At 34.8% G+C, this 461,373-nt stretch carries 408 protein-coding genes, 3 tRNA genes, 26 pseudogenes and 1 riboswitch (1 of these 438 running past the window's edge); of the genes and pseudogenes, 269 read left to right on the top strand and 168 right to left on the bottom strand.

From position 1 onward, the window contains the following. The 7 genes from H5J24_RS16540 to H5J24_RS16510 all read left to right on the top strand — a co-directional run. Positions 1-2,067, top strand: partial view of an SMEK domain-containing protein gene (locus tag H5J24_RS16540; RefSeq protein ID WP_068941775.1) — the 3' portion only. 1,203 nt of this gene lie to the left of the window's left edge; only the last 2,067 of its 3,270 coding nucleotides appear in the window; its start codon lies off the left edge, out of view; its stop codon occupies positions 2,065-2,067. A gap of 35 nt (positions 2,068-2,102) precedes the next feature. Beyond that, positions 2,103-2,741, top strand: a complete 639-nt coding sequence (locus H5J24_RS16535; protein ID WP_068941777.1) for an AbiU2 domain-containing protein — start codon at positions 2,103-2,105, stop codon at positions 2,739-2,741. Positions 2,742-2,980: 239 nt separating this feature from the next. Continuing rightward, a complete protein-coding gene (locus H5J24_RS16530) occupies positions 2,981-4,096 on the top strand; it encodes a hypothetical protein (protein ID WP_068941779.1) in 1,116 nt (371 codons plus the stop codon). Positions 4,097-4,395: 299 nt separating this feature from the next. Further along, positions 4,396-5,691, top strand: coding sequence for a hypothetical protein (locus tag H5J24_RS16525; RefSeq protein WP_232815696.1), 1,296 nt, complete (start codon positions 4,396-4,398; stop codon positions 5,689-5,691). Continuing rightward, on the top strand, positions 5,670-6,026 hold the full coding sequence (locus tag H5J24_RS16520; RefSeq protein ID WP_232815695.1) for a hypothetical protein: 357 nt from the start codon (positions 5,670-5,672) through the stop codon (positions 6,024-6,026). Before H5J24_RS16525 ends, H5J24_RS16520 begins: the two co-directional genes overlap by 22 nt. Positions 6,027-6,039: 13 nt before the next feature. Next, positions 6,040-7,713 (top strand): ATP-binding protein, encoded by a 1,674-nt coding sequence (locus H5J24_RS16515; protein ID WP_232815694.1) that lies wholly within the window; start codon positions 6,040-6,042, stop codon positions 7,711-7,713. 40 nt (positions 7,714-7,753) lie between these two features. Continuing rightward, a complete protein-coding gene (locus H5J24_RS16510; RefSeq protein ID WP_232815693.1) occupies positions 7,754-11,878 on the top strand; it encodes a hypothetical protein in 4,125 nt (1,374 codons plus the stop codon). 557 nt (positions 11,879-12,435) lie between these two features. On the opposite strand, the gene H5J24_RS16505 is transcribed toward H5J24_RS16510, so the two are convergent. Further along, entirely contained in the window at positions 12,436-15,561 is a 3,126-nt protein-coding gene (locus H5J24_RS16505) for a DEAD/DEAH box helicase (protein ID WP_068941785.1), read from the bottom strand. A gap of 2 nt (positions 15,562-15,563) precedes the next feature. Next, positions 15,564-16,397, bottom strand: a complete 834-nt coding sequence (locus tag H5J24_RS16500; RefSeq protein WP_068941786.1) for a Hachiman antiphage defense system protein HamA — start codon at positions 16,395-16,397, stop codon at positions 15,564-15,566. A gap of 457 nt (positions 16,398-16,854) precedes the next feature. Here H5J24_RS16500 and H5J24_RS16495 point away from each other — a divergent pair, with 457 nt between their 5' ends. Then, positions 16,855-17,055 carry a hypothetical protein gene (locus tag H5J24_RS16495; RefSeq protein ID WP_068941788.1) on the top strand — a complete coding sequence of 67 codons (201 nt, stop codon included), beginning with the start codon at positions 16,855-16,857 and terminating at the stop codon, positions 17,053-17,055. Here the strand turns inward: H5J24_RS16495 and H5J24_RS16490 are convergent. The 3 genes from H5J24_RS16490 to H5J24_RS16480 form a co-directional block, all read right to left on the bottom strand. Continuing rightward, positions 17,029-17,595 (bottom strand): hypothetical protein, encoded by a 567-nt coding sequence (locus tag H5J24_RS16490; RefSeq protein WP_068941790.1) that lies wholly within the window; start codon positions 17,593-17,595, stop codon positions 17,029-17,031. The genes H5J24_RS16495 and H5J24_RS16490 overlap by 27 nt on opposite strands. A 133-nt stretch (positions 17,596-17,728) precedes the next feature. Next, positions 17,729-18,220: a DUF1398 domain-containing protein gene (locus tag H5J24_RS16485; RefSeq protein WP_228407594.1), complete on the bottom strand. Its 492-nt coding sequence runs from the start codon at positions 18,218-18,220 to the stop codon at positions 17,729-17,731. 71 nt (positions 18,221-18,291) lie between these two features. After that, positions 18,292-19,056 carry a helix-turn-helix domain-containing protein gene (locus tag H5J24_RS16480; RefSeq protein WP_232815692.1) on the bottom strand — a complete coding sequence of 255 codons (765 nt, stop codon included), beginning with the start codon at positions 19,054-19,056 and terminating at the stop codon, positions 18,292-18,294. 455 nt (positions 19,057-19,511) lie between these two features. On the opposite strand from H5J24_RS16480, the gene H5J24_RS16475 reads away from it, so the two are divergent. The 7 genes from H5J24_RS16475 (at position 19,512) to H5J24_RS16445 (ending at position 26,857) form a co-directional block, all read left to right on the top strand. Beyond that, positions 19,512-19,585, top strand: a tRNA-Asp gene (locus H5J24_RS16475). Between the two features lie 738 nt (positions 19,586-20,323). Then, on the top strand, positions 20,324-21,838 hold the full coding sequence (locus H5J24_RS16470) for a retron St85 family RNA-directed DNA polymerase (RefSeq protein WP_068941794.1): 1,515 nt from the start codon (positions 20,324-20,326) through the stop codon (positions 21,836-21,838). Positions 21,839-21,881: 43 nt separating this feature from the next. Next, positions 21,882-22,616, top strand: coding sequence for a WGR domain-containing protein (locus H5J24_RS16465; protein WP_232815691.1), 735 nt, complete (start codon positions 21,882-21,884; stop codon positions 22,614-22,616). 44 nt (positions 22,617-22,660) lie between these two features. Beyond that, positions 22,661-24,538: a hypothetical protein gene (locus tag H5J24_RS16460; RefSeq protein ID WP_232815690.1), complete on the top strand. Its 1,878-nt coding sequence runs from the start codon at positions 22,661-22,663 to the stop codon at positions 24,536-24,538. Positions 24,539-24,542: 4 nt separating this feature from the next. Then, on the top strand, positions 24,543-24,863 hold the full coding sequence (locus H5J24_RS16455; RefSeq protein ID WP_232815689.1) for a hypothetical protein: 321 nt from the start codon (positions 24,543-24,545) through the stop codon (positions 24,861-24,863). Between the two features lie 50 nt (positions 24,864-24,913). Next, a complete protein-coding gene (locus H5J24_RS16450; protein WP_232815688.1) occupies positions 24,914-25,213 on the top strand; it encodes a hypothetical protein in 300 nt (99 codons plus the stop codon). A gap of 3 nt (positions 25,214-25,216) precedes the next feature. After that, positions 25,217-26,857: a hypothetical protein gene (locus H5J24_RS16445; protein ID WP_068941797.1), complete on the top strand. Its 1,641-nt coding sequence runs from the start codon at positions 25,217-25,219 to the stop codon at positions 26,855-26,857. A gap of 139 nt (positions 26,858-26,996) precedes the next feature. Here H5J24_RS16445 and H5J24_RS16440 read toward each other — a convergent pair whose 3' ends face one another. The 4 genes from H5J24_RS16440 to H5J24_RS16425 form a co-directional block, all read right to left on the bottom strand. Then, the gene (locus tag H5J24_RS16440; RefSeq protein ID WP_068941799.1) at positions 26,997-28,178 is read right to left on the bottom strand and encodes a phosphatidylinositol-specific phospholipase C domain-containing protein; all 1,182 of its coding nucleotides are present in this window, start codon (positions 28,176-28,178) and stop codon (positions 26,997-26,999) included. 20 nt (positions 28,179-28,198) lie between these two features. Next, positions 28,199-29,854 (bottom strand): TonB-dependent receptor domain-containing protein, encoded by a 1,656-nt coding sequence (locus H5J24_RS16435; protein ID WP_232815687.1) that lies wholly within the window; start codon positions 29,852-29,854, stop codon positions 28,199-28,201. Then, positions 29,833-31,044, bottom strand: a complete 1,212-nt coding sequence (locus tag H5J24_RS16430) for a TonB-dependent receptor (protein ID WP_232815686.1) — start codon at positions 31,042-31,044, stop codon at positions 29,833-29,835. Before H5J24_RS16430 ends, H5J24_RS16435 begins: the two co-directional genes overlap by 22 nt. Before the next feature lie 136 nt (positions 31,045-31,180). Continuing rightward, positions 31,181-32,230 carry a helix-turn-helix transcriptional regulator gene (locus tag H5J24_RS16425; protein ID WP_082811095.1) on the bottom strand — a complete coding sequence of 350 codons (1,050 nt, stop codon included), beginning with the start codon at positions 32,228-32,230 and terminating at the stop codon, positions 31,181-31,183. 143 nt (positions 32,231-32,373) lie between these two features. Between H5J24_RS16425 and H5J24_RS16420 the strand changes: the two genes are divergently transcribed. Next, on the top strand, positions 32,374-32,808 hold the full coding sequence (locus H5J24_RS16420) for a hypothetical protein (protein ID WP_141395638.1): 435 nt from the start codon (positions 32,374-32,376) through the stop codon (positions 32,806-32,808). A gap of 512 nt (positions 32,809-33,320) precedes the next feature. Further along, a complete protein-coding gene (locus H5J24_RS16415) occupies positions 33,321-34,079 on the top strand; it encodes a response regulator transcription factor (RefSeq protein WP_068941806.1) in 759 nt (252 codons plus the stop codon). Positions 34,080-34,097: 18 nt separating this feature from the next. On the opposite strand, the gene H5J24_RS16410 is transcribed toward H5J24_RS16415, so the two are convergent. Beyond that, complete coding sequence (locus tag H5J24_RS16410; protein WP_068941808.1) at positions 34,098-35,207, bottom strand: LytTR family transcriptional regulator DNA-binding domain-containing protein; 1,110 nt, start codon at positions 35,205-35,207, stop codon at positions 34,098-34,100. Positions 35,208-35,374: 167 nt separating this feature from the next. Between H5J24_RS16410 and H5J24_RS16405 the strand changes: the two genes are divergently transcribed. The 3 genes from H5J24_RS16405 (at position 35,375) to H5J24_RS16395 (ending at position 37,969) form a co-directional block, all read left to right on the top strand. Further along, entirely contained in the window at positions 35,375-36,355 is a 981-nt protein-coding gene (locus tag H5J24_RS16405) for a heme-binding domain-containing protein (RefSeq protein ID WP_068941810.1), read from the top strand. After that, positions 36,342-36,818: a hypothetical protein gene (locus H5J24_RS16400; RefSeq protein WP_068941812.1), complete on the top strand. Its 477-nt coding sequence runs from the start codon at positions 36,342-36,344 to the stop codon at positions 36,816-36,818. The genes H5J24_RS16405 and H5J24_RS16400 overlap by 14 nt, the downstream gene beginning before the upstream one ends. Positions 36,819-36,940: 122 nt before the next feature. Next, entirely contained in the window at positions 36,941-37,969 is a 1,029-nt protein-coding gene (locus H5J24_RS16395) for a L,D-transpeptidase (protein ID WP_068945007.1), read from the top strand. On the opposite strand, the gene H5J24_RS16390 is transcribed toward H5J24_RS16395, so the two are convergent. From H5J24_RS16390 to H5J24_RS16380, 3 genes are all read right to left on the bottom strand, one after another. Then, the gene (locus H5J24_RS16390) at positions 37,962-38,489 is read right to left on the bottom strand and encodes a hypothetical protein (protein WP_068941814.1); all 528 of its coding nucleotides are present in this window, start codon (positions 38,487-38,489) and stop codon (positions 37,962-37,964) included. The two genes, H5J24_RS16395 and H5J24_RS16390, sit on opposite strands and share 8 nt — an antisense overlap. A gap of 5 nt (positions 38,490-38,494) precedes the next feature. Further along, positions 38,495-39,835, bottom strand: coding sequence for a PDZ domain-containing protein (locus H5J24_RS16385; RefSeq protein WP_068941816.1), 1,341 nt, complete (start codon positions 39,833-39,835; stop codon positions 38,495-38,497). Positions 39,836-39,956: 121 nt separating this feature from the next. Further along, the gene (locus H5J24_RS16380) at positions 39,957-40,595 is read right to left on the bottom strand and encodes an alpha/beta hydrolase (RefSeq protein ID WP_068941818.1); all 639 of its coding nucleotides are present in this window, start codon (positions 40,593-40,595) and stop codon (positions 39,957-39,959) included. A 350-nt stretch (positions 40,596-40,945) separates the two neighbouring features. Between H5J24_RS16380 and H5J24_RS16375 the strand changes: the two genes are divergently transcribed. Further along, positions 40,946-41,380, top strand: coding sequence for a hypothetical protein (locus tag H5J24_RS16375; RefSeq protein ID WP_068941820.1), 435 nt, complete (start codon positions 40,946-40,948; stop codon positions 41,378-41,380). 46 nt (positions 41,381-41,426) lie between these two features. On the opposite strand, the gene H5J24_RS16370 is transcribed toward H5J24_RS16375, so the two are convergent. Beyond that, positions 41,427-42,065 (bottom strand): response regulator, encoded by a 639-nt coding sequence (locus H5J24_RS16370; protein WP_068941822.1) that lies wholly within the window; start codon positions 42,063-42,065, stop codon positions 41,427-41,429. Then, positions 42,055-44,028: a tetratricopeptide repeat-containing sensor histidine kinase gene (locus H5J24_RS16365; RefSeq protein ID WP_068941824.1), complete on the bottom strand. Its 1,974-nt coding sequence runs from the start codon at positions 44,026-44,028 to the stop codon at positions 42,055-42,057. The genes H5J24_RS16370 and H5J24_RS16365 overlap by 11 nt, the downstream gene beginning before the upstream one ends. 202 nt (positions 44,029-44,230) lie before the next feature. On the opposite strand from H5J24_RS16365, the gene H5J24_RS16360 reads away from it, so the two are divergent. Together H5J24_RS16360 and H5J24_RS16355 are read left to right on the top strand one after the other, a co-directional pair. Continuing rightward, complete coding sequence (locus H5J24_RS16360) at positions 44,231-44,653, top strand: hypothetical protein (protein ID WP_068941826.1); 423 nt, start codon at positions 44,231-44,233, stop codon at positions 44,651-44,653. A 180-nt stretch (positions 44,654-44,833) separates the two neighbouring features. Next, the gene (locus H5J24_RS16355; protein WP_232815685.1) at positions 44,834-45,880 is read left to right on the top strand and encodes a fatty acid desaturase; all 1,047 of its coding nucleotides are present in this window, start codon (positions 44,834-44,836) and stop codon (positions 45,878-45,880) included. Between the two features lie 76 nt (positions 45,881-45,956). Here the strand turns inward: H5J24_RS16355 and tyrS are convergent. After that, positions 45,957-47,251: pseudogene (tyrS, locus tag H5J24_RS16350) on the bottom strand (tyrosine--tRNA ligase). A gap of 207 nt (positions 47,252-47,458) precedes the next feature. Here tyrS and H5J24_RS16345 point away from each other — a divergent pair. Then, positions 47,459-48,019 (top strand): RNA polymerase sigma factor, encoded by a 561-nt coding sequence (locus H5J24_RS16345; protein ID WP_068941830.1) that lies wholly within the window; start codon positions 47,459-47,461, stop codon positions 48,017-48,019. Positions 48,020-48,196: 177 nt separating this feature from the next. On the opposite strand, the gene H5J24_RS16340 is transcribed toward H5J24_RS16345, so the two are convergent. Beyond that, the gene (locus tag H5J24_RS16340) at positions 48,197-48,826 is read right to left on the bottom strand and encodes a hypothetical protein (protein ID WP_068941832.1); all 630 of its coding nucleotides are present in this window, start codon (positions 48,824-48,826) and stop codon (positions 48,197-48,199) included. 114 nt (positions 48,827-48,940) lie between these two features. On the opposite strand from H5J24_RS16340, the gene lipA reads away from it, so the two are divergent. Next, on the top strand, positions 48,941-49,807 hold the full coding sequence (gene lipA, locus H5J24_RS16335; protein ID WP_066698565.1) for a lipoyl synthase: 867 nt from the start codon (positions 48,941-48,943) through the stop codon (positions 49,805-49,807). 311 nt (positions 49,808-50,118) lie between these two features. Here lipA and H5J24_RS16330 read toward each other — a convergent pair whose 3' ends face one another. After that, entirely contained in the window at positions 50,119-51,024 is a 906-nt protein-coding gene (locus H5J24_RS16330; protein WP_068945008.1) for an AraC family transcriptional regulator, read from the bottom strand. A 178-nt stretch (positions 51,025-51,202) separates the two neighbouring features. Here H5J24_RS16330 and H5J24_RS16325 point away from each other — a divergent pair, with 178 nt between their 5' ends. Then, a complete protein-coding gene (locus H5J24_RS16325) occupies positions 51,203-52,405 on the top strand; it encodes an MFS transporter (RefSeq protein WP_068941834.1) in 1,203 nt (400 codons plus the stop codon). Between the two features lie 120 nt (positions 52,406-52,525). Here the strand turns inward: H5J24_RS16325 and H5J24_RS16320 are convergent, their stop codons facing one another. Both H5J24_RS16320 and H5J24_RS16315 read right to left on the bottom strand, forming a co-directional pair. Beyond that, entirely contained in the window at positions 52,526-52,870 is a 345-nt protein-coding gene (locus H5J24_RS16320; RefSeq protein WP_068941837.1) for a mannan-binding lectin, read from the bottom strand. A gap of 174 nt (positions 52,871-53,044) precedes the next feature. Next, entirely contained in the window at positions 53,045-53,425 is a 381-nt protein-coding gene (locus H5J24_RS16315; protein ID WP_068945009.1) for a SpoIIAA family protein, read from the bottom strand. A 114-nt stretch (positions 53,426-53,539) separates the two neighbouring features. Here H5J24_RS16315 and H5J24_RS16310 point away from each other — a divergent pair, with 114 nt between their 5' ends. Next, complete coding sequence (locus H5J24_RS16310) at positions 53,540-54,745, top strand: NAD(P)/FAD-dependent oxidoreductase (RefSeq protein WP_068941839.1); 1,206 nt, start codon at positions 53,540-53,542, stop codon at positions 54,743-54,745. Positions 54,746-54,858: 113 nt separating this feature from the next. Here the strand turns inward: H5J24_RS16310 and H5J24_RS16305 are convergent, their stop codons facing one another. The 6 genes from H5J24_RS16305 to H5J24_RS16280 all read right to left on the bottom strand — a co-directional run bounded on the left by H5J24_RS16305 (position 54,859) and on the right by H5J24_RS16280 (position 60,577). Continuing rightward, on the bottom strand, positions 54,859-55,563 hold the full coding sequence (locus H5J24_RS16305; RefSeq protein WP_232815683.1) for an OmpH family outer membrane protein: 705 nt from the start codon (positions 55,561-55,563) through the stop codon (positions 54,859-54,861). After that, positions 55,538-56,047, bottom strand: coding sequence for a vWA domain-containing protein (locus H5J24_RS16300; protein WP_232815682.1), 510 nt, complete (start codon positions 56,045-56,047; stop codon positions 55,538-55,540). Before H5J24_RS16300 ends, H5J24_RS16305 begins: the two co-directional genes overlap by 26 nt. Before the next feature lie 18 nt (positions 56,048-56,065). Then, a complete protein-coding gene (locus tag H5J24_RS16295) occupies positions 56,066-57,370 on the bottom strand; it encodes a DUF4139 domain-containing protein (protein ID WP_283250799.1) in 1,305 nt (434 codons plus the stop codon). 13 nt (positions 57,371-57,383) lie between these two features. Next, positions 57,384-57,665 carry a DUF4140 domain-containing protein gene (locus H5J24_RS16290; protein ID WP_232815681.1) on the bottom strand — a complete coding sequence of 94 codons (282 nt, stop codon included), beginning with the start codon at positions 57,663-57,665 and terminating at the stop codon, positions 57,384-57,386. A 297-nt stretch (positions 57,666-57,962) separates the two neighbouring features. After that, the gene (locus tag H5J24_RS16285) at positions 57,963-58,637 is read right to left on the bottom strand and encodes an SIMPL domain-containing protein (RefSeq protein ID WP_068941846.1); all 675 of its coding nucleotides are present in this window, start codon (positions 58,635-58,637) and stop codon (positions 57,963-57,965) included. A 185-nt stretch (positions 58,638-58,822) separates the two neighbouring features. Then, positions 58,823-60,577: an amidohydrolase family protein gene (locus H5J24_RS16280; RefSeq protein WP_068941848.1), complete on the bottom strand. Its 1,755-nt coding sequence runs from the start codon at positions 60,575-60,577 to the stop codon at positions 58,823-58,825. 197 nt (positions 60,578-60,774) lie between these two features. Between H5J24_RS16280 and H5J24_RS16275 the strand changes: the two genes are divergently transcribed. From H5J24_RS16275 to H5J24_RS16250, 6 genes and pseudogenes are all read left to right on the top strand, one after another. Further along, positions 60,775-62,556, top strand: a complete 1,782-nt coding sequence (locus tag H5J24_RS16275; RefSeq protein ID WP_228407595.1) for a tetratricopeptide repeat-containing sensor histidine kinase — start codon at positions 60,775-60,777, stop codon at positions 62,554-62,556. A 10-nt stretch (positions 62,557-62,566) separates the two neighbouring features. Then, the gene (locus tag H5J24_RS16270) at positions 62,567-63,292 is read left to right on the top strand and encodes a PA3715 family protein (protein WP_141395639.1); all 726 of its coding nucleotides are present in this window, start codon (positions 62,567-62,569) and stop codon (positions 63,290-63,292) included. Between the two features lie 99 nt (positions 63,293-63,391). Continuing rightward, positions 63,392-64,102, top strand: a complete 711-nt coding sequence (locus tag H5J24_RS16265; RefSeq protein WP_068941854.1) for a DUF4386 domain-containing protein — start codon at positions 63,392-63,394, stop codon at positions 64,100-64,102. Positions 64,103-64,108: 6 nt separating this feature from the next. Continuing rightward, positions 64,109-64,525, top strand: a complete 417-nt coding sequence (locus H5J24_RS16260; RefSeq protein ID WP_068941856.1) for a DUF6326 family protein — start codon at positions 64,109-64,111, stop codon at positions 64,523-64,525. Between the two features lie 84 nt (positions 64,526-64,609). Continuing rightward, positions 64,610-65,344 carry a LytR/AlgR family response regulator transcription factor gene (locus H5J24_RS16255; RefSeq protein ID WP_068941858.1) on the top strand — a complete coding sequence of 245 codons (735 nt, stop codon included), beginning with the start codon at positions 64,610-64,612 and terminating at the stop codon, positions 65,342-65,344. Positions 65,345-65,418: 74 nt separating this feature from the next. Beyond that, positions 65,419-65,960 (top strand): annotated as a pseudogene (locus H5J24_RS16250) (lipocalin family protein). Positions 65,961-66,156: 196 nt separating this feature from the next. On the opposite strand, the gene H5J24_RS16240 reads toward H5J24_RS16250, so the two are convergent. After that, on the bottom strand, positions 66,157-66,630 hold the full coding sequence (locus H5J24_RS16240; RefSeq protein ID WP_068941862.1) for a DUF7832 domain-containing protein: 474 nt from the start codon (positions 66,628-66,630) through the stop codon (positions 66,157-66,159). Between the two features lie 105 nt (positions 66,631-66,735). On the opposite strand from H5J24_RS16240, the gene H5J24_RS16235 reads away from it, so the two are divergent. The 5 genes from H5J24_RS16235 (at position 66,736) to H5J24_RS16215 (ending at position 78,503) form a co-directional block, all read left to right on the top strand. Continuing rightward, entirely contained in the window at positions 66,736-67,986 is a 1,251-nt protein-coding gene (locus tag H5J24_RS16235) for a CinA family nicotinamide mononucleotide deamidase-related protein (RefSeq protein ID WP_068941864.1), read from the top strand. A gap of 89 nt (positions 67,987-68,075) precedes the next feature. After that, positions 68,076-71,474, top strand: a complete 3,399-nt coding sequence (locus H5J24_RS16230) for a trifunctional glycoside hydrolase family 18/polysaccharide deacetylase/glycosyltransferase family 2 protein (RefSeq protein WP_068941865.1) — start codon at positions 68,076-68,078, stop codon at positions 71,472-71,474. A gap of 292 nt (positions 71,475-71,766) precedes the next feature. Beyond that, positions 71,767-73,824 carry a M13 family metallopeptidase gene (locus H5J24_RS16225; RefSeq protein WP_068941867.1) on the top strand — a complete coding sequence of 686 codons (2,058 nt, stop codon included), beginning with the start codon at positions 71,767-71,769 and terminating at the stop codon, positions 73,822-73,824. A 201-nt stretch (positions 73,825-74,025) separates the two neighbouring features. Further along, positions 74,026-76,077, top strand: a complete 2,052-nt coding sequence (locus tag H5J24_RS16220; protein WP_068941868.1) for a M13 family metallopeptidase — start codon at positions 74,026-74,028, stop codon at positions 76,075-76,077. Between the two features lie 329 nt (positions 76,078-76,406). Beyond that, positions 76,407-78,503, top strand: a complete 2,097-nt coding sequence (locus H5J24_RS16215; RefSeq protein WP_068941870.1) for a M13 family metallopeptidase — start codon at positions 76,407-76,409, stop codon at positions 78,501-78,503. A gap of 63 nt (positions 78,504-78,566) precedes the next feature. On the opposite strand, the gene H5J24_RS16210 is transcribed toward H5J24_RS16215, so the two are convergent. Further along, complete coding sequence (locus tag H5J24_RS16210) at positions 78,567-79,613, bottom strand: hypothetical protein (protein WP_068941872.1); 1,047 nt, start codon at positions 79,611-79,613, stop codon at positions 78,567-78,569. 482 nt (positions 79,614-80,095) lie between these two features. Between H5J24_RS16210 and H5J24_RS16205 the strand changes: the two genes are divergently transcribed. The 13 genes from H5J24_RS16205 to H5J24_RS16145 all read left to right on the top strand — a co-directional run bounded on the left by H5J24_RS16205 (position 80,096) and on the right by H5J24_RS16145 (position 90,568). After that, entirely contained in the window at positions 80,096-80,542 is a 447-nt protein-coding gene (locus H5J24_RS16205) for a type VI secretion system contractile sheath small subunit (RefSeq protein WP_068941874.1), read from the top strand. A gap of 20 nt (positions 80,543-80,562) precedes the next feature. Continuing rightward, on the top strand, positions 80,563-81,927 hold the full coding sequence (locus H5J24_RS16200; protein WP_068941876.1) for a DUF5458 family protein: 1,365 nt from the start codon (positions 80,563-80,565) through the stop codon (positions 81,925-81,927). 77 nt (positions 81,928-82,004) lie between these two features. Next, positions 82,005-82,460, top strand: coding sequence for a hypothetical protein (locus H5J24_RS16195; protein WP_228407596.1), 456 nt, complete (start codon positions 82,005-82,007; stop codon positions 82,458-82,460). A gap of 78 nt (positions 82,461-82,538) precedes the next feature. After that, positions 82,539-83,573 carry an A/G-specific adenine glycosylase gene (gene mutY, locus H5J24_RS16190; RefSeq protein ID WP_232815679.1) on the top strand — a complete coding sequence of 345 codons (1,035 nt, stop codon included), beginning with the start codon at positions 82,539-82,541 and terminating at the stop codon, positions 83,571-83,573. A 44-nt stretch (positions 83,574-83,617) separates the two neighbouring features. After that, complete coding sequence (gldD, locus tag H5J24_RS16185) at positions 83,618-84,175, top strand: gliding motility lipoprotein GldD (protein WP_068941883.1); 558 nt, start codon at positions 83,618-83,620, stop codon at positions 84,173-84,175. 27 nt (positions 84,176-84,202) lie between these two features. After that, positions 84,203-85,126 carry a PfkB family carbohydrate kinase gene (locus H5J24_RS16180; protein ID WP_068941885.1) on the top strand — a complete coding sequence of 308 codons (924 nt, stop codon included), beginning with the start codon at positions 84,203-84,205 and terminating at the stop codon, positions 85,124-85,126. Positions 85,127-85,212: 86 nt separating this feature from the next. Continuing rightward, positions 85,213-86,580, top strand: coding sequence for a peptidylprolyl isomerase (locus H5J24_RS16175; RefSeq protein WP_068941887.1), 1,368 nt, complete (start codon positions 85,213-85,215; stop codon positions 86,578-86,580). A 147-nt stretch (positions 86,581-86,727) separates the two neighbouring features. Beyond that, positions 86,728-87,225: a hypothetical protein gene (locus H5J24_RS16170; RefSeq protein ID WP_068941889.1), complete on the top strand. Its 498-nt coding sequence runs from the start codon at positions 86,728-86,730 to the stop codon at positions 87,223-87,225. A 79-nt stretch (positions 87,226-87,304) separates the two neighbouring features. Continuing rightward, positions 87,305-88,294, top strand: coding sequence for an NAD(P)H-dependent flavin oxidoreductase (locus H5J24_RS16165; protein WP_228407597.1), 990 nt, complete (start codon positions 87,305-87,307; stop codon positions 88,292-88,294). 36 nt (positions 88,295-88,330) lie between these two features. Next, positions 88,331-89,098: an alpha/beta fold hydrolase gene (locus tag H5J24_RS16160; RefSeq protein WP_068941891.1), complete on the top strand. Its 768-nt coding sequence runs from the start codon at positions 88,331-88,333 to the stop codon at positions 89,096-89,098. Between the two features lie 429 nt (positions 89,099-89,527). Further along, on the top strand, positions 89,528-89,704 hold the full coding sequence (locus H5J24_RS16155) for a bacteriocin-like protein (protein WP_167386979.1): 177 nt from the start codon (positions 89,528-89,530) through the stop codon (positions 89,702-89,704). A 58-nt stretch (positions 89,705-89,762) separates the two neighbouring features. Next, on the top strand, positions 89,763-90,077 hold the full coding sequence (locus H5J24_RS16150) for a hypothetical protein (RefSeq protein WP_232815678.1): 315 nt from the start codon (positions 89,763-89,765) through the stop codon (positions 90,075-90,077). After that, positions 90,077-90,568 (top strand): GLPGLI family protein, encoded by a 492-nt coding sequence (locus H5J24_RS16145; RefSeq protein ID WP_232815677.1) that lies wholly within the window; start codon positions 90,077-90,079, stop codon positions 90,566-90,568. The genes H5J24_RS16150 and H5J24_RS16145 overlap by 1 nt, the downstream gene beginning before the upstream one ends. Positions 90,569-90,695: 127 nt before the next feature. Here H5J24_RS16145 and H5J24_RS16140 read toward each other — a convergent pair whose 3' ends face one another. Further along, positions 90,696-91,313, bottom strand: coding sequence for an HD domain-containing protein (locus H5J24_RS16140; RefSeq protein WP_068941895.1), 618 nt, complete (start codon positions 91,311-91,313; stop codon positions 90,696-90,698). A gap of 27 nt (positions 91,314-91,340) precedes the next feature. Next, positions 91,341-91,640 carry a rhodanese-like domain-containing protein gene (locus H5J24_RS16135; protein WP_068941897.1) on the bottom strand — a complete coding sequence of 100 codons (300 nt, stop codon included), beginning with the start codon at positions 91,638-91,640 and terminating at the stop codon, positions 91,341-91,343. A gap of 171 nt (positions 91,641-91,811) precedes the next feature. On the opposite strand from H5J24_RS16135, the gene queG reads away from it, so the two are divergent. The 7 genes from queG (at position 91,812) to H5J24_RS16100 (ending at position 100,818) form a co-directional block, all read left to right on the top strand. Next, a complete protein-coding gene (gene queG, locus H5J24_RS16130) occupies positions 91,812-92,750 on the top strand; it encodes a tRNA epoxyqueuosine(34) reductase QueG (RefSeq protein WP_068941899.1) in 939 nt (312 codons plus the stop codon). Positions 92,751-93,110: 360 nt separating this feature from the next. After that, entirely contained in the window at positions 93,111-93,794 is a 684-nt protein-coding gene (locus H5J24_RS16125; protein ID WP_068941901.1) for a TIGR02117 family protein, read from the top strand. Positions 93,795-93,885: 91 nt separating this feature from the next. Further along, the gene (locus H5J24_RS16120; RefSeq protein WP_068941903.1) at positions 93,886-94,338 is read left to right on the top strand and encodes an SRPBCC family protein; all 453 of its coding nucleotides are present in this window, start codon (positions 93,886-93,888) and stop codon (positions 94,336-94,338) included. A 425-nt stretch (positions 94,339-94,763) separates the two neighbouring features. Beyond that, positions 94,764-95,096, top strand: coding sequence for a hypothetical protein (locus H5J24_RS16115; RefSeq protein WP_068941905.1), 333 nt, complete (start codon positions 94,764-94,766; stop codon positions 95,094-95,096). Positions 95,097-95,203: 107 nt separating this feature from the next. Then, entirely contained in the window at positions 95,204-96,244 is a 1,041-nt protein-coding gene (locus H5J24_RS16110) for an efflux RND transporter periplasmic adaptor subunit (protein WP_228407598.1), read from the top strand. Between the two features lie 28 nt (positions 96,245-96,272). Next, positions 96,273-99,395: an efflux RND transporter permease subunit gene (locus tag H5J24_RS16105; protein WP_068941909.1), complete on the top strand. Its 3,123-nt coding sequence runs from the start codon at positions 96,273-96,275 to the stop codon at positions 99,393-99,395. After that, positions 99,376-100,818, top strand: coding sequence for a TolC family protein (locus tag H5J24_RS16100; RefSeq protein ID WP_068941911.1), 1,443 nt, complete (start codon positions 99,376-99,378; stop codon positions 100,816-100,818). The genes H5J24_RS16105 and H5J24_RS16100 overlap by 20 nt, the downstream gene beginning before the upstream one ends. Positions 100,819-101,009: 191 nt before the next feature. Here H5J24_RS16100 and H5J24_RS16095 read toward each other — a convergent pair whose 3' ends face one another. Beyond that, entirely contained in the window at positions 101,010-101,432 is a 423-nt protein-coding gene (locus H5J24_RS16095) for a cold shock domain-containing protein (RefSeq protein WP_047420468.1), read from the bottom strand. 693 nt (positions 101,433-102,125) lie between these two features. On the opposite strand from H5J24_RS16095, the gene H5J24_RS16090 reads away from it, so the two are divergent. Beyond that, positions 102,126-102,881, top strand: coding sequence for an SDR family oxidoreductase (locus H5J24_RS16090; protein WP_068941913.1), 756 nt, complete (start codon positions 102,126-102,128; stop codon positions 102,879-102,881). A gap of 85 nt (positions 102,882-102,966) precedes the next feature. Here H5J24_RS16090 and lgt read toward each other — a convergent pair whose 3' ends face one another. Both lgt and H5J24_RS16080 read right to left on the bottom strand, forming a co-directional pair. Continuing rightward, positions 102,967-103,803 carry a prolipoprotein diacylglyceryl transferase gene (lgt, locus tag H5J24_RS16085; RefSeq protein ID WP_068945011.1) on the bottom strand — a complete coding sequence of 279 codons (837 nt, stop codon included), beginning with the start codon at positions 103,801-103,803 and terminating at the stop codon, positions 102,967-102,969. Between the two features lie 224 nt (positions 103,804-104,027). Next, positions 104,028-105,032 carry a LacI family DNA-binding transcriptional regulator gene (locus H5J24_RS16080; RefSeq protein ID WP_068941915.1) on the bottom strand — a complete coding sequence of 335 codons (1,005 nt, stop codon included), beginning with the start codon at positions 105,030-105,032 and terminating at the stop codon, positions 104,028-104,030. A 168-nt stretch (positions 105,033-105,200) separates the two neighbouring features. On the opposite strand from H5J24_RS16080, the gene H5J24_RS16075 reads away from it, so the two are divergent. From H5J24_RS16075 to H5J24_RS16010, 14 genes are all read left to right on the top strand, one after another. Then, positions 105,201-106,631 (top strand): mannitol dehydrogenase family protein, encoded by a 1,431-nt coding sequence (locus tag H5J24_RS16075; protein ID WP_068941917.1) that lies wholly within the window; start codon positions 105,201-105,203, stop codon positions 106,629-106,631. A gap of 6 nt (positions 106,632-106,637) precedes the next feature. Further along, positions 106,638-107,984, top strand: coding sequence for an MFS transporter (locus H5J24_RS16070; protein ID WP_068941920.1), 1,347 nt, complete (start codon positions 106,638-106,640; stop codon positions 107,982-107,984). An 86-nt stretch (positions 107,985-108,070) separates the two neighbouring features. Further along, positions 108,071-108,796 (top strand): hypothetical protein, encoded by a 726-nt coding sequence (locus H5J24_RS16065; RefSeq protein WP_068941921.1) that lies wholly within the window; start codon positions 108,071-108,073, stop codon positions 108,794-108,796. A 61-nt stretch (positions 108,797-108,857) separates the two neighbouring features. Continuing rightward, the gene (locus H5J24_RS16060) at positions 108,858-109,778 is read left to right on the top strand and encodes a carbohydrate kinase family protein (protein ID WP_232815676.1); all 921 of its coding nucleotides are present in this window, start codon (positions 108,858-108,860) and stop codon (positions 109,776-109,778) included. Between the two features lie 80 nt (positions 109,779-109,858). Further along, on the top strand, positions 109,859-110,554 hold the full coding sequence (locus tag H5J24_RS16055; RefSeq protein WP_068941925.1) for a VIT1/CCC1 transporter family protein: 696 nt from the start codon (positions 109,859-109,861) through the stop codon (positions 110,552-110,554). Between the two features lie 210 nt (positions 110,555-110,764). After that, on the top strand, positions 110,765-111,172 hold the full coding sequence (tssD, locus tag H5J24_RS16050) for a type VI secretion system tube protein TssD (RefSeq protein ID WP_068941927.1): 408 nt from the start codon (positions 110,765-110,767) through the stop codon (positions 111,170-111,172). Between the two features lie 254 nt (positions 111,173-111,426). After that, positions 111,427-113,286, top strand: coding sequence for a type VI secretion system Vgr family protein (locus H5J24_RS16045; RefSeq protein ID WP_141395640.1), 1,860 nt, complete (start codon positions 111,427-111,429; stop codon positions 113,284-113,286). A gap of 4 nt (positions 113,287-113,290) precedes the next feature. Beyond that, positions 113,291-113,590 carry a hypothetical protein gene (locus H5J24_RS16040; protein ID WP_068941929.1) on the top strand — a complete coding sequence of 100 codons (300 nt, stop codon included), beginning with the start codon at positions 113,291-113,293 and terminating at the stop codon, positions 113,588-113,590. Positions 113,591-113,663: 73 nt separating this feature from the next. Then, positions 113,664-114,746: a DUF2931 family protein gene (locus H5J24_RS16035; RefSeq protein ID WP_068941932.1), complete on the top strand. Its 1,083-nt coding sequence runs from the start codon at positions 113,664-113,666 to the stop codon at positions 114,744-114,746. Between the two features lie 10 nt (positions 114,747-114,756). Further along, positions 114,757-116,589 (top strand): phospholipase effector Tle1 domain-containing protein, encoded by a 1,833-nt coding sequence (locus H5J24_RS16030; protein ID WP_068941933.1) that lies wholly within the window; start codon positions 114,757-114,759, stop codon positions 116,587-116,589. Positions 116,590-116,591: 2 nt separating this feature from the next. Next, complete coding sequence (locus H5J24_RS16025; RefSeq protein WP_141395641.1) at positions 116,592-117,296, top strand: hypothetical protein; 705 nt, start codon at positions 116,592-116,594, stop codon at positions 117,294-117,296. Further along, positions 117,284-117,460 carry a hypothetical protein gene (locus H5J24_RS16020; RefSeq protein ID WP_232815674.1) on the top strand — a complete coding sequence of 59 codons (177 nt, stop codon included), beginning with the start codon at positions 117,284-117,286 and terminating at the stop codon, positions 117,458-117,460. The genes H5J24_RS16025 and H5J24_RS16020 overlap by 13 nt, the downstream gene beginning before the upstream one ends. Before the next feature lie 2 nt (positions 117,461-117,462). Beyond that, positions 117,463-118,674, top strand: coding sequence for a DUF4280 domain-containing protein (locus H5J24_RS16015; RefSeq protein WP_232816385.1), 1,212 nt, complete (start codon positions 117,463-117,465; stop codon positions 118,672-118,674). 3 nt (positions 118,675-118,677) lie between these two features. Further along, a complete protein-coding gene (locus H5J24_RS16010) occupies positions 118,678-119,622 on the top strand; it encodes a hypothetical protein (RefSeq protein ID WP_068941938.1) in 945 nt (314 codons plus the stop codon). A 390-nt stretch (positions 119,623-120,012) separates the two neighbouring features. Here H5J24_RS16010 and H5J24_RS16005 read toward each other — a convergent pair whose 3' ends face one another. Next, positions 120,013-120,468 (bottom strand): DUF6438 domain-containing protein, encoded by a 456-nt coding sequence (locus H5J24_RS16005; protein ID WP_141395642.1) that lies wholly within the window; start codon positions 120,466-120,468, stop codon positions 120,013-120,015. A gap of 153 nt (positions 120,469-120,621) precedes the next feature. Continuing rightward, entirely contained in the window at positions 120,622-121,419 is a 798-nt protein-coding gene (locus H5J24_RS16000; RefSeq protein WP_068941942.1) for a helix-turn-helix transcriptional regulator, read from the bottom strand. Between the two features lie 631 nt (positions 121,420-122,050). Between H5J24_RS16000 and H5J24_RS15995 the strand changes: the two genes are divergently transcribed. Continuing rightward, positions 122,051-122,356 (top strand): hypothetical protein, encoded by a 306-nt coding sequence (locus H5J24_RS15995; protein ID WP_096788285.1) that lies wholly within the window; start codon positions 122,051-122,053, stop codon positions 122,354-122,356. 328 nt (positions 122,357-122,684) lie between these two features. Here the strand turns inward: H5J24_RS15995 and H5J24_RS15990 are convergent, their stop codons facing one another. After that, positions 122,685-123,158 (bottom strand): DUF6438 domain-containing protein, encoded by a 474-nt coding sequence (locus tag H5J24_RS15990; RefSeq protein ID WP_082811101.1) that lies wholly within the window; start codon positions 123,156-123,158, stop codon positions 122,685-122,687. A gap of 669 nt (positions 123,159-123,827) precedes the next feature. On the opposite strand from H5J24_RS15990, the gene H5J24_RS15985 reads away from it, so the two are divergent. Beyond that, positions 123,828-124,319 (top strand): DoxX family protein, encoded by a 492-nt coding sequence (locus tag H5J24_RS15985; RefSeq protein WP_068941950.1) that lies wholly within the window; start codon positions 123,828-123,830, stop codon positions 124,317-124,319. A gap of 366 nt (positions 124,320-124,685) precedes the next feature. Here H5J24_RS15985 and H5J24_RS15980 read toward each other — a convergent pair whose 3' ends face one another. The 3 genes from H5J24_RS15980 to H5J24_RS15970 all read right to left on the bottom strand — a co-directional run bounded on the left by H5J24_RS15980 (position 124,686) and on the right by H5J24_RS15970 (position 128,333). Next, complete coding sequence (locus H5J24_RS15980) at positions 124,686-125,303, bottom strand: hypothetical protein (RefSeq protein ID WP_068941952.1); 618 nt, start codon at positions 125,301-125,303, stop codon at positions 124,686-124,688. Between the two features lie 532 nt (positions 125,304-125,835). Then, positions 125,836-126,654, bottom strand: coding sequence for an AraC family transcriptional regulator (locus H5J24_RS15975; RefSeq protein ID WP_232815673.1), 819 nt, complete (start codon positions 126,652-126,654; stop codon positions 125,836-125,838). 341 nt (positions 126,655-126,995) lie between these two features. Continuing rightward, the gene (locus tag H5J24_RS15970; RefSeq protein WP_167386980.1) at positions 126,996-128,333 is read right to left on the bottom strand and encodes a transcriptional regulator; all 1,338 of its coding nucleotides are present in this window, start codon (positions 128,331-128,333) and stop codon (positions 126,996-126,998) included. Between the two features lie 687 nt (positions 128,334-129,020). Here H5J24_RS15970 and H5J24_RS15965 point away from each other — a divergent pair. The 5 genes from H5J24_RS15965 (at position 129,021) to H5J24_RS15945 (ending at position 132,990) form a co-directional block, all read left to right on the top strand. Beyond that, complete coding sequence (locus H5J24_RS15965; RefSeq protein WP_232815672.1) at positions 129,021-130,256, top strand: hypothetical protein; 1,236 nt, start codon at positions 129,021-129,023, stop codon at positions 130,254-130,256. A gap of 578 nt (positions 130,257-130,834) precedes the next feature. Then, the gene (locus H5J24_RS15960; protein ID WP_315093468.1) at positions 130,835-131,149 is read left to right on the top strand and encodes a hypothetical protein; all 315 of its coding nucleotides are present in this window, start codon (positions 130,835-130,837) and stop codon (positions 131,147-131,149) included. 10 nt (positions 131,150-131,159) lie between these two features. Next, positions 131,160-131,468, top strand: a complete 309-nt coding sequence (locus H5J24_RS15955; protein WP_228407599.1) for a helix-turn-helix domain-containing protein — start codon at positions 131,160-131,162, stop codon at positions 131,466-131,468. Positions 131,469-131,565: 97 nt separating this feature from the next. Continuing rightward, entirely contained in the window at positions 131,566-132,303 is a 738-nt protein-coding gene (locus tag H5J24_RS15950) for a zinc-dependent metalloprotease (RefSeq protein WP_232815671.1), read from the top strand. 321 nt (positions 132,304-132,624) lie between these two features. Beyond that, the gene (locus tag H5J24_RS15945; protein ID WP_232815670.1) at positions 132,625-132,990 is read left to right on the top strand and encodes a hypothetical protein; all 366 of its coding nucleotides are present in this window, start codon (positions 132,625-132,627) and stop codon (positions 132,988-132,990) included. A 225-nt stretch (positions 132,991-133,215) separates the two neighbouring features. Here H5J24_RS15945 and H5J24_RS15940 read toward each other — a convergent pair whose 3' ends face one another. The 6 genes from H5J24_RS15940 to H5J24_RS15915 form a co-directional block, all read right to left on the bottom strand. Next, positions 133,216-133,461: a helix-turn-helix domain-containing protein gene (locus H5J24_RS15940; RefSeq protein WP_315093463.1), complete on the bottom strand. Its 246-nt coding sequence runs from the start codon at positions 133,459-133,461 to the stop codon at positions 133,216-133,218. Between the two features lie 61 nt (positions 133,462-133,522). After that, positions 133,523-133,969, bottom strand: coding sequence for a helix-turn-helix domain-containing protein (locus H5J24_RS15935; protein ID WP_068941968.1), 447 nt, complete (start codon positions 133,967-133,969; stop codon positions 133,523-133,525). 71 nt (positions 133,970-134,040) lie between these two features. Beyond that, on the bottom strand, positions 134,041-134,589 hold the full coding sequence (locus H5J24_RS15930; protein ID WP_068941970.1) for a hypothetical protein: 549 nt from the start codon (positions 134,587-134,589) through the stop codon (positions 134,041-134,043). A 22-nt stretch (positions 134,590-134,611) separates the two neighbouring features. Next, on the bottom strand, positions 134,612-137,518 hold the full coding sequence (locus H5J24_RS15925) for a hypothetical protein (RefSeq protein ID WP_068941971.1): 2,907 nt from the start codon (positions 137,516-137,518) through the stop codon (positions 134,612-134,614). 156 nt (positions 137,519-137,674) lie between these two features. Then, positions 137,675-138,043: a helix-turn-helix domain-containing protein gene (locus H5J24_RS15920; protein ID WP_068941972.1), complete on the bottom strand. Its 369-nt coding sequence runs from the start codon at positions 138,041-138,043 to the stop codon at positions 137,675-137,677. Positions 138,044-138,244: 201 nt separating this feature from the next. Continuing rightward, a complete protein-coding gene (locus H5J24_RS15915; protein WP_068941974.1) occupies positions 138,245-139,813 on the bottom strand; it encodes a helix-turn-helix domain-containing protein in 1,569 nt (522 codons plus the stop codon). A gap of 1,013 nt (positions 139,814-140,826) precedes the next feature. On the opposite strand from H5J24_RS15915, the gene H5J24_RS26380 reads away from it, so the two are divergent. From H5J24_RS26380 to H5J24_RS15875, 9 genes are all read left to right on the top strand, one after another. Next, positions 140,827-141,246 (top strand): hypothetical protein, encoded by a 420-nt coding sequence (locus tag H5J24_RS26380; RefSeq protein ID WP_488153964.1) that lies wholly within the window; start codon positions 140,827-140,829, stop codon positions 141,244-141,246. Continuing rightward, the gene (locus H5J24_RS15910; protein ID WP_232815669.1) at positions 141,203-141,436 is read left to right on the top strand and encodes a hypothetical protein; all 234 of its coding nucleotides are present in this window, start codon (positions 141,203-141,205) and stop codon (positions 141,434-141,436) included. Before H5J24_RS26380 ends, H5J24_RS15910 begins: the two co-directional genes overlap by 44 nt. A 124-nt stretch (positions 141,437-141,560) precedes the next feature. Next, complete coding sequence (locus H5J24_RS15905) at positions 141,561-145,487, top strand: hypothetical protein (RefSeq protein WP_232815668.1); 3,927 nt, start codon at positions 141,561-141,563, stop codon at positions 145,485-145,487. Positions 145,488-146,165: 678 nt separating this feature from the next. Then, positions 146,166-146,780, top strand: a complete 615-nt coding sequence (locus H5J24_RS15900) for a hypothetical protein (RefSeq protein WP_068941979.1) — start codon at positions 146,166-146,168, stop codon at positions 146,778-146,780. A 151-nt stretch (positions 146,781-146,931) separates the two neighbouring features. Further along, on the top strand, positions 146,932-147,366 hold the full coding sequence (locus H5J24_RS15895; protein WP_068941981.1) for a hypothetical protein: 435 nt from the start codon (positions 146,932-146,934) through the stop codon (positions 147,364-147,366). A 595-nt stretch (positions 147,367-147,961) separates the two neighbouring features. Then, the gene (locus H5J24_RS15890) at positions 147,962-148,411 is read left to right on the top strand and encodes a hypothetical protein (RefSeq protein ID WP_141395645.1); all 450 of its coding nucleotides are present in this window, start codon (positions 147,962-147,964) and stop codon (positions 148,409-148,411) included. A 223-nt stretch (positions 148,412-148,634) separates the two neighbouring features. Continuing rightward, positions 148,635-151,016 (top strand): SEL1-like repeat protein, encoded by a 2,382-nt coding sequence (locus tag H5J24_RS15885; protein ID WP_232815667.1) that lies wholly within the window; start codon positions 148,635-148,637, stop codon positions 151,014-151,016. Between the two features lie 571 nt (positions 151,017-151,587). Beyond that, the gene (locus tag H5J24_RS15880) at positions 151,588-152,103 is read left to right on the top strand and encodes a hypothetical protein (RefSeq protein ID WP_068941986.1); all 516 of its coding nucleotides are present in this window, start codon (positions 151,588-151,590) and stop codon (positions 152,101-152,103) included. Positions 152,104-152,175: 72 nt separating this feature from the next. Next, entirely contained in the window at positions 152,176-152,781 is a 606-nt protein-coding gene (locus tag H5J24_RS15875; protein WP_068941988.1) for a GNAT family N-acetyltransferase, read from the top strand. 594 nt (positions 152,782-153,375) lie between these two features. Here the strand turns inward: H5J24_RS15875 and H5J24_RS15870 are convergent. Both H5J24_RS15870 and H5J24_RS15865 read right to left on the bottom strand, forming a co-directional pair. Further along, positions 153,376-153,834, bottom strand: coding sequence for a DUF6438 domain-containing protein (locus H5J24_RS15870; RefSeq protein ID WP_228407600.1), 459 nt, complete (start codon positions 153,832-153,834; stop codon positions 153,376-153,378). Positions 153,835-153,970: 136 nt separating this feature from the next. After that, on the bottom strand, positions 153,971-154,771 hold the full coding sequence (locus H5J24_RS15865; protein WP_068941989.1) for a LuxR C-terminal-related transcriptional regulator: 801 nt from the start codon (positions 154,769-154,771) through the stop codon (positions 153,971-153,973). Positions 154,772-155,373: 602 nt separating this feature from the next. On the opposite strand from H5J24_RS15865, the gene H5J24_RS15860 reads away from it, so the two are divergent. The 11 genes and pseudogenes from H5J24_RS15860 to H5J24_RS15810 all read left to right on the top strand — a co-directional run bounded on the left by H5J24_RS15860 (position 155,374) and on the right by H5J24_RS15810 (position 162,546). Next, a complete protein-coding gene (locus tag H5J24_RS15860; RefSeq protein ID WP_167386981.1) occupies positions 155,374-155,541 on the top strand; it encodes a hypothetical protein in 168 nt (55 codons plus the stop codon). Between the two features lie 63 nt (positions 155,542-155,604). Continuing rightward, positions 155,605-155,949, top strand: coding sequence for a hypothetical protein (locus H5J24_RS15855; protein ID WP_068941991.1), 345 nt, complete (start codon positions 155,605-155,607; stop codon positions 155,947-155,949). 412 nt (positions 155,950-156,361) lie between these two features. Continuing rightward, positions 156,362-157,450 (top strand): T9SS type A sorting domain-containing protein, encoded by a 1,089-nt coding sequence (locus tag H5J24_RS15850; protein WP_068941993.1) that lies wholly within the window; start codon positions 156,362-156,364, stop codon positions 157,448-157,450. 508 nt (positions 157,451-157,958) lie between these two features. Beyond that, positions 157,959-158,087, top strand: a complete 129-nt coding sequence (locus H5J24_RS26375) for a hypothetical protein (RefSeq protein ID WP_317228589.1) — start codon at positions 157,959-157,961, stop codon at positions 158,085-158,087. Continuing rightward, positions 158,081-158,158, top strand: a complete 78-nt coding sequence (locus H5J24_RS15840) for a hypothetical protein (protein WP_232816384.1) — start codon at positions 158,081-158,083, stop codon at positions 158,156-158,158. Before H5J24_RS26375 ends, H5J24_RS15840 begins: the two co-directional genes overlap by 7 nt. Positions 158,159-158,180: 22 nt before the next feature. Beyond that, positions 158,181-158,411, top strand: coding sequence for an N-6 DNA methylase (locus H5J24_RS15835; protein WP_082811105.1), 231 nt, complete (start codon positions 158,181-158,183; stop codon positions 158,409-158,411). Between the two features lie 618 nt (positions 158,412-159,029). Next, a complete protein-coding gene (locus H5J24_RS15830; RefSeq protein ID WP_232815665.1) occupies positions 159,030-159,833 on the top strand; it encodes a hypothetical protein in 804 nt (267 codons plus the stop codon). Positions 159,834-159,923: 90 nt separating this feature from the next. Continuing rightward, positions 159,924-160,258, top strand: a pseudogene (locus H5J24_RS15825) (HU family DNA-binding protein); the annotation flags it as partial. 305 nt (positions 160,259-160,563) lie between these two features. Continuing rightward, positions 160,564-160,977: a transposase gene (locus H5J24_RS15820; protein ID WP_068945014.1), complete on the top strand. Its 414-nt coding sequence runs from the start codon at positions 160,564-160,566 to the stop codon at positions 160,975-160,977. A 135-nt stretch (positions 160,978-161,112) separates the two neighbouring features. Continuing rightward, positions 161,113-161,298 (top strand): hypothetical protein, encoded by a 186-nt coding sequence (locus H5J24_RS15815; RefSeq protein ID WP_068941998.1) that lies wholly within the window; start codon positions 161,113-161,115, stop codon positions 161,296-161,298. Between the two features lie 651 nt (positions 161,299-161,949). Further along, a complete protein-coding gene (locus tag H5J24_RS15810; RefSeq protein ID WP_068942002.1) occupies positions 161,950-162,546 on the top strand; it encodes a hypothetical protein in 597 nt (198 codons plus the stop codon). A gap of 54 nt (positions 162,547-162,600) precedes the next feature. Here H5J24_RS15810 and H5J24_RS15805 read toward each other — a convergent pair whose 3' ends face one another. Continuing rightward, complete coding sequence (locus tag H5J24_RS15805; protein ID WP_141395647.1) at positions 162,601-162,867, bottom strand: hypothetical protein; 267 nt, start codon at positions 162,865-162,867, stop codon at positions 162,601-162,603. Positions 162,868-163,387: 520 nt separating this feature from the next. On the opposite strand from H5J24_RS15805, the gene H5J24_RS15800 reads away from it, so the two are divergent. The 27 genes from H5J24_RS15800 to H5J24_RS15670 all read left to right on the top strand — a co-directional run bounded on the left by H5J24_RS15800 (position 163,388) and on the right by H5J24_RS15670 (position 186,569). Continuing rightward, complete coding sequence (locus tag H5J24_RS15800; protein ID WP_232815664.1) at positions 163,388-164,419, top strand: phage integrase SAM-like domain-containing protein; 1,032 nt, start codon at positions 163,388-163,390, stop codon at positions 164,417-164,419. Further along, positions 164,416-164,610 (top strand): site-specific integrase, encoded by a 195-nt coding sequence (locus H5J24_RS15795; RefSeq protein WP_232815663.1) that lies wholly within the window; start codon positions 164,416-164,418, stop codon positions 164,608-164,610. The genes H5J24_RS15800 and H5J24_RS15795 overlap by 4 nt, the downstream gene beginning before the upstream one ends. After that, positions 164,601-165,698 carry a hypothetical protein gene (locus H5J24_RS15790; protein WP_232815662.1) on the top strand — a complete coding sequence of 366 codons (1,098 nt, stop codon included), beginning with the start codon at positions 164,601-164,603 and terminating at the stop codon, positions 165,696-165,698. Before H5J24_RS15795 ends, H5J24_RS15790 begins: the two co-directional genes overlap by 10 nt. Positions 165,699-165,796: 98 nt before the next feature. After that, the gene (locus tag H5J24_RS15785) at positions 165,797-165,985 is read left to right on the top strand and encodes a hypothetical protein (protein ID WP_232815661.1); all 189 of its coding nucleotides are present in this window, start codon (positions 165,797-165,799) and stop codon (positions 165,983-165,985) included. 138 nt (positions 165,986-166,123) lie between these two features. Continuing rightward, on the top strand, positions 166,124-166,402 hold the full coding sequence (locus tag H5J24_RS15780; protein WP_068942010.1) for a helix-turn-helix domain-containing protein: 279 nt from the start codon (positions 166,124-166,126) through the stop codon (positions 166,400-166,402). Positions 166,403-166,682: 280 nt separating this feature from the next. Then, complete coding sequence (locus H5J24_RS15775; RefSeq protein WP_082811309.1) at positions 166,683-167,771, top strand: hypothetical protein; 1,089 nt, start codon at positions 166,683-166,685, stop codon at positions 167,769-167,771. Between the two features lie 414 nt (positions 167,772-168,185). Continuing rightward, positions 168,186-169,073, top strand: a complete 888-nt coding sequence (locus H5J24_RS15770) for a toprim domain-containing protein (RefSeq protein ID WP_068942015.1) — start codon at positions 168,186-168,188, stop codon at positions 169,071-169,073. A gap of 165 nt (positions 169,074-169,238) precedes the next feature. After that, on the top strand, positions 169,239-169,595 hold the full coding sequence (locus H5J24_RS25685; protein ID WP_283250798.1) for a BfmA/BtgA family mobilization protein: 357 nt from the start codon (positions 169,239-169,241) through the stop codon (positions 169,593-169,595). Continuing rightward, positions 169,585-170,250 carry a DUF5712 family protein gene (locus tag H5J24_RS15760; protein WP_232815659.1) on the top strand — a complete coding sequence of 222 codons (666 nt, stop codon included), beginning with the start codon at positions 169,585-169,587 and terminating at the stop codon, positions 170,248-170,250. Before H5J24_RS25685 ends, H5J24_RS15760 begins: the two co-directional genes overlap by 11 nt. Positions 170,251-170,356: 106 nt before the next feature. Next, positions 170,357-170,791 carry a hypothetical protein gene (locus H5J24_RS15755; protein ID WP_232815658.1) on the top strand — a complete coding sequence of 145 codons (435 nt, stop codon included), beginning with the start codon at positions 170,357-170,359 and terminating at the stop codon, positions 170,789-170,791. Continuing rightward, positions 170,683-172,260 carry a type IV secretory system conjugative DNA transfer family protein gene (locus H5J24_RS15750; RefSeq protein ID WP_346730003.1) on the top strand — a complete coding sequence of 526 codons (1,578 nt, stop codon included), beginning with the start codon at positions 170,683-170,685 and terminating at the stop codon, positions 172,258-172,260. Before H5J24_RS15755 ends, H5J24_RS15750 begins: the two co-directional genes overlap by 109 nt. 39 nt (positions 172,261-172,299) lie before the next feature. Further along, a complete protein-coding gene (locus H5J24_RS15745; RefSeq protein WP_167386982.1) occupies positions 172,300-172,476 on the top strand; it encodes a hypothetical protein in 177 nt (58 codons plus the stop codon). Between the two features lie 62 nt (positions 172,477-172,538). Then, positions 172,539-173,099, top strand: coding sequence for a hypothetical protein (locus tag H5J24_RS15740; protein WP_232815657.1), 561 nt, complete (start codon positions 172,539-172,541; stop codon positions 173,097-173,099). 127 nt (positions 173,100-173,226) lie between these two features. Continuing rightward, entirely contained in the window at positions 173,227-173,754 is a 528-nt protein-coding gene (locus H5J24_RS15735) for a PDDEXK family nuclease (RefSeq protein WP_232815656.1), read from the top strand. Positions 173,755-173,909: 155 nt separating this feature from the next. Continuing rightward, positions 173,910-174,668: a T9SS type A sorting domain-containing protein gene (locus tag H5J24_RS15730; protein ID WP_068942025.1), complete on the top strand. Its 759-nt coding sequence runs from the start codon at positions 173,910-173,912 to the stop codon at positions 174,666-174,668. Positions 174,669-174,864: 196 nt separating this feature from the next. Then, entirely contained in the window at positions 174,865-175,113 is a 249-nt protein-coding gene (locus H5J24_RS15725) for a hypothetical protein (protein WP_068942027.1), read from the top strand. Between the two features lie 1,056 nt (positions 175,114-176,169). Beyond that, positions 176,170-177,045, top strand: a complete 876-nt coding sequence (locus H5J24_RS15720; protein WP_068942029.1) for a DUF5677 domain-containing protein — start codon at positions 176,170-176,172, stop codon at positions 177,043-177,045. Positions 177,046-177,201: 156 nt separating this feature from the next. Beyond that, a complete protein-coding gene (locus H5J24_RS15715) occupies positions 177,202-177,522 on the top strand; it encodes a hypothetical protein (protein WP_068942031.1) in 321 nt (106 codons plus the stop codon). A gap of 206 nt (positions 177,523-177,728) precedes the next feature. Further along, positions 177,729-178,265, top strand: a complete 537-nt coding sequence (locus H5J24_RS15710) for a hypothetical protein (RefSeq protein ID WP_068942033.1) — start codon at positions 177,729-177,731, stop codon at positions 178,263-178,265. Between the two features lie 44 nt (positions 178,266-178,309). Then, positions 178,310-178,498, top strand: coding sequence for a hypothetical protein (locus H5J24_RS15705; protein ID WP_232815655.1), 189 nt, complete (start codon positions 178,310-178,312; stop codon positions 178,496-178,498). Positions 178,499-178,550: 52 nt separating this feature from the next. Beyond that, positions 178,551-178,925, top strand: coding sequence for a hypothetical protein (locus H5J24_RS15700; RefSeq protein WP_068942037.1), 375 nt, complete (start codon positions 178,551-178,553; stop codon positions 178,923-178,925). A gap of 97 nt (positions 178,926-179,022) precedes the next feature. After that, entirely contained in the window at positions 179,023-180,225 is a 1,203-nt protein-coding gene (locus H5J24_RS15695; RefSeq protein WP_068942038.1) for a DUF4062 domain-containing protein, read from the top strand. A 3-nt stretch (positions 180,226-180,228) separates the two neighbouring features. Next, on the top strand, positions 180,229-180,804 hold the full coding sequence (locus tag H5J24_RS15690; RefSeq protein WP_068942040.1) for a hypothetical protein: 576 nt from the start codon (positions 180,229-180,231) through the stop codon (positions 180,802-180,804). 249 nt (positions 180,805-181,053) lie between these two features. Then, on the top strand, positions 181,054-182,979 hold the full coding sequence (locus H5J24_RS15685; RefSeq protein WP_068942043.1) for a DUF4365 domain-containing protein: 1,926 nt from the start codon (positions 181,054-181,056) through the stop codon (positions 182,977-182,979). Between the two features lie 353 nt (positions 182,980-183,332). Then, positions 183,333-184,394 (top strand): hypothetical protein, encoded by a 1,062-nt coding sequence (locus H5J24_RS15680; RefSeq protein ID WP_232815654.1) that lies wholly within the window; start codon positions 183,333-183,335, stop codon positions 184,392-184,394. A 240-nt stretch (positions 184,395-184,634) separates the two neighbouring features. Then, entirely contained in the window at positions 184,635-185,255 is a 621-nt protein-coding gene (locus H5J24_RS15675) for a hypothetical protein (RefSeq protein ID WP_068942046.1), read from the top strand. Positions 185,256-185,390: 135 nt separating this feature from the next. Continuing rightward, entirely contained in the window at positions 185,391-186,569 is a 1,179-nt protein-coding gene (locus tag H5J24_RS15670; protein WP_068942048.1) for a hypothetical protein, read from the top strand. 150 nt (positions 186,570-186,719) lie between these two features. Here H5J24_RS15670 and H5J24_RS15665 read toward each other — a convergent pair. Beyond that, positions 186,720-186,799: transfer RNA gene (locus H5J24_RS15665), tRNA-Leu, on the bottom strand. Between the two features lie 93 nt (positions 186,800-186,892). Beyond that, complete coding sequence (locus H5J24_RS15660; protein WP_068942050.1) at positions 186,893-187,660, bottom strand: MBL fold metallo-hydrolase; 768 nt, start codon at positions 187,658-187,660, stop codon at positions 186,893-186,895. Between the two features lie 54 nt (positions 187,661-187,714). On the opposite strand from H5J24_RS15660, the gene H5J24_RS15655 reads away from it, so the two are divergent. Together H5J24_RS15655 and H5J24_RS15650 are read left to right on the top strand one after the other, a co-directional pair. Beyond that, complete coding sequence (locus H5J24_RS15655) at positions 187,715-189,142, top strand: nicotinate-nucleotide adenylyltransferase (RefSeq protein WP_068942052.1); 1,428 nt, start codon at positions 187,715-187,717, stop codon at positions 189,140-189,142. 11 nt (positions 189,143-189,153) lie between these two features. Next, entirely contained in the window at positions 189,154-189,603 is a 450-nt protein-coding gene (locus tag H5J24_RS15650) for a GAF domain-containing protein (protein ID WP_068942054.1), read from the top strand. A 52-nt stretch (positions 189,604-189,655) separates the two neighbouring features. Here H5J24_RS15650 and H5J24_RS15645 read toward each other — a convergent pair whose 3' ends face one another. The 8 genes from H5J24_RS15645 to H5J24_RS15615 all read right to left on the bottom strand — a co-directional run bounded on the left by H5J24_RS15645 (position 189,656) and on the right by H5J24_RS15615 (position 194,415). Continuing rightward, a complete protein-coding gene (locus H5J24_RS15645; RefSeq protein WP_068942056.1) occupies positions 189,656-190,123 on the bottom strand; it encodes a cupin domain-containing protein in 468 nt (155 codons plus the stop codon). A 21-nt stretch (positions 190,124-190,144) separates the two neighbouring features. Next, positions 190,145-190,900, bottom strand: coding sequence for an ABC transporter substrate-binding protein (locus H5J24_RS15640; RefSeq protein WP_068942058.1), 756 nt, complete (start codon positions 190,898-190,900; stop codon positions 190,145-190,147). 26 nt (positions 190,901-190,926) lie between these two features. After that, on the bottom strand, positions 190,927-192,249 hold the full coding sequence (mgtE, locus tag H5J24_RS15635; RefSeq protein ID WP_068942060.1) for a magnesium transporter: 1,323 nt from the start codon (positions 192,247-192,249) through the stop codon (positions 190,927-190,929). 361 nt (positions 192,250-192,610) lie between these two features. Beyond that, positions 192,611-192,754, bottom strand: coding sequence for a bacteriocin-like protein (locus H5J24_RS15630; protein ID WP_165601924.1), 144 nt, complete (start codon positions 192,752-192,754; stop codon positions 192,611-192,613). 150 nt (positions 192,755-192,904) lie between these two features. Next, the gene (locus H5J24_RS15625) at positions 192,905-193,051 is read right to left on the bottom strand and encodes a bacteriocin-like protein (RefSeq protein WP_167386983.1); all 147 of its coding nucleotides are present in this window, start codon (positions 193,049-193,051) and stop codon (positions 192,905-192,907) included. Between the two features lie 32 nt (positions 193,052-193,083). Continuing rightward, the gene (locus tag H5J24_RS15620) at positions 193,084-193,227 is read right to left on the bottom strand and encodes a bacteriocin-like protein (RefSeq protein ID WP_167386984.1); all 144 of its coding nucleotides are present in this window, start codon (positions 193,225-193,227) and stop codon (positions 193,084-193,086) included. Between the two features lie 157 nt (positions 193,228-193,384). Next, on the bottom strand, positions 193,385-193,531 hold the full coding sequence (locus H5J24_RS26225; RefSeq protein ID WP_407918886.1) for a bacteriocin-like protein: 147 nt from the start codon (positions 193,529-193,531) through the stop codon (positions 193,385-193,387). Positions 193,532-193,866: 335 nt separating this feature from the next. Further along, entirely contained in the window at positions 193,867-194,415 is a 549-nt protein-coding gene (locus H5J24_RS15615) for a pyruvate decarboxylase (RefSeq protein ID WP_068942062.1), read from the bottom strand. A 173-nt stretch (positions 194,416-194,588) separates the two neighbouring features. Between H5J24_RS15615 and rpsO the strand changes: the two genes are divergently transcribed. Beyond that, a complete protein-coding gene (rpsO, locus tag H5J24_RS15610; RefSeq protein ID WP_045494446.1) occupies positions 194,589-194,858 on the top strand; it encodes a 30S ribosomal protein S15 in 270 nt (89 codons plus the stop codon). A 200-nt stretch (positions 194,859-195,058) separates the two neighbouring features. Then, positions 195,059-195,829, top strand: a complete 771-nt coding sequence (locus tag H5J24_RS15605) for a hypothetical protein (protein WP_068942064.1) — start codon at positions 195,059-195,061, stop codon at positions 195,827-195,829. Between the two features lie 4 nt (positions 195,830-195,833). Here the strand turns inward: H5J24_RS15605 and H5J24_RS15600 are convergent, their stop codons facing one another. The 3 genes from H5J24_RS15600 to H5J24_RS15590 form a co-directional block, all read right to left on the bottom strand. Then, complete coding sequence (locus H5J24_RS15600) at positions 195,834-196,193, bottom strand: DUF4260 domain-containing protein (RefSeq protein ID WP_068942066.1); 360 nt, start codon at positions 196,191-196,193, stop codon at positions 195,834-195,836. A 418-nt stretch (positions 196,194-196,611) separates the two neighbouring features. Beyond that, positions 196,612-197,721: an MFS transporter gene (locus tag H5J24_RS15595; protein WP_232816382.1), complete on the bottom strand. Its 1,110-nt coding sequence runs from the start codon at positions 197,719-197,721 to the stop codon at positions 196,612-196,614. Between the two features lie 17 nt (positions 197,722-197,738). Beyond that, complete coding sequence (locus tag H5J24_RS15590) at positions 197,739-198,026, bottom strand: hypothetical protein (protein ID WP_232815653.1); 288 nt, start codon at positions 198,024-198,026, stop codon at positions 197,739-197,741. A gap of 442 nt (positions 198,027-198,468) precedes the next feature. Between H5J24_RS15590 and H5J24_RS15585 the strand changes: the two genes are divergently transcribed. After that, positions 198,469-200,736: a polyribonucleotide nucleotidyltransferase gene (locus H5J24_RS15585; protein WP_232815652.1), complete on the top strand. Its 2,268-nt coding sequence runs from the start codon at positions 198,469-198,471 to the stop codon at positions 200,734-200,736. A 371-nt stretch (positions 200,737-201,107) separates the two neighbouring features. Here H5J24_RS15585 and H5J24_RS15580 read toward each other — a convergent pair whose 3' ends face one another. Genes H5J24_RS15580 through H5J24_RS15575 form a run of 3 tightly spaced genes read right to left on the bottom strand, consistent with a single transcriptional unit; the run spans position 201,108 to position 203,968 of the window. Continuing rightward, positions 201,108-203,522 (bottom strand): TonB-dependent receptor, encoded by a 2,415-nt coding sequence (locus H5J24_RS15580; protein WP_082811109.1) that lies wholly within the window; start codon positions 203,520-203,522, stop codon positions 201,108-201,110. Positions 203,523-203,528: 6 nt separating this feature from the next. After that, positions 203,529-203,663, bottom strand: a complete 135-nt coding sequence (locus H5J24_RS25680) for a hypothetical protein (protein ID WP_283250725.1) — start codon at positions 203,661-203,663, stop codon at positions 203,529-203,531. Beyond that, positions 203,660-203,968, bottom strand: coding sequence for a MarR family winged helix-turn-helix transcriptional regulator (locus H5J24_RS15575; protein ID WP_232815651.1), 309 nt, complete (start codon positions 203,966-203,968; stop codon positions 203,660-203,662). The genes H5J24_RS25680 and H5J24_RS15575 overlap by 4 nt, the downstream gene beginning before the upstream one ends. Before the next feature lie 333 nt (positions 203,969-204,301). Between H5J24_RS15575 and H5J24_RS15570 the strand changes: the two genes are divergently transcribed. The 12 genes from H5J24_RS15570 (at position 204,302) to H5J24_RS15520 (ending at position 213,260) form a co-directional block, all read left to right on the top strand. Further along, positions 204,302-205,378, top strand: coding sequence for a hypothetical protein (locus H5J24_RS15570; protein WP_141395648.1), 1,077 nt, complete (start codon positions 204,302-204,304; stop codon positions 205,376-205,378). A gap of 28 nt (positions 205,379-205,406) precedes the next feature. After that, a complete protein-coding gene (locus H5J24_RS15565; RefSeq protein ID WP_068942075.1) occupies positions 205,407-205,910 on the top strand; it encodes a DUF4280 domain-containing protein in 504 nt (167 codons plus the stop codon). 12 nt (positions 205,911-205,922) lie between these two features. Continuing rightward, a complete protein-coding gene (locus H5J24_RS15560) occupies positions 205,923-206,819 on the top strand; it encodes a hypothetical protein (protein WP_232815650.1) in 897 nt (298 codons plus the stop codon). Between the two features lie 86 nt (positions 206,820-206,905). Beyond that, positions 206,906-208,498 carry a hypothetical protein gene (locus H5J24_RS15555; RefSeq protein ID WP_232815649.1) on the top strand — a complete coding sequence of 531 codons (1,593 nt, stop codon included), beginning with the start codon at positions 206,906-206,908 and terminating at the stop codon, positions 208,496-208,498. Positions 208,499-208,649: 151 nt separating this feature from the next. Continuing rightward, complete coding sequence (locus H5J24_RS15550; protein ID WP_232815648.1) at positions 208,650-209,012, top strand: hypothetical protein; 363 nt, start codon at positions 208,650-208,652, stop codon at positions 209,010-209,012. Positions 209,013-209,014: 2 nt separating this feature from the next. Continuing rightward, entirely contained in the window at positions 209,015-209,722 is a 708-nt protein-coding gene (locus H5J24_RS15545) for a hypothetical protein (RefSeq protein WP_232815647.1), read from the top strand. Positions 209,723-209,875: 153 nt separating this feature from the next. Further along, a complete protein-coding gene (locus H5J24_RS15540; RefSeq protein WP_068942081.1) occupies positions 209,876-211,054 on the top strand; it encodes an SH3 domain-containing protein in 1,179 nt (392 codons plus the stop codon). A 30-nt stretch (positions 211,055-211,084) separates the two neighbouring features. Next, complete coding sequence (locus tag H5J24_RS15535; protein ID WP_068942083.1) at positions 211,085-211,606, top strand: hypothetical protein; 522 nt, start codon at positions 211,085-211,087, stop codon at positions 211,604-211,606. A 275-nt stretch (positions 211,607-211,881) separates the two neighbouring features. After that, positions 211,882-212,082 (top strand): SH3 domain-containing protein, encoded by a 201-nt coding sequence (locus H5J24_RS26220; RefSeq protein WP_068942085.1) that lies wholly within the window; start codon positions 211,882-211,884, stop codon positions 212,080-212,082. Further along, the gene (locus H5J24_RS25675; RefSeq protein WP_082811113.1) at positions 212,046-212,303 is read left to right on the top strand and encodes a M23 family metallopeptidase; all 258 of its coding nucleotides are present in this window, start codon (positions 212,046-212,048) and stop codon (positions 212,301-212,303) included. The genes H5J24_RS26220 and H5J24_RS25675 overlap by 37 nt, the downstream gene beginning before the upstream one ends. A 196-nt stretch (positions 212,304-212,499) precedes the next feature. Continuing rightward, positions 212,500-212,784, top strand: a complete 285-nt coding sequence (locus H5J24_RS15525; protein ID WP_232815646.1) for a hypothetical protein — start codon at positions 212,500-212,502, stop codon at positions 212,782-212,784. 32 nt (positions 212,785-212,816) lie between these two features. Then, entirely contained in the window at positions 212,817-213,260 is a 444-nt protein-coding gene (locus tag H5J24_RS15520; RefSeq protein ID WP_232815645.1) for a DUF3768 domain-containing protein, read from the top strand. Between the two features lie 177 nt (positions 213,261-213,437). Here H5J24_RS15520 and H5J24_RS15515 read toward each other — a convergent pair whose 3' ends face one another. The 5 genes from H5J24_RS15515 to H5J24_RS15495 form a co-directional block, all read right to left on the bottom strand. Then, positions 213,438-216,056 (bottom strand): M1 family aminopeptidase, encoded by a 2,619-nt coding sequence (locus tag H5J24_RS15515; protein ID WP_232815644.1) that lies wholly within the window; start codon positions 216,054-216,056, stop codon positions 213,438-213,440. Between the two features lie 62 nt (positions 216,057-216,118). Then, the gene (locus H5J24_RS15510; protein WP_232815643.1) at positions 216,119-216,607 is read right to left on the bottom strand and encodes an ABC transporter permease; all 489 of its coding nucleotides are present in this window, start codon (positions 216,605-216,607) and stop codon (positions 216,119-216,121) included. Positions 216,608-216,609: 2 nt separating this feature from the next. Continuing rightward, positions 216,610-217,482: an ABC transporter ATP-binding protein gene (locus H5J24_RS15505; protein WP_068942091.1), complete on the bottom strand. Its 873-nt coding sequence runs from the start codon at positions 217,480-217,482 to the stop codon at positions 216,610-216,612. Between the two features lie 198 nt (positions 217,483-217,680). After that, positions 217,681-217,884, bottom strand: a complete 204-nt coding sequence (locus tag H5J24_RS15500; protein ID WP_045494476.1) for a helix-turn-helix domain-containing protein — start codon at positions 217,882-217,884, stop codon at positions 217,681-217,683. Position 217,885: 1 nt separating this feature from the next. Continuing rightward, positions 217,886-218,404 carry a DUF2975 domain-containing protein gene (locus H5J24_RS15495; protein WP_068942093.1) on the bottom strand — a complete coding sequence of 173 codons (519 nt, stop codon included), beginning with the start codon at positions 218,402-218,404 and terminating at the stop codon, positions 217,886-217,888. A gap of 146 nt (positions 218,405-218,550) precedes the next feature. On the opposite strand from H5J24_RS15495, the gene H5J24_RS15490 reads away from it, so the two are divergent. Further along, positions 218,551-218,895, top strand: a complete 345-nt coding sequence (locus H5J24_RS15490) for a TfoX/Sxy family protein (protein WP_068942096.1) — start codon at positions 218,551-218,553, stop codon at positions 218,893-218,895. An 88-nt stretch (positions 218,896-218,983) separates the two neighbouring features. On the opposite strand, the gene H5J24_RS15485 is transcribed toward H5J24_RS15490, so the two are convergent. The 4 genes from H5J24_RS15485 to H5J24_RS15470 all read right to left on the bottom strand — a co-directional run bounded on the left by H5J24_RS15485 (position 218,984) and on the right by H5J24_RS15470 (position 222,222). Beyond that, a complete protein-coding gene (locus H5J24_RS15485; RefSeq protein WP_068942097.1) occupies positions 218,984-220,045 on the bottom strand; it encodes a nucleotidyltransferase domain-containing protein in 1,062 nt (353 codons plus the stop codon). Between the two features lie 28 nt (positions 220,046-220,073). Then, the gene (locus H5J24_RS15480) at positions 220,074-220,805 is read right to left on the bottom strand and encodes an ATP-grasp domain-containing protein (protein ID WP_068942099.1); all 732 of its coding nucleotides are present in this window, start codon (positions 220,803-220,805) and stop codon (positions 220,074-220,076) included. A 35-nt stretch (positions 220,806-220,840) separates the two neighbouring features. Further along, positions 220,841-221,308 (bottom strand): hypothetical protein, encoded by a 468-nt coding sequence (locus tag H5J24_RS15475; RefSeq protein ID WP_232815642.1) that lies wholly within the window; start codon positions 221,306-221,308, stop codon positions 220,841-220,843. Positions 221,309-221,472: 164 nt separating this feature from the next. Continuing rightward, positions 221,473-222,222 (bottom strand): nucleotidyltransferase domain-containing protein, encoded by a 750-nt coding sequence (locus H5J24_RS15470; RefSeq protein ID WP_068942103.1) that lies wholly within the window; start codon positions 222,220-222,222, stop codon positions 221,473-221,475. A 285-nt stretch (positions 222,223-222,507) separates the two neighbouring features. Here H5J24_RS15470 and cobT point away from each other — a divergent pair, with 285 nt between their 5' ends. Genes cobT through cobC form a run of 3 tightly spaced genes read left to right on the top strand, consistent with a single transcriptional unit; the run spans position 222,508 to position 224,903 of the window. Next, the gene (gene cobT, locus H5J24_RS15465) at positions 222,508-223,581 is read left to right on the top strand and encodes a nicotinate-nucleotide--dimethylbenzimidazole phosphoribosyltransferase (protein WP_317228590.1); all 1,074 of its coding nucleotides are present in this window, start codon (positions 222,508-222,510) and stop codon (positions 223,579-223,581) included. Further along, positions 223,582-224,364, top strand: coding sequence for an adenosylcobinamide-GDP ribazoletransferase (locus H5J24_RS15460; protein ID WP_082811119.1), 783 nt, complete (start codon positions 223,582-223,584; stop codon positions 224,362-224,364). It abuts the gene before it with no gap. Next, positions 224,349-224,903, top strand: coding sequence for an alpha-ribazole phosphatase family protein (gene cobC / locus H5J24_RS15455; RefSeq protein ID WP_068942107.1), 555 nt, complete (start codon positions 224,349-224,351; stop codon positions 224,901-224,903). The genes H5J24_RS15460 and cobC overlap by 16 nt, the downstream gene beginning before the upstream one ends. Positions 224,904-225,011: 108 nt before the next feature. Here the strand turns inward: cobC and H5J24_RS15450 are convergent, their stop codons facing one another. The 3 genes from H5J24_RS15450 to H5J24_RS26215 form a co-directional block, all read right to left on the bottom strand. Beyond that, complete coding sequence (locus H5J24_RS15450; protein ID WP_068942110.1) at positions 225,012-226,766, bottom strand: hypothetical protein; 1,755 nt, start codon at positions 226,764-226,766, stop codon at positions 225,012-225,014. A 195-nt stretch (positions 226,767-226,961) separates the two neighbouring features. Beyond that, positions 226,962-227,069 (bottom strand) — tRNA-OTHER (locus tag H5J24_RS15445). A 124-nt stretch (positions 227,070-227,193) separates the two neighbouring features. After that, a complete protein-coding gene (locus H5J24_RS26215) occupies positions 227,194-227,994 on the bottom strand; it encodes an RtcB family protein (RefSeq protein ID WP_394336987.1) in 801 nt (266 codons plus the stop codon). A gap of 743 nt (positions 227,995-228,737) precedes the next feature. On the opposite strand from H5J24_RS26215, the gene H5J24_RS15435 reads away from it, so the two are divergent. From H5J24_RS15435 to H5J24_RS15425, 3 genes are all read left to right on the top strand, one after another. Further along, on the top strand, positions 228,738-229,073 hold the full coding sequence (locus H5J24_RS15435; RefSeq protein ID WP_068942114.1) for a HopJ type III effector protein: 336 nt from the start codon (positions 228,738-228,740) through the stop codon (positions 229,071-229,073). A 21-nt stretch (positions 229,074-229,094) separates the two neighbouring features. After that, entirely contained in the window at positions 229,095-230,114 is a 1,020-nt protein-coding gene (locus H5J24_RS15430) for a helix-turn-helix transcriptional regulator (protein ID WP_068942116.1), read from the top strand. A 129-nt stretch (positions 230,115-230,243) separates the two neighbouring features. Beyond that, positions 230,244-230,381: a hypothetical protein gene (locus tag H5J24_RS15425; RefSeq protein ID WP_002980888.1), complete on the top strand. Its 138-nt coding sequence runs from the start codon at positions 230,244-230,246 to the stop codon at positions 230,379-230,381. Between the two features lie 287 nt (positions 230,382-230,668). On the opposite strand, the gene H5J24_RS15420 is transcribed toward H5J24_RS15425, so the two are convergent. After that, positions 230,669-231,853, bottom strand: coding sequence for a DUF1501 domain-containing protein (locus H5J24_RS15420; RefSeq protein ID WP_068942118.1), 1,185 nt, complete (start codon positions 231,851-231,853; stop codon positions 230,669-230,671). Positions 231,854-231,892: 39 nt separating this feature from the next. Then, a complete protein-coding gene (locus H5J24_RS15415) occupies positions 231,893-233,272 on the bottom strand; it encodes a DUF1800 domain-containing protein (RefSeq protein WP_068942120.1) in 1,380 nt (459 codons plus the stop codon). A gap of 703 nt (positions 233,273-233,975) precedes the next feature. Here H5J24_RS15415 and H5J24_RS15410 point away from each other — a divergent pair. The 6 genes from H5J24_RS15410 (at position 233,976) to H5J24_RS15385 (ending at position 239,341) form a co-directional block, all read left to right on the top strand. Beyond that, complete coding sequence (locus H5J24_RS15410; protein WP_068942122.1) at positions 233,976-234,539, top strand: hypothetical protein; 564 nt, start codon at positions 233,976-233,978, stop codon at positions 234,537-234,539. Between the two features lie 116 nt (positions 234,540-234,655). Continuing rightward, a complete protein-coding gene (locus tag H5J24_RS15405) occupies positions 234,656-235,705 on the top strand; it encodes a glucokinase (protein WP_068945017.1) in 1,050 nt (349 codons plus the stop codon). Positions 235,706-235,847: 142 nt separating this feature from the next. After that, complete coding sequence (locus H5J24_RS15400) at positions 235,848-236,414, top strand: YceI family protein (protein ID WP_068942124.1); 567 nt, start codon at positions 235,848-235,850, stop codon at positions 236,412-236,414. A 76-nt stretch (positions 236,415-236,490) separates the two neighbouring features. Further along, positions 236,491-237,117: a YceI family protein gene (locus H5J24_RS15395; protein WP_068942126.1), complete on the top strand. Its 627-nt coding sequence runs from the start codon at positions 236,491-236,493 to the stop codon at positions 237,115-237,117. A gap of 131 nt (positions 237,118-237,248) precedes the next feature. Beyond that, positions 237,249-237,917, top strand: coding sequence for an alpha/beta hydrolase (locus H5J24_RS15390; protein WP_068942128.1), 669 nt, complete (start codon positions 237,249-237,251; stop codon positions 237,915-237,917). Between the two features lie 80 nt (positions 237,918-237,997). Beyond that, a complete protein-coding gene (locus H5J24_RS15385) occupies positions 237,998-239,341 on the top strand; it encodes an ammonium transporter (RefSeq protein ID WP_068942130.1) in 1,344 nt (447 codons plus the stop codon). Positions 239,342-239,358: 17 nt separating this feature from the next. On the opposite strand, the gene H5J24_RS15380 is transcribed toward H5J24_RS15385, so the two are convergent. Further along, entirely contained in the window at positions 239,359-239,982 is a 624-nt protein-coding gene (locus H5J24_RS15380) for an FMN-dependent NADH-azoreductase (RefSeq protein ID WP_068942132.1), read from the bottom strand. A 60-nt stretch (positions 239,983-240,042) separates the two neighbouring features. Beyond that, positions 240,043-240,621 carry a Crp/Fnr family transcriptional regulator gene (locus H5J24_RS15375; protein ID WP_068942134.1) on the bottom strand — a complete coding sequence of 193 codons (579 nt, stop codon included), beginning with the start codon at positions 240,619-240,621 and terminating at the stop codon, positions 240,043-240,045. A gap of 152 nt (positions 240,622-240,773) precedes the next feature. On the opposite strand from H5J24_RS15375, the gene H5J24_RS15370 reads away from it, so the two are divergent. Beyond that, complete coding sequence (locus H5J24_RS15370) at positions 240,774-242,192, top strand: L-serine ammonia-lyase (protein WP_068942136.1); 1,419 nt, start codon at positions 240,774-240,776, stop codon at positions 242,190-242,192. Between the two features lie 101 nt (positions 242,193-242,293). Here the strand turns inward: H5J24_RS15370 and H5J24_RS15365 are convergent, their stop codons facing one another. The 13 genes from H5J24_RS15365 to H5J24_RS15305 form a co-directional block, all read right to left on the bottom strand. Then, positions 242,294-243,136, bottom strand: a complete 843-nt coding sequence (locus H5J24_RS15365) for a prephenate dehydrogenase (RefSeq protein WP_068942138.1) — start codon at positions 243,134-243,136, stop codon at positions 242,294-242,296. A 167-nt stretch (positions 243,137-243,303) separates the two neighbouring features. Next, positions 243,304-243,747: a DUF5991 domain-containing protein gene (locus tag H5J24_RS15360; protein WP_141395649.1), complete on the bottom strand. Its 444-nt coding sequence runs from the start codon at positions 243,745-243,747 to the stop codon at positions 243,304-243,306. A 15-nt stretch (positions 243,748-243,762) separates the two neighbouring features. Continuing rightward, positions 243,763-244,257, bottom strand: a complete 495-nt coding sequence (locus H5J24_RS15355) for a hypothetical protein (RefSeq protein WP_068942141.1) — start codon at positions 244,255-244,257, stop codon at positions 243,763-243,765. Between the two features lie 16 nt (positions 244,258-244,273). Continuing rightward, a complete protein-coding gene (locus H5J24_RS15350; protein ID WP_232815641.1) occupies positions 244,274-244,867 on the bottom strand; it encodes a hypothetical protein in 594 nt (197 codons plus the stop codon). Positions 244,868-244,957: 90 nt separating this feature from the next. Next, positions 244,958-245,608 (bottom strand): hypothetical protein, encoded by a 651-nt coding sequence (locus H5J24_RS15345; protein WP_141395650.1) that lies wholly within the window; start codon positions 245,606-245,608, stop codon positions 244,958-244,960. A gap of 52 nt (positions 245,609-245,660) precedes the next feature. Continuing rightward, positions 245,661-246,491: a hypothetical protein gene (locus H5J24_RS15340; protein ID WP_068942147.1), complete on the bottom strand. Its 831-nt coding sequence runs from the start codon at positions 246,489-246,491 to the stop codon at positions 245,661-245,663. A gap of 11 nt (positions 246,492-246,502) precedes the next feature. Then, positions 246,503-247,372: a hypothetical protein gene (locus tag H5J24_RS15335; RefSeq protein ID WP_068942149.1), complete on the bottom strand. Its 870-nt coding sequence runs from the start codon at positions 247,370-247,372 to the stop codon at positions 246,503-246,505. Positions 247,373-247,478: 106 nt separating this feature from the next. Then, positions 247,479-248,063, bottom strand: coding sequence for a hypothetical protein (locus tag H5J24_RS15330; RefSeq protein ID WP_141395651.1), 585 nt, complete (start codon positions 248,061-248,063; stop codon positions 247,479-247,481). A 123-nt stretch (positions 248,064-248,186) separates the two neighbouring features. Then, positions 248,187-248,777, bottom strand: a complete 591-nt coding sequence (locus H5J24_RS15325) for a hypothetical protein (RefSeq protein WP_068942153.1) — start codon at positions 248,775-248,777, stop codon at positions 248,187-248,189. A gap of 11 nt (positions 248,778-248,788) precedes the next feature. Further along, positions 248,789-250,069: a hypothetical protein gene (locus tag H5J24_RS15320; RefSeq protein ID WP_232815640.1), complete on the bottom strand. Its 1,281-nt coding sequence runs from the start codon at positions 250,067-250,069 to the stop codon at positions 248,789-248,791. 17 nt (positions 250,070-250,086) lie between these two features. Then, the gene (locus H5J24_RS15315) at positions 250,087-251,571 is read right to left on the bottom strand and encodes a hypothetical protein (protein WP_232815639.1); all 1,485 of its coding nucleotides are present in this window, start codon (positions 251,569-251,571) and stop codon (positions 250,087-250,089) included. A 17-nt stretch (positions 251,572-251,588) separates the two neighbouring features. After that, the gene (locus H5J24_RS15310; protein WP_068942156.1) at positions 251,589-252,428 is read right to left on the bottom strand and encodes a DUF4280 and LysM peptidoglycan-binding domain-containing protein; all 840 of its coding nucleotides are present in this window, start codon (positions 252,426-252,428) and stop codon (positions 251,589-251,591) included. A 1-nt stretch (position 252,429) separates the two neighbouring features. Beyond that, the gene (locus H5J24_RS15305) at positions 252,430-253,455 is read right to left on the bottom strand and encodes a LysM peptidoglycan-binding domain-containing protein (RefSeq protein WP_068942158.1); all 1,026 of its coding nucleotides are present in this window, start codon (positions 253,453-253,455) and stop codon (positions 252,430-252,432) included. Positions 253,456-253,653: 198 nt separating this feature from the next. Here H5J24_RS15305 and H5J24_RS15300 point away from each other — a divergent pair, with 198 nt between their 5' ends. Then, positions 253,654-254,304: a hypothetical protein gene (locus tag H5J24_RS15300; RefSeq protein ID WP_068945018.1), complete on the top strand. Its 651-nt coding sequence runs from the start codon at positions 253,654-253,656 to the stop codon at positions 254,302-254,304. 283 nt (positions 254,305-254,587) lie between these two features. Here H5J24_RS15300 and H5J24_RS15295 read toward each other — a convergent pair whose 3' ends face one another. From H5J24_RS15295 to tsaE, 8 genes and pseudogenes are all read right to left on the bottom strand, one after another. Next, positions 254,588-255,124, bottom strand: coding sequence for a hypothetical protein (locus H5J24_RS15295; protein ID WP_068942160.1), 537 nt, complete (start codon positions 255,122-255,124; stop codon positions 254,588-254,590). A 26-nt stretch (positions 255,125-255,150) separates the two neighbouring features. Continuing rightward, a complete protein-coding gene (locus tag H5J24_RS15290) occupies positions 255,151-255,633 on the bottom strand; it encodes a hypothetical protein (protein WP_082811122.1) in 483 nt (160 codons plus the stop codon). Positions 255,634-255,727: 94 nt separating this feature from the next. Further along, positions 255,728-258,009, bottom strand: a pseudogene (locus H5J24_RS15285) (cation:proton antiporter). A gap of 364 nt (positions 258,010-258,373) precedes the next feature. Then, positions 258,374-259,084 (bottom strand): LytR/AlgR family response regulator transcription factor, encoded by a 711-nt coding sequence (locus H5J24_RS15280; RefSeq protein ID WP_068942166.1) that lies wholly within the window; start codon positions 259,082-259,084, stop codon positions 258,374-258,376. Then, a complete protein-coding gene (locus H5J24_RS15275; protein ID WP_082811124.1) occupies positions 259,059-259,832 on the bottom strand; it encodes a sensor histidine kinase in 774 nt (257 codons plus the stop codon). The genes H5J24_RS15280 and H5J24_RS15275 overlap by 26 nt, the downstream gene beginning before the upstream one ends. A gap of 19 nt (positions 259,833-259,851) precedes the next feature. Then, positions 259,852-260,222: pseudogene (locus H5J24_RS15270) on the bottom strand (hypothetical protein). Beyond that, positions 260,223-261,413: an alanine dehydrogenase gene (locus H5J24_RS15265; RefSeq protein WP_068942172.1), complete on the bottom strand. Its 1,191-nt coding sequence runs from the start codon at positions 261,411-261,413 to the stop codon at positions 260,223-260,225. Positions 261,414-261,480: 67 nt separating this feature from the next. After that, positions 261,481-261,882, bottom strand: coding sequence for a tRNA (adenosine(37)-N6)-threonylcarbamoyltransferase complex ATPase subunit type 1 TsaE (gene tsaE, locus H5J24_RS15260; protein WP_068942174.1), 402 nt, complete (start codon positions 261,880-261,882; stop codon positions 261,481-261,483). A 158-nt stretch (positions 261,883-262,040) separates the two neighbouring features. Here tsaE and H5J24_RS15255 point away from each other — a divergent pair, with 158 nt between their 5' ends. The 3 genes from H5J24_RS15255 (at position 262,041) to clpP (ending at position 265,760) form a co-directional block, all read left to right on the top strand. After that, positions 262,041-262,781, top strand: coding sequence for a T9SS type A sorting domain-containing protein (locus H5J24_RS15255; protein ID WP_068942176.1), 741 nt, complete (start codon positions 262,041-262,043; stop codon positions 262,779-262,781). Between the two features lie 197 nt (positions 262,782-262,978). Further along, complete coding sequence (gene dnaG / locus H5J24_RS15250) at positions 262,979-264,964, top strand: DNA primase (RefSeq protein WP_068942178.1); 1,986 nt, start codon at positions 262,979-262,981, stop codon at positions 264,962-264,964. A 112-nt stretch (positions 264,965-265,076) separates the two neighbouring features. After that, positions 265,077-265,760, top strand: a complete 684-nt coding sequence (gene clpP / locus H5J24_RS15245; protein ID WP_068942181.1) for an ATP-dependent Clp endopeptidase proteolytic subunit ClpP — start codon at positions 265,077-265,079, stop codon at positions 265,758-265,760. A 201-nt stretch (positions 265,761-265,961) separates the two neighbouring features. Here the strand turns inward: clpP and H5J24_RS15240 are convergent, their stop codons facing one another. After that, entirely contained in the window at positions 265,962-266,348 is a 387-nt protein-coding gene (locus H5J24_RS15240) for a T9SS type A sorting domain-containing protein (RefSeq protein WP_232815638.1), read from the bottom strand. Next, entirely contained in the window at positions 266,294-267,076 is a 783-nt protein-coding gene (locus H5J24_RS15235; protein WP_232815637.1) for a hypothetical protein, read from the bottom strand. The genes H5J24_RS15240 and H5J24_RS15235 overlap by 55 nt, the downstream gene beginning before the upstream one ends. A 65-nt stretch (positions 267,077-267,141) precedes the next feature. After that, a riboswitch (cobalamin riboswitch) is annotated at positions 267,142-267,333 on the bottom strand. A gap of 237 nt (positions 267,334-267,570) precedes the next feature. On the opposite strand from H5J24_RS15235, the gene H5J24_RS15230 reads away from it, so the two are divergent. Continuing rightward, positions 267,571-268,836, top strand: a complete 1,266-nt coding sequence (locus H5J24_RS15230) for an esterase-like activity of phytase family protein (protein ID WP_068942185.1) — start codon at positions 267,571-267,573, stop codon at positions 268,834-268,836. A 197-nt stretch (positions 268,837-269,033) separates the two neighbouring features. Here the strand turns inward: H5J24_RS15230 and tpiA are convergent, their stop codons facing one another. The 8 genes from tpiA to H5J24_RS15195 form a co-directional block, all read right to left on the bottom strand. Further along, positions 269,034-269,792 (bottom strand): triose-phosphate isomerase, encoded by a 759-nt coding sequence (gene tpiA, locus H5J24_RS15225; RefSeq protein ID WP_068942187.1) that lies wholly within the window; start codon positions 269,790-269,792, stop codon positions 269,034-269,036. 138 nt (positions 269,793-269,930) lie between these two features. Continuing rightward, a complete protein-coding gene (locus tag H5J24_RS15220; RefSeq protein WP_068942189.1) occupies positions 269,931-270,308 on the bottom strand; it encodes a GxxExxY protein in 378 nt (125 codons plus the stop codon). A gap of 40 nt (positions 270,309-270,348) precedes the next feature. Beyond that, complete coding sequence (locus H5J24_RS15215; RefSeq protein ID WP_068942191.1) at positions 270,349-272,475, bottom strand: S9 family peptidase; 2,127 nt, start codon at positions 272,473-272,475, stop codon at positions 270,349-270,351. A gap of 23 nt (positions 272,476-272,498) precedes the next feature. Beyond that, positions 272,499-272,846: a tellurite resistance TerB family protein gene (locus tag H5J24_RS15210; protein WP_068942193.1), complete on the bottom strand. Its 348-nt coding sequence runs from the start codon at positions 272,844-272,846 to the stop codon at positions 272,499-272,501. 5 nt (positions 272,847-272,851) lie between these two features. Next, positions 272,852-273,523, bottom strand: a complete 672-nt coding sequence (locus H5J24_RS15205) for a DUF6058 family natural product biosynthesis protein (protein ID WP_068942195.1) — start codon at positions 273,521-273,523, stop codon at positions 272,852-272,854. Between the two features lie 8 nt (positions 273,524-273,531). Beyond that, on the bottom strand, positions 273,532-274,137 hold the full coding sequence (locus H5J24_RS25985; protein WP_346729915.1) for a hypothetical protein: 606 nt from the start codon (positions 274,135-274,137) through the stop codon (positions 273,532-273,534). After that, positions 274,134-274,640 carry a MauE/DoxX family redox-associated membrane protein gene (locus tag H5J24_RS25980; protein ID WP_346729914.1) on the bottom strand — a complete coding sequence of 169 codons (507 nt, stop codon included), beginning with the start codon at positions 274,638-274,640 and terminating at the stop codon, positions 274,134-274,136. The genes H5J24_RS25985 and H5J24_RS25980 overlap by 4 nt, the downstream gene beginning before the upstream one ends. A gap of 1 nt (position 274,641) precedes the next feature. Further along, positions 274,642-275,208: a DUF1599 domain-containing protein gene (locus H5J24_RS15195; RefSeq protein ID WP_068942199.1), complete on the bottom strand. Its 567-nt coding sequence runs from the start codon at positions 275,206-275,208 to the stop codon at positions 274,642-274,644. 237 nt (positions 275,209-275,445) lie between these two features. On the opposite strand from H5J24_RS15195, the pseudogene folP reads away from it, so the two are divergent. The 7 genes and pseudogenes from folP to ilvA all read left to right on the top strand — a co-directional run bounded on the left by folP (position 275,446) and on the right by ilvA (position 283,987). Then, a pseudogene (gene folP / locus H5J24_RS15190) lies at positions 275,446-276,311 on the top strand (dihydropteroate synthase). A 363-nt stretch (positions 276,312-276,674) separates the two neighbouring features. Further along, a complete protein-coding gene (gene ilvE, locus H5J24_RS15185; RefSeq protein ID WP_068942203.1) occupies positions 276,675-277,547 on the top strand; it encodes a branched-chain-amino-acid transaminase in 873 nt (290 codons plus the stop codon). 179 nt (positions 277,548-277,726) lie between these two features. Further along, positions 277,727-279,403, top strand: coding sequence for a dihydroxy-acid dehydratase (gene ilvD, locus H5J24_RS15180; protein WP_185124656.1), 1,677 nt, complete (start codon positions 277,727-277,729; stop codon positions 279,401-279,403). Positions 279,404-279,414: 11 nt separating this feature from the next. Continuing rightward, positions 279,415-281,136, top strand: coding sequence for a biosynthetic-type acetolactate synthase large subunit (ilvB, locus tag H5J24_RS15175; protein ID WP_068942206.1), 1,722 nt, complete (start codon positions 279,415-279,417; stop codon positions 281,134-281,136). A 14-nt stretch (positions 281,137-281,150) separates the two neighbouring features. Then, positions 281,151-281,432: an ACT domain-containing protein gene (locus tag H5J24_RS15170; protein ID WP_068942208.1), complete on the top strand. Its 282-nt coding sequence runs from the start codon at positions 281,151-281,153 to the stop codon at positions 281,430-281,432. A 232-nt stretch (positions 281,433-281,664) separates the two neighbouring features. Next, positions 281,665-282,711, top strand: a complete 1,047-nt coding sequence (gene ilvC / locus H5J24_RS15165; RefSeq protein ID WP_068942210.1) for a ketol-acid reductoisomerase — start codon at positions 281,665-281,667, stop codon at positions 282,709-282,711. A gap of 12 nt (positions 282,712-282,723) precedes the next feature. Next, a pseudogene (ilvA, locus tag H5J24_RS15160) lies at positions 282,724-283,987 on the top strand (threonine ammonia-lyase IlvA). Positions 283,988-284,113: 126 nt separating this feature from the next. Here ilvA and H5J24_RS15155 read toward each other — a convergent pair. The 7 genes and pseudogenes from H5J24_RS15155 to alaS all read right to left on the bottom strand — a co-directional run bounded on the left by H5J24_RS15155 (position 284,114) and on the right by alaS (position 294,625). After that, entirely contained in the window at positions 284,114-285,583 is a 1,470-nt protein-coding gene (locus tag H5J24_RS15155) for a M20/M25/M40 family metallo-hydrolase (RefSeq protein WP_068942214.1), read from the bottom strand. A 6-nt stretch (positions 285,584-285,589) separates the two neighbouring features. Further along, positions 285,590-285,826, bottom strand: a complete 237-nt coding sequence (locus H5J24_RS15150) for a hypothetical protein (protein ID WP_068942216.1) — start codon at positions 285,824-285,826, stop codon at positions 285,590-285,592. Positions 285,827-285,853: 27 nt separating this feature from the next. Next, positions 285,854-288,250, bottom strand: a complete 2,397-nt coding sequence (locus H5J24_RS15145) for a hypothetical protein (protein WP_068942218.1) — start codon at positions 288,248-288,250, stop codon at positions 285,854-285,856. 222 nt (positions 288,251-288,472) lie between these two features. Then, the gene (locus H5J24_RS15140) at positions 288,473-289,450 is read right to left on the bottom strand and encodes a cytochrome-c peroxidase (protein WP_283250797.1); all 978 of its coding nucleotides are present in this window, start codon (positions 289,448-289,450) and stop codon (positions 288,473-288,475) included. A gap of 111 nt (positions 289,451-289,561) precedes the next feature. Continuing rightward, positions 289,562-290,287, bottom strand: coding sequence for a hypothetical protein (locus tag H5J24_RS15135; RefSeq protein WP_232815635.1), 726 nt, complete (start codon positions 290,285-290,287; stop codon positions 289,562-289,564). Between the two features lie 64 nt (positions 290,288-290,351). After that, positions 290,352-291,830: a PhoX family protein gene (locus H5J24_RS15130; protein ID WP_068942222.1), complete on the bottom strand. Its 1,479-nt coding sequence runs from the start codon at positions 291,828-291,830 to the stop codon at positions 290,352-290,354. A gap of 193 nt (positions 291,831-292,023) precedes the next feature. Then, positions 292,024-294,625 (bottom strand): annotated as a pseudogene (gene alaS, locus H5J24_RS15125) (alanine--tRNA ligase). A 465-nt stretch (positions 294,626-295,090) separates the two neighbouring features. Here alaS and H5J24_RS15120 point away from each other — a divergent pair. The 4 genes and pseudogenes from H5J24_RS15120 (at position 295,091) to msrB (ending at position 297,564) form a co-directional block, all read left to right on the top strand. Next, a pseudogene (locus H5J24_RS15120) lies at positions 295,091-295,643 on the top strand (sigma-70 family RNA polymerase sigma factor). Between the two features lie 5 nt (positions 295,644-295,648). After that, positions 295,649-295,918, top strand: a complete 270-nt coding sequence (locus tag H5J24_RS15115) for a hypothetical protein (RefSeq protein WP_068942228.1) — start codon at positions 295,649-295,651, stop codon at positions 295,916-295,918. A 79-nt stretch (positions 295,919-295,997) separates the two neighbouring features. Beyond that, positions 295,998-296,446, top strand: a pseudogene (locus H5J24_RS15110) (DUF417 family protein). Between the two features lie 17 nt (positions 296,447-296,463). Beyond that, on the top strand, positions 296,464-297,564 hold the full coding sequence (gene msrB / locus H5J24_RS15105) for a peptide-methionine (R)-S-oxide reductase MsrB (protein WP_068945019.1): 1,101 nt from the start codon (positions 296,464-296,466) through the stop codon (positions 297,562-297,564). A gap of 36 nt (positions 297,565-297,600) precedes the next feature. Here the strand turns inward: msrB and H5J24_RS15100 are convergent, their stop codons facing one another. The 3 genes from H5J24_RS15100 to H5J24_RS15090 form a co-directional block, all read right to left on the bottom strand. After that, positions 297,601-298,230 (bottom strand): hypothetical protein, encoded by a 630-nt coding sequence (locus tag H5J24_RS15100; RefSeq protein WP_068942232.1) that lies wholly within the window; start codon positions 298,228-298,230, stop codon positions 297,601-297,603. A 117-nt stretch (positions 298,231-298,347) separates the two neighbouring features. Beyond that, positions 298,348-299,193, bottom strand: a complete 846-nt coding sequence (locus H5J24_RS15095; protein ID WP_068942234.1) for an ABC transporter permease — start codon at positions 299,191-299,193, stop codon at positions 298,348-298,350. 2 nt (positions 299,194-299,195) lie between these two features. Next, positions 299,196-300,098 carry an ABC transporter ATP-binding protein gene (locus H5J24_RS15090; RefSeq protein ID WP_068942236.1) on the bottom strand — a complete coding sequence of 301 codons (903 nt, stop codon included), beginning with the start codon at positions 300,096-300,098 and terminating at the stop codon, positions 299,196-299,198. Positions 300,099-300,214: 116 nt separating this feature from the next. Between H5J24_RS15090 and H5J24_RS15085 the strand changes: the two genes are divergently transcribed. The 5 genes from H5J24_RS15085 to H5J24_RS15065 all read left to right on the top strand — a co-directional run bounded on the left by H5J24_RS15085 (position 300,215) and on the right by H5J24_RS15065 (position 305,425). Next, positions 300,215-301,564, top strand: a complete 1,350-nt coding sequence (locus H5J24_RS15085; protein WP_068942238.1) for an AAA family ATPase — start codon at positions 300,215-300,217, stop codon at positions 301,562-301,564. Between the two features lie 115 nt (positions 301,565-301,679). Further along, positions 301,680-302,846 carry an NAD(P)/FAD-dependent oxidoreductase gene (locus H5J24_RS15080; RefSeq protein WP_228407602.1) on the top strand — a complete coding sequence of 389 codons (1,167 nt, stop codon included), beginning with the start codon at positions 301,680-301,682 and terminating at the stop codon, positions 302,844-302,846. A 6-nt stretch (positions 302,847-302,852) separates the two neighbouring features. Beyond that, a complete protein-coding gene (locus H5J24_RS15075; protein WP_068942241.1) occupies positions 302,853-303,353 on the top strand; it encodes a hypothetical protein in 501 nt (166 codons plus the stop codon). Between the two features lie 178 nt (positions 303,354-303,531). Beyond that, on the top strand, positions 303,532-304,644 hold the full coding sequence (prfB, locus tag H5J24_RS15070) for a peptide chain release factor 2 (protein ID WP_068942243.1): 1,113 nt from the start codon (positions 303,532-303,534) through the stop codon (positions 304,642-304,644). Between the two features lie 85 nt (positions 304,645-304,729). After that, on the top strand, positions 304,730-305,425 hold the full coding sequence (locus H5J24_RS15065; RefSeq protein WP_068942245.1) for a DedA family protein: 696 nt from the start codon (positions 304,730-304,732) through the stop codon (positions 305,423-305,425). A 132-nt stretch (positions 305,426-305,557) separates the two neighbouring features. Here H5J24_RS15065 and H5J24_RS15060 read toward each other — a convergent pair whose 3' ends face one another. Continuing rightward, positions 305,558-306,427: an alpha/beta hydrolase gene (locus tag H5J24_RS15060; RefSeq protein ID WP_068942247.1), complete on the bottom strand. Its 870-nt coding sequence runs from the start codon at positions 306,425-306,427 to the stop codon at positions 305,558-305,560. A 112-nt stretch (positions 306,428-306,539) separates the two neighbouring features. Beyond that, positions 306,540-307,031, bottom strand: coding sequence for a tetratricopeptide repeat protein (locus H5J24_RS15055; protein WP_068942249.1), 492 nt, complete (start codon positions 307,029-307,031; stop codon positions 306,540-306,542). A gap of 146 nt (positions 307,032-307,177) precedes the next feature. Between H5J24_RS15055 and H5J24_RS15050 the strand changes: the two genes are divergently transcribed. Next, positions 307,178-308,059, top strand: a complete 882-nt coding sequence (locus tag H5J24_RS15050) for a DUF808 domain-containing protein (protein ID WP_068942250.1) — start codon at positions 307,178-307,180, stop codon at positions 308,057-308,059. Between the two features lie 239 nt (positions 308,060-308,298). On the opposite strand, the gene dnaJ is transcribed toward H5J24_RS15050, so the two are convergent. The 5 genes and pseudogenes from dnaJ to proS form a co-directional block, all read right to left on the bottom strand. After that, entirely contained in the window at positions 308,299-309,417 is a 1,119-nt protein-coding gene (dnaJ, locus tag H5J24_RS15045; RefSeq protein WP_065393720.1) for a molecular chaperone DnaJ, read from the bottom strand. A gap of 101 nt (positions 309,418-309,518) precedes the next feature. After that, positions 309,519-310,054: pseudogene (locus H5J24_RS15040) on the bottom strand (nucleotide exchange factor GrpE). A 247-nt stretch (positions 310,055-310,301) separates the two neighbouring features. Beyond that, positions 310,302-311,640, bottom strand: a pseudogene (locus H5J24_RS15035) (Nramp family divalent metal transporter). 113 nt (positions 311,641-311,753) lie between these two features. Continuing rightward, positions 311,754-313,085 (bottom strand): OmpA family protein, encoded by a 1,332-nt coding sequence (locus tag H5J24_RS15030; RefSeq protein WP_068942259.1) that lies wholly within the window; start codon positions 313,083-313,085, stop codon positions 311,754-311,756. Positions 313,086-313,200: 115 nt separating this feature from the next. After that, a pseudogene (gene proS / locus H5J24_RS15025) lies at positions 313,201-314,677 on the bottom strand (proline--tRNA ligase). Positions 314,678-314,820: 143 nt separating this feature from the next. Between proS and H5J24_RS25670 the strand changes: the two are divergent. Next, positions 314,821-315,897, top strand: a complete 1,077-nt coding sequence (locus H5J24_RS25670) for a prolyl-tRNA synthetase (protein ID WP_068942263.1) — start codon at positions 314,821-314,823, stop codon at positions 315,895-315,897. Between the two features lie 34 nt (positions 315,898-315,931). Further along, positions 315,932-317,335, top strand: a complete 1,404-nt coding sequence (locus H5J24_RS15015; RefSeq protein ID WP_068942264.1) for an OmpP1/FadL family transporter — start codon at positions 315,932-315,934, stop codon at positions 317,333-317,335. 82 nt (positions 317,336-317,417) lie between these two features. Here H5J24_RS15015 and H5J24_RS15010 read toward each other — a convergent pair. Further along, a pseudogene (locus H5J24_RS15010) lies at positions 317,418-318,124 on the bottom strand (ZIP family metal transporter). A gap of 2 nt (positions 318,125-318,126) precedes the next feature. Beyond that, a complete protein-coding gene (locus H5J24_RS15005; RefSeq protein ID WP_068942266.1) occupies positions 318,127-318,852 on the bottom strand; it encodes a class I SAM-dependent DNA methyltransferase in 726 nt (241 codons plus the stop codon). 137 nt (positions 318,853-318,989) lie between these two features. Here H5J24_RS15005 and H5J24_RS15000 point away from each other — a divergent pair. Both H5J24_RS15000 and H5J24_RS14995 read left to right on the top strand, forming a co-directional pair. Further along, a pseudogene (locus tag H5J24_RS15000) lies at positions 318,990-320,155 on the top strand (THUMP domain-containing class I SAM-dependent RNA methyltransferase). 207 nt (positions 320,156-320,362) lie between these two features. Next, positions 320,363-321,370: a glycosyltransferase family 2 protein gene (locus tag H5J24_RS14995; RefSeq protein ID WP_068942270.1), complete on the top strand. Its 1,008-nt coding sequence runs from the start codon at positions 320,363-320,365 to the stop codon at positions 321,368-321,370. A 401-nt stretch (positions 321,371-321,771) separates the two neighbouring features. On the opposite strand, the pseudogene H5J24_RS14990 reads toward H5J24_RS14995, so the two are convergent. Next, a pseudogene (locus tag H5J24_RS14990) lies at positions 321,772-322,999 on the bottom strand (aminotransferase class I/II-fold pyridoxal phosphate-dependent enzyme). A 156-nt stretch (positions 323,000-323,155) separates the two neighbouring features. Between H5J24_RS14990 and H5J24_RS14985 the strand changes: the two are divergent. Then, a complete protein-coding gene (locus H5J24_RS14985; RefSeq protein ID WP_068942272.1) occupies positions 323,156-323,614 on the top strand; it encodes an Lrp/AsnC family transcriptional regulator in 459 nt (152 codons plus the stop codon). 74 nt (positions 323,615-323,688) lie between these two features. Here H5J24_RS14985 and H5J24_RS14980 read toward each other — a convergent pair whose 3' ends face one another. From H5J24_RS14980 to H5J24_RS14965, 4 genes are all read right to left on the bottom strand, one after another. Then, positions 323,689-324,720 (bottom strand): bestrophin family protein, encoded by a 1,032-nt coding sequence (locus tag H5J24_RS14980; protein WP_068942275.1) that lies wholly within the window; start codon positions 324,718-324,720, stop codon positions 323,689-323,691. A gap of 204 nt (positions 324,721-324,924) precedes the next feature. Beyond that, positions 324,925-326,997: an alpha-ketoacid dehydrogenase subunit alpha/beta gene (locus H5J24_RS14975; RefSeq protein WP_068942277.1), complete on the bottom strand. Its 2,073-nt coding sequence runs from the start codon at positions 326,995-326,997 to the stop codon at positions 324,925-324,927. Positions 326,998-327,073: 76 nt separating this feature from the next. Next, positions 327,074-327,289 (bottom strand): T9SS type A sorting domain-containing protein, encoded by a 216-nt coding sequence (locus tag H5J24_RS14970; RefSeq protein ID WP_068942279.1) that lies wholly within the window; start codon positions 327,287-327,289, stop codon positions 327,074-327,076. 187 nt (positions 327,290-327,476) lie between these two features. Beyond that, positions 327,477-327,797: a hypothetical protein gene (locus H5J24_RS14965; protein WP_068942281.1), complete on the bottom strand. Its 321-nt coding sequence runs from the start codon at positions 327,795-327,797 to the stop codon at positions 327,477-327,479. Between the two features lie 379 nt (positions 327,798-328,176). On the opposite strand from H5J24_RS14965, the pseudogene dnaE reads away from it, so the two are divergent. The 3 genes and pseudogenes from dnaE to H5J24_RS14945 all read left to right on the top strand — a co-directional run bounded on the left by dnaE (position 328,177) and on the right by H5J24_RS14945 (position 338,626). Further along, positions 328,177-332,843, top strand: a pseudogene (gene dnaE, locus H5J24_RS14960) (DNA polymerase III subunit alpha). Between the two features lie 300 nt (positions 332,844-333,143). Then, positions 333,144-336,536, top strand: coding sequence for a T9SS type A sorting domain-containing protein (locus H5J24_RS14950; RefSeq protein WP_082811127.1), 3,393 nt, complete (start codon positions 333,144-333,146; stop codon positions 336,534-336,536). A gap of 128 nt (positions 336,537-336,664) precedes the next feature. Next, complete coding sequence (locus H5J24_RS14945; protein WP_082811129.1) at positions 336,665-338,626, top strand: T9SS type A sorting domain-containing protein; 1,962 nt, start codon at positions 336,665-336,667, stop codon at positions 338,624-338,626. A gap of 358 nt (positions 338,627-338,984) precedes the next feature. On the opposite strand, the gene H5J24_RS14940 is transcribed toward H5J24_RS14945, so the two are convergent. Next, positions 338,985-339,812 carry an ion transporter gene (locus H5J24_RS14940; protein ID WP_068942290.1) on the bottom strand — a complete coding sequence of 276 codons (828 nt, stop codon included), beginning with the start codon at positions 339,810-339,812 and terminating at the stop codon, positions 338,985-338,987. 61 nt (positions 339,813-339,873) lie between these two features. Between H5J24_RS14940 and H5J24_RS14935 the strand changes: the two genes are divergently transcribed. Then, on the top strand, positions 339,874-340,971 hold the full coding sequence (locus tag H5J24_RS14935) for a Nif3-like dinuclear metal center hexameric protein (protein ID WP_068942292.1): 1,098 nt from the start codon (positions 339,874-339,876) through the stop codon (positions 340,969-340,971). A gap of 2 nt (positions 340,972-340,973) precedes the next feature. Then, positions 340,974-341,750, top strand: a complete 777-nt coding sequence (locus H5J24_RS14930; protein ID WP_068942294.1) for a zinc ribbon domain-containing protein — start codon at positions 340,974-340,976, stop codon at positions 341,748-341,750. A gap of 107 nt (positions 341,751-341,857) precedes the next feature. Here H5J24_RS14930 and H5J24_RS14925 read toward each other — a convergent pair whose 3' ends face one another. Continuing rightward, positions 341,858-343,636 (bottom strand): AMP-dependent synthetase/ligase, encoded by a 1,779-nt coding sequence (locus tag H5J24_RS14925; RefSeq protein WP_068942296.1) that lies wholly within the window; start codon positions 343,634-343,636, stop codon positions 341,858-341,860. Positions 343,637-344,001: 365 nt separating this feature from the next. On the opposite strand from H5J24_RS14925, the gene H5J24_RS14920 reads away from it, so the two are divergent. The 3 genes from H5J24_RS14920 (at position 344,002) to H5J24_RS14910 (ending at position 346,700) form a co-directional block, all read left to right on the top strand. Further along, complete coding sequence (locus tag H5J24_RS14920) at positions 344,002-345,141, top strand: acyl-CoA dehydrogenase family protein (protein ID WP_068942298.1); 1,140 nt, start codon at positions 344,002-344,004, stop codon at positions 345,139-345,141. A 22-nt stretch (positions 345,142-345,163) separates the two neighbouring features. After that, the gene (locus tag H5J24_RS14915; RefSeq protein ID WP_068942300.1) at positions 345,164-345,529 is read left to right on the top strand and encodes a hypothetical protein; all 366 of its coding nucleotides are present in this window, start codon (positions 345,164-345,166) and stop codon (positions 345,527-345,529) included. Between the two features lie 226 nt (positions 345,530-345,755). Then, entirely contained in the window at positions 345,756-346,700 is a 945-nt protein-coding gene (locus tag H5J24_RS14910) for a hypothetical protein (protein WP_096788290.1), read from the top strand. Positions 346,701-346,903: 203 nt separating this feature from the next. Here the strand turns inward: H5J24_RS14910 and H5J24_RS14905 are convergent, their stop codons facing one another. From H5J24_RS14905 to H5J24_RS14885, 5 genes and pseudogenes are all read right to left on the bottom strand, one after another. Next, on the bottom strand, positions 346,904-347,425 hold the full coding sequence (locus tag H5J24_RS14905; protein ID WP_232815632.1) for a DUF4349 domain-containing protein: 522 nt from the start codon (positions 347,423-347,425) through the stop codon (positions 346,904-346,906). Positions 347,426-347,427: 2 nt separating this feature from the next. Then, complete coding sequence (locus H5J24_RS14900) at positions 347,428-347,850, bottom strand: hypothetical protein (protein WP_232815631.1); 423 nt, start codon at positions 347,848-347,850, stop codon at positions 347,428-347,430. Positions 347,851-348,148: 298 nt separating this feature from the next. Next, positions 348,149-349,743, bottom strand: a pseudogene (locus tag H5J24_RS14895) (peptide chain release factor 3). A gap of 239 nt (positions 349,744-349,982) precedes the next feature. Continuing rightward, the gene (locus H5J24_RS14890; protein WP_068942308.1) at positions 349,983-350,693 is read right to left on the bottom strand and encodes a hypothetical protein; all 711 of its coding nucleotides are present in this window, start codon (positions 350,691-350,693) and stop codon (positions 349,983-349,985) included. Position 350,694: 1 nt separating this feature from the next. Further along, the gene (locus H5J24_RS14885; protein WP_068942311.1) at positions 350,695-351,417 is read right to left on the bottom strand and encodes a hypothetical protein; all 723 of its coding nucleotides are present in this window, start codon (positions 351,415-351,417) and stop codon (positions 350,695-350,697) included. 94 nt (positions 351,418-351,511) lie between these two features. On the opposite strand from H5J24_RS14885, the gene H5J24_RS14880 reads away from it, so the two are divergent. The 9 genes from H5J24_RS14880 to H5J24_RS14840 all read left to right on the top strand — a co-directional run bounded on the left by H5J24_RS14880 (position 351,512) and on the right by H5J24_RS14840 (position 364,417). Then, the gene (locus tag H5J24_RS14880) at positions 351,512-352,342 is read left to right on the top strand and encodes a CPBP family intramembrane glutamic endopeptidase (RefSeq protein ID WP_082811131.1); all 831 of its coding nucleotides are present in this window, start codon (positions 351,512-351,514) and stop codon (positions 352,340-352,342) included. A 29-nt stretch (positions 352,343-352,371) separates the two neighbouring features. Next, on the top strand, positions 352,372-352,956 hold the full coding sequence (gene rdgB / locus H5J24_RS14875) for an RdgB/HAM1 family non-canonical purine NTP pyrophosphatase (protein ID WP_262920481.1): 585 nt from the start codon (positions 352,372-352,374) through the stop codon (positions 352,954-352,956). A 134-nt stretch (positions 352,957-353,090) separates the two neighbouring features. Next, complete coding sequence (locus H5J24_RS14870) at positions 353,091-354,005, top strand: ribonuclease Z (RefSeq protein WP_068945024.1); 915 nt, start codon at positions 353,091-353,093, stop codon at positions 354,003-354,005. 5 nt (positions 354,006-354,010) lie between these two features. After that, the gene (locus H5J24_RS14865) at positions 354,011-354,781 is read left to right on the top strand and encodes a TIGR02757 family protein (RefSeq protein ID WP_068942313.1); all 771 of its coding nucleotides are present in this window, start codon (positions 354,011-354,013) and stop codon (positions 354,779-354,781) included. Between the two features lie 12 nt (positions 354,782-354,793). Beyond that, positions 354,794-355,348 (top strand): DUF1003 domain-containing protein, encoded by a 555-nt coding sequence (locus H5J24_RS14860; protein ID WP_068942314.1) that lies wholly within the window; start codon positions 354,794-354,796, stop codon positions 355,346-355,348. A gap of 322 nt (positions 355,349-355,670) precedes the next feature. Continuing rightward, positions 355,671-356,291, top strand: a complete 621-nt coding sequence (locus H5J24_RS14855; protein WP_283250724.1) for a choice-of-anchor L domain-containing protein — start codon at positions 355,671-355,673, stop codon at positions 356,289-356,291. Positions 356,292-356,337: 46 nt separating this feature from the next. Continuing rightward, on the top strand, positions 356,338-358,035 hold the full coding sequence (locus H5J24_RS25665; RefSeq protein WP_283250723.1) for a T9SS type B sorting domain-containing protein: 1,698 nt from the start codon (positions 356,338-356,340) through the stop codon (positions 358,033-358,035). A gap of 362 nt (positions 358,036-358,397) precedes the next feature. Next, the gene (locus H5J24_RS14845; RefSeq protein WP_232815630.1) at positions 358,398-361,787 is read left to right on the top strand and encodes a choice-of-anchor L domain-containing protein; all 3,390 of its coding nucleotides are present in this window, start codon (positions 358,398-358,400) and stop codon (positions 361,785-361,787) included. 272 nt (positions 361,788-362,059) lie between these two features. Next, complete coding sequence (locus H5J24_RS14840) at positions 362,060-364,417, top strand: choice-of-anchor L domain-containing protein (protein WP_068942320.1); 2,358 nt, start codon at positions 362,060-362,062, stop codon at positions 364,415-364,417. Between the two features lie 88 nt (positions 364,418-364,505). Here H5J24_RS14840 and rsmA read toward each other — a convergent pair. Further along, positions 364,506-365,277, bottom strand: a pseudogene (gene rsmA / locus H5J24_RS14835) (16S rRNA (adenine(1518)-N(6)/adenine(1519)-N(6))-dimethyltransferase RsmA). Between the two features lie 92 nt (positions 365,278-365,369). Here rsmA and H5J24_RS14830 point away from each other — a divergent pair. From H5J24_RS14830 to H5J24_RS14805, 6 genes are all read left to right on the top strand, one after another. After that, the gene (locus H5J24_RS14830) at positions 365,370-366,269 is read left to right on the top strand and encodes a cell division protein FtsX (RefSeq protein WP_068942324.1); all 900 of its coding nucleotides are present in this window, start codon (positions 365,370-365,372) and stop codon (positions 366,267-366,269) included. Positions 366,270-366,271: 2 nt separating this feature from the next. Beyond that, on the top strand, positions 366,272-366,568 hold the full coding sequence (locus H5J24_RS14825) for a DUF3098 domain-containing protein (RefSeq protein WP_068942326.1): 297 nt from the start codon (positions 366,272-366,274) through the stop codon (positions 366,566-366,568). Between the two features lie 95 nt (positions 366,569-366,663). Further along, complete coding sequence (locus H5J24_RS14820) at positions 366,664-367,482, top strand: undecaprenyl-diphosphate phosphatase (RefSeq protein ID WP_068942328.1); 819 nt, start codon at positions 366,664-366,666, stop codon at positions 367,480-367,482. Between the two features lie 21 nt (positions 367,483-367,503). Continuing rightward, a complete protein-coding gene (truB, locus tag H5J24_RS14815; RefSeq protein ID WP_068942330.1) occupies positions 367,504-368,202 on the top strand; it encodes a tRNA pseudouridine(55) synthase TruB in 699 nt (232 codons plus the stop codon). Positions 368,203-368,228: 26 nt separating this feature from the next. After that, positions 368,229-368,951, top strand: coding sequence for a 23S rRNA pseudouridine(2604) synthase RluF (rluF, locus tag H5J24_RS14810; RefSeq protein ID WP_068942332.1), 723 nt, complete (start codon positions 368,229-368,231; stop codon positions 368,949-368,951). A 167-nt stretch (positions 368,952-369,118) separates the two neighbouring features. Then, entirely contained in the window at positions 369,119-370,342 is a 1,224-nt protein-coding gene (locus H5J24_RS14805) for a YncE family protein (protein WP_068942335.1), read from the top strand. Positions 370,343-370,434: 92 nt separating this feature from the next. Here the strand turns inward: H5J24_RS14805 and H5J24_RS14800 are convergent, their stop codons facing one another. The 3 genes from H5J24_RS14800 to H5J24_RS14790 form a co-directional block, all read right to left on the bottom strand. Then, a complete protein-coding gene (locus H5J24_RS14800) occupies positions 370,435-370,737 on the bottom strand; it encodes a hypothetical protein (RefSeq protein WP_232815629.1) in 303 nt (100 codons plus the stop codon). Between the two features lie 32 nt (positions 370,738-370,769). Continuing rightward, on the bottom strand, positions 370,770-371,678 hold the full coding sequence (locus H5J24_RS14795) for a ComEA family DNA-binding protein (protein ID WP_232815628.1): 909 nt from the start codon (positions 371,676-371,678) through the stop codon (positions 370,770-370,772). A gap of 179 nt (positions 371,679-371,857) precedes the next feature. Next, complete coding sequence (locus H5J24_RS14790) at positions 371,858-372,202, bottom strand: MerR family transcriptional regulator (protein WP_068942337.1); 345 nt, start codon at positions 372,200-372,202, stop codon at positions 371,858-371,860. Between the two features lie 178 nt (positions 372,203-372,380). On the opposite strand from H5J24_RS14790, the gene H5J24_RS14785 reads away from it, so the two are divergent. Both H5J24_RS14785 and H5J24_RS14780 read left to right on the top strand, forming a co-directional pair. Further along, positions 372,381-375,056, top strand: a complete 2,676-nt coding sequence (locus H5J24_RS14785; RefSeq protein WP_232815627.1) for a reprolysin-like metallopeptidase — start codon at positions 372,381-372,383, stop codon at positions 375,054-375,056. A gap of 180 nt (positions 375,057-375,236) precedes the next feature. Next, positions 375,237-376,043: an AraC family transcriptional regulator gene (locus tag H5J24_RS14780; RefSeq protein WP_232815626.1), complete on the top strand. Its 807-nt coding sequence runs from the start codon at positions 375,237-375,239 to the stop codon at positions 376,041-376,043. A 112-nt stretch (positions 376,044-376,155) separates the two neighbouring features. On the opposite strand, the gene ccoG is transcribed toward H5J24_RS14780, so the two are convergent. Next, positions 376,156-377,598 carry a cytochrome c oxidase accessory protein CcoG gene (gene ccoG, locus H5J24_RS14775; protein WP_068942345.1) on the bottom strand — a complete coding sequence of 481 codons (1,443 nt, stop codon included), beginning with the start codon at positions 377,596-377,598 and terminating at the stop codon, positions 376,156-376,158. Positions 377,599-377,856: 258 nt separating this feature from the next. Between ccoG and H5J24_RS14770 the strand changes: the two genes are divergently transcribed. The 3 genes from H5J24_RS14770 to H5J24_RS25655 are packed head-to-tail and all read left to right on the top strand — an operon-like array spanning position 377,857 to position 378,752. After that, positions 377,857-378,225 carry an SMP-30/gluconolactonase/LRE family protein gene (locus tag H5J24_RS14770; protein ID WP_232815625.1) on the top strand — a complete coding sequence of 123 codons (369 nt, stop codon included), beginning with the start codon at positions 377,857-377,859 and terminating at the stop codon, positions 378,223-378,225. A gap of 10 nt (positions 378,226-378,235) precedes the next feature. Then, entirely contained in the window at positions 378,236-378,529 is a 294-nt protein-coding gene (locus tag H5J24_RS25660; RefSeq protein ID WP_283250722.1) for an SMP-30/gluconolactonase/LRE family protein, read from the top strand. 1 nt (position 378,530) lies between these two features. Next, positions 378,531-378,752 carry an SMP-30/gluconolactonase/LRE family protein gene (locus tag H5J24_RS25655; RefSeq protein ID WP_283250721.1) on the top strand — a complete coding sequence of 74 codons (222 nt, stop codon included), beginning with the start codon at positions 378,531-378,533 and terminating at the stop codon, positions 378,750-378,752. A 257-nt stretch (positions 378,753-379,009) separates the two neighbouring features. On the opposite strand, the gene H5J24_RS14760 is transcribed toward H5J24_RS25655, so the two are convergent. Together H5J24_RS14760 and H5J24_RS14755 are read right to left on the bottom strand one after the other, a co-directional pair. Then, complete coding sequence (locus H5J24_RS14760) at positions 379,010-379,216, bottom strand: DbpA RNA binding domain-containing protein (RefSeq protein WP_232815624.1); 207 nt, start codon at positions 379,214-379,216, stop codon at positions 379,010-379,012. Between the two features lie 5 nt (positions 379,217-379,221). Next, a complete protein-coding gene (locus H5J24_RS14755) occupies positions 379,222-380,349 on the bottom strand; it encodes a DEAD/DEAH box helicase (protein WP_232815623.1) in 1,128 nt (375 codons plus the stop codon). A gap of 592 nt (positions 380,350-380,941) precedes the next feature. On the opposite strand from H5J24_RS14755, the gene rpsA reads away from it, so the two are divergent. The 19 genes from rpsA to H5J24_RS14660 all read left to right on the top strand — a co-directional run bounded on the left by rpsA (position 380,942) and on the right by H5J24_RS14660 (position 400,423). Then, the gene (gene rpsA / locus H5J24_RS14750) at positions 380,942-382,732 is read left to right on the top strand and encodes a 30S ribosomal protein S1 (RefSeq protein ID WP_068942351.1); all 1,791 of its coding nucleotides are present in this window, start codon (positions 380,942-380,944) and stop codon (positions 382,730-382,732) included. 330 nt (positions 382,733-383,062) lie between these two features. Beyond that, a complete protein-coding gene (locus tag H5J24_RS14745; protein ID WP_068942353.1) occupies positions 383,063-384,496 on the top strand; it encodes a T9SS type A sorting domain-containing protein in 1,434 nt (477 codons plus the stop codon). Positions 384,497-384,709: 213 nt separating this feature from the next. Continuing rightward, positions 384,710-387,328, top strand: a complete 2,619-nt coding sequence (locus H5J24_RS14740) for a T9SS-dependent M36 family metallopeptidase (RefSeq protein ID WP_228407603.1) — start codon at positions 384,710-384,712, stop codon at positions 387,326-387,328. A gap of 127 nt (positions 387,329-387,455) precedes the next feature. Then, complete coding sequence (locus tag H5J24_RS14735) at positions 387,456-388,442, top strand: EamA family transporter (protein ID WP_068942356.1); 987 nt, start codon at positions 387,456-387,458, stop codon at positions 388,440-388,442. An 87-nt stretch (positions 388,443-388,529) separates the two neighbouring features. Further along, on the top strand, positions 388,530-389,522 hold the full coding sequence (locus tag H5J24_RS14730) for an alpha/beta fold hydrolase (RefSeq protein WP_068942358.1): 993 nt from the start codon (positions 388,530-388,532) through the stop codon (positions 389,520-389,522). A gap of 149 nt (positions 389,523-389,671) precedes the next feature. Then, complete coding sequence (locus tag H5J24_RS14725; protein ID WP_068945026.1) at positions 389,672-390,661, top strand: hypothetical protein; 990 nt, start codon at positions 389,672-389,674, stop codon at positions 390,659-390,661. 48 nt (positions 390,662-390,709) lie between these two features. After that, positions 390,710-391,186: a DUF4280 domain-containing protein gene (locus H5J24_RS14720; RefSeq protein ID WP_068942360.1), complete on the top strand. Its 477-nt coding sequence runs from the start codon at positions 390,710-390,712 to the stop codon at positions 391,184-391,186. A 2-nt stretch (positions 391,187-391,188) separates the two neighbouring features. After that, on the top strand, positions 391,189-392,505 hold the full coding sequence (locus H5J24_RS14715) for a hypothetical protein (RefSeq protein ID WP_232815622.1): 1,317 nt from the start codon (positions 391,189-391,191) through the stop codon (positions 392,503-392,505). Between the two features lie 125 nt (positions 392,506-392,630). Beyond that, the gene (locus tag H5J24_RS14710; protein WP_232815621.1) at positions 392,631-394,007 is read left to right on the top strand and encodes a hypothetical protein; all 1,377 of its coding nucleotides are present in this window, start codon (positions 392,631-392,633) and stop codon (positions 394,005-394,007) included. Between the two features lie 79 nt (positions 394,008-394,086). Continuing rightward, positions 394,087-394,449 carry a hypothetical protein gene (locus H5J24_RS14705; protein ID WP_232815620.1) on the top strand — a complete coding sequence of 121 codons (363 nt, stop codon included), beginning with the start codon at positions 394,087-394,089 and terminating at the stop codon, positions 394,447-394,449. Then, complete coding sequence (locus H5J24_RS14700; RefSeq protein ID WP_232815619.1) at positions 394,427-394,882, top strand: hypothetical protein; 456 nt, start codon at positions 394,427-394,429, stop codon at positions 394,880-394,882. Before H5J24_RS14705 ends, H5J24_RS14700 begins: the two co-directional genes overlap by 23 nt. Positions 394,883-394,903: 21 nt before the next feature. Beyond that, on the top strand, positions 394,904-395,602 hold the full coding sequence (locus H5J24_RS14695; protein ID WP_068942366.1) for a hypothetical protein: 699 nt from the start codon (positions 394,904-394,906) through the stop codon (positions 395,600-395,602). A gap of 172 nt (positions 395,603-395,774) precedes the next feature. Beyond that, positions 395,775-396,374 carry a hypothetical protein gene (locus tag H5J24_RS14690; RefSeq protein WP_232815618.1) on the top strand — a complete coding sequence of 200 codons (600 nt, stop codon included), beginning with the start codon at positions 395,775-395,777 and terminating at the stop codon, positions 396,372-396,374. Between the two features lie 2 nt (positions 396,375-396,376). After that, positions 396,377-397,159 carry a hypothetical protein gene (locus H5J24_RS14685; RefSeq protein ID WP_068942369.1) on the top strand — a complete coding sequence of 261 codons (783 nt, stop codon included), beginning with the start codon at positions 396,377-396,379 and terminating at the stop codon, positions 397,157-397,159. 141 nt (positions 397,160-397,300) lie between these two features. After that, positions 397,301-397,933 (top strand): hypothetical protein, encoded by a 633-nt coding sequence (locus H5J24_RS14680; protein WP_141395654.1) that lies wholly within the window; start codon positions 397,301-397,303, stop codon positions 397,931-397,933. 458 nt (positions 397,934-398,391) lie between these two features. Then, the gene (locus tag H5J24_RS14675) at positions 398,392-398,856 is read left to right on the top strand and encodes a DUF3592 domain-containing protein (protein WP_068942373.1); all 465 of its coding nucleotides are present in this window, start codon (positions 398,392-398,394) and stop codon (positions 398,854-398,856) included. A 54-nt stretch (positions 398,857-398,910) separates the two neighbouring features. Further along, positions 398,911-399,363: a DUF3592 domain-containing protein gene (locus H5J24_RS25975; protein ID WP_346730002.1), complete on the top strand. Its 453-nt coding sequence runs from the start codon at positions 398,911-398,913 to the stop codon at positions 399,361-399,363. Positions 399,364-399,384: 21 nt separating this feature from the next. Beyond that, entirely contained in the window at positions 399,385-399,828 is a 444-nt protein-coding gene (locus H5J24_RS14665) for a hypothetical protein (protein ID WP_068942378.1), read from the top strand. Positions 399,829-399,904: 76 nt separating this feature from the next. Then, complete coding sequence (locus H5J24_RS14660) at positions 399,905-400,423, top strand: DUF3592 domain-containing protein (RefSeq protein ID WP_068942380.1); 519 nt, start codon at positions 399,905-399,907, stop codon at positions 400,421-400,423. Here the strand turns inward: H5J24_RS14660 and H5J24_RS14655 are convergent. Further along, complete coding sequence (locus H5J24_RS14655; RefSeq protein ID WP_068942382.1) at positions 400,420-401,568, bottom strand: MFS transporter; 1,149 nt, start codon at positions 401,566-401,568, stop codon at positions 400,420-400,422. The genes H5J24_RS14660 and H5J24_RS14655 overlap by 4 nt on opposite strands. Before the next feature lie 76 nt (positions 401,569-401,644). Here H5J24_RS14655 and H5J24_RS14650 point away from each other — a divergent pair, with 76 nt between their 5' ends. Further along, positions 401,645-402,427, top strand: a complete 783-nt coding sequence (locus H5J24_RS14650; protein ID WP_068942385.1) for an AraC family transcriptional regulator — start codon at positions 401,645-401,647, stop codon at positions 402,425-402,427. Positions 402,428-402,611: 184 nt separating this feature from the next. Then, complete coding sequence (locus H5J24_RS14645; protein ID WP_068942387.1) at positions 402,612-403,061, top strand: SRPBCC family protein; 450 nt, start codon at positions 402,612-402,614, stop codon at positions 403,059-403,061. 101 nt (positions 403,062-403,162) lie between these two features. Here H5J24_RS14645 and rplS read toward each other — a convergent pair whose 3' ends face one another. After that, a complete protein-coding gene (gene rplS, locus H5J24_RS14640; RefSeq protein ID WP_068942389.1) occupies positions 403,163-403,519 on the bottom strand; it encodes a 50S ribosomal protein L19 in 357 nt (118 codons plus the stop codon). Between the two features lie 295 nt (positions 403,520-403,814). On the opposite strand from rplS, the gene H5J24_RS14635 reads away from it, so the two are divergent. Further along, positions 403,815-406,562 (top strand): fibronectin type III domain-containing protein, encoded by a 2,748-nt coding sequence (locus tag H5J24_RS14635; RefSeq protein WP_068942391.1) that lies wholly within the window; start codon positions 403,815-403,817, stop codon positions 406,560-406,562. A 263-nt stretch (positions 406,563-406,825) separates the two neighbouring features. On the opposite strand, the gene H5J24_RS14630 is transcribed toward H5J24_RS14635, so the two are convergent. Beyond that, positions 406,826-408,361, bottom strand: a complete 1,536-nt coding sequence (locus H5J24_RS14630; protein ID WP_068942393.1) for a toxin-antitoxin system YwqK family antitoxin — start codon at positions 408,359-408,361, stop codon at positions 406,826-406,828. A 390-nt stretch (positions 408,362-408,751) separates the two neighbouring features. Between H5J24_RS14630 and H5J24_RS14625 the strand changes: the two genes are divergently transcribed. Next, positions 408,752-409,453, top strand: a complete 702-nt coding sequence (locus tag H5J24_RS14625; protein WP_068942396.1) for a CoA transferase subunit A — start codon at positions 408,752-408,754, stop codon at positions 409,451-409,453. 312 nt (positions 409,454-409,765) lie between these two features. Here the strand turns inward: H5J24_RS14625 and H5J24_RS14620 are convergent, their stop codons facing one another. Continuing rightward, positions 409,766-411,568 carry an ABC transporter ATP-binding protein gene (locus tag H5J24_RS14620; RefSeq protein WP_068942398.1) on the bottom strand — a complete coding sequence of 601 codons (1,803 nt, stop codon included), beginning with the start codon at positions 411,566-411,568 and terminating at the stop codon, positions 409,766-409,768. A gap of 304 nt (positions 411,569-411,872) precedes the next feature. Between H5J24_RS14620 and H5J24_RS14615 the strand changes: the two are divergent. Continuing rightward, positions 411,873-412,525: pseudogene (locus H5J24_RS14615) on the top strand (CoA transferase subunit B). Positions 412,526-412,887: 362 nt separating this feature from the next. On the opposite strand, the gene H5J24_RS14610 reads toward H5J24_RS14615, so the two are convergent. Beyond that, positions 412,888-413,727 carry a DUF4197 domain-containing protein gene (locus tag H5J24_RS14610; RefSeq protein ID WP_068942402.1) on the bottom strand — a complete coding sequence of 280 codons (840 nt, stop codon included), beginning with the start codon at positions 413,725-413,727 and terminating at the stop codon, positions 412,888-412,890. Between the two features lie 286 nt (positions 413,728-414,013). On the opposite strand from H5J24_RS14610, the gene H5J24_RS14605 reads away from it, so the two are divergent. The 6 genes and pseudogenes from H5J24_RS14605 to H5J24_RS14580 all read left to right on the top strand — a co-directional run bounded on the left by H5J24_RS14605 (position 414,014) and on the right by H5J24_RS14580 (position 420,704). Continuing rightward, positions 414,014-416,278, top strand: coding sequence for a family 20 glycosylhydrolase (locus H5J24_RS14605; protein WP_068942404.1), 2,265 nt, complete (start codon positions 414,014-414,016; stop codon positions 416,276-416,278). 19 nt (positions 416,279-416,297) lie between these two features. Beyond that, positions 416,298-416,933, top strand: a complete 636-nt coding sequence (locus tag H5J24_RS14600; protein WP_068942407.1) for a Crp/Fnr family transcriptional regulator — start codon at positions 416,298-416,300, stop codon at positions 416,931-416,933. Between the two features lie 202 nt (positions 416,934-417,135). After that, a pseudogene (locus H5J24_RS14595) lies at positions 417,136-417,929 on the top strand (sulfite exporter TauE/SafE family protein). Between the two features lie 274 nt (positions 417,930-418,203). Next, positions 418,204-419,616 carry an MBL fold metallo-hydrolase gene (locus tag H5J24_RS14590; protein WP_068942412.1) on the top strand — a complete coding sequence of 471 codons (1,413 nt, stop codon included), beginning with the start codon at positions 418,204-418,206 and terminating at the stop codon, positions 419,614-419,616. Positions 419,617-419,628: 12 nt separating this feature from the next. Continuing rightward, positions 419,629-420,192 carry a YeeE/YedE family protein gene (locus H5J24_RS14585; RefSeq protein WP_068942414.1) on the top strand — a complete coding sequence of 188 codons (564 nt, stop codon included), beginning with the start codon at positions 419,629-419,631 and terminating at the stop codon, positions 420,190-420,192. Positions 420,193-420,215: 23 nt separating this feature from the next. Further along, complete coding sequence (locus H5J24_RS14580) at positions 420,216-420,704, top strand: DUF6691 family protein (protein WP_068942416.1); 489 nt, start codon at positions 420,216-420,218, stop codon at positions 420,702-420,704. Positions 420,705-420,768: 64 nt separating this feature from the next. On the opposite strand, the gene H5J24_RS14575 is transcribed toward H5J24_RS14580, so the two are convergent. From H5J24_RS14575 to H5J24_RS14555, 5 genes are all read right to left on the bottom strand, one after another. Further along, entirely contained in the window at positions 420,769-422,169 is a 1,401-nt protein-coding gene (locus tag H5J24_RS14575; RefSeq protein WP_068942419.1) for a TolC family protein, read from the bottom strand. A gap of 1 nt (position 422,170) precedes the next feature. Continuing rightward, complete coding sequence (locus tag H5J24_RS14570) at positions 422,171-423,328, bottom strand: HlyD family secretion protein (protein WP_068942421.1); 1,158 nt, start codon at positions 423,326-423,328, stop codon at positions 422,171-422,173. A gap of 6 nt (positions 423,329-423,334) precedes the next feature. Then, positions 423,335-423,481, bottom strand: a complete 147-nt coding sequence (locus H5J24_RS14565; RefSeq protein ID WP_232815616.1) for a DUF3302 domain-containing protein — start codon at positions 423,479-423,481, stop codon at positions 423,335-423,337. Positions 423,482-423,486: 5 nt separating this feature from the next. Beyond that, positions 423,487-423,696: a hypothetical protein gene (locus H5J24_RS14560; protein ID WP_232815615.1), complete on the bottom strand. Its 210-nt coding sequence runs from the start codon at positions 423,694-423,696 to the stop codon at positions 423,487-423,489. A 77-nt stretch (positions 423,697-423,773) separates the two neighbouring features. Then, positions 423,774-424,514, bottom strand: coding sequence for a Crp/Fnr family transcriptional regulator (locus H5J24_RS14555; protein WP_232815614.1), 741 nt, complete (start codon positions 424,512-424,514; stop codon positions 423,774-423,776). Positions 424,515-424,622: 108 nt separating this feature from the next. On the opposite strand from H5J24_RS14555, the pseudogene H5J24_RS14550 reads away from it, so the two are divergent. The 7 genes and pseudogenes from H5J24_RS14550 (at position 424,623) to H5J24_RS14525 (ending at position 431,172) form a co-directional block, all read left to right on the top strand. Continuing rightward, a pseudogene (locus H5J24_RS14550) lies at positions 424,623-425,617 on the top strand (isoaspartyl peptidase/L-asparaginase family protein). Positions 425,618-425,635: 18 nt separating this feature from the next. Further along, complete coding sequence (locus H5J24_RS14545) at positions 425,636-426,202, top strand: hypothetical protein (protein ID WP_068942429.1); 567 nt, start codon at positions 425,636-425,638, stop codon at positions 426,200-426,202. 12 nt (positions 426,203-426,214) lie between these two features. Further along, on the top strand, positions 426,215-426,877 hold the full coding sequence (locus H5J24_RS14540) for a copper homeostasis protein CutC (RefSeq protein ID WP_068942431.1): 663 nt from the start codon (positions 426,215-426,217) through the stop codon (positions 426,875-426,877). A gap of 334 nt (positions 426,878-427,211) precedes the next feature. Continuing rightward, positions 427,212-427,598, top strand: a complete 387-nt coding sequence (locus H5J24_RS14535; protein WP_068942433.1) for a GxxExxY protein — start codon at positions 427,212-427,214, stop codon at positions 427,596-427,598. Beyond that, positions 427,591-428,111: pseudogene (locus H5J24_RS25970) on the top strand (glycosyl hydrolase 2 galactose-binding domain-containing protein); the annotation flags it as partial. The gene H5J24_RS14535 and the pseudogene H5J24_RS25970, both read left to right, overlap by 8 nt. 156 nt (positions 428,112-428,267) lie before the next feature. Then, the gene (locus H5J24_RS14530; RefSeq protein WP_429832696.1) at positions 428,268-430,064 is read left to right on the top strand and encodes a beta-mannosidase; all 1,797 of its coding nucleotides are present in this window, start codon (positions 428,268-428,270) and stop codon (positions 430,062-430,064) included. A gap of 199 nt (positions 430,065-430,263) precedes the next feature. After that, on the top strand, positions 430,264-431,172 hold the full coding sequence (locus H5J24_RS14525) for an AEC family transporter (protein WP_068942436.1): 909 nt from the start codon (positions 430,264-430,266) through the stop codon (positions 431,170-431,172). Positions 431,173-431,214: 42 nt separating this feature from the next. Here H5J24_RS14525 and H5J24_RS14520 read toward each other — a convergent pair whose 3' ends face one another. Beyond that, positions 431,215-431,778, bottom strand: coding sequence for a hypothetical protein (locus tag H5J24_RS14520; protein WP_141395655.1), 564 nt, complete (start codon positions 431,776-431,778; stop codon positions 431,215-431,217). A gap of 132 nt (positions 431,779-431,910) precedes the next feature. Between H5J24_RS14520 and priA the strand changes: the two are divergent. The 4 genes and pseudogenes from priA (at position 431,911) to H5J24_RS14500 (ending at position 438,005) form a co-directional block, all read left to right on the top strand. Continuing rightward, positions 431,911-434,360: pseudogene (priA, locus tag H5J24_RS14515) on the top strand (replication restart helicase PriA). A 160-nt stretch (positions 434,361-434,520) separates the two neighbouring features. Beyond that, positions 434,521-435,420 (top strand): D-alanyl-D-alanine carboxypeptidase, encoded by a 900-nt coding sequence (locus H5J24_RS14510; RefSeq protein ID WP_232815613.1) that lies wholly within the window; start codon positions 434,521-434,523, stop codon positions 435,418-435,420. Beyond that, on the top strand, positions 435,345-435,986 hold the full coding sequence (gene dacB, locus H5J24_RS14505) for a D-alanyl-D-alanine carboxypeptidase/D-alanyl-D-alanine endopeptidase (protein ID WP_346730001.1): 642 nt from the start codon (positions 435,345-435,347) through the stop codon (positions 435,984-435,986). Before H5J24_RS14510 ends, dacB begins: the two co-directional genes overlap by 76 nt. 87 nt (positions 435,987-436,073) lie before the next feature. Then, complete coding sequence (locus H5J24_RS14500) at positions 436,074-438,005, top strand: M1 family metallopeptidase (RefSeq protein WP_068942443.1); 1,932 nt, start codon at positions 436,074-436,076, stop codon at positions 438,003-438,005. On the opposite strand, the gene H5J24_RS14495 is transcribed toward H5J24_RS14500, so the two are convergent. Then, positions 437,995-438,912: a cupin-like domain-containing protein gene (locus tag H5J24_RS14495; RefSeq protein ID WP_232815612.1), complete on the bottom strand. Its 918-nt coding sequence runs from the start codon at positions 438,910-438,912 to the stop codon at positions 437,995-437,997. The two genes, H5J24_RS14500 and H5J24_RS14495, sit on opposite strands and share 11 nt — an antisense overlap. A gap of 158 nt (positions 438,913-439,070) precedes the next feature. Here H5J24_RS14495 and kbl point away from each other — a divergent pair, with 158 nt between their 5' ends. The 4 genes from kbl (at position 439,071) to gldG (ending at position 443,478) form a co-directional block, all read left to right on the top strand. Beyond that, a complete protein-coding gene (kbl, locus tag H5J24_RS14490; RefSeq protein WP_068942446.1) occupies positions 439,071-440,267 on the top strand; it encodes a glycine C-acetyltransferase in 1,197 nt (398 codons plus the stop codon). Positions 440,268-440,459: 192 nt separating this feature from the next. After that, a complete protein-coding gene (locus H5J24_RS14485) occupies positions 440,460-441,011 on the top strand; it encodes a CopD family protein (RefSeq protein ID WP_068942448.1) in 552 nt (183 codons plus the stop codon). Between the two features lie 64 nt (positions 441,012-441,075). After that, entirely contained in the window at positions 441,076-441,804 is a 729-nt protein-coding gene (locus H5J24_RS14480; protein ID WP_068942450.1) for an ABC transporter permease subunit, read from the top strand. A gap of 3 nt (positions 441,805-441,807) precedes the next feature. Further along, positions 441,808-443,478 (top strand): gliding motility-associated ABC transporter substrate-binding protein GldG, encoded by a 1,671-nt coding sequence (gldG, locus tag H5J24_RS14475; RefSeq protein WP_068942452.1) that lies wholly within the window; start codon positions 441,808-441,810, stop codon positions 443,476-443,478. 177 nt (positions 443,479-443,655) lie between these two features. Here the strand turns inward: gldG and H5J24_RS14470 are convergent. Both H5J24_RS14470 and H5J24_RS14465 read right to left on the bottom strand, forming a co-directional pair. Continuing rightward, a pseudogene (locus H5J24_RS14470) lies at positions 443,656-444,244 on the bottom strand (ATPase). A 36-nt stretch (positions 444,245-444,280) separates the two neighbouring features. Then, positions 444,281-445,495 carry a serine hydrolase domain-containing protein gene (locus H5J24_RS14465; protein ID WP_228407604.1) on the bottom strand — a complete coding sequence of 405 codons (1,215 nt, stop codon included), beginning with the start codon at positions 445,493-445,495 and terminating at the stop codon, positions 444,281-444,283. A gap of 289 nt (positions 445,496-445,784) precedes the next feature. On the opposite strand from H5J24_RS14465, the gene H5J24_RS14460 reads away from it, so the two are divergent. Then, entirely contained in the window at positions 445,785-447,182 is a 1,398-nt protein-coding gene (locus H5J24_RS14460; protein WP_082811136.1) for a phosphatidylinositol-specific phospholipase C, read from the top strand. A gap of 92 nt (positions 447,183-447,274) precedes the next feature. Here H5J24_RS14460 and H5J24_RS14455 read toward each other — a convergent pair whose 3' ends face one another. From H5J24_RS14455 to H5J24_RS14445, 3 genes are all read right to left on the bottom strand, one after another. After that, the gene (locus H5J24_RS14455; protein WP_068942455.1) at positions 447,275-448,096 is read right to left on the bottom strand and encodes a DUF2314 domain-containing protein; all 822 of its coding nucleotides are present in this window, start codon (positions 448,094-448,096) and stop codon (positions 447,275-447,277) included. A 41-nt stretch (positions 448,097-448,137) separates the two neighbouring features. Beyond that, entirely contained in the window at positions 448,138-448,776 is a 639-nt protein-coding gene (locus H5J24_RS14450) for a hypothetical protein (RefSeq protein ID WP_068942456.1), read from the bottom strand. A 108-nt stretch (positions 448,777-448,884) separates the two neighbouring features. Beyond that, positions 448,885-449,313, bottom strand: a complete 429-nt coding sequence (locus H5J24_RS14445; RefSeq protein ID WP_068942457.1) for a DUF4268 domain-containing protein — start codon at positions 449,311-449,313, stop codon at positions 448,885-448,887. Positions 449,314-449,453: 140 nt separating this feature from the next. On the opposite strand from H5J24_RS14445, the gene H5J24_RS14440 reads away from it, so the two are divergent. The 3 genes from H5J24_RS14440 to H5J24_RS14430 all read left to right on the top strand — a co-directional run bounded on the left by H5J24_RS14440 (position 449,454) and on the right by H5J24_RS14430 (position 451,294). Further along, positions 449,454-449,861 (top strand): RrF2 family transcriptional regulator, encoded by a 408-nt coding sequence (locus tag H5J24_RS14440; protein WP_068942458.1) that lies wholly within the window; start codon positions 449,454-449,456, stop codon positions 449,859-449,861. Positions 449,862-450,028: 167 nt separating this feature from the next. Further along, positions 450,029-450,916: a sulfite exporter TauE/SafE family protein gene (locus tag H5J24_RS14435; RefSeq protein ID WP_068942460.1), complete on the top strand. Its 888-nt coding sequence runs from the start codon at positions 450,029-450,031 to the stop codon at positions 450,914-450,916. A gap of 87 nt (positions 450,917-451,003) precedes the next feature. Further along, positions 451,004-451,294: a putative quinol monooxygenase gene (locus tag H5J24_RS14430; protein ID WP_068942462.1), complete on the top strand. Its 291-nt coding sequence runs from the start codon at positions 451,004-451,006 to the stop codon at positions 451,292-451,294. A gap of 78 nt (positions 451,295-451,372) precedes the next feature. Here the strand turns inward: H5J24_RS14430 and H5J24_RS14425 are convergent, their stop codons facing one another. Continuing rightward, entirely contained in the window at positions 451,373-452,665 is a 1,293-nt protein-coding gene (locus tag H5J24_RS14425; protein ID WP_068942464.1) for a T9SS type A sorting domain-containing protein, read from the bottom strand. A gap of 184 nt (positions 452,666-452,849) precedes the next feature. After that, the gene (locus H5J24_RS14420) at positions 452,850-453,638 is read right to left on the bottom strand and encodes a T9SS type A sorting domain-containing protein (protein WP_068942465.1); all 789 of its coding nucleotides are present in this window, start codon (positions 453,636-453,638) and stop codon (positions 452,850-452,852) included. A 95-nt stretch (positions 453,639-453,733) separates the two neighbouring features. Between H5J24_RS14420 and H5J24_RS14415 the strand changes: the two genes are divergently transcribed. From H5J24_RS14415 to H5J24_RS14385, 7 genes and pseudogenes are all read left to right on the top strand, one after another. Further along, positions 453,734-455,851 (top strand): TonB-dependent receptor plug domain-containing protein, encoded by a 2,118-nt coding sequence (locus H5J24_RS14415; RefSeq protein WP_068942467.1) that lies wholly within the window; start codon positions 453,734-453,736, stop codon positions 455,849-455,851. Positions 455,852-455,861: 10 nt separating this feature from the next. Next, a complete protein-coding gene (locus H5J24_RS14410; RefSeq protein WP_068942472.1) occupies positions 455,862-456,971 on the top strand; it encodes an HmuY family protein in 1,110 nt (369 codons plus the stop codon). A 21-nt stretch (positions 456,972-456,992) separates the two neighbouring features. Next, a pseudogene (locus tag H5J24_RS14405) lies at positions 456,993-457,872 on the top strand (heme/hemin ABC transporter substrate-binding protein). After that, complete coding sequence (locus H5J24_RS14400) at positions 457,856-458,896, top strand: FecCD family ABC transporter permease (RefSeq protein WP_082811138.1); 1,041 nt, start codon at positions 457,856-457,858, stop codon at positions 458,894-458,896. Before H5J24_RS14405 ends, H5J24_RS14400 begins: the two are co-directional and overlap by 17 nt. Then, positions 458,896-459,669, top strand: coding sequence for a heme ABC transporter ATP-binding protein (locus tag H5J24_RS14395; protein ID WP_068942478.1), 774 nt, complete (start codon positions 458,896-458,898; stop codon positions 459,667-459,669). Before H5J24_RS14400 ends, H5J24_RS14395 begins: the two co-directional genes overlap by 1 nt. A gap of 2 nt (positions 459,670-459,671) precedes the next feature. Next, positions 459,672-460,322 (top strand): class I SAM-dependent methyltransferase, encoded by a 651-nt coding sequence (locus tag H5J24_RS14390; protein WP_068942480.1) that lies wholly within the window; start codon positions 459,672-459,674, stop codon positions 460,320-460,322. Between the two features lie 4 nt (positions 460,323-460,326). Next, on the top strand, positions 460,327-461,355 hold the full coding sequence (locus tag H5J24_RS14385; protein WP_068942482.1) for a hemin-degrading factor: 1,029 nt from the start codon (positions 460,327-460,329) through the stop codon (positions 461,353-461,355). Positions 461,356-461,373 lie beyond the last annotated feature (18 nt).

Below are 461,373 nucleotides of genomic sequence, written 5' to 3'. Positions count from 1 at the left end.
TTACAAACAATAAGCCGTTTTAATTTGTTCGATCTTTTTGTAAGAAAAAAACTTTTGGACAATAATCATTGTGTAGTATTTTTATCTTCTGCTGCTGAGTTTCTTTCTGAGAATATTACATTTTCCATTTCACGGAGGCAAATAGAATCTATTCTTGCAGATAATAATTTGGATTCCAAAATTTTAAAACAGTGCATTAGTTCAGGAATACTAAAGCAAAAAATTGATAGATTCAGTTTTTCACATGAAATATTACTAAACTTTTTTATAGCTGACAGTATTAGCCGTTTTAGTGTAAGTTCAAAATCTCTTGCTAATCAAACGATGCTTCCTAAGAATAAAGACAAGCAACTTTTAATATTAGGAAGTATAGAAGATAGAACTACACTTTTGAAAGTACTCGAAATAATAGAAGAACCAAAGATGATCTATGATATTGTCATGGGTGAGTGCGGTCAGTTGGCGAAGCAGTGGGGTGAGAATAAACTCGACAAGGTTATTTCTAAATTGGAATCTGAAAGTAAAAATTTAGAATTTATATTATATGACGATAAAAATTGTCCAGTTATCGTGTCGGAAGAATCCCTTCTTAAATGGGAGTCTCAAGAACTTTCTTTTGTTCTTACAATACCGGAACTTTTAGCAAAGGGTCTATTCTTTGAAGAAATGCTTGGAATAGTTCGAATAATGAATCAGACTTGTAGTAATCCAAAAAAAATAATTTCAGAAAAAGAAGCAAGCTCTAATAAATTTTTCTCAACAAGATTTTCTCTTTGCTTTGCAGATTATTTTGGAAGTAGGGGTCCTAGACCAGTAGTATCACGTTTATTTAAGACACTTCATTCTGGTTTTATGGCATTTAATGATGGAGATGGAATTTCTGTAGAACAGATTGATCAAGTAGTAAAAAAGGGTAATGTTAGCGATGGAGAATTGCTCTTGCTACTTTTATTATCTAGATGGCGTGATGAAAAGTTAAAATTATTATTTCCGATTATCAGTGATATTCTTAAAAATAAATGGAAGAAAAAACCTTATCACTTAAAAATAGAAATTTTGCAAAAAGTTGCCTTTTGTTATGAGGGTAACATTCAAAAAAAAGCACTAATCGAAAGCCTTTCTGAAATTCATAGTGATGCTGATAATGTTTTTATGTCAAGCATGATATTTGATTCATTATCAGAAATAGGAGCTTTGGAAGATGATGAAATCGCTTATGAAGAAACTGTAAATACAGATTTACAAAAATTCCTAAAAGATTCAGATAATGAAGAATACTGTACAGAAGTATATGGGATCTACCATTGCCAATTTGATCATCCTTATTCAAATGCTTTCGGTCTCGCCATCTCAAAATTAAATGAGAAAGAAATTAGAATTTTTTATACAATGGCTTTGAAAGGGGTTAATTTTGATTTATTTGGAATGAGTCTGTTGATGCAAGCTGAGTATGTTTTAGGAAAAGACTGTTGTCATTATCTAAAAAAGTTCTTTGATCAACCTCTTTCCACATCTTCCATGCCGCGAGAAACAATGAGTTGTTGCATCACGAGTTATATTTTACTGGGAATTTACAAATTCTCCTTATACGATTTAAGGGAAAGTGAAAAAAATGAAGTAGATATTCTTATTCATGCATGTGGAAAAATATTCTACTGGCTTAATAGGGTTGACTTGAAAATAGAAAGCAGGATTGAGAATTGTGAGAATTTATTAAATTTATTATTTCAAGAAAAAAGCGAATTCTTGATTGATTTACTTAGGCAAGTTCACAGGGCTTTATATTCATATAAAATGAGCAATCTTTTTCAAAATAAGGAAATTAATACAATTTATGATTATTTCCAAAAAAGAATATTAACGCTAGCTCGATATTCCATTCAAAATCCAGCTTCACAAAAAACAATTTATTTACACAGCCAACAAAATGAAATATTAATGTACTCTATTTCTTTAGTAGAAAAATTTGGAAATGAGATGGATATTGAGTTATTATTTGAGTTAACGGATGACCAGATTTATGGTTCAGCAGCTGTTAGTGCAATAAAAACTCTTTCTCATAAGTAAAAATATAAATCATCTAAATAAATTTAGATAATGTAATGGAAAAAAAGTTATCAGTAGAACTAGAGGTAATGTGCCATATCATCTTAAACGCTAAAGCTAGTTTTGATGTAGTACGTTATTTTAATAATGAAAATCATAATAAATTTAATTTAATTAATCGCGAACGGATGTCGAATCACTTCTTTCGATTTGTTGAGGTTAATTTCTTTCGAACTACTATTATTGAACTTTTCAAACTATATAGCCCAAGTACAGATGATTACTATTCCTTCTATTCTTTAAAGAATAGGTTTAATCCCGGAAAGAAGTATGAATCAATAGAAATATCAGAAGAATTATTTAAAGATGTTAATTTGATTTTAAAACAATCAAAAGTTGTAATAGAAAAATTACGGGATCTTAGGAATAAAGTATATGCACATAATGATCAGGAATACAAAAAATATTTAGGTATTTTGACCATAGAGGAAATTTCTAAACTAATTAAAGTTGCTAAAGATATACTGGGAAAAATTTATTCTGAAATTCTAAAAGCCTATTATTTTTTCGATTCTCCAACTGCAACTCCTATTGACAGTCTGGAACATCTGTTTAATAAAATTGAATTTTTTAATACTAATTATGAAGAAGTTATGTTAAAAAATATTGGAATTGCAAAACCTGATGAACTTTAAATTTATATTGAAACAGGTGTATTTTTCAATACTAAAGCCGTCTGTTGATTTTATATCATAAATATTATAAAGTAATACCATTATGGATTTCCATATAAAAATAAAATAGTTTTTAATTATCTTTGGTAGAAACTCAACCATGTAAAGATTTTACATTTAGACTGTCTAATGACTGTATTTTTCAGTCCTTGCTTATCAACAGATCGTCTTTTGTAAAATTTATAATTAAACACTATTTTATGCATAAGTATTTTGGGCTTTATGGTAAAGCATTTGAAAAGGTACGGAAAGACCATTCTCAACTTTTTGACCATCGCAGGGGCACTTACTTCAGAAAATCTTCCGATTTTCTGTCCAATAGAAATAATTGGTACGTGATTTTTTTATTAGTCGGGATATGCTTTGCCATTCCTGCAGTATTTAATTGTGAATTTTTAAATGTCATTACAATCAGTGAAAAAACTTTAAATATATTGGTTGACCAGAGAACAACTAATATTGCAACAATCATTAGTATCTCACTTGTAGTTGTAGGATTTTTAATAAATAACCTTGCCGTTAAATCTCCTACAACTTATAAACTGTTATTTAAAAAATCGCTTCTATATTTAACTATATATCTGACCCTTTCAACTATATTCTGGTTTATAGTTTTATCTACACTCAGGGATACGATTCCACAGCATCCGTTTTCTAAATCGGTAGTTGCGGGTACTTATCTTTCTCTTTTTGTTTTAGTATTAATAGGTATACTCTTTAGAAATATCATCTACTACACAAATGAAAAGGAAATTAATTCTATGCTGTCAAAAGAATTAATTAAAGAGGCTAAAAATAATCTTAAAACTATTCTCTTAAAAAAATATAGTTCTAAAATTTATCAGGAATTCATGTCGGAAAGAGGTCTGAAAAGAAGAACTAATGATATGAATTTGGACATCTTATTTAGCGCCCAAAATGTTACTAATGATGATTTATTTACGGAGGAATCAAATACTAAAAATCGATATTTAAAAAATGTTAATCTCGCAATTCTAGAAGTCTTAGTGAAAACTGATTTTATAAAAGAATATGATGTATTAACACTTGGTGATTTGGTAAATGTCAAAAGTTTAAATCCTATCAGCTTTAAAGCAGAAAAATATGAAGGATTAAAAAAATGGTTGCTGAAAAGATGTTTTTATACTTCAAAGAAAGCTGTACTGAAAGAAGTTTCGGACGATTATAGAAAAGAATTTGATAGCAAAATATTACAACTTGCTGAAGAAAGCAAACATAAAAGCCTCTCTCAACCTTTAAGTGCCTTCATAGAACTATATAAACTTCAAATGCAACATCAAAATGAGAATATTTAACGATCCGTCAGATATAACTAATGGAATTGAGGAGACAATCTGGGCATCTATAGAAAAAACTGTTGAGAACAACAGTCTGGAAACTTTTAAGGTTCTAAATAGATTTGTTGTAGATGTGTTGGTGGTTAGTATTCAAAATAAATCTCTCATAAATTATAATAAGTATGTCAACTTTCCTGCTTCCTATTATTACATTTCTTTTGCGAAAAGTAAAGAAAGTATAGTGTTTCATAAATTTTTCAGATATGCTGTTGAAACCTCCGCAAAACAGTTAAAGGAAATTATAACTTTTTTTTTTAGTGTATAAGAAAACCGATATTGAGGAAATCAATGAATCTAATTTAAGTTTGAACAATGATTTTTTGTATTCCACATTCAACAGTTTTAACAGATTAATATATTCAATGATTAGTAATGGTGATAAAACATTTTTCAGCTATGTACTCAATGAATTTGATAATATTGATGCATTGAAAAAAAATAGCTATTATGAATTAAAATTTGAATTAAGGAATTTGACAACTAATGATGAAGGCATCGAAAAAAAGGAAAAATTGTATAAGCACGTTAAACTTTTTGATGAATACAAAAGGCACGTTATCTTAGGACTGCGATATTGGACGATTTTTCTTTATAGTGTCGGAAATAACCCAATTGAAACAACAGTGATCTTTTTAAAGGAATTGAGGATTCAAAAAGATTACTCAGATTTACTTAGAGATATTCTTGTTTTGAGAAATAACCCAAACTATAATTATTTTGAATGGAGTGTATGGGATTATAAGGAAAGACCTTTAGAAAAAACGTATAGCCCTCCTAATTCTAATGATTGGTTGACATTTGGATTTGTTTTCGATATACTTAGAGTCAAAGATATATATTTTGATACCCAGAATTTAGATGTCAGGCAGCTTAATGATATTCCTTTTTTGTATGAAAGAATAAAGGATTTTATTAAAATTATTGATAAAGATTTTGATAAGTGGCAGTCAATACTCGAATTAGATTCAAAGAAGGAGTTTGAAGCCAGATGTAAAAAAATAAATGTTTTTTTTAAGAACCTCCTGCATAAAAGCGTCACAGCAAAAGATCAAGCTATAGCTTCTGAGGAGTTAGACCCAGAAAAAATTAAAGACTTCAAAGCTAATGTCGCAAAATCATGGGAAGCTAATTCAAGCCTTAATGCTATCTTTTTGTCAAAAAAGAATATGAAAGAAAATAAAGCTGTTGAAAATTTTATCGGTTTTAGAACTTTTTTCCAAAATAGCAAGATAATGTTTGTAAAGGAGAACTATCAGACAATATACAATATTGATATTTTTGGTGGTCGGGCAGCCAGATGGATTGATGACGATTTTTTTAGTACGGTTATTTCTGAAGAAGCTTATTTTATTACAAAGGACAATATCACAGATTTGATTGAAGAATGTTTTATACAGCTCAAATTAAAGGAAATCAGCCCCTCAATTATCTTACTTCCTGCTGCGTACAGTTTTAAAGATCAAAAGTTTCTTAACAATCCTGACTTTAAGAGAAAATATGATTTTCCAGATAGGAGGGAAGATAAGTTTTTATGGGAACTTACAAAGGTGTAGAGGTCTATATCAGTCAAAGTGATGAAATCACCAATAAAGTTATAATTGCTGATTTTGAGAAAGCTTTTGAGATGGAATACCGGACTTTGGAAAATGGGTTCAATCAGGTATTAAAAATTGAAGTAGAATCAATTCGGAATGAAGAAGCCGAAGTAATCTATAAAGAGGAACCTGAGAATTGGACATTTACCCGTAAACAGACGCCAATGGATAAAGATGAAGCTCTTACTCTTATTAAAAATTCTTTGAATATCGAAGTAGGAACATTTTATGAGTTTAAAGTAAAAGATAAGGAATCTTTTGTAGTGGGAATCATTAATTCTAATATTAGTTAATCTGAATTTATTCATGAAAATTAATCCAAATAGTTCGATAAGAAGTGGTTATAAATACGAAGATCTTTTTACGTTAAAGCTAATTGTAGATTGGCTGCTTGATCCTGAAAAGTATGAAAATATTCGTGTGCAGTATAAACCTGATGATGTTCAAATCAGGCATTTTGCAATCGATGATATTGTAGCGACAAGGAAGGATGGAACGGTTGAATATTACCAGATTAAACATAAACAAAATCCAGATACAGATCTTTGGACTTTCGACGAACTCATTGATAAAGGATTGAACAAATGGATCAATTCGTTTCATGCAATTAATCAAGAAAGAAAGTATTGTTCCCTCATCACCAATGGGAATCCGGACAAAAATGTTCAAGACTGCATAGTTCATAGAAATATTGATCTTGGAAAAGTCAAAGAATATCAGCATGAATTCTTTGCTGTTGTACAATCATATTTTTCTAATCCTTCAGATGCATTATCTTTCTTTGAAAATTTTGAATTTCAGTTCGGCCATCCTAATAAAAGATGTTTAGAAGATACACTTAGAAATATTCTTTATAAGCAGTTAAAAGTTACGAAAGGTGGCGTAAACAACCTATTGCTCTTTATTGGAGATGAAGGTTCTGAAAAATTCCCTACCATTTTTACTCTGGACATTATACGTAATCTTTTGGAATGGGATAACCCCAGACCTCTTAATCAGAATTTCAATGTTCCCACTGATTTTGAGTTTTTTGACAGAGGTATTCACCAAATTCTTCTGCGGGATATCAGTACTGTTGAAGGGGGAATAAAAGTGATTGTAGGAAAACCGGGAAGTGGAAAAAGTACTTATCTGTCAAAATTGTATTCGTCGTTGGAAAAGAAAGGTGCTATAGTTTTCAGACATCATTATCATCTTAATCCTAAGGATGTTTCTTATGCTGATAGACTCAATAGTGAAAGGGTCATTGAAGGGTTGAAAGCAGAATTCAAAAAACAGGATAATGATATTATAAAGTCGTTAGGGGAACAAAATACTGCAGGGACTCAGCTTAAAGAATTTATTGATCAGGTAGCTTCCTATTGCCGTGAAGTCGGGAGGTCATTTATTTTAATTATTGATGGTTTGGATCACGTTATCCGAGAAGGAAATAGCCAAAATGAACTGATTGACTTTTTAAATGAAGTTTTGTTCCCTCAGCAAGGATACTGGTTGATTCTTGGAACGCAGGAAATTGCGACGCATTGTTTCCCAAATTCGATTCGCCAGCTTGCTCCGAAAGATGAGTGGATTGAAATCAAAGGCCTTAAGCGAGATAGTGTTAAAAAGATTGCGTGCAAAAGTTTCCCTCAAGATTATAAACTTTTAAGTTACGATTTTGATTCAATTGTTTCAAAGCTCATACAGGTAACTGGAGGAAATCCTCTTCATTTAAGATATGTTTTGACTTCCATAGAAAATAATGGAAGAGGAATTTCAAGATATGATCTTGATACTATTCCTCATTACAATAATGAAATAGAAGAGTATTATCAGGCGCTCTGGCAACAGCTTACTATTTTAGCAAAAACGATGGCTTTTGCACTAACTGTTTTAGACTTTAAATTGCAGGAGGAGCAAGTTTTTTTCTCTAGCAGCAGACCTGTGTCAATATCCTCAAGAAATTTCGGAGAATCTCAATCAAATACGTCATTTGTTTAGGTTCGAGCTATCAGGGATTTCTGTATATCACAATAGTTTTTTGGTATTTATCCAACAGCAAAAAGAGTTGAAGGAACAAAAGAAAAAGTTATATAAAATTGTAAAAGAATGGCTGAATGAGGCCGAACAAAGAGAAATTTGCTGGTCGGAATTACCTAAAGTTGAATACTATCTTGGAAATCCAGGACTCCTGCTGTCAATTGATAACGAATGGGTTATTAAACATTATTTAGATAGTAAAGATGAAGAAATAATTGAAAATATTCTTTATCTAGCTTCAAAGGCCGCTTTTGAAAATAACGTTGATCAAAAAATAATTTATTTCTCTCTTATATATGGCCTATTTAAAAATCGCAGTGATAACCTTTCGGAATCAATTCGGAATCTCTGGTTGACCTCGTTCAAGAATAATAAAATTCTTCGTCCTAAGTATCCTAATTTTTCTACTCTAACTGATTATCAGTTAAAGGAAATGCTTATAGCACTCAAAGCAACCGGCATTGTCAACACAATTCCTGATGATGCCGTTAACAGGGTTAATGAATTGTTTACAGAAAATCGCTACGATACAATTAAAGTGGCCAAGTGCTGGTTAGAGATTTTAGCACACTTTGAATCTACTTCCACATCTCGGGTTTTTAATTTTATAGAACAATTTCGTGATGAGGAAAAAGATGCATCGCATCTTTTTAAATTTTATCTTCAGAAATTGCTGGATTTCCCTAAACAACCTCTTCATTTAATTGATGCCATACTTAAAACGAAGTTAGAGAAAAGTGAGAAAATAGCGATGGCTGAACTACTGATACTTGATGATTTGAAAGGCAACCTGAGTGATTGCAAGTGGAAGAAACATATTCAAAAATTGTTGGCAAAAGAGGATAACCTATTTTTTTCATTGTATAAAATCATATATGGCGAAAATATAAAGAATTTCAAATCTGCATTTTCATATTATTCTCCACCCCCTAAAATAAACAATTATTCGTCTGAGAAATTAGTGAAACAATTCATCAAAACCAATGTACTTCTTTCTTTTATCAATTGTATCAATGATCTCAATTTTGAATACAAATGTAATCATTCTTCTAAGTGGCTGTCTGAGCTAGATGTTTGTATTTTTAATCTGGGGAAATTTTTCTCGCAAGCATTCCGTGAAAAATCTGAAATTGACCTTTTAGTCATTTTGAAGTTTATAGAAAACCTCAGGAAACTACATTTTAATAAAGATCATGATATTTATGATTATGAGAGAATTGGTATTCCTTATTTTATTGATTTGGCTATCTGGCTGAGCGCTGTAATAAATAAAAAGAACCAATTTACATCAGAACTTAATTATGAACAATTGTTACGTCTGGGTAATTCGAAGCGCTATAACAAAGCATCGTTGTTGGAGATTATCAACTCTAAGATTGTATCTGTTAACAGAGATGAAGTTGAAAGATATATTGAATTTGAAATCCAAAATAATAATGAGATGTTTCCCTTTCCTGAAATCGCTAGTTTTCTAACAGACATGGCTCAACTCTCATATGATTTCGGGAATCAAAATAATGTCAGGCCGTTGCTCGAAAATGCAGCTTCTAATATTTTAGCATACGGTCATCATAAGGATATGTTACTTTACAATATTTTAGAAAGTATTGAAATTTGCATCAAAGCAGGATCATCGGAATCCAACAATTTCTTATTGCAGATTTTTCCTTACGTCTTTAATATCGAAGCATTAACTGACGGTGATGAGACCCGCCATTTTATGAATTATTTCTGTGATCTCTTGGCAAAGGTTAATCCCCAGCTTTTGTACAATTTATTTTTTTACAATATCAACATGAGAGATTACACAATGGTTGAAAATATCTTTGATGATATTTTATCGACACTAGATTTCCAGGAGCCCATTGCCAAGGCTGTTGGGAAGACGGCTATAGGGCCACACTTTCAAACACTTTGTAAACTTCAAAAAGAACAATCTTCGGTTCAAGATGTTATTGAGAGCTTGCAACTAAAATTTGGACTTTTTCCGGAAAAGGAGGAAGAGAAAGAAGGAGAAGATAATGACAACAAACAAATCGATCAAAAACTTATAAAAATTACTCCTGAGAATTTGAAAAATTATATGTCCAAGACATTAAATTTTAACGGTAGGCGATTAAATTATGATGATTCTTATTTTCTACAATCTTGGATAACTTCTCGACTCCACAAGTATCCAAATGATAGGAAGAAAGTAGTAGTATCATTAAAAGAGATCATTGATGATAGTTTTTCTACGATATCGGCAAATCTTTTAGATCTGATCTATGAAATTTCTTATGAAATTGATAGGGAGTTTGCTTTTTTATGTATTTGTTGGGCGAGTTCAAATGGTGGTGTATGGGCACCGAGTTATCGCTGGAATATCGCTGAATCCAGAAAAAGATGGAGAAATATTATTGATTTTTTTCCTGAAAGAATAGAGGAGTATTATCAAAAAAGTGTTACAAACACTGGTTTGAGGTATGGACTGCAGAAGGATTATGTAATTCCTGTCCCCAAAAGTACTCAATTTCATATGGACTGTGGAAGGCTACAAAAAGCAGAAAATGTAACGCAGGATTATTTAGATTTTTTGCCTCATATATTCCCTAATGTAAAGCTCGATTTAGCTGAAACACTTATTGAGCCAATTGAAGTGTCAAATTTTGATATTTTAATGGCGCGATTAACATGGCTAAGCCCTATAGTTAGAGCACAAGCTGCAGAGGGAGTTACAAACTTATTGAAGAATGACAATGATGGATGTTGTCACGAAGTATTTTTTGAATATTTAAAATTTCAGGATTTAGAAAATGCAGCTTGTGAAGGACTAATAATACTTATTAATTCTCTACAGGACTCCGAATCTTTAACTTTCAAATTTTTAACACAAGAAACTCTTAATTCCTTGCTTTCAATAAGATGCATGGCAACGGATTTATTATTGAAAAATATTGCTGGAATTTTAAAATTTGAATTGAAATTAAATGTTCCCCTGTTATCATATTTAAGTTCAGGAAATACAAGTTTAGATGAAGAAGCTTTTAGAAAGATAATTAATAATAATCTAACAAATGCGTATATTGGATTTCTAGATTATTTACAGCGTAAAGTAGGTGATTCTTTTATTATATGGAAAATATGGTGTACAAAATATGAAGATTACTGCACTCAATTTGACCTAAAATACGACTATAGCCGAGATGATAGTTTTGCAACTTCTAGATATAGTTTAATGATTGGTCGAACAACAATATTTGGAGATATACTAAAATCAACTTTTATGCATGTTGTCGATGCCTTATATAATTTAAAAAGAATTGAGTTTTTTGATCTATGGCAGTTAACATTAAAAAATTTACCGGTTGATTACTCAATTTTGAAAATTAATCTTGAAGTCCGGCCAGAATGGTGGTTTTCATTAAATGTTGAAAATTTTAGATCTTTTGATTTACATCAGAATTATAGCCAGCTTTTAATTAATTGGTTCAAAAACTCAGATATATTATTTCCTTTATATTATAATGCAACTTACTCATCAGATAAATCATTTTATGGATCTACTGTTTTTTGTCAATTTAAATCTATAGCTATTGCTATACCTAAAAACTATGATATTGATCTTGATCCTGAGATGTTGTTTGACGACTTAGAAAATAGAGGAGTTTGGGATAGTTATAATGAATATCCAGAATATTACGGTTTTTATGAGGGCAAACTGATTTTTACTGGAACGAATGAAGTAGATCTCGTTTTACCCTTAGTGAAACATACACGTGTTTTTCCAGGCAATATATGGCAGTATTATAGAATGAATGATGGTATATTTTTACTTTCTCCAACTTTGATGGATCATCTAGAACTTGATTGTATATCCAACAAAATTCAATTTAAGGATAATAGAAATAATATGGTTGCTTTCTTTGGTGATTTCTTATATAACTTCAATGATACAAGCCAATTCGGGGAGCCCATACCCTATAATAGCTATTTAATGATGGATAAGGGCTATTTAAACAAATTTCTCGGAGAAAAAGATTTAAAATTGGCAGTTATTTTACGGCAAAATTTGAAAATTAAAGATAGCCATAGTATCGACGAAAAATATAGCACAAAAATCACTTATGACTTTGTTGATTTATAGATGATTATATATAATAATTCTATATTGATTTACCGACTTAATATTTATTACATTTCTTTGGGCTAGTATTAGAATAAACAATCTAGGAGTTTGTCTTATTTAAATTAGATCAAATTATTAGTTTGATTAGCCTGACGAAATAGTTAAATTTACTATCTTATAATTAATACACCTAGATTTTATCAACTAAAAACTAATTATCTAATAGTTGGAATTAGTTTTTGATTAAATTCAATTACATAAATTATAATTGGAGGAAGAGAAAATTTTGCAGTAGTTTCAATCATTATTAACGATATTCTAAAATGACCCCAATAATCCAATTGAAGTCATTTTAATAATAAGTATTTATTATATTTATATCCCTTTTAGATACAAACTCTGAAATTCTTCAGCAGAAAAATCTTTCGAAGCATATGCCGTATGAGCCCACCTTGTTTCTTGAAAGGTCAAGTGAAATATGGTACTGCTATATTTAAAGCTGTTATTAATGTATTAAGCACCGAAAAAGATAAGTAAGGTAATAAGTTAATGATGAAATTGCTTTAGTTGAATTTTTACTTGACTAAAATTTCAGACAGTCTTTTCCAATCTTCACCATTGAGACGAGAACCAACCGGCACAACCGACTGCCATTCATCCGTTGTTAAATTGCTTATTTTGGAGCGAATTTGTGTTAGGCTTAATGTCTCGTTTTTAGGAATAATTTTAGATATAGACTTTGCAAGTCTTCGTGGGATTCCTGCCATACGCATTAATAATGCCTGTTCAGTATCTACCCCGTAATAGACCATTGAGGGGATATATGAATTATCATTAAGATCATCACTGTTGCTTGTTACAATTCCTTCAAGTGCGCCTAACCCCCAAGAAGCTTTAAATCTTGTATTATTAATATATTTTACAAAGGTATTTATTCTATCAGCCTCATCTGTATTGTTTGCAAAAGTAGGGTGGTGAGACGAAACTTCAAATAACTGATCACCTTTTACCCAGCTAATAAGTACTTTGGCTACTGCCTCTTCATTAAATGTGTTGCTATGTGAGTCGGTGCCTAAGCCAGTTTCTTTTAATTTTGCAATAACTTTGATTTTTTCTTTAAGATAATCGGTTCTGAAATTAAAAAGATTGTCTGGATTCCAGCTTTCTGGAGCTGCAATTGCCGGGTTTTTACGATTTTCATCTTTCATTATTTCTAATACCGAAGGAACTGAAAACCCTGTTTTGTCAGCAAAGCTCAAAGTTCCAGGATTAAATTTTTCCTGTAACTCAAGATAAATCATTTTACAAATATCAATGAATTTTTGCTTGTCAGAACTTTCAAGTTGATAATATCCGAGACTATCTTTAAATAGGTCACTAATTTCCAAAACACTTTCATTTCCGGAGTGATTTAGAACATGGATTAAGTATTGAACCAATGGCTCCAGTGAGTTTGAGTATTTGTATGCAAGCTTGAAAATTTGACTCTCGACTGCTCCGAGTGCTTCAAGAATATTATCGGCATTTATCATTAATTCTAAAAGCATACTGGCAATACCCTTAGAACTTTCCTGAATTAAAGATTTTGCACTTTCAATATTGCCTTTTGAGTTAAACGGAAATATTAACTTACCATAATTATCAACTAATGTCCTACCAGCTCGACCAGCAATATTCCAGAAATCGCTTGTGGAAAGTTTTGTATCGCCTTTGCGATATGAATCAAAATAAACTGCAGAAACTGGAAAGTTAACACCTTCAGCAAGTGTGCTTGTTGCAAAAATGTGTTCAATTTCTTTTTTGCGTATTAAATGCTCGATTAATAGTTTAGTTTCATCAGATAAGCCTGCATGATGAAGGGCAATTTTTTTCTTTAAAACTTTTGTTAAAATGGTCTCCTTTCCAACCTCGTCGATAATAAATTTTCTTACTAATTCGATTGAATCCGAAACCTCGGTTTCTGGTAATGTATTATAAAGGAACTCTGCTCTTTTATCTACCATGCCAGAACCTTGGCACAGGTATAATATAGACTTGTTTGCTGCGCCGTATCTTTTTGCAGTAAATTCTATGTATTTTTCTTTAGGTTGACCCGTAAGTACAAAATCCAATTCTACATCTTCTAATTTATTCTCGTCTGACAGAAGAGAGTAGGCGGAAGGTAAAAGTGTTTGTTCGAATTTCTTGAAATTACCTTTTTGTTTAATTCCTATTAAAAGCTTTTCAGCTGGTTTCCAATTTATCCTAATTGGGGTTTTAATCTTATTTCCACCCATCCAGTCCGCAATTGTTGAAGCAGAGTCTTTTAGAAAAGGTGAAAGAAACATAAACTTTGAACTGGGTCTTTCACGTTTTAAAATAGCTAAAAGTAATTCAAGGCGTGTGCCTCTGCTACCATTCTGTATCATATGAGCTTCATCAATAACAAATAGTGCTACATCACTGACAGATTGATGATTTCTTCTGATTAAAAGGTCAAGTTTTTCTGGTGTAGATACCAGAATGTCGATTCGCTCCTGCAGTAATGCTTCTTCAGAAGGATCTACCTCTATAGCCCCAGATGTCTTTTCAATTGAGAAATTCAGACCTTCAAAATCAGATTTTAGATCATAATAAACCTGATTCACTAGCGCTCTTGTGGGAACAACATATACAATTTTAGAATCACTATTTAAAGCCTTTGTTACAATTATATTAAACTCTGCTAAAAGTGTTTTTCCTGCACTGGTTGGCATTTCAACAACAGTTACGCTGGCTGCAATATCTAACAGACTCATATTGATTGCATCCCTTTGTGATGGCAATAGATCTATTATTGCCTTTTCTGACTGGCTTTTAGCAATACAAAAATCTTTAAGTTTTTTGATTTGAATAGCATCCGTGGAGTACCAAATTGAGTTATTCTGGAGTAAAATTAAATTGTACTCCATTATATTGACTATACTTTGGAGCTTAGGATAATTACTAAATAACTTTTTGGCTACCTCGGAATGAATTCTAATCTCACTTTCCAATTTACCTTTATAACTATATCCCATAGTAAGGTAATCGGCAGTTTCAGTGATTGTTTTAGATATATGATACCACCCCAAAAGAAGTTCTGCGGATTCTATTTCTTCGGGATAGTCATGTATTTGCCTTAAATATTCTGATTCAAATTCTTTTTGTGATGTCTTTAAATCTGCTATAAGTTCCAATGAATGTCTAATATCAGCATAGCCATTATCTTTTCTTACCAGCAAGATAAAGGCTTCAAAAGTTTTATTTGAAACAATCTCCTGCCAATTTTCAAATTCATCATAATCTTTAGCAATATATTCCTTAAGATCAAGTCTAACCCTTATTGTATTATCACCCTTAAGACCTAGTGAGGCGATATAAAAATAATATAAGCTATATGGGTCTATACTAATCAAACCAAAAAACTCTTCAAATAGATCGATAAAATATTCACTTTTTATATCATATGATTTTAAAAGTGAATATGCTATATCATAAAGAGAATCTTCTATTGATTCGGTATAATCTGTTAAGACTTTATTCAGTAATAAATATTCTATTTTAAGTATCTTTCGATCAATATCTGGTGTGTTGTTAGGTATAGAATAGCCAAGCTCACCTTTTAAAAAGGCAAGTTTTCGATCTTGTACATATGATCGAATTTCATCATCATGTAAAACGTATTGTAAAATGTCTTTCATTTTTATGCTTTACAAAGTTCTTGTACTTTTTCATAAAAAAGATCAATTGTTTTGGTAATCTCTTTGTTGAAATTTAAGACGCAAAATGTAATGTTATGTGGGTCGAAATCGGTTTGTTGTGTGAAAAATTTACCATAATCCTCATTGATTTTAACACATGATGCATCGCGTATCAAGGCACACCCAAAAACAAGATCAAAATCAGCATCTTTGCCAAACTCTAATAAAAGTAGCACTAATCCAATTTTTTCTGCCGCCTCGGTAGTGAGATTTCGAGTATAATCTGATAATCTGTTAACCAGGAGATCACGATTATTCTTAAATTTTGTTTGGGTATTAAAAATAGAATCATCGTTGTAATCTACTACATAAGGGGGATTTTTCTTCTGGGCTGATACCTTACCTTCACCAACCATAAGACTAATTCTATCTTTATTAATACGGTATCCAACCGCATCAAGCCCTCTACCTGGTTGAGCGGCTAATTCTCTGTTAGTGATATTTTTATAAGGGATAGTAAAACGTTCCTCAGGTGGTAACTTATCTTCGAAATAGTAGGTCAAAAGTAGCTCACCTAGGTCGCTTCGATAAATATCAGTTATTACGGGCTTGTGTATTTTACCAGCTTCTCTAATTAAATCTTTAGCGACTGAATTCTTTTTAATGACTTCTTTAAGTTGAGTACTATCAAAACCATGTTTCTGAAATAATAAATTTTCATCAATTTTTCCATATTCAAATTTAGTTTCAGATCGTTGTTTAATATACATTTCCGAAAATTTCATTATAAACTTCTCAGTCACAGAAATGTCTTCCTTAACGAATTTATGAGCCATCAATTATGAGTATTAGTAAAACGTTCAGTTATGTAGATTTTGACAATCAATCAGAATCATAATAGTTTTTTATTATCCAAAGATATTAAAAATAGTGATGTGAATTCAATTAAAAGCCAACATTAACTCATTTGAAAAAGTATTATGCAATGCAATAAATACACTTAACATTAGCTAAATAATCTTAAATATGAAGACTTTTGTATCTACAGATGTTTAGCATAAATTTGGGTGGAAAGTTCTCCAATTCTTAATTGATTTTAAATATTTTTATGAAAGTAATAAATAGTGTGGTTATTTCAGAAACTATTATGTGATTCTAAAAAAAAAGACATATTTATAATGAATACAGTTCTTAGCTTTCAAATGACCGCTAAATTTTAACAGAAGGCTATTCTAGAAAATTTAGAATACTTTATTAATATAGAGTAAATTTATTACCCGAATAATAAATACAATGTACTACGAACAACGATATATAAAAACTCAAAAGAATAATTCAGAAATTCAGTTGATTGATGAGCAAAGTAAAAATACTTTATATGATATTTTAGGCCAAAATAATAGAATTGTTTTACTTGGAAATCCAGGAATAAGCAAGTCTACCGAACTTAATATTTTATTTAATCATTTAGAAAGAAAAAAACAGACGATTTAAATTTTCCCTTAAAAATCGATTTGAAAAACTTTCGTTCAGTTTCAAAATTAGAAATTCATTAAATTCATCTATGCAATAATTACTGATGGCATAGAGTCCCCATTTATAATTTTCATTTTGATGTAATTCGGAGTAAATAACATCGCCTAATATCTCAATATTCCTAAATGTCGTTTTTATTATTTTACTAAGGTATTTTTCAACATCATAGTTAAGATTTTCTTCTTCTAAAATGTTGGGCGACAGGTTGTCTTTGGAAAATAAGTCTTTGATATTCATGCTCATATAGAGTATTCTGGAATCTCTAGTCAGCATTATATCTTTTCCTTTGTGAATAATACTGTCCCGGATTTTTTTAATATTGTCTAAATCTGATTGAATATATTCCAAATACCTTATTATTTCAGACGGTAATTTGTTGGCATTATTTGGTTTTTTAGCATAGCTTACTAAGGTATTTATCGAATCTGTTCCCGGATATTGTTTAAGCTGCTTTTCGTCAAGGCAAATTTTAATAAAGTGATAAAAGAAATCATACACACTTCTGAGATTAGTAAAAATATTTTCGGCAACTATATACTTGAATATACAAGATTTATTTTTTGATTCGCTACATCCAAATATATAGTATAGTGGCCTAGCTCATTTTGGGACTAACGTTCTTTTTCAAATCTTATTGCGGAATTTCCTCTAACAAAATTTCGTTTCCTGCTTTGTCAAAATATGTACAAGTCATTTTATACATACAGATTTCCCACTTTTCAATTCCTGTTTCTGCACACATTTTTATAAATGTTAAAAAATCTGTTTTACCTTGCTGATGAGCCTTCAATTCAGCTTTAAACATTTCCATATCTGCATTTTCAGCGATGGTTATTGTTTCATATTTCGCGGGGACTTTTGCAACATAATTATCGGTGCCATAATAATTAATATGCCCATCACTAACATAAGTTTCATAATGAGTTACACCCATTGCTTTAATTTCTCTAATGTAGGCAGGAAAATCTGCACCCGATTTTACTTTGCTGTGAGCTGTTCTTAATTGTTCTACTGTAAACATTTTTTCTTTGTTTTTAATTGTTAAACGATTTGTTGAATTACACGCAACCATAATGCTGAAACCTATGAAAAAAACTGTTGATTTTAAAGCTGTTTTCTTCATTACTCTGCTTGATGATTACACTGCAAAGTTGCGATACCTACAATAGGTGCAATTGTAAAAAATCGTTTTTTTTACAAGAATCGTTTAAAGTTTTCGGGAGTATCGCCAGTAAATTGTTTAAAGTCTTTGATGAAATGCGCTTGGTCGAAGAAATTATTTTCGTAGCAAATCTCAGTCAGCGATTTTGTTTCGTTCAGATTGTCAAGCACGGAATTGAAACGAACAATAGAAGCAAATTTTTTGGCAGTTGTCCCCACCACTTTTCTAAAACGCTTTTCAAACGGACTTTGGCTGATGAATAACTTTTCGTTCAGCTCTTTTATACGGATAGTTCCATTGGTTTGATAGATAAGTTTTACCGCATCCACAATTAATTTATCGGTTTCAATATCTTTAAGTTGAGATAGCAAAAATTGCTCAACTATTTTGATTCTTTGTTTGTCGGAAATGGCCATAGTCAATTTCTCTTCCACTTCTGCAACACTGTTTTTATTAAAAATATCGTCCAGCGAAAGGCTTAAATTAAAAAGCTCATTGGCAGGATGTGATGCAAAATGTGTAAAACCGATTTCAGTGAAATACACCAAAATAGTTCCTATGTGAGCCGAGTTTTTGAATATTTTGTAACCATCAGAAATACCTGTAATTCCTGCCGTTATCAGTCTGTTTTCCCTATTATTTGTTACAACAGAAAGTTTTCCTTTATATTGAAAACCGATCACCAATCCCGAAGACGGAAACACTTTGTACTCATTTTCCAATTCATTCTCTGACACTACAAAATACTTGATGTACGGTTTAAGTTGAGCTGTTGGAAAATGTTTGTCGAATTTCATTGATGAGCACAATATTTTATAAAATATTTCTTATTATATATAGCAAAATTAAAGTAAAATATGGCACCTATATACTTGAATTTCTTGAAAATAAAATATTACTCGTTTTTTTTTAATCGGTACATTTAAATATATAACAGCCTAAATAATTATGAATGAATTTCAGAATCAATATATTTTAATTGAAGAGTAAAAATATTTAAGAATTTTATGTTTGAGACTCTGGTATTTACAATGATTTTTTATGAGATTTAGTAAAATAATTTGCGAAAAATAAAAAAAGACCTATATTTGCACCAGTAAAAACAAACAATCTTAATCTTGTTTAAAAAAGTGACCTATTCGGTGACCTAAAAATAAGAGAACGATATAAAGCTTATGGATAGGGAGTTTTTCAAATAAGAGCAAGTCCCGTCCGGATCGCAGAAGTTTTCTCAATTTACTTTAAAAAAATTGATCCGGTAGTTCAGCTGGTTAGAATGCCGCCCTGTCACGGCGGAGGTCGCGGGTTCGAGTCCCGTCCGGATCGCATAAAGTCTTCTAGAAATAGAGGACTTTTTTTATTTATAAATTTTAGCAGCGAACCACACCTAACAGGTTTTCAAAACTTGTTAAGTGTATAGAATGAATCAAAAGTTGGATCAATCGAATCAATCTCAGAAGTTATCACTGAATTCAAAATCTTGAATGAAACACATCGCTTTTTTGATGCTCTATATTAACTTGTAAATAAAAATACTAAAGAATTGAAACCATTAAGAATAATTTAGCTGGCAGAAATGGTAAGTTTCATCAAAAATGAGTAAAGAAGTTCTTAATAAATAGTTTTATCTATACTCCCTGCTCTTCTTAATCCCTTACAAACTCTTAACGGCTTAAATATTTTTAACCTGATTTGTATACCTTTAAAACATTCCCAAACCCTATTGTTTTAATGTTCATCTAAAAAAGCAAAGAATTTCAATGAGATTTGATGCCATTATCAATTTTTTTATATATTTGGAAAAGATAGATCCTTGCTTTTCTTTTTAAGAAATGATGATGTTTCGTCATCGCTGTAAAATTGCTTAGCATACTGCACTACATACTATCTTTAATGGTGAAATTGGTACTAGTGCGTGCCTTTTCAGTTCATTTTCCGGGAAAATAAAGGTACGCACTAGTACCATTTCTGGAGTTGATAGATATAGTTCTTAGAAAATACGAAGGTATATCAAAACAAAGCCCTATTCAATTGTAGGGCTTTTTATTTATAAAAAAAACACCCATGTCACAAAGTCTCACCAGACAACAGATTTATGATCGCATAAAAGCATCTTCCAAAGACAGTTATATTTTGGAAGAAATGAAAAGGCTCGGTTTCTGGCAGGAAACATCTACGCCTTCTCTGCCGGAACAGCTGATCCAAAAAGAAGCCGTCTTACAGCAGGAATTACAGGAATTACTGGCGAAAGACCAGAAGTATGGCAATCAGGAAGCAATGCTTCGTGAAATGCGTAAAAAACGGATGCAGGAAGCCAAAGCCAAAAGAGAAGTTACCAAACAAAAAAACGAACAAAAACGGCAGGATAAAGCTGACCATTGGAAGCAGCTGCAAGAGCAGCAAGTTATCTATCTTGGTGAAAATGTTTCAAAGGGACTTCATCAAGCTGATTCTGATTCAGAAAAGCTGTTTCAGTTTTCGCTTCCTGTCTTTGAAAATATATTAGATTTCAGTCAAAAGTCTGGCTTCAGCCTTTCAGTAATAAAATATTTGGCCTTTCACCGGAGGGTTTCAAAAAAATCTCATTACCACATTTTTGAGATTCCTAAAAAATCAGGCGGAAAAAGAAAAATTTCTGCTCCAAAGCCACAGCTGAAAAGTTTCCAGCAGTGGATTCTGGAAAATATTCTGAATAAGATCTCGGTAGGAGAGATGGTGCATGGTTTCACTGCTCAAAAATCAATTGTTACCAACGCAGAACCTCATCTGGGTCAAGATATCATCATCAATATAGATCTTCAGGATTTTTTCCCATCAATCAGTTATAAGAGAGTGAAAGGTTTATTTGCTAAGCTTGGATACTCGGAACAGCTTTCAACTATTTTTGCCTTAGTCTGTACGCAGGCTCATACAGAAGAAGCTTCGCTTGATGGTGTTAAATATTTTATTCATAAAGGAGACCGGTTTTTACCTCAAGGCTCTCCTGCCAGTCCTGCAATAAGCAATCTTATTGTTTATAAGCTGGATAAAAGATTACAAGGCTTAGCGTTGAAGTTGGGGTTTGTGTATACACGCTATGCAGATGATCTTACTTTTTCTACTGATCATGCCAACGAAGATCATATTAATAAGCTTTTATATTTTGTAAAACAGGTTATCAACGACGAAAATTTTACAGTTCATCCTGATAAGCTTCATATCATGAGAAATAAGCATCAGCAGAAAGTGACCGGAATTGTGGTGAATGAAAAACTGAATGTTGAGAGACAAAAGCTGAGGAAATTCAGAGCGCTTTTACACAATATTGAAGTCAATGGATGGCAGAACCAAACCTGGGGAAAAGCATTTCATCTGATCAATGCCATTGAAGGGTATATCAATTTTGTAAACATGGTAAATCCTTCCAAAGCATCAGCCTTCAAAGATAAATTACATGCAATTATTGCCAAGCACGGTAAACCGATTGTAGAGACTCGAAAAGCCATTCCTGAAGCTGTAGAAACAATCGTAATTTCTGAAGTGAAGGAGGAAATAATTACACCAAAAGAAGACAAGACCGATTGGTGGAATATTTTTTAGCCTGAACCAACACATAATAACAACATCTTAAGCCATAAGATAGATGAGAATCATCAAACAAACCAAACTCTTTTTCCACGAGGGAAAGTCAGATAAAGTTTACGAAATCGATCTTTGTGAAATCAATCCTGATGCTTTCATTGTCAATTTCCGTTATGGAAGACGGGGAGCCGCATTGAAAGAAGGATCGAAAACGCCTGAATTTGTTTCCAGAGAAAAAGCAGAGCATATTTTTGACCAACTCGAAAAAGAAAAGAGAAATAAAGGATATCAATCTGAAGTGGAAGTATTCGTAGAGCTTCCTTCATTGGAAACGCTGAATGTAGATTCTAAAGAAGGAGTGATACTGAAGCGTCTGGAGGATGCCACACAAGGAATCAATTCTTTCAAAACAGGATGGAAAACCTCCCGCGTCATCTGGAAAGCTGCCCAAATGGATATCAAAGAAGCTGCTTCTTATATTCTGAAATTGGCTACAAAAGGGGATGAAATGCAGCTCTATGCTTCTGTTTTTGCAATAAGAAGATTAAAAATAATTCAGGCTTCCGAACTTCTTCATAGCATTGCACATAGTACAAGACATAAGCAATACATCAGAAATGTTGCTTTTGATGCTCTTTTGACAATTAATGAAGGTTCAGAACTGGAAAAAATTGTTTCAGAATTGCTGGAAAGCTTACCTGCAGAAATAAGATATGCAATTGATAAAGGAGACTATGACAGCCTGAAAAAGTATTATGCTGAAAAATTCGACAAAAAGAAAAAACAGATGAGCTGACTTCCCTTTATCTTTTATCGAAAGCTTATCCTTCGCTGGTTAAAGTGATTGAAAATGTATTGTGGCAAATTCCATTTGAATCCCCTTATTTCAGAAGCATCCGGGCTATATACAAGCTTGCCCGTTTCAGGGATGATGCTCAGATTCTGGGAATGCTTGCATTTCTATTTGAAAAGAAAGCATCAGCATTCAATAGGACGGCAAGTTTGGATAAAGAATCCTGGAATCAGGACCAATACTTTTATCAGTTCGGAGGGTATGTGAACGTAAGAAAAGAGCTTTCTAATAATGAAAGCCGCTTGGCATTTTCAAATTTCACTAAACTTTATTTCCAAAAGAATAGTTTTTACTATTTAAAAGATCTTGGAAAACAAAATAAAGCAAAAGAATATATAAGGTTTGCAGTCAATGCTCTTATTCAGTATTCCGATGCAGATTACACTTCTGCAAACAGGAGACCTTTAAGTACTTATGGAACTTATGACTGGCAGAGCAGCAGGTATCATTACACTGTAGTTGATTTCCCTGAATGTTACCAGTCTTTACTGCTTACTAGCATTCTTTTCGGGAATGATACAACCCGTAAAATGGATTCGAAACTTCAGTTTTATCTTAAAAAAGAAGAATTCTGGAGCTCAGATTATTATTATCAGGAAAACAAGGTCACAAAAGTAGACTCGGGAACAAATAAAAGTTCAGTTTCTTCTGAGAAAAATCAACAGCAGGGAGCATTAGATAATATCATCAGTACATTTAAAAATATTTTTGGCTCTAATAAAGAAAAGCAAACTGTTACTCAGCCTATTCAGGAAAACTTTGTAATAGGGGCAGAATCAAATTTTTCAAGACCTGAATTGTATCCCGAATTTTGGGATGCAATGCCGGAAGCGTACATTCAGCTTTTGATGCAGGGAAAAATGGATCTGGTTATGAAATTTGCTTATGAAAATCTTTCTGTTCATGCGAATTACAAAGACTTACTGCAAAGAATAGAACCTGAAATGATGATTCTGCTGCTTAATAAATCTTCAAAATATCCTCAAAATTTAGGTTTTGATGCTTTGGAGAAAAGAGAAACAGAACTAAGGCAAAATGAAAGTTTTGTAGCATTGGTACTGGTTTCCGAAAATGAAAAAGCAAGAAACTGGGCGAAAATGAATATTGAGAATAATACACACTATTTTCTTTCTTCTACAGATTTTCTCACGATTTTGATGATGAACTCAAGAAGAGAGTCCAATGAATTCATCAATAATTTACTTCAAAAAGCGTCTTTATCAGAAGACAGGCAAAAAGCAGTGCTTGGAAAAGTAATCATACAATTGATTGCTCTGGAAAGTAATGAAGAAAATGATAAAATTGCTGATGCAGCTACCAAAAAACTCAAAATAACGGCTTCTTCTAATTTTTCTGAGATCAGCTGGGATATTATTGCTCAGTTGTTGACTTCTCCGTTGAATAATAACAGGTTTTTGGCCAGTGAAATTTTACTTTCCAAATCCAGGAAATATCCTGTTACAGACATTCCATTGTCAATTATTGAATTATTATTAAGCAATGAAAATGAGTCTATCAGAGAAAATGGAATTAGTCTTTTAAAGCAGTATCCGAAAGAAGAAATCGGGAATCATTGGTTGCAGCTTCTTCAATTGCTGTCTTCCAGTCATAAAGATGTGGTAGAAAATATTCTGTCATTGAATGATCAGTTTGAGTCACAATCTGAAATTCAGGAGCTTACCACCGGAAGATTGTTTGATGTGTTGATGATCGAGCAAAAATTTGAAAATTCACATCAGCTATTCAGAGATTATTTGGGAAAAATGGTTGAAAAATCCATTGATAAGATTCCTGTAAAATGGATCATAAGGTTAATTTTTGCCAACAGTGTGAAAAAATCAGCTTTTCGGTTTCGAACTGCTTAAAAAAGTGAATGATGACACAAGATTCACTTTAAAACAGATTATTTCCCTGGCCAATCATGAATTCCTGGCAGTGAGACAGTGGTCGTGGAGTTTTTATAAAAACAATGTGGGAAGAATTAAATCAGACCGCAGCCATGCCCTCGGGATTTTAGATGCAAAATGGGATGACAGCAGGGAATTTGCTTTTCATTTCTTCCAAACTGAATTCACCGATGAAGATTGGGATACCGATTGTTTAGTAGGGATTGCAGATTCTGTACGTTCTGATGTAGAGAGTTTTGGTAAAAACCTGATCATGAAATTTTTCAAAAAGAGCAGGGCTTAGAGTATCTCACAAAACTCAGCCAGCATCCAAGCCAGAACATCCAGCTTTTCGTGACCTCTTATCTTGAAGAATATGCTGCAGATAATTCTGAAAAGCTTAAGGAATTAAATTTTTATTTCCGATCTGTACTTTCAAGGGTAAACAGAGCACGAACTGCTAAAAACAGGATTTTCACTTTTCTGGAAAAGGAAGGAAGAAAAAATATAGAATCGGCTGAAACTGTCAGTAAAATTTTAGACGATTTATCTGCAACAACAGCCATTCAGGATAAAGCAAAATGCATCAATATCATTTCGGAACTGAAAATGATTTATCCTCAACTGAATGTTCATCTTCAATTAATCTCTTAAGCCATGCAATTCGATTATAAATTTCATAAAGATACTGCAGTTACGAACTCTGCAATGAGTACGCAGATGAGCTTTTCACCTGATCTGCAAAGAGATCCTACATTTTTTGTAGGGAAGCTTAATAAAAAGATTCCTTTCCGGGAAGCGATTTCAGCTTTGCATGATGTAGTGGTTTCTGATCTCCGTTTCAAACCGAAAGATAGAGCGGAATACAGAGAATGGGCTGCAGAACAGGAAAAACTTTGGCTTAGTGATTATATGGCAGAATTTCAGATCGAAGAAGTCCGGAAAAGAATGGCTGAAGTAAGAGGAGAGCTGGATCATGTTTATAAAGAAAAAAACAGGGTGTTAGGTCCTTTCAATACCGCAAAAAAGGCTTACTTTGATTACTTGTACGAGAAAGATAAAGACGCATGGTTTGTGCTAGACCCGGTGATTACAGTTCATCCCGATGAAGTTTTCTTTGAATGTTTCAGTCAGGACGAATCTACTTACGGAAAACTAAGCAGCAGCTATAATGTTTTCACAGAGATCAATGAGTTCAAATGTGGAACTACCAATATTGATTATTCAGCTTCACTTTACAATGAGTTTCAAAAGATAAGAGATTATAAGGATACTGAGTTTAAAATTGATCCTTCAGGTTTTGAAGCGCTTACCACAAACGAAGAACTTTACAAGGAAGAAAAAATAGATTTACCGGATTCCTGGATCCGTGGATTTTTACAGGTAAGTTCTGCAATGACTCTGCCGGCAACCACTTTCAATCTACATCCGATGGATATTTTTAGTATCTGTCAGTTTTTAAGAAGATTTAAGGAGAAAAAAGGGCCAAGAGCACTGCGTTTTATTCTTGAACCGGGTAAACCGATTCAAGCTGTTTTTGAACCATGGTACGAAGTTCTAACTTTTCACCGTTCTATTTATAAAGGACCTGAAAGTAAAACGATCAGAATATGGGGGAGAAGAAGGTTGTTGATTCTGGAAAGATTGATTCCTATTGCTAAAAATTTCAAAGTGGTCTTATTAGGAAACGGACTGCCTTCATTTTATATTGCAGACCTGGGTGATATGTCTTTTACCTTAGGACTTTCAGGATGGACTACTAATGACTGGAGCAGGGCCGGAAATTTCGATCTGATGGCTCCAAGAGGTCATGTGGATTTATTGACTCAGGAAAAAGTTTTTAATGCTTTAAAGGAAACATGGTTCGGAACAACTGCTGACCTTTCAAAAAAACTGAACCTGGATACAGCTGTCATTTCATCTTCGCTTACCTCTTATACACAGGCGGGAAGAGTCATTTATGATCTTAATTCAGGATTATACAGGGTGCGTGAACTGACTCAGGAGCCTTTGGATATGAAACAACTGCGATTCTCAAGTCCGTTAGAGGAAAAAGCTGATCGGTTGATTTCAGAAGGAAAGGTGAAAATTGATTATAGTGTAAAAAATGATGTTCTCAATATTCGGGGAACGATCAAAGAGAATAATTACACTCACAAAACGGAAGCTTTCATCGATAAAGATCAACGTTTGACTGATGGAGTCTGTCAATGTAGTTTTTATAAAGCAAATGGATTGAGACAGGGACCTTGCGAGCATATTCTGGCAACAAGAATGATGATTAACAGGAAGGGTTAAAATGTTTTTGAATAAATAAAATGATTTACCATTTCGACAGATTAGAACATAAATAATATCAATAAGAGAGGAATGAAATAGTCGAATTTTAATGATATACTGTAAACCCCCGGTTCTGGAAACAGAACCGGGGAATAATTTATTTACATGAAGTATTGATCGGGTTATTGAAATACTCATTTCCTTGAGGCGGCTGTACAAAGTAAGGCGTTCCATAAGTATTTCCCGGTCGGAAAAAATCAGTGGAAATAACCTGAGCACCACTGGTGAAAGCTGCTTTGGAACGGGTAGAATCATTGACTTTGGCTTCGTAGGTTTCAATGTCTGATCTTGTTCTTACCATATAACCCTGCTTTACCAGCTCCTGAATTTCTTTTTGTCTCACGATCGCATTATCTCTTAATATAAATCCTGCGAAAGAATCCTCAGGTTCGCTGTTTAGAAACATCACTCTTTCTTTTAGTGAACCGTTAATCAGATAAGGGTTGTTTTTTGAAGATAAGGTTCCTGCGCTTCCTGGCAGCAGCATAAAGATGAATTTCCCTTTGCTGTCATTTAGTTTGGGCCAGTTATTGTGGGTTACAGCTTCTTTTAAAGTATTATATTTTCCCTGAACTTCTTTTGGAGTAATGATCTTATCTTTTCCAAGATATTTTATGATTTCTGTGTCCAGATCATCATAAGTCTTTTTATCAAAGGGTAAAACCTTTGTACTGTTTTCCAGGATAGGAAACCCCGAATCTTTTGCCTCGATCATCATAAAGACAGGAGTGTGCCCGGGATGTTGATCAGACCACGTTTTAAGAGTGGTAAGTGCATCTTTCAAAGTAGGATAATGGGTTCTAAAATCAATATCAGCCATATGTAATACTTTAAATCCAGGCTGATCCAATCCTTGGATATTAAAAGGAGCTAAATCGGTTATTCCTTTTGCTTTTAAAGCTTCATAGGAGGTAGGATGGCTGAATCTGCTGCCCTCCGGATCATAATAAACATCTATTTCCAGACCACGGAGATTAGCATTCAGTTGTTCTGTAAAATCGGGATGGTTATAGTTTAATCCTTCTTTTAAATCCATCCCATTTGGATGATACTCCTTGAACTTTGCTTTTTGTTCTTCAGACATCATGCTGTCATATTTTTGCATCATTCCTTTGATAATTGGAGTAACCATATCCAATACTTTAGGATCTACAGGTTGAGCATATGAATTATGCGTTCCCACAATCTGAAGCTGGTTGATTCTTGGATTCTGACATTGGTTTTGTGCCTGTAATAAAGCTGTCATACAAAATGCAGCTCCGTATATATACTTTTTCATTGATGAATAAATTGTTTTGATTAAAAATTGTAGGTAAATCCCATTTGTCCGCGCATTCCTGAATAAGAGATATTTTCTACACGGTCTTTAGTTCCCATATAATAGCGGTTGGGTTCATTAAAAATATTGTTAAGCTCTAAAAATAGCCGAACTTTCTTTGAAATACTGTATGAAGTAGAAAGATCCACGGTGAAGTTTTTATCAAAATATTGATAATGATCTGCCCCCGCAGCAGCTCTGATTTCACTTACATAATTTCCTTTGTAATTACCGGCAACACGAAACATCAGTTTACTGGTTTCATAAAATAAGATGGTATTAAAGATATGTTTTGCCTGATTAGGAATGGTGGTAGACATGGTTCCTGTCTGCTGTCCGTTTTCATAAATAGGCATATTCATTTTGGAAGAGATATAGGTGTAATTCCCTTCGAAACCCAGGTTTTTCAAAAACCCAGGTAGGTTCTCAAAACGTTTAGATATCCCCAGTTCAAAACCGAATAGTTTTGCTCCCTCCAGGTTTTTAGGAGTGGTGAAAGTATAAGTTCTGCCTCCAATATCTGTGACCGACTGATCTTTATAAATCAAATTGGTGATGTCTTTATAGAATACTCCGGCTGTAATCAGATCCAGTTTTCCGAAATAGTTCTCAAACATCACGTCAAAATTGTTGGAAAATGTAGGGTCCAGTTTTGTATTTCCCTGAGTAATTGTGTTCGAAATATCATTGATGATGGTTCCCGGGTTCAGATCATTGAAATCAGGTCTTGCAAAAGAACGGGTATAGGCCAGTCTTAAAATACGGTCATTACTGATATTCCATTTCAGATTAGCCATAGGAAGTACAACATTGTAGGTTTTGCTGTCTTTAATATCTTCCGTTTTATGGTCCTTATCGGAAACTACTTTTTTACCCCAGAAAGTTATATTATTGTATTCGTTTCTGAAACCTCCCAATACCTGAAGCTGATCAGTCACCTTCCAGATTCCCATCATATAAGCCGCCCATACATTTTCAGTTCCACGGTAAGAGCTGGTAATATTGGAACTGCTGTCTTTACTGCTGACCTGCATCAGACCTAAGCTGTTCTGTGTACCCGGATTGTACATCTGATCAATCTGTCCGTTGGTGATCTGATTAATAATCACTGAATTATAAGGATTTCCAAGAGGATTCATAAAACCGCCTCTGTAAGGGAATGCTTCACGTTCGAGTTGATTCAGATACATAACCGGGCTTCCGGGAATTCCAAGCCCGGATTTAGGCATCCATACCAGTAGAGAGCTGTCAACATTTTTGTTCTTATTGTTGTATTTTGTCCCGAATTTAAGTTCGAAATTATCGGATACTTTATATTTTAAATCCACCTGGCCTCTCAGATCTGTTTCACTATTGTGATTCTGACTGAGGATGACCTGGTTTAATTTTAACTGATCCGCTGCTATTATCTGCTGGTTATAAGGCAGGGTGTAACCTCCTGTATCTCCAATACCATCCGGAGCATCCATTGCCATATATTTCCTGCCATCAGCAGAAAGGTTTCCATAGGTCATAGGTTGTACAAAATTGACCATAGGATATCCCCTTTCACTTTGATCAAGATTTTCAGGAGAATCAAACTTAAATTCTGAACGGGCTTTGGATACCGACCAGTTTACCTCCAAACGCTGTCCCACCTGATGATTTCCCCCAGCTGCATAGAATACAGATCTGTAAGATAATCGGCATGACGGGCCTGAAGGGTTACATTTTTATTATCAAAATTAAAATAAGTTTCCCTTACAGACTGCCCATCCTTGTACTGGCTGTATAACCCTTTAAAATAAAGTTTATTCCTGCTGTTGATCTCATAATCAAGTCCCAGATTAAACCCCAGTGTTCTCCGGTTGGCCAGATAATCACGAAGCTGAAGCTGATTGATAGAGTAGGAGGTTGTTTTGTCTTTTAAACCATAGTTGAAAATATTTCTCATCTGATCTATCGCTGTAGAACGCTCCCAGATCACAGCAGAAGAGATAAATTTCAGTTTATCGGTAATCTTGTTTCCGTAGACAATAGAAGAGTTGTACGTTGGGGATTTGGACATATTGACGTATCCGGAAGACATACTGATGGCTAAGGTTTCTTTATTGGGAGAGGTTTTGGTAATGAAATCTACATTTCCGCCAATAGCGTCTCCATCCAGATCCGGAGTTAAGGCTTTAGATAAACGGACATTCTGGATAAGTTCCGAAGGGAAGATATCCATCTGCACACCACGGTTGGCATTATCACCACTCGCACTAGGCATTCTGTTTCCATTTAAAGTAGAAGCAGTCCATTGTATAGGTGTTCCTCTTACCGCTACGAAGCGTCCTTCCCCCATATCACGTTCAATAGAGACTCCCTGCATTCTTTGTACAGCATCTGCTGCATTACGATCCGGAAGTTTTCCAATAGCATCGGCAGAAAGTACTTCTGTGATGGTATTGGAGTTCTTCTTCATGGTGATGGCTCTGGCTTGTGAAGCTTTGTAAACACTGGTCACTACAACTTCCTGAATACTGTTTTCTTTAAGCTTAGCTCCAAATTTAACCAATCCAAGGTCTACCTCCTTTTTATCAGTTATGTTGAAAGGAATGTAAACGGTATCGTATCCCTTATATTCTATAACAAGTTTATAACTACCATCCTGAACATTATTCAGGATGAAGGATCCATCGGTACTGGAAGTAACCTTTTGACTGCTGTTTTCAATATATACCAGGGCATTGGGAAGGTTTCCCTGACTGTCTACTACAGTTCCGTGAACTGAGGTCTGTGCAAAGGCCAATGGGCCCAAAAGAAAAAATGCTGCTTTTGTTAAAAAAAGACTTTCTCGTGACATCTTAGTGAAATTTTATACAAAGATGCCGGCTCATCAAAAAGTTTTAGTTCATTTAAATTTAAGACAACTATTTCTGTTGAGTTCGAAGCGAACTGTATTGTAAATCAAAGAGTTATTAATGTTAAATAATTGTAAATTAGTGAGTGAGCTGAGATGGCAGACAGTCAAACTCCTTTTTGAAATATTTATAAAAAGTAGATTTGGATTTAAAACCACATTGAAACGCAAGATCAATAACACTGGCAGAGGGATCCTCTGATAAGATCTGTTTGAAATGTTGAATACGGTTTCTGTTGGTGTACTCATGAAAGTTCGTGCTGAGGTGCTTATTAAAAGTAAGACTTAAATCCGCTTTACTTATTTTTAAATGACTGGAAAGCTGATCTAAAGTAAATTCTTCATCCAGATAAACATCACTTTCCTTATAAAAAGAGACAATGGCATTTTGTAGCATTTCAAAATCTATTTTTGAAAGATCTTTATACTGATAAGTTTCTTTGGAGGCTGGGAAGGGAATAGCATTGTTCTGTTCAAGCAGTCTGTGCTGGTACGTTAAAATATAAACATACAAAATCCATCCAAACTGGAAAAGAAATAACAGACTGTAGATTTTCTGATAGACCAGGGTATCCCATCCCAATTGATAAACTGTCCAAAAAATCAATACTCCCAATAATACATAACCAACCAGATAACGAAAATTACTGGCCACCGGATGAGTGATGTTTTTACGGTATTTGGTAAGAAAATAGATACATAAAGCAAGACATGTTACCCAATAATAGCTATAGTATGTAAAGTAAGACTGATAAGATCTGATGGCCATATCTGCCCATGATAGTTCAAAGATTTTTGCTGTGATAGCAATGGCATGATGAACAACAACCAGAGTAAGCGGAATTATAAGATATTTAAGTTTATCTCTCCATTTTGCATGGATTAAATAAGTGGTAATATATAGGAAAATAAGACCTTTAAAAACCCGGAGACTTCCCGGAATTTCATATAGAACAGATTCATAGCCGAATCTTTGAATGATGAAATATTCATACCCCATATCCAATGCAACCACACCGATATACAGGAGCAGCATATTCAGAACAGATTCCCTGTTTTTGATGAGGTAAAGCAATAATGTGAGGGTGATCAATGCCTGTAGTACAACTACCATAATGATGTATAACATGATAACTGATATTTTGTCAAAATTATAGATAATATAGGCATGGTTTGTTTAACAAATTATTAAATATCAGTGAGAAGACAGATGAGGGAAGATTTTGTACTGTTGAATTATAATGACTATTTTAGCATGTAAAGTAGAATTTGATGTCAAAAAAGAAGTTCATATTATTATCAGTATTGAAGACCTGGTTTTTCTCAACGGTTATTTCAACCATTCTTCTGATTATATTTATGAACCTGACTAAACCGGGAATAGAGGAACGTCCAAGAAACTGTGATATGAGTGGTTTGGCTTACGGTCTTGTGATTATTTGGATTTTCTTTCTCGGAATAGCTTCCTTAAGTAGCCTTTTTTCATTTTTAAAACCAGTTCAGAACAAAATGAAAACACTGCTGTGTTGGTTTTTGCTTCCGATCTTTCTCATCATTTATTATTTCTTTATGATTACGGAAGGGCAAAAAATCAGTGGAGAAGATATTCTGTTTTTTCTGATTGCCAATTTGCCTTGGCTGATACTTTGGACATTTTATTATTTTAGATTTAGAATGCTTTATTTCAATCACACAATTGGAGTGTAATTGTTAAGAATTTTTGAATCTTCATGAATAGAAAAGAGGAGAGGATGATATAAAAAAATTACTGCCTTGTGGGACAGTAATAGTAAAAATCAGTGATATGGTGGCTGATCAGTTTGTAATTTAAAGCAGAGATTTATGCTGTTTAAAAGGCTGATCGTTGATGTTGCTTTCTTATTCGGTCAATTATTTAATATTTAGTCTGAATTAGGTGTCATTGTCTGAGTTATTTACGATAAAAACCTGACGAATCAACTTTAGTTAGACCGAATTTTTGGCAACTTATATATCATGGTTATTGATGACATTGTTGGTGTTCTTTTTCTGATCGCTTGTTGGCTATGTCCTCCAGAGGTTCCTAATGGTGGTGTTTCTAGAAGAATGGTACAATCATGCAAATCATTTGCAAATGTATATCACGCCATTTTGAGAATTGCTACACTTTTGTGTAGATTTGTGGTATGAAAGCTAAAAACTATCCTTTAGTGTAGTCGTGAGAAAAGCTTAAAAAAAATATGGAACAGATTAAAAGGTTTTTTAACGAAAAAAATGAAGTCAGTAAAGATGCTGACATAGATTTCAGCCAGGCAGGAGACTATCTTGAGGCTGTAAAGGCACTTGCCAGAACTACCTACCAGAGCTTATATGTTATCAACTACCAGACTAAAGGATTTGAATATGTTTCAGAAAATCCACTTTTTTTATGTGGAAAAACTTCAGAGGAAGTGAAAAATCTTGGCTATGCATTTTATTTTCAGAATGTAAAACCGGAGGATGTTGAAATGCTGATTAAGATCAATGAAGCAGGATTTAAGTTTTTTGATACCATTCCGATAGAGGATAGGAAGCTGTATTCTATTTCCTATGACTTTAATTTGATCAATAGTAAAAAGAATATGATCCTGGTGAATCATAAGCTTGCCCCTATGTTTCTTACTGAAGATGGACAGGTATGGAAAGCCCTGTGTGCTGTTTCCCTTTCTAATAATACTTCTTCAGGAAATGTAGTCCTCAGCAAGGAAGGTTCTGATGAGATCTGGAAATATGATCTCATAGAAGATAAATGGGAGAAAAGTGAAAAGCTAAAATTATCTTCAAGAGAATATGAAATCTTAAGTCTGTACACCAGTGGTCATACGATCAGTGAAATTGCAGATAAACTTTTTATTACAGCAGATACGGTGAAATTTCATCGTAAAAAACTTTTTGAAAAAATTGGCGTAAGCAATATTGCAGAGGCATTATCTTACGCGAAAACCAATAAACTGCTTTAAATTTTGAAGGAAAAATGTCTACTGTTCCAGCCATTTTTTGAATTCTGAAACTCTGTTTTTACTGATGAGTATCATTTCATCACTTTCAGGTTTTACCATTAGCTTTAATTGGTTTTTACCATACACAAGAATATTGTTAATGGCTTTTACATTAATGATAAATTGCCGGTTTGCCCTGTAAAACATTTGCGGATCTAGCGTTTTGATCAGTTCATCCAGACTGGAATTGATAGAATACTGGTTTCCTGAAAATGTCTTTAGGTAAACAATGTTGTTTTCAAGAAAGAAATAAGCAATTTCCAAGGTTTCTAAAGACATTAATTCGTCTTTATGGTAGGTAATGATTCTTTTCTTTAAACTATCAGTTGATTCTTCCCTTAAAAAGTTATTGTTATTTTCTTTGTGTTTTTCATGAATTAAATGCAGCTGAGTATTGATAGCCGTTAAAGTATTAACTTCATCATTAAGGTTTTTAATCTCATCATTTTTCTGAGTTTCATATTTTTTATAGATCATTCGAATGAGAAAGAAGCTTATTCCAAGAATGGATAAAGTGGCAATTAAAAATACAATTAGAAAGGTTAAATATAAATCAGAAATCTGCTGTTCTATTACATCAATATTGGCGTGTGAAGCTACCATCCAGTCACTGCCTTCTACAGGATAAAAACTTACAATTTCGGAAGCGCGGTTTGATGTTTTATTAAAATGATGTATTCCTGTACTGGCTTTTCCCGAATGTAATATCTCCAGAAAATCAAATGGCTTATTATCTAAAATAAATTCTGAGCTGTTGATCTCAACTTTGCGGCCAACTAAAGCTGGATTGGGATGACAAAGTTCAATACCTTTCTTATTATACATACAAATAAACCCGCTTTGTGTATCAGTATTTACAATGCTGCTTTGAAGATTCTGAATAACGGTTTCTTCTGAAAGACCTTGCTTAAGCTGCAATTCTAGTAATTTACCAATTTCACGAGCTTCTCTTTTTCCCGCCTCAAAAGTACTGTTGAAAACATCTTTTTTAGAAGAAGAATATAAATATCGGAAAGAAAAAAAACTGACAAGCAGGATCACAATACTTATGGCGGAAAAAGTGATCGTGTAAAGATTGATCTTTTTCATTAATGAAGAGGGAATTTCTAATTCGCATCAAAATTACGGATTTATTCACAAGGAAATATTCGCTTTTAGGGGTTAAATTTTCCCTTTCACTGATTGTTTAGTGCGCTAAAGTATTGGTTTACCATAATTTTGGATTTAGAATTAAATAAACTAAAAAAGATTCTCTCATGAAAAATAAGAATAAACTGATCTTGGTTTTGCTTGCTGGATTTGTCGGTTTACAGTTTTTTCGACCTGAAAAAATTGATCATGGAACAAAAACACAAAACCTAACCAACGTTCCAAAAGAAGTAAATGCCATTTTGAGAAGCTCATGTTTTGATTGTCATTCCTCACAAGCCAACTTAAGATGGTATGATAAAATTACGCCTGCTAACTTTTTGGTTACATCGCACATTAAAGAGGCTAGAAAAGTATTAGATTTCTCTCAATGGAATTCTTGGCCAAAAGCACAGCAGAATTCAACGATTTATTATGCACTCAATAAAGTTTTGTCTGGAGAGATGCCACTTCCAAGCTATGCGGCTGTTCATTCCTCAGCAAAATTAAATCAAGAGCAAATCCAGACACTGAAGAATTATGCTTTATCACTCACACCGCGTAAAATTTCAGATGATTCACAAATAAAAGAGGCGGAGAAGCAATACAATTCCTGGGTAAAAGGAGAATTGAAAAGCACTCATGTAAAAGATGCGCCAAACGGACAGCATTATTTTCCGGATTACCGAAACTGGAAAGCGATCAGTACAACAGATCGGTTTGATAACGGAACGATGCGGATTATTTTTGGGAATACTATTGCTGTAAAAGCAATTCAGGATCATAAAGTAAACCCTTGGCCTGATGGAGCTGTCTTTGCAAAAACTGTTTGGAAACAGCAGGTGCAAAAAGACGGAAGTATTTCTTCAGGTGAGTTTTTGGCAGTAGAATTTATGGTTAAAGATGCTAAAAAGTATTCAAAAACAAAAGGCTGGAACTGGGCAAGATGGAAAGGCGCCGATCTAAAACCTTATGGAGGTGATACTCCAAATTTTGAGCAGGAATGTATTGAGTGTCATAAGCCTGTAGCCAATCGTGATTATGTTTTCACGTCACCGTTATACCTAATTTCTCAACTTAAAAAAATCAGACAAAATGAAAAACTATAGTTTATTTTTATTTTTTGCTTTTGTATTATTGGTTTCCTGTCAAAAGAATGCTGAAAATATTCTTAATCTGGAAGCATCTATTGAACAAAGTGATGAGCTGAAAGAAAACCCGCTTTTAATGAAACCTATTACGTTTTCCATTCAGCCCAAGATAAAAACAATGTCAACTTTGTACGGAAATGATATTGCATTCGAATATGCAAAATTAAAATCCAGTTCTGATTATCCTCAGAATGCAGTTCTGTATGAGGTAACCTGGGCCCAAAAATCTGATGAATTATGGTTTGGAGCAAATATCCCCAAAAATATGATCTCTGTTGAGAAAATTAGCTTTCTTGATAAAGGTCTTATAATATACGAAATGTTTCAGGGAAAGGCCTTAAAGAGGGTGAAAACAGATAATAAGAATGAGAATCTAAGGATAAATGCAATACTTTCTCAAAAAATGGCAGTGTCTCCATAATTTTCATATTCCCGTATTTTCCCGGTATTTTTATTAATGATAGTTGTTATTTCATCTTTAGGTCTGATATTTGTACTGAGTAGAAAAACTGAAATACCAATTTATTTATAATGAACATATTTGTGAAAAAATCATTTCTATATGCTTGCTTATGTGCAATGTTCCTCGTTTCTTGTAAAAAAGAAATAGATAAAATAAGTGATACTTTTAAAGATACTGTTTCTTCATCAGAAATTCAGGAAGCAGAAAAAGACTCTATAAAGAAAGATTCTGTTCCTGTGGTGAAAAAAGAATCTGTTCCGCCTATGATGCAGGAGAACGGTTTTTATAATGCCTTTGTCCTTCCAAAAGATAAAAAAATGCGGGATTCCGTATATGCAGAATTCAGTAAAAAATATGATGAGAAAGAACGTTATGCAATTTTAGCGTTAAACAGACTGGATTCCAAAAGCAAATGGAATGCTGATACATTAGTGGTTCCTGCTAAAATAGACACGACTTTGATGGCGTATTCACCGTTTCCTATGCAGCTTGATGTATTAAGTGGTGTCAAGAAATTCGTAATCTTTTCTTATCCAATCCAGGCTTATGCAGTATATTCTAACGGAGGTCTTGTGAAATGGGGCCCAACGAGTATGGGTAAAAAAACTGCACAGACTACAAGAGGTCTTACTTTTGCCAACTGGAAAAAGAAATTGTCCATTTCTACAGTGAGCAGCGAATGGAAACTTCCTTACAACTTTAATATTCACAATATAGGCGGTATCGGATGGCATGAATATACACTTCCCGGATATCCTGCCTCGCACTCGTGTTTGAGATTATTGAGAAAAGATGCCCAATGGCTGTATTCCTATGCTGATACCTGGATTCTGAATCCCGGAGGAGCTACAACAAAAGCAAGAGGTACTGCGGTAATGGTATTTGGGGATTATAATTGGGGTGGAAGAAGACCGTGGAAGAAACTTCTGGATGATCCGAATGCTAATAATATATCGGTAGAAGAGTTAACGAAATTATTGGAGCCGGATGTTCCTAAAATGCTGAAAGAACAGGCCAACAGAGAAAAAGTGGCCGATTCTATTAAATCAGCAAAAGCAATGGCTGCACCTATCCAGAATGAAAGACCTACAGATACTTTGTCTAAATAATCTTCTTTTCGAATTGTAAAGTAGATTCTTCGGCAAACTGTCTTAATTTAAGCATTTCATCTTTTCCTTTATGCTGCCCGAATCTTGCGGCAATATAAGTGAGAAGAATAAAAAATAACATGACAAAAGAAGCGCTCAGTGCCCAAGGGTATTCAGCGCTTTTTATTTGCTTTTCTACGTAATACATAGTAAAAAATGTCATCCAAAAAATAGAAAACGAAAAATACAGGAACATAAAAAAGGTCCATACAGCAGAACTAGGTCCAAAAATTCCACGTATTACTGTTTCGTCATCTTCTACTTCGACTCTTAAAGCAAGACGAGGCTTCCAGTAATTGTCATTGGATGTTTCCACCCAGATGGTAGCCACTTCTTTATTGATGTTACCGGAGAATTCATTTTTATGTTCGGAAAGGTATTTTTTTAGGTTTTCTGCATACTCTTCCTTAGTAAGATGGGTAAACATCTTAAATCTTGGGCGGGTTCTTATTCTGTCTAAAGTTGTTTCTTCGGTTGTCATATTATTTATTCTTGATAAGGAATTGGGTCTTCCAAATTAAAATGGAAAGTAAGTTTTTCTTCTTGCCTTTGAATAATCATGGTAATACTTCGCCCTTCGGAAGACTTCATGATTTCAAGGATTTTTTCCAGGGTCATGTCTGATGTTTTATCTCCATTAATGCTGATTACTTTATCGTCCTTTTTTAAACCAGCTGCATAAGCCGGTGAGTCTTTTCTCACTCCTGCAATAGAAAATATAGGTTTGAGAATAAAATTATATTGAAAAGATTCTCTGTATACTTCATTCTTATTACCTATCGTACCCGTTACTGAACCTCCCATTGTTTGGGTTTCCATTTTCACTCGATCCTGCTGCCATTCCAATCCATCCTGTTTAAAATCGAGGCCGCTCATATTAAAGTGAAAAGGATCATCAAAGTTTCTGTTTTTCTTCAAATATAGTTTATTGTTGGGATAATCGAAAATGAGGGAAAACCGTCTCATGATTTCACCACCTACCGAACCTTTTCTATCTTTTACGAGGTTCACATGCTGAATGGAGTACTCATCAGGCATGGCAGTAAGAGGTTTTTCAAATTTAAAATCACCAAGATAAAAATTATGAATCCTGCTTCTTTTACCGTAAATATCCCCATTGAATCCACGGCCCAGAAAATCATCAATATTGGGCCGGTTATAAACAAAATCTTTGATAAGGGTAGGGAAGAGCCATATAGCATCGCTGTTTCCAAGATCAATCAGAAGTTTTGAAGCTTTCTTTTCACGGGTCATTTCTACATCAGCATTAAGATAAGGCTTATTATTTTCAATACTGATTGGAATTTCGTCAGATTTTCTGATTTTCCTTTTTAAGAGGTCTGCATTCTCATAAATCGTTATTTTTTTAGAAATATAGTCAATGGCGATAGGATGATCTTTAAAAAAATGATAACCGATAACCCCGTTTACAGGAATTCCTACATGAGAAGAAATATTGAATTCCTCATCCAGGATCACATAAAGAGACATAGACATATTAACGACTTCATCCCCAATTCTGCCAATATTACGATCAGATTTTAGCCCATCTATACTTAAGCTTCCTCCAAGTCCGGAAAATTTTATCTTTTCCACATTACTCAGCTGGATTTCTTTATTGTCTAAACTGAATAAAATAGTTTCTGCTACTCCGGTATCCACCATAAAGGTAAGGCTGGCTCCATTGATATTGATCGGAATAAAAATCAGATTGTTGATAAGCTGGAAAGGGATCACTGCTTTTTGAGTATTGACCAGCCGGAAGGAGTTTTGGGCATGGGCAAAAATACCCAACAATAAACCCAGTAAAAGTAGCTTTAGTTTCATTTACTGAATTTACTGAATTTATCTTTATCATAATAAAAAAACATTCCAAATGCAGGAATGTTTGTATAAACAGCAATGATGTGTTTGTTTTTATTGAATTTATTTTAAATGTGAATTCTGCCTATTTTGAGAAAAAATCCATTAAATCCATATAATTTTTTTGGTTCACCCCATGTCCGTTCATATATTCTCTGAAGGTAAAATAACAGTTAAGATCATAAAGTAATTCAGCAGCCTTTCTTCCCCAATCAATAGGAATTACAGCGTCATCTGTACCATGAGATACAAAGAATCTTAACTTTTCCAGTTTCTTTTTATCCTTTACAATTCCATCCAGAATCTTTTCTTCCGTATAAGCACTTAAACAGGCGATATTGGTAAATAATTCAGGATATTTTAATGCAAGGGCATAGCATAATACTCCTCCCTGACTGAACCCGCATAAATGCACTTTGCTTTCAGTAAGGCCATAGTTGTTGACTATTTTTAATATGCTTTCCAATACTGCATTTAAAGACTCAGTAGCCTGAGGAACATCAATGAAATGCTCAGGGTCATTAAAATTAATATCATACCAAGAATATCCCTCAAACTGAGTATCTCTCGGTGCTCTGAAACTAACGATGATCCAATCTTTGGGAAGGGTCTCTCTAAAACTGAAAAGATCCTGTTCATTGCTGCCGTAGCCGTGAAGCATAAAAAGTATAGGGGTAGCAGAGGTGATATTTTCCGGCTCTCTTACTATGTAATCTAAATTCATACAGCAAATATAATTAATAAATTATATTGTAAATCCTAACTTTTAGGATTCCTGTAAAGGCGGTGAAAAATCATTTTTAGAAATAAAAAAGGAAAGCTAATCTTTATATAAAAGCACAATAATTCTATTTTTATGATTGGCTTTTATCAGTATGGAAATAATTAAGAATATAAAAGTATTTTATGTTTAATAATTAGGAAATTACGTTGTGTTATTAGGTTTTTTAACATTGATTTCGTTTTTATTGATTTGATATTTATTGTAAAAAAATGTTGTAAATTTTTTATTAAAGATATTTTTATATTAATAAAAAACCTATATTTGGAACATTAAAAAATCTATTTGGAGAAATGAAGCAATTTTACAATTTAAAAAGTTTACTTAGACTTTCTTCTTTATTCGTTTTGTTATTTTCAGTGATTACTGTTGTAAATTCGTGTAAAAAAGATGACGATGATGAATTTCAGGATCATGTGGTTCAATTTGTAGCCAAAGCGACTACAGGATCAGAGCTTATCTCTGTAGTAACTCAGGTAGGAACTGCCCAGAATACTATATATAGTACTCCTACTGCCCCTTTAAAAGAAAACTGGAAGAGCGATGAAATGTTTGTGAACTCCAGCCAGGCACAACTGAATTTTGCTGCTAATGCTGTATTACCACAAGCGAATTCGGAACTTACAATTACTCTTTTGATAGATGGAGAAGTTGCCAAAACTGCTAAAGTTACAGGGAAAGGTGATAATCAGGTTGTCAAGATTGCTTATAGTTTCCTTGAATACTAAATAAAATATTCTATATAACATAAAAACCGCTTTTAGAGCGGTTTTTCTATTTTTCAATCAGATTATATTCTATGGCCTGGTTCACAAGTTCTGTAGAATTTTTAGCCTGAAATTTCTGGAGTAGGTTTTTTCGGTGAGTATCTACCGTAAGCGGGCTGAGAAAGAGCTCTTCTGCAATCTTATTACTTGTTTTGCCCTGTGCTACAAGATGCAGGATTTGTTTTTCCCTTTTAGTCAGCCTGGGAATTGGCAGCTCATTTTGAGAAGGTCTGCTGATGATTTGCTTGGTTTCATTACAAAAAACAATATCGCCGGATAATGCTCCTTTGATACAGATCACCAATTCTTCAATGGATGTATTTTTAAGAAGATAACCGCTGGCTCCGTTTTGGATAGCCTGCATGATCATACTTCTTTCAGAACGGTTACTGAACATGATCACAGAGGTTTCAGGAGATATTTTTTTGATTTCCCTGCAAAGTTCTGTTCCATTGGCATCGGGCAATGTGATATCCAAAAGAATAATGTCAACTTTATTGCGGCCAATAAAGCCGATGATCTCTGAACCGGAAGTAAAGGTTTCCGGAATATTGAAAGATGGCTGGCTTTGCAGCATCATTTTCAGTCCTTCAATAACGATAGGGTGATCATCTACGATGACAATATTTATTTTTTCATTCTCCATCTATGTTGAGTTCTATATTAATCGTTGTACCTTGATTGTCAGAGCTGATCTCCATATTTCCTTTCAGATAATCGACTCTGTTCTTTAAATTACGGAATCCCATACTCTTTGTTTTTTGTTCTTTGCCGCTTTCAAATCCTTTTCCGTTGTCTTCAATAGTAATGAAAAAATCTTTTTCAGATTGGGAACATTGTAATAAGATACTGCTGGCTTCAGAATGCTTGATGGCATTGGCCAGTAATTCCTGGGCAATCCTGTAAATATTAAGCTGGATATTTAATGGCAGATTCTTTTCAATATTGATCGCCTGGAAATCAATTTCAATATCTTTTCTGTTATAAAACTCACAAAGGTCGTTCAAGGCGGTTTCTAACCCGAAATTAAGCAATGATTCAGGCATCAGGTTTCTTGCCACATGCCGCAGTTCCCCTACAGAATTATCCAGTTGTCCTAAAATCTTGTAAAACTCCTGATCTTTTTCTGGATCCAAATGACTGGCAGACCAAGTAGAGAAATTGATTTTTACGCCGGCTAGCATCCCGCCCAGACCATCATGAAGATCTCTTGCGATACGTTCTCTTTCTCTTTCTTCTCCCTCAAGAATAGCTTTTGTTAAAGAAAGTTCTTCCTTTTGCTTGATGTCATTAATCTTCTGCTCAGAGATTTTTTTATTTTTTCTAAAAATGATATAGAGAAAGATCAGCAAACTTATCATTAATAGTAATATAAGGCTTAATCCCCATAAATAGGAGTTCTTCTTATTAACTTCCAGTTCTTTTTGATTTTTCTCTGCATTTAAAGTGGCTATCTTTCTTTCCTTTTCCGCAGCATTGAACTTAGATTCAATTTTATTGATTTCAAGCTTTACATTCTCAGTATTCAGGCTATCGTTGAGTTTAGAATATCTTTGTTCCCAGACTAAGGCTTCCTTAGTATTTCCCATTTCTTCATGTAAAGAAGAAAGCTGCTTATAAATGGTTTTTCTGTTATTAAGATCAAGGGCAAGGGATTTTTCGGTTAAAATATCTTCCAGAGCACCTTTTGCTTCAGGATATCTTTTTAATTTTCTTAAAATATCATACTTATTGAAATAAAACATTTGTGCCAGTAGATTCTGATTAAACCTTTTAGCATAAGCAAGGCCTTTTTCAATAACGGGTAACGCTTCAGGATTCTTTTGTCTGGTAATACAGTAAAGTGTTTGAGCGTAATAATAAAAAGCATTGACGGAAGAATCGGGGTGAGGGCTAATGAGTGCATCAGCTTTATCTAAATACTTTTTAGCTTCATCTCCTTTGGCCTGATAACAGAAATTATTGGCTAAATTTAAGTAGGTAAAAAATAATTCAGGTGAATTAGGGTAGTGCTTTTCAAGAATTTTCAAGGCTTTAGCATTATAATCCTCAGATTTCTTAAACTCTGCATTGTAAGTAAGGATGACGGCGAGCTGGGTATAGAGAAAGCCAAGATTCCTGCTATTCTCATACTTTTTAGCTAATGGAATACTTTTTTCAAGAATAGTTTTTACTAGAAAAGGATAGCCTTCTTTGTCTTTCTGGGTGACTCCATAACTATACCATGCTGCTGCCTGAAGGAGATCAGATTCTTCATTCTTAATTTTTGACAAAGCTTTAATTGCCTTTTGATAAGAAATGGCAGCTTTTGCCTTATTTCTGTCCAGATTATATTGTGCTTCGTAGAAATCATATTTAGCGGAGAGAAAAGCATCGCTTTTGATGAGTGTTTTTCCACTTTCCAGATATTTTTTGCTCAGCAGAGAATCGATATTTCTGTAATAATTTGATAAAAGAAAAGTAGAATTTGCTTTTGCTGCAGCAGTTCTGCTATTTCTTACAATGTTTTGTAAGCTGTCTAAATAAGGTTTTTCATCAAGGGGGATCAATTGTTGTGATCGTACACCAAAAGACAGTAATATGCTTAACAGGATCAGTAATCTCTTCATCAGGTATCAGTTCTGTAGAATGTATTTTTTATAAACGCTGAATTTAACTAAAAATTTTAGCATAAAAAATACCAGAATTTAGGTAGAAAAAATACTCCTTTTTTTGGATTGATAAAGTTTCAGGACTCCAATAGCTTTGCAGAGACGAAATCACTACTCATAGAATATCAAATAAAGTAACTAAAATTTAAACAAAAAGATTATGAAAAAAACAAGAATAAACCAGCTGTTGAAAGGTACATTTGTAGTGCTTCTTGCCACTGTGTTAATGGGATTTGTAGCCTCTTGCAGTAAAGATGACGATGATACCCCTAACGTAAATGGAGCAGGGAAGAGCCATAAAGTAGTTTTTAAAGCAATCGCTTCTTCAGGAGCTGATATAGATGTAGCAGTCTATGGAATTGATGGTAATCCTACTACAGCTTCAAGCCTTAGCGGAACAACATGGTCAAGCCCTGAAGTTACTGCAGAAAAAGGTTCATATAATGCAAATGTAGCAGTAAATGCTGTAGGAGCTAATGCATCTTCTACTTTAAAGGTTCAGATATGGGTAGATGGGGAATTGAAAAAAGAAGGAACTTCCAGCGGCCAGTATTTATCTGCTTCTGCAAGTTATGTATTTTAAAAACTAATAATACTTTCAAAATAAATAAACCGGCACTGAGATTTATCTCAATGCCGGTTTTATTTTAGTTAAATGTAATGTTATTCATATTATTTTCTTAGTGTATTATTTTTATTAGTAATTATTTATGTGTTGAGTAATTGTATAATTTATTATTTTTGATTACAAAATCACCAAATTGTGAAACATCAGGAAAAATCGAGACAGATAAGGAAAGAAATTAATCAATCCTATCAGGAGCTTAAAGAACAATATCCTCTATTGAAGAGGCAGAACAGCATTGGGTTTTCTATATTTTTACTTTCAATTATTGCCATTATTGCTGCATCTGTAGGTTGGTATAAAGCTATTATACCAACTTGGTTGATGATCATTATGAATGCCTTTTTTATGGGAGTTCTTCACGAGATTGAGCATGATCTTATTCATTGGCTTTACTTTAAAAAACAAAAGCCGGTACATCATTTTATGCTTTTCAGTGTATGGATTTTGCGTCCACTGACTATCAACCCGTGGATCAGGCGAACATTACATTACCATCATCATAAATTTTCAGGAACATTACACGATGTGGAAGAACGTGGAGTAACAAATGGTGAACGTTGGTCGTTTAAACGATTATTAACGACTGCAGATATTGTTTTAGGCGGGCTTTTGCGTCTTCAGCAAATGTTTAAGGATATGGACGCGGAGGTAAAGAACGGAAACCTTAAAGATGAAACCTCTTCCACCTTGAAACGGATTGCATTTCTGGGTTTGATCCCCCTGACTATTGCTGCTCATGTAATTTTATACCTCTTTTTTGCAGATTTACTGCTGAATTGGATTAATGCAAAGTTTATGACAGATTTTGCTTTCCCTTCTTATATTGAAAATGTATTGAACAGCTTAAGCTTCGTTACTTATACAATTCTTCTACCGAACCTGCTGCGACAGTTCTGTTTACATTTTATAACTTCCAATATGCATTATTTCGGCGATGTTGAAGAGGGGAATGTTATTGAACAGACACAGGTACTGAATGTTTGGTGGACTTTTCCTATGCAGGTGTTTTGTTTCTTTTTCGGATGGACACACAGCATTCATCATTTTGTAGTCAACGAGACATTTTATGTCCGTCATATCGGAAGAAAACAGGCACAGGAAGTGTTGAAAAAATATGGAGTCCGTTTTAATGATCTGGGAACTTTCAGAAGAGCCAACCGCTTTCGGGAATATTCAAAATAGAGTCAGAATTGAGATTTCAAAATATAAAACCGGCGCTGAGATTCATCTCAGCGCCGGTTTTATATGGTATTAAAAATTAAATAACCTTTACAATGAAATAGCTTTTTTTCCCTTTTTGAAGCAATAAGAATTTGCCATCAATAAGATCTGTTTCATTAGCTGTATAAGTATCATTTACTTTTTGTTTGTTAACAGAAATTGAGTTTCCTTTGATTTCTCTCTGAGCCTCACTCTTAGATTTTAGAAATCCTGATTTTTCAGAAAGAAGGTCAATAATATTTATCCCTAAAACATCAGCTTTTGCTACTTCTTTTTGTGGAACTCCGTCAAAAACTTCAAGGAAAGTTTCTTCATCAAGGCTTACCAAATCTTCAGCTGTAGAGCGGCCGAAAAGAATTTCAGAAGCTTTAAGTGCTTTTTCGTATTCTTCTCTTCCGTGTACCCAAACAGTTACTTCTTCCGCTAATTTTTTCTGAAGCTTTCTCTCATGAGCAGCAGTTTTATGCTCCTCAATTAAAGCTTCAATTTCTTCTTTTCCTAGGAATGTATAGAATTTGATGAATCTTTCAGCATCTTCATCCGTAGCATTTAACCAGAACTGGTAGAATTTATATGGAGAGGTTTTCTTTTTATCCAACCAATAGTTTTCTCCACTTTCAGACTTTCCGAATTTAGAACCATCAGCTTTTGTAATCAAAGGAACAGTTAAGGCAAATGCTTCGCCCTGAGCTTTTCTACGGATTAATTCTGTTCCGGTAGTGATATTTCCCCACTGGTCAGAACCTCCCATCTGAAGCTTCACATTGTTGTTTTGATAGAGGTGAAGGAAATCATATCCCTGGATCAATTGATAAGTAAATTCTGTAAAACTCATCCCGTCTGCACCAGATTCTCCAGAAAATCTTTTCTTTACAGAATCCTTAGCCATCATGTAGTTTACCGTGATATTCTTTCCAACATTTTTAGCAAAATCAAGGAAAGAAATATTCTTCATCCAGTCGTAATTGTTAACAAGTTCCGCTTTATTCGGCTCATTCCCCGCAAAATCAAGGAATCTTGAAAGCTGGTTCTTTAAGCAGTCTACATAGTGTAAAAGCGTTTCCTCATCCAAAAGGTTTCTCTCTGCCGATTTTCCGGACGGGTCACCTATCATTCCTGTAGCTCCACCTACTAAAGCAATCGGCTTGTGGCCATGCTGCTGGAAGTGTGCTAAAATTTTTATCTGAATAAGACTTCCGATATGTAAAGAATCGGCCGTTGGATCAAAACCAATATATGCAGTAGTTACCTCTTTATTCAGTTGTTCATCGGTTCCAGGCATCATATCAGCAAACAGACCACGCCATTCAGTTCTTCTATAAAGGAATTCATTGATTTTTTTCTTTAAAATTTTAAGTTGCAAAGATAATAAATTCAGAAGTATAAAGTTGAAAGAGGAAGGAGGGAAATGGTAAAAAGCATTGAGATAACAAATAAAACGGGTATTTTCCTGACTGGCTATTCAATTACGAAGCAAAATTCACCATTGATAGGGTTCCGCTTTGCATTTTCAACCCAAATAATCTATATTTGTTATTAATGAACGACGAACAGCTATTCCTGCTCATTCAAAAGGCCAAAGATAAAGACCAGAAGGCCCAGACTAAACTCATCAATGTTTTTTGGGTGGATGTTTTCTCTTTTGTAATGAAAAAAGTGAAAGATGAAAATGATGCAGATGAGATCACTGTGAATGTCTTTTCTAAAGTATTATCGAAATTGGATATGTTCGATCCACATTTTCAGTTTAAAACCTGGATTCTGACGATTGCTCAAAATACCGTCATTGATTTTTGGAGGAAAAAGAACCGTGAAAACGAGGATGCCGTTGAAAATCTGGATGAGGTTAAAAATCAATATGCAAAATCTCCCGAAGAACTATTGATTTCGGAAGAAGAGCAAAAGAAGATCATTAAAACCATCGAATCTCTGGATGCCAATTATCAAGATATCATTAAGCTGCGATTTTTTGAAGAAAAGAGCATCAAGGAAATAGCCGAAGAACTGGGAATTTCTGTTGCCAATACAAAAGTTCGTGTGATGCGGGCTAAAAAAGTACTTGCTGAGCTCTTGAAAAATAATGAGTTTGAAGACAATTAAAATTGTTATAGAAAACGATAGTTTTGCCACGAGCTCCCGAATATTTTTATCCTATTGTATCTATGTGGTTTGAAAGTTTTTTGAACTACATAGATACAATAGATAAAATCCTTGGGCCTTCTCTATGGCCTGTAAAAGAAAACTCGCGTCTTTGCGCTTCTTAACATTTGTAACAAACTATATGAAAATTTCGGCCTTGGTTTTAGGAAGTTTAATTTTTATACTTTTATCATTTCTGTTCTGAAGGTTGATCTTGATTCCTTTTTTAATGTATGTTTCCTTTTGGGAAGGACCATATTCTTGAATGTTATCAACCTCGTTTGTGAAATTAATTTGTCCTGTAGAAAGGTTAAAGTCTACATTTTGAATATAATCTCCCGGCCTTCCTGAACTTGAAGTATGGCCTATCAATTCAAAATGCCCATTCTGGAATCTGTATTTATCAGTATACTGCCACTTCCAGCTGCTGCCACCAAAATGATTGATGATTAGAATTCCCTTTTCTATACTGGTTCCTGAATAGGGGTCCCCCATGATACCTCCGGATTCGCTATCGAGAATAGCATTGGTTGATTTTTCAAGAATTATCCATTGTCCATTAACCTTTTTCAAGATTTGAATTTCCCGGATTTCACCAAGGTCACCCGCATCTTTGGTGTTATAGACAATTACCTTTTCGGGAATTTTATCGCCATCCAAATCTCCATCTACGGTTTGAAGAACAGTGGAACCTTCCGGCTGGAACTGTTTTTGAGCAAAAAAATAGGTGCTGAAAGTAATTGATAAAAGGAGAAAATATTTTTTCATGGGATAGGTTTTAGGCCTAAATGTACAATGATATTTTGAATTATAAGTTTCATCAATTTCTCTGGTTGATGGTTTCCATTAAAAATTCCTTAACTTTGAACTTCAATTTTAGAAATGGAAAATTTAGTTCAAGATACTACCGTTCAAAAACCAAAGTGGATTCGTGTAAAACTTCCTACCGGAAAGAACTACAGGGAATTGAGAACCTTGGTTGATAAATATAAATTAAACACTATTTGCCAAAGCGGAAGCTGTCCCAATATGGGAGAGTGCTGGGGAGAAGGTACGGCAACGTTCATGATTTTAGGAAATATCTGTACAAGAAGCTGTGGATTCTGTGGAGTAAAAACAGGAAAACCGCTTGATGTAAACTGGGATGAACCTGAAAAAGTGGCCCGTTCTATCAAATTAATGAAGATTAAACACGCCGTTCTTACTTCTGTAGACCGTGATGATCTGAAGGATATGGGATCTATCCTTTGGGCAGAAACAGTAAATGCTGTAAGAAGGATCTCTCCGGGGACCACAATGGAAACATTAATTCCGGACTTCCAGGGAATCACCAAACATATTGACAGATTGGTAGATGTAGCTCCGGAAGTGATCTCTCACAACATGGAAACGGTAAAACGTTTGACCAGAGAAGTGAGAATTCAGGCAAAATATGAAAGAAGTCTTGAGGTTTTAAGATATTTAAAAGAAGCTGGGCAAAGAAGAACTAAAACAGGGGTAATGCTTGGTTTAGGAGAAACTAAAGATGAGGTCTTCCAGACCATTGAAGACATCAGAAATGCTAATGTGGATGTTATCACTCTTGGACAATACCTTCAGCCAACTAAAAAACATCTTCCTGTAAAGAGATTTATTACTCCTGAGGAATTTGATGAGTTGGGTGATTTTGCAAGAAGTTTAGGTTTCAGACATGTTGAAAGCTCTCCTCTTGTAAGAAGTTCTTACCATGCAGAAAAACATATTCACTAAAATAAAGACCGCTCAGTAATGGGCGGTTATTTTTTGATAGAATAGGTAATAGGTAATAGGTAATAGGTAATAGGTAATAGGTAATAGGTAATAGGGCGGCACATACGAACTATTTTAACCAAAATCAATAAGGGATGACCTCCATCATTCCCTTCCTCTGGAGGGTGTCAAAAATTCAAAGAATTTTTGACGGGGTGGTTTATAACATTCAGATATCAAAATTATTCCCAAACATCTGTGAAAATCCGTGTCATCTGTGGGAAAATAAAAGCAGCCAGGTAAGCTTATAAAATATAAATCTTGGGATCATATCAAAACCCTTTATTACAGGAAGACTCCCTATTAATCACACCAATCCGTCCATTGATCTCAATAGGCTTAAAATGTTTTTTCTTGAATTCTGATGGGGTCTCTCCCGTATGCTGTTTAAACAGTTTATTAAAATAGGAAAGACTTTCAAAACCTACCTGAAAACAAACTTCTGTTACAGAAGAATCCTTTAATAGAAATATTTTAGCCTGATTGATCCTGTAGTTATTGACAAAATCTGTGAAAGTCATATTGGTTTGCTTTTTAAAATACCGGCAGAAAGCGGGGGTACTTAAGCTGACCATTTGGGCAATTTCATTCACATTGGGCTTTTTATCATGATTTTCATGAATATAATCATAGATGGTTCCCATCCTGATCTTGTCATTCAGAAACCATTTGATCCTTGTATCTTCCTTATTCAGCTCATGTACCTCCGTGGATTGGGCCAACATCTGCAGAATTTCAATTAATGCCATTAAAGATTCAAAGGAGTTTTTATTCTTAAGGATCTGAAGTTTTTCAACAACAATCCTTTTGGTTTCTCCAGAGAAAGATAATCCCAGATAAGAACGTTCTAAAAGATTTTTAATATTCTCAAATTCAGGAACCGGAAGAATGATATCGTTAAGAAAGTTTTCCCGCATTTGCAGGACCAACTGTTTACATTCTGTCTGTATACCATAGTCGAAATTAAGATGCGGTACATTAGCTCCAATCAGCAGAAGTTCACTATCTGTAAAACCGGAAATATTTTTCCCAACATGCCGGATTCCATTGGAGGCTTCTACGTATACCAGTTCTATTTCAGGATGATAATGCCAGAAAAAACAATTTTTCAGACTGGGAGCGAATATCTTGAACGATTTTCCTTTTTCAAACGCTATGATTTCTTTCTGAATCTTCATTTTTGTTCTGATTTGATTGTTTGTATAGATAAAATTAAATAAAAAGGTTAATATGGAGCAAATTTTTATCATTCAAAGAGGTGTGAAATCCAATATTTCTTTCGAATTTTGCACTTTCAAAAATAAAGATGGCTCACCATTTTTAATTTTAACATATTAATTCAGAAAAGAATATACAATGAAGATTGATAAACGAATAATACCGCTTGCGATTGGCGGATTAGGAATAGGAACTACGGAGTTTACCGTTATGGGACTATTACCGGACATCGCAAAAACACTTGAAATTACAATTCCGCAAGCAGGACACCTGATTTCTGCCTATGCTATGGGAGTGGTAATTGGAGCACCTATTCTGATCGGATATTCAGTGAAATTTCCTCCTAAAAAGGTTCTGATTGCTTTTATGATCCTTTTCACTTTATTTAATGGCCTTTCTGCTATTGCTCCCAATTATGGAACAATGTTGATCATCAGATTTATGTCTGGACTTCCTCATGGAGCTTTCTTTGGGGTAGGAACAGTGGTCGCTGCTAAAATGGCTGGAAAAGGGAAGGAGGCCTTTTATATATCGATGATGTTTACTGGACTTACTGTAGCCAATCTGGTAATGGTTCCTCTGGTGACGTATATCGGACATACTTTCCATTGGAGGCTCTATTTTGCGATTGTAGCTTTGATTGGTGTTTTTGCTCTGTTATTTTTAAAGCTATGGCTCCCTGCAACGGAAGCCAATCAGAATACCCATTTCCTGGAAGAGCTGAAATTCCTGAAAAAGAAGCAGTCATGGCTTGTGTTGGCGATTACAGCAATTGGATTTGGGGGACTTTTCACATGGTTGAGTTATATTACCCCTTTAATGACAGTGATTTCCGGAGTGGAGAGCAGCCAGATGGCTTACGTCATGGTTCTTGCCGGCGCCGGAATGGTGGTTGGTAATCTTGCCGGAGGGATTATTTCAGATAAATTAGGCCCGGAAAAGACTTGTGCACTTCTGATTTTTTTAATGATGATTTCTCTGGTGGGCGTATTTTTACTTTCCGAGCATCAGAATATTGCTTTCATATTGACCTTTATGTGCGGTGCACTGTCAATGTCTATTGCAGCACCTATTAATATTATGATGATGAAAGCCGCTCCGAAAAGTGAAATGATGGCTGCCGCATTTATGCAGGCAGGTTTTAATATTGCGAATGCAATGGGAGCTTTTTTTGGTGGAATTCCTTTGGAATATGGATTGCCATACAATTATCCTTCGTTGGTAGGAGTAGGAATGACCTTTATTGGGTTTGCCATCAGTGTAAGATATATGTATCTCTATGGTTCACAAACAGCTAATGAAGAAGAAGCTGTGGCAGAATGTGTTTCCTGCGATAAATAAAAAGAGCACTCTCTTGAATCTGCGAGAGTACAACATTTAATGCATAAAAAAGGCTGTCCCAAAATCCTGAAACTGACTTTTGAGACAGCTTTTTTTAATTAATACATTATTCTTTTCAGTTTAGAATTTGAATACACAGCTGCAAACGCTCATTTTGCCTTCTACAACTGTTGTCCATTGTCCATTCCATGTGCCACCGTACGATGCACAGATAGCTGGACAGATCGCTTTAGCATCTTCATCACTCCAGATAGGTCCCGCCAATACGTTTAAAGTATATTCTGTACTTCCCGTTGGTTCAGTATTTAATTCTACTTCTATAACGCTCATTTGTCCTTCTACAATGGTAGTCCATTGTCCGGTAAATTTTCCTAAGTGTGCGGCCGCAATACGTGGCCCTAATTTTTGTGCTTCGTCATTGCTCCAAAGTGGTCCTGCAATAATGTTTGTTTTGAATGTTGACATGGTGTAAGTATTTGTTGGTTAACATTACAAATGTACTCACCGTTATGGGATATAATTACAGTAGAATGTACCAATTTTATCATTAGGTATTTTTACGTATCTGTTTGGTATTGATTGGGATATATAAAAAAGACTGCCTTTTTGAGACAGTCTTTTATCATTGTATTAGGCTGATTAAGCTTCCACTTCATCACCGTTTTTGCACCAATAAAGGGCATTGTATAAATTTTCTTTTGGGAAAGATTTAAACTCTCCCGGCATCAGAACACTGAAAATTTCAGTAAAATTCTGTACACCTTCTTTGTCTGTAACGATGGCTGCCCGGTTCCATTTTGTGAGGTTTTTTAATCCAAGCAAGAGGTCCTCAAGCCATGCTCCCATGGTAAACTTATCCAGATCGGTATCCAAATACAGTAAATAATTCAGCTCACCAAATTGGTCTACTTTCTCTTTCACATGCGGAATTACCAATTTTTCAAAATCTTCTTTCGTCAATTCTCCGGTTGCATTGAAAGCCGCAACATTCTCCGGGGCTTCTGGAATAATTGTTATCATAGTAAATATTTTATGGTGGTTGGAATTTAATAAGCCAACAATAATTAAACCATAAATCCTCCATGAATTGTTAAAAAGGTATAAATATTGTTATTTTTAATGTAAAATATCAATATGGATCTCAAATCAAATGAACCTTTTTGGCTTTTAAAAAATGGCTTGATCGCTACTTATCCATCTTTAAAATCAGATGAAAACTGTGATGTTTTAATTATTGGCGGTGGAATTACAGGAAGTCTTATTGCCCATCAAATGATAAAAGACGGCTATGAAACCATTCTCATTGATCAGCGCGAGCTTTGTAATGGAAGTACTTCTGCTACTACTTCAATGCTTCAGTATGAAATAGATATTCCCCTTTATGAATTAATAAAACAAATAGGAGAAAAAGGTGCCATTGCAAGTTATAAATCTTGTTCAGAGGCGATTGATATCATTGAAGCACTAGTTGATAAAGTACGCTCTGATGCAGGATTTAAACGTAAAAAATCCTTGTATTTTGCTTCGAAGAAAAAAGATGTTGAATGGTTAAAGAAAGAATATGAAGCCAGGAAAAAGGCAGGGTTTGATGTTCAATGGCTCAATTCAGATCAGGTTCTGAAAGAGTTTGGATTTGAAAATACTTATGGTGGAATCCTATCTAAGCAAGGCGGTAGTATTGACGCTTTTCAGTTTGCTCATGAATTATTTAAGCATAATGTAAAAAAAGGATTAAAGATATTTGATAAAACTGAAATGGTGGAAGTAGAATATCATAAGGGTTTTAATATTGCTAAAGTTGACAGCGGTTTTCAGATTAAAGCGAAGAAAATCATCTATTGTATCGGTTATGAAAGCAAAAATTTATTGAAAGAAAACTTCGTTAATCTGAAAAGTACATATGCTGTGGTTTCTGAGGTAGATAAAGACAAATTTAAAAATATCACCAGTACTTTAGTCTGGAATACTGATGATCCTTACCTGTATATGCGGACTACTGATGATGGCAGATTATTGATAGGCGGCGGTGATGAAGACTTTTATGATGCTAAAAAGCGCGATGCTATTCTCAATAAAAAAGAAAAAGAAATTTTAAAGAATTTGAAGAAAATAAAACCGGATTATCACTTCTATCCCGATTTTGTATGGGCAGGAACTTTTGGAGAAACAAAGGACGGGCTTCCTTATATCGGAGAACATCACAAATTCAAAAATTCTTACTTTGTATTGGGATTTGGAGGAAACGGAATTACTTTTTCAGTAACGGGAATGGAAATGACTTCTTTGTTTATGAAGGGTAAAAAACATCCATTATCCAGATATTTTAAGTTTGGGAGGTAGTACACCTTTAATTATGAACTAAATTATTGAAAAAAATAAGTACACTTAAGCAGAAAAATCAAAAGATTCAAAACCTAAGTGTACTTTATTTTCACAGCGTGTTAAACCATCTGCTACAAGCTATATCCATTCTTTTTAGCTAATTCTTGTATAGAGCTTTCAATGGCCTTTCCAAGATCATCAGAATCATCATTTCCTCTTTTTTTCATTTCATCGTCAATATAGATTTGACGTTTTTTAGAAAGTTCACCGATTTCTCTTTGGATCTTTTCACGTTCTGCCGATTTTATGGCCACCGACTTTTTAATTTCCTCTTTGCTTTTCCCTTTCAGTTCATCAGGAAGTTCACTTTCTTTCATGTTGGCAATAAAATGGTCATCTTTTTCAGCTTTGTCTACCAGGTCCCAATGTTCATTTTTGTAGGCATTCTTTTTTGATTTGGAAACAGTTCTTTCTACCAGATTAGAAACAGATTGTACTTCTGCATTTTTATCCTGGGCAATTTGTTTCATCTTATATTCAGAACCACGGTTTCCATAATACATATAGGTGTCATTCAATTTGGCATTGCATTTGGCAATTCTGATATCATAAGGTGTTTCAATATAAATAACCTTTTTGTCACTATCGATATTAAAGTATTTCCCACCTCCGGTTGTAGCACCGTTTTGCCAGTAGTCCCGGATTCCTTCTTCACGGCTTCCACAGAAAATGGTATTGGTATAGATATTTTTATTTTTTGCTTTTGAGATCACTTCTTTATAGTTAATCTTTCCCTGATTGAAGGGCTCATTACCTGCAATATAAATCAATTTCATACTTTTTTTCGTTGCCATCCCAATTCAGATTAGAAGCAGCATCGCGAATCACAGCCCCACAATATTCACTTCCGCCGTTGGTTCTTAGGGCAAATAATTTTTCAGAAACCAGATCAAGGTCCTGGGTAAGAGGAGTGACCTGACGGATATAGTTTTCATCCCGGAGGCCGTCATTTCCATATTCATAAAGAGCAATTTCTACTTGTGGGGCCTGGCCGTTGTACTTTAAGGTGGTTAATGTATTCACGATGTTCCAGAGTCTGGATTTTGCCTGGTCAATCAATCCATCCATACTGTTGGAAGTATCGAGTAAAAGAGCCACCTGGATTTTATTATCCTTTGATATTGTATTTACTGTGGGCACAGAAGCATTTTGTACGGTTAAGTTTCTGTTGTCTGAATCACTTTTCGAGCAGCTAAGGGGTGCTGTTACACCGGAGTTTAAAAAAGCGGCTGCAATGGCTAAGATTTTTAAAGTTGTCATATTATTATTTTTTATAGGTTATCTGCTGTAATATTGAATCTGCATATCTTTCGGATACTTAATCTCATAAGAGAAGTTGATCTTATCAGAACCACCGGAACTTATATTTTTTTTCCAAAGAATGCTTCCTGTTTTTTCATCAAGGTTTCCGCCTCCGGTTTCTATAGCTTTCACTGATATTTTAGAATTTTCACTGATTGGGAGCTGATCCAGCACTTCCAGTTCAATACTTTCTTTGGTGTTATTTCTGATGCTGATCTGATAGGTTTCAGTTTCCCATTTATTGGAGTTCATCGGTTTTTGAGAAGCTTTATCTTCCAGTTTGATTCTTTTTACCGTGATTCTTTCATCCACGCCAAGAGAGATTGGGAATTCATCCTTCACATAATTGCTGGTAATATTGGTTTTTCCGATATAATTATCTTCAAAATAAATATTGGCTTCCCCATTAATGAGATTGAGGTTTTGCCAGTTTTTTACAAAAGCCATTAAGAAGACCTGGTTATTTATCTTTGGAACTGTATGGTATTTGTAAGCAGCATCAATTTGTTTTTTATCCAGAATCACATATTGTTCTTTTTCCTGACTTACAATGGTTTGGTTATAATTCAGTTCATAGATCACATTCATCTGGTTATCGGAAACAGAAGCTATTGGGATCTGGCTTGGTTTTGCAGCTATTTCCTGTCTCATTTGATAAGCATTCATTAATGCAGATTCTTTTTTAGATTGGTAATCAGCAACCTCCAATATTGGATTATGGGCTGTATATTCTGCAACATATAATGGCGAAAGAATAGGGCGATCCTGATTGTATGATGGTCTGTAGGTTGAGACAAACAACTTGATATTCTTCCAGTCCTGTCCGGTTTTTTGATAGATCTTTCCTTTGTAAACCATTTCAAGAGGTTTCTTTACCGATTCAGCCCGTAGATCGTAAGAAGGAATCCAGCCTGCATCAGAAACAATATAGCTGACTCCCAAGTTTAGGCTGGTGTCATTATCAGCAAGGATTTCAAGCAATAATTCTTTTCGATTGGTATTTTTATGCGTTTGTTCCTCGTCAGATTGTTTATTGAGTTTGGCTATGCTTTCGTCCAGTGTACTTTTCTGCTCATTGAGTATAAAGACCTGGTTGTCGATTTCCAGCATTCTTTTTCTGTAAAACTCAGTAAGTTTAATAAGCTGTTCCTGAGGAGTAGACTTGTCGTTGGTAGATACTTTTAGATTATCATTGATGATATTCTGTTCTCCGGTAAGATTTTTAATCTGGATCGCTAACAGGCTTACCTGTCTTTGAAGCTTTTTTCTCTCATCATCCAGCTTTTTCTCACCTTCAGAAAGCTGATCTTCTTTTCAAAAAATTACTCTGTGGAGTAATGGATAGGAGTGTCGTGTTTTTTTCAAGATTGATTTTATAAGTATTTTCATCCAGATTATTGGGCAGATTGACAATTCTTACCTTATTTTTTCCTTTTTGAAGACTGATTGTAGTGCTTCCGAAGACTTTGGCTCCCTGAAGAAATACGGTAGCCTGCTTTATCTCTATTTCCTTTTTTATTTCCTGTGCCTTAAAGAGGACTGCTGAAAATAGAGTGATTAAAAGATAGCGTTTCATCGTTTATTATTTTAAATTATGAAGTAAAATTACCTGTATTGAAGGCTGGAATTTGGGATACTTGGTGAAGATAGGTTTTCACTTGGTGAGCAGATAACCTCATGTTTTTTAACTGCTAATGGACGAATGGCTTTATAAATAAGCTTCAAAAATTATGTGAAACCTATGTGCTTTATTTTTTTAACCATCTAGGTTTCACATAGGCTGCAAACTATTGGGAGTTATTGTATTCGTGGATTCGTGGCAAACAAAAAGAGGCTGCCAACAATGTGGCAGCCTCTTTTAAATCTGTTAATGTTAAAGGATTTCGTATCTTGTTTTGATGCTGTATTTCAGTTTGATATTTTCGATATTGTCAAAAGAAAAATCTACCGGAGCATCTGCCATTTCAAGCTGTACATTATTCATTCTGCTTTTGTAGGCAACCGGCATCACTGTGTCGCTGGTATAATCTTCAATCTCTACAATTTCAAGAACATTACCCACTTTTTTGCCCATGCTTTCCAACAGATAATCTGCCTTTTCTTTCGCAGCTTTTAAAGCATTAATCTTTACAGCTTTTCTAAAGTCCGCAATCTTGGTATTTTTTACTTCTGAAATACTCAGATTGCTTACCCATTTCTGGTTCAGGTCTTCAAATACTTTGCTCAGGTTTGATTTTGCACTGGCTTTAAACTCATAGCTCTTAGAAAACTTCCCATTTTTGGCATAAATGTTTTGGTACATCGACTTGAATTTGATATCCTCATTCTTTACTCCTGCATTCTTCAGAATATCGAACATCTTCTTTTCATTGTCTGCAAGATCGTTTTTGTTATCTGCTTTTATTCCGATGTTGAAGATCACTTCATCCGGTTCTACTTCCATTTCAGCAACACCTGTTACTTCAATTCCGTTTTTCTTTACTTCCTGAGCGTTTACAAAACTTCCCAGTGTTACAATTCCGATTAATAAAAAATGTTTCAATTTCATAATTTCTTGTTTTTAAATTTTTAATTACTGATGTAAAATTAGGCAGATCTGGAGCCGGAAATTGGAAGACTTGGTGGAAGAAGGCTTTCACTTGGTGGATACTGGATACATAAAAAAAGACAGTTCATATAGAAACTGTCTTTTATAAAGTATATTTTATATTCGTAAACGGGGAAAGATAATAGTTAATAAAGGAAATATACCTTTGAAATTTTATGGTCTTTAATTTCATAAATCGCAGTAGCTTCTATCTTCTGACCAGGCTTTATTCCGGAAACACTTTCCTTGTCAATAACCATATTACGATTAATGATTCTCTGTTTTATCTCACAATGCAGGTCCGGCACCTTTTTAAATAGTGCTTCATATGTTTTTCTCATACTTTCTTTACCTTTACTTCGCAAAGTATTGGGAAATGAATAGATTTCAACATCTTCCGCATAGGGTTCAAGAAAAGCATCTATATTTCGTGCATTATAGCCATTTACCTGCTGCTGTACAAGTATCTCAGGGGTAATCTTCAGTATTTTATGAGGATCGAACGTCTTGCCGTTCTTGATAACAGTTTCAATTTTGGTTAAATTGTTCAGATCTTCAATGGGATCGGCACTAAGAAGAACAAGGTCCGCGGTTTTTCCAGTTTCAATACTGCCATATTGCGCCTCTTTATTAAGGATTTTTGCTGGGTTAATTGTGGCTGACTGCAGAATCTGCCAGTTGCTCAGTCCACTTTCTTTCATCGCATTAAGTTCCTCCATAAAAGAAGAGGCATGCTGGGTTCCTATATTTCCTGCATCTGTACCTGCTGCAATCGTTACCCCTCCATCTGCAAGCCTTTTTAAATTGACCTCCCGGATAGAATCCACTTTGGAAACATAAGTTTTGATCTGTTGTGAGTTAAATCTTACCTTATATTTTTTAATCCATGTTGAATCAGCAGTCTCTTCCAGATGCTTCAGATCGTAGATTGAACCAATACTTTTCGGATTGGAGTTTTCCAGTTCATAGGTGTTGTAATGCTTCTTTTGGCCATAGGTGTCATAATAGTTGTCAGATACAGTCAGGGTAGGACAAAGGACTATTTTTCTAGATTTTAAAAGTTTTATAAAATCATCAGAAACTATTTCATCTTCGATATTATGAACCAGATAATCGGCTCCGTTCAGAACTGCGGTTTCGGCTGTAAAGCGTTCTGTGGCATGAACAGCAACTTTTAAATTGTTCTTATGGGATTCCTCAATAATGGTTTTAATCACAGGCTCGAGCTTTTTAGTCTGCTCTTTTGCTTTTTGAGGATCTTTTTCCAATATGATGTACCATATTTTGATAAAGTCAGGCCTATATGGAAGCTGTTCCTGAACATACTTTTTTGCATCTTCAACAGTTAGTGCCAGTTTAAAAGGTTCGTCTTTATCAAGATTTTTAAAAGCTTCCGGTTCATATGTCGTGATAAGAGGGCCTGACATATATACAGAAGGAAGATCATCTTTCTTTTTTAAGGAATCACGGAGTGTAAGAAAATTATAGGTAGCCCCGGGATCAATTACAGAAGTAATTCCTGACCGCAAATAATATTGAAGGAAATTCTCCATATGATGATGCGCCCAGCTGATTTCCTGCTCATAGGGAACATGTTTTTTCAGATTAAGTGCATCGGGTCTTGTATACAATCCACCACTCTGAAAAAAATGGATATGCGAATCAGTCATTCCGGGAATGAGATATTTTCCTTTACCATTGATAATATGCGAGTTTTGAGGGATTTTCACCTGTTTATTGGATTTAATAGCAGTAATGAGGCCATCAGTAATGATCACTGTTTGGTTAGGAATCATTTTTTTATGGATAACATCAGCTATGTTAACATTTTGAATATAAGTCTGTGCTTTGATACCACCAAAGCAACAAACCAAAGCCAATAGTAACTGAAATTTTTTCATGGTCTCTTTTAAGTGAAGTACAAATATACATAAAGCCTTATTCGATCGAATCAAAAATTGTAAACGGTTTTAAAATGCAGTTGGTTATCAGGTAAATATAGAGAAAAGCAAACTTGGTGAAATTATATTTTGACTTGGTGAAGGATAGATGCTGATCGATAAAGTTTTACTTACTTTGCACTAAAGATTTGAAATCCGTGAAATTAGTTTTTAAAATACTGTTTATTTCAATATTGATGATGGGGAATTACTTCTCAGCACAGGATACTACGAAGGTTTCGCAGGCAGTGAAAGCTGTCGCGAAATTGAAGAGAGCAGTAGATAAAAATGACAATAAAGGGGTTGCTGATGCTTATGTTGGGATGGCTAATGATTATTACAGCCAGGGAAATTATGCTAAAAGTGAAGAGTATCTGATTAAAGCTAAAAATCTTTATCAGAATCTAAATGATAAGAAAAATCTGGAAATCGTTACCCGAAGATTAGCCCAATCTCAGGAAAAACAAAATAAAATTACCCCGGCTATCAGTAATTACAATATGGCAGCAGAGATGTCTTATAGTACAAAAAGCAGGGCCGTTAATTCAAATGATGCAGCAAGGCTTTCTTCTCCAGCACCTGAAGTGAAAGCAGAGGCCATTCAGAATAATATTAATTTAAGCAAAAAGGAAAATGAGCAGGCTGATGTTGCAATAGGCTACAGCCAATTGGCAGATATCAATATCCAGCAGAAAGATGTTGCCAAAGCTGAAGAAAACCTTAATGCAGCCTATAAAATTTCTAAAAAAGAATCTCCTCAGCAAGCACTGGAAATTAATCAGAAGCTGGCCAATCTTTACGTAGAAAATAAAAACTTTGATAAAGCTATTGAAGCTAAAAAGAAAGTTCTAAAGGAAGATTTTGTAAAAGATAACTCTCAGGAGAAAGTTAATCAGATTCAAGAGCTGGCGGATATCTATATCAAGAAAAATGATCCCAAAGAGGCTGCCGATCTATTAAAAAATGCCTACGGAATAGCGTTGGACAAAGGGCATACCCTGGAAGCGCAGAAAAGCGTAAAGAAATTGGACAGCCTGTATGCTATTTCAGGAAATGTAGAGGCTTCAGTTCAGCTATACAGAGATTTTTTAGGTAAGCTTCCTGACTTGGTTTCCAAAGACAGAAGCCTTGTAGATAATAAGATTCTGGAAGATACAGAACAGCGAATTTCACAGCTGGAGAAAGAAAAAGAGCTGAAGGATGAGCTTATTCACAAGAAAAATGTTTTCAATTATGGGCTGATCGGGGCCTTGATTCTGTTGACAGGTTTGATTATTTTCATTTTCAGAACCCTGAAAAAAGTTCAGATCAAAAATAAGAAAATAGCCCTCCAGTCGCTTCGACGGGAAATGAATCCCCATTTTATTTTCAACAGTCTGAATAGTGTCAATCACTTCATTGCCACGAATAACGAATTGGAAGCCAATCAATATCTGACCAAGTTCTCAAAGCTGATGCGCGGGGTGATGGAAAACTCTACAGATGATTTTATCCCTTTTCAACAGGAACTGGATCTTTTACAAAACTATCTGGCACTGGAAAAAACACGTTTTGCAGATAAATTTGATTATGAAATTGACGTAGATAAGAACCTGAATATGCAAAACCTGCAGGTTCCGGGAATGCTGGTACAACCGTTCCTTGAAAATGCTATCTGGCACGGATTGCGTTACAGAACAGATAAAGGATTTTTAAAATTAAGCTTTGAGAAAAGGGATAAATATCTAATGATCACTATTGAAGACAACGGAATAGGAATTGAGGAAAGTAAAAAACAGAAAACCCACCATCAGAAAATCCGCGAAGGAAGGGGAATGAAAAATACACTGGAAAGAACTCAGCTATTGAATGATCTGTATAAAAAAGATATTGCTTGTTCTGTAAAAGATAAGGAAAATAATAGCGGGGTTTTGGTTACTATTCATATTAATATGGCATAAAAATAATACCATGAAAAAAAATATAATTCTATTCACTTTGATTGTTAGTTTCTTTTCTGGAATGGTAACTGCCCAGGATGTTGACAGTATCAGACTGACTCATATTCTTAAAAGCCTGAAACTGGATAAAACCAAGATCAGAGAAGAACTTTGTACTGAAAAGAAAATGCCTAATGCTGAAGATTCCTATATTTCAGTCATTCCAATGGTTATGAGCCAGGAGGAAGAAGATTATGTTTTTACAGTCAAGAACTATATTTTAATCACAGACAGCAAAGGAATCATAAAGAACAAATATCTTGATCCTACGGAATTGAATTCTGATGCTATAACCCTAAGAAGCTTTGCCATTGATACCGGACTGTATAATATCAGCCCGAATGTTCGTGCTTTTGGAGTAAAAGCAGATTTTGTAGGAAGCAGTAAGCCCAACCCTTATGCTTCCGGTACCATATCAATGTATTATCCGGAAGGGAAAACCCTGAAAAAAGTTCTTGATCAGTTTGAATTAAATTCTACAACAGGGGAGTGGGATACCCGATGCAACGGTGAGTTTAAAGATGATCATTCTTACATCATGATGGATGCATCCAAAACGAATAATTTTACAGATCTTACAATTAAGACGATTTCTGTAACTACCATAAACAAAGAAGTAAAAGGAGAATGTGAACAAAAAGAAACTTCAAAAACATTCTATAAAACACTGAAATTCAAAAACGGAAAATATCAATAGTTTTCCAAAATGGTATTCTAAAGAAATTTTTTATTATAATTACTTTTTAGTGTAACCAAAATGATATAAATATTGTCTTATTAGTATAAAACTAATCAGATGAATATCAATAATAAAACAGCACGATTAGCAGGATTTATTTATCTTGTTGTCATCATCACCGGCTTTTACAGCCTAATGTATGTACCCTCACAGCTTATTGTATGGGAAGATCCGGGACTTACTTTTCGTCATATTTCTTCATCCGTTTCTCTATTCAGATCGGGTATTGCAAGCAGCATGCTTTGCTATATTGCTTTTGCATTACTTCCTTTGGTTTTGTATCAGTTACTAAAAGGAACTCATAAAAATGCGGCAAGATTGATGGTGATTTTTGCGATCATAAGCGTTCCTATTTCATTTATGAATCTTCAAAGTAAGTTTTCTGTACTTACCATTGTTGAGGGGGCTGATTATTTAAAAGTATTTGATGCTAAGCAGTTACAGGCTCAGGTGATGCTTCTGCTGAGCAATTATAATAAAGGAATTTTAATTGTTCAGGTTTTCTGGGGACTTTGGTTATTTCCATTCGGTTACTTAGTGTACAGATCCGGTTTTTTACCCAAAATCTTAGGTGTTTTTTTAATGCTGGGCTGTTGGGGTTATATCATGAATGTTCTTGGAAGAACTATGATTTCTGATTTTTCGGAGTATGCAATATCAGGATATGTCACATTGCCCGCTTCAATAGGAGAAATAGGAATGTGTCTGTGGTTGCTGATTGCAGGAGTGAAAAGTAAATCTATTAATAATATGCATCAGCAAAACTAATATATCATGAATAATTCTACCCAATTTGAAAATATTCCAGTAAACGTGAAGGTTATACTTGCCGGCCTCTGGACCTCTGTTACATTATGTTATTTATACGGCGATTACTTCGAGTTATATACTCCCGGGAAAACTCAGGGGCTTGTGGATGGGCATAATCTATTGAATACTCCATTGAATTTATTAATAGCTGCGGTAGCCCTGGCAATACCAGCCGTCATGGTATTTCTTTCCCTTATTCTGAAACCTGCTATCAACAGGATGCTCAATATTGCTTTCGGAATCTTTTTCACTGTGGTGATGCTGCTTATTGGCATTTCATCGTTTTCAGAATGGTATCTATTCTATGTTTTTCTTGCAGCAGTGGAATGCATCATCACGATATTGATTGTAATATATGCCTGGAAATGGAAAAGAATATGAGTTGTATTAGGAAGATTGCGGGGTTGATCAAATATTCCTAATTTGCATCTGCAACCTATACCTGCAACCTAATATTTAAATCCAATGAAGATTAAAGCTGTAATCGTAGATGATGAATTGATAGCAAGAGAAGTATTGAGAAGCTATCTTACTAAATACTGCCCGCAGGTAGAAATTCTGGGTGAAGCGGAAAATATTAAAGAAGCTGTACCCCTGATTGCAGAGAAACAACCCCAATTGGTTTTTTTAGATGTAGAAATGCCTTTCGGGAACGCTTTTGATGTATTGGAAGCTACGAAAGAATTTTCCTATGAGACTATTTTTATTACTGCATTTTCACAGTATTCTTTACAGGCTTTAAATAAATCTGCAAGTTATTATATTCTGAAACCAATTGACATTCAGGAACTCATTCTGGCCGTAAATAAAGTAGTTGAGAGCCTTGAAAAAAAAGAAGAGTTGAACCGGAATAAAATTCTATTGGAAAATTTGAAATTAAAACCCGAAAAACAACAGCTTATTCTTCCTACTTTACAAGGTTTTGATGTGGTGAAAACAGAGGATATTGTAAGACTTCAGGCAGACGGAAACTTTACTCAGGTGTATCTTACGGATGGTTCAAAAAAAATGGTATGCCGATTTTTGAAACATTTTGATGATCTTTTGGAAAATCCTTTTGTAAGAGTTCACCGTTCTCATATCATCAATACATCTTTCGTTAAATCTTACCATAAAAGCGGAACAGTGATGCTGGCTGACGATACTGAAATTGAGGTTTCAGGAAGCTTTAAAGATAATTTTCTGAAGGTCTTTTCCTAGAATTTATCGTTCCTTAACAACCCAAAGGCACTATTTTTGACGTTTTTATCAGAATCACACAAAATATTTCTGTTATGAAAACCTTTCACAAAATAATTCTTCCCGTTTCATTGGGAGCTTTAGCCTATATTGCTTTTCATTCATATTCTGTAGGAATTCCGAGGGGAGCGGTGGCAGTAAAGAATTTTGATGTTAAAAAATATCTCGGAAGATGGTACGAAATTGCCCGTTTTGATTATAGATTTGAGAAAAACATGAATAACGTCACTGCAGAATATTCAGAAAATCCTAATGGGAGTATTCAGGTTAGAAATAAAGGGTATGATTATATCAAAAAAGTATGGAATGAGTCTATTGGGGAAGCTAAATTTGTTAAAGATTCCACTGAAGCCCGGCTTAAAGTATCTTTTTTAAACCCATATGGGCCGGTTATAATGTCATTGACATTGATGAAGATTATCAATATGCTCTGGTAGCAGGAAGCAGCCTAAAATATCTGTGGATCCTCTCCAGAACCACTACCATCCCGGAAAGCATCAGACAACGTTTCATTGAAAAAGCCAGAAAGATTGGCTATAATACGGATGAGTTGATCTGGGTAAACCATAATCAATAGAAAAGTAGAAAGGCAAATCATACTATTGCAGATTTGCCTTTTATTTTTAGAAATATATAGTCATTATCAATGTCATTGACTACGTCGAATCTTGGATTTCTGACGAAGAAGAATCACATGTATGACTTAGATTCTTCATTTCAATCCATTACATTCAGGATGACAGAATATAATAATTAAATATGCACTTTATATTTTATCCTTTAATATATTCCTTCCATTCTTCAAAACGATAATCAATGACCTGCTTCATCAGATCATAATTTTCATAAGTATCTTCAATGTGATAGAAGGTTTCATATTCATAATCGTTTTCTTCTGCCTTGGTATCAAAAAGATTTACGTAATCATCTGCAAAAGAACTGTATCTGTTTCCAAAATCGGTATCATCTGCGTAATAATCTTTTGCAAAGCTGTTTCCAAGATCATTCAGATCATATTCCGAGAATTTTCCGTCACAAGAATCCATGATAAATTCAGCACCCGTAATTTCTCTTCGTTTTACTTTTTCAATTTCTTCTTCATTATCTTCCTTCAGTTCATCAGAGATCAGATCATTATGGATGCACCAATTCAGGAACATACCAGTGTGTGTGGCTCCGTTTTTCTGAGGAAGTCCTTCAGGAAAATCACCACCATAATGCCATGAGGCATCATCATATTTAGACATAACTTTAACTAATTTCCGTCAAAAATAGAAAAAATCAATTTATATTGTCGCAGCCACATATTTTTCCGTCATTTGCAGGAGAATTTTTTTTCAAGAATCTTATATATGGAAAAAGCAGTCCTCATCACTATTGGTGACGAAATCCTTTCTGGAAATACAATAGATACAAACTCCAATTTTATTGCCACTGAACTAAAGAATATCGGAATAAAGGTTGTACAGATCTTTACGATTTCAGACGAAATTGAAACGATTAAAAATACATTAAGTACAGCTTTTGAACTGGGAGATCTGGTTGTTACCACCGGAGGTCTGGGACCTACAAGAGATGATAAAACCAAAAAAGCATTAGCTGAGTTTTTCAACGATGAAATTGCCCTTGATGAAGTCACTTTTAATCATCTTAAAGGATATATGGAAAGACGCGGACGGACAGATATCCTGGAAAGAAATAAAGAACAGGCCTTTGTTCCTACAAAATCTATTGTTTTTCAAAACCATTTTGGTACAGCACCATGCATGATGATGGAACTGAACGGAAAGCTGAGTTACAGTTTACCAGGCGTTCCTTATGAGGTAAAACCATTGATTAAAGATCAGATTATTCCTTATTTACAGGAAAAATTCAATCTTAATTATATCCATTCAAGAATTGTTTCTGTGGTAGGAATTCCGGAGAGTATTCTTGCTGATACTATTGAAGACTGGGAGCTTGCTCTTCCTGAAAATATTTCGTTGTCCTATCTTCCGGTGGGAACCCGGGTTAAATTGAGATTAACAGCATCCGGAGAAAATGAAGAAGCATTAAAACAACAGACAGAAGATGAAATTCAAAAATTACTTCCGCTTATAAAAGAAAATGTAATTGCTACATCTGAAGATAAAATTGAAAATATCCTGGCAGAAATTCTTACTGAGAGAAAACTTACTATTTCAACAGCGGAAAGTTGTACCGGAGGAGAATTGGCGAAAATGATTACTTCAGTTGGCGGAAGTTCAAGATACTTTTTGGGTGGAATGGTTGCCTATGCTACGGAGAAAAAAATAAAAATTTTAAATGTTTCCAGAGAAACGGTAGATCAGTTTACCGTAGTTAGTGAGCAGGTGGCACAGGAAATGGCAAAAGGATGCCAGGAATTGTTTGATACTCATATTTCCCTTTCTACTACCGGAGTGGCGGGCCCGGGAAAAGGAGAAGATGGCAAAGATATAGGAACGGTTTTTTATACAATACGGATCAATAACCAGGAAGTTACCTCAAAATTATATATGCCTCATCTGGAAAGAGTTGATTTTATGAATTTTGTTTCACAAAAGGTGATTCAGGACCTTGTAGGACTTTTAATAAATCAATAAACATAAGACTGATTTTTTAATTTTTTTTTAATGAATTTTCAAAGGGTTTTTCACACTTTTTGAGAATCATTCATTAAAATTTTAAAATCGTGGAAAATTCCAAACAGATTTTTCAGACCAACAACAAGAAACGTTGGAAAAGCGTACAATGGGGCAGCCGTATCTTTATTTTCGTTGCGGCGCTCCTTCTGTTAGCGTTAGGCCTGATGATGACCCTGGACAGAAGTCCAAAAATTCCTTTCAAAGAAGATTATAAAGCTGTTATTACGGCCAATAAACCTTACCTTCAGGAGAATAAAATTTCTAAAGAATATAAAGGTTTCAGAAGCTTTATCTCTGAAAAAAACATTCATACCAATCTTGCCAAGATTCAAAAAGCAAGAGCAGAACGATATAAAAATCAAAATAGAAACTGGGCTCAGTTTCCTGGGGGAATTCGTTCCGCATTCTATGTAGCATGGGATCCGCAGTCTCTGATGTCTTTAAAACGAAACATCAGACATGTCAATCTTGTGTTTCCTGAATGGTTTTTTCTTGATCCTAAAACAGGAGACTTGAAGACCAATGTTGACCCCGAAGGATATAAAATCATCAAAAGAACAGGAGTGGCAGCTATGCCTATTCTGAGCAATAATTCTAATCAGGAATTCCGTGCCGAGGGACTGGGGAAAGTTTTGAATGATCCAAAGAAAAGAACTGCTCTTATCCAAAAGCTTACCCAGCAGTGTCTCAAATATCATTTCAAAGGTATTAATATTGACTTTGAAGATATGAACCTTAATTCTGATGAAAATCTGATTGCCTTCATGAAAGAGCTTTCAGAGACATTCAAACAGAATCAATTACTTGTAACAATGGATATTATGACGGATAATGATGATTACAATATCCCTAGACTAGATCCGTATGTAGACTATTTTGTGTTGATGGCCTATGATGAATATTCAGCGGGAAGTGATGCCGGGCCTGTCTCTTCACAGAAATGGATCGAAGCTCAGACAGGTAAAATTGTTAAACAAACTTCTCCTCACAAAATTATTCTTGGACTGGGAGCGTATGGATATGACTGGAGTTCCAACAAAGATGACAATACTTCCGTAACGTACATGCAGGCGATCACCAAAGCAAGTGCCAGTAAAGCGGTTATAGATTTTAATGATAATACCTTTAACCTGAATTACTCTTATACAGATTCCAAAAATAATACCCATACCGTATTTTTCAATGATGCAGCGTCTATTTTTAATACCATGCGTTTTGCATCGGAATATCCGTTGGCAGGAACAGCATTGTGGAGATTAGGGAGTGAGGACAGCAGAGTCTGGAATTACTATGATAAGGATCTTACATTTGCAGGGCTTTCTAAGTTGAATTTGAAAACGCTGGAAAATGTAAAAGGACAGACCATGGTAGATTACATTGGAGATGGTGAAGTGTTGGATGTTTTGAATACCCCTCATGATGGAAAAATCGCTGTGGAGGTAGATCCGAAAGAGAAAATCATTACTGATGAGAACTATATTACCTATCCAAGTTCTTACGAAGTGAAAAAATATGGAAGTGCCCCGCAGAAAGAATTAGTATTGACATTTGATGACGGACCGGATGAAACTTATACTCCTCAGGTATTAGATATATTGTCCAAATACCATGTTCCGGCCGCCTTCTTTTTGGTAGGGTTAAATGCAGAAAAGAACCTTCCGCTGGTTAAAAGAATCTATCGTGAAGGTCACGAAATAGGAAATCACACCTTTACCCACGAAAATGTAGCGAAAGTAAGTCCGGAAAGAGCTTTACTTGAAATGAAACTGACCAGACTGCTGATAGAATGTATAACAGGACACAGTACAATTCTTTTCCGTGCTCCTTATAACGCAGACTCTGAGCCCACCACTTCAGAAGAGATTATTCCGGTAGCATTGGCAAGACAGCAAAATTACCTGGATATCGGAGAAAATATTGACCCTGAAGACTGGCAGCCAGGAATAAAAGCAGATGAAATTGTAAAACGGGTAATGGCTGGGATTAAGCAGCAGAGAGGGAATATCATATTGCTTCATGATGCTGGTGGAGATACAAGGGAAGAAACCGTAAAAGCGTTGAAGATTTTGATTCCAAGCCTTCAAAAACAAGGCTATCATTTTACCAATCTTACCAGTATTCTACACAAGAGCAAAAGCGAGCTGATGCCTGAAGTTCCTAAAACCAAAGCTTATTATATCATGCAGCTTAATCTGGTGCTGGCAACCATCATCTATGGAGTGAGCCACTTTTTGGTTGCCTTGTTTACTATCTTCATTGTGTTGGGGTTGATAAGATTATTATTAATGGCTTACTGGGCTTTTAAAGAAAGAAAAAAAGAGAAAAAGCTGAGTGAACTTCCAATCCTTGAATCTTATCCAAAGGTTTCTATCATTGTACCAGCTTATAACGAAGAAGTGAATATTGTTTCTTCTTTGAATAACCTTTTAAAGCAAACCTATCCGAACTTTAACATCATCATGGTAGACGATGGAAGTAAAGATTCAACGTATGAAAAAGCTAAAGAAGCATTTCCGGATCATCCGAAATTAGAAATATTCACCAAAACGAATGGTGGAAAAGCTACAGCCTTAAACTTTGGAATATCACAGACGGATGCTGAATATGTAGTTTGTATAGATGCAGACACCAAACTGCAGCAGGACGCTGTGAAATATCTGATCGCAAGATTCCTGAATGCCGGCTCTGAAGAAAAAATAGCCGCAGTAGCAGGGAATGTAAAAGTAGGGAATACCGTAAACTGGCTGACCAAATGGCAGGCAATAGAATACACCACAAGCCAGAATTTTGACAGACTGGCGTATGCAAACATTAATGCAATTACTGTTATTCCTGGAGCTATTGGAGCGTTTAAGAGATCTGTGATTCTTGAAGCGGGAGGGTATTCTTCTGATACACTGGCTGAAGATTGTGATATTACCGTGAAAATTTTAAAAGCCGGATATACTGTTGCCAATGAAAACAGAGCTGTTGCTGTAACGGAAGCCCCAGAAACGGTAAAACAGTTCCTTAAACAGCGTTTCCGCTGGACCTACGGAATCATGCAGATGTTCTGGAAACAAAGACAGACTTTCCTTAATCCTAAATATAAAGGATTGGGACTTTGGGCAATGCCGAATATTTTGCTGTTCCAATATATCATTCCATTTTTCTCACCATTGGCAGATGTAATCATGTTCTTGGGGATTTTATCAGGAAACGGGGGCAAGATATTCAGTTATTATCTGATCTTTCTTTTGGTGGACGCATCCCTTGCCTTAATAGCATTTATTATGCAGCGGGAAAAACTAGTGAATCTGCTCTATATCATTCCGCAAAGATTCGGGTATAGATGGCTGATGTATATCGTATTATTTAAAAGTTTAAGAAAAGCATTGAAAGGCGAAATGCAGTCGTGGGGCTTCCTGAAACGTACAGGAAATGTAAAAGAGATCGCAACGACTTAAAAGGTTGGAAGCTGGAAGATAGGAGCTGGAGGATAGAGGTTGGAAGCTGGAAGTTAGGAGTTACTTTTAGTTGTAATATTACTGAATGTTGCTCTAAACTACTTGAAAGAAGATAAAGAAATAGAGTAGTTATTCTTTATGGCTTTTATAACTTCCAGCTTCCAACATCTAGCTTCAGGCCTATCCAATTTATAAATTCTTATCTTGATCTGATTGTATTTGTTTAAATTTGTTTCACAAAAAAGTAACAAATAAGAAATAAATCATACATATTGTATAAATTGTTATCATAATGAAAAAACTAACGCTTTCTTTGTTTCTAATAGCAGGGATCTGCTCTCAAAACACGATGAGTGCACAAGGCACAGCTGCTAAAGTAGCAGTAAACAATACAGATAAAGGTTTAGACCTTAGCTTAATGGATACTTCAGTACGCCCACAGGATGATTTTTATAATTATGTGAGTGGAACATGGATGAAAACAGCAAAAATTCCATCTGATAAAGCAACTTGGGGAAGCTTTAATAAATTGGCTGAGGATACGGATAACAATTCCATGACTATCCTGAACTCTCTTTTGAAAGATAAGTTTACAGACGGAAGTGAAGGTAAAAAAATCCAGGATCTATATGCATCTTATATGAATATGCAGAAGAGAAATGCTGACGGAATTAAGCCTATTCAGGAAAACCTGAATAAAATTGATGCGATCAAAAATATGGCTGACCTTCAGAACTATCTTATTTCTGTAACAAGAGAAGGTGAAAATATTTTCTACGGATGGGGAGTATATGCTGACTTGAAGGATTCTAATATGAATGCTGTTTACTTAGGAGATGCTTCTCTTGGATTAGGAAGAGACTATTACCAGAAAGTAAATGAAAAAAATACAGAAGCTATTGCTGAATATCAGAAATATGTAGCTTCCATGCTGAAAGAATTAGGATATAAAAATGCTGATGAAGCAGCAAAAGGGATTGTAAACTATGAAAGAAGTATTGCACAAACGCTTTTAACTAATGAGCAAAGCCGTGATAATACTCTTCAGTATAACCCTAAGACTATGGCTGAACTTTCAGCTTTGGTAAAAGGAGTTGATATTCCTGCTTATCTTAAAAAAGTTGGGGTAAATACAGATAAAGTAATTATCGGAGAATTGAATTACTATAAAAATTTCGATAAACTGGTCAATGCACAGAATCTTCCTGTGATTAAAGATTATCTGAAATTCCATATGATCAGCGGAACAGCATCTTATCTAAGTGAAAAACTAGGAGATATGAAGTTTGCATTCTATGGTAAATACCTAAGAGGTCAGCAGGAACAAAGAGCTTTAAACAAAAGAGGTTATGAATTAATCAATGGAAACTTAGGAGAAGCTTTTGGTAAACTATACGTTGAAAAATACTTCCCGGCAGAAGCTAAAGCCCAGATGGTAGAATTGATCGACTACTTAAAGAAAAGTTTTGTAGTTCATATCAATAATTTAGCGTGGATGTCTTCTACTACTAAGGAGAAAGCTCTTAAGAAGTTGAACAAATTCACTGTAAAAGTGGCTTACCCAGATAAATGGAAAGACTATTCAAAATTAGAAATTCTTTCTGAAGCTAAAGGAGGTACGCTATACAAAAACCTTCAGAACATTGGCGAATGGCAATACAACAGAGAATTAGCTAAAGTTGGAAAACCAGTTGATAAAACAGAATGGGGAATGACTCCACAGACTGTAAATGCTTATTACAACCCGGTATATAACGAAATCGTATTCCCTGCTGCGATCCTTCAGCCGCCATTCTTCAACCCTAAAGCTGACGCAGCTGTGAATTTTGGAGGAATTGGTGCTGTTATCGGTCACGAAATGAGCCACGGATTTGATGATTCAGGAGCTCAGTTCGATGCAGATGGTAACTTGGTAGACTGGTGGACTCCGGAAGATAAAGCTAACTTCGAAAAAGCGACAAAAGCTTTAGCTTCTCAATATGACAAGTATGAGCCTGTAAAAGGAACATTTGTAAACGGTACTTTTACAAATGGGGAAAACATTGCTGACTTAGGGGGTGTAAATATCGCTTATGATGCCCTTCAGATGTACTTAAAAGATAAAGGAAACCCAGGGAAAATCAGTGGATTTACTCAGGATCAGAGATTCTTCCTAAGCTGGGCAACCGTTTGGAGAACTTTATCAAGTGAAAAATACATGGTTAACCAGGTGAAGACAGACCCGCACTCTCCGGGTTACTTCAGAAGTTTTGGTCCACTAATCAACGTTGATGCCTTCTACAAAGCATTCGATGTGAAAAAAGGAGACAAACTATACAAAGCACCGGAAGAAAGAATTAAAATCTGGTAAAATAAACAAACCGTTCAGCAATGAGCGGTTTTTTTGTTTTAAAGGAGTGGTTTTAGGAATCAAAAAGACATTCAAAATAAACTTTTAACTGTAACTTTTAGTATAATTTTTAGTAAAACGAAGGGAAATATTGATAATTATTCATGGATAGTGTAACGAATTGTAAATCAATATGTACTTATCTGTTGTAAAGTTAATACTATGAGAAAACTGATACTTTCCCTATCCTTACTCACAGGGATCTGCACTCAGAATTTGGTGAATGCACAGGTTAAAACTATTAAAACAGCGGTAAGCATTGTAGACAGTGGGCTAGACCTTGCTGCAATGGATACTTCAGTACGTCCACAAGATGATTTTTATAATTATGTGAACGGAACCTGGATGAAAACAGCTCAAATCCCTTCAGATAAACCAGCTTGGGGAAGCTTTGATAAGCTCGCAGAAGATACGGATAACAACTCTATGACAATTCTGAATTCTCTTTTAACAGACAAATTTACTACAGGAAGTGAAGGGAAAAAAATTCAGGATCTGTATGCTTCTTATATGGATATGCAGAAGAGAAATGCTGACGGAATCAAACCTATTCAAGAAAAATTGAATAAAATTGATGTCATTAAAAACCTTACTGATCTTCAGAATTATTTGATTTCTGCAACAAAAGACGGAGATAACAATTTCTATAGTTGGTCTGTAAGTGCAGATCGTAAAAATTCCAAGATGAATGCCGTTTACTTAGGAGTTCCGGCTTTAGGTCTTTGGGGGAGAGACTATTATCAGAAAGTCAATGAGAAGAATACGGAAACCCTTGCGGAATATCAAAAGTATGTAGCTTTACTACTCAAAGAATTAGGATATACTAATGCAGATGAAGCTGCAAAAGGAATTGTAGAGTATGAAAAAAGTATTGCAAAAACTTATCTGACTAATGAACAGAGTCGTGATAATACTCTTCAATACAATCCACAGACTATGGCTGAGCTTTCGGGTCTGGTAAAAGGAATAGATCTTCCTGCCTATCTTAAAAAAGCAGGAGTAAACACAGATAAAGTAATTATCGGAGAACTGAACTATTATAAAAATATGGATCAGTTAGTCAATGAGAAAAACCTTCCCGTGATTAAAGATTATATGAAATTTCATCTGATTAATGGAAATGCAGCCTATTTAAGTGAAAAGCTGGATGCTATTAATTTTAATTTCTTTGGAAAATACTTATTCGGGCAGAAAGAACAGAGAGCCTTGAATAAAAGAGGTCTTGAATTAATTAACAGAAATATAGGAGAAGCTTTTGGAAAGCTATATGTTGAAAAATATTTTCCTGCAGCATCCAAAGCCCAGATGGTTGAGCTTATTGATTATTTAAAGAAAAGTTTCGCAATTCACATCAAAAATTTAACATGGATGTCACCAGTCACTAAAGAAAGAGCCATGGATAAGCTTAATAAATTTAGTGTAAAAGTAGGCTATCCTGATCAGTGGAAAGATTATTCAGCTTTAGAAATTATTCCGGGAAGTTCATTATACAACAATCTTCAGAATATTGCTGTATGGAACTATAGTAAAAAGCTGGGAAAAATCGGAAAACCAGTTGACCGATCAGAATGGGGAATGACTCCACAAACTGTAAATGCGTATTATAGAGCGGTGAACAATGAAATTGTATTTCCGGCAGCCATCCTCCAACCACCGTTTTTTAACCCTAAGGCTGATGCGGCTGTCAATTTCGGAGGAATTGGGGCTGTGATTGGTCACGAAATGAGCCACGGATTTGATGATTCGGGAGCTCAGTTTGATGGCAACGGAAATCTAGTAGACTGGTGGATGCCTGAAGATAAGGCCAATTTTGAGAAAGCAACAAAAGCTCTTGCCGCACAATACTCCCAATATGAACCGGTAAAAGGATCTTTCATCAACGGAATCCATACGAATGGTGAAAATATTGGAGATTTGGGTGGAGTAGCGGTAGCTTATGATGCTCTTCAGATGTATTTAAAAGACAAAGGAAATCCAGGAAAGATCAGCGGTTTTACTCAGAGCCAAAGGTTTTTTATGAGCTGGGCTACTGTATGGAAAACAAAAGCACCTGAAAAATACCTTCTTCTTCAGATCAAAATTGATAAACACTCACCAGGGTATCTCAGAAGTTTTGCTCCATTAATTAATATTGATTCGTTTTATAATGCTTTCGATGTGAAAAAAGAAGACAAACTATACAAAGCACCGGAAGAAAGAATTAAAATCTGGTAAAATAGACAAACCGTTCAGCAATGAGCGGTTTTTTTTGTTATACATGAGAACCTACAAACTACTTTAATCAAAATCAATAAGGAATGACTGCCATCATTCCCATCCTCCGGAGGGGGGTCAAAAATTCTTTGAATTTTTGACGGGGTGGTTCATTCACACCCATACAATAACCCTATACAAAATTAAAATAATGAACCCCATTAACCCTTACCCTTAAAATTAAACCTCAAAACTCACTATTATTCTCATTAATTATCAATTATCCTTCATCACTTACCATTAAACTTTGTATATTTGATAAGTTTGTGTATAATCAAAAATTATCTTCAATGAAAAAGCTAAATATTGGTATACTTGCCTTCTCAGGTATTGTATTGCTAAATTCGTGTGGTGCAGCAAAAACTGCAGGGACAGAGACAAAAACAGAGGCTGCTGCAAAAGTTGCAACACCTGCAAAAGAAGAAGTAAAAGAGGAAGGAATCAATTTATCTTATATGGATAAAGGTGTCCGTCCACAGGATGACTTTTTTAGCTATGTGAATGGAAATTGGGTGAAAACTACTCAGATTCCTTCAGATAAAGCCAATTGGGGGTCTTTCAATGCTTTGAGAGAAAATGTGGATGATGCTTCATTGGATATTTTGAATAAAATCCTTACCGAAAACTATGCGGCAGGTTCTGAAGGACAGAAAATCCAGAGTCTTTACGCATCTTTTATGGATACAGCGAAAAGAAATGCAGACGGATTAAATCCTATCAAAGCAGATCTTGCAAAAATTGATGCCATTAAAAATCTTAATGAATTCCAGAAATATCTTTTAGAAGCTACAAAAATAGGAGATAACTCCTTTTACGGATGGAGAGCCGGAGCAGATATGAAAAACTCCAAAATGAACGCTGTATATCTTGGTGGTCCGGATCTTGGTTTAGGAAGAGATTACTATCAGAAAGTAAACGAAGCTAATACTAAAACATTAGGGCAATATCAGGCTTATGTTGGAAAACTATTCGGTGTTTTAGGCTATAAAAACGCTACTCAGGCGGCACAGAATGTAGTAGATTTTGAAAAACAACTGGCCAATTATTTACTGACATTGGAGCAGAACAGAGATGCTAATTTAAGATACAATCCTAAAAATGTTTCTGAATTATCAGGAGTAGTGAAAAACGTTGATCTTGCAAAATATCTTAAAGATGCAGGAGTAAATACAGACAGGGTAATCATCGGAGAACTGAAATACTACCAGAATATGGATCAGTTTATCACGCAGAAAAACTTACCTTTATTGAAAGACTACCTGAAATATCACCTGATTAATGGTAATGCAAGTAACCTAGACGAAAATCTTGAGCAGATCAGATTTGATTTCTATGCAAAAGATCTACAAGGGCAAAAAGAGCAGCGTCCTATGAACAAAAGAGGTTTAACGCTTGTGAATGGTGTTCTTGGAGAAGCATTTGGAAAATTATATGTAGAGAAATACTTTACTCCGGAAGCAAAACAGCAGATGGAAACTTATATTGATTACCTTTTAAAATCATTCAAAACCCACATTGCCAATATTGATTGGATGTCTCCTGAAACAAAAGTAAAAGCTCAGGAAAAACTATCCAAGTTTACAGTAAAGATCGCTTACCCGGATAAATGGAAAGATTATAGCCAATTAAAAGTAGAATCTCCAAAACAAGGAGGATCATTATATGCTAATTTACAAAATGTATCAGCTTGGCAATACCAAAGAAACTTAGATAAAGTAGGAAAGCCCGTAGATAAAACAGAATGGGGAATGTCCCCGCAAACAGTAAATGCTTACTATAGCGGATCAAACAACGAAATTGTATTCCCGGCAGCCATTCTTCAACCCCCTTTCTACAATCCTAAAGCAGATGCAGCTGTAAACTTCGGTGGAATCGGAGCTGTAATCGGTCATGAGATTTCTCACGGCTTTGATGATAGTGGTTCTCGTTTCGATGGTGATGGAAACCTTAACAATTGGTGGACGGATGCTGATCGTAAGAACTTTGATGCAAAAGTGGCTCAGTTAGCAGCTCAGTACAGTGCCTATGAGCCTGTAAAAGGAAGCTTTGTGAACGGTAAATTTACAAGTGGAGAAAATATTGGTGACTTAGGTGGAGTAGCAGTAGCTTACGATGCTCTTCAAATGTATCTTAAAGATAAAGGAAATCCAGGAAAAATCAGTGGATTCACTCAGGATCAGAGATTCTTTATGAGTTGGGCTACCGTTTGGAGAACAAAAGCAACCAACGAATATATGATTAACCAGGTGAAAACAGATCCGCACTCTCCGGGAATGTACAGAGCATTCGGGCCTTTGGTGAACCAGGATTCATTTATCAAGGCATTTGATATCAAACCAGGTGATAAAATGTATAAAACTCCTGAGGACAGAATAAAAATTTGGTAAGAAATACCAAAAGAATTGTTAGAAAAGAAAGAATCCGTCTCCGAATAAGAGGCGGATTCTTTCTTAATATGCTTTTTTATAATTCCGGATAACGAACTTTATTCCGGTTTCTATAATATCTCCCATCGTTTTGCAATATTTGAAATTGACATCATAGGTAAGCTTTTGCAAAGCTGTTTTGAGTTCTGTAATATGAGCTTCTGGTGCAATATTTTCCTTTTTCATAATAGAAATAAGTTCATCAAACCTGTTTTTGCTGCTGGTGACTCTTTTTACAATTTGTGAACGCACCTCTTTACGATACTGTTCTATAGAATTTGGCTTTAGTTTTTCCATTACCATAGTGACCATCAAGTTATTTTCTTTGAAATACTGGGGAAGATAAACCTTCAGATTCCCTTCGTAGCTTTGCTGGTCAAAATCGATGGGGCGGATTCTATAAATAACCTGATCAAAATCGTGTATGGGAATGACCACATAATTATAAGAACGCATATCACCGAGTAAGCCAATGAGACAACGTTCATTGAATTTTACAAACTCCTTAGAAATCTGTGCCTTTTCCAACTCTGTACACTGGGGTAAATGTTTCTGAATAAACACATCACCGGGAATACCTAAGATATGCTCTTCTATCAAAGTGTTTTTGTAAATCAGGAAGTTAATTCGGTTGGGGGAAAGCAGATCCTCTAGCTCCAGTCCGTATATTCGGGAAGCATCCGCCTGTTTAATATAAAAATTAGTGTAATTGTCATTCAGAATATTTCTTACCCGAATTCGAAAAGGTTTAGAATTTCCGAAAGTACAGAAATCTATTGTATCCACCGTCAGATAAGGTAAAGTAGCTTCATCACCGTCAGAATGAAGAAGGGTATAGATCTTATTTAAATTAGCCTCTATTTCTTTAAACTCATATTCAGGATACATTACGCCAAGCCATAAAGTATCTTTGCCGTCTTTGTCCAGAATATTTACACTATCTGTGAATCGTAACAAATCCTCATACAGAAATTTAATTTTGGTAGTTCTGTTATGCTTTTCCAAATACTGTTGTAATGCTTCTGAAACAGGATATATGGGTTTTCTGAATGCAATCTTTACATCTTTCATATTCTGTTTTCTTGATTTAAATATAAACAAAATTTCTTCCTCAGGTTGCAGAAGTTCTTATTTTAATATAAGTTCAGCATAAGGTATTTCGTTTTTTAATGATGTCAGGACTTGGAAAGAGACAGCTATTGAAATTAAAACAGAATTTAAAGCATTTCTAATGAACTTTTTTCTATGCATATCAAGATTTTAAACCTTGATATGCGTAACTTCTATTCTCCTTTTCTATCCTCAGACCAAATAATATTAATTTCTAATTCTGACTCGCTTAAGTTTATTTATTTTTTCATAGCTTAGTGACATTGTAAAATGTTGATTTTATGTTGAATAAATGTAGGGGAAATTAAATAATTTAAGAAAAATTTTGTATGTTACAGTTTTTTTTTAAATTTAAACTTTGGATTCGTAATTTATTTGATTTATCTGTAAATTGCTAAAAGACAGATCCAAACCAAAATAGTAAATCTCAAAATAATAATAATATGGCAATGTTTAATTATGGTGTTGGCGGAAACGAAGTAAAAGTAGACGCTAATGAAGCTATTCAGGAAATACAGGAAAATAAATCACTGATAGTAAGCCAGCTTACAACAGAAGAATCTTATACCCCTGAAATTGTAACAGGATTAAAAACTGTGGAAGATGTGTTCAGACACTTTCAGCCTTCTGTAGCAGTACAGCATGAAACAGAAGACGGAGGATTGGTTGACGAAGAATTCCGTTTTCAAAATCTTGGAGACTTTACTCCTAAAAGCCTTACTCAGAAATCTGACTATCTTCAGCAGCTGAGCATGGAACAGGAGCAGTACAACAAAATTGTACGTCAGTTGAAAACCAATAAAATTCTTCGTAATATGCTGGAGAACGATCAGACAAGAGCGGCGTTCATCGAAGTATTGAAAGAAGTAGCACAAGAACTTGAAAAATAATTAAAGACTTACATTAAATCATGGATAGCAAATTACAGGCGCAAGAAAGCCAGCAGCAGGGACAACAGCAGCAGCACTCGGGGCAGCCAAAGGGCAACCCGCTTGCAGAGCTCAATAAAATGGGAGGTTTTGGCTTTGTTGAATCCGTTGTAGACGGTATCGCCAATATGAACCCAACTAGAAAAGCAAGGAAAGAAATCTTCCTTAACGATAACAATAAATCAGAAGAAAGAAAAGAACTTCTTCAAAAGATTAACCTTTGGGTAAACCTTTTGGAAGGTAGTGAATCTGCTGATAAAATGGCAGATACATGCAAAACCAAAGCACAACAGGCTGATCAAAACTTAAAGAAAAATCTTAAAAATACACTGGATGCAGTTCGTATGTTAGAAACCAACTACAGAACTGTAGCTCAATTCTATAAAAATACAGAATTGGATAAAGTGGATAACGTAAGTATTGTGAATGCAAGCCTTGATCAGGTTTCAGACTTAGATAATCCTTTATTCATTGATGCCATTGCTGAAGAATTCAAAAATTACTACGACCGTTTAGATCTTAGAGATAATTACTCACTTCTTGCTATTCCTGGATACTTAGGATCTAATAAAGTTGTTGAAAAGTGGGCTAAAATCTGTAACGAGAACAAAGTGATGATGGTTACAGACTTTGCTAACCTTGATAAACCCGATGACGTTGTAGACTTATTCCATTCTGCCAACCTTACAGGGGGTGAACTTCACAGAAGTAACGTGATCATGACGTGTAACTGGCTAGTAGGACGAGGAAAAGCTGAAGAAGTAGGAGAAGAAGAAAACGTAGAACTTCCACCATCCACTTCATTAGCAGGTAAAATCCACAAGACATTAATGTCTCAGGTAGCAGCAGGTAAGAAACACGGTAATATCAACGAAGTAGACGCTGTAAAATTCGAATTGAAGAAAAGTGAAATTTCTCAATTGGAAAAAATGGGTCTTGTACCAATGGTTAACGAATATGGTAAAATTATGGCTTTCTCTGCAAAGACATTATTTACAGGAGACAACATCGGTCTTCAGACGTATTCAGTAGTTCGTGTATTCGACTATGTAACTAAAGTATTACTAGACTTCCTGAACAGAAGAGCTTTCGAAAATTGGAATGCTAAAAACGAAGACGATTTGAGAAGACAAATTGTAACGTTCCTTGACAATATCAAAGGACCGGACAAATTGATCGAGAAATTTAAGATTGTTCGTTTCGAACAGGATAGAGTAAACAAAGACAGAGTATGGCTGGATATCCGTATGACGCCTTATTTCCCTACAAAAAGTTTCGTTATTAAACTAGACGGACATAAAGGAGATGATGGTAACGAATGGGATGCACAATACACTCAGGAATAATAATACCTTATTTTAAATATAAAAACCGATGCATTTTTTACATCGGTTTTTTTCTACCAATACCTATGAATATTAAAATGAATATTAAACTTGCCATTGGCCTGCCACTCGCCTTGATGGTATTTTTGATAAGCTGTGAAAAAAAATATCAGAGCCCTGGCCAATATGAGGAAGATCTTTTTGCTGATGAACGTCAGGAAGGAAAAGCTTATATCATGAGTCCAGAAGAATGCTTTGATGGCAGTGAACTGGTGTTAGCAAGCTCGGAAGTAAAACTGGCAGACAGTTCAAAGGGGCGTGGAAAACCGTTTTTCCTTTATAAAGTAAAATCAGGCAGAATTGTAAAAACAGTAAGAGACTCTACGTTGGAAATGCCAATGATGTTTTTATCTCCACACAAGATAAAACTTAAAGAAGATTCCATGTACTTATATCTGAAAAAGCTGAATGGGTATCGTTTTATTGCTAAGGACAGAAATCTGAAATACCAATGGTTAAGAGGGGCGTCTGTATATTCTGTGAAGAAAAAATAAAATAAACCTATCTTTGCGTTCCTGAAATAATGCAGGACGAAGAGATAAAACCTCTTCGCGACTTAAATTGATTGGTTTTTGGAAAAGAATAATACAGCTTCAGAGTTTCTTCATGTAGGAAACAGGCTTTTGGAATGGTATCGCAATAATGCAAGAGATCTGCCTTTCAGACAGACAAAAGATCCTTATAAAATCTGGATCTGTGAAATTGTATTTCAGCAGACAAGAATTAATCAGGGGCTTAACCATTATAATAATTTCATTAAAAGATTTCCGGATGTAAAAACTTTGGCTGAAGCTGAGGAAAATGAAGTTTTGCTTTATTGGAAAGGTTTAGGATATTATTCAAGAGCGATCAATATTCATAAAGCTGCTCAGCAGATTATGAATGATTACGACGGTATATTTCCCAATCAGTACGAAGAAATTTTAAAACTGAAAGGAATTGGTAAATATACGGCTGCAGCTGTTTCAAGCATTTGTTTTGATGGAAAAATGCCAGCCGTTGATGGTAACTTTTACCGGGTTCTCAGTCGTTTCTTTGCTGACGATTTTGATATTTCAAACTCTAGGGCTTTTACTTATTTTTCAGAGCTGGCAACCTTGATAATGCCGGATAACGTTGGAGATTTCAATCAGGCGATGATGGATATCGGTTCAGAAATCTGTAAACCTAAAAATCCATTATGTGGAGAATGTCCGATAAATGAAGACTGTCTTGCTTTTTCTTTACAAAAAATTTCAGATTACCCTGTTAAAACAAAAAAAGTAAAGGCTGAAGATCTTGCTTTAACCTATTATTTTGTTCAGAGAAATGGTAAATTTCTTATCCGCCAGAGAAAAGACGACTTTATCTGGAAAAAATTATTTGAATTTCCATCTTCTATTTCTTCTGAAATGGAACCTTTTATTACTGGTGCAAAAACGGTTACCCACAAACTGACCCATAAGAATTTAAGCATTGAAATATTTAAGGTTGAGGTACCTTCAGAAGATATGTGGAATCGTTTTATTACTGAAAATCAATACCAGATTACCGATGTTGAGGGTTCTCATGAAAAATCCTTTCCGAAGCCTCTGGAAAATTACATTCAAAACTCATTGAAAGACTGAAATTTGTCTTCCGAAATCTGAAATCTAATTTGTACTTTTGCAAAATGATTAAAAAAGTCATTTTTATTTTTGTATCACTGCTTTTAATTTCATGTGGAAAAGACCCGGTTCCGAAACCCTACGGAGAACTGCGTCTGGAATATCCGGCTCCGAAATATCAAAAGTTTGAAAACAACTGCGCCTATACCTTCGAGTATTCGGATTTTGCTAATATTACCGCAGCGAAAAAACCGTGCTGGTATTATCTGAACTACCCTCAAATGAAAGCAAAGGTTTTTGTAACCTATTATCCGATACAGAACGACTTTGCAGAACATATCAAAGAAGCTGAAAAAATGGTATATGAACATACCATTAAAGCCAGTTCCATAGATACAAAATCCTTTGAATACCCTGAAAAGAAAGTTTACGGGAATTTTTATGAACTGAAAGGGCAGAGCGCTTCCAATCTTCAATTTTACATTACAGACAGCACGAAACACTTCGTGACTGGTTACTTATACTTTAATACGAGACCGAAACCGGACTCTCTGGCTCCTGCAGTGAACTATATCAAAAACGATATGAAGCACATGCTGGACTCTTTTGAATGGAAAAAATAATTACTTTTAATATACATTGAAAAATATATGAAACTTTTAGTTGTAGGAAGTGTTGCATTTGATGCAATTGAAACACCATTTGGTAAAACGGACAAAATTTTAGGCGGAGCTGCTACTTATATTGGGATCACTTCATCTATTTTAGGCGTTAAATCCGGTATTGTTTCTGTAGTAGGAGGAGACTTTCCACAGGAACACCTTGATATGTTTACAAACAGAGACGTAAATATCGAAGGAATTGAAATCGTAAAAGAAGGAAAAACATTCTTTTGGTCAGGAAAATATCACAATGACCTTAATACCAGAGATACTTTAGCTACCGAAGTAAACGTATTGGAGAACTTTGACCCGAAAATCCCGGATTCAATGCAGGATGCTGAAATTTTATTACTTGGTAACCTACACCCTGGAGTTCAGTTATCCGTATTGGAAAAAATGAACAACCGTCCTAAGCTTGTGATTCTTGATACCATGAATTTCTGGATGGATTGTGCGTGGGATATTTTGATGGATATGATTGCTAAAACTGATGTAATTACCATCAATGATGAAGAAGCAAGACAACTTTCAGGAGAATATTCTCTGGTAAAAGCTGCTAAGAAGATCCACACAATGGGACCTGAATATGTAATCATCAAAAAAGGAGAGCACGGAGCTTTACTTTTCCATGACAATAAAGTATTTGCAATCCCTGCACTTCCATTGGAAGATGTTTTTGATCCAACCGGTGCTGGAGATACTTTCGCAGGAGGTTTTGCCGCTTACCTTGCTAAAAAAGGCAAAATTGATTTTGATACAATGAAGTCTGCTTTAATCGTGGGATCTGCAATGGCTTCTTTCACTGTAGAAAAATTCGGAACACAAAGAATAGAAGAAGTAAACGAATCAGATATGTTCGGCAGATTGAGACAATTTAAAGAATTGACGACATTTGATGTTGAACTGCAGTAAATAAGTCTTTTTAAGAAATATTTATAATAAAAAATTGAGTGAATTTCGTTAAGAATTCTAAATTTGCAACTTGTTAAAATAGTAAAATGACAAATAAACTAAAAATCACTTATCTTCTTGGGATTTTCATCATGATATTTTCTTCTAATATGATGAACGCCCAGCTTAAACCAGGAGATTTAGTGGATGGTATTGCTGCTGTGATCGGAAATGAAATTGTTTTAGAATCAGATGTTACGGAGCAGATGAATTATGGGAAACAACAGGGAGCCAGCAACACAGATAAATGTGAGTTCCTTGAAAGCCTTATCAACAACAAACTTCTTGTATACGAAGCAAAAAAAGATACGTTAATTGAAAACCGTTCTGCTGCAATCAAAGAGCAGGCTAATCAAAAATACCGTCAGTTGCTTTCTCAATTTCCGGATGAAAAATCACTATTAGCGGCTTATAAATTCAGAAATTCTTACGAAATGAAAAACGCTATCGAGAAAATCGATACGGATCAATATTACGGACAGGCAAAATACCAGAGAGTTACAGATAAAGCAGACGTTACTCCTAATGAGGTAACTGACTTTTATAATATGTATAAAATGCAGCTGCCACAGGTAAAAGATGAAGTTACTTTAGCCCAGATCATGATGTATCCTACCTTAACGGAAGCTCACAAGCAAGATCTTATCAACAGACTGAAAAAGATCAAGCAGGATATTCTTGGCGGAGAAACATTTGAAAGCCAGGCGAGAATTTATTCTGAAGATGAAGGTTCTGCTTCTAATGGTGGATTATATAAAAACATCAACAAAGGACAGATGGTGAAGCCTTTCGAAGCTGCAGCATTAAATCTTCAGGAAAACGAAATTTCAGATCCTATTGAATCTGAATTCGGATACCACATCATTCAGCTATTGAAGAGATCAGGTAAAGTGTATGATGCAAGACATATTCTTTTAAAAGCTACTCCTACTGATGAAGAACTGAAAATGGCGAAAGCAAAATTAGACAGCATCAGAGGTTTAATTGTTGACGGAAAGATGACATTTAAAGATGCAGCGTTCAAGTTCTCAGATGATAAAAGAACTAAATTCAATGCTGGTATCATTCCTGGTGGCGACGGTTCTGATAAAATTGAAAGAGAAAGTATCCCTGGAACAATCAGCTACGAATTGGCTGGTCTGAATAAAGGGGATATTACAACGGCTTTTGAAGATGAAGATAATAGAAGAAAAGCTGTGAAAATCATTAAACTTGATGATGTCATTCCTTCACACCAGATCACTCTGGAAACAGACTTTAGCAGAATCAAGCAGATGGCGCTCAATAAAAAGAAAAACGAAATGGTTGAGAAGTTTGTTAACTCCAAATTGCCAACTACTTTCATCTCCATCGACGGACGTTACGATAACTGTAACTTTAAATCCAACTGGAAGAAAGAATCAATCAAAAAATAAAATCAAAACCTTCAGGATTTCTGAAGGTTTTTTTGTGCCTGAAAAGTTATGGTTACAAATAAAATAATTCCTTGTGATAGTTTTAAGCAGATATTCAGCACCTGTACAGTGGATAGAATTATTTGATAACTTTACAAAAATGAAAAGATGGATTACGATTTTTATCTGAATAAATTTCACTCGGCTATAACAAACGAGTTTCAGGAAAAACTTGATAGTAATGGGTTAAAATTATCTGTTACTATTGTTATGGACTCTGTTGCTCTTAAAATTTATAAACCGGAATGGTCCTCAGACCTGACGTCGCCATTAGAGTCTTTAGGCCGAATTTTCTTTTCAATATGGATCAATGATAAAACGATTCAGGAAGAAAGGATGTATTATAATATCCATGCTCTAAAGCTTAGAGAATTAAAGAATTATGCATTATCCAGCAGGAAATTTGCACAAGATTTTAGAGATAAATTTGCGAAATATCAAAAAGATTGGCCCAATGTAGATGTTGAATACGGTCCATTGACATTAATGCAGGGCTGGGTTGACTTGAAAATGGATAAAATACAGGAAAACATAGGTGAATTAGTTCAGAATTTTTTTAAGATCAGTTTTCTGATAGATACAGCTTTGGAACAGTATAGGAAATAGTGATATTTAGTTGCTTTTGTAATGATTTTTTTAATGGATATAGGTGCTTGACAACCTTTGTTTTTAGTATTTTTACAACATGAGCAATTTTATAGATTTCAACTCAGCAAAAAAATTACATGATATGCAGGCCAGCCAAAATAGAATTTCAGAACTTTTTAATATCAAATATCCGATTATCCAGGCAGGAATGATCTGGCATTCCGGATGGAGACTGGCATCAGCCGTTTCCAACTGTGGTGGACTAGGGTTAATTGGAGCAGGAAGTATGTATCCTGATATCCTTAGAGAAAACATTCAGAAGTGCAAACAGGCTACAGATAAGCCTTTTGGAGTGAATGTTCCGATGTTGTATCCTAATATTGAAGAAATCATTCAGATTATTCTGGAAGAAGGTGTAAAGATTGTCTTTACATCAGCCGGAAATCCGAAAACATATACAGAGACCTTACAAAAAGAAGGGATAAAGGTCGCCCACGTAGTTTCTTCTACCAAATTTGCCGTAAAATGTGAAGATGCAGGAGTAGATGCTGTAGTAGCGGAAGGATTTGAAGCCGGAGGGCACAACGGTAGAGATGAGACTACAACATTCTGCCTTATTCCAAATGTTAGAAAACATATTTCGAAACCGTTAATTGCAGCTGGAGGAATTGCTTTAGGGTCTCAGATGAAGGCAGCAATGATTCTTGGAGCTGACGGTGTACAAATCGGTTCCCGTTTTGCAGCGACTACAGAGGCAAGTGCACATGAGAACTGGAAAAAGAAAATTACAGAACTTCAGGAAGGAGATACTCATCTTACGCTAAAAGAACTTGCTCCGGTAAGAATGGTAAAAAATAAATTTTTCAGTGAACTGGAAGACATCTACCAGGCTGGAAGAAATAAAGAAGCATTGGTTGCTTCATTAGGAAGAGCCAGAGCTAAACGCGGAATGTTTGAAGGCGATATGGAAGATGGTGAGCTTGAAATAGGTCAGGTTTCAGCTTTGATTGATGATATCCTTCCGGTAGAAACAGTCTTTACTCATTTATTAAAGGAATTTGAAGAAATAAAAATGCCTTCTTTTTAAAAAGCTGCAGGAGATATAATATTATAATTTGAATTGATGGAGGAAAGAATCATTGATGTAAAAGGGAAAAAACTATATACAGAATATTACAATTCGTTCAAAAATAAACCAACCATTGTTTTTTTGCATGATTCACTTGGATCTGTCCAGCTTTGGCGGGATTTTCCAGCCAAACTTTCAGAAGCTGTACAATGCAATGTTCTGGTCTATGACCGTTTAGGATATGGAAAATCTAATCCTATGCCTACACACATAAGGCCGGTGAATTATATGGAGCTGGAAGCAGATCTGTTAAATGAATTATTGGTACAACTCAATATTGACCATATTATTTTGTTCGGACACAGTGATGGAGGAACCATTGCTTTAATTACTGCGGCAAAATATCCGGAAAGAGTAGACGCTGTAATCTGTGAAGCGGGTCATATTTTTGTGGAAGAAGTAACCTTAAAAGGAGTTAATGATGCCTGGGAGGCTTATAAGACTACCAATCTGCCGGAGCGACTTCAGAAATACCATGGAGATAAGGTAGAAATGTTATTCAAAGCCTGGACAGAAACATGGACTCGTGATGATTACAGATCCTGGAATATAGAGTACCTGTTGAAAGATATTATCTGTCCGCTTCTGTTTATTCAGGGAGAAGCCGACGAATATGGTACTTTGGATCAAGTGGAGAAAACTGTTACTCAGGTAAGTGGGATTGCTGAGAAATACATTATCCCTGGAATAGGGCACACACCACATAAGCAAGTTCCAGACCTGGTATTGGAAAAAGTAATAGAATTCCTTGATAATAAATAATACATTTATTGTTCATATAAAATAAAAACACTTTGTTTTCAAGGTGTTTTTTGTTTTTTAATACAGGTTTTTGAAATTAATTATTGTACATATTGTATATAGCTAAAATCATTTGCATACATAAAAAATAGAAGACGGTCCGTTTGATACCTTAGTTGTATTTTCAGCATTTTATTGAGTTCTATCTTTTTTTAATTAAAATATTTTGAAGTTCCATTTTTGCTTAGAAGATATTTTATTGATTTTGAATGAAATATTCAAATGATTCATCATTCATAAATTGTTTTTAATCCTCTCATAATACCTGATTATTAGATTTTTGCATGAATAAAAAAGCAATAAATCCGCAATAAAAATCATATTAATGTGATATGTTTAAATTTACTTTTATGAAGTCAATAATGATATAAATAATAAAAAAACAATATTATGAAAAATCTAAAGAAAATTTCGAGAGAAGGTTTGAAGAGTGTAAAAGGAGGAGAATGTACCTACAAATGTTGTTGGAAAAGCCAACCCGATAACTGTAGCTCAACGATTACAGCATCTCCGGGTGAATCTGTGAGTTGTGTAGAAGGTGCACAATTGGTTTTGTTGGATAGCTAATAAATTTTGTAGTGCAGTTGACATTGTGTCAACTGTACTTTTTTAATCGGTGTAAATTATGAAAAATATAATTCTTATTTTCATTTTGTTTATTCAGGTTGTACCTGCTCAGAATAAAAGATTCGTTTATCAGTACACCTTTATACCGGATTCTACCAATAAGGCTAATGTAGTTAAAGAACTTATGATATTGGATGTTACCAATGATCGATCTATGTTTTTTAGCCAACGAAAATATATTTCAGATTCTACCATCATAGCTCCCTCAAATAAAGGGAAATTTATAATGCCACCAGCAGATTTGAATATTTTATATAGAATAGAAAAAAAGATGGTAAAACCTATTTTGAAAGTATGGGTAATTTTGCCTTAATGAAAATAAAAGTAGAAGATGATCGGAAAATGGATTGGAAAATTTTGGGAGATAAACAGAAAATTTTAAATTTTAATACCCAAAGGGCTTCATTGGATTTTGCAGGCAGAGAATGGATAGCCTGGTTTACACCGGATATTCCTTTTCAGGATGGACCCTATAAATTTCATGGACTTCCGGGACTTATCGTAAAAATTGAAGATGCTACAAAAAGTCATGCTTATGAGTTGATAGGGATTATCAATTTGCCCAATGAGTACTCATATCCGGAGCGTTATCAGAATGTAAAAGAGAGAGAATTTACCCTTATGGAATTTAAGAAATATTATTTGCAAGGCAGGAGTGATCCAGGGGCTGGCGAAAGGCAACTTTATATGGAAGGGAAGATACCAGACCAACGGGATAGTTCAGGTAACTTCCGTACCGGAGCAGAAATTGTTCGGGAAGTAGAACAGCTGGCCAAAGAAAGAATAAAAAAGACAATAATATAATTGAACTAGACCTAATAAGGGAAAAGTAAAATTGTTTTTTTATGACGTATAGAGTTAATGATGTCAATCATTAAATATTTGTTTGATATGAATGTGTGAAGAGATGCAAATTTGCATCTCTTTTTTATTATAATATTTGGATTTCAGCAGCAATATTTGATCTTGCCTGTTTCTCATATTTCTCTTTAAAATAATCTGTTTTAAAGATACTGTTGAGTTCCAGAAAATGCTTAAGAACCTTTTTTCGGCCGGGTTTATAAAGCAGATCAGGATAGATAGAATACTCTTTCCTTATTGTATGGGTATAATCCATATATGTTTCAAAATCTTTCCCTAGAATGGAAAGATCTGCATCCAAAAGATAATTGGTATCTTCATCTTCTGATTGTTCATGAAGTTTAGTAGCCAGAATCTGATCCGAAATAGTCTTGATATTACTTTGCTCTAAACCCAGCTCGGCAAGTCTTTCAGTAGCTTTTGCAGCACTTTTTTCCTCATTGGATTTGGAGCTTGCATTATAAAAAATATCATGATAGAAAACAGAAAAAGAAACTGCAGTACCATCAGTAATATAGTTTTTTACAGCATCAAGTTCCCTGAACATATTTTCAAGATGAAGTAGGTTATGGTAATATCTTCCTTTTTCGGTATACTTTGTTTCAATCTCTTTCCATAGGATATTGACTAGGTCAGTATCCTTGGTAAAAGGTGCACAAAGCTGCTCAAATTGATCTTTTAGATTCATAATAAAAAGATATAAAAAAAGGAACTTTTAAAAAGTTCCTCTGTTTGCTTCAAGTACAGCCTTTAGCTCAGCCCAGCCTCCGCCGTTGTGACCGTCCTTTAATCCTTGAGCGTTTAGATATTCTAATGCTTTTCCACTTCTATTTCCACTTCTGCAGAACAAGATTACCGGCTTTTCAATAGAAAGGATTTCATCCTGTCTGTCTTCTACTTCACCCAGTGGAATATTTTTAGCACCATCTATATTTCCGTCCATTTCAAGCTCCATAGGCTCACGAACGTCAATCAATTCATAATTTCCAGATTGTATTACTTCTATTAAAGACATAGTTGTTTGTTTTAAACATTAAATTATAGACGAAATTACGTAATTTTTTTTTGAAAAAAATCTTAATGAAAGTATAAATTTAAGAAAGAATGCGGTATTAAGAACATAGAGGATAAAGATGACAAAAATTAAAGATTGATAAAATAATCTTAATTTTGCAGTGTGAAATTAATGAACGCTGGTGCTGAAAAATATTCCGAACTGATAAAATCCAAGGCTAAAAGCTTTGGATTCCAGAGTTGTGGTATATCTAAAGCAGATTTTTTAGAGGAAGATGCTCCACGCCTTGAACAATGGTTGAAAAACAACTGCCATGGAGAAATGAAGTATATGGAAAATCATTTCGATAAGAGGCTTGATCCCAGATTACTGGTAGAAGGTTCCAAATCTGTAATTTCACTTTCCTACAATTATTTTCCTGAAGAAAAGATTTCCATTCTGGAGAATTTTAAAATATCAAAATATGCTTACGCCGAAGACTACCATGAAGTTATTAAAGAAATTCTTCGGGAAATGGTCGCCGAATTGCAAGAGGAAATCGGTGAATTCGGATTCAGAGTTTTTGTAGACTCAGCACCGGTACTGGAGAGAAGCTGGGCCAGAAAATCAGGAATCGGATGGGTGGGGAAAAATGCAAATCTGATTACCAAACAGAACGGATCTTTTTATTTCTTGGCTGAAATCATTTGTGATCTGGAACTTACAGCCGATCATGAAACCACAGATCATTGCGGAACCTGTAGAAAATGTATTGATGCCTGTCCTACCGATGCCATCGTTTCTGAAAAGATCATTGACGGAAGTAAATGCATTTCTTATGCTACCATAGAACTGAAAAATGATATTCCGGATCATTTCAAAAATAAAATGGAAGACTGGATGTTTGGTTGTGATATATGCCAGGATGTATGTCCCTGGAATCGTTTTTCCGCACCTCATCAGCAGAGCAGATTCAAACCCAATGAAGCTTTGAAGAATTTCAAAAAAGGAGAATGGAAAGAACTTACCCAGGAAATCTTCTCCGAGATCTTCAGGAAATCACCCGTGAAAAGGACTAAATTTGCTGGTCTGAAGAGAAATATTGAATTTTTACAGCGGCCTTCAGACTGATTTTTGCCTAAATATTTGGTGATGATTCCCGCTTTGGGAATTTTTAAAACTCCAAACAAAAGCTGATAATCGACCATCCCTTAGATTTTCAATGCTAAGGAGGTGTAGATTTAACTGAATAAACTGTTTAAAAAGTCTTTCCTAAAAAGAAAAATTGATTTTCAGGAGATCAAAGTCTCACCGAAAATCAACGTTTTTTTTGTATTCTTTTTGGAGCAGTTTTTACTCTTACTTTAAATCTTTTCTGGGATTTGGTATTTTTACGCATATTTGTGAATATTTCGTAATTAAATATAGCCATTTTTTCGATTAAAACAAATACTTTTACGAAAAATTGTATATTAAATTTTATTCAAAAACATGACTGTGAAAACCATATTAATTTACGCACTGAAAATTCTGGGAGTTATTCTGGGAATTGTAATTGTTTACGTTCTTCTAGGGCTTCTGATCCCATTTATTCCGGTTTCAGCTAAAGATGACGGAGAGAAAAAAGATATTCCGATTTATATTTATACCAATGGTGTTCATACGGATATTGTAATGCCTGTAAAGAATGATCTGAAGGACTGGAGCCTGATGATTCCTTTTGCAGATACAAAATCCAGGAAAACAGATTACAACTATATCGGAATAGGATGGGGAGATAAAGGATTTTATCTGGATACGCCAACCTGGGCTGATCTGAAATTTTCAACAGCGGTGAAAGCAGCTTTTTGGTTAAGTGATTCAGCCATGCACTGTACTTATTATTATGCAATGAAAGAAGGTGAAGATTGTAAAATGATCATGATAAGCAGAAGCCAGTATCAGAATTTAATCAGGTTTGTAGAAGATAAATTCGATAGAGATCAGAACGGAAAATTTATGCTGATTCCTACCGATGCGGTATATGGTGATAATGATGCATTTTATGATGCCAGAGGAACATACAGTTTCTTGTATACCTGCAATACCTGGAGCAATGATGCGTTGAAAGCTGCAGGACAAAAGGCAGCCCTTTGGACCCCTTCTGATTTTGGAATTTTCCAGCATTATAAATAAACACTAAATTTGTTCTCTTATTTTTGTAATAAGAAGAAAGATAATTCAAGGAAGCCTGTTCTGATGTAGTATATTATTAAAAAGAAGTAAGATGAAACATACGCTTTTCCGTGAACAACAATTGAACTGTGATATAGAAACTGCCTGGAAATTTTTTTCATCAGCCAATAATCTTTCAGAAATTACTCCGAAAGATATGGGGTTTACGGTATTAACCGAAATGGAAGATGATGCAATCTATGAAGGCATGCTCATCGATTACTATGTTTCTCCATTGTTTGGAATTAAAATGAAATGGCAGACTGAGATTACGCATGTTGATTTTCAGAAAAGCTTTATTGATTTCCAAAGAAAAGGCCCTTACAAGCTATGGAACCATCATCACGAGTTCATTCCTAACGAAGAAGGTGTTTTGATGAGAGATACTATAAATTATGAGCTTCCTATGGGATTCTTGGGGGAATTTTCACATTCTTTATTTGTGAAAAAGAAATTGGATTACATTTTTGATTATCGCTTAAGAGTTCTGAGCAGGTTGTTTTAAAAGATTTTAATATACTGTTTGTTGTCTGTTCTTCTGATGAAGGAGAATCTCAATATGATTTCTCGCAGATCCCACAGATTCCGCAGATTTTACATATAAGTTATCAGCCGGATTAGCCCAATCATTGGGATAAAAAATAAACACGGTCTTTGTATTCTGACACAGGAAGAATCTCAATATGATTTCCCGCAGATCCCACGGATTGTATAGAATTAATATCTGCTATATTTGATCAATCTGCGAGATGAAAAATAAATAAGAACTTTGCTGCTCTGATGGAGGAAGAATCTCATCAATCATCAAAAAACGTGATTTTATCAGCATTGTTTAAGTTTTTTTAACAATTAAAGGAAAGAAAGTTCATCAAAATTTCCTATTTTTGCAGCACTATCGTTTTTACTTAAAAAACTAAGTATTCTGTTGACATGGCAAGTCTGAGGTCATTTTTCTATTTCTATATCATGCTGGTTTTTACCCTTTTCAATTCGAATTGGGCAGAAAAATCACTGCAAAATATTCCTCACATTCCTCATGTAAACAATATCCATTTACTGGATGTTTACGAAGAAGCAGATATGAACACGCATGCATTGCCTGCAGCGTCTAAAATTGTAAAACATTCGATACGTAAGGATGATCCTGCGGCAGGAGATTTTTCTGCAGTTTTGAAAGCTGCTCCGAAAATCATACTTCCTGAGATTGCGGTTTCCATAATTTGTGGAGTGAAATCCTTTCTCCATCTCCTCCAGTTGTACTAGTTTAAGTTGTTGAATTTCAAATTATTTTAACGAAAATTTTATAACCTAAACATTCGAAAATGTATTTTAAAAATGTAATAATTTGCAGCTTTGCAATATTATTCGCAGTGTCATGCAATAAGGACAAGGAAAAAAACAATCAAAAAGAAAAAGAAGTTCCCGTACTGGAAATCAAGGAAAAAGATACCTTGGTGAGCAATCAGTTTGTGACAGATATCCAGGCTAAAAAAAATGTGGAGATGCGTTCCCGAATCGGTGGAATTATTCAGCATATTTATGTGAATGAAGGACAATTTGTTCATCAGGGGCAGCCTTTATTCAAAATCAATGATGCCGAGTTACAGATGGAACTTTTAAAAGCTAATGCCGCTTTGAAACAAACTCAGGCTGATGTTCGTATCGCCGAAGTGGAACTTAAGCAGATCCAGAGTCTTCATGCTAAAAAATTTGTAGCCAATAATGAACTGGAACTGGTAAAAGCCAAGCTTTCGTCCGCTCAGGCAAAACATGCTTTTGCAGATGCTGAAAAAAGAGCTGTACTTCAGAAGGTAAGTTTTACAAAGATCACAGCTCCTTTTGATGGAGTCATTGACGTTATTCCACACAAAGACGGAAGCTTAGTTGAAAACGGAACATTACTCACCACTTTATCCCAGCTTAATGAGGTGTATGCTTACTTTTCGATCCCGGAAAACCTGTATTTTGAACTTTTGGCCAATGATAAGATCGGAAATCATCAGAAGATTGAATTAACGCTGCCAAACGGAGTGAATTATCAGTTTAACGGTGCATTAAAGACCGCTGAAGGAGAGATCGACAGAACTACGGGGTCTATCCGATATAAAGTTCTTTTCCCGAACCCAGACCGCTTGATTAAGCATGGTACTTCAGGAAAGCTTATCATTTCTGAGAATCAGGATAATGCTATTTTGATTCCTCAAAAATCTACATTCTCTATTCAGGATAAAACCTATGTTTTTGTAGTAGATAAGCAGAATAAAGTGAAAATGACAAACATTAAGATCGGAAGCACATTGAGAGATTCTTATATGGTGGAAAGTGGTCTTAAAAAAGGAGATTTAATCATTTATGAAGGTACTCAGTCCCTAAAGGATGGTGATATTATTAAAATCAAAAAGAAGTATTAACCTTTCATAATCTTTAAATCAACTTATTATGGTAGAAATGTTTATAAGACGAAAGGTTCTTTCGTTGGTTATTTCCATATTATTTGTATTGCTGGGAATTATGGCATTATTGAAGATGCCGATTACCCAGTTTCCGGATATTGTACCACCTTCAGTAACGGTAACAGCAAAATATACCGGTGCCAACGCTGAAGTATCCGCCAATGCGGTTGCACTTCCGCTAGAGAGAGCTATCAACGGTGTGCCGGGAATGACCTATATGTCAACGGTAACTTCCAATGACGGGCTTACCCTGATCCAGGTTTTCTTTGAAGTAGGAACAGACCCTGATGTAGCAGCAGTAAACGTTCAGAATAGAGTAACAACGATCTTGGATGAGCTTCCCGAAGAAGTAATCCGTGCCGGGGTAACTACTGAAAAGGAGGTAAACAGTATGCTGATGTACCTCAACATTACCAGTACAGACCCGAGCCAGGATGAGCAGTTCATTTATAACTTCACGGATATTAACGTTCTTCAGGAGCTGAAGCGTATTGATGGAGTAGGACGTGCAGAGATCATGGGGCAGAAAGAATACTCCATGAGGGTATGGCTTGATCCACAGAAGATGGCAGCTTATAATATTTCAGCAGATGAAGTGATCACATCATTACAAAAGCAGAATATTTCAGCGGCGCCAGGAAAAGTAGGAGAGACCTCAGGAAAAACTTCCAGTCAGCTTCAGTATGTAATCAAATATAAAGGGAAATTCTTTGAGCCTAAGCAATACGAGGAAGTTCCGATCAGATCCGATGTAGATGGAACTATTTTAAAGCTTAAGGATATTGCCAAGGTAGAATTTGGAGCGATGAACTACGGAATGGTTTCCAAAACTGATGGCAGACCTTCTGCGTCTATTATGATGAAACAGCGACCTGGATCCAATGCCTCCGAAGTCATTGAAAGTGTAAAGGCTAAAATGGAAGAGCTAAAAGGTTCTTCATTCCCACCCGGAATGGAATTCAATATGGCGTACGATGTTTCAAGATTCCTTGATGCTTCTATCAGTGCGGTACTGACTACTCTTATTGAGGCTTTTATTCTGGTAGGAATTGTAGTATTTATTTTCCTTCAGGACTGGCGTTCTACGTTAATTCCGGTATTGGCAGTTCCTGTAGCATTGATTGGAACCTTTGCTTTTATGAATATGATGGATTTCTCGGTAAACCTGCTGACATTATTCGCTTTGGTATTGGCCATTGGAATTGTGGTAGATAATGCCATTGTCGTCGTGGAAGCAGTCCATGTAAAGATGGAAGAAGGGATGAATGCAATGGATGCTACGATTAGTGCTACAAAAGAAATTGCAGGCGCAGTAGTAGCAATCACGATTGTAATGTCTGCGGTATTTATTCCCGTGGCATTTCTGGATGGCCCGGTGGGAGTATTTTACCGTCAGTTTTCATTAACACTGGCCATCAGTATTGTGATTTCAGGGGTGAATGCATTGACGCTTACTCCGGCATTGTGTGCGATTATTTTAAAACCTCATGACCACAATAAAAAGAAGACCATCATTGACAGGGCTTTCCAGAGTTTCAATACGGGCTTTGAAAGATTGACTAATGGTTATGTTGGGATTCTATCAAAATTTGCGACAAGAACCACGGTTACTTTCGGTTTATTGTTCTTATTTATAGGATTAACCTTCGTCACAAGTAAATTCCTTCCAACCGGATTTATTCCAATGGAAGACCAGGGAATGGTATATGTAAGTGTTACCACTCCGCAGGGAGCAACCGTAGAAAGAACGGAAAAGGTGTTGGATGAAGTAACAGTTATTGCGAAGAAAATAAAAGGAGTAGAAAACGTAACAACGCTTGCAGGATATAGCATTGTAACAGAGATTGCAGGGTCATCTTATGGAATGGCGATGATCAACCTTAAAGATTGGAAAGAAAGATCCATTTCAGTTAATGATCTGATTACAGAGCTTTCTGAAAAAACAAAAGGAATAGCCGATGCACAGATTGAGATCTTTGCTCCACCTACCGTTCCAGGATTTGGTAATACCAGTGGTTTTGAATTGCGTATGCTGGACAGAACAGGAGGAACCATTGAAAATACCGATAAAATCACCAAAAATTTTGTTAAAAAGCTAAATGAAGCTCCTGAACTGCAGAACAACTTTACCAGCTTTGATGCCACTTTCCCACAATATATGATTAATGTGGATTATGATATGGCAGCGAAGAAAGGTATATCTGTAGACAATGCGATGTCTACCTTACAAACCATGCTGGGATCTTATTATGCGACCAATTTTATCCGTTTCAGCCAGATGTATAAAGTGATGGTTCAGGCAAGTCCGGAGCATAGAGATACCCCTGAAAGTATCCTGAATTTATATCTGAAAAACGATAAAGGAGAAATGGTTCCTTTTTCAACATTTATTACCATTGAAAAGGTATATGGACCAGAAGTATTAACCAGATATAATATGTATATGTCGGCTATGATTAATGGAGAGCCGGCAGATGGTTACAGCTCCGGTGATGCCATTGCAGCAGTAGAACGTGTAGCCAAAGAGACCCTTCCGAGAGGTTTTGATATTGAATGGTCAGGGATGACAAGAGAAGAGATCTTATCAGGAAATCAAACCGTGTATATTTTCCTGATCTGTCTATTGTTTGTGTATCTTCTATTAGCGGCCCAATATGAAAGCTTCCTTCTTCCAATGCCAGTATTATTAAGCCTTCCGACAGGAATTTTCGGGTCTTATATTGCTTTGGTAATGGCAGGATTGGATAATAACATTTATGCGCAGGTAGCTCTTGTCATGCTGATTGGGCTTTTGGCGAAAAATGCCATTCTGATCGTAGAATTTGCGGTGGCCAGAAATAAGCAGGGATATGATATTGTTCCGGCTGCTATTGAAGGTGCCAGACAACGTCTTAGACCTATTCTGATGACTTCCTTTGCCTTTGTAGCAGGACTTATTCCATTGTGTATTGCATCTGGAGCAGGAGCAATCGGTAACCGTTCCATTGGTACGGCAGCAGCAGGAGGAATGTTAATCGGAACTATTTTCGGATTGGTAGTGATTCCGGGATTGTATATATTCTTTGCGAAACTTGAAAATAAGAAGAAAGATGAAAAGATTAAATCATAGACATATATTATACGGTATAGCGGCCTTAAGTTTAGTTTCATGTGCTGTTCCAAAGGTGGCTGATATCAAAAAGGCTCAGACACTTCCGGAAATTCCGGCAAAAACTACCAGTTCAGGAGAATTTCAGCAATTTGATCTGAAAGCCTATTTTACCGATGCTCATTTATTAGAGCTTTTTGATAAAGTAGTACAGGCCAATCCCGATTTTCAGATTGCTCAGCAAAGAGTAGAAATCGCCAATAGCTTTCTACAGAGATCAAAAATGGATCTTTTGCCTTCTCTTGAAGTAGGAGCAGAAGTTGCCGGAAACCGCTATGGGAAGTATACCATGGAAGGAGTGGGAAATTACGATACCAATCTTTCTCCTAATATTACGGAAGATCAGAAGATCAACCGTGACTTTACCCCTAATTATTGGGTAGGGGCAAGAAGCAGCTGGGAAATAGATGCCTGGGGTAAGCTGAAAAATAAGAAGATTGCTGCCCAGAAAAAATATCTGGCTTCTACGGAAGGATTAAGGCTGCTTCAGGTGGAGCTTTTCACGGATATTGCCAACCTATATTATCAGCTGGTGGCTTTAGATAACCGTTTGGCTATTTATCAGAAGAACTACAATCTTCAGCAGAGAGCCTTTGAAATTGTTCTGGCACAACGTGAAGTGGGAAAGGCTACCGAGCTTGCCGTACAACAGTTCAAAGCACAGAATAACAACTGGCTGGCAGAAATTGAGCATATAAAGGTAGAAATTGTTACCGTTGAACAAGCGATCACCACTTTAACCGGAAGTTATGGTGGAGATGTGAAACGGGGTAAAGTACTTATGCCTACGAATATGGATGTTTTAAACAAAACCATTAATGTAGAAGCGGTTATTCATTCAAGACCGGATGTAGCAGCCAATTACTATGTTCTGGAGGCTTCTCAGGCAGATGCAAAGGCGGCAAGAGCTGCTTTTTATCCCAAAATTGACCTTGGAGCCGGAATTGGGATGAATTCCTTTTCTGTGGAAACATTTTTCAAACCCAGTTCCTTGGCAGGGCAGCTTTTGGGCGGATTAATGGTTCCTGTTTTTAATAAAGGGCAGCTGAAATATGAATTTAAAGTTGCCAGTAAAGAACAGGAAATTGCTTTTTTAAATTATCAGAAGAGCATTACCACTGCATTCAATGAGCTTCAGTCTATTTTGAAACAGACTAAGATCTACGAGAAAGTTTTAAAATTAAAATCAGAAGAAGTAGGTTTTCTGGATCGCGGAGTTGAAGTTTCCAATGATCTTTATCTGACGGGATATGCGAATTATTTTGAACTGATTAATTCACAGAAAAGTAAATTGACAGCAGAGCTTGATTTGCTGCAGTTTCAGCATCAGAATACAAGAAATAATGTTTTGTTGTTTAAAGCCTTAGGCGGAAAATTGAATTAACAAATACCTTATGATTTTTTCGGTTTGTAAACCGACCATTTTTTATTTTTACGACGAAGAAAGAAGCTGTCTCAGTAAGAGGCAGCTTCTTTTACTTTTGATATTATTTATATTAAAAAGAGACCATCTTTAAGACGGTCTCTTCTGTATAATTTAAAAACATATCTGCAATATAATGCAGTAAGTTGATCTTATTTAACAATCTGAATTTCAACTGCAGAAAATCCTTTTGGAGATTTTTCTTTCTCAAAAGAAACTTTGTTTCCTTTCTTTACCGGTTCTACACAGTTATTATTGTGGAAGAAGATGTTTTCTTTAGAATTATCTTCAGTGATGAAACCATATCCTTTTTCACTAAGGAAGGTAACGATCCCTGTTTTTCTTGGATCTTCCTCAATAATAGGAGCAGCCCCTAATTGAATATCATCAAGGTTTACTTCCTGTCTTTGTTCTGGTGGAGTAGAAGTTAATCTTCCGAATTCATCTACATACATGAATACGTCCTCCGCTCCTTTGTTGTTGTTCGTTTTACGTTCTTCGCGTCTTAGCGCCTTTTCTTTTTGCTTTTGAATTTTTTTCTTGAAATTTTCCTTTTTAGAAAAAGAATCTGCCATAAATTATTTTTAGTATTTAGTTTCTATAAATTGTATTGTTCACTCTGGTCTGCCTTAGACCTTAAAGTCCGTCGATGTTTCCTGCTGTGGGGTTTCCTAATCATACAGAGCTTTAAAATTCTGACAAGTATTGTTCTGGGTAGAAAAATAAAAGTTAAAAATATGGCTGCTCAAAAAGCAAAGACTGAATACGTATATTCTAAGTCGTCACAGAAAACAAAGTAGTGACTTTGGTTAATAATATGCAAATATACAACAATAAAATGAATAAATCTGTTTTTAAATGATTGATTATCAGAAATGGATTTTATTGAAACCAGCCCGGATAGCCTTATACCCAGAGTGATAAAGCCATATTGGATGATTTTTACAAAAAATCCCCAGTGAGCTGAGGATTTAAAAAAATATATTAAGAATGAAATGGTGTGTGTTAATACGGGTGGGAAAGCATCAAATGCTGTGCCTAAAATTCACTTAGGCTGGAAAAGTTAAGCATTTGTTTAATGTTTTAAACCCTATCTAAACTCTATCTGTCTGGCAGATAATATGATATTGAGAAAAATATGTTTATATAAATTTTATGATATTTTTAAGCTCAAAATTGAAGCTCATCTTAAATTTCCGAAAAATTCACCATGTTGAGACCATCGATATTGTTCATCTTTGTTTCATCAACAATTAAAAATTAAAAAAATGTCAACACAAGATGTAAACGGAAAAGTTGTTTTAATAGCCGGAGGTGGTAAAAACCTGGGTGGATTACTAAGCAAAGATTTTGCTGCAAAAGGAGCAAAACTGGCAATCCACTATAACAGTGAAAGCTCAAGAGCCGAAAGTGAAAAAACACTGGCAGAAGTTCAGGCTTTGGGCGCTGAAGCATTTTTATTTCAGGGAGACCTTACCAAAGTAGATAATATCGCTAAATTTTTTGATGAAACCATTTCGCGTTTTGGCGGAGTGGACATTGCAATCAATACTGTAGGGATGGTACTGAAAAAACCATTTTCAGAGACTACAGAAGCCGAATATGATACCATGTTCAATGTGAACTCAAAATCGGCCTACTTCTTTTTACAGGAAGCTGGTAAAAAAATAAATGACCACGGTAAAATCTGTACAATTGTGACTTCATTACTGGCAGCTTATACAGGATTGTATTCAACATATGCAGGAGCAAAAGCACCAGTAGAGCATTTTACAAGAGCTGCTTCTAAAGAGTTTGGAGGCAGAGGAATTTCTGTAACGGCTGTAGCGCCTGGGCCAATGGATACCCCTTTCTTTTACGGTCAGGAAACAGATGATGCAGTAGCTTACCACAAATCAGCATCCGCATTGGGCGGGCTTACCGATATCAAGGACATTGCTCCATTGGTAGAGTTTTTAGTCACTGACGGTTGGTGGATCACAGGGCAGACGATTTTTGCCAATGGTGGGTATACAACAAGATAATTGAAGAACTTATTTAAAAAAAAACTCAAAAAAAAACTCACTGAAAAATAACTTTCAGTGAGTTTTTTATGATCTAAAGAAAAAACTATACAGTGTTCATTTTTCTTTTTTCCAATATACTTTTGATGATAAAGAACAATCCCAGAAGAACAAAAGGAATACTTAGTAACTGTCCCATATTTAAGCTCATTCCGTGTTCAAATTCTACCTGATCTACTTTTATAAATTCAATCAGAATTCTCATGATAAAGATTAAAAGAATACTGATTCCAAAATAGAATCCTTTTCCGATTTGGAAGATATCTTTCTTGTAAATAAGATAAACAAGAAGGAAAATAATAAGATAGGAAATGGCCTCATAAAGCTGAGCCGGATGCCTCGGGAGATGATCTACCTGGTGGAAGATAAAAGCCCATGGAACATTCGTAGGTGTTCCTATGATTTCTGAGTTCATAAGGTTGGCAAGTCTGATAAAAACACCTCCCAATGGAAGAACAATCGCAATAGCGTCCAAAACAGTCATTAATGGAATTTTAAACTTTCGGGCATAGATCAGCAGCATAATCATCAAACCAATTCCACCTCCGTGACTCGCAAGTCCTGCAAAACCGGTAAAGTGGTAAGCACCATCCGGACCTCTCTGGATGGGTAAGAAAATTTCAAGCGGATGCTGGGAATAATAATCAAAATCATAAAATAAACAATGTCCCAGTCTAGCACCAACTAATATTCCGATAAGCGCATATGAAAACAGAGCATCGTGTGCCTGTGGACTCAGATTTTCTTTTTTATAAATGTTTTTTACAATATTAAAACATAAAACTAACCCTGACAGAAATAACAGTCCGTAGTATTTAATCGAAACACCTAAAATATTGACGATTTCAGGATTTACATCCCAATTGATATATAATAAATTCATTCCTGCAAAGATAATAAAATAGGATTTTCCAATCAGAGCAATGGTATTCAAATGATCTATTATCTGAATTATAGAGGATTAGGTGTCTGTTTTGTCTTTTAGTGTTATGCTTTATACTAAAGTATTTATGTAAAAATACCGAAGTGCAAAGAATAAAAATAAAGCTCAAATAATGAAATATCTAAAAAGGATGACAAGCTTTATAAGTCATTAAGAATAATCTTTTAAGTTGAAGCTCTGTACACAAGTTCTGCATCCATTAAAACAGTTTTGCTCGGAGCTGTACTATCTTTGATTTTTTCCAATGCCAATGCGGCGGCAGCTTCACCCATTTTTTCCAAGGGTTGTTGTACACTGGTCAGTTGTGGATATACCATGGAGGATAATTCAGTTCCTGAAAAACTGGCTATGGAAACCTCATCAGGAATATTGATTTTTTGTTCCAGAAGAAAATTCATAGCTCCCATTGCCAATGTATCACTGAATGCAAAAATACTGTCAAACTGTATATTTCTGGTTAAGAGTTGCTTGACCGCTTTTTTCCCATGTTCAAAAGTCATGCCTTCCGTATGTACAACCAGGTTTTCATCAAAAATATTGTATTTCATAAGAATACGCTTATAGCCATTCATCCTTTCTACAGCATTTTGAATACCTGCAGGTCCCATGAGATGAACAATTCTTTTTTTTCCTGTTTTAATAAGATATTCCACCATTAATGACGATTTAATATAATCATCAATAATTACTTTTGAAACATCAAGTGAAGGATGAGGAATTCGGTCGAAGAATATGAGTGGGATTCCCTGATTCATAATATGTTGATACATATCATTATTTTGAGTTTCATGACAAAGATTGATAATAATAGCATCCACATTAAACTCTTCCATGAGCTGGAGGTTTTTTCTTTCAATAAGCGGATCTTCATCTGATTGTGTAATAATGATTCTATACCCAAGTGGATACAGAATATTCTGAATCCCTTTCAGCACTTTCGATGAAAATGGGGTAATCATTTCCGGGACTACAAATCCTACAGTTTTGGATTGTCCGGATTGTAAATTTAAAGCGGTTAGGTTCGGTTTGTAACCCAGTTTTTCTGCCGCATCCAAGACCCTTTTTCTTGTTTCCTCATTTACGTTTTTATCATTAAGAAGCGCTCTGGAGATCGTAGAGGTAGATAATGACAAAAATTTAGACAGATCTTTAATCGTAATACGCCTCATCGGTCATGTTTTTTTGCTAAAAATAATAAAAAAATAGGCAATTGGGAACGTTCCCTGATTTTTGGGAACGTTCCCAATTTAAATTTTGTAAAAAAACTATTTAATTAATTATCTGTTAATATAGATTTAACAAATTAATTAATCTGTTAACAATTTATATTTATAGGTATGGTTTATTATCATTATGATGCTTCTGATATTCGTTCGGGAATTGTACATATCGGAGTAGGGAATTTTCATAGGGCACATCAGCAATTTTATACCAATATATTGTTGAATGATGAAGATCAACAGAACTGGGGAATTTGTGGAGTATGTTTACTACCTTCAGATGAAAAGATTGTGCAAAACCTGAGAGCTCAGAATCTTAATTATTCACTCACTGTTTGTGGTAGAAATGGAAAAGATGAGGTTTATAAAATAGGATCACTACGTGAACTTATCTGGGGCGTTGAAGATCCAGAAGCGGTGGTGAGAAAGATCGCTGATAATGCTATCAGATTAATCACTTTAACAATCACTGAAGGCGGATATAACCTTGATAAAGAAACGGGTGAGTTTATCCTTGATGATGAAAAAATAAAACATGATCTTAACAAACCCGCCATTCCAGCTACTGTATTTGGTTTCATTGCTGAAGGGCTGCGTCAAAGAAAATTGCTAGGTGGAGATGCCATCACTATACTGTCATGTGATAATCTTCAACACAATGGAAATACAGCAAAAAAAGCTTTTATGGCGTTTATTAGAGCTCAGGATAAGGAACTGGCAGCCTGGGTAGAGCAGAATGTTACTTTTCCTAATAGTATGGTAGACAGAATTACACCTGCTACCACTCCTGAAGATATCGAAAGATTAAACAGACTGAACGGAACAAATGATAATGCACCGGTGTACTGTGAAGACTTTGTACAATGGGTCATAGAAGATCATTTTATAGCTGGAAGACCTGCCTGGGAAAGAGCAGGAGTAGAATTTACAAATGATGTAACAGCATTTGAAAATATGAAACTAAGCCTATTGAATGCTTCCCACACCTTATTATCTTATCCAGCATTTCTGATGGGATACCGTAAAGTAGATCAGGCTATGGAAGATAAAAATCTTGTGAAACTTATACGAACTTTTATGGACAGGGACATTACTCCTTTTGTTCCTGCTCCTGAAAATACGGATCTCGAGAAATATAAAGAAACCCTTATCGAAAGGTTTGCCAATCATAGTGTAAGTGACCAGGTAAGCCGCTTATGTTTTGACGGAGTTTCAAAATTTCCGGTATATATCATTCCTAATCTTGATAAAATGATAAAGACACAGGCAGATCTTACAAATCCTGCTTTTCTTATCGCAGCCTACAGGCATTATCTTAAATACAAAAGAGATGATCAGGGTAATATTTTTGAAATAGGAGAACCCTGGCTAACGGAAGATGATAAAAAACTTATCAGCAGTGAAAATTCACATGACTTTCTCGAATTATCCGCTTTTAAAGGAGTACTTCTGAAAGATTCTGAACAATTTATACAATTATATATCCGGTTTGTAGAGGAGATTAAAGATGCAGGGATCGCTTCAGTATTACAATCAATCACAAAATAATAAGCCATGCAAATCAATCCAAATATAACTTCCTCCAATCATAAAACGAATAATCCGATATTGCCGTTTGCAATTATTACGTTTATTTATTTCATTGTAGGTTTTCTGACTACGGTGAATGAACAGCTTCAGGCACCTCTTAAATTCACCTTTCTGAGCCATGCAGGGAGTCTTAAAAATACATTTACTACTTTAATTTCTTTTTTCTTCTTTTTAGGATATCTTCTGAATGGAACATTGGGCAGCAGATGGGTCAATGCCTTTGGATATAAGAATACAATTCTGAGGGGGCTTTTATTTATGATTTCCGGGCTTTTCATGTATTTATGTTCATCGTGGTTCGGAAGTCAGTATCCAGAAGCGAAATTCAATATTAAGGACGCCGTTATTCCTTTTGGATTTATCATTTTTGTCATTGGATCTTATTTAATGGGTACTTCTGCTGCCATTATTCAGGTTGTTGTAAACCCTTATGCTGCATCATATGAACTGAAAGGAACACAGCCGGTCCAACGTCTGAACATTCTGACTGCAATTAATTCCATAGGAACTACTTCTGCACCTTTTTTTGTGACCGTAGTAATGTTTAGCGGGATTTCCATTGAAAATATAGAGATCAGACAGCTTCTGCTTCCCCTTTCAGTTCTTATCGTTTGTATAGTAACGGTAATGATGATCACCAAGAGGCTGCATCTTCCTGATCTTGCCCATACCAGAATTGTTGGTGAAGAAAAACTGGATAGAAGCATCTGGTCATTCAGACATTTTGTATTAGGTGTTTTGGCTATCTTTTTTTATGTAGGAACAGAGGTGGCGATTGGAGCTAATATTAATTTATATGCCTTTGAACTGGTAGATTCCGGTCATCCGATTACATTTTTCGGAAAAACAGATATTATTGTGGGAGGGTTGGATCTTGGAATTCATGCATTATTGTCAACATTATATTGGGGCGGTTTTCTTGTAGGAAGAGCAGTATCAAGCTTTTTCAGTAAAATTTCTGCAAGAACTCAGCTGGTCACCACAACGATACTTGCTGCCATTCTTGCTTTAATATCAATGATTACGCAAAATCTATGGTTTCTGGTAGCAATAGGCCTTCTTCATTCATCGATGTGGAGTTGTATTTACACCCTTTCGATAAAAGGACTTCATAAATATACTTCAAAAGCTTCCGGGATTTTTATTTCAGCTGTATTTGGAGGAGCTGTATTTACTCTTATTCAGGGTGGTCTGGCTGATATTTTAGGTTCGTGGAGATGGACCTGGTGGCTCACAGTAATCTGCGAATTGCTGATGTTAACTTATGCACTCTTCGGATCGCGTATAAGAGAAAAAGACCTTATTCACTAATCATATATTTTTTTTCAATCAATCAATTATCCTGTATGCAAGTATCGGATACAGGATAATTATAACCTTTAAAAAATACTTTGATCATGTTAAAAATCTATTTACTACTTTTTTCCTGTACTCTGGTATCCTTTTTAAAGGCACAGGAAATACATTCAGCATTACAGCTTCGAAACAGTCATTTATGGCGTGGAATTGAAGTCTCATCAGGATTTATCTATACAGGAGATTTACATTTGGACTACAAACATTTTTATGCAGGATTCTGGGCGGGTGGTAATGTGGATGGTTCTTATAAAGAATTTAATAACTATATAGGATATAAGAATAAGCATCTTGTTTTAGAATTATGGGATATTTATAACTTTTCGCCTGAAGCTGCTTATAATAATAAAGAATTTTTTAATTATTCCGCGCGGCAAACCGGACGTTTTTGGGATCTGAGATCCTATTATACCATAAGTGATCAATTTCCTTTAATACTCAGTTGGAATACCGTAGTTTTCGGAAGAGACCGAAACATTGAAAATACAGAGAACAAATATTCCTCCTTTGTTTCCGGAGAATATCCCGTGTATAAAAAAAATGACCTTGCAGTCCGGGGCAGAGTAGGATATGGCTTTGCATTGGACAATAGTAGCGAAGAGAATAATTTTTTTGCTAAAAAATCGGGTTTCAATGAGATAAGCCTTATGGTTTCAAAAAATTTTACCATTCAGGGATATAAAATTCCTATCGGCCTATGGGGAATGTGGAACCCTGTCAACAATAATGCATTTCTTCAGTTTTCTGTACAGGCCTATTCATTCTAAGCCAATACAATTCAAAAGATTAAACTTTTATAAACTCAATACATTTAATTACTTTTATATAATGGAAGATAAAAACAATAAAGCAGTCTGTTTTGGAGAAATTCTATGGGATATTTTTCCCGGAGAACAAAAAAGAATAGGAGGTGCTCCTTTTAATGTAGCTTATCACCTTTCTAAAATGGGGATGGACGTTAATATGATAAGCAGCGTAGGAGATGACCAGCTTGGATACGATTTGCTGAAAAAAATGAAAAGCTGGAATATTCCTACGGACCATGTTCAAATAAATGATCAACATCCAACAAGTACTGTAATTGCTACTGTAGATGAAAATAATGATGCACATTATGATATTGTAGAAGGAGTTGCGTGGGATTTTATCGGAGCAACTGCGGAAAATCGGGAAATTATCAACTCTACAGATGCATTAGTATTCGGAACACTGGCAGCACGTAACGAAAAAACAAGAAAAACATTATTTGAATTGCTTGAAATCAGTAGTTATAATGTTCTTGATATCAATATCAGGGAGCCTTATTATGAAGTACGGATGATTAAAGATTTACTTCATAAAACTCATCTTGCCAAATTCAATAAAGCAGAAATGCGAATGATGCTGGATTTTTTAGGGAAAGCTTACACTAATGAAGAGGATGGTATAAAATATCTGCAGGATAAGTTTGATCTAGAAGAAATCATTATTTCCAAAGGAAGTAAGGGAGCTCTTTATGCTAATAACGATGATTTTTATTTGTATCCAACAATCCCCGTTACCATAAAAGATACTGTGGGGAGTGGAGATTCATTTTTAGCAGGATTCCTTTCCAAAAGATTAGCAACAGGAAGCTCTGTTCATGAAGCCATGGTTCAGGCTGTTTCTCTTGGTGCATTTATTACCTCGCAGGAAGGTGCCTGCCCGGAATATGCTCTAGAAGATTTTATTAAGTTCAAAGCCCAATATCCTTTATCTTCTTTAAGCTGAGATGTAAAAAAGCATAATAATTTAAAATGATTCTTGATGAAACATTTGGTAACTTTAGCCTACCATCAAAATAAAAAGATATGCATCATCAGCTGGAGAAACATTATGTAAACAGAGTAGGCTGGCTTCGGGCAGCTGTTTTGGGGGCTAACGACGGATTATTATCTACTACAAGTATAGTCATTGGGGTCGCTGCTGCAGAACCGGAAAGGCACATCATCATTCTGGCTGCTCTGGCAGGAATGATTGCTGGAGCAATGTCTATGGCTGCCGGAGAATACGTCTCGGTAAGTTCACAAGAGGACACTGAAAAAGCAGATCTGATGAGGGAGAAACGGGAACTTGAAGAAATGCCGGAAATAGAACTACGAGAATTGGCTAAAGTATATGAAAAAAGAGGGTGTACGAAAGAAACAGCTATGCAAGTTGCCATTGAGCTTACAGAACACAATGCACTGGAAGCCCATGCCCGTGATGAGCTAGGAATTAATGAAATTACCCAGGCAAAACCTCTACAGGCTGCTATTGCATCATTTGGTTCTTTTGCAGTAGGTGCATTATTGCCATTTACAGTTTCACTTTTAGCCCCTATTAAACAGATGGTATATTTTCAATATGGCTTTTCCATTATATTTCTGATGCTTTTAGGGGCAATTTCTGCTCGGGCGGGTGGCTCAAGTATTAAAATTGCTGTGCTGAGAATCTGTTTCTGGGGAACTGTTGCTATGGGAATTACCGCTTTGGTAGGACATCTTTTCGGAGTAAATGTATCCTGATACGACATAAGTTTCTAATACAGTATTAGAAAGAGGATGTGTGATAAGTTGATGATTTTCAGTGTGTATAAAACCTAACAAGTGTTAGTCGTAGTATTACTACACTTTTTGAAATTTCTTGTCAGATTGTAGGGTACTCTTGTAATTAGATCTATATTTGGTGATATAAAACAACAAATCACAAAATATTAACGATTAAAATTTACGATCATGGCAGAAAGAAATTCAAGAGGAATTTTAAAATTCAACAACGGAGAAGGACAAAAACTATTAAAGCTTAATTACAGCGTATCAAGATCTACAGACGTTTCAGGACGTGTAGCATCAGATCCTTCTAATGCTCTTATCAAAATTACAGTTGAAGCTACAGAAAAATCAGACATTCTTGAAAGCTTACTGAATGGAAAGTACAAACCTACAGTGGGAGAAATTACTTTCAATAAATCTCACGAAGAAGGAACATTAACGACATTAAAGTGGCAGAATGGATATGTGATCCAGCACGAAGTAGACTTCGATGCCGTGGATGAAAACAGTATGTATATCACTTTTGTCGTAAGTGCAGAACAAATTGATCTAGGAAATTCTTCTTACCATGGTGCTTGGCCTACAGCGTAAGAATCAGGCCTATTAAAAAATGAATTACATATAAAACAGAATAGTACAATAGATACTGTTCTGTTTTTTTGGCTCTGATCATTTTTTATAGTATCAAATAGAAATGCGAAAATTATTTTGTTAACGATTGTGATTTAAAGAATAAAGTATTGAAAATACGCTTTATATTGTGAAAAATTTATAACTTTATATAAAGGTCTGCTATTTTTGAATGTATTTTTTTTAATAGAACCTTACCAAACACCTTACATAATATGAATAAAAATATCTCGAATTCCGAAAAGATTTCGGAGAATCATATTCCTGGAATCAACCGTGTGGTGAAGCTGGATATTGTGATTGAAGGCAAAATGATAAAGCACTTCAAACATTTCCGTTTGCAGCAAAGCGTAAAAAAACATCATGAATTTGAACTGACACTGGCCCATGATACTTTAGGAGGAGCACAAAATCATGACCTGGAGGAAGCTCAACAGTTTTTAGGAAAACGTCTAACGGTAGTATTTAAATATAAAGATGTAGAGGGAAGCCCGGAAAGAACTTTTGTGGGAGTCATTACAAAAGTAGGGTTCAGCCAGGAAAACCATAGCCTTGGAAATATCGTTTTAAAAGGGCACAGCCCTACAATCTTACTGGACGGAGCTCCTCATACCCAAAGTTTTGGCGGAGAAAAACCCGTTAATATGGGGATCATTGCCACAGACGTGATCAAACAGGGAATAGAAAATAGTAAATTTGATGTCAGCATAAATGCTAAGGCATCTTCACAGATCCTTTACAGTGCCCAGTATAACGAAACGCATTACAATTATCTCTGCAGAATGGCAGAAGCTTACGGAGAACAGTTCTATTATGACGGTGAAGTTTTGCATTTCGGAAATATGCCTCCGCAGAATAAAGCCCTGGAGCTTATCTATGGAAGTAATGTCTCCGATGTAAATGTAGAACTAAAAGCAGTACATATCAAGCCCCATTTCTATGGCTATAACAGCAGTTCCAATGCTAAGCTTACTTCAGGGGATACCCCTATAAAACATGTTGGCAATCTGGCAAAAACTGCATATAAAAATAACGACGGGATATTTAAAACCCCATCATTACAGGTAGCACCTATCAAAGCAGCAACTGATATGGATGTCGTAATTTCTCAAACCAGTACGGCAGGAAGTAAGGCTGTAGAAGTTTTTACTGTTTCCGGAGGAACCACTATTCCGTTTTTATATCCGGGATGCGTTGCAGATATCAATATGCGGAAAACAGACACCAATAAAACTTCCTATTTTACCAAACTCATGATGACAGAAGTGCTTCACGAAGTAGATGCTTTGGGACATTATTCCGGAAGGTTTGAAGCCATTGCTTCTGATACAGGATATATTCCTACACCGGATTTTACTGTTCCTATTGCACAGCCGCAGATCGCTACTGTGATCTCCAATACGGACCCGTTGAATCAGGGAAGAATTACCGTAAAATTTGACTGGCAGTTGCATGATACTACCAATTTTATACGGATGATGACCCCTGATGCAGGAGGAACAGGCCAGGTTACCCAGAACAGAGGCTATGTTGCCATTCCCGAAGTAGGAGATCAGGTGATGGTAGGTTTTGTTCATAACCATCCGGATCGCCCTTTCGTAATGGGAGGAATGTTCCATGGAGGAACAGCTCTGGGTGGCGGGATCAACAATCATATGCGATCTATCCAGACCAAAAGCGGAATCAAAGTACTGATGAATGATGATGAGAAAAGCGTAACGATTCTTGACCCGAGCGGAAATACCTATTTTATGGATGGAGCAGGGAATATTATAGTAACTGCACCGAAGAATATGACTTTTAATGCAGGAGAAAATCTTACCATCAATGTTGGTAAAGATATGAAGACAAGCGTTGGGAATGATAATGCTGTTACTATCATTAACAATCATAAATTTACTTCCAAAAATTATAAGCAGACCATTAATGAAAATAAAACCATCAATGTAACGGGTGATTTAAAAGAAACTACTTCCACAACCACTCACAAAGCAAAGAATGGCGACATTTTGTTACAAAGCTCGGGAGTGGCTAAAATGTTAGGGAAAATAGATGCCAAAGTGAATAAAGGATAAGTTTATGTTGAAAAAAGGACTTATTGCTCTGTTCTTATCTGTAGTTTTTGTCATCCTCACTGGTATCATTACATTAAGTGTTATGGATCTTAACGGGTATGGTGACGGTGATTGCGGCTGGCTGGCTGTGTGGCTCTGCGGTGCTTTTCTGCCCGTATTGTTTTTTCTGCCATTTATAATAGCAGCTCAGAAGAAGAAAAAAGGAATAGGTGATTTTACAGTATTCGGTATCTATTCAGGGGGGATAGGTTTTATCATCATATCCGTGATCCTGTTGATTATAGTTCCCCGATTATGCTCTTGAAAACAGAAATTGTTGTGTAAGAATTAATTATGTATGGCAATAGAGGACATAATTACTTTATAAGATTGTAAGAATGAATAAAATATTAAAATATCTATTAAGCTTTTTATTTTTTACCCAGATATCGTGTCAGGAAAAAAAAGCTCCTAAAAAAACTGAAACTATGACAAAATATGAATGGACTGAAGGAACTTCTGCTCCTCTGGGATATCCGATGGAAGTATATAAAGGAGGGATAGAATGTGAAGGTGGAGAATGGGTAAGTTTAGGCTTTGGGGTGATCCCTGGAAATGGCACCTGGGGCTCAATCAACCATGGGATGGGAAATGGTTTTAAAAGTCTTCCTTCCCGACTGGATTTTGTATGGATATCTTATATGGAAAATCAGTTTTATATGATTGATACTACCATTGATACTGCTAAAATTAAAGAATACTTCAGTAAAGGGTATGAAACAAAAGTGACAAATGGAAGTGGTGAGACAGAGCATTTAAATTATGATGAAATTGGCGTTGGAATGGCTCCCGGAGGTGTAGTCGTAGTTTGGATAGCAGGCGTTGGAGTTCAGAAGGAAGTAGGAAGGTATCAGGCTAAAAAAGTAACCATTCCGGAATCGGAAATTGCCCAGTTGGATAGCCATCAGAACCGTTTCTGGAGGAAAGATTACCTTGATGATGTATTTAATAATGGTAAGGTTATTCCTGCAGAGGTAAGAGAAAAAAATAAAGGAAAAGCTATTCCATTTGGTTTATGGGATACTTATAGAATCCGATACAGCTGGAAACCTGTTTTCGAGCTGCCGGAAAATGCCAAGCTCAATTCATTAGTCAATGTTAAGATATCTACAATGAATGGAGAAAAAGAACAATTTGACACGGCAAAAAATATATTGGCTATAAATGAACAAAGAGCCATCCCGGTAAGGATTGTTTTTGACTATATAGGAGCGGATCATAAAATGTACGGTGCTCATTGTGACCTGAATGAAAACTCAGGTTTGGAAGCTTTTAAAGCAGTGTTTGGTGATGATCCTGATTCAACTAAGGCGGACATTATCGTTAAGGTTAATGAGGCTAACAGCTATTTCACAATAAAGCTAAGAGGTGAAAATGGTAAAGAAGCCTTTATAAAGACTGATAAAGTAGAGGTTTTCTAAAAACAAAACTATGGGAAAAACTTTTGTATACAACACGGGCAATCCTAAAACTCCTCTAGATGAGCTGTATCTGGAATTCGGAGTATTCTTTGATGGTACTCTGAATAATCTGAAAAACAGCGAATTGAGGATGGAGTACAGGGATGGAAAGAATAAAATGAACAGTACTGATACGGATGATCAGATCAAGGAGAAAGAAAAGGCAATTAAAGAGACAAGAATCTTACAGGAAAAAGAATATGAAAGACTGCAAAAGAAAAAGATGCTGGATGATAATTCTGAATATCATCAGTATCTTAAATCTAGCCATCAGGGATGGTTGGATAAAAAGGGAGTTGATAATAGTTTTAGTAACGATTATACCAATGTTGCCAGAATGTATAAATGTTGTCAACAGACAACGTATGGTGTCTATGTAGAAGGAATTGGAACACTGGATAATAACAGGGATGTAGATGATGGATTTCAATATGGGTCCGGTAAAACCGGAGTGCGGGGGAAAGTGAGGAAAGGGTGTGAAATGACCGCTGAACGCATTAAAAAACTTATTGCTGAGACAAATGGTAAAGTAAAATTAATGAAAATTACCATTGATACTTTTGGGTTTAGTCGTGGAGCTGCTGCAGCAAGAAATTTTGCTTATGAAATCAATGGAAATAAAAGACCCAAAGATGTTGAGATCAAAAAATCTAGAAAGATCATAGGATATACTCAGGTTAATTCTCCTTATGGTCCGGCAGCGATTCCTGAATATGGAGATATCTGGATAGATAAAGATAATATTGAAGTAGATCCGAAATATATCAAAGATGGTAAACTTCCAAAATTTGGTTTTCTGGGATATTATCTTTTAAGTAAAAAAGTTTTATCTGAGCAGCAACTTGAAGACTTAGATCTTGATGTTCGTTTTATCGGGGTGTATGATACGGTATCTTCTTATGAAGAATTTGGTGATATGGGAGGGCTCAGACGTATAGGATGGGAAGGAATGAAGCATTCTGCTTTAGGACCTAAATACAATTTTGGAGATGATGTAGAGCAGTTACAGCTCAAAAATCCGGGACCTTACTTTAAGGCTGTTCATTTTACTGCAGCCAATGAGCACCGGGAAAATTTTTCATTAACGAAGTTTCCGGGAAGTATTGAAAAAGAATTTCCCGGAGTACACTGCGATATTGGTGGTGCTTATGAGAACGGAACAGAGAAAGTGGATGAAATAGAAACTTCCAATCACAAACCCGTATGGTTCCTCAATAAACGGAGACAACAACTGATTGATGAGTCTTGGTTTGATGATGATCAGATCGAAATCAATAATAGTTTCCTGAATGTCCTTACCTTGGGAGGTGTGTACCGTAAAATAACCGGAACCCGATTTCTAAGGAAAGAATATAGCTATATCCCTCTGCATTTTATGGAAGAACATGGGGAAAATCTGTATGATCATCAGTTAATGACGAAAACAGAGACTACTTTTTCCATAGAAAATGATAAATATTTGCCTCATGCAAAAGATCTTTTACATGGCTATGTATTTGAGAATGATGGTAAATGGGATTTCAAATCAGATGAACAGGTTGAAAAAGAAAAACAGGAGAAAGCATTACAAAGGCTGTTACATCCTGAGCCTGTACAGGAACCTGATTCGCAAGAACCTCCTGAAGAGAAGCTGGATGAAAACGGGAATAAAATGAAAACGACAACATTGGAAGAAGTGACGGTTACCGCTTATCATCCGCAAACTTTATTACGGATTATGCGTAAGCAATACCTTCACTGGTCGGCCAACAGAGACTGGATGGGAATGGATCCCAATAATGATTATCAAAGAAGAATATATTAAATATGATACCCAATATATTGCAGAACTTCCATCAGAAAATGTACAGGTTGGAAACCATTGTAACCGAACAGAAAAATCCTGCCTACAATATCACAAAAAGCTATGCCAGGCAGGTTGAGGTTTACTACCTTGGAAAAGTAAAGGAAGAATATCGGTTTCAGCTTTTGGTGGTAGAATTTGATTTTTCTGATGATGAAGATGCCATGGGGAAATTTATAAAAAAAATAAGCTATTTATTTGATGAAATAGAATGCAGAGTCGATGATGAAGGAAATATAATGGGGGTAGATAATTTACTTTTCTTGCGGATGAGGTGGCTTAAAATTCAAAATGAATTATCAAAAACCCATAAAGGAGAGGCTATTGATAATTATTTCAGTCGGATAGCCAGCTTGCTTGAAGATGAGGCTAACCTGATTGACTTTCTTGGAAGTTATAAAATGTTTGGATTGCTTTTTAACGGGTTGTTACGATCCTTTGAAACAAAAAGAAAAAGAGAATCAGCAGAAGGGTTTACAGAAATAATGACTCCCGTGAAAGTAGGAGATCAAATGGTTTTAAAGATTTCTGCTCAAAATCTGGAACATACTGACATCAGTGATTTCAGAGGCGTATTTACCTGCAAAGGAGATCAGTATGAAGAAGGTTTTATAGAAATTAAAAAGCACAATATTCATTTAAAACATTCATTGCTATGGATATATTAGATAAAGAAGGAGTCGCGCCGGAAGCCCAGAACCAGACTCCTGCCCCGCAAGCTCAGTCACAGAGTACTCCACAGGATAGTGAGGAGATGAGAGTGGCCAACAGCAAGAAGATGGAGGAAAAGCGTGCAGAAAACGAAAAAAAGATAATACCGATGATGGATTGAAAGTGGTCATAGATACCGCTACTTTGGAATGTGTATTGTGTACCAATCCCAAAGGGACCATGAAGGTGAATTATGATACCCCTACCATACAAGATAAGAAAACGGCTACCATAAAAGAGAGGGGGCCCAAGAGCCTTGTTTTTTTAGGAAACTGTAAAAAAAGTCCCAATGCAGCCGTTCCCTGTACCGCTGTTATGAATGTAAGAGACTGGAAAGATGTGGGAACCTATCTGTCTCAGGAACAGCCAGTGTTACTGCAGAAAAGTACTATTCCCTGTACCTATGGAGGCGTCGATATTACCATTACGGATAGCGGACAGATCCATCAGCCGGAAAGTGTAGACGCCGTGGGAGCCCCTGTACCGGAATCAAAAGAAAAGATCAACGGTAACTTTTATAATTATAATGGAACTTTTGAGGGTAGCGTAAAAGGACAGAAAATAGGAAAAGAGACAGATGTCTATGCCTGTGAAGGAAAAGGCTCAGAAGAAGATGTTTACAAAAGCCCTAAAAAACTGAAGATTGAACACAGTGAGTTCCAGAAGGTATGTAATATTATTAAACATGAAGGACTGTCATCCGAAAAAGAAGAATATCTTTATATAGCACACACCAACTACAACGAAGCAAAAAGAGTTGGCAAAACAATGTTCGAATTATTAAACTCAAGTTACTCCAGTGTGGATGCCAAAGATAAAGTTGAAATGAAAACCTCTGAAAAAGATACCATTTCCTTACATTCAAGAGCAGGCGCCATTGATGCTCTTCTAAGAGACGTGGATGAGGTAAAAAATGATCCTACCGATAATGCTACACAATGGGATGGAGAAGACTTCCTGGCCTGGGGAATTGACACAGATTTAAAGCCCGATAGTAAAACCAAATACGGTCATAATAAATTTGATGAATATGACTATATTAAAATCAGTAAAAGCCTGTACGATTCTTTCGTTGGTAAAGTAACAGGAAGAAGAGGCTCAACTTTAGCATACAACTCAATTCATGATGATAAGTGTGATAAAGGTAACCATACCCACAAAGTCGTAAAAGAAAAAAATAAAGCAGTGTATGCTATTCCTAATGCGGATTTTGCAAAAGAAGACTATTGGACGACAGGGAATTTTTACTATAAGAATGCCACGAAGCAGTCTTTTGGCTTAGAAGCAACCCGTGTTGCCGGATATACGATATTTTGGAAAAAAGTAAAAATTTAATCGATGAGAAATTTAGTATATGTATTGCTTATCCTTGGCATATTTCATGTCAATGCCTGTGCTCAGGTACCTAAATCCTATTCAATAACGCAAATTGTCAACAAAACTATCGATAAAGGAGAATATGTTGATGACAGAAAAATCAGTAAAGATGATCAGGTAAGTCTGAAGCATCTTATTTATATTTCAAACCCTAAAAAAGACAGCATAGCTTTCTATGGTTTTAATGATTCTCAGCTGTCAGAAAAGAAAGCTCCCAATATTTGTATTTTAACAAAAAATCAGAAATTGCTTTTGCTGAATTATAAAAATGAAGGGTACAACACAAAACTTACCATTGCGTTTGATGATAAAGAAAGAAAAATAGCAATTGGGGATAAGGATATCTTTTATCTGAATGATTCCTACTACAAATATTTACAGAAAAATGTTGGTGAAGATCTGAATATTTCTGATCTGATCGACTTTCTGGAGGATTTTCTGACAGGATACGGCCTTGATGATTTAAAATATATTTCATCCTATGGAAAATATAAACATAAAGATTTCAGAATAATCAAAGGTTATATGGAATCTTACAGGAGCCAGGCTAATGACTACCTTGACAAATGGAATATTAAATTCACCTATAATAAAGCCGGGATATTGCAGAATCTTTTAAAAGAATCCACAGAAGGCGATCAGGAAATAGAAAAAAAACTGGTGTCTGCCAATAAAGGTATTTTTAAATATACAAAACACACCAACATTGAAAGCCGGCTTATTACAGATCGAGAAATGCTGATCGATACCAACACAAACAGGTATGATGAAAAGGTAACTTCATTTCAGGTAGGATTAGGCAAAGAAACCAGGTATGAAACTAAACAAATTTCTTATAAGAATTTCCCTTCCAAAGAATTTATGCTCACTTCTGAGAGCATTTCGAATATCATTTCATCAAAATAGCTTTATAAAGGAAAAATGATATTCAGATTGGAATAATGTCTTTCAGCTCTGTTTTAAATAAGACGTATTCTAAAGTTCATTTTCTGAGAAATAAACCCTTGATATTATTAAATGTCAAGGGCTTGGTTTCAGGTCAGAATATCCATGTTTTTTAGGGAAAAGTAGAAAATCGATATAAAAATTTGATCATAAAAACATGCAATATTTCTTAATCCCTGAACAGTACACTTTGAAAAGGCTAGAATATGGAAGTTTGAAATCATGGAATTTATAAAGGATAACAGTTACTTTTGTATTCACTTTTTTAGACCGTATTTATGACTCTTCCCAGTAGTGGTATGATCCAGTCTTTTAGCCATTCATCCTTATCCTCCTTATCCTGAGCCCAGGTTATTTAATTTTTACCCATTGTAACGTATCAATAAGTTGGTCTATCTGCTGATACAATTTTTCAAGTTCAGGAGTTCCATGGTTGCCATAATCATATATTTTCTTTGGTTCTTTCTCTGAAAAACTAACTTCAATATTAGTAGATGACAGATCGGAAATCCCATGATCTCCGTAAGAATCTTTCATTGATGTGAAATCTAAAGCTTTGATAGCATCTAGTTTATCTTTTGTTATAACAGCACTATAACTACCCTTTAAATTGTTTTTCATATTACCTCTGGCATTTAGCAGAACTGTTTTATTATTTTGAATAACAAAGGTGTATTCCGGGCAATATCCATAACATGGATTTTTGGTGATGGTTATTTTTTCTGCTGCAGAAGAGGAATTCATATTTTTATGACTGCTACAAGCATTAATCAATAAAATAAAGATTAATGAAACAATATATTTCATACTATAATTGAGGTTGTTTATTATCTATCTATTCTGGCTGAATAGATCACGGATGCAATTTCCAAAGAAAATAATAGATATGAAATGACAGATATCTGTTATTTTTAGAGAATCGAAAATCATTTTTAAGTATCAATCCCAACAAGTGCATCTCTAAATAAGTAAAAGACTGTGTGTCATCGTAAAAGCAATAAGCTCTGAAGACGTTTTGGTATTGGTTTTTTTGCGTAAATTTCTTTTATGATTTTCTACTGTATGATAGGAAATAAAAAGGGAAGAGGCTATTTCAGGAGAATTAAGTCCTGTTGCCATTAATCTCAGAATTTCTTTTTCCCGTTTTGTGATAACAGGTTTTTCCACTTCAATCTGTTTAATATTTTGTTCGATATGTTTAAAATATTGCACCTCATTATTACTAAAATCCATAATGGATAATAAGGGTTGATTATGAATATGGAAATGAGAAAGATCATAAATAACAACCAGCGAACTTTCTATTTCGTTATTAATATTTCTGTATTGTAGAGGTGATTGGAGAAGTATCCAGCGGTAATTATTATTTTTATCCAGCATTCTCCCGTAGAAATTGAAACGAATGTGTTTTTTCTTGTCTTCATCCATCATAAAGATCATCCTAGCTGAAAATTCAAAAGCTCCCATAAGATGAAATCGGTCTTCAGGATGAAAAAGATTGATAAAAAAATCAGTATCCGAATCCAGCCATTCTTCTTTGTTAAAAGGGGTAAAATATTCTATATTATCACTTAAAATTTTGGTTTTCATTTCCGTATTATGCGTAATAAACCAAAAGTAAGGGCTGATTGCGAGGTTCTTAATGCTTTCAATGGTTGCCGAGTAAAAAGTAAGATAATCAGTTATTTCTTTATCCTTCTTAACAAAAAAGTAATTGTAAAATTTATCACGATCTATTGGATTAATTTTATTTTTCATTGTGCTTTAATTTTTTACAGAACAATAACCAAAATCTTTATGCATACATGAAATTTATAAATATTTGATAGTGAGCGATTTTATTCTTTGTTATAGAATCATTCAAATCAATTTTTACAATATAATCCTCCTGAATAACCATAAATTTTGTATTCTCCATGTTTTTTGTAAAATAAATTTAACGAAAAATGACAGATATCTGTCATTTTTTTTTCTGTCTGTGAACAATAATTTTGTCATCACAATGATTGAGTTACTTTTCTTTAAAAACACAAATAAAATTATGAACGAAGCCTTTCTTTTCATTACAGTATTTTAAATATTCTAAAGATTTTTTCTTGTCACTAGAATTTTGCAATAAGAGATGTAGATGGTATTCAGAGGTAATGACTTGTAAAGTATGCCATCTGATGATATAGAACTATAACCATGATACACTTTTCTCATAGCAATGAAAATCGTTATTCTGAATCTAATTGTTGGCAGGAGTACAATGATATCAAGATATATTTAATGATAAGAACTAAGCTCGATTTGTAAAAATTAAAAACACAATAAGGAGTATGATAAAAACACAAACAATAGTACATAATGCAGTACCTGCTGATATCAGGCACTTTGAGTGCTCAAGTTGGCATTAGTACAGCCTCCGGACCCTTCTTCTATGCTGGAGGTGAACTCTACATCTAAAGGTGTTCTTTTGCCACGTTTGACAACAGTACAACGAAATGCAATAAGCAATCCTGCAAACGGGTTATTGATTTATGAAACGGCTCCCATTAATAAGTTTTCTGGTTATAATGGTTCTCAGTGGGGACAGGACGTTTTAGGAAATTTGAAATGGAATCTGAATGGGAACAGTAATACTAACCCTACAACTGATCGCTTGTCCTTAATTATAGAAATAATATGTGTTGGTTCTAGGCGGGAACAATAAAAAAAAAACACAAAATAAGTAATCTTTACTTTCTAACCCCAGTTCCCGCCTTATACTTAAAAAAACGATATAAAATAAGAACATTAACAGGATTTTTTAGAAGTGTAGTATCAAGCAGAGTTTTAAGAATAGGAATATTTTTAAATAGAGTAGATAAGGTGTTAATGGTACTGTCTGCTTTATTTCCTTTTCTTAATCTCTGCGCTTTTAAATATCTGAAACACAAATGATGATTTTTTTAATGAGTGAAAGAATATATAATAAACAAGACTTTGAAATTCCTGATGTAACTCTCAGGAATTCTTTATGTAATTATTTTTAGGAAAAATTAATATTGTATTTGCCTTTTTACTTTTTTCCAGCGCAGTTTAATGAAGAGAAGATCTATATGTTCATATAGTTTTATCAGTTCAGGAGTCCCTTGATTATCATGATCGTGTACTTTTTTAGGTTTTCCTTTAGAAAAATAAATTTCAAGATCGGTGGAGGGAAAGTCAACATACTGAATGTTTCCATAAGTCTTCTTTAACGCAGTAAAATCCATGTGAGTGATCACTTCCCAGTCCAGGTAACCTAACGTTGAGGTATAATCGCCATTCATGTTCTTGGGTATATTTCTTCGGGCATTCAGCTCAACTTTACCATTTTTATGAATTATGATCGTATACGTAGGGCAGTCCCCAGTCATGCAGTCATTCTTTGTAATGATGATTTTTTCTACGGAATTATTGGAATTTGTTTTTTTCTGACTGTTGCAGACAATAGCGAATAAAAGAAAAATAAATGAAACGAAATATTTCATACTGTGATCTGTGTTGGTGTTAAAATGAGCTTAAAGATACAATAATATGATGAAGACAAAAGAAATCAAATAACAGATATGATGAAAGCCACCTTGATCTGTAAAAACTAGGCATTAATATTTTACTATATTTGTGTCAGTGGAAAGACAGGTTACCTATAAATACACTGATTTATCGTACTATATAAGAATAGCAGGTCTATTTTTAATACTATCCCATTTGTTTATTCTTAAAACAGATGATAGTAAACGCTTCACAATAGATTTAAATATTTTTCAACGTTTTCAAGAAGGTTCTCATCAGAAATGTAACAGGATTTATCTTGAAGAAAACAATAAAACTCCCATAAAATGCAATAGCAACTATTGTTCAAGTTTTTCACTCTTTTTTACGGTTTCTTTTCCTTCTTTTGGATTTGAAAAATTTATGGGTAAAAAATCCGGTGATCGATTCTTTTTGTATGATGATCCACCTTATTGTTCATTTTTTAATTCGATCTGGATTCCCCCTAAAATTTAACTTTGTTTATAAGGTACCATTGCAAGTATCTTATACAGTATATTTTTTCCAGACAATACAACAATCATCTCATTCAGGAGTACATGACTTTCTAAAGATCATGGTAAGATCATATATCCATGATGAGGTAATCAAAAAAGAATTTTAAAATGAAAAAAATAATATCAAACTTCGAAAAAAACAGTGCCAATATTTATATCATATGCAGGATTTTAATGGGCCTGTTCTTCTTTATTGCAGGATTTAATAAGCTGTTTCATCCTATTTTCCAGGGGTATATGTTGAATACGATCAGCAATATAGGATTTCCTTTCCCGCAGTTTACTGCCAATTTCACAGCTTTTTGTGAATGTATATTCGGTCTATTTTTAATGCTGGGTTTTTGGACACGAATAAGTTCCGTGTTTTTAATCATTATTATATTGGTGGCCTTATTCACGCATGATCTGAATTCAATTCCTAAAGAGCTGAATCCTATTAAACCAGAAACAGGAATGTATGAAATGGACTCTTTTACATGGCTGAGTTACTTCCTTTATCTGCCTCAGACATTATACCTGATGTTTTTAACCTTGTTTCTGTTTCAGGGATGCACAGGATTTGGAATTGATACATTAAGGAAGAAAATTCATGACAAATAAGTGAATAATTATTGAAAGAGGCTGTCTTAAAAGGACAGTCTTTTTTTGAACTTAACAGTTTACTGATGTAATAAGTAAAAAAAATCTGAAATGATTTGATTTTCAGTGGTTTTTTGTGCCCATATAAGAAGAGATATCGAAACATTTAGTGGAAGATTTGGAAAGAATCGTAGAATTAAATAATCCTCTATTTTGACATTGATTTGCTTATATATACTAGATCGTTTTCATTATTCTATCTTCTCATTAATATTGAGAAGGTCCTGGCAATTAAAATGATAATGAAGCTTAGCTGGTATGTTTCAGCTTAGAGGGATCTTTTATATCGAGTAGTAAAGCTTATAAATTTCAATTGTAATATTACAGTTAATAGTCAATACAGTACCAGTTATTTCCATCACTTTGTATGGTAATTCTATCAGCATACCCTTTTGTTCCCCCAACTGCATTTCCAATTTTATAAACACTGGTAGAAGAACGAGTTGTTCCATCATCGTCTTTTGCGTAAATTATCGGGATACTTAAAGCTAATCCATATTCATTATTGTCAGGATATACTCCATTATAATGACCGTTAGCTCCTCCGTTTAATGAGGTTATTTTATAGATACGCCCTTTGCAAGTGGATGGCTCTGGAAGGGTAAAAATTACATGACTGGCCGCATCTTGTGAAAGACCATTGAAAATAACTGAATAATCTCTATCTGTAAGAGTATAATTTTTATCTGTAACCACTACTGGCATAGATAATGATCCATTCAACTGTAATATACTATTGGGGGTAATTGTACCTATACCAAAGTTTCCGTTTGATGTAATCACAATATCATTGATCTGCTGTGATAAAGTTGGAACACCTGTTATGTTGTTATCTTTTCCAGCATCAATATGAAATGCTCCTTGAGGATTCTGTATATTAATCCCTATCTGTGCATATATTGTACAGTAAAAAAATAGAACTACTATAATATAATGTTTTTTCATGTTTTAATTATTATTTATAATGTATCATTGATGTTATAATTTAAAGCATTGTATTATTTTTCTAATGTATCTGACAGACAAGTAAACTGCTACATCATTTTCAAATTCAATAAATAATACCTTTTTATCCCAAAAATTTTCACTAATAGTGATCTGTATCTCATTGTCATAGTATTGGTATCTAATGTGATCACATTTTTCCAGAATCTCATTTTTTGTCATTCCAGAGGAATACTGCGTGCCATTTATCCACATAAGTCAAAAAGAGTAGTAATTTCCATAATTTGTATTGTTTGCGTGGATCAGATCTTTTATATTATGAGTTATCTAAAATTGCTGCCTGCATAATAGCAGACAGCATTCTTTGTGTTTTTACCTTTTAAGCAAAAGAGTAGCTTATTTTTTAGATTTTAAGCCAGTAATCAAATAGTGGTTTGAATGATTGTTTCCCTTTGTTATTTACTGCAATATTAGGGTATATTCTTTTTGTGCGAAAGGTTAAAAATGGACAATAAACTGTAAAAAAGGGAAATTAATTTTTAAAAGAAGATGGAGTCTGACCGGTATGTTTTTTAAAGTACTTAATTAAATTTGATGGTTCAATGAAATTCAATTCATAGGCGATCTGTTTTATACTCATTTTTTCAAATAGCAAAAGTCGCTTTATTTCAATAATGACTCTTTCATCTATAGCTTCCTTTGCTGTTTTTTGAATATTATATTTAATAATTCTGTTCAATGTTTTGCTTGTCATAGCCATATTGGCTGCATAAAAAGCTACGCTTCGTTCTTGTTTAAAATGTTTTTCCAATAACTGTTTAAATATTAAATATTGTGAGAGATTGGGTGTTGAACTATTGTTGTAAACATTGCCGTTATCTTCATCTTTATTTTTGCGTTGTGTATATAGCAAAAATATACCGATTAGTTTTTGAATGGCTTTCTCTTTTAAAAAATTAAAGGGAGAGGTGATTTCAGAATTTAATATTGCTAGTATTGTTAATATTTGATTAAAAGTAACTTTATCTGGGATTAATAACATATCCTGAGATACATTCAATTCAGAAGGTTGATATAATTTAAATTCTTCTATTTGCCTACTAAAAAATTGTTGATTAAATATCAACATCTGCCCTTCATATTGCGGCTCTTTTTCATATTGATGAATCTGGCCGGGAGCAATGAATAAAATACTTCCCTCCTCAAGTAAATATTCCTTAAAATCTACATAATGCTTTCCTTTACCTTTGGTGACTACAATGAAAATAAAAAAATTTATTCTTTCCTTTTTTCCATATTGCTGGAACCGAGGAAGTATTTTAAAAAATGAGATAGTTGTAATATCTGGCAACCGTAAGGTGCTCTTACGTTTTCAAATTCTATATTTTTTATATTTTCCAATTATGCAGCAATATTTATAAATTAATACGAGTCTATGTTTGTAAGCTATAATGATGACTATAGATTGATAATTATTTAAATTAAGTTTCTAAAAAAATATTATTATATCCCTATCTGTGCAATTTTGTTGTTTCTAAAATTATAATAGCGTTAATTAACAGGACGTAATTAACAGGAGATTAAGATAATTTTTCGGAAATACTATAAAACTATTATTTGAATACTCTCTGATCTGTTGGAATACTAATTTCCAAGCCCGGATTTAATTGATATTTCACAGCAATAATTTACTCATATTTGTTTTGTCCATTCAATGATATCCTGTTCAGAATTAATATTGATGATCTTTCTAATTCTATATTTATGGGTTTGCACTGTTCTTACACTTACGCTCATAAAAACAGCGATATCTTTTGTAGTATAATTAAGATAAGAATATGACAATATTTTTATATGAGTTGGTGTTAATAGAGGGTATTGTTTGGTTAATGTCCCATAAAAATCAGGATAAATTTCTTGAAATCTTGTTATAAATGCTGAATCATTCGTTTTAGCTAGCTTAATGATCTCATTAAAGTCATGGGAAGACTTTTCATCAACGATATTTTTACTTTGCTCTTTCTGTTTATTGTATTGATTAATTCCAATGTAAATAATAAGGCTCAGTATAATGATAAAACTTATGATAAAAAGCTGTATAATTTTAATAGTTGGCAGATTTGAGTTATTATTGTCTTTTATCTCCTGAATCTCTTCTGATGTAAGTTTATTTTTCTTTTCGTTTTCATTTTTTATACGCAGAAATTCTTTATAGTAAGGATTATCAGCAGTATTGTTATTGTTAGCTTTAAAATTGATGTTAAGCTGGTTCAATGTTTCTGTATAGATATCAGGATAATTATCCTTACTGATTTTTAGTCCTTGCAGGAGAAATGGTAAAGCCTTTTGGTATTCCCTTCGCATATTGTAGGCCATACCCGATCCGGAATAGATAATGGCTAATGCTTTCTTATCCTTATATTTATTATAAGAAAATAAATTATTTGCGGTCTGAAAATAATGTAATGCGGAGTCTGCTTTTTTTTCAAACAGATAGCTTGACCCTAGGCTGGTATAAGATTGAATTAAGCGTCTGTTTCTATCCTCTCTGTCTTTTATTTTAGAATAGTATTCCAGTGCTTTAAGTCCTTTTTTTATAGCATCAGCATCCTTAGCCTGAACATTATAGAATTCATGATAGGTATTCCAGTAGTTTCCAATGATTGCTAAATGGTAGTCACTATTTGTATTGAGTTTCGATAGAAGAGGATAAGAATTTTTAAGCTGTGCTTCGGCTTCATTGATTAAACCAAGATGCATCAAAGCCCATGACTTTTTTACTGTAGCTTCAATTTCTTTTTCATAAGCACTTAGTTTTTGAGCTAATATTATGGTGCTATCTGCTGATTTTAAGACATTTTTAAAGTCATTAAGATCTGTGTAAAAAAAAGTTTTATCACAGTAGGCCAGCATTTTATAATATATATTATGGGTCTTCTCTGCCTTAGATATTACGTTGTCAAGCTCATTAATACCCTGTTTAGGGTTCTCTGTTGCTTTAGTTTTTGCGTTATTTAGTTCTTTTTGCAAAACGGGATCAAATTGATCTGAATTTTGCGCAAAAACCCAAAATGGTAACAGCCATATTATAAAAATACTGACTTTTGAAATAATTATATACATGGTGTGCTTTAAGAAGATGCAAATATACATAGGGTATAATAATAATTTATGTTTTTTTTGAATTGTTATTATATTTTTTTCTGTAATAACAATTGATTGCATAATAATATTGAAGTGTTTTTTGTTAATATTAGTTTTTTTATCCTTTTGTATAAAGATGTATTCTTAGCAGTTGATATTACTTAATAATATACTTATAAAATTATAAAGCGGTTCACAAATTTGAGGTTTTAGAATGAAATTAAACATAATAAGTACCTAAGTAGACATACTTAATTGATACTTACATGGCGTTTTGAAGGCTTATACTAATTATTTACCCAATATATTTGCAGTGGAATCGCTGGTATAAATTAATAACACCTAATTATGATAGAAAGAAAATTTCTAAGGGTTCTTAATTTATAAGTTGAAATAAATACTGGATATCCGCAAGAAACTTTTAATTGGATTTTTTGGATGGATAATAATGGAGGTGTAAATTCTTATACTATATGTTTCACCAGATTTTTCCTTACCTATCTTCAATTTTCAAGTGACGGATGATGAATCCTGATTTACCTCATATAATAAATAGTTATTTAGTATAAAAAAATGAAAAAAAATTATGTTTCACTTTGCTTGTTTTGTATAACGGGCTTATCCGGTCAGATGGGTATTAACACATCTAATCCACAGGCAAGTTTGGACATTGTTGCACAAAGTAATGGCACAGCAAAAGGCTTGCTGGTACCAAGGCTCACCTCTGCTGAAATTTTTGCAATGACAAATCAGAATAAGCTTGGCAGTGAACAACATTCCTTAATTGTATTTGCAACAGATACACCTTCTAACTCAGATTTTGTTATCAGTAAGATTACACAGCCCGGATTCTACCGCTATACTTATGGTGGATCTGGTCCATTTCAGCAATATTGGAGAAGAATGGAGCCAACAGCATTTGAAAGAATTGTTCAGGCTGGAAAATCAGGGATAAGATTTATTGACGCAGACATTCAAAAATATGGAGCGATTGGGAATAATGCAGTTGATATATCTTATAGTGATCAACTTTATGCGTCTAATGGAGCTACAGGTGATTATTCTTTTGCTGCAGGTTTTAATACCATTTCACGAGGAAATACTACCACAGCATTAGGTACTAGTACTGAAGCTGCGGGAAACTCAACTTTTGCTGGAGGAAAGAAAACCAGATCAGTTGGAGTAAACTCTTTTGCATTTGGGGAAGAATCACAGGCAACTCAAACTAATTCTTTAGCTTTTGGAAAGCTTAATTATGCACAGGCAGATAATTCCAGTATATTAGGTGGCACAAACAATAAGATTAATATTGCGGCTAATTCATCAATTTTGGCTGGAATTAGTAATGAGATAACTTATAGTGGTACTCCAAACTTAAATCCCACAACTTATAGTGGGGTAGGTAATACCATACTAGGTGGGGCTGTTAATAAGATAGCAGGTAGTGACTTTTCTTCTCATAATTCAATATTAGGAGGTCATAATAACTTAATAACTGAAGGACGGGCTAATACAATTTCTGGAGGGGCTGCTAATAAAATCAAACCGGATGTGGCACCATACGATGAAATCTGGATTGGACATAACAGCATTGCTGGAGGCTCAGGTAATGAAATTAATGCTTATAATTCATTTATTGGAGGTGGTGATAGAAATTTTATAAAATTGGCTGGTTCTCCTACTACTTATCCACAAGGAGCAGGAAATGGGGTGATCGCAGGGGGACAGTTCAACAAAATTATCAACGCGCATTATGGTTCTGTAATAGGGGGAGAGGAAATGCATCAACTGGAAGTTATTCAGTTGTAGGGGGAATAGGTAATGCAGCTCAGTCAGTAGGTGAAGTTTCTTTTGGCCTTTTCGGAACTCTTTATACCCCTCAATATCCTGATGCTTATACATTTTTCGGTACATCATCTATTAACAATCCGGTTAATTCTAAAGATCGTTTATTTAATCTTGGAAATGGAAGAGCATCTCAAAATTATAATTATGACAAAATCTTTAATAATAGTAGTTTTGATGTTACCAGAAGTGATGCTTTTACAATACTAAAAAACGGACAGGTGGGTATTGATATAGACAACTTTGAGACCAATACCACTAGTGCAAAACTTCAGGTCAATGGTGGTATAAAGATCAGTGCACCCTCCTCCACATTATCGGGTAATATATGTGATAATAATAACAGAGGCCAGGTTATTTTTGTTGAGGATAATTTTTACGGATGCAAATCAACGGGCTGGGTTTTGTTAAATAATTAATTCTGTATGAATTTTAAAGATATACACATTGGGTCTCTAATAAAGACCCGTGTTTTGGAATGCAATATAGAAATATCACGTATAATAAATTTCTTAGATGTAAAACCAGAAGATATTGAACGGATGTACACTGAAAAAAGTCTCGACACAGAAGTTCTGATACGATGGTGTAAACTGCTGGAATATGATTTTTTCAGGATCTATTCACATCATGTTATTTTATTTTCTCCGCCATCTTCAATATCATTGAATAAATCTGGTGATGGAGCTTTACTTCCTCGATTCAGAAAGAATATTTACAGTAAAGAAATCATAGCATTTATATTGGAAATGATCATCAACGGTGAAAAAACTAAAAAACAGGTACTTGACGATTATGGCATCCCTAAAACGACACTTTATAAATGGATAGAAAAATATTCGAACAAAAAGTTATAAAATGAATCTTATGAAGAGTCCTGATTATCAAAAGATTTACTTTGATTATATTCAAACTAAGAGTCCAGAGAAAATGAAGCAATGCGAATTTTTTTTCCAAAAGAAAAAAGTAACTTCTTTAGATGTAATTAGAATCAACACGATTATTTTTGGTTATGAAAAAGACAGCCTGAAGAACCGTTCATTTAGTACCACAGATATAACATATATCTTAACATATCAAAAGAAGAGGAAACTTAATAATACGCAGCTGGCGGCTCACTTTAAATTAAGTAGAAATACTGTGGCTAGGTGGAAAAAAATATTTAGAGTGAGATAACGCTATTCAGATATAAACGATACATTAACTTATATGTTCAGTGTATGTAATCTTCTTTACCACTTACTAAAATATAAATCATTAATTAAAAACTTTTATGAAATTATTAAAAATCTTAAGTTTATCACTTATCTATTTATTGACCTCTTGTACCTCAGATGATTTGGTTCAGCAGGAGAAGAATATTGAAACTAAAATGGATCCGTCGTTTTCCAGGATGAATATCAACTCTGATTTTGTCACCAACGAAAAAAACCTGAACATTATTTATTTCGTACCCAATGATAACCCTGAAGTTGAAGGATATCAGGAAAGACTGTCTGAGCTGCTTATTTATTTTCAAACCTGGATAAAGAATGAAATGAATAGAAATGGGTACGGAGATAAAACCTTTGGTTTACCATTAAATGCTCTTACTGGAAAGGTAAATATCATTACCATTAAAGGTAATGAAGGACAGGCAGCTTACGATTATGGTAGCAGCAGCAAAATCCTCGCGGAAATTAATCAATACAAAACACAGCATTCATCAGAATTTTCAAGTAATTATCATAATTTGATAATTCTGCCACAGAGAAAAGATGGAGGACGTCAGCCATTTTATGGGTTTACCGATGGTGCTTTAAAGGGGATTTGTTTTGCTGTAGATAATCCTAATATTAAAGTTTCCGAAATAGCTACTACAACTTCTAGTTATATTGGAGGAATGCTTCATGAATTGGGACATGGTCTTGGATTACCGCATAATTCAGAAAAAGTATCTGAAAAAAATGTTTTAGGAACTGCTCTGATGGGAGGGGGAAATGGTACGTTTGGAAGAAAACCAACTTTTTAACTACAAGGTAGCGCTGCTATTCTGGATAAGAATGAAATATTTCAACCTCAGGTTATTCCCGGAATTTCTTATTATGATAAAGGTTCTTATACTATTAATGCTAAGCTTTCCTATGATCCAATACTGAAAAAAATAATTGTTAACGGAAATTTTACAAGCTCTATCCCAGTTTCCAAGGCACTTTTATGGCTTGATCCAAACACTGAAAATGCAGTTGGTGTTAATAAAGATTACAATTCTATTGTATGGCCTGTAAATGTTAATGGCAATACCATCTATGGAGAAATTCCGGTAGATGAACTTTTTGTAAAAGGAAGCACAATGTATGAGTATAAAATTCGATTATTACAGAATAATGGAGTTCTTTTAGAATCTATACTGTATTTTAACTTTCTTAACAATCAGGTCATTGATCCGGCAAAGTCAGTTCTTTTCTTTCAGAGTTGTAATTATAATGGTTCAGGATATTGGAAATCATTGGCTGAAGGAGCGTACACCACACAAGATTTAATAAACGCGGGAATAAAAGATAATGATATATCAAGTATAAGACCTGCGAGTGGATATAAGGTAAGCCTTTATGATGGTAACAATTTTTCTGGTGAATTATTTACGGTTACAAATAATACAAGCTGCCAGTTTAATGATAGAACTTCTTCTCTAAAAATAGAAAAGATTATCAATTAATTGATAAAAATTCCAATAGCCAAGAATTAATCTAACCGTTAGGAGTTAAGGATATGATGGTTCTAATTCAAGTACGCCTAACTTGTTTTTGATGATCTTTTGTTGTCATAATACTTAATCTATTTTAAAGTTATTCAATTTGATCGTAACTGTCAGATTAAGTATTGACTAATTCAGATTAGGTAGCTGATTTTTAAATAAAAAGAGAGAAAATTTTCTCTCTTTTTATTTAACCAAAAATATTTTCTTCCATTTAGCCACAGTATTTCTACTTAATTTAAAGTGAGTTGCCAGCTGTTTGTTATTGAGATGCTGTTTCTTTTGATAATCCAAAATTTTAAAAATTGTTTTTTTATCATAAGCTTTATGTCTTTGTCTGTCAATAATATCATCTTTGTTGTTTCCAAAGATAATCTTGTTAAGGTCAATGATATCGAGAGCAGAAATTTCAGTCTTGCTCAAAATACTCATGCAGTAAGATTTTTTTTCTGGTTTCTTACTATCCAGAAAATCTATATATATTTGTTTGTAATTAGGTGTCATTGTGTTTATATTTATCGAGCCATTTATACAGGGTTGTCTTCGGAATTCTATACTCTTCAATGATTTGTTTTCGGTCCTTTTTACCTGACTGTATTAGTTCAATAATGAAGTCAATAATTTCCCGGGTGTAAATATTTTTACGAAAAACAGGTAAATTTGTTGCTTTTTTATGATAATGAATATTGTTAGATGATTTTGGAGAATATAGAATAAGATGTTGCGAATATATTCTGAAAAAATCATATTCTAATAATTTACACCATCGTAATAATATTTTTGAGTCTAAACTTTCAGACTCATACATATCCAGTACATCAGATTCTTTACAGTTTAAAAAATTGCAAATACGGGACATTTCCATTTCTTTTCCGAGTTCCATAACCCTTTGCTTAACTAAAGAACCAATATGAATTTTTTTAAATGTATGATTTGACATTTATAGTAGTGACATTTTTAAAAGGAAAGCTGAATAAGTAAATATAGCCAGCTTTCCTTTTTAGGTTCTAATTAGGATTTCCAAAAGCTCCACTCGGTGCCATTAAAGACTAGTAACAGCTTTCTTATTTTATCATAAACTATCATTCCCGGTGCAGGATTAATGATCGTTATATGAGGATCTGTAATACGTGGCAATAGCATTGCCTTGTTAACATCCTCTAAAACCAGGATTCCCGGGGTGGAAGATGGAGTTCCAATAGAAACTTTGGCATTTGTGTTTTCAGTTTTATTGGTTTGAATACTTGTATCTATACTATTCACAGTACTAGCACCGTAGGATAAATCAAACCATGAGTTCGCCTGTTTAATTTTTACTTTTTTTTCAATGGGATCAAATATCAATGTTCCATTAACAGAATTTAAATCAGCATTAGCACTGGTTACATAAGGTAATACAATACCTCTGTTTATATTGCCTGAACTTGGTGAGGGAACATCTCCAAACTCTAAAGAAACAGATGGATTTGTTACGGCTGCTTTTCCTTTTCCTATAATAACTTGAGAATTGATAATAGAAGGAATAATAGATAGGATCGCTGTCAGAATTATATTTTTCATTGTATTTTTTTTGTTTTATTTGTTAGTCAGGGCAGCCTGGTTTATTAAAGCATTTCCATTTACTATTGGCTGCATTATTAGGATCCTCAACGTAAATTTTAAGGCAGTTTTCATCTGTATCATATATCATCATTCCTTCTACAGCATTGCCTGCAGCTGTAATAGCATTAATCTGTAATGTGTTGAGCCTGTTGATAACAAATCCCTTTGTTTTAGATTCTAATACAATGAAACCGCTTTGTCTTATCATTGGCCAGTTATCCTGGTTTGTTCCTGCTCTTCCCAGAGAAGTAATACCAAAACTCGTAGGGATGGAAGTTCCGTTGGTTACAGCGGGCTTATAACAGGCTGAATTAAGAATAATTGTTACTGTAGTTTTTGCTGTATTATTACATAAGCCGTTTACTGTATAATCAAATGTATAAGTTCCTTCTGTAGCATATTGAGCATACCATTTGTTTTCAATAAGATAACCGGTATTGTTGTTGTCGGTCCAGATACCGTTTGTATTATAAGGAGCATTGAGATAAGAGAAAAGGTCAACGGGTCCTGTAAGGTTATTGATACTAAGAGTTACAGTTTGGCCTGTTCCTGCATTTGGGGAGTTGATACTCATAGAATTAAGATCTAAAAATACAGAAGTATCGATACAAGAACCAGGATAGCTAATCTTTGCCTCATATAATGCAGTATCTGTTGCAGAATTAAAAGGATTAAAAGGATACTGAACTCCAGTAACTCCTGTATTAGTTCCATTTTTATACCATTGTACTGTAGCAAAAGACATACCTTCTAAAATCAGATTGCCTGGCTGTCCTTGGCACAGCTTACCTGATTTAATTTTAGGGAGTTTATTTTCTGATATCAGGACATTAACATTAATTGTATTACCACAGTTATCAATTACCTGAGCCTTATATTTCCCTGCACTTAAATTTGTAAAAACTGGATTGGTGTTGTTGTCTATATTTATAGGAATACCGTCTTTTTCAATAAGTTTATATTTTAGTGGTGTGATTCCCTGCGCATATAGTACAAGATTGTAAGTACCGTCTGGGCAAGTGAATACATAATAATCACTTAAGGTTAACCCACCTGGAATAGCTGTAAAAGTATCCAGTGTTTCTGTACATATTTTTGTAGATGCTTTACCTGTTTCATAGGTATAATATTGCAACAGGGTTCTAAAGTCTCCTCCAGATTGAATATTGGAAAATGTTGTTGAAATATTTCCGGATATATTAGCTGTAGCTGTCTGAACAGTTTGCCACGTATTATTGGTACTGTTTAGCTTTTGCAGTGTAATGGAAGCACTATTTGTATTATTACTACTCAACGACACATTGTAATTGAAAGAAGAACAGCTGTTCTGAGTAGAATGACTAAAGCTGTAAGCAGCTCCTGAAATTACAAAACTACCTGTTATGTTTAATCCACAAGTTGTAGGGATTTCAACATTATAGGTTCCCGGAGGTAAGTTTCCAAGATAAATTTGATTGTTAGGGGCAACAACTTCAGAACCAAAAGATTTCGGATATGTTGAAGAAAAAGCAACAGGCCCACTAATAATTTTTATTCCTGTTGGCGTTGCACTTGGAGTATTACTTGTTGAATTTGCAGCATCTACAGGAAATAAAGTAACAGATCCTGTAGTACTTCCGCAACCTGGCGCATAATACCTGTTCATAACAAGACCAGTTACAATATTTACTGTTTTTTCAACTGCATTTCCGCAAGAATCTTTAAGCCTTATTGTATAATTTCCGGAAGGCACCGGATTGGTATTGCTACCTATGTTGATTGTTATTGGTGATGTTCCTGAAATAGATGCTATATATGAGCCATTGCTAAAGTTGGTATTGTAATTCCATGGCTGGAATCCTGCAGGATAGGAAATAAATTCTAGGCTGTAATTAGGAGTAGCATACATAATGTTGTTGATCGTGATAAATCCGTTTCCACAGGAAGCCGCTGATTTCTTTACATCCATTGAAATCAATGGGTTATTATATGTTGATTGGTAGTTTTTTGTAATTCCGCAGGCATCTGTTAATGTCTTTTTTACGGTAAATGACTTACCATAGATATAAGGGATATCTTGTACTATCTTACCATTGTCAGCAGAACTGTTTAGTATATAATTTCTGATATAAGTAATTCCTGTAGGAGAACCGTCCTGAATATTGATTTCATAAGTAATGTTTATAGGATATTTATAATTGGGAACCGTTATTATAGAACCCAACCTTCTCATGTCAATTTTATGAAGAATATGGCTGCAGTCATACAGATAATTAAAGCCGGTCAGATCCTGACTGCTAAAATTGAAGTATAAGTCTGTGTTTGTATCAGTTATAGTAGCTCCGACTACTTTAGTATTACCGCATTGATCAGTTACCGCTACATTATAATTGCCTGCAGCCAGACCTGTAAAAGAATTTGAACTTTGAGCAGGTACGACTACCGCACCATTAGTGGGGTTTCTCAATTCGTATGTGGAAGGTTGTCCCTGTGTTACATTGACGGTTATGTTTCCTGAGCAGGTATAGGAAACAATATTGTTGAATTGTAAGGCTGTATAGTTATTCGTGATAGTAAAAGAGACATTTTTAGTGGTAAGATTACCGGCTACATTTTCTCTGATTCTAATCGTATAGCTTCCAGCGGGTAAATTGGTCTGTGTAAGCGTAAACGTTGTCTGATTTGTAATACCCAGAGATCCGGTTCTGTCATTAAATGTTCCGGAACCGGACAATCTTTGGAGCAGATAGTCAAAAGTAGAGCCTATCGTAGCACTGGCAATACCAATACCTACTTTTCCATCGCCATTACAATATTCAGGAGTAATAGAGGGAGTGTTTGTTGTAAACTGACCAAAGATACAGGAGGGCAGTATACAAAATAGAGTAAAAATTAGTATTTTCTTCATTTGCTTATGGTTTTAAAGGTTATTTTTAATCGGAGTGTAAAAAGGCAGATCCGTTTAAATAAATTGGTTTTGCAAATTTAGAAAGCCTACTAATTCATTTTTAAAATAGGTTTTTGAATTTGAATAATTCAAAAAAAAAATAGATATAAAGTGTTGTTAATTAATGTTTTGTAAAACGTTTTTGTCAAGGGTTTTTATATAATCCGAGGGAGGCAAACCGATTGTTTTTTTAAAAACAATGCTAAAAGCAGAGTGTGAAGTAAAGCCTGATTCGTCAGCTAAAGTACTTATTTTATAATTTCTGTATTTGGGATTTTGATTCAACTTTTTAATAATATAACCAACCCTGAGCTCATTGATATAAGTACTGAAGTTTTTATTAAAATCTTTATTTATTAATTCTGAAAGATAAGTATTATTGGTATTTAGTGAATATGATAACGCGGATAATGACATATTTTTATCCAGATAACGTTCTTCTTTCTCAAATTCTTTTAATTTTTGTAAAATTGCTTTTTTTTTCATGTTTTGACCTTGAATATTTTAGCTCTTATTGTTTTGCTAATAATTTTTAGAGGAGAAAAGGGAGCATAATAGGCCCGGAAACAATAAGGAAAGGACTATGCAAATTTAAAGGTCTTTAAAACTTGTAAAAAAAATAGGCTTTTGAAATTGATGAATTAAAAAGTATTAGAAATTTAAAATTTTGTAAATCAGGCTACTGCATTATTGTATGTTTTTAATATAAAATGATGGAGAAGTACCTGTAACTTTTTTAAATACTATTGTAAAAGCAGAATGGGAGATGAATCCGCTTTCTTCTGCTAATGTACTTATTTTATAATTTCTATACTTAGAATTGTTGTTTAATTTATCTATAATGTAAAATATTCTTAATTCATTAATATAGGTATTGAAGTTCTTGCCATGGTGTTTATTTATAACTTCTGATAAATAAGAATTGTTAGTACTAAGTGTTGCTGACAGAACTGATAAAGAAATATTTGGATCAAGATATCCTTTTTCTTTTTCGAACCGCTGCAGGGCTTTCAGTATTTCATTTTCTTTACTTTCAGTAATACCACCTTCATATTTTTGTTTTGTAATTGAACTTTGTTCCTTAAGAATTCCTTCTTTCACAATAGTTCTTTCCAGAGTTTTCTCTCTTTCTTTATATATCAATACAAAATGATCAAAAGCTTGCTTTTCTTTAATTCGCTTATTACGTTGGAATAGATAGATTAATAAAGAAATGATAATACAGACTGATGTAATAATCATTATAATTATTGTTGAACTTTTTCTTTCATTTTCTTTAATCTGTGTAGATTTTGTATTAACGATTTGGTTTATGGATTCATCTATGCTGGCTTTTTTTAATTTATCGGTTTCTGTTTTTCCATTATCGTACAATTCTTTATACTTTTTAGCATTTACTGCATCATTAAGACCAAGATATGCATTAGATAATACTTCATATATATTCTTTTTTACTTCTACCGAGTTTTTCGTAAAAGGCATTTGAGACATTGAGTCACATAGATGTATGGCTTCTGTGTACTTTCCCATTTTATTATATAGAATTGCTTTCTGACCTAATCCTTCAATTATATTAACATCAGATTTTAGTTTTTTTGCCAGATAAATCATTCTATTGTAATGTTTCTCTGATAGTTCAAATTGTGAGAGGTCTTTATAGTTATTGGCTAATCCCATATTGATAATCATCACAGGAAATTGCTGAATACTGTCAGGCTTTAGTTTAGAGGTCATATTAAGCGCCTTTTTATAAAAAGATATAGAGGCATTATAATTTTTTTGCTCATATTTTATATCTGCTATTGCGTTCATAGCAGTAACTAATAAGATGTCTTTTTGGGATTTATTTTGGATCCTCTTTGCTGTAGTAAGTACAAGATGATACTGCTCACTTGCTTGTTCGTGCAATCCCAGAATACTGTATCTTTCTCCAATAGCTCCCTGGCAGCTAGCTATTCTGAAGAAGTCGTTATTCATCTCATATAGTTTTTGAGCTTTTCTTTTATATATAATGCTATTTTTCAGGTCGTCTATATCGGTATAGATATTGGCTTTGTAATCATAAATATAAGCTTTTATATAAGAGGAACGAGTGGTATCCTCTATATTATTTGCTAACTTAAATGCTTTTTCAGGCCCTAAAGATCTTTCTTTGTTTAGAATGGGAGCAAGCTTCTTAAATAAAGCATCTTGAGAGTACGCAGATCCCCAAAAGATAAAATAAATAAAAAAAATATATAGAAATCTTTTGCTCATAAATATTGAATTTGTTTCAAATGAATAATAACTGCCTACTATTGATTTAGTTTCCAAAAATACAGAAATTATGAATTATTTTCTATCAATTCTATTCTCTAGTAGAAAAGGTAAATATATGAGCTATTTTAGAAGTGTATTTGATTTAGTTTTATAAGTTTATAATACATTAATAAAAAATGGACTGAAATATTTTGTTTTTCTTACAAATTCTTATGGTTATAGCAAAAGTGGATTTAATTATTAATCTAATTTTTGTCATTAATAGTTTTATCATTATTTTCAATTTCAAAAGTAATATAATGCATTTGCTTAAACATTTTCTATTTTTTTCTTTGGAAAGTATAACGCTAGTAAAGCCTTGTGTATATGCTAATCCCAAATGAATTGAAGATTTCTTCTTTTTAACTTTGATGTATTTGGTATTTATTAACTGTTTGCAAAAGGTGAAGTCTTCAAGGACAATGAGGTTTATTGATCTTAAAAAAATAATCAGTATGTCAAACTCAGATTATATAAAAGAACTTACTGGGTGTATTTACAAATTGCTGATTATTAATATTTTAAATTTATTTTTTTTTTGAATTATTCAAATTCAAAACCCTATTTTCAAAATAAATTACTAGTCTTACTAAATTTGCATCAACAATTTGTTTAAGCGGATCCTTCTTTTAACATTCCGATTAATATAATTTAAAAAACTATATGCAAATGAAGAGAATACTAATCTTACTCTGTTTTGTATGCTGTCCTCCCGTATCTTTGGTCAGTTTTCAACGCATACTTTAGTTTTGCCTGAATACTGTAATGGTGATAGAAAAGTAGGTATTGGGCTATTAATCTTTTGGTTAAATATAAATGAGATAAAGAAGACCACATTTCTAAAACCTATTTTAAGATACCATAATCTACGTGATACCCATAAAAGGTTTTCTAATAAATATATCCCTTCTTAGTCATCTCATAACAAAACATTATAAAAAATAAATAAAAATCACAATGAATAAAAAAAGATTTTTTGCGTAGGTTTAGTATTTTTATTTCTGCAAAGTTACAAAGCACAAATAGGTATTAATACTGAATCTCCACAAGCAACCTTGGATATAGATTTGCCATCAAATTATGCTTCTGGAACTAAAGCAGGAGTTGCAATTCCGAGATTAACAGGCGATCAAATAGAGGCCATAAGTATTTCTGGAATAAAGATTGGTACTCTTATTTATAGTACATCGGCTTCTACAGCGACTACGAAAGATATAACATCTGTTGGATATTGGTTTTGGAAAAATACTACAGATAAGTGGGAACCACTACTAATAAACGCACCACGTTTTTTTCTATTCGCCCTCAATTCCGATCAATACCAGTGTATCTGCAGGGTCTATAAACTTGTATACAAATTACAAGAACCAGTTCACCTCGCCTATGGCTAGTAGTACAGGTGCATTAGGTGCTATTCAAACATTTGCAGCAAATGAACTTGAATATTATGTTACTTGGTATGATAATACTATTTTTAATAATGTTGCGATTGACGCAAATGGGGTACTTACCTATAATATCCTAAGTACGGCAGATACTAGTAAGCCTACCTATATGAATGTTGTTTTTGTAGTAAAATAATAATCGATTAACAATTTCTTTCGTTTTAACTATAATCATCTGCCTACCATAAGTTGATTTATTTGTCAAGATTATAACTATGTTACAAAAAAAAATAATAAAAACAATCTCAATATTTTTATTCTTGCTACTGTCATTTACTAAAGTATTCGCAGCAAATTATTATTGGGTTGGCGGCTCTGGAGCCTGGAGCGATATCAATCACTGGCGCACTACATCGGGCGGAACAACCTATCCCAGTGTGGTTCCCGGACCGGGAGATAATACCTTCTTTGATGGAGGCTCCGGTTTTATAGCAAGCAGCAAGACGGTAACTTTAGATGTTACAGGAAATGTACACAATATTACCTTTTCGGGCAGTTCAGTAGCTCCTACATTTACCCAGAGTGGGTTACAAACTTTAAATATCTACGGTTCCAGTGTATGGCAGAGCGGGATGCCTGTTGTAAATATAGCTAACATCTACTACCGCCATACCGGCGAAGCTAAAACCATTACCAGCAATGGTGTTATTACGGGAAATTCGAATATCTTTTTAGAGGAAGAAAACTCCATCAGTCTTACTGATGCTTTTATTGCCAGCTATGCCATCTGGCATCAAACGGGAACGTTTAATACCAATGGTTATAGTCTTACGACAAAGCATTATTATGCAAATAACGGGACAAAACCACAAACCTTAAATCTGGGTAGTTCTAATGTTTATATGACGGATTATGCATCAACTTTCAATACCAATTCATCATATATTACCCTAAATGCAGGGACTTCCCATATTCATTTTACCGTTTTCGATAAAGCAAATAATGATAATTATTTTCATGGATTGCTAACTTACGGGGGACAGACGTTCTACAATGTAACTTTTGAGAATGCCACTTCGAATGGAGGCGGAACTTTAGGGGGAAATCACAGTGGAAAGGTTTATTTTAACAAGGTAGAGTTTAAAGGTGATGGCGCTGTATATGGAGATAACCAATTCAAAGAGCTGGTTTTCAGTGCTGGAAGAACTTATACTTTTCCTGCAGGAAATACACAAACCATTACTTCTTTGTTTTCTGCCAATACACCACAATGTGGAGGGTGGTCTACCATCAGTTCTGGAACTTCGGACACCCAAGCCAATATAGTAGCGGCGGCAGGCGTTACCATAGATGTACGGGGTGCTATAATGAAAGATTTAAATTCATCTGGAGGAGCTAATTTTGTGGCTAATAATTCGGTAAATAACGGCAACAATACGGGTTGGACGTTTCCTCCCTATACTGGGCAAAACCTGTACTGGGTTGGAGGTAGTGGTAACTGGAACGATAAATCCCACTGGTCGCAAACCACTGGCGGTACAGGAGGCTATTGTGTACCCGGACCGGGAGATAATACCTTTTTTGATGGAGGCTCCGGTTTTACGGCAAGTAGCAAAAAGGTAACGGTAGATAATATATCCTATACCCACAATATTACCTTTTCGGGCAGTTCAGTAGCTCCTACATTTACCCAGAGTGGGTTACAAACTTTAAATATCTACGGTTCCAGTGTATGGCAGAGCGTGATGCCTGTTGTAAATATAACTAACATCTACTACCGCCATACCGGCGAAGCTAAAACCATTACCAGCAATGGTGTTATTATGGGAAATTCGAATATCTTTTTAGAGGAAGAAAACTCCATCAGTCTTACTGATGCTTTTATTGCCAGCTATGCCATCTGGCATCAAACGGGAACGTTTAATACCAATGGTTATAGTCTTACGACAAAGCATTATTATGCAAATAACGGGACAAAACCACAAACCTTAAATCTGGGTAGTTCTAATGTTTATATGACGGATTATGCATCAACTTTCAATACCAATTCATCATATATTACCCTAAATGCAGGGACTTCCCATATTCATTTTACCGTTTTCGATAAAGCAAATAATGATAATTATTTTCATGGATTGCTAACTTACGAGGGACAGACGTTTTACAATGTAACTTTTGAGAATGCCACTTCGAATGGAGGCGGAACTTTAGGGGGAAATCACAGTGGAAAGGTTTATTTTAACAAGGTAGAGTTTAAAGGTGATGGCGCTGTATATGGAGATAACCAATTCAAAGAGCTGGTTTTCAGTGCTGGAAGAACTTATACTTTTCCTGCAGGAAATACACAAATCATTACTTCTTTGTTTTCTGCCAATACACCACAATGTGGAGGGTGGTCTACCATCAGTTCTGGAACTTCGGACACCCAAGCCAATATAGTAGCGGCGGCAGGCGTTACCATAGATGTACGGGGTGCTATAATGAAAGATTTAAATTCATCTGGAGGAGCTAGTTTTGTGGCTAATAATTCGGTAAATAACGGCAACAATACGGGTTGGACGTTTCCTCCCTATACTGGGCAAAACCTGTACTGGGTTGGAGGTAGTGGTAACTGGAACGATAAATCCCACTGGTCGCAAACCACTGGCGGTACAGGAGGCTATTGTGTACCCGGACCGGGAGATAATACCTTTTTTGATGGAGGCTCCGGTTTTACGGCAAGTAGCAAAAAGGTAACGGTAGATAATATATCCTATACCCACAATATTACCTTTTCGGGCAGTTCAGTAGCTCCTACATTTACCCAGAGTGGGTTACAAACTTTAAATATCTACGGTTCCAGTGTATGGCAGAGCGGGATGCCTGTTGTAAATATAACTAACATCTACTACCGCCATACCGGCGAAGCTAAAACCATTACCAGCAATGGTGTTATTATGGGAAATTCGAATATCTTTTTAGAGGAAGAAAACTCCATCAGTCTTACTGATGCTTTTATTGCCAGCTATGCCATCTGGCATCAAACGGGAACGTTTAATACCAATGGTTATAGTCTTACGACAAAGCATTATTATGCAAATAACGGGACAAAACCACAAACCTTAAATCTGGGTAGTTCTAATGTTTATATGACGGATTATGCATCAACTTTCAATACCAATTCATCATATATTACCCTAAATGCAGGGACTTCCCATATTCATTTTACCGTTTTCGATAAAGCAAATAATGATAATTATTTTCATGGATTGCTAACTTACGAGGGACAGACGTTTTACAATGTAACTTTTGAGAATGCCACTTCGAATGGAGGCGGAACTTTAGGGGGAAATCACAGTGGAAAGGTTTATTTTAACAAGGTAGAGTTTAAAGGTGATGGCGCTGTATATGGAGATAACCAATTCAAAGAGCTGGTTTTCAGTACTGGAAGAACTTATACACTACAAATGGCTAATACCCAAACAACAGAAAGCTGGATATTGGGAGGCACGCCGTGTACAGTAACTTATGTACAAAGTAGTACTTCAGGTACAAGAGCTAACATTAATGTAACCGGAGGCAATACTAATTTTAATTTTGGTAACCTAAAAGATATCAATGCTTCGGGGCAACCCCTGCATTTTGGCTCACAAAGTACTATTGCCAACCAAAATAATAACAATATTACCTATGATCCTTACGATCCGGGTGTTTTTCAAGGGTTAGGTCCGGATTGGCAATGCCATGTAATAGATAATACAGATGCTAGTACTTATACACTTTCTACATCTGCATTTTATGGAAATAGTACAACAATTTATAGTTGGTACAAACTAAATGACAGCAATTATGACTCATCTACCCCAATAAGTACAGCTTCTTCAGTAGATATCCGTCTTTTTGGTTATGGTACTTACAAAGTAGAGGTTTCTTATACCAATGGTGCAGCTATTTCTTGCACTGTGTCCGATGAGGTTAATATTATTAAAAAAACAGATCCGCCTATCGCTACCTCTAACGTTTGCAAAAAAGAGACCAATACAATAGGAGATATTTCTATCTCTGGAAACAATATAAAATGGTATCCTAATAATTTATCAACTGCTGAGTTGCCATCTAATACTACAATTTTAAATGGAGAGACGTACTTTGCAAGTCAAACTATTAATAATTGCGAAAGTAAAAGAACGGCTATTACGGTTATTATCGTTAACTGCAATAATGTTCCAAGCATGATAAACCCTTCGCTACCAATAAGAACTTACTAATAGATGATTTTAAAAATATACATATTGGACTATTAATTGGAAAAAGTTTCAGAAAGCAGGATACAAATATTATAAATCTGTAACTTTTTTGAATATGAACAATTTTAAATAGGTAATTTCTTAGGTCTCCTATAAACTTCCTAAAAATGTATCCATTTAAAAAAGAGTTGTGTTCATGTAATTAGGTTTTTGGGGTTCTCAAAGAACAAAAACATGGTGAGAGTGTCATAGAGATATGTCTTGAACATGGATATATAAGTTTAATAATTATAGATCATAACACTTATGATATTATCTTTTATACTAAGGAATAGATCAGTAGAAATACAAAAATTAAACAGTTTTAAGTAAAAGGATTTTTACTATTAAAAAGCAGCTTAATAAAAGAGTCCTTTGTTCTGTTTTCACACTGTCTTGACTTTATAATAATTAAATACGGACAATAAATTTGAATTGATGAATGAAATATTGGATAACATAGATATAAATGTAGGGGAGATAACTATTGAAGAGGCCTTAAATATTTCTAAAAACATTATTCATGTTTTTCGAGGAAATTTCAATTTACAAATGCATTATTGTATAATAATTTTAGCTTAAAACTATAATATGTTAATATTTTCTACTAATCAATATATTGTAATAAACTTTAATATTTTTTACTTATAAATATAAATTATGAAAAAAACACTTTTTTTATTTTCTTTGCTAATATTCTATTCATTGCATGCACAGATCGGGATTAATACACAGAATCCTCAAGAAGCATTTCATATTGATGCTGGAAAAGATAACAACATAACAGATGTTCCAACTTTATCACAGCAGGTCAATGATATTGTGATTACATCAAACGGAAACTTTGGTATAGGTACAATTGCCCCCAATAGTATATTACAGTTGAATGGATCATTATCTATGCCAGTAGTGGTTACAGATAAAAATTATACTCTTACAGATAGAGATTATTCAGTTATTTTCAATGGTCTTTCACAAGATGCGGCCAGTCATGTAATTTTCACAATTCCTGATCCATCCACTTGTAAAGGACGCATCTATAAAATAACCTCTTTAAATGGGGGATTGAATGGTCATAGTGGAGCGTATCCTGATACTAATGAATATGGACTCGCTTTAAGTATTCCGGTAATTTACGCAAAAGATGATGATGGGACAGTTCGCTCTTCTAATAGTGTTTATAAAATTGGAAATTCAGTTGGAGGAACAAAAGGTTTTGCTGATAGAATTACAATACAAAGTGATGGAAATAACTGGTATTGTATTGATTATTGATTATTTCAATATACAAAACCTACTTTTTTTAACAAAACGGATAAATATAATCATATAAAATAATATTGATTCCTTATCTCTAAAAATAAAAATTACGTCTAAGCAATAAGGTGAGTATTTATCCATAACTATAATTTAAAATATTAATTTGATGTATAAAAAAATGTTATTTGGAATATTATTTTTGATTCAATTTTCTTTTGTTAATGCAAAAAAAGACGAAACTTATTTTAAAAATTATTCTTATAATCAACAAATCCCTAAGTCTATATATTTTCAAACCTACAAGTGTTGGATAAAAATAGACAAACAATCTAATGGCAAATACCTCTATCAGTCAGGAGGTATTATCTCGGATTTTCCTATTGATATTGATGCTCCTTTTACACCAACTGAAATGATTATAATTGACGGTGAATTAACTTATATAGACAATTGCTATTATTTTAATTTTAAAAATAAAGGATATAAGTATGTAGTTAAGACAATTGATAAATATTGGTCAGAGTACAGTTTATCAGTGTATAATCCGAAAGGGGAAAAAATTCTTTTTGAAAAAGGTAATAGTATTATAACTCGTTATTAGATAGTATTTAACCAAGATCTAAGTTTATAATTGTTTAGAATGACAAAAATTTAAGTAACTTCAGAAACTTATCATATTAAGCAATGTTATTATTTTATTCATCATTTGTTCAATATCATCTTATTAAGTTCCTAAAGTTTTTGTAAGCTATCTCTTCGGACTATATATAGCAGATTTTTTCTGGATGGTTGTGGCCTGGTTCATACAATAGTCTTATTCACGTTAATTCAATACAGTATCCCAACATTTGTTTATTATCTCTTTTAAATTAACAGAAATCAGGGATTTTTACAACATAGATTTTCCACAAATTCGCCTTGGTCATTTGCATATCTATTTTATAGATGTTCTGGTCAATATGTTTAAAAGCGAGAAGTAAGATAGAAGAACTGATGTAAAGCTGGTTACATATTTAGTAAATACAATTATTTAGCGTCCCACCCATATTATGTGCTTAAAAATAAGAGATCTTTCATTACTATTTGTCATAATAGTTTTAAGCTGTAAACCAGAGAAAAAAATATCCGGTGAGAATAAAAAGAGCAGCGATACGATCCATCTTAATGCAACTGTTATAAAAAGTTATGTTGTAGATGTGAAAAAAATAAGCATTGATACTGCAACAGTTTTGAATGCTTTTAAGAAAAATATAAAAACAGACCAATTTATCAAGGAACTGTATATGGATTCTTATGCCACAGTTTTTGACTCAGAGCGGCCTATACTTATTGGTGATCTTAATGATGATCATCAGGATGATGCTATTATGCCCTTTTCCATTGAGGGACGGGATGGTGGAAATAATTGGGATACCCATTATGCAATTTTTATCAATAATAATGGGCAACTTGAATATAAATATTCCTTTGCAAGAGGTGGAGATCTTGCAGAAAAACAAATTGATTTTAAAAATATACAAAATGGTGTAATACATGGAATAGAAGTTCCGGGATTTCATTACCCTGATGGAGATAGTACTTCGGTAGAGTATATTTATAGAAACTCTGAACTTTCTAAAGTTCTAGGACCTTCAGAGGTAAAATAAAAATGAGATATTGAAGTAACCAACAACTCACAAAATAATCGTTAAAAATGTCACATAGAGTTTATTTATATAATGTTAACCAGCCGGGAGAACCTTCTGAAGATGATGTAATGATGATGGAATGGGGGTATGAAATCCCACTTTTTTACAACCCTTATTAATTGATGGAGGAATTATTGGTGGTAATAATTATAATACCCATACGCCCGGAAATAATTCCGGATTGTTTTACAATGCTCCTCAAGGAATAGAAAATTTAAAGCGTTTTTATAATTTCATTGAAAGGCATCAGGACGAATTAATTGATGATGTTGAGCATTTTAAAAATGCGAAAGAAAATCTTTTTAATTATCTTGAAAAGCTTAATCAGCCTTATTTCAATTTAGATGCCTGGGACGTGTTTAACATGAATAATACCAGCCATAAAAAACAAGCAGAAGAGTGGCTTCAGAAGATTAAAAATAATAATGCCGTTATCAATGATGCTATTAATACCGACAACGTTTTTTTACTTGAACTTTCTTTATTTTCAAAAGAGGTCGGAGAATGGTTTGATGATTTTAAATCATTTTTTAATTATTCAAATTATGGCTATGGCTGGGATATTATTGATCAGCCTGAGCCTTCCGCACCACTAATTTTTGAAGAACATAGTCTTTGGGGATTAAAAGATGCAGCCGGAAAAATTCTTATTCCACCTCAATACGAAAAGTTTTACGATTTTGATGATGAGAATATGGCCGTGGTTTTTTTTGATAAAAAGTATGGTTACGTCAGTAAAAACGGTAAAGAAGTAATACCACCACAATTTGATGATGCATTTGATTTTATGGGAGATTATGCAATTGTATTACGGGCAGGAAAATATGGAAAGATTAATAAAGAGGGAGATGTAATCATTGATTTTATGTACCAAGATATGAATAATATCGGTTACAATCGTGAATGTTTTACAGCAAAATTAAATGATAAATGGGGAGTTATAGATAATCATAATAATGTTGTACTGCCTTTTGAATATGAAGAACGTATAGAATCCGGTAACAATGAAGAAACTTATATAATTACTGTAAAGGATAGAAAGACGAAACTCATTTTTACAAAACAATTTAGGTTTTTAGGAGAATTTGAAACTAGCTTTGTTAAAAGTATACTTATCCCAAACGAACAGTATATTTATGAGGTCTTCCAGAATACAAAGTCAGATCAAAATCTATTATTGGATGATCATGGGAAATTATTGTTAAGTGGTTACGAAAAAATAATTAAGAATTTATATTATGTTTTTATCATCCGAAAAGCTAAAAAGTATGGGGTAATGGACTCTAAAGGAAATATGATCCTGGATTTTGAATATGAAAGTATAGATACACTACCTGTTGTTTTACAAAAACGAGATCATATTTTTTGTGCAAAAATTGCCAATGAAGAAGAACATTTGCATGATGATTTTTTGAAAGTTAAAAAATCGGGAAAATATGGATTATATCTTAACATTAATCATTTCAATACGCAAATAAGTGATTTTATTTATGATGATATTATTTCTTTAAAGAATGCTTTTCTTGCTGTTCAGATCAATGGCTTATGGGGAATAATTCATGCTCTTGGTGAATTAAAAGTACACATAGAATATGATCTGATTTTGAAAGGTGATGATGCTTATTGCTTAAAAGATGACATGGTTTATACTTTTGATTCAAATGGTATCCATGAAGCGGAAAAAACGAATTTACAAAGATATATTAATTCAAATAAAGAACTTGGTTATCATTACTTCTCTCGTGAAGTAGAGAATAGACTTCAGGCATATGTAGATAAAGGCCTCAAGGCAGATGAAGTATTTTATCAGAAAGCTTGGATACTTCTTGAGATGGATAATGAATACTGCGTGGCAGAGGCAGTGTATAATTTCCAACAGGCTGTAGATTTAGGGCACGCTGATGCTATGAATGAATTGGCTATTATTTATGAAGATGCCAAAGGAGAAAACCCTCATTATAAAAATGAAGAACAATCTTTTCACTTGTTTTTGAAATCAGCTCAGTTAGGATCTAAAACTGCCATGTTAAATGTAGGTCTTTGCTATGCAGACGGAATGGGTACGTCTATAAACCAGGAACAAATGCTTTATTGGTATACAGAGGCTTTGAAAGCAGGTAATATGAGTGCAGCACTTAATCTCGGTAATTATTATTATTTTAATACAGATGGAAACGAAAATTATGAATTAGCACTAAAATATTATTTAAAAGCTGAAAAAGCTGGTAAATCTGTAGATCTGGAACTGGGATGGTTGTACAATCATTTTAATTATCCTGATAAAGCGTTATCCTATTTGTTAAAGGCAGTCATTGATGATGAGGAGGGGTATGCCAGTTGGCAATTAGGCGTTTATGCAGAAAAAGGAATAGAAATGGAAATAAATATACCCCTCGCAATTAAGCATTACAAGGCAGCTGCAGATATGGAATATAATGAAGCATTTCTGAATCTGTATGATATCTATACCAATGATAAAGATTTTAAGAATAAAACTTTGGCAGAACAATATGCTCAAAAAATAGCATCAGCTGGTTTAGAGATTAGAAAGAAAAAGGGATAGATTTTAGAAAGTTTTAAAAATTAGATCAATAAATAAACTAAAGAATTTGGATTTTACGGGACCATATATAATTGTTTCTCTGCTATTAAGTGTAGTTTTCTTTTTTTAAGCTTGACGGGCTTTACAAACCCTCAACACTTCAAAAGAAAGAATTCTCTGAAAATTCCCAATAAGTTCTTCTTATTCTTGATTTTCTTCCTTATTTCAATCTGCTTTCTATTAGCTGCTGGAGCATTCTTCACAGCTCAAATTCATAAACACAAGTTCACATAATTACTAAATAGATTTTAATCTCGGCTGTAGCATATTAAAAAAAGTTGTAGGAATGGGATATATACAAACTAATAATTGTGATTTCTGAAAAAATTTGATATTGAATACAAAATCGCTGATATGAGTTTCAAACGATATTGTATCAGATTAAATGACCGATTGTTCAGATGTATAAATGCAGAAGGTTGTGTTGGAGATATTTATAATATAGCCTATATATCAAACAAAGATAGAGATATGGGCAGAATGTTAGGGAAACAATATATCTAATCAATTACTAAAATAATAAATAGGAATAATGTTTACACAAATAAGAAAAGAGCCTCTAACAACTAGAGAAAAGAAAAAACTGAAGCTTTTGTTTAAGTCGAGACTGATACTGGGATTGTTATTTTTGCCCTTGCTTCTTCTTGGAATTGGATTTCCTTGCATAACTGCAATTAAGGATATTATAAGCAAAACATCTGATAGAAGTACCTATTTTAGTATTGTTTTTGCTTCTATCATTGCATTCTTATTTTTCCGTTTTGTAGTTCCTTTTTATAAAAATTCATTTAAGAATTTAAAACGTGAAGATAAACTTGTTATTGATACTATTGTTTTATCTGCTACTCAAAGGTTGACCGGAAAAGGATATAAGTATTCCGTGCAAACAGAACATAGTTACCTTGATTCTTGGGCAATAACAATCATCATGAGTCCAAGTCTTCACTTGAAGGACATGTGTACCAATATGCTCATAACGATTCACTGTTTAGAAGATAATAATGTAGACATCCTCTATATCGAAAAAACAAGTTCAAAACACCAGTAATATGAAGATAACATTTTTTTTATTATTTTGTTTGTTAAACATTAAAATACGGACAATATCGTATTAATAATTATGGGAATTAAGAAAATATCTCGTATGATTCTTAAAAGTGAATTTGTATCAAGACAGAAAATTTTGGAAATTTCCCAAAGTAAGAGAAGCGAATTGTATAAAGAGAATGAAACTCTGATACAGGAAAATAAATTAATGTCTAAAAGATTAGAACGGTTAAAATATATTCTTGAAAGAAATGAAAACTCTATGACAGAAGCTGCTTTAACTAAACATGGTGAAATAGTCTTTATGACATATTCTCAAAAGAATATTTTTGATAGTATTTACTTATCTGGTGAAAATGGGAATTGTAATTTTTGGGATTCTGTAATGCACTTCAGGGACTATGGCAATGAAATTAAAATTGTTGATTTTATAACAAAACATAATTCGGAAAATAAAGGCTATGGCAGAGCCTTAATGAATTTTGTTATTGCAGAAGCAAAGAAAAAAGATATCAAGTATATTACAGGAGATTTATCAAGTGTTGATGCTGACCATTTTGATTGGTTGATTACATTCTATGAATCATTTGGTTTTGATTGTAAGTTATTTAATGATGATAAGATAATAAGAGGAAATATAAGGTTGTTGTTGGATAGTCCTGAAAAAAAGATATGTTGATTGCTGTATAAATGATCTCTGGGAATAAATGCTGCTATAAAACAAAAAATCCATCTCATAAAATAGTTAATAAAATAAAAAAGGTACGGCGTTTCCATTCCTTTTTTATGTTTTTGGTTCGCCCTGAGAGACGTATTAGATAATATTAGGTTTGATATGAAGAATTGTTAATCTTCTTTTTCCAATGAAGTTCCGTGAAATTATATTTTTGTTGAAATTTTATAAGTAATAAAGTGTATAATATTAAAATTGTAACATCCATTATTCTACTGATGCTATTAGTAAACTGTACTACGCAAAGCATAGTGTTTTTAAGAATGAACCTTGTTTTTAGGTAGATTTTTTTAAAGAGAGAATGCGGTTAAAATAAGACCGTTCAATATAAAAAATAAACTCCTGAGATCTTTTGATATCAGGAGTTTTGTGCCGGATTCAGAATACAAAGCATCCTTTTTGAGGAAAAAGTAGAAATCTCAAAGGAACTCAAAGAATTGATTATAAAAAGAAAAACAGAGTATTTCTGAGCGGCACTTCGTAACAAACAAAACAAAAAATTGTTTTTGAATTTTTAGACTTCAACTGATGAGAGAGGTCTTATTTTACCTTTTCCCAATGCAGTTTTCCAATAAGTATGTCAATATGCTGATATAATTTTTCCAGCTCAAAACTCCCATGATTGCCATAGTCGTTTATTTTTTTTGTTTTTCCATCCGGAAGGTGAATCTCAATATCAGTAGAAGGAAGGTCGGAAACTTCTCTGTTTCCATAAGAGTCTTTCAATAATGTAAAGTCTAAAGCATTAACAGAATTGAGATCTTCCTTACTCAGCGTTGAAGTATAAACTCCTTTCAGATTATTTTTTACACTATTTTTTGCATCCAGTCGAATGTTGCCATTCTTCCGGATTTCAATGGTGTAAACAGGACATGATCCGAAACAAAGATTTTTCGTTAGAGTAATTGTTTCGGCAATAGGTGAATTGCTGATGGCTTTTTTACTGCTGCATGCTGTGATCAATAAGAAAAAGATCGCTGAAACTATATATTTCATCATTTGTTAATAAATTAATGACCATCTATCCAACAGGGATAAACTTAGGACTGCAATATCCTATGAATACAAAAGATATGAAATAACAGATATCTGTCATTTTTTGATCAATGCAGAAATAAACAAATGTATATCTATATTAAAGCAGTAAAAGACTGTGAGTCATCGTAAAGGCGATAAGCTCTGAAGATGTTTTTGTATTGGTTTTTTGCCTTAGATTCCGTTTGTGATTCTCTACCGTATGGTAGGATATGAAGAGAGACGATGCTATTTCAGGTGTATTTAAACCCACTGCCATTAACTTTAAAATCTCTTTTTCCCGTTTGGTAATTATCGGCTTTTCAACTTCAATCTGCTGAATATTCTGTTCGATATGCTTGAAATACTGGATTTCCTTATTATTGAAATCCATAATGGAAAGTAATGGCTTATTGATAATATGAAAATGAGCCAAATCATAAATAACAACCAATGAGCTTTCTATTTCTTTCTTTTCATTCCTGTATTGCAGGGGAGATTGTAGCAGTATCCAGCGGTAGTTGTTATTACGGTCTATCATTCTTGCGTAAAAATTGAACCTCATGTTCCCTCTTTTATCCTCATCCATCATATATGACATTTTAGTAGAAAACTCAAAGGCTCCCATCAGATAGAAGCGGTCGTCAGGATGAAAAAGATTGATAAAAAAGTCAGTGCCAGAATCCATCCATTCCTCCTTTGTAAAAGGTGTGAAATGTTCTATATTGTCACTAAATATTGTGGTTTTCATTTCTATATTATTGGAAATAAACCAGAAATAGGGGCTGATAGCGTATTTCTTACACCCCTCAATGGTCTCCGAATAAAAAGTATTATAATCGGTACTAGTTTCTTTTTCGTTGTGAAGAAAGAAATAGTTGAAAAACTGGTCTCGGTCTATCGGGTTGATTGTATTTTCCATTGTGTTTCAGATTAAAAAATAACCGACAGTAGAATTTTTCAGCCTCCTGAATCACCTGCAAATAATCCAATATATATTCTCAATCCCAACATGGGATGTCTGGAATCTTTTATTGGTTGATGGTAGTGATCATAGGGGATTTTAGCTGTGTCTGTTTTTTATAAAATAAATTTAATGAAAAATGACAGATATCTGTCATTTTTTTTTAATCCTGGTACTGATAATTTTGTACAAACCTATAAGTCAATGACTTTTCTTAAAAACACAAAAAATTATGAGCAAATATTATCCTTTATGCAAAGTATCAGATCCTCCGATAGACTTTCATACAAACTTTTTTCCATCATAAGATCACAGCATAAATAACAACTGAATTATTCTGTCTGAAATACAATGCTGAACCTGAATACAAAAGTTTCGACGATAAAAACTGTATAACCTCAATCATTTTTCCTGGTAAAAGATTATATATTCCCTTTTTGAAAGGAAGGTGTTGAGTATAATAAAAACTTAAACTACATTAAGAATCGATATATGGGTAAAAACTAAAATAAAATAATAGAGAACAAAAATGAGCAAAACACAAATTAAAAATTACAGCATTGTTCCTGTTGATTGCCGATATTTTAAATGCTGAGGTGGGTATCAATACCTCTTCGCCCGCTCCTTTTTCTATGCTGGATATCAGTTCAACAATAAAAGGGATGCTTTTACCCCGGCTGACTACAGCACAACGTAATACTATCAGTAATCCTGCCACAGGGTATTGATTATGAAACAGCTCCTGTCAATAAATTTTCGGGATACAACGGATCCCAATGGGATAGGAGGTATTGGGAAATCTGAAATGGAATCTTGGGGGTAATTCAAATACTAATCCGGCTGTAAACTTCCTGGAAACAACAGATAATATGGCATTGTCTGTAAGAACTAATGGAGCTGAAGCCATTCGAATTGAGAATACCGGGAAAGTAAATTTATCCGGACCTGAAGTAATTCCTTCCAGGTTATTTGTAAGCAGAGCTTATCCAGGTGAAAGATATCCTACTGTGCTTGCTGCTTTAGATAATGGAGTGGGAAGCGCTTATCCGGTAAACTTTATGGCTGAGAACCGGGAAGCAGGAGTAGGTGCAAATCTGGGAAGGATATTTTCTAACCCCCTTCCCGCCTTTTTCTAACATTAAAAATAAGCTGATTTTAAAAATTTAATCACGAATAAAATATAAATAGATTTTTCTTGGGAATAGAGTGTAGTTTTTTTATGGAGAGTCTTTAAGGATGGAAATGAAGCTTTTATTGGGAAAAGTGTTAATTGTGGTTCGCTTTATTTTCATCCTTATTCTCTTCTTATTAACTATTAAAACACAAATAATGAATTTTATCCTGGTGGTGTTTAAGAATACCGGACCAGCATTAAACCTACCTTCTGTTTCTTATTAAAATGAGGGATATCTGTTATTTTATTTGTTACAGATTAAAAATACATTTGCTGAAAATCAGTAACCGATATGACAGCCTTTCGCTGATCTGTAAAGTATAACTGATATCTGTTTTGATATGATAAAGTATTGATAACCTAATTTAAATTCTATGCTAAAAAACAAATTTTATGTATTGTTCTGTATGGTAATGTTTCCTGTGTTGATTTTTTCACAGGTTACATTGCCTTTTACAGAGAAGTTTGGGAATAGTCCTACTCAGACTCAATGGGATTATTCTATGTATTCTCTTGTTGTCAGCAATCCTGATGTGGGTTCCCCAAACGGAGAAAAAGGATGTCTTATGTATAATTTTTACAATTCACAGGGGGCTTCAACCTATAATGTGATTTCTCCGGCTCTGCAATCTTCAGGAGGAGGATGGATAAGAGTAACCTTTGACTTTGCAGCTGCGAACCGGTATACAATGCCTGTTGCTCTGCAGACCATCTTTGCTGATGACCATATTATCCTGGAATATTCTACAGATGGAGGTACAACTTATACCGAAGCTCATAATTACCTGATAGGAGTAAACGGTGAACTGAATACTGGAGGTATCCTGCCAAGCATATTTATTCCTAACGCAACTCAGTGGGTGACAAAATCAATCATCGTGCCCGCCGGAACCAATAGAGTGAAGTTTAAAGGATTCAAAGTTCTTCCACTTCAGGCCGGAAACTTCGCTTATCTGGATAATGTGACATTTGAAGAGTGCAGCACACCGGTGCCGACAGGAGATACTGCACAGCAGTTTTGTTCCGGAAATACACTTTCTCAGCTTATTGTTAGCGGAACAGATATCAAATGGTATGATACCGCAGGAAATCTTTTACCCTCTACAACTCCATTGGTTAGCGGAACAACCTATTATGCTTCCCAAACTGTGAATCTGTGTGAAAGTCTTATACGTTTACCAGTAACTGTATCCAGCGGGGCTTGCTTAAGTGTTGATGATATTGATCTTTCACAGTCGGGAACAAGTATATATCCTAACCCTGTAGAAGATATATTGCACCTCAAATCAAAACAGCCTGTGAAAAAAGTTGTGATCTATAATATGGCAGGCGGAAAAATACTGGAAGTGAATGAAAAACAAATAACATCCGTCAATGTAGGACATCTGGTAAAAGGAGTTTATATGGTGGAGATCTATTTTGCTGATGATAAAAAACTTGTGGAAAAGATCATAAAGAGATAAAAGATTAGTATATATTCTGCTTCAAGACCAGATTCTTTACATATCCTTATAAAATTTAAATATAAAAAATATCTACTATTCATTAATGTAAATCAGATACTTAAATACAAGTGTTGGAAATTTATAATATCTCAAAACAATTATACTCAATCAGGGCCGTATGGAAATTTTTCATACGGCTTTTTATTTTTGCATTGAGAATAAAAATAACTGCCACCATTCAAAAAATTGATGAAAAGAATTATTACAAACAATGTTTTAATTATTATGAGAAAAACAAAAACCTTTGAAACGTTGTCATTTTTGAGATTTTTATACGGCCAGATTGGAAATCAAATTCATTAAGAATTCTTATCCTTCCTGATCTTCTTTTATTCCTTTTTTTGCAGCCAGCTTCATTTATTTGGAAACCCAATATTCAAATACCTTTAAAGATAGTTATATATTTGATTTTCTAAACCTTTCTGAAACCCATGGAAGTGATTTGTAAAAAGGATTAGCCAGACAGTTGAGAAATTTTATTTTGAAATTAGGCAAAGATTTTCTTTTCGTTGGCGAAGAATACAAACTACAAGTTGGAAATAGTGATTTCTTGTTGATTTATTATTCTGTCATCGAGGGCTGCAATGTTTGGTAGCTTTTGAACTCAAAGCGGATAAATTTAAACTGGAACATGTAGAACAACTCAATTTTACCTTGAAGCATTAGATAGAGATGTAAAAAAAGTCCAATGAATGGAACATTGTACGATCCTTGCTGTGGCTCGGGTGGTATGTTTATCCAGTGTGCCAAATATGTGGAGGAAAAACAAGGTGATATTAAAATGGTGAATGTGTATGAACAAGATGGAGATCCTGCCACTTACCGCCTGGCAAAAACGAACTTGGCAATGCGTTGTATTTCGCATCATTTGGGAGAAAAGAATGCCGATACTTTAAGCAATGATTTACATAAGGGTTGAACTTTGATTATATCATGGCAAATCCTCCATTTAACTTAAAAAAATGGTATGATACAACCCTTAGAACGTACATCGTATGATAAAAACAGAATAAGCTAATCTTTAGGGACTATAAAATGACAGATATCTGCTATTTTATTTAAATACTGTATCCGAATATATTTGTAGAAACCAAATTAGTCTTCACGCATTGCATTATTTTTTGTGATGCTGTTATCAAGAGACTGGTAAACATTTCTGTAAAGAATGTTTACTACAAAAAACATAAATGATGAAACTGGAAAAACACTCTCCCTATTGCACAGATGCCTTTCCTGTTTTAATTTGAAAAGATTGGAAATTAATTTTAAACTATAAACAAATGAAAAAAAAACATTATTCTCTTAAGCAGTCTATTGTTCTCAGTAATTGCATTTTCCCAAGTGGGTATTAATACAGGAAGCCCCAATGCCACAATGGATGTAAGTGCCAAAAGAGACTCAGGAGGTACAATAACAGACAACACACAAACTTTGGGTTTGCAGGCACCACGTATTACAAGAGCTGAGCTTACAGCCAATACAGGAACGTATGGTTCTAACCAGAGAGGTGCTTTGATCTACATTACGGATGTTTCCGGTGGAAACACTACATCCCCCCAGAACCAACATAAATGCCGTGGGATATTATTATTTCGATGGCAGCCTTTGGCAGAAAATTACGAATGGTACTTATACTGGCTCTACCTCTGTAGTGTTAAGTGGCGGTGCTTTTCAGCGTGCTGCATTAACAGGAGATGTCACTGCGAGTCAAAATAGTAACATAATTAGAATAGCAAATAATGTGATAAACACCAATCATATAGTAGATTTAGCTGTTACACCGGCAAAAATTGCAGGTGGATTTAACGGAAATATATTAACGACAAATGCGAGTGGTGGAGCCCAATGGGTAGCCAGTCCAGCAGCGACTTTAGGTCCTGTTTATGCAGATAGCAATAGTTTTACTGATGTTGCATCATTTGATGGTACTAATTATATGTCTATGGGATATATAACCTTACCTCCAGGAAAATGGATTGTATCTTGGGTTTTACAATTAGAGCTTACTGGTACACCGGTGGCGGGTACGCCGGCAAGTGCTACAACTGTATTTCCAAGAAATTTTCATGTCCTGTCACAACTATCATCTAGCAATAATGCTTTAGCCACCAGTGGCTTTGGTGTTGTTAGTGGGGCATTCGGTACTTTGACGGGAAATATTCTTAATACGGAGCAAACATATTTAGGACAAATCAGAGGGACTTCTATTGTTGTTGTAAATACTACTACAAAATTATATGTTGTATCTAATGGTGTTTTTAGAGGAACATTAATGTCAAGTAATGTTAGATTCAAAGCTAATTTTGGTGAAAACTCAATATATGCAATTCCTGCAAATTAAAATTAAGTTGCACAAAAAATCCGGCTAACCATAAAAAAAACTGGCCATTAAGTATAATTGAATGTAAGGAGGAGGGTTGAGTGTGAATGAGGTGGTACCAAAAAATGGTATGTAACCATCGCCAATGATGATGAGCTGAGCATAAACGATCTCACCAGACAGATAGAGAAATTCTCTGCATTATCGGAAGCCTCAATCCGTGGTGTTATCATTGCACTGGAAAATGGGATACAGGATAATCTTACCAATGGGAAGATGATCCGCCTTGATAAGCTGGACAGCTTCTATCCTAGTCTCAGCAGGGGCGGTGCAGATACAAAAAAGAATTTCGCAGTACTTTAATTAAAGGAGCATGTGTTAATTACCGTCCCGGAAAGCGTATCAATGTTGCGCTGAAGACGGTAATTTTTAAGAAAGCGAAGTAGGTTTCCGGTAAAGGATATGCATTTTTTGCCCATTCTTGCTTAAGTGTTCTGCAAAAGTTAGTTAATTGTTGGGTAGCAATTAGTTAAGAGTTGAGCAAGAGTTTGCTAATATAAGATAACATGTACTGCTCATTTCTTGAAAGATGATGAAAATCTCTGGCAGAAAATTCAAAGGCTGGACAAAACTTTCATCAATACGAACTGATTTTATATTTAAAATGAAAATATTTACAGAAGTATGGGATAAAAACCTAAAATCAAACAAGGAAGTTCATCATGTATCTGTAATGAAAAATATTATAAAAATGAATTTTAAAAACATACATCTTGGTTCTCTCATCAGGCAGCATGTTACAGAAAACGGGGTAGAAGTGTCCCGCATTTGTAATTTTATGAAGTGTCCCAGTATAGAAGTAGAAGAGATGTACCAGCAGGAAAATCTTCCTACCCATATTCTGTTGAAATGGTGTAAGTTACTTGAATATGATTTTTTCAGGCTTTATTCTCAGCATTTGATACTGTATACATCTCCATCCAAATCGATCTCAAAAAAAACGAATCTGCCACGATTCCGAAAAAGTGTATATACAGTAGAAATGATTGATTTTATTTTAGAACAGATCAATACTGGTGAAATGACCAAAAATGATGTAATGGAACGGTATAGAATACCTAAAACAACTCTTTACAAATGGTTAAGCAAATATTCGAAACAATAGTAAGAGCATACGGCTAACTGATACATCCCAATAAAGTAACATAAAAACATGCAATAATGATAAAGCCAATAAGAAAAATTAAAAAAACTGGTAGAAAAATATCTTTATTTATATAAAAATACGATGCTTTATCACATGGGAGAACCTGATATAAAATCTGATGACTTTATTTGGTTTTATAGATCTCATGTTTTTGAAGAAGATGTTGTAGTAAATATCTCGCTTACTGAGTATATATTGGGAAGAGAATATGCCAGTACTTTTTATTATGAACAGGCTGTTCCTGAGTTCAAAACATATAATTTCTTATTTTCTAAATAAAAAAATGAAAAACAACCAGCCCAACTATAAGGTGATTTTTGAAGATATTATCGCCAAAAAGTATCCAAAAAAGGAAAAAGACTGCAGAAGCTTACTAAACAAAAAAAAACTAACTACTTTTAATATATTAGAGCTTAATAAAAAATATTTGGAACTTCTACCGAATCTTTACTGATCAATCAAAAACACAAATCATACAATAGATGTGATATAGTACAGATTCTTATCTATCAGAGAAAAAAAATCTGAGCAATCAGCAAATTTCGGAACATTTTAAGCTAAGCAGAAATACAGTGGCAAAATGGAAAAAAATATTCCAAATGTCTTCATTTTGAGGCAACCCAATTTTATCAATGTTTTTGTGCCTGTCAGTTTTCTATGAATCATAAAATTATTAACGTAGAAAAAATAAATTAAAAAAAAATATTATAAATTTGTTTAATCACATACTGGAGATTTATTTATCGTCAAAAATTTGAAAAATGAAAAAAAGAGATTAAGTCTAGGCTTGTTCCTAATTCTGGCAACTATAATAACAAAAAGCATAAGTGGGGATCAATACTTCTAATCCAGCAATTACCTTGGATGTAGTTGGTAAACCAACTGTAACAACATCCCTGGATGGAGTTTTACCCCCGAGACTAACTGGAGATGAGCTTAGGTCAGAAAACCTATACAGGATTGCAAAAGGGAGCATTGGTATATGTAACCGCCAGTAAAACAACATCTACAAATACTCAGGTTGTGTATGTAAATGGACCGGGACTCTATCAGTTTGATGATACATTTTGGTTGTTAACAGTCGGTAAACTAAACTTATTGTATGGAACTTTAGGAACAGGAGTTACAGGCCCTGTTAATAGTAACCAATATACAGGTGCATCTATTACTCTTCCTCCCGGAAAATGGTTAGTAAATGTTCAGATGATTGTTAAGATGGTAACTAATCTAACTTCTGGTATCAGTTATTGGATTCGATCATCTTTTTCAAATAGTTCAACTGCCTTTTCAGTATCTCCTGATATAGTAGGATCAACACTTATTTCAGCACTTATTGTGGGATTGTCTCAATATGCAATGATGGATGGTGCAATTCGTATCAATAATACAAGTAGTACTGCAAAAACATATTATTATTGGAAAGAAGGTGGCGGTTTGTCATTTGGAGGAGGAAGTTCAAATATTGATAGATTTGCTTCAACAGATTGGGGAGAAAATATTATTTACGGAATTCCGTATGTGGATTAATAAATATAGCGTAATCAGAAAATCTTTATAGAGTAGGAAAAACCAAATCCACAATTAAAATAATATACTAACCAGTACCAGGATGCCCAGTGTATTACTTGGTGTACCTATACTTGTTTTTGCAGGTAGGTTGCTGAATTTTCCTCTTTGCAGATCTTCCCAATCTCCAAGAGGAATGAATGGGTGATCGGTTATTCCATACTGATCTACAGACAAATCGAGCCAGTTTCCCAGCCTGTCTTTTTTCTTTATCTTGTGGTCTTTAAGATCATATACCAAAGTTCCGGAAACAGCATCGGTCATAGCTTGTGCATCGTTCACCCAAGGCAAGATAAGTCCCCGGCTTTCGGAATCTGAAAACTCTATGATATAGATGTATTGGTAATAGATGTTTTACTTATTGCAACTTGTGCATAACTGTGAAGAAACGACAAACTGATAATTTTACCGTTAGGAAATTCGTCAGAGAAATAAGTATACCTTATTTCCCAATCTTTCTTAAGGTTGCTTAAATTGCGTTTATCCCAGGATGTTGGATAAACCTTGATAGGTGAGTGATGCGGTTTCATTTTACACGTTAATAAAATTCAGCGCATTAGAGAATGAAATAGAAAAATCGGCAAACATAGTGTGGATGCTAGTTTGCCGATTTTTTGTACCCAGGACCGAACTACCTTATATTTTTAGTTAATTTTAATGTTCTTAAACTATCTAAATATCAGTATATTTGAATAGTGTAGAATTTTGAAATATAATTTTGTCTGATTTTTCATTCACTTAATTTCAAAATAAACCACCTTTTTAGCCACCCTTTAATTTGTCTAATTTAGGTTTAATTGGAATGAAAGTAAGTTTTGAATTAAGAAAAGAGAAAATTAATGCAAATGGATTAATACCCGTCCAGTTTGTCGTTAGAGCTGAAGGAGAAAGAATAAGGAAAAATGTCGGTGTTTCCGTATTGGAAAAATATTGGAGCGGTTCCAGAGTTAAACCGAATGCTAAAAAAGAACCAAGTAATAATTATCAATTTTTGAATGATAAACTTCAGAAAGCTGAAGAGAAAATCAATGATATCTTTTTCTTTTTCCGAGCAAATAAGCTCGAGTTCTCCAAAGAACTATTCCTGAAGAAATATGATAGTGAAGAAGAAATTAAAACCACTCATTTTGACTTTTTTGATTGTTTTAAAGAATTTATTGAGAGTGGCAAACTTTCAAAAGCCTACAATACAACAAAAGCTCAAAATACGGTTAAAAATTTTCTTGAAGAATTTCAAAATGACAAGAATTTCAAAATTGAATTCGACAGTATTGATGACTATTTTTTTGAAGAATTATCTAAGTATTGTTTTTTTGAAAAGGAGATTAAAAATAACTACTTCGCTAAAATTATTGCTGTAATTAAAACAATGCTTCGATGGAGTATTAAAAAAGGCTATACCGAAAACCGCAAATTCGAAGACTTTAAAGCTTCAGAACATGATATCGATATCGTTTATCTAACTTTTGAAGAGCTGATGATTCTTTATAATAAAGAATTTGAAAGCGAGAGATTAAGTCATGTCAGGGATTTTTATTGTATGGGATGCTTTACTGGATTAAGATTTTCCGATCTTTCAAAGCTTCACCTGGCAAATATTTCTGAAGAACATATTATCTTATCAATCCAAAAGACTAAAACTCAAAATCATGCTATTAAACTAAATAAATACGCAAAAGAGATTTTGAATAAGTATAAAGGCACTATTTACGAGCCATTACCTCATATTTCATCTCAAAAATTCAATGAATACATAAAAGAATGTTGTGAGAAAGCAGAACTTACGCAACCTTTCACAATACATTGGTTTGTGGGTAATCAAAAAAATCTTTGACCAAGCCAAAATGTAAATTTATTACAAGCCATACAGCCAGGAAAACATTTATCACAAACTCTCTTCTTTTAGGAATGGAGCCGAAAGCAATTAAGAAAATAGCAAACATTAAAAAGGATGCTGTTTTGGATAAATATATGAAAGTTACTGAAGCATTTACTGACGATCAAATGGATAAGGCATGGAAATAAACGATTTAAAATTTACAAAATATCTTTCGTCAGAAAAGAAAAACCTGGATTTTTTAAAAAAATTCTTTTCTATAAATCCTGAAATATTTCAAATCCTTCAAGATTATGATAAAATTAGTTATACTGACGATGTAACTAGGTTTTTCTTTTTATATCAAAATCGTGAATCATTAATACAAAAGTTTGAAAAATTATTTTTAAAGAAAGAGTTACATATCCATTCAGTAGTTCGTTTTCTTTTTGTTTCTGATGATTTTTCATTAAAATTTAATATACTTTTTGAATATGATTTAAATGACGAAAATGATGTTGCGATATACCTTAATCTCTATTATCTGATTGAAATTTTTATAATATCAGAAAGAATAATCTTAATAAATGATTTTTATTACTTCTACTGTTGTTATTCCAAAGAAGAACGACCAGAATTTCTACAAAGCCCTTATTTTATAAATAATCCGGATTTTCTGAAGATTTCGCCTTTTTTATTTGATGATCGAAAAATGCAAAGTTTGATTATAGAAGATTTGGAGTCATATAAAGTTGGGACAGTAAATATTTCTGATGTGCAGGTATTAAGAAGCAACCTAAATCTAAAGTTAAATGCAATAGTTGAAGAAGTTTATGTAAGAACTAAAGTCTCTTATACTAAACTTTTAAATCCTTTTTATCTGAGAGACAACATTAGTGCGCCTATAGAAAAGGAATTTTCAAACGCATCAACATTTAAAGATTTATATGGAAAAGAAAATGACTGGAAGAAATTCAAAATAGATTCAAATTTTATATATGGAACAGATTTGATAAAAATACATATAGATCTTCAGGCTCCAATCATATTTGATGAAACTAAAGGATTTGGATATTCTTGGGTTGATTTGGAAGAGTTTTACCCTTCAAATTTAGTGGGAAAGAAAAATGAAGAAATAGAAACCCAACTTAAACTTTCTGAAATAAAAAATAAGCAAGATCAATTTTCATATTCAACAAATTTAAGAAAAAGTTTAAAAGTTAACATTGAGATTAGAAATGCATTTAAGTTGTTTGATGGTTTAGTTGATAAGGTATTTTTTAACAAAAAGAGTTAAGAAATGAATTCAGAAATTTATTCATTTTTCTTGAAGATAATTCAATAATTAACTTTCCCACAACGAAAAGTTTAGAAACAAAAGATATTAAATATATAATGCGATTTTTCTCAAAATACAAAGGAAATGAATTTGATTATAATGTTTCTGATTTACAATATTTATTAACGCATTTTGCTGAGAAACCAGAAGAGTCTAATAATTTATCAATAGAAAAAGCTCATAGAGATAAAAAATTTGATTTGGATGAAATAAGCCAAAGAGAATTAAATTCAATTGTCCGTTAAAAATTCCTGAACAAAAATTAATCAATTAATAATCATCGTTTTAAACTCCTATTAAATTCCGTTTTTTAGCGGAATTTATTTTTTTGTCTTTTTAAACTTGAACTTTGGCATTAGAAAAACCAATAAAAGTTTATTAAAATGTCGATACAACTTTATTCACATTCTAAAGGTGATTTAGAAAAAGCAGTTGAGATTATTCTCAATAAAGCGCAGAATTTTATAGCCCCTTCAAAAAATGAGGAAAGCCAACCTGAAGATCTAATTTCTCAGACCGAAGCTTCAAAATTCCTACACGTTTCTATTCCTACAATTATAGACTGGAGAAAAAATAAGAATCTTCCATATTACAATTTCAGCGGGAGATTTTATTATTCAAAAAAAGAGCTTCTGGAATATGGTAGAAGGAATCGTAAATAGTCAGAATTGTAATGAACGAATTACACAAACTGATTAAACAGCTAGATTCTTTACCTAATAATACAGCCAGGAAAGAATTTTTGAATTCTATTCGAAGAAATCCGGAACTATCAAGACACCATCTTCGGAGATTAGCTTGTAACATTCTGGTGCAGGAAAATTTCGTAGACAAGTATTACAGAGAAAATTTTATTGAAACGTTAGAGAAATTATTTTCAAAAACAATTTCAATTTTTCAAAGGATTTTTAAAGCGTAAAGGAGAAATTAAAAATGACACATATGGTTTCCGATCAAAGTAGAAAAATTGTTAAGAAAAGCTATGATGACATTGAGAAGGCTGAATTTATAAGAATAGGTAACCAATTTACAGATGACTTTTTGTTTCAGGATAATAAAGCAACAGATATACCCATAAATGCGTTAAGAATTATTTTCAATATAATCTCAATTCTTAGAAATGATCAGTTTATGCCTGAAAAGCAAGTGAGACAACTCACTCTTTTTGATGAAGAATTCGAAACTGAAAATAATGTTTTTATCTCTATGAAAATCAGAAACAGAAAGATTTCAGAAAAAAGATCCAGTAAACAGATTGTTGAAGCATATGAATATCTTACAAAATTCAGAATGGGTTGGTACATATCAAAAAATATAGCAGGTAAGGATATTAAAACCTTTGGAGGACTGATCTCTTTACCTACCTATGAAGAAAGAGGTTACACTTCATTTTTGATAAGTAGTTTCTGGCTTAAAAAATTGATTGTCTTAACAGAATATAATCATGTAATGTATGAATTGGTTTATAAAATCAGAAATAACAAACACGTTTTGTTTGCAATATGGTTATCGAAGATTCCCGAGAACGGTACGACTCTGAAACTTTCAACTTTTAATCAGAAGTTTAATCTTAATTATAAGAATTCAAATGATTTCTGTATTAAGTTTTTGAAGCCAATCAGATTCAATCTCAATAAATTAAATCATCTGTCATTCAATTATAAATACGAACATGATGCAATTTCAATTATTCCATATTTAAATAAGAATATTGAAGAAGGGCTTTTAACAGAGAAAGCTAATGATGTTAGACTTATAAATCGAAGAATAAGATATTTTAGACAGCGGTATTATTTAGAGAATATTGACTTAACCAGATTCTTGTATAGTTATTCTAATATTTTAAAGATAAGGCTTCAGATCGAAGAAGCTTACAAAAGATTTATTAAAGAAAATAGGATTACAGGAAAAACTTCTACCAATATTAAAGGGATTTATTTTCTTCAGAAATTACAAGAATTTCTTATTGAAGTTTACCGGGAATCAGAGACCGGAAAAAGATTTCCGGATGCATATCCAGTCATCATATAATTTAGTTTGCGGTATTGCACTCCTGTGTTTGCGGTATTGCACTCTCTCCAATTGCGGTATTGCACTCTCTGAAGTTAAGGAAATGTTAAAATTTTAGTTTTTACCGTCAGGTTTGCGGTATTGCGCTCTTTTCCATATCAAATTTTTAGCTCAAAAGCAGCAATTAGGAAAAATCTTGGTGAATTCACCAATTATTTGCGGTATTGCGCTCGGACATAATTGATGTTTTTGCGGTATTGCACTCTTGTTTTTGCGGTATTGCGCTCCTGTCAATTGCGGTATTGCACTCCTGTCATTTTTAACTCAAACGACCACCTGTAAAGGGTTTTCAGGAATTACTAAAATATATATTAAAAGTATTTAAAAGTTTTCTTTTTTATTAAAAGGAATTTTTGCTAATCAAAATAAAAAAAAATGAACTGTAAACAATTTAATTCAGTACAATTGGAAGAAGTCCTCCTTTCTCTCGGACACCTTCCAAAAAAACAAAATGAAAAAGAAGCTTGGTTTCTCAATCCTTTTGGAACCGAAACCGAAGCATCTTTTAAGCTCGATAAGCGCCAAAATATTTGGTATTTACATTCTGAAGGTGTTGGCGGAAATAACATCGATTTTTTGAAGAAATATTTTAATTATTCCATCAACGAAATTCTCTCCTGGGCATCCGAAAAAAGTTTTTCTTCTTTTCATCAGCAGACGGAAATTGAGAAGCCAAATTACAACATCACTGAAGTTGCGGAAATTCAAAATTGGAATCTGAAAAAATATTTATTTGAAAGAGGTCTTACTCAAAGATCATTCAGATTTTTAAAAGAGATAAAATTTACGATTAATAATAAAAAATTGTATGCTGTTGGATTCGAAAATTTATCCGGAGGATGGGAACTAAGAAATTCATTTTATAAAGGTTCACTTTTGAAAAAAGATATTTCGATAATTAAAAATGACAGCAATAAAATTGTTGTTTTTGAAGGCTTTTTTGATGCGCTTTCTTATATCGAACTTCAAGAAAAATTGAAAGAAGATATTATAATTCTGAACTCAATTTCGATGTTAAACAGAGCCAAAAATTACCTTCAAAGCTATTCGGAAATATTACTTTTTCTCGACAATGATTCTGCTGGGAAAAAGACAAAAGATGAACTATTGTCTTCATTTTCCAATGCGGTAGATTATAGTTTCATGTATAAAGATTACAAGGATTTTAATGAGTTTCTCGTGGTTGATAAGGGTGGATTTATCCAGCAAGACGAAACTGGGCAGAGCCACTGTTTCATCTTGCCCCTTCGGGGAAATAACTGACCGTCAATTAATTAGAATATTTAATCTTTTTGAAACTATATATCAAGGATATATAAATCTCTTGAAGAGCTTTATTCATCGAAATTATTACATATAAATCAATATAATGGAGCCTACTAAAAAGCCAAATACAACAATTGCTATTTCTCAACAAGACCTGAAAAGATTGGAGAGCTTTGTAAGAAAAAAGGACTTTCGAAGAAAGAATTTATTACAGTTTCATTAGATTTTTTTGAGAGAACCGGACTTGATCCAATTAAACACGAATCTCCAAAAGCTGAACTTGAAAAAGTGATAAAAAGAATAGATCAGATTATTGCTTTTATAAAAACTCAGGAGAAAGAAACTATACGTCCAAGTTTTGAAGCAATCGTTTCGAGTGAGGAAAGAATTAAAAATGATCTTTCAAAAATTCTGAAAATCGAACATTTTAATGAGTTCATCAGAGGGTTTAATTCTTTTGCTATGGAAACAAAAAATTCTTTGAAATTATTAAATCAAAACAATCACAATGAACATTAAAATTCAGGGTGGCGAAAGTGGTAAATATTCAAATTCCGGAAGTTCATCAAACCTGATTGATTATTTAGAACATGAAGACCTGGAAAGAATGAAGGAGGGGAAACAGGTTGAACATTTTTTTTCTCATGACCAGGATAGAATTCCTTCAGCTGAAGTTATTGAATCCCTGGACAACAATAAACAAAAGCTGACAAAAGCTGATGCAAAATTCTTTGTCATTACCGTAAGTCCTTCGGAAAAAGAATTACAGCAAATTGGCAAAACCTCCCAGGAAAGAAGCAACGCTCTGAAAGATTATGTAAGAAACGAAGTAATGCAGAAGTATGCTGAAAATTTTGGAAAAGGATTACAGACAAAAGATATCATGTATTATGCTAAGATTCATCATGAAAGAAACATGAAAAATAATATTGATATGCATGTTCATGTAGTTGTTAGCAGAAAATCTTTAGATAAAAGAATGAAGCTTTCTCCAATGACGAACCATAAAAACACAACAAAAGGACAGGTTAAAGGAGGTTTTGATCGTAAAAATTTCATTCAAAAATCCGAAGAAGCTTTTGATAAGAAATTTGCCTTTCAAAGAAACTATAAACAATCTTTTGAATATTGTAATGCGATTAAAAACGGTACAATCGAGGAAAGAAAAAAGTAATAGAAACAGCAATAAAGCAGGAATCTGCAAAACGATATGAAATTAAAAAAACTGTTGAACAAAGTAAAAAAAATAACCAGGGCTTAACCCTATAAAAATAGCAAACATGGAAAAAGATCCAATTTTGATGATAAAATTTATCATTGTCGCAATGTCTTTATTTTTATTGTATATGCTCGGAGTGAAGATTATAGGTATTAATTCATTCTTATACAATATATCTCAGCACGGATTTTCAGTAGTAATATCTCCTGAAGCAAGTTTTCTGTCAAGATTAAAATTTTTAGTAGTAGGAATTTGTTTCGGATATGCAGAGCTTTTATACATTCTGATTCAATTCTGGGCTATAAAATCTTTAATTCCGCCACTGAAAACACCTTTCAATTTTTATAAAAAACTGATTTTTTATCCGTTTGGGTTTATTAGTAAGCAATTTGTGGGCTTTTCATTTTTGAAAGATTCAAAGAAAAAATTCCAGGGATTAACTCTGCAAACCAAAAAAGAACCGTTCAAATTCCTAATCCTTTTCGTGGAATTTTAGTAATAGGAGGTCCCGGAGCAGGAAAATCTGAAAGTTTTGCAGTTCCTTTCATACGAGAGTTAGCACAAAAACAGTTTGCAGGTATCTGCTATGATTTTAAATATCCGGCACTGGCAAATGATATAGAGCTTTTTTATTCAGATTCGGGTATTAAGCATTATGTCTTGAATTTTAATGATTCACTTAAAAGTCATAGATGTAATCCTCTAAATCCAAAATATTTACCTCATTCAGCGTATGCAAGGGAATATGCTTCTGCCATCACCAAAAATTTGATGAAAGAATCTATTAAGAAAGAGGATTTTTGGTCACGTTCTGCAACAGACCTTCTGACAGCCTGTATTTGGTTTCTGAAGAAAGAATATCCCGAATATTGTGATCTTCCACATACTCTAGCATTGATTGCGACAAATCACAATGATTTAATTGCTTTACTGTCTTCAAATTCCGAAACTAAGGCAATGATATTGTCACTTGCTACAGCTTTAGAGAGCGAAGCAAATTCACAATTGGCGGGAGTAGTTGGATCATTACAGGGCGCAGTAGCACAAATTAATACTCCGGAGTTCATGTATATTTTCGGAGGAGAGGATTTTGACTTAAATATTAATAATCCGGAAAATCCAATTGTTTTGACGGTAGGGAATAATCCTTCCATTGCGACTACATTAGCTCCCTTGTGTAGTTTGGTTATCTCAGTTGCTGCAAAACAATTGAATCAACCTCGTAAACACAATTCTTTTGTATTACTGGATGAATTTCCAACGGTATTTATTAACGATATTCAAACTCTTCCAAATACTGGAAGAAGTAATAAAATAGCAAGTATGTTTTTCTGTCAGGATCTTTCACAGCTTACGGATGGTTATACGAAAGAAAAAGCAGATGTATTATTTGCGAGTTGCCTAAATCATTTTTATGGTCAGGTTTCCAGCAGTCATACTGCAGATGTTCTCAGTAAACAGTTTGGGAAGAAAGATCAGTATTTTGAAAGTAACAATACTTCACGTCATTTTCTAAATCCATTTAAGAGAAACGTTGGTCAAAGCCGATCTGTACAAGAAAGAGACGTTTTCAGAAATTCAGTTTTTATGGAGCTGCCGGTTGGTGAATTCATCGGAAGAGTTGCCGAAAGTTCTGAAGCTTATATTCATGAGAAATTTTTACCTGTTAAAAGAAAACGATTAGCGTATCAGATAGACAGTCAGTTTAAAAATCAGCCTGATTTCGTCATTACTGATTATTATGAAAAAGTCCGGGATGAAGTCAATGAAATTATTTCTCTTTTCAAGGGCGAAATTAATAAAAATGAAAGTAAGCAAGACCGATCTAGGCAAATGAATCCGGCTCCCGATAATAGTTCTGAAGAGTTTAGCGGAATCAATATAATTGAAGCTGAAGAAACTAATTCATCCGCTGAGCTTGAAGAGAATGAAAGAAACTTTAAGTTTTCAAGCAGGAGTTTATAAATCAAACAATCATTAAATAATTATAAAACAAAAAAAGTTATGAAAATACTACAGAGCAAAATTTCAGTTTGGGGCATGGTAACCCTATTAATAGTAATGATCTTTTTGATCTCAATTGCTATAAGAAAAGATTCAGTTAAAACAACAGCAGAAAAGCCGAAAGTAGATTATAAAGAACTTGACAAGGCTTTGTTTGGAACTACAGAAAATAATTGAAATCTTTTTTGACAAAAATTAAAAAATTTATTTAAAGAAATAATTTTGTAAAAATTTTTGATATGGAAAATACATTCACAATGACCGAAAAACAAATCACTATTTGTAAAAATTCTCTTGAAGAGTTGAAGGTTTTATACCTTGAACATCAACATTTTTATACTCCCGTAGATGTTTACTATGAGCCTTCAGGTGATCAATTTAAAAAATTAGTATTGCTTCAATGCAATGAACATGGAGGTAAACCTTTTCGACAGGATGAACAATCTGCGAGAGGAATGAGAAGAAGCAGAAAATGCCCAAAGTGTCTTTCCATACTTCAAAAAAATAGTATTCGTGTTCCTATTTCTGATCTAAATAAAAGAATACAAGAATCCATTAAATCAACAGTAATAAACAAGCAAGTCGTTGTTAAATATTCCAATAAATTGCATAATAAAAATAGTGTAGTGCTTGTCAGATGCAATTTATTTGGTCATCATAAAAAACTTTTTCCTCAACCAGCTAGTTCAGTGGGTAAAAGTAACGTTTGTCCAGAATGTGTCAAGACAAGAGAGTACAATAAAAAACCAGGAGAAAATTTTATTGAAAAAATAAATACTGTTTTGAAAGAAAAAAAATAATTCCTTTTCATTTTTTGGTTCTATAGACAGAAATGAGAAAAAAATTATTTTCTATGAATTAATTTGCAAAAATTGTGGTTGCTCTGAATGGGAAAGGGAAAAGTATGTTGAATCTGTAAAATGTAAAGTGTGCCACCCCAAGGGTTCAAAAGGAGAAAGTAAAGTTTATAATTACTTAAATAATTTAAATCTAATTTTTGAAACAGAAAAAAAGTTTGATGATTTAAAAAATATACAAAATTTGGAATGTGATTTTTTTATCCCAAAACTGAATTTAATAATCGAGTTTGATGGATATCAGCACTATTATCCAATTGACTATTTTAAAGGGCTTAAAAGCTTTAAAAATACAATAAAATGTGATTGGATTAAAAATAGATACGCTTTGAAAAATAATATAAATATCTTGAGAATTCCTTTTAAAGAATATGATAATATGGAAATTTTAATAGATAATGCTATTGTCAAAATTAATAATCAAGAGCACTCATTTAAAAACTATCATAATTTTTTAAATGTTTACAGAATAAATTACATTTCTCTAATTGTAAATAAGAGAATGAGGTTAAAAAAAATATTACTCGAAAATAAAAGAAAACCCTATTTTTTATCCGATCTGGATAAAAACCAAATATCAACAAAAATAATAAGCTAACAAGGCTTAATACTCAGCTTTTCTGAAGCTACTAACTAAATCAAACAATTTTTACGACAGCTGTGCTACAGCAAAAAATTTTGGAACCTCTCCAGAACAGGGATTTCTATATCTAAAAACAAACATTAAACGATATTAATTTAAAATTTTAAAAAATGAAAAACAAAATCAATTTACTTATTACCAGTGCATTAATGCTTTTTTCTAATGTGCTTTACTGCAATTCAATCAATCAGGAAATTACTGATCAGAATTTTAGAATGTTCTTTTCTTGCGGAACAGAAAATTTTGAAAATATTCCTACAAGTTCTAGTTCTTTTGAAACAAACAGCTGGGTAAATAATAATATTACGTGGACGGCTTCGGATTCCAGAACCGATCAGACAATTAATAGCAAAGCTATTGTTATCAGAAATGGTAGTCTTGCGAGTTCTATTACTACAGGAGGAATTAAAAGTCTTACTGTTACAACACAATTAAAATTTGCAGGAAATCCGGGAAATCTAATTCTGGAAATTAATGATATCCAGGTTGGAACAATACCTTTTAATTCTGGAATTGTGACAACAACAATTGATAATATAAATATCGCAGGAAATATCATTATTAAGCTCGTAAATCCTAATACGGGGCAAAGAGTTGCTATTGATGATCTTTCCTGGTCATGCTATTCAAATTTGGGAATTAGTGAAATTGATAAGGTGGCTCAACTTTCAATTTATCCTAATCCAATTAAAAATGGTGAATATCTGTATCTTAATAAAAAAGTAAATGAAGTTCTTATTTATAATAGCGAAGGGAAACTGATTAAAAAATCAAACTTAAGAAGCAATTCAATATTAATAGATAATCTACTGAAGGGTATGTATTTTCTTAAAGAAGAAAATACGACACATAAATTTATAGTTAATTAATTATTTGAATTGTAATCTTTAAGACAAAAAATCCATCTCTAAAATTATTGAGATGGATTTTTATAAGTTTATTTTTAACTTAAAAAGAAAAAACTGTTCAGATTTTAGAAATCCTGCCGTTAAGCTGTTCAGATTTTATAAATCCTGTTTTTTCTTTGTTAAAAGTAAGCATATTTTTTTTAAAAAATAAATATCAATGGAAAATATAACTTTTTGGCGTTATCAGATTATCAATACAGGAACAATGGAAACTCCTTTTTATGGAGTACATGAAGTTTATTTCAACGAAAAAACTGGAAAAGTTATTATGTGGACAGAAGATCCAGTTGCTTTAGATAATTACGAAGATCCAGAAGAATTAAGAAGTGATTTGGAAAAGATTTTATCGGATATTAAAAGACAACCAATTTTATTAGAAGCCGACCTTAAAAAGAATTTGCTGTGAATTGGTTTTTGGATAATTTGAATTAGTCAATACTTAATCCGTTTTAAAGTTATTCTTTTTGATTGTAACTGTCAGATTAAGTATTGACTAATTCAGATTAGTGAAAAATTTACTTTTAAATAGTGATGTGTTATTTATAAATGATATTTCGAAAGAAACTTATTTTATCAAAGTTGAAAATAGTTCATATAAACTCGTCGTTGAGTAGTTTTTTTATTTCATTATCAATTAGTAACTTTGTGAAGCCCTAATTGTGAAATGAATTATCCACCGTTTTTATTTATAAAAATTGTTTAATTAGAAATATAGCAGGTAAATCCTAAAGTAAATGTGATGTCATATCATAAGTATATTTTGAATATACCATTTTTAGGGACTGCTCTTAATAAAGCTCCTAAATTTAGGAGCTTTTGTATTATGAAAATTTTTCAGTCGTCACTTCCTCAGACTTCTCGTTTCTTCAAAACGCTTGTCATTCGTTGCTTCTTTGTTCAAAATTTTCTTTCATATACCCCTCTTTATTATATTAGACCCGCTTCTTATAGGAAGTTTTTTATATATACCAAACTAAATTTTGAGAAAATACTAATGTAAATATGATGTCGCATTATAAGTACGGTTTTCCGTAATATTTCCAAGCCTTATATATTTACTTTTATTGCATGGATATTAAAGAAGTTATTTTCAGGCTTTTTTAAGAGAGGATTAAATCAGAAACAAATTTCTGAAAAATTGATTTAACTTGAGATAAAATCAATGCCGGATTGTAATCTGTAAGAGCTAGAGGAAGAATTGGAGAGAGTAAAGGGTATGTGAATGAAACAATTTCTAAGTTTTAAATGTTTATAGGGATCTAACAAAAGCTCTGGAAGAAATTTATAAACCACTGGGACTGGCTAGGGCAATTTTACCACTATGCAAAAATTCTTGATAATCATACAAATAAAGAAACAAACAAGATGGCAGTTAAAAAATAATATTTGCGTAAATAGATTGCGTAGTAAGGGCGTATTTTTGAATTAAATAAATTAATAATCTACCTAATATCCCCACAAAATGACAGACAAAGATAAAATTGAAACACTTTTTGAAATTGCTTCAACTGATTTGCCCATTATTAAAAATCATTTAGATGTTATTGTAAAAACTTTAGCTGATTTAATCCAATTATATAAAAATGAAATAAATCCTGACCTTGATTTTGGTGAAGCTTATATTGAAACTTTAAATATCAAAATTTTATTAGCAACAAATACCGCATTACAATTGGCAAATGGTCAAAATCTAAAAGTGCTAGACAAAGAAATTCAAGTTATAGATATTTCATCATTATACGTTGTTGCGAGAACTATTATTGAATGTTTTCTTACAATTGAATATCTGTTTATAAATGATATTTTGCAAGCTGAAAGAGATTTTCGATTTAAGTTATGGAAAATAGCGGGTTATATGATGAGACAACAGGCTATAAACGATTCAAATAAAATTCATTCTGCAAAGATAGAATCAGAAAAAGAAGAAATTGATAAACTAAAAAAAGATGTAAAAGAGTCAGAATTTTACTCCCAATTATCAAAACAAGAAATTTGGAAATTGGATGCTTTTGGAATTCCGAGAACATTAAGTTGGTCAAAATTACTTAATAAAAGTAGTATTAATAATAATTTACTCGATGGCTATTACAAACTATATTCAAACTACGCTCATTCTGAATTCGTTTCCATAATGCAGTTAAAACAAATGAACCTAAATACAACAAGTCCAGTAGCAATAGATAATCTAACTTATACTTTAAATAATATTAGAATTATTAATTGCGTTGTAATAAACTTGTTTTTACAAAAGTTTGACCAATCTAAAGAAATCTATGAGAGGTTTGATGCTAAAACAAAATATATCATTGACTTCTGGAATTCTTTCGCAACAAAGTAAAAATAATTATAGAATATGATTATTTTTAATTGCAAAGAAAAAATTCCAAAACTGGTTCAAAAGCGATTAGTACAGAATATTATGTGAAATACATAGATAGAAAATATTATGAATTTTTAGAAATCAAATTAAATAATTTGAAAACATGCAAAAATTATGGAGAAAACTGAAAAACAAATTAGACACGAATCTTTAGTTGAATTTCTTTCAAACTTTAGTCAATATAAAAGTGAGGGAAAACCAAGATTTAAAAAACAGAAAGACTCAATAATACACTCAAAATTATGTAAAATTGACACAAACGATATAAATGGAGCTGTTATGGTTTTTGTTGATACTCTAAATCTTTATGGTGGCTCAAATGCAGATGTAAATCTATATGAATTGCTTCAAGCATATTTACAAGTTCCTGATTACAGAGAAAAATTCAATAATTTAGTATCGGAAGCTAAAAGTTTTAAAAAAGAAAATAAATAAAAACTGCCGAAAACAGTGTATTAGCAATATGCGGAATTAATTACAAAGTTGAAATATTTGTAATATTTATCTGTCTCTACTTTACATATTGTTTTTTTATTTAATTTAATGAATCCGAAGAAAGTATCGGCTTAGCTCACTCTGAATTGAATTTTCAGATAAGTTCAGTCCGCAATTCATCAATTAATTACAACCAATTAAAAACCGTGAAAATAAAACAAAAACAACTTCAACAATTTGCTTTTTTAAACAAGTATCTTGAAGATGATAACGAAGAATTTTTAGAGTTAATTGCACCACAAATTGGATTTATAGTGTTTGACTTTAACTTGCTCGAAGAAAGGTTGACTTCTTTCATTTGTCAAATAATTAATTATAATAATGATGCAAAAGGATTAATTATCACACATAATATGACTTATGCATCCAAAGTAGATTTATTTGATAGGTACTCAAGCTATACGCAACATATACTTAATAAAAACATTGAATCTCATAAAAAATTTATTGAAGATTTGAAAGAAAGTGGTAGACTTAGAAATATGGTTGTTCACGCCGAATGGAATACCGTTGATGAAGAAAATTACACATTTGTAAAATTAAGAACTACAAAAAACGGTTTAGTACAAGAGTTTGCACAACTTGATTATGATTCTCTAATTGATGTGAGAAATAAAATTATAGAAACTCATAATTATTTTGATGATTACGAAGAATTTTATTTACAAATAACAACAATATAATTTTGGAGTCTGAATAATAGCTGTAACATTAATAATTAAAAAGATTGTCACAAAAAAATAAAAATATTAAAATGAGTAAAGAAAAACTAGGTTGGAAAAGTGGAGTGAAAAGTGGAGCTGTCATTGGTAGTTGTGCCACAGTAGGAATGTTGGTTGGAGGTCCTATAGGTTTAGGTGTCGGCACAGGTGTTGGAATTGCAATTAATTTTCTTAGTATAAATAAAAAAAAATGAAAATAAGCCACCTAGAAAGGATAAATATAGAATTTAAAGATGTCAAATAACGATGAATGAGCATAATCACGAAACTGTAAATATCGAATTATCTAACGATGTAATTTATCTTTGGAATGAAAACGATAAATCAAAATATTCAGAATTAAAAAAAGAGCTACAGTATTCAGAAGATCTAGTTACTTTTTTATCTAGATATCAAAAAGAAAGATGGGTAGCTGATTCTATTGACTATATTGAAATAACTGAAAATCCTAATGAATTACATATTGATTACACAATAAAATTTTTTAGCGGTTGTAGAGATTTGGATGCAGAGGATGGCGATTTTATAGTTGTCAATTATAAAATTAATTTGGAATCCTGTGAAATCGAAATAATTGGAAAATCAATTCCTGAAGAGCGTTCTACTTTTGAAGAATTTTAATAATAATCTCATAAATGATCAAAATAAATTTTACGCAGTGCGTAAAGCCAAAAGTTGGCAGTAATTTTAAAAAGACAACAAATATGACAAATGCAAAATGAAACCTACATTTTTTATTTCATCTACAATCTACGACTTTAGAGACTTACGATCTTGTATAAAATGGTGGTTAGAAGAGTTCGGCTATAAGGTCAACGCTTCCGAATATAATGATTTTGATAAGCCGTTAGATGAGAACTCTTATGAATCTTGTTTAAGGGCAATTGACAAATCTGACTATTTTATTTTGTTATTAGGAGAACGGTTTGGCGGAATTTATGATAAGGACATTTCAATAACACAAATGGAATACAGATATGCCTATCAAAGAATGTTAGAAGGTAAAATAAAACTCATAAACTTTGTAAGGCAAGATACTCTTACAAAAATGGATGTCTACAAAGAAAGCATAAAAGACCAAACTATAGATTTAACAAAATTCGACAAAGCGAGTAAGGAAAAACATAGAATTCATTTATTCATACAGGATGTACGAAGGGTTAACGATATGAAAGATGGAGGGACCCCTAAGAATAATTGGCTTCACCAATTTAATGGATTCCCTGAAATACAAGATGTAATAAAGGCGGAACTTGATGACAGAATTGGGTTAAGTTATAAAACAAAAAGATTTATAATTACTGAGGAACTAATCTCCAATTTAAAAACATATTTACAGAGGGATGCTAAATTCGGTCTAGTACCAAGAGGATTTATTAGTGAAGAATTGTTTTCTGGATTTAAATTGGACCTAGATACTCCGACTATCGAACTTACACGAATGCAACAAACAAATTTAGGAGTTTTCTATATTACCTTTTGGCAATCTAGAAAAATGCAGACTTCGAGAATAGAGAATATATATAATGAGGGTTTTTTTCTAGAATACGACAATGAAACGAATGATTATGTTTCGCAAGATTTTAATCGCCTTGCATCTTCAGTATTGAATTATTATACGTTAATAAATAATTTACACAATAAATTATACGAAAATTATGCTGAAGTTATTGTTCAACTACAAAGCAATTCACAACGGAAAGCACGTGTTAGTGCAAGTTTAATTGTAAATTCTATCCGGTTCTGTGAAAGTTTAGTTAATTGTATGAAGTTTTCAAGAAATCTTTATAGAAAGCTCTATCATATGGACTACGAAATTCCAAAACATCAACAAAATTTGAAAATATATCCAGAAGAAAGTTTGGCTGACCCTTCTGAATTTGCAAATCACGAATCTATTTTAGAATATTTTAAAATATAATTAATGGGATTAAAAATTAGCACAATAGCAGCTTTACCTGAGAACACAGAAAGAAGCTATTATTTATACATACTTGACTACTATAATTGGGATGAACCAATTAGCAATACTTTGCGAAATAGCTTTGACAAGCTCGCTGTTTTTGCGGCTCAAAATGATGCCGTGGTAATTCAAGGTTTTCCAGAAAGTCATTTTTATTCAGAATTAATGTCGTGGGAATCCGTAAATGGAGTTGACCCGAAAGAATTACTGCCTGCTTTAATGATTACAACAATTCATCCGAAGTATTTTTTAGATGGTAATAACAAACAGCGAACTGAAGGCAAGGTTCCTGAAGACAAACTAATTTTTATTGAAATTAGAGAAGTTTGTAAGTCACCGCAAGACGTTGTGAGAATTATCGAAAAAGTATTACAAGACATTAAGGATAAAAGGGAAATCAAGGATTTTAGAGTGAAAAAGGAATTGAAAGGAGGAGTTGGAAAAATATTAAACGATGCTCTTATCCTTGAAGCAGATATTTATGGAAAAAGTGTGAGTAAAAAATCAATATTAAAATTTCTTGATGGAAACGGATAGAAGCAAATTTAAAAACTATCATAAACATGGGTTTCCACATCAGACGGCAGGTATACAAACTTGGTGCTTTGTACTTTGAATGAATATGAGTGATAAATTAAAACTTCTATTATTTTTTATCAAGGAATAAAAAATTAATTTCAAAAAACGATCAGAATAAAATTTTATATTAGTAACATACATGGATTTATGAAAGTTATTAAATTAAATTTACGCAATACGTAAATTTGAAAATTATACATCATCTTAATGAAGCGACCAACTCAACATGTAACCGAGACAATTTCACACCGAATTTTTGAAGACTTAATTCCAGTGGAATGGGTTATTCGAGAGATTAAACCCGATTATGGTATTGACTATTTAATTGAAGTTTTTAAATCTGGTCAATCGACAGGAATTACTTTTTTCGTACAACTGAAAGGAAGCGAACAAAAAATTGTGAATGACACGTTTGAAAAGCAGTTTGATATTGATAATTTGAATTATTATGCATCCCTGGCACTACCGGTATTAATAGTATGTGTTTCAACGACAACAAAACAAACTTGGGGGATTTGGGCAAACAAATTAATTAAATCTCTAAACCTTAGACCCGAGCAAGAAACTGTAAAATTGAAGTTCGATTCTGAAAATTTAATTAAAGGTGAGTACTTTAATCAAATTGAAGGTGAGTTAAAAATAATTTCTCAGTATGGTCTTACAATAACATCAAACTCTGATTTAGGTAATATTCTTGGAGCCAACATCGGAAAATTTATTAATCATTTCTACCCAAAAACATTTGCACTTAATAATTCATTTTTACCTAAACATTATAGCTTACAATTTTTGACACGTGGGGGAAATCATTTTCTTTTGTTGGATGGTCCGTTCTTCAACAAAGAAATTGAAATCGAAAGTTTTGACATCGAGAATCCATTACTTCACAGACCACTTTTTAATGCAGATGATATAAATATTACAAATGCTAAAATTCTTAAATTACTGGTAGTTGCGTTCGCAAGAGAAAATTTAAATGGTTCCTTGAAACTTTTAAGAAAACTCATAGAAAAAGATTATTTTAGTATAGAAGAGGACGCAATGCTTTTTGACCCTTTAGGGACTTTACAATCATCTATTAATCAGGATTTACTTCTTCAGTATAACGAAATCACAAAACTAATAATAAGAAAAAAACTCTTTGAAACTTTTCTTTTTATTGATGTAGCATACTTTGTCCATAGCAAAAATTATAACGAACTCTTTTATCTAAGAACTGAAAATTTAAAATTAGCAATTCAATACTCTGAATATTCCCCAATAATAGGAAATTGTTATTATAACCTCGGAAATATTGAGAGAGGCTTATATAACACTGATGAAGCAATCAAGTGTTATTTCAAAGCAAGAAAGTATCTACCAGACTACGAAAGAAGAAAACATTGGTGGAGAGAACTGGCAGGGCTTTTATTTATTAAAGGTCATTATAAGCTAGCCGAATTGTTTTATACAAAATCAATTGAATTAGTTGAAGAAGATATTCAATACAGGTATTTTAGATTGGAACAGATTCTACCAAATCAAGAAGCAATTGTCTTTGCCCTGATTGGTGATTGTTTGCTTCTCCAAGGTAAATTTTCAAAAGCAAACGAATGGTTTGACAAATTTTTTGAACAACATAACAGCTATAGCTATGAGTGGTATTTAAAAAGAGCCATTACGGACCGATGTATAAAATTAGGACTTGATGGCAAAAAAATAGAAAGTGAAAAATCGATAGAACTTTATGAAAAGGCTTTGGAATTGAATGACTTCAAACTTCAAATTATAGAATTTACTAAGGCTGTAGAACTTAACCCAACAAATGATCTTGCCTGGTTTAATCTTGGTGTTGCAAAAGACAAAGAACAGCAATTTGAAGATGCATTTTACTGTTTCTTAACCGCAGGACTTCTCCGGGACGGAGACAAAGAGGCTCAATTCAACGCTTTGTTAATTGCATTTACACAGCAACAACATGAATTATGTTCTCTTGTTCTACATTTTATAGTTGAAAAGCATGGTGAATTTGTAAACAACGATTTATCTGACTATTTTATGGGTAAACCAATTCCATTCAATGTAAAACGGTTAATAACTGAGGGCATTGTGAAGCTGACAGAAGAAATAAAGAAAGTAGCAGTTAAAAAATAATATTTACGCAAATAGACTGCGTAGTAAGAGTGTATTTTTGTATTAAGTAAATTATAATATACCTAATATTAATGCAAAATGGCAAACAAAAATAAAATTGAAGATAATTCTTCGTTTGAAGAATTTAGAAATAATTTAAAGGGGGGAAGTCAGTAAAAAAAATTGTATCATTCTTAGCACCTTTTAGTTCACGAGCTAAAGAAATTTTAGATGCTTTTGAAAATTTTGATGAGATTGAAAAACAATTCAACGAGATTTCCAAAAGTCCTGACCAGTTTAATAATTATTTCAGTGGACTTGGCTGGATTGCTCACGAGTCAGGTAATCACGATCTGATTATGGAATGCATTAATTTGGCAGAATCTGACAATATAAAAGCAGCTGAGGAGAAACTAGCCGATCACTATACTTCCGAGGAAATACAATGGCTGATAACTTCAACATATGGTGTTCCTGAGTTTAGAAAGCGAAATAATTTAATTAATGCAGCCTTTGAAGATACAAAAGCTGAAAGATTTTACTCTGCCATCCCATTACTTTTAATGATTATTGATGGTACTGTTAATGACATCAGTAAAAGCAAAGGCTTTTTTGCGGAAAATACTGATCTTACTGCGTGGGATTCTATTGCTGCACATAGTACCGGTCTCTCCAAACTTAGGGACATTTTAAATGTGACACGAAAGTCGACAACCACTGAAGAAATATTTTTCCCCTACAGAAACGGAATATTGCATGGAAGAGATATTTCTTATGCTAATAAATATGTTGCAGGTAAAGCATGGCTAACATTATTTGCTATTAATGATTGGGCAAAAGCTTTGCAAAAAAATAAAGAAAATCCACCTAAAGAGACTAAACAGCCTACACTGAAAGAGGCACTATCAGACTTAAAAGAAACTACTGATAAATACAAACTGCAGAAAGAAAAAAGAGCGGAAACTGATAAATTCATGAATCATTGGAAATCAAGAAAAGCTATTGCAAACGTAGATTTTCCTGCTCAGGGATTAGAGGAAGAATATACAGAATTTACACCAGAGCGAGATGCTGTTTACTTTTTAACCAGTTGGCAAAAAAATAATTACGGTCAAATGGCTAAACAGCTTTGTTTATTTTCCGATGAATTTAATATAGGTAAAGAAGCAGGAAGAGTACGAAAAGTTTTTGAGCAAAAGAATCTCAAAACCTTTGAAATTCTATCAGTTGAACATCAAGCGCCAGCAATTGCAGAGGTAAAGGTAAAAGTAATTGTATTATTTAACGAAATAGAATATACAAAAGAAATAATGTTGCGAATGCTTTACCAAAATGAGCAACGAGAAAATATGGTGTATGGTCAAAGCGGAGGTGTTTGGAGGTATATGGATTCTTTCTTTTTTCATAAAATTGAAATGCTGGACTGGGATTGTTAAAAATTAATAATTTTAATTATACATTCATTTATATAAATATTATCTCAAAAAACGATTATAAATTACATCTTTGTGAGGTTTTCCTTTAATAATTGTAAATATCAATGAAAACGTATTTATTCCTTGTTACACTAGTCTGATTGAGAAAACTGTGAAAATTTAAAAATCTATTTTTTACATCAATTACATCATTTTTTACCATTAACAAGTTTAAGAAATGAGATTAACAAATATTTTAAAATGAAAGAAACTGATATCCAAGTATTCTCTAAAACTGATAATTTAAGATTATATATTATTGAGCATACTCTTCATATTGAGACTTTAGTATCTGAAGCAATTGAGCACTTATTGGGTATTGATTATAAGACTTCAAAATCTTTTGGATATGGTTCTTCAGCCTTATCTTTTAATCAAAAAATACAAATTATTCAAGATATTAAAGGAATAGAATCTGAAATGACGAAAAAACTTTCTTGTTTGATGAATATCCGAAATAAATTTGCTCACTTACAAGAAATTGACTCCTTTGAGAACTTATTTACTTTAACAAGTGTTGGTAAAGAGATTGAAAAACAGTTAGTTAAATGGTATTCTCTCGATGAAATGAAGGTGTCTGATGATGAACATAAATTTAGATTTTTTAAGCTCGCTGAAGAAATCACTTATATGTTGATTTTATTACAAGTTGAAACGAGAACAAAAAATAGAGTTCTCGAAATTGAACGAGAATTTACAGAAGGAAATCTTAAATCATATGTTGAAGTAGTTTCTGGATTAGAAAATGCTAGTGAAATTCAATCTAAAGTATTTGCAAAAACTTCCGAAAAATTACCCCATTTGAAAATTGATAGAAAATAGTAAAACAAAACCTCAAAAAAACGATCAAAGTAAATTTTAAATTAGTAGCGAAAATAGCTTTATGAGATTTATATAAATCGAATTTGCGCAATGAGTTAATTTAGAATTTAACAGAAATATTAAAATACAAAACTTATGAATCAAGATTTTATAGATAGTGGAATTGAAGGCGAAAATTTTGTTTTAAAAATTCTTGAAACTTCTTATTTAAAATATTGGTTATATCCAAATCCAAAAGATGAGAATGGCGATAAAAAAGAAATATGTGATGCACTCATTTTGTTTTTCGATACAGCTATTATCATATCTGTCAAAAATTATCAATGCAAAGGAAATTATGATAGATTTGCAAAAAAGGTAATTGAAAAATCATCTAAACAATTGTTTGGTGCGGAACGAAAAATATTTAGTTTAAATGAGCTAAAAGTGATTCATCCTACAAATGGAGAAACTATCATTAACCCTAAAGATTACACAAACATTATTAAAATAACCGTAAGTGTAGGTGAAGATTTTGAAAACTATGAATTTATTGATTATGATGAAAATAAAGGAATCATTGCCATACTAAATAAAGATACGTTTCAAACTCTTGTTAAAGAGTTAGATACAGTAAAAGATTTAACTGAATACTTAAAATCAAGAGAAACTCTTTTACTCAAAAATCTAAACAAAAAATGTAATTGTAAGGAAAAAGATCTTCTTGCTCATTATTTGAGTAATGCAAGAGATTTTAAGAAAGAACTTTATATAAATTTTGAAGAAGAAACTTCAAAACTAAAAGGAAAATGGGAAATTTACGATAAAGACAAACAAGTTTTATTAAAGAGACTTGAAGATGAAAAGAGTTATTTTATTGATGAATTAATAAAAAATGACGTTTTAAAACTGACTAATGGTGAATTATTAGCTAAAGAGCTTATGACCTTGAGTAGATTTGAAAGAAGAATAATCGCACAAAATTTGTTTGAAATAGTGAACAAATATCAAAATGAAAAAGATTTTCTAGCAAGGAGATTTACAACATATAACGACATAGGCTTTCTTTTCATTTATTATCCAATAGAAAGACCTCAAAACGAAATTGATAAGATATTAGAACTTGCTCAACAAATTTATGCTTATAAATACGACTGTAAAAAATTAGTTTTATTAGCAGCTAGTTTAGGACTTAAACAGTGGAAGTTTGGTTTATTTCAATCTACTGAAGTGACATCAGAAGCAAAGATATATTTAGAAAAATTAATTAAAGCCTTTGGATGGTTTACATCAGAAATGGTAATAAATAGAAATATTAAGGAATATCCCAATTAATAATTCTTATAAAAAGGTATTTACAAAACTTTTATAATAGTCTTATTAATTCTCACAAAACGATTTATGAATTAAATAAAAAAAGCCACCCTTTTGACCACCCTAAAAAGTAAAAACCTCTGAAAATCAAATGATTTCAGAGGTTTTTTGTACCCAGGACCGGGATCGAACCGGTACTCCTAAGAACTGGTGTTTGAGACCAGCGCGTCTACCAATTCCGCCACCTGGGCTTGATGTTTACTCCAAACATGTTGTTTGTTTCAAATTGGTGTGCAAATATAGGAACTTTTTTCAATGTTCAAAAGCTTTTTTGAAAAAAAGTTTTAAAAATTAATCTCCAAACCATCGTAGGCAAGGTGCATTCCGGCTGGAAGTAGTTTATCTTCAATATCATGCAGGCCTAAATGATGACTGATATGAGTTAAAAATAATTTCTTAGGTTTTAGCTCTTCAAACAGTTTAATCACATCGGGAAGGATAAAATGAGCTGGATGTGGATCAAATTTCCTGATACAGTTTAAAATCAAAACATCAAGATTCTTTAATTTTTCCTTTTCCGTATCAGAAATAAAACCTGCATCTGTAATGTAGGCCAGCTTTTTAAATTTATATCCGAAGACACTTATTTTAAAATGGATCACTTCAATAGGGGTGACTTCTGTATCCAAAACCTGGAATGGCTTGTTTTCAATCTCATGAAGTTCAAAAGCGGGCGCACCGGGATACCTTACATCGGCGAAAGCATAAGGAAAACGGTTTTTTATCTCATGGGCAACCCTCGAATAACAATAGAGTGGGACATCTTTTCCACTTTTAAAAATAAGCGGGCGCATGTCATCAAGCCCAATCACATGATCATTATGTTCATGGGTAATGAGTGCAAGATCTACAGTATGTTCGTGGTTGGTAAGCATTTGCTGCCGAAAGTCCGGACCACAGTCGATAAGTATTTTTTTATTTTCATCCGTTGTTACCATAACGGAAGAGCGAAGACGTTTGTCTTTTGGATTTTCGGAAATACACACCTCGCAGGTGCAGCCAATAACGGGCACACCCTGGGAAGTACCGGTTCCTAAAAATTTCAACTTCATTTTGTTTTGAGGTTGGTTTAATTTTGGTAAATTTACAAAAAATTTAATGTCCTAATGTATCAGAAACTAACTCCTAAACAAAAAGCATTAACAATTAATCTAGATCCTACTATTTATGGTACTTTCGCAGAAATTGGAGCAGGGCAGGAGACTGTTCGTCACTTTTTTAGAGCAGGGGGAGCTTCCGGTACGATTGCTAAAGCGATGTCTGCTTATGACAAAGATTTTAGTGATGCCATCTACGGAAAAGAAGTAAAAAACAGGTATGTTACCCAGAATAGACTTCGCAAAATGCTTCGTTATGAAGTAGCATTGATCGAAGAGAGAATTTCAAGGGATAACAATCCGGACAGAAAGTTCTTTTCCTATGCCAATACAGTTACCACCATCAACTTCGACAAGACAGTAAAAGGCCACGGCTGGGTGGGAATCCGTTTTCAGACTAAAGAAAATGAAGATTACAACGAGATTGTTATTCACGTGAAATTCAATGAGAATGATGCAACTCTTCAGCAGGAAACGCTGGGTAATCTGGGGGTAAACCTTATTTTCGGAGCCTTTAATTACTTTGATAATCCAAGAACTTTAGTAGAATCTTTATACGATGATGTAGCAAAAGACAACCTAGAAATTGATATGATCGATTTCAGCGGACCCGCTTTTTCTTATGTTGATAATAGATTGATGTCTCTTCAGTTGGTGAAGAATGGTATGACTGATGCGGTGATCTTCAATTCTCAAGGGAACAATATGCTTCCGGCAGATGTATTGTACAAGAAAAATATCTTTGCGGTAAGAGGAAGTTTCAGACCTGTAACGAAGGTGAATATTGATATGCTTCAGAACGGAATGGATATGTTCCTGAAAGATGCAATCTGTACCCATGAAGAAACAGAAGTTCTTATTGAAATTACCATTTCCAATCTGAGAGCAGATGGAGATATTGATGAAAGAGACTTTCTGGATAGGGTAGATATTCTAGGCAAATTGGGATATACCGTTATTATTTCAAACTTCTCAGAATATTATAGACTCATTGATTATTTCGCGTCTTATACAAACGGAAATATCGGAGTTGCGATGGGGGTAAACAACCTATTGATGGTATTTGATGAAAAATATTATCAGAACCTTTCAGGGGGAATTCTTGAGGCATTCGGTAAGTTTTTCCGAAACGGAATGAGAGTATATCTGTATCCTTATAAAGATCCTGAAACTCACCAGTTATTAGATTCTACTAACCTTAAAGTAGAAGAAAACCTTAAGGAATTGTATAAATATTTCATGCGTAACAATCGTATTGTAGATATTACGAATTACAATCCTGAGTTTTTGGAAATCTATTCCAGAGAAATTTTAAGAAAAATAGCAGGCTGTATCAAAGGCTGGGAAACTCAGGTTCCTGAAGGTGTAGCAGAAATGATCAAAGAGCGTGGAATGTTCGGATATAAAGAAGAACTTCCTTTAAAACAATTCTCTTAAAAATTAATATAATGTCAGAATTAAAGAAAAGACTTTCCTCTATTCTTGAAAGTCCAAAACATAATACAGAAGAGAAACTTGAAAAGGTTTGTCACTTACTGGATCAGGAAATTTCTTATTTCAACTGGACAGGTTTCTACTTTAAAAATGGTGATAAAGATGAATTGATCTTAGGACCATATGTAGGAGCTCCAACTGATCATACCATCATCCCTTACGGAAAAGGAATCTGCGGACAGGTAGCGGTTTCCAATGAAACATTTGTAGTGCCTGATGTGCATGAAGAAAGCAATTATCTGAGCTGTTCAATTGATACCAAGGCTGAAATTGTTGTTCCAATCTTTAAAGACGGGATAAACATCGGTCAGATTGATATTGATTCTCATACCATTGATCCTTTTACGGCAGAAGACCGTGAATTGCTGGAATGGCTTTGTAATGAAGTTTCCAAAATTCTGTAATTGAAACTTCAATGAAAATATAGACTCCGGCTTGTATTGGCCGGAGTTTTTTTTATGGATTATTGGTGGTAATAACAAACATAATCAAAGGCTCATTTCCTGTATTTTCTATAGAATGATATCCGATAGAGCTGATAGCGGTAATATCTCCTTTCTGAAGTATTTTTTTACGGACCGGTCCTTCTGTCCCGGTTCTTTCCCGATATTCTCCGGTTCCATGCACTACAACGTATAATTCTTCTTCGTTTCTTTCATAATGAGTATGAAACCCGGATTCATCCCCTTTATTTAATAAAACCATATAGGCTGCCAAACGGTTATTAGCCAGTTCTTTCTGCTCGAACATTTGTATCATATGCACAGTTCCGTTTCCGCCATACATATTTTCTCGTTTATCGATGCGTGTAAGGGTTCGCTCCTCCTTTCCAAATGGCATTACATAAAGGTGGATGTATTTCGAAACTTCCTGTATTACTTGATCAAATTCTGCTCCTTCAGATAATATAACAGTACCAGACATATAAAGTTCAATGTTTAAAGTTTAATGTTTAGAGTTTATCCTTTGCTGCATCATTTGAATTTCAGCCAGCAGTTCTTTAAAATAATTTTCACATTTTGCAATATGCGTTCCATACCAGGAAAATGCCTCTCCATCTACAATCATGATTTTTTTATCGGGATAAAAAGCCCGTAGTTCTTCAATATGTTTTTCTTTAAATGGAAAGGGTTCGGAAGACAGCATGATCACATCCGCTTTTTCCAGATCTTCAGGGGTAATCTCCGGATATCGGGTTTTATCTTTGAAAATATTTTCAAAACCTATTTCAGTCAGTATTTTATGGATAAATGTATCTGAACCTACAGTCATATACGGATTTTTCCAGATGAGGTAAGCTGCTTTTACCGGAGAGTCAAGTTTAGTTTGATTGAGGATTTCGTAGATTTTCAGATTGAAAAGCTGCGCTCTTTCTTCTTTTCCAAAAAGCTTTCCCAGGTTTTTAAGCAGGTAATAATTGTCTTCAATGGTTTCCACATTGGTTACCGTAACCTTGAAGTCATCCATTAAGGCTTCCACCTGTTCTTTAATGTTTTCCTCTTTATTGGCAAGAATCAGGTCAGGTTGAAGAGCTTTGATTTTATCAATATTTATATTTTTTGTTCCACCAATAACCGGAACATTTTTTACTCTTTCTTCGGGATGGATACAGAATTTTGTTCGCCCGATAATTTCATTTTCAGTAAGGCCTAAGTCGAATAATGCCTCTGTAATAGAGGGTACAAGTGAAACGATTTTCATATTGGCATGTTAGATGATGCCTAAAATTACAAAAGTTTTCCGGTTAAGAAAAATCCAGCTACTGTAAAATAGATGATTAATCCGGTAACATCTACTAAGGTTGCTACAAATGGAGCAGAAGATGTTGCAGGGTCTAGCTTTAGCTTCTTTAAAACAAACGGAATCATAGAACCTGATAAAGTTCCCCATAGCACAATCGCAATCAAAGAAACAGATACACTGAGTCCTACATATACCCAATATTGGCCATAATCAAAAAGGCCAACTTTCTGCCACAGCATAATTCTGATAAAACCGATAAGTCCCAGAATAGCACCCAGACATAATCCGGAGATGATTTCCTTCCTCATAACGTACCACCAGTCTTTAAGATTGATCTCCTGAAGGGCCATTGCACGGATAATCAATGTTGCAGCCTGTGATCCTGAATTACCTCCACTGGAAATAATTAAAGGAACAAATAAGGCAAGAACTACTGCTTTTTCAATTTCCTTATCGAAATATCCCATTGCAGAGGCAGTCAGCATTTCAGAAACAAACAGGATGATTAACCAGGTTGCCCTTTTTTTAATCATTTCGGTCCAGGAAGTTTGAGTATAGGGAAGATCTAATGCTTCCAATCCCCCGAACTTCTGGATATCCTCGGTATTTTGTTGTTCAATCTGGTCAAGGATGTCATCAATGGTAACAATTCCTACTAAAACTCCTGCTTCTGTAATAATAGGTAATGCACCACGGTCATATTTTTCAAAATAGGTTACCGCATCTTCTTTTGATGTTGTGGTAGTAATCGCTACAAAGTGATTATCTGTAATATCAGATACCAAAGTATCTTCCTCTTCTAATAATAATGTACCAATAGCAAGGTCATCAATCAGGCGGTTTCTTTCATCCACTACATACAGGTAGTTCATGGTTTCCACTCTTTTTCCTACCTTTTTGATCTGTTGAAGACATCGTTTTACGCTCCATTCCTTACGGATCTGGATGTAATAAGGCGTCATCAGACGGGCAATAGAATCAGAATTGTAGCCCAGAAGCTTCAGGGCAATTCTCCTTTCCTGTGGATTAAGATGATTGATGGAGTACTTAATCAGTTCATCAGGAAAGTCTTCAAAAAGGGCAGTTCTGTCATCAGGAGTCATGGCGTTCAGAATTTCTGAAACCTCGTCACTTCCGATGCTTCTGATCGTATCTTCCTGGAAATCCGGATCAAGATGAGAAAAAACCTCTGCTTTGTACTCTTTCGGAACCTTCAGGAATGCGAGCAGCCGCTCGTCAGCTGGAAGTTCGCTGAGAGTTTCGGCAATATCGGCAGGGTTGAAGATAAGTTCGTCTCTAGAATTCAAAACGTGAAATTTTTAGGATATGCAAAAATAATTCAAATTTTTAAGACTGAGTAATAAACTGGGAAATTTAAGGATTTATTAAAGTCTAAAACTTGGAAAACAGCATTAAAAAACACCCACCGGGGTGGATGTTAAAAATTAAATTTAAAAATATCCTTTTAATCAAGAATAGGTTCACATTCTAAAATAGGAGAGGGAGTGCACATGCCTCCAATATAACATTCTCCATAATCACATTTAGGATAGGTATTTCTGCATTTTTTCATTTACAGGCTCACTTTTATGGCTCTTTGTTCCTTTCTGCTGAGCTTTTTAAGATTTGAATTTTTTATGAGAATTGTTTTTAGATTAAAATTCCAAATTATTCTTCAAAACAGATATATTCCATACAAACCCCTTTGCAGCACATTCCGAAGATACATTGTGAGTGCTCTGTACATCTTGTAAGACCCGCTCCCTTAATTTGCTTTGCAGTTTCTCTACTGATTTTCTTTAAATTTTTCATAGTTTTTTAGATTTAATTGTTATACTAAAATAATAAATATTTTTCAATTATTCATTTGTTGGTGAAAATGATTATTTGGAAATAAATATTTGATTTTTATTGTTTTGTGTGAATGAAAAACGCCTGGAAATAGGCGTTAAAAGTTTCTGGTTATTCCATTGCACAAGGATTGAGAACACATACATTTCGGCAGCATGCTCCACCCGGACATTGATAATGTTCCGTACATCTTTTAATAATTCCGCTGCCTTGAATTTGTTTTTGTGCTTCCCTGTTGATTTTCTTTAAATTTTTCATGTGATTTGTTTTAAATAGTTAGTTTAATAATGTTAGTACTCCAGACAAATGAACGGTGAACAGATTCCATTGCAGCACCATCCCACAGAACATGGATTGATGTCACTGCATTTGTCAATCTTCCCGCCATTAATTTGCTTTGCTGATTCTCTACTGATTTTCTTTAAATTTTTCATATAATTTAGATTTTATTGTCAGACTAAAATAGTAAATAATTTTCAATTATCCATCTATTGGTGAAAATATTTAATTGATAATCAGTTAATTATGCTTTTTTTGATCCTGTCATAAAAAAAGCATCTGAAAAACAGATGCTAAATGTAATTGTATTTTCTAATCTAATATAGGACACATGTACGGACTACAAACACCCTCACAACACCATCCTATTGTGCATGGTCTTGTATTGCTGCATCTTGCAATAGCTCCTCCATTGATTTGCTTTGCTGATTCTCTACTGATTTTCTTTAAATTTTTCATATAATTTAGATTTTATTGTCAGACTAAAATAGTAAATAATTTTCAATTATTCATCTATTGGTGAAAATATTTAACTGAAAACCAATTAAGTGTAAGGAAATTTGTGAGATTAGAAGCAATTTTATTGAAGTTAGAATCCTTGCCGGTTAGATATAGATCAATGTATCATCTAATATCTTTGGGCTTTTGAACAAAGACAAATTAAAGGAAAAAAGAAAAATATATGCATCATTGATGATTCACTTATGAAGTAAAATTGCTTATAGACAATGCTTTAATAGAATAATATGCTCAGTAGAAGAGCAGTCTAACATTGAATTTAGAACTTTTAAATGTTATAGTTCTGCCTCTGTGGGCTTAAGTTTTCTTAGTTTTTTAATAATACCTTTGATGGCGCCTTCTGTACCAATTTTCACCGAATTAACTGTAGAGCCTAGAAGACGCATGTTTTTACGATAAGTGTCATGATCTGTTTCTGTCACAAGATTTCCATCGGCCCCAAAAAGTTTCATGCTTACTACCACCTGATTAGAGAACACATATTTTCCAAAGCCAACTTTGAAGTAACGGACTTTGGATACAATGGCAAAATCAGCATCGTTATTTGAGCAGTAATCTAAAATGGTTTGCTTATCTATACTGTCGTAGGAAACCTGAACTTCTGCACGCAGCATTTTATTTCTTCTGCTGCTGAAGTTATCAGAGACAACATCAAAGAAGGCGTTATTGGTAGGCTCTTTTATTTCATCAATATCAGGCTCTACCTCAGGATTGAAGTATAGAACTTTCTTTATTTTGTCATCAGCATTTTTCTGTGCCTTTACTGAGGTAAAGCCAATGAATAAAAAAGTAGTAACTGCTGTAAAGAATATAAATTTTCTCATTTGTAATTCGAATGCAAAATTACTGCCTTTTCGTCGAATTGTGTAAAATTTATTAAGAAATTTTTAACATTTTTTTCTATCAAATTTGATTTATGAAATCAATAATGTTTGCAGATTCAAAAAATAGTCGTAATTTTGCACCCGTTACATAATAATCATTAAACAATATTGGAATGTACTTAACAACAGACAAAAAGCAGGAAATTTTCGCACAACACGGGAAATCTGCACAGGACACAGGAAGCGCAGAAGGACAAATCGCTCTTTTCACTTTCAGAATTAATCACTTATCTCAGCACTTAAAGGCTAACCGTCACGATTTCAACACAGAGAGATCTCTAGTGAAATTAGTAGGTAAGAGAAAAAGTTTACTAGATTACCTTAAGAAAAAAGATATCGCAAGATATAGAGCAATTATTGCTGCATTAGGACTAAGAAAATAATCTATAAAGATTTTCAAAATAAAGCAACTTCGAAAGAGGTTGCTTTTTTTGTTGTATATCATCCGAGATAAAGTCGAAATATAAACTTAGGAATAAAAAAACATATTATATTTTCTGCGCAACAAGGTTGCGTATTTGTTTTTTTACTTTGCACTATCAAAAACAAGAGCTTCAAAGGAAATAATATAAAAAAACATACTATGAAAATACGATTCAAAAATAAAGAGAGTGCATTAAAAACAAACCTGTTTCAGGATGAATATAGAGTAGTTGCTAAAGAGGCAGACCTTGAAGGAGGGTATACATACGTTTTTTTTAACGAGAATCTACAGGAGGTGAGTGTGAAAGATACTCATGTGGAAATTACAGATGATGATATGTCTGATATGGTTCAGAGAAATGATCTTTGGTATGGACGTGAATTTTATGTTAATGAGCTTTTAATGAATCGGATAGAGTTGAAGCAAGGACATATTATCAGTACCCGTACTGTTTGGCTGGCAAGTAAAGCTTTCAGATATTTCGAAGAATATAATTATGAAATTCCAGATGCTTATAGAAATAGAGTTTTTAATGAAGATTATAAGATGAATCTTATTGAAGGGTTTCTGATGGCTGTAAACCCTTATATGGGAAGAAAATTTATTGGTGGAAACTATTTTGAAAGTTTTGAGTTCTATAAAGGAAAAGCTATTTCGGAAATTGAGCTGGAGATCAATGATAGTATTGAAGAACTGAACGTCATAGAATATAAACAGCTTTTGAAAAATTTTATAGAAAGATATTTACACGATACTGAGGCGAATACAGAAAACTCCAAAGGATTTTCTAATACACTTTTTGCTTTAATAGACGCTCTTTTTATCTACGATATCACTCGTATTTTTTCTTATAAAACCTTTTACAATAATTGTTTTGTCATAGAACATCAGCATGAATATTATTATCTAAATCAGTTTTGGTGGGGATAATCAATTATTCTTTGTTTTTCCCAATCTTACCTAAATGCGTATTCTGAAAACTATCAGGATATTTCAATCCATATCCTAATATTCTATCAAAAGCTGAATGAGATAACAAAATGGCTCCAATCATTTGTAAATAGGGTAGTGATAAGGTTATTCCGAGAAGATAAACAATAATAGCTACTCCAAAATGATGAAATAGATTATAACAAAATGCACCTATTTTATTATTGATAGTATAACCCAGCATAGAAAGATCAGGCGCAAGAAATAAAGCAGAAAACCACCACCAGGAATATTCTGTTTGGGCAAATGCGAAAACTCCGAGGATTAAAAAGGCTGCGTATTCAAGTTTTAATTGAGTTTTCATCAGGATTGAAAGTTTTAATATTCTGTAAAGTAAGTCGGTATTTTGAAAACAATGTTACATGCTTAGAGTTTTGAAAGATAAAATATTGTTGTATAATACAATAAATTTGTGTGTTGTTGGCAAAATAATAATGTTGGGAAACACTAGATCACTAAGATTTTATAGGCTTTCTGTTCTAAAGCGTAAGGATTTTATCTTTGATACAATTGATTATGGATAGATTATTCTCTTGCAGATTTTGCAGATGACGTAGATTTTTAGAATAACTTTTTAATTGCTACAAATACAATAATGATTTTAATCTATGCGACTAAGTAGTTTAAAAATAAATTGGTTATCTACATAGAAAATAGGCTGAAAAAATAGGCTGCTTCATTTTTTGAAGCAGCCTATTTTAAAATTATATTTTTATATCGTATTAATGTCCTGATTTCGCTTCAGCGCTTTCTACGTGCCCAAGGTATTTTGTGCAGTAGGCTCCGAAAATTAGAATGATCAGATAGCAGAAAACAGGAATGATAAATGAATGCTGTACTCCAAACTGATCTGCTAAAAGTCCCTGGAAAATAGGAACAATTGCTCCGCCCAAAATCGCCATAACAACTAAGGATGAACCTTGACTTGTATACTTTCCTAATCCTGAAATTGCCAGAGTATAAATGTTTGAGAACATAATAGAATTAAAAATTCCGATTCCTAAAACACTGTACATCGCCATTTCGCCGTGGTTAACCATGGTAGAGATCAATAAAATGACATTGATAGCCGCAAAGATGGAAAGGGTTCTTGCCGGGGCAGCTTTGCCCACAAAAAATGCAGCAAAATTGAGTAATATAAATACTAAGAAGAAGCTGATTTGCTCAAAGCTAAGGTTTACAATACTGAAGATCACAAGGAATACTAACGCTGCGGCACCCAGCATAAATATTGCTTTTTTAGCCTGGCTAATAGAATGATTTAACGAAATTGCTCCTAAGAAACGCCCGATCATTGCTCCACCCCAATATAAGGAAAGGTAATTTTTACTGATCGCTTCATTGAATTTCATAGTTTCTTCAAGGAAACTGATAATGAAACTTCCTACCGCCACTTCGCCACCTACGTAGCAAAACATCGCAAAAACTCCGAATTTTAAGTGGTTGAATTTCAATGCACCCCAACCCTGTACGGTTTCTTCTGTTTCCATTTGAAAGGAAGGGAGTTTTACCCTTGAAATTAATAACCCTACCAATAAAAGAATGGCAGCGAAGATTAAATAAGGTATTCTGGTAGCAACTGCACTGAAGGTTCCATCCGGCTCAGAAAACAGTTCGAAAATTAAATGTCCTCCCAAGACAGGTGCAATCGTTGTTCCGAAAGCATTGAAAGCTTGGGTCATATTTAAACGGCTGGATGCAGAATCTTCTGAACCAAGCAAAGAAACGTATGCATTGGCCGTAATTTGTAACACGGTGAATCCTAATCCCAAAATAAATAATGCTCCGAGGAATAAAGGATAATAAGAGAATGTTGCGGCCGGATAAAACAGGATGCAGCCTAATGCCGCTAAACCGATTCCGAAAAGAATTCCTTTTTGTATCCAACTTTATTAATGGGATCCCCTTGAGAAATAGAGATCAGAAAATAAATCAAAGATCCGATAAAGTAAGCTCCAAAGAAGCAGAACTGTACCAGCATAGACTCGAAAAAGGTGAGATTGAATAGTTGTTTCAGGTAAGGAATCAGGATGTCATTCATACAGGTAATGAATCCCCACATAAAAAACAGCAGGGTGATGGTAATCAATGGAACCGTATAATTCCTGCTTTGAGATGGTACTTCTTTATTATTCATAAACATTTATTTATTGTGTAAGGAAGAAATCTTCCTTCGCTTTTTGCCTACAGCATTGTATTTGGTGAAGTAGGGCAAATATAGGGATCAGCCTATGGTTTTGCAATTATTTTAATGGTTTTTATAATGAAATGTATACTTTTCATCATCGTACACTATTATTTTCATTTTTTGAGACAATAATACAAAAACAGCAGGGTTTTTCCAATACAATATCGTGAAAAAATGGGTGTTGTTTTGATAAATAATAAATGTGTTTGAATGATTAATGTTAATTTTTGAGACTTTCATAAAACTGAAAGCCAAATTTTTGTAATTTGACAGTCTATTTATGCAATTGAAAAATTTAATATATCATTATTATATAGTACCTTTGCAAACGAAAATTTAAAGAGTTTAAATATTAATCATACTCAATACGGAGTATAAAGAAGCAAATTATATGAGTATACCTCAAGCGTTTACAGAAACGATTACCCTTGTAGACGGAAGGGAAATCACTATTGAAACGGGAAAGCTGGCTAAGCAGGCTGACGGATCTGTAGTGGTGAAATGTGGTGGAACAATGCTATTAGCAACTGTTGTAGCCAACAAAGAAGCAAATCCTGGTGTAGACTTTTTACCATTAACAGTAGATTATAGAGAAAAGTTTTATGCAGGTGGAAGAATTCCTGGAAATTTCTTCCGTAGAGAAGCAAAACCATCTGATGATGAAGTGCTTACAATGAGATTGGTGGACAGAGTATTGCGTCCTCTTTTCCCTGAAGATTTCCACGCGGAAGTACAGGTGATGATCTCATTAATTTCTTACGATAAAGAAGTAATGCCTGAAGCTTTAGCAGGTTTGGCAGCTTCTGCAGCTATTGCAATTACAGATATTCCTTTCAACGGACCAATGTCTGAAGCAAGAGTAGTAAGAATTGACGGACAATTAGCCGTTAACCCAAGCTATGAAAACCTATTAAAATCTGATATCGATATTATGGTGGGAGCTACAAAAGACTCCATCGTAATGGTAGAAGGTGAAATGAAAGAGATTTCTGAGCAGGAAATGCTTGAAGCTATCAATTTCGCTCATGCAGAGATCAAAAAGCAGATCGAAGCTCAGGAAAGATTAGCTGAAAAAGTAGGAAAAGCTTTCCCTAAGAGAGAATACAGCCACGAAGACCACGATGAGGAAATTCGTGAAAAAGTATGGAAAGAGTGCTATGACAAAGTATATGAAGTAGCAAAGACTCCATCTAATAAAGAAGAAAGAGGAGATAAATTCAAAGCAATTCGTGAAGAATTCTTAGCACAGTATGCTGAAAACGAAGAAGAATTGGCAAGAGTAACTCCTTTCGTTAAAGTATATTACCATGACGTAGAGAAAGAAGCTATGCGTCAGATGATCCTTGAAGACAATATCCGTCTAGATGGTCGTGATCCGCAAACGATCCGTCCGATCTGGTCAGAAATCGATTACCTTCCGGGAGCTCACGGTTCAGCAATCTTCACCAGAGGAGAGACTCAGTCTTTAACTGCTGTAACTTTAGGTTCTGTAAAGGATGCCAACATGATCGACAGCGTAATTACGCAGCACGACGAAAGATTCTTCCTACACTATAACTTCCCTCCATTCTCTACAGGTGAAGCAAGACCTTTAAGAGGAACTTCAAGAAGAGAAGTAGGACACGGAAACTTAGCACAGAGAGCTTTAACAGCTGTTATTCCAGCAGAAAATCCATACACCATCAGAATCGTTTCTGACATCCTTGAATCTAACGGTTCATCTTCAATGGCAACTGTTTGTGCAGGAACATTAGCACTAATGGATGCGGGGGTTCAGATTACAAAACCGGTTTCTGGTATTGCAATGGGATTAATTACTGATACAAAGTCAGGTAAATTCACTGTACTTTCTGATATCTTGGGAGACGAAGATCACCTTGGAGATATGGACTTTAAAGTAACAGGTACTGCAGATGGTATCACTGCTTGTCAGATGGATATCAAAATTCAAGGACTTTCTATGGATATCATGGAGAAAGCTTTGATGCAGGCTAAAGACGGAAGATTACACATCCTAAATAAAATCACTGAAACAATTGCTGCACCTAGAACAGACGTGAAACCTCACGCACCGAAGATGGTAGTAATGGAGATCGCTAAAGACTTCATTGGTGCTGTTATAGGACCTGGTGGAAAAATTATCCAACAATTACAAAAAGATACTGATACGGTTATTGCGATTGAAGAAATCGGAGAAATCGGACGTATCGAAATTGCAGGAACAGACAGAGAGAAAATCAATGCTGCTATTGCGAAGATCAATGAAATTACTTTCGTACCGGTTGTAGGTGAAGTTTACAAAGGTAAAGTAGTGAAAGTAATGGACTTCGGAGCTTTCGTTGCTATTGCTAAAGGAACAGAAGGTCTTCTTCACATTTCTGAAATTGAATGGGCTCGTTTAGACAAAGTTCCTTATGCTGAAGGTGATGAAGTAGAAGTTAAATTTATGGGTTACGATGATCGTAAGAAAATGAAGCTTTCACGTAAAGTTCTTTTACCAAGACCTCCAAGACCTGAAAGACCAGAAGGACAAGGGAGACCAGAAGGTCAAGGTAGACCAGACGGACAAAGAAGACCGGATGGGCAGAGAAGACCAGAAGGACAAAGACCACAAGCTGAAAAACCAGCTGAAGATCAGACTCCTTCTACTGAAGCTTAAGAATCATTCTTAAATATAAAGAAATCCCTCAATTTTGAGGGATTTCTTGTTTTAAATAGGTTTTTTTGTTGGAAAACGCAAAGGCGCAAAGTTTTTAAATAGAATGCTGTTTTTAAGACGCAAGAGAATCAAAGATTCTCAGCAAGGATGCTGTTTTATTTTGCTACGAATGCCTTTTGCAAATCTAAAGGCATTCGTGGCGATTAAAATATAGATTTTGTATACACCTATCACCATCTGAGTCACCTGCAAAATCAGTGAGAGATCTGTAGCATTCAATTTTATCACAGATAAAATTCTTGCGACTTAAAAACAAAGTAAGGGTATAAAATTCCTTGCGTCTTCGCATTTTTCCAACAGCTGAACAGAATTTAGCTTCCCGCTCTCTGCTTAAGATCATCTGCTCCTCCTGTTTTTCTAGGTTGTCCATTTTTAGAAGAACCAAAATTGTAAGTGTAGGAAAGTGTTACCACACGGGTATCTCTTTTCACGGCAAAGTTTTCGAGATAATCATTATAAACTGTTTGCCCTTTTATATTGCTTGTAAAGAATACATCTGTAAAGGAGAATTTCAGGGTACTGTTGTTTTTAAACTTCTTCTGGGCACCGATATTTAAGTACCAATTAGGGCTTACGTTCAGATAAGCATATACTTCTTTAGCTTTATAATTTCCGGTTAATTCTGCCGTGAATCCGTTTCCTAATTTGAAGGAGTTGATGCTGTTGATATTAAATGTAAAGTTTCCTTTGTTGTTGATCTGTGTTCCGGAAACATTTCCGGTGTAGGAACCGTAATAAAAGTTGGCGCTGTTGTTCATATCCCACCATTTGGTTACTTTCACAGGAGCAATCAGGTATAATCCGTAATAGGATACTGAGTTCAGATTCTCAAAAGTCTGTACTGTTACATTTTGGCCATCTTCAGAAATGGGTTTCAGAATATCTGTAATATTATCTGAAGTTCTGCTGTAGCTTAATGTCGCAAAATATTTATTGCTGAGACTGTAAGTAAGTTCATAATTCATTGTCGTCTGCGGATTCAGGTCCTGGTTTCCTGCTCTCATGGTTGTGGGATCAAGATAGAGTTTGAAGGGATTCAACTGGTTGTAACTAGGTCTCGTAATTCTTCTGCTAAGATTCACTTCCAGATTGCTTTTCTCTGTCAAATCATAAGATAATACAGCACTAGGGAACAATTGAGTATAGTTTCGTTTGTTCACCTGATTAGTAGCAAGCTGTGTTCCTTTTACATTGGTGTTTTCAAGCCTTAAACCAGCTGTAGCTTTAAATTTATCCCATTTTTTAGAAACGTTTCCATAAATAGCATTGATGTTTTCCTCATAAATGAAATGATTGGTTTTCCTAAGATCAGGTTTTAAAATACCATTATCAACATCAAAGAATTTCATGTCATTATCTGTTTTTACAAAGCTGGTCTTAATTCCGCTTTCAAGCTTCCATTCGTTTTTGAAATTTTTGGTAAGGTCTGATTTTAATGAATAAATATTCAGTTTTCCATTCATATCTCCCTTCATCATATCAAATTGGTCTGTATTGCCGATGATCTGATGGGTTCTTGTCTCAAAATTCTGTAAAGAAAAATTGGAATAGTTGATGTAGTCAAAATCGGTAGAAATTTCCGAGCCTAAAGAATCAATAGTGTATTTATGGTTGAGATTAAAGGAGACATTGGTCCAGTTATCATTAGACGTATTCTGAGTATTAAAAGTACTCTCAGGAGCACGATTACTGCCCAGAGTTGTATTGAAATTGTCACCATTAAGATTGAATTTATTGGAAACAAGTCCTATGGAAAACCCTAATACATTTTTATCATTCATATAGTAATCCATTCCAGCTTTCGCAATGTGGTTATTGAATTTGAACTTCAGATAGTTATCCTGTATATAAGCTTTTTTAAAATTATTGTTTTCATAAAAATTTCTATCCAGAACCAGCCCGTTGTAAGCTTCTCTGTAAGCAAAGCTGTAATTAGCGAATATATTGATCTTCTTGTTTCTGTGATTGATACTGATGCTGTTATTGTTTTTTACATATTTACCCATTCCTAAGGATGTGGAGATACTTCCGTTTGTCCCTTTTCTCTGCTCTTTTTTAAGTTTGATATTGATAATAGAAGATCCTGCCGCATCATATTTTGATGAAGGGTTGGTGATGAATTCTATTTTATCAATGGTAGACGACGGAATGCCCTTAAGGTAATTGGCCAGGTCACTTCCTGTCATTGGCGTATTCTTACCATCAATTTGGATTAAAAGATTCGATTTTCCCCGGAGGCTGATGTTATCATTATTGTCAATACCGATTCCAGGAGCTTTTTCTAATACTTCAAAGGCTGAGTTTCCGGTGCTGGCAATACTGTTTTCTACGTTCATAATCATTTTACCATCCTGTCTTTCAATCATAGGTTTGGCTTTGGTGATCGTTACCCCTTCAATAGATTTTACAGCAAGATCAATAGAAGGAAGAGTAGTGTTATCAGCTAATGAAATAGTATCCGAATGATATACCTCAGAGCCGTTTCTACTGATCTTTAAATGATAGGTTCCGCCTTTAAGGTCATTGAAACCAAATTTTCCATTGGAGTCTGCAATCTCTGTTTTAATTAACTTATTGTCAGCGTCCAGAAGGTTGATCTCCATCTGTTCTGCTTTATCTGATTTTATGCTCCCTGATAAGGAGAAATTCTGCATGGTCTGGGCTGATAGTACGCTGGTAAACAGCAATAGCAACCAGGTCAATGAGAGTGAAAATATTCTGGCCATAGTGTTTTACTTTTTAGGGTTGAGACAGTTTTCTGAAATTTTAAGCAAAGCGGAATACATCATTTCAAGTTCATCCTTTGAAACTCCTTTTAAGGCAATTTCACGGTTGTTTTCAACGATATTCTGAACTTCTTTGATCACCTTTTTCCGGAATCTGTTACTTCCAGATTGGTTTTTCTACGGTCATCAGGATGTACATGTCTTTTGATATACTCAGACTTTACCATTAAATCAATAATTCTTGTCACAGAAGCATTGTCCTTAAAAACAAGATCACCAATTTCATTCTGGGTAATTCCGGGGTTTTCCAGAATTGCTTTGATAATCAACCACTGATCGATGGTTATACTAAAACCATGGGCTTTCATTTGGCGTTGTGCATAGTTTCTATAGGCTCTGATCGCTTTATCTATATTGTAGAATATAATTGAATTTAATTTTCCCATATTTTTAAATTAAAATGACTTATCAATTATTGATATATCAACTAATTGGTTGCTGTAGTTTTTATTTCGTTACAACTTTCTGAAAATATTTTTATTAGAAAATTAAAAACTGTTGATAGATTTGCTCTTTTTTGTCGATGTATAGGCGTTTTTCAATGAATGAAAGTAATTTAAATAAAATAAATTCAGCTAAATAAATAGATTGAATTACAACTTTTATATCATAATCAATTTAAAAGAAACGAAGAAATATTAATTCAAACTATGGGGAAAATACCTATGTTTTTGCTGAACAATTTTACTTATTATTGTATCATAAAAACACAGATCCCAATGATAATTTATTATGTAAAAGAAGGACAATCCCTTGTTGACCTTTGTCATGAGATACAACTAGAGAACCCGGAATATTTAAAGGAATATAACAATCAGCATTGTTCTTTCTCTGAACGCTTTGATGGTGATATTGTTCAGGGAATGAAATTGTATATCCCATCATCTTCTGAAATCCTTGAGCTCAACAAAAAAATCAGAGACCATAATCAAAGCTTTTATGATTTCCCAACTAAAGGAAAATTCCCTTTTGATTTTAAACTTTGGGAAGGAACTTATCAAATTACCCAGACTACCTATTCTGATGATACAATCCTTGCAAAGTATGAAAACAAAGTAAGATTAGATCTTGAAGGAATTAAAAATGGGTATTATCACTTTCTCTTTTCAGTATTTGACTTTAGAAAAAATGAGGATGCTTCAGATACGAAAATGGGTACTCTTGCAAAGATGTGTATAGAGGCTATCTATCCAATTCGATATGGTATAGATCCTGAAGGAAAACTTATTGATATAGTACTGACAAAGAAAACAGAAGATATTGTTTCTGAATTGAATTCCATAAAGAACTTCTTCCCAGATCAATATTCCTCTGATTATATTGAAAAGATGAAAGGTATCATTGAAAATTCAGAAATCCTTTCTCAAAAGTTTAGAAGCACATTATTTAGCTTTTTTATGTTTGGGACATTGTATAGGACTAAATTAGGGAACTGGACGGACTCAAATGTATATTATGATTTTTGTCCCTGGATTTTTGATGCTCAGCCGATAAGGTTTGAATTTCAAAATACCTTGATGGCAAAAGATATTGTAGATGATGAACGGGTAAGGCTTCAGCAAAAAGGAATTTCTTCTGATAGTCGAAATCTGGAAGACCTATACTTTACAGATTCCAGGTTTGATGATAAGACAGATATAGGAAAAAAGCCTATAGATTGTGAACATTTTGCTGAATATTTTTTTAACAGAGAGAATTTATTATTGTATAAAATTGAAGCAGAATTTCAATATTTCGGGCATGAAAATATCCAGAGAGAAGATTTTTTATTAGAAAGAATTACAAATAATTATTAGATTTGAAAAACACCAAAATCACAATACGATGTCAGAAAATACTTCCCCTCACGATGGTAAATATTTCGTGATCCAAAAAGGTAAAGCCCAGTGTAATCAAGGGAATCAATTTCCACAGTTTAAAGTAACCTCGCACCAAAAACATTATTGGAATAACAAAGAAGGACAAGCAGATTATTTAGCCGTTACGGAAGATGATCTACAATTCACACCATCTGGCCCTAGCTTTGGGCAGTGCAAGCTGAAACCAAGTTCAGGCGGTTATTTACCTTGTGCTTTTGCTCCTGCTGGAAAATGGCAAAAAACCTATGAGAAAACTAAAGTCATGAACAAAAGTTGTGTCACGGAACTTTCTGAACTCATGTGTACAACAGGAGGAAAAATCACCATAAAAGAACATGGACAAACTGCGGAGATAACTAAGCGGAATGTCAGAAATGAAGACCCTAAAGAGCAACAGAATATAAATCCACTGCTTAATTACAAAGAATTTCAGGATGAACAGGAAGAAGATGTAAACATCTGCGAATAAACACACACAAATATGGGAAAATTAACAATCATCGGAAATGACAAGCCTGTGATAGGAAAACAGGAAATGTATTCTGTTGCTGCAATCAATGGCTGGCTGAATCCTTTACAACCTATTAAAAATCCTCTGCAAGTACCCAAAGCACATTGGGAAGTGATGGTACAAACCAAAACAGGATGGAGAAAAGGAGGAAGCGATAAAGAAGGCCAAATGGTTCCTTATATTTTCGGACAGAAAAGTTTGCTGCATAAAGGGATAAAGATTGTCGTACAACAAGGAAACGATAAAGGAGAACTTATTGTCCATCCACAACGGGCTAAAGAACCTAAAATAACCAGGGTGGAACTTCTGGACGCTAACTATAAACCTATTCCAAAAGGTAAAAAGTTAAGCTATAAAGATACCATTATTGCAAGAGCCTATTGTGTAGAAATGTTCGGGATGAATATTGCTTTTACCCTTTGGGAAGATGATGCACAGGGAGAAGGACACAACCCTACAGTAAATGCTTTGAATAAAATAAACCCAGTCCCTGTTCTTAGCAGAGTGAATGAAAAAGGAATGGCAGAAGCTGTTTTCAGATTACCTTTTTACACGATGGCTGTACTGATTGCTAATGCCCGAACTGCATCAGGTGATAAAAGTGAGGGACCCACTCATGAATATTACGTAACGGCTGATGTGGTTAGTAAGCATATACAAAAAGCAAGTCCTAATATTAATGTAGTTAACCCTACTTATAATCCAGAACCTCCAAGAAAAAGAGAGGCTCCTAAAGGGCATACTCCCTCACCAGCAAAGCCTAAAACACCTCCTACTCCAGAGAAACCTAAACCTGATGGAAATTCAGCAAAATTCCCAGTCACCACAGGCGGAAAAAAAGTGATGATCCACAAGGAAAGATACTGAGTGCCGAATTTGTAGATGGAAATGGTAACAGGCTCCATTCCTCAAAAGTAGGAACAACTGTAGTCGTAAAGATTACGGCCAAAGATATGAAGAATAAAAAAATAAAGATAAAGATATGGGAAGAGGATAATTTCGAGTGGACTAATGATTTGATTTATGAAAAAGATTATGTATTGGTAAGTGATACTAATTTTATAGGAGTACAGCTTACAAAACAGATGTTTGACAAAGCAAAAGGCTTCGGTACTGACAACAGTAGACAGGATTATTTTATAGAAGTAATACACAATGATACTTCTGTAAAATCAGCGGTGATGCCTGTGAGTGCGGATGCTGAGCCTACAAAGGTGGAGAGTGGGGATAGTGCAACGGCTGTGAAAGAACCGAAGCAAGGGAAAACTCCTACTAGTTGTATTTGTAAAGAACAATATAAAGATCTTGTTTGGGGTGGAAAAGTAAGTTGTGAGTTTAGGAAGAAAGTTGTACAAATTGCTAAGAATTTAGGCCTTCCACAAAAGGATCTTGAAGGAGCAAATTGGTTAATGACAATCATAGCATTAGAATCAGCATATAGCTTTAGTCCTAAAATTGGAACTTTTGGAAAAGATCCTGATGAAAGTAAGGCCAATAAATACATTGGATTAATTCAATTTGGTAAAGGAGCTGCATCAGATATTGGTACAACACGAACTCACCTAATGTCATTGACTGCGGAACAACAGCTAGAGTTTGTAGAAAAACATTTTAAGCAAAAAAAATTCGATAATTTATTAATCAGTAGAACAGCTTTATATCTTGCAGTAAATTATCCTAATTCAACGAAACATGCTTCAAATAAAAATTATGTTGTTTATAATAGTTCAAATGCCGCATATGATTCTAATGATTTATTTAAAAGAGAAAAGCATGAATATAAAATAAAGAAAGATGGTACAAAAGAATATCCCGATGATGTTGTGGGTTCTACATATGTTTGGGAAATGGAGGAAGCTTTGGAAGACGTTGGAAATTTGGGCAAATCTCATAAAGTTAAAAAATTTGAATGTGGTGTAAATAATGCTACAAATGAAAAGATAAATGCAAAAGATATAGTAACTTATCACATTTATGAGAATGGAACAATAGAAAAACATATTCCTAAAAAAATTAAGGAAGAGTATGCGAAAAAATATAAATATGTGTATCATGATAAAGAAAAAAACGAACATGAAATATGTATTGTAGACTGGTTTACAGTTGATAAGAGAAATAATGGAAAGAAGATAAGTTCAATTCCAAAAGGCTATATAAATACATATAGTTATCCTTCAGGGGGAAATGCAAAGACAGCTTATGAATATTCAAATGGTGACATTTGTGTTTCAGGTACAGAATATGGTTACAGAAAATATAGTAAAGGGCAAGGAAAAGTCCCACTTGTTAGAATGAAAGATAGTTTAAATTATAAGAAAAATGATATTAAAATTTTATACTCATTTCAACGTTCACAAAGACGATATTGCAACCCTGATGCTTATGCTGGATTTATAGGAGCATTAGCTAAATTAGGAAGGGAGGATGTTTTATGTACAGGTATGTGTTTTGCAGATGCAACAAGCTACCCAAGTGTTACACACCCTAACGGGGACTGTGCTGATACAGCATATTACTCTACTCAAGTATTAGAACAAAAAAAGTAAATGCATTTAAAGCTTTCCATTTTGAAAAAATTTATCGAGGTAAGGGAGGTTGGTATTCTAATCTAAAGGGGACTAATTATTCCCCTGGCCATGAAGATCACTTACACTCAGGAGAATTTAATACAAACATTATAAAAATAATAGAAGAAAAATGAAACAGTTAAGTTTATTATTATTGCTAATTTTCGGCTTTACTAGCTGCCAAAAGCAAATTGATAATTCAAATTCTAAATTGATAATTAATATTGCTGAAGCTAAATATGAAACAATAGGCTTTTCAGATAAATATGATGTACTTCCAAAATTAAATATTCAAGAAATTAGCGAAGATGCTTTTAATAAATTAAAAATTACTAAAAATTCATTTCAACAAACTCCTATAAAAAGGATAAAGGAAATTATTTTCTTGATATTAATAATAAAATACTTCAACTCAAGGGGGAAAATGATAATAAAACAGAAAAAAAACAGGGAGGAATTTGGTATAATTACTTGGGATTTTATCCATCCTTAGATATGTATGCTGTTTCAGCTAATTCAGTCAGTGAAGGAATTGACTTTAGTGATTTTGAATTAATCAATAAATCAAATGGAAAAATAGTTAAAGTAGTTTCACCTGGTGATGATAAAATAGAAACCCCTGTACTATCACCTCAGATTAATTATTTAGCCTATTTTCATAATCAAATATATGATAATAACAGTTTTTTGGGGATATTAAAAATTGATTCAAATAAAAATTTAAGAGAATACAAAAGTCTTATTTTAGAAAATTTTAAAATATATCAAGTTAATTGGTCTGACGATCACCTGATCTTAATAAAAGCATCTACAGATGGCGGGAAAACCTTTAAATATTATAGAAGTGATATTTTATCAAACAATATAAACCAAGGATTAGAAAAAAAGGAAGAATGGGAAGGAAATTATCATTCTGAAGCAATTAACAGAGATAATGCTAAAACAGTTTTTGATATTATTATAAAATCGTTAGATAATATTTCAATTAATATTGATGATGATGGAAGTAAAGAAAGTTATTCTAATATTAAAGCTGAAACAATTAATAAAGACAAAATAAAAATTATCTATAATTCTTCATTCGAAGATGACATGGGGACAATTTATATTGAAAAATCCGAAGATAAATTTTATATTTCAGGAACCCCTATTTATTTAATTAATCCGGGAAATAATGAAATACCATTAAAAAAAATAAAATAGTTTACAATTCTAGCAAGAATTATCCATCTATTGTTGAAAAAAATGGTTATTTAAACGAATTAGGAATGTTGTTTATGAAAATTTTTGAAATAGATGAAGAAGGTTAATAAAATAGAGTAGATAACTTTTTATTTAAAGAAATATAAGATATTGATGATGAAAAATTTAATAGTGTTTTCTTTAGTTTTTTTATCTCTACTCATATCATGTAAAAATGATCAGCCGAAAAAGATTGTAGAAAAGATGCAGACTATCAAAATATTCTTTTTTTTATATAGTTTTTTATTTTGTTTCACAAGCTGTGATGGACAAAAATCAAAAAACAGTACATGTTCAGTTGATAATGCTATAAAGACCATCAACTCATTACCTGAAGTTCAAAAACAGAGTGAATTTGTGGATTCTTTGTCAAAAAGTAGACAACATTTGTCGTTTATGACAGACACAATAAAATATAATAATAAACAATATTACAGAATAAAAACAGGTTTCAGTGGCCAATTTCATTGGGAAACCTATACTATTTTCTATGTTGATAAAAATAATTGTAAAAGTGTAATGGTTGATGAAACAATTTCAGGTGACATTATCACATTAGAGAAATGGAGAAATTTAAATAAAAAAAATAAAATAATTACATCAAGTAGGCCAGTAGATAATATAGAATTTTCAGCTCTTTTTAATGAAGGTACAGTAATAAAATTTACTCCTCAGGATTTAGTTAAAAAGTCCCCCGAAATTCAAAATTTTAAACAAAAACTTGAATTATACGAGAATGAGAATCCTTTAATAGAAGATTTTGACAATAAGAATTTATCATACTTGATTAATAATGAAACTTTTTTTGATGTACAATATTATATTGATAATAGTTGGTTACAATATTTTATTACTAAATATAAAGTTGATGTTTCAAAATTAAATGATTTAATGAATATTTCTATACATCAAGAAGACTTTAATGCAGTTAAATTGCTTGCTGATAATGGTTATATTATTTCAAAAAAAGACTTGAATATTCTAATTGATACAGAAAATAATATAAAAGAGAAGGTACAAGAAAATAAATCAGATGGATATGAAAGTTATATAATTTCAAATTCTAAAATAAACCAAATTTCACAATATTTAAAAGAAAAATATTCTCTAAACAAAATTGCTGACCCGGACGGCTATACCAATTTAAGAAAAGATAAAAACACTTCCTCAGAGGTTCTACAAAAAGTAAAATCAGGAGAACATATTGAGGTTTTAGATAATACTGGAGATTGGTTTTTAGTAAAAACAAAAGAAGGAAAAGAAGGATATATTCATAAAAGCAGGATAAAATAAAAGTAATGTATTAGTAAGAAACTATTAGTTATGAAATATTTAATCGGCTTATTAATTGGTTTTTTTTCAATATTTAGCTGCCAAAAAAATAACCAGAAAGAAATTAATCAATCATCTGAAAAACTCCCAACAGAGTCAAAAAATTATGTAGTATTTAAAAAAGAAAAAGTAGAAGACTTATCTAAGAAACCAATGATAAAGCAAAAAATAAATTGGGATGGTATTTACTGGCTTTATCCTTATAATATTGACAGCGAAAAACAAGGAAACTACTACATAAATATTTCTAAGGACAATAATGAATTTGGATTTAGTGGAGATATTCAATTTAATTATAAAATTAATTACAAATCCATAGACAATAAGTTATATATTTTTGATAATAAACAATCAGATATAGATCCTTTAGCGGTTATTTACAAAGAGAAAGATAAGTATTATATAAAAAGTGATTTGATAAAAATGGAACGTACCGATTTAAAAGAAACTAAAAATGGCTATCCAATACGTTGGGCAAAATCGAGTGATGACGTTCCAGACTCTCCTCAGTAATTAAAAGAACGATAAACATAAAATAAATTTGAAACAAAACAAAAAGTAACTTTTACTAGAAACGGGAAAGAGGTAACAGAAGTACTTAGAGGATTCAGTGATTTAAGTAAAGTCAAGACGTACCATTGGGAAGTTACTGAACAGATTGAAAAGTTTAAAAAGGAGGGCGATTCATATAAAGTAACTACTTTTTCTTGTAATAAGGAAAATAGTGATAATAAAGAAATTGAAAAAAATCTGATTCGCATAATCCTGTTGATGACCTTCAATTATGTTTGTATACCCAAAACGGAAATATAATTGACCCAGATGGCTATACCAATTTAAGAAAAGATAAAAATACCTCCTCAGAGATTCTACAAAAAGTAAAATCAGGAGAACATATTGATGTTTTGGACAATACTGGAGATTGGTTTTTAGTAAAGACTAAGAAGGAAAAATTGTATATCATTTTTATGCTCATTTATCAAAGGTAAATGTTAAAGTTGGACAAAAGGTAAAGCATAATGAAATTATTGGTCTGTCAGGAAGTACAGGTAATGCTATGCATATAGAAGTACAACATAGACACGTTCATGTAGAAGCTGGAACTGATTATGAAATTTATAGCGGAGGGAATAAATGTAAACTTAAAAACAGAATAAACCCTGAAAATTATATGAAATCTAAATTTGATAACAAAGGAAATACGTTATGAAAAATATTAAAATTATACTATCAATTTTAATCACTTTTTGCTTAGCATCATGTAATGGGCAAAATAAAAATGAGGAACAATCAAAGTCTTTAGGGATTAGTGATGGACTTCCTAATTTTTTGGATAAAAATTTTTTAGTTCTTATGAATTAGATCCTAATAATACTTATCCAACATATTTTTATAGAAACTCCAAAATGGGAGAATTTTCTGTTATCTTTCTTGCAAAGAATAAAAACCTTCAGGAAGAATGGAAAAATTATGATAGTAAAAATAATATTATGATTGAGGAAGGGGCAACAAATGAACAATTGCGACAAATAAATTTGTTGATAAAAAAGAAATTGGAACCCAATATTAATGATTATTACAGACTAGCCGAGTATACTGCTCCTCAATACATTAAAAAAAATGATTACATTTTTCCATTTATAAAAAAGTATTATCTATTTGATAATGTTAAAAAAGATGGGAAAATATAGGAGAAAAAAAAATCGAAGTAGGAGAAGAAATTGTGATAAGTATTGATGAGTTAAACTCTATGGTACATAACAAAACTTCAAAAGAGAATAATTTGAATTTACAAGTTAATTCCACTTCTAAAAATTGGTATGGAAAATATTCATTAAGCCTAAATGAAGATAGTGAAGACTGGAGAGATATTCATGAAATTATATTAGAAATCTCAAAAGATTCAGTTACCTATAAGGCGACAGGGTTCCAACTATATGAATTTTATAAATTAGAAATAAAGGAAAGGAAAGAAGCTGCTATACATTTGAATTTTTCGAAAGCACTTGATAATACTGAAAATCAGGTGTTTTTGGAACAAACCAAAGATTTTGGAACAATTACTTTTGATGGCAGTAAATATTTTTGGAAATGTCCCTACATTGATAAGAGTTTTACAGATGGAAAAAAGAAAACCTATATTTTGAAAAAGGAAGCATATAAGTGATAAAGTTCATAAAAAGCTTTAATAAATTCAAAAAATGCAAACAAATAGAATCATTTTTTTAATATCCTTATAGTGCTATTGATCTTTTGGCTTTTAGTAAAAACTAAAGAAGGAAAAGAAGGATATATTCATAAAAGCAGGATAAAATCTCCAAAGTCATAATGAAGACTTCGGAGATCACGGAGTTTTAAATAACCGATCAATCTCTTTTCTGCTGGCTTCATTAGGAGAAACTTTATAAAATTCCCTAAGTAGATCTAAAGAAGTTGGCTTTCTAGGATACGGATTATGGATAAGGAAGCTTTTCAATGCCGTATTTAATTTATCTTCCCCGATCAGGTCGCTCAATGTTACCATGGCAACAGCTCCTTTGGAATAGGAAATATGGGAAACATCTCCGGTTGCCCTGTAAATAGGAAGATTTTCGGATAGTCCTTTTTCGTTATCGTAGATTTGCTGGTGAACCTGTAGTCTTTCCATCATTTTGGCTTTTCCGTGCATTTTTTTATAGAGCATCATTTCGGTGTACATGGTAAGAGTTTCAGTAAGCATTACGGAACCTTCTCTAGCATCAGGATTAATCTGGCTGTTTCCCCACCAAAGATGGGAGAGTTCATGTCCTGCCAGTTCATTAATGACATCCTGTTTTTGATCAGCTGTTATATTGGCGTGAAAAACCATATCCTCAGGCATGAAAATAGCAGAAGGGTAAGCCGTTGCTGCAAAACCTCTGGTGAAAGATGATATTTCAGCAAAATTGATGGTTTTGAATGGATATTTTCCAAAATTCTGTTGGCAGTAATCCAAAGTGAGTTGAGCATTTTTCAGAAGATGATCTACATTTTCAAAATGATTTTTATGGTAAAAAATATTAACAGCAATACCTTTATAATGAATACTTTTTACTTCATATTCAGCTGAAGAAACCGCAAAACGGAAAGGAATATTTTTCGCTTGATACTGAAAATAATTCCGGTCAGCTTGCGTCCATTTTTTTACCAGATCACCGGTTCCTATTGCAGTCTGATCTTTTTCAGTGGAAATGGTCATATCGAGATTGATAAAATCCTTTTTGAAGACTTCAGGAGCTTCAGGCTTCTTTATTTCTTTTAATTTTTCCAGGCGGTATTGACTGCGGAGTTTTTCATCCTGAATTTCAAAATCTTTTTGATACCCAATAGTTGGATAATACCTGCTGATTCTCATAAAAGAACCGTTCTCAATAATGGCATTAAAAGACTCATGTCCGTTTACGGCGAACCATTGATAAGATATTTTGAACTCGAAAGTAGCTGTGCCATTAGGTTTTAAAGCATGTTCTAATAAAACTTCGGTGGTATTTCCGGTAACCGTTATGATTTCAGAATCCGATTTGAAAACAGCAGTTTCCAGCTTCAGATCTGTATTAAAATTGATGAGAATTTTGTCAATGGGCTGGTTCGTTTGGTTTCTAAGGGTATAATGGCCGTTAATTTCATAGGAATTGTGTGATGGATATAGCTTGATTTTAGTTTTAATAGCTGTGATATCAGGCTGTGGAAGGCTTTCATACTTTCGGAAATTCTTTTCATATTGAACAGAATTCAAGAGTTCTTTTTCATCATCTTTAGGAAGATATCCGTTCATAAAATAGTTTCCGGAAATCAAGCCTGAAATAAGTAGAATAACAATAAAAGCAGATTGAAGAACAGATACTTTTTTAAACTTGATAAAGGAATTAATCCACCACAATAAAGCAATAATTCCGGCTCCGAATAAAAGTCTTTGTCCAAAAGCTTTTTCATAGATTTCATACCCATTAAAATCACTGTAACTTCCTTTAAAGTCTGAAAATATTCTTAAAACCGGATAAGGAAGAATCTTGCCGGAAACAGGACCTGCAAATATAAAAACAGCTGCAACAGATAGTCCTAATGCGATAAATTTATGTGGAATTCTATCATTGATGAACAGAATAAACCCTGAAAACAAAATCAATGGAAAAGTATTGAAAAGGAAAACCGCAGAATAGGCATTCCAATCCACATGAAAATACTGATAAGCAGCTTGAAAAATAAGACCTTCCCCAATTAAAATTCCTGTAAAGAAGAACAACAGAATACTTATTGAAATGAAATGTCCGGCTAGTTTATTTCTTGAGAAAAAGGTACTGTTTTCAATGAGCGAAAATCCTGATGATTTCGATCTCCAATACAGATCATTAAGAAAATAGGCAACGATGAGTAATCCCAGTAAGTGAAAGTTTTCCGATATAGTGGTGGCCATAAGACCGGAACTGGCATATTTCTGTGGGAGTCGGATCCCTTTTTCAATTTCTGCATACATTTCCATCCCTACAGCAAATACCAAGAGAATAGAAACTGCAGGAACTGTAATGCTTTTGAACAGATAGATCAGATCTATTTTGGCAAAGGATATCATGGATTGTATAATAGCCACTCGTCCATATTCAGGCTGTACAGCAGCATATTCTGATTTGAAAAACTTAGGCTGGGAATCGTTTTTGGGAATCGTTTTTCTTACCTTTTGTTTTGCAATATTGGAGAAGGAAAATTGTTTTAAAGTAAGCCACAGAAGAGCTATTGATATTAAGATATAAAAAATCCTGTTGAAAAGTAAATAGCTTGTGATAGGAATAATTTGTACGTTTTTTTGTTCAACAGTAAGCAATCTTGCGTTCAGAAAATAAGATGACAGCCCGAAAGGATCAAGGATCGCTGAAATCTGCTGAACTTCCAGTGATTGAGGCATAGCTCCTGCCATAAACGGTGAATTGGAAAATAATAAAATAATCATGTACAAAACATACAGGAGCAACCCACCAATAACCACCAATAGTTTTTTCCTGAAAATAAAAGTCATAAAAAAAGGAAACTGCACACCAGGAACGTATTAATCAGTCCGAAAATGAACAACGGATAGAGATAATGAATGATATTAAATCCGTTTTGCATCTCACTTCCGGTACGGAGACTTTGGCCTATGATAAAACCAATCATTAGAAATGAAAAACTTAGAAAGGTCTGCAAAAAGTAGTTCAGGAACTTTCCTTTCAGATAGGCCTGTTTTGAAAGAGGAAATGAAAACAGAACGACATCAAATCCGGAATCCTGTTCCTTAAACAACAGCTGTAAGGCGTATATGGTGGCAAAAAAAATGATGGAAAGACTCAGCATTCCGGTCATAAATCCAATGGTATAAGGTGAGTTTAAATAGATTCCTTCTCCCACAGAAAGGTTGAACTGATTCCCACAAAAAATACCGAGAAATATAAGAATTAAGGCAATACAATAGGTAAGCCAGTGCTTGGTATTGCGTCTGACTTCAAAATAAAATATAGTATTCATGACTAAGGCTTTTGCGTTAAAGTATAAAAGTAGAAGTGTTCCAGTAAGGGATTTGCAGGCTTGAAATCTTCAGGCGTTTCTTCAGAAAAGATGGTGATATGGTGATTTCTTTCTATCAATTGTCTGCTGATGACCTCATAATGGGAGTTATATTTTTCCAGGTCATTGTTCTCAATAGAGCGGGACCATATTTTATGTTCCAGTTCTGCCATTAATTGCTTGGGATCTCCTTTTCTAAGGATTTTTCCATGATTCATGACTGCAATTTCTGAGCACAGATTTCTAACATCTTCCACCAAATGAGTGGAAAGAATGACAATAATATCCTGGCTGATATCATTCAGCAGTATATTGAAACGGTTTCGTTCTTCAGGATCCAGGCCGGCGGTAGGCTCATCTACAATAATGATTTTAGGATTTCCCAGTAATGCCTGAGCCACTCCAAAACGCTGTTTCATTCCACCGGAAAAAGTATGAACTTCTTTCTTTTGAAAATCCAGAAGATTCACTTTTCCAAGCAGGTCCAGAATCTGTTTTTTACGGTTGTTCCTGTCTGTAATCCCTTTCAGTATTGCAATGTGTTCCAAAAGATCATAAGCGGATATTTTTGGATAAACTCCGAAATCCTGGGGTAGAAATCCTAAATTTTGTTTGAGAAATTCCGGTTTTTTAACAATATCAACATCATTAAAAAATAGGGTTCCCGAGCTGGGTTTTTGTAATCCTACAATGGTTTTCATCAGGGATGATTTTCCGGCTCCATTCGGGCCTAGCAGCCCAAACATTCCGTTATTGATTTCCAGGGAAATATTGTCAATGGCTTGAAAACCATTTTTATACGTAAGATTGAGGTTGTTGATGGATAAGGTATTCATAATAATGAGTTTGGGTAATAGGAGAGTTGGTAATCCGGTTGGGGACTACTGTTGTTTAAAGAGACGGATAGATAATAGACGGATAGATGAGAGACTTAGAGTATTGGTAATGAAGATTATGTATAAGACTTTCAGCTTTCAAATACCAAACGATTGAAAGGGTGACAACCTTAAACTAAGAACTTTAAACCTTGAACTCTACTCTTTATACTCCAGAATATCTCCCGGTTGGCATTCCAGGATCTTGCAGATGGCTTCCAGGGTGTCAAAGCGTACACCTTTGGCTTTCCCGGTTTTGAGGATGGAGAGGTTGACGGGAGTGATTCCCAGTTTTTCTGCCAATTCTTTACTCTGCATTTTTCGTTTGGCTAGCATCACATCTAAGTTGACTATAATTGGCATGTTAAATAATTAGGTCTTGTTCGTTTTGCAAATGTAGCCCTTGCTTAAAGATATTCGCAAGAAACAGACAGAAAATTCCAAGCATAAAGTGAATAAACACCAGGCCCCAGATAATACTTTCTACTTCCACAAAGAAACTCGCGATAATCACCAGGGGAAGTGGAATGAAAATATTAAAAAGGTAAAATCTCTTAAGTTGTGTTATATGTTCTCTTGTAAAGAGTTTTGGTTGGAAAAATACCCTGAAAACTTTTGCGGAAAGCCAGAAAAAGATCCCGTAAGGAATTAAAACCAACATAAATGAAAAGATGATATAAGGATAATTATCTTCTATATTCAGAAATGGCTGCTCAGTGAACGGATAATTGATGTGAAGATATTGTCCGTTGTTTCCATAAGACACCACAGAGTAACCTGTAGCCAGACAGAAAAGGGAATACAGTACAATGATAAGGTATCCGGCTGCCAATACAGAGCAGATATAAAATAAAATACGGGAAATAAGTTTAGTCTGATTCATGTCACGATCATTAATTAGTATTGCAAATGTATAATTAATTATCGTAAAACAATAATTAATTTAAATAAAATTTTATTTTAACATGTAAATAGAAATCTGAAAACCAGCTTAGAAATTCTTATCTTTAATAGTAAAATATTATCATTATGGCTTATAATACTGAATTGGCTGACCGGGTGAGAGAGTGGTTAGCTCAAGTGAATGATATTAAAGTAGAGGAAAAGAAAATGTTCGGCGGGCTGGCATTTCTGGTGAATGATAAAATGTGTATTAATATCAGTCACGACAATCTGATGTGCCGCTACAACCCTGAAAAAGAAGAAGAAGTTGCGGAGAAAACAGGCTTTCTTCCTATGATTATGAGAGGGAAGCAACTTAAGGAATACTGCTATGTGGAGCCTATCGGTTTTCAAAAACCTGAAGATTTTCAATATTGGATGAAACTTTGTCTGGAGTACAACAAAATTGCAAAAGCTTCAAAGAAGAAGTAAGTTTGAGGGTTTTAGAGTATGAGAGTTTTAGAGTATGAGAGTGGGCGACCACTGTTGCAGCTTCCCACTCATCATTACTCATTATTCATTACTTTCCATATAATTGTTCTCTTATCTGAACCAGGATTTTGGTTGTTTTATCCAGATCAGACGATTCAGGAAGAGTTGAGATGGAATGATGATGCTCAATGGATTCAATAAGGTTTTCTGCTTTTTCCATAACAGCTTCATACGACCAGTTTCCTGCTTTAATATCCAGCAATTCATCCCGGTTTTCTACACGGATCTGAAGAGAATTTCTTTTGAAAATCTGTTCACACGATTGCAGCAAACGGATGGTATGCATCATATTTTTGCTGTCATAGTTCTGTCCATGTGTTTGGTTAACATTGTACCGGTCTTCATTGCGTTCTTCCACCCACTTCCAGTATTCCCTATAGTCTTTGCAGTAAGTAGAGTAGGCATCAAGGTTACAGAACAGATAAGCATCCGGCTTTTCATCCTTGGGAACAGAAGATACCGAAACCTGGTTGGCTTCTTCATATTGGATGATTCCTTTATACCCCAATGTTTGAGAGTCATCATAAAATAACGCAAACATTCCTTTGGTATGATCAATGGCTGTTAACCCACATTTTTCCTGAACTTTTCTATTTTCTAACAACCATTTTTTCAAAGGAACAGAACCTTGTCCATCCAGAATAAAGCAGAAATCAAGAATAGATTTTCTTTCTTTGTCAATAGGATTCAGAATCTTTTTATTAAGACCTTTCGCTTTTTTAATCTGGGAAATAGCATATCCGGCAAAGGTATCTTTGCATAATTTAGACAGAAAGTCTTCCGGTTTCAGAAGATCCATCAACGGATGTTTATACAGAATACAATCTTCAGGACTTGCCAAAACCTCCAGAATATTAGGATTATTCTTTTGCAACAGCTCCACAAACCTTCCAATTTCATAATAGGTAATATCATTCGTCTCGTTAGAAATCTGTGGAATGTAGCTCAGTCCGAAGAAATCTTCCTTCGGCAGGTAATACACTCCACGGATATCCGTATCTGAGGTTTCCGTTGCCAGCCCAAAAGCACGGCTTCCGGAGATGGCTTCGAAGAGAAGGAGTTTTTTATTTTTTAGGTCTTGGATGGTCATTTTAATTATTCAAATAATAATTTTTAAATTAGTTTTTAATACAGCTATTGACAACAACTTCCAGTGCTTTTTCTGCATCACAGGCATATAATCCTGAGCACCATGCCGGATTAGCTTCAATTAATGCCCAGCCTTGCCCCTTAATAATTCCAAAATCTAATACAACAGCATTGGGTAATGTTGAAGAATATTTCTGGATAAAGCGATTGAAAAACTCAAACATATCATGCTCTTCATTTTCAGATAATGGATTTGTATCAAAGCTATTGTTTCTCCAATAAGAAGAATATGTTTTTATTTCATTATTAAAAACAAAGCATCTTACTTCAAGTTCCCATTCTACTACTTCTGAGGTGAAAACCGTTGAGTTCAAATCTACAGTGTCAAAACCTTTGATATCCGTCAGCTTATGATAAACTCCAGCTTTAAAACTTTTAAAATCAGAACATTTAATGAAAATATCTTCTTCTTGCAGAAAGTCTTTTAATTGTCCATAGATAATTTTACGTTGGGTAAACTCTTCTGAAATTTCAGCAAGCCAATTATCCTTTGGTTTTGTTAAGGTCAGATTACATTGTTCAGCTACAATTTCTGAATAAATGTCTTCACCATAGACCGCAATCACATCAGTACGAAATTCCTCAGGAACGTTCCATTTTGCATTGAAACGGCTCAGTTCGTAAGGGGAATTGAGGGATGCCTTTTTTAAATTGTTGCTGTCTTCAGTATACATAGGAGATAGCGCGATTATATTTTTCATGAGCATATTGTTTAATAAGATTAATAGTGTTTTGTCTAAATGTTTAAAGCTTCTTTGATAGCTTCCGATAAAGGCCTAAACTGTGTAAGGATTTTATATTTTATTCCTGCTGTCGTTGTGTAGGATGAAATACTATCTGCTATATTACCCTCTTCTTCTTTATTGAGGATGAGATGATCATAATGTCCTAAATCCATGGTGATAATTAATTCTTCTCCGGATTTTTTGAACTCTTCATAACATGTATTGATGAAACTAAAATCAGGATTAGTTCTGTCAAAACATTTTTCTTTGATACGATATTCGTAAATTGCTTCGTCAAGCTGCTCTGATAATTCAGTCAAATCCACATCCTGTCCATGAATTTCTTTGTATCTGGTAACAACCAGTTTAATAAAGGCTTCTGTATAGAAAATGATAAAGCTATCATCATCTACATACCAAAAAATACTATAAAAATAATTGTTTTTAGGAAGGTTATACTTTTTGAAAGTTTCAATCACTGATAGAGGGACTTCAAGTCCTATTTCTTCTTTTAAGAGCTGAGATCTTTCAATAAATTCATGTATTTTTTCTTTCCCTTGAGGAGCTGCTTTTTCAGTTTTTTTTGAGAATAATTTTGATATCTTTCTTTCTGAAAAAATTAAATATTTTCATTTGTCTTTCTTTAAAGCTCTAATATTTCCCTAAAAACCCTCTCCATGTCTTTCTTATCAGCATTTCCACCTTTCAAATCCTTTGACTTCTCCTCATTATAAGCTATGGTTTTCTCCAAAAACTCAAACAAATCCCAATCATTCGGGTGATAATAAGCTTCTCCTTTCGTTGCTTTTAGGGCTACGAGATTTTCTATTTTTGTTCTGGTTTTATCATCCACTAAAACAAGCAGATCACTGAACAATACTGGCGGAACCGTTCCTTTTTCTATGATCCATTTTCCGGTTAAAGCAGTTCGCAGACAATAAAAATAGCTTTTTAATTTCACTTCATCAGCTCTGCAGGTTTCCAGGTATTTTTTGCTCATGCTTAAATAATGATAAGAAACGGCTATTGGTGAAAAGCAGGCATCCGCTAATGGTTTGAAAAGCTCTACAAACTTTGCATTTTCCATGTAAACGATAGGCGAGTAGAACCAGCTCAATAAAGCAGCATTTGATTTAAGCAAAAGATGAAAAGTCTTTAGGAGATCCCATCCAGAACCATCCAAGTCATCTTCTGTCATAAATTCTATCGTTTCATCCTTATCCCATGGTGAAAGATACCAGTCTTTTTCATGGCGGTATATAAAACGTATGTCATAATCGCTGTCCGGTGAGGCAAAACCCCAGGCTCTGCTCCCGGATTCAACGGCAAGAAGGACTTCCACACCTCGTGCAGCCTCCACTTCTTTTATTTTTTCTAGTATTTTCGGTGTCATTGTTTTCAATTTTATATTGCAAAGTAAAGTGGGTGGTGCGCAATGTTATTACGTAGTTGTTTTGGGTTTGAGAGTATTAGAGTATTAGAGTATTAGAGTAGCGGGGTTATAAGATTTTTGTTACAATATAAACTCCCAAACCCTACTACTCTCAAACTCAATTAAAGGTTATCAGAACGTTTCAATAGTCTCAAATCAAAAATATCGTTTTTAATTTCCCTTTTCTGGTTTATTGTCTCTCATCTCTTCGTCTATGATCTATTTTCTCTTTAATCCCTTGTATCCATTACCCAAAATACCCCTTATTTCACTAATATTGCACTTTCTCTATTTAACATAACTATTTTTACAACCATGTTGACAACTGACTTACAGCATAAAATTGATTTCAAAACAAAACCTTTAGGTGCATTGGGACATCTGGAGCATCTCGCCCACAAAATAGGAATGGTTCAGAATACCCTTTCTCCACAGTTATCAAACCCTCATATGGTAGTTTTTGCAGCCGATCATGGGATTGCAACGGCTGGAGTAAGTGCCTATCCGCAGGAAGTTACCTATCAGATGGTGATGAATTTCTTAGGGGGTGGTGCAGCCATCAATGTATTTTGCAGACAACATAATATTGAGATTAAAATTGTAGACGCAGGGGTAAATTTTGATTTTCCGGAAGGGTTAGATTTAATCAATCATAAAGTCAGAAAATCCAGCCGTAATATTCTGGAGGAACCAGCGATGACTTCTGAAGAATATCAAAAGGCTTTGCAGAATGGAAACTCGGTAGTGGCAGAGATTGCTGAAACAGGTTGCAACATCATTGGATTTGGCGAAATGGGAATTGGAAACACTTCCGCTTCTTCGCTGATGATGAGCCAATTGTTTGATCTTCCTGTCGCAAGTTGTATAGGACGTGGAACAGGACTGAATGATGATCAGCTTCAGAACAAAATCAATATTTTATCAGCAGCCATAGAGAAATATCCGGACATCAAAACTCCTGATGAAATTGCTATGACTTTTGGTGGATTGGAAATTGCCCAGATGATCGGTGCAATGGAAGAAGCTTTCCGTCAAAATATGCTGATTATGGTAGATGGATTTATTGCCACCGTTGCAATCGCCACCGCATCGAAAAAGAATCCGAATATATTGAATAACTGTATATTCTGCCATGTAAGTGATGAGAATGCCCATCTTCAGCTTCTTGAATTATTGGGGCAGAAAGCTCTGTTGAACCTTAATTTAAGGTTAGGAGAAGGAACAGGCTGTGCATTAGCTTATCCGCTTATTCAAAGTGCAGTAAACTTTCTGAATGAAATGTCCAGTTTTGAAGATGCTCATGTTTCAAATAAAGAATAAATGAAGACCATAAAGAATGAACTGATCTACTTTGCAACGGCACTGATGTTCTTCACCAGAATTCCGGTTCCGTTTACCATTCCGTATTCAAGCGAGATTATGAATAAATCTCAGAAGTATTTTGCCTGGATTGGATTGTTGGTAGGGGTGATTAATGCTGGGGTTTTATACCTTTCTACTCAACTTTTTAACCTGGAAATAGGCATTGTTTTGATGATGATAAGCAGTGTTCTTCTTACCGGAGCGTTTCATGAGGATGGTTTCACAGATATGTGCGACAGCTTCGGAGGCGGGTACGGAAAAGAGAAGATTCTTACTATTATGAAGGACAGCAGAGTAGGAGCTTATGGAACTATTGGAATCATTTTACTGTTTGCCTTAAAGTTCTTCAGTATTCAGGCTTTGGGAACAGTTGATCTGATGAAAACTCTGGGAATTGTTATTCTGGCGCACACTGCAAGCCGTTTTATTTCAGGAACAATGATTTATACCCATGAGTATGTGACTGATATTGACGCAAGCAAATCAAAACCTTTGGCAAACAAACCATTGGATGCAACGGCTTTACTGGTTGGGTTGATCAGTGTTTTACTTTCTTTTGCCCTGATTCCTGACTGGAGATTAGTATTGGCTTTTGCCTTGGCTTATTTAGGAAAGACCTGTATGGGCTGGTATTTTAAAGAACATATTGGCGGGTACACCGGAGATTGTCTGGGGGCTGTACAGCAGGTCACAGAAGTCTTGTTTTACTTAGGAACTATGATCGTATGGAAATTCATCTGATTCGTCATACCGCAGTAGATAATCTGGGAAATCTGTGCTATGGATTTGCTGAGATGCCTTTACGAAAAGAGTATCTGGAAGATTTTAAATGTTTACATCTGGATAATGATTTTGATTTAGTGATTTCAAGCCCCGCACAACGTTGCTGTCTTTTGGCAGAACATTTTAAATTGAATTATTCAACCGATGAAAGACTTCGGGAAATGAATTTCGGAAACTGGGAAATGAAGAAATGGACAGAGATTCCGGAAGAAGAGATCAATCCCTGGTATAAAGATTTTATCAATGTAAATGCTTCAGATGGAGAAAATCTCCTTGAAATGCAAACTCGTGTCCTCAGCTTTTGGAATGAATTGGTTACTAAAGAAGACATAGAAAAAGTTTTGATTATTGCTCATGCTGGTGTCATTCGTTTAATTCTTCAGTCTGTACTGCAGTTTCCATTAGAGAATATGTTCAATATTCAGATTGATTATGGGAAGAAAGTAATTATTGAAGCAAAAGATGATTATTTTTCCATCAAAAAAGTAAATGGATAATAAACATAAATATCTAAAAATAAATCTGCGTTATCTGTAAAATCTGCGAGAGATAAAATCATCTGCTATATACAAAAGCGCCATTCAAAATTTTTGAACAGCGCATTTTTATTTAAAAACTTTTATAAAGCTATCTTTCTCCAGGCTTTCCAGAGAGAAATCAAAATCAGCTTCCGCTTTTTCTGTTGTAATCTCTGCTCCAAGTTCTTTGATAAGCTCATTGAAGGACATCGCTTCATACCATTGCTGATACAATGCACTGGTGGCCATCATAGATACTTCCGTATTTCCTGAAACATGAGAATGACCCGCTCCGAAATTCAATAGTACGAAACATTGTTTTTCATTTTTTGGCAGCAGCATTCCCAGAATCATTTGCTTCTGAACAGAATTACATCTGACTTCCGCAAAGAGTTGGTTAGGATTCATCATATAGTCATAAGAGATATTATCTCCTTTTCCGATAACGATTTTATATCCACAGTTGGCATCTCCGCTGAAAACGTTGTTCATCACAAGCGTTGGAGTACTCAAGCCTTTATTGGCGTAAAGATATTCAACAGCACCATTAGGAGCAGAAGTCATATCTCCGGAATACATCAATTGTCCGTCAGCATAATTATAAGCGGCATTCCAACCTATTTTTCCAGCAATATTCAGTCCTGAAAGATCCAGATCACGGGCACCCCATTGGTCTTCCCAATAGATACCAACGGCTAATCTATCACCATAAAAACGGGTTCCGGTAGGAATGTTTCCAACAAACATTTTTTCAGAAGTTGGAAGGGCAAACTCTATATTCTTAGGGAAATAGAATTTCTTTCCGGAAATATGTTCATACTTCAGTTTCAGAAAATCTAAAATAAACTCATAGTTGAATTGATTCACATCAGTTTCCTTCCCTTTTTTAACCCATGATTTTCCGTTTCTGACTCTGTAGACAAAAGTATCCTGACCATACATTCTTGAGTAACACGCTGATAATGCTTTGAATAATGCAAACGGTGTCGCATTTTCCAGCCAATGCCAATCACTGTTTTCCAGTAATGTATGGGTAGCATTGTTCAATGGGTTCGAAACTAATGGTTTATGATTTACTTTAGACAGTTTCGAAATCTTATTAATCGCTTTCGGAGCCCTGTTTTTATAAGCAAGGAATAACGGTTTAAATCTGTTGAAAATTTCTGCCAGTTTTTCCATACCAAAACTTTCAAACAGATACGTTGGGTTGAATTTACTTTGTTTAATTAAACCAATTAATTCATCATTTTTGATTAATAATGTTGTTTGGGTGGTCTTATAGATCACATAACGGAAAAACTCAACAGGATTTTCAGGGTAAGCATCGTATCGATCCGCTATTTTTATAATGGCTTCCTTATTTCTGATATTTTCTTTTCCTGTAAAATCATATTCCAGTTCCGTATGCAGGATATACAGCAGATCATCAATCGTTTCTTCTTTCAAAGCGATTCCGGATTGTAGAAGAGAAAGGCATTTTTCCTGCATTTCTTCTACGGTATAAGCTTTTATGACTTTAAAGATCAACTTGGTATCAGGAACATTCAATATTTCTTGAGGAATATAGATCTCGCTCTGGAAATCACTTCCATAGGTTGAAATATAATGTTGGATCTGCTCAAGAAACAAATCAAATCTGGAGGTGTTTTTTATTTTCTCCCAAGATTTATGGAACGTTTTATTCAAATCATTTCCATTCAGTTTTTCTTTTGAATAATAGGAGATGATGTCTTTTTTTGCCCAAACTGCATCAGGTTCAATAATAAAACCGTCATTAGAAATAAATGGTTCTGCATTTGATTCTTTGGCCAATACAGCATTGAATAATTGTAATGTTTTCATTGTTTTAATTTTAAAAAAATAAGTGAGGAGTAGGTTCATTAAAAGTGAAGTGTTATAGGAACTCCTTTTACCTATAGTTTTATAAAGCGGGGAGTAATGACCAAATATATAGGAACTCCCTTTGCCTTATGATTTGTAAAAAAGACGGAAAGTATTTCTAACTTATAGGAACTTTCTTTGCCTTAAATTATGTTGAGGAGCAGACAGGACTCGAACCTGTGACCCACAATTGGAATTCATAGGAACTTTATTTGCCTGCAGCGAAAAGTAATTTTGTTGCTCTACCATCTGAGCTACTGCCCCTGCCGTTATGAAAAAAGTTTTCATGAACCTTATAGGATTTTATCCCCATAAGGTTTGGTTATTAGTTTTGATTGTTTTGTAAACCTTACTGATTGTCAAAATCTGTAAGGCTTACTATTAAAAATTATGCTTTTCTATATTTTTTCTTTTTCTTCCAAGGTGCATTTTTCTGAACGTCGCCGGCCATAATACATCCGTAAGGCATCACCTCATCCAGTACTTCACAAAGTCCGTATTCCTCAATCTGTGCTCTTACATTAGCGGCACTTTTATAAGCGCTTGGAAGCTCAGAAATATCAATTTCATTGGAATAGAATCTGATATCCAGTCCAGCAGTTTCCTCATTGAAGATCTCTTCAGTGGTTTTATGAGCCATAGATCTTTTATGCTGGCTTCTGCTGAAGTTTCTTCCCGCTCCGTGTGGGGCAAAACCAAGATTTCTCTCATTCGTTTTTCCCTGAACAATCAGTACTGGTTCAGCCATATTCAATGGAATCAGTCTCGGACCCGTAATATCAGGCATAAACTTATCATCCAGCGGAGTAGCTCCTTTAGCATGATAAAACAGATCACCATCTTTGAAAACAAAATTATGTTCATTCCAATATCTGTTTTCTTTTTCAATTTCCAGTTTATTTAAAACCGCATCATGAATAGAAGTATGGTTTTCTTTTGTCCATGTTCTGATAAGCTGAAGCGCTTCCCAATACGCTTTTCCTTCATCCGTATCATAAGGAATCCATGCGTTTTCCCTTAACGTTTCAGGAGAAATATCCTGTCTGAAACGGTTGGCTACTTTCATTCCTTTATCATAAAGTGCTGCACCCGGAGCTCTTGATCCATGATGTGTAACTAACATTGTATTTCCTGTATTTTTAGAAACTCCAACGAAAAGAAAATGATTTCCGTCTCCTTGTGTTCCCATATGAGAACGGGCAATGCTGATTAGTTTTTCATCATTTAAGAATTCATTTTCTCTGAAAGCATCCATCAATTCCTGAGACATAGGCATCTGTTCCCCTCTTGGTCTTCCTCCGTATCCGAAATGCGTCACAGAATGAGCAGCATCCAGAATATCTTTAGGATTAACCTTTCCAAAATCGGTCAGCATTACAGAACAACAGATATCTGCGCTATGGAATCCTGGGTGAATGGCATTTTTGGCCGCTACCACACCTCCAACCGGAATCAAACCTTCAGGACCTGTAGGGCAGGCATCAGGCATTAAAGCTCCGGCAGTAAGAGTAGGCGTTTTCATCAGCTTATTCATGGTTCTGATTACTTTTTCTACATTATCCGTTTCATTTTCATGCTCAGCTCTGATGTTAATGATAAACTCAGGAGCGGTTTCATGAAGTGGAATAAGTTCAGGTTGTTTGAACTGTTCCAGATATTCTTTGATCTGAATTTCATCCAGATGATTTTCATTGATATGAGTAATGGCATCTTTAAACCATTTAGCGGGTCTATATCCCAATTCGATTAAGTGATTTCCGTTAAATTCCATTGTTATGTCATTTTGATGATGCAAAGTAATAACGTTGTTGCGCAATAGTTTTGCGTAGATAAAAAATTTTTGATTATTTTTACAAAAATATAAAAAGGTCAGTTCACTCATTTGAAAATTAGTGTTTTGACCTTATATCAACAGAAATTAAACTTACAACTATGATTTTATTAGAACAATTAAAGCATTTTCCTGAAACCGTTCAATTCAATGATGTGATTGCTTATATAGATGCAAACTACGATTTCACGCCTACAGCATTCAAAAATGGAAATACAAGAAATGAAGAAGGGCAGAACAATGGTTCATGTAAAATATTTGGTTTTGCATCTTATCATGGATTAACCAAAGAAGAAACACTTCCGCTTTTCGGAGAATTCTACAGAGAAGATGTTCTTAAAAATCCTGATGGAACAGATCATCAGAATATCAGAAACTTCATGGAATTCGGATGGGACGGATTGATCTTTGAGGGGAATCCATTGAAAGAGAAATAGATTTTAGACAAAAGAATAATCATGTCATCTAATAAAAATGCCCTGATCCGTTATAAAACATTAGATAAATGCCTCAAAAACAAATATCGGAAGTATACTTTGGAAGATCTTATTGATGAGTGTTCCGAAGCTTTGTTTGAGTTTGAAGGTAAGGAGTCTTATGTAAGCAAAAGAACCATTCAGCTGGATCTTCAGAATATGCGGAGTGAAAAGTTCGGATATGAAGCTCCTATTGAGGTTTATGAAAGGAAATATTATCGTTACAGTGATCCGGATTACAGCATCCATAACATTTCTGTGAACGAAAGCGATCTGAAAGCGATGAACAATGCAGTTCAGATTTTAAAGCAGTTCAAAGACTTTTCTATGTTCAAAGAGATGAATGGGGTTATTCAGAAGCTGGAGGATTCTATTCATTCAACCAGCCAGAAGTCAATTATTCATTTGGATAAGAATGAACAGCTGAAAGGGTTGGAGCATATAGATATTCTGTATGAAGGTATTCTCAATAAAAAGGTATTGAAAATTTTATATAAAAGTTTTACTGCCAGAGAATCCAGTGTTTATACAGTTCATCCGCAGCTGTTGAAAGAATTTAATAACCGTTGGTTTCTCATCTGTCTCTATAAGCAGAAAATGTATAATCTGGCACTGGACAGAATGGAAAGTATTGAAACAGATGAAAACCTTCCTTATATTGATAAGGATTTAGATGGAGATGAGTATTTTAAAGATATTGTAGGAGTTACGGTTGCCGAATCTTTGGCTCCCAGGAATGTTGTTTTCTTTGTAGATGCTGCCAATGCGCCCTATGTAAAAACAAAACCATTGCATAAAAGCCAGGAAATTGTCAGCGAAACCAAAGAAGGAACTCTTTTTAAAATTTGTGTACAAATTAACTATGAACTGGAAAGGTTATTACTGGGCTTTGGGGATTCTCTGGTGGTACATAAACCTCAAAAATTAAGACTGCGGATGGAAGAAAAATTCAAAGCAGGAAGTAAAAATTATCAAGAGTTGATCGTTCCTGAAAAAAATTAGTATTATATAGGTTTAATGGGCTTTATATAAAATAGATTTGCTGATTTTCATATCAATGATTGATTAAAAATATACCACAGATTATTATATTGGCTTAGAAATTGTAGTGGTTAGATACAAAATAGCACTATGAAATCAAGAATATTTAAAGCACTTATTGCCATTATAGCACCTATAGCGATTGAGTATATCGTTAAAAAAATATCTGAGAAACTAGATAAAAAAGAAGATCAGAAAGAGAAAGAACCAAAGCAGATTACTGCTTAAATGTAAAAGTAGTTAAAATTTAAAATTATCGAAAAGAGACTATCATTATTGGATGGTCTCTTTTTTTGTGGTGGTAAAAAGATGATAACCACCCGGCAAAAATTCTTTGAATTTTTGCCGTTCCTCCAGAGGAGGGAAATATGCAGGCCTTCAAATGAAATTTTCTCTATAGTATTCAAGAAAATCGTAGATTTTGAAAAACTTAAGTGAACTTTTGAAGCAATTAGTAGTAACTTAAAAATAACTTAAGTATTAAAACTTTTGTGATTAAATAAATCTTTGAAAAATTATATAAAATCATAAACTCCATTTTTCCATCCCAAAACCTTAGAAGAATCCGCTTTTAGCCAGTTTTTGAGAATAGTGGCATAAACCTTTCTGAAATCTTCAGTGTAAATCAGATCTCCTTCTTTCAGATTCTGCAGATCCGGAAGGCTGTTCAGTAAGCCTTTCTTTTTGAGGTTCCCACTGATGAAAAACATCTGGTTGGCAGTTCCGTGGTCCGTTCCATTGCTGGCATTCTGAGCCACGCGGCGGCCAAATTCAGAGAAGGTCATCAAAAGAATATTATTAAAAAGACCATTACTTTTCATATCAGCCACAAAGGATTTTACTGCCTCATTAATATCACCGAATAGCTTTTTCTGACGGTCATTTTGGTTCACATGGGTATCAAAACTACCAATAGAAAGATAATAGACCTGAGTATTAATATCTGATTTGATTAAAGAAGCTACAGTTTTAAAATCCTTTCCCAATTGAGAATTAGGATAAGCCTGCTCTGTTTTTTTAGCCTTACTTTTATCAAATATATACCCAGCATTATTAATAGTAGAACCTAAAGTCTGATAAAGATAAGAGACTGTTTCATCATCGTGATGATGATCGTAAAGAGATTTGAAATACTTCTCCTGGCTGGTTTGATATAATCTTTTAGGATCTTTAAAGGCAAAAGCTTTATTGTTTTCTCCCTTTAGGGCAAGACTGAGCATATCATCTACTTCCAATGCCTGGGTAGGATGTTCACAACGGTAGCACTCCTCATCCAGAAAACGGCCCAGCCACCCGGTATCCAGAAATTCATCACTTCTGCTTGCCGATTGCCAGATATCCATGCTTCGGAAATGAGACTTGTCCGGATTGGGGTAGCCTACATTGTTCATCACAGAAAGCTCTCCATTATCAAAAAGTTCTTTAAAATAGGATAGGGAAGGATTGATCCCAGCTTCATCGGTCAACGATAAAGAATCCTGAACAGCAAGCGTTTTTCTTTCCCTGAAATAGATGTCATTTTTGGCTGGAATAATGGTGTTTAAGCCATCATTGCCCCCTGTAAATTGAAGGACTATCAGGATATTCTGATTGGGGTTTAATGCTTCATCCAGTGTCATAGCCTTTAGGAAATTAGGCAGCAAGAATGATGCGGTGGCCAGTGAACTTATTTTGAGGAATTCTCTTCTTTTGATTAACATAGGGTTGGATTTAAGTGTTAGTTGGATGAAGTGCCGGTTTTACATTAACTGGTATTCCGGGGTTGACATCAGATTAATAATGGTCATTTTCACGCTTTTATCAGAAAAATTGTTCACTGTATTCATATCCAGGCTTTTGGGGTTTTGAATTAAGTAATCTTCACAGTTTTTACGGGCAAAGATCTGATCCACGCGGTTCCAGTCTATGGTAATGTTTGGATTTTTAAAGCTTTTATTCAAAGTATTTTCCTTAGATTTCATTCCCATATCAATATCATCATCCTGCCGCGGACTGTATTCCAGCGGACGAAGCCCTGACCAGATTTGAGGTACTTGAAGCCTTAGCATCAGCGTAGAGCTGTCAATCCAGGATTTTCCATTGGGCCATCCTGCAACATTGGGCGGATAGAGCAGCATTTGCCCTAACAGCTTTTGATACACGATGAGGTTTTCAGGATTTTGAATATGCATCGGAAGCATCCGCATCATCCCAACCATAAGTTCGATAGGAGATTTTATCCTGTTTCCGATATTTTTCTGATCATAAAACCATGAGCTTGAAAATATATCCATCATCAGTTTTTTTATATCATAACCGGAATTGTAGAAGCTTGTGCTTAAAGTGTTCACAATGTTCTGGTCTACATTTTCATTGACAAAAAACTTATAGATTTTGGCTGTGATAAATGTTGCAGTCGCTTTTTGCTCCAGTATGATGTTTAAAGCATCAGCTCCATCAAAATTACCTGTTTTTCCCAGAAAGGTTTTATTGCCTTCATCATGTTGATTTTTTCTTTCCTTAAAGCTTCCTTCTTTATCATAGCTCCACCCCGTAAATGCTCTGGCTCCTTCTCTCACATCTTTTTCTGTGTAATTTCCTCTTCCCATGGTAAAAAGTTCCATCACTTCACGGGCGAAGTTTTCATTAGGGTGATCTTTTTTATTTTGCTGATTATTCAGGAAATTGAGCATGGCTGGAGACTGACTTACTTCAAAAAGAAGATCCTTAAAGTTTCCCAATGCATTTTTTCGGATCACATTTAATAGCTGTCGATTGAATTTTGGATTAAGAACCCTTGAGGCAAAATGACCATGCCAGAAAAAAGCCATTTTCTCTCTCATCTGTTCCTTGCTGTTTACCATTTGAGCCAGAAAATTAAGATTCAGCTCTTCGTTTTGTGCCCTATAGATGCGCTGCATTTCCTTCTTTTTATCAGCAGGCGCTGTAGTGTCCATATAGTTAGCCGTTGGATCTATATCTGGGGTATCGTAAGAAACTTCTGTAAAACTTTCTTCTTTAAACAATTCATTAATCAGTGTTTTGGAGGATTTATTTTTCAGGTCTTCAATTTGGTTGATTCCAATACCGAAACCTGATCGCCAAAGAAGATGTTTGTTTTTTACTAATGAATCAGCCATGATGAGAACGTTTTATTTTTTTGATGTTGTTGATGAATAAAGGTTAAAATAATAACGGGTTAAGGTTTGTTAATATTATCATGAGTAATAGGTAATGGGTAATTGGTGTGGATCGTGGGATTGTTGGAAAACGTAAAGACGTAAAGATTTTTGACCGACTTTCTGTTGTAAGACGCAAGATAAAAAAGAATGAGGTCGTTTCTTGCGCCGAATATGTTTCTTTGAACTATTGGATTTTTATTCAACTCTCATTCTTATTCACTTTATGGCTAAGATAATATTTGAGATAAAGCAAATTATAACTTATACAAACATAGGAGGATTTTATTTACGATAAAATCATTCCTGTATTCGTGGCAAAAAATAAAGCAATATCCTTGCTGAAAATCCTTAAGTTTCTTGCGTCTTAAAAGCAGTATCATATTTATATTTCTTTATGCCTTTGCGTTTGCCAATAGTAGAATCTGTTTTATACCAAAGAGTTACGTTTTCTAGTCTTCAAATTTTTAACTTTTTAGAATTATTTCACATTTCAGGCTCTATTTTTTATAAAAATTGTTAAACAAACATTTGAATTTTAATGTAAAATAAGTGATTGATAATCATTTTGTTGTGTTTTTGTTTAATGTTAAAAAAGAAGGATTGGCCTACCTTGGCATGATTTTTACATCCTCTTGTTTAGTAAAATTTAAAAATTAGAGTTATGAAAATGTTTAAACAGGCAATAGTACTGGCTGGTATTTTAACAGCAGGTATCGCAAGCGCACAAAGTTCACAAATGAATAATATGATTAAAGTGGGCGCAAATGTTGGTTTAGCAGTTCCTTCAGATAATCTTTCTGCTGCAGTAGGAGTGGATGTGGCTTATCAAAACCTTATTACACCTGGATTTGGATTAGGTATCGCATCCGGATATACTCACTATTTTGGAAAAGAAAATAACGGTTATAAAAATAATGATGTAGGAGTAGTTCCTGTAGCTGCTTTAATAAGAATTTATCCAAAACAAACAGGGTTCTATTTCGGAACTGACTTAGGATACGGATTCTTAGTTGGAGATAAAACAGTAGCTTCTAACACCAATGTGGAAAGAGCAAACGGAGGTTTCTATATCAAACCGGAGATCGGATACCACAACAGAGACTGGAATTTCTTCGTACAATACCAGAAGGTTTTTGTAGGAACTAAAGGAGATTTAGCAGGTCAGGATTATAATGTGGGGAATATCGGAGTAGGATTCGGTTATAATATTCCATTAGGAAAGTAGTTAGATTTAATATATAAACAATTATTAACCAAAACCTTTTCACGAAAGTGGAAAGGTTTTTTTGTTCTGTGCAGGATTTACGAAAACAATTATTATATTTGGTAAAATTTGAGGTTATGATTCTGAATCCAAAATTTCCACTTTATTTACCAGGAGTAGAGAACAATAATAATGATAATGTTTCTATCATTGGAGCAAGTCTCCGTGAAGATATGACAATCTTAGGCTATTTTGTTTCCGGTAACGGAGGTCTTGAGATTAAATTACAAAATACGTATGCTACCAAGGAATATGCTTCTTTTAACGATATCTTAAAGAAGTTTATTCAGGATAATCAGCTGGAAAATGTAAAACGTCTGGGAATGGCTGTGCCGGGACCTGTAATTGACGGAAAAAGCAGCCCTGCAAGATTGGGCTGGAACTTAGATATTGAAGAATATAAAAGAGATTTCGGTTTTGAAAAGGTAGAGATGCTGAATGATCTGGAAGCTTCCGCTTATGGAATGGCTCTTCTAGAAGATGATGATCTGGAAGCAATTTATACCAGCGGTCATCTTGAAAAAGGAAATGTAGCGATCCTTGCTCCAGGAAATGGATTGGGAGAAGCCGGATATTTCTTTGACGGGAAAAATCTAAGACCTTTTGCTACAGAAGGAGGACATTCTGAATTCTCACCAAGAACGAATGTTGAGGTTGAATTTTACCAGTTCCTTAATAATATCTATGGTATTGTAAGCTGGGAAAATGTACTCTCCAAATCAGGATTATTCAATATTTATCGTTTCTTAAGAGATGTAAAAAGGCATCCTGAACCGGAATGGTTAGGAGAACGCCTTGCTCATGGTAATTTTGTTGAAGAGCTTTACAGAGCTGCCGTAGAAGATAACGTATTGATCTGTAAAATTGCGCTGGACACCTTCCTGGAATTCCTGGCAAGAGAAGCCAATAACTTAACCTTAAAGGTAAAAGCTACCGGAGGATTACTCATCGCCGGAGATATTCCTCAGATGGTAAGAGAATACATTGATAAAGATAAGTTCTACGAAAAATTCAAGATCAGTGATAAAATGGAAGGAATGCTTAAAAATATTCCGATTTATCTGGTCAAGCAAAACCACACAGCATTAAAAGGTATGGCACTGTATACGGCCTACTATCAAGAATAAAAGTAAAGCTCCGAAGAAATTCGGAGTTTTTTTATGAGATGATATTATTCATAAAAATAATTGAGAATCTTGATATACATCAATGAAATCTATCGAATAAGTTGGCTACCTTTGTTAAACTTAATTAAAATAATTCTAAACAATGAAAAAAATATTTTTACTAGCAGTATTAGCTGGAGGTTTGGCATTTGGACAGTCTAAAAAAGTAGTAGCATCAGATGTTCACTGGTGGGGATATAAAGTGGCAAAATCTGAAGCAAGTTCTCATGACGGAACTGTGAAAGTAAAATCAGGTGACATGGTAATGAAAGGAAACCAGCTTGTGGGAGGAAACTTTGTATTGGATATGACTTCTATCAATGCTACTGACCTTAGCGGAGAATATCAGCAAAAATTAAACGGACACCTTAAAAATGGTGACTTCTTTGAAGTTGAAAAATTTCCTACTGCCACTTTCAAAATTACTGGTGTAAAGAAAAACAACGATAAAGTTTACAACTCTTTAGTAACTGGAAATCTTACTTTGAAAGGAAAAACAAGTGCGGTTACTTTCCCAGCTAAAATTTCTTACAGCAAAGGAGTAGTAAGTTTAGTCTCTAACAAATTCTCTTTCGACAGACAAAAATTTGATGTTGCTTATAAATCTACAATGCAGGATGTTTTTGTGAAAGATGATATCGATATGGTAGTAAAGGTAACTGCTCAATAAATTAATCAAAAAAGATTATTAAAAGTGTAGAAGTTCTACACTTTTTTTTTTTTTGTTGAATTGTAAATAAAAAAGAATGAAAAGATTACTATTGTTTGCTATGGTGTGCGCAAGCATATCATTTGTTTCTGCCCAAAGGAAATTTGATAAAGTTTCGAAAGTGACTTCATCAGAGATCAGGTGGTGGGGATATAAGGTTGTGAAAACTGAGGCTTCCTCCCATTCAGGAACGGTAAAATTAAAAAGTGGAAAATTCAACTTTGATCATACGGTTTTGGTAGATGGAGAATTCATCATAGATATGAGAAGTATGATGGCGGGTGATGTTTCTGATGAGGATCAGATCAAACTTACCAATGACCTGAAAAGTACGAACTTCTTTGAAGTAAAGAAATTTCCGGTTGCCAAATTCCATTTGACTAAAATAATTCCTTTAGCAAACAGTGAGTATAATTCTACCGTATATGGAGATCTTACCCTTAAAGGAGTGAGAAAAACGATTACTTTCCCAGCAAACGTATACGTTACCCAGTTTACTACAGTAATTGAATCTGCTAAGTTCTCTCTGAACAGAAGAGACTTTAAAGTATTCTACCAATCTTCTCTGAAAGATTACTTCATCAAGAACGAAATGGATATTCAGTTTAAAGTATCTACTGAAAAACTGGATAATGAAAACAGAGTTCCTGTAAAGAAGAAATAAAATTAAATAATGTTGATAAGAAAAGCAGTTCCTTGGAGCTGCTTTTTTTGTAAGATGGTGATCAGAATGAAGATCTCTAATATATAAGATCGGTTTCTTAAAATGAATAGTATTTTTTTTAAATTAGTAGGATGAAAATTTACGTTGTAAGCGGTCTTGGAGCGGACTTTAAGGTACTTGAAAGACTAGAGTTTCCTAAGCATTGTGAACTTATTTTTATAGACTGGCTCATTCCTGAAAAAAATGAACCTTTTCATACCTATGTGGAAAGAATGGCGGAAAAAATAGACTCTTCAGAGCCATTTTATCTGTTGGGATACTCTTTTGGCGGTATTATGGTGCAGGAGATTAATCGTTTGAAACCAGCCGAAAAAGTAGTTATTCTGGGAAGTATCAAATCTGATAAAGAAAAATCCAAATTCATAAAGACCGGGGAAGTAACTAAAATCCCTAGAATATTACCTGTAGGGCTATTTAATACAAGGGCAGCCAATGTATATGGGGTGCTCAGAAAATTGTTCGATCCGAAGAATCCAAGAATTCTTCAGTATTTCAGAGTAAGAGATCCTTATTATCTGAAATGGTCTGTAGAAAAGGTTTCTGAATGGAAATTTGAAGAAAATCCGGAAGTGATCCAGATTCTGGGAGATAAAGATATTGTTTTTCCGATCAGGAATTCAAAACCAGATTATGTAATTAAAGGAGGAACCCATCTGTTTCCGGCTACTAAAGCCAAAGAAGTTTCTAAAATTCTGGATAAAATATTTGGTGAAAAAGAAATAATATTATTATATGAATAGTTTTTGATGGGGGTATTTGTTAAATAAATATGTTTTTATGATATTTATATGTAATTTTGATAGGGTTAAATATAAATTTTATGAAAATAGGTTTTAAATGGATAGTTTCATTCTCTATCATTGCATTGGTCGCTATTGGAGGATTGTTCTGGACTCCGGTTACAAATATTTCTGATCGAGGAGCATTTTTAACTGAAGATAAAATTGTAGGAGCAGATGTAGCCTGGATTTTGGCAGCTGCAGGACTTGTATTGTTGATGACGCCGGGATTATCCTTCTTTTATGGAGGAATGGTAGGAAGGAAAAATGTAATTTCTACAATGCTTCAGAGCTTTATTGCTTTAGGAGTGATCTCTATTGTTTGGGTCGTGGTTGGTTTCTCATTATCCTTTGGTGAATCTTTAGGGATTACCATTGGTGGAAAACATTATGGAATTATTGGAAATCCGTTAAGCTATCCCTTTTTTAATGGAGTTGGGAACCTTCCGCATAGTGTAATGGCGCCTACTATTCCCTTTATTCTGTTTGCTTTATTCCAGATGAAATTTGCCGTTATTACTCCTGCAATTATTACAGGGTCTTTTGCAGAGAGAGTTCGCTTCATTTCTTACCTTTTATTTATTGTTCTGTTCAGTATTTGTATCTATACTCCGCTTTGCCACATGGTATGGCATCCTGATGGTCTTTTAAACAAATATTTCGGAGTGAAAGATTTTGCCGGTGGAACGGTAGTACATATGAGTGCAGGTTTTGCAGCACTTGCCGGTGCACTGGTATTAGGAAAACGGAAAAATCCGCATCATGAACCTTCCAATATTCCGTATGTACTTCTGGGAACAGGAATGTTGTGGTTTGGATGGTTTGGGTTTAATGCAGGATCTGCCCTAAGTGCTTCTGCTTCTGCAGCCACTGCTTTTGGAACGACTACTATTGCTTCAGCTTCAGCCATGATGACCTGGATTTTCTTTGACAGGATCAATGGGCGAAGTGTATCTGCCTTGGGAGCCTGTATTGGGGCGGTGGTAGGTCTTGTAGCAATTACCCCCGGATGCGGATTTGTGAGTATTCAGGAGAGTCTTTTCATAGGATTTATTTCTGCTATTGTTTCTAATCTGATGGTCAACTGGAAAGCTTTAAATAAAATAGATGATACCTTGGATGTTTTTGCCTGTCATGGAGTAGGAGGCATTATGGGAATGATTCTAACCGCTGTTTTTGCTCATGGTGAGAAAGCCAGTCTTCTTCATGGTGGAATTGACGTGTTTCTTCATCACCTGGCTGCATTATTCCTGGTATCCGTGTTTACTTTTTTCGGATCATTATTGTTGTATAAAGTGACCAACATGATTATTACATTAAGGGTCTCGGAGGAATCAGAAAATATGGGGCTGGATCTTTCCCAACATCAGGAACGCTTTAATTGATGAATAAAAATAGGGTCTTATTCTATAGATTGAATAGCCCTGAAGATGGTATTTTTTGAATTTTCAAAAACTTCACCCCCAAATTCTTCGTTATCCAATGAAAAGATGGTAATATCCGTGATTCCCATGATTCCTAAAATATGTTTAAGATAGGTCGTCTGAAAATTGAGGTGTCCGTTTTTTTCATTTTCACCATATCCTGTATCACCACGGCTTGATAATATAAATGCTCTTTTGCTTTCCAGCAAGCCCACATAATCACCATCAGGAACTCCGGATCTGAATTTCCAGGTTTCATTAATTCTCATGACCTGATCTATGTAGGCTTTTAATCCTCCCGGAATAGACCAGTTGTACATTGGGGTTCCAATGACATATATGTCGTGTTCTTTGAGCTCTTTTACCAGCTCATCGCTTAGCTGTAAAGCTTTCTGATTTTCCTCTGTTCTGTCTGAAGGCTTTTTAAATGCGCCGGCAATCCAGCCTTCGTCAATATTGGGGATACTATCAATTCCGGTTTCCCTATAGGTGAAGGTGTCTGATGGATATTTGGTTTTCCAGTTTTCAACGAAAAGCTGGGTTAATTTTCTGCTGTAAGATCTTCCGTTCCTTACGCTCGCATTGATGATCAGTACTTTCATTTGTTATGATTTTATAACAGCAAAATTCCTGATTATTCATTAGAGAAAAATTGATCTAGTTCAATCGGATTTATTTTTTTTCCTGATTCTGCTGATAAATTCCGCAGATACTCCCAAGTAGGATGCTATTAAATATTGAGGAACTCTGAAGGCTATATCCGGATAGGTATCAAGGAAATCATAATACTTCTGTTCCGCCTTGTACATATGGTTAAAAACAATTCTTTTTTCAAGAGTTTCCAAATAACCCTCTAAAATAATTCTGAAGTATTTTTCCAAAGAGGGGATTTGTTCCAGCATTTTTTGAAAAGAAGGCTGGCTGATCTGAAGGAGTGTTGTTTTTTCAACGGCCTGTATATTGTAAATAGATGCTTTTTGTTTGGAGAAACTGGAGATATCAGTGGCCCACCAGTGATCAATCGCTAAAAAGAGAATTTCTTCATTTCCATTTTCAGCATTGATGCAGAAAGCCTTTAAAACTCCTGAAATAATATAGCTGTCATGCCGGCAGATCTCTCCGTTTCTTAACAAAAATTCTCCCTTTTCCAATGTTCTTTCTGTCCAAAAGCTTTTGCAAAGAGAAATCTCTTCGGAGCTAAGCTTCACATGCTGTGTAATGCTTTTTATTAATGTTTCCATTCTGAAACAGATTAAGATATTGGCTAATTTACAAAAATACAGATTACCCATTTGTTATATTCATGATGAAAGGCTGTTAATTGTGGGATTTTACTATGCATATTATAAGATTTATCCTGTATCTTTGCTTTGAGGAAAATGAAGGATCATTTATGGAATCAATATCAGTTTTTGAGATTATTAAAGTAGGGATAGGCCCATCCAGTTCGCATACGATGGGGCCATGGAATGCTGCATCAGCATTTATCAGAATTATAAAAAGGGAAAGATCAATAGAAGAAGTGAAAGAGGTCTTCCTTGAATTCTTTGGTTCATTGGCTAAAACGGGAATAGGACACGGAACAGATATTGCCGGAATGCTTGGCTTGAATGGAGAAGACTATAAGATCATTGATACTACAAAGATTGACGAGAAAATTGATTATATAAAGAGTACCCAAACCATTAATCTTGGAGGGAAAAAGGTGATTCCATTTATTTATGGACATCATTTGATTCTCAATATGAAGAAATCTCTTGATTTTCACCCGAACGGAATGATCTTCAGAGCTGTTTTTGAAGATGGAACCGAACTTGTTCAGGATTTCTATTCTGTAGGCGGCGGTTTTATTGCCAGTCAGGAGAAAAATTCCATTCAGAAGCAATGTGTAAGAACATTATATCCTTGCCACAAGGCTTCAGATATTGCAAAATACTGTGAAAAACTAGGGCTTAAAAAGATGTCTGATTTAATCTTTATTAATGAAGAGAGCTGGAGAACCCAAGAGGAGACGAAAGCAGAAGCATTGTATATCTGGCAGCAGATCAAGGAATGTATTTATAAAGGCGTTAATAAGGAAGGAGTTCTTCCCGGTGGATTAAATGTTTCCAGAAGAGCCGCAGGAATCAACAGAAAATTACTGGGGGATAAAATCTATAAAAATAAGGATGAATGGTTCCAGCAGGTTGTGGATGCAGAAGAAAACTTTACCAATATCAATAAATGGATTGCCTGTTTCGCATTGGCCGTAAATGAAGAGAATGCCAGCTTTGGAAGAATCATTACAGCACCTACCAATGGTGCCAGTGGGGTAATTCCGGCGGTTCTGATGTATTCTCAGGCTTTTACAGATTCTATCAGTGAGGATGATATCATTCGTTTCTTATTGGTGGCTGGAGAAATTGGTACTTTATTTAAGAAAAATGCAACAATCTCTGCCGCAATGGGAGGATGCCAGGCAGAAATCGGGGTTTCATCAGCAATGGCAGCAGCCGGGCTTACGGAAATCTTAGGTGGAAGCGTAGGGCAGGTATTGATGGCCGCAGAAATTGCAATGGAGCATCACCTTGGATTAACTTGTGATCCTATCAGAGGATTGGTACAGATCCCATGTATTGAAAGAAATACAATGGGTGCGATGAAAGCCATCACCGCAGCCAATATCGCCTTGGAAAGTGATCCTACCAAAGCTAAAGTAACTTTAGATGAGGTGATTCAAACGATGTGGGAAACCGCTCTTTCCATGAGTGACCGTTTTAAAGAAACTTCTGAAGGAGGGTTAGCAATTGCAGTCAATGTTCCGGAATGCTAGTTGAGAATACTATTTACAATATAAAACCCTTAGACATTATGACTAAGGGTTTCTTAATAAAATAAAAGTAAAAGCTGTTGGCTTTTAGTATCGTATAGGGATTATCTTAATATTCCTCTGATCCTGTTAGCATTGGTAATCAATTCCTCCAGATATTCGTAGTTTTCTTTTTCTAAAGCCGATTTGAATTTTCTAAGCTGGGTAATATGCTCATTCAGTACATCCAATACATTTTCTTTGTTTTGTTTAAAGATCGGAACCCACATTTCAGGATGAGATTTGGCAAGACGTACAGTACTGGAGAACCCGGAACTGGCAAGCTGAAAGATCGTTTCTTCTTCCCTTTCCTTTTCCAGGACGGTATTGGCAAGGGCATACGATGTGATATGGGAGATATGGGAAATGTATGCGGTATGGATATCATGATCTTCTGCATTCATATAGATGGGATGCATTTCAAGGGCATTAACAATATCTTCAACGAGGTTGAGTGCATCTTCTGCGGATTCTTCTTTGTTGCAGATTACTCCGGCTTTGCCTGAGAAACTTTCAGAAATGGCAGATTTAGGCCCATTGTTTTCAGTACCCCACATTGGGTGAAAGGCTACAAATCTAGAGCGCATCGGATGGTCTTTCACTGCGGCTACGATTCCTGCTTTGGTAGAACCGGCATCCATAACGGTCTGGTGATCGGATACAAGATCCAGAACGCTTGGCAATAATTTTCTGGCCGCATCTACCGGAATGGCAAGAATGATAAGATCCGAATCTTTGACTCCCTGTTCCAGATCTGCCCCGGCATCAATTATTTTTAAGTCTAATGCCTCGTTGATATGCTGTTGGCTGTTATCGATTCCGTAAATGAAGCTGGCGATGTTTTTTTCTCTTAATTTCAGAGCCATTGAACCTCCGATTAATCCTACTCCAATAATACTTATTTTCATCTTTTTAAATTTTTTAAATAAAAAAACCTCGTCCTAGGACGAGGTTTTAAGTTATGTTCATAAGAATCCCTATCCCAGATCTGAGTTAAAAATTCTATAATAATATGTTCCGTTGTTAAAATTCACAAAGCGAAATTATAAAATATTTTTTAAAATTGACCACTTTTTTATGATTTCTTTTTAACAGGAATTGGGGTATCGTACTGCCAATCCTTATTGGGAACCACTTTGCTTTGGAGGAAATATTTTCCACCTTTCCTGAAAACCACGGCCAAGGTATCGGTAGGAGCATGATTACTCATAGGGTTGCCTTCAATCTGTCTGATGTATTTCACTGTGATCTGTTTTTCATTTCCAGTGATGCTGCAAACGTCTGTAAAAAAAGTTTTGTAGCCAAGTCCCCAAAAAGTACAGCTGTCTTTAGTGATAGTGAGGGCATAATCCAATGTCATTTCTGCATTTTCATCCAGTTTTCCAAAATCATGAGAGATAGAATAACTTCCTTTCCATTGTTGATGAAGGGTGACTTCGGAATTATTAGAAGGTTCTTCCGGCAGACTTTTACAAGAAATAATACTGAGAGCAGTAAGGATAAAAAGTGTTTTTTTCATCATATTGAATTTGTCCTAATCAGCGCTGTGGATGATGGTTCTTTTTACATTTTCGCCTTTCTGTTCTAGTTCAAGGGTGGTTACACCGCCTGCAAAATTGAATTCAATTTCAATTTTGTGGGGAGATACTTTGTAGCTGATCGTTTCCAGTCCATCCTGATGAATTTCCTTTTCACTACTTTGTTTAGGCAGTTCTGAAAGGAGAAGTTCAGCTTTTTCCACTTCTTTTTCCTTGATGGTTCTCTGGTAAACCTCTTTCATTGTATTTTTAGGGAAAATACATTCCTGCTGCGTTTCATATTCGACTGTCTTTTCTGTACATTCTTTCAGGGTAGGAATGATCTTGCTATCTTCTACGGACTTTTCTTCAACAGCTTTTTCTTCTATAGAAGCTTTTGCAATAGTGCTGTCTTTCTTTATAGGCTTGGTTTCGTTGACCGTTTGTTTTGGATCGTTTTTACATCCTGTGATCAGGAATAAAATAATGGTGATTATGCTTATCTTTTTCATTAATAGTGGGCTATGTTTATTTTGTGGATGATTTTTTTCTGCCTAAGAACTGGCACCCCCTTCTTGTCATTTCTTTTTTTCTATCGAGAATAAAGGTTTGAGGAAAAAAAGGAGGTTTTACTGGTGCTTCTATAAGATTAACTTTCATGGAGTCATATTTTTTATTGCTCCAACCCAGCAATTCAATTTTACCCTTATCTTTTGATGACCCTGGCTGAGCATAAAATTCAGCGATTGCTTTTTTACCGGTGATATACCCTATGATGATACCACGTTCGGGTTTCCCTAATTTCATCAGCTCGTAGGAGCCTGTAATACTATCATTATGAGCGTTTTTCTTTAAGATGAGATGGAACATTTCTAATACATGGCTGTCTTTGTTACCGTAATACTTCCAAGTTCCGGTTATGGTATCTTTAATGTGTTCATCATGTCCTATCTGGGAAAGCCTGTCTGCTGCAATACTGTCACGGGTATTGATTTGTTCACTTAACGTCATTGGTCTTTTTTCTCTGTTCTTGTTACAGGAAATAAGACTGATTACATAAATGAGAGTAATGGTCTGGAAAAGATGACGGTATTTCTTTCTGACCCTATTTTCTGAATTCATGATATTATCTTTTTATGAACCGAATATAAACCTTTTTTCTGCCTGATACTTTCACTGTTTGTGGGGATTTTTACCTTTTTGAGGAAGTTTTCAGGCATCATAATATAGCTCCAGAATCAAACGCCCTTTTTCATCACACCATTTTATCCAGAAGTTTTGTTCATGGTCATCTTGTACCATTAACCAATTTCCGGTAATTTTAACAGGATAATAAAAGCTGTCATCATCCAGTGGTTGTGAAGAAGCTTTATTATCAGGTGCTGTTCTTAAAGGGTTTTCTTTTTCATTGAACCCCACAGAGAAGACCGATAAAATATGCTCCTCAACGGTCCGATATAAAAACTGCGGATCTGATTCTTTTATATATTTTATGGTATTTTCATTTTCATTCACCAATACTTTATAGAATCCGTTTTCTTTGCCTAAGAATTTGAAAATCAAAAGGCTGTAATCAGGTTTTATCATGTAAGGGATAATATCATCATCATTGAAGGTATCAGTCATTTGAAACGATTTCCATTCCGAATGATCTTCATTATAAAGTGTAAGCCAGTCCTTTTGCTGGTAAGTGTTTTTTAAGACGATAAAACCTTTGTCTTCTTTTTCATCTTTTTTTTCTGTAGGAGACATCATGGATTTCACTTTATTGGAATCAGGCTTGAAAGGCTCTGTTGTTTTTTTGTCCCTACAGGAAAGCATAAACAAGGCTGTTAGAACAAAAGCGGAAAGTATTTTTTTCATGGTATACAATTTTTAATTCTTTTTTCCGACTTAGATTTGTTAATGTTTAATACTATTTATTTAATAAGTTTATTAAAAATTCACGATCAACATTTTCAAACTTAACATTTCCTAAATCTTTAGAAGTATAATTTTTATTAGGTATACTTTTATCCGGATCATGCCTGTCAGTAAATTCTATACTATATTTATGCAGAAGAAGGTCTTTATCAAATTTGAATGTGATGTATTCTTTCAGATAAAATTTATCCGTACAATTGTACTTTTCGATAGTAAAATAATTATTTTTTAATGCAATGTTATCAAGACTAATATCTGGACAATTTGCATTGCCTTCTAAAACTTTTGTATTAGTAAGTTTTTTATCTTTATTATACCCGTAATGAGCGACTAAATCATATAGAAGATTGGGACTATTAGACTGTAACCAGATATAAGAGACAGGTGTATTATAAAATACATAGGAATTAAAGTGATATAATAAATCAGGATTTATAAATTCAGGTTCATTGGCATTGGCATCCTGAATGAAGATAAATTGATCTTTCCTAATAGCCACTTCAGGAAACATTGAAAGGCGTAAGGCAATAATAGGATTTGAATATTCTTTTAAATTAATAGAAAAGACTTCTGCAACCTTGTGATTGAAAGTATTTTCATCCGGAAATTGAAATTTTCTTTGGTCTAATATTTTTTTTTCTGTCCTTATAAATTCAGGAGATAGATCGTCATAGTTTGATTTTGTTCCATCTCCTTCATCTGTAATATTGTATGGGGCGTTTTTTAAAGAGTTTATTTCTTTGTTATTCCGTAAATGGCCTTTACTTTCTTGTTTATTGCAAGAAAGTAAAATGAGAATAAAAAGTAAAGAAATTCTTTTCATTGTTTCTTTGGTTAATGAGCTTTCTGTTTATTGAAATTTCCCATATCATTTAAAGAATATAATGCAATTAATTTCCTTTTGTTATTATTTTCAGAATAAATGGATATTTCATATTTTTCATTAATAGAAAATACAGTTGTTTCATCACTATCACCATTGCTGTTAGCGACTTCGAGCCCATCGATTAATTTTCCTTCTTTTAATGTAATAAGATACAGTAAGTCACTGTCTCCACTCATATTATTGATAATATACAAATCAAAATTTCCTTTTGAAGGAAGTTGTGTCATTGCATCTACATTAAGTTGATACTTTTGTTTAAATAAGTTTTTGATATTGTTATCAGAGGACGTTTCTAATTTAATTTTGTCACTTAAATTTTTATAATCCAATGGTAATACAGTAGATATTGGAATACTGTTGTTTACTTGCTCAGGCTTTTTAGCTTCAGGATTGCCTTTGGATTCAATTTTATTTTCTTTCTTTAAAATACATTTAGTAGGAGCATAATATTCTCCATGGGGTGTTTTTATAATTTCCCAATTTAGATTTTTATCTATTATTTTTATAAGACATGTTCCTTTTCCAGAATTGAAAAAACTATGAAATTCTCCAACATAAGCATTTTTATCTTTATTGAAAATTGCTTTTATATTGATATTTTGTTCAAAATCACAGTCAAGTTTTTGTCCATTGTTATATACTACACAATATTGGGCAAATAAAGAATCTTTAGTGATTCTTTGAATTTTAATGGTAAATTCTTGACTTTTGTCTTCCGATCTCCAATGCCACGAACCAGGAAAAAGAAGAAGCTCTTGTTTTTGTTTTCCCGGGCATGAAGTGATGATAAAGCTTAGTAGAATTAATAAGTTTTTCATTTGTGTTTTGGTTTTTACTTCATTCTGTCTTTAACTCTTTTGTTACTCCGGACATATCTTTTAATTGACTCTCGATGAAAGTATACTTGATATATGCTTATTACACTTAATAATAAAGATTATATTTCTCCATTTCAACATCTAAAGACTCGTCCAGATAATGTAGAGAATCAGATTTGATTGTACCATCAGCACTTATGCTGTTTTCTGTGTAGGAAACAATGCCTGCTGAATTTCCTCTTAAAGGATTTAAGGGGAAATACTTTATTTGCCAGATTTTATTTGTCTTTGCATTAAAATAAGACAGACAGTTGTAGTTTCCAAAACCTTCTCCTGAAATATTTCTGTAAAATTGCATTGAATCTGTTTTTTTATTGTTGACGTAAGTAAATAGGTTTACTTTTATGATACTTTTATCAGTTTGTTTTTCTTTTACAAGTTTAATGGAAACATTATCTTTTAAAGGAAAATAGGATTCATTATTTTCTGATAATGTATATTTTTTTAGATATTCTTCATTTTGTTGTTGTAAGACCAAGTCTCCTTTTTTGTTCTTCAGAGAATTGAAGTAATTTGGACTTGCAAGAATGGAGTCTCCAGAAAAATAGAGATGATTTTGCGATTCAGTTTTTAACGGTGTATTTTTAATTTGCTTACAACCAATACTCAGAATGATTAACAGTAATAACACTGAAAAAATATATGTTTTTTTACAATTTTTCATTATTATTTTTTGATGATTATATAAGGGATTTTATATTTGTTTTTATCTAAAATACTTATTCAAATAGATTAAGTATTTGTTTGCAATTTTTTAAGTAAAAAAACTTTGAAATAGTTGTTGCAAACTTTTATTTTCAATATATGCATTTTCATTGAGGAACTTTCCGTCTTCAGATACTTTGTACTTTTTATAAGAAACAATTGAAACGACCTGTTCAGATGTATTTATTACTACATTAAGTATCCATAAGTATTTTCCTTCCTCTAAATAGAATAAAGTTGCAAATTTTTGATCATCAAATTGCTTATCAGTTATATTCTGGTAAACTTTTAAAGAGTCAATAGTTTTATTATTCGAGATTGTATATAATCGTACAGCATTCTTAGATTTTGTTAGTTTAAATGTTAAATTATTAATTTGAAAATTTTTTTCTCCCTTCAGGGTAGATAAATTTTTTTGGATCTTATTCAAACTTTTTTCTATTGTATTATATCCAGTAAAGCCTTCTTCGCTTTGAATATTATTTATATAATTTTCATTAATAATTTTAGGATCTCCTAGAAAGGCACTATCAATGATGTTTTTATTTTCAGTTGTATTTTCTTGTTTTATATCTTTTTTTTGTTGACATGAAATAGGGATAAAGATGCTTATGAGTAGGATTAAAATTAAGTTTTTCATTTATTAGATATTTATTCGTTTATTATTTTTATTTTACTTTCATTAAATCCGGAGTGTAAATGATCATTGTGGTCGGATTTATGAGTAGTACCAGGATAGGAGTGCGTTCCATCGCTTCCTGTAATTTGGCCATCAAAATAAAATTTTGACATTGCTTTTACAAATTTTTCTTCTTTTTTTCGTTCAATATATAGTGTATCTATACTTTTCCCATTAACATGTGCAACACTAGGAAAACATGTCCCTTCATAAAAGCAGCTACCTGTTGTTAATATATCATTAAATTTACAATCAGCCAAAGCTCCAATAAAACCTGCTAATGCTCCTGGTGCTGTATATCTTCTTTTTGTATTTGAAAATTTATAGATTATACCTAAACTTGTTTCAGTAAGAGAATCTGGCATTTTTACTAATTCTATATTGCTGTTTATTGCTGTATATAAATTCCAGAATTTTTTTCCTTTGTTACTTCCATATTCTGCAATATCTCCATTTTCATATTTTACTCTTCTTTTCGTTTGTCCTTCATTCACATTTTCATCTTTTAATACTTTACTGTGATTTGGTATAGTATTAAATCTAACACCATTATTTTTTTTCTTCGTTATATGCCATTCAACCGTACATATTTCATGTTCTTTATTATTTTCATGATACACATATCTATATTGTTTTTCATATCCTGATTTAATTGTTTTTGGAATATGTTTTTCTATTTTTCCTTCAGCATATATATGATAAGTGACAATCCCTTTGGCACCCACTATGGGAGTTTTATTATTTCCATGAAACTTTTCGTACATGAAAAAGCCTGTTTTTAATAAATTATAATTATTTTGTCTTATTTGCCATCCATTGGGCATTCCTGTTGAGGCATTCCGTCCATTTAGTAAAACAGAAATCAATTCTAAATACTTATCAACATATACTGCCAGCTCATTTAGAGATTTACCCAAAGTTTCTTTTCCCCATTTGGTTATTGCATCTGATTTGGGGTTACTAGTCATTTTTTTATTAATGCTCCAAAGCCATGCTCCACTATCTATACAATAATGAATGTTGTTTGCTACCGTTTCTGGCTTTTTTATAATACTTTGATCTCCTTTATAATCTGCATAATCTTTATAAGGGCCAGGAGCATCATACTTATCCTCTCCCTTTTTCTTAACCCCTGTTAGTTGTAATATTCCACGCCCTTTATAAAAACTAACACTTGATAGATGGTTACTTTTTGTTTCTTCTGATAACGAAAATGTTCCTGTCTCTTCACAAACTTGGGCAAGAAAATGCATCTTTTGTGCGCAAGTATTTACTTTGTATTTTTTAAAGCACTATTTAATTCTTTTGTTAAAGAGGCAAAAGATTTATCACTAATATTGCAAGAAGCCCTTTTACCTCCTTTTAAAGCCTGTCCTTCCCAAATTGTTTCAGAACCTTTTAATAGCTTTACAAGCCTTCTCACATCTTTTTCCTCAAAGTCTCTGTTACAAAAACATTTTTCTCCAGGTTTGTTAGTTTTCGGCTCATTCTTCACCCCAGTCGCCGTATTCCCATTATTCTGTGGCTTCGGAGTTTCCATAATCCCCACATCAATAATTTTTGATTTGGAAGAGATGTCTATATAAATAACTTCCGCAAAGATTTCCTGTTGTCCGCCTTTCCAATATTCTCCGCTATCCGGATTTTTAGGATCATTTCCTATTTCTCCGGATTTTTGCATGGCGGCAGTTAAGGGCATAGACAGATTTATTTTATCCCCTAAGAACGTGTGTTCATGGCTATATAAAAGGTCATCTTTTCCAATCGTGTCATGTTCCCATATTTTAAGGGTGTATTTTTTGCCTTTAAGGTTTTTAGATTCTATATGAACGATGATGGTTTCTCCAAATTTAGGATTTTTACTAAACTCTTTACCATTTTTATCGGTCAGTTTTACTAGAGTAATTTCTCCTTTTTTATCCGGTTGATTATTAGGCGAATTAGGTCTTGTAGAACCTTTTGGGGAATTGGGTTGAGGTTTGGGTGGAGCGGGTTTTGGCTGTGATGTTCCACCAGTACCTCCTGCCGGTTTTTTAGGTGGGGCAGGAGGAGCTTTATACTCAGGATTATTAGCATTGGCGTTATCTGAGGCTTTTAATTTCCCATTGTATTCTGCCGTAACGTAATATTCATGCTGCTTTTTATCGTCTTCCCTTTGGTTGGCAATAGCAATATAAGTGCTGAGCAATGCAAAATTCCAGCGGGCATTGCCCTGACTGTCTACCAGGACGGGAGGAGATTTTACGATAGACTGATTCTTCTTATTGTGGCCATCACCTCTTTCATCATCTTCCCAGAGCGTGAAAATAATATGTTCACCTTCCATACCCTGGCATTTAGCGATGGCCCAAAGACGATCCTGATAGCTTAATTTCTTATTAACCGGAGTGCCATCCTGAAAAGTAAGTTTTACATCAAGGATCTTTTTTTCTGCTGAAGGCTGCTGTTCATTCTTTTGAGGCTGTACAATAATAGACATAGGATCTTTACCTTCTGGTTTGTCCAGATAGCCTTCAACTCTGTAAGTGTACTGCCAGGCATCTTTACCAAAAGTAAATTCGCCCACTTTTTTCTTGATATTTGTGGAGGTAAATTTTCCATCCGGTCTTTTTCTGAACAATTCCCAGGTAACAAGGGATTCTTTTCGTTCATTAGCCGGAGTACCGGGATACCATTCCGTGACTTTATACAATGCTTTTTCTCCTGTTTTGGGAGACGTATTTCCGGTGATTCTTGAAACGCCTTTTTTTGCCATGATCTTTAGTTTTTTAGTTACCAGGCTTCTGCCTCCTGCTCATCAGTTTCTGCTTTGAATTCATCAAAATTGATCACAGGATTGTAAACTTGTTGCTCCTGGGTATTGGCTTTGTCAACATTATTTTTAGCAACTTCACTTTGCTGGCCATGTTTTAAGATGGTGATTTTTCCACCTGTGGTACACATCAGTTCCGAGATTTCTGTAAGGCAGCTTTTACCCATAACTTTTACCTTTTCATAAGGTTTCTGCCATTTTCCTGCGGGAGCATAGGCGCAGGGAAGGTATCCTCCGGAAGTCGGTTTTAGTTTGCATTGCCCAAAAGGCTGTGCAGGAGGATCCAGCTGTACATCGTCTTCCGTAACCGCAAGATAGTCGGCTTCACCTTCTTTGTTATTCCAATAATGCTTTTGGTGGCTGGTTACTTTAAACTTTGGAAACTTAAAGCCCTGATTGCATTGTACAGTTCCTTTTTGTATGACAAAATATTTGCCTTCGTGAGGGCCGGAGCTGCTTTCTCCATCCTCATCTTTCTTTTCTTCTTTTTTATCTTGTTTTTCCGTTGCTTTTTCAGAAGATTGATTTTCATCTGAAGACTGTTCTGAAGAAGAATCTTCACCAATTTCTTCGTCTGTAGTTTCATCCTGAGTAGATACGCTGGGAGTGTCTGTTTCTCCAGTCATAAGCTGAGGATCTTCCGGAATGATAATTTTCTTTCCGGGAATAGGCTCCTGCATGACATCCTCCTCTGCGCAGTGGAGATTGTGATAGGTCTTTAAGATACCTTCATTTTTCAGCTTAAATTGCTGAGCCAGCGAGCTGAAGGTGTCGCCCTGCTGTATGACATAATTTTTCATATTATCCTTGTGTTATGGTGATGGTGTGTTGTTGAATGAATTCTTCTCCACGCCAAAGGTTGATACTGACTGTGGCTTGAAGGAGGTTTTTATTTTTTTTATGAGTGGTGTATTCAATAATGATATGTCCTGTAACAGGATCTTCAGCGGGAATAGTATATTTTGTTCCGGTCTTTAATTCCTGTAAACTGTAAAATTCTGTACTGTTTCCCGTTAAAATGGTTGTAATATGATTTTGATCGTCATTTTTTTGCTCGATTTCCATATGACATTGTACAGAAAAGGAGTTTTGTAAAAAATAAAATGATTCTGTCCAATCAGCTTTCTTATGAAACCAATCCATTTTAGGAAATAAGGTTTGAAAGAGTAGGGTGCCCTGAAATTGTTGCAGAAAAAATGGTTCTTCAGCAATATTTTTTTCAAAAGTATCCAGATATGTTTTAGAGACTTCTCCAATGAAGAATTCATCAAGATCTTTACGTTGATCAGCAAATGTTGTAATGATCTTTTTATGGTCTGCGAATCCTATGATTTTACCTTTTTCATTGAGAACAAAATCGATAGGCATAATGCTTTTCATACAGGAAATAGACAGATTGCTCATTTTATCATCCGGAAGATTTCCATTGGCTATGAAGTGATCCTGGCTGTATGAGACCTTATAATGTGCTGTGTTTCTGTCTTTATAGACATCAAGATTTACATCGTAATCTACTGTTAAAGAAGTTTGAAACGGACTTTCAAAAGTTTCGGAAACTTTATATGTTTTTTCGAAAAATGAATCGGATACCTGAGGAAGAGGAAGAATCTCTTTTATTTTCTGATCCTTCTGTTTTTCGGTTTGAATATGTAGCGGAACAAAAATACTTTTCACCTCATTTAAATTATCAAACCAGATTCTATCCATTCTTTGGCAATGGGAATTGTGAAATGACTTGAGATCTTCTCCGGTAATACCCAACCGGGAAGCAATGGAGCTCAGGGAATCTCCATTTCGAACCTTATATTCTAAAAAGCCAATTTCCATCGAAAGTGAATTATACCATAAAACTATTAAAAAAGTAAATTTGAAATTAATTTTTAAGGTTAAATTTTAAAAATTGTAGTAAAACTACGACAAGAGAATACTGAGATTTTGATAGAAACCCAAAAGAAGATTTATTAATTTTGTAAAAATGTCCGGCAGGAATACAGCTTGCCCTCACTTAACACAAGATCTAATGCTATGAAAAATAAATATTTACAAAGTCTTTTTATACTATTGATAACCTTCCATTTGGGATATGCTGGAAATTGTCTTCCTAAGATGGCAGCATTTTCAGTAATCCAAAAGGATACTACCAGAATTAAAGAAAGCCGTAATGAAGAAGATATTCAAGCCAATGAATATCTGAAAGATCGGTTAAAACCGATTCAGGCTAATTTTAAGCGAATCAATTCTATCACTCAATGGACAGCAATCAAAAAGAAAATCATTGAGGGTGAGTCTGCTGAAGGCGGAGAAGCAGCCTATTATTATAAAGGTAATCGTCTGGAAAAAATCATGGCCAGGCACTATGGAGAAATGGGGCAGTTGTTGATAGAATATTATTTGATGAACGGTAAGTTGTCATTCGTTTTTGAAAAAGATTACAAGTACAATCGTCCGCTTTTTTATGATGTAAAGGCGATGAAAGAAAATAATGATACGGAAGCTTTTGACTTTGAAAAATCAGAAATTATAGAGACCCGTAACTATTTTGAAAAAGGAAACCTGATCCATATCGTCAACAGCCAGGATTGTGGAGCTCCGTTCAGTGGCGATTATATGAGAGAAGAGGATAAAAGTATTAAAGAGGCTTTTATAAGACTTTTAAAGCTGGAAAAAGCGAACTAATATTTTTATTTTACCATATAGGAGTATAGAATACATTGTAAACGGTCCTTTAATACTGAAAATCGTAGATTTTCAAAGACTTATATGAACTTCTTATGCATGCTGTTTGTCACTTAAAATCACTTAAGCATTTAAAAACTTTTGTGTCTTTTGTGGTTAAATTTATTTCCCACGGATTACACGGATTTTCACAGATTATTGTGCTTAGAATCTTTATTTTACTCTCGCAGATTATGCAAATTTTGACTTCGTCGAATCTTCGATTTGTGGTTGAAAAAACAATTTATTTAGTTTCTTTAATAAGAGTAAGACGTTCCTCCACTTCTTTAATCTTATTGATCCAATAATTGATTCCTTCCTGATTGGTTACTGTTTTCTTAAAAGCATTGCGGCTTACAGTCCATAATTTAGAATGGTTTTGTTGATACTCAATTTCACGTTCCCTTTTGGTTTCAGGTTCAATGCGGTATCTCCAATAGACCAGTGAGTGCATATATTCTGCACGGATTTTTTCAAGATAAGTGATGATTGCTTTGCGGTCCTGGGGAATATAACCCGGCCCGGAACATCCACAGGAATGAAAGGTAATTCCTACAGTATACAGATCCCGGATATGTGCCCATTGTTTATGATCATTTTTTGCCGGCGATTCAAAGTCAAGGCCCATATTGGCCATAAGATTCCCACATTCCGGGCACTTGGCTTCCACGGAGGTCTGAGCATCTCTGTCTACATCTTTTAAAACGCGACGTTTGAAGGTTTTCTGACAGTTGAAACAGGCATAATGACATTTATAAACCATCATGGCATATCGGCACATAGGATAATCGTTGTTTTTTTTAGTTATTAATTACTTTTTTTCTCTTCATAACTGATTCCCATAAAGCTGCTGGCACTTCTGGGATCATAAACCGACCATATACTTCCCCAGGGAAAAATGAAAGTACAGCTTGGATAAGGCGTTTTCTTTTTTCGGGTTGGAGGCATTCCTAAAACTAAGGTAAGGAATTTATTATTCCGGTAGAATACCTGCATTTCCTTTTCTTCTGTCCATTCATTCCAATCTTTGGCATCAGTACTTTCCCATGTATTCATGTGAATGCTGTGCAGCTGATCTTCCCAAAAGCAGAGGCTAAGGGAAAGTTCATGCCCTTCTATTTCTACCTCTTTAAAATAATACCAAAAATATCCGGTTTTTACATCCCACATATTGTGATATTTCTCCTTATAAAAATCAGTTTGTTTCAGCTGATCCAGCAGCATTCCTTTATATAGACGAGTGTTGAAATCACTCAGATCCAGAACTCCATTTTCACTGTTAATCAGCATATCCAAAAAAATTGAAGCTATAAATATACCCGTTTTTTCTTTACAGACAACGAATAATATTTACAGCTTCCAGTAGAAATAGAAAATATCGGTGTTACGGATTTGATATGATTAATGTTGATGGAATATCAGAGAGCCAAAGACTCTTTGTATCGATCAGGTTTTTCCAGCTTTTGCTGCTGATAAGCATCAGATCCTGGGAATTAAGGAACTCTTTCTCAATTTTTTTCTCGTTATACAAAGTGATATGATTGGGAGCTACCTGCTCAATACTTCGGATCAGTTCTTTCACTTCAATATTGTTGCGGATCTGTCCGGCAGCATCCAGAATGATAATCTGTGAATTGTTGTTGTTAATCAATCTTTTCGCATATTCAAGAAGGTAAAAATCACTCAGGTTGAAGATCGGGACAAATACCTTATCTGCGGCCGTGAAATCCTTTTCTACCAGCACTCCCACTGGAATATTGGTTTTATCTAAAATCTGTAGTGTAAAGTCGTCAAAAGGAGAGTTGTTGAAGATATTTCCTTTACCTTTTACCGTGTTCAGAAGCTTTTCAGGATTAATAATCTTGGTGGTAAACCCTAAAAGTCTTCCCAATAAACTTCCTTCATACATAGACTTTCCAAGCATGATAAGCAGAAGGTCATAGTGACCTTTATTGGTAATGCTGGTCAGATCATTTTCTATATCGTTAGAGGCTTTAAAAAGGGTAGTGACTTCCAGATTCAGCTCATGTGATTTTTCAATGACATCCTGAAACTGTGATTCTTCATATTCCACCATATCATAAGCGTGCATTTCATTCACAGGGGCAATGTTCATCGCAGTAATGCTTTTATTGCCATTCATTTTATGGGTGAAATCATGAGCCAGTTTTAAAAGTGTACTTCCGGATTCAGGCTTGTCAAAGGATAGCAATACCCGGTATTTTGAATCATTGACCGGATCACTAGATTCGCCTTCGTCTTTTTAGATTTGAAAATAAAATTAATGAAATCTAAAGCCGGGCCTGTCATAAAGGTCGTAAACAAAGCCATAATAACAAGCATTGCAAAGATTTCAGGACCTAAAACCCCAAGATCATATCCAATATTCAAAACGATGAGCTCCATTAGACCTCTGGTATTCATCAGTGCACCTATAGTTAAGCTTTCTTTCCAATTGATTCCGACAAACCTGGCTGTGAGAGCACTTCCTGCAAATTTACCAATAACAGCCGTCAGAATAATAAATCCGGCAGTCATCCAAAGGTGGCTGTCATTCAGTAAACCAATTTGGGTACGAAGTCCTGTGAAAACAAAGAATAGTGGAAGAAGAAGGACCAGGGCTACATCTTCTACTTTATCAATAAACAAGGTGCGGAATTTTGCATTTTCCGGCATGATTGCTCCAGCCATAAATGCCCCGAATAAAGCATGAATCCCTATTACTTCTGTAACGTAGGATGATAAGATCAAAGTCAGGAAGAAAATAGCAACCATAGGTTTGCTGATCGTATTTTTCCCGGCCTGAAGATCCCCGATTCTTTTCAGGAAGGGTCTTACTATTTTGATCATCAGGAAGACATAGGCAATAGCCATGATTATAACATAGATAGAACTTGTAAAAGAGCCTGCCTTTACAATGGCAATTACAGCAGCAAGAATACACCAAGCCGTAATATCATCTGCTGCTGCACAGGTAATCACAATGGTTCCGAGCTTGGTTTTCTGAAGATTTCTTTCCTGAACGATCCTTGCCAATACCGGAAAGGCTGTAATACTCATGGAAATCGCAATAAACAAAGCAAAAGAAGTAAACTGAATACCATCAGGTGAAAATTCCTGATAAATGAAGTAAGATAAACCTATTCCTAAGGCAAAAGGGATAATGATACTCGCATGGCTGATAACCACAGCGTCATGGGCTTTCTTTCTTAAAACACTCAGATCCAGTTCCATTCCTACGATATACATAAACAGGATAAGTCCTATCTGGCTCAGAAACTGTAAGTTGCCTAATGACTCTTTCGGAAAAAGAAACGCAGAAAATTCCGGGAAGTACATTCCCAACAATGAAGGGCCTAAAACAATACCTGCAATCATTTCTCCTATCACAGAAGGCTGTTTGATCTTCATGCAGATCCACCCGAAAAGCCTTGCGGTAAGGATAATAGTAACAATCTGCGCTAATAATAATGCTAGGGGGTGATGAAGGTTTGTTTTAAATGATTCCTGAAAATTATCCCAGGTAGATCCGGTATTTGTTTTAGTGACAATATTTTCCTTAATCTCTAATGTCTGCCCTTCAATAATGAAAAAGTACATCAGACAGGAAAAGACTGCTATAGTAGTGATGTAGAAAATTAAATTTCTGTATTTCCCCCAATTCATGATTCCTTTATTTTGATACAAAGGTGATAAGAAAATGATTACAGTAAAAGAGCTTGTTTTTAAAATGTAACGAATATGGTAAAAAATGTAATAAAAATCCTGATGCTGAAATGTTTTTTTGAGTTGTGGGAATTAATGAATGAAATTGATTCGAAGAAGTGGCTCTATTACATTTGCTTCATCAGAATCGATTGAAAATCGATTCTTTCTTAGCTCACTTAAAAATAATGCATATTTTAAATAAATCTTTGCGTGAAAAAACATGTTCATATTATATCTGAGCGCAGTTCTTTTGTTTTAAAATAAAAGAATAATACATTATAGAAAAAAAGTTATTGTAGGAGTAAGAAAATAATTGTTCAAGCTATCTGGTAAACAATTCGATCAATGAATTTTTATAAGCATCCCCAATCTGAAGCTTAAGAAAATGACCTTCTTCTGCAGGAATGGTAGTGATAATTTCATGGGTTCCCAGGATTTTAATAGAAGAAAGCGCAATGATCTCTTTTTTATTAACCTGTGCAAAATCTTTGGTGGGAAGCATTTCCAGAAGGTTCTTGAAATTGAGGTTTTTTAAAACAATGGTCGTGCCGTCATTGAGAATAATATCCTTATCGCGGCTGTCTATTTCCGATGTTTTGATATAGGAGATCTGTTCCGTTAAAATAACGGTTTTCCCAATATTGGTATTCCATTCGATAAAGGTTTTCTTCTGGATGGTATTGATCTGCTCTTTCGCCTTTTCAAAAGCCTGAATAAGACGTTCTTTTTTGATCGGCTTCCTTACATAATCAACCACGCTGAGATCAAACGCTTCGGCAGCATATTCTTTATAGGCAGTGGTGAAGATGATTTTTTTAGAACCAGAGATAATTTCGGCAACCTGAAGACCAGTCATTCCGGGCATTTCAATATCTAGAATACAAAGGTTGCAATCAAGGGAATCAATTTCGTTCAGGAAAATTTTAGGATCATTAAATGCCTTTACGACTTCTACATCATCAATCTGCTCACATAGAAGTTTCAAATAGCTGATAGCCAGTAACTCATCATCCAGAATAACGCATTTTATCATAGAATTCTCCTAAATTAATTTTTAATTCTGCAGTGAAGATACCGTTTTTTGAACTTTTTTCCAGGTGATAATGAGTATTGTAGATCATTTTTAATCTCTGATCCAAAGACTGGCTTCCAAAACCACTTTTTTCTTTTTCCAAACTGTTTTTTAAAGAAGCTTTATTGCTTACTTTCATCGTAAATGTTCTGTTTTCCAGTTCCATGAAAATAGAAATGAAGGAATCCTGAGCCAGAAAATCGGTGTGTTTGAAAGCGTTTTCAATAAGATCAACGGAAATAAGAGGGGCAAAAACCTTTTCTTCATAAATCGAATCCGTTTTATTGATTTTAAATTTAATTCTGAAATCGAAGAGAGGGTTTACCTTAATTTTATTAATCTCAATAAGGCTTAAGGCGAAGTTCAATTCCTCTTTGGGGCTTACATATTTATTGTTGCTTTCGTATAAAATATAATCCAGAACATTAGCTAGTTTATCCAATGACATATAAGTCTGGTAGGCATGAGACTGTACAGAATTCAGGATGTTTTTAAACAGATGCGGATTCAGTTTGGTGCCGATATGTTCCAGACGAACCTCATTCAGCCTTTGCTCAATAATTTTATTGGATTCTGAAAGTTTGGTATTTCGCTGTTTCAGTTTCTGATTTTGACTGAAGAGATAGATGCCGGCTGCCAGAAAAAGGAAAATGGCAAATACTCCAATGAATATCAGATAATCATGAATCATGTAGTAATTGCCTTCCATAAAGCTGTAATTTTTGAAACTATTTTAGCTTCTTAAGCCCGTTTACTGTTACAGTTTCTTCACATTTTTCAAAACTGATCTCGTAAGACGGATTTTTTCAGGATAAATGATCAGATAATTCGGACACGGTTTTTTTTGAGCATGACTTCTTTCAAAATCTACCTTTCCGTTGGTAATAATGCTGTCTTTTACAAATTTTTCATCAATCTTGTAGGCAGTCATTGCTGTTTTGGCTTCTTCGGAATACTTAAATTCCTTAGAAAGAGATTCTGCTATTACACGGCTGTTCGGTAAATAGCCGCTGCAGCTAGCCCCTTTTTTGTTTAATATAAAAAATACGATAAGCAGCCCCGGAACGAAGCCTATTGCATAAAATTTAAGTTTTTTCATTTAGAAAATTAAAAGATTGATATCGTGGTACGTAAGTCCGAAACGGTCACAGATGATCTTTTTGGTATGTCTTCCTTTGTACATATATAAGCTCTGCTTCATTTCATTTTTGCGGATCAGCATATTTTCAAAGCCGCCCTCTTCGTCATAATTTAAAATATAGGAAAGGAAGAAATTCGAGATAGCCTTAGTCGTGGTTCTCGGCATTCTTGAAGTAAGGTTCGGAAGTCCACAGTGGATTACCCCATGTTTGATGATATAAGGATCCTCCATAGTAGTCAGTTCAGACGTTTCAATAACCTTACCGTTGTCTATGGTAATATCGATGATGACACTGCCTTTTTTCATTTTCATGACCATATCTTCAGTCACAATAGGCGTCATATTTAATCTTGGAAGTGCTCCAATCACTACATCAGCACGTCTTAAGCTTTTGCTGAGCTCTTTAGGATCGATAATGGAAGTCGGCACGCGGCTGTCTACCATCGTATGAAGTCTTCTTAATTTTGACAATGAGTTGTCGAAAACCTTTACACTTGCTCCCAAGCCGATAGCTGCTTTCGTTGCAAACTCACCTACAATTCCAGCTCCAAGGATCACTACTTCAGCGGGTCTTACCCCTGTGATTCCTCCCAGCATTAGACCATTAGATAAGGCTAATAATTCTGAAGCATATAAAATAGAAACGGTTCCTGCAATTTCACCAATAAGTCTTACCAATGCAAGCTGTTTATATTCATCTACGATAAATTCAAAGGCAATGGCATTAATTTTTTTCTCTGCAAGCTTAAGGAAATACTCTTTATCTCTTAGGTTGATCTGAAGAGCTGAAACCATATAAGTATTAGGCTTCATATAATCAATCTCATCCAAAGTAGGAGGGTTGATTTTCAAAATCAGATCCTGCCCGAATGCTTCCTTAGGATCATTGGTAATTTTTGCTCCAGATTCAGAATACTGTAAATCTGTAAAAAACGAACCTTCTCCGGCTCCTGCTTCTATGATAATCTCATGACCGTGCTCTACCAATACCTGTACAGCGTCCGGAGTAATGCAGGTTCTCCTTTCGTTGAGACAGGTTTCCTTAGGAATTCCAATACTGAATTGTTTTCCCTTCTTTATAACCTCCAATTTTTCCTCTTTCGGCATCAATTCTTCTTCTGTGAAAGGAGTAAAAATATTTGTACTCATCCTTAAATTAAATTATGTCTTACAGATTGTTTTTTACACTTAATTAATAAGCAAAGATACATAATATTTACTCGAATGAAACTTCTCTGTTTTCACCTGTATTCACAATACTCATTGTGTGATAGTTGAGCCCGTAGAGCTCCTCTTCATACACTTCCGGCCACTCAATGATGCATAGAAAAGAATTGTCAAGGTATTCTTCAATCCCAATATCATATACTTCTTCAATGTTTTTTAAACGGTAAAGATCAAAATGGAATACTTTTCCTTTTGAAGTGGTGTATTCATTAACAATGGAATAGGTAGGCGAGTTTACTTCATCTTCACTTCCCAGGTTCTTAAGCAAAAACTGAGTGAAAGTAGTTTTTCCTGCACCAAGATTTCCTTTAAGCAAAAGAATATTATGTTTTAGTTTAGGAATAACTTCATCTACAATTTGCTGCCATTCCTGTAAAGATTGTATTTTCATTTGCCAAATTTAAATCTAAATTATGTTTTTTATAATGATTTAGATTGAAAATAATAAAGTGAAAATAACATTTTGGAGTTGTTTTGTTTGTTTTAAGTAGTATTCTTTGTGTTTTTCTTTGTTAATACTTATATTTGGTTGAAAACTAAATAATTATTATGAAAAACATTTACTTAGCTTTATTTATTTCTTTTTTTGGAATAACAGGCGCACAAGTGGGTACAACCTGTACCAACCCTATTGTAATTAGCACTTTGCCATATACGACAACGGATGATACAGCCAATTATGCAGATAATTACGATCCAGATACCGATAACAGTCCTGCATGCAGTGGCTCAGCAGATGGATTTGGAAATGATTATCACGGAGGAAATGATGTTATTTATTCTTACACAGCAACATTTACAGGAACTATAAAAATAGAAATTCCGGGTGGAACGGGCTGGACTGGCTTGTTCGTTTATAATGATTGTGCTGATATCGGTTTAAATTATGCTGCATGTGAAGGAAGTACTTCAGATGGTGAAGATTTAACAGTTAATAATTTTGCGGTAACTCTAGGGCAGACCTATTATATCTTGATTTCTTCATGGCCTGATCCAGAGACAGTTCCTTATACACTTAACGTAACATCTGAGACTCTTTCTGTAAATGATATTGAGATGAAGAAGAAACAAACAGGGGTTTATCCAAATCCTGCAGGGAAAGATTTATATTTTAAATCAGAAAAGGAGATTATTTCTGCTACAGTCTACACCATGGAAGGAAAGAAAATAGAAATATCAAAAGTGAATAACAATTCAATTTCTATAGATCATCTTAGTATAGGAAGTTATATAGTGGAGTTTATAGATAAATCTGGAAACACTTCTACAAAAATATTTATTAAGAAGTAATCTGATTTTTATTTCTAATATTTAAAAATCTCCACAAAGGAGATTTTTTTTTGAATAATAGTATTGAGAATAAATTACAAATCCTTAATTAATCATTGTGTTTATTTATCCTATTTCGCATTTTTTGACGCTGTTTATTCCAAATTATCTCACTCGAAATATTCCTGCATCTACATAAAAATACTTAATTTTACAGCATGATTTCGAAGCAGACCATAGACAAAATTTTCTCAACGATACGTGTAGAAGAGATAGTAGGAGAGTACGTTCAGTTGAAAAGAGCGGGGTCTAATTTTAAGGGACTCAGCCCATTTCATGAAGAAAAGTCACCCAGTTTTGTTGTTTCGCCAAGTAAGCAGATCTGGAAGGACTTCTCTACAGGAAAAGGAGGGACTGCCATCTCTTTCCTAATGGAAATTGAGAACTTCACTTATCCTGAAGCACTTCGTCATGCCGCTAAAAAATACGGAATTGAAATTGAAGAAGATCTGCGTGAAATTTCCGAAGAAGCAAAACATGCCCAAACGGAAAAAGATCTATTGTATAAAATTCATGAAGTTGCCAATACTTACTTCCAGGAAATCCTTTGGGATGATCAGGAAGGTAGAAGCATAGGACTTGCTTATTTTAAAGAAAGAGAACTTAAGGATGATATCATTAAGAAATTCCAGCTTGGATATTCTCCTGAAAAGAAAAACGCTTTTACTTCATATGCTCTTGAGAAAGGATATACTAAGGAAATCCTTGAAAAATCCGGACTTTCTATTTTCCCGGAAAATACTCCGGCGGGAGTTGACAGATTCCGTGAAAGGGTAATTTTTCCGATTCATAGTTTTTCAGGGAGGGTTTTAGGTTTTGGAGCCAGAATTCTTAAGAATAATGTAAAAACAGCGAAATATCTCAACTCACCGGAAACGGAGATCTATCATAAATCCAATGTTCTTTATGGATTGAACCAAAGCAAGCAGGCTATTTCAAGAAAGAATGGCTGTCTTTTGGTGGAAGGATATATGGATGTGATTTCCCTTCACATGTCCGGAATTGAAAACGTTGTAGCGAGTTCAGGAACTTCCCTTACCACTGAGCAAATCAAACTAATTAAGAGGCTTACAGAAAATGTAACCATTCTCTTCGACGGAGACAATGCTGGTATCAAAGCCAGTTTCCGAAGTATTGATATGCTTCTGACAGAAGGTATGAACATTCGTGTCCTGCTTTTCCCTGATGGTGATGACCCGGATTCCTTTGCCAGAAAACATCCGCAGGAATATGTTGAAAAATACATTGAAAATGAAGCGATGGATTTCATCGACTTTAAAGCGGAGATTCTGTTACGGGATGTTGGAAATGATCCTATCAAAAAGGCTGAGGCCATCCGTGACATTGTAAAATCGGTTTCCTTCGTACAAAACGCACTGAAAAGAGAGGTGTATCTGAAGGAGGTTTCCAATAAATTCGGTCTTTCTGAGCAGAGTCTTTTCAATGAGCTGGATGTTCAAAAACAGATTACCCAGAATCAAACTCATCATGTTCAGCAACAACAGAAGGAAAAAGCAGCTCCAAAGTTGGAGATCGTTCCTTTGGATCAGGAAAAAGAAGATCCTTTTTTGTTTGATGTTCTGTTTATGGAGAATAAGTTGGTGGATCACATGCTGATGTTTGGTGACGTTGTATTGAAAAGAAAAAATGAGAACAACGAAGAATATCAGATTACAGTTATTGAAGAAATTCTCCATCATTTTGAAGAAGAGCAGTATACATTTTTAGTCAAAGAAAATGAGATCATTATCAACCAGGTAAAAGAGGGGATTCAGAAAGATGAGTTGAGAAGTGGAAACTTTTTTGTATCTTTTATGGATGAAGACATTACGACAAAGGTTGTAGATGCTTTGATGCCGCTGGACGAACTGGAAAACTGGGCATCAAGAAATATTTATCCGCCTAATTATGGAGATAAAGTTGCAGATCAGATTCAAGGGGATGTTTTACTGCACAAATACAGATATATTGATTATCTGATTACAGAAACAGCGAAGGAACTGGACCAATACAGCAGCACTGATGAAGTAAAATATTATGAGCTGATTAAAAAAATCACTCTGCTGAAACAAGCTTCTATCAGATTAAGTAATATTATTGAATATTCCCCGATTAAAGGAATCTATGTCAATAGAAAAAGATAGTTTAAAGACAAAAGGAGTCAGTATTCTATGACAAAAAGTCCTATAAAATTTTAGGAATAAATATTGTAATTTAAACATCGAAAATATTATTAAAATAATACATAATACAAATATGGACATTAAAAAGGAATTCAGAGATTTCTCTGTAAAACATTTAGGAAACAACGGTTTGGCTACCGATCAGTATATGGGAATGTATGGCCCAACGAACTTAACTCCGTACATCATGGAAGAAAGAAGATTAAACGTTGCTCAGATGGACGTTTTCTCCCGTTTGATGATGGACAGAATTATCTTCCTTGGAACAGGAATTGACGATCAGGTAGCGAATATCGTTACTGCTCAGCTTCTATTCTTAGAAAGTGCAGACCCTTCTAAAGATATTCAGATCTATATCAATTCTCCTGGTGGTAGCGTATATGCAGGATTAGGTATTTATGACACCATGCAGATCATTAAACCTGATGTAGCAACAATCTGTACGGGGATGGCTGCTTCAATGGGAGCTGTATTGTTGGTTGCCGGAGAAAAAGGAAAGCGTTCTGCGCTGAAGCACTCAAGAGTAATGATTCACCAGCCTTCAGGAGGTGCTCAGGGAGTAGCTTCTGATATGGAGATCAACTTAAGAGAGATGTTGAAGTTAAAGCAGGAGCTTTATGACATCATCGCTCACCATTCAGGACAAACTTACGAATGGGTTGAGAAATCTTCTGACAGAGATTACTGGATGACTTCTGAAGAAGCTAAGAGCTACGGAATGGTAGATGAAGTTCTTCAAAGAGCAGAGAAAAAATAATTGATTGTATAATCATCATGAAAAACGCATCCCAATCGGGATGCGTTTTTTGTTTTAGCCACCGCTGCACGAATTTTTATTATATATTTCATAGTGAATTACTATTACGAAGAAAATAACAATTGAAGACGTGATAATTCCCCTCCTCCGAAGGGGTGTCAAATCGAAGATTTGACGGGGTGGTTCAATCATTCCCCTTTCTTACTTCTTCACAATCTTATGCACCGTAGAACCACTTTTGGTCTTAATCTCAACCCAATAGACCCCGGATTTTAAAGACTTAACATTAATTTTTGTTTCCTGTGAAGCCATTACTTTTTGTCCCAAAGAAGAATAGATATTAATCTCTCTGATATTTTCAGAAGTTTCAATCTGAATGAAATCACTTGTTGGATTAGGATAAATGTTGAATGATGCTTTCTTATATACAGAGGCAACAGACAATGTCGCATTATTTGCTTCAGTAGGAGTGAAAGGACTTCTTTCTCCAAAGCTTAATCCCAGCCATGTATTGTTACTTAATTGGATCTGACTCAGATCAGTCTTTTTTGCCAGCTTGAAAGGTCTTTTCCGGCATATAACTTCCATCTTTCTGTTCCAGAGGTGTTTCCAGAGAACGTATTTAATGATAAACTGGAAACCTGATTATTGTTGGAAGTAAAATTGAAATAAGCAGCCTGTGACTGGATAAGCTGTAGAGCTTGTTCCGCTGTGATACTGCCGTTATATTGAATTCCAAAAACGAAGGAATTAGCTTTTCCACTTGAATTATTGGTTCCGAAATCTACAACAACAAGGCTTTTATTGTTTCCTGTTCCTATCCAATTGGTGATTTGGGATAAGGTGTACCATTGAGAACTGTAGGCTGGTACCGGAGTTGATGGTGGTGTGTCGATGAAATCAAGACCATAAGTAATGCCAAACCACAGCCCGTCTGTTAAAGCCGTATACCCTACACCATTATTTTGATTGGACATATTTCCGGCAGTTGACCCGGTCCAGGTAATCCAGTAATCATCAGTACTTGGAGTATGGTGATTATATTTGAAACTGTGTAGAAATCCTGAAGGAATGTCAGCCTCTATTTTAGGTTCTGCAGCCACAATCGCATTGATCATGTCTTCGGCTGTTAAATTATCATCATCAAAACGATAGCCCCATGCATAAGATTTAGGAGTATTATTATCATTGAAATCAGCAATGAAATAAGCCTTTTTAGAACCGGTTCCCACCCAAAACTTAATGTCGTTTTCTGTAAACTGGGCAAAGAAAAACTGCGTACAAAGCAGTAAGAAAAAAAGATAGATTTTTCTCATAATATAATTAAATTAAAGTTTTATTCCCGAAACTTATTTATCTACAGGATGATCTTCAGCCTGAAACTAAATGTGTATTTAAGGCAGGTCTCCTGGCTCGCATCCTATAGCCAACCTTCCCGGATCCTAGCCCAGTGGTATTATTAATAGCTATAGGTAAAACAGCTTACAGTTGCGGGTACAGCTCAAGATTTAAATAATATTCTCACTTGATTCCCTATTGTGAACAGTGTTCAACCTTAAAAACGGTGCAAATATATCATATAAATTTTGATATCTGTTTTGTGAATTATAGATCAGGTTTCAGTGTTTTCTGATGATGGATTTTGTTGATTGATAATGAATTGCTACTTTGTTTTTGATTTCCCGAATCAAATAGGGTATTTCATTGTTTATATTGAATTCATCTTAGTATTCTATTGTTAAAATACAATTATCATTGTATTCAAGATCAGTTTACAATCAATTTATACTTTCGCGCCATAAAAGTTACTATGAAAAGAATACTATTATCTGCTTTGATGATGGCTGCATTGTGGTCATGCAAAGATGATGACAACAATATGAATAATCCAGATATTAATTATTCTAAACTTCCGCAGGAGTTTCCATTTTCAAAACTGGCAACAATAAATGGAGTAGATGTCATTAATGGTGGATTCGGATCCGGAGCGGCAGCTCATCCCACAAGAAAAGGTGAGTTTTATGTTATTACAGACCGTGGCCCCAATACCGATTATAAGAGCGGGAAGAAGTTTTTAGCACCTAATTTTACGCCTACTATTATGCATTTTAAAATTAATGCTGAAGGAAAGGTGGAAGTGATTAAATATATTAAACTTAAAAACCCATCCGGTCAGCCTATCACAGGGCTTCCAAACCCTTTAGGAATGGGAAGCACGGGTGAAGTAGCCTATGATGAAGCAGGAAATGAGTTGGGTACGGATAAATATGGTTTAGACAGTGAAAGCATTGTAGCGGCACCTGATGGTACATTCTGGGTTTCTGATGAATATGGTCCACATATAGTTCATTACAATGCAGATGGAGTGGAGATGGAAAGGATAAGCCCAATGGGTGTAAATACAGGAACTAGAAAATTACCCGCTGTTTTAGCAAAAAGAAGAGCGAACAGAGGAATGGAAGGGCTTTGCATTACTCCAGACGGAAAAACATTGGTAGGAACAATGCAATCGATGATGTTGGTTCCTTCAAAAGCTTTGGCAACTAATACGACTTTAACCAGAATTGTAACTTTCGATATTATTACAGGGCAAACGAAACAATATATTTATAAACAGGATGGCGGAGCTTCTGATTCGGTTTGTGATATTACAGCATTGGGGAATAATGAATTCCTTGTTATTGAAAGAGATGGTAACTTCGGAACACAGGGTGGAATTAAAAAGGTATACAGAATCAACCTAAGTGATGCAACAGATGTAACCGGAACTGATCTTGCGGCCGTAGACGGAATGAAAGTAAATGGAAAAGCTTTGGAGCAATGTACCTGGGATGAGCTTACCAACGCAGGAATTAAGCCTGTGACTAAAAAATTAGCTGTAGACCTTGTTGCAAAGCTTGGTTATGAACATGATAAATTTGAAGGAATTGTTTATTTAGGAAATAATAAACTGGCTGTTTTCAATGATGATGATTTTGGAGTAGTAGACGACGGAAGCGGAAACCCAAAAGCTAAAATCCTTCCTAAAACCGGGAAGGTTGACAAAGGAACTATGTATATAGTCGATATTCAATAATTAGATTTTTTTAACGGAAAACGGCGGAATTTATTCCGCCGTTTTTTATTGTATATCATTTGAATGGTTCAATAGAAATGGGCTTTAGTCCATTTAAATGAGAAATTAATATCCATTGACTTTAGCCAAAACCTATAATAAAAAGCCCCTGAAAATAAATTTCAGGGGCTTTTATATGTATATTATTCGTCTCAATATTAGTTGAAAGCCTCAATAATCTTAGAGAAATCCTCTAATTTCAAAGCAGCACCTCCGATAAGACCTCCGTCAATATCAGGCTGAGAGAAGATTTCCTTCGCATTATCAGGTTTCACAGAACCTCCGTAAAGGATAGAAACCTCATTAGCAACCTCTTGCCCGTATTTAGAAGCAATGATGTTTCTGATGTGTGCGTGAATTTCCTGAGCTTGCTCTGGACTTGCTGTTTCTCCTGTTCCGATAGCCCAAACCGGTTCGTAAGCGATTACAACTTTTTTGATCTCTTCAGCAGAAAGCGTGAAAAGGGCTACTTCAGTTTGGTTTTTTACTACCTCAAGGTGCTGTCCTGCTTTTCTTTGATCAAGAGTTTCTCCGTTACAATAGATTGGAGTAAGACCTTTATCTAAAGCTAATTTTACTTTTCTGTTGCAGTGAGAATCTGTTTCTCCGTGATATTGTCTTCTTTCAGAGTGTCCGATCAAAGAACCTGTTGCGTCTATAGACTCCAACATATCAGCAGAGATTTCTCCTGTGTAGGCACCGCTTTCGTGCTCACTCATATCCTGAGAGAATACTCCGATCTCATCCTTTTCAAAGATATCTTTAGCCATCATTAAATATAAAGATGGTGGAGCAATCCAAACCTCACAGTTCGTTGCATTATTGTTTTTATAGCTTAGCAATTGAATCATTAATTGTTGTGCATCAATTACATTTTTGTTCATTTTCCAGTTGCCTGCAACTATTTTTCTTCTCATAAGATTTATATATTGATTTATTTTACTTTTTAATTAAACTCACAGTTTACATCTGCGTTATCTGCAAAATCTGCGTGCTTTATTTTTTCTCTCGCAGATTAGTTTGATTTAGCAGATTAATGTAGTCGTAATAGATCTTTACAGATTATTGACCACTCTTTTTATATTATCTAAAATATTGGTTGTATTAAAGTTAATTAATAGTCCCAGTTTCTTGTCAGACAATCTCAAATAAGTATATAATTGTTTATAATAAACATTATCAAGCTCTTTTACAGATTTTAATTCTAAAATAACTTTATCTTCCACTAAAATGTCAATTTTAAAATTGATATCAAATTTTTTATTGTCATAATAAACAGGAAGTAAAACTTCAGATTTAACGCTCAATCCATTTTCTTCTAATTCGTAGATGAGAATTTTTTGATACACAGATTCCAGTAAACCAGGACCTAGCTGATTATAAACCTTGAAAACAGACTTTCGTACAATATATGAAATTTCATTTTCTGTCATAAAGTATCAATCTGCGCTATCTGCAAAATCTGCGAGAGCTTTATTTATTGATCCCTTCCAATTTAAACATGAAAGCATACACCAAAGCCAGATCCTTCAGATAATCAAACCTTCCGGAAGCTCCACCATGGCCATAGTCCATGTCTGTTTTTAATAATAATACGTTTTTATCCGTTTTCATATCTCTCAGTTTGGCTACCCATTTAGCAGGTTCAAAATACTGAACCTGAGAATCATGCAGTCCTGTTGTTACCAATAGATTCGGATAGTTTTTCTTTTCAATATTTTCGTAAGGAGAATAAGATTTCATATAGAAATAAGCCTCCTTATTGTTAGGATTACCCCATTCATCATATTCGTTGGTTGTCAAAGGAATGCTGGTGTCAAGCATGGTATTGACAACGTCTACAAAAGGAACCTGAGAAATAACACCATTCCAAAGGCTAGGGCTCATATTCGCGATAGCCCCCATTAAAAGTCCTCCGGCACTTCCGCCCTGAGCATATAAATGTTTAGGTGATGTATATTTTTCTTTCACAAGATATTCTCCGGCATCAATGAAATCGGTAAATGTGTTTTTCTTTTTCATCATTTTCCCGTCTTCATACCATTGTCTTCCCATTTCCTGACCGCCACGGATGTGAGCAATAGCATAGGCAAAACCTCTATCCAGAAGACTCAGTCTTGTGCTGCTGAATGTAGCATCCATAGAACTTCCGTACGAACCGTAAGCATAAAGAAGAAGTGGATTGTTTCCTTCTTTTTTCAATCCTTTTTTGTAAACAATAGATATTGGAATCTGGGTTCCGTCTTTTGCAGTAGCAAAAAGTCTTTCCGTTGTATAAAGATCTTTGTTGTAGCCACCCAGAACTTCCTGTTGCTTCAAAAGATTTCTTTTACCCGTTTTTAAATCCTGTTCATACTGAGAACTTGGGGTAATCATGGAAGTATATCCGAAGCGGAAATTATCCGTGTTATACTCAGGATTTCCTGATGGATAAACAGTGTAAGCAGCTTCATCAAATTTTAGAAAATCCTTTTTACCTGTTTTCCTGTCATAAATTACCAACTGAGAAAGCCCGTTTTGTCTTTCACTGAACACAAGATAATTCTTAAACTCAGTAATTCCTTCCATCAGAACCTCTTTTCTGTGAGGTATAAAATCTTTCCAGTTCTCAACACCTGTTTTGTTTAAAGGAGTTTCTACAACCTTAAAGTTAAGAGCATCCTTATTGGTGGTAATTAAAAATTTATCTTCCAGTGGAGTGACATCATACAGGACATCCTTTATTCTAGGCTGAAATACCTTGAATGTTCCGTTAGGGTCACTGGCATCAAGATACCTGGTTTCAGAAGAAGTGGTAGCCTGAGAATAGATCATGATGAATTTCTCATTCTTGGATTTTCCTACCCCAATATAATTGGTTTTATCCTTTTCCTCATATACAAGGGCATCCTTTGAAGAATCAGTTCCTAGGGTATGTCTGAAAATCTTTTCCGTTAAAAGAGTTTCCGGGTTTTTTGATGTATAAAATATTGTTTTGTTATCATTCGCCCATGTGGCTGATCCTGTTGTGTTTTTAATACCCAGATCCATGGTTTTTCCTGTTGACAAATCTTTTAAAAATAATTTATACTGTCTTCTGGATACATCATCCACACCATAAATCATTTTCGTATTATCCGGACTGATAATGAAGCCTGAAGCAGAATAATAGGAATGACCCTCAGCCTGTTGATCTACATCCAGAAGAATTTCTTCAGGGGCGGTAAGGCTTCCTTTTTTTCTACAATATTTAAAATACTGTTTTCCAGCTTCCGTACGGGTGTAATAATAATATCCGTTTTTAAAAACCGGGACAGACTCATCTTTTTCCTTAATTCGAGCTTTCATCTCCTGGAAAAGCTTTTCTCTGAAAGGTTCTGTATCTTTCATCATGCCTTCCCAATAGGTGTTTTCAGCCTTTAAATAATCAACAACTTTGGTAGAATCTTTTCCTTTTTTAAAATAATCGATCATCCAGTAATAAGGATCATTGACCTTATCACCATGAATCTCTCTGATGTGTTCCTGCTTTTCTGCAACAGGAGCTTTCAAATCCGGAAATTTCTGAGATTGAAATGTAGATGCACTCATTACTAATAGTCCTAGATAAATTTTTTTCATGGTATTTTTGATTTAGGAAGGAATTATAATCCCCATAAGTTTTTCAGCAGAACATAGAAGGTATGCTCTTCTTCAGTGACCTTATTGTCTGCTTTAATCAGAGACTTGGCAAACTGAGCAAACTTTATACGTTCATCTTCTGTAGAATCTTCAAGGAAACATCTTCCATGAAATTCAAAATGATCTTTCCATTCTTCAGGTTGTAAAAGAGCCAATGTTTCAAGTTCATTGTCAAGGTTCATTCTGAAGGGAAATTCATCTGCCAGATATTGCTGTACCAGCATTCCTTCTTCAGGAGCGAATTCTCCGTCTACAGAAGAAAGGATCATTAATAAGTGGTAACCGGCGATAGATTTATTTGATTTTTGCATAATGTTTAATATTTCTTTATTAAATAGTCTAAACTATTGTCTTCTAAAATTTTGTCGAGATATTTACCTCTGCTGCTGGATGCTCTTTGGTACGGGGCAAATTTCTCAGCAACTTCGTTGAATTCTTTATTCAGCTGTATAAGTTCTTCAGTCTCATTTTCATTCAATGTTTTTTGAGAAAATAAGGTGTTGAAATGTATTAATTTTTTTACAGCAATTTCTTTCCTTACAATGTCTTCTTCAGTAGAATTGATGGTACATATTCCATATATTCCGTTACAATAAGCTTCCCACTCACTCTCAAAGATCTCTTCGAGTTTTTCCTGATCATTATTAAAAGCATTATGATAGGCAAAGTTCCTGTCAGGATGTTTCATGAGATTCTGAATGAATTTTTCTCTGAATTCTGCTTTATATTCATGCGAATCTTTCGTTTCTTTATTCTTCTGAATCAATGAAATACAGTTTTTGCTAAAATATTTCTCTGTAATTTTAGTTTGAAATTCATCATTAAGGGGAGAGGTGATCTTTATACTTCTGGTGACTACATAAGAAGCTTCCGGAACCAGATGATTTTGAATAAGTGCATTCAGTTTATCCTTCGTAATTCCCGTTATATCACATAGTTTTTCTTCTGTAATATAATTTCCGCTGATGTATTCAAAATTTGATTCCATAGCTTGGTTTATTTAATGTAATCTTTAGCAGGCTGTTTGTCAATAATTTTTCCGTTCTGAAGAACCAGTACAAACGGGTTGCTTCTTGCAATGGTTTTAATGGCGGTACCATCCATCATTGCATTTTTAATGGTTTTAAAAGTTTTCTGATCTGTTGAAACTCCATAAATAAGTGCTCCTTTCTGAGCATTTACCTTAGCTTCTACCTTTTGAAGAAGATCAGATGAAACTTCTTTCGGATGGTAAGAAAATACGAGAATTGCTTTTGGAGCTTTGATGATTTCATCGGTAAGTTCCATTCCTGTAGGATCTTCAATCTTGAATTTTACAATCTCAGATTTATAGCCTTCTTTTACAAGTACAGATTCATTTTTACCATCCTCAATTTTCCAAGGCGAGCCTTCTGCCCAGTATTTTGTTTCCTTGATATACTCATCCTGATTCACCTTTATGACTTCACCTGTTTTTTGATTTTTCAGAGAATAAAAAGTCTTATATTCTGAAGGGTTTTTATTGATTTTTTCTTTTTCTCCTTTAATATCTGTTCCTATTTTATAATCACGGAAGTCAATCATTGGTTCGTGCATAATTCCCTGGGCCATAATGTAGATCATTCCCAAAGAAAATACAGCGAAAAGAATATACTTGAACTTTCCTGTAGATTCTTTTTTACTGCTGCCATACTCATCCGTTTTACGGAAATCTTTTTGTACAGGACAAACAAAATAATCAATCCTACAAGAAGAGCTACATCTTTAAAGAAACTCTGCCAAGGCGTAAATTTAATGGCATCTCCGAAGCATCCACAATCTGTAACCACATTGAAATAAGCGGAATAGAAGGTAAGGAAGCCAAAGAATACACAAAGTGCAATTAAAGCTGATAAGGTAAATTTAAGCTTCATTTTCAGCAGCAGCATAAATCCAAGGAAAAGCTCCAGTATGACAACGATAATTGAAAACAGTAGGGCAAATTTTTCAAAAAACGGCATATTGAAGACTGCAGGTGAAAAATATTCCTCCATTTTAAAGGAGAATCCTACCAGATCCACAGCTTTTACAAAGCCTGAAAGGATAAAAATGACAGCGATAATAAAGCGTAATAAACCTTTGATCATGTTAAATAGTTTTGGGTTCGAATTGGTTTTTTTGTTCTGAGAATTTAATCAGACAGAAAACAGCATAGTTCAGCATATCGAAATAGTTGGCATCAAGGCCTTCTGATACGATGGTTTTTCCCTGGTTGTCTTCAATCTGTTTGGTTCTTAATACTTTCTGATAAATAAGATCTGTAATAGAAGAGATTCTCATATCTCTCCATGCCTCACCATAATCATGGTTTTTTCTCTCCATTAAAGCCTGAGCTTCTTGGGAATATTTGTCATACAGATTTAAAATTTCCTCCTTATTTTCATTAAAATCATTGGAAAGACCTTTTTCAAGCTGAATAAGACCAATGATAGAGTAGTTGACAATTGCGATAAATTCATCCTCTTCACTCTCATCCACCATTTTCACATCAGTCATTTGCAGTGTACGGATTCTGTTGACTTTGATATAAATCTGATCCGTAATGGAACTTGGTCTCAAAACCCTCCACGCAGGTCCATAATCCTGTAATTTTTTACTGAAAAGATCACGACACTGACTGATAACTTTCTCGAACTGTACTGATGTTTTTGACATAAAATTTCTTAATCTTCCAAATATACGAATTCGGTTTTGTTTATGAAACGAGTCTGAGGGGAATCATGTTTGAGGGTTGTAGAGTAGGAGTGTAAGAGAGTGTGAGAGTATCGAGTGAAAATAAGTAATTAAAGAGATCTAATTTCTGGATATTAGCTTCCTATTCCAAGTGCAAATCGCTAATTTTGCAGGAGATAAAATCATTTATCAATTATCATTCATCATTTATAAATTCCTATGCTTTCAAACTCTCAAACTCTCGATCCCTCAAACTCTCAAACCCATTCTATTAACTGTAATGGCAGACTGGTACAACTGGATACTCCAAAGATCATGGGAATCCTGAATTTGACGCCAGATTCATTCTCAGATGGTGGGAAATTTAATGATGAAAAACTGGCATTAGTGCATGCAGAAAAACTATTAAAAGAAGGTGCTGAAATTTTGGATATCGGTCCACAATCTACCCGTCCTAATGCTGAATTTCTGACCAGTGAAGAGGAAATTGAAAGGATTGGAAATGTGATTTCTAACATCAAAAAGAGTTTCCGGAAGCATTGATTTCTTTGGATACTTTTTATGCTGAAACTGTAAAGTTTGGATTCAATGAAGGGATAGATATGATTAATGATATTTCAGGTGGACAATATGACGAAAAAATGTTTGATACAGCGGCAGAAACTCAGCTTCCTTACATTTTAATGCATGTCAATCCTTCCTATAAGACCATGCATGATAAAATTAAGTTTGAAGATATAACATTAGAGGTCAACAGATACTTTTCTGAAAAGACCAATGAGCTGTTGCAAAAAGGAGTAAAAGACATCATTTTAGATCCCGGTTTTGGCTTTGGAAAAACGGTTGACGATCAGATGAAAATGATTGATGAGGTTGAATATCTTGGATTTGGAAAATTTCCCTTATTAATCGGGATTTCAAGAAAATCATTTATCTATAAACCGCTTGGAAAATCTCCGCTTGACATCAATGAAGAAACGCAGAAATTACACCTGAAAGTTCTGGAGCAGGGAGCTAAAATTTTGAGAGTTCATGATGTAGCTCAAGCAAAGGAAACGCTCAATCAATTTTTACAGAAAAAATAAAAAGTGATAAAAAAACTTGTAGGTTTTTAAAAAGTTTATACATTTGCAGTATGAATTTTACGAATCAGAAAAATATTATTGTCATTTCTATTGCAGCTGTTGTCATTTACAACAGTCAGGAAACGGCATTTTAGAATAGATTTTTCTTAAATTATATAAGCCGTTTCATTTTGAAGCGGCTTTTTTTTATTTTAATTTTTTAGAGTACAATTATGTATCAGTTATTCGCAGTAATTATTATCGTCATTATTATTCCCTTACGTGTGTGAGACGGAAGATGTATGACTGTACATATATTGAGCCCTCTCACACTGTGAGAGGGCTTTTTTTATTCCCGATTTTTAAATTTTAACCCACTATAACATGTATTACAACGACGACACGGTCATCTATTTTGATGGAAACTTCATGAAAGCCAAAGACGCAGGAACCAATCTTTACGGACAATCTCTTCATTACGGATATTCAGTTTTTGAAGGAATTAAATCTTACAACACTGCCCATGGAACAAAGATTTTTAAAGCAAAAGAACATTATGAAAGGCTGAAAAGATCCGCAGAATTGATGCACATTCCTTTCGATTATTCTGCAGATCAGCTTACAGATCTTACGTATGAACTGCTGGAACTGAATGGCTTTACAGATGCTTATATCCGTCCTTTGGTCACCTGTTCACCCAATATGTCCCTTTCAAAAGGCAAAGAATCTTACTTATCTCTCCTGGCTTGGGAATGGAGCAACGGTTATCTGGCAGATAAAATGAAAATCATGACTTCTCCTTTCCAACGCCCTAACCCGAAAGCTTTCAAAGTGGAAGCTAAAGTAGGCGGACACTATGTAAACTCCATTTTAGCTTGTCAGGATGCCAAAGATAAAGGGTATGATGAAGCCTTGGTACTGGATGAAAATGGAAATGTTGCAGAAAGCTCAGGAGCGAATGTCTTTTATGAAAAAGACGGAACATTATTCACCCCGGCAAAAGGAAGCATCCTTCCAGGTATCACAAGACAGACTGTTTTTGAAATATGCAATGAACTGAATATTCCAGTTAAAGAAACCTTCTTCAAACCCGAAGAAATGAGAGGGGCAGATGCCGCTTTTTTCTGTGGTACAGCCGCTGAAATCGTTGCATTGGATTCCCTGGATGATGTTCCTTTCACAAAGCAATGGGAAGATACTGCAAGTGAAAAGGTACAACAGGCTTATTCAAAATTAGTGAGAGTTCTGTCATTGTAAATTTTAAAAATTCAAAACATTGATTATTAATTAGTTATAATCTGTTTTTAAACAATTGGATATTGTAGTTTCAAAAAAACTGAGCATTGAAAAAATATTACAAGCTGTAGTTTTGAACCAAAATTAAAGAAAAAAAGAATCACTTAAACAGACTGGAAGATCAGCAAATGCAGGAAAATATGTTAAATAAATATTCAAAAACATTCACACAAAACAGTGAGCAGCCAGCGGCAAAAGCCATGTTATACGGAATTGGCTTTACAGAAGAAGATATGTACAAAGCACAGATCGGGATTGCAAGTATGGGGTACGATGGAAATACCTGTAACATGCACCTCAACGATCTGGCCAGAGTCGTCAAGAAAGGGACATGGGATCATGGATTGGCAGGGCTAATCTTTAATACGATTGGAGTAAGCGATGGGATGAGTAACGGAACTGATGGGATGCGCTATTCACTGGTAAGCCGTGATGTAATTGCAGACAGTATTGAAGCTATTTGTGGTGCCCAGTATTACGACGGATTGATTGCTTTGCCTGGTTGTGACAAGAACATGCCCGGAACAATCATCGCAATGGGAAGACTGAACAGACCTTCATTGATGGTATATGGCGGAACCATTGCCCCAGGATGTTATAAAGGTGAAACTTTGAATATTGTCTCTGCTTTTGAAGCCTTAGGAAAAAAGATCGCAGGAGAAATTTCAGAAGAGGATTTTGATGGAGTGGTTAAAAATTCCTGTCCCGGTGCAGGTGCCTGTGGAGGGATGTATACTGCGAATACAATGGCATCTGCCATAGAAGCATTGGGAATGAGTCTTCCATATTCATCTTCTAACCCAGCTTTAAGCAAAGAAAAACAAGATGAATGCCTGGAAGCAGGAAAATATTTGAAGATCCTTCTTGAAAAAGATATCAAGCCTTCGGATATCATGACCCGTAAAGCTTTTGAAAATGCACTCCGTCTGATTGTGGTTTTAGGAGGCAGTACCAATGCAGTTCTTCACTTCATCGCAATGGCTAAAAGTGTGGGAGTTTCTATTACTCAGGATGATTTTCAGGCAATGAGTGACTGCACGCCCGTTTTAGCTGACTTGAAACCAAGTGGAAAATATCTGATGCAGGACTTGTATGAGCACGGAGGAATACCTGCTGTAATGAAATATCTATTGGAAAAAGGATTGTTACACGGAGACTGTTTAACTGTTACTGGAAAAACATTAGCTGAAAATCTGGAACATGTAGCCGGATTAGACTTTAACACTCAGAAGATTATAAGACCTCTATCAAATCCTATAAAACCAACCGGACATTTGAGAATTCTATACGGAAATCTTGCTGAAAAAGGAAGTGTTGCCAAGATAACAGGAAAAGAAGGAGAACGGTTTGTTGGAAAAGCCCGTGTATTTGATGGTGAAAAGAACCTCATTAAAGGGATTGAAGACGGAACCGTACAACATGGAGATGTGATTGTAATTCGTAACGAAGGACCAAAAGGTGCTCCCGGAATGCCGGAAATGCTGAAGCCAACAAGCGCTTTGATTGGTGCAGGATTGGGAAGCAGCGTGGCCTTGATTACAGATGGAAGGTTCAGTGGCGGAACTCACGGTTTTGTTGTAGGACATATCACTCCTGAAGCTCATGAAGGTGGATTAATTGCTTTTGTAGAAGATAATGACCTGATTGAAATTGATGCGGTAAATAATACCATACAGCTAAAAGTTTCGGAAGAAGAGATTGAAAAAAGAAAGCAAGGCTGGCAAAAACCTGCTTTAAAGGTGAAAAAAGGATTGCTTTATAAATATGCATTAACCGTATCATCCGCCGCTGAAGGCTGTGTAACGGATGAAATTTAAAATCAGAGAGTATGAAGAATTTAAATCAATCAATAGCTACAGAACTGAGCGGAAGCCGGATTATTCTTGAAGCCTTTCTTCAGGAGGACGTGAAAACGGTTTTCGGTTATCCCGGTGGTGCTATCATTCCTATTTATGATGCCCTTTATGATTACAAAGATCAGTTGGAACATATTCTGGTTCGCCATGAGCAGGCGGCAGTACATGCAGCACAGGGATTGGCCAGAGTTTCCGGGAAAGTAGGAGTGGTTATGGCAACGAGCGGTCCGGGAGCAACCAATTTAGTGACAGGTCTTGCAGATGCTTTATTAGATAATACTCCGCTGGTATGTATTACAGGACAGGTATTTGAACATCTTTTAGGAACAGATGCCTTCCAGGAAATAGATGTTATGAATGTCACCAGCCCTGTTACCAAATGGAATTATCAGGTAACAGATGCCAATGAACTTTCTGAAGTATTAGCTAAAGCATTTTATATCGCGAAATCGGGACGCCCAGGACCGGTACTTATTGATGTGACGAAAAATGCCCAGTTGCAGAAAGTTGAATACAAGGGATATTCTCCCTGCCATTCTTTGAGAAGTTATAAGCCAGATCCTGCACCGTCGCTGGAACATATTGAACAGGCAGCAGAACTTATTAATAAAGCAGAACGTCCTTTCATCATTGCGGGACAGGGGATTATGCTTGGAAAAGCAGAACGTGAGTTTTTAGAATTTGCAGAAAAAGCAGGAGTTCCGGTAGCATGGACTGCTTTGGGGATGGGTGTTTTGCCTACAGATCATCTACAGGCAGTAGGAATGGTAGGAATGCATGGAAATTACGGACCTAATATTCTTACCAATCAATGTGATGTACTGATTGCCGTGGGAATGCGCTTTGATGACCGTGTAACCGGAAGATTGGATCAATATGCTAAACAGGCTAAGATTATTCATTTTGACATTGATTGGTCAGAGATTAATAAAAATGTAAAAGCAGACGTTCCGGTTCTTGGAAACTGTAAAGACACTTTACCGATTCTTACAGCACTAATTCAAAAAAGAGAGCATTCGGAATGGCATCAAAGATTTAAAGACTGTCTGGAAGTGGAAAGTATCAATCTTATTAATGAAGAGCTGTATCCCAATGAAGAAGAAATGACGATGGGAGAGGTGATCAGATGTCTTAATGAAATAACCAAAGGAGAAGCGGTAATTGTAACGGATGTAGGTCAGCATCAGATGATCACTTGCAGGTATTCCAACTTCCAACATTCCCGGACCAATATTACCAGTGGTGGATTGGGAACAATGGGATTCTGTCTTCCTGCGGCAATAGGAGCGGTTTACGGAGAACGAAATCTTCCTGTTATCGCAGTAATGGGAGATGGAGGAGCCCAAATGAATATTCAGGAATTAGGAACAATCATGCAGTATCATCCTGAGGTTAAAATTCTAATTCTGAACAATAGCTATCTGGGAATGGTAAGACAGTGGCAGGAACTTTTTCATGAAGAACGGTATTCTTCCGTAGACATCCAGAGTCCGGATTTTGTTCAGGTGGCAAACGGTTATCATATTCCGGGAAGAAAAGTTGCTCAGAGAGAAGACTTGAAAGAAGGATTGGAAGAAATGCTTAGTCATAAAGGAGCCTTTTTGCTGGAGGTGATGACAGGCAAAAAACACAATGTATTTCCCATGATTCCTCAGGGAAAAAGTGTTTCAGAGATTGTATTGAATCATAAATAATAAAATCAACAGAAATGAGAACAGAAAATAAAGAATACACCATAACAGCCTATACAGAAGATTGTTTGGGGCTTATGAGCAGAATCAATGCTATTTTTTCAAGACGGAGGATTTCTATCACCCATTTTAATATGGGACCGTCTGAAACTGAGAATGTAAAAAAGTATGTGATTACCATCAGAGAAACAGAAGAATCTGTTCAGAAGATCACCAGACAAATGGAAAAACAAATAGATGTATTGGAGGTTCATTATCATAAAAATCCATACCTCACAGCAATAGAATACGCTAGCTAAACATAACAAGGTAATTATATACAATGCGGTTGCCTTATTATTATGAGTCTGTCATTCTGAATACAAACTGAAGGTTTGCGAACGTAGTTCAGAAGTGAAATGAAGAATCTAAATCATATTATGAGATTCTTCCTTTGTCAGAAATCGAAGATTCGGCGTAGCCAATGACAGTAGAGTAAAATTGTATATAGTCAACAAAATTAAAATAAACAACAAAATAAAATTATAGAAAATGGCAAAATTAAATTTCGGAGGAGTAGAAGAAAATGTAGTAACAAGAGAAGAGTTTCCACTAAATAAAGCTCAGGAAGTATTAAAAGATGAAGTAGTAGCCGTAATTGGTTATGGAGTACAGGGACCAGGGCAGGCACTTAATCAAAAAGACAATGGAGTTAATGTAATCGTAGGGCAGAGAAAGAATTCTAAATCCTGGGATAAGGCTGTAGCAGACGGTTTTGTACCGGGCGAAACTTTGTTTGAAATTGAAGAAGCTTTAGAAAAAGGAACCATCATCTGTTATTTACTGAGTGATGCTGCACAGATTGAATACTGGCCGAAGGTTAAGCAACATCTTACTCCCGGAAAAGCATTGTATTTCTCTCATGGTTTCGGAATTACTTTTAATGAACGTACAGGAATTGTTCCTCCGGCTGATGTAGATGTGTTTTTGGTAGCTCCAAAAGGATCAGGAACTTCATTGAGAAGAATGTTCCTTCAGGACAGAGGATTAAACAGCAGCTTTGCCGTTTATCAGGATGCCACAGGAAAAGCAAGGGAAAGAGTAACAGCTCTGGGAATTGCCATAGGAAGCGGGTATTTATTTGAAACAGATTTTAGAAAAGAAGTTTACAGCGATCTTGCCGGAGAAAGAGGAACCTTGATGGGAGCCGTACAGGGAATATTTGCTGCACAATATGATGTATTGAGAAAGAATGGGCATAGTCCGTCAGAAGCATTCAATGAAACGGTGGAAGAATTAACTCAATCACTGATGCCTTTAGTAGCAGAAAACGGAATGGACTGGATGTATGCAAACTGCAGTACAACAGCTCAAAGAGGAGCTTTAGACTGGTGGAAGCGTTTCAGAGATGCCACTTCTCCTTTATTTGAGGAATTATATGATAATGTTGCCGCAGGAAATGAAGCTCAAAGATCCATCGACAGTAATAGCAAACCTGATTACAGAGAAAAATTAGAAGTAGAGTTAACAGAGCTAAGAGAAAGCGAAATGTGGCAAGCAGGAAAAACTGTACGAAGCCTGAGACCGGAGAATAATTAATAAAAAACAATGATGAGGACGGGAGAAACCTATTTATCCGTATTGGATACTGTTTACAAGGCAGCAGAAAGACTTAAAAATGTGTGTGTCAGAACGCCATTGGCTGTTAACAATAATTTATCAGGAATTTATAATGCTCAAGTACATTTTAAAAGAGAAGATCTTCAAAGAGTAAGATCGTATAAAATTCGTGGGGCTTATAACAAAATGTCTACCATGCCAAGAGAAGATATTTCCAGAGGTATTGTTTGTGCCAGTGCCGGTAATCATGCCCAGGGAGTTGCTTTTGCATGCCATACAATGAAGGTGAAAGGAACTATTTTCATGCCTTTACCCACACCGGGACAAAAACTGGAACAGGTTAGGATGTTTGGTGGAGACTATATTGATATTGTTTTGCATGGAGACACTTTTGATGAAGCAAAAGAGGCTGCGATGAGGTTTTGTAATGAAAATAACGGAACATTCATTCATCCTTTTGATGATCCTGCAATCATTGCAGGGCAGGCGACAACTGCATTGGAAATTCTTGAGCAGTCGGAAGAATCTATTGATTATCTCTTTGTTCCGATTGGAGGGGGAGGTTTGGCTGCAGGTGTTTGTTCTGTTTTTAAAGAATTGTCTCCTCAAACTAAAATCATTGAGAGTAGAACCTTCTGCCGCTGCAAGTATGAAAAAGGCTTTGGAACACGGTCAACCTGTCCATCTCGAAAAAATCAGTCGTTTTGTAGATGGTGCAGCCGTACAACAGGTAGGAGAGCTCACTTTTGAACTTTGTAAAAATACTTTGTACGATGTAGTCACGGTAGAGGAGGGGCTTGTATGTGAAACCATTCTTTCCTTATATAATAAAGATGCTATTGTGGTAGAACCTGCGGGTGCTCTTTCTGTAGCAGCGTTGGAAAAATATAAAGACCAATTAGAAGGAAAGAATGTAGTTTGTGTTATCAGTGGAAGCAATAATGACATTACCAGGATGGAAGAAATCAAAGAAAAAGCTCTGCTGTATGCCAACTTGAAACATTATTTTCTGGTAAGATTCCCACAACGTCCGGGAGCATTGAAAGCTTTTGTAATGGATGTGCTTGGGCCTAATGACGATATTACTTTTTTTGAATACACTCAGAAAAATTCAAAAGAAAAAGGAATTGCGGTAGTAGGAATAGCGCTGAAACAGAAAGAAGATTTTACCCCTTTAATGGACAACATGAAAAGACAGGATTTTTTTGTAAATTATCTCAACAATGATCCGTCTTTAATGAACCTGCTGATCTAGCAGTTTTATAGCGTTGGAATCCAGTATATGTTTATTATCCACTAATACACAAATAAAATCATTCGTGTATTAGTGGTATTATAACAAGAAAACTCCGGCTCACATTCGTGAGCCGGAGTTGATTATTTATCTTTCAAGCGTAAAATTTGAAATGACTTTCGGACGTTCAACCTCGTTGGCTACTTTCCAGGATGTTCTGTACATCCATTCTGTCATTTTATACAGCTTCTTGTAGTTGATGTTTTCAGATTCATCTTGTGGAGTGTGATACTGATCATGCAGCACACTGGTGAAAAATATGGAAGGAATACCTACTTTAGCATACGGAAGGTGATCGCTTCTGAAATAAAAATATTCAGCATGATTCGGAGAATCCCAATCTTTTAAATACTTGAATTTTGTACTTTCGTTATTAGCATCTTCGGCCATTTTTACAAGCTCTTCAGAGTTTTTATGCGGCGCATTTCCACCTAATAAAGCGGCTTCATTATTATCATTTCTTCCGATCATGTCACCATTCAGTACCGCTACAATATTCTCTTTCGGAACTACAGGATGGGCAGCATGCCATCTTGAACCTAATAATCCTCTTTCTTCAGCTCCATGGAAAACAAACAGAATACTTCTTTTTCCCGGTTGCTTTTTATAAGCTCTCGCCATGGCCAGCATCGCAACACAGGTACTTGCATTGTCGTCAGCACCATTGTAAATCGTGTCGTTTTTTACAGGATGTCTGATTCCGTCATGGTCCTGGTGTCCGCTCAACAGAACATATTCTTTTTTAAGGACAGGGTCTGTTCCTTCAATTTTCCCGATGATGTTTACTGAAGGATATTTGTACGTTTCCGTCATCAGGTTAAGAGCAACTTTAGGATTGTTTTTTACCCAGGCAGCATTTTCTCTTTTGATCCAAAGAACAGGAATATTGTTGGTGATTTTTTCTCTAAGCCCTTCTACACCATAGGTTCCTCTTGTCATTTGAGGAAGAACTTCTACCCAGCTTTTTTCAGAAATATCATCCGTGATGAAAATGATCGCTTTTGCTCCCAGTTCATTTGCTTTATTATAATATTTTGTTCTTACAAATCCGGGATATCTTCTTACAAAAAGAGTCATTTCCTTATCAATGTTTTTGTCAGAAGCATTTACAGCCAGTACTTTTCCTTTAAGATTCAGTTTGGCAAGATCTTCAGGTTCAGTATTTCCGGCATATACAATTTCTGCATCAACAGAAGCATTTACAGGTTCTGCAACAAGGTAGTCTTTCCATAGTTTCAATGGAGTATCTCCAATTTTCAGACTGCTCTGTGGAGTGGTCTGATGCCTGTACATATCAAAAAACTGGAAAAAAGTCCCATGGTCACCAGCAGGTTTCATTCCTGTCTCTTTGGCTTTATCTGCCAGCCACATGGATACCTTTAATTCATCTAAAGTTCCTGCTTCACGGCCCCAGAACTGATCTGCTGCCAATTCATACATGTCTTTTCTGAGATCAGTTTCTTTAATAGCTGATACCAGAGGTTTTTTATAGCTTTGAGCACTTCCGATACTGAATAAAAAAAGACCCAGTAAAGAAAAAATATAATTCTTATTCATTGGCTTTTAATTTAAACTGCCAAGCTTATCAGTAAACTGTTTGGAGAACTCTTTTCTGTCTTCTTCCAGTTTCTCTGCATCAGCTGGTAAAATATAGTTGAAAAGGATTTTACCTTCATGATCTAAAAATATGATTTCTTTTTCATTCCCATCAATCATCTGTGAGAAAATAGCCCACATGGAAGTATCTTTTAATTTTAATAACTCAAAAAAGCCTTCCGCTTTGATCTCTATTCTTTGCATATTATTGTATGTATAATTTATTCTTGATTAAAATTCAAGGAATTTCAATTTAAACTGAATAGCAAAATTCTGTTTAAAGTGTGGCGTAGCATAATATCCCACTCTATAAAATAACCCCAGATTGAAATAGCTGGAAAGGAAGTTATTCCATTCCAATCCTACCTCCTGATACAGGTGATCCAGTTTTTTAAACTTGAACTGATGGTATTCCGGATGTTTCATATCACCAATCGTTCCACGCAGTACAAAATCAAAGCTGGAAACATTATGTCCAAAACTTTTGAAGTACCAAGGAAGTTTATGGGTGAAATAATAAGCAACAAATTTATCGTTATAATATTTCCCACCTTCCAAAGTAGCAAACCCAAGAAACGAAGTAAGGTTAAAATTAAAATCCTTGCCCGGAGAGGCTAGTCCGTTCATCGTAAAGTTCTTCCAGATGGGAGCTTCTCCTAAAACCAGTCCACCGTATAATCTGAAACCTGTTGTTCCGATTGGGGTTTTAAAATTATGAACAAAAAGGGCATCAAAACGGGAATAATTGAAACTTCCACCCGCCATTTTATAGCTCTGCTCATAGTTGAAATACAATTCAGGATATTTTTGATCGATCAGAGATTTTCCCTGAGGTGTCATAATATTAGTAGAATTCGGTGAATACTTTAATGTAAACAATGTATTGAAGTTCTTGAAAGAAGACCCGCCATCTCTGAACTGATAATCAAACTGGGCTTCCTCAATATTTCTTCTTACAGCAAAGGCTAAGGTAAGGCCATTTGTAACATCATTCAGATAAGATAATGAGGCACCTTTGAAGTGGAAATACTTATCATTGTTCAGGTTATTTCCAAAGTTCATCATCCGCATTTTGAAATTCCAGAGTCTTCTGTAGAATTCCCCGGAAGCAGTCACATCATCATAAAAATCAAACCTGAAAAAGGAATTCTTTTCCAACGTTGTTTTGATATCGATTCCCATCCCGTATTTCCATCTTCGGTCTTTTACACCATAAGCAAAATAATAATCCGGAGAGAAATAAGGATTGAAATTTTCATTGATTTTAGCCTTTAATCCCAATCGAAATCCTTCGTATGAGTTATAATTGGCGATTTCATCCACAGCAAAATCCACGATACCTACTCTGATTTGCCCGTTAAGCAATCCTGAAATGATTTGTGCTTTGCTGTCAATTTTATATTTCTTACCAAGACTGTCAATGGTTTTGTAAGTATTCTGTTCCCTTTCTGTAAGCGGTTCAGTTCTGTATTGATTCAGAGAATGCCCGTCAATGCTTTTTACAGAGAAAGTATACCCTTTGAAATCCTGGGGTTTTTCTTCAATCGGAGAAGCAAAGTCAAAATATTTTGAGGTAAGAAACGCGTAAGTACCAAAGCTTTTTTTATCTTTTTTGTCGGTATGTTCCTTGTCGTCCATAGCCATTTTTCCCATTTTAAGCTTGGTCGTTTCATGGGCAAGGAACCATTTATTGTTGTAAAAAATCCAGGTACTGGTGATGATACCGTCGTTCTTGTTTTTACTGAAGTTTTCAATTTTTTTGATCCCGTAAGTCTCAGTGTCAATATAGATGGCTCCTGTGTACTTTCTTTTTTTATCCGGATTTTTATAGTTCACCTCACGAAAACGGATGACAAAGTTTTTCCTTCCGTCAAGTTCTATGGTATCAGAAAGAAAATATCTGTAAAGCCCTCTGTTTTCTGGTTTTACCTGCTCGGGAACAATATCTCTGTTACTTTGCTGAAGCGCAATCATTTCATAGACTGGCTGTTTTAGACCCGAAATTCTGTTATCAAGGATATTGATCTTTTCACCGTATTTTTTGGAATATAAAAACTCCTGGGCTCTTTCCCAAAGGAAGAGTTTGCTCTTCGCAAAAATTTTTCTTGCACTGATGTTATTCAGGGAGTCCTTTTCCCTCTTTTTCTTGAAGAAGTTCAAATCATTAAAATACTGATTGAATTGAGTCAGACTGTCCTGGTCAATATCAAGGGAAATTTTTTCGTAAGACTTATAAGTGTAAGAACTTAAGCTTTTAGGAGAGTTTTCATTGAAGAGCTTATTTACCTTTTTCAGAATTTCCAAAGCCCTGGGATCACTTTTATCTTCAATCACTACCGTTTCAATATTGGTGGTTTTTGAAGTTTTTTTGGTCAGGAAAACTTCCATACTGCTTTCTACAGTGGCTATTTCCTTTTGGTATGATTCTGCTTCAACTTCTATGTTTTTGCATTCCGCTTTAAATTCCAGAATTCCCTGTGTGTTGGTATAGCCAAGAATGGTACTGTCACAGAAAATCTTAGCTTTTGATACGGGTTTTTGACTGGCGGCATCTACAACTTTAATTTTAAGCTGTGAATACCCCAAAAAGCATATCAGGAAAAAAAATAATTGTAAACCCCTTTTCATGTAAAAAAACTAGGTAAAATTAATAATATTTATTGTGGTAGAAAAGTTTTTAACACAGTATAACATTGATTTAATCTAAGATAGGGATTATTGTTTCCTAAAATATCCGCCGTAAAGAATACCTCTAGATTGTGTTTCTGTATTTTCTGAAAAATTCCAATAAAAAAACTCCCGAATTCTATTTATCCAGGAGTTTTTATCATTGTTTAGATCTTAAATTATTTAATTATCATCCAAAGCCTTCATAAATTCAATAATATCATCTATTTCAAGTTCAGTTAGCCGCAAAGGAGCATCAGAAAGTGTTTGGTTGTCTACCTTGAATCCGAAACCTTTTCCACCGCCTTTATTGTAAAAATTCATGACCTCTTTCAAGGTTTTATAACCTCCGTTGTGCATATAAGGAGCTGTTTTATGAATATTTCTAAGGGTAGGTGTTTTGAAAGAGTGCTGTAATGCTGCCACTGTTTCATGAAATTTTCCTCTTCCCAGATCATTGTCAAATGTTTTATTTTCTCCATTCATAGCTATTCCCAATACTTCCTGCTCTGTTTTTTTGAAAGTAGGAGGAATAGTACCATTGAATAAAGGAATAAAATGACATATGGCACATTGGGCTTTCCCTACAAATAAATTAAAACCACGCTTTTGACTTTCGGTCATTGCCGATTTATTTCCCCGCATATATTCATCAAAATTGGAATTGAACTTTGCTAAAGAACGTATATAGCTTGCCAATACATTTTGAAGCTGCCACACCTCAGCCTTTTGTGAATGATAAATCTTTTTAAATGCCGCCTGGTAATTTTTATCCTGATTAATTTTGGCAAGAATGATCGTTAAATCACCATGCATTTCTTCTTTGTTAGAGATAACATCCGAACTTTGCCCTTCCAGATCATCTTTCCTCATATCCCAAAACTGTCCATGCTGATAACCGGCATAGTTGAGAGAAGGGGCATTTCTGGCAAGTTCCGAATTTTCAAGCGACATCGATTTTGCAAGACCATCAGTAAAAGCTTTTTCAGGGATGTGGCAGGTTGCACAGCTGCGGTTGTTATTATTTGATAACATATTATCATTAAAAAGCTGATGTCCAAGAGCTGCCTTTTCTTCAGAAAAAGCATATTCTTTTCCAGGAGTGAAAGCATTAGAATTGAAAGCGTTTTTAGAAAAAAGGTAGCGGCATTTTTGTTTAATGCTGTTGTTACCTCTACATCAGGAATTTTTTCCTGATTTTTAAAATCAAGCATCAGGGCAGTGATCTTATTAAGATGATCCGGTATAAAGTTTACATAATCAAATGTATTTTTATCCGTATTTTTTTTCAGAGCTTGTGTTGCTGCATTGATCTCCGTTATAATGCTTTTTTAGAGCTTTATCTTTTGATCTGTCAGTTGATATTTGTTCCAAGGCTTCTCTAATACCTTCCAGAGAAGAAGGGATTTCCTTTAAAAATACTCCGGAAATAGGAGTGTCAAAACCTGATATTCCCAGACTGGAAATTCTGAAAGTTTCCTGCCTCAAAGCATCAAAAACCTGATCTTTGCTAACGGTAATGACCTGGAAATTGGTTTTTATGGTATTGCTTTTATTGATGAGTTTGTTGAGCATTCTGTTTGCCTCATCTTTATTTTCTTTCTGGTAAGGATAAAACATTTCCTCCAAAACTTGTAGTCCTTCAGGTTCTATCTCTGTATGTTCATCCATTTCTATTTCCGGAAGAGCAGGGCCGTTAATGAATCTTGCAGAATGCGGAAGGAAATACTCTATAGCCCATTCCATTTTTTTATAAGTTTTTCTGATACTTTCAAACTTCTCCTGAAGAAGTTTTTCATCAGAGTCCTTAGAAACAAGGGTTTTCAGTTCATTGATTTGTTTTTCAAAATCAGTGTTGGTGGTGATGATTCTGTTTTTCACAGAACCCAGATCTTCATATACTGGCTGCTGTTTCTCACTTTTACAATAGGAAAGAACAAAAAGTGCCGCTGCAGAATATAAAAGAAGAAATATCGGATATTTTGAAAGTTTCTTCATAAGTACGAAAAAGTATCAACAGGAATTTTCTGTTGATACTTTGATTAATATGGAGTATTTACAACTATTTTTCTACGTTTCTGATAATTACAATTTGTCCACCTTCTTTGTTGGTGTTGATTCCGGAGCCGTCAGGATTTTTAAATTTATCCAGCTGCCAGGTGTGAGAGTGGATATTCACAGCAAATGTATTAGGAACTCCGATGATATCAGAAATATCAACCATTGCTCCATATTCCCATGAACCGTACTTCTCAAGGTCTCCGGATTGGTTGTAAGCCGTATTCCATGCAGCATTACCTCTGTTATGTTTCATATTCAGCCATGGCTTATATTGCTTTGTAGCGATATTCAATTGCCAGATATGAGAATCATGTTTGGCTGCTTTGTAATAGGAGTCTCCATCTTCCTGAATGTAAACATAGTTTTCAGTTACACATAAATTATCAGGATTGATCAGGTTATTTCCCGGATCAGAATCTCCTTCTGCCACTACTTCTAATTTTCCTGCCAGCATATTACTGGAGTTAAGAACAAGTTTGTAAACTCTTCCCCACATCGTTAATCCCGGTTTTGGATTTACCCCGTCAGAAGATTCTCCGGTAGCGGTAAAGTAGATCTCTCTTCCTTTTCCCGCTCCTTTTCTGTAATCTACATCTTCAACTCTTGAAAAACGAATGGCGTTATTATCAATATTTTTCTGATTGATTTGAGCTCCGGTAAGGTTTTTAGCGTTAGGAATTTCAACAAACTCTACATCGTAGGAATTTCCTTTCGTCATATCTGTTTCAGTATAATTATTATTGGTTCTTTTCAGAGCATATAATTTTCCGTTGTTAAGGTCTCCCTGAGTATCTGCTACATACATGATCAGCTGTCCTGCAGATTGATGAGAAGAAGAATACGACTGGTCTTCACCAATCAGGATATAAGATTTTCCATTAGAAACATCTTTAGGAAGCGGAACTGCATTTTCCATAGAAGCCTTTCCTAAAGCCGGCTTTACTCTGGTTTTATCTGATGCCTGAGAAGCTGGTGATAATGGATCCAGAGCATGAACCATACTTTCTTCACCAGATTCACCTGCAGTAAGAAACGCACTGAAACCATGAATTTCTGGAGTTGCCAAAGTCGCAGAACACAATCTTGTCATCCCACCGGTTCCATTTAAAATATATTCTCCTTTTACAGGTCTGAACGTTTTATCCAGATATACTCTTGAGACAGATTGTTTGATCTCATGGTTGGTAATCATCAGATAACCATCGGATTTAGGGTCTTTCATGATTCCCATTCCGTCCGGCTGGCCTCCAAAAACAAAATCAGGAGAGCCTGAAAGAATATCAGAACTGGAAATAAGCGTGGTAATATTTAAGTTTTCAAAACCAGTCATTCCATACACAAAAGCCGACTCTTTAGAGAAATTTTCAATTTTGATTTTGTCATTGACAGGAGTATTATTATCGCTGTTATTGTCTTCATTACAGCTTTGAAAAGCAAGTGCAGCAAAGACTAAAGCTCCAATAGTTTTGTTAATTTTCATAATTACTTTTTTTGAATTTCGATTATGACAAAACTAAAGGCTTAGTGTTAATTAGACTTTACGGGGAGAAAACAAATAGTTTAAGATTAGGTAGAGGTTTGTTAAGGAATAGTCAATAATTAGAATGGATATAAATAAAAAACACCTGAATGGATTCATTCAGGTGTTTTTCAATATGTTGAAGTATTTTTTATTAAACATTCAAAGCCTTCTGATAAGCATTTTCCAATCCATCAAGGTTTTTACCTCCAGCTGTTGCGAAACCTGGATTTCCACCTCCGCCACCTTGGATTTCTTTAGCAAGATCCTTTACAATAGCTCCTGCCTGATAGTCTGCTGCCAGATCATCGGAAACTCCTACCGTAATCATTGGCTTACCATCAGCATTAGAAAGAATGATCGTCACCGAAGTTGGGATCTCTTTCTTCAACTGGAATACAATATCTTTAACAGATCCAGCATCTAAAGAAGTCTTTTTACCAATAACTGTTTGTTACCTTTCTGCTCATAAGCATTTTTCCAGTCACCAATTTCTCCTTTTGCTTTTTCCTTTTAAAAGAATCTACTTCAGCTTTTAATGAAGCATTTTCCTCCATTAATTTCTCGATAGATCTTACCACATCTTTAGATTTCAGTAATTGAGAAAGTTCAATGATCTGTTTTTCAAGACTCTTGAAATATTCCTCAGATTTATCTCCTGAGATGGCTTCAATCCTTCTGATCCCTGCTGCTGCAGATCCTTCAGAAGTAATTTTGAAATGACCGATTTCGCTGGTGTTTTTTACGTGAGTTCCTCCGCAAAGTTCCTTAGAACTTCCGAATTGGATCATTCTCACATTGTCACCATATTTTTCACCAAATAAAGCCATTGCTCCTTTCTCCAAAGCTTCCTTAATCGGGATGCTTCTGAATTCCTGTAATGCAATGCTTTCTTTGATCTTGTGGTTTACTTTTTCTTCAATTAAAGCAATTTCTTCTTCAGTCATTTTATTAAAGTGAGAGAAGTCGAAACGAAGATAATCAGGACCTACGTAAGAACCTTTTTGCTCTACGTGAGTTCCCAGAACATCTCTTAATGCCTCATGTAAAAGGTGAGTTACAGAGTGATTACCCTGAGAGTTCTTTCTATCTGTTGCATTTACTTTAGCATAGAAAACCGCACCTGCATCTTTTGGAAGACCATTAATCAAAGAAATGATCAATCCATTTTCTTTTTTAGTTTCCAATACTTCGAAGCTTTCAGTAGCGTTTTCAAGGACACCCTTGTCACCAACCTGTCCACCACCTTCAGGGTAGAAAGGAGAGTTGCTGAGTACCACTTGGTAAAATTCTCCGTCTTTATTTTCTACTTTTCTGTATCTTGTAATAGAAGTTTCAGACTCAATCTGGTCGTATCCCACAAATGTTTCAGGCTTTTCTTCTACAATAACCCAATCGTATACTTTCTGAGCAGAATCCGCTTTTGAACGAAGTTTTTGCTTCTCCATTTCAGCCTCAAAACCTTTTTCATCAATCGTTAATCCTTTTTCCTCAGCAATAATTCTTGTTAAGTCATCAGGGAAACCATAGGTGTCATACAATTCGAAAACCTCTTCACTTGGTAATACTTTCAAGTTATCAGCAATCGTCTGTTGAATTAATTTATCAACTCTGATCAGACCGTTTTCAATCGTTTTTAAGAATGAATCTTCTTCACTTTTGATGACTTCTGTTACCAAAGTTCCTTGCTTTTCAAGCTCAGGGAAGAAAGCTCCCATTTGTTCCTGAAGAACAGCAACCAATTTGTAAAGGAAAGGTTCTTTCATATCTAAGAATCGATAAGAATAAGAAATTCCTCTTCTCAAAATTCTTCTGATAACGTAACCGGCTCCTCCGTTTGAAGGCAATTGTCCGTCTGCAATTGCAAAAGAAACTGCTCTGATGTGATCAACCACCACACGAATGGCAATATCTTTTTCATCTTCTAAAATTCCGGTATATTTTTTTCCTGAAAGTTCTTCAACTTTAGCAATTAGCGGAGTGAAAACATCAGTATCATAGTTGGAAGATTTCCCTTGAAGTGCCATACAAAGACGCTCAAAGCCCATTCCTGTATCTACGTGTTGAGCAGGTAATTTTTCCAGAGAACCATCAGCTTTTCTGTTAAATTCCATGAAAACGAGGTTCCAAACTTCTACTACTTGAGGGTGATCATTGTTCACCAGTTCCAAACCAGAAACTTTAGCTTTTTCTTCAGGAGTTCTTAAATCGATATGGATTTCCGAACAAGGTCCACAAGGTCCGCTTGCGCCCATTTCCCAGAAGTTATCCTTTTTATTTCCGTTGATGATTCTATCCTCTGCAATATGAGATTTCCAGAAATTATAAGCATCCTGGTCTCTGTTAAGGTTTTCAGATGCATCCCCTTCAAAAATGGTTACATATAAATTCTCTTTTGGTATTCCGTATACTTCAGTCAGTAATTCCCAGGCAAAAGCAATAGCCTCCTTTTTGAAGTAATCCCCGAAAGACCAGTTCCCCAACATTTCAAACATGGTGTGGTGGTAAGTATCTCTACCTACATCATCCAAATCATTGTGCTTTCCTGAAACTCTCAAACACTTCTGTGTATCGGCTATTCTTGGGGCCGTAGGGGTTTTGTAGCCAAGGAAAAAATCCTTGAACTGCGTCATTCCTGAGTTGGAAAACATAAGGGTAGGGTCGTCTTTCAGCACAATAGGAGCTGAAGGAACGATAAGGTGCTCCTTACTTTTAAAATAGTCTAAAAATTTTTGACGTATCTCTTGTGATGTCATAGTATTGCTTTTGCTTTTTTTAATATCAAATTTTGATAAGATGCAAATTTAAGATTTTTAGGTGATTTAATATTCAATATTTCATATTTTCAAGGATGTTTTATCAAATGCCGGACATAATAATTATCTACACAAAGGAATATATTGATAATATCATGTCTGTAAAATCATTAATTTTTTTTTAACGCAAGGACACAACGTTTTTGAATAATCTCCTGCGTTATTTTTTCCCACAAATTTACAAATACCCTTATTCGTTGCGAATACAACAGTGTATAATTTTATCGCAGATAAAAATCTTGCGCCTTAAAAACATACACATCTATTTAAAATTCTTTGCGTTTTTGCGCTTTCCAACAAAAAATATCAAAATTGAAAAGAACGGTCATCCAGAATATTTTTGTTCATTTCCATTTAACTTATTACCTTCGTTAAGATCTGAAATAAGATAAAACATACTTACAAATGATGGAAAACGAAATTCTGAAAAGCTGGATAGACCAATACTCCGGACCGCTTTTGAAGAAAGCTTTATATATGCTTTCCAATAAAGAAGATGCCCAAGATGTGGTTCAGGATGTTTTTATTGCAGCCTTTTCCAATTATGATTCTTTTGAAGGAAAGAGCCAGCCACTCACTTGGCTTATGGCTATTCTTCAGAGAAAAATTGCTGATTTTTACCGGAAAAAATATAAATCTGAGCCTAATATAAGGCTGGATCACTTTTTTGATGAGTCTGGTTCATGGAAAAATAATGACGTTTTGAATGACTGGAATGTTTCCACTGAATCCGAACTGTTAGACAATCAGGAATTTAATAAAACACTTGAAGAATGTATCGAAGAATTACCCGCCAAATGGAAAATTTTATTGAAAATGTATTACATTGAAGAAAAAAAAAGCATCTGATGTGAGTCAGGAATTGAATGTTTCTACGACTAACCTTTGGAAAATCCTTCAACGAACCCGTATGCAATTGAGAGAATGTCTGGAGTTTAACTGGTTTTCAAAATTATAATTAAAATGCTTAAAAAGATATTACATATTCTGTTTTTGCCATGCAAAGAAGCCACTTTGCTGATGGAAAAACGTAATGCCCAAACAATCTCTGCCAAAGAAAACAGGAGATTGAGCCTTCATATTGCTATCTGTAAATGGTGTAAGGCCTATAATGAAAAACTGAAGTTGCTGGATAAGATTTTCAGAAAAACACTTACAGAAAAAAATGCTGAAATTAATGAATCTGAAATTCAGGATTTTAAAAATAAAATGATTGAAAAATTAGATTTTTAAGAAAATTTTGTCAGGATTTTGAAATAGTACCGACTATCCTTTTGAAAATGATAAAAGTATTAATTCAAAATCTAAAAAAATGATCGGAACAGCACATCAATCGGATAAAAATCAATCAACGTATTCCCTGGGATATTATATTTCTCTTTTCGGAGCAGCGCTTATATTGCTTTGGATAGGAATCTTCAAATTTACTCCTACTGAAGCAGCAGCTATAAAACCTTTGGTGGAAAACCATTTCTTAACTTTTTTCGTATATAAGATTATGAGCGCTCAGACAGTGTCAAATCTTATCGGAGCGATAGAAATTATCATTGCTTTATTACTGATATTTAGTGCGAAATTTGCTGTACTAAAAGATATGCAGGAATAGGAATGATTGTTACTTTTCTGGTGACATTAAGCTATTTGTTTACCACTCCGGGAATGTGGAAAGTAGTGGATGGAATTCCTGTTACAGACTTTTTTATATTGAAGGATCTGATGCTTTTAGGATTTGGATTCATGGTATTACAAAATAAAAAATAATGAATAAAAAGCTAAATATGAAAAATATATTAATTGTACTCGGGATTATTCTGGGTATTGCAGTCTTTGCTGCTGGGAGTGGGCTTTTTAAAAAGAATAAGCCCATTGAAACAGACGTAAAAAAAGAAAAACAGGAAATTATGGATAATAGAAACGTAAGGGAAATTTATTTTGCGGGTGGATGTTTTTGGGGAACAGAACATTTCTTTCAGCAGATTCGTGGAGTTGTAGGAACAGAAGTTGGTTATGCTAACGGGAAGACTCAGAATCCTACCTATGAAGAAGTGGTAAGTCATACAACAGGCTTTGCAGAAACAGTGAAAGTGAAATATGATCCTGAGCAAGTGGACTTGAAACTGTTGATCGATCTGTATTTTAAAACTATTGATCCTACCAGCCTTAATCAGCAGGGAAATGACAGAGGTGACCAATACAGAACAGGAATTTATTATATCGATAAAGCTGATGAAGCTCTTGTAAAAAATGAAGTTCAGAAGCTGGCAAAAGGATATAGCAAACCTGTTGTAGTAGAAACTACTGCTTTGAAGAATTTCTATAAAGCCGAAGACTATCATCAGGATTATTTAGATAAAAACCCGGGCGGCTATTGCCATATTGAACCGGGACTTTTTGAAATGGCGAAGAAAGCAAACCCACTTCCAAAAGCGACAACCTATCAAAAGCAGGATAAAAAGGTTCTAAAGGAAAAACTTAGTGCAGAACAATATAATGTAACACAGGAAAATGGAACAGAAAGAGCTTTTCAAAATGAATACTGGAACGAAACCCGTGAGGGAATTTATGTAGACATCACAACAGGAGAGCCTTTGTTTGTCTCAACAGACAAATTTGAATCAGGTTGTGGATGGCCAAGTTTCTCAAAACCAATTACCAAAGGACTTATTGATGAAAAGCTGGATCGTACCCACGGAATGACAAGGGTAGAAGTAAGAAGTAAAACCGGAGACGCTCACTTAGGACATCTTTTTACAGATGGACCAGAGGATAAAGGAGGACTTCGCTACTGTATCAACAGTGCTTCCCTGAAGTTTATCCCCAAAGCGGAGATGGAAACAAAAGGATACGGAAAATATCTTCCGTTGTTAGATAAAAAGTAAATTGAAAGGAAGGCTGCCGAATGGCAGCCTTTTATTTTAGTTGGATCTGTATAGTTGAAATCTTTCTTTAATGCTCAACATGGAAATATTAATAAATACAAGAAAACCAAAAATCATATAAAAAGACTGCTTTGGGAGTTTTGCAAAAGATTTTAATTGATCAAAGCCAGTATATTGATTTTCTTCTTTATAAATAATGTCGGGCCCAACTGAACAGATATTTTCATGTATATGTTTATTAGGATCAACATATTCATGAATAGCAAAAATGTGGCCTGTTGCTCCTATATCAGCACAAAAGGTTTCCTGTTTAGAAAGATTCATTACATTTATAATGACTATGAAATCTTCATAACTATTCTTGTCATTGATTATAAATTCAATGCCTGATTCTTTCTCATTTCTTGCCTGCAATTCTTTAAGTTCAGAAATATAAATTTTTTGGTTTTGAATAGCTGTATTGGGTTTAACTACAATTTTTTTGTAATTCCAATTTCTATAGGGTTCGAAAGTATTGTCAAAATTTCTATTGGGCCTGATTTTACTAGGTATTCCCAGATCCACCACTGTATATTGAGGGTGAACCCTTTGATTTCCGTAATACCACAATAGGAGAGGAATTAATATAGCACTGATTAATCCCGGAGCGTAGTATATTTTTTTCATGGCTGGTTTTTCGACAAGAATGAAAATATTAAGCCAAAAAAGTGATCCGAATACGAACCACTTTAAAAAAAAATAAATATTTTAATTCTTCAATCTTTAAATTGTAAATATTGCGATCTACCAGTCCCTTTTTCTCAAAATCCAATACGATCCGAATATAAAAATAGCACACCACACCAGGCAAGCGATAAGGCTTTCCGTAGGGTAGTGGAATTCATATTTTAGCCCCATCATTTTGGCCATATCCAGTCTGATCATCGGATTAGGAACAAGGTTGGACATACTCTCCAGTGGTAAAAGATGCGAAATGAAAAAATCATTCTGAAGAGCCTCATTTCTTTGGGGTCCCTGCATTCCTTTTACCTTTGAATAGACTTCAAGAGCCTTTAAAATTCCCTCACCAATCCAGAAAATAAAGAGAGCAAGAAATACAAAGACAGATTTTCTCAACAAAATGGAAAGGAACATGAGGAAACAGAAGAACGTAAATAGTTTTACCAGGTAATTTCCAATAAAGAAAATCTCAGCAAAAACCTTTGTAGATTCCGTTGTGTTCGAATATTGATATCCCAGAAACAAAGTAATTCCCAATACAATGGCTGTTGAAACAATAGTGAAAATACTTATGGTCAACAATTTTGAAGTGATGAATTCCTTTCTGCTTAATCCATCAATCGTATTCTGTTTAAACATTCGGTTGCTGAATTCCTGTGAAATAGAGAAGACAATGATTAATCCCAGGAAAATTTTCAGTAAAGCAACAATCCATGTGGTAAAATTCCAAATTTCGGGGAAATTATAAATCCCTTGTTCCTTTAAGTTAATTGTTCCTCCAAAAATATCAAAGTCAACCAATCCAATGAAAAGCAATGCAATAAGAATAACAAAATAAAGTATGGTAAAAACCTTAAACGGTTGATAGTTCAGGTTTTTATAATATTCCAGTTTTAATAATTTTATCATGATTAATTGGTGTTTTTTACAAGTTCAAGGAATTGAGATTCAAGAGATAGCTTTTTCTTGGTCAAATGGGAAAGATAGATTCCTTTCTCTGCCAGTTTCTGATTCATTGCCGAAGCTGAAACAGAAGCATCATCACGGATCTGGGCTTTAATAAGATCACCTTCCTGATTGATGGAAGAGAACCACTGAAGCTCGTTAAGAGCATTTAATAGCAAGGTGTTATTATCTGCTTTCAGTTCGAAATATCCATTGTTGGAAGTCATTTCATCCACTCTTCCACAATAAATGGAATTTCCTTCTTTTAATACAATCACGTGACTACAGATCTTCTCAATTTCATCCAGAAGATGGCTTGCAATGATAATGGTGATCCCCTGTTTGGCAATATCGCTGATGATTTCTCTGATCTGAATGATTCCTTCAGGATCTAATCCGTTGGTAGGTTCATCTAAAATCATCACATCAGGATTGTTCAGCATTGCCGATGCAATGGCAAGACGCTGTTTCATTCCCAAAGAAAAAGTTTTGAAAGTATCTTTTCTTCTTTCATACAGATTAACGGTCTTCAGTACTTCGTCAATCCTTGAATAGGGTGTTTGCTTAATTTCAGCGACAATCTTAAGGTTGGTTTCTGCAGTTAGATAAGGATAAAAATTAGGCTGCTCGATAATCGCTCCGATCCTTTTCAATGTATCTGGATCAGTTCCTTTTTTTCCAAACCAAAACCAGTCTCCGCTGGTAGGATTGATTGTTGAAAGCAGCATTCCGAAAGTAGTGGATTTCCCACTTCCGTTCGGACCTAAAAGGCCATAAACATTTCCTCTTTCGACATCAAAAGAAATATTGTTGACCACAACTCTTTTGAATTTCTTCGTCAAATTTTTTACTGATAAAATCTTTTCCATGTAATTTGTTTTACATAGTAGTAGTCTATATAAAATAGATAATGTTACAGAATTATCATAAATCAATATTAATTTATGTACAAATACATTAAATTTGATAGAATTAATCAACAGTTATGAAGCTAATTGAACTCGCAGAAGAACTGAATGTCTCTGCAGAAGCCATTAAACAGTTTATACAGGATTTTGACCTTGAACTGGTAGACTGTGTCAGTACCAACTTTGAAGTGAAAGAAGATTTTGAAAAATTTGCCCGTGAAAATGTAGACTTTTTGAGATTATACGAAAAGGATCTGGACAAGAATAAAACACTGGAACAGATTGCTGAAGTGATCAATCAACCGAAAGAGAAAGTTGAGAAAGCGATCAAAGATAATAATCCTAACATTTTTGACAATGGCTTTTTCAAATCTTCCATTTCAAGTTACGGTATTGATAATAAACTGGGTGGAAATTACCAGTTTGTATATGACTATTTCGGAAATAAAACCAGCTTGCAGCAAAGAGATTTTATAGGCTACAGAGATTTGTTTTTCTATACATCAGCGGTTCTTGAACCATTTTTAAACCCGCAGCAGATCAAAGATTGGGGCATCAATAAACCGGCAGGCATTATTCTATATGGCCCTCCCGGAAGTGGTAAGATTTTCTGGGCGAATAAGATTGCTGAAATTATAGGTTATCAGTTCAAAGAAGTAAAAAAACATTATCTGGGAACTTCATTAATTGACGGGAATCAGATCAATTTCAGTGACTTTCTTTTAACGATGATGAAAGAAAATAAAATGCTGCTTTTCCTTGATGATTTTGATGAGATCATGATGCAAAGAAAAGCAGATAACGATATTGCATCCTGTAATCTGGAAGCCCAGGAGCTTATTCTGCATTATATTGCAAAATTTGAGAAAGAAGGGGTATTGATGGTTGGTTCAGCCAATTCTGTATCTGAAATTGATGAAGAAATTTTAGCTCCCGGAAGATTTGATGTCATGATTCCTATATTTCCACCTAATGCCTCAGAACGTTCAGAAATTATCCTATATGCGATGACCAGAGGGCTTGAAGAAGATTCTCTATTATACAAAATACTTAAAAATAACAAAGCAGACAAAGTCCCTTTCTGGCATGAAGTTTCTTCAAGGATGAAGGCTTTCAGCAATACTATGCTGATTGATTTTACCCAAAGTTTAAAGAAAAGGATCAAAAACCTTTATCAAAGAACCCGAAATGAAAAGCTGAAAATTGATCAGAAGCTTATCAACGGAGCATTAAGAGATGCTGGAGCAAAGCTTACAGAGGAATATCTTGATCAGGTAGCTCGCTTTTTAGCAGATGTTATTATTAATAATTTTGATGAATTTCAATTTAGAATCCAGGCTCTAAGAAAAGAGCTTGAAACTTATAAGGTAGTTGAGGAGCCCAGACGAGCAATTGGGTTTCATCACAACGGCGAGAAGGAAGAGTAGGCAGGATTCAGGGTACGAGATACGAGGTTCGGGATGCGAGTTATGAAATGTTAACACATCAGTAACTAAAATTGTAATACTTCATAAACCTCTTTGTCTATTATCTCTCCGTCTTATGCCTTTATTACCATCTATTACTCATCACTCATCACTCATCACTCATCACTCATTACTCATGATCAGCATTTGGGAACAGGAAACTTTTTATCGTAAAAGAGATATTGTCATTATTGGGGCTGGATTTTCCGGACTTTGGACGGCGATTTCTATTAAAGAGAAGTCTCCTGAAAAATCCGTGTTAATTATTGAAAGAAATACTGTTCCATTAGGAGCCTCAACACGAAATGCGGGTTTTGCTTGCTTTGGAAGTCTTACAGAAGTGATTGCTGATGCTCAGAAAATGGGTTGGGAAAAGACATTGGATCTTGTCAGAATGAGGTTCGAAGGTCTTCAGAAGATCAGACAGTATTTTAAAAATGAGGAAATAGATTTTGAACTCAGCGGAGGGTATGAAATAGTGAATAATGAAGAATCTCTGCAACAATTAAATGAAGCAAATGAAAAGCTTAAGTCTATAACCGGACTTGAAGAAACCTATTCTTTACAACAGGACAAAATAAATGATTTTGGACTAGGGAGATCTAAGTTTCTCATTGAAAATCCATGTGAAGGAAGTTTGCATTCCGGAAAACTGCTACAGAAGCTTTTAGAAAAATGTCAAGAGTTGAATGTTGAGTTTTTGTTTGGATCTGAAGTGAAAAATATTAATGAAACTTCTGATGAGGTTAAAATTGATCTTTCAGAAGGAATTACTGTAAAAGCAGATCAGTTAATTCATTGCACCAATGCTTTCAGTTCAAAATTTCTGGAAAAGGAAGATATAGTTCCTGTCCGTGGACAAATTCTACTGACTGAACCTATAGAAAATTTAAAATTAAAAGGAACTTTCCATTATGATGAAGGCTTTTATTACTTCCGAAACTTAGGAAACCGTGTGTTGCTGGGCGGTGGAAGAAACCAGGATTTTAAGACGGAAGAAACTATAGCTTTTGAAACCACAGAATTTCTGCAACATCACTTAGAAAATTTCCTACAGGAAGTTATTCTTCCTAATCAGGAATTTAAGATCGCATTACGATGGTCAGGAATTATGGCCATGGGAAGTGAGAAAACACCAATCGTGAAGAGGCTTTCAGAAAGACAACTTTGTGCAGTACGACTTTCAGGAATGGGAGTAGCATTGGCTCCTAAAGTTGGGGAGATGATTACCATTATGATTTAAAATAAAATGAAATATTTACCTTTTGAACGTATTATTTACAGAACAAATTTATCCCAACAGGAAATCATAAAAAGACTTTCGGATTTTGTTGAACCGAAAAAATTTAGCTTTAGAAGGAATCATTCTGTCAAAGATTATGAAGGCTCTGTGGATACTGACAGTTTTGATATCAGCAGAGTCATCAATTACAGAAATTCATTTTTGCCTCAGATCTACGGAATTATTCAAAAAAATAATGACAGAACAGAAATTCGGGTGACTATGAGCTTGGATGGGTTTGTATTTCTCTTTACAATAGCATGGTGTTTAATGGCATCCTCTTTCTTTGTTATTGTATTGATGAAGGGAATAAGAGACAAAGGAATAACAATAGAATTTTTTATTCCTCTCGTAATGCTGCTGTTTATGTATGTACTAACTATGGTAGGCTTCAAAATAGAAAGTAAAAAGTCAAAAGAATATTTGAGGAAAATCTTTGAAGCAGAAATAATAAATGAGAGTAAATGATAGACGCATAAATGAGAGATCTGATATAAGTATTCAATTTAAAATGTTAAATAAGATTGAGTATCAACAGCCAACCTTCAATTATAAGTAAAAGAATAAGAACTTTAAACCTTAAACCTTGAACTCTTAGTTTTCCACTCTGAAAGAAATCACTTATTTTTGCACAAAAGAATAAATCGTGATCAACAACGACCAGATAAAAGAAGTTCAATCCAGAATTGAAGACTTACACAGATATTTACAGATTGAAAAAAAGAAGATCGAAATAGCCAATGATGATGAAAAAACAGCGGCTCCTGAGTTTTGGGATAATCCTAAAACCGCAGAAGCTTTCCTGAAACAGCTTCGTTCCAAGAAAAAATGGGTAGAAAGTTATGATGAGATTCATACCCAATTTGAAGATTTACAGGTATTAGCCGACTTTGCTAAAGAAGATCCTGATTCAGAAAAGGAACTGGATGAAACCTTCCCACAATTAGTAGAAAAGATTGACGATCTTGAGTTCAAGAATATGCTTTCTAATGAAGGAGATGAACTGTCTGCAGTTCTTCAGATCACTGCCGGAGCCGGAGGAACAGAAAGTTGTGACTGGGCATCCATGCTGATGAGAATGTATACCATGTGGGCAGAAAAACAAGGGTATAAGATCCGTGAACTGAATTTCCAGGAAGGTGATGTAGCCGGAGTGAAAACCGTTACCCTTGAAATAGAAGGTGAATTTGCTTTCGGATATTTAAGAGGGGAGAACGGAGTGCATCGTTTGGTAAGAATTTCACCTTTTGATTCCAATGCAAAACGTCATACCAGCTTCGTTTCCGTATATGTTTATCCTTTAGTAGATGATACCATCGAAATTAATATTAATCCAGCTGATATATCTTTTGAAACGATGAGGTCTTCCGGAGCCGGAGGACAGAACGTCAACAAGGTAGAAACGGCCGTACGTCTTCGTCACGCACCTACCGGAATTATCATTGAAAACTCAGAATCCCGTTCTCAGCTTCAGAACAAAGAAAAAGCAATGCAGCTCTTACGTTCCAGATTATATGAAATGGAATTGGAAGAACGTATGAAGGCAAGAAATGAGATTGAAGCCAACAAAATGAAAATCGAGTGGGGAAGCCAAATCAGAAACTACGTAATGCATCCTTATAAATTGGTAAAAGATGTACGCTCAGGCCATGAAACCTCAGATGTGGACGCTGTAATGAACGGAAATATCACTCCTTTCCTTAAAGCATTCCTGATGGCCGATGGGACCGCAGTTTCTGATGATGACCTCGACCTATAAATATCATGTGAAATTTTAGTTAAAATCTTATAATTAATTTTTGTTTCAGATATTTTAGACTTATTTTTGTTGTTCATCAATATATATGGAAGATTTCAATAGCTGGAAGGATTTATTAAACCCGGAGTTTTATATTAAAATGGGAGGGTTTTGGCTTATTTTATTTATTGTGTTTGCTGAAACAGGTCTTTTTGTAGGATTTTTCCTGCCCGGAGATTCACTATTATTCGTTTCAGGAATATATGCCGTTGAAATCATCAAAGAAACATTCGGTTCCACAGGAAGTGATTTCTTAGACACAACAATTTTGGCCTCGGGAGTAGCGCTTGCTGCTATTGTAGGAAATGAAGTAGGGTATTATTTCGGAAGAAAAGCAGGACCTGCTTTGTATAAAAGACCGGATTCAATGCTTTTTAAGAAGAAATATCTGTATCAGGCTCATGATTTCTTTGAAAAACATGGGGCATTAGCAATCATTATGGCGAGATTCTTACCTGTGGTGAGAACTTTTACCCCGATTGTAGCAGGAATCGTAAAAATGAACAAAAAAGAATTCCTAAGGGATAATATTATTGGAGCAGTTCTGTGGTCATTTATTCTGATTTTTGCAGGACATTATCTTGATAAACTTTTCATGGAGCAGTTTAATATCAACCTGAAGGAAAAATTAGAATACATTATCATTGTCATTGTATTGATAACAACACTTCCGGTAATTATCAAATTCATGTTCGGAAAGAAAGAAGATTTTTCTAAATACGAAAACAAAGATTTTGAATAGAATTCAAATCAACTAAACATAATAAGGCTGCCTCACTTAGAGATAGCCTTTTTTATTAGCCACGAATGTAGGAATTCTTTTAGTGGTTTATTCGTGGTATAGGTTTATGTATGATATAGGCTTAAAAGATATTTATTTATTGATCCAATCCAGGATATTCGGATAAATAATGCTATCTCTTTTTCTTTTGCTGAAAAATCTTGGAGCATGACCTGTTTTTTTCATAAAAATAAATTTGTGGGGAACATTCATATGAGTCAATGCGGAATCCATAGCAATACCTTGATGCTGATTCACCAAAAAGTCCTGATTTCCCTGGAATAATAGGGTAGGAACTTTGGTAATATTGGCAATGGGACTAGCTTCTTTAAAGGCTTCAGAGAAATGTTTACGGTCAAATTTAGTTCCTACAACCTTTTGAATTGTAGGAGAGGTATATTTAGAATAAAAGGAATTAAGATATTCAGAGCTGTAAAAATCTGTAGGACCACTTAAAGAAATTATCTTTTTAATCTGATCCGGGTGCTGATAACCATAGAGGAGAGCAAGATGCCCGCCGGCACTTTCGCCAAGAATAATATAATTATTAGGTTGCAGTTCTGCTTTTTCTGCTAAAGAATTGAACTTTTCAACAGCAAGACCAATATCTTCCAGCTGTTGTTTATAGGTGATTTTTTTCTTTTGAGAAACCAATCGGTAATTGATGTTGATACTTGGAATTTTATTTTGAAAAAGCATTTTCTGAATCTGGATCATGTGTTCCTTTTTTCCCAATGTCCAGGCTCCACCATGTACAATAAGAACTACAGGAGAATTTACAGGGTAATCTTTAGGAAGGAAAACATCCATTTTCTGTCTTTTGTGTTCCCCATATTTTAAGTTATAGATCTTCTGTTGACCGTCAGGACCTACCCAAACTCTAAATTTTGTATTACAGGATTGCAAAAGGAAACTGATGCATCCCATAACGAAAAAATGATACCTGAGAATGAGCTTTTTCATAGATTAAATGTACAGAAAAAGAAGGTGTAAAGCTAAAGAAAACAGATGATTTATATAAGCTTTTATTTTGTTTTTCAGAGTGTTGAAAGGCACTTTTTATTAAATGATTTTTTTATACATCTTCCTTATGTAAAGCATCTGCATAATTATACAGAGACCGGTTGTATCTGGGTAAATGGTGAGAAATTACTTTTAAGGTGAGTGATAAGGCTTCATTATATTTCCCGGCAGAAGAAAGAGACAGCGCTAAAAAAGAATCTACGGCATCATTCAGATCATCTGAATAGTTAGCTTTTTCTTCTCTTAAAATATGAATGCTTTCTTCTATTTTTCCATTATTTCTCAATGTACTTGCCAGTTGAATCCTTGCTCTTCTTCTTCGTAAACCTGATAATCCTAAACCTAATGCAGCTCTGTATAAGGGTTCTGCTTCCTTTTCATATCCAATTGAATCGAAGGCACATGCCATTTCAAAATCTGCAATGGCTTGTGAACCTGTAAGCAGGGCCGTATGATTTTTGAGCTGTTGAATAAATTCGTCGTTGCTTATTACTCCAAGTTTTTGCCAGATATCCTGTAATTGGGATTCCCAGTTTTCATCCATTGTATAGATTTTAGACAAAGATATAAATTATTGAAAGCGAAGCATTACTTTATAATTCTTAAAATTATTGTCATATTCTGAATCAGAAAATGGAATTAAATATTTATTTTTGCTGAACTTAACAAAGATTAAAAAAACATTAAAATATGGCATCAGGCTTTTTTGCAATTTTAGATGATATTGCAGCATTGATGGATGATGTAGCGGTTACGAGTAAAATAGCTACACAAAAAACAGCAGGAATTTTGGGAGATGACCTGGCTGTAAATGCAGAAAAAGCCACAGGCTTTCTTTCTTCCAGGGAACTTCCAGTATTGTGGGCCATTACCAAGGGTTCCTTTATCAATAAGTTGATTATCCTTCCTATTGCGTTTTTGCTCAATTGGCTTTATAAACCAGCCATTGAGATCATCCTGATTTTGGGAGGTTTATACCTTGCTTTTGAAGGGGTAGAAAAAATTATTGAATTCCTGTTTCACCGTTCCAAGAAAGGACATGAAGTAGTAGAAGAGAGTAAAGAAGATGAAAACTCTGAGGTTTCTGAAAAAGCAAAAATTAATTCAGCCATCAGAACAGATTTTATTCTTTCTATTGAGATTGTAATCATTGCTTTGGGAACAGTAATCCAACAGGAGCATCCACTTATTACGCAAATTCTTACCGTAACTTTTGTTTCATTTATTGCAACAGTAGGAGTTTACGGAATCGTAGCATTAATTGTAAGAATGGATGATGCTGGTTTTAAGTTAATCAAAAAAAGCCATGATAAAGGATTCTTTTCCAAACTTGGACATCTTTTAGTAAAAGCATTACCGGTAATTATCAAAATTTTAGGTGTTGTAGGAACAATTGCCCTGATTTTAGTTTCAGGAGGGATTTTCGCTCATAATATCCATTATCTGCATGAATTGCTTCCAACATGGCCGGATATTTTAAAAGAATTCACTTTTGGAATGGTAGGCGGATTAGCTGCTGTAGCTGTCTTTACGATAGGAAAATTAATCTATTCTTTAGCTATAAAAAAATAAATTAACCAAAATATAATAAAGAAATCCTGCATTGATTTGCAGGATTTTTTTGATTTAAAATCTAAGTAACTTCAGCGCACTTTCTCTGTTGTAATGAAAAGAATCTAAACTGATAAATGTTAGAGCTAACGTTAAGTTCTAACAGAAGAATAGAAATAAAGTATAGAATATGGGTATCTAACTTTGAATATTAAACCTTAAATTTTAAACAAAAAAAGAGGCCTAAGCCTCTTTTTATATTAATTGAATAAATCTTTCACTTTATCAAAAAAAGTTTTCTCCTTTCCGGATGGTTCTGCAACCATTTCTCCGCTGGACATCTGCTTTTCAAAGAAGTCTTTTTGCTCCTTAGTAAGCTTTTGCGGTGTCCAAACATTGATATGAATAAACATGTCTCCTTTACCATAGCTATCGATACTTGGAAGACCTTTTCCTGCTAATCTTAAGATTTTTCCGGATTGAGTTCCAGGATCAACAGTAATTTTTACTTTTCCGCCTACGGTAGGAATTTCTTTTTTAGTTCCTAAAGCAGCTTCAGCAAATGAAACATACAGTTCCTGGTGAAGATTGTCACCTTCTCTCTTAATTGTTTGATCTACTTCTTCTTCGATGATCACTAATAAATCACCCGGAGTACCACCAAACGGAGCATCATTTCCTTTTCCTCTTACATTAAGCTGGATTCCGTCTCTTGCACCTGCAGGAATGTTAATTGTGATTTCTTCCTCATCTTTTACAAGACCCTGAGCATTAGCTCCAGCAGGAATTTTATCTGCAACTTTTCCAATTCCCTGGCAAGTTCCACAAGTAGTTTGAGTCTGCATTTGACCAAACATCGTGTTCATCACTTTAAGCTGAACACCGGAACCGTTACAGGTAGGACATGTTTTTGAAGTGGCACCTTCTGCCATCTTCATTTTTTTAACTTTAATGGTTTTGTGAGTTCCGTTTACCATTTCCTCAAGGTTCAGCTTGATTCTGATTCTTAAATTAGAACCTTTCACCTGCTGACGACCACCGCCGCCACCGCCGAATCCTCCGAAACCGCCACCGAAAATATCTCCAAACTGACTGAAAATATCTTCCATATTCATTCCGCCTCCGAAGCCTCCGCCTCCGAAACCACCATTTCCACCCATTCCGGCGTGACCGAATTGGTCGTATCTGGCACGTTTCTGATCATCGCTTAATACTTCGTAAGCTTCAGCAGCTTCTTTGAATTTTTCTTCAGCCTCTTTATCCCCAGGATTTTTATCCGGGTGAAATTTGATGGCCATTTTACGGTATGCTTTTTTTATTTCGTCGGCAGATGCAGATTTGCTGATCTCAAGAACCTCGTAATAATCTCTTTTTGACATGACAATTTAATAATTGATTGTTGATAAATGATAAAAGATATTGTAAAGCTAATAAGTGAAACATTCATCAATTATCACTCATCATTTATCATTTATGAATTTTAGTTTCCTGTTACTACTTTTGCAAAACGGATTACCTTATCACTTAAAGTATATCCTGTTTCAATAACATCTACGATTTTCCCTTTCAGATCCTCAGATGGAGCCGGAATTTGAGTAATAGCTTCATGGAAGTCTACATTGAAGCTGTCTCCAGCTTTCACTTCCATAGCTTTTAATCCTTTTTCAGTAAGTTTATTTTTGAATTTCTGATAGATAAGTTCAACCCCTTGAAGATCTGCCGGATTTCCGTTTTTAGCAATTTCTTTTAATGCTCTTTCAAAGTCATCTAAAACACCCAACATAGAAACCATCATATCCTGGTTAGCATATTGGAAGAATTCCATTTTTTCCTTAGAAGTTCTTTTTTATAGTTTTCGAATTCAGCATATAATCTGATGTAACGGTCTTTTTCTTCTGCCAAAAGTTCCTCAGCAGAAGGAGTAGCTGTCACATTGTCCTGAGGGGTTGCCTCATTCTGAGTTGTGTTATCTTCTTGATTATTGATGCTTTCTTCGTTAATATCCTGATTTTCCATAATTCAATATTTATTTACATGAATGTTTCACAAAGACTCTGCCAAAGGAAAAAACAGGACATTAAGGCAGAAAAATGGTTGAAGAAAATAGGACTGTATAGACAGGGCTCTAAGAGACAAATGAATAGTAAACAAAAAAAGGAGAGACAAGGGATTGAGGCAAAAATAAAAGCTCAAGTTTTAATCTTAAAACTTGAGCTTTGAACTGTGGTGTTCGGAATCTTGAATCCCGAAATCCCGAAATCAATTACTGCTCTCCTGTAAACGTCTGATACAGCAGATATAAATTTAAAACAATGATAATAATAGTGATACCCCATACACAAACCTTTAGGAGTGGCTTGTTCACAAACTCACCCATTTTAGCTTTATCGTTGGTGAACATGACTAATGGAACTACTGCAAAACTTAACTGCATCGATAGAATTACCTGGCTTAAAACCAATAATTCTGTCGTTCCTTGTTCTCCATAAAGAATAGCAACAATCAAGGCTGGAATCACTGCGATAAGTCTTGTAATTAATCTTCGCAGCCATGGCTTTAGTTTGATATTTAAAAAAGCCTTCCATCACGATCTGGCCAGCTAAGGTTCCTGTAAGCGTTGAATTTTGTCCTGAAGCCAATAAGGCAATCGCAAAAGCAATGCTTGCCATTGAAGCTCCTAAAATAGGGGTTAACATCTTGTAAGCATCATGAATATCCGCTACATGTTCGTTACCTGTAGTGTGGAATGTTGCAGCGGCAAGAATTAAAATGGCAGCATTAATAAAGAATGCCAGCATTAAAGACACTGTACTGTCTAAAGTCGCAAACTTAATCGCCTCTTTTTTACCTTCTGTATCACGGGTATAATCCCTTGTCTGTACAATACTACTGTGAAGATATAAATTGTGTGGCATCACAGTAGCTCCTAAAATCCCGATCGCTATATAAAGCATAGCCGGATTCTGAATGATTTCTTTTTGGGGAACCAATCCGCCCAGAATTTCATTAAAAGCAGGCTTGGAAATAACAATTTCATAGGCAAAACAGGCGAGGATTACAAAAATAAGTCCACCTACAATACTTTCAATCCATCGGAAACCCTTAGCCTGAAGGAGAAGAATGATCAATACATCTACTGTTGTAATTACAATTCCCCAGGTCAGAGGAATATGAAATAAAAGATTTAATGCTATTGCTGAACCAATAACCTCTGCCAGGTCGCAGGCGGCAATGGCTATTTCACAAAATACCCAGAGAATGAAATTGGTAGTAGGATTGAAGTGATCTCTACAGGCCTGCGCCAAATCTCTTTCTGCTACCACGCCAAGTTTAACGGATAAATGTTGTAAAACCACCGCAAAAATGTTGGAAATAAGAATCACTGAAAGTAGGGTATAACCAAACTGAGCCCCTCCGGCAATATCTGTTGCCCAGTTTCCGGGGTCCATATATCCTACGGCAATCATTAGTCCGGGCCCGGCAAATGCAAGGTATTTTCTCCAGAAGCTGGCTTTTTTAGGGACTTTAATAGAAGAATAAACTTCTGATAAAGAGTGGGATGTTTTATCTTTTCGCCAGGCGCTTTTTAAATTGAAACTCATAAATGTTAGAAATGACTAACAAATTTAATTAAATAAATGTAAACACAAAAACCAAGACATAAAAAAATCCCGAAAATCACTTTCCGGGATTCAATTTTTATTGATTCTAAAGATTATTTAGAGAATCTTACAGACATTTTTCTATCTGCAGCTCTTTCAGCATCAGAAGCTTTTGCATCTACTTTAGCAAATTTACTTCCGTACCCTTCTGCTCCAAGAACCTGAGCTCCAACTCCTGCTTTTGCTAAAGCAGCTTTGATGAAATCAGCTCTTGACTGAGAAAGTTTTACGTTAGAGGCTTCATTTCCTGTTTTATCAGTATATCCACCGATTTTGATTTTTGCATCAGGGAAAGCTTTAAGAATAGCTACTAAGTTATCCAACTGTCCTTGTGATCCAGCCTCTAATTCAGTAGAGCTGCCCAATTTAAAGTTTACATGATCGAAATCGTACCACTTGTCTTTCAATGCTGCATCATCTGCCGCATTTTTGTATCCATCAGTTTTCAGGAATGAAATCATTTGGTCTTCCATACCGCCTTTGTATCCTTTCAGCATTACTCCATTAAGGTCGATGTTTTCATCCGTTTTAGCTGCAGGTGTTGCAGTAGAAGCTGGAGTAGAAGATGTTGTGGAGGCACTATCTACAGACATTCCCGTAGAGTCTGAGGTAGAAGACATCGTTGTCGTTGTTTGCTTCTTCTCACATTGTTTCCAAAGGAAATATCCAGCGGCGATTAATAATAAAAGCGGAAGCAACCATTTCCAGATTGAGCCTCCGCCTTGATTATTATTGTTGTTATTTTCAAATTGTTCTCTTATTTCTCTTGCTCCTTCACTTACATTTTCTCTTGCTGTAGCAACACCTTCAGCGATGTTATCCTTAGCAGTAGAAGTTACTGAAGAAACTGTTTCTTTCGCTTGACCAAACCAATTTTCAGCTCCTAATCCAAAGGAAGCTAAAGAAAGTCCTGCCGGCAGTAAAGAAGAAATAATGCCTTTCTGATCATTCAGTAAGCTGGAAATACCTGAAGCACCCAAATTATTGTCTGCTGCATATTTTCCCACTGTGCCTACTGTAGCCCCGGTAACCAGGTTTAACAAAGAACCTGCAGAATTGTTGCTGATTCCTGAAAAACTGGCAATGGAATTAACTAGTCCGCCTACTTTATCTCCAAAAAGAGAAGATAATAAATTGGTAATAATAGGGTTACTAGATGACCCACCTAATAAATTTCCTAAAATTCCGCTTGAAGAGGCTTTCGTAATAGCATCCACAACACCAGGATTGTCTGCGTTATTGGCTAATCCACCTACTACAGCGGGTAATAAGCCACCAATTGCTTTAGAAATTCCGGATTCGCTTTCTCCAAACTGTGATGCAGCCTGTGAAACCAAAGCGGGACCTAATTGTCCTTTAATTAAATCAATGACATTTAAAGACATAATAAATTTTTTTAGATTAATGTTGAGATAAATTTAAACAAAAATCCGTCCAAATGTCATTTTTTTTCAATAATTGTTGAAAAATTAACGAAATTTCCTAAAATCGTTAAAATTATTAATACGCTTTTGCGAATAATACACGTCTCTTTGATGGTTTTCCAGAAATCAAAGAAATACCTTCTTCAATATCATCATCTAAAGGAATACATCTGATTGTTGCCTTCGTTTCGTCCTTAATCTGCTCTTCTTCTTCAGCGGTACCATCCCAGTGTGCGTAGATAAATCCTCCTTTTTCTTCAAGAACTTTCTTGAATTCTTCGTAAGTATCTACTTTGGTGATGTTGTTTTTTCTGAATTCAAAGGCTTTGTTATAAATATCTTGCTGAATGGTTTTTAGTAACTCTTCAATATAGGTATCTATCCCTTCAATAGAACGAACTTCTTTCGTAAGGTTGTCTCTTCTTGCAATTTCCACAGAATTGTTTTCAAGATCTCTTGGTCCCATAGCAATTCTTACCGGAACTCCTTTCAATTCATATTCAGCGAATTTCCATCCTGGTTTGTTCTGAGTGTCATTATCAAATTTCACAGAAATACCTTTAGCTTTTAATTTAGCCTGGATATCTAAAGCCACTTCACTGATCTGGGCCAATTGCTCTTCTCCTTTAAAGATTGGAACAATCACTACCTGAATTGGAGCCAGAGTTGGAGGCAGTACCAATCCGAAATCATCAGAATGAGTCATAATTAAAGCACCCATCAAACGGGTAGATGTTCCCCAAGATGTAGCCCATGCATGTTCTATTTTTTCCTTCTTTGTTGGTGAATTTTACATCAAATGCTTTTGCGAAATTCTGTCCTAAGAAGTGAGAAGTTCCTGCCTGAAGAGCCTTTCCATCCTGCATTAATGCTTCAATACAGTAGGTTTCATCTGCTCCTGCAAATCTTTCAGAAGGGGTTTTTAATCCCTGAATTACTGGCATTGCCATAAAGTTTTCTGCAAAATCTGCATAGACTTTGTTCATTTTCTCAGCTTCTTCTACAGCTTCATCTTTTGTAGCGTGAGCTGTGTGTCCTTCCTGCCATAAGAATTCTGCTGTTCTAAGGAACAGACGGGTTCTCATTTCCCAACGTACAACATTAGCCCATTGGTTGATAAGGATAGGAAGATCTCTGTAAGACTGGATCCAGTTTTTATAAGTATTCCAGATAATTGCTTCAGACGTAGGGCGAACGATAAGTTCTTCTTCCAGTTTAGCATCCGGATCTACGATTAATTTTGAAGGGTTATTAGGATCTGTTTTTAATCTGTAGTGAGTAACTACCGCACATTCCTTTGCAAAACCTTCTGCATTTTTTTCTTCAGCCTCAAATAAGCTCTTGGGCACAAAAAGCGGGAAATATGCGTTCACGTGACCTGTTTCTTTGAACTTTTTATCCATTTCATCACGCATTTTTTCCCAGATTGCATAGCCATACGGTTTGATTACCATACATCCACGCACTCCTGAGTTTTCAGCTAAATCAGCTTTTACAACCAGCTCATTATACCATTTGCTGTAATCTTCGCTTCTTGAGGTTAATTTTGCCATTATCTTTTAAAATTTTTTTAACTTTTGCACATTATTGTTATCTAAAAATAAAAATCTATTTTTGATAGATTTTTTAATCAGTATTTGGTACATTTTTGGTACAGATTGCAAATATAATTTAAATTAAAAATTTTTACGTTATCATGAAAAGAAATATACATAAAAATTTGCTTGGGCTGCTAAAATCTAAAGGGATATTAGCAATCTCAGGCGGATTATTGCTTATGTCTTGTGGTGCTCAGATGGGAGGGTATAGCGAGACAGATGGGGTATATTATGACCCCAATAAGGATACGCTGCCAGAAGGAGTTATCATTAATGGTGGCGGAAACAGAGTAGGAGATTACTACGACTACTATCAGGATTCTAATGTTATTCAGAATGCACAGACGAATTCCAGAGAACAGCAAAATAAATATAACGAATGGAGCGATGTAGATCCTAATTGGGGAAATGCAACCAACTCTGATTGGGGGATGTATGCAGGCTCTCAAACCAATTATTATGACAACTCATGGGGATGGGGATCTCCTTGGGGCTGGGGAGGATATAATCCTTACTGGGGCTGGAACCGTGGCTGGGGCTGGGGTGCTAGTCTTTCATGGGGTTGGGGCGGATCATTCGGTTGGGGCTGGGGAGGCTCTTTCGGATGGGGAAGCCCATATTGGGGATATGGATATTCTCCATACTGGGGCGGATACTATGATCCATTCTGGGGTGGGTATTATGGAAACCCTTACTGGGGCTACGGAGGTGGCTATTGGGGCGGACATAACAGAATTTATATGAGAAGCGGTAACAGCGGCTCAGGAATGAGTAATGCTGTATACAGAACAAACACTGCTAGAAATAACAACGGATTCAGAAATTCTAATGGATTTAGAAACTCTAATTCCGGTGGCTTCAGAAATGAAAATTCAGGTGGTTTTAGAAATGAAAACGGCGGATTCAGAAATGGAAGCTCTGGTGGATTTAGAAACGGAAATTCAAATGGCGGTTTCAGGAATTCAGATTCAGGTGGATTCCGTAATTCTGCGCCTCAACAGCCAAGATATAATGGAGGTTTCAGATCCGGTGATTCCGGAGGTTTTAGAAACAATGGCGGATTTAATAATTCCAGTGGTGGTTTCAGATCTGGCGGTTCATCAGGCGGCGGTGGCGGCTTTAGAGGTGGCTCATCCGGCGGGGGTGGCGGCTTCAGATCCGGTGGCTTCAGATAATATTCAACTTCATTAAAAAACTATTAAAAAAATAATGTTAAAAAAATCTTTAGTATTAATGGGTATTTCTGCTGCATTTTTTGCGCAGGCTCAAGATGTTTCATTAATAAGAAATACTGTAGATGTTTATTCTAGTACTCCTATGGTGGGATCTGCCAAGTTTAATGCCATGGCAGGTGCTAACGGAGCATTGGGAGGTGATGCGAATTCATTGCTGACTAACCCGGCAGGTTTAGGAGTTGCTATTTCAGGAGAAGTTTCTGCAACCTTATCCGTTATAGGGAATAAAAATAGCTCTTCCTTAGGTGGAAATAAAATGGATTTTAGCAAGACAAGAGGTGATTTAGGAAATGCGGGAGGTGTAATTGCTTTTCCATTAATGACTGAGTCGGCATGGAAATTTATCAATATCGGGGTTAATTTTTCAAATCAATCCCTTGATAATATTATACAGACTCCCGGAAATGCTAATATAACAGCTTCTTTACCTGATGGTGCTGCTACATTAGACGGACATGCTTATTCAAGATACGGAAATTTATCCAAGATGAGTTTCGGTGTTGGAGCGAATTATAATCATAGTGTATATATTGGAGCAGGATTGAATTTTTTCAATGCTACTGTAGATCAGTATGATAGATTGGGCTTAAAGATGAATAAAAATAATTATGTGGATGTTTTTGACAGACAGGATACTCCTTATTCAGAAAGATCCTCTGGATTCTCCGCTACAATAGGGGTAATTGGAAAATTAAGTCCTAATTTCAGATTAGGAGCATCTCTTGAGACCCCTACATTCTGGAATATAGATCGTGATTTCAGCTTTTACAATAATCCGGATTATGGAAATGGGATAGGTTCTGAAAACAGAAAATTTACTTCTCCGCTTAAAGCTACGGTGAGTGCAGCGTTTGTTGCCAGTAAAAACTTCTCATTGAACGTAGATTATACTCTAGGTCTTACAAAACCGGATTATAAAGTATATGGTAACGTTGAAAGGGATCTGAATTCTTTCTTTAAAGAGAATTATAAAAACATGTCTGAAGTAAGAGTAGGTGCCGAATATAGAGTACAGCAACTAAGATTAAGAGGTGGGTATTCCTATTTATCCAATCCGGTTGATGCTCTTACGATTAGCAGATTTGATAATGCAGGTAATGTAGCAGATCAATCTTATAGTAATATGATGTTAAGCGATAGAAACTTACTTTCGTTTGGTATTGGGTATGACTTCAAATCATTCTATATTGATGCATCCTATCAAAATGTAAGTTCAAAGTACAGCAATCCTTTTATGAGAGGACTTATTGGAAATGATTATGACAGTGCTTATTATTCATTAGATTCAAAATCTATCTATGAAAGTGATGCTTATGCAGTAAGTGAAGTTAAAAACAGCAGAAACAACTTCTTCCTTACCGTTGGTTGGAAATTCTAATTTCCCATTGATGTGATGAAATAAAAATAAAAGCTCTGAATTTTAAAATTCAGAGCTTTTTTTATGTTTTAAAATAAATTTTTTAATGATGGTGGAAAAGGTGCATCATCAGAGCAAGAGAAACACCTAATACGACAAGTCCAATTTTGACCCAATCAATATTGTGATTCTTATTGCTTTCAAAAATAATCACCGATGAAATATGAAGGAAAATTCCACCTACAATAGCCAGAAAATAGGGCTGAAGGTCCGGGTTGAAATAATTCCCCAATAACATTCCCATAGGAGAAGCTAATGCAAAAAGAGCAACGATCAATAGAGAAGGATAAGTTGAAGAGCTTTTGGATTCTCCTTTTCTATTGAATAAAAATGCGCCCAAGATAAATGAGATAGGAAGATTGTGAAACACAATCCCTAAAAGGTAAGGTGATAACTCATGTTCTTCATTGGCCAGGGAATTCCCTCAATAAATGCATGAATAAAAAGTCCTACCATTAAAGCCATGGGTAGAATATTATGTTCACTGTGGTGATGGAAATGTCCATGCTCAAAACCTTTGGTAAGCGCTTCCAGAATCATTTGCAGAAGAACTCCTGCAATGACGAATATTCCCAGACTGCTGCTTGCTGAAGAAGTATATACCTGAGGGAAAACTTCATTCAGACAGATTGTAATCAGGAAGCCAGCACTTAATACCAATAGATTTTTAGCCAGCTTTTCCTTTTTACCAAAGTGTTTCCCCAGAAACACTCCGGCAACTACACTTAAAATCAGTAAAAGTACTGTTATCATTATTTTTTCTTAAATAAATTGATGCAACGTGGAGAAGTTTCTTTATTAAACTCATTCAACTGATAATCGCCCCAGATTTTTATTCTTTCAAAACCACAATCCGAAGCATAAGCATGGATGGCTTCCAATGTGTGAAGTTTCACTTTTTCAAAGAAATGGAAAGACTGGCCCTCTGTTTCAAAATGAATATCTTTAATAACGTGTCTGCCTTCGATTTTTTTCAGAATCTTAAAATCAATATTTCCACGGGTAATAATGGTTTCGGGCACCAGGGTGTTTCTTACATATTCTTCATTCAGGTAATCCAGAACAAAATATCCTCCAGGTTTTAGTACATTATATACTGATTGGAAAACTTTTTTATCATCATTTTCATTGTCAAAATAACCGAAACTGGTAAAAAGATTGAAAACAGCATCCATCGGATCTGCATCAATGGGGTTTCGCATATCGTGAACCTGGAAAATCAGGGTTTGATTTTCATACTGTTTATCAGATTCAATACTTTGTCTTGAAAGATCCAGACCTAAAACATCGTACCCTAATTTGTTGAGGAAAACAGAATGTCTTCCTTTTCCACAGGCAAGATCAATGATCCTGGATTGAGGCGGAAGCTGTAGATCCGCAGTAAGTTTTGTAATGAAGTTTTCAGCTTCAGTATAGTCTCTGTTGCTATACAACAAATGATAATAAGGGGTATCAAACCAAGATTCAAACCATTCCATAATGCAAAAATAACTAAATTTGTGGTCTTAAAAGCAAAGTATTTTACAACATAGAAAGATTGAAAAATTCAATTGAGTAATGAATTGGGTAGTTAATCTTTTAATTATTAATGCTTTAAAACTTTTAATTCAAAATTATGGATATAGAAAATCTACCAATACAGATCAAAACATTCTTCGGATTAGAGCAAATTCTGGCAGAAGAGATCAAGAAATTAGGCGGGAGAAAGGTTGAAATTAAAAATAGAGCCGTGAATTGTGAAGGAGATCTTGGGTTTCTTTATAAGATCAATTATTCTGCAAGAACGGCATTGAAAATCTTGGTTCCTATTCATCAGTTTAAGGCTTTCAACCAGCATCAGTTCTATGACAGGTTATTTAAATTTGAATGGGATGAATTTATGGATGTAGATCAGTCTTTTTCTATTGATGCTACGGTAAATTCTGAAACTTTCAAACATTCTCAGTTTGTGACGTTAAAAATGAAGGATGCAATTGTAGATTATTTTCAGGATAAATATAAAAGACGTCCCAATATAGAGACGAGAAATCCGGATATTAAGTTCCATCTTCATATCGACAGAGAATTGGTGATGATTTCTATGGACTCTTCTGGTGATGCTTTATTCAAAAGAGGGTATAGAAGAGAACAAGGGGAAGCCCCTATTAACGAGGTTTTAGCCAGCGGAATGCTGCAATTGGCAGGCTGGGATGGAAAAGGAAACTTCCTTGACCCGATGTGCGGTTCCGGAACATTACTCATTGAAGCAGCGATGATTGCAATGGATCTTCCGGCTCAGATCTTCAGAAAAGATTCGGATTCCAAAACTGGAAAAACTATGATGCTGATTTATTCTCGAAAATCAAAGAATTCAGAATCAATAGAGTGAGACAGTTTGATGGAAAGATTGTAGGGTATGATATTGATGCAAGAATGCTGAATGCAGCCAGAATGAATGTGGAGGCGGCAGAAATGGAAGATGTAATAGAGATCAAAAAACAGAATTTCTTTGATTCTAAGAAAGAACTTTTCCCATTATTGATGGTATTTAACCCACCATATGATGAAAGAATTTCTATCAATGATGATGATTTCTACAAAAAGATAGGAGATACGTTTAAAACAAGCTATCCAAATACTTTAGCATGGTTGATTTCCTCTGATCTGGAAGCCGTGAAGAAAATCGGTTTACGTCCTTCAAGAAAGATCAAACTGTTCAATGGAAAGCTGGAGACGAGATTCCTGCAGTACGAAATGTATGAAGGAACGAAAAAGATTCATAAATTAGAGGATAAATCCTAAGTATCGTATGTCTTGGAATGTTTTTGATTTCATAGACTTTATTCTTGATCTTTTAGATCTTATATTTACTGGATCTAAGAGAAAAAAGAAATAGAATAGGCTGCATTATTTAATACAGCCTATTCTAATTATATTAATTTCCATGAACAAGCTGTTAAACTGTTTGTGGTTTCCTTTCCGAATCAGTAATTTTGAAAAATTTTCAATTTGAAGCCTAGTATTTCCATTATTGTTGCCATTTACAACCGAAAGGACGAACTTTTCGAGTTGCTGACTTCTTTGACTCAACAGACTGATAAAGAATTTGAAATTATTATCGTGGATGATGGTTCAATTATTGATCTGAAGCCTACCATCAAGAATTTCGAAGAGATTCTCGATATTAAGTATTTCAGGAAAGATAATTCCGGGCCGGGGCTTACTAGAAATTATGGTGCCAAGAGAGCTGCTCATGAATGGCTGGTATTTGTAGACAGTGATGTGATTGTTGAAAAGGATTATATCGAACATATTAAAAAAGATATTCAGATCATTCCATGTGATGCATTTGGAGGAGCAGATAAAGCTCATAAGGGTTTTAATCTGATGCAAAAAGCAATTTCATATTCCATGACTTCTGTTTTTACGACGGGAGGAATCAGAGGAAGCAAGAAAGCGGTTTCAAAATTTCAGCCCAGAAGTTTTAATATGGGGGTGAAAAAAGCGGTTTTTGAGAAAGTAGGCGGTTTTTCTGAAATGAGAATAGGAGAGGATCCGGACTTATCGATGACCCTTTGGGAAAACGGATTTACTACTGCTTTTTTTGATGATATTGCAGTGTATCATAAACGTAGAGTAGACTTTGGGAAATTCTCCAAGCAGGTGTATCAGTTTGGCTGTGCAAGACCGATTCTTAATCAAAGGCATCCGGACTATGTAAAAATATCCTTTGCATTTCCTACTTTATTTATGTTAGGATATATCATGGGATTTATGGAATATTTTATTTTAGGAAAAGGATTTATTCTTGCTTTCTATGGATTGTATACATTTCTGGTATTTTTCCATGCTTTATTGTTGACTAAGAATATCAGTATTGCCGGAATGGCGGTGATTTCTACCTATATTCAGATGTTTTCTTATGGATACGGATTCCTGAAATCCTGGGTTCTGTTGAATGTTTTCAGGATGAAGCCTGAGGATGCGTTTCCACATCATTATTACAAAAATAACTAGCTGCCTGCTCTGGGGTTCCTTTCAACTTTTTGTTGGAAAACGCTAAGGCGCGGAGATTTTTTATACTGTATGTTATAAGGCGCAAGTAGGATTTTATCTCCAATAAAATTGATGGTGGTTAGATTTTCTCACGGATTACGCAGATTTTTACCTATTTTGGAATGATAAAATGTATTTTTATTATTGAGTACATAAAAATGGATTCAATAGAAATGGACTTTAGTCCATTTACAATAAAAGCAAAAATTCCATTGGCTTTAGCTAAAACCTAAAAATATTTGACATTGCAAGGTTGCTTCTAACTCTCACAGATTAGTTATAGTAAAAAACAGTATTGGAGCTCTGAAATAAAAATAAAGAAGGCTGTTTCAAGGAAATAGCCTTCTTTTGTACAATAAAATTTAGGATATAGAGATGTTTTCATGGTTAAGAACTCCTACTTTCAGCATACATTCTTTCATTTTATGGTAGGTTCTTTTGATGTCGTGATCCAAGCCGATAGAAAATCTGATTAATCCATCAGAAATACCGATTGATGCACGTTCTTCTTCCGGAATCTCGGATGAAGTAGATTTTCCTGAGCAAGAGAACAGGGTCTTATAGAAACCTAAGCTTACCGCCAGATAACCAAGGTTTTCAGTCTGCATCATTTCCATTAGTTCGTTGGCTTTTTCTGTAGTTCCTGCATCCAGTGTTAATAATCCTCCGAATCCGTACTCTTCATCAATCATGCTCTTCATCAGTTCATGATTTTTATGAGAAGGTAATCCCGGATAAGATATTTTTAAACCATCCTGTTCAAATCTTTCCGCAAGATAGAGAGCATTGTGACTATGTTGTTTTATTCTGATATGAAGGGTTCTCAGGTTTTTAAGGATGCTGGATGCTCTTAAGCTGTCCATTGTAGGCCCCAATAGCATACATGCCCCGGAGTTTACATTTTTAGTATCATCAATAAATGACTGAGAGCTGCAATATACGCCTCCGACAGTATCACTGCTTCCATTGATGAATTTTGTTAAACTATGGATCACAACATCCGCTCCAAATAATTGTGGAGAAATAGAAAGTGGAGAGAATGTATTGTCTACAATCAGTTTTAAATTATGCTTTTTACAGATTTCAGAAAGCTTTCTAAGATCTGCTACTTCAAGTAGAGGGTTGCTTACACTTTCGCAATAGATCACTTTTGTATTGGGAGTAATAGAAGCTTCTATAGAGTCAAAATTATTGATATCCACAAAAGTAGTCGCTACATTGAATTGTGGTAAAAAGTTTTTAAGGAAAGCATAGGTTCCTCCATAAATAGTTCTGCTTGAAAATAATATGGTCACCACTTTTACATACCTGCATCAAAACCGAAGTGATAGCTCCCATTCCGGATGCTGTAACGTTGGCAGACTCTGTATTTTCCATTTTAGCTAAAGCCTGGGCCAGATAAAGATTCATAGGTGATGAATGTCTGGAGTACAGGTAACATCCTTCCGCATTTCCTTCAAAAGTATCAAACATAGTTTTTGCAGAAAGGAAGGTATAGGTGGAACTGTCAGAAATAGAAGGGTTTACTCCTCCAAATTCGCCGAAATACTGAAGATCCTGGATCTCGTTGGCTGCGTTAAATTTTTCCATAAGCATTTTTTTATTTTACCAGCCTAATTTGCACTATTTTCCTAATTATTACAACATATATTTGAATTTATAGATTATAAAACTGCTGAATGTTGTTTATTTAGAAAATATAATTGCTATCTTCGGAAATATTAATTTTTCACCAAAAATTTATCTATGGAACTTGATGATATTGATAAAAAACTACTGCTGTTTTTGCAGGAAGACTGTAAGCAAACTACCAAAGAGCTATCCGGGAAGCTTGGTTTATCGGTTACTGCTATTTATGAACGGATTAAAAAACTTGAAAATGCCGGTGTAATTTCAAAATATGTAGCCTTATTGGATAAAAGTAAGGTTCAGCGTAATTTTATCATTTTGTGTCATATAAAACTAACGCAGCATAAAAAAGAATTTGTTCTGCAGTTTGAAAAAGAAGTGATGAACCTCCAGGAAGTAACGGAATGTTTTCATGTAAGCGGAGACTACGATTATATCCTTAAAATAGGAGTAAAGGATATTGAGGATTATCGGAATTTTATGCTGACGAAACTTACGACGCTTCAGCACATCGCAAGTACGCACAGCTCATTTATGATTTCTGAAGTAAAAAATACAACAGCAATTATTTTGTAAGAAATTATATGAAACTACTAGTCGAGTCTTCTATCATTACTCATTGTAGATCACTCATTACAGATCACTCATTATTAAACCAGCACTCCGTTTTTAGAAGCAATAGGATCTGGTAATTCTGTTTCTCCAGTCATTTGAAGAAGGTCAATTTCGATAGTTCTACAGATGGAGAGCATTGGAACGTCAAACATTAACCCGGCAAAAGGGTTTTCAGAATAATCACCCACCAGTTCCATGATAATATAAATCCATCCGATAATAATACAGAAAGGAATAGAGGTCCATATTCCCCAGTCACCCAATTTTGCAAATTCATTCACGAGCCCAAGAGGAAGTAAGGTGATAAAAAGGATGTTGAAAACAAATGCCGTACTCGCAAACTGTCTTGGAGAAGGGAATTTTTTGATTCTTTCTGCCTGTCCTTGAAAACCATAGAATTCATTCAGACTGTTTTGTAACTGTGTCTGATTAAAATCTGTAATGGCATTCATGTTTTTTAACTCATTGATATCTTTCGCCTGTTGGGAGATCAGGTAGGTTGCAAAGTTTTTATAAGTGTTTTTCAGTTCATATTCTTCTTCTGAAAGGTATTTATGCAAGAAAATAGGAGCTCTCCCATAATCAGGAAAACCTGCTTTAATCAATCTGTTTCTTCTAAGATTGATATTTCCGAATTTATTATTTTCACTGCTGATATGCTCCCATTCTGTAGGAACTAAAAGTTGCTCACGGAAAGTGTATAACCATGCGATATGACGGTTGATAATCTTTTTCCTGCGATCTTCAAGATCAAAAATACCTATTTCTTCGTTCTTGGTATCAAAAGCCTGTACCATAGATGCAAATGATCGGCTGGAATTCACAATGCCGCCCCATATTTTTCGTGCTTCCCAAAGCCTGTCGTAAGCCTGGTTGTTTTTAAAACCTACTAAGAAGGCTTCTGCAGTACCTATAAGTGCTACCGGAACCCACGGGATAGTCATCCAATGCCAGTTGAAGAAGTAAAAAAGTACAGCAATCAATGTACACCAGATAGAGATTAAGATAAGATGTACACCGGACAGATTGAGAACTTGTTTATAATTGACGTATTTTGTAGTGATCATAAAGATGAATGTGTTTTGCGTGTACAGACAAAATAAGTACCAAACTTTTTAGAGTTTATCGGAGAATGCCTGCTATAAATTTAATTTCAGTTTTCGTTTAGTATAATGTTCTCGGATTGAGCTTGATAAATCCTAAATAAAAGTAATGAAAAAAAAGCATAAAAAAACCTCTAAATAATTTTAGAGGTCTGATTTTATATTGATTTAATATTGCAGCATTTCTTCAATCTTCCTGGAAAGCTTTTCAGCATTTGGAAGCATTTCTTTTTCCAATACCAGATTGATAGGAACCGCCGGTACATCTAAAGATCCCATGGTTTCTACCGGAGCATCCAGATATTTAAAGCAATTCTTGGAAATTCTGTGTGCAAATGCTTCTGCAAATGAATTGTTAAGCTGCTCTTCGGTCAAAACAATACATTTTCCATGTGCTTTTACTCTTTCGAAGACCAGTTCTTCATCTAATGGAATTAAAGTTCTTAAATCAATTACTTCTACTTTTCCTTTAAAGTTCTTGGCTGCTTCTTTCGCCCAGTAAACTCCCATTCCGTAGGTTACCACTAATAACGTTCTGCCTTTTTCTGTTTCCTCTCGATCAGCTTCTATGATAATTTTTCCTTTTCCGAATGGTAAAACGTAATCTTCAGCAGGCTCAATGGTTTTAGCATCTTCGGTTCCCGGAACTTTACTCCAGTATAATCCTTTGTGTTCCAGCATAACCACTGGGTTCGGGTCATAGTAAGCCGCTTTTAAAAGACCTTTGAAGTCTGCAGCATTACTTGGATATGCTATTTTGATTCCTTTAATATTGGCAAGAATACTTTCAACGCTTCCACTGTGGTAAGGACCGCCGCCGCCGTAAGCTCCGATAGGAACACGAATAATATTGCTTACAGGGAATTTTCCACCACTTAAGTAGCTTGATTTTGATATTTCTGTAATTAATTGGTTGATACCTGGATAGATGTAGTCAGCAAACTGAACTTCAACGATTGGTTTCAGACCTACAGCACTCATCCCGGTTGTTGAACCGATAATATATGCTTCCTGAATAGCCGTATTGAAAACTCTTTTGCTTCCGAACTTCTTTCCAAGAGTTACTGTTTCACGGAAGACTCCACCAATTCTTTCTCCTACATCCTGACCATAAAGAAGGGCTTCGGGATGCTTCCACATCAGCTCCTGTATAGCATGAATAGCAGCATCTACCATTACGATCTTCTCGCCATTGGCAGGTTCACGTGTTCCTGTCTCTTCTGTAATTGGAGTAGGAGCAAATACGTGCTGCATTACCGTTTCAGGCTTTGGATCTTCAGCGTTTTTAGCTTTTTCAAAAGCTTCTTCTGCTTCAAGACGGGTCTTTTTTGTAATTTGTTTTAAAAGATCTTCGTCTACACCTGTTTCTAATAAGTGCTTTCTAAGGATTTCTCCCGGATCTTTGGCTCTATGTTTTGTTAAATCTTCTTCATCTCTATAGAATTCTCTTCTTACTCCTGAAGTGTGGTGTCCGATCAATACTGTCTTTGCGCAAACAACCAAAGGTTTTCTCTCTGTTCTTACAAAGTCTACCGCTTTCTTCATAGCTTCGAAACTTTCCACGAAATCAGTTCCGTCAACTCTCATTCTGCTTAATCCGGTGAATCCTGCCACAAAATCGTAAGCATCACAGGTTCTGGCTTCTTCTTTGGTTACAGAGATTCCCCACTCATTATCCTGAACAAGGAAAATAATAGGAAGTTGATGTAAAGCTGCAAACTGCAAAGCTTCACTTACTTCACCTTCTGTTACAGAGTTGTCACCAAGACTGCAGATCACAACAGGATTATTTTCAAACTGTTGGAGTTCGAAATCCTGAATATATTTTATTCCCTGAGCAACACCGGTTGTAGGGATGGTCTGCATTCCTGTTGCAGAACTTTGGTGAATGATTTTTGGTTTATTCTCATCCCTGCTGGAAGGATGGGAGTAATAGGATCTACCTCCGGAAAAAGGATCATCAGCTTTAGCCAGTAATTGAAGCATCAATTGATAAGGTTCAAACCCAATTCCCAAAAGAATACTTTCGTCTCTGTAATAAGGGGAAACCCAATCTTCCTTTTTGAGTTGGTAGGCGGTTGCTAATTGGATGGCTTCGTGGCCTCTTGAAGTACTGTGGACGTATTTACAGATGTTTCTGTTTTCCTCATAAATGTCGGCCATTGCTTTAGCAAGCATCATATGATTGTACGCTTTAAGTAAAATATCCTGAGAAACTTTTTCGTGAAGTGTATTTTCCATAGGAAGCAAATATATATAAAAAAAACAAAATACTAACAACTGTTAGTATTTTGCAAAAAAAATATGAATTTGTTGATTATTCTTTAATGATTTTTTTAGAAGTAATGTCATTGCCGGTTTTTACTTCTATGATGTAAATTCCTTTTGTATAAGCCGATAAATCAATGGTTTCCTTATCACTTTCGATTGTTCCATTACGTAATTTTTTACCGGAAAGATCATAAATTGCGAAGGTAGATTTTTTAGGAGCTTTCAGGATGTTTATTACATCTTTTGTAACAGAAGGAGCCACGGCTAGACTGCTTAAAACACCCGTTTTAGACTCTTTTGTTCCTAATACTTCGTTATATCCGGTTACTATAATAGAGTAGTCTTGAGGAGCATTTTCGGTATCATTGTTTTTAAGGGTGCCTTTATTGGAAATTTCAATTCTGTAAGTTCTTCCCGCTACAGGAGCATCTACTATTACCTGTTCAACGTTATCTACATGTTAACCCTGTAATATTACCTCCCTGTAAATAGTCAGAATTGGAATTTTTGATTTGGTCCATATCGTGAACTTTGTAGAAATAAGGCTGATTGCCATCTGTAAAGCCTGCAAGGCTGGCTTTGAGCTCATTGATTTCTTTTAAAGCTTCCGGATTTCTGTTAGAGCTATATTTCTTAGCGATATAGGTATCCAGTTTTTGAATATCCTCTGTTCTTAATTTTTCAAAATCTCTTTTGAGAGTTTCATTTTTGTTTTGTGCACTTGTTAAAGAAATAACCAAAGTACTGATCGAAATAAAGATTTTCTTCATAATATTTGATAGATATTTAAAGGTTGTTGTGTTTTTTCAAATATATGAATATTGTATTTTTTTTCCTTTTCTAATATTAATAATTTGTTTTTTTAGTGATTTAATTGGTTTTTGTTTGGTTTTTAATTTAAAAAATTAAATTGTTTTTAAATTTTATAGTTTTATTTTCGCTCAGGTTGAGATATGAATAAAGGTGTGGTGGATGTTAATTCTTTTTTAATAATAATAAGTTTGGATAAGAAAAAAGATGGGTAAGATGTTAATGGTTGTCAATGTTTTTTTATATAATAGTATTGTTACATAACTACTTTTTCGAATAAATAATTGGAAAAAATGAAGTAACTTTACATTCTCTTTTTATAAAAAGTTAGAAAATTATATGTATTTAATTTTTGACACAGAAACAACCGGTTTACCAAAAAATTTCAATGCTCCGCTTTCAGATTCTGATAACTGGCCAAGAATGGTTCAGATCGCATGGCAGGTGCATGATGATGATGGTAATTTAATTGAAAATCAGGATTATATAATAAAGCCTGAAGGGTATGATATTCCCTTTAATGCAGCAAGAATTCACGGGATTACAACCAAGATTGCTAATGAGGAAGGGCGTGATCTGCAGGAGATCTTAGAAGAGTTTTCTAAGGTGCTTGAAAAAATAAGAGTAGTTTCCGGTCACAATGTTGAGTTTGATTACAATATTGTAGGAGCGGAATTCTACAGAAAAAATATAAAAGATAATCTTCAGGAGAAACCCAAAGCAGATACAATGATTCTGGGGACCGATTTTTGCCAGTTAGGTGGAGGTCGTGGGGGACGTTTTAAACCTCCGAAACTTGAAGAGCTTTATGAAAAACTGTATGGGAATAAATTTGATGAGGCCCATAATGCTGCTGCCGACGTAAATGCTACAGCCAGAGCGTTTTTCGAAATGGTAAGGATTGGCGTTGTTCCTGCTGAAACATTAAAGATTTCGGAAGATCAGTTAGCCTATTTTAAGAGTCTTTATCCAGATCCGATCAAGCCCTTCAATATCGTTATCAGAAGGCAGGTTGCAGATTTTCATAATAAGAAGAAGCAACAGGATTTTGGAAGTATTGATGAAATTGATTTAGGAAAATATTTCAATTTTGATAATCATAGTGTCTTTTCAACTTTAACGGCTACTTCAAGTATTAATGACTTGATTAAAAAAGCTTCTGATGAGAATTTTCCAGCTGTCGGAATGGTGGATCTGGGAAATATGATGGGGGCTTTCAAGTTTGTTTCTGCTGTGGAAGGAGCGAATGGTGACAGAGCTAAGAAACATAAAGAATACCTGGCAAAAAAGCAGGAAGCTGAAGAAAACGGAACTGAATTTAATGAACCAGAGCCTGTTTCTGAGCCATTGATTCCTGTTGTAGGCTGTGAGTTTTATATTTCAGAACGCTATGAACAAAAGCAGTTTACCAAAGATGATCCGGACAGGAGAACCCAGGTTGTGCTTTTGGCAAAAGACTTTAACGGATATAAAAACCTAGCAAAACTTTCAAGTATCGGTTTCTTAAAAGGATTCTATTTTGGGGTCCCAAGGATTAGCCGTGAACTGATTGCTCAATATAAAGAAGGAGTTATAGCCTTAACTTCCGGGATTATGGGAGATATTCCTGATGCGATCTTAAATACCGGTGAGCAGAAAGGGGAAGAACTTTTCAAATGGTGGAGTGACACTTTTGGAGATGATTTTTATGTTCAGCTCCAAAACCATAATCTGCCAGAAGAAGAACACTTAAATGAAGTTTTATTATATCTGGCAGATAAATATAATGTTAAAATTCTGGCTCAGAATGAAACTTTTTATACCAATAAAGATGATGCGAATATCCAGGATATTGTAAGCTGTATCAAAGACGGAGAGAAGTTGACAACGCCTATCGGAAAAGGGTTTGGTAAGAGAAGAGGATTGGCAACGAGAGAGTACTATATGAAAAGCTCTGACGAGATTAAAGAAGCTTTCCTTGCTTATCCGGATGCGTTTGAAGCCTATGATGAGTTTTTTGCAAAATTTAAACCTTATACCCTAAAACGAGATGTTCTCCTGCCAAAATTTGATATTCCTGAGGAATTTATCCATGCAGAAGATGAAGTAGATGGCGGGAAAAGAGGAGAGATGGCTTATCTTACCCATCTTACTTATGAAGGAGCAAGAAGAAGATATGTTGAAACCGGGATTACTGATGAGATAAAAGAACGTCTGGATTTCGAATTAGAAGTAATTGCCAATACCGGATATCCGGGATACTTCCTTATTGTACAGGATTTCTGTAATGAAGCCCGTAATATGGGGGTTTGGGTAGGCCCGGGAAGAGGATCGGCAGCAGGATCTGCCGTAGCTTATTGTATCGGAATTACCAATGTTGATCCTATTAAATATGATCTGCTTTTTGAGAGATTCCTGAATCCTGAGAGGGTTTCGATGCCAGATATTGATATCGACTTTGATGATGAGGGTAGGGACCGGGTTATCAAATGGGTAATTGAAAAATATGGACAAAGCCAGGTAGCGCAGATTATTACCTATTCAGTATTAGGAGGGAAATCTGCGATTAAAGATGCCGGAAGAGTACTGGATGTTCCAATTCCTGATACGAACAATATTGCTAAACTTATTCCTTCCACACCCGGGATGAATATTGCGAAAGCATTAGCAAAATATGATAAATTGAAACCGGAAGAACAGATGCTCGTTGATGAGATGAGGTATGTTCTTGAAAGTCCTGATGATTCCCGTCACGGAGTATTGGCAAGTGCTAAGAAGATGGAAGGGTGTATCAGGAATACCGGTATTCACGCCTGTGGGGTAATTATTACTCCGGAAGATGTAAGTAATTTGGTTCCGGTAACCATTGCTGCAAAAGATGCTGATATCTTAGTATCTCAGTTTGATAACTCGGTGGCGGAAAGTGCCGGTCTTCTGAAGATGGACTTCCTGGGGCTTAGAACACTTACCATCATTAAAGATGCATTAAAGCTAGTGAAAGCGAGATATGGATTAGATATTGATCCGGATCTTATTCCATTGGATGATGCCAAAACATATCAATTATTTAAAGAAGGAAGGACAGTCGGGATCTTCCAGTATGAAAGTCCCGGGATGCAAAAATACATGCGGGAGCTTAAACCCACGGTTTTTGCCGATCTTATTGCCATGAACGCACTTTACCGTCCGGGGCCTATTAAATATATCCCGAACTTTATTAATAGAAAGCACGGCATTGAAGAGATTGTTTATGACTTGCCGGAAACAGAAGAATATTTAAAGGAAACTTACGGAATTACCGTTTATCAGGAGCAGGTAATGCTTCTTTCTCAGAAACTGGCCAACTTTACGAAAGGTGAGGCCGATACGCTGAGAAAAGCGATGGGTAAGAAGCAGATTGATGTTCTTAATAAAATGTATCCTAAATTCATTGAAGGAGGTAGAAAAAACAATCTTAATGAGGAAAGGCTGGAGAAAATCTGGAATGACTGGAAGGCCTTTGCGGAATATGCCTTCAATAAATCCCACTCAACCTGTTATGCATTTATTGCGTATCAAACTGCTTATTTAAAAGCCAATTACCCGGCAGAATATATGGCGAGTGTGATGAGTAATAACATTAACAATACTGATTCAATTACCATGTTCATGGAGGATTGTAAGAGTATGGGAGTGGATGTTTTAGGACCTGATGTAAATGAATCTCAATACAAATTCTCCGTAAACGAAAAAGGGCAGATCCGTTTTGGCTTGGGAGCGATTAAGGGAATTGGAGAAGGACCAAGTGAAGCTATTACAAGAGAAAGAGAAAACGGAAGGTTTAAAAATATCTATGATTTTTTTGAAAGAATACTGCCTTCCCAAATGAATAAAAGGGTAGCGGAAAGTTTAGTGGTTGCTGGTGCTTTTGATGAATTGGATACTTTCCACAGAGGTCAGTATTTTGATATTGATATGGCCGGAAAAACGAACCTGGAACGATTGATCAGATATGGACAAAGCTTTCAGGAAAGTAAAAATGAGATGGAGCATTCTCTGTTTGCTGATTTTGCAGATGAAGTTCAGATCGAACAGCCAAAACTAGCTCCATGTCCCGAATGGCCGAATATGCATAAGCTGAACAAGGAAAAAGAAACCATTGGATTCTATCTTTCTGCCCATCCACTGGATGAGTTTAAATATCAGTTCCAGTTTATGCAGGGGAGACTTTCCAAGAAGTCGGTTCTGGAAAAGAAGAGGATGAAAAGACTGCTACTGATGAAGCACCTGTTTTGGAGCAGGACTCAACTGATGAAACTACCGATCTTACAGAAATTGTTTCCGATGAATTATCTGTTGGAGAAGAAGAAATAATTGAAGAAGCAACCAAAAAAGCAGAGCCAAAAGGAAATTTCTTATTCCTGAATCTGGATGAGGTAGATGCTTACAAGGAGCAGGCTTTTGCCAATAAACAGGAAGAGCTGTTTGAAGAAAAAAAGAAAGACTGGAAAACACTTCAGAAAGAAAGAGAAAACGGTGGTGGTGGAAAAGAATATACTGTGGCAGGTCTTATCACAGAATATAGAGTTCAGGATGGTTTCAGAAGTGGTGAAAAAGTAGCTTTTGTCACTCTGGAAGATTATTCCGGGTCTTATTCTTTCAGATTGGGAGATAGGGATTATATGAGACTGAAGGAAAAACTGGAAGTACAAAGGTTTGTCATCTTTAAAATAAAATTTGCTCAGGTAAAAGATGGAAGAGTCTTTGTCAATGTAAATGATGTGATTGAGCTTCAGGAAGCATTTGAAAGATATGCTAAAAGTATTTCTTTAGTAATGGATGTGATGGATGTAAGACTTGAGGATCTGGATTTCTTCAAAACAGTTCTGGAACGGAATAAAGGAAACCAGAAATTAAAATTCTATATCAAAAATATTGAAGATGATTCCCAAATTGAAGTACAGTCGATGAAGCATTCTGTAGATTTGAACGGGGATCTTATCAAAGAAATACAATTACTTAATAAGTATGAGTTCTATCTTAACTAAAAAGATAAAAATATGAATTTAAAAGTGGCCTTTGGTCACTTTTTTTATTTTGATAAACTAAATAGTAAATATTGTTTGATTTATATAATTGATTTTTTTTAAAATACTCAATGTTTTGATATGTAATGTTTTATGTTTTTGTTAAGAATTGAAAAATATATGTTAAAGTTAAATAAATATTTAGTTTTTGTGTAATAATATGGCTATTCTGTATTTTTTTAGTTATCATTTTAAAATATTTTATGAAATATATTTAAATATTTTATACTTTTACCGCCTAACTATTATTATTACTAATTTATGAAGAGAATTTTACTCACGTGCCTCATCGCTTCTTATTGTGGTGTGTCTGCACAGATTGGGCCGCCGCAAATTGCAAGCCCTAATACCAATAACGGATATGGTATTACTCAAACTTCCGGAACTTATACGCCACTATCTGCAAGTAGAACTATCTGGCAAACGGGGGATACCATGGCTACCGATTTAGTGTCAGCTGCTATTCCTTTACCTTCAACTTTTACTTACAATAACCAGAAATATAACTCTGTTTATATTAGCAACAATGGTTTTGTAACGTTAGGAGGGGCGATGAGTAATGGAACCTATACGGCATTATCTACTGATATTTCTCCTACTACCCCCGAAGCCGTTTTTGCTGGTTTCGCTGCAAATTTGAAGAATGCCAACACTACAACTTCTGAAATTTCATATGAAACTGTAGGTTCAGTGTTTATTGTGCAGTTTACTGATGTACAAGGGAATTCAGGCTCCGCCTCCCAACTGCTGAATTTTCAGATCCAGATGAATCTTACATCTGGTACAGTTGCTTTAATTTATGGAAACTGCGTCTCTGGAACTGCTAACCTTGTTGGACAGGTAGGGATAAGAGGTTCTGAAGGTTCAGATATCAATAATTTTACAGGAACAAACTGGAGTGCGCTTACTCCGGGAACTTCCACTACTTCCAATCCAACTCTAGGAACATCCAATGGAACAACGGTTCCTGCTTCAGGGTTAACATTTACTTATTCTCCCGGGACATGGCTGGCTGCTCCTACAACCTTTGCTACGTTACCTTTTACAGAAGATTTTAGTGCATGGGCAAATGGTAATTCTACTTTAGATTTACCTAATGCAAACTATTGGAGAACGTGGCCGGCAAGAGGAGATAACTCTTGGAGGCAGAGCAATGTTTCCGGTACAGGATTTACTTCAGCTTCAGGATGGACTGGGAGCAGTGGTTCTGTAACATTAGGAGGAACAGCAGTAGTTCCGGCAGCAAGATTCCATTCTTATAATTGTCAATATGCTTCAGGATATATGGATTTGTATATCAATTTATCCTCAGGTTCTGGTGACAGGATTTTAAGTTTTGATTATGTGAATCCAACCGGTACAGATGTCTTAAAGATTCAGCTTTCTACAGATGGTGGAGCTACCTTTACAGATGTCGGCTCTCCTTTTGGTGCTACTACATCAACTTGGGTTACCAATTATGTAAACTTAGCATCTTCCAGCCCCAATGCAATCATCAGATTTTTAGCTAAAGGAGATAATGGAAGTGATGATATTTATGTAGATAATGTTAAAATCTCAGCAGTTTCAGTAGCACCTGATTGTACAACTATTACATCACCGGCTAATGCAGCTACAGGAGTAGCAGTAGTTCCTACTCTTAAATGGAATGCTTCACCAAGTGCAACTTCTTACAAAATGAATTTAGGAACTACACCGGGTGGAACAAATCTAATGAATGGAGTAGATGTGGGGAATGTTGTAAGTTATACTTTACCGACAGCAGCACAATTGCTATATGGTACAACATATTATGCTACTATTCTTCCTTTTAATAGTACCGGGACAGCCAATGGATGTACTGAGACATCATTTACTACAAAAAATATCGGATGTCCTACTGTTTCTGCACCTAGTTCATCTGCAACCGGAGTATCCATACTTCCAACTATTACATGGAGTGCTGTAACTGATGCAACAGGATATAAAATCTCTATTGGTACTACAACAGGAGGATCGGATATCATGAACAATGTAGATGTAGGAAATGTAACTTCCTATACTTTGGCTACTGCGCTTAATTATAATACAAAATATTATTATACAGTAAACGCATACACTGCAACAAGTACATCTGCATCATGTACAGAAAGAAGCTTTACAACAGCAACTTTATGTCCTTCTGTATCTGCACCTGGTTCAGCTGCAACCGGAGTTTCGATACTTCCAACGATTACCTGGAGTGCAATAATCGGAGTGACAGGATATAGAATTACTATGGGAACTACTGCCGGTGGAAATGATATCATGGATAACGTAGATGTAGGAAACGTAACAACCTATACATTTACTACTCCTTTGGCTTTCGGCACAAAATATTACTATAAGGTAATTGCTTACTCGGGAAGTACTGTAGGAACAGCTTGTACGGAGAGAAACTTTACAACAAGTACTTTATGTCCTTCAATTTCTTCACCAAGTTCAGGGGCAACTGGGGTGTCTTTAGCTCCTACTATTTCCTGGAATGCAATAACAGGAGTTACAGGATATAGAATCTCTATGGGAACTACTTCAGGAGGAACTGATATTTTAAATAATGTAGATGTAGGGAATGTTACTTCATATACACATGCAACACCTTTAGCGTTTACAACAAAATATTATTATACTGTAACAGGGTATACCGGAACTCTTACCGGAACAGGTTGTTCTGTAAATAACTTTACCACTCAGGGGGCATGTCCGGTTGTAACATATCCCGCAGCTGGTGCAACACTTCAGCCGATAACACCTTTAATAAAATGGAATGCAATGCCAACAGCAGCTTATTATACCTTAACAATTGGTACAACGGCTGGTGGTTCTGACATTATGAATAATGTTAATATTGGAAATGTTACTTCATATACGGTTACAGCTCCATTAACATTAGGAACTAAATATTATTATAAAGTAAATACGGATACTTCAACAGCTTGTACTGAAAGATCATTTACCGTGAATGCTAGCCCGGCACCAGCTAATGATAATTGCTCAGGAGCATTGATGGCGGCCTCTTTCCCATATACCTATTCGCAGACTGATGGAGTAGGTGCTACCAATGGAGCAGGATTTATAACGGCTTGTTCAGGATCTAATGATGGAATGTGGTTTAAATTTACCGGAAATGGCAGTGAGATTACTGTAGCTGCAAAAAGTACTACAGCCTGGGATCATAGAGTATCTGTTTACAGTGGAGGTTGTGAGGCTTTTGTTTGTGTAGGAACAGCAGATGAAAATGCTTCAACTCTTGGGAATATTGAAACCTTTACATTTAATTCAGTCGCGGGAACTGTATATTATGTAAATGTGGGATATTATTCTTCGTCATCAGATAGTGCAGAGGGGAACTTTGATTTAAGTATTACAAGTGCCACCTTAGCAACTTCTGAAGTAGTCACTGAGAAAATAAAAGAAATAAAAGTGTATCCTAATCCATTTACAGATATCCTGAATATTTCTGATATTTCTAAAGTACAGTCTGTTGCTGTTGTTGACCTTGCAGGAAGAGTGGTGAAAACAATTGAAAAACCTTCTTCTGGACTTCAGTTAGCAGATTTGAAACAAGGAATGTATCTAATCGTATTACATATGAAAGATGGATCAAGACAAGTGGTTAAGTCAATTAAGAGATAAAACCAATTAATATAATAATTTAAAGCAGTAACTTAATGGTTGCTGCTTTTTTTTAATATTTTTTTAATGTTGTATTGAAATTATTGTTAATTTGGTAAATACATTAACACCTTAAAAAAAATTGTACCATGAAGAAAATCTTACTTTTGTGCTTACTGATGGTAAGTGTATTTTTAAGTGCTCAGATTACCTTAGGACAAGGAAGCACTACGATCGGGAAAGTTCCGGTTGATACCTATTGGGAATATTCCTATTCCCAGCAAATATTTACAAAACAGGAAATCAATGCTAATGCCGCAGGAAACATTACAGGTCTCAAATTTTATCTGGATCCTGCCGGAGACATTACAAACTCTTCAGATTGGGTTGTTTATTTGGGACATACCTCTAAAACTGAATTTGCAGCTGATGATGATTGGGTCTTAGCCTCAGATCTTACAGAGGTATATACAGGTGCTGTAAGTAATGTAAACGGAATGGTGGAAATTACTTTTGCTACTCCTTTTTCTTATAATAATACACAGAATCTAGTGGTTGCGGTTGGTGAAAATAATCCTGCGTATGATGAGGAGCGAGTGTTTTATGTACATAACCTTAATAATGCATCTGGCAGATCTATTGGGGTAATAAGTTTTTCAGATATTGATTCTTCAGATCCTGGGTATGGTAGTTTATATGACTATAGATCTGTTGTTACTTTTACGGGATTAACACCTAGTACAACTCCTGCCTGTACTTCTCTGATGTCACCAGAAAATAATGCGGTAATGGTACCAGTATCTTCTACTATTAGCTGGTATCCATCATCTGGAGCTACAAGCTATAAAATATCCATAGGAACTACTCCTGGAGGGTCTAATATTGTAAATCAGCAAACGGTAGCCACAACGAGTTTTACTCCATCCACTCCTCTTTCTTTAGATGCTACTTATTATGTAAGAGTTGTAGCAGTGGGAGCAGGAGGAGAATCTTCAGGCTGTACTGAGACTAAATTTACGACCACGCTCTCTGCTCCTTTGAATGATGAATGTACTACTGCAGTTACATTAACCGTAAATCCAGATATGAATTGTGGAAGCAAAACATTCGGGCATACCAATCAGGCTACTGATTCCAATATTTCTGTAGACCCGTGTTATGGGGAAGCAGATGATGATGTGTGGTACAAATTTACAGCAACTTCAGCGACCCATGCAGTTTCATTGAGTAATATGGTTTCTATTGGATCAGAAGAAAGTTATTCACTTATGTTTCAGGTTTTAAATGGAGATTGCAGTAACCTGGTTAATGTTGAATGTTCAGATTATTATGAATTTAAGATAATTACTGGCCTTACGCCAGGGGCAACTTATTATGTAAGGGTGTTCACTGACGGAGGAGCTGGTGAAGCTCAAAGTTTTGATATTTGTATAGGAACAGTTCCTCCGCCTCCTGCAAACGATGACTGCTCAGGAGCATTAGTTGCTGCTACATTCCCTTACTCATACACACAATCTGATGCTGCAGGATCTACTAATAATAATGGATTTATTTCAATCTGTTCTGATCCTATGAATGACGGAACATGGTTTAAATTTACAGGAGATGGTACTGCTCATACTATTAAAGTATCAATGCCGGCAGGAAGTAATTTTAATCCTCAAATAGGAGTATTTAGTGGTACTTGTGATAATTTAGTATGTGAAAGTACGATGGATATTAGTGGACAAGGCGGTACAGAAGAAATATCGGTGCCAACTGTTGTAGGAACTACATATTATGTAAACGTAGGGAATTATAGTGGTTTCACAGATAATTTAGAAGGAGCATTTACGATTACTATTAATAAAGAAACTCTTGGAACTTCAGAAGTATCTAAAGCTAAGAATGAAATTAAAGTATATCCAAACCCATTTGCTGAGGTATTGAATATTGCAAAAGCAGATCAGGTAAAATCAATCTCTGTGCTGGATGTTTCAGGCAGATTAGTGAAAACCATTGAAAATCCTTCATCTGTTCTTCATTTAGGAGATCTAAGACAAGGCTTATATGTAGTGGTATTGAATCTGAAAGATGGAACAAAACAAACCGTGAAGGCTATTAAGAAATAAAATAATTATTCACGAATATTCAGTTACATATTGAATATCTTGTTTCATAAAAAAGATGAGCAAATTTTGCTCATCTTTTTATTTTTGTACTATAATCTGTATAAGATTTTCAGGACTAGTCAGAATTATCTTTTATTACTCATTACTCATTACTCATTACTTATCCGGTACTGGTTGTATGTCTCCTGTATTCAATAGGTCGAAAACAGTGGGGAAGAACATGACGAGAATAAAATAAATAATAATCATCAGCACTATTAATACGAAAAGAATAATTACTAAACTATTTGGTTTGTTTTTCTTTGTTGGTTCCATGATTTTGTGGTATTTGGTGAATAGATTAAACTAATACCAAATATTAAGCTAATTTCTTGCCACACTGCTTGCAATACCTTGCATCATCATCAATATCTTCATTCCCGCAACGGTCGCATACCTTTTCTAAATTTTGTCTTTTGTTTCGCATTTCAGCTGTAACAATTCCTGTTGGAACAGCAATAATGGAATAACCAGCAAGCATCAGAACCACTGCAAAAAACTTTCCCAATGGGGTGATAGGAGATACATCTCCATATCCTACAGTAGTTACCGTTACTACGGCCCAATAGATCGACTGAGGAATGGTTTCAAAACCTTGTCTGCCACCTTCCACCATGAACATAAGGGAGCCTACAATCACTGAAAATATGATCAGGAAAAGAAGGAATATATAAATTTTTCTTGAGCTGTTTTTTAAAGCTCTTACAATAAGATACCCGTCATTCATGAAATCTAATAAATTGAAAATCCTGAAGATTCTCAACATTCTCAGCATTCTGAAGATCAGGAAATATTTCGTGATTGGAAAGAAAAAACTAAGGTAAAACGGTACCAAGGCAAGGAAATCTATGATTCCGAAAAAACTGAATATATAGTGTTTCTTATTTTTTAATACAGCAATCCGCATAGAATATTCCGCAGTAAAGAAAATAGAAATAATCCACTCAAGAATCAGAAAGGTATAATGAAATCTTTTATCAAGCTGAGGTACACTTTCCATCATAATGATAGCAGTGCTTACAAGAATTAAAGACAATAAAATAATATCGAATAGTTTTCCGAGTCTCGTATCGGAGCGATAAATGATCCGGTAAAGGTATCTTTTCCAAAGTTTGTCTTCAGGAACAAGATTGTGTTCTCTTTCCATTCTGAATGTTTTTTAAAATTAACAAATTATCGTTATTTTCGTAGCAAACATACAGAATAAAATGACAATAAGAAAAGTAATCTCAGAAATAGATAGGCTCATTCCGTTGCAGCAGGCAGAAGATTTTGATAACGTAGGATTGTTATGCGGAGTTCCTGACCGTGAGGTGTCCGGAATTCTGGTTTGCCATGATGCATTGGAAAATGTAGTGGATGAGGCCATTGAGAAAAACTGTAATCTGATCGTATGTTTTCATCCTATCATTTTTTCCGGACTGAAATCTTTAACCGGGAAAAATTATGTAGAAAGAGCTGTTTTAAAAGCTATTGAAAATAAAATTGCCATTTATGCCATTCATACAGCCTTTGATAACGATTTTTTTGGTGTAAATCACGGGATTTGCAGTCAATTAGGACTAAAGAATATGAAAATTCTGCAGCCTAAAGAAAATAATTTGAAACAACTGACCGTTTTTGTGCCTAAGGAATATTCCGAAAAAGTAAAAGAAGCTATGTTCTCTGCGGGAGCAGGAAGTATAGGGTTTTATGATGAATGTAGTTTTAGTATTAATGGAAAAGGAACGTTTAGACCCATTGAAGGTTCAAATCCCTTTTCCGGACAACAGAACATCCGAGAGAATGCCGATGAAGATATGATTTCTGTAATTTTTGAAGGATTTAAGCAGGGACAGATTATTGGAGCGATGAAGGCAGCTCATCCTTACGAAGAAGTAGCTCATCAGATATACAGTCTTGATAATAAAAATCATCATGTTGGTTTAGGAATGTATGGTGAACTGGAAGAAGAAATGGACGAAAAAGAATTTCTGGGATTTGTAAAAGAAAAATTCGGTCTTGAAATTATAAAACATTCTGATTATATCAACAAAAAAATTAAAAGAGTAGGGGTGCTTGGAGGCTCAGGAGCCAGTGGAATACGTTCTGCAGTTTCCAAAAAATGTGATGCTTACCTTACCGGAGATCTTAAATATCACGATTATTTTCTCGCCGAGTCTAAAATGTTGCTTTGTGATATAGGACACTATGAATCAGAACAATTTGTAACTCAACAATTATTTGAAATTTTATCACAAAAATTTAGTACATTTGCAATTTCAAAATCTATTGAAAAAACAAACCCAGTAAATTATTTCATTTAAATATGGCAAAAACCAACGATATTTCAGTTGAAGAAAAATTAAGAGCTTTATACGATTTACAGATCATTGATTCAAGATTGGATGAAATCCGAAATACTAGAGGAGAATTGCCAATTGAAGTTGAAGATCTTGAAATCGAGATTGAAGGTCTTGAAAAGAGAGCTGAAAAATTTCATGCAGATATCAAAGATCAGGACGATCAGATTAAAACAAAGCATGAAGTTATTAACCATGCTAAAACTTTAATTGAGAAATACAAATCTCAGCAGGATAATGTAAGAAACAATAAAGAGTTTGAAGCATTAGGAAAAGAAATCGAATTCCAGGATCTTGAAATTCAACTTGCTGAAAAGAGAATTAAAGAATTCGGAGCTAAAATTGCTCATAAAAACGAAACTTTAAGTGAACTTACTTCAAAGATCAACGATTTGAAAAACCACTTAAAATTCAAGAAAGAAGAATTAGAGGGTTTGATCTCTGAAACTCAAAAAGAAGAAGAATACTTATTAGAGCAATCTAAAGAATATGCAGGTAAAATTGATGAAAGATTACTAGCTTCTTACAACAGAATCAGAACAAACTCTATCAACGGTCTTGCTGTAGTAGGATTAGAAAGAGGAGCTCCGAAAGGATCTTTCTTCACTATTCCACCACAAAAGCAAATGGAAATTGCTCAGAGAAAGAAAATCATTATTGATGAGCACTCTGGAAAAATCCTTGTTGACGATGAGTTGGTAATGGAAGAAAACGAAAGAATGAAATCTGTAATTAAATTCTAATTATTGATTTTCAATAATACAAAAGCTGTTTCAATTTGAAACAGCTTTTTTGTTTTTGTTTGAATGACACAAAAAAACCGCTTCATTTCGAAGCGGTTTTTGTTATTTTAATCCTGATGCTCATACATTTTATTGTAAAGACTCATAAATTTTTCTTTTACGGCCTTTCTCTTTAGTTTGAGTGTAGGAGTAAGAAGTCCGGTTTCAATGCTCCAAACCTCAGGAGTCAGTTCAATTTTCTTGATTTTTTCCCAGTTTCCAAGGTGCTCATTAATTCCGTCGATTTCTTTTTCAATCCTTTGTTTCAATTCTGCACTCTTTGCAATTTCTTCAGGAGTAGAACCGATGTTCAGGTTGTTTCTCATTGCCCAGCTCTTAGCAAATTCAAAATCAGGCTGTACCAGAGCACATGGCATTTTTTCACCATCACCTACTACCATAATCTGCTCAATGAATTTTGAAGCTTTAGCTAGGTTTTCAATAGTCTGAGGGGCAATGTATTTACCGCCGGATGTTTTGAACATTTCTTTTTTACGATCGGTGATCTGCAAGAATCCGTCACTATCAATATGTCCTATATCTCCTGTTTTAAAGAATCCGTCTTCTGTAAATGCTTCTTTGGTCATTTCTTCATTCTGGAAATATCCTTTAAACACAGAAGGTCCTTTTACTGTAATTTCGCCGTCTTCCTGAATTTTCACCTGTAAATTATCCAATGGAATACCCACCGTTCCTACTTTCATTTTTTCAAAACTGTTTACAGAAATTACAGGAGAAGTCTCTGTTAACCCATATCCTTCCAAAATAGGAATTCCTGCATTCTGGAACATTAAATTCAGTCTTGTAGACAAGGCTGCAGATCCTGAAACTAAAGTTACGATTTCACCACCTAAACCTTCTCTCCATTTGGAGAAAACAAGCTTGTCTGCAATAAGCTCCTGAATACCTGACGGTTTTGAAACAGATTTCTTCTTGGTAATTAAATTTAAAGCCCAGAAGAATATTTTTGATTTTAAGCCTCCGGCAGAAGAACCCGTATTGTAGATTTTATCGTATACCTTTTCTACCAGTCTTGGTACTACTGTCATGTAATGAGGCTTCACTTCTTTTACATTTTCACCCATCTTTTCGATGCTTTCAGCAAAATAAAGAGAAAAACCGTTGTATTGATACAGGTAGAAAAGCATTCTTTCAAAAATATGACAGATTGGAAGGAAGCTTAAGGCTCTCGTCTCTTTATAATCCAGGCTTCTTTTCTTGGGAATCCTTGGGATAGAGCCCAATACATTAGAAACAATATTATTGTGAGTAAGCATTACTCCTTTAGGTCTTCCTGTAGTTCCTGAAGTATAAATAATTGTTGCTAAATCTTCTGTGTTGATCGCATTGGAAAGGTCCTCTACTTCAATTTGGGTAGATTCATCCTCACCAAGATCCAGAATTTCACTCCAGTTGGCAGCGCCGCTTATTTTATCAAAAGTAAAGATTCCCTGTAAGCTTGGAATATTGTGCTTTACTTTCATTACCTTATTTAGCAGTTCTTTGTCAGAAACAAAGCAATATTGTATTTCAGCATTGTTGAAGATAAATTCATAATCCTCCGGAGAAATACTTGGATAAACCGGTACTGAAACAACACCGATCTGGGAAAGTCCGAAATCCATAATAGCCCATTCTGTACGGGAATTGGTGGTTATTAAAGCGATCTTATCACCCGGTTTTATACCTAGCTTCAGTAATCCTCTGGATATCTTATTTCCCTCATTTATAAACTCCTGTGTTGAAGTTTTTTTCCATTCACCATGATACTTCGTAACAAACATATCCGTTTTAGGATATTTTGCTAAAGCGTAGTGCGGAATATCGAATAATCTCTTGATCGTCATGATTTTTTAAATAATTTATAAAGAAATCTAAATATAAGCATTTTTTTTAATTGTATACACCTCAATCTCATAATTGAGGATAAGTTGAATGTGTGCCATAATAGTTTTTACTGAAAGTGGTTCCGGAAGCCGTAAAAGCGCATTACTGCTGTAATCATATAGAATGAAGACTTGCAATATAACACATTATTATGGATCGTTCTAATTCCATTTTATAACTCATCAATATGATAAATCCTGAAGCTCAAACCTCATATCCTGAATCTTTTCCATCTTCCTTTCCATCAGCCTTTTCTCTACTTTTAATTTATTTTTTCAGATTTGCTTAAAAAGTGTAAATTTACGGCTATCTAATTATTTTTTTTATGGACTTTAATTTATCGGAAGAACAGCTGATGATTCAGCAGGCGGCAAGAGACTTTGCACAGAACGAACTATTACCTGGTGTTATTGAAAGAGACCGCGACCAGAAATTCCCTGTAGAGCAGGTGAAGAAGATGGGAGAAATGGGACTTTTAGGAATGATGGTGGATCCAAAATACGGTGGTGCAGGTATGGACAGTGTTTCTTATGTGCTGGCAATGGAAGAGATTGCAAAAGTAGATGCTTCTGCAGCGGTGGTAATGTCTGTAAACAATTCATTGGTTTGTGCCGGTCTTGAAAAATTTGCTTCTGAAGAGCAAAAAGTAAAATATCTTACTCCTCTTGCAAGCGGACAGGTAATCGGAGCTTTCGCTTTATCTGAGCCAGAAGCAGGTTCTGATGCAACTTCTCAGAAAACTACTGCTGAAGACAAAGGAGATTACTACCTTTTAAATGGTATTAAAAACTGGATCACCAATGGTGGAACGGCTACGTATTATATCGTAATTGCACAGACTGATCCTGAGAAAAAACATAAAGGAATCAACGCTTTCATCGTAGAAAGAGGATGGGAAGGTTTTGAAATCGGATTAAAAGAAGATAAGCTGGGAATCAGAGGAAGTGATACACACTCTTTGATCTTCAACAACGTAAAAGTTCCAAAAGAAAATAGAATTGGTGCTGACGGATTTGGGTTCAATTTTGCAATGGCTGTATTGAACGGAGGTAGAATCGGTATTGCTTCTCAGGCATTAGGTATTGCTTCTGGAGCTTACGAATTGGCCTTAAAATATGCGAAAACAAGAAAAGCATTCAAAACTGAGATCATCAACCACCAGGCTATCGCATTCAAATTAGCAGATATGGCTACTCAGATCACGGCGGCAAGAATGTTATGTTTCAAAGCAGCTTGTGAGAAAGATGCCGGAAAAGATATCTCTGAAAGCGGAGCTATGGCAAAACTATATTCTTCTCAGGTAGCTATGGATACTACGATTGAAGCTGTACAGATTCACGGTGGATACGGATACGTGAAAGAATACCACGTAGAAAGATTAATGAGAGATGCTAAAATTACTCAGATCTACGAAGGGACTTCTGAAATCCAGAAAATCGTGATCTCAAGAAGCATCGCAAAATAAGAATTAATAAAACACACACTCTATGAAAAAACCTTTGTGGATCACCCTCGGTGTCGTACTGCTATTGTTAGGAGTATTTGTATGGTATAAGTTCTTCTTTGTTTTTGGAGAAGGCGTAAAATCCGGATACCTGAATTATGCTATGAAAAAAGGCTATGTCTTCAAAACGTATGAAGGTAAACTGATTCAGGAAGGATTTGGAAAAGGAAAAACAGGAGGTATTACAAGCTACGAGTTTGAATTTTCTGTAGATGACCCTGAAGTTTTCAAACAATTAGAAACCAACAGTGGTAAAACCTTTGATCTTCATTACAAAGAATACAATGGGGCTCTTCCATGGAGAGGAAATACAAAGTTTGTCGTAGACAAAGTAGTGAACATGAAATAATTGAAAGGCTTCCAAAACGGAAGCCTTTTTTGCTGGGTAGAATGTTTTGAGCTATTTTACCATTATTGTTTTTAAAATAGTTGCCACTTTATGGCTTCAATAGGTCTTGTGTATTTGTTTGCTATCTATGATCAAAAATTATTGTGCATTGAATAATGAAAATTTTAGATTATTTATTGGTAGTCAATAATTTATATTATATTTAATATCACAAATAAATCACACAATGATGAGAATATTACTTCTGTTGCTCCTTTTCGGAGCAATAACGCCTGTTAGTTCCCAGATTGGAATTAACACACAGAAACCTACCGAAACACTAGATGTAAACGGTTCGGTACGCATACGAAGCATCAAACAAACTGGTCCCAGTACTTCAGCAAAAGATTCTATTGTTGCATTTGACAATGGTGGTGTACTTAAAAGAGTAACCGCTGCACAGATTGTTGCTGAGGGAAATGGATTAGTTTCTGTCGTAACGGCAAGCCCGCTTACAGGAAATGGAACGGCTGCCAATCCCGTTGTTCTAGGACAAAATGGGGCATCCAACGAACAACTTCTTCAATGGAATGGAACCACATGGATCCCTGTCTCTGCTTCTGCCCTAGGAACCATATCATTGAATCTGGGAACTTCCGGCAGCAATATCAATGTTTCCGGTTCACCAGCTTCTTTAGGAGGAAGTATAACGCTTAATATTCCGGATGCTAGTCCCACGGCAAGGGGAGTAGTTACTACAGCCAATCAGTCATTTGCAGGAACAAAAATATTCTCAGCAGTAGGTATAAATACTGCTGTCCCTAATGCATCTTCTAGATTAGATGTTAATGGTGCTTATAAGCTGGGAAATACAGGAACAGTTCATAAAAATATGATTAGTTTCTCAACAACAGTCAATAATTCTATTTCTTCCGGAGATTCAACATTCTTAGGTAATTTTAATTCTTCCGGAGTTTTGGATGTCAATGTGACTATTCCTGCAGCAAGCAGACCTGGTTCTTCACAGGCAGTAGTCGCAGTATCCCCAAGTTTTGACTTGCCCGGAGCTGTTTCAATAGCTTCCGCAAGACTTACCTCGCCTTCCAATGTAAGAGTTCGCTTTATCAATACCGATAGAAATAATGCACAAACCATATCTGGTACATTGCTTATTACGATCAGTGAATTTTAATTTGACTTTTTAATTATTCCCAAATAATTAGGATACTTTTCTTATCATCCTCCTCTTAGAAAAACTTGTAAAAGTATGATCCTTCTGAGAGGAAGATGAATTTTTAGGCAGTTGGTTCTTATTTTTAGCTCAACTTTTGAAAACTGATATTCTAAATACAATTAAATAAACTAAAAAATCCATCGCGGATGGATTTTTAAATTCTAATGAGAATCTTGATTAGGAATATTATTGTTTTTCTTCTTTTTATAAAAATAGTATCCTATACCTCCAATCAGAAATACAGGCCATAATGGAAGAAGAAAAAGAAAGATAGAAGTAATCACATCCCAGCCTGATTCAATAGCGGCCAATGATTTTCCGCCAAAAGTTTTAGGCTCTTTTTCTGCTTCGGTCTTATCGGTGATGTTGATATCAATACTACAGATGGTATTGTCTGTATAATTACGTCCACTAACCTGAATATCTCTGGTTTCAATCTCTCCAATATTAGTACTCAGAGCTTCTATTAGTCCATCGAAATGCTGGATAGGAACTTTAATATTCAGACTGTAAACCTTTTGATTTTCATCACGTGGATTGGCTGATTCAATATAAGATTGGTTTTCACTTTTAACATATCCATTGTTTTTGATAGCTTCTTCTCGGATGATTTCTTTTACCGTTTCAGCATTATCTGCTCTTACGACAAGATATCCTGTTTTTACCATTTTATCTTTTGGCATATTCAGTTCATAGCTATCATTCTTAGGCTTCTCTTTGTATATGATTTTGGTTTCCCTGATAACTTTAGGAGCTGGAACATTAGTCGCAATTTTTTCAGACTTCTTGGTGGCAGAATCCTTTTTTCAATTTTTGATTCCAGTTTGGTAGATGCAATCTTATCAGATAATGAATCTACCATTTTGGAGGTGCTTTCTATTTTATTCTGGATATCGTTTTTAGCCCCTTCAATATCTTTTATTCTGATGCTTGCTGAATCAAGTGCCTGGTTGGCAGCTTTACTGGCATGATCAATAGCATCTGATGCAGCAGAAGCTGTGCTATCTATAGTATTAGCAGCCTCTTCCATTTTAGATTGAGAAACTCCTCCTTTTTGACAAGCAATAAAAGTGGTTGATATAGCAACGAGTAATAGGTACTTTTTCATAACATTATTTTTTTGATGAAGTAAAATTAATCATGAAATATCGGAAGCATTTGTAAATGGAATGTATTCTGGTCGTAAAATGATAACTGTACTATTTTCAGGTGTTTGTATTTGTTTTACAAGAGATTTACAAAGTGTTTTTTACACCCAGCTTTAGAAACTTGCCATTCCACTTAAGAGGTATCAGGAAGAAAGATCTCAAATGAAGAGGTGATCATTCCCATCCTCTGAAGGGGGCATCAAAAAAAATCCGCAGAAAAATTTCTGCGGACATATCTTTAACTATTTAGGCGTTTCATTATTGATCTCTAAATTCACTGATAAAGTGAAGCTTCACATTCGGGAATTTCTCCTGAGTCATGTGAATCGTGAAAGAAGAATCTGCTAAAAATACCAATTGATTGTATTTATCTCTGGCAAGGAATCTTTGCTTTAATCTTGCAAACTCCTTAAATTCTTCAGATTTCTCGTCAGCTTCCACCCAACATGCTTTGTGCATGGATAAAGGCTCGTAAGTACATTTTGCACCGTATTCGTGTTCTAAACGGTATTGAATAACCTCATACTGAAGGGCTCCAACAGTTCCGATGATCTTTCTTCCGTTCATTTCCAGCGTAAATAGCTGAGCAACTCCTTCATCCATCAACTGATCAATACCTTTTGCCAATTGTTTAGCTTTAAGCGGATCGTTGTTGTTGATATAACGGAAATGCTCCGGAGAGAAACTTGGAATTCCTTTGAAGCTTAGTTTTTCACCACCGGTCAAAGTATCACCAATCCTGAAACTTCCCGTATCATGAAGACCTACAATATCCCCAGGGAAACTTTCCTCTACCACCTCTTTTTATCAGCAAAGAAAGCATTCGGAGAAGAGAACTTCATCTTTTTGCCTTCTCTTACCAATAGATAGTTTTCGTTTCTTTTGAAAGTTCCGGAAACAATCTTTACGAAGGCAAGTCTGTCTCTGTGCTTAGGGTCCATGTTAGCATGGATTTTGAAAATAAATCCTGTGAAAGTACTTTCTTCAGGCTTTACTAAACGGGTATCACTTTCTTTAGGTTGTGGCATCGGAGCAATATCGATGAATGCATTCAATAACTCACGAACTCCGAAATTATTCAAAGCAGAACCGAAGAATACGGGCTGCAGATCACCTTTCATATAATCCTCACGATTAAATTCCGGGTAAACAGACTGAATCAGATCAAGTTCTTCTCTTAAAGTAGCTGCTGCTTTTTCTCCAATAGCATCATCAATTGAAGTATCGTTAATATCATCAAACTTGATAGAATCTCCAACTTTCTGTTTTTTCTCTTCTAAGAACAGTTGGATATTGTTTTCCCAGATATTATAAATTCCCTGGAAGTCACTTCCCATACCAATTGGCAATGAAAGTGGGCAAACCGTTAGTCCTAGTTTCTGTTCCACTTCATCCAGAAGATCGAAGGCATCTTTACCTTCACGGTCAAGTTTGTTGATGAATACGAGCATCGGAATGTTTCTCATTCTACAAACCTGAACGAGTTTTTCAGTTTGTTCCTCAACTCCTTTAGCAACGTCAATCACAACAATTACTGAATCTACAGCCGTTAAAGTTCTGTATGTATCCTCAGCAAAGTCCTTGTGACCCGGTGTATCGAGAATGTTAATTTTATGGTCTCTATATTCAAATGCCAATACGGAAGTCGCTACCGAGATCCCTCTCTGTCTTTCGATTTCCATAAAGTCGGAAGTAGCTCCTTTTTTTATTTTGTTGGATTTTACCGCACCCGCTTCCTGAATTGCACCCCCGAAAAGAAGTAGTTTTTCTGTAAGGGTTGTTTTTCCGGCATCCGGGTGGGAAATGATCCCGAAGGTCTTTCTTTTTTGTATTTCTTTGATTAAGTCTGACATATCGTATTTTGAAGTTGCAAAAATCGTGATTTTTTGCGAGGTTTTCAAATTTAAATTAATACAATACTGATTAGAAGAGAAAGCAGGTGGATAAGATGGGTGGAGAATACTCAATAAAAAAGATAAAAGCAGTCTTGTAATTAATAATTATAGAGCCATTAGTGAAACTGAAATGTACTATAAAATTCACAATCGCAGCGAATTGATAACTAACAATTCAGAATTGCCATTCCCAATTATCAGAAAAGAATTCTTACTAATAACATAAGGACATAAATCAATCCTATACCAACAAGGATAAGAAATGCAGACATGATAAACTCAAACTTTCCATAATTTTTTGCTGGTGGGAAATCAGGAGTAAGATTATACTCTTTGATTGTTTTAGGGCTTATTTTTAGGTCGGGACGAAAACATTGGATACCCTTTAGAAACTGTCGGTACATTTCAATTTGATTGCTTAGGATGACGTATTCAAAATTGAAATCTATATTGGTCAATACATTTTCGCCGGCTTTATTTTTAAGATAAATTTTCAAATAGAATTTGGAATACCTTCCGGTAGTACAATACATATATGCATCATCATCAGAATTTATAGAGGACTGCAGTTCACTGTATAAAATGGTATTGATAATATTGCCCTGGTTGTTATAAAAAGTAACTCCTTCTTCATTGATAATGGCTTTTTTGATTTTTTCTTTTTTTCGATAGATCAATGTCATAATCAAGGCTATACAACAAAGTATAAGGAGAATGATACCAAAAACAAGAAGAAAAAAAGTCCCCGGATCATTTTCTAAATATTGGCTGAGATTCTTATATATATATTCAAAAATTGTTCCTATGACTATAATAATCATGATAATGACTATCCACATCATTCCTCTCAGAGAATAAGTAGCTGTTTTATTTACTTTAGAGACTACAGTCAGAAACTTTTCCTCCATATCAATTTTTTATTTTAAATAATAAAAATGAAATTCCAATAAGGAGGCAAGTAACAGCAATTGTTGCGAGAATAAGAAGCCATCCACCTAATGAAATCCCTTTACTTTTATTAACTTTCCAGGTATCCGGATCAATAGAAAAGGTTCTAAGAACCATAGAATCTATTTTTAAATCAGGACGGAATACTGAGATTCCATGCATAAAATGGGCATACAAAGTAAATTTATTCTTCACAACTTGAAGAGGAAGGTTCATATCAATACGTCTGGTTTCGTTCTCCTTTTTTTCAGACTTTAACGTTACTTCAAGCAAAGAAACAATGCTGCTTCTAACTGTTGTTACCGTATAAATGTCAAAATCTTGTTTGGAGGAACAAAGTTCTGTATACAATATCTGTTCTACGATTTCATTTTTTGAATTGTAAAATAAAATCCCGGAGCCATTAACTACAATTTTATGGGCTGCTTTTTTTCTTTTTATGATATAATACCAGATAACAGGAATCAATATCAACAATGAGATAGTCCAGCATACTAAAGCTGCTGAGAGCATGGAATCCCATCCTCTTTTATAAATCCCGTAAACAGGGCCAAGAACAAAAAGACAGAAAAAGAACAAAAGGATTCCAAAAAATGTGATCTGCAGAATGGAAGTAGCCCACCAGTTGATCTTAGATTCAACACTGGGGAAAGGAATTTCTGTATTTGTTTTTGTGATATCCATGGCAATGGGGCTAAATTAAGTATTTTCTTTTTTAGTTGCCTGTGGCATTCAAAAAAATTATCTTTGTTTCCATAAACTTTTACAGATAAAAAGAATGGAAAATAGCAGGTATCCGAAGTTTACTTTCACATGGCTGGGCGCTGTTACTTTAGTGGTGGGATTGTTTGTGGGAACGATGGCTGTGTCTTTATTCAGTACCTTTTGGAAAGTAGTTTTCAAGGAGAATCTGGAGTTGAAAGATTGGTTTCTGATGGTGGCTAATTCTGTAGGATTTGTTACATCCATAGCGTTCTTCGATTTTTTCATTGTGAGAAGAACGACTCAAAGGAAACTGAATTTTAATCTTTCTTCCGTTAATTTTTCTACTTATCTCCTTATTTTCCCGATGATGGCTGGGATGATGTTTATTTCAGAGTTTACCACCACACTGATCCCTACATCAGGACCCTTTTTCGGAGATTTCTATGAATACTTTACCCAGCTTATGAGCCAGTTAACCGATAATCCTGTAGTGATGATTATTATGACAGTGATTATGGCTCCTATTTTTGAAGAAATTATCTTCAGAGGAATTATTCAGAAAGGATTAATTAATAAAGGAGTAACACCTTGGAAAGCCATCTTGTATGCGTCCATTATTTTTGGGATTGTTCATGGAAATCCATGGCAGTTTATCAGTGCAGTAATGCTGGGATGTGTTTTAGGATTGGTATATCATAAAACCAAGTCTTTATTGATGCCCATATTGTTACATGCATTTAATAACCTAACGCTGTCTTTATTGGTGCTGTATGCTAAAGAGGAAAGTTTTGCAAAAGTTTTTAATGTTTCAGAATGGCTGATTTTGGCTGTAGGAATTGTAGTTTTTTCTTTGTTCTACTATCTTTTTATGAAGAAATACAAAGTACATTATGCCGAAATGTAATCAATAGCAGTTAAAAAGTAAAATTGAAAATGAATATAGAAATGGAATTATTGGTAGCTACGCACAACGAGCATAAAAAAGAAGAGATTCAGCAGATATTAGGAAATGAGTGTATCGTTAAAAGTCTTACAGATTATAATATTCACGAAGAAATTGTAGAGGATGGAGATTCTTTTCATGCCAATGCTTTGATCAAAGCTAAATACTGCTTTGAAAAAACTGGAGTTCCAAGTTTGGGAGATGACAGCGGACTTGTGGTAGAATCTTTAGACGGAAGACCTGGGATATTTTCTGCCCGCTATGCCGGAGATCATGATTTTGCTAAAAATATTGAAAAAGTGTTGGAAGAAATGCAGGGAATAGAAAACAGAAAAGCTTATTTCGTTACGGTTTTATGTTATTATGATGAAAATGGAGCCCAGTATTTTGAAGGAAGAGTTCACGGAAATCTATTAACAGAAAATAAAGGTTATAAAGGATTCGGATATGATCCAATCTTTGTTCCTGAAGGATATGACAGAACTTTTGCAGAAATGGAACCGGCAGATAAAAATAAGATCAGCCACCGTAAGCAGGCGTTAGATCTTTTTATGGACTTTTTAAAAGTAAAGTAATCAATACTACAGATAAAAAAGCCATTTTTCCTCTATGGGAAAATGGTTTTTTTTATGCATTTCCTGCTGAAATGTAAAGGGAAAATATATGTTTTAAAAATTCTGTCGTACATTTGTTACAAGAAACTATTGATTTGAGTACTTATTTAACAATATTAGGTTTTAATTCAGCAATTCCGACTATCAATACCTCACCCACGGCCCAGCTGCTGGAAATGGAAGAAAGGCTCTTCCTGATCGATTGTGGAGAAGGAACACAGGTGCAGCTGAGAAAAGCAAAAGCCAGATTTTCAAAAATCAACCATATTTTTATTTCTCATCTTCATGGAGACCATTGTTTTGGGCTTCCTGGTCTTATTGCCTCTTTTCGCCTTTTAGGAAGAGAAAACCCATTGCATGTCTATGGTCCGAAAGGAATCAAAAAGATGCTGGAAACTATTTTTCAGATTACAGAAACACACCGGGGTTTTGAGGTGGTGTATCATGAATTGGATAAAGATTATTCCGAAAAAATCTATGAAGACAATAGGGTAGAAGTGTATACAATTCCTCTGGATCACAGAATCTACTGTAATGGTTATCTTTTTAAAGAAAAACCAAAAGACAGGCATTTGAATATGAAGGAAATTGCAAAGTACAGTGAAATTGAAAGCTGTGACTATCACAACATAAAAGCAGGAAAAGATTTCGTACTAAGTGATGGTTATGTTCTAAAAAACGAAGTGTTGACTGTTGATCCGGTTCCATCAGTGTCTTATGCATTTTGCAGTGATACGCGCTATCTTGAAAGCGTAATTTCCATCATTAAGAATGCAACGGTTTTATATCATGAATCTACTTTCCTGCATGATCTTAAGGAAATGGCCGATTATACCGGACATACTACTGCGTTAGAGGCAGCAACCATTGCACAAAAAGCACAGGTTGGAAAGTTGATTTTAGGACATTTCTCTAACCGATATGCAGATTTGACTGTATTTACCGATGAAGCCAGAAACATTTTCCCTAATTCCTTCCTTCCAAAAGCTCTGGAAAGTGTAAAAATTTAAAAAATATGTTGAAGTTTGAAGAGCTTAGAAGCTTTCTGGATGAAAAAGCAGATCAATATAACGCTCCTGATTTTATAGAAAATGACCCGATACAGATTCCGCATCGTTTCTCATTAAAACAAGATATTGAAATTGCGGGATTTCTGGCAGCAACTATTTCCTGGGGGAACAGAAAATCAATCATTAATTCTGCCAATAAGATGCTGGATATTATGGGAAATTCACCCTATGATTTTGTGATGAATTATTCCGAAAAAGATTTGAAAGATATTCAGGATAAAAGTATTCACAGAACATTTAATGGAGAAGATTTTTCTTATTTTATTAAGCAGTTCAACAGAATTTATAAAGAAAATGAAAGCCTGGAAGCCTTGTTTAAAGTAAAAAAAACTGAAACCAATTTTCAGCATGCAATAGAACGTTTCAGAAGCGGTTTTCTGGAGACGGAAAAACATAGGACTCATAAACATATCAGTTCACCTTACAAGAATTCTTCAGCCAAAAGAATCATTATGTTTCTGAGATGGATGATACGTAAAGATAAACGCGGAGTAGACTTTGGAATCTGGAAAGATATTGATCAGAAATACCTGTCTATCCCTTTAGATGTGCATACCGGAAATATTTCAAGAAAATTGGGATTGCTGGAAAGAACGCAGAATGACTGGAAAACAGTGGAAGAATTGGATATAACCATCAGAAAATTTGATGCTGAAGATCCTGCAAAATATGACTTTGCCCTGTTTGGATTAGGAGTAACGAAAGAACTGTTGTAAAAAAAATAAAAGATGAAAAAATATAATGAAAAAACAGAAGTTCTTGAGAGAATAGCAGACAGTATTACCTCATGGATAGGATCTATTCAGTCTTTGATTGTACATACTCTGTTGTTTGTTACTTCGTTTTTGCTTCCCATGCTGAATATTGTTGACTTTGATAAGATGCTTCTGATCCTGACTACGGTCCTTTCGCTGGAAGCTATTTATCTTGCTATATTCATTCAGATGTCTGTGAATAAAAGTCACGAAAAGATTGAAGATATTCAGGAAGATATCGAAGAGATCAGTGAAGATATTGAAGACATTCAGGAAGATATTGAAGAAATCAGTGAGGACATCGAAGAGATTAGTGAGGATATCGAGGAAATTAATGAAGATATCGAAGATATCCAGGAAGACATTGAGGAAATCAATGAAGAGGAAGATGATGAAGATCACAATGAAAAGGCCAAAAATGTCATACTAAAAAGCAATGTAAGTTCAAACAAAAACGAAATTAAAGCGTTGAAGGATATTATTGCTCAGTTAAAAGACGAGATTGATCAATTAAAAAAAGAAGAATAAATAATCTTTGAAAAAAGTAAAAAAGTATATACAATTTGAAATTGATTGTCATCATCGAAGATGATCTCCTTTCGGTTAATGAATGGTATTTCGGCATAGCTAATGACAGCTATGTAAAAAAGTAGTATAAAATTCCAAATAGTATAAAGACAGGTCAAGATGCATTGATCTGTTTTTTTATGCTCGAATTTCTTATTATTTGCAATTAGTTTAAAAATAAAATGTATTTATTATTGATTTTTGTGGAAAAGTGAAGAATAAGTGTTTGAAATGCTGATTTGATATCGTTATTTTTGCTACATTTGAACAAAATCAAATAAAAATGTTGTATTATAGATTTAAACACTACTTTTTTCTTTTAACGTTTTTACTGACTTCTACTTCTGCATTCTCACAGGTGAGTCCTGATAGAAAGCAGACGAAAATAAAACCTACTGGAGCAAGTGCAAAAGCAGGGAACTTTATAGATGTAAATGTTCCGCCATATCCTGCTACAGGTTTTTTTCCGGAACAGTTGGTAAAAGACATCCTGATTAATGGGGGAAGTACCTGTACAACGGCAAATATTTCCAATGTTACAGTATCTCCTAACCATACAATATTTGACACCAATAGATTTTGGGGGTATTTTAACAGAGGAACAGCCAATTTTCCTTTTAAGGATGGGATTGTACTCACTACCGGCTATGCAAAAGATGCAGGGAATGCTTTTAATAGTGATATGAGTAAAGAACCGGCTGGTGCAGGGAGTGATCCTGATCTTGTGGCGGCTACTAATGCTACTGTAGAATTGAAAGATGCAGTCGCACTTGAATTTGATTTCGTTCCTAATTCTACTCAGGTAAGATTTAATTATATATTCGCTTCTGAAGAATATTCCGGTGGATATCCATGTACAGGTTTCTCAGATGCTTTTGCCCTTTTACTGAAAAAAAGTAGGTGATCCTACTTATACGAACTTAGCAGTATTACCTGGGAATGCCGGCCCTGTGAGTGCTACAAATATTGTTCCTAGTGGACCAGGATTTTCTTGCGGACCTATCAATGAAGCTTATTTTGGAGGGATTAATATGCCACACCTGGGAATCAATTATGCAGGGAGAACTATCCCTTTGACAGCTATTGCGACAGTAATTCCTGGAGAAACTTATCATTTCAAAATGGTTATAGCAGATGCTAAAGATCATAGCTTAGATTCTGCTGTTTTCCTGGAGGGAGGATCATTTGATATTGGAGTTAAAATTGTAGATGAAACCGGGGCAAACCTGCCATCTACTATTAATATGTGTGATAATGCACCTAAGACATTAAAAGCACAGCTGGAGCTGGTTCCGGGGATGACCTTTCAATGGTACAAAGATGGTGTTGTAATTCCAGGAGCAACTAATGTTGCGTATGTTGCCACTGAACCGGGAGTATATTCCATAAAAGTAATGGTGCCAGGAAGCCAGTGTCCGGGAGAAGCTAAAATTACCGTTATAGGAGGAACAAGTCCTACGGTACAGGATGCTGTCCTTAAGCTTTGTACAACACCTACGGTGACTACTTTTAATTTAGACGCTGCAAAACCTATGATTACGACTACACCAGGTGCTGTAGTTAGTTTTTATACTAAGCTTTCTGATGCACAGGCTCAAAATAATAATAATATTAAAAATACGACCAGTTATACCGGAAATGATGGGGATGTTTTACACGTTCTTGTTACTAACGGAGGATTTTGCAGCAGGATTGCTACTTTGACTTTGAATAAGGAAGCAACACCTACTGCCGGTCTTAATGTAGCAAAACTGAAAATATGTTTGGGAGAGTCTGTATTGATGACAGCGACCGGTGGAGTAACATATCAATGGAAAGATACAGCTTCTGTAACAGACGGAACAAGAACTGTGACTCCAACTAAAACAACAACCTATTCTGTATATGCCATCGGTGCACAAGGATGTAAGTCTCTGGTTCCGGCAGAAGTTACTGTAGAAGTAGTACCTGCTATTGTTTCTACATTGAAAGGCGGGCATATTTGTGAAGGGGACAGAATCACTTTAGATGCAGGTTCAGGTCCTTCATATACTTATGAATGGAGTACCGGTGAGACTACGCAGACTATTTCAGTTAATAAACCTGGAGAATATACGGTAACAATCAAGAATGGAGTTTGTTCTAAAGAATTTAAAACACAGGTTATTAAGGCTGTTGTTCCTGAAATTATCAAGGTTAATTATAACGATAGAGGAACCATGATTCTTACAGCAAGCAATCCTAGTAACGGGGTGTTGGAATATTCTGTAGATAATGGACTTACATGGCAGGCTTCCAATACATTTACAAACGTGCCTAAAAACGAAATAATTTCTATTCGTGTGAGGGTGAAGAATACAAGTTGTGTAGGATTCCTTGAGTATTTTACTTTTGTGATGAAAAATATAATTACCCCAAATGGAGATAATATCAATGATATTATTGATTTCAGAGGAATTGTAGGGTATAAAGGCTTTAGTGGCAGTATCTATGACCGCTACGGAAAAGAAGTTTTCAAAGCTGAGAGATTTAGACCTTATTGGGATGGTTACTTCCAGGGGAAACGATTACCATCTTCATCATATTGGTACCAGGTTACTTTTGAAGATCCTGCGAGCAAATTACCAACAGTGAAAACAGGTTGGATCCTTCTTAAGAATATAGAATAATTAAAATCATAATTGAAAGACTGGCTATTTTGTCAGTCTTTTTTTATGATATTAAAATAAATAAAGTTGATATTCTACGATTAATAAGTTTGAATTAGTAATAATGTAAATAATGTTAAATTGAATTTCAATCAAAAAAAATAGTATTTTTGTTTAAAATAATATAAAATGTTAAATAGGAGGAAAGGAAGTTTATTTTTAGTGTTATTTTTTGTTTTTATAGGAAGCTTTATTTTTGCCCAGAATAGAGTGGTAAAAAAAGCACCCTCTCAAAAAATACCGGTGCAGCGGCAAAAGCTGGTACTTTTATAAATATAAATACTTCTAATTATCCTGAGTCTTCTTACAGTATTACTCAGTTGGTGAAAGATGTTCTTATATCAGGCGGAGGATGTGCCAGTAATAACGTAAGCAATGTGGTAGTATACCCGAATTTACCACCCACAAATCAAAACCGAAGCTGGGGATACTTTAATAAAGGAACTACAAACTTTCCATTCAGTAAAGGAGTTATCCTTTCTACCGGATTTGCTAAAAATGCGGGAAATACTTTTATAGGTGATCTCAATGATGATTTGGGAACAGGAGGAGACAGCGATTTGGCTGCTGCTTTGAATATACCTAATGACAAGCTGGCTAATGCGACTTATATAGAATTTGATTTTATTGCCGTTTCTTCTGAAATAACTTTCAACTATTTATTTGCTTCGAAAGAATATCAGGATAATTTTCCGTGTAATATCACAGACGGTTTTGCTTTATTATTGAAGAAAGCAGGAGATCCTACTTATACCAATATGGCGGTGCTTCCAGGGGGAGCAGGGCCTGTAAGTGTAACGAACATTCGTCCGGCATATCCTAATTGCGGACCTAAAAACGAGATTTATTATGGCGGAACAAACACGGCTCAGATAGAAACCAATTTTAATGGGCGTACCATTCCTTTAACAGCAAAGGCAACGGTAATCCCTGGGCAGACTTATCATTTTAAAATGGTGCTGGCTGATTTTCAAGATCCTAATTATGATTCAGCCGTATTCTTAGATGCTGGATCATTTGATTTAGGAGTAAGCATTCTTGGGCCTGGTGGTGTGAAGCTGCCGAGCTCCGTGAATATGTGTGATAATACACCTCAGACTTTTACAGCTTCTGTTCAGGTTCCTAATGTAACCTATCAGTGGTTTTTAAATAATAGCCCTATTTCGGGGGCAACTAATGCCAGCTATACGGCAACACAACCGGGTGTATATAGTGTTAAGGTATATATACAAGGAAGTTCGTGTCCCGGAGAAGCAACAATCACTGTAGTGGGTGGAACTTCACCTACGGTGCAGAATGCTACATTAACAGCCTGTTATGTTACTGGAAATGCTACATTTAATTTACCTGTTGCGCAGCCTGCAATAAGTACAACAGCAGGAGCCACTTTTGCTTATTATACCACGTTGGCAGATGCAAATGCTGGAAATGCCAATACCATTCCTAATCCGGCAGCTCATCAAAGTGCAGGAGGTATAGTATATGTGAGAGTGAGTAACGGCTTCTGTGCTAAAGTGGCTGAGCTGACACTGGTGAAGGCCCCACAAATGACGGCATCTATTGTACCTCCTTCGGTATTGACTTGTGCTAACTCTCAAATTACACTAGATGCTTCTGCTTCAGTGTATCCAACAGGAGCAACATTTAATTGGACTACCACCGGAGGAAATATTGTTTCAGGAGGAACGACTTTAAATCCTATAATCAATGCACCTGGAACATATACATTAACAATATCACAAGTATATCAACCTGGAAATACTACTTGTACAACAGTTGCAACAGTAACGGTGACAGGAAATAGTGCACCGCCTAACCCGTCTCTTACAGCTCCTAAATTAAAAATTTGTAAAGGAGAGTCAATAATATTGACCGCTTCAGGAGGAGCAACTTACAATTGGGGAGGTGGACTTCCAGGAAACGGAAATACACAAACAGTTTCCCCTACTGTGACTACCACCTATTCTGTTACTGCTATTGGTGCTAACGGATGTGCTTCTGCTACACCGGCTACAATCACTATTGAGGTATCAGAGCCATTTACAGCTAAAGATGCCATTCTTCATAAGTGTTATCAACCAGGATTAACCTATAATCTTAAAGAATCAGAAGGGCAGATTACTACAGCTGCGGGAGTTACATTTACCTATTACGTAAATCAGGCTGATGCTAATGCTGGTAATGCTAGTTTTATTGCAGCCCCTACTTCCTATACCCCTATTTCAGCCAATCAGACGGTATATGTAAGAGTAAGCAATGGAGGATGTACTTATGTAGTGTCTCTGCAATTGTTGAGAACAGCAGAAATAACTTTAACCATTGCAGCCCCACAGACTATTACCTGTACAACTCCTCAGATTACACTTAATGCCTCGGCATCGGTAATCCCAGCAGGTTCTACTATTGTATGGACTACAGTTGGTGGAACTATTGTTTCAGGAGGTAATACTCTTACCCCTGTAGTAAATGCAGGGGGTACATACACATTAACTGTTACCAATGTATTTCAGCCCGGAAATCTGCAGTGTTCATATACTGCAACGGTAACGGTAGCTCAGGATACAGTGAAACCGGTAGCAGGACTTGTGTCATCCGAACCTCGTATATGTGAAGGAGAGTCAGTAACTCTGACGGCCTCTGGCGGGGTTACCTATGTTTGGGGGAATGGGCTTACAGGAACCGGAAATACCCAGACGGTATCTCCAACAAGTACTACCGTGTATACCGTAACAGCTATAGGAGCAAATGGATGTGCTTCTGCTACACCAGCAACTGTTACTGTGTTAGTAGGGCCTCCAATAGCAGGTGTTTCCGCGGATAAAGTGAAAATATGTGCTGGTGAGTCTGTTACTCTTACTGCTACAGGAGGAGTAACTTATAATTGGGTAGGTCTTACCGGAAACGGGGATACACAGGTAGTGACCCCTACAGTTACTACAGAGTATTCTGTATTTGCATTGGGAGGTAACGGATGCAGCTCCCTTGCTCCGGCTAAGATAAAAATTGAAGTAGTTCCTGCTATTGTTTCAACATTGGAAAATGTATATGTATGTGCAGGTGATGATGGAATTCTTGATGCAGGGCCAGGGCTTAATTATACCTATTTGTGGAGTACTGGAGCTACAACACAGACTATTACTACAAAAATTGCAGGAACTTATTCTGTGACCATTAGTAATGGAGTGTGTTCTAAAGTATTTACAGCACAGCTTATTAATCCTGATCTTCCTGAAATTACCAATGTTGTATATAATAAGGATATTTTGACACTTACGGCAAGTAATCCAACAGGAGGTGCTTTGGAATATTCTATCAATAATGGAGTAACCTGGCAGGAATCCAATGTATTCAATGGGGTTATGGAGAACACCATGTATCATTTAATGGTCAGAGTAAAGAATGCTAAATGTGGAACCTCTATAGATTATTTCACGTTTGTACTTAGTAATGCTATTACTCCTAATATGGATGGAATAAATGATACAATAGACTTTAGCGGTATCAGTGGATATAAAGATTTTGCAGCTTCTATTTTCGATAGATATGGAGCGGAAGTCTTTAAAGCATCAAAAGGAGATGTTGTATGGCGCGGGTCTTTAAAAGGAATTAATTTACCTACAGGGACCTATTGGTATAGAGTTCAGTGGGAGAATCCGGCAAACAAGAAATTGGAACAACGCTCAGGCTGGATTTTGCTAAAAAATAGAAATTAAAATTATTTAAATATAAAGTAAACAACAAAACTCTTCATTTCTGAAGAGTTTTGTTGTTTATAATCTTTTATGTTGTGGGTGTTTTTGAAATATTATTGAGTAAGAGAGAATTTTATAAATTGTATTTTGAATTTGTATTATCATTTTATTAAAAACATTTTAATTACTGGTAAATGTATATTGTTGGTTAAAATGTTATAGTTTTTTTATAAAAAATATAAATATGTGTATTGTATATTTAAAAAAATTAAATTTGTTGAAACAAAAATATTATGATAAGATACCTACCGATTTGTTTATTATTTTTATTTATCTCGAATTTTTCGTTTTCTCAAAATCATCAACCCAGACCTATCATAAAAAGCCAGGCAAGCGCCCAGTCTAAAAAAGCAGGAGCCTTTATTGATGTGAATGCTCCCGGATATCCGGAATCTAATTTTACGATAGAAAAATTAGTGAAAGATGTTTTAATTTCATCTGGGACCAATACTTGCGTTACTCCTAATGTAACCAACGTGAAAATTACTCCAAATCATGCTGTAGGAGAAGCTGACAGAGCTTGGGGATACTTTCATAAGGCAACAACTAATTTTCCGTTTAAAGATGGGATTGTACTTTCTACAGGATATGCAAGAAAAGCAGGGAATAGTTTTGAAGCCAGTAATAGTGATGTCAATGGAGGCGGAACAGATTCTGATCTGGCACAGGTTATTGGAGTACCAGCAGATGATTTAAATGATGCGGTACTTTTGGAGTTTGACTTTGTACCTACCACTTCTCAAATCAAATTTAATTATTTAATTGCATCTGAAGAATATACAGGTACTTATCCTTGTAAATATGCAGATGCGTTTATTATATTATTGAAACCTACTGCAGGCGGCCCTTATACGAATATGGCTGTGTTGCCTGGAGGAGCCGGACCAGTAAGTATCACCAATATCCACCCGGCAATCGGAACCACTTGCGGAGCGGTTAACGAACAGTATTTCGGAGGGTATAATAATCCTAGTGTTGTAACCAATTTTAATGGAAGAACGGTACCGCTTACGGCAGTTGCTGATGTAGTAGCTGGACAGGAGTACCATTTTAAAATGGTGATTGCAGATTATCTTGACCATGGTTTCGATTCTGCAGTATTTTTGGAAGGAGGATCTTTCAATATAGGAGTAGATCTTTTAGGTCCTGGTGGAACCAAATTACCTAGTGATATTAATGTCTGTGATAACGTACCTCAGGTACTTACCGCATCTGTAAATGATCCAAACTTATTATACCAATGGTATTATAACGGAACTTTGATTCCCAATGCGACCACCAATGTTGTGACTGCTACACAGCCTGGGACTTATACCATTGAAGTAAGCGTTCCTGGAAATCCATGTCCGGGTAAAGCTTCTATAGAAATTCATGGTGGATTCACCCCTGAAGCACACGATGCCACATTGTTGCTTTGTAGTACGCCGGATATTACTACTTTTGATTTAAGTACAATTAAGCCTACTATTAGTACAACTCCGGGAGCCATATTTAAATTTTATGAAAATCAGGCTGATGCATTAGCGGAAAATAATAATTATATCCAAAATATTCTGAACTATGATGGGACTGATGGCCAGATTTTACATGTAGTTGTTTCAAATGGAGGGTTTTGTAGAAAAATAGTTGAATTAAAATTATTTAAAGAAGAGACACCTGTTGCTAAACTTAAAACATCAGCAATACAAATATGTCCGGGAGAAAGTGTAACACTTACAGCTGAGGGAGGAGATACTTATCTTTGGAGCAATTTCCCTGGGACAGGCAATATGCAAACCGTTACCCTGCATCAGACCACTGTATTTACGGTATACGCAATAGGCGCAAAAGGATGTAAATCTCTTAACCCTGCAACCATAAGAATTGAGGTGGTCCCTGAAATTAAAAGCCCACTGGCAGACGTTGAAATGTGTGATGGAGACCGTGTAACCCTGGATGCTGGAGCCGGACCTAAATATAAATACAAATGGAGTACAGGAGCCACCACTCAAAAAATAGAGGTGGAGAAATGGGGGATCTATACTGTTGAAATTGATAATGGATTCTGTAAACAAATCTTCTCGGCTAAAGTATTGGGAGCAGCCATTCCTTATGTAACCGGAGTAGATTATCAAACATCTAAAAAAACACTGACAATTACTGCCGTAAATCCTCCGATGAATAATATCCCAAGCAGTCTTGAATATTCTATTGATGAAGGAATTACATGGCAGGATTCTAATGTGTTTTCAGGGCTTTTAGATAATACGAACTATACTATTTTGGTAAGAAGAGTAGGAACTCACTGTATAGGAACTTTTGACTTCTTTACATTACAGATCAATAATTTTATTACGCCTAATAATGATGGAGTCAATGATGTGTTGGATCTGAAGTCTCTGGGACAATTTAAAAACTTTACAGGTTCTGTCTATGACAGATATGGAGTAGAGATGTTCAGGTTTACTAAAGAAACTCCAACTTGGGATGGTACATTGGTTGGTAAGAGATTACCTTCTGCAACCTATTGGTATAAGTTTACTTACGAATATCCGAAATCTAAAACTCAAATGAGCTGGTCCGGCTGGATTATGTTGAAGAACAGAGAATAATAAAATAACTAAGTAAAGCCTTTCATGTGAAAGGCTTTCTTTTTATACAGAATAATAAAAAGCTCCTCAAAGGAGCTTTCTTAATATCTTATTGGTTTTCTTTCCAAAGATTGGCGAAGTGGATGAAATCAGATACGCTGAGCTCTTCCGCTCTTTTATCTAAAAACTCATGACCTTTTAAGGCTTCAGGAATATTTAAGGCTTTTAGAGCATTAGACAGCTTTTTTTCTCCTTTGATTGAAGCCTGTCTTTACAATCTGCTTAAAAAGAACTTCATTGCCGGCTAAACCTTCTTTTGGGTTTCTTGTAAGGCGGATAACACCTGATTTTACCTTCGGAGGTGGATTAAATACATTTTCATGTACCGTAAACATATAGGATACATCATAATAAGCCTGAATAAGAACAGACAGAATACCATAATCTTTAGTTCTTGGAACTGCAGCAGTCCTTTCAGCTACCTCTTTCTGGAACATACCTACCATTTCAGGAATCATCTCATAATGATCAACGATCTGGAATAATATCTGAGATGAAATATTATACGGGAAGTTCCCAATAATGGCAATCTGCTCATTTTTGATAAAATTAAAGTCCTGTTTCAGGAAATCTCCTACAAAAGTATTTTCCGTAACCTTAGAATAGTTGTTTTTCAGATATTCTATAGATTCCGTATCAATTTCGGCAAGATAAATATTCTGATCTTTTTCAAGAAGATATTTGGTAAGAACTCCCATTCCGGGACCTACTTCCATGATGTTGTTATAGTTCTCAAAACTAAGACCTTCTACAATTTTTCTTGCGATGTTTTCATCCGTCAAAAAGTGTTGACCAAGATGCTTTTTTGCTTTTACACTCAATGTTTTTTATGATTTTATTAACAGTGATTTTCTCTTTTTCGTTCCCAAATTTCGGAAGATTTTTTCTATTTTAGCCAAAAATTTTAATATTAATGGCTAAATCTGTAGATGAGTTTAATAAGAAAAGGCTTCGGTCCAGCAATATTACAGTAGTGATAAGTATTGCCTTAGTGTTATTTTTGTTAGGATTAATGGGGCTTATTTTAATTAATGCCCAGAAGTATTCTGACTATATCAAAGAGCAGTTGGTGGTGAATGCCTACTTTGATGAAAACTATGACGCTAAAGATTCTGTAAAAATTGCAAAACTAGAGGAAGAAACTTTTAAAAAGGTACAGACGTTAGCTCCTGTAAAAAAAGCAACCTATATTTCAAGAAGCATGGCTGCCACGGAAGCTAAGAAGAGTATGGGGATTGATAGTGATGCGTTGTTTGAAGAAAATATCTTCCCGTCATCTATTGAAATTGCTTTAAAACCTGAATATGTAGATCCTGCGAAAATTGATGAAGCAATCAAAGTCATAAAATCAGTTCCGGGCATCATTGATGTGAAGAATGACAGTACCTTGATGGTAGATGTTTATAATAACCTAAGCAGAATTCTAAAATGGATTTTCGGATTTTCATTGCTGTTCTTAGTATTGGCTGTAGTGTTAATCAACAACTCCATCCGTCTGAAAATTTTCTCCAAAAGATTTATTATCAAAACAATGCAGCTGGTAGGGGCAAAAAGAAGATTTATTCTTAAGCCTTTTATTATTGAAGCTGTTGTTTTAGGTGCTATTGGTTCTGTTATTGGTCTTCTTGCTTTAGGAGGAGTCTGGTATTATTTCACAAACCAGATCGGATCAGCTTTTGTACAGGATAATAATCAGTATTTCTGGTTGGTAATTTTAGTATTGGGTGTAGGAATCTTTATTTCCGTATTAAGTACTATTTTTGCAACATGGAGATTCTTAAAATCAAACGTTGACGACTTATATTACTCTTAACAATGAGCAAAAAAACAAATAAATTTTCTGCTTCAGACTTCGGAAGTGAAGCAGAAGTACCACAAGAAAACGCATTCTACTTCGGAAAGCAAAACTTTAAATGGATGCTGATCGGACTGGCATTTATTGTGGTTGGATTTCTTTTGATGATGGGACCTGATGCCAATACAGTAGACGGTAAGTTTGATCCTAATTCATGGAATGACGATATCTTTTCCATCAGAAGGATCAGAATTGCTCCATTATTTGTTGTGATAGGTTTTGTCATAGAAGTGTACGCTATTTTAAAAAGAAAATAAATAAAATTTATATTTTGAGATTAAGAGATTAAGACATTTAGAGTATTTTACTTTAAATATCTCAATCTCTTAATCTTTTAATTTTATAAAAGAATATGGATTTAATCAAAGCAATTATTATTGCCATTGTAGAAGGATTAACGGAGTATCTTCCTATTTCTTCTACCGCACACATGGGATTCACTGCCAATCTATTGGGAATGCCGGAGGATGAATTTTTAAAAATGTTTCAGGTATCCATTCAGTTTGGAGCTATCTTATCGGTAGTAGTAGCCTATTGGAAAAAGTTTTTCGATTTGAAAAATATTCAGTTTTATTTTAAACTGGGCTTTGCCGTAGTTCCTGCACTGGTATTGGGATATTTATTTGATGATAAAATTGAAGCTGTTCTGGGAAATCAGATCGCTATTTCTTCAGTATTGGTTTTGGGTGGAGTTGTTCTATTATTTGCCGATAAATGGTTTAAAAACCCTAAAATTGCCGATGAAAAGGGAATTACAATAAGAAATGCCGTAACCATAGGATTCTGGCAGTGTCTCGCAATGATGCCGGGAACCAGCCGTAGTGCCGCTTCTATTATTGGAGGGATGGCGCAGGGACTTACCAGAAAAGCTGCCGCTGAATTCTCTTTCTTCCTTGCAGTGCCTACCATGTTGGCGGTAACGGTATATTCTGTCTTTGTAAAAACATGGGGAAAAGAAACTCCTAACCCTCAGAAAGGATATGAAATGATTATGGCTTCACAGGATCACATTATGATTTTTGTAATTGGAAATGTGGTGGCATTTATTGTGGCTCTTATTGCTATTAAAGCATTCATTGGAGTACTTAATAAATATGGTTTCAAACCTTGGGGATGGTATCGTATTTTCGTAGGAGTTGCTTTACTAATCTATTTTTATTTCTTTAAATAAAAAATATTTACATATCCATTCATGACGGCGGAAGAACTGAAATCAGGATACATATTTTTATTGGATAAGCCTTTGGACTGGACTTCCTTCCAGGCTGTCAATAAAATGAAATATAAACTTAAAAGGGAGTTTGATCTTCCTAAAAAATTTAAAATCGGACATGCGGGAACTCTTGATCCAAGGGCGACCGGGCTTCTGATTGTTTGCTGCGGAAAATTCACCAAGAAAATTCCTGAAATTCAGGATGCTCCTAAAGAGTATTGGACAGAAATCAAAATAGGAGTACAAACTGAATCTTACGATACTGAAAAACCGGAAATCCTTCATCAGGATATTTCGCATATTACAGAAGAGCAGGTAAAAGAAGCCTTGGAGAAATTCGTAGGAGAAATTGAACAGAAACCACCTGTTTACTCTGCTATAAAAATTGATGGTGAAAGAGCCTACAATCTGGCCAGAGCAGGAGAGGAAGTAGAAATGAAATCAAGAAAAACTACGATTCATTATCTCAATGATATAAAAATTGATTTTCCTTTGGTAAGTTTCACCGTTGGATGTTCAAAAGGAACCTACATCAGAAGCCTTGCTCATGATATAGGGCAAGAATTGGGAGTAGGAGCTTATTTGACTCAATTGAGGAGAACAAAGATCGGAGATTATAAAATCGAGGATGCTACAGATCAGTTTTTAAATAATGATTTTAGATTTCAAGGCGAATAAAATGATTCCGGTTACGGAAATTACTCATGGAAAAGACACGTATCAACAAATATCTATCGGAAGTAGGTTACTGTTCAAGAAGAGCAGCAGATAAGCTGTTAGAAGAAGGAAGAATTAAGATTAACGGTAAAATTCCTGAATTGGGAACCAAAGTTTCTGATGAAGACTTGGTAGAAGTAGATGGGAAACCTATTAGAGAACCACAGGAAAAACCGGTTTATATTGCTTTCAATAAGCCTGTAGGAATTGTATGTACTACAGATACCAAACGTGAAAAGAACAATATTGTAGACTATATCAATCATCCCAAAAGAATTTTTCCAATTGGAAGACTTGATAAACCTAGTGAAGGGCTTATTCTTTTAACCAGTGATGGTGATATTGTAAATAAAATTCTTCGCGCAAGAAATAACCACGAAAAAGAGTATCTGGTACGCGTAGATAAACCGCTCACTCCAAGATTTCTTGAAAAAATGAGAAACGGAGTTCCTATCTTGGATACCGTTACTAAAAAATGTGAAGTAGAGAAGATTGATGAAATGAATTTCAGGATTATTCTTACTCAGGGACTTAACAGACAGATCCGCAGAATGTGTGAATACCTGGGCTACGAAGTAAAAAAGTTGAAAAGAATTCGTATCATGAATATCAAACTTGATCTCCCAATTGGGAAATGGAGAGACCTTACTGAGGATGAGCTTAATGCATTAAATGATCTGCTAACAGATTCAAGCAAAACAATCGATTAAATAATATTTTATAATAAACTAAAATGGCAAGTAGAGAATTTTTCCCTGCTTGCTTTTTTTTTATAAGTGAGTGTTTTTATTAATATTCACATATTGGTGTAATATTTTCAGTTTTTATTATAAATTATGTTATATTTATAATGTAAATAATTAAATAACTGAAAATCATGAAATTAAAATTTAATCAAGTTCCCTTATTTATCGGTATTCTGATGATATTTTCTCATTGTCAGGATGATAATCATTCAGAGATTCCACACGATACAGCATTTTATATTGACTATAGAAGTCTGAATGGACAACCAGATGGAATTGCCGTGATAGAACTAGACCCTGAAGCTCCCAATTTTGGAAATATAAGCAGCAAACTTGAGTTAGGGGTTGGTGTTTTGCCTCATCATCTTTATTACAACCAGAGCGCCAACAAATTGTATTCAACGGCGTTGGGAGGAAGCTATCTCTATCAGGTAAAAACGGCAAAAGATAAAAACGGTCAGCCCATATTAGTTGGCGCAACACCTATTGATACAGGAGAGAATACAGTGGGTGAAAATATATTCTTTACGAATGATGGAAGATTTTTTATGACCTTTATGGGAGGAGCAGGAGGACCAAAAGATGGCAGTATAGGTGTTTTTAATGCTAATACCAATCAGCTTATTAAAACCATTAAAGCTCCAATTCAAGATAATCCCAATAAATTTATCATGTATCCACACGGTATCTCTGTTAATGAAGAAAAAGGGCTTATGATGGTTACTTCAACCATTCATCCGGATCTTACCAGCGGTTTTGGGAATACCTGTACTTTATTAGATCTCAACACTTACGAATTAAAAGAAACTTATCAGGTTGCAGATTCACCAACGGATTTATCAAGTCCTGTTGAAGTTTTACTGCTTCGTGGTAAATTTCCACAATATGCTCTTGCTACAACAATGCTTGGAGGAGATATATGGATAGCACCATACAATGCTGCAACCAAGAAATACGATGCTTTTACTAAAATATTTGACGGAAGTACACAAGGTCTTGGCTGGACTCTGGAAATGTACATTGATGATAATAACAGGCTCTATGTGAGTTTTGCAGATCCGGGAAAAGTTCTTGTTTTTGACATCAGCAATCTTCCTCAGCTTAAACTTTTAAAAACCCTTACCGCAGATAAAGGTGCCCATCATATGGTTTTCTTTAAAACGAAAAAAGGAAAAGAAGTAGTAGCTGTACAAAATAACCTGCTGGATCTCCCTAATATCAATTCAGGAACCATTAGTGTCATTGAAATTGAGACCGGAAAAACCCTGGGAACCGTTAATTTACGCTCCAAATATGGAATTCTCCCTGAATCCATTGAAGGAACCAATGGACCAAGCAATTATATGCATCACTAAAATTTAAAATAGTCTTTTATCGAAGAAACTATCCAAAATAGAAAATATTATTTTGGATAGTTCCATATTAAATTCATAGGTAAATGTTTTTATTATTTTAAATATAGCTTCATCCTTTCTTCATATTCAGGTTTTAATTTCAAAAACTTCCAGATCTTCTTGTCATCAGGATAGGTGATCCGGTAGAAGATAATCTTATCTGCAGAATATTTAAAATAGGGGTGATCTTTCAGCCATTCTTCAGGAGCATCTGCTAATGTATATTTGGGAACACTGGAAGTATCCAATGGAGCAATAGATATTAATTTCTGAACCAGTTCTTTATCAATATTATAAGTGTCCAGAACCTGTTGCTTATTGACGAAACCTCTCAGTTTTTTCCTGAAACCAATCATAGAGCCGGCACTTTTTTCGTCCAGTCCAAATTCTATAAGCTGCTTGAAAGTAATGCTATTGAGATCTGTTTTTGAAAAATCCGTTTTTTCCTGTTGCTTCTCTTCTTTTTTATAATCTCGGGACTGATTTTGATAAAAGGCTTCATCTCTTGAAATTTATCTGCAGAAATAACAAAACATTCTTGAATGTCAGCAATTGCTTTAAAACTGCCCTTAAGATTTCGGTCGCGGTAATTGACAATAGTCTGAGCCTGTTTCTCTGAAAAACCAAGTGTCATCCATCCTTTAATATCCAAACGGTTAGGATCGAATGTACGGTATTGTACTTTTATTTTTTCCGGATATCCGGTTCTGAACGTCTTAAAATTCTCAGGAGTTTTGGCAGGTAATACTAAATAAGGCTCCAGCTTGTTGTAATTTTCCGAGGAAATGATAAAACATTCTTTAAATTTTTCTTTGCTGATAAAACTTCCGCCAAGGTAATTTTTATACTTTATAATTGCTTCAGACTGTTTTTCACTGAATCCCATTTGGGTCCAGTCGCGAGCTGTTTTTACATCAGGGTTGAATTTTCCGGAAATCCTGATTTCTTTCTTATCAAAGCTAACATTTTTGGCAGTATTCTTTTCAGATACTTCAGGTAGCATAATAAAAGGTTTCAGATCTTCAAATTTTTCATCAGAAATGGCATAGCATTTTTTCAGCTGTTCTTTTGAAGTAAAACTTCCGCCTACAATGTCTTTATATTTAAGAATTGTAGAGACCTGTTTTTCAGAAAAGCCGAGCATCTGCCACTGTGCCGGACTTAAAATATTCGGATCAAAATCTGTTAGATTAGTTGTACCTGAAGGAGTGGCAATAAACTTTATCTCAGGAAAAGGTTCCTTATTCCTGCTTGTATATTGCTGGAAGATTAATAGAATGGTCAGTAAAATGACCATAAAAGCCAGTTTTTGGTAATAGTTTTTTCTCATCATGTGTATAAACATATTGATAAAAACCATGCATGGCAATAGCGGAGATTGAAATGGTTGATTTTAGAATATAAAAAGTTATAATTTTTTAAAAATTAAGGTTTTATATCCCTTTGTGTAGAACTATTTAAATAAAACTGAAGAGATTATTCAGTATCCTTATCTCCCAAAGATTCTTTCAGTTTTAAAAGCTCGGCTTTTACAAATTCAAGACGGTCAATAATCGTAATTGTTTCTGAAATTTTACTATTGGTTGTTAATGCAACACGAGCTCCATCAAGTGTATATCCCTTTTCTTTTACCAGGTGATAGATCATCTGCAGGTTCTTGATGTCCTCAGGAGTAAAGTAACGGTTTCCTTTTTTATTCTTTTTAGGTTTAATGATAGGAAATTCCTGTTCCCAATAACGTATTAATGAAGTGTTTACGTCAAATGCTTTAGCAACTTCTCCTATAGAATAATACAGTTTGTCAGGTAAATTTATTTTCATTTTACAACTCCTAAACTTCAAAGATAAAAATTTTTTAAACTTTCATCCAAATATATCTTGCAAAGTCCTGTTATTACCTTGGATTTTTAATAGTAAGAAAATATCATACTATTGTGAAAAAAATAAAAAACAAATGTTTTTTTTTATAACTTAGTGAAACACAAAAACCTATAATGATATGAAACATTATTTCTTTATTATCGCACTGATGATTCCTTTCCTGGGATTTTCACAGTGGAAAAAAACAGAGCTTAGGGCTCAAAAAGTTAAAAAATCTCAAGAAAAACTTGAATTTTCAGGACTTTATTCACTTGATGCCAATCAACTTCATCAATTGTTAAAAAATGCACCAGCTCGTTTTTCAAGTCAAAAAGGAGTGGTCATCTCTCTTCCTACTGCTCAAGGAAAGATAGAGAAATTTCAGGTCTGGGAATATTCCAATATGGCACCAGAGTTACAGGCAAAATATCCTGATATTAAATCCTATGTGGGAACGGCATTAGAAGATCCCAGTGTGTATCTACGATTCAGTTTATCACCAGCCGGGTTTTCTTCCATGATGACCCGTTCCGGAATATCAGAATTTATAGAACCTTACACCGAAGACAGAACAGTATATGCTGTATTTGACTCCAATGCAAGAAGAGGACAGGATAAAGAACCTTTTGAATGTTCTACAATGGATAAAGCTATGGGTGATCATATTGAAAAAAAAAACAATGCTGTAAATAAAAAAACGGCAGGGTTTAATACTTTCAGACTGGCTATTGCTTGTACCCATGAATATGCAGAGTATCATATAACCGGAGCTGGTCTTCCTGTTACCGCTACAGAAGCTCAAAAAAAAACAGCAGTATTGGCTGCAATGAACGCAAGCCTTACCCGTATGAATGGTGTTTTTGAAAAAGATTTATCTCTTCATTTCAATTTGGTTGCCAATAATGATTTGATTATTTATACAAGTGCGGCTACAGATCCTTTTACACAAGGTGAAGAAATATTAGGTGTACAAAGCGATATTGATACAAAGATAGGCTCCGAAAATTATGATATGGGTCATATCTTTGATAAAGAAGATGGAAGCGGTTTTGCTCCAGGAGATATCTGTGATAATACTTCAAAAGCCCTAGGATGGACTGCCAGCAACTATCCTGAAGGAGATAATTTTGATATAGATTATGTCGCTCATGAAATGGGACATCAATTAGGAGCTAATCACTCTTACAGTTACCAAAACGGATCCAATGATCCAGACTCTTTAGTAGAACCGGGAAGTGGTTCAACGATTATGGCTTATACCGGAATTACAAATCGTTATGATGTACAGTTTAATTCTGATGCTTATTATCATTCTTTCAATGTTACTGAAATAAAAAATAGAATCAACAGCATTGCATGTGGAGTTAATACCCCTTTTACAGGAGCTGCTCCCTCTGTAAATGCAGGAGCAGATTATAAAATACCTAAATCCACAGCTTTTGTATTAAAAGGAACAACAACGGATGCAAATAATACTTCATATACATACACATGGGAACAAATGGATCCGGCTGAAGGCCAATTTGCAAGTAACTCTATTCCTTATGCTGAAAAGCCTTCCGGACCTACTTTTAGATCTGTGAAACCTATGAGTTCGTCCACCAGATATTTTCCAGATTTTAATAAAGTGCTCGCAGGAGTTTTAACTACAAAATGGGAAACGGTATCCAGTGTAGGAAGAAACCTTAATTTTGATCTTATTGTTAGAAACAATAATCCTCTAGACCCACAAACAAATAAAGATGCAGTGGTTGTAACAGTGGATGCAGCTTCAGGTCCTTTTAAAGTGACTGCTCCTTTATTTGGGCAATCATTGGCTTCGGGAGGTATATTTACTATAACCTGGGATGTTGCCAATACCAATCAGGCTCCTATTAATACTGCAAATGTTAATATTAAACTATCCAAGGATGGTGGGCAGACCTTTACTATTATCGCGGCCAATACACCCAATGATGGTACTGAACAAATCACAATTCCTGCAGGTTCTACCTCAGCTAATGCGTTTATTATGGTAGAAGCCGTTGATAATATTTATTATGCAGTAAGTCCTAGCTTTGTAATTGACTATGCTGTGACAGGAGAAACTTGTACAACCTATACTTATAGCGGAGGTCCGGTAGCAATTACGGATGGTCCTGGTGGAAATGCAGCGATTGCATCACCTATGGTTTCAGTCCCTTTAATGATTAATAATACAGGAATTATTACCAAGATTAAAGTTACTCCTTCTATTACACACCCTTATGTAAAAGATCTGTCATTAGGAATAGAAGGTCCAATGGGTACATCTGCTCTTTTTTGGAACAGACAATGTGGCTCTCAAGGTAATATTTTAGCTACTTTCAGTGATGAAGGAGCAGCAGCTACATGCACAACTCCAATTCAAGGAGAAGTAAAGTCTAACGAAACATTAGGAATTTTTGTTGGGCATCCCGCACAGGGCCAATGGAAATTATTTGCATCTGATAACTTTACTGGTGATGAGGGAACGATTAATGGATGGACCCTTCAGGTATGTACCCGCCAGACAGGAACTTTAGCGACCAAAGAAATATCTTCTTCTGCATTAGCGGATGATATTAAAGTATATCCTAATCCAAGTGATGGGAATTTCTTCATCAAATCTCAGAATATAAAAGGGGAAGTGAAAGTTACTTTATTGGATTCAAGCGGAAGACTAATCCATTCATCAGCTTATCAAAGCGAAGGAAATAATACCAAAGAAATGAATGTTAATGTACCTAAAGGAGTTTATGTAATCAGCATCAGTTCTTCGAAAGGAGTATACAACAGTAAATTGGTTATAAAATAGTAATCATTAAATAAGATGAAAAAGGATCGGCAGCAGTCGGTCCTTTTTTATATTGAGTTTGTGGCTTGGCTTTATTTATAGTACTTTTATCATCCATTTATTTACAGGATGAATTCTATTTCCGTACTTCATATTGATCTTTTTCAGGGTAAAAATCCCTCGGATTTTTATTTTAATACCATGAAAAACCATTTGATTGTGGGACATCAGCATATAGAAAAACCTCACAGACATGATTTTTATGCTACAGTTCTTTTTACCAGAGGAAGCGGTATTCATGAAATTGATTTCCAAAGGTATGATGTTTCAGAAGGGAGTTTGTTTTTTCTCTCACCAGGACAAATTCACAGCTGGGAACTTTCAGAAGATATAGATGGATATATTTTCTTTTGTTCTCAGGAATTTTATGAAATGCATTATGTGAACCAGAAACTGAGAAATTTTCCTTTTTTCGGATCTGTGTCTTTTCCAAGAAAATTACAGTTGGATGCAGTAGAGTTGAAGAAGAATATTGATCTTTTTCAGGAATTGGAGAGGGATCATCAGTCTAATAATCTGATGAAAAATGGTCTTATCCTTTCATTGATGTCTCAGGTTTTTATCAACTCAACCCGTTTGTTTTCAAAGGATTTTGATACATTGACCTCTTCTGCCGGGCTTTCCTATTTTAAGCATTACCAGGATTTCGAAAGCCTTGTTGAACAGTATTTTACAGAGCACAAATCAATTGCTTATTATGCTTCCTTATTGGGTATTTCGTCAAAGCATCTTAACAGAACTGTGCAGGCTGTAGTGCAGAAAACGGCTACAGAAGTTATTACAGAAAGGGTGGTGCTGGAAGCTAAAAGAATGCTGATGTATCTGAACGAGAATCTCGTGGAAATTGCTTTCAGATTAGGCTATGAAGAATATTCTTACTTTGTAAGAGTATTCCGGAAAAATTCCGGAATGACTCCTACTCAGTTTATGAGGAAATATAAGGCCTAATTTGGTTTGGTTTTCAAAGTTTAAAGTTCGAGGTTTGAAATTATTTATAGTGATGGTTATCAGTTAAAGATTGTATCATATCTGCTCAAACCCCGAATCTCATATTACTTTATTACAGTGCTAACTTAAATGGTCCTTCAAAAGTGGTCTCAAATGAATCTACCATTTTTCCTTCTTCATCAAAAACACCAATGACCATATTTTGTTTAGAGAATTTGATTTTATCTTCCGGGAAAGAGATGTTGATATTTCCTTTTAAGATCTGGTCTCCCTTCAGGATAATTTTTTCAGATCCGAAGTAAGTGATTTCAGCATCTTCAGGGCTCACGACTTTAATAGTCAGCATCTTTTTCTCATTTGATTTATTCAGGAGGGTGTAAATGAATGTATTAGTGATTTTCCCATCCTTAATAAAAAATGTAGAACCGGCTGGCTTAATAAACTTGGCTTCCATAGATCCACGGTCATACATTAAAAAACCTAGGAATCCTACTAAAAGAGCAAGAATGACAGTAGTCGCCTTCATTCTCGAAGTAAATTTGAACTTCTCCTGATTTTCAATTTCAGATTCGGTAGCATAACGGATCAGCCCTTTAGGTAATCCTACCTTATCCATGACCTCATCACAGGCATCAATACATGCTGTACAGTTTACACACTCCAATTGTTGTCCATGTCTGATATCAATTCCCGTAGGACAGACTACAACGCATTGATTACAATCTATACAATCTCCTTTGCCGGCCGCTTTTCTATCCTCATTATTTCTCCATTTCGAACGGCCTTCCCCTCTTTTAAAATCGTAATATACGTTGATCGTCTGCTTATCTATTAAAACTCCCTGAAGTCTTCCGTAAGGACAAACCAGAGTACATACCTGCTCACGAAGCCATGCAAAAACAAAATAGAAAGTCATCGTAAAAAAAATCATGGTGATGAACTTTAAAGGGTGTTCTGCAGGTCCCTCAATCATAATCTGGAATACCTGCTCATAGCCTACGATATACATGAACATAAAAGTAGAGATGATCATAGAAATCAAAATAAATACAGACCATTTCGTAACTCTTTTTCTGATCTTTTCGGCGTCCCAGTCCTGTCTGTCGAGCTTCATTTGTTTGTTTCGGTCACCTTCAATCCAGTATTCTATTTTACGGAAAACCATTTCCATGAATAAAGTTTGCGGACATAGCCATCCACAGAATATTCTTCCGAAAACTACGGTAAAGAGCATAACGAAGATCACAGAGGTAACTGCTCCCAAGGCCAGGATAAAAAAGTCCTGAAGGTAAAATGGCTGCCCGATGATAAAGAATTTCCTGTCGATAACATTAAACAGGAAGAAAGGATTATTATTGATCTTTAGAAAAGGCAATCCAAAGAAAAGAGCAAGTAATGCATAGCTGGTATAGTTCCTGTAATTGGTATATTTTCCTTTTGGTTTTCTGGGAAAGATCCATTTTCTTTTTCCGGTCTCATCCATTGTTCCTACCGAATTTCTAAAATCTTCATTTTCAATTTCCAGGGATTTGATGTTGTTGGACTCTGCGCTCATTATCGTATGCTATAAAAGTATTTTGGTAATATTTTTCATCCGGATCAACACCTGTTTGTCAAGCTTATTTTCTATAGATAAACGGTATTGATTCCTCTACTGCAAAGCTCTGAATTATATCCATCAGCTCCTAATATGATCTACTTCAAAAATAGGACAATTGGGACATTTTGAATTTCGGATAATAATGTATCAAAATGAGAAAATGTTTTTGAAACAGCCAATGCAAGTTGTAAATTGCAGATCTAAAAATGAAATATGAAGAATATCAGTAAGGCAGGTCTGATTGGTTTGGTTTTCGCATTAGTCAACTGTCAATCAGTAAATAATAATAAAATGTTTTATGAAGGTGTAAAACCTCAGATGGTTTCTGATAAGTTTAGCTTTACAGAAGGTCCGTCAACAGATCAAGAAGGAAATGTATATTTTACCGATCAGCCTAATGATAAGATTTATTACTGGGACTGGAAAAGCAATCAGGTCATAGAATTCTTAGATAAAACGGGAAGAGCAAACGGAACTCACTTTGATAAAGATGGTTTCCTGATTACCTGTTCGGATGATAACGGAGAGATGTGGAAGATCTCAAAAGATAAAAAAGTAGAAGTTCTGTTCAAAAAATTTTGAAGGCAAAAGATTGAATGGTCCAAACGATGTCTGGAATGATATTTTTGGCGGAATGTATTTTACAGATCCTTTATATGAAAGAGATTATTGGATAGATTTCAAGCAGGAATTACCTAATAAAAGCCTTTATTACAGAAATAAGAATGGAAAGATTAATAAATTAGACACCTTCACCCAACCCAATGGAATTGTAGGAAGTGAAAAGTTAAAAAAATTATACCTTTCAGACATTGATGCAGGGAAAACCTATGTCTATGATATTCTGGGTGAAGGAAAACTTTCTGAGAAAAAAATTATTCTGTGAAATGGGCTCAGATGGAATGACATTGGATAAACATGGAAACCTTTATTTAACCGGAGAAGGAGTACATGTTTTTAACCGTGAAGGAAAGAAAATCTATCATATTTCTATTCCTGAAAAATGGACATCCAACGTAACATTTGGAGGAGAGAATAATGATGTATTATTCATTACTGCTTCAAAATCGGTATATACTTTCCCGATGAGAGTGAGAGGAATACAATAAACGATAATAAATTATAGTAAGAGCGCTCTAAAGTTTCAAAAAACAAAACTTTAGAGCGCTTTTGTAATATTGTAAACCACCCCGGCAAAAATTCAAAGAATTTTTGCCGCCTCTTCTCAGGAGAGGAATGTGAACTTCTTCAATTGTTCTATTTGTGAAAACCCTTAGGCTTTCAATGAACTTATGTGTACTTTATATCCGCAAAGCATTTTAACTTAAATAACTTAAGTGTTTAAATCTTTTGTGACTTTTGTGGTTCATAGAGTGAGCAGCATAGTTTCATTTAAGCTTAATAAGCAACTTCCATTTTTACTTTTTTTTCCTTTCAGTTTTTCATTCTGAAGTTTTCTCAAAACAGCATTCACTTTATTTCTGGAAACGGCAACATAAGAAGTAGTATCTTTTACTTCGATAACACCCACATCTTCTTTCTGGAGTTCTCCTTTTTTAAGCAGATAGCCCACAATATCTACTTTGTTGACTTTATCTTTTTGCCGGCACTGATATAAATTGTCTGGAAAGGTGTTTTTTGCGGAACCTTGGTAAACCCTGCAACACTTTCTTCAGGAATATCATTCTTGATGAATGGAAAGTTATCATCCTCATTCATGATCAGGTAAACAAAGCCTTTAGCATTCATTCTTGCAGTACGGCCGTTTCTGTGAATGAAAGCATCCTCTTTAGGAGGCAGTTGATAGTGTACGATAGATTCTACTTCAGGGATGTCAAGTCCGCGGGCTGCCAAGTCTGTTGTGATAAGAATTCTTGCAGAGTCATTTCTGAATTTCAGTAAAGCACGTTCTCTTTCGTCCTGTTCCATTCCTCCATGGAAGGTTTCTCTGTCAATTCCCATTTGGTGAAGAAGCTCAGAAATACGGTCTACAGCATCACGGTGATTACAGAAAATCAAAGTTCTTTTGTTCCCGATTTTACAAACCAGGTTAAATAATGTATCTAGCTTTTCTTCGGGAATGGTCATTACTTTTCTCAGCTGAAGATCCGGTTTTACGTCATTTTCTTTAAGGAAACTGATGATCTTTTCATCTTTTAAGCCTGTAAATGCAGGAATCTCATCCATAGCTGTTGCAGAAGTTAAAACCCTTTGGGAAAGTCCTTTTAAAGAATTACAGATGAACTCCATATCATCATGGAAGCCAAGTTCCAAAGCTTTATCAAACTCATCCAGGACCAAAGTCTTAATTGTCTTCGGATCAAAATTATTATTCCTTACATGATAAGTAACCCTTCCCGGAGTTCCGATTAAAACAGCCGGAGCTTCAATTAAATTATTGACTTCAATCTTTTTATCATGTCCACCATAGCAAACAGAAACTTTAAAATCTGTTCCCATTGATTTGAAAACCTGTTCAATCTGTAATGCCAATTCTCTGGCAGGAACCAATATTAATGCTTGAACGCCCTGAACATCTTTTTTCAGATTTCTGAGAACCGGAAATAAAAATGCCAGTGTTTTCCCAGATCCGGTAGGAGAGAGCAGTACAATATCCGTATTGTTTTCTGAGGCTTTATAAGTAGATTTCTGCATCTGATTCATATCCTGAATCTGCAGCTTTTGATAAATTGATTGTAGTTCCATGGGGCAAAGGTAGTGAATTTATGAGTGAGAGAGTTTGGATGTTTTAGGGTTTGAGAGTCGTAGAGTTTTAGGGTGAGGAGTTTGAAGTGAAGGAATGCTGAAAATTTATACAGTGACTGTCATTCTGAACGTAGCAGTGTGAAGTGAAGAATCTCAATGTTTGTTTTTTTTGAAAAGTTAAATAAATATTTTTCTTTGTAGAGTAGAGATGCTTCGACTCCGCTCAGCATGACAGTTCTAATACTATGCTGTTGAGTTATACATTGTCAAGCTGAGCGGAGTCGAAGCTTTTTTTATTATAGATTCAACAGATTTTCAACAGTAAATAATCCATTTGCTGAACCGGTGATTTTTCACATTACAATAAGTGATGATTCTTAATTCTCTAATAAGTATTGATAGTCAGTTGTTTATGCAGTAAACAGGTTGGGGTAAAACTCTTGCTTATCTCAAATAAAAAACATATCTTTGCACCCACTTTTTGTGGTAAAGGTCTAAGAAAGTAAAATATTAAATATTAATAACTTCCGTATTTTTCAGTCACATTGATTAAGACCGTTGGAAGAGAAGGAATACAAATTTATTTAGAATTATGTCAAAAGAGACAAATTCAGCAGAATTATTATTAAACCAAAACGTAGCACCTGAACAATTTGACTGGGATTCTTTCGAATCTGGTCTTGATGCTGATGCTAGAAAAGAGAAAAGTGATTTAGAAGAGATCTACAACGGATCATTAAACAACCTAGACGATAACGACGTTTTAGTTGGTAAAGTTGTAAGATTAACTGATAAAGAAGCTATCGTAGACATCAACTTCAAATCTGAAGGTGTTATTTCTCTTAACGAATTCCGTTACAACCAGGGCCTAAAAGTAGGTGATGAGGTAGAAGTAATGGTTGACAAGAGAGAAGACAAAACTGGTCAGTTACAATTATCTCACAGAAAAGCTAGAACGCTTAAAGCTTGGGATAAAGTAAACGAACTTCACGAAACTGGAGAAATCGTTAACGGTTTTGTTAAGTCTAGAACTAAAGGGGGTATGATCGTTGACGTTCACGGAATCGAAGCATTCTTACCAGGTTCTCAAATTGACGTTAAGCCAATTAAAGATTACGATCAGTTCGTAGGAAAAACTATGGAGTTCAAAGTTGTGAAAATCAACCCTGAGTTCAAAAACGTAGTAGTTTCTCACAAAGCATTGATCGAAGCAGATATCGAAGGTCAGAAAAAAGAAATCATCGCTCAACTTGAAAAAGGTCAGGTTCTTGAAGGAACTGTTAAGAACATTACTTCTTACGGTGTATTCATTGACTTAGGTGGTGTAGATGGATTAATTCACATTACAGACCTTTCTTGGTCTAGAGTGAACCACCCATCTGAAATCCTTGAGGACGGACAAACTGTAAAAGTTGTAATCCTTGATTTCGATGACGAGAAAACAAGAATCCAATTAGGTATGAAGCAATTAGAAGCTCATCCTTGGGATGCTCTTTCTGCTGACTTAAAAGTTGGAGACAAAGTAAAAGGAAAAGTTGTAGTTCTTGCTGACTATGGTGCATTCGTAGAAATCGCTCCAGGTGTTGAAGGATTAATCCACGTTTCTGAAATGTCTTGGTCTACTCACTTAAGATCTGCTGGAGATTTCGTAAAAGTAGGTGATGAAGTTGAAGCTGAAGTATTAACTTTAGACAGAGAAGAAAGAAAAATTTCTCTTGGTATCAAGCAATTATCTAAAGATCCATGGGAAAACATCGAAGCTAAGTATCCGGTAGGATCTCAGCATGTAGGAACTGTAAGAAACTTCACTAACTTTGGTGTATTCGTAGAGTTAGAAGAAGGTATCGACGGATTAATCTACATCTCTGATCTTTCTTGGACTAAGAAAATCAAGCACCCATCTGAGTTCTGTGCAGTAGGTGATAAATTAGATGTTGTAGTTCTTGAATTAGATATCCAAGCTAGAAGATTATCTCTAGGTCACAAGCAATTGACTGAAAACCCATGGGATAAATTCGAAACTAAATATGCTGAAGGAACGATCCACGCTGGTAAAGCTGTAGAAGTTCACGATAAAGGAGCTTCTGTACAATTCGAAGATGCTGAGGTTGAAGCTTTCTGCCCTTCAAGATTATTAGAGAAAGAAGATGGATCTAAAATCAAAAAAGGTGAAGATGCTCAATTCAAAGTAATTGAATTCAACAAAGAATTCAAGAGAGTTGTAGTTTCTCACACAGGGATCTTCAGAGACGAAGAAAAGAAAAACGTTAAAGAATCTTCTTCTAGAAACGTATCTTCTTCTTCAAACAACGAAGAAAGATCTACTCTTGGAGACATCGATGCATTAGCAGAGTTGAAAAGAAAAATGGAAGAAGGTAAATAATCTTTGAACCATTTATAAATAAGGAGCCGCTCGTTTGAGCGGCTTTTTTTGTGCTTACTTTTCAGGAGCTTCATCCCGCTATCCACTCATACTGCTCGAGCCATTACGCCCGGCACCTAAATCCTCCATGCTCTGGCTCTTGCTGCGGGGTAACCGTTATTATCGAGGCTATAATGAACATGTCTTCTCATTAAAATTATTGTTTATATACGGAGGTTTTTTGAGGTTTTGTATTTATATTTTTCTTTTTTTTATTTAAATATGTTAAAATATTTCACTTAATAAAGAAAAAATATTATTTTTAGCCCGCTAAATTTAAAACTTTTAACTATGAAAAAAACATTTTTATTATTGCTTATGGCATTCATAATGCCATGGTGTAATCTTAAAGCACAACAGTCTCATGATTATATTCTCATGTTGGATAACGGAGCTTCCACTACGGATCAGGAGTATGCTTATATGAAACGTGGTGCTATCAAGCTGATGGAGCAATTGCTAGCCTGTAATAACAGAAATAGAATAGCAGTAGTACAGTATGGGGTAGGCAAGTATGGAAGCAATCCTAGTGCATACGAACCTTTAGTCTATATTGAAAATGATTTCACGAACGATCATTATAGACTTACTATAGAAAACCTGACAAGACGTCTGGATTACGGAGATCTTTTTAATGAGTCTTTAGGAATGGTGGGTAATGCTTTGGATGGTACTTCCAATGCAGGTATTATAAGTCCTCAGACCACATTAAATAGCTTTCAGCCACTGAAGGTTATTGTATTTACTGATGCAGAAAGAAATGTAGGAGGCCTTAATGGTTCTTATCTGGTAAACTACGATTATCCAGCCCAAAATCTTAATGAAACATTTCATAATGTAATGAATTTTAAAATCGGAAGGGGTGCAAAATTTACCATACTTCATACTAATACAAATACTTTGGCAAAAGAGGCTGCTGCATGTATTGCCAGTTCGGGTACTTCATACTCAGGGAATGTAGAATATAATTTTGTTGATCCAGATGTAAATGCTCCAAGTAGATCATATTACAATAGGCCGAATGGTTTTTTTATAGGCCAGCCGGATATGGATTATTGGCAAAATATGGCCTCTAATATTTGTGATTCTAATGATCTGGCGACTTTTAACTTTAGATACGAACAAAGTTGCTTAAGTATAAATCAACTGTCAAACATTGGCGGTTATTATAACCTTCCATCAGGTGCTGTTTTGCAAGGAATGAGAGCTGAAGTGATAAGTTTGGCATCAGGGAATGTGTATGACGTGTCATTTAATCCTACTTATGGCCCTGGTAACTATTTCAGTTATCAGCTTCAGCCTTCAGATTTTAATAGTTTAATTAATGCAGGGGAAACTGGAGAGTTTAAGTTTAAATTAACTATGTCTTATCAGCATTACGGACAGAATTTCCGTGTGTTCAGCTGGAATAATTATCCGTTTTTTGATTATGATATTACGACAACCTGTCCAGTATTTAGAGCGGCTTCATCATTGACCGAAGAAAAGCTCTTTAAGCTGACGCCAAACCCTACTAATGGATTATTTAAAGTTATCCTGAATAAAGAAATTAAGTTTGGAAAATTAGAAATTAAAGATTTGGTTGGAAATACAGTATATAGCAAAGTATTACGTGGAGAAAAAGAAAAAGAAATAGATTTAAGCTCCCGAAAAGAAGGGGTATATATTGTTAATGTAACAACGGATAAAAATGAAATCTACTCAGAAAAGATGATTAAGAAATAACTAAGATTAAAAACTGCTCGAAAGAGCGGTTTTTTTTATCAAAATTTAATGTTGGAAAATTTTTGAATGATGCTGAACATGATTTGTTGAAAATAGATAATAGTGATTTAATAGATTTTTTAAAAAAAAATATTTAAATATTTTTATGTTTTATTTTGTTTTTTATTATTTTATTTATGGAATATTTGTAGATTCGCATCTTTAATAATGGATATGAAAAATAAAACTCTACCTATTCTGTTTGCAGTGTTTTCTGTATTTCCAACTATTGCATTCGGACAAGATAATGAAAAGCTTATTAAAGATTATATTTCTCAAAATAAATTAAGAGAATATAAGAAATCTGATCTCAATAATTTTATTGTAGATAATGTGGATCCTTCAAAATCTTTAAATGGCAATGTTGTGAAATTTTTACAGACTTATAAAGGCTTGCCAATATATAATTCTGTAGGAACAGCGCTTATTAAAGATAATAAAGTAGCTTATTACACGGATAACTTTATAAAAGATTATACTGTATCTTCATCAGGGAATGCTGTTGTCAGTAAAACTGCAGCGTTGCATACCATTGCTGATGATCTGAAGAAAAATGATGTTAAAGACTTCTTTATTCGTGATTTTTCCGGAGAGTCTAATGATAGCAAAAAGACTGCAAAACAAAGACTTGTATATGTAGATCATAAAGGAAGTTTGAAACTTGCTTATGAATATCTGTTAAGAGAACCAAAATCACCAAGCTATTGGAATTATCTGATTGATGCCAATACAGGTGAAATTCTAAATAAAACAGACCTGAATGTATCTTGTAGTTTTCATCCGGGGGCTTATTCTCATAGCCATACAGACATGGACTTTGTTCAGAATGATCTGATGGGGCCGTCAAAAATTAATACTCAGTTTGCTCCTTTCTTGGTGCCGGATAATGCCAGTTATAATGTCTTCCCTTTACCTGTGGAGGCTCCTACATTTGGTTCAAGACAAACTATTTCTAATCCATGGTATTTACCAGCTTCACCGGAAGGATGGCATTCTGATGGAGAGAATCATTATACCATTACAAGAGGAAATAATGTATATGCTTATGAAGATACAGCTGATATGGATCAGCCTGGCCTTTCACCAGATGGCGGAGCTGCTAGAAATTTTAATTTTCCATTCAGTATCAACGGAACTCCAGCAGCCAATCAGAATGCTTCTATTACCAACTTGTTTTATTTGAATAATAAAATCCATGATGTATTTTATAAGTTTGGATTTACAGAATCTGCTAGAAATTTTCAGCAGAATAATTTTGCAAATGGAGGTGCGGGTAATGATTATGTAGAGGCAGAAGGACAAGATGGAGGTGGTCTTAACAATGCCAACTTTGGTACTCCTGCAGATGGAAGTAAACCATATATGCAGATGTATTTATGGTCTGCGGTAAATCAGCTGTTTTTTTACAATACTCCAGGAACAGCAGTCGCTCGTACACCGATTACCGGAACTGCTGAATTTGGTCCTGCATTAACGGGTGCCGGAATAACGGGTAATGTACAGCTTGCATCAAACGTAAATGGCTGTACAGCATTACCAGCAGGATCACTTACTGGTAAAATAGGGCTTATTGAAAGAGGAGGCGGAGCGAACTGTGGATTTGCGGTTAAAACAAAGAATGCTCAGGATGCAGGAGCTATAGCTGTAGTGATCTATAACAATGCAGCAGCTACAAATTTCCCATCAGGAATGGGCGGTACAGATCCTTCTATCACAATTCCTACAGTGTCCATTGAAAATTCAGAAGGAGAATATATCAAAACTCAGCTTGCAGGTAATGCGACAGTAAATATTACGCTTAAAAATGATCCTGCTACAAGTGTCACTCCGGATGGAAGTTTTGATAACGGAATTGTAACGCACGAATATGGACATGGAATATCAAATAGATTAACAGGAACAGGATATGGATGTTTATCTACTTCTGCAAGTAAAGAACAAATGGGGGAAGGATGGTCTGATTTCTTTGCTTTGATGCTTACCAACAGACCTGGAGATAATGCTTCTGTAGCAAGAGGTATGGGAACTTATGCAGGTGGAGAACAAATAACAGGTGGTGGTATTCGACCAGCAAAGTATTCTCCTGATTTTGCAGTGAATCCTTTTACCTATGGAGCTACAAACCAAATGCAGTATACCAATACAAACGGTGTTTTGGTTACCGATTCTCATTCTATTGGCTTCGTTTGGGCAACCATGTTATGGGATCTTCATTGGAAGTATGTAGAAAAATACGGGTATTCTTCAGATGTAATGTCAACTACACCGAATGGAAGTTCAAAAGTATTGCAATTAGTAACCGATGCTCTAAAGCTTCAAGGGTGTAATCCTAGCTTTATTGATGGAAGAAATGCAATATTGGCAGCCGATGTGGCAACTACAAACGGACAGGATAAATGTCTGATCTGGAAGGTCTTTGCAAAAAGAGGTCTTGGTGTAGGAGCTTCAGCAGGAGTTAAGAGTGTTGTTACAGATCAGGTAGAGAACTTTAATATACCAGAAGACTGTGCTTCACTGGGTACTGAGGAAGTTACTTCATTAAAAGACAATAAAATCTCCATTTATCCAAACCCTGCAAAAGATGAGTTCTTTATTGATTTCCCAAGCAAAACTCTTGGTAAAGTAAGTGTAGAACTATATGATATGTCTGGAAAATTGGTTTCTTCAGAAGATAAGATTTCACCTGAAAATAAAAAAGCAATTTCTACAAGTCGTCTGATAAACGGCACTTATATCGTAAAAGTGAAAGGACTTGGTTTTGAAGCTAATTCAAAAGTGATTGTTAAGAAATAACTGACTATTTAATCAATTGGATGGATCGCCGCAAGCTTTGCTTGCGGCGATCTCATTTATCTATCATATCAATACTTCAAAATAATTTAATTTATATATTGTACCTTTGCAGGCTGTTAAAAAAATTATGAAGAAGAAAAATATACTAAAAGGTGTTTTATTTGTAGGGATTGGTGCTAGTATATACGGAATGTTAGCCACTTTTGTGAAAATGGCTTATCATGATGGTTTTACAACGTCTGAAGTGACTACCTCCCAATTTGTATTAGGTTTGACAGGGCTTTTGATCCTGAATTTAATCCAGACCTTAACCTCGAAAAAGAAATTATCAATGCCCAGCTCCAAAGAGGTGAGAATGCTGATGCTTGCCGGAACTTCATTGGGCGGAACAAGTTTGTTTTATTATATAGCAGTTCAGTATATCAATGTTTCCATTGCTATTGTATTGCTGATGCAGTCGGTTTGGTTTAGTGTAGTGGTAGAAAGTATTATTACTAAAAAGCTTCCGAATGCAAGGAAAATTGTGGCTGTAATTATTGTATTGCTGGGAACAGTTTTAGCGACCAACCTTATCAATATGGAGATTGAGCTGGATTGGCATGGAATATTCTGGGGACTGATGGCTGCTGCCTCATATACATTAACTATGTTTACTTCTAATACGTTGGCAACCCATTTGCCTGTTTTCAGAAAAAGTATTATTATGTTGGCAGGAGGTTCCATTGTGGTTTTTGCATTCCTGTTTTTTGCTCAGATAGGGCCCATGTATTTTGATGGATTAAAAGCTTTTTATCTTAATTTTACAGAAAATACAGAGCATATCCACTCTTTCAATTATTCAATATTTTTGACGTATGGTTTTGTGTTAGCTTTGTTTGGAACGATTATTCCTCCAATTCTGTTCAATGTTGGTTTCCCCAATGCAGGATTAGGACTGGGAAGTATTGTTTCTTCTCTGGAACTTCCGGTTTCTGTAACTATGGCTTTTGTTCTATTGGGTGAGCAGGTGTTTTTAATACAGTGGGTCGGAATTGCTCTGATTCTTTTTGCTATTGTTTTAATGAACCTTCCATCCAAAAAAGAAAAAGAAGTTTCTATGGCAGAATTATCTTAAAAAAATAATATTTAACCAAAAATAACAGTTGAAAACCGTTCCGTTTGGAGCGGTTTTTTTAATTTTAAAAACTTAAAGTAAAGTACTATGAGGTATTTCAGAAATATAGCTGCAGCAATACTACTAACCGGATCAGGAATCCTGTTTTCACAAATAAAACCGTTGGATGCGATGTTATCTGAGTATCAATATCCTTATGAAGTACATTTTAAAGACTTAAGCTCTCAGGATAACAATCTGAAGATGGCTTATATGGATGTGAAACCTCAAAAATCCAATGGCAAAACCATTCTGCTTCTCCATGGGAAAAACTTTAATGGAGCTTATTGGGAAAGAACAGCTAAAGATCTTTCAGAAAAAGGATTCAGGGTCATTATTCCGGATCAGATAGGGTTTGGAAAATCATCAAAACCTCACAACTACCAGTTTTCCTTTTCACAGTTGGCCGAAAATACAAAGGCAATTCTCGATGAATTGGGAATTGATAAAACCATTGTTCTGGGACATTCAATGGGAGGAATGGTAGCTACAAGATTCACACTGCTTTATCCTGAAAAGGTCCAGAAACTGATCCTTGAAAATCCGATCGGACTTGAAGATTATAAAACATTTGCAGCTTATCAGAATATAGATCAGGCTTATCAATCAGAACTTAAAAATACGGCTGAAACCTATAAGAATTATCAGTTGAAATTCTACTATGACAACAAATGGAAGGCGGAATACCAGCCATGGCTTGATCTTATTGCCGGCTGGACTCTTCATAAAGATTATCCGCAAGTGGCATGGGATGCTGCACTAACATCCGATATGATCTATAATCAGCCCGTTTGCTATGAATTCAAAAATATAAAAGTTCCTACTTTATTGATTATCGGAACCAGAGACAGAACTGCTATAGGAAAAGACAGGGCTCCTAAGGAACTTCAGCCTAAAATGGGACAGTATCAGGAACTGGGAAAGAAAACCCAGCGTGAAATTGCAGGTTCTCAATTGGTGGAATTAGAAAATGTTGGGCATCTTCCGCATATTGAAGTCTATCCTAAATTTTTCGAGGTTTTATATAACTTTATTAAATAATCTGAACAGGGTTTTTACCGAAATCATTTTATGCAATCCCGCTTTAGCAAAGAGCTCAGGCGGTAGTGTTAATTTATATTTATCCAAAACTGGTGATAAACAGAAATTTGTTAACTTTGGGGACACACTAAAGACGAAATGAGTTAATGATGTCGGAGATAAGATTATCAAAAAAACAAATTTTACACAGGCTAAATACCATCAAAATAAAACCTTCCGGACTTCAAGGAAGAAGGTATGGAGTGTCTGTGAAATACTTTTCCGGTAACGATGAGAAGCCCTCCAAAAGGATAGATTATACTGTAGCCACTAATCTGAACGTTGAATACGGCAAGGGAACATTAAGCCTTAATAAGGAAGATGTTTTCTATAATCAACATGAGCCGGACAAAATCAATGAAATTATTTCATCAGCATTGTCTACCACTATTTATCCTGTGGAAGTAGATCTTAATGAAAAAGGAACCGGAACTGGCGAGATCATCAATCACGACAAGATGATTGAAAGGTGGAAGATTCAAAAATCAAAAATATCAGAAAAGTACAGCAGTAAAGAGCTGGATGTTTTTTTTAACAATTTTGAAAATAAGCTTCAAAATAAAATCGTTATTGAGCAAAGCCTGCACAATGATTGGTTTTGGAATCTGTTTTTTCATCCCAAATTCATTCACTACGGAGATACCAGAACTGTTGAAAGAGATCTGTATCTTTCAGTGATTCCTTATCGTGGACCTTTGAAATTTTCAGGAGTACAGACCATTGATAAATTCCCTACAGATTACCATTCTTTTGTCATAAAATTTGAAAGCGAAGAATTATTGGCTCCAAGATACTTTTATCCGGAAGGCCATGCGGAAGATGATACTCTTTATATGACGCTTAAAGTGATTTTCGATCATGATCTGTATCATCATTTTCCGATGCATACAAGAGCTTATTTTGAAGTATTCTCCAGAGATTGGTCGGGGAAAAAAGTATTTGTGAAAAAGATTCATTATACCCAATATCAGTTGGGATCAGAGGAATATAAAGACAAAGTATTGGATGAAAGCAGTCCTTTTATTACTGGTGGTCTTGTAAAAGTTCCGCCTAATAAATGGGGATTTGATAATTTCGAAAGAATAGAAAATGACTGGTAAAACTTATCGGTTCAGGAAAAAGACTTATTTTTACAAAAACACACCAAAATGTCACTAAAAGAAAAAGTAGTACAGGGAGCAATCTGCCAATGTGAATTTGGCTCTGCTCCGGATAAACTGAAAGTACTTACGCAGACCAAATATTATGTGAATGACAATGCTGGCAGCAGTAAACTTGCGGCTACCCATAAAGATATCGGAGCTACCTTTGAGAAGAATACTTTCGGTTCATGCGCCAAAAAAAATAATACCCCATGTTCAGCTGTAGTTACCCAATGGAGTGGCTACTACGAAAAAGAACTCTACGATCCACCCGGAGGCTATATTCTACTGGAAGACAGCAAAGCAACCTGTCCTATTGGAGGAACAGACTGTATTTCTATCATTAAATCCGGACAAATGGGTGAGCCAACCAAAAAGAACCTTCAGAATGCGGATAGTGAATTGCAGTCGCATGTGAATCCTGTGATGGATATGAAGAACCTTGATAAAAAAGATCCTTATGAATTCTTAAATGCTGAATAATTATGCCGGATAATATTGAAAATACAGTTGGACTACAGTTTTGTCTATGGAAGGAAAACAATAAGGTAAACTCCGTCCCTAAAGGAAATACCTATCCATTATATTTAAATAAGCGGAATGAATTTTTTGTTGATGAAAGCTGTGTGGGAAAGAAAAGCAAAAATCCTAAGCATACGGTGGAGCAGGCTAGATGGGCTTTTATTTATGACTTCTTTTATAAAAATTTAGAGAAAGCTAAACAAGAAGATATTACTGAAAACTTATGGGGTCCCTTGAGTGGAGGTAAGGAAAAGATAGCCAAATATGGACTAGGACTAAAATATAAGCAAGGAAGCAGTATTGTTTTTAATCCTCAATCCTATAGCTATTATTTTGGATTTAAACAAAGGGTGGAACTTTTTAGTGAAAATCCAGGAACTGGGTTTTACTTTTATATTGTTCCTGTTGATAAACCTAAAATATCCTATGCTTATTTTACCAAGAGTGAAGAAGTGAAACGCTATGGAGAAAGTGTTACATTACAAATTATGCTTCATGCCTATAACTTGGATGAGAAGAATAAATATAAGGCAAAGTTATATCTATTAGAAGAAACCTCAGCAAAAGGACTTACGAAAACTGGCGATTTTGAAGATAATAATCTTTGGAAAGAACCTAAGGTGTATAATATCTCAAATAATGTGAGGGCAGATGATGATTGGAATTCTTATATCAATACTACATTCCCTATAGAAATTGAATGGAAAAAGAATGAAAATGTAAAGAAGAATTTTACAGTTGTATTGGAAATCTATAGATGTTGGGAAGAACCAGGAATGATTTATGGAAAGAACTCCAAGGAAGAAAGGGTAAATTATAAAAACTATGCGGATGATCCTACAAGTGATCTTATAGAATATGATCCCAAGGTTTTGGGTCTGAAGGATATTGATGATAAAAATTCGATTTCCAGTAGATTCATTGTGTCTGAAGAATTGATGGATCATTATCTTAAACGTATTGAGCAGGAGAAAAACAATATGATTCAATATATTGGGGATATTGAATATACAAAAAGAGAATTTGATCCATGCGGATATTCGAAGATTACTGTAAAAGATGAGGATGACAAAGATAGGGAAGCTTTTGTCATATTTGATGAAACGGTAACTGTAGGTACAATGGATAAAACTAAGGAAAGTTTTAATATTATAACCGGAGATAGCCGGAAGAATATTTCCATTACTTTGGATAAGCTTACCACTCAAGATACCTTTTGTCAAGGATTATTGCTGGATGAAGGGCAAAAACATTCTGAAAAAAGAATGTCTTCCAAGTAGACAAAGTTTATGCTGCCTTAAAAAATGGAAATATACATACAAGACAGGCTGATTCTACCCATCAGGATCAACAGAGAAAAGCGGGAATAGCCACAACCAATGAAAATAAGAATGATACGGATGTTGTGAAAACAAACAATTCATACAATGCATCTGTAGCTCAGCAATGGAAAGAAGGAGTTGACTATAAGATTGACAGCAATGAGAAGATTACCTTGATGTTGAGGTATATGTATAATAAGACTGCTTTTGAAAGTGTACAGACTTATACAAATAGTAAATATGCTAATGAAGCAATGAATACTATTTGGACATTAAGATATTTTATTTTGTCCTCAAACAATTTACAAACGTATTTTTTGCCAATTAGTACATGTAGATATCCTAACCAACTTGCTCGTATAGCTGTATATCCAGATATCGAATGGGAATTAGCTGCCCTTATTGCAGTTCCTTTATGGAAAAAGACGACATTTAAATTTCAATCAACAAGAGAGGATTTAAGAGGTTATCATGGTCGATTTGGTTTTAAATATGTAAAAAAGGAGTTGAGTGTTGAAGCTGAAACAGAAGGTAAGGTAGGTGCTGATTTTACATTAAAAGCTTCTACTAGTGGTAAAGACTATGAGGCCGGGTATAAAATAGAGAAATCAATAAAGAAGGTAATTGGTACTTTTAATGCTGTTTATGAAAAATCAGAAATTTTTGATGGTACCAGTGAAGATGTAACACAATCTGCAGCATATAAAAAAGGAGTCTTAAAGAAATTTGACTTTAATATAGATCCACCTAACGTTGCAATAGCCTTGAAATGGAAACATGAAGTAGCCAAAAAGGAAAAGAATTTAGGAAAAGTTGGATGGAGAATTGAAGGCGGAGTTGCTTTGAAACCTTTTATTGCTTTTGGAATTACTGTTGATCTCGTTCCTATTATGGGGAAGTTTGGTTGGATTGGTAAAGCTGTTGAATTGATCATTAAGGCATTAGAATATACTGTGAAGGGATTAGATATTTTCTTTAACTTCGTATTTACAGCGGAGGTTGCTGGGAATATCTCGATAGGATACCATAATTTAGACGGTTGGGATGAAAAGTTAAAAAAGGAATTTACGATTACAGTTAATGCCAGCCTTGAAGCGGGAGTTAATTATGAAGGATCAGCTTTGATTTCAACGATAGTAAGAGATGGGGTAACATACGAGACTCAAGAGGAATTGAAGGTAAAGGCTTCTCTTGGTGCAGGTGTTGAATATAAAGAAGAATGGGATTCTGATGGTAAAGGAATGTTTAAAAATGTAACTGTTACATTTTTAGGTGCTGAAGCAAAACTTGAAGTTTATTCATCTATTACGAGAAGAAAGAAGACAATATACAACAATGATGAGGTTGTATCCAATCAAAAAGGAGATGTAAAACATAACGATGTACATAAACTATTAGAAAAAGATATATGGTATGGTCCAAAAAAAATATATACTGATGACGAGAAGAATGACAAATAAAGTAATTTACTGCTTATTTTTTTTAATAATGGTAGTAAGCTTCGGGTGTACAAAAAAATCAAATAATAAAGAAATAGAAATGGAAAGAAAAATTGAGGCTAATCAACCCATGTATGAATTAGCTATTGATGCTCGTGGCTGTTATTTTGAAGTCTATATCAATGATGTTCCTGTTTATTTTCATTATAATGTTGGAGCAACAGCATTCAGATTACCTGTCAATAGTTTCATTCCAAAAAGTGGAGATCAAAGAATTTCTTTAAAAATGTTCTCTGTTATAGAAGGAAAGCCTCTTCCTGTAGGCGCGGAAGTTTCATTGACAATTGATGAATATCCAAAAGGAGAGGCTAGGGAAAGAAAAACGAAATTTTCTTACAAAACTCCTGCCATTGAGTCTAAGAATTCAGGAAGTTTTGCTAATGAAAAAATCATTTGTAGCTAATGTTCCTTATGAGTTAATTGATTGGAAGCAAGGAGTGGATTTGACTAAAGAAGATCATGTAATCGTAATGAAAGAGCTGGAGAAAAAATATGTGGAATATACAGATGCATTTAAAAATGCTGATTTGCCTAAATATAAGCAATTGACAAAATTAAGACAAGATAATGTCTTTACATCTATGTATTACTCTAAGGAACAAAGAGAACAAGCAGAAAATGCTTATGTTTCAGGAGTTCAAAATAATAAGGTTAAACTTTTTCCATTGGAAAATTATAAGATGGTTTTTTATGGGAATGGAAAGCTAGTAGGTCTTCAAAAGAATGGGGATGCTCCAGGGGTATTCATTGATAATGAGGACGAGAAGGAAGCATTTGTTGAATACATATTGTTTTATAGAAAAAGTAAAAATTCTCCTTTGGAAATTATTTTGTAATTCAAATTTAATAATTGAATTTTGAAAAGTAAAGTACAAAATATTTTAAAATTTTCAGTAAAAAATTTCTTATTGTTTTTTCAAATATATGCTGTTATATATGTTTTTATAAATTCTTATATTGATATGTGGTTTTCCTTGGATAGGGAAACCATTATCGAATTTGAAAAGATAATTGTCATCAATTTTTTCCAGGCAGAGGTGTTTTTCTTGTATATGTTCTACTATAAGCTTAGAAATAAGGATTATTATATTTTGAAAGTCAGATATTTAGCCTATATAAAGGAGATGGAAAATCAAGGTGTCAGTAAGCGGAAGGCATCCGTATCCATGTTGGTGGTAATTATGATTTTGATATTTTTTTTTGCTCTTTTGATTTGGAAGTCTCCGTTCGGAAATTTTATTAAGTTAGTCATAGGGCTTAATGAAATTCTTGTGGAAAATAGTAACATATTGATTCCTTGTGTTTTGTTTATTATTTTTCTTTATTTAAAATTAAAGTATGAAGTAGATAATACCTCTTCACATATGGCTGATAGGCTTGGGACTATTGTGTATAGCTTTTTTATTTCATTCCCAATATTTATTCTCCTATATGTAGTACGAGCATATTTTTCAGGTAAAACAGAAGAGTCTTTCCTTCCAGCTGGGTTGCTAGCTGTTAATTTATCCTTTTTAATAATGTTCATTAAGCAGGCAAGGAGAAATGTTTCTGCTTAACTTTAAATTATGGAAATACCCTACCATTGAATATTTTTCCTTAATATCAGAAAATGTAAAGAATAAATTAGAAACTATAAGATAAATAAAGATGACAATTAAATACCTATTTATTATCCTTATCCTAAATGTTATTTCTGTTTCTTGCCAATCTAAATCAGAAAAGGTTGATTTGAACATTGTACAGGAATCTTATGTAAATCTTGCAAACGGTAAACAAGCTAATCAATTAAGATACCGAGATTATGTTGATGATCTGCACAGTCGAATCGTTTTGCAAGGAAATCAAATCCAAGAGAAATGGCAGCCTTTTAAAAATAATGGTAAGCTGGATTACATGGATGTTTATTTTAACAAAGAGAAGACCATTGGATTTAAAGGGTATTTTGCTGGTTCGAAGAATAATTCTGATGAGATATATAAAGATATTCTTAAGAAAATCTCAAGTGATAAGGAGTATCAGCAGATTGATTTAAACAATGAAGATTCCAATATCGTAAGGAATGAATGGGAATCAAAGGAAATGATAGTAGGTGTCAAATATGAAAAAGTAAATAAAAGCATCGCTTTAATTGCTATTAACAAAAATGAAGTCCCTTATTTCTTTGATAAAATTTTTTATAGTGAGTTTTTAGATTTAACGAAATTCAGAAATAAGAATTCAGATATTCATTTGAAAGTATTACAGGTTCAACCGTCAGGCAACAATAAAGGCTTTTATAAAGATAAGTTCAATGAACTAAAAGGTGAGTACAATAAAAAAACAAAGTAAGAATGAACCAACCTATCTATAAAGTTGAAGTGAAAGCCTTTCTATGTTCAATAGAAATTGAAGTTAATGACATACCTTGCTTTTCATACTTTAATGGGCCTCAAATTGCCACGGATATTCCAATTAATAATTTATTGTTTTCTTCCGGTGAACAAGACCTTAAATTTAAGATTTCACCGCTTTTCAATAATAAGGACTTCCATAAAGATGCTCAAATTGAATTGAATATTTTTGTAAAAGAAGCAAATGATTTTTATTTGAAGAAACAGGTAATACATTCTTTTGTACTTGATGAATCCCTTGAGAATAAACCCTTTTATGAAAACATTCTAAACTTTGACGCCAGTTTTCCATACCATCTGGATGTCAGTAAAATAAAGTATGATTTTTCCAGAGAAGAGCAAGATGAGTTGTTTTCTGAAGTATATCAGCAATATGAAATGTTGGCGAGCTATATTAAAGATGATGATTTAAAACAATATAATCAGTTTACGACAATTCGATTTGATGACTTTGTTAAGGCTCATTATTTAGAGAAAGATAGAAGACAGTATTTTTTGAATAAGGCGCTTTTTTCATATAAGGACTATGAACTGTCGTTGGTTCCAAAAGAAGAATATACTTTGAAATATTGCTTTAATAATAGATTAGTTTATCTGGAAAAATTGAATAATGCTCCTGGATTGGTATTGGAGAACAAAAATTCAAAAGAAGAAGGACTGCATTTTATAGAAAGTGCAATATTTTTTAGGAATAACCAAGGTCACTTAGAATTATTCAGATAAGGATAGTTTTCAAACTAATATATTTTGACAACTAAATCACAGCACATTTTAAGCTTTATGGCAAGAAACTTCTTGCTGTTCTTCCAGATATATGCAATTGTATATGTTTTTATAAACTCTTATATCGATGTATGGTTTACCTTGAATAAGGAAACCTTCTTTGAATTTGAGAAGGTGGTTGTCATAAATTTTTTTCAAGCAGAAGCGTTATTTCTATATATTCTCTATCATAAAATTAGGAACAAGAACTATGATGAGTTGAAAACCATGTATTTGAACTACCAAACAGATATGGAAAGTCAAGGTATCAACAAGCATAAAGCAGCCATGGGAATGCTGGTGGCAATCCTCATTTTTGTAGCTCTTTTTGGCGTCTTGATATTCAAATCCCCGCTTGGTGGTTTTGTGGAGGTGGTGATAGGACTTAATCAGATCCTTTTGTCCAATATGGAGATATTAATACCGTGTTTGCTATTGGCAGTTTTTCTTTATCTTCAACTGAAATCTGAAATCAAGGATTCTTCTTTTAACAATGCCATTGTTAGATTAGGAGGTATAATATATAGTTTTAAGATTTCAATATTCATATTCATTGCTCTATTTGTGGTAAGAATCCTTTTCTCAGGAAGGACAGAGGATTCCTTTGCCCCAGCAGGATTGTTAGCCATTAATATTGCTTTTTTGATTACAATTATTAGACAAAAGAAAATAGAAGGTAAAAGTAGTAAAGCTTTACACAAATCAAAAGAAAATAATCAGGAACTTATCAAGTGATAAAAGGAAGGCTTCTGTTTTTATTTTTGCTATTGGTATCCATGGGGGATACTTATACTTAGTATATATGTTATTCATCATTCATTCACGATTATTACAACCTATGAAGAGACCAAAGGTATATTAGTGGATTATGATGTTACGGTTAAAGAAGATGACGACGGTAGGGAGGGAACAATGTATGCTCATGTATATGCATATTACGATCGACAAAGTAAATCATATAAAGTTAGTTCAGGAGGCAGATCTAAAAAAACATGAGTCTTACAGTATATTATGATAAAGAACATCCGGAAATTGCTATGGGCAGTGATTTTGAATTATATTGAGTCCCCTTTATTGCCATATTCTTTACGATTATTTGTTCTGTCACAACTTATGCCTTGAGGAAACCAGCAATAACATGGAAAGAGAAAAAAGATATATCCAGTACAGATGAAATTAAAATATAGTAAACCATGAAAAATAACGACCTCTGGGTAAGCTTTTTCTCCCTTGTATTCATGCTTTTATTCCTTGGCTTCGGTGGAAAGGGACTTTATTACAGCTTAGAGAAATTTTATAAGCATACCAGTTTGGTATTGAATGGTGTAAAAACAGAAGGACATATTACAGGCTATACAGAAACCAGAAAGCAAGAGAAGAATAAATATACAAGGTTCTATTCTCCAATAATTAGCTATTATGATACTGCCAACAGGTCTTATACACTGTATGCCGATTACAGTAGTAACAGTAAAGAATGGTCAAGTGAAGTAACCATTTATTATGATAAAGAAATTTCTTCAAAAGCTATTCGGGGTGGGCTTTGGTATTTATGGTTTTCCCCATTTGTTGTATTATGTTTGTCAATGATTCCACTAGGGTTGGGATTATACCTGCTTAAATATAATATAAGATTGATGATGGGTGAAAAACAATAATAATTTACTTTTTAACATGAGCGAAAATAAGAGTTCTGGTTTTTTTATTACGACATTTTACATCTCTTTTATCTTTATATTGCTTACATTGAGCACTGGAGGAATTTTTTACAGTATCCAGAAACTGGGGGAAATTTTAGTTTAGTTGTTTTTGGAAACAAAACAACAGGTAAAATTATAGGCTATGAGGGAAGTTATTCCACTAATAGCAAAGGTGGCTCTACAAAAATGTATTCACCGCTCATACGCTATGAGGACAATAAAGGCATTGTAAGAGAATATCATTCAGATTATAGTAGCAGTAGCCAGGAAAATGAGGATGAGGTAACCATGTATTATAATCCTGAAAAACCACAAAAAGCAACAAGAGGTGGCTTTCTGAATCTCTTTTTCTGGCCTTTTTTAATTCTGGGGATGTCTGTTTTGGTACTATCTGTAGGTTGTTATTTTGGACAACCAATATTTGTTGTGGTAAAGAAGTTCATGAAGAAAATCTTTAATTTGTAATCATAATCTTATAACTAATTTATGTTTTATAAATACTCTTTGGAGGATAATCATTTAATCCTTGAAAATCCATTTCTTAAAGAAAAAATAGACTTTAATTCCATTGATGATATTATTATTTCCAGTCAGTTTCCATCCCGAAAATACTCTTTGTATATGTTCTTTTCACAACCTGTACAATATGAAGAGAAGAAAGGGTGGTGGAATAAAATCATCTGTGCTATAATTAATAACAACAATAACCCCTACCAAATCAACAGATCGTATTATGATAATGAGATTGAACCCTTGCTGGTACTTATAAAGAAAGGGTTGCCGGAAGCAGATCTTCCTGATCTTAAAAATAGCCTGTTTTGGAGAACAGATGATGGTAAGAATACCTTTTCTAAAATGAAGGTGATGTATAGCAGAGAAAGAATTCCGTTAGCCGATATTCTTAGAAAACATGGGATGATGAGAGAGTGATGTATTGTATTTAAACCACCAAATAACGAAGGATAAAACTTTTACAAAGAAAAATTTAAAGACCTTAAAAAAGAGTATGAAAAGAAATGATGCGGTAAATCAATACAGAATAGAAAAAAGAAGAGATAATCGTTTAATCGTTATTCTCGCTGCTATATTTACACTTTTATTCCTGGCAATGGGGATTGGGGGAGTCTATTACAATGGTAGTAAATTGTACAGACATATCAATTTAGTATCTGGTGGAGTCAAAACGGAAGCAAGGATTACGGGGTATAAAGAAAGCTGGTCGAAGGATGGTGACGAGATTAATTATACCAAAATGTATTCTCCGGTTATTACTTATTATGATTCTTCCAATCATTCGTATATCCTTAATACGGATTACAGCAGTAATAGCAGAGAATGGTCCAATGATGTAACCGTGTATTTTGATAAAAAAGATCCTTCCAACGCTATTCGTGGTGGGTTTTGGCATCTTTGGTTCGGCCCATTTATATTCCTGTGTCTTTTCATAATCCCATTAGTAATTGGATTGTTTGTTCTAACATATTACATTGGAACATTAAAAAAGAAAAAACCGTTTATCACTTAAACGGTTTTTTCTTTTGGTTTGAATGCCAGTAAAGTAATGACTCCAATCCCTGAAAAAATAAGACATGAAATTCCCAGATTCTGAATAAACCCTATACTTACCAAACCACTTCCTATCAATACATAATAAATAAGCCCCAGCAATGCTCCTGCACTTCCGGTTTCATTTTTATAATGGATTAATGCAGTACTCAGAATATTCGGAATGGCCATACTGAAAGCCATTACAATGAAAAAGTAAGGAATCAGAAAATAAATTCCATATCCGCTTAAGATCCATACAAAAGCAGAGGCAGCAAATGATCCCAATACACTTACAGTGACTAAAATTCTAGGAGCAATATTCTTTAAAAGCAATAGTCTGTTAAGCTTAGCTCCCACAAAAGTTCCGGCAGCCAGTATAATGCTGCTGTATCCAAAAATGTAAGATGAATAGTGTTGTTCTTTGAAAATGAAGGGGGCTAACGAGTAATACGAAAATAACAGAACATTAAAACTCATCACTAATAAACAGCATCTGATAATATCACGGTCTCTCAACATTCGCATCAATAAACCGGACAAGATTTTAAAATTGACCTCTTTTCCCGAATGATGAGTTTCAAAAACATTTCTTCTGGAAAGAATATAAAATACCACAGCTGTCAGATATAAAGTGATAAAAATTCCCTGATGGCCTGCTGAAGAGGCTAAAACAGAACCAGTAGTCATTCCTATGATAGGACTGATGGATAAACCAATTCCAATCCATGAAAATACTTTGCTGATATGGTCTTTATCATAAGTGTCGCGCAAAATGGTCTGGGTAACAATGGAGCCTACAGCAATTCCAAAAGCAGAAATAATTCTGGCAGCAAGCAAAAACATAAAGTTAGGAGCAAAAATAGCGGCAAAAGTTCCGATTCCATAGGTGATGAGTCCGTATTCCAAGGATTTTTTTCTTCCGATTCTGTCGCATTGTACTCCCCAAAATGCCACTCCAAGAGCAAAAGCAATAAAATATAAACTTATTGTTAAAGTCGTAGATTCTTCATTCACTCCAAATTTTTCCTGAACCATTGGCAAAACAGGACTGTAAATGGTTTCTACAAACTGAGGAAGCATTACCAATAATGTCAATAACCATAGTGGATTTGTCTTTTTCATTTTTTTTCTGCAAAGTTTCGAAAAATTCAATGTATATTTATAATGATATAAATACAAAAAATATCAAAAATAAGACATGGCGATATTACAACAGAATGAAGAATTTGATGCAGATGCTCTTCAGGAAAAAGTCATTGGAATAGCTTCTGATATGGTTATGCATGATTCCGGATTTCATGACCATAAAACCAAAGCGCAGCTGCTGTATGCACCTTCCGGCTGTATGACAGTAACGACTTCTGACAAACAGTTTGTATTGCCGCCATTCAGAATGCTTTGGATTCCTGCCAATGAAATTCACCGGGTCAATTTCCGAAATGTCGTAGCTTACAGATCTGTTTATTTTAACAGTGAGTATGCTGGGAAATATATGAGTTCAAGCCTTAAGGTTCTACATGTGAATCCTTTGCTCAAAGAAATTATTGAAAGAATCTGCTTTTGGGAGTGGACAGCCCTGAATACAACTCAAAAAAATATTTTAAATGTATTCTGGGATGAAATAGGAAAAGCTCCTGAAGAAAAGTTAGATCTTAAAATGCCTGTTGACAGACGTTTTAAAAGAAGAGTAGAAGAGTGGACAACACGTTTTTCCATACCACCGATGCTGAAGAACCTTGCAGAAGAAACCGGAGCCGTGGAAAAAACAATCACCCGTATTTTTAAAAAAGAAACCGGGCTTTCCTATCAGGAATGGAGGCAGCAATGGCGCCTTCAAAGATCCATAGAACTTTTAGTGGATGGAAACTCAATAGGAGAAGTATCTCACATTTTAGACTTCTCTTCAGACAGTGCCTTTATTGAATTCTTTAAAAAACATACCGGATCCACACCATTACAATACCTCATAAAGAATGAGTAAACTTATCATCTACTCCCAATAGTTCAGTTGAAGGGCTGTACATTCCCCTCCGCAGGAGGGGTGGCAAAAATTCAAAGAATTTTTGACGGGGTGGTCAAATACACACATTTTATTTCTTGTCCTATGCAAAGCCTGTTGGTATTTAATTTCCGTAAAATTGTATAACCAAACTAAAGCAAATACCATGGATAATTACACCAACACAATAGAAGTAAAGGCCACTGCAGATAAAATATACAACGCTCTTACTAATCAGGTTCCGTTTTGGTGGTCTGAAATGTTTGAAGGTTATTCTGCTCAAATTGGAGATGCATTTACCATAAGATTTGGAGAGAAGATTTACAAAACAATGCGGGTGAAAGAATCAGTTCCTGTTACAAAGATGATCTGGTATGTAGAAGATTCATTAATTGCCCTTCCTGAATTAAAAAACCAGACAGAATGGATTGGTACAACCATCGTTTGGGAAATTCAGCAAAGTGAAGAAAGTTCTCAAATAAAAGTTACTCACCTCGGCTTAAATCCGGATATTGAATGTTATGATATCTGCTCCAATGGCTGGGTGCAATTCCTAGGCAGTCTGAAACTCTTCCTGGAAACGGGAAAGGGAACTCCATACAAAGAAAAATCATAGATCTATATCCGTAAATAGTATTATTATTTCTTACTCATTGCTCATAAAAAAGAAGCTGTTTACACGTAAACAGCTTCTTTTTGCATTTATTGTTGTCTGAATTATTTCTTCTTGTAAGCAGCGTCTTTAATTCTCGCTTTTTTACCTCTAAGATCTCTGAAGTAGTAGATTCTAGCTCTTCTAACTCTACCTCTTCTGTCAACCTCAATTTTTTGAAGTGCAGGAAGGTTGATAGGGAATACTCTTTCTACACCTACATCACCAGACATTTTTCTGATGGTAAAAGTTTTTGTAGAACCAGTACCTCTTAATTGGATAACTGTTCCTTTGAAGAACTGAGTTCTAGTCTTTTGTCCTTCTTTAATTTCGTAATACACAGTAATTGTATCACCTGCTTTGAATTCAGGGAATTCTTTTTTCGCAATGTACTTGTCTTGTACGTACTTTAATAAATCCATTATTAATAAAATAAAATGTTAAAGCTAAGCAACTTACACGCTGATCGTCAGAGGTTGAATAACAGGTTGCAAATGTACAAAATAGTTTTTGAATACACCAAATATTTAATGTACTAAAAACTATAATTTTTTCATTCCGGTTTCATCAAAAAATTAACAGATTCGTTAAGATTCCATCAGACTGAGTTTATATGAGACTTCTACTTTTGCCCGAAATAAAAAATCAGAGTGTTGATTTTTTAAATTATTGATTCACAAATTAAAACTCTATATGTCATTTTAAAATTAAGCGATTATGAAACACTATTTCTTCTTTTTTTGTTTCGCGGCACAAATGGCGTTTGGACAGGTTTTGTTCCCATATCTGCAAAACCCGACTCCGAATTCCATGATCGTCAATTGGAAGACTGCTTCTGATAACGAAACAACCGTGATCTACGGGGACTCCCCAACCAATCTTAATGTAACGGTAACCGGTACTACCAACATTTTTTCAGATACAGGATATAATAATAATTACTACTATCACACGGCAAAAATCGGAAACCTGCAACCGAATACTAAGTATTATTATAAGATAAAAACCGGAGCTAATGAATCTGCGGTCTATAATTTCAGAACACTTCCTTTACCGGGCCAGCCTGTAACAGCCAATGGAAAGATACGCTTCCTGATTATGGGGGATAACCAGATCAAGGCAGAACCGAGATATGACAGTCTTACTTTGAACGCTTTTAAAAAATTAAAAGAAAAATTCGGGGCCAATTCAGATCCATCAGATAATATTGCCCTTACTTTTATGGTGGGAGATCAGGTGGATGTAGGAACACTGGATCATTATGAGAATGTTCACTTCAAAAAGAATATCAAATTATCCCCGTATCTGCCCATTCAGACTACTGTAGGAAACCATGAAACATATGGAACTCTTGGGATGAATTCTTACTATGCCCATTTTTATATTGATGAGATTAAATATAAAAATATCACTTCAGGAAATGAGAATTACTATGCTCAGCAGGCAGGAAATGTATTATTCATCAGTTTAAGCTCTGAACATACAGGATCTGCTCAGCAAACATGGCTTCAGCAGATTTTAAATGAAGCAAATAATGATCCTACAGTAGATTGGATCATCTCATTAAGCCACAGACCTTATCAGGCGGAACAATATGTAGGAGACATTTCTACTTGGGTTAGAAACAATGCAGTACCACTTTTGGTGACATCTGACAAATACTTGATGCATGTTGGAGCACACCATCATTTATATCATAGAGGACAGTTGAAAAACACCCCTAATTACCAGATCATTTCAGGAGGAACGGCTTGGGATCAATATTGGGGAATGTCTACTGAACAGGATTTTGATGATGTTCAAAAGACACTGACGGACTGGACCTATCAGATCGTTGAAGTAGATATTCCAACAGGAAAAGTAGATATCGAATGTTATTCTATTGGGGGTAAGTATACGAAGAAGAATAATGAATTGGTAGATTCATTCCACAGATACAAAAATCAGCCGAAGCCTGCAAAACCGTCGGTTACCAATACCTTCTCAGGGCCAATTACTTTACCTTTAACATTAAATGGAAGTGCTTTTTCATCATCTAATGGAGAACTGTTAAATACAACTCAATTCTTAATCAGTAAAGCAGCAGATTTTTCTGTGATTGAAAAAGAATTCTACCGCGATTTTGAAAACTGGTTCGGAAAAGATGGAAATGGAAATCCGGATAAAACCAAGAATTTAAATGAGGGGATAGACATTACAAAAGCAACTTTAACTGCAAATTCAATCCCAAACGGAATTTACTACGTGAAAACCCGTTACAGAGATAGAAATCTGGAGTGGAGCGATTGGAGCGAGGTAAAACAGTTTGAAATTACAGGAAGTGTGGTTTCGAATCCTACACTTGCTTTAGATAAAACAGAATATGCGCAAAATGAACCTATTGTAGCTACTTTCACAGGCGGTCCTGGAAATCAGCAGGATTGGGTAGGAATCTATAAAAAAGGACAGACACCAGGAGGAGGTACAACTGCACAAACGTATGTTTATACCAACGGACAAACAGCTGGAACAGCTACTTTCAATAATGGCCTGCCTAATAAAGGTCAATATTTTGCAGGATTCTTTGCCAACAACGGATACTCGGATATTACTTCAAGAAAAAGTTTCTATGTGGGTCCAAAAGTACAATTGCAGGCTACAGCAGATACTTATCCGGTAGGTGGAACTGTAACTATTAATTTTACGAATGCTCCGAGCCTTCAAAAAGACTGGATCGGAATCTATAAAATGGGGCAGACTCCTGGAACCACAAATTCTATAAAATGGAGCTACGTAACTACAGCATCGGGAACTCTTAATTTTACAGGACTTCCAAAAGGATATTATTATGCTCAGTATTTATTGGAAGATGGATATAACGGCATCGGAGAGAAAGTATTCTTTAAAGTAGGAGACATTGTTACCGAACTATGGATCAACAAGCCGGTGTATTCATTAGGTGAAAATATCACTGCTTCATGGACGGACTCTCCAGGAATTATTAAAGACTGGTTAGGAATCTATCCTCAGAATATCCAGACACCGGATGATAACTTTGTTTCTTATACTTATTTTGATGGAGTCACGCAGGGTACTCAGACTATTAAAGGAAATGTAAATGGCGTACCAACCACACCAGGTAATTATTATATGGTAATGTTTACCAACGACTCTTATACTGAAGTTTCAAATAGAGTACAGTTCCAGGTAAGCTCAGGGTCTTTAGGAGTAGAAGAAGCGAAAAGTACAGAGAAAAACGTAATTCTATATCCAAACCCTACCAAACCGGGAGAACCCACCTTTATCAAGAGCGACTATCCAATTGAGAAAATAGAATTGGTGTCAGCAGCAGGAGAACTCCTGTATGAATCAAAGAATATTCATAACCAGCGTTTCTCTTTAGTGAATGAAAGCCTTCCAAAAGGAGTTTATTTTGTAAAAGTTCACGCAAGAAAACTATTTACTTTAAAACTTATTATCCAATAACAGAATAAAGTAATCATAAAAAACAGGCTGTCAGAAATGACAGCCTGTTTTTATTTATTTTCCCCTAATCTTTCTTAAAGTATTCCATCATACATCTTAAAACTTTACGTTTGAGCCTTGTCAAGGTTTTAAACCTTGACAAGGCTGTATCATCTGCGAAATCTGTGTGATCTGCGAGAAATAAAAAACCTTTCAAGTAAGCATTGAACGAAAAAGCAGTTCCAAAAACTGGAACTGCTTTATATATTCAAATGATCTGTTAATTAATCAAAATCGCTGTACAATTGACTTTCCTGAATGGCAGTATTACTATCACTAGATAAGTAATCTTCACCAGTATCAGCCAGAATCTTAGAATCCTGAACAAGCTTTCCTTCTGAATTATAAACCTTTAATAAGATCCATTTTCCGTTACGTTCAAGCTCTTTTGCTCCGTAATAGTCTTTTATTCTGATTTTTCCACTTTGAAGAATACCTCCTTTTACAGAAGCTTTGTTGGCAGGTTTTCCCTTTACATACTGTACAATCTGAGCCGTGAAGCTATAGTCGTCCTCTTCTTCATTTAGAGGTTGGTTATAAGTATATAGGATTGCCCCTTTATTGTCATATACCGTTGCATCATAAGCAGTTTGCTTAGCGTTTAATTTCTTCTCAAATTTCAGCTTATTCTCATCAGTATAATTTCTTGTATTTATCAAAACACCATCTTTATATTGCATTTCGGTAAGACCTTCGTAGGAAGTACCATTGTAAGGCATATCATCCTGATACGTTAATGTAGATTTTAATTTTCCATCCAGTGTATAATACTTAATCTCCTGGGTTGAACCGTCTTTTAAAACCTTTTCTGTAGTAAGTTTTCCATCTTCATTAAACTCTTTATTAAGAACCTGTAACCCGCCCTTATAAACATCTATGGTTGAGATATGGCTGTAATCATAGGCAAACTGATAATCTTCACCGTCCATAGGCTTATAGGTGTCATTTTCTTTTTCATATTGATAAGTCAGATCAGCTATTTTCTTTCCGGATTCATCATAAGTAGTTTTAGATCCATCTTTTTTACCTCTTTTCTGCTCCTGTAGAACTTTCCCGTTTTTAGCATAGAGAATCCCTTCTTTGATGCTTCCGTCGCTTTTATACTTTTCAATTTTGGAAACCCTCATCGGATTATAGTAATACTCTACCAGAATTCCATCATTATTAGATTCAGAGCTAAGGCTTCCAATATATTTACCTTTCTCGCCGTAATATTTATTCACGTAGTTACCGTCTTTCCCTGTAATGGTTTCACTTCTGATCCCTTTGATATCCTCATCATAAATAATTGTTTGGGTAGGAGTAGAGTTCTCATATATGGTAAGAGTATTGTAATAATACTCATTTTCCGGATCTTTATAACTGAATGATTTTCCTGAAAAAGTACCATCAGCCTTATAAACCAGATCTTCAATTAATTTCCCTTTAACATCATAATTCTGAGAAACTCCAACCTGTTTACCGTTAGAGTAATTTACAACACTCATTACTTTTCCTTCAGGAGTATACCAGGTCACTTTTCCATCAAAAACTTCATTGCTAGGAGTGGTATCAGAAGCCAGACCTTCCATTTGCAGGGTTCCGTTTTTATAAAAATCTTTAATTAAAGTAAGTTTACCTTTGGGTGATGTTTCACGGTAATATTCCATGTTTTCCTGGGTAGTCTTTTCCCAGTTTTCATCAAAATAAGTTTTCTCCTGTGCATATACGTTGATGCTGAGTACTAATGCAAGTAACGCTGACGTAAATAGTTTTTTCATGCTTTTTTATTAAGTTCTGATTGTATGTTTGTAATGATTTGCTTTTGAATGCCCATTATGAGTAAAAGTAAAAGGCAAAAGCATTGAAGAGACAGCAATAAGCCGTCAGAAATAATTTTTACATTTAAGATTGTGTTTATATCAATTATATCCGAAGATTAAAAAATATGTGGTGTTTATAAATTTAGAACCCCAAATATAAATCAATTTTATGAGATGTATGGAAAAAATGAACCGATTTGTTCGCTTTTAGCTGTAAAAATCTGACTGTGATATTTTTAAAGTGAAAAATAAATACTCAGGATGGGATAGGGATCAGGATCTTTTTTCAATCATCGCAGATACGATAAATTTTTATTAAATTTAGCCAACAGAAAAATCTAATATTTCATGATAGATAAAAGAGTAAAAAATGCAAAGGAAGCCATCGAAGGAATTAAAGATGGAATGACGCTGATGCTGGGCGGGTTTGGACTTTGCGGGATTCCTGAAAATTCAATCAATGCTTTAGTGGAAAGTGATGTGAAAGATTTGACCTGCATTTCAAACAATGCCGGAGTAGATGACTTTGGCTTGGGATTATTGCTTCATAAAAGACAAATCAAGAAAATGATCTCTTCTTATGTGGGAGAAAATGCTGAATTTGAAAGACAAATGCTTTCCGGAGAATTAGAAGTAGAACTTACTCCCCAGGGAACTTTAGCAGAAAAATGCAGAGCGGCCCAGGCTGGAATTCCTGCTTTCTATACCCCTGCCGGATATGGAACTGAAGTGGCAGAAGGAAAAGAAGTGAAAGACTTTAAAGGAAAGCCTCATATTCTGGAACATGCTTTTGATGCAGATTTTTCTATTGTAAAAGCATGGAAAGGAGATCATGCAGGAAACCTTATTTTTAAAGGATCTGCAAGAAACTTCAATCATCCGATGGCTGGTGCAGGAAAAATTACCATTGCTGAGGTAGAAGAGCTGGTAGAACCGGGAGAATTAGATCCCAACGAAATTCATATCCCGGGCATTATGATTCAAAGAATTTTCCAGGGAGAAAAATTTGAAAAGAGAATTGAACAAAGAACCGTTAGAACTAAAGAATAATTTCTGAAGAGATACGATTGATAATAAAAATAAAGCGCTGAACATTTGTTCAGCGCTTTATTTTTATTGTTGTAGATTGTTTTATAATAACCCTTTTTAGTGTCTATTTGATGCATTGTCATTCTGAATGAAGCAAAGCGGAATGAAGAATCTCAATATAAAATTTTCCGCAAATTCCCGCAGACCTTTAAATATAATCATCCGTGAAAATCTGTGCTATCTGTGGGAGAAAAACCTGCCAGATAATGAAAAAATAAGCCTAGCCTTATTATCCAAATGAAATGGATGAAAAATTGTATCAGCCAATTATTACTATGGTTGTGGGATAGTAGGTTTTCTTTCTCCGATCTGCTGTCTCCACATTGCATAATAAAGACCTTTTTCGGCAATCAGATCATTGTGGGAGCCTGTTTCTACGATTTGTCCGCGTTCCAATACATAGATTTTATCCGCATGCATAATGGTACTCAGTCGGTGGGCTATCAATACTGTAATTTGTTCCCTTTCTTCTGAAATACCTTTAATAGTAGAGGTGATTTCTTCCTCCGTAATACTGTCTAAAGCAGAAGTAGCTTCATCAAAAATCAATAGATGAGGTTTTCTTAAAAGCGCTCTTGCAATGGCAATCCTTTGTTTTTCCCCACCGCTCAATTTTAATCCACCTTCACCAATAACGGTTTCTATTCCTTTCTCAGCTCTTTCCAGTAATGCCGTACAGCTCGATTTTTGCAAAGCAATGGCAAGTTCCTGCTCTGTAGCATGGGGATTCACAAAGAGAAGGTTTTCTTTGATAGTTCCTGCGAAAAGCTGAGTGTCTTGCGTAACAAAACCAATCTGATTTCTCAGTTCATCAAAATCAAATTCCTTTCCATTAATCTCATTGTAAAAAATATTCCCTTCCTGAGGTCTGTAAAGCCCCACCAATAACTTAACCAATGTACTTTTTCCAGATCCGCTTGGTCCTACAAAAGCAATGGTTTCTCCATTTTTTACATCAAAAGAAATATTATTCAATGCTTTATATTGAGCCGACTGATGCTTGAAAGAAACATGTCTGAATTCCAGTTCTTCAATAGCTCCGATTTGTTTCGGATGAAGGGGTTTTTCTTCCACGTCTTTTTTCATCAGACGGTCAAAATTCTGAAGAGAGGCTTCTGCTTCACGATAGGAGATAATGATGTTTCCGATCTCCTGCATCGGCCCGAAGATAAAGAACCCATAAAACATCAGCGAAAGGTATTGTCCCGGCGTCACAATATTTTTAAAGATCAGATACAAAAGGGTCAGGGTAATCATCTGTTGAAGAAAATTAACCATCGTTCCCTGAATAAAGCTTAAAGAACGGATGCTTTTTACTTTTCTAAGTTCAAGACCCAGGATTTTATAAGTATTGTTATTCAAACGCATGACTTCCTGGTTCGTTAAACCTAAACTCTTAACGATTTCTATATTCCTAAGACTTTCCGTTGTACTTCCGGCTAATGCAGTAGTTTCTGAAACAATATTTTTCTGAATAACTTTGATTCTTTTACTCAATAAATTAGTGATGAAAGCAATCAGGAAAATTCCACAAATGTACACAGGCATAATCGACCAGTGCAGGCGGATCGCATAGACTGAAACGAAAATGATACTTACCAGAATCCCGAAGAATATATTAATGAAATTGGTAATGAACTTGACAGAATCCTCTCTTACTTTTGTTAAAATAGATAAAGTTTCACCACTTCTTTGGTCTTCAAACTCCTGATAAGGTAACGCCATTGAATGCTTGAGACCGTCTGTAAAGATTTTAGCACCAAATTTCTGAGTAATAACACTCACTACATAATCCTGAAAAGCTTTGGCAATTCTACTCACCATTGCAGTTCCGATAAGTAAGCCCAAGAAATAGAAAGCTCCATGATACACTGAAGTTCCATAAAGATATTCATCTATATTTCTGGGTAAAAGTTTTTCCTTATCGAAAAAGTTAGGATGGGTAACCAATTGGTCAAGGATATTCCCTGTAATAGCCGGAGCAAATAAAGAGAAAACCTGATTAATAGTGGCTAATAGTAAAGAAATAATAATCAGCCATTGATAAGGTTTAAGATATCTTAAAAGTATTTTCATTCTGTTAAATAAGGATACAAAATTAATGATATTATTTTTACTAACGATGTTAATTATTAATGATCATTTGGGATAATAAACTGTTGTTGAGGAAGATTTGAAGCAGGATGCCGGATGTTATGAAATAGATAAGCAACTATATTTCTCTTTTAATCCGAATGGAAAGGGCTATAGTCGTTTTCTGACTCCAATAAACCTCCAGCTTCACTCTTCCAACTTCAAGCCTCTTAAACTTAAGACCCTGCCTCAGAAATCCCTTTTGTATTCGGCTGAAAATAATTAAATTGCAGTCTAAGTTTTAATTATGCTTACAAAAGAACAAATTGCCAAAAGAATTTCAAAAGAACTGAGAGATCGTTATTATGTAAACCTGGGAATCGGGATTCCTACTTTGGTTGCCAACTATGTTCCGGAAGGTATTTCCGTAGAATTCCAGAGTGAAAACGGAGTGCTGGGGATGGGGCCTTTCCCTTTCGAAGGAGAAGAAGATGCAGATGTCATCAATGCCGGAAAACAAACCATTACTATATTAGAAGGAGGTTCATTCTTTGATTCGGCCTTTAGTTTCGGGATGATCCGCGGTCAGAAAGTAGATCTTACCATCCTTGGAGCAATGGAAGTTTCAGAAAACGGAGATATTGCCAACTGGAAGATTCCTGGAAAAATGGTAAAAGGAATGGGCGGGGCAATGGATCTTGTGGCTTCTGCAGAAAATATTATCGTAGCGATGATGCACGTAAATAAAGCAGGAGAAAGTAAGATCCTTAAAAATGTACACTTCCATTAACTGGAGTAAACTGTGTGAAAAAAGTAGTAACTGAATTAGCTGTATTGGAAGTCACTCCAAAAGGTTTCAAACTGCTGGAAAGAGCACCGGGTGTTTCAGTAGAAGACATTATCAAAGCAACAGAAGCAGACCTTATCATTGAAGGTGAAATTCCTGAAATGCAATTCTAAATACAATACAAACCTTGCCATCCGCAAGGTTTTTTTTATTTCAATTCCCATCATGTTCCAGTAATAAAAGAGAATTTGAATCTGTTATTCTGAATGAAGCAATGCGGAATGAAGAATCTCTTAAAATCACATTTTTATCCCGCAGATTTTGGAGATTACGCAGGTTTTTAATCGCCACGGATGCACAAATAACCTTATTCTACATACTATGTGGTGAAAAAATTAAACCACATAGGTTTCACATAGGCCTGTAAAGTATCGGAAATGATTTTATTCGTTCATTGGTGGCCAAAGAAATCAATACAAAAAAGGTTGTTTCGTTTGTGAAACAACCTTTTTAGTATTTAGAGTTAACTTTTGATCTATCGGTTAGCATCCTGCGCTCCGAAAACCTTCTGTAAAATGCTTGTAGTTCTCATAGCCGGTGTATTTCTGATTCCGCTTTCCTTATCCGCGACCATTTTGAATACCCCATTAATGGTTTCTGTAGTTACATATTCATTAAGATCAGTAGTTACAGATTGTCCCGTAAAAGTGTTGTATTTTGAAATTAAATTCTTCCAAACTGTGTCAGCACCTACTTTTCCTAAAGATGCTTTTACTTTGGGCTGGAAAGCCGTAAATAGCTGAGATTGGGTTTTGCCCTGTAAATAACTTGTTGCAGCATTATTGCTTCCTAATAGGATATTTTTAGCATCTGTGATGGTCATGGAAGTGATGGCGTTAGTAAAGATAGGTGCAGCTTCCGTTACAGCGTCTTCAGCAGCTCTATTAAGTAATTTTACTCCTTCATCAGCAAGGCTTCCTAATCCTACAGAACGTAATGTGGCGTCAACCTTTCTTAATTTTTCGGGCATTAGGATTTTTACAGCTTCATTTTTCAAAAAACCGTCTGTTAAAGCCAGTTTTTTCACTCCATCCGTTACTCCAAGACTTAATGCTTCCTTCAATCCGGAAGAAATCTGAGTAGAAGTAAGACTTCCAACATTAAGAGGAGATGTTTTAGTTGAAGTAGAAGTGGGAATCGTGGTGGTTGTGTTCGTATTTGTCGTAGTAGTGGCTGTGGAACCTTTAGTTGCCTGTGGATTGTTGAGATCAATTCCAGTCTTGTCTTTAACTGTTGATTTTAAAATATCAAGAAGTTGTGCCTGAGTAGAAATTGAAAGGAATAATCCGGCTGCTATAAAAATGCTTTTTCTCATTGTATTTTTTTACAAATTTAGATGTTTAATCTTTTGGTGACGTATGCTTATCAAAAAATAAACCATTATTTTTTTTCGATTTAGAAAAAGGTAATATCTTTGATTTAAGTGTTTGATTTTTAAATTGTTTTAAAGTTAAAAAAAACTATACATTAATTGAGTTATTAAAACCAGCTCAGAAAAGAAATTGTATTTTTAGTACAATTTTTTGTGATTAAATATAGAGTCTGAACCGTTTAAAAGTATTGGAAAATAAGTATATTAGCTAAAACTTTAACCCCTTCCAATGGTACGAACCTTTTTAGTATTTTTTGTATTGCTTTCAAACGTAATTTTTGCCCAAGATAAATTAAACCTTATCCCTTATCCCCAAAAAGTTCAAATTTTGCAGGGCGAATTTGTAATCCCTAACACTTTCGTATTAAGTGGTGATCTGCCAAAAGAAGAGACAGAATATTTCAAAAAAAGAATAGGCTCTCAGTTACAATTTCAATATGACCAGAAAGGGGGTGAGATATACTTAACAAACTCTATCATTCCTTCTAATTCAGGGACAGATGCTGAACAGAAGAAGGAATACTATTCAATAGAAATTTCGCCAAAGAAAATTCATATTGAATCTTATACTAAACAAGGATATTTTCTGGCGCTTCAAACTTTAACTCAGATTATTGAGCAGTATAAAATGGAAAAGAAAATTCCGGCAATGAAAATAGAAGACCAACCAAAATTTGCATGGAGAGGAATGCATTTGGATGTTTGCCGTCATTTTTTCACGGTAGATGAGGTAAAACAATACATTGATTATCTGGCGATGTATAAACTGAATACTTTTCACTGGCATTTAACCGATGATCAGGGATGGAGAATTGAAATCAAAAAATATCCTAAGCTTACACAGATTGGTTCCAAACGAAAAGAATCAATGATTGGTGCTTATGTAGATAATACCTTCGATGGAAAGCCTTATGGACCGTATTTTTATACCCAGGAGCAAATCAAAGATGTTGTAAAATATGCCCAGGAAAGACATATAACAGTAATTCCTGAGATTGAAATGCCGGGACATGCTTTGGCAGCTTTATCTGCTTATCCTGAATTGGCATGTACCAAAGGACCTTTTGAATCTGCTACCAAGTGGGGTGTTTTTGATGATGTATTCTGTCCTAAAGACGAAACATTTAAGTTTCTGGAAAATGTTTTAGATGAGGTTATTCAGTTATTTCCATCTCAGTATATCCATATCGGAGGGGATGAATGTCCAAAAACAAGATGGAAAGAATGTGCTCATTGCCAGGAATTAATCAAAAAGAATAATTTAAAAGATGAACATGGACTGCAAAGCTATTTCATTCATAGAATTGAGAAGTATATTAATGGCAAAGGACGAAAGATTATAGGCTGGGATGAAATTTTAGAAGGCGGGCTGGCTCCTAATGCTGCTGTAATGAGCTGGACCGGAGTAAACGGTGGTATTGAAGCTGCCAAAGCAAAACACTTTGCTGTGATGACACCGGGAGCATACTGTTATTTTGATCACTATCAGGGAGATCCGCAATCTGAACCTAATGCATTCGGTGGGTTTACGCCATTGGATAAAGTATATTCCTATAACCCGATTCCTGCTGAACTGAATGCTGATCAGGCGAAATATATCATGGGGGTTCAGGCTAATTTATGGACGGAATATATTCTTGATTTCAAGCAGGTGCAGTACATGATTTTTCCAAGACTGATGGCACTGGCGGAAGTAGCATGGGGAACTTCAAATTCTAAAAACTATAAAGATTTTGAAGACAGGGTCATCAACCATTTCAAAATTCTGGATAGAATGAATATTAATTACGCTAAAAGTATTTATAATATTTCAGGAAAAGTAATTCCTTCAAACAACGGCATTGCCTATGAACTTTCTACTTCACAAAATTCAACAGGGATTCGATTTACTTTGGATGGAACAGATCCAACAATAAATTCTAAAATTTATCAGGGACCTATTTCCATACCCAATTCTTTAACAATTAAATCGGCTTACTTTGAAGACGGACAGCTGAAAAGTGCTGTTTCATCCCAACAATTCACCGTGTCAAAATCGACAGGCAAAACAATTACTCTTGAGCAGCAGCCTAGTGAGAACTATTCTTTCGGCGGAGCTTTTACCTTAGTAGATGGCATTATTGGAAATGTAAAACAATTGGGTAAAACATGGCTTGGTTTTCAGGGAAAAGATGTGGTTGCAACGATAGATTTCGGACAGAAAACTGACTTTTCAGAAGCTTATTTTAATACACTGGAAAACAAAGGAAGCTGGATTCATCTTGCGAAATCTGTTAAAATTTTTGTTTCTGATGACAATAAAGATTTTAAAATCATCAAAGAAATAGGAAAAGAGGATATTCAAAATGCCAAAGGGAAAATACAGCTGAAGCTAGGAAAGCAAAATGCAAGATCTCTGAAAATTATCATTGAAAATGCAGGAATTATTCCAGCCGGAAATCCTGGTGCAGATTCGAAATCGTGGTTGTTTGTTGATGAAATTGGCGTAAATTAGCCCTATTCAATCTTACACAATGCAGGATACGATACTTTCTTCAGAATTTTCTTCTTCACCAGATCTGGTTGAAAAGTTATATCAGTATGGAATCACCAAAAACTATCATGAAGGAGACATTATTTTAGACGAAAATGCCTCCATACGATCCATTCCCATTGTAATGAAAGGAATGCTGAAGGTGATCCGAACAGAAGAAGATGGGCGGGAGATTCTGCTGTACTATATCAAAGCAGGAGAAAGCTGTATTATGTCTTTCCTGGGAGGAATGCATAACGAAAAAAGTATTGTAAAAGCAGAGATAGAAGAAGATGCAGAGATTCTTTTCCTTCCCGTAGATAAAGTTTCTTTATTCATCAAAGAACATCCGGAATGGCTGGATTATATCTTTAGACTTTACCACAAGCGTTTTGAAGAATTACTGGATATTATCAATGCAATCGCTTTCAAAAAAGTAGACGAAAGATTATTGAATCTTCTCCGGAAAAAATCAGAACTTACTAATTCTGATATCATACAGACCACGCACGAACAGCTTGCTAACGAATTAGGAACAGCTAGAGTAGTAGTGTCCAGACTTCTCAAACAGCTTGAAGAAGACGGAAGAGTAAAACTAGGAAGAAATAAAATCACCCTTCTGAAAACTACCAATTAAATCAATTTCTCCTTTCATTTAATTAATAAAGAACGTTCACAATTCCCCTCCTGAGAAAGGGTGTCAAAAATTCAATGAATTTTTGACGGGGTGGTTTAAAAAAGTAAACATAACAATGTTTACACTCAAAATTCTACTATGTAACAAAAGTAGCTGTACTTCTCTTCAAACAATTCCATTTTTGCATCAGAATAATTGAATAATGGAAATTATAGGATATGCAGCATCTGTTTTAATTGGTGTCTCTTTAGGTTTAATCGGTGGTGGCGGAAGTATTCTGACGGTTCCTGTATTAGTGTACCTCTTCGGAATTGATGCTTTGCTGGCCACAGAATATTCTCTTTTTATTGTGGGAATAAGCAGTGCCGTAGGTTCAATAACTTATTTTAAAAAGGGCTGGTGAATTTCAAAGTGGCTTTGATATTCGGAATACCTTCCATTATCTCCATTTTTTTAACCAGAATGTATCTTCTCCCGCTGATTCCGGAAGAGCTGCTCAGCATAAAAGGGTTTACAGTAACCAAAAACATGTTTCTGCTGTTGATTTTTGCCTTTTTGATGATTCTGGCCTCTTATAAAATGATTAAAAATTCAACTTCCGAAGAAGTGGATGGTAATGATTTGAATAAAAATAAATCTTTACTGGCTGCCGGAGAAGGAACGATAGTAGGAATAGTAACCGGATTGGTGGGTGCTGGAGGAGGTTTTATGATTATCCCGGCATTGGTGAATCTCTTGAAAATCCCGGTGAAAACGGCGATAGGAACTTCGTTGGTTATTATTTCTTTAAACTCTCTGATTGGTTTTTCGTCCTCTATCAACAATACAAAAATAGAATGGAGTTTACTCATATCCATTGCCGCTATTGCCATTATTGGAATTATCATAGGTTCACAAATCTCAAAAAAGATTGATGGCAAGAAATTAAAACCTGCCTTTGGATGGTTTATCCTGGTGATGGGTATCTATATTATTACCAAAGAAATATTTCTCTAAGCTTGTATAATAAAGTAGAAAATATGTTGAAATTTAAGTAACGATAAGTTATTATGCAGTGCGCTTAAGTTTTTATGAGGATCAAAGGTTTTCAATACTTATATGTACTTAGTATGCATGAAGTATGTTACTTACAATCAACTAAAGTGTTTAAAAACTTTTGTGCTTAAAAAAATAAACACTAGTCTGCACTCAAAATTCTTTTATGTAACAAAAGTAGCTGTAGGGAAAAACCGAAACAAGGAAATTTGTATCAGAAAATAAAATAAATAAGATGAAAATAGAACAGATATATACAGGATGTTTGGCCCAGGGTGCTTATTATATTACATCAGCAGGAGAAGCTGCCATTATAGATCCTTTGAGAGAAACTCAGCCTTATTTGGATAGGTTAGAAAAAGACGGAGTAGAACTAAAATTCATTTTTGAAACTCATTTTCATGCTGATTTTGTGAGCGGACATATTGATTTAAGCCAGAAAACAAACGCTCCCATCGTCTACGGACCTACAGCGAACCCTGAATTTGAGGCTGTTATTGCTGAAGACAGCCAGATTTTTGAGATCGGAGATATTAAAATAAAATTGATTCATACTCCAGGACATACCTTGGAGAGTTCTTGTTATGTGTTGATTGATGAACAAGGGAAAGAAAAAGCCCTTTTCAGCGGAGATACTTTATTTCTTGGAGATGTAGGTCGTCCCGATCTTGCTCAAAAAGCAGCAGATATGACGCAGGAAGAACTCGCAGGACTACTGTATGATAGTTTGTATACTAAGATTTTACCCTTACATGATGATATTATGGTGTATCCGGCTCATGGAGCAGGTTCTGCCTGTGGTAAAAATATGCAGAAAGAGACTTTTGATACATTAGGGAACCAAAAGAAAACAAATTATGCGCTTAATCAGAACAGTAAGGAAGGCTTTATTAATGCTGTAACAGAAGGACTTTTTCCACCGCCTGCTTATTTTGGAATGAATGTGATGATGAATAAAAAAGGATATCACCGCTTTGATGAAGTATTATCGAACGGGATGCAGGCATTTACTCCGGATCAGTTTGAGAAAATAGCAGAAACTTCCGGAGCCTTGATGCTGGATGTTCGAAATAATGGCGAATTTGCCAAAGGATTTATCCCGCAATCCGTCAATATAGGATTAGATGGAGATTTTGCACCTTGGGTAGGGGCATTGATTGCAGATGTGAACCAACCCATTCTATTGATCACAAAACCTGGCGATGAAGAAGAAGCGGTAACCCGATTAAGCAGGGTAGGATTTGATCATGTTTTAGGCTTTTTAAAAGGAAGTTTTGAATCTTGGAAGAGCATTGGAAAGGAAACTGATGCTGTGAATCGCATTTCTGCTGAAGAGTTTGAAAAAGAAATAGCAGGCAGCGTTGTGAAAATTATTGATGTAAGGAAAGAAAATGAATATGCAGCAGAACATGTCAATGAAGCCTATAGCAAGCCTTTAGCCTATATTAATGAATGGATTAATGAAATTCATCCCGAGGAACATTTTTACCTGCATTGTGCCGGAGGATATAGAAGTATGATGGCGGCCAGCATACTTCAGGCAAGAGGATTCAGAAACTTTACGGAAATTGAAGGAGGTTTTAAGGCCATTGCTTCTACAGGGGTTCCCAAAAGCGATTTTGTATGTCAGACCAAAGTTTTAAAATAAAAGAATAAAAATATGTTGGAGATTATAAAAGAACCATGGCCATGGTACATTGCAGGTCCTTTGATTGGGTTAACTGTTCCTGCTTTATTGATATTGGGAAATAAATCCTTTGGAATCAGTTCTTCATTGAGGCATATCTGTGCTGCCTGTATACCAGCTAATATCAATTTTTTTAAATATGATTGGAAAAAAGAAGCCTGGAACCTGTTTTTTGTATTAGGAATTTTTATCGGAGGAATGATTGCCGCTAATTTTATGCTTAACCCGGCTGAAATTACAGTCAATCCCACTCTGAAAGCAGAGTTGGCAGGCTATGGAATTACAGATTATACCCATCTTGTTCCGGTTCAGCTTATGAATTTTGAGAGTCTTTTAACTGTAAGAGGATTTATCATGATGGTTGTGGGTGGATTTCTGGTGGGTTTTGGAACTCGGTATGCCGGGGGATGTACCAGTGGTCATGCTATTATGGGACTTTCCAATTTGCAGTGGCCTTCTTTAGTGGCTACCATTTGCTTTATGATCGGTGGATTTTTCATGGCCAATCTTATTTTGCCTATGATCCTTTCCCTGTAGTATAATTGTTAAGAATAAAATCAATGATAAAAGAACAAGAACAAAATATCAGGCATCAGGATGCAGTTTGTACCAATGAAAGTACACTAAAACATTCCTGGTATCACAACTTAAAATATCTGGCAGCAGGAATTATATTTGGAATCATTTTCGTAAAAGCTGAGGTCATCAGCTGGTTCAGAATTCAGGAAATGTTTCGTTTGCAGTCATTTCATATGTATGGAATTATTGGGAGTGCTGTTTTAGTAGGAATGATTTCTGTGTGGTTGATTAAAAAATTCAAGATCAAAACAATTTATGGTGAACCTATAACGCTGGCTCCTAAGAAATTCAATAAAGGGCAGATTTATGGAGGATTGATCTTTGGTTTTGGTTGGGCCATTACCGGAGCCTGCCCCGGACCGCTTTTTGCCCAGATTGGAACAGGAGCTTTAGCGGTATCTGTCACCCTTTTAAGCGCAATTACCGGAACCTGGGTATATGGATATTTCAGGGATAAGCTGCCTCATTAAAACTGAGTTAATAAAATAAATAAAGACTGCTGAAATAGATAGGCAGTCTTTATTCAGTATAAAACTATGAAAATATGAAGTCTTTTGCACCCAGAGCCATATAGAGGTTGATGCGTTCCATTCTGTTCTGAAGTTCCAGATTGACGAGATTCATCTCATTTTTTAGAAGATCCCGCTGTTTCCGGATCAAAACAAAACTGTTATTGGTTCCCACTTTTATTTGTTTTTGAGTGAGGCTAATATTATTGTTCAGTTCATGAATAGCCTTTCGGGTGAAATTACTTTGCTTTTCAATAGAATTCAGATTAGCTGATGAAGATTCCACTTCATTCAACGCATTCAAGACAGCCCTTGAATACTCTTCAACAAGCTGTTTTTGCTGTGAGTTTTTAATTTCCACATTCTTTTTAAGCTTTCCATTATTGAAGAGAGGAGAAACCAATCCGCCGCCTACTCTAAGCAATGGGTTTGAGAATAAAGAGTTGATCGCTTCTACATTACTTCCCGCAGTCCCTAAAGAAGTATTTATATTAAGAGAAGGAAGCCTTGCTGCTTTAGCCTGTTGTACTTCATAAAAAGATTTTTCTATCTGAAAATGATAAGCCTGAATATCAGATCTGCTCTCCAAAAGTTCTAATGGAAAAGAAGAAGGAATATTATTTTGTACAGGATTGAAAAAATTCTGTGTTTCCAGCTTTCCTTCAGGATATCTTCCGGTTAGAAGTTCAAGAGATCTTCTGGATTGGATATTGGCATTTCTGATCTTTTCAAGATATCCTTCCAGAGAAATAATTTCGGCAGAGATATTAGATAGATCCAATACGTTAGCTGTTCCTACTTTTTTCTGAACCATATATAATTTCTCAAGTTCTTTTGTTTTCTGAATATAGCCTTCAATCATATCCTCCTGAATGTTTCCGGCAATATTGAGATAATAGGCTTTAGCAATCATCGCAGCGATAGACTGGTGCAGCAGAATGTTTTGTTGTTTTGCAGAAAAATAATCACTGGTACTGGCCATTTGTGCTGATTTATTTTTACCCCATAAATCAATTTCCCAATTGGCTTTCAACCCAATGCGCCGGATTTGGCTTTCGCTTACCAGATTATTAGATGTATTGGTAACCGCATTTACGCTTGGATAAAGATTGCTTCCTGCAATTTCCATTGCCAGTTCAATTTGGTTAAGCTTTTCTTTAGCAATAATAATATCCGCATTATATACCATTCCTTCATGGATAAGTACATCCAGTTGAGGAGTTTTAAGATCTTTAATCCATTCATAAGAAAGAGACCTTGCATTAGCATTTCTGTCAAAAATCCAGTCATCAGGAATGATAATATGAGAGACAGCTTCACTTTTTTCCTTCAGTTGATCAATATTCTCTTTCGTAGGCTCCTTATAACCTATGCATGAACCTAAACTTAAAGAAAGAATTCCTGCCAGTATTAATCTTTTATACATATTAATGAAGTTTAGGGATAATGAAGTTGATTTTACTGTTGATTCTTACCATTACCTTTCGGATAAGATGTAAAGGTTTGATATGATCTGAATAAATTACAGCCGTTCCTCTGGCTCCCACGGTCAATTGTTTTTGATCATCTTCCAGTATAAATTTAGCGATCAGTTTTCCATCCGTTTCCGGTAGCTGTCTTGCAGTATCAGGAAGTCCTGCTGTAGAACCATTTCCGCCGAGCATTCCACCTGCATTGTTCATGATTCCTTGGCTGGTAGCATCAATCACATATTCAAGTTTGGCTTTAACTACCTTTCCCGGTTCTGTTTTAAGAGCAAGTTCTACTTTATCTCCGTTTTTTACTGATTCAAGTTCGTTTTGTGCAAAGAACCCGATAACAGACTGTTGTTTCTGGATCAGGACAAAAGCAGATTTAAAGGGTGCCATGATAGCTCCTTCATTAAGCTGAACATTGGGGATAATTCCATCTGTAGGAGCCAAAACTACAGTTTGGGATAGGTTCCATTTTGCCTGATCAAGTTTTGCCTGAATCTCAGATACAGAAGAATTTTCTCCATTATAAGAGGCATTGGATTTGGTTTCCAAAGATTGCTGCTGTGCTTGGGCAGCGCTGATTCTGGATTGAAGATCATTGACGTTAGTTATTGCCTGTTCCAGATCAAATCTATTGGCAGCACCTGCATCCACAAGCTCTTTATATTGAGCCACTCTTTTATTAGCCAGATCCAACTGTGATTGCAATCCTGCAATATTTTTTTGAGAAGCAGAAATGTCAGTATTGTAAGAACTTACGGTGGCTTTCATAGTACTGAGTTTTGCTTCCAGTGATTTAATTTCCTGTACATAAGGTTCTCTGTCTAATACGAATAAAGTATCGCCTTTCTTCACTTCCTGATTGGTCTTTACATATACCTTTTTTACTTTCCCCAGCACCTGAGTGGTAATATCAACACTTCTGTTTCCAACTTTCACGTCAGAGGTGATGGGACAATAGTAGTTAAGGCTTAATATTAAAGCAATAGATCCAAAAATAGGAAGAGAGTATACCACAACCTGAGTGGTGAATGTCCAGGGAATTAGTTTTAATTTTTTAATAAGCAGCCAGCAGATTCCGGCATATATAGCGATGAGTAATTCTAGCATAGGAGGTTATTTTTCAATTGTGTTAAGTGCTTCTTCAGATTCAGTATCATCTGAATCTTTTTTCTGCTCATTTTGATTGTCGTAATCATAATTCGCCCAGATTAAGGCAACCGGCCATAAAAGGCCTCCAAAAACAAGGGAAAGGAGGCACATACTTTTTATGGCGTTGAGCTGAGGATGCTTCTTTTTTCGGCTACTTTCTCCGGATAAATGTGAACTTTCCAGAAAAGGTAGATCCCGGCAAAAGGTAAAACAAGTAGAATGAGCCAGGATGCAACATCAGCTATATGGTCTTCCATTCCGCCTGTAGATGCCTGAACAAAATTGCATGAAAGGAACAGGCAGAGAAGTAAGGTTATTCTTTGCATAGTATAATTGTAATAGGATATAATAAAATGTAAAACAAGGTTGTAACCAGTCCGTTAATCAATATTGGCCGGCTACTTTAGTGTAAAAATAATTCTATACTTGTCAATTTTTTGTGAGTGGTGTTTTTCTCATTTTTGCTTTTAATAATTTGTGTAACAGTATTTTGAGTAAGCAAAAATAGACCGAATAAAGTGAGAAAAAGTATTCCTAAGTTATTTTTTTCTTTCGTTTCTTTTTTATGAACTCTTGCAGTCATCCTTGAAAGAGAGTTAGGAGTAATACCCAGAAAATTGGCAATATACTTTCTATTGGCATTTTGAGAAGTAAAAGGGCGGGTTTCCAGAAAATCTTCATATCGTGAATGAGGAGAAGTGGAGCAAAATTGCTCAGTGCGTACCTTTAGCGTGTTAATGATCTGTTTTAAAGATTTCAGATAGGCATTATAAATTCCTCTGTGCTGGAATGCCGCTTCTTCAAATTCAGTTTTGTTGAATAAGAAGATCTGTGATTCTATAACAGCTTCAATGGTATACTTTCTTTCACTTTCTCCTGAGAATGATTCCGGACTTTCCATAATGGCAGCTTCTTTTTCTGAAGGTAAAAAAAGATTCGTTTCAATACCATTTTCATCATCAAAGAAAAACCTTAGTAATCCGTTGGAAAGGATAAATAATTGATTAAAAGACTGTCCTGGTCCTGCTAGTGTTTCTTTTCTTTGAAGAAGTCTGGGGGTGCTGATGCTTACCAAAACATTAATTTCCTCATCAGATAAATCCTGAAAGAAAACAATATTCCTGAAAGTTTTAAACGCATCCATTACAGCAGTAAAGATAACTAAAAATAGGATATCAATATTCGTTAAACCAGACTAAGGATTTCAGAGAAGTTTTTTTTAGATTTGTTAATACTATAATTTTGATATACAATGAACAATAACCGAAGAAGTTTTATCAAAAAACTGGGAATCGCTACTGCAGCACTGGCTGTAAATCCTTTGGATCTGATGGCTAAAGAATTACCTGAAAACAATACAGTTACCAACCAACCTATCGTCCTGTCAACTTGGAATTTTGGACTCAAAGCGAATGAAGAAGCATGGACTATCCTTGGAAAGGGAGGAAAGGCATTGGACGCAGTTGAAAAAGGAGTTCGCCTTGTAGAACTCGATCCCAAAGAAAGAAGTGTTGGTTACGGTGGACGCCCAGACAGAGATGGCAGGGTAACATTGGATGCCTGTATCATGGATGATAATTACAATATCGGTTCAGTAGCTTGCCTTGAACATGTAAAAATCCTATTTCCGTAGCCAGAGCAGTAATGGAAAAAACACCTCATGTAATGCTGGTAGGAGATGGTGCTTTACAATTTGCTCTTTCTCAAGGTTTTAAAAAAGAAAATCTTCTTACCGAGGAATCTGAAAAAGAATGGAAAGAATGGTTGAAAAAAAGCCAATATAAACCCATTGCCAATATTGAAAATCATGATACCATAGGAATGATTGCTCTTGATGCTCATGGAAATCTTTCCGGAGCTTGTACAACCAGCGGAATGGCTTTTAAAATGCATGGACGAGTAGGCGATTCTCCTATTATCGGAGCTGGTTTATTTGTAGATAATGAAGTGGGAGCAGCAACAGCAACCGGACATGGCGAAGAAGTGATCAGAACAGTAGGAACACATCTTGTAGTAGAGTTGATGAGACAAGGAAGAAACCCACAACAAGCCTGTAAAGAAGCGGTAGACAGAATTGTAAAGATCAACCAGAGAAGAAATAAAAACCTTAAAGATATTCAGGTTGGTTTTATCGCCATCAATAAAAAAGGAGAATACGGAGCGTATTGCATTCAGGATGGATTTAACTTTGCGGTATATGATCAGAAAGGAAACCGCCTGGAAAAACCTGAATTTGCAGTGAAATAATAGGTATAGAAATAGAATATGAAAAGAATGATGATCGCCTCCCTGTTTTTAATAATAGGGTGTAAAGAAGAAAAGAAAGATGCACTAGCAACTCAACCAGAACCTGAAGTGAAGGAAAATGTTGTTACAGAAGCTAAACCCCAGGCAAATGAAGCAGAAGAAGCGAAAAAATGGCTGGAAAAAAGCATTGAAGACTACTTTAAATCAGATCTTGGTAACCTGGATAAGAATATGCAGAAAATAACCACCAAAGAATATTACGATTATAAAGGGGATGCCATGGGTGTTGATATGGACGTTGACGGAAGTCTTACAGAACAAGAGTTCAATGATAAATGGAAAGAAAAGTTTGATACCAAAAAAGCAGGTGTAGGTGTAGGGTTCTTAATTGCAGGTCAGGATTGGGATAAAGTACAGGTAACAAAATGCCAGCTGATTTCTCAAAATGAAAATAGCTATTTGTTTGATGTTGTTCTTAATGATAAAGCATTAAAAGCTGTATATCCTGTCAAAGTTAAGGTGAGTAAGGATCATAACTCTTTCTTGATTGCCGATGTGCTGCAAGATACTCCGGAGTTTAATTAAAATATAAGAAGAATGTCAAAAGTAGAAATAGCATGCTTTAATCCTGAATCAGCAATAATTGCCTTTGAAAATGGAGCGGATAGAATAGAACTTTGTTCAGGATTAAGTGAAGGAGGAACGACTCCCGATTTTAAAGTTACAAAAGAATTAAGAGAGAAAATAAATATTCCAATATTTGTTATGATTCGCCCAAGAGGCGGTGATTTTACCTATTCAGATACTGAATTTGAGCAGATGAAAACCGACTTAACTACATTGAAATCATTGAATATTGATGGTTTCGTATTCGGTATTTTAGATGAAAATGATGAGGTGAATAAGGAGCAGAATACAACCTTGGTTGAATTGGCTTCACCACTTCCTTGTACATTCCATCGTGCATTCGACAGAGCAAAAGGCCTGGAAGAATCTTTGGAAAAAGTCATTGAATGTGGTTTTACAACCATTCTCACATCAGGTCAGAAACCGAATGTATCTGAAGGAAAAGAAAATCTAAAAAAGTTAGTTGTTCTTTCCAATGGAAGAATTGAAATTCTTGTAGGTGGCGGTCTGAGGTCTTCCAATATTGAAGACATCAGAGAAGCAACAAAAGCTGGTTATTTCCATTCATCAGCAATTACAGATGGTGGATCCTTTGCTAATCCTGATGAAGTGATTGCTTTGAAGAATAAATAATCACTAAATATCCAATTTGTCATTCTGAGCATAGCGAAGAATCTCAATAATACTGGAGATTTCTCGTTCCTCGGAATGACAAAACTACTATGAGCTTTTTGGAGAGCTTTTTTTGAAAAGTAGATAGTATTGAAAATATATTTAAACGCAAAGATTTCTATTTAATAGTGCATTATGTTTTAAGAAAGCAAAGTAAGGCGGCAGAGTCGATGAATAAGCTTATGGATAACATCCGCTTCATCAAAATCGATTGCAAATCGATTTTTTCTTAGCTCACTTAAAAATAAAGTGTACTATTAAATAAATCTTTGCGTTAAAAATTAAAAACACACAAATGACCGAAAACGAATTATCCTACAAAATAATAGGAGCTGCTATAGAAGTTCATAAAAACTTAGGTGTTGGCCTATTAGAAAGTGCATATGAAATAGCTTTAGCTTACGAATTAAGAACTTTAAACCTTAACGTAAAACAACAAGTTGCTTTACCATTACAATATAAAGAAATCTCGATAGAAAATGCATATAAAATTGATTTGATTGTAGAAGATAAAGTAATCATCGAAGTTAAGGCTGTCTTGGAATTACATTCTATTTTTAAGGCTCAGCTATTGACTTATTTAAAACAAACTAATATAAAACTCGGACTTCTTATTAATTTCAATAGTGAACTTAATAAATATGGAATCCACAGAATTGTAAACAATATCATTGATGCGTAAAACTTTCCTTTTTGCTTTCCTTTTTATTCAGAATATTCTTTTTGCACAGTACTCTGAAAGAAGCTTGTCTTCAGAAAACTGGCAGTTCAAAAACTCAAAAGATAAAAACTGGCTTCCGGCTAAGATTCCCGGGACGGTTCATCTGGATCTGATGAACCATAAGCTTATTCCGGATCCTTTCAAGGATGAAAATGAAAAGAAGGTTCAATGGGTAGAAAATGAAGATTGGGATTATCAGGCTAATTTTGATATCTCGTTCAAGGAATTTGATTACGACAATATTGATCTTGTTTTTAATGGATTAGATACCTTTTCGGAGGTTTATCTTAATGGGAAATTACTGAAGAAAACAGATAATATGTTCAGAACCTGGGAAATTCCAGTGAAAGAATATTTGAAACAGGGAACAAATCTGTTACAGGTAAAGTTTAAATCTGCGGTCAATGAAGGAAAAGAGCTGGCAAAAAGGTTCCTTTCGCTATGCCGGAATCACCGCGAAGCTTTGTAAGAAAAGCACAATATCAGTTTGGCTGGGATTGGGGTCCAAGATTGGTGACAGCGGGAATCTGGAAGGATGTAAAACTGGAGTTTTGGAGAAATGCAAAGGTGAATCATATTCAGGTTGAGCAAAAGTTACTTACTGATTCGTTGGCTCAGGTATCATTTAATATGAATATTTTCGCTGAAGAAGAAGGGGAGTACTTTACATGGTTTAACCTCAATAGAGGAATGCATAAATTTCACCTTAATAAAGGTTTTAACACAATTAGACTTCCTTATAATATCAAAAATCCCAAGAGATGGGAGCCTAATGGAAGAGGAAAACCTACTGTATATGCTACGAAGATTTCCTTATACAAGAAAGGAGGACGAATTATTAGAGATATCAATGTTACGTATGGTTTGAGAGATATTGAGCTTATTCAGGAAAAAGATGAAAAGGGCAAATCTTTTTATTTTAAAGTTAATGGAAACCCATTATATATCAAAGGAACAAACTGGATACCTGCAGACAGTTTCTCTCCAAGGATTACGAAGGAAAAATATCAAAAACTGATTAAGGCTGCCAAAGAAGCGAATATGAATATGATCCGGATTTGGGGCGGCGGGATCTATGAAGATGAAGAGTTCTATAAAGCCTGCGATGAAAACGGGATTTTGGTGTGGCAGGATTTTATGTTTGCAGGAAGCTTTTATCCGGCAGATAATGAATTTCTGGAGAATGTAAAGGAAGAAGTGAAAGATCAGGTCAAAAGACTTCAAAACCATCCGTCCATTGCATTATGGTGTGGGAATAATGAAATTGATGAAGCCATTGTCAATTGGGGATATCAGAAACAGTTTAACTATTCAAAAGCAGATTCTCTGCAGGTATGGAAAGATTATAAAAAGCTTTTTCATGAAGTTATTCCCAATACATTGAAGGAAAATCTTACTTCAGATAAAAATAAATACTGGCCAAGTTCTCCATCCATCGGATGGGGACATAAGGAAAGTCTTACAGAAGGAGATTCTCATTATTGGGGTGTTTGGTGGGGTGAACAGCCTTTCGAAATGTATAATGAAAAAGTAGGCCGATTCATGTCTGAATATGGTTTTCAGGGAATGCCAACTTTAAGCACTACAAAATCAATGTTTTCCGGAGTTGCTGATTTGGACCTACAAAACCTGACCATTAAAGCCCATGAAAAACATGCAAGAGGCTGGGAGATTATCAATAAATATATGGAACGGGACTATCCAATACCAACAGGATTTGTAAAATATAATTATGTTTCCCAACTGCTACAGGCGAAAGGAATGCAGATCGCGATAGAAGCACACCGTAGGGCAAAACCTTATAATATGGGAACATTGTACTGGCAGCTTAATGACTGTTGGCCGGTAGTTTCATGGTCGTCCATTGATTATTTGGGAAATTGGAAAGCTTTTCACTATCAGGCAAAAAGAAGTTTTGAGCCTATATTGATCTCTGTTGCTGAAAATAGTAAAGCTTATGAAATCTATCTGATTAATGATGTATTGAAAGAAATAAAAGCGGATATAAAATTTGAGCTCATTGATTTTGCAGGAAAACAACTATGGAAATCTAATATTAATAAAGAGTTGAAGGCCGATGTAAGTGAGAAAATTTTGAGTATCAACAAAGCTGATCTGGTAAAATTTGATGTATCGAAATCTGTTTTGAAAATAAGTTCAGACAGTGAAGATGTGAAGCTTGAAAAGCTTTTCTTTCCCGTAAGACCTAAAGATTTGAAACTCTCAAAACCTAATATTACCATTAAAAAAATATCGCCAACAGAAATTGAAATCTCAACAGATGTTTTGGCAAAGGACGTATACCTGATTGGAGATACTCATTTCAGTGATAACTTCTTTGATCTGTTGCCAGGTGCTTCAAAAAGAATTATCCTTTCGAAATCTTTGGATAAGGTTGAAGTAATGAGTTTGTTTGATACTTTTTAAAATATAGGAGAATAAATTATCCAATAAGTACACGACTTTTGCTATTGTGATTAAAGATCTGCGAAATCCGAACAATCTGCGAGAGATTTTTTTACTTCTTTAGATTCAGATCTGGCAGAAACTCTACTCAAAAAAAGATAAATTTTACCCTTCCAACTCAAAAATCAGCCGTAACTTTGCAGCATATTTCTTTATAGTTATGGTAAATTTTGTTCTGATTGCAGTGTGCATTATTGCAGGAATGATATTCAAAGCAACAAAATCTATCCACCCAGATGCCCACAAGGGGATCAATACCTGGATTCTTTATCTTGCTCTACCGGCAGTTTCATTCAAATATCTGCCGAAGGTACAATGGACAACGGAAATGCTTTTTCCAATTGCAGCCACTTTCTTAGTCTCTGTATTTTGTTTCTTTTATGTAATGTTTTACAGTAAAAGCAGGGGATATTCAAGGCGTTCCAGAAGTACTTTAGAATTGGCAAGCGGTTACAGCAATACCTCTTTCATCGGATTTCCTTTGATCAGTGCTTTTTATGGTGAAAGCCTTTTAAGTATTGCTATTATTTGTGATCAAACCATGTTTTTTGCTCTTTCCACATTGGGTATTATTGCCGCAGTGAAAGGAGGAAGTAAGTCTGGAAAGGTGAGTGCTGCATTTATTTTTAAAAGATTAATTACATTTCCACCTTTAATTGGTTGTATTTCTGCTTTAGTGCTGTCTCAATTTATAGATTTAACTGTTGCAGAACCGCTTTTTGATAAACTGGCAGCTACTGTGAGTCCGCTAGCCTTATTTTCAGTCGGGTTGCAGCTAAAGTTTAATGGCTGGAAAAAACTGATTCCGCAAATGTCAGCTTCTATGCTTTATAAACTGATTCTGGCTCCGGCAATTGTTTTAGGAATGGCTCTTTTATTTGGAATAAAAGGAGATGTCGCAAAAATTACCATATTTGAAGCGGCAATGCCAACATTAGTGACTTCAAGTATTATTGCAGAACAGTTCAGGCTGAATACAAAGCTTACCAACCTTATTATCGGCGTCAGTATTATTGTAGGATTTTTTACTTCTGCTATGTGGTACGAGATTACCGAGCTTCTTTTTTAATAAATAAAGGTGAACATTTTTGTTCACCTCTGTATATTTATTTTATTTAGGTTCGTCAGGATTCCATCCTCCCCCTAAGCATGAGACTTGATGAGCAAAATCATAAGTGTTCACTCCATTGTTGAATTCGTAGTTAAATGTTTCTCCGGGAGCTGAGAAATATTTTGCACTGGTAACTGTTAATCTAAAGTTTGCTGTTTTTATTTCAGTATATTTTCCACAAGAAATAAAACTTTCCAATTGGCAGGCAGTATCTAGTGTAGCCCATGTTTCTCCTTTAGGAATGATAACAATTACCCAGGGATTAGGTACGGATAAATAGCCGCCAAGTGCTTTCTGTTGCAAAGTCAGCTTAAACTGAATATCATATGGAGCAGGCTGAGAAATATGGAGTTGGACATTCCTGTTATCCAGTATAGAATTATAACAAATAGGAGTGACAGGATCCATACTTAAAGTAATGATGGTATTATTTGAAGTTGTTTTCTTTGCTATTTTTGATGTTGTTATATTAGAATTCTTTTCTAAAGAAACATCTTCTGCCCCTTCATTATGACATGATGTAATCATGAATAAAAATGATGATAGTAATACGAGTTTTTTCATGGAATTAATTTTTTCACTAATTAAAGAAAAATATAAAAAAAATCCAAAACTGAGAAAGAACAAGAATGAAATGATACTTAATTTTGCAGTTCTCTTCAGAAAAATCTAATTTTACACTTTTAAATATTTCCCTTGCCATACGCTCAAATTGTTTTACCGCTGAATTTAAAAGGATCCTTTACCTATAAGGTTCCAGAAGAACTTATATCCGAAATTCAGTTGGGGATGCGGGTTTTGGTACCATTTGGAGGAAAGAAGATCTATACCGGAATTGTTTTCGAACTTCATGACAATGCTCCGGATAATTTTGTAGCAAAAGAAGTGATCAGCATTCTGGATGAAAAACCGATTCTTCCCGAAGAACAACTTCGTTTCTGGAATTGGCTTTCCGATTATTATCTGTGTAACCTTGGTGAAATTTACAGATTGGCTTTTCCGTCTTCATTGAAGCTTGAGAGTGAAACGTATTTAAAATTAAAACCGGGAGTAGTCGTTGATTTTGAAAACCTGGATGTCAATGAAATGTATCTGGTTCAGGCGCTGGAAGTAAGACAGCTGGTTAATCTTACAGACATTGAAGCCTTTATTCCTAAAAAAGAAATTATTAAAACCATCAATTCTCTCATTGATCTGCAGTATATTGAGATTGATGAGAAAATTGCAGAAAAATATAAGGCGAAGGAAGTAGCTTATGTAAGAATCAATGAAAGTGTTTTAAACAATCAGAATCTTACAGAAATTCTTTTAAAGCTGAATAAAGCCCCTAAGCAAAAAGATCTGTTCCTTTTAATTTTAGAAAAGCAGACTGAAAATCCTGATCTTCATATTAAAAAAGCCGAATTGTTTGAAGACGGCTATTTTGGAAGCTCTCATTTCAAGGCATTGGCAGACAAAGGTCTTGTTGAGGAATATTATATGCAGAAAGACAGGATTGAAAGTTATGAAGGAGAAATTGAAGAAATTGAAGAACTTTCAGAAGAGCAGAAAATTGCAAAATCCGAGATTGATGAAGCCTTTGAGGGAGGGAAAAATGTACTGCTTCATGGCGTAACATCATCAGGAAAAACTCATATTTATCTAGAGAAAATTGAAGAATGCATCAGGGAAGGAAAAAAATGTCTTGTTTTTACTTCCTGAAATTTCTTTGACAAAACAAATTACTCAGAGACTGGAGAAAAAAATATGGTAGACAATTAGGTTTTTATCATCAGAAGCTCACAGATTTTGAGAGAGTAGAAGTGTGGCGAAGAATCAAGCAGAATGATATCCGTATCCTTGTAGGAACCAGAAATGCTTTGTTTTTGCCATATCAGAATCTGGGATTGATTGTAGTGGATGAAGAGCATGATTCAGCCTATAAACCAAGAGAAGTTACTCCTTATTTTAATGCTAAAGATGCTGCATTAGTCTTGGGAGGTTTGTATAAATCCGGAGTTATTCTGGGATCTGCAACACCTTCTGTTGAAAGCTATTACAGAGCCAGAAAAGATAAAATGAAATACATTTTCCTGAATGAAAGATTCGGGAATGTGAATCTTCCTGAATATGAATTGATTAATTTTAAAGAAGCTCAGGAATCTAAAAATGTATCCGGAAATTTTTCCACAAGGCTTATTGACGCTATTAAGCATACAATTGATGAAAAGAACCAGGCTATAGTTCTTCACAACAGGCGTGGTTATGCCAATGTCATAGAGTGTGAAACTTGTGGTTATGTTAATTATTGTTCTAATTGTGATGTGGTAATGACCTATCACAAGGCTGCCAATGAAATGAAATGCCACTACTGCGGACAAAGAGCTTCAAAGCCAAGAACCTGTCCGAAGTGTAATTCTGAAAATCTAAACGAAAGAGGAGTAGGAGTAGAGCAGATTCACGAGGAAGTCTCCAAACTGTTTCCTGAAAATGAAGTAGACAGAATGGATGTAGACTCCATGCGTAAGAAATTTGCCTACGAGAAACTGTATGAGAAAATTGAAGACGGTGAAACGGATATTGTGGTAGGTACACAAATGATTTCCAAAGGACTTGATTTTGACCATATAGAATTGGTTGCCATTCCTAAAGCTGATTCCTTATTATATGTACAGGATTTCAGAGCGGAGGAAAGAGCATATCAATTAATTACCCAGGTTTCAGGAAGAGCAGGAAGAGTCTCAGGAAAAGGTAAGATCCTGATTCAGACCTATAATCCGGATCATTCCGTATTCCAGCTGATTAAAATGAATAATCCTGCGAAGATCTACAAATATATCCTTACCGAACGCCAGAAATTCCACTACCCGCCATTTACTAAGCTTATTATGATCGAACTGAAGCATAGAAGAGATGATAAAGTAGACCGCGCTTCTCAGTTTTTAGGCTCTATCCTGAGGAAATATCTTCCTGAAGAATGTATTTTAGGTCCGGAAAGAGCTCAGATTGCCAGGTTAAATAATTTTTATCAGTTCCAGATTTTACTGAAATTGCCTCGTGGGAAAAATTATGAGAAGTTCAAAAGTTTGGTTTTGATAAGTTTGAAAGAATTCGATGAAATTACTGCTTATCAAAGCATTAAAAAGGACGTTTTTGTTGATTTTTAACAATTTTTAACAAACTTTACACTCTTTTATAAGACGTCTGTGGTTTGTTTTATAACAATAATATCTACTTTTGGTCGTTGATTAAGTGTTTGGCTTTTTAATTGAATGATTTAACTTATCATTTTTTATAGGTTCAAACTATAGAACAAAAAAAGGATAGATGGTAAATTTCAGAAAATATATTTCAAGTGCAGCGGTATTGGCTTCCGGTTTTTTCCTGGCTCAATCTACCGTTTCTACTGTTCTTTACTCTCAGAATTACGACAATCAGAAAAACAGCTTAAATCTTCCGTCGCCAGCGAGTTCGATGGAGAGAAGCGTTTTGTCGGCTAAAGAACTTGTAGACATTAATGTGAACACAATGATGGCGGATCCTGTGCTGAAAAATGCAACCTGGGGGTTCGTTGTGTATGATCCGAAAACGAAGAAGGTCATTTCTTCGTATAATGAAAACTCACCGCTGGTTCCGGCTTCTACCACAAAATTACTGACCACTGAAACAGCATTGAATCTGCTGGGTGAAAACTACCGTTGGATTACTCAGCTTGAGTATGCAGGTACAGTGGATGAAAATGGTACTTTAAATGGAAATTTGTATATCGTAGGAAGTGGAGATCCTTCTTTAGGAACGAATAAAGCAGGAGCAGGATCTTACAGAGATATTATTTCAGATTTCATAGGCGGACTTTCACGTGAGGGAATCAGAAAGGTAAATGGTGATATTATCATTCAGACAGCGCTTTTCAAAGGCAATATTGCAATGCTTCCGGAAAATGTTGTATGGTTGGAAAACAATAATTATTATTTGCCTGCAGGAACCACTCGCGCTATTAATCCGGCTAATGAAAAGCTGATTGTAAAGAAATCCGGCTTCTCTACAGAAAAGAAGTTTTTCTACGTTTCACCTTATGCTCATCAAATGGTATATGCTGAAAAGTATGACGGAGACGGAGTTTTAACAACAAAACTTCCTGATGCGCCAGCATATCTTGCCAATTCCTTCAGAACAACGCTGGTAAAAGTGGAATTCCTGTTACCGGAAAAGTATCTGCAAAAATGACAGATCCAACTCCGGAAAACAGAAAAATGATCTCTGCTTACAAATCTCCAACATTAAGTGATATTGTGTATTATACCAATCAGCATAGCGATAATTCTTTAGCAGAAGCTTTATTAAGAACAGTAGGATTCCAGAAATTGGGAGATCAGACTTCAGAATCTGGAAGAATTGTAGTGACAGATCACTTAAAGGATGCAGGTTTTGATATGTTAGGTCTTAATTATATAGATGGAAGCGGACTTTCAAGAAGCAATAACGTAACTCCCATTTCCCAGGTGAAGTTTTTAACTTCTTTAATGGATGAAAAATATTACAGATCTTATTTAACGTCTTTACCTATCGGCGGACAGTCCGGGACATTGAAAAGAATGTTCCTTGGAACCGGTAACGGACAGGTTTTTGCGAAAACAGGGACATTAAATAAAGTGAAAACGTTGGCAGGTTATCTGAAAACAAATTCCGGTAAAACCTTAGTTTTTTCTCTGATGGTGAATAACTATTCAGGATCAGTGGATATGGTGAAGAAAAGAATGGAAAAGATTCTTGAGCCAGCTCTGGATCTTTAGAACCTATTTGTTTTATATATTATAAAAACCTTTTAATCAATGATTAAGAGGTTTTTTTTATATTTGAATACGACAATATTTCTATATATGAAAAAAATTTACCTTCTGGTGCTGAGTTTGTTAATTACTCAGCAGGTTTATAGTCAAAAACAGGATTATCAGCATATTGAAATGAAAGGATTGGCTGAAAAAGAAATGAAATCCTTCACCCAAAAAATGGGAATTGGAAGTGTGAATCCGAATACTCTGAATTACGATTTACAATATCAGAGAATGGACATAGATATTGATCCTGCTGTATATTATATTTCCGGATCTGTGACTTCGCATTTCAAACCCAATCAGAATTTGGGAAGTATTTATTTTGATCTTACCAATCTTCTAACGGTTTCCCAGGTACAATACCATGGCAGCAATCTCCCATTTCAGCAGCTTTCTACCCAGGAGATTAAAATTGATTTTCCGACCTCTCTATCAGCCAATGTTTTGGATTCATTAACCATTCATTATTCGGGAGCTCCGGCAAACAATACGGTGAAGATTGGAACTCAGGGACCTAATATACCTGTTTTCTCCACTTTAAATGAACCTTATGGGGCACAGGATTGGTTTCCTACCAAACAAAGTCTAAATGATAAGATTGAGAAATTTGATTTTAAAATCACCACACCATCACAATATAGTGTAGCAGCCAACGGAAAATTGATGTCTGAAATCATTTCGGCAACAACCGGAAAAAAACTGACTTTCTGGAGAACAATGTATCCTACTACTGCTTATCTTGTCGCGCTATCTATTACAAACTTTGCAAAAATGAATAGCACCATTGGAAACCCTCCTTTTCCATTTGTTAATTATATTTATCCATCAACAGCCGGAGATCCGGTAAAAATATCCAATATTGAATGGACAAAACAAGTAATGGATATTTTTGAAACGTATTTGGGACCTTATCCTTTCCGGAATGAAAAATATGGGCATATGGAATACCTTAATGGAGGTGGAATGGAACATCAGACCATGTCTTCCATGAGTGGTTGGACTAAGTCTCTGATTGCCCATGAACTTGCTCATCAATGGTTTGGAGATAAAGTAACTTGTGGAGCATGGAATGATATATGGCTGAATGAAGGTTTTGCAACTTTTGGTGAACACATTGCCAATGAAAAACTGATTATGACTCATGATGAGTTTATGAATTATCTTGTCAATCAAACAGATTTAATTACCAATACTGTAGATGGAGCTATTTATGTTCCCGATTCGGGATTAAATAATATCTACAGAATTTTTGACAGCAGGTTGTCTTATGCAAAAGGAGGTTATGCTTTAAGGATGATAAAATGGATCTTAGGTGATGATGTTTTTTATCAGGCACTTAAAGATTATCATGGAAGACCTGCTTTGGCCTACAACTATGTGAGAACGGCAGATTTTAATAGTTCTTTACTTCAGTCTACCGGAAAAGATTTTACAGAATTTTTTAAAGACTGGATTTATGGAGAAGGATATCCAACCTATATGATAAAGTGGAAGCAAGCGGGAAATCAGATAGGGTTTGTTGTTTCCCAGACCCAGAGCAGTCCTACAGTCAGCTTTTTTGAGATGCCTCTGCCTGTAAAAGTAAATGGAACAGGTGGGCAAACGGCTTATTTGGTACTGAATAATACTTCTAACAATCAATATTTTGCTGAAAATATATCGTTTCCTATAGCGAGTGTTGAGTTTAATTATGAACATCAAATTCTGGAAAATAATTCTATTGTGGTTCAGGATAATACTTTACATGTATCATCTGCAGAAATGGAGGGCTTTGATTTATATCCTAATCCGGCAAAAAATGAACTTTACTTAAAAAGAATAGACAAACCAACAGAATTTTCTATTCATGCTATTGATGGAAAATTGGTGCGAAAAGCTATTTATCAACCAGGAAAAGCGATACAGATTGGTGAACTGATTCCTGGAGCCTATGTGATTACTGTGAACGGAAAGTATATTAAGTTCATTAAAGATTAAGTTTATACATAACAGAATATAAAAAGCTTTCAGATGAGAAAGCTTTTTGTTTTTTGAAAGCTTTCGTACCTCTTCTCTTTGCTGCTTTGACCTTATACCTGAACCATTTTTCTTTAAAGATATTTCGCATAATATTATCAAAATTTCTTGTAATGACCAGGTTTTTAAAGCCACGCCATTTTTCAAGAAAACTTGAAGGTAATGCCCTTACCGATACAGAATATCCTCCGGTTTCATACTGTATATAATGCCACCATCCGGAAGGAATATAAAGTGTTTCACCAGGATGTAGGACCGCTTCATATCCATTTAAATAGAGTAACGCAGGATATTGTCTGTAGTCCGGAGTTTTTATATTAGGCAGACTATGGAAATTATAAGGTAATTTATACATAAGATCAGATTGTTCCCAAGGGAAAAGCCAGATTCTTTTAATTCCCTCGAACTGGGTGATGAAAACATGAGACATGTCAATATCAATATGATTTCGGGTAGCAGAGCCCTGACCTCCGAAGAACATAAACGGCAGCCATTTTAATATTTTACCATTCGTAACATCGTTATAGATGAGATCATTTTTCAGTTCAGGCTTTATACTGAGTAAATTAAATAAAAATAATCGATGCTCAGTAGGAGTGGAGTCTATCAGGTCAAGATACTCAGAGAAAGTAGTCTGTGCAATAGGCTGGCTGGCCACTCTGTCCATAGAATCCATTTCACTGCCGTAGATATCTACTTTTTGACTGCCTGCTATTTCCTTGAAATATTCATAGTTCCACTTTTTGAAAGCCGGGCTTTCAGGATCTACAAAGTCTTCGATAATAATAGGAATCTGAGGTTTCATGTGGTTATTTATAAAGCTTCTTGAAATGAGTTTCTTTGTTTTCTTTACCGGAATCAATTGCATATTCAGAAATTTTAAACAAATATAAATATTATCCTACTAAATCAGTAGACTAATAGTGTTAAAAATGAAGTTAAAGATCAAATTTTAGAATTAAGGAGAGAAAAGGTTTTATTTTACTGCCTTTTTAGTAAATTAGCACATCTAAAAAATTACTAAAAATGATTTCTGAAAAATATCTTCAACATTTACAGAACGAACTTCAAAATATTGAGAATGACGGTCTTTTCAAAAGAGAAAGAATCATCACTTCTCAACAAAGTGCAGAAATTGAAGCCAACGGGAAAAAGCTTTTGAACTTTTGTGCCAATAATTATCTTGGATTATCCAACAATCCGGAGGTAATGAAGGCTTCTCAGGATATGATCCAGTCTCACGGTTACGGAATGTCATCTGTACGTTTTATCTGTGGAACTCAGGATATTCACAAAGATTTGGAGAAAAAAATCGCTGATTTCTTAGGACTTGAAGATACGATTCTTTATGCTGCGGCTTTTGATGCCAATGGAGGTGTTTTTGAACCTTTATTTACAGAAGAAGATGCTATTATTTCAGATGAACTGAACCACGCTTCAATTATTGATGGTGTGCGTCTTTGTAAAGCGGCAAGATATCGTTATAAGAATAATAATATGGCTGATCTTGAAGCTCAGTTAATTGCTGCCTCAGAAAAAAATCACCGTTTCAAAATTATCGTAACGGATGGGGTTTTCTCAATGGATGGTATTGTTGCAGACCTAAAAGGAGTTTGTGACCTTGCGGACAAGTATGATGCTTTGGTAATGGTTGATGACTCTCATGCAACAGGCTTTATTGGAAAAACAGGAAGAGGAACTCATGAGGCTAATGAAGTAATGGGGAGAGTAGATATTATTACTTCTACATTAGGAAAAGCTTTAGGTGGAGCTTTAGGAGGATTTACTTCCGGTAAAAAAGAGATCATCGATATGTTGAGACAACGTTCTCGTCCTTATTTATTTTCCAATTCATTAGCACCAGGAATAGTGGGTGCTGCTTTGAAGGTGCTAAATATGATTTCTGATGATACTTCACTTCGTGATAAGGTAATGGAAAATGCAGAGTATTTCAGAGCAGAAATGAAAGCGAAAGGTTTTGATATTCCTGATGGAGATGCTGCTATTGTTCCGGTAATGCTGTATGACGCACCACTTTCTCAGAAAATGGCAGAAAAATTAATGGACGAAGGAATCTACGTAATTGGATTTTTCTATCCGGTGGTACCAAAAGGAAAAGCAAGAATCAGAGTTCAGTTATCTGCGGCTCATACCAAAGAACATTTGGATAAAGCAATTGCTGCTTTTGAAAAGGTAGGAAAAGAATTGGGAGTGATCTCTTAATTTCTGAATTGAATACGATCAATGAAATATAGGCTTCGGCTCGGGCGGCTTTGCCGCCCCGAGCCGAAGCATTTTTTTATATAACTGTATTTTTTAAAGACTTTTGATCTGAATAGTAGCTTTTCCTGATCAAAAGAAAATTATTTTTAAAAATTATATAATAAGCTTATCTTTGCTGTTAATTTTTTCTGAATGCTTTACACAATCATCAAAGCGCTGCACATTATTTTTATGGTAAGTTATTTTGCGGGAATTTTTTATCTCGTAAGACTCTTTGTTTACTATAAGGATACTGATGAATTTTCTGAAGAAAAAAAGAAAATTCTGAGGGAGCAGTATACATTTATGGCCAGAAGGCTGTGGAATATTATCACCGTGCCTGCGGGAGTTATCATGGCAGTATGCGGACTGGTTATGATTTTTCTGAATCCGGGTCTAATGAAAATGGGATGGTTTCATTTAAAGCTGACTTTCCTGATTGGGCTAGCCATATATCACTATTGGTGCTGGAAAAAGGTGTTGAAACTAAAAGCATTGAACGGAAATACGTTGGAAACAGCCAACATCAAACTTAGGCAGGCCAATGAAATTGCTACATTTATTTTGTTTCTTGTAGTGTTTACTGTAATCCTGAAATCTATGGCAATTGAATATTGGTGGCAATTAATTACAGGATTTTTCGTTCTTGTATTTCTGATTATGATGACTGTAAAACTTGTTAATAAGAATAAAAAAAACAAATAATTGTTTAAGTAAAAGAATAAGTGGGTCTTATACTTTTTTACTTTTTACATCTTACTAAAAAACTATGATTGCAATTTTAAAGAAAGAACTTTGGAGTTACTTTGGAAACTGGAGTGCGTGGGTGATTATTGCCGCTTTCAGTTTAATAGGGACTCTATTTTTGTTCTTTTTCGACAACGATTCTAATATTTTTGAGATCGGGGCAGCTTCGCTGCAAAGCTATTTTGTGTTGGTCCCATGGCTTTTAATGTTCATTATTCCGGCACTTTCCATGAAAACTTTTGCTGAAGAGCAACAAACAGGAACTCTAAATTGGTTGTTTTCACAGCCATTAAAAGTTTCAGAACTGGTAACAGGAAAATTCCTGTCTGTATGGATTGTAGGTATTTTATGCCTGATACCGTCTCTAGTTTACCTTTACACGGTCTATGTTCTTGGAGTTCCGGAAGGCAATATTGATTTGGGAATGACCTTTGGAAGTTATATTGGACTGATTATTTTAATCGCAGGTTTTTCAGGAATCGGAATTTTAGCTTCTTCATTATCACAGAACCAGATCATGGCTTATCTGCTAGGCGTTTTCATGTGCTTTATTATGTATTTCGGAATCGAGCAGCTGGCTAGCTATAAATTATTAGGCGGAGCAGATTTTATCCTTCAGAATATAGGGTTTTACCAACATTTCCTTGGGTTTACAAGAGGTCTTATAGATCTGAAAGATGTAGCTTATTTTATTCTGACCATCAGTGCGTCATTAGTATTGTCTAATCATTTTATTAACAAAAAGAAGTAGAGTATGAAGAAGATCAATGCTAAATCTCCGTTGGGAATTTTCTTAATTGCGATTATCCCTTTGGTTATTATTCTTACCTATTCAGGAATAAGACTAGACCTAACAAAAGAAAAAAGATATACCCTTTCTGAGAATACCATTAAAGTACTGGAATCCGTTAAAAAGCCTTTGACTGTAGAGGTTTATCTTGAAGGTGATTTTCCGGCAAGCTTTAAACAGCTTCAGGGAGAAACGAAATTCATGCTGGAAGAATTCAGAAAAATTAATCCAAAAATTGATTTCAAGTTCATCGATCCATTAAGACCTAAAATCCCGGAAGACAGTTTAGCTGCGATGGGAATGCAGGCATCTTATCTGCCGGATTCTAAGGATGGAAAATTCACTCAGATCACCATTTATCCGTATGCTGTGATCAGGTATAATAAAACAGGAGTTTCTCTTCCTTTGATTGTACAGCAGACAGGAATAGATGCAGATCAGCAGCTTACCAGATCTATTGAAGGATTGGAATACAATCTGGTTTCAAATATCAAAAATATTGCTACTGATAAAAGGAAAAAAGTAGGAGTGCTGATCAATCAGGATGAATTAAGTCCGGATGAGTTCCAGGGATTCATGCAATTAGCATTAGAGAATTATGATGCTGGTCCTATTATTCCTAAAAATCAGGTGGAACTTAGTATTGAAGACATGCCTTTATTGAAGCAGATGAGTGCTTTAGTCATTGCAAAACCAAGAAAAGCCTTTACAGATAACGAGAAAGTAATCCTTGACCAATATATTATGAATGGCGGGAAAACGCTTTGGATGATTGATGCTGTAAATGCTGAAATGGATACCCTGACAAGATCTAAAAAAGTAATGCCTTTCCCGGTGGATATCAATATGACTGATTTCTTTTTCAATTACGGATTAAGAATCAATAATGCATTGGTGAAGGATGTAAAGAAATATGCACTGCTGAAGCTGGTAACAGGAGAGGTAAGTGGAAACCCTCAGTTTACAAGTCTGCCTTGGCCTTATTTTCCTCTTGGAATTGCTGAAAATAATAACCCGATTACCAGAAATATCAACCCTGTAAAATTTGAATTCCCGACTTCTATTGATACATTGGGTGGAAGAAAGAATATTAAAACAAAAGTTCTTTTCGAATCCAGTGAAAGAACATTGCTAAAACAGGTTCCGAATTATGTTGATTTGAAAGAAATTGCCACTGTAGACAGTCTTGGACAAATGGAGAAACCAAGCACTCCGAAGATCTTTGCCGTAGCATTGGAAGGGAAATTTAATTCAGCATACGCTTCAAGGATTGAAAGAAAATCGTATCCCGGCTTTAAAGCAGAAAGTCCTGAAAATAAAATGATCGTGATTGCAGACGGAGATATAGGACGTAATAAAGTCATCAAAGGAAAACCGCTTCCATTAGGAGTAGATATGCTGACGAATGAACAGTTTGGAAATGAGCAGTTTCTTAGAAATGCTTTAGACTATCTCTTGGATGACAGCAATTTGATGGAATTGAGAAACCGAAATATCGAAGAAAGACTTCTCGACAGACACAGAATAGAAGAAGAGAAAACCAACTGGCAATGGCTGAATTTATTGCTCCCATTGATGGTTATTGGTCTTATCGGAGGATTATTCTTCTGGCTTAGAAAGAAGAAATTTGGATAGAAATAATAAAAGAGAAGCTCAATAGCTTCTCTTTTTCATTTAATATTTAAGGTTTTATTTTTACAATTTTATTGTCCTTAATAACGATAATTTCACTGTTGCTTTTTCTTTTAAAATCAAGCATTTCTTCGTAAGCTTTTTTCAAGTCCTTTTAAGATCTTTATTTTTCTTTCAGTTCTATCTTCTTTTGTTATAATAATCTTTTATTTCATTGAATTTTTCATTGTGGTAAATAACAATATCTTCATTTATATTTTTTTCAGCAACAAGAATAGGTTTTCCTTCAGAATTATCAAAAATCAGTACTTGATCTACAATTAAAAAATAAATATCAAATAAATTTAATATTCCACCTAAATATCTCCTTTCAATTATATCTTCAGGAATATTATGTCCACCTTCTCTAACTCTACTTTTTACTCTTTCCTTTGCTAACTCAATATTTTTTAGCCAAAAAAATAATAGAGAAGTATTGTAACCTTTTTGTTTAGCAATTAAAATTTTCTGTTTATAAATTTTGGAAGCTAATGTAGTTTCAAAAGCAAAATTCTCGCCAATTTTTAAAAGTTCATCAACTCGGGAAAGCATTATTCTACCAGCTTCAAAAGCAACTTTTTCAGGTTGAAAAGGGGATAATCCTCTTGCAATTTCATCTGCATTGACAAATTTCTTTACAATTTAGAATTTCAGGTAGTATAGTAAATGATGCTGTAGTTTTTCCAGCTCCATTACAACCTGAAATTATGTAAAGATTTTTCTCTTTCATCAATACAAAGTTAGAACTTATTTTTAAATTACATTATTAATATTGCCTATCATTACTTTGATTATTTTTCTTATTCAAAAGTATCTGATATTTCTCCAACACATTCCATATTCCATAAAAAGCATCATTCCCTTTCTTATCTGAAAAATTGGTGTTGAAGATCATAATTCTCCCCATGTTGTTTTTAGGATCAAAAAACAGCATGGACATTACACCTGGATCACCTCCTGTATGGCCGATATAACCGGTGTAACCAAATCCGATGAATATACCAACATTGTAAGATTCGCTGTAAGGATTTTGTGTATTTCTTTCAGTAAAATTAGCGGCACTCAATTGAGGAGTAAAGTATTCCTTATAGCTTTTCTGACTCAAAATTGTGCCTTTTCCATTGTATCCTTTGATTAATTCAGTTAAATATTTACTTAAATCAGAAATATTGGTGATAAATCCTCCGTCAGGGTAAGTAGCAGAAAGGTAATAAGGCAGAACCGTTTTAGGATTTTCATAAAGCTTTGAGAATTTAGACAACTGAATCTCTTCAAATTTCCATCCTGAATCATTCATTTGTAAAGGTTTCAGAATATATTCTTTGGTAAACATACTAAACTCCTGTCCGGTTGCTCGTTCAACAATAAAAGCGGCTAAAGCAGTTCCTACATTGGAATATTCATACATCGTTCCAGGTGAATAAGAGGAAAAGCTGTTAGTATTCCATTTTCCATGTTCTGCAAGAACATTTTCTAAGAAAGCAGACATTGTAATGATAGAATCTGAAGGGTTGAATAGCTGTTCATCATCAAAATTAAGCTTTGCTCCATTCAGATTTTGGTTTGGCTTTAGAAAATAGTTTTTAGATAAATAAAATTCATTATCCAGAATAGAAGAAGTATGAGAAGCCAGTTGGCTAATGGTTATGGAGCTCTGAGGAAAATTAGGATTCACAATTTTAAATGGCACATACTTCTGTATGGGATCATCCAATTTCAGTTTACCCAATTCCTGAGCTTTCAGTAGAGCGATTCCAACCAGTGTTTTAGAAACAGAAGCAATATTTTGAATGGTATTGAGGGTGTAAGGTTTCTTTTCATTCACATCTGAAAAGCCAAATCCTTTCTGATAAAGAGTGGATTGATCATTAACAATAGCAACTGAAAAACCATTAAAATTTCCTTGTAGATATATTTTGTTGATTTCCACATCTAAAGAATCTTGAACTTTATGATAAGCAGAAGTTGAATAGTTTTTCATGCCGTGACATGAAATCAAGAAAAGAGAAACTATTAAAAAAGAGGTATTTTTTATCATAATATTTTAATAATAAGACATTTGAAAGAAATATTTTATTACAGTGTAATTTAAAAAAAAAATGAGAAGTTAAGTCAGTTTTCAGTCTCATTATTAGAATTAAGTAAAAATACCCGAATTCAAAAACAAGTATTTATACGCTATGAATGCCCTTTAATTCTATATAATTTTGTCTGGCAGGATAGAGAAATCTATTGCTTTCTTATGAAATATTAAACTAAATCACCATATCATGCCAACAAAACAACACAACAGATTTCTTCTCCAGATGATGGATGGAGTAAGTAATTTAAGAATGGTCATTACAGATCACAGCATCTCTTCAGGACAACCTTGGGAAAATACACCGGATATTATTCAGAAATCAGGGAATACCTGGGAAATAGACGTTCAGGCTGGAAGACATGGGACAGATACAGTTGCTCAATGGTTCAAAAGTAAAATATCAGGAGGCGATGCCATAGGCTGTAGTTCCAATGATGCTTTGCCGGGGAAACTGAACTTCGCATTTACCTGTACCTTATCATTTGATTATCAGAATAGACATTGCGAAATTCGCGATGTACAGATTGGGCAGGGACACAATTCAAAATCAGAGAATAATTGGTGGATTGGCAGCCGGAATCTGAAAAAAATATCGGGAACCTATATCTTAAAAACTGATGCAAATACACGTTTTAACTGTAATGTTTCAGTCTCTGGTGTGAACCAATTTTATCTTAAATTAAATGGCTCAGAGTGGATGAGTAAACTGGAACCCAATGTTTCGCTGAAAGCTTTAAGCATACCAGGAACACATGATTCCGGAACGTATAAAATTTCTTCTGCCTCATTTGGAGCAAGATGTCAGAATTATGACATTAGGCAACAGCTGGAAAACGGAATTCGTTTTCTGGATATCAGGCTCGTGAATTCATCTAATTCTTCTGATCCGTTAGATCTTTACCACGGCATTATTTCCTGTGGAGTTACTTTTGGAAATGTATTGGATGCTTGCCAGTCATTTTTAAAAGATCATCCCTCTGAAACTGTTTTAATGTCTGTAAACAATGAAAAAAGCGGCCAGGATATTTCTGATAATTTTATCAAATATCTTAAAAAATACAATACTCTTTACTTTCAGGGAAATACCCTTCCTAACTTAAATGAAACCAAAGGAAAAGTTCTCTTTCTATACAGGTTTGATCTGAATATGGGAAATTCAGGGATTGATAAAAACAAAGTAGGAGTGAGGTTTGGAACATGGCAGGATAACACTACTTTTGAAACGACGAATGCCAATGGGCAGAAATTCTATATCGAAGATAATTACGAAAGTTATGATACTCACAAAAAGGTAAAGTACGTACAGGAGAATCTGGAACGGGCCATGCAGAAAAATGCTAATAACGATGCTGTTTTGTATGTAAGCTTTAACAGTATTGCCTATGGAATATTTCACCATACACCTTACCAATATGCCTGGGGTGGCTCGGGGGTTGATCCGGCTATGAATCCTTGGTTGAAACAGTATACACAGTATTCAGGAAAGAAAAGATTGGGAATCATTCCGCTTGATTTTTATAATAATGGAGGTGGAAATCCCATTGAAAATGGATTGGTTGACAATATTATCCAATCCAATCATTAATTTTTAGAACCACAAAAAACATACAACAAAAAAGAGAAACTTTACAGCTTCTCTTTTTTATTTAGTATTCTTCTAAGTTTTTATTTTTATTGTTATGAATAATTTTCCAGTACCGGAATAATATGTTCCCAATTCAGTTGTTTTGCATATTCCAGAGCGGTCTTTCCAGCTTTAGATTGCACTGTTTTATCAGCTCCGGCTTCCAGTGCAGCTTGTACTGTGGTTAGGTTTCCTGCAATGGTTTCCCGGTGCAAAAGAGACTGGCCGTTTTCATCAATAAGCTTAATTTCATCCGGATATTCCTGTAAGAATTGAGCAAAATCTTCTTTCATATTTCTGCTCATCGGATGTTCGATAAGGTTTTCGGGTTCTTCTTTTTGGTTATTAACCACAAGAATATCGTTGAAATCCCCAAAATCCAGCTGCCAGGCATTGTCATGATCTTTTCTTTCTGAAGATGACATATCCGAACGCATCTTTTGGATGGTAAATCCACCATATGCTTTTGGAAGAGGTTCAGCTGATGAAGAGAATAGCTTGGAAAGTCCTGTTGATTTCTTTGTACTAGGGGTGATGGCAAAAAGCCAGTCACTGATTTCAGTAAGAGGAATGTCAATGTAATCGCCTACCTGAACATTTCTTAATATATTAGGCTCGTTGATCAGATATCCTGTTACCCTGCTGCCATCAAAACCAATATCATTGATCCACATATGTTCAACATTGGTTTCTCCTGATTCTGTCTGCTCTGAAAACATTACTTTTACACATGAAACATTAAGCCCCGGGATTATTCGTCTGTATTCCCAGGATTGTTCACGCCAAAAATATTTGAAGGTTTCCTGTGCTTTCCTGTAGGCTTCAATCATTTGCGGATCATCCCCATCCGCCCAAAATATAGGATTGTCTTCCATATCAATAAATTATGGTTGTTTGATGTATTGTTGAAATTTTTTTAACTCTGATAGGCTTCCTTTGGAAGTAGTGCAGCGGTTTTGTAATAGCTTATGTCCACCGGACATCGTTTCTGAAGCTCCTGAAATGTTTCATAATCATAATGGGCCCAGTTCTGCTCATGCTCAGGATCTGTTGTTTTATCTATAGCAAGCTCCAGTTTTCCATCTTCCTGGTAGCTGCATTCTATAGCAGCATATTTTTCTCCTTTTTCATCAGAAGTATACCAGCATTTTACTGTTCTTTCAAGTTGCGGTTCCTGGGTTTCATTGTCAATGACCTGTGAGCATATAAAATTTTCAGGGTCGTCAGTTTTAAAAACGGTTTTGGAAATTAAGGGAAGATCATCTACAGATAATGAATACAATTTATTGGTGGTAATAATGAATCCGTCAGTGGTTTCCTTTTTTTCGATATCAAAAAAATCAGATTTTTCTTTCAGATATTCTAAAACTTCATCTTCATTGTCACCTTCGTCTAAAAAATAATTGATGTTATATATATTTTCTTCATTGATGAACTCAATCTCTTTTAGTATATCAGAATCACTTTTGTAATAATACAGATGATATTCATCGAGCTTCATAGCTTTGCTTTTGGAGATGACTTCTCCAAAAATGTTTTTGTACACTTTTCTCATTGTTAATCATGTTTAGTTTCATCTATTAGTTTAAGTGGTATAGAGCAAAGATAGTTTTCTTTTTTATCTTAACCTAAAGTGTAAAACGATAATTATTTCATAATTATTTTATATGTCCTTTATAAAATCCTCATATTCATAATAAAATCTTTCGAATCCATCCATTTTTTCATAAAAGAATTCAAAAATTTCCTGCCATGTATTTTTATTGAAGATGGAAACTCCATTTTTTTCTACCCAAATCCGGCTGATAATCTTGCCGTTTTCCAGGGTAAAGTGCTCTTCTTTTTGGAACTCACCAATAAAATCTTTTAAAATATCTTCCAAAGACCATATTTTTTCATAATACGCATTACGAAAAATTTCATCTTTCATTTCGATATCAAGAGAAACTTCTACTTTTTTATTATCTGCAGAGAATTTAAATGCCATATCCTTGACCTTAGTGCCATACAGGATCCATTTTCTTGGAAAAGATTTGCCAAAAGCTGTCCAAAATTCCTTTTTGAGTTGTTGCGCTTCTTGTTTACTGAACATAAGGCAAACATAACGATTTAATAGGAGAAAGACAAAATCGTGATACCACAAAAAGATAAAAAACAAAGCCATTAATGAGCTATTTTGCTATTTTGTCTTTTAGTTTAAACATATAAAACAATTTTCTTATTTTTGCTGTAATGCTATCAAAAAAATCTCAATATGCGTTTAAGGCACTTTCATATCTTGTAGAAAAAAGAAATGAAGGTCCGGTTCTTATTTCCGAAATAGCGGAACACAAAAAGATACCTTTAAAGTTTTTAGAAAATATCCTGCTTGAACTGAAAAAGGCAGATATCCTTGACAGTAAAAAAGGAAAAGGTGGGGGATACTTTTTAAGAGAAAACCCCGAAGAAGTAAAGCTTGCCAAAATTATTCGCCTGATAAACGGCCCCATTGCCATGCTTCCCTGTGTAAGTCTGAACTTCTATGAAAAATGTGATGACTGCAATGAAGATCACTGTGGCTTGCACGATGTATTGATAGAGGTTAGGGATGCTTCCCTTAATATACTTGAGAAAAAAACATTAATGGATCTGGTCGACTGACCTGATCCTTTTTTTGAAATATTAGTCTACTTATTTTGTAGGATAATATTTTTATTGGATATTTGCAGGACTTCAAAAGAATAAATTATGATTCCAAAAGAAGATGCAGATATGATGATCCCCTGGAGGGAAGAAGAGATGTTGAATAAACTTACAATTGCAGGACTATGGTAATTACAAGAAAGATTCAGATAAGACTCAACGTATTGTTTGTAACGATTGTCTTGTTATCAATAGTTGCTTTTTCTCTATATGAACTGGGCTACTTTGATGAGCTGCAGCAGACTTTGGCGAAGGATCATTATATTTTTTACTGGATGCTTCTGGTGGGTGTTTTTGCAGAAATTGTTGCCGGATCAATGGGGATGGGGTATGGTGTAATCTGTACTACCACGTTGATGTTTCTGAATATTCCACCACATATTGTAAGTGCAAGTATTCATTCAGCAGAAAGTTTTACGACAGCTGCGGGAAGTATAAGCCATATTAAACTTAAGAATGTAAGCAAAAGTCTGGTCAAAAAATTGGCCATTCCTGCTGTTATTGGAGCAATTATCGGAGCTGTCAGCCTTACTTATTTTGGAGAATATTACGCAAAGATTACTAAAACGATTATTGCATTTTATACTTTATATCTCGGATTTCAAATTCTGTCCAATGCTTTTAAAGATAAACAGAGCAAAGCCTTGAAAAGGAAAACCAATTTAACAAGGCTTGGGGTGATTGGAGGATTTATAGATTCTTTTGCAGGAGGAGGCTGGGGACCTTTGGTTACGGGAACCCTTATCAAAAATGCTTTTACTCCAAGATTTGCTGTAGGAAGTTCTACTGTTGCCAAATTTATTCTGACCATTACCGCAGCTGTTACCTTTTTCCTTACCCTCGGAATTCAGCATTGGAATATTATTCTGGGGCTTTTAATAGGGGGAATTATTACCGCACCTTTCTCTGCAATGCTTACTGCAAAGCTTCCGGTGAAGAAAATGTTTCTGGTGATTGGGGTTTTGGTGATCGTGATGAGTTCTATAACTATTTATAAATCAGTATTCAGTTAAAAAAGAGTAAGTATGTAAAAAATAATGGGGTCAAAAATAAATTTGATTTTGAAATTATTTTACTTTTACATCAATAAATACTAGAATATGAACCTACATATCATTGCACTTTTTAAGTTTAATGAAAATTATCTAATGGAAGCGGTAGAGCTTTTCCAAAACCTGGTAAAGGAAACAAGAAAAGAAGAAGGCTGTCTGCAGTATGACCTTATTGAAGATAAAGATAACAAAGGAACATTTTTCCTGATTGAACTTTGGGAAAGTGTTGATCATCACAACATACACAACGGGCAGGATCATTTGCTGGATTTCCGTAAAGATGCTTCCAAAATGATGGAAAGTACAGTGGAAGTTTACAAAGGATTTAAAATATACTAACAAAAATAAAAGGCGGTTCCAGAATTCTGAAAACCGCCTTTTTATTAGAAAAAAATAGAAAGTATTTTGAGTAAAATATTATTTCACGATAAGTTTTTTCGTTTCCGAAGTTCCTCCATAGTTAATTTTTACCATATAATTTCCTGAAGGAAGTTGAGACAGGTTCAGGTCTTGTCTATAGAATCCTGCCTGATTAGTTAATTCAGCAGCATGTACTTTTTTTCCAGTTAGGTCGTATACTTCTACACTTCCTTTATTGTTTGCTTTTTCTTTAACATCGAATAAAATGGTTACCTTTTTATCTGCTGTTGTTGGGTTAGGATAAATTCCGAAAGAAGCTTTTTTACTTACTTCTGTGATTCCCAGAGACCCTGTAATCTTTTTGTATTTGAAGAACATGTTTCCAGTGCTGGAACCGTCACTCTGTGTAAAATACATTCTGTAGTAATCATCTCCTTTTTTCACGTAATAAACAACATTATTCTTTAAAGTTGTAATCACTTTCCATGAGTGCCCGATAGAAGTGATGTTAGATGAAAAGTTATTAGCAGCAGGAATATTTCCATTAGCAACTTCTTGAGTTTCCGGGTCTACCATCGCAACTTTAAGGCCTGGACTTTGGATTGCCCCTGCCACAGGGTACATCTGAACACCGTTATAGAAAGTAAAATATTTTGTAAATACTAAGTCCCATGCAGTTTTTGAAGGCTCCATATTAGGAACTTTTGCTCCGGTATCAAATGAAAAATAGTTGAAATAAGCATCATCATTTCCATTAGCTAATGTTCTTGTTTCTGTTGGTCCCCATGCAGTACCATCCCACTTTGAATATTTAAAAGTATATCCTGCAAACGCATCTTCAATAGCAAACTTAATATACGTTCCTGAAGCATATTTCAGAACAAAAATTGCTTTTCCATTAACATGGTGAGTCACTGTATTGTAAACTCCCCATCCTGTCGATGGAATATTAGGATTAGGGGCTGTAATAGGTCCCTGTTCAAAAGCTCCCTGGCTCCAGTCCGTAATCTGGTCCGGGTTATAAAGAGATGTTCCCCAGGAACTTTCATTACTGATATTGATATTATCCCATTCAGTTAAGCTGGTAGCAGCAGTATATACTTCAATATTTTTAGCATCATTAATTCTTGTTCCTGTTGTATAAGGAGAAGTTCTGTAAAATGCTACATCCCATGTATTGGCAGGCTGAGAAATAATATTCCCATCTGTGAAATTAAAGAATGAACGATTTTGATACCCACTTCCCAACGTCATATTTGCTTGTGTGTATCCTAATGCATCGGCCTGCGCTAACACAGTCTGTTGAACAGTAAGAGCAAGCAATGATGCCAATAATAGTTTTGTTCTCATAATTTATTTTTTAAATTATTATTTAGAATGATTCAACAAAAATATATAATTATTTTTAATCATTCTAAATAAAAACATGATTTTTGTCGTGTTTTATTAGAATTATCTTGGAACTTGGCCATAAAAAAGCCGAAAGGAATGATCCCTCCGGCTTGATTAAAGGCAAATAATAGTCTAATAAACCTTATTTTTTAATAAACTTTGATGGAATGGTTTTTCCTTCACCTGTCTCTACAGCTATAAAATAAACTCCTGTCTGAAGTTCATTGATATTAAATTTTTGTCCGTTCAGCTTTCCTTCTGCTACTTTTTGGCCTGCAGAAGAATAGATTTGGATGTTTTTAGGGGTTTTACCTCTGAATTCCAGTGAAGTATTATCTGAATTTACAGCAAAAGTAACGTGGTCTTTTGAGAATGTTTTATCGCTTACTCCTAATGAAGAAGCTGCATCATAAGCTACATCATCGATCTGAATAGCAGTATGCATATTGCTTCCAATAATTTTAAAGGCAATGTATTGTTTAGTGGAAGCCGGTACTGGCAATGAGTATTGTACATTACCTGCGGTCAGATTAATAATATTGCCAATAGGAGTGAATGTACCCATTTCATTAGTATTATCTACCAAGCCTACTTCTATTGTCCCGGTTGCTCCTGATGCAGATCCTGTGGTAAGAGCAGCTTTGAAAGTTATAATTTTAGTTCCGTCCGGAGCAATGATTTGCGGAGTGATCAGATAACCTGCAGTATTAGCAGCCGAAAAACTATAATACTGGATCAGTTTATTCGTTGTTCCGGAAGCATAAACCCAAGGACCGGATGTTGTATTTTGGATATTTGACCAGTTTTGCTGCGGCCATGGAGCCGTATTTCCTGTTGTAAATGATTGGAAGTTTTCATTAATAGTCGCTAATTGAGCATTTACTGTAACTGCTGTAAACATCAAAGTTCCAAGAAGTAATTTTATTTTCATGACTTATTTATATTTAGAATTATTCCACAAAAATATATATTTATTTTTAATTGTTCTAAATAAAGCATTATATTTGTCGAAAATTTTTGCCCCCTATGAAGAAGAAGGTACTTTCAATACTATCTTTGTCCGCGATCTGCTGGATCAATGCACAGGAACAGGATTCTCTTAAAAATAAAAAGATAGAAGAAGTTGTCGTTACAGGACAGTATACACAACAATCCATCAATAAATCCATCTATAAAGTTGAAGTGATCAATGCAGCACAGATAAAGAATATGGCTGCAACCAATGTTGCAGATGTTTTGAATCAAAGCCTGAATGTATTGATTACTTCGGATCGTAATTCTGGTAATTCTACTGCCAGCTTAATGGGGCTTGGTGGAGAATATACGAAAGTTTTGATTGACAATATTCCGGTAGTGGGTGATATAGGATTGGGAAATAATATTGACCTTACCAAGCTTAATATCAATAATGTAGAAAGGATCGAAGTAGTAAGAGGTTCAATGGGGGTAGACTACGGAAGTAATGCTGTAGCAGGTGTTATTAATATCATTACCAAGAAAAACAGTCAGAAAAAGCTTACGTTAAATGCTTCTGTACAGGAAGAAACGGTAGGAAAAGAATATGATATTAAGAAAAAAGGAGAGGGAAGACATATCCAGACTTTAAATATTGGCTATAATATTAATGAAAACTGGTATGTAGGTGCCAATATTAACCACAATGATTTCCAGGGGTTCAAAGGAACACAGGAAGGGTATAAGTACTTTGAGCAAGATGGGAAAAGAGGCTATCTATGGCAACCTAAAGATGTAATGAATGTTGATGGAGTTGTAAGATATAATAAGAATAAAACTTCCATATTCTATAAATTCGGTTTTGTTAATGAAAAGCTGAATTACTATAATCCAATTGTCAACGAGTATTTTTATGATGTAAAAGACAGAACTTACTCTTCCAATGACCGGGATTATTATACTACAAGATACCTTCACCAGCTTAATGTACAGGCAAAATTAGGGACGATAAACTATACCGGAGATTTTTCTTATCAGACCCAGGATAGAAAATATAGAGATTTTAAATATGATATTCCGAATAGAAAAGTAATTGGCAGTAAAGACGATTACCAGTCTTATAATAAAGCAGATGTTCTTTATTCAAGAGGGGTTTTCAGTAACTTTTTAGATAATAAAAAGATTGATTTCCAATTAGGATATGAGTTGGATCATACTTCAGGCTTTGCAGGAAATATTGCCGGAAGCTTCAAAGGAACAGATAATGTGAACAGAAAAATATTCAATTATGCCAACTTTATGTCTGTTGAATGGAATGCTACAAACTGGCTGTCATTACGTCCCGGATATCGTTTAGCACTGAGCGATAAGTTTGATATACAGCATAATTATTCCTTAACGGCAAGAGCAAAAGTTACTGATAACGATAATTTCAGATTAGTAGTAGGAAGTGCAAACCGTTTTCCAAACTTTGATGAGCTATATACTTATATGGTAGACAGCAACCATGATATCAGAGGAAATGAAAACCTTATTCCGGAAACTGGAATGACGGCTTCTTTAAACGGAGAAAAAATATTCACAACGAGCTCTGGATGGAACTTGGGAATTGGTGCAAGTGCTACTTATCTTTATGTGAAAGACAGAATCGAATCGGTAACGGTAAGCAGACAGCCTTTGAAATATCAATATCTTAATCTGGATAAATATAGATCTTATCTGTTTGAAGCTAATTTTAAAGCACAAAAAGACCAGCTTTCCGTGGCAGCCAATGTTGCTTATTATGGGATTTCAAAAGAACTTACAGATCAAGTCATCACTTCTCCTACCGACTTCTTTTATACGCTGGAAGCAAGTGCTATGGTGAACTATACTATTCCGAATGTAAACACAACCTTATCATTATTCTATAAATATACAGGAAAAACACAACAGTTTACTTTATCTCCTGATCTTAAAAACCCCACATATGTACTTGGAGAAAGAGGTGATTTTCATATGATGAACTTCATTGTTACACAACCTTTCTTTAACCAGCATCTGGAAGTAGGTCTTGGGGTAAAAAATATTTTTGATGTGACCTCTATAAGAGATACTACTCTTACAGGAAATGCACATAGTACTGCAGATCCAAAAATTAATTTGTTCTATGGCAGAAGCTTTTTAGCTCGTTTAAGCTATAATTTTTAAAATTTTAACAATGAAAAAAATACTATTCTATCTATTAATAGGAACATCATTTATTGTTCAATCCTGTATTAATGCTAATGAAGATCCTGTACCGGTTATTCCTTCAGAAGGGGTCTCTGTAAATCCTTTTGTAAATGGTTCAGCACAACCTAATCAGGTATGGATAGACTTGAGTGATATAGCAGATGGGCAAACGGGACAGCCTAGACAAACTACAAATAACAGAACAGACTGGGATTTAGCATTTTATTCAGGAAATGAGTTTAAAGTGGTTTTGAACACTTCTATTATGATGGCTGCGGGTAAAATTCCAAATGTCACTGATATTGAAAACGTAAAAGAATCTGATGTTGCCAGCATGAAAGATGAGGTGCAGGTGGCCAACTTTAACCCTGATAATGTAAACTATATTGATGATGTAAAAGGTAATTTTCCAACCAGCCCTACAGCAATAGAAGAAATAAAGGCCAATGCATCTGAAAATGCAGTCTATCTTGTAAATCTTGGTAAAGAACTTTATACCGGGACTATTGCTACGGGTTCAACTATTACAGGAGGAGATGACCGAGGTTGGATGAAAGTACAAATAGTAAGACAAGGAGATGGTTATAAGGTAAGATATGGACAGCTGAATGCTACCGGAGCTGGAATTAAAACAGTAGAGGTGAAGAAAAATAAAGCTTACAATTATACCTTCTTTAACCTAAAACAGAACAAAGAAGTACTTATTCAGCCTGAAAAAAATAAGTGGGACATTTGTTTTACTGTATTTACCAATATTATCCCAAGTGTAGGAAGTTATATTAATGCAGATTTTGTGACGACCAATAATGTAGGTAATGTAGGAGCTTATGAAGTGAAGGTGGCAGCAACATCAATGGTAGATACCTTTAATAAATTTAAAAAGGAGAATGTAGATGATTCAAAATTTGTATACAATGATCAAAGAGTCATTGGAGGAAACTGGAGAGAAGTTGGACCGGAAGGATCTAAAGTAAAAGGAGATATCTTCTATGTCATTAAAGATGCCGCAGGAGCTTATTATAAAATAAGATTTGTGAAAATTGTTAATGATAAAGGAGAAAGAGGACATCCAACATTCATGTACAAAGCCTTATAATAAATCAAATAATAGTATATCATGAAGAAATTTATCCTTGCAGCTTCTGTTCTTGTAGCAGTGTATTCTTGCAAAAAAGAAGAAGGTGCAAAAAAGAAAAATACAACAGAGGCTGCCTCTGAAGCTCCAAAAAGCAATAATAAAATTGTAACCCTAAGCGGAGGAATCACAGAGATTGTAAGTGCTTTGGGACATGAAAAAGAAATTGTAGGAACAGATGTTACCAGTACGTATCCAGCAAGCTTAAAAGCTACCGCTGAAAATCTTGGACATGTAAGATCTATAACGATTGAGCCGATTATGGCAGTAAAACCTACTTTAATTCTAGCGTCAGATAAGGACATCAACCCAGAACTAATGGGGAAAATCAAATCATCCGGAATCAAAGCAGAGGTTTTTAAGCAGGAATATACAGTTGATGGCACTAAAAAGCTGATTGAAGAGGTAGCAAAAGCTATCGGAAATACAGATTATAAGAAATTAACTGATAAAATAGATGCAGACCTGAAACAGGTTCAGCCAATAGCTAAAAAACCTAAAGTATTATTTATTTACGCAAGAGGAAACATGTTGATGGTAGCAGGTAAAAAATACTCCAATGGCTGCTTTAATTAATTTGGCAGGTGGAGAAAATGCCGTGAATGAATTTGAAGATTTCAAACCATTAACTCCGGAAGCAGTGGTGAAAGCTAATCCTGATGTATTGTTTTTCTTTGAAACAGGATTACAAGGAGCAGGAGGAAACGAAGGAGCATTGAAGATGCCGGGAGTTTCCCAGACCAATGCCGGAAAAAATAAGAAGATCATCGCAATGGATGGAGGCTTAGTTTCAGGTTTCGGACCAAGACTAGGAGAAGCAGCAGTTGGATTAAACAAACTTTTAATTGAGAACACAAAGTAAATTATACTTTTACATGACAATAAGTATCATACTGCTTGTTGCTATAGCAGTATGGTCCATTAATACAGGGGTTTACGATTTTGGTGGTAAATCTGCATTTAACGTTTTAGGAAAAGTAATACAGGGAGATTCCGGTTTATCATTGAGTGATAAATATGTAGTTTGGGATGTACGGGCAGCCAGGATCGTTATGGCCGTTTTAATTGGAAGTATGTTGTCTGTTTCAGGAACAAGCCTGCAGGGGCTTTTTAAAAACCCTTTGGCTACGGGAGATTTAATAGGTCTTACGTCAGGTGCTACATTATTGGCCGCCATAGCCATTGTTTTGGGAGGACATTTTAAAGAATACCTTCCTGAAGCCGTACAATTTTCGCTGGTAGGGATTTCTGCTTTTATAGGATCTTTCTTATCCATGATGCTGGTATATAGAATTTCAACAAGCGGCGGAAAGACCAATGTAGTGATGATGTTGTTGACAGGTGTTGCTATTACGGCAATAGGCTTTTCTATTACAGGTTTCTTAATCTATGTATCGAAAGATGAGCAGCTTAGAGATCTTACATTCTGGAATTTGGGAAGTTTAGCTGCCGCAACATGGACAAAGAATATTATTCTAGCCATTGTAATGATTGGAGCCTATGTTATTTTACTGCCTAAAGGAAAAGCTTTGAATGCCATGATGCTGGGAGAGAAAGATGCTCAGCATTTAGGGATCAATGTAGAAAGACTGAAAAAGCAGATCATTATCATTGTGGCATTGATGGTGGGAAGCTGTGTAGCATTTTCAGGAACTATTGGTTTTGTAGGTCTTATAGTACCTTATATTTTAAGATTATTATTCAAATCCAATTATACTTTTATTCTGCCTTTGTCTGCCGTATTTGGAAGTATCTTACTCCTGACGGCCGATACATTCAGCAGAAGTATTGTAGAGCCTTCGGAATTGCCAATCGGGATTTTGACCGCTTTAATGGGAGGACCTATTTTTATTGCTATTTTGGTTAAATTTAAAAAATCACTGTAATGATCAAAGCACATCAAATTAACTATAGGCACAAAGAATTCCGTATTCTGGATGGGGTAGATGTCTCATTGGAATATGGTGAGTTTTTAGCCATTGTAGGTCCCAATGGGGCGGGAAAATCAAGTCTTTTAAGTGTTTTGGCTCATGAAGTGAAATCTGAAAAGCGAAAAGTATTATTTAAAGATAAACCTATTGAAGACTGGAATGTAAAAGAACTTTCTATACATAAAGCCAAGTTTTCACAGCATAACAGCAACGATATTCCTCTTGAGGTGAAAGATGTAGTGATGATGGGAAGGTATCCTTATTTTGATGCACAGCCCGGAAAAGCAGATCTTGAAGCCATGAACAATAAAATGTATGAAACAGATATTTTTCATCTTAAAGAAAGGGAATACAACTCTCTTTCAGGAGGAGAAAAGCAACGTGTGCATCTTTCAAGAGTAATGGCACAGCTGGAAAATGATATTGCCCACAAATTGGTTTTTCTGGATGAACCTCTGAATAATCTGGATATCAAACATCAGTATAAGGCACTTGAAATTATCAAAAATTTTACCAAGAAAGCAAACAGCGCGATTGTTGTTCTTCATGATCTGAATCTTGCGGCTCAGTTTGCAGATAAAATTTTATTGATGAAATCAGGACAGGTTTCTGCTTATGGAACTCCACAGGACGTTTTTACAGCTGAAAATATCAGCCATGCTTATAACTTTCCATGCACCATCTGCGAACACCCTATTACGAATAACCCAATGATCATTTTCGGATAACCATGGAAAAAGACGAATTAAAAATCCTTGCCCGGCATCTTGCCAATCCCGAAGGAGAAAAAGGCATTGAGATTGGTGAAATGATGAATGCTACTAACATCAGTATGACGTTAGAGAGTATCAGAGCTCTTCTGATAGAAGATGATGAACGTATTCTTGAAATAGGACACGGAAATGCAGGACACCTGAAGAATATTTTTAGTCTGGCCAAAGGGCTGAAATATACAGGAATTGATATTTCGGAAACCATGCATAGCGAAGCTAAAAGATTGAATCAGGAATTTGAAAGCCAGGCAGACTTTGTTTTATATAAAGGAACAAAACTTCCTTTTGAAGATGAGACCTTTGATAAAATATTTACAGTCAATACCGTTTATTTCTGGAAAAATCCAGTCGATTTTTTAAATGAAATTTTCAGGGTTTTAAAGGATAACGGAACATTTGTACTGACTTTCGGACAAAGAGATTTCATGGAAAAACTACCTTTTACAGCATATGATTTCAATCTTTATAACAATGATGAGATGGAAGAATTGGTCTCAAAAAGTCATTTTAAAAGAATGAAGACTTCTGAAAAAGAAGAGCAGATAAAAAGCAAAACAGGAAACGAAACGATACAAAGAATCTATACAATTTTAACAATAAAAAAATAAAATAATGAGCATATTAGTGAATGATTTAAAGGAAAAGTGGGAGGCTCTGAAAGCTGAAAATCCACATGTAAGAATAAGAAATGCTGCGGCACAATTTGGTGTAAGCGAAGCTGCATTACTGGCAACTGGGATTGGAGAAGGAGTAATTGTGCTAAACCCAGATTTTCCGGGAATTCTTACAGAAGCAGAAAAATTAGGAAAAGTAATGGCCCTTACCCGCAATGATGAGTGTGTTCATGAAAGAAAAGGAATTTACCAGAATGGAGATTTCAGCAGCCCTCATGCTCAGCTATTTGTAGGAGAAGATATTGATCTTAGAATTTTCCTTAACCATTGGAAATTTGCTTTTGCAGTAGTAGAAGGAGATAAGAAAAGTCTTCAGTTTTTTGGAAAAGACGGATTGGCATTGCATAAGATCTATCTTACAAAGAATAGTGAAGAAGCTGCTTTCGATGCTGTTGTTGAAAAATTCAAGGCAGAAGATCAGAACCCAATATTCAACTTTGAAGCAGTAACTCCAAAACAACCAGAAAAGGCAGATACTGAAATCGATGTTGAAGGATTTAAAAAAGCGTGGACAGAATTAAAAGATACTCACGATTTCTTCATGATGACCAGAAAATTTGGAGTAAGCAGAACTCAGGCCCTGAGACTGGCTCCGGAAGGTTTTACTCAAAAAATTGATAACTCAAAAGTAGTTAATATTCTTGAAGAAGCTTCAGAAAAAGGTACACCCATCATGGTTTTCGTAGGAAACAGAGGAATTATCCAGATTCACACAGGAAACGTGAAGAAAACACTTTGGCACCAGCAATGGTTCAATGTAATGGATCCTGATTTCAACCTTCACCTTGATGTAACGAAAATTGCAGAAGCATGGATCGTGAAAAAACCGACTGAAGACGGAGAAGTTACAGCGATTGAAGTATTCAATAAAGAAGGAGACTTCATTGTTCAGTTCTTTGGAAAAAGAAAACCTGGAATTCCAGAACTTCAGGAATGGAAAGATCTTGTAGCAACTCTTGAACAATAATAATTAGATGATTTTAAG

Source organism: Chryseobacterium capnotolerans (assembly GCF_021278965.1).
Lineage (GTDB): Bacteria > Bacteroidota > Bacteroidia > Flavobacteriales > Weeksellaceae > Chryseobacterium > Chryseobacterium capnotolerans.
This window is presented reverse-complemented; position numbering and strand designations above follow the sequence as displayed.

Bases quoted from the DNA above. Each gene is read 5' to 3' on its own strand.
- H5J24_RS15030 (WP_068942259.1), bottom strand. From the start codon at position 313,085: ATGTCTTTAAATGTCATTGATTTAATTAAAGGACAATTAGGTCCCGCT.
- H5J24_RS15490 (WP_068942096.1), top strand. From the start codon at position 218,551: ATGGCTTATAATACTGAATTGGCTGACCGGGTGAGAGAGTGGTTAGCT.
- H5J24_RS15450 (WP_068942110.1), bottom strand. From the start codon at position 226,766: ATGAAAACATTACAATTATTCAATGCTGTATTGGCCAAAGAATCAAAT.
- H5J24_RS16365 (WP_068941824.1), bottom strand. From the start codon at position 44,028: ATGAAGAGATTACTGATCCTGTTAAGCATATTACTGTCTTTTGGTGTA.
- H5J24_RS15305 (WP_068942158.1), bottom strand. From the start codon at position 253,455: ATGGAAATTGGCTTTTTAGAATATAAGGTTCGAAATGGAGATTCCCTG.
- H5J24_RS15915 (WP_068941974.1), bottom strand. From the start codon at position 139,813: ATGAGCAAAAGATTTCTATATATTTTTTTTATTTATTTTATCTTTTGG.
- H5J24_RS14715 (WP_232815622.1), top strand. From the start codon at position 391,189: ATGCCGGATAATATTGAAAATACAGTTGGACTACAGTTTTGTCTATGG.
- H5J24_RS16120 (WP_068941903.1), top strand. From the start codon at position 93,886: ATGAAACATACGCTTTTCCGTGAACAACAATTGAACTGTGATATAGAA.
- H5J24_RS14805 (WP_068942335.1), top strand. From the start codon at position 369,119: ATGAAATTAAAATTTAATCAAGTTCCCTTATTTATCGGTATTCTGATG.
- H5J24_RS15505 (WP_068942091.1), bottom strand. From the start codon at position 217,482: ATGAATACCTTATCCATCAACAACCTCAATCTTACGTATAAAAATGGT.
- H5J24_RS16265 (WP_068941854.1), top strand. From the start codon at position 63,392: ATGAATATCAATAATAAAACAGCACGATTAGCAGGATTTATTTATCTT.
- H5J24_RS15085 (WP_068942238.1), top strand. From the start codon at position 300,215: ATGAAGCTAATTGAACTCGCAGAAGAACTGAATGTCTCTGCAGAAGCC.
- H5J24_RS15865 (WP_068941989.1), bottom strand. From the start codon at position 154,771: ATGGAAAATACAATCAACCCGATAGACCGAGACCAGTTTTTCAACTAT.
- H5J24_RS16310 (WP_068941839.1), top strand. From the start codon at position 53,540: ATGGATCTCAAATCAAATGAACCTTTTTGGCTTTTAAAAAATGGCTTG.
- rplS (WP_068942389.1), bottom strand. From the start codon at position 403,519: ATGGATTTATTAAAGTACGTACAAGACAAGTACATTGCGAAAAAAGAA.
- H5J24_RS15470 (WP_068942103.1), bottom strand. From the start codon at position 222,222: ATGACACCGAAAATACTAGAAAAAATAAAAGAAGTGGAGGCTGCACGA.
- H5J24_RS16180 (WP_068941885.1), top strand. From the start codon at position 84,203: ATGAAACTTTTAGTTGTAGGAAGTGTTGCATTTGATGCAATTGAAACA.
- H5J24_RS15460 (WP_082811119.1), top strand. From the start codon at position 223,582: ATGAAGACCATAAAGAATGAACTGATCTACTTTGCAACGGCACTGATG.
- H5J24_RS15310 (WP_068942156.1), bottom strand. From the start codon at position 252,428: ATGAAAAATTATGTCATACAGCAGGGCGACACCTTCAGCTCGCTGGCT.
- H5J24_RS16465 (WP_232815691.1), top strand. From the start codon at position 21,882: ATGAGAATCATCAAACAAACCAAACTCTTTTTCCACGAGGGAAAGTCA.
- H5J24_RS14625 (WP_068942396.1), top strand. From the start codon at position 408,752: ATGATAGATAAAAGAGTAAAAAATGCAAAGGAAGCCATCGAAGGAATT.
- H5J24_RS14890 (WP_068942308.1), bottom strand. From the start codon at position 350,693: ATGGAGGAAAAGTTTCTGACTGTAGTCTCTAAAGTAAATAAAACAGCT.
- H5J24_RS16340 (WP_068941832.1), bottom strand. From the start codon at position 48,826: ATGAAAAAATATTTTCTCCTTTTATCAATTACTTTCAGCACCTATTTT.
- H5J24_RS16090 (WP_068941913.1), top strand. From the start codon at position 102,126: ATGTCAACACAAGATGTAAACGGAAAAGTTGTTTTAATAGCCGGAGGT.
- H5J24_RS16075 (WP_068941917.1), top strand. From the start codon at position 105,201: ATGGTTTATTATCATTATGATGCTTCTGATATTCGTTCGGGAATTGTA.
- H5J24_RS14385 (WP_068942482.1), top strand. From the start codon at position 460,327: ATGAGCATATTAGTGAATGATTTAAAGGAAAAGTGGGAGGCTCTGAAA.
- dnaJ (WP_065393720.1), bottom strand. From the start codon at position 309,417: ATGTCAAAAAGAGATTATTACGAGGTTCTTGAGATCAGCAAATCTGCA.
- H5J24_RS15875 (WP_068941988.1), top strand. From the start codon at position 152,176: ATGGGAATTAAGAAAATATCTCGTATGATTCTTAAAAGTGAATTTGTA.
- H5J24_RS15935 (WP_068941968.1), bottom strand. From the start codon at position 133,969: ATGTCAAATCATACATTTAAAAAAATTCATATTGGTTCTTTAGTTAAG.
- H5J24_RS14485 (WP_068942448.1), top strand. From the start codon at position 440,460: ATGCTTTACACAATCATCAAAGCGCTGCACATTATTTTTATGGTAAGT.
- H5J24_RS14865 (WP_068942313.1), top strand. From the start codon at position 354,011: ATGTTGAAGTTTGAAGAGCTTAGAAGCTTTCTGGATGAAAAAGCAGAT.
- H5J24_RS15985 (WP_068941950.1), top strand. From the start codon at position 123,828: ATGAAAAAAATAATATCAAACTTCGAAAAAAACAGTGCCAATATTTAT.
- H5J24_RS15300 (WP_068945018.1), top strand. From the start codon at position 253,654: ATGAAAAATAAATATTTACAAAGTCTTTTTATACTATTGATAACCTTC.
- H5J24_RS14610 (WP_068942402.1), bottom strand. From the start codon at position 413,727: ATGAGAAAAAGCATTTTTATAGCAGCCGGATTATTCCTTTCAATTTCT.
- H5J24_RS15425 (WP_002980888.1), top strand. From the start codon at position 230,244: ATGAAATCAAGAATATTTAAAGCACTTATTGCCATTATAGCACCTATA.
- H5J24_RS16500 (WP_068941786.1), bottom strand. From the start codon at position 16,397: ATGGCTCATAAATTCGTTAAGGAAGACATTTCTGTGACTGAGAAGTTT.
- H5J24_RS15420 (WP_068942118.1), bottom strand. From the start codon at position 231,853: ATGTTAATCAAAAGAAGAGAATTCCTCAAAATAAGTTCACTGGCCACC.
- H5J24_RS14555 (WP_232815614.1), bottom strand. From the start codon at position 424,514: ATGGATGCGTTTAAAACTTTCAGGAATATTGTTTTCTTTCAGGATTTA.
- H5J24_RS15115 (WP_068942228.1), top strand. From the start codon at position 295,649: ATGCTTAAAAAGATATTACATATTCTGTTTTTGCCATGCAAAGAAGCC.
- H5J24_RS14840 (WP_068942320.1), top strand. From the start codon at position 362,060: ATGATAAGATACCTACCGATTTGTTTATTATTTTTATTTATCTCGAAT.
- H5J24_RS14415 (WP_068942467.1), top strand. From the start codon at position 453,734: ATGAAGAAGAAGGTACTTTCAATACTATCTTTGTCCGCGATCTGCTGG.
- H5J24_RS14755 (WP_232815623.1), bottom strand. From the start codon at position 380,349: ATGGAACTACAATCAATTTATCAAAAGCTGCAGATTCAGGATATGAAT.
- H5J24_RS14915 (WP_068942300.1), top strand. From the start codon at position 345,164: ATGAAAAAACCTTTGTGGATCACCCTCGGTGTCGTACTGCTATTGTTA.
- H5J24_RS25670 (WP_068942263.1), top strand. From the start codon at position 314,821: ATGAAAAGAAATATACATAAAAATTTGCTTGGGCTGCTAAAATCTAAA.
- H5J24_RS14545 (WP_068942429.1), top strand. From the start codon at position 425,636: ATGAAAAGAATGATGATCGCCTCCCTGTTTTTAATAATAGGGTGTAAA.
- H5J24_RS15650 (WP_068942054.1), top strand. From the start codon at position 189,154: ATGTCAGAATTAAAGAAAAGACTTTCCTCTATTCTTGAAAGTCCAAAA.
- H5J24_RS16070 (WP_068941920.1), top strand. From the start codon at position 106,638: ATGCAAATCAATCCAAATATAACTTCCTCCAATCATAAAACGAATAAT.
- H5J24_RS16145 (WP_232815677.1), top strand. From the start codon at position 90,077: ATGAAAATAAAAGTAGAAGATGATCGGAAAATGGATTGGAAAATTTTG.
- H5J24_RS15585 (WP_232815652.1), top strand. From the start codon at position 198,469: ATGAGTATACCTCAAGCGTTTACAGAAACGATTACCCTTGTAGACGGA.
- H5J24_RS16415 (WP_068941806.1), top strand. From the start codon at position 33,321: ATGGAACAGATTAAAAGGTTTTTTAACGAAAAAAATGAAGTCAGTAAA.
- H5J24_RS16220 (WP_068941868.1), top strand. From the start codon at position 74,026: ATGAGAAAACTGATACTTTCCCTATCCTTACTCACAGGGATCTGCACT.
- H5J24_RS15005 (WP_068942266.1), bottom strand. From the start codon at position 318,852: ATGGAATGGTTTGAATCTTGGTTTGATACCCCTTATTATCATTTGTTG.
- H5J24_RS14630 (WP_068942393.1), bottom strand. From the start codon at position 408,361: ATGAAAAAACTATTTACGTCAGCGTTACTTGCATTAGTACTCAGCATC.
- H5J24_RS16160 (WP_068941891.1), top strand. From the start codon at position 88,331: ATGGAGGAAAGAATCATTGATGTAAAAGGGAAAAAACTATATACAGAA.
- H5J24_RS14570 (WP_068942421.1), bottom strand. From the start codon at position 423,328: ATGCTAGAATTACTCATCGCTATATATGCCGGAATCTGCTGGCTGCTT.
- H5J24_RS15255 (WP_068942176.1), top strand. From the start codon at position 262,041: ATGAAAAACATTTACTTAGCTTTATTTATTTCTTTTTTTGGAATAACA.
- H5J24_RS15095 (WP_068942234.1), bottom strand. From the start codon at position 299,193: ATGATAAAATTATTAAAACTGGAATATTATAAAAACCTGAACTATCAA.
- H5J24_RS14855 (WP_283250724.1), top strand. From the start codon at position 355,671: ATGTTGTATTATAGATTTAAACACTACTTTTTTCTTTTAACGTTTTTA.
- H5J24_RS14425 (WP_068942464.1), bottom strand. From the start codon at position 452,665: ATGAGAACAAAACTATTATTGGCATCATTGCTTGCTCTTACTGTTCAA.
- H5J24_RS14785 (WP_232815627.1), top strand. From the start codon at position 372,381: ATGAAACATTATTTCTTTATTATCGCACTGATGATTCCTTTCCTGGGA.
- H5J24_RS15215 (WP_068942191.1), bottom strand. From the start codon at position 272,475: ATGAAAAAAATTTATCTAGGACTATTAGTAATGAGTGCATCTACATTT.
- H5J24_RS16375 (WP_068941820.1), top strand. From the start codon at position 40,946: ATGAAGCAATTTTACAATTTAAAAAGTTTACTTAGACTTTCTTCTTTA.
- H5J24_RS15480 (WP_068942099.1), bottom strand. From the start codon at position 220,805: ATGAAAAATATAATCGCGCTATCTCCTATGTATACTGAAGACAGCAAC.
- H5J24_RS16000 (WP_068941942.1), bottom strand. From the start codon at position 121,419: ATGAAAAATAAAATTAATCCAATAGATCGTGATAAATTTTACAATTAC.
- H5J24_RS15090 (WP_068942236.1), bottom strand. From the start codon at position 300,098: ATGGAAAAGATTTTATCAGTAAAAAATTTGACGAAGAAATTCAAAAGA.
- H5J24_RS16520 (WP_232815695.1), top strand. From the start codon at position 5,670: ATGGGAACTTACAAAGGTGTAGAGGTCTATATCAGTCAAAGTGATGAA.
- H5J24_RS25655 (WP_283250721.1), top strand. From the start codon at position 378,531: ATGGGCTCAGATGGAATGACATTGGATAAACATGGAAACCTTTATTTA.
- H5J24_RS15150 (WP_068942216.1), bottom strand. From the start codon at position 285,826: ATGCAAAGAATAGAGATCAAAGCGGAAGGCTTTTTTGAGTTATTAAAA.
- H5J24_RS14660 (WP_068942380.1), top strand. From the start codon at position 399,905: ATGAAAAGAAATGATGCGGTAAATCAATACAGAATAGAAAAAAGAAGA.
- H5J24_RS15555 (WP_232815649.1), top strand. From the start codon at position 206,906: ATGAAGAATAAAAAAATAAAGATAAAGATATGGGAAGAGGATAATTTC.
- H5J24_RS16325 (WP_068941834.1), top strand. From the start codon at position 51,203: ATGAAGATTGATAAACGAATAATACCGCTTGCGATTGGCGGATTAGGA.
- H5J24_RS16345 (WP_068941830.1), top strand. From the start codon at position 47,459: ATGAACGACGAACAGCTATTCCTGCTCATTCAAAAGGCCAAAGATAAA.
- H5J24_RS16535 (WP_068941777.1), top strand. From the start codon at position 2,103: ATGGAAAAAAAGTTATCAGTAGAACTAGAGGTAATGTGCCATATCATC.
- H5J24_RS15350 (WP_232815641.1), bottom strand. From the start codon at position 244,867: ATGAATTCAGAAAATAGGGTCAGAAAGAAATACCGTCATCTTTTCCAG.
- H5J24_RS14920 (WP_068942298.1), top strand. From the start codon at position 344,002: ATGGACTTTAATTTATCGGAAGAACAGCTGATGATTCAGCAGGCGGCA.
- H5J24_RS15545 (WP_232815647.1), top strand. From the start codon at position 209,015: ATGTATGCTGTTTCAGCTAATTCAGTCAGTGAAGGAATTGACTTTAGT.
- H5J24_RS14780 (WP_232815626.1), top strand. From the start codon at position 375,237: ATGAAAAACCATTTGATTGTGGGACATCAGCATATAGAAAAACCTCAC.
- H5J24_RS15800 (WP_232815664.1), top strand. From the start codon at position 163,388: ATGAAAGTAAGTTTTGAATTAAGAAAAGAGAAAATTAATGCAAATGGA.
- H5J24_RS15880 (WP_068941986.1), top strand. From the start codon at position 151,588: ATGTTTACACAAATAAGAAAAGAGCCTCTAACAACTAGAGAAAAGAAA.
- H5J24_RS14740 (WP_228407603.1), top strand. From the start codon at position 384,710: ATGAAAAATAAAACTCTACCTATTCTGTTTGCAGTGTTTTCTGTATTT.
- H5J24_RS14460 (WP_082811136.1), top strand. From the start codon at position 445,785: ATGCCAACAAAACAACACAACAGATTTCTTCTCCAGATGATGGATGGA.
- H5J24_RS15920 (WP_068941972.1), bottom strand. From the start codon at position 138,043: ATGAAAAAAAAAGCAATTTTACAAAAATTAAAAGAATTTGAGAAAGAA.
- H5J24_RS14790 (WP_068942337.1), bottom strand. From the start codon at position 372,202: ATGAAAATAAATTTACCTGACAAACTGTATTATTCTATAGGAGAAGTT.
- H5J24_RS16165 (WP_228407597.1), top strand. From the start codon at position 87,305: ATGAGCAATTTTATAGATTTCAACTCAGCAAAAAAATTACATGATATG.
- H5J24_RS15820 (WP_068945014.1), top strand. From the start codon at position 160,564: ATGAATTTTAAAAACATACATCTTGGTTCTCTCATCAGGCAGCATGTT.
- H5J24_RS16045 (WP_141395640.1), top strand. From the start codon at position 111,427: ATGAATAAAAATATCTCGAATTCCGAAAAGATTTCGGAGAATCATATT.
- H5J24_RS15340 (WP_068942147.1), bottom strand. From the start codon at position 246,491: ATGAAAAGAATTTCTTTACTTTTTATTCTCATTTTACTTTCTTGCAAT.
- H5J24_RS16400 (WP_068941812.1), top strand. From the start codon at position 36,342: ATGAAAAACTATAGTTTATTTTTATTTTTTGCTTTTGTATTATTGGTT.
- tsaE (WP_068942174.1), bottom strand. From the start codon at position 261,882: ATGAAAATACAATCTTTACAGGAATGGCAGCAAATTGTAGATGAAGTT.
- rdgB (WP_262920481.1), top strand. From the start codon at position 352,372: ATGAATATAGAAATGGAATTATTGGTAGCTACGCACAACGAGCATAAA.
- H5J24_RS14700 (WP_232815619.1), top strand. From the start codon at position 394,427: ATGAAAAAATCATTTGTAGCTAATGTTCCTTATGAGTTAATTGATTGG.
- H5J24_RS15315 (WP_232815639.1), bottom strand. From the start codon at position 251,571: ATGGCAAAAAAAGGCGTTTCAAGAATCACCGGAAATACGTCTCCCAAA.
- H5J24_RS15015 (WP_068942264.1), top strand. From the start codon at position 315,932: ATGTTAAAAAAATCTTTAGTATTAATGGGTATTTCTGCTGCATTTTTT.
- H5J24_RS15360 (WP_141395649.1), bottom strand. From the start codon at position 243,747: ATGAAAAAAACACTTTTTATCCTTACTGCTCTCAGTATTATTTCTTGT.
- H5J24_RS14395 (WP_068942478.1), top strand. From the start codon at position 458,896: ATGATCAAAGCACATCAAATTAACTATAGGCACAAAGAATTCCGTATT.
- H5J24_RS16210 (WP_068941872.1), bottom strand. From the start codon at position 79,613: ATGAAAGATGTAAAGATTGCATTCAGAAAACCCATATATCCTGTTTCA.
- H5J24_RS15410 (WP_068942122.1), top strand. From the start codon at position 233,976: ATGAAAATGTTTAAACAGGCAATAGTACTGGCTGGTATTTTAACAGCA.
- H5J24_RS16480 (WP_232815692.1), bottom strand. From the start codon at position 19,056: ATGAAATTCGACAAACATTTTCCAACAGCTCAACTTAAACCGTACATC.
- H5J24_RS14745 (WP_068942353.1), top strand. From the start codon at position 383,063: ATGAAAAAAACATTTTTATTATTGCTTATGGCATTCATAATGCCATGG.
- H5J24_RS15685 (WP_068942043.1), top strand. From the start codon at position 181,054: ATGAAGCGACCAACTCAACATGTAACCGAGACAATTTCACACCGAATT.
- H5J24_RS15395 (WP_068942126.1), top strand. From the start codon at position 236,491: ATGAAAAGATTACTATTGTTTGCTATGGTGTGCGCAAGCATATCATTT.
- H5J24_RS16030 (WP_068941933.1), top strand. From the start codon at position 114,757: ATGGGAAAAACTTTTGTATACAACACGGGCAATCCTAAAACTCCTCTA.
- gldG (WP_068942452.1), top strand. From the start codon at position 441,808: ATGAAGAAGATCAATGCTAAATCTCCGTTGGGAATTTTCTTAATTGCG.
- H5J24_RS16320 (WP_068941837.1), bottom strand. From the start codon at position 52,870: ATGTCAACATTCAAAACAAACATTATTGCAGGACCACTTTGGAGCAAT.
- H5J24_RS15240 (WP_232815638.1), bottom strand. From the start codon at position 266,348: ATGGAAGTTATATGCCGGAAAAGACCTTTCAAGCTGGCAAAAAAGACT.
- H5J24_RS14985 (WP_068942272.1), top strand. From the start codon at position 323,156: ATGGAACTTGATGATATTGATAAAAAACTACTGCTGTTTTTGCAGGAA.
- clpP (WP_068942181.1), top strand. From the start codon at position 265,077: ATGGACATTAAAAAGGAATTCAGAGATTTCTCTGTAAAACATTTAGGA.
- H5J24_RS15780 (WP_068942010.1), top strand. From the start codon at position 166,124: ATGTCGATACAACTTTATTCACATTCTAAAGGTGATTTAGAAAAAGCA.
- H5J24_RS14620 (WP_068942398.1), bottom strand. From the start codon at position 411,568: ATGAAAATACTTTTAAGATATCTTAAACCTTATCAATGGCTGATTATT.
- H5J24_RS15810 (WP_068942002.1), top strand. From the start codon at position 161,950: ATGAGCTTAGGTCAGAAAACCTATACAGGATTGCAAAAGGGAGCATTG.
- H5J24_RS14445 (WP_068942457.1), bottom strand. From the start codon at position 449,313: ATGTTCAGTAAACAAGAAGCGCAACAACTCAAAAAGGAATTTTGGACA.
- H5J24_RS15325 (WP_068942153.1), bottom strand. From the start codon at position 248,777: ATGAAAAACTTAATTTTAATCCTACTCATAAGCATCTTTATCCCTATT.
- H5J24_RS14530 (WP_429832696.1), top strand. From the start codon at position 428,268: ATGAATATTTTCGCTGAAGAAGAAGGGGAGTACTTTACATGGTTTAAC.
- H5J24_RS16215 (WP_068941870.1), top strand. From the start codon at position 76,407: ATGAAAAAGCTAAATATTGGTATACTTGCCTTCTCAGGTATTGTATTG.
- H5J24_RS15790 (WP_232815662.1), top strand. From the start codon at position 164,601: ATGGAAATAAACGATTTAAAATTTACAAAATATCTTTCGTCAGAAAAG.
- H5J24_RS15715 (WP_068942031.1), top strand. From the start codon at position 177,202: ATGGAGAAAACTGAAAAACAAATTAGACACGAATCTTTAGTTGAATTT.
- H5J24_RS15405 (WP_068945017.1), top strand. From the start codon at position 234,656: ATGATTCTGAATCCAAAATTTCCACTTTATTTACCAGGAGTAGAGAAC.
- H5J24_RS15415 (WP_068942120.1), bottom strand. From the start codon at position 233,272: ATGGCTGATTCATTAGTAAAAAACAAACATCTTCTTTGGCGATCAGGT.
- H5J24_RS14860 (WP_068942314.1), top strand. From the start codon at position 354,794: ATGAAAAAATATAATGAAAAAACAGAAGTTCTTGAGAGAATAGCAGAC.
- H5J24_RS15950 (WP_232815671.1), top strand. From the start codon at position 131,566: ATGAAATTATTAAAAATCTTAAGTTTATCACTTATCTATTTATTGACC.
- H5J24_RS15205 (WP_068942195.1), bottom strand. From the start codon at position 273,523: ATGGAATCAAATTTTGAATACATCAGCGGAAATTATATTACAGAAGAA.
- H5J24_RS16065 (WP_068941921.1), top strand. From the start codon at position 108,071: ATGTTAAAAATCTATTTACTACTTTTTTCCTGTACTCTGGTATCCTTT.
- H5J24_RS14410 (WP_068942472.1), top strand. From the start codon at position 455,862: ATGAAAAAAATACTATTCTATCTATTAATAGGAACATCATTTATTGTT.
- H5J24_RS15135 (WP_232815635.1), bottom strand. From the start codon at position 290,287: ATGAAGAAACTTTCAAAATATCCGATATTTCTTCTTTTATATTCTGCA.
- H5J24_RS15850 (WP_068941993.1), top strand. From the start codon at position 156,362: ATGCTAAAAAACAAATTTTATGTATTGTTCTGTATGGTAATGTTTCCT.
- H5J24_RS15290 (WP_082811122.1), bottom strand. From the start codon at position 255,633: ATGCTGATTAACAGTGAAAATGGAGTTCTGGATCTGAGTGATTTCAAC.
- H5J24_RS16315 (WP_068945009.1), bottom strand. From the start codon at position 53,425: ATGATAACAATTATTCCAGAAGCCCCGGAGAATGTTGCGGCTTTCAAT.
- H5J24_RS15755 (WP_232815658.1), top strand. From the start codon at position 170,357: ATGGAAAAAGATCCAATTTTGATGATAAAATTTATCATTGTCGCAATG.
- H5J24_RS16055 (WP_068941925.1), top strand. From the start codon at position 109,859: ATGCATCATCAGCTGGAGAAACATTATGTAAACAGAGTAGGCTGGCTT.
- H5J24_RS16080 (WP_068941915.1), bottom strand. From the start codon at position 105,032: ATGAGGCGTATTACGATTAAAGATCTGTCTAAATTTTTGTCATTATCT.
- H5J24_RS16270 (WP_141395639.1), top strand. From the start codon at position 62,567: ATGAAAAAAAATATAATTCTATTCACTTTGATTGTTAGTTTCTTTTCT.
- H5J24_RS15565 (WP_068942075.1), top strand. From the start codon at position 205,407: ATGTCAGAAAATACTTCCCCTCACGATGGTAAATATTTCGTGATCCAA.
- msrB (WP_068945019.1), top strand. From the start codon at position 296,464: ATGAAAAATATATTAATTGTACTCGGGATTATTCTGGGTATTGCAGTC.
- H5J24_RS14720 (WP_068942360.1), top strand. From the start codon at position 390,710: ATGTCACTAAAAGAAAAAGTAGTACAGGGAGCAATCTGCCAATGTGAA.
- H5J24_RS15945 (WP_232815670.1), top strand. From the start codon at position 132,625: ATGTATGAGTATAAAATTCGATTATTACAGAATAATGGAGTTCTTTTA.
- H5J24_RS15100 (WP_068942232.1), bottom strand. From the start codon at position 298,230: ATGAAAAAAATATACTACGCTCCGGGATTAATCAGTGCTATATTAATT.
- H5J24_RS14575 (WP_068942419.1), bottom strand. From the start codon at position 422,169: ATGTATAAAAGATTAATACTGGCAGGAATTCTTTCTTTAAGTTTAGGT.
- H5J24_RS16285 (WP_068941846.1), bottom strand. From the start codon at position 58,637: ATGAAATTGAAACATTTTTTATTAATCGGAATTGTAACACTGGGAAGT.
- H5J24_RS15720 (WP_068942029.1), top strand. From the start codon at position 176,170: ATGACAGACAAAGATAAAATTGAAACACTTTTTGAAATTGCTTCAACT.
- H5J24_RS16135 (WP_068941897.1), bottom strand. From the start codon at position 91,640: ATGTCTTTAATAGAAGTAATACAATCTGGAAATTATGAATTGATTGAC.
- H5J24_RS14910 (WP_096788290.1), top strand. From the start codon at position 345,756: ATGATGAGAATATTACTTCTGTTGCTCCTTTTCGGAGCAATAACGCCT.
- H5J24_RS15295 (WP_068942160.1), bottom strand. From the start codon at position 255,124: ATGTGCCGATATGCCATGATGGTTTATAAATGTCATTATGCCTGTTTC.
- H5J24_RS14420 (WP_068942465.1), bottom strand. From the start codon at position 453,638: ATGAAAATAAAATTACTTCTTGGAACTTTGATGTTTACAGCAGTTACA.
- H5J24_RS15625 (WP_167386983.1), bottom strand. From the start codon at position 193,051: ATGAAAAATTTAAAGAAAATCAACAGGGAAGCACAAAAACAAATTCAA.
- H5J24_RS15430 (WP_068942116.1), top strand. From the start codon at position 229,095: ATGTCATCTAATAAAAATGCCCTGATCCGTTATAAAACATTAGATAAA.
- H5J24_RS16025 (WP_141395641.1), top strand. From the start codon at position 116,592: ATGATACCCAATATATTGCAGAACTTCCATCAGAAAATGTACAGGTTG.
- H5J24_RS14950 (WP_082811127.1), top strand. From the start codon at position 333,144: ATGAAGAGAATTTTACTCACGTGCCTCATCGCTTCTTATTGTGGTGTG.
- H5J24_RS16125 (WP_068941901.1), top strand. From the start codon at position 93,111: ATGACTGTGAAAACCATATTAATTTACGCACTGAAAATTCTGGGAGTT.
- H5J24_RS16115 (WP_068941905.1), top strand. From the start codon at position 94,764: ATGGCAAGTCTGAGGTCATTTTTCTATTTCTATATCATGCTGGTTTTT.
- H5J24_RS16005 (WP_141395642.1), bottom strand. From the start codon at position 120,468: ATGAAATATATTGTTTCATTAATCTTTATTTTATTGATTAATGCTTGT.
- H5J24_RS16060 (WP_232815676.1), top strand. From the start codon at position 108,858: ATGGAAGATAAAAACAATAAAGCAGTCTGTTTTGGAGAAATTCTATGG.
- H5J24_RS15615 (WP_068942062.1), bottom strand. From the start codon at position 194,415: ATGAGAAAATTTATATTCTTTACAGCAGTTACTACTTTTTTATTCATT.
- H5J24_RS15570 (WP_141395648.1), top strand. From the start codon at position 204,302: ATGATAATTTATTATGTAAAAGAAGGACAATCCCTTGTTGACCTTTGT.
- tpiA (WP_068942187.1), bottom strand. From the start codon at position 269,792: ATGAGAAGAAAAATAGTTGCAGGCAACTGGAAAATGAACAAAAATGTA.
- H5J24_RS14525 (WP_068942436.1), top strand. From the start codon at position 430,264: ATGGTAAATTTTGTTCTGATTGCAGTGTGCATTATTGCAGGAATGATA.
- H5J24_RS16330 (WP_068945008.1), bottom strand. From the start codon at position 51,024: ATGAAGATTCAGAAAGAAATCATAGCGTTTGAAAAAGGAAAATCGTTC.
- H5J24_RS14500 (WP_068942443.1), top strand. From the start codon at position 436,074: ATGAAAAAAATTTACCTTCTGGTGCTGAGTTTGTTAATTACTCAGCAG.
- H5J24_RS16385 (WP_068941816.1), bottom strand. From the start codon at position 39,835: ATGAAACTAAAGCTACTTTTACTGGGTTTATTGTTGGGTATTTTTGCC.
- H5J24_RS16290 (WP_232815681.1), bottom strand. From the start codon at position 57,665: ATGAAACGCTATCTTTTAATCACTCTATTTTCAGCAGTCCTCTTTAAG.
- H5J24_RS15535 (WP_068942083.1), top strand. From the start codon at position 211,085: ATGAAATATTTAATCGGCTTATTAATTGGTTTTTTTTCAATATTTAGC.
- H5J24_RS26225 (WP_407918886.1), bottom strand. From the start codon at position 193,531: ATGAAAAATTTAAAGAAAATCAGTAGAGAATCAGCAAAGCAAATCAAT.
- H5J24_RS15930 (WP_068941970.1), bottom strand. From the start codon at position 134,589: ATGAAAAATATAATTCTGACAGCGATCCTATCTATTATTCCTTCTATT.
- H5J24_RS15495 (WP_068942093.1), bottom strand. From the start codon at position 218,404: ATGAATCAGACTAAACTTATTTCCCGTATTTTATTTTATATCTGCTCT.
- H5J24_RS26215 (WP_394336987.1), bottom strand. From the start codon at position 227,994: ATGGGAACACAAGGAGACGGAAATCATTTTCTTTTCGTTGGAGTTTCT.
- H5J24_RS15645 (WP_068942056.1), bottom strand. From the start codon at position 190,123: ATGTCTGGTACTGTTATATTATCTGAAGGAGCAGAATTTGATCAAGTA.
- H5J24_RS15670 (WP_068942048.1), top strand. From the start codon at position 185,391: ATGAATCAAGATTTTATAGATAGTGGAATTGAAGGCGAAAATTTTGTT.
- H5J24_RS15385 (WP_068942130.1), top strand. From the start codon at position 237,998: ATGAAAATAGGTTTTAAATGGATAGTTTCATTCTCTATCATTGCATTG.
- H5J24_RS14945 (WP_082811129.1), top strand. From the start codon at position 336,665: ATGAAGAAAATCTTACTTTTGTGCTTACTGATGGTAAGTGTATTTTTA.
- H5J24_RS14900 (WP_232815631.1), bottom strand. From the start codon at position 347,850: ATGAAAAAGTACCTATTACTCGTTGCTATATCAACCACTTTTATTGCT.
- H5J24_RS15075 (WP_068942241.1), top strand. From the start codon at position 302,853: ATGAAATATTTACCTTTTGAACGTATTATTTACAGAACAAATTTATCC.
- H5J24_RS14645 (WP_068942387.1), top strand. From the start codon at position 402,612: ATGGATAATTACACCAACACAATAGAAGTAAAGGCCACTGCAGATAAA.
- H5J24_RS15130 (WP_068942222.1), bottom strand. From the start codon at position 291,830: ATGAAAATTAACAAAACTATTGGAGCTTTAGTCTTTGCTGCACTTGCT.
- H5J24_RS15265 (WP_068942172.1), bottom strand. From the start codon at position 261,413: ATGAGTACAAATATTTTTACTCCTTTCACAGAAGAAGAATTGATGCCG.
- H5J24_RS14725 (WP_068945026.1), top strand. From the start codon at position 389,672: ATGTCGGAGATAAGATTATCAAAAAAACAAATTTTACACAGGCTAAAT.
- H5J24_RS15770 (WP_068942015.1), top strand. From the start codon at position 168,186: ATGAACTGTAAACAATTTAATTCAGTACAATTGGAAGAAGTCCTCCTT.
- H5J24_RS16305 (WP_232815683.1), bottom strand. From the start codon at position 55,563: ATGAAATTGATTTATATTGCAGGTAATGAGCCCTTCAATCAGGGAAAG.
- H5J24_RS16515 (WP_232815694.1), top strand. From the start codon at position 6,040: ATGAAAATTAATCCAAATAGTTCGATAAGAAGTGGTTATAAATACGAA.
- H5J24_RS16505 (WP_068941785.1), bottom strand. From the start codon at position 15,561: ATGAAAGACATTTTACAATACGTTTTACATGATGATGAAATTCGATCA.
- H5J24_RS14665 (WP_068942378.1), top strand. From the start codon at position 399,385: ATGTTTTATAAATACTCTTTGGAGGATAATCATTTAATCCTTGAAAAT.
- H5J24_RS14800 (WP_232815629.1), bottom strand. From the start codon at position 370,737: ATGATTGGTTTCAGGAAAAAACTGAGAGGTTTCGTCAATAAGCAACAG.
- H5J24_RS15640 (WP_068942058.1), bottom strand. From the start codon at position 190,900: ATGAAAATCGTTTCACTTGTACCCTCTATTACAGAGGCATTATTCGAC.
- H5J24_RS14450 (WP_068942456.1), bottom strand. From the start codon at position 448,776: ATGAGAAAAGTGTACAAAAACATTTTTGGAGAAGTCATCTCCAAAAGC.
- H5J24_RS15630 (WP_165601924.1), bottom strand. From the start codon at position 192,754: ATGAAAAATTTAAAGAAAATCAGTAGAGAAACTGCAAAGCAAATTAAG.
- H5J24_RS15605 (WP_068942064.1), top strand. From the start codon at position 195,059: ATGAAAATACGATTCAAAAATAAAGAGAGTGCATTAAAAACAAACCTG.
- H5J24_RS15580 (WP_082811109.1), bottom strand. From the start codon at position 203,522: ATGGCCAGAATATTTTCACTCTCATTGACCTGGTTGCTATTGCTGTTT.
- H5J24_RS16150 (WP_232815678.1), top strand. From the start codon at position 89,763: ATGAAAAATATAATTCTTATTTTCATTTTGTTTATTCAGGTTGTACCT.
- H5J24_RS15960 (WP_315093468.1), top strand. From the start codon at position 130,835: ATGTACACTGAAAAAAGTCTCGACACAGAAGTTCTGATACGATGGTGT.
- H5J24_RS15900 (WP_068941979.1), top strand. From the start codon at position 146,166: ATGAAAAAAACACTTTTTTTATTTTCTTTGCTAATATTCTATTCATTG.
- H5J24_RS14770 (WP_232815625.1), top strand. From the start codon at position 377,857: ATGAAGAATATCAGTAAGGCAGGTCTGATTGGTTTGGTTTTCGCATTA.
- rpsO (WP_045494446.1), top strand. From the start codon at position 194,589: ATGTACTTAACAACAGACAAAAAGCAGGAAATTTTCGCACAACACGGG.
- H5J24_RS14905 (WP_232815632.1), bottom strand. From the start codon at position 347,425: ATGCCAAAAGATAAAATGGTAAAAACAGGATATCTTGTCGTAAGAGCA.
- H5J24_RS14635 (WP_068942391.1), top strand. From the start codon at position 403,815: ATGAAACACTATTTCTTCTTTTTTTGTTTCGCGGCACAAATGGCGTTT.
- H5J24_RS14675 (WP_068942373.1), top strand. From the start codon at position 398,392: ATGAAAAATAACGACCTCTGGGTAAGCTTTTTCTCCCTTGTATTCATG.
- H5J24_RS15785 (WP_232815661.1), top strand. From the start codon at position 165,797: ATGCGATTTTTCTCAAAATACAAAGGAAATGAATTTGATTATAATGTT.
- H5J24_RS16155 (WP_167386979.1), top strand. From the start codon at position 89,528: ATGAAAAATCTAAAGAAAATTTCGAGAGAAGGTTTGAAGAGTGTAAAA.
- H5J24_RS14885 (WP_068942311.1), bottom strand. From the start codon at position 351,417: ATGGATATCACAAAAACAAATACAGAAATTCCTTTCCCCAGTGTTGAA.
- H5J24_RS15275 (WP_082811124.1), bottom strand. From the start codon at position 259,832: ATGGAAGGCAATTACTACATGATTCATGATTATCTGATATTCATTGGA.
- H5J24_RS14940 (WP_068942290.1), bottom strand. From the start codon at position 339,812: ATGGAAAGAGAACACAATCTTGTTCCTGAAGACAAACTTTGGAAAAGA.
- H5J24_RS16225 (WP_068941867.1), top strand. From the start codon at position 71,767: ATGAAAAAACTAACGCTTTCTTTGTTTCTAATAGCAGGGATCTGCTCT.
- H5J24_RS15965 (WP_232815672.1), top strand. From the start codon at position 129,021: ATGAAAAAAAATTATGTTTCACTTTGCTTGTTTTGTATAACGGGCTTA.
- H5J24_RS15600 (WP_068942066.1), bottom strand. From the start codon at position 196,193: ATGAAAACTCAATTAAAACTTGAATACGCAGCCTTTTTAATCCTCGGA.
- H5J24_RS16175 (WP_068941887.1), top strand. From the start codon at position 85,213: ATGACAAATAAACTAAAAATCACTTATCTTCTTGGGATTTTCATCATG.
- H5J24_RS15060 (WP_068942247.1), bottom strand. From the start codon at position 306,427: ATGAAAAAGCTCATTCTCAGGTATCATTTTTTCGTTATGGGATGCATC.
- H5J24_RS14930 (WP_068942294.1), top strand. From the start codon at position 340,974: ATGGCAAAAACCAACGATATTTCAGTTGAAGAAAAATTAAGAGCTTTA.
- rpsA (WP_068942351.1), top strand. From the start codon at position 380,942: ATGTCAAAAGAGACAAATTCAGCAGAATTATTATTAAACCAAAACGTA.
- H5J24_RS15335 (WP_068942149.1), bottom strand. From the start codon at position 247,372: ATGAAAAACTTATTAATTCTACTAAGCTTTATCATCACTTCATGCCCG.
- H5J24_RS14880 (WP_082811131.1), top strand. From the start codon at position 351,512: ATGGAAAATAGCAGGTATCCGAAGTTTACTTTCACATGGCTGGGCGCT.
- cobC (WP_068942107.1), top strand. From the start codon at position 224,349: ATGGAAATTCATCTGATTCGTCATACCGCAGTAGATAATCTGGGAAAT.
- H5J24_RS14935 (WP_068942292.1), top strand. From the start codon at position 339,874: ATGACAATAAGAAAAGTAATCTCAGAAATAGATAGGCTCATTCCGTTG.
- H5J24_RS15435 (WP_068942114.1), top strand. From the start codon at position 228,738: ATGATTTTATTAGAACAATTAAAGCATTTTCCTGAAACCGTTCAATTC.
- H5J24_RS16205 (WP_068941874.1), top strand. From the start codon at position 80,096: ATGGCAATGTTTAATTATGGTGTTGGCGGAAACGAAGTAAAAGTAGAC.
- H5J24_RS14975 (WP_068942277.1), bottom strand. From the start codon at position 326,997: ATGGAAAATACACTTCACGAAAAAGTTTCTCAGGATATTTTACTTAAA.
- H5J24_RS16235 (WP_068941864.1), top strand. From the start codon at position 66,736: ATGGAAAAAGCAGTCCTCATCACTATTGGTGACGAAATCCTTTCTGGA.
- H5J24_RS16410 (WP_068941808.1), bottom strand. From the start codon at position 35,207: ATGAAAAAGATCAATCTTTACACGATCACTTTTTCCGCCATAAGTATT.
- H5J24_RS14440 (WP_068942458.1), top strand. From the start codon at position 449,454: ATGCTATCAAAAAAATCTCAATATGCGTTTAAGGCACTTTCATATCTT.
- H5J24_RS15980 (WP_068941952.1), bottom strand. From the start codon at position 125,303: ATGAAAAAACATTATATTATAGTAGTTCTATTTTTTTACTGTACAATA.
- H5J24_RS15925 (WP_068941971.1), bottom strand. From the start codon at position 137,518: ATGAAGAAAATACTAATTTTTACTCTATTTTGTATACTGCCCTCCTGT.
- dnaG (WP_068942178.1), top strand. From the start codon at position 262,979: ATGATTTCGAAGCAGACCATAGACAAAATTTTCTCAACGATACGTGTA.
- H5J24_RS15760 (WP_232815659.1), top strand. From the start codon at position 169,585: ATGAACATTAAAATTCAGGGTGGCGAAAGTGGTAAATATTCAAATTCC.
- H5J24_RS14465 (WP_228407604.1), bottom strand. From the start codon at position 445,495: ATGAAAAACTATTCAACTTCTGCTTATCATAAAGTTCAAGATTCTTTA.
- H5J24_RS16440 (WP_068941799.1), bottom strand. From the start codon at position 28,178: ATGAAAAAGTATATATACGGAGCTGCATTTTGTATGACAGCTTTATTA.
- H5J24_RS15145 (WP_068942218.1), bottom strand. From the start codon at position 288,250: ATGAAAAGGGGTTTACAATTATTTTTTTTCCTGATATGCTTTTTGGGG.
- H5J24_RS16255 (WP_068941858.1), top strand. From the start codon at position 64,610: ATGAAGATTAAAGCTGTAATCGTAGATGATGAATTGATAGCAAGAGAA.
- H5J24_RS15690 (WP_068942040.1), top strand. From the start codon at position 180,229: ATGGGATTAAAAATTAGCACAATAGCAGCTTTACCTGAGAACACAGAA.
- H5J24_RS16430 (WP_232815686.1), bottom strand. From the start codon at position 31,044: ATGTCACGAGAAAGTCTTTTTTTAACAAAAGCAGCATTTTTTCTTTTG.
- H5J24_RS16485 (WP_228407594.1), bottom strand. From the start codon at position 18,220: ATGAAGAAAACAGCTTTAAAATCAACAGTTTTTTTCATAGGTTTCAGC.
- H5J24_RS14980 (WP_068942275.1), bottom strand. From the start codon at position 324,720: ATGATCACTACAAAATACGTCAATTATAAACAAGTTCTCAATCTGTCC.
- H5J24_RS25985 (WP_346729915.1), bottom strand. From the start codon at position 274,137: ATGATCTACATTATGGCCCAGGGAATTATGCACGAACCAATGATTGAC.
- H5J24_RS15080 (WP_228407602.1), top strand. From the start codon at position 301,680: ATGCCTTTATTACCATCTATTACTCATCACTCATCACTCATCACTCAT.
- H5J24_RS16040 (WP_068941929.1), top strand. From the start codon at position 113,291: ATGTTGAAAAAAGGACTTATTGCTCTGTTCTTATCTGTAGTTTTTGTC.
- H5J24_RS14735 (WP_068942356.1), top strand. From the start codon at position 387,456: ATGAAGAAGAAAAATATACTAAAAGGTGTTTTATTTGTAGGGATTGGT.
- H5J24_RS16470 (WP_068941794.1), top strand. From the start codon at position 20,324: ATGTCACAAAGTCTCACCAGACAACAGATTTATGATCGCATAAAAGCA.
- H5J24_RS15695 (WP_068942038.1), top strand. From the start codon at position 179,023: ATGAAACCTACATTTTTTATTTCATCTACAATCTACGACTTTAGAGAC.
- H5J24_RS16530 (WP_068941779.1), top strand. From the start codon at position 2,981: ATGCATAAGTATTTTGGGCTTTATGGTAAAGCATTTGAAAAGGTACGG.
- H5J24_RS15550 (WP_232815648.1), top strand. From the start codon at position 208,650: ATGAAACAGTTAAGTTTATTATTATTGCTAATTTTCGGCTTTACTAGC.
- H5J24_RS15955 (WP_228407599.1), top strand. From the start codon at position 131,160: ATGAAGAGTCCTGATTATCAAAAGATTTACTTTGATTATATTCAAACT.
- H5J24_RS15195 (WP_068942199.1), bottom strand. From the start codon at position 275,208: ATGTCAAAAACATCAGTACAGTTCGAGAAAGTTATCAGTCAGTGTCGT.
- H5J24_RS15835 (WP_082811105.1), top strand. From the start codon at position 158,181: ATGAATGGAACATTGTACGATCCTTGCTGTGGCTCGGGTGGTATGTTT.
- H5J24_RS15725 (WP_068942027.1), top strand. From the start codon at position 174,865: ATGGAAAATATAACTTTTTGGCGTTATCAGATTATCAATACAGGAACA.
- H5J24_RS14455 (WP_068942455.1), bottom strand. From the start codon at position 448,096: ATGGAAGACAATCCTATATTTTGGGCGGATGGGGATGATCCGCAAATG.
- truB (WP_068942330.1), top strand. From the start codon at position 367,504: ATGACGGCGGAAGAACTGAAATCAGGATACATATTTTTATTGGATAAG.
- ilvB (WP_068942206.1), top strand. From the start codon at position 279,415: ATGAAGAATTTAAATCAATCAATAGCTACAGAACTGAGCGGAAGCCGG.
- H5J24_RS15870 (WP_228407600.1), bottom strand. From the start codon at position 153,834: ATGATGAAATATATAGTTTCAGCGATCTTTTTCTTATTGATCACAGCA.
- H5J24_RS16020 (WP_232815674.1), top strand. From the start codon at position 117,284: ATGGATATATTAGATAAAGAAGGAGTCGCGCCGGAAGCCCAGAACCAG.
- tssD (WP_068941927.1), top strand. From the start codon at position 110,765: ATGGCAGAAAGAAATTCAAGAGGAATTTTAAAATTCAACAACGGAGAA.
- H5J24_RS16405 (WP_068941810.1), top strand. From the start codon at position 35,375: ATGAAAAATAAGAATAAACTGATCTTGGTTTTGCTTGCTGGATTTGTC.
- H5J24_RS15050 (WP_068942250.1), top strand. From the start codon at position 307,178: ATGGCATCAGGCTTTTTTGCAATTTTAGATGATATTGCAGCATTGATG.
- H5J24_RS15500 (WP_045494476.1), bottom strand. From the start codon at position 217,884: ATGCCAATTATAGTCAACTTAGATGTGATGCTAGCCAAACGAAAAATG.
- H5J24_RS15590 (WP_232815653.1), bottom strand. From the start codon at position 198,026: ATGAATAATAAAGAAGTACCATCTCAAAGCAGGAATTATACGGTTCCA.
- H5J24_RS15400 (WP_068942124.1), top strand. From the start codon at position 235,848: ATGAAAAAAATATTTTTACTAGCAGTATTAGCTGGAGGTTTGGCATTT.
- H5J24_RS15065 (WP_068942245.1), top strand. From the start codon at position 304,730: ATGGAAGATTTCAATAGCTGGAAGGATTTATTAAACCCGGAGTTTTAT.
- H5J24_RS14830 (WP_068942324.1), top strand. From the start codon at position 365,370: ATGGCTAAATCTGTAGATGAGTTTAATAAGAAAAGGCTTCGGTCCAGC.
- H5J24_RS15675 (WP_068942046.1), top strand. From the start codon at position 184,635: ATGAAAGAAACTGATATCCAAGTATTCTCTAAAACTGATAATTTAAGA.
- H5J24_RS15540 (WP_068942081.1), top strand. From the start codon at position 209,876: ATGATGAAAAATTTAATAGTGTTTTCTTTAGTTTTTTTATCTCTACTC.
- H5J24_RS16100 (WP_068941911.1), top strand. From the start codon at position 99,376: ATGAAAAGATTAAATCATAGACATATATTATACGGTATAGCGGCCTTA.
- H5J24_RS14430 (WP_068942462.1), top strand. From the start codon at position 451,004: ATGAACCTACATATCATTGCACTTTTTAAGTTTAATGAAAATTATCTA.
- H5J24_RS16280 (WP_068941848.1), bottom strand. From the start codon at position 60,577: ATGAAAAAATTTCAGTTACTATTGGCTTTGGTTTGTTGCTTTGGTGGT.
- H5J24_RS16095 (WP_047420468.1), bottom strand. From the start codon at position 101,432: ATGGCAGATTCTTTTTCTAAAAAGGAAAATTTCAAGAAAAAAATTCAA.
- H5J24_RS15575 (WP_232815651.1), bottom strand. From the start codon at position 203,968: ATGGGAAAATTAAATTCAATTATATTCTACAATATAGATAAAGCGATC.
- H5J24_RS15700 (WP_068942037.1), top strand. From the start codon at position 178,551: ATGAATGAGCATAATCACGAAACTGTAAATATCGAATTATCTAACGAT.
- H5J24_RS16495 (WP_068941788.1), top strand. From the start codon at position 16,855: ATGTACTACGAACAACGATATATAAAAACTCAAAAGAATAATTCAGAA.
- H5J24_RS15990 (WP_082811101.1), bottom strand. From the start codon at position 123,158: ATGAAATATTTCGTTTCATTTATTTTTCTTTTATTCGCTATTGTCTGC.
- H5J24_RS14600 (WP_068942407.1), top strand. From the start codon at position 416,298: ATGCAGGATACGATACTTTCTTCAGAATTTTCTTCTTCACCAGATCTG.
- kbl (WP_068942446.1), top strand. From the start codon at position 439,071: ATGATTTCTGAAAAATATCTTCAACATTTACAGAACGAACTTCAAAAT.
- H5J24_RS16200 (WP_068941876.1), top strand. From the start codon at position 80,563: ATGGATAGCAAATTACAGGCGCAAGAAAGCCAGCAGCAGGGACAACAG.
- H5J24_RS14520 (WP_141395655.1), bottom strand. From the start codon at position 431,778: ATGAAAAAACTCGTATTACTATCATCATTTTTATTCATGATTACATCA.
- H5J24_RS14495 (WP_232815612.1), bottom strand. From the start codon at position 438,912: ATGCAATTGATTCCGGTAAAGAAAACAAAGAAACTCATTTCAAGAAGC.
- H5J24_RS16370 (WP_068941822.1), bottom strand. From the start codon at position 42,065: ATGGAGAATGAAAAAATAAATATTGTCATCGTAGATGATCACCCTATC.
- H5J24_RS15220 (WP_068942189.1), bottom strand. From the start codon at position 270,308: ATGACAGAAAATGAAATTTCATATATTGTACGAAAGTCTGTTTTCAAG.
- lipA (WP_066698565.1), top strand. From the start codon at position 48,941: ATGGAAAATTTAGTTCAAGATACTACCGTTCAAAAACCAAAGTGGATT.
- H5J24_RS15895 (WP_068941981.1), top strand. From the start codon at position 146,932: ATGTATAAAAAAATGTTATTTGGAATATTATTTTTGATTCAATTTTCT.
- H5J24_RS16390 (WP_068941814.1), bottom strand. From the start codon at position 38,489: ATGACAACCGAAGAAACAACTTTAGACAGAATAAGAACCCGCCCAAGA.
- H5J24_RS15485 (WP_068942097.1), bottom strand. From the start codon at position 220,045: ATGACCATCCAAGACCTAAAAAATAAAAAACTCCTTCTCTTCGAAGCC.
- H5J24_RS15620 (WP_167386984.1), bottom strand. From the start codon at position 193,227: ATGAAAAATTTAAAGAAAATCAGTAGAGAATCAGCAAAGCAAATTAAT.
- H5J24_RS16420 (WP_141395638.1), top strand. From the start codon at position 32,374: ATGTCAAAAAAGAAGTTCATATTATTATCAGTATTGAAGACCTGGTTT.
- H5J24_RS14685 (WP_068942369.1), top strand. From the start codon at position 396,377: ATGAACCAACCTATCTATAAAGTTGAAGTGAAAGCCTTTCTATGTTCA.
- H5J24_RS15940 (WP_315093463.1), bottom strand. From the start codon at position 133,461: ATGAGTATTTTGAGCAAGACTGAAATTTCTGCTCTCGATATCATTGAC.
- H5J24_RS15370 (WP_068942136.1), top strand. From the start codon at position 240,774: ATGGAATCAATATCAGTTTTTGAGATTATTAAAGTAGGGATAGGCCCA.
- H5J24_RS14965 (WP_068942281.1), bottom strand. From the start codon at position 327,797: ATGAAGAAAATCTTTATTTCGATCAGTACTTTGGTTATTTCTTTAACA.
- H5J24_RS14730 (WP_068942358.1), top strand. From the start codon at position 388,530: ATGAGGTATTTCAGAAATATAGCTGCAGCAATACTACTAACCGGATCA.
- rluF (WP_068942332.1), top strand. From the start codon at position 368,229: ATGGAAAAGACACGTATCAACAAATATCTATCGGAAGTAGGTTACTGT.
- H5J24_RS16035 (WP_068941932.1), top strand. From the start codon at position 113,664: ATGAATAAAATATTAAAATATCTATTAAGCTTTTTATTTTTTACCCAG.
- H5J24_RS15235 (WP_232815637.1), bottom strand. From the start codon at position 267,076: ATGAGAAAAATCTATCTTTTTTTCTTACTGCTTTGTACGCAGTTTTTC.
- queG (WP_068941899.1), top strand. From the start codon at position 91,812: ATGAACGCTGGTGCTGAAAAATATTCCGAACTGATAAAATCCAAGGCT.
- lgt (WP_068945011.1), bottom strand. From the start codon at position 103,803: ATGAATTTATTATATATCAATTGGGATGTAAATCCTGAAATCGTCAAT.
- H5J24_RS14535 (WP_068942433.1), top strand. From the start codon at position 427,212: ATGACCGAAAACGAATTATCCTACAAAATAATAGGAGCTGCTATAGAA.
- H5J24_RS16445 (WP_068941797.1), top strand. From the start codon at position 25,217: ATGCAATTCGATTATAAATTTCATAAAGATACTGCAGTTACGAACTCT.
- H5J24_RS15365 (WP_068942138.1), bottom strand. From the start codon at position 243,136: ATGAAAATAAGTATTATTGGAGTAGGATTAATCGGAGGTTCAATGGCT.
- gldD (WP_068941883.1), top strand. From the start codon at position 83,618: ATGATTAAAAAAGTCATTTTTATTTTTGTATCACTGCTTTTAATTTCA.
- H5J24_RS15380 (WP_068942132.1), bottom strand. From the start codon at position 239,982: ATGAAAGTACTGATCATCAATGCGAGCGTAAGGAACGGAAGATCTTAC.
- H5J24_RS25980 (WP_346729914.1), bottom strand. From the start codon at position 274,640: ATGATCAAAGGTTTATTACGCTTTATTATCGCTGTCATTTTTATCCTT.
- H5J24_RS15355 (WP_068942141.1), bottom strand. From the start codon at position 244,257: ATGAAAAAGATAAGCATAATCACCATTATTTTATTCCTGATCACAGGA.
- H5J24_RS14705 (WP_232815620.1), top strand. From the start codon at position 394,087: ATGGAAAGAAAAATTGAGGCTAATCAACCCATGTATGAATTAGCTATT.
- H5J24_RS15560 (WP_232815650.1), top strand. From the start codon at position 205,923: ATGGGAAAATTAACAATCATCGGAAATGACAAGCCTGTGATAGGAAAA.
- H5J24_RS16195 (WP_228407596.1), top strand. From the start codon at position 82,005: ATGAATATTAAACTTGCCATTGGCCTGCCACTCGCCTTGATGGTATTT.
- H5J24_RS16380 (WP_068941818.1), bottom strand. From the start codon at position 40,595: ATGAATTTAGATTACATAGTAAGAGAGCCGGAAAATATCACCTCTGCT.
- H5J24_RS15210 (WP_068942193.1), bottom strand. From the start codon at position 272,846: ATGCAAAAATCAAATAAATCTATCGCCGGTTACCACTTATTAATGATC.
- H5J24_RS16010 (WP_068941938.1), top strand. From the start codon at position 118,678: ATGAGAAATTTAGTATATGTATTGCTTATCCTTGGCATATTTCATGTC.
- H5J24_RS15775 (WP_082811309.1), top strand. From the start codon at position 166,683: ATGGTTTCCGATCAAAGTAGAAAAATTGTTAAGAAAAGCTATGATGAC.
- H5J24_RS14655 (WP_068942382.1), bottom strand. From the start codon at position 401,568: ATGAAAAAGACAAATCCACTATGGTTATTGACATTATTGGTAATGCTT.
- H5J24_RS15660 (WP_068942050.1), bottom strand. From the start codon at position 187,660: ATGAAGTTGAAATTTTTAGGAACCGGTACTTCCCAGGGTGTGCCCGTT.
- H5J24_RS15280 (WP_068942166.1), bottom strand. From the start codon at position 259,084: ATGATAAAATGCGTTATTCTGGATGATGAGTTACTGGCTATCAGCTAT.
- H5J24_RS15510 (WP_232815643.1), bottom strand. From the start codon at position 216,607: ATGAATACTATATTTTATTTTGAAGTCAGACGCAATACCAAGCACTGG.
- H5J24_RS15055 (WP_068942249.1), bottom strand. From the start codon at position 307,031: ATGGATGAAAACTGGGAATCCCAATTACAGGATATCTGGCAAAAACTT.
- H5J24_RS14925 (WP_068942296.1), bottom strand. From the start codon at position 343,636: ATGACGATCAAGAGATTATTCGATATTCCGCACTACGCTTTAGCAAAA.
- H5J24_RS16240 (WP_068941862.1), bottom strand. From the start codon at position 66,630: ATGTCTAAATATGATGATGCCTCATGGCATTATGGTGGTGATTTTCCT.
- H5J24_RS15230 (WP_068942185.1), top strand. From the start codon at position 267,571: ATGAAAAGAATACTATTATCTGCTTTGATGATGGCTGCATTGTGGTCA.
- H5J24_RS14650 (WP_068942385.1), top strand. From the start codon at position 401,645: ATGGCGATATTACAACAGAATGAAGAATTTGATGCAGATGCTCTTCAG.
- H5J24_RS14795 (WP_232815628.1), bottom strand. From the start codon at position 371,678: ATGGTCATTTTACTGACCATTCTATTAATCTTCCAGCAATATACAAGC.
- H5J24_RS14390 (WP_068942480.1), top strand. From the start codon at position 459,672: ATGGAAAAAGACGAATTAAAAATCCTTGCCCGGCATCTTGCCAATCCC.
- H5J24_RS15170 (WP_068942208.1), top strand. From the start codon at position 281,151: ATGAGAACAGAAAATAAAGAATACACCATAACAGCCTATACAGAAGAT.
- H5J24_RS14825 (WP_068942326.1), top strand. From the start codon at position 366,272: ATGAGCAAAAAAACAAATAAATTTTCTGCTTCAGACTTCGGAAGTGAA.
- H5J24_RS14565 (WP_232815616.1), bottom strand. From the start codon at position 423,481: ATGTGCCTCCTTTCCCTTGTTTTTGGAGGCCTTTTATGGCCGGTTGCC.
- H5J24_RS15155 (WP_068942214.1), bottom strand. From the start codon at position 285,583: ATGAATAAGAATTATATTTTTTCTTTACTGGGTCTTTTTTTATTCAGT.
- H5J24_RS15655 (WP_068942052.1), top strand. From the start codon at position 187,715: ATGTATCAGAAACTAACTCCTAAACAAAAAGCATTAACAATTAATCTA.
- H5J24_RS14510 (WP_232815613.1), top strand. From the start codon at position 434,521: ATGGTAAATTTCAGAAAATATATTTCAAGTGCAGCGGTATTGGCTTCC.
- H5J24_RS16140 (WP_068941895.1), bottom strand. From the start codon at position 91,313: ATGAATCTAAAAGATCAATTTGAGCAGCTTTGTGCACCTTTTACCAAG.
- H5J24_RS15815 (WP_068941998.1), top strand. From the start codon at position 161,113: ATGGGAGAACCTGATATAAAATCTGATGACTTTATTTGGTTTTATAGA.
- H5J24_RS16300 (WP_232815682.1), bottom strand. From the start codon at position 56,047: ATGACAACTTTAAAAATCTTAGCCATTGCAGCCGCTTTTTTAAACTCC.
- H5J24_RS14605 (WP_068942404.1), top strand. From the start codon at position 414,014: ATGGTACGAACCTTTTTAGTATTTTTTGTATTGCTTTCAAACGTAATT.
- H5J24_RS14585 (WP_068942414.1), top strand. From the start codon at position 419,629: ATGTTGGAGATTATAAAAGAACCATGGCCATGGTACATTGCAGGTCCT.
- H5J24_RS15390 (WP_068942128.1), top strand. From the start codon at position 237,249: ATGAAAATTTACGTTGTAAGCGGTCTTGGAGCGGACTTTAAGGTACTT.
- H5J24_RS14580 (WP_068942416.1), top strand. From the start codon at position 420,216: ATGATAAAAGAACAAGAACAAAATATCAGGCATCAGGATGCAGTTTGT.
- H5J24_RS15345 (WP_141395650.1), bottom strand. From the start codon at position 245,608: ATGAAAAAAATACTTTCCGCTTTTGTTCTAACAGCCTTGTTTATGCTT.
- H5J24_RS16170 (WP_068941889.1), top strand. From the start codon at position 86,728: ATGGATTACGATTTTTATCTGAATAAATTTCACTCGGCTATAACAAAC.
- ccoG (WP_068942345.1), bottom strand. From the start codon at position 377,598: ATGAGCGCAGAGTCCAACAACATCAAATCCCTGGAAATTGAAAATGAA.
- H5J24_RS16105 (WP_068941909.1), top strand. From the start codon at position 96,273: ATGGTAGAAATGTTTATAAGACGAAAGGTTCTTTCGTTGGTTATTTCC.
- H5J24_RS14480 (WP_068942450.1), top strand. From the start codon at position 441,076: ATGATTGCAATTTTAAAGAAAGAACTTTGGAGTTACTTTGGAAACTGG.
- H5J24_RS15320 (WP_232815640.1), bottom strand. From the start codon at position 250,069: ATGCATTTTCTTGCCCAAGTTTGTGAAGAGACAGGAACATTTTCGTTA.
- ilvC (WP_068942210.1), top strand. From the start codon at position 281,665: ATGGCAAAATTAAATTTCGGAGGAGTAGAAGAAAATGTAGTAACAAGA.
- H5J24_RS14820 (WP_068942328.1), top strand. From the start codon at position 366,664: ATGGATTTAATCAAAGCAATTATTATTGCCATTGTAGAAGGATTAACG.
- H5J24_RS15375 (WP_068942134.1), bottom strand. From the start codon at position 240,621: ATGGAAACATTAATAAAAAGCATTACACAGCATGTGAAGCTTAGCTCC.
- H5J24_RS16360 (WP_068941826.1), top strand. From the start codon at position 44,231: ATGAAAAAAACAAGAATAAACCAGCTGTTGAAAGGTACATTTGTAGTG.
- ilvE (WP_068942203.1), top strand. From the start codon at position 276,675: ATGTATTACAACGACGACACGGTCATCTATTTTGATGGAAACTTCATG.
- H5J24_RS15740 (WP_232815657.1), top strand. From the start codon at position 172,539: ATGGAAAATACATTCACAATGACCGAAAAACAAATCACTATTTGTAAA.
- ilvD (WP_185124656.1), top strand. From the start codon at position 277,727: ATGTTAAATAAATATTCAAAAACATTCACACAAAACAGTGAGCAGCCA.
- H5J24_RS15730 (WP_068942025.1), top strand. From the start codon at position 173,910: ATGAAAAACAAAATCAATTTACTTATTACCAGTGCATTAATGCTTTTT.
- H5J24_RS15525 (WP_232815646.1), top strand. From the start codon at position 212,500: ATGGGAGAATTTTCTGTTATCTTTCTTGCAAAGAATAAAAACCTTCAG.
- H5J24_RS15745 (WP_167386982.1), top strand. From the start codon at position 172,300: ATGAAAATACTACAGAGCAAAATTTCAGTTTGGGGCATGGTAACCCTA.
- H5J24_RS14435 (WP_068942460.1), top strand. From the start codon at position 450,029: ATGGTAATTACAAGAAAGATTCAGATAAGACTCAACGTATTGTTTGTA.
- H5J24_RS15515 (WP_232815644.1), bottom strand. From the start codon at position 216,056: ATGATTATTTTATTATTTTCCAATTCACCGTTTATGGCAGGAGCTATG.
- H5J24_RS16260 (WP_068941856.1), top strand. From the start codon at position 64,109: ATGAATAATTCTACCCAATTTGAAAATATTCCAGTAAACGTGAAGGTT.
- H5J24_RS16425 (WP_082811095.1), bottom strand. From the start codon at position 32,230: ATGTTATACATCATTATGGTAGTTGTACTACAGGCATTGATCACCCTC.
- H5J24_RS14560 (WP_232815615.1), bottom strand. From the start codon at position 423,696: ATGCAAAGAATAACCTTACTTCTCTGCCTGTTCCTTTCATGCAATTTT.
- H5J24_RS14590 (WP_068942412.1), top strand. From the start codon at position 418,204: ATGAAAATAGAACAGATATATACAGGATGTTTGGCCCAGGGTGCTTAT.
- H5J24_RS14540 (WP_068942431.1), top strand. From the start codon at position 426,215: ATGTCAAAAGTAGAAATAGCATGCTTTAATCCTGAATCAGCAATAATT.